395 protein-coding genes and 60 pseudogenes (1 of these 455 only partly in view) are annotated in these 455,581 nt (G+C 61.9%); 247 read left to right on the top strand and 208 right to left on the bottom strand.

Going from position 1 to position 455,581, the window contains the following annotated elements; all coding sequences use genetic code 11:
* Positions 1–67 precede the first annotated feature (67 nt).
* From ACVWW3_RS23425 to ACVWW3_RS23415, 3 genes are read right to left on the bottom strand one after another with little or no spacing between them, the layout of a single operon-like run.
* Positions 68–1,828 (bottom strand): hydantoinase B/oxoprolinase family protein, encoded by a 1,761-nt coding sequence (locus tag ACVWW3_RS23425; RefSeq protein ID WP_354106054.1) that lies wholly within the window; start codon positions 1,826–1,828, stop codon positions 68–70.
* Positions 1,828–2,658, bottom strand: coding sequence for a hydantoinase/oxoprolinase family protein (locus ACVWW3_RS23420; RefSeq protein ID WP_456672150.1), 831 nt, complete (start codon positions 2,656–2,658; stop codon positions 1,828–1,830). The genes ACVWW3_RS23425 and ACVWW3_RS23420 overlap by 1 nt, the downstream gene beginning before the upstream one ends.
* Positions 2,655–3,887, bottom strand: a complete 1,233-nt coding sequence (locus tag ACVWW3_RS23415; protein WP_456672149.1) for a hydantoinase/oxoprolinase family protein — start codon at positions 3,885–3,887, stop codon at positions 2,655–2,657. Before ACVWW3_RS23415 ends, ACVWW3_RS23420 begins: the two co-directional genes overlap by 4 nt.
* A 397-nt stretch (positions 3,888–4,284) precedes the next feature.
* On the opposite strand from ACVWW3_RS23415, the gene ACVWW3_RS23410 reads away from it, so the two are divergent.
* From ACVWW3_RS23410 to ACVWW3_RS23360, 11 genes and pseudogenes are all read left to right on the top strand, one after another.
* Entirely contained in the window at positions 4,285–5,421 is a 1,137-nt protein-coding gene (locus ACVWW3_RS23410) for a CaiB/BaiF CoA transferase family protein (protein ID WP_354106052.1), read from the top strand.
* Positions 5,418–6,224, top strand: a complete 807-nt coding sequence (locus ACVWW3_RS23405) for an enoyl-CoA hydratase/isomerase family protein (protein WP_354106051.1) — start codon at positions 5,418–5,420, stop codon at positions 6,222–6,224. Before ACVWW3_RS23410 ends, ACVWW3_RS23405 begins: the two co-directional genes overlap by 4 nt.
* 8 nt (positions 6,225–6,232) lie before the next feature.
* A complete protein-coding gene (locus tag ACVWW3_RS23400) occupies positions 6,233–7,201 on the top strand; it encodes a hydroxymethylglutaryl-CoA lyase (protein ID WP_456648498.1) in 969 nt (322 codons plus the stop codon).
* Positions 7,202–7,247: 46 nt separating this feature from the next.
* Positions 7,248–8,543 (top strand): ABC transporter substrate-binding protein, encoded by a 1,296-nt coding sequence (locus ACVWW3_RS23395; RefSeq protein ID WP_456672148.1) that lies wholly within the window; start codon positions 7,248–7,250, stop codon positions 8,541–8,543.
* Positions 8,494–9,297 (top strand): branched-chain amino acid ABC transporter permease, encoded by an 804-nt coding sequence (locus ACVWW3_RS23390; protein ID WP_456672147.1) that lies wholly within the window; start codon positions 8,494–8,496, stop codon positions 9,295–9,297. Before ACVWW3_RS23395 ends, ACVWW3_RS23390 begins: the two co-directional genes overlap by 50 nt.
* A complete protein-coding gene (locus tag ACVWW3_RS23385; protein WP_456648501.1) occupies positions 9,290–10,258 on the top strand; it encodes a branched-chain amino acid ABC transporter permease in 969 nt (322 codons plus the stop codon). The genes ACVWW3_RS23390 and ACVWW3_RS23385 overlap by 8 nt, the downstream gene beginning before the upstream one ends.
* A pseudogene (locus ACVWW3_RS23380) lies at positions 10,255–10,629 on the top strand (ATP-binding cassette domain-containing protein); the annotation flags it as partial. The gene ACVWW3_RS23385 and the pseudogene ACVWW3_RS23380, both read left to right, overlap by 4 nt.
* 70 nt (positions 10,630–10,699) lie before the next feature.
* Positions 10,700–11,023: an ABC transporter ATP-binding protein C-terminal domain-containing protein gene (locus tag ACVWW3_RS23375; protein WP_456672146.1), complete on the top strand. Its 324-nt coding sequence runs from the start codon at positions 10,700–10,702 to the stop codon at positions 11,021–11,023.
* A complete protein-coding gene (locus ACVWW3_RS23370) occupies positions 11,017–11,727 on the top strand; it encodes an ABC transporter ATP-binding protein (protein ID WP_456648503.1) in 711 nt (236 codons plus the stop codon). Before ACVWW3_RS23375 ends, ACVWW3_RS23370 begins: the two co-directional genes overlap by 7 nt.
* Positions 11,728–11,831: 104 nt before the next feature.
* Positions 11,832–12,665, top strand: coding sequence for an MBL fold metallo-hydrolase (locus tag ACVWW3_RS23365; protein WP_456648504.1), 834 nt, complete (start codon positions 11,832–11,834; stop codon positions 12,663–12,665).
* A 45-nt stretch (positions 12,666–12,710) separates the two neighbouring features.
* Positions 12,711–13,542: pseudogene (locus ACVWW3_RS23360) on the top strand (acyl-CoA dehydrogenase family protein); the annotation flags it as partial.
* Between the two features lie 1,104 nt (positions 13,543–14,646).
* On the opposite strand, the gene ACVWW3_RS23355 reads toward ACVWW3_RS23360, so the two are convergent.
* Positions 14,647–15,186: a hypothetical protein gene (locus tag ACVWW3_RS23355; RefSeq protein ID WP_456648505.1), complete on the bottom strand. Its 540-nt coding sequence runs from the start codon at positions 15,184–15,186 to the stop codon at positions 14,647–14,649.
* A 205-nt stretch (positions 15,187–15,391) separates the two neighbouring features.
* Here ACVWW3_RS23355 and ACVWW3_RS23350 point away from each other — a divergent pair, with 205 nt between their 5' ends.
* The 4 genes and pseudogenes from ACVWW3_RS23350 to ACVWW3_RS23335 all read left to right on the top strand — a co-directional run bounded on the left by ACVWW3_RS23350 (position 15,392) and on the right by ACVWW3_RS23335 (position 17,149).
* A complete protein-coding gene (locus tag ACVWW3_RS23350) occupies positions 15,392–15,739 on the top strand; it encodes an NAD-dependent epimerase/dehydratase family protein (protein WP_456672145.1) in 348 nt (115 codons plus the stop codon).
* A pseudogene (locus ACVWW3_RS23345) lies at positions 15,711–15,773 on the top strand (hypothetical protein); the annotation flags it as partial. The gene ACVWW3_RS23350 and the pseudogene ACVWW3_RS23345, both read left to right, overlap by 29 nt.
* A gap of 3 nt (positions 15,774–15,776) precedes the next feature.
* On the top strand, positions 15,777–16,667 hold the full coding sequence (locus ACVWW3_RS23340; RefSeq protein WP_456672420.1) for an SDR family oxidoreductase: 891 nt from the start codon (positions 15,777–15,779) through the stop codon (positions 16,665–16,667).
* Positions 16,667–17,149 carry a DUF2269 family protein gene (locus ACVWW3_RS23335; protein ID WP_456648507.1) on the top strand — a complete coding sequence of 161 codons (483 nt, stop codon included), beginning with the start codon at positions 16,667–16,669 and terminating at the stop codon, positions 17,147–17,149. Before ACVWW3_RS23340 ends, ACVWW3_RS23335 begins: the two co-directional genes overlap by 1 nt.
* A 343-nt stretch (positions 17,150–17,492) precedes the next feature.
* Here the strand turns inward: ACVWW3_RS23335 and ACVWW3_RS23330 are convergent.
* The 3 genes and pseudogenes from ACVWW3_RS23330 to ACVWW3_RS23320 all read right to left on the bottom strand — a co-directional run.
* Positions 17,493–17,771 (bottom strand): annotated as a pseudogene (locus tag ACVWW3_RS23330) (PilZ domain-containing protein); the annotation flags it as partial.
* A gap of 513 nt (positions 17,772–18,284) precedes the next feature.
* Positions 18,285–18,554 (bottom strand): hypothetical protein, encoded by a 270-nt coding sequence (locus ACVWW3_RS23325; protein ID WP_456648508.1) that lies wholly within the window; start codon positions 18,552–18,554, stop codon positions 18,285–18,287.
* 36 nt (positions 18,555–18,590) lie between these two features.
* Positions 18,591–18,863 (bottom strand): hypothetical protein, encoded by a 273-nt coding sequence (locus ACVWW3_RS23320; RefSeq protein ID WP_456648509.1) that lies wholly within the window; start codon positions 18,861–18,863, stop codon positions 18,591–18,593.
* A 185-nt stretch (positions 18,864–19,048) separates the two neighbouring features.
* Between ACVWW3_RS23320 and ACVWW3_RS23315 the strand changes: the two genes are divergently transcribed.
* The 3 genes from ACVWW3_RS23315 to ACVWW3_RS23305 all read left to right on the top strand — a co-directional run bounded on the left by ACVWW3_RS23315 (position 19,049) and on the right by ACVWW3_RS23305 (position 20,435).
* Positions 19,049–19,183, top strand: a complete 135-nt coding sequence (locus tag ACVWW3_RS23315; protein ID WP_456672144.1) for a hypothetical protein — start codon at positions 19,049–19,051, stop codon at positions 19,181–19,183.
* 12 nt (positions 19,184–19,195) lie between these two features.
* On the top strand, positions 19,196–19,327 hold the full coding sequence (locus ACVWW3_RS23310) for a hypothetical protein (protein WP_456648510.1): 132 nt from the start codon (positions 19,196–19,198) through the stop codon (positions 19,325–19,327).
* Positions 19,328–20,090: 763 nt separating this feature from the next.
* Positions 20,091–20,435 (top strand): hypothetical protein, encoded by a 345-nt coding sequence (locus ACVWW3_RS23305; RefSeq protein WP_456648511.1) that lies wholly within the window; start codon positions 20,091–20,093, stop codon positions 20,433–20,435.
* A gap of 9 nt (positions 20,436–20,444) precedes the next feature.
* On the opposite strand, the gene ACVWW3_RS23300 is transcribed toward ACVWW3_RS23305, so the two are convergent.
* Positions 20,445–22,331, bottom strand: coding sequence for an MASE1 domain-containing protein (locus ACVWW3_RS23300; RefSeq protein ID WP_456648512.1), 1,887 nt, complete (start codon positions 22,329–22,331; stop codon positions 20,445–20,447).
* Between the two features lie 611 nt (positions 22,332–22,942).
* On the opposite strand from ACVWW3_RS23300, the gene ACVWW3_RS23295 reads away from it, so the two are divergent.
* The 4 genes from ACVWW3_RS23295 to ACVWW3_RS23280 all read left to right on the top strand — a co-directional run bounded on the left by ACVWW3_RS23295 (position 22,943) and on the right by ACVWW3_RS23280 (position 26,753).
* Positions 22,943–23,683, top strand: a complete 741-nt coding sequence (locus ACVWW3_RS23295) for an IclR family transcriptional regulator (protein WP_456648513.1) — start codon at positions 22,943–22,945, stop codon at positions 23,681–23,683.
* A gap of 893 nt (positions 23,684–24,576) precedes the next feature.
* Entirely contained in the window at positions 24,577–25,068 is a 492-nt protein-coding gene (locus tag ACVWW3_RS23290; protein WP_456648514.1) for a GreA/GreB family elongation factor, read from the top strand.
* A gap of 9 nt (positions 25,069–25,077) precedes the next feature.
* Positions 25,078–25,491, top strand: coding sequence for a nucleoside diphosphate kinase regulator (gene rnk / locus ACVWW3_RS23285; RefSeq protein ID WP_456648515.1), 414 nt, complete (start codon positions 25,078–25,080; stop codon positions 25,489–25,491).
* Between the two features lie 326 nt (positions 25,492–25,817).
* On the top strand, positions 25,818–26,753 hold the full coding sequence (locus ACVWW3_RS23280) for a DUF5996 family protein (protein WP_456648516.1): 936 nt from the start codon (positions 25,818–25,820) through the stop codon (positions 26,751–26,753).
* Positions 26,754–27,139: 386 nt separating this feature from the next.
* On the opposite strand, the gene ACVWW3_RS23275 is transcribed toward ACVWW3_RS23280, so the two are convergent.
* The 4 genes from ACVWW3_RS23275 to ACVWW3_RS23260 all read right to left on the bottom strand — a co-directional run bounded on the left by ACVWW3_RS23275 (position 27,140) and on the right by ACVWW3_RS23260 (position 28,378).
* On the bottom strand, positions 27,140–27,328 hold the full coding sequence (locus tag ACVWW3_RS23275) for a GcrA family cell cycle regulator (RefSeq protein ID WP_456648517.1): 189 nt from the start codon (positions 27,326–27,328) through the stop codon (positions 27,140–27,142).
* 39 nt (positions 27,329–27,367) lie between these two features.
* On the bottom strand, positions 27,368–27,547 hold the full coding sequence (locus ACVWW3_RS23270; RefSeq protein ID WP_456648518.1) for a hypothetical protein: 180 nt from the start codon (positions 27,545–27,547) through the stop codon (positions 27,368–27,370).
* A 143-nt stretch (positions 27,548–27,690) separates the two neighbouring features.
* Positions 27,691–28,002, bottom strand: a complete 312-nt coding sequence (locus ACVWW3_RS23265; RefSeq protein WP_456648519.1) for a hypothetical protein — start codon at positions 28,000–28,002, stop codon at positions 27,691–27,693.
* A 160-nt stretch (positions 28,003–28,162) separates the two neighbouring features.
* Complete coding sequence (locus ACVWW3_RS23260) at positions 28,163–28,378, bottom strand: dodecin family protein (RefSeq protein ID WP_009859447.1); 216 nt, start codon at positions 28,376–28,378, stop codon at positions 28,163–28,165.
* Positions 28,379–28,745: 367 nt separating this feature from the next.
* Between ACVWW3_RS23260 and ACVWW3_RS23255 the strand changes: the two are divergent.
* Positions 28,746–29,803 (top strand): annotated as a pseudogene (locus ACVWW3_RS23255) (IS110 family RNA-guided transposase).
* 607 nt (positions 29,804–30,410) lie between these two features.
* On the opposite strand, the gene ACVWW3_RS23250 reads toward ACVWW3_RS23255, so the two are convergent.
* The 5 genes from ACVWW3_RS23250 to ACVWW3_RS23230 form a co-directional block, all read right to left on the bottom strand.
* Positions 30,411–30,815 (bottom strand): VOC family protein, encoded by a 405-nt coding sequence (locus ACVWW3_RS23250; RefSeq protein WP_456648520.1) that lies wholly within the window; start codon positions 30,813–30,815, stop codon positions 30,411–30,413.
* Between the two features lie 292 nt (positions 30,816–31,107).
* Positions 31,108–31,494: a cupin domain-containing protein gene (locus ACVWW3_RS23245; protein WP_456648521.1), complete on the bottom strand. Its 387-nt coding sequence runs from the start codon at positions 31,492–31,494 to the stop codon at positions 31,108–31,110.
* Positions 31,495–31,785: 291 nt separating this feature from the next.
* Positions 31,786–31,950 (bottom strand): hypothetical protein, encoded by a 165-nt coding sequence (locus tag ACVWW3_RS23240; protein ID WP_456648522.1) that lies wholly within the window; start codon positions 31,948–31,950, stop codon positions 31,786–31,788.
* A gap of 382 nt (positions 31,951–32,332) precedes the next feature.
* Positions 32,333–32,659, bottom strand: a complete 327-nt coding sequence (locus ACVWW3_RS23235) for a response regulator (protein WP_456648523.1) — start codon at positions 32,657–32,659, stop codon at positions 32,333–32,335.
* A 566-nt stretch (positions 32,660–33,225) separates the two neighbouring features.
* Positions 33,226–33,420: a hypothetical protein gene (locus tag ACVWW3_RS23230; RefSeq protein ID WP_456648524.1), complete on the bottom strand. Its 195-nt coding sequence runs from the start codon at positions 33,418–33,420 to the stop codon at positions 33,226–33,228.
* 706 nt (positions 33,421–34,126) lie between these two features.
* Between ACVWW3_RS23230 and ACVWW3_RS23225 the strand changes: the two genes are divergently transcribed.
* A complete protein-coding gene (locus ACVWW3_RS23225) occupies positions 34,127–34,834 on the top strand; it encodes a LabA-like NYN domain-containing protein (protein ID WP_456672143.1) in 708 nt (235 codons plus the stop codon).
* Positions 34,835–35,594: 760 nt separating this feature from the next.
* Complete coding sequence (locus tag ACVWW3_RS23220; RefSeq protein WP_456648527.1) at positions 35,595–35,783, top strand: helix-turn-helix domain-containing protein; 189 nt, start codon at positions 35,595–35,597, stop codon at positions 35,781–35,783.
* A gap of 447 nt (positions 35,784–36,230) precedes the next feature.
* On the opposite strand, the gene ACVWW3_RS23215 is transcribed toward ACVWW3_RS23220, so the two are convergent.
* Positions 36,231–36,437, bottom strand: coding sequence for a hypothetical protein (locus ACVWW3_RS23215; protein WP_456648528.1), 207 nt, complete (start codon positions 36,435–36,437; stop codon positions 36,231–36,233).
* Between the two features lie 1,131 nt (positions 36,438–37,568).
* Between ACVWW3_RS23215 and ACVWW3_RS23210 the strand changes: the two are divergent.
* From ACVWW3_RS23210 to ACVWW3_RS23200, 3 genes and pseudogenes are all read left to right on the top strand, one after another.
* Positions 37,569–37,867 (top strand): annotated as a pseudogene (locus tag ACVWW3_RS23210) (DNA polymerase/3'-5' exonuclease PolX); the annotation flags it as partial.
* 113 nt (positions 37,868–37,980) lie between these two features.
* A complete protein-coding gene (locus tag ACVWW3_RS23205; protein WP_456648529.1) occupies positions 37,981–38,205 on the top strand; it encodes a hypothetical protein in 225 nt (74 codons plus the stop codon).
* On the top strand, positions 38,205–38,438 hold the full coding sequence (locus tag ACVWW3_RS23200; protein ID WP_456648530.1) for a hypothetical protein: 234 nt from the start codon (positions 38,205–38,207) through the stop codon (positions 38,436–38,438). Before ACVWW3_RS23205 ends, ACVWW3_RS23200 begins: the two co-directional genes overlap by 1 nt.
* 20 nt (positions 38,439–38,458) lie before the next feature.
* Here ACVWW3_RS23200 and ACVWW3_RS23195 read toward each other — a convergent pair whose 3' ends face one another.
* Positions 38,459–38,680 carry a hypothetical protein gene (locus ACVWW3_RS23195; protein ID WP_456648531.1) on the bottom strand — a complete coding sequence of 74 codons (222 nt, stop codon included), beginning with the start codon at positions 38,678–38,680 and terminating at the stop codon, positions 38,459–38,461.
* Positions 38,681–39,336: 656 nt separating this feature from the next.
* Here ACVWW3_RS23195 and ACVWW3_RS23190 point away from each other — a divergent pair.
* Positions 39,337–39,702: a PRC-barrel domain-containing protein gene (locus ACVWW3_RS23190; protein ID WP_456648532.1), complete on the top strand. Its 366-nt coding sequence runs from the start codon at positions 39,337–39,339 to the stop codon at positions 39,700–39,702.
* A gap of 430 nt (positions 39,703–40,132) precedes the next feature.
* Here ACVWW3_RS23190 and ACVWW3_RS23185 read toward each other — a convergent pair.
* From ACVWW3_RS23185 to ACVWW3_RS23155, 7 genes and pseudogenes are all read right to left on the bottom strand, one after another.
* Positions 40,133–41,816 (bottom strand): annotated as a pseudogene (locus ACVWW3_RS23185) (PHP domain-containing protein).
* A 24-nt stretch (positions 41,817–41,840) separates the two neighbouring features.
* Positions 41,841–42,140, bottom strand: a complete 300-nt coding sequence (locus tag ACVWW3_RS23180; protein ID WP_456672142.1) for an inorganic diphosphatase — start codon at positions 42,138–42,140, stop codon at positions 41,841–41,843.
* On the bottom strand, positions 42,130–42,357 hold the full coding sequence (locus ACVWW3_RS23175; protein WP_456672141.1) for an inorganic diphosphatase: 228 nt from the start codon (positions 42,355–42,357) through the stop codon (positions 42,130–42,132). The genes ACVWW3_RS23180 and ACVWW3_RS23175 overlap by 11 nt, the downstream gene beginning before the upstream one ends.
* Positions 42,358–42,400: 43 nt before the next feature.
* Positions 42,401–42,592: a hypothetical protein gene (locus tag ACVWW3_RS23170; RefSeq protein ID WP_456648533.1), complete on the bottom strand. Its 192-nt coding sequence runs from the start codon at positions 42,590–42,592 to the stop codon at positions 42,401–42,403.
* Between the two features lie 584 nt (positions 42,593–43,176).
* On the bottom strand, positions 43,177–44,124 hold the full coding sequence (locus ACVWW3_RS23165; protein ID WP_456648534.1) for an MFS transporter: 948 nt from the start codon (positions 44,122–44,124) through the stop codon (positions 43,177–43,179).
* A 381-nt stretch (positions 44,125–44,505) separates the two neighbouring features.
* Positions 44,506–45,534: a glycosyltransferase family 4 protein gene (locus ACVWW3_RS23160; RefSeq protein ID WP_456649761.1), complete on the bottom strand. Its 1,029-nt coding sequence runs from the start codon at positions 45,532–45,534 to the stop codon at positions 44,506–44,508.
* A 119-nt stretch (positions 45,535–45,653) separates the two neighbouring features.
* Positions 45,654–47,276: pseudogene (locus ACVWW3_RS23155) on the bottom strand (alpha-amylase family protein).
* A 974-nt stretch (positions 47,277–48,250) separates the two neighbouring features.
* Here ACVWW3_RS23155 and ACVWW3_RS23150 point away from each other — a divergent pair.
* A complete protein-coding gene (locus ACVWW3_RS23150; RefSeq protein ID WP_456648536.1) occupies positions 48,251–48,475 on the top strand; it encodes a hypothetical protein in 225 nt (74 codons plus the stop codon).
* A 172-nt stretch (positions 48,476–48,647) separates the two neighbouring features.
* Here ACVWW3_RS23150 and ACVWW3_RS23145 read toward each other — a convergent pair whose 3' ends face one another.
* The 5 genes from ACVWW3_RS23145 to ACVWW3_RS23125 form a co-directional block, all read right to left on the bottom strand.
* Positions 48,648–48,815 carry a hypothetical protein gene (locus ACVWW3_RS23145; protein WP_247446546.1) on the bottom strand — a complete coding sequence of 56 codons (168 nt, stop codon included), beginning with the start codon at positions 48,813–48,815 and terminating at the stop codon, positions 48,648–48,650.
* Complete coding sequence (locus tag ACVWW3_RS23140; protein ID WP_456648537.1) at positions 48,815–49,120, bottom strand: hypothetical protein; 306 nt, start codon at positions 49,118–49,120, stop codon at positions 48,815–48,817. The genes ACVWW3_RS23145 and ACVWW3_RS23140 overlap by 1 nt, the downstream gene beginning before the upstream one ends.
* A 35-nt stretch (positions 49,121–49,155) precedes the next feature.
* Complete coding sequence (locus ACVWW3_RS23135) at positions 49,156–49,365, bottom strand: ATP dependent DNA ligase (protein WP_345946937.1); 210 nt, start codon at positions 49,363–49,365, stop codon at positions 49,156–49,158.
* Positions 49,366–49,447: 82 nt separating this feature from the next.
* Positions 49,448–49,684: a DNA ligase-like domain-containing protein gene (locus ACVWW3_RS23130; RefSeq protein ID WP_345946940.1), complete on the bottom strand. Its 237-nt coding sequence runs from the start codon at positions 49,682–49,684 to the stop codon at positions 49,448–49,450.
* A gap of 330 nt (positions 49,685–50,014) precedes the next feature.
* A complete protein-coding gene (locus ACVWW3_RS23125) occupies positions 50,015–50,143 on the bottom strand; it encodes a hypothetical protein (protein ID WP_456648538.1) in 129 nt (42 codons plus the stop codon).
* Between the two features lie 1,128 nt (positions 50,144–51,271).
* Between ACVWW3_RS23125 and ACVWW3_RS23120 the strand changes: the two are divergent.
* From ACVWW3_RS23120 to ACVWW3_RS23095, 6 genes and pseudogenes are all read left to right on the top strand, one after another.
* A pseudogene (locus ACVWW3_RS23120) lies at positions 51,272–52,955 on the top strand (PHP domain-containing protein).
* Complete coding sequence (locus tag ACVWW3_RS23115; RefSeq protein WP_456648540.1) at positions 52,955–53,617, top strand: MOSC domain-containing protein; 663 nt, start codon at positions 52,955–52,957, stop codon at positions 53,615–53,617. The pseudogene ACVWW3_RS23120 and the gene ACVWW3_RS23115 overlap by 1 nt, the downstream one beginning before the upstream one ends.
* Before the next feature lie 296 nt (positions 53,618–53,913).
* Positions 53,914–54,539 (top strand): annotated as a pseudogene (locus tag ACVWW3_RS23110) (response regulator transcription factor).
* Positions 54,540–54,801: 262 nt separating this feature from the next.
* Positions 54,802–55,194 carry a response regulator gene (locus tag ACVWW3_RS23105; protein ID WP_456672140.1) on the top strand — a complete coding sequence of 131 codons (393 nt, stop codon included), beginning with the start codon at positions 54,802–54,804 and terminating at the stop codon, positions 55,192–55,194.
* Positions 55,184–56,230 carry a helix-turn-helix domain-containing protein gene (locus ACVWW3_RS23100; protein ID WP_456672139.1) on the top strand — a complete coding sequence of 349 codons (1,047 nt, stop codon included), beginning with the start codon at positions 55,184–55,186 and terminating at the stop codon, positions 56,228–56,230. Before ACVWW3_RS23105 ends, ACVWW3_RS23100 begins: the two co-directional genes overlap by 11 nt.
* 184 nt (positions 56,231–56,414) lie before the next feature.
* Positions 56,415–56,861: a hypothetical protein gene (locus ACVWW3_RS23095; protein ID WP_456672138.1), complete on the top strand. Its 447-nt coding sequence runs from the start codon at positions 56,415–56,417 to the stop codon at positions 56,859–56,861.
* A gap of 823 nt (positions 56,862–57,684) precedes the next feature.
* Here ACVWW3_RS23095 and ACVWW3_RS23090 read toward each other — a convergent pair.
* Positions 57,685–58,002 (bottom strand): hypothetical protein, encoded by a 318-nt coding sequence (locus ACVWW3_RS23090; protein ID WP_456648543.1) that lies wholly within the window; start codon positions 58,000–58,002, stop codon positions 57,685–57,687.
* A 22-nt stretch (positions 58,003–58,024) separates the two neighbouring features.
* Positions 58,025–59,140, bottom strand: a complete 1,116-nt coding sequence (locus ACVWW3_RS23085; protein WP_456648544.1) for a DUF1236 domain-containing protein — start codon at positions 59,138–59,140, stop codon at positions 58,025–58,027.
* Between the two features lie 214 nt (positions 59,141–59,354).
* Between ACVWW3_RS23085 and ACVWW3_RS23080 the strand changes: the two genes are divergently transcribed.
* Positions 59,355–59,582: a hypothetical protein gene (locus tag ACVWW3_RS23080; protein WP_038949323.1), complete on the top strand. Its 228-nt coding sequence runs from the start codon at positions 59,355–59,357 to the stop codon at positions 59,580–59,582.
* A gap of 266 nt (positions 59,583–59,848) precedes the next feature.
* On the opposite strand, the pseudogene ACVWW3_RS23075 reads toward ACVWW3_RS23080, so the two are convergent.
* Positions 59,849–60,405 (bottom strand): annotated as a pseudogene (locus ACVWW3_RS23075) (glycosyltransferase); the annotation flags it as partial.
* A gap of 125 nt (positions 60,406–60,530) precedes the next feature.
* On the opposite strand from ACVWW3_RS23075, the gene ACVWW3_RS23070 reads away from it, so the two are divergent.
* Positions 60,531–60,785: a hypothetical protein gene (locus ACVWW3_RS23070; RefSeq protein ID WP_456648545.1), complete on the top strand. Its 255-nt coding sequence runs from the start codon at positions 60,531–60,533 to the stop codon at positions 60,783–60,785.
* A gap of 261 nt (positions 60,786–61,046) precedes the next feature.
* On the opposite strand, the gene ACVWW3_RS23065 is transcribed toward ACVWW3_RS23070, so the two are convergent.
* Positions 61,047–61,412 (bottom strand): hypothetical protein, encoded by a 366-nt coding sequence (locus tag ACVWW3_RS23065; protein WP_456648546.1) that lies wholly within the window; start codon positions 61,410–61,412, stop codon positions 61,047–61,049.
* An 80-nt stretch (positions 61,413–61,492) separates the two neighbouring features.
* Positions 61,493–61,837 carry a DUF1236 domain-containing protein gene (locus ACVWW3_RS23060; RefSeq protein ID WP_456648547.1) on the bottom strand — a complete coding sequence of 115 codons (345 nt, stop codon included), beginning with the start codon at positions 61,835–61,837 and terminating at the stop codon, positions 61,493–61,495.
* A gap of 222 nt (positions 61,838–62,059) precedes the next feature.
* On the opposite strand from ACVWW3_RS23060, the gene ACVWW3_RS23055 reads away from it, so the two are divergent.
* On the top strand, positions 62,060–63,469 hold the full coding sequence (locus ACVWW3_RS23055) for a TAXI family TRAP transporter solute-binding subunit (protein WP_456649762.1): 1,410 nt from the start codon (positions 62,060–62,062) through the stop codon (positions 63,467–63,469).
* Positions 63,470–63,595: 126 nt separating this feature from the next.
* Here ACVWW3_RS23055 and mdoH read toward each other — a convergent pair.
* The 10 genes and pseudogenes from mdoH to ACVWW3_RS23005 form a co-directional block, all read right to left on the bottom strand.
* Positions 63,596–65,723, bottom strand: a pseudogene (gene mdoH, locus ACVWW3_RS23050) (glucans biosynthesis glucosyltransferase MdoH).
* A complete protein-coding gene (locus ACVWW3_RS23045; protein ID WP_456672137.1) occupies positions 65,711–67,222 on the bottom strand; it encodes a glucan biosynthesis protein G in 1,512 nt (503 codons plus the stop codon). The pseudogene mdoH and the gene ACVWW3_RS23045 overlap by 13 nt, the downstream one beginning before the upstream one ends.
* A 277-nt stretch (positions 67,223–67,499) precedes the next feature.
* Positions 67,500–67,999, bottom strand: a pseudogene (locus tag ACVWW3_RS23040) (GlcG/HbpS family heme-binding protein).
* A gap of 3 nt (positions 68,000–68,002) precedes the next feature.
* Positions 68,003–68,704 carry a hypothetical protein gene (locus ACVWW3_RS23035; protein WP_456672136.1) on the bottom strand — a complete coding sequence of 234 codons (702 nt, stop codon included), beginning with the start codon at positions 68,702–68,704 and terminating at the stop codon, positions 68,003–68,005.
* Between the two features lie 38 nt (positions 68,705–68,742).
* Positions 68,743–69,063 (bottom strand): annotated as a pseudogene (locus ACVWW3_RS23030) (IS21 family transposase); the annotation flags it as partial.
* Between the two features lie 610 nt (positions 69,064–69,673).
* Entirely contained in the window at positions 69,674–70,486 is an 813-nt protein-coding gene (locus ACVWW3_RS23025; protein WP_456648550.1) for a hypothetical protein, read from the bottom strand.
* 562 nt (positions 70,487–71,048) lie between these two features.
* Complete coding sequence (locus ACVWW3_RS23020; RefSeq protein ID WP_346730993.1) at positions 71,049–71,228, bottom strand: hypothetical protein; 180 nt, start codon at positions 71,226–71,228, stop codon at positions 71,049–71,051.
* Positions 71,229–72,026: 798 nt separating this feature from the next.
* Entirely contained in the window at positions 72,027–72,272 is a 246-nt protein-coding gene (locus ACVWW3_RS23015; protein ID WP_456648551.1) for a hypothetical protein, read from the bottom strand.
* A 594-nt stretch (positions 72,273–72,866) separates the two neighbouring features.
* Complete coding sequence (locus ACVWW3_RS23010) at positions 72,867–73,085, bottom strand: hypothetical protein (protein ID WP_456648552.1); 219 nt, start codon at positions 73,083–73,085, stop codon at positions 72,867–72,869.
* A gap of 87 nt (positions 73,086–73,172) precedes the next feature.
* Positions 73,173–73,604 carry a hypothetical protein gene (locus ACVWW3_RS23005; RefSeq protein ID WP_247446483.1) on the bottom strand — a complete coding sequence of 144 codons (432 nt, stop codon included), beginning with the start codon at positions 73,602–73,604 and terminating at the stop codon, positions 73,173–73,175.
* A gap of 339 nt (positions 73,605–73,943) precedes the next feature.
* Between ACVWW3_RS23005 and ACVWW3_RS23000 the strand changes: the two genes are divergently transcribed.
* The 3 genes and pseudogenes from ACVWW3_RS23000 to ACVWW3_RS22990 form a co-directional block, all read left to right on the top strand.
* Positions 73,944–74,144 (top strand): hypothetical protein, encoded by a 201-nt coding sequence (locus tag ACVWW3_RS23000; protein ID WP_456648553.1) that lies wholly within the window; start codon positions 73,944–73,946, stop codon positions 74,142–74,144.
* Between the two features lie 26 nt (positions 74,145–74,170).
* Entirely contained in the window at positions 74,171–74,461 is a 291-nt protein-coding gene (locus ACVWW3_RS22995) for a hypothetical protein (RefSeq protein WP_456672419.1), read from the top strand.
* A 642-nt stretch (positions 74,462–75,103) separates the two neighbouring features.
* Positions 75,104–75,196 (top strand): annotated as a pseudogene (locus ACVWW3_RS22990) (NUDIX hydrolase); the annotation flags it as partial.
* Between the two features lie 546 nt (positions 75,197–75,742).
* Here the strand turns inward: ACVWW3_RS22990 and ACVWW3_RS22985 are convergent.
* Both ACVWW3_RS22985 and ACVWW3_RS22980 read right to left on the bottom strand, forming a co-directional pair.
* Entirely contained in the window at positions 75,743–75,970 is a 228-nt protein-coding gene (locus tag ACVWW3_RS22985; protein ID WP_247350976.1) for a hypothetical protein, read from the bottom strand.
* A 180-nt stretch (positions 75,971–76,150) separates the two neighbouring features.
* Positions 76,151–76,597 (bottom strand): response regulator, encoded by a 447-nt coding sequence (locus ACVWW3_RS22980; RefSeq protein ID WP_456648555.1) that lies wholly within the window; start codon positions 76,595–76,597, stop codon positions 76,151–76,153.
* A gap of 687 nt (positions 76,598–77,284) precedes the next feature.
* Between ACVWW3_RS22980 and ACVWW3_RS22975 the strand changes: the two genes are divergently transcribed.
* Entirely contained in the window at positions 77,285–77,419 is a 135-nt protein-coding gene (locus tag ACVWW3_RS22975; RefSeq protein ID WP_456648556.1) for a hypothetical protein, read from the top strand.
* A gap of 56 nt (positions 77,420–77,475) precedes the next feature.
* Here ACVWW3_RS22975 and ACVWW3_RS22970 read toward each other — a convergent pair whose 3' ends face one another.
* Positions 77,476–77,784, bottom strand: a complete 309-nt coding sequence (locus ACVWW3_RS22970; protein WP_456648557.1) for a hypothetical protein — start codon at positions 77,782–77,784, stop codon at positions 77,476–77,478.
* Between the two features lie 193 nt (positions 77,785–77,977).
* Here ACVWW3_RS22970 and ACVWW3_RS22965 point away from each other — a divergent pair, with 193 nt between their 5' ends.
* The 3 genes from ACVWW3_RS22965 to ACVWW3_RS22955 all read left to right on the top strand — a co-directional run bounded on the left by ACVWW3_RS22965 (position 77,978) and on the right by ACVWW3_RS22955 (position 78,998).
* On the top strand, positions 77,978–78,181 hold the full coding sequence (locus ACVWW3_RS22965) for a hypothetical protein (protein WP_456648558.1): 204 nt from the start codon (positions 77,978–77,980) through the stop codon (positions 78,179–78,181).
* Positions 78,182–78,196: 15 nt separating this feature from the next.
* Positions 78,197–78,367 (top strand): response regulator, encoded by a 171-nt coding sequence (locus tag ACVWW3_RS22960; protein ID WP_456648559.1) that lies wholly within the window; start codon positions 78,197–78,199, stop codon positions 78,365–78,367.
* A 394-nt stretch (positions 78,368–78,761) separates the two neighbouring features.
* A complete protein-coding gene (locus ACVWW3_RS22955; RefSeq protein ID WP_456648560.1) occupies positions 78,762–78,998 on the top strand; it encodes a hypothetical protein in 237 nt (78 codons plus the stop codon).
* A 433-nt stretch (positions 78,999–79,431) separates the two neighbouring features.
* Here ACVWW3_RS22955 and ACVWW3_RS22950 read toward each other — a convergent pair whose 3' ends face one another.
* On the bottom strand, positions 79,432–79,641 hold the full coding sequence (locus ACVWW3_RS22950) for a hypothetical protein (protein WP_247350986.1): 210 nt from the start codon (positions 79,639–79,641) through the stop codon (positions 79,432–79,434).
* Positions 79,642–79,819: 178 nt separating this feature from the next.
* Positions 79,820–81,205: an OpgC domain-containing protein gene (locus ACVWW3_RS22945; protein ID WP_456672135.1), complete on the bottom strand. Its 1,386-nt coding sequence runs from the start codon at positions 81,203–81,205 to the stop codon at positions 79,820–79,822.
* A gap of 531 nt (positions 81,206–81,736) precedes the next feature.
* Here ACVWW3_RS22945 and ACVWW3_RS22940 point away from each other — a divergent pair.
* Positions 81,737–82,399, top strand: a complete 663-nt coding sequence (locus ACVWW3_RS22940; protein ID WP_456648562.1) for a response regulator — start codon at positions 81,737–81,739, stop codon at positions 82,397–82,399.
* Here the strand turns inward: ACVWW3_RS22940 and ACVWW3_RS22935 are convergent.
* The 4 genes from ACVWW3_RS22935 to ACVWW3_RS22920 form a co-directional block, all read right to left on the bottom strand.
* Entirely contained in the window at positions 82,394–84,466 is a 2,073-nt protein-coding gene (locus tag ACVWW3_RS22935; protein ID WP_456672134.1) for an MASE1 domain-containing protein, read from the bottom strand. The two genes, ACVWW3_RS22940 and ACVWW3_RS22935, sit on opposite strands and share 6 nt — an antisense overlap.
* Before the next feature lie 834 nt (positions 84,467–85,300).
* Complete coding sequence (locus ACVWW3_RS22930) at positions 85,301–85,723, bottom strand: hypothetical protein (protein WP_456648565.1); 423 nt, start codon at positions 85,721–85,723, stop codon at positions 85,301–85,303.
* Positions 85,724–86,455: 732 nt separating this feature from the next.
* Positions 86,456–86,692: a hypothetical protein gene (locus ACVWW3_RS22925; protein WP_456648566.1), complete on the bottom strand. Its 237-nt coding sequence runs from the start codon at positions 86,690–86,692 to the stop codon at positions 86,456–86,458.
* Positions 86,693–87,626: 934 nt separating this feature from the next.
* The gene (locus tag ACVWW3_RS22920; RefSeq protein WP_456648567.1) at positions 87,627–87,884 is read right to left on the bottom strand and encodes an H-NS histone family protein; all 258 of its coding nucleotides are present in this window, start codon (positions 87,882–87,884) and stop codon (positions 87,627–87,629) included.
* A gap of 565 nt (positions 87,885–88,449) precedes the next feature.
* Here ACVWW3_RS22920 and ACVWW3_RS22915 point away from each other — a divergent pair.
* Positions 88,450–89,148, top strand: a complete 699-nt coding sequence (locus ACVWW3_RS22915) for a hypothetical protein (RefSeq protein ID WP_456648568.1) — start codon at positions 88,450–88,452, stop codon at positions 89,146–89,148.
* A gap of 2,227 nt (positions 89,149–91,375) precedes the next feature.
* Here the strand turns inward: ACVWW3_RS22915 and ACVWW3_RS22910 are convergent.
* Positions 91,376–91,792, bottom strand: coding sequence for a hypothetical protein (locus ACVWW3_RS22910; RefSeq protein WP_456648569.1), 417 nt, complete (start codon positions 91,790–91,792; stop codon positions 91,376–91,378).
* A 71-nt stretch (positions 91,793–91,863) separates the two neighbouring features.
* Complete coding sequence (locus ACVWW3_RS22905; protein ID WP_456648570.1) at positions 91,864–93,477, bottom strand: glycoside hydrolase family 17 protein; 1,614 nt, start codon at positions 93,475–93,477, stop codon at positions 91,864–91,866.
* Positions 93,478–94,467: 990 nt separating this feature from the next.
* Here ACVWW3_RS22905 and ACVWW3_RS22900 point away from each other — a divergent pair.
* The 5 genes and pseudogenes from ACVWW3_RS22900 (at position 94,468) to ACVWW3_RS22880 (ending at position 99,886) form a co-directional block, all read left to right on the top strand.
* A pseudogene (locus ACVWW3_RS22900) lies at positions 94,468–95,704 on the top strand (IS701 family transposase).
* 828 nt (positions 95,705–96,532) lie between these two features.
* Positions 96,533–97,228, top strand: a complete 696-nt coding sequence (locus ACVWW3_RS22895; RefSeq protein ID WP_456672133.1) for an adenylate/guanylate cyclase domain-containing protein — start codon at positions 96,533–96,535, stop codon at positions 97,226–97,228.
* Positions 97,229–97,286: 58 nt separating this feature from the next.
* Positions 97,287–98,348 (top strand): AAA family ATPase, encoded by a 1,062-nt coding sequence (locus ACVWW3_RS22890; protein ID WP_456672132.1) that lies wholly within the window; start codon positions 97,287–97,289, stop codon positions 98,346–98,348.
* Positions 98,263–98,733, top strand: a complete 471-nt coding sequence (locus ACVWW3_RS22885; protein WP_456672131.1) for a hypothetical protein — start codon at positions 98,263–98,265, stop codon at positions 98,731–98,733. Before ACVWW3_RS22890 ends, ACVWW3_RS22885 begins: the two co-directional genes overlap by 86 nt.
* 61 nt (positions 98,734–98,794) lie before the next feature.
* The gene (locus ACVWW3_RS22880; protein WP_456672130.1) at positions 98,795–99,886 is read left to right on the top strand and encodes a hypothetical protein; all 1,092 of its coding nucleotides are present in this window, start codon (positions 98,795–98,797) and stop codon (positions 99,884–99,886) included.
* Between the two features lie 49 nt (positions 99,887–99,935).
* Here ACVWW3_RS22880 and ACVWW3_RS22875 read toward each other — a convergent pair whose 3' ends face one another.
* Positions 99,936–101,348, bottom strand: coding sequence for a patatin-like phospholipase family protein (locus ACVWW3_RS22875; RefSeq protein WP_456672129.1), 1,413 nt, complete (start codon positions 101,346–101,348; stop codon positions 99,936–99,938).
* A gap of 1,214 nt (positions 101,349–102,562) precedes the next feature.
* On the opposite strand from ACVWW3_RS22875, the gene ACVWW3_RS22870 reads away from it, so the two are divergent.
* On the top strand, positions 102,563–102,769 hold the full coding sequence (locus ACVWW3_RS22870) for a hypothetical protein (protein WP_456648573.1): 207 nt from the start codon (positions 102,563–102,565) through the stop codon (positions 102,767–102,769).
* A 652-nt stretch (positions 102,770–103,421) separates the two neighbouring features.
* Here the strand turns inward: ACVWW3_RS22870 and ACVWW3_RS22865 are convergent.
* The 3 genes from ACVWW3_RS22865 to ACVWW3_RS22855 form a co-directional block, all read right to left on the bottom strand.
* A complete protein-coding gene (locus ACVWW3_RS22865; RefSeq protein ID WP_456648574.1) occupies positions 103,422–103,691 on the bottom strand; it encodes a helix-turn-helix domain-containing protein in 270 nt (89 codons plus the stop codon).
* Between the two features lie 606 nt (positions 103,692–104,297).
* Complete coding sequence (locus ACVWW3_RS22860; protein WP_247351006.1) at positions 104,298–104,534, bottom strand: PilZ domain-containing protein; 237 nt, start codon at positions 104,532–104,534, stop codon at positions 104,298–104,300.
* A gap of 641 nt (positions 104,535–105,175) precedes the next feature.
* On the bottom strand, positions 105,176–105,412 hold the full coding sequence (locus tag ACVWW3_RS22855; protein WP_456648575.1) for a hypothetical protein: 237 nt from the start codon (positions 105,410–105,412) through the stop codon (positions 105,176–105,178).
* Positions 105,413–105,428: 16 nt separating this feature from the next.
* On the opposite strand from ACVWW3_RS22855, the gene ACVWW3_RS22850 reads away from it, so the two are divergent.
* The gene (locus ACVWW3_RS22850) at positions 105,429–105,551 is read left to right on the top strand and encodes a hypothetical protein (RefSeq protein WP_456648576.1); all 123 of its coding nucleotides are present in this window, start codon (positions 105,429–105,431) and stop codon (positions 105,549–105,551) included.
* On the opposite strand, the gene ACVWW3_RS22845 is transcribed toward ACVWW3_RS22850, so the two are convergent.
* The 4 genes from ACVWW3_RS22845 to ACVWW3_RS22830 all read right to left on the bottom strand — a co-directional run bounded on the left by ACVWW3_RS22845 (position 105,548) and on the right by ACVWW3_RS22830 (position 107,492).
* On the bottom strand, positions 105,548–105,805 hold the full coding sequence (locus ACVWW3_RS22845; protein ID WP_456648577.1) for a hypothetical protein: 258 nt from the start codon (positions 105,803–105,805) through the stop codon (positions 105,548–105,550). The genes ACVWW3_RS22850 and ACVWW3_RS22845 overlap by 4 nt on opposite strands.
* Positions 105,806–106,067: 262 nt before the next feature.
* Positions 106,068–106,580, bottom strand: a complete 513-nt coding sequence (locus ACVWW3_RS22840; RefSeq protein WP_456648578.1) for a septal ring lytic transglycosylase RlpA family protein — start codon at positions 106,578–106,580, stop codon at positions 106,068–106,070.
* A 407-nt stretch (positions 106,581–106,987) separates the two neighbouring features.
* Positions 106,988–107,230 (bottom strand): hypothetical protein, encoded by a 243-nt coding sequence (locus ACVWW3_RS22835; RefSeq protein ID WP_456672128.1) that lies wholly within the window; start codon positions 107,228–107,230, stop codon positions 106,988–106,990.
* A gap of 31 nt (positions 107,231–107,261) precedes the next feature.
* Positions 107,262–107,492, bottom strand: coding sequence for a hypothetical protein (locus ACVWW3_RS22830; RefSeq protein WP_456648580.1), 231 nt, complete (start codon positions 107,490–107,492; stop codon positions 107,262–107,264).
* A gap of 308 nt (positions 107,493–107,800) precedes the next feature.
* On the opposite strand from ACVWW3_RS22830, the gene ACVWW3_RS22825 reads away from it, so the two are divergent.
* Positions 107,801–108,007, top strand: coding sequence for a cold-shock protein (locus ACVWW3_RS22825; RefSeq protein WP_456648581.1), 207 nt, complete (start codon positions 107,801–107,803; stop codon positions 108,005–108,007).
* A gap of 32 nt (positions 108,008–108,039) precedes the next feature.
* Here ACVWW3_RS22825 and ACVWW3_RS22820 read toward each other — a convergent pair whose 3' ends face one another.
* Positions 108,040–108,426: a hypothetical protein gene (locus ACVWW3_RS22820; protein WP_456648582.1), complete on the bottom strand. Its 387-nt coding sequence runs from the start codon at positions 108,424–108,426 to the stop codon at positions 108,040–108,042.
* Positions 108,427–109,046: 620 nt separating this feature from the next.
* Between ACVWW3_RS22820 and ACVWW3_RS22815 the strand changes: the two genes are divergently transcribed.
* Entirely contained in the window at positions 109,047–109,217 is a 171-nt protein-coding gene (locus ACVWW3_RS22815) for a hypothetical protein (RefSeq protein ID WP_456648583.1), read from the top strand.
* Positions 109,218–109,611: 394 nt separating this feature from the next.
* On the opposite strand, the pseudogene ACVWW3_RS22810 reads toward ACVWW3_RS22815, so the two are convergent.
* The 4 genes and pseudogenes from ACVWW3_RS22810 to ACVWW3_RS22795 all read right to left on the bottom strand — a co-directional run bounded on the left by ACVWW3_RS22810 (position 109,612) and on the right by ACVWW3_RS22795 (position 112,720).
* Positions 109,612–110,212: pseudogene (locus ACVWW3_RS22810) on the bottom strand (LabA-like NYN domain-containing protein).
* Positions 110,213–111,070: 858 nt separating this feature from the next.
* Positions 111,071–111,469, bottom strand: a complete 399-nt coding sequence (locus tag ACVWW3_RS22805; protein WP_456672127.1) for an ATP-dependent DNA ligase — start codon at positions 111,467–111,469, stop codon at positions 111,071–111,073.
* On the bottom strand, positions 111,418–111,747 hold the full coding sequence (locus tag ACVWW3_RS22800; protein ID WP_456648585.1) for a hypothetical protein: 330 nt from the start codon (positions 111,745–111,747) through the stop codon (positions 111,418–111,420). The genes ACVWW3_RS22805 and ACVWW3_RS22800 overlap by 52 nt, the downstream gene beginning before the upstream one ends.
* 826 nt (positions 111,748–112,573) lie before the next feature.
* Entirely contained in the window at positions 112,574–112,720 is a 147-nt protein-coding gene (locus ACVWW3_RS22795; protein ID WP_456648586.1) for a hypothetical protein, read from the bottom strand.
* Between the two features lie 689 nt (positions 112,721–113,409).
* On the opposite strand from ACVWW3_RS22795, the gene ACVWW3_RS22790 reads away from it, so the two are divergent.
* From ACVWW3_RS22790 to ACVWW3_RS22760, 7 genes and pseudogenes are all read left to right on the top strand, one after another.
* Positions 113,410–113,625, top strand: coding sequence for a hypothetical protein (locus ACVWW3_RS22790; protein WP_247447250.1), 216 nt, complete (start codon positions 113,410–113,412; stop codon positions 113,623–113,625).
* Between the two features lie 70 nt (positions 113,626–113,695).
* The gene (locus tag ACVWW3_RS22785; protein WP_456648587.1) at positions 113,696–115,261 is read left to right on the top strand and encodes a recombinase family protein; all 1,566 of its coding nucleotides are present in this window, start codon (positions 113,696–113,698) and stop codon (positions 115,259–115,261) included.
* Positions 115,262–116,200: 939 nt separating this feature from the next.
* Positions 116,201–117,136 carry a DUF5996 family protein gene (locus tag ACVWW3_RS22780; protein WP_456648588.1) on the top strand — a complete coding sequence of 312 codons (936 nt, stop codon included), beginning with the start codon at positions 116,201–116,203 and terminating at the stop codon, positions 117,134–117,136.
* A gap of 149 nt (positions 117,137–117,285) precedes the next feature.
* Positions 117,286–119,246, top strand: a pseudogene (locus tag ACVWW3_RS22775) (PAS domain S-box protein).
* A gap of 501 nt (positions 119,247–119,747) precedes the next feature.
* The gene (locus ACVWW3_RS22770) at positions 119,748–120,728 is read left to right on the top strand and encodes an ABC transporter substrate-binding protein (RefSeq protein WP_456648589.1); all 981 of its coding nucleotides are present in this window, start codon (positions 119,748–119,750) and stop codon (positions 120,726–120,728) included.
* Between the two features lie 294 nt (positions 120,729–121,022).
* On the top strand, positions 121,023–123,206 hold the full coding sequence (locus ACVWW3_RS22765) for a PAS domain-containing sensor histidine kinase (RefSeq protein ID WP_456648590.1): 2,184 nt from the start codon (positions 121,023–121,025) through the stop codon (positions 123,204–123,206).
* Entirely contained in the window at positions 123,199–123,564 is a 366-nt protein-coding gene (locus ACVWW3_RS22760) for a response regulator (RefSeq protein ID WP_247352249.1), read from the top strand. Before ACVWW3_RS22765 ends, ACVWW3_RS22760 begins: the two co-directional genes overlap by 8 nt.
* A 520-nt stretch (positions 123,565–124,084) precedes the next feature.
* Here ACVWW3_RS22760 and ACVWW3_RS22755 read toward each other — a convergent pair.
* The 5 genes and pseudogenes from ACVWW3_RS22755 to ACVWW3_RS22735 form a co-directional block, all read right to left on the bottom strand.
* The gene (locus ACVWW3_RS22755; protein WP_456648591.1) at positions 124,085–125,008 is read right to left on the bottom strand and encodes an arginase family protein; all 924 of its coding nucleotides are present in this window, start codon (positions 125,006–125,008) and stop codon (positions 124,085–124,087) included.
* 430 nt (positions 125,009–125,438) lie between these two features.
* Positions 125,439–126,639 (bottom strand): annotated as a pseudogene (locus ACVWW3_RS22750) (IS91 family transposase).
* Between the two features lie 153 nt (positions 126,640–126,792).
* Complete coding sequence (locus ACVWW3_RS22745; RefSeq protein WP_456648594.1) at positions 126,793–126,939, bottom strand: tyrosine-type recombinase/integrase; 147 nt, start codon at positions 126,937–126,939, stop codon at positions 126,793–126,795.
* Positions 126,940–127,044: 105 nt separating this feature from the next.
* Positions 127,045–128,037, bottom strand: a complete 993-nt coding sequence (locus ACVWW3_RS22740) for a nitrilase-related carbon-nitrogen hydrolase (RefSeq protein ID WP_247352258.1) — start codon at positions 128,035–128,037, stop codon at positions 127,045–127,047.
* Between the two features lie 46 nt (positions 128,038–128,083).
* Positions 128,084–128,737: an FMN-dependent NADH-azoreductase gene (locus tag ACVWW3_RS22735; RefSeq protein WP_456648595.1), complete on the bottom strand. Its 654-nt coding sequence runs from the start codon at positions 128,735–128,737 to the stop codon at positions 128,084–128,086.
* Between the two features lie 205 nt (positions 128,738–128,942).
* Here ACVWW3_RS22735 and pdxR point away from each other — a divergent pair, with 205 nt between their 5' ends.
* From pdxR to ACVWW3_RS22720, 3 genes are all read left to right on the top strand, one after another.
* The gene (pdxR, locus tag ACVWW3_RS22730; protein WP_456648596.1) at positions 128,943–130,364 is read left to right on the top strand and encodes a MocR-like pyridoxine biosynthesis transcription factor PdxR; all 1,422 of its coding nucleotides are present in this window, start codon (positions 128,943–128,945) and stop codon (positions 130,362–130,364) included.
* A gap of 126 nt (positions 130,365–130,490) precedes the next feature.
* Complete coding sequence (locus tag ACVWW3_RS22725; protein WP_247352246.1) at positions 130,491–130,946, top strand: carboxymuconolactone decarboxylase family protein; 456 nt, start codon at positions 130,491–130,493, stop codon at positions 130,944–130,946.
* 112 nt (positions 130,947–131,058) lie between these two features.
* Positions 131,059–131,379, top strand: a complete 321-nt coding sequence (locus ACVWW3_RS22720; protein WP_456648597.1) for a DMT family transporter — start codon at positions 131,059–131,061, stop codon at positions 131,377–131,379.
* Here ACVWW3_RS22720 and ACVWW3_RS22715 read toward each other — a convergent pair.
* The 3 genes and pseudogenes from ACVWW3_RS22715 to ACVWW3_RS22705 form a co-directional block, all read right to left on the bottom strand.
* Positions 131,356–132,051 carry a hypothetical protein gene (locus ACVWW3_RS22715; protein WP_456672126.1) on the bottom strand — a complete coding sequence of 232 codons (696 nt, stop codon included), beginning with the start codon at positions 132,049–132,051 and terminating at the stop codon, positions 131,356–131,358. The genes ACVWW3_RS22720 and ACVWW3_RS22715 overlap by 24 nt on opposite strands.
* Positions 132,052–132,131: 80 nt before the next feature.
* Positions 132,132–132,671: a hypothetical protein gene (locus ACVWW3_RS22710; protein WP_456672464.1), complete on the bottom strand. Its 540-nt coding sequence runs from the start codon at positions 132,669–132,671 to the stop codon at positions 132,132–132,134.
* 148 nt (positions 132,672–132,819) lie between these two features.
* Positions 132,820–132,957 (bottom strand): annotated as a pseudogene (locus ACVWW3_RS22705) (pilus assembly protein); the annotation flags it as partial.
* Between the two features lie 757 nt (positions 132,958–133,714).
* Here ACVWW3_RS22705 and ACVWW3_RS22700 point away from each other — a divergent pair.
* The gene (locus ACVWW3_RS22700) at positions 133,715–134,746 is read left to right on the top strand and encodes an alpha/beta fold hydrolase (RefSeq protein WP_456649763.1); all 1,032 of its coding nucleotides are present in this window, start codon (positions 133,715–133,717) and stop codon (positions 134,744–134,746) included.
* Here the strand turns inward: ACVWW3_RS22700 and ACVWW3_RS22695 are convergent.
* The 4 genes and pseudogenes from ACVWW3_RS22695 to ACVWW3_RS22680 form a co-directional block, all read right to left on the bottom strand.
* Positions 134,700–135,006: pseudogene (locus ACVWW3_RS22695) on the bottom strand (hypothetical protein). The gene ACVWW3_RS22700 and the pseudogene ACVWW3_RS22695 sit on opposite strands and share 47 nt — an antisense overlap.
* A 127-nt stretch (positions 135,007–135,133) precedes the next feature.
* Positions 135,134–135,846 (bottom strand): annotated as a pseudogene (locus ACVWW3_RS22690) (SOS response-associated peptidase).
* A complete protein-coding gene (locus ACVWW3_RS22685; RefSeq protein ID WP_354107570.1) occupies positions 135,847–136,296 on the bottom strand; it encodes a hypothetical protein in 450 nt (149 codons plus the stop codon). It abuts the pseudogene before it with no gap.
* Positions 136,297–136,315: 19 nt separating this feature from the next.
* Positions 136,316–136,723 carry a hypothetical protein gene (locus tag ACVWW3_RS22680; RefSeq protein WP_456648600.1) on the bottom strand — a complete coding sequence of 136 codons (408 nt, stop codon included), beginning with the start codon at positions 136,721–136,723 and terminating at the stop codon, positions 136,316–136,318.
* A 142-nt stretch (positions 136,724–136,865) separates the two neighbouring features.
* Here ACVWW3_RS22680 and ku (ACVWW3_RS22675) point away from each other — a divergent pair, with 142 nt between their 5' ends.
* Together ku (ACVWW3_RS22675) and ACVWW3_RS22670 are read left to right on the top strand one after the other, a co-directional pair.
* Entirely contained in the window at positions 136,866–137,792 is a 927-nt protein-coding gene (gene ku, locus ACVWW3_RS22675) for a non-homologous end joining protein Ku (RefSeq protein WP_456648601.1), read from the top strand.
* 700 nt (positions 137,793–138,492) lie between these two features.
* Positions 138,493–139,659: an MFS transporter gene (locus ACVWW3_RS22670; protein ID WP_456648602.1), complete on the top strand. Its 1,167-nt coding sequence runs from the start codon at positions 138,493–138,495 to the stop codon at positions 139,657–139,659.
* Positions 139,660–139,979: 320 nt separating this feature from the next.
* Here the strand turns inward: ACVWW3_RS22670 and ACVWW3_RS22665 are convergent, their stop codons facing one another.
* Both ACVWW3_RS22665 and ACVWW3_RS22660 read right to left on the bottom strand, forming a co-directional pair.
* Entirely contained in the window at positions 139,980–140,189 is a 210-nt protein-coding gene (locus ACVWW3_RS22665; protein WP_456648603.1) for a hypothetical protein, read from the bottom strand.
* Positions 140,186–140,410, bottom strand: a complete 225-nt coding sequence (locus ACVWW3_RS22660; protein WP_456648604.1) for a hypothetical protein — start codon at positions 140,408–140,410, stop codon at positions 140,186–140,188. The genes ACVWW3_RS22665 and ACVWW3_RS22660 overlap by 4 nt, the downstream gene beginning before the upstream one ends.
* 1,283 nt (positions 140,411–141,693) lie before the next feature.
* Here ACVWW3_RS22660 and ACVWW3_RS22655 point away from each other — a divergent pair.
* A complete protein-coding gene (locus ACVWW3_RS22655) occupies positions 141,694–142,071 on the top strand; it encodes a hypothetical protein (protein WP_247347545.1) in 378 nt (125 codons plus the stop codon).
* A gap of 158 nt (positions 142,072–142,229) precedes the next feature.
* Positions 142,230–142,853, top strand: coding sequence for a YjbE family putative metal transport protein (locus ACVWW3_RS22650; protein WP_456648605.1), 624 nt, complete (start codon positions 142,230–142,232; stop codon positions 142,851–142,853).
* Positions 142,854–143,675: 822 nt separating this feature from the next.
* Here ACVWW3_RS22650 and ACVWW3_RS22645 read toward each other — a convergent pair.
* Positions 143,676–144,332, bottom strand: coding sequence for a methyltransferase domain-containing protein (locus ACVWW3_RS22645; RefSeq protein WP_456672418.1), 657 nt, complete (start codon positions 144,330–144,332; stop codon positions 143,676–143,678).
* 680 nt (positions 144,333–145,012) lie between these two features.
* On the opposite strand from ACVWW3_RS22645, the gene ACVWW3_RS22640 reads away from it, so the two are divergent.
* On the top strand, positions 145,013–145,420 hold the full coding sequence (locus ACVWW3_RS22640) for a hypothetical protein (RefSeq protein ID WP_456648607.1): 408 nt from the start codon (positions 145,013–145,015) through the stop codon (positions 145,418–145,420).
* A gap of 263 nt (positions 145,421–145,683) precedes the next feature.
* On the top strand, positions 145,684–146,010 hold the full coding sequence (locus ACVWW3_RS22635; RefSeq protein WP_354107577.1) for a DUF3303 domain-containing protein: 327 nt from the start codon (positions 145,684–145,686) through the stop codon (positions 146,008–146,010).
* Between the two features lie 693 nt (positions 146,011–146,703).
* On the opposite strand, the gene ACVWW3_RS22630 is transcribed toward ACVWW3_RS22635, so the two are convergent.
* On the bottom strand, positions 146,704–146,901 hold the full coding sequence (locus ACVWW3_RS22630; RefSeq protein ID WP_247338778.1) for a hypothetical protein: 198 nt from the start codon (positions 146,899–146,901) through the stop codon (positions 146,704–146,706).
* On the opposite strand from ACVWW3_RS22630, the gene ACVWW3_RS22625 reads away from it, so the two are divergent.
* Entirely contained in the window at positions 146,894–147,142 is a 249-nt protein-coding gene (locus ACVWW3_RS22625; protein WP_456648608.1) for a hypothetical protein, read from the top strand. The two genes, ACVWW3_RS22630 and ACVWW3_RS22625, sit on opposite strands and share 8 nt — an antisense overlap.
* Positions 147,143–147,685: 543 nt before the next feature.
* The gene (locus tag ACVWW3_RS22620) at positions 147,686–148,063 is read left to right on the top strand and encodes a hypothetical protein (protein ID WP_354107579.1); all 378 of its coding nucleotides are present in this window, start codon (positions 147,686–147,688) and stop codon (positions 148,061–148,063) included.
* On the opposite strand, the gene ACVWW3_RS22615 is transcribed toward ACVWW3_RS22620, so the two are convergent.
* From ACVWW3_RS22615 to ACVWW3_RS22600, 4 genes and pseudogenes are all read right to left on the bottom strand, one after another.
* Positions 148,035–148,343: a hypothetical protein gene (locus tag ACVWW3_RS22615; RefSeq protein WP_456648609.1), complete on the bottom strand. Its 309-nt coding sequence runs from the start codon at positions 148,341–148,343 to the stop codon at positions 148,035–148,037. The two genes, ACVWW3_RS22620 and ACVWW3_RS22615, sit on opposite strands and share 29 nt — an antisense overlap.
* A 14-nt stretch (positions 148,344–148,357) precedes the next feature.
* On the bottom strand, positions 148,358–148,681 hold the full coding sequence (locus ACVWW3_RS22610) for a hypothetical protein (RefSeq protein ID WP_247338773.1): 324 nt from the start codon (positions 148,679–148,681) through the stop codon (positions 148,358–148,360).
* Between the two features lie 68 nt (positions 148,682–148,749).
* Positions 148,750–148,976, bottom strand: a pseudogene (locus ACVWW3_RS22605) (Hsp20 family protein); the annotation flags it as partial.
* Between the two features lie 259 nt (positions 148,977–149,235).
* On the bottom strand, positions 149,236–149,505 hold the full coding sequence (locus ACVWW3_RS22600) for a DUF2934 domain-containing protein (protein ID WP_247338771.1): 270 nt from the start codon (positions 149,503–149,505) through the stop codon (positions 149,236–149,238).
* A 541-nt stretch (positions 149,506–150,046) separates the two neighbouring features.
* Here ACVWW3_RS22600 and ACVWW3_RS22595 point away from each other — a divergent pair.
* On the top strand, positions 150,047–150,400 hold the full coding sequence (locus tag ACVWW3_RS22595) for a response regulator (protein ID WP_456648610.1): 354 nt from the start codon (positions 150,047–150,049) through the stop codon (positions 150,398–150,400).
* A 60-nt stretch (positions 150,401–150,460) separates the two neighbouring features.
* Here the strand turns inward: ACVWW3_RS22595 and ACVWW3_RS22590 are convergent, their stop codons facing one another.
* The 4 genes and pseudogenes from ACVWW3_RS22590 to ACVWW3_RS22575 all read right to left on the bottom strand — a co-directional run bounded on the left by ACVWW3_RS22590 (position 150,461) and on the right by ACVWW3_RS22575 (position 153,939).
* Positions 150,461–150,700 carry a response regulator gene (locus tag ACVWW3_RS22590; RefSeq protein WP_456672125.1) on the bottom strand — a complete coding sequence of 80 codons (240 nt, stop codon included), beginning with the start codon at positions 150,698–150,700 and terminating at the stop codon, positions 150,461–150,463.
* Positions 150,701–152,526: 1,826 nt separating this feature from the next.
* Positions 152,527–152,794, bottom strand: a pseudogene (locus ACVWW3_RS22585) (NYN domain-containing protein); the annotation flags it as partial.
* 728 nt (positions 152,795–153,522) lie between these two features.
* Positions 153,523–153,741, bottom strand: a complete 219-nt coding sequence (locus tag ACVWW3_RS22580; protein WP_456648611.1) for a hypothetical protein — start codon at positions 153,739–153,741, stop codon at positions 153,523–153,525.
* Positions 153,742–153,939 carry a ribbon-helix-helix protein, CopG family gene (locus ACVWW3_RS22575; protein ID WP_456648612.1) on the bottom strand — a complete coding sequence of 66 codons (198 nt, stop codon included), beginning with the start codon at positions 153,937–153,939 and terminating at the stop codon, positions 153,742–153,744.
* 1,186 nt (positions 153,940–155,125) lie between these two features.
* Here ACVWW3_RS22575 and ACVWW3_RS22570 point away from each other — a divergent pair.
* The 5 genes from ACVWW3_RS22570 (at position 155,126) to ACVWW3_RS22550 (ending at position 158,682) form a co-directional block, all read left to right on the top strand.
* Positions 155,126–155,377 carry a hypothetical protein gene (locus tag ACVWW3_RS22570; RefSeq protein ID WP_456648613.1) on the top strand — a complete coding sequence of 84 codons (252 nt, stop codon included), beginning with the start codon at positions 155,126–155,128 and terminating at the stop codon, positions 155,375–155,377.
* A gap of 1,700 nt (positions 155,378–157,077) precedes the next feature.
* Complete coding sequence (locus ACVWW3_RS22565; RefSeq protein WP_456648615.1) at positions 157,078–157,329, top strand: DUF2243 domain-containing protein; 252 nt, start codon at positions 157,078–157,080, stop codon at positions 157,327–157,329.
* Positions 157,217–157,687: a DUF2243 domain-containing protein gene (locus ACVWW3_RS22560; RefSeq protein WP_456648616.1), complete on the top strand. Its 471-nt coding sequence runs from the start codon at positions 157,217–157,219 to the stop codon at positions 157,685–157,687. Before ACVWW3_RS22565 ends, ACVWW3_RS22560 begins: the two co-directional genes overlap by 113 nt.
* On the top strand, positions 157,659–157,823 hold the full coding sequence (locus tag ACVWW3_RS22555; RefSeq protein WP_456648617.1) for a hypothetical protein: 165 nt from the start codon (positions 157,659–157,661) through the stop codon (positions 157,821–157,823). The genes ACVWW3_RS22560 and ACVWW3_RS22555 overlap by 29 nt, the downstream gene beginning before the upstream one ends.
* A 76-nt stretch (positions 157,824–157,899) precedes the next feature.
* A complete protein-coding gene (locus ACVWW3_RS22550) occupies positions 157,900–158,682 on the top strand; it encodes a succinate dehydrogenase iron-sulfur subunit (protein WP_456648618.1) in 783 nt (260 codons plus the stop codon).
* 383 nt (positions 158,683–159,065) lie between these two features.
* On the opposite strand, the gene ACVWW3_RS22545 is transcribed toward ACVWW3_RS22550, so the two are convergent.
* Positions 159,066–159,254, bottom strand: coding sequence for a hypothetical protein (locus ACVWW3_RS22545; protein WP_456672124.1), 189 nt, complete (start codon positions 159,252–159,254; stop codon positions 159,066–159,068).
* A gap of 32 nt (positions 159,255–159,286) precedes the next feature.
* Between ACVWW3_RS22545 and ACVWW3_RS22540 the strand changes: the two genes are divergently transcribed.
* The 3 genes from ACVWW3_RS22540 to ACVWW3_RS22530 all read left to right on the top strand — a co-directional run bounded on the left by ACVWW3_RS22540 (position 159,287) and on the right by ACVWW3_RS22530 (position 161,614).
* Positions 159,287–160,132, top strand: coding sequence for an SIR2 family NAD-dependent protein deacylase (locus tag ACVWW3_RS22540; protein WP_456672417.1), 846 nt, complete (start codon positions 159,287–159,289; stop codon positions 160,130–160,132).
* A gap of 828 nt (positions 160,133–160,960) precedes the next feature.
* Positions 160,961–161,284, top strand: a complete 324-nt coding sequence (locus ACVWW3_RS22535) for a nuclear transport factor 2 family protein (protein ID WP_456648619.1) — start codon at positions 160,961–160,963, stop codon at positions 161,282–161,284.
* A gap of 129 nt (positions 161,285–161,413) precedes the next feature.
* Positions 161,414–161,614, top strand: a complete 201-nt coding sequence (locus ACVWW3_RS22530) for a hypothetical protein (protein WP_456648620.1) — start codon at positions 161,414–161,416, stop codon at positions 161,612–161,614.
* A 73-nt stretch (positions 161,615–161,687) separates the two neighbouring features.
* Here ACVWW3_RS22530 and ACVWW3_RS22525 read toward each other — a convergent pair whose 3' ends face one another.
* The 4 genes from ACVWW3_RS22525 to ACVWW3_RS22510 form a co-directional block, all read right to left on the bottom strand.
* The gene (locus ACVWW3_RS22525; RefSeq protein WP_456648621.1) at positions 161,688–161,861 is read right to left on the bottom strand and encodes a hypothetical protein; all 174 of its coding nucleotides are present in this window, start codon (positions 161,859–161,861) and stop codon (positions 161,688–161,690) included.
* 391 nt (positions 161,862–162,252) lie between these two features.
* Positions 162,253–162,921: a hypothetical protein gene (locus ACVWW3_RS22520; RefSeq protein ID WP_456648622.1), complete on the bottom strand. Its 669-nt coding sequence runs from the start codon at positions 162,919–162,921 to the stop codon at positions 162,253–162,255.
* An 834-nt stretch (positions 162,922–163,755) separates the two neighbouring features.
* Positions 163,756–164,061, bottom strand: a complete 306-nt coding sequence (locus tag ACVWW3_RS22515) for a hypothetical protein (protein ID WP_456648623.1) — start codon at positions 164,059–164,061, stop codon at positions 163,756–163,758.
* A 10-nt stretch (positions 164,062–164,071) separates the two neighbouring features.
* Positions 164,072–164,248: a hypothetical protein gene (locus ACVWW3_RS22510; RefSeq protein WP_456648624.1), complete on the bottom strand. Its 177-nt coding sequence runs from the start codon at positions 164,246–164,248 to the stop codon at positions 164,072–164,074.
* 784 nt (positions 164,249–165,032) lie between these two features.
* On the opposite strand from ACVWW3_RS22510, the gene ACVWW3_RS22505 reads away from it, so the two are divergent.
* A complete protein-coding gene (locus tag ACVWW3_RS22505) occupies positions 165,033–165,518 on the top strand; it encodes a DUF4142 domain-containing protein (protein WP_456649765.1) in 486 nt (161 codons plus the stop codon).
* A gap of 43 nt (positions 165,519–165,561) precedes the next feature.
* Here the strand turns inward: ACVWW3_RS22505 and ACVWW3_RS22500 are convergent, their stop codons facing one another.
* The 3 genes from ACVWW3_RS22500 to ACVWW3_RS22490 all read right to left on the bottom strand — a co-directional run bounded on the left by ACVWW3_RS22500 (position 165,562) and on the right by ACVWW3_RS22490 (position 167,134).
* A complete protein-coding gene (locus ACVWW3_RS22500) occupies positions 165,562–165,771 on the bottom strand; it encodes a hypothetical protein (RefSeq protein WP_456648625.1) in 210 nt (69 codons plus the stop codon).
* A 240-nt stretch (positions 165,772–166,011) separates the two neighbouring features.
* The gene (locus ACVWW3_RS22495) at positions 166,012–166,152 is read right to left on the bottom strand and encodes a hypothetical protein (RefSeq protein ID WP_456672416.1); all 141 of its coding nucleotides are present in this window, start codon (positions 166,150–166,152) and stop codon (positions 166,012–166,014) included.
* 211 nt (positions 166,153–166,363) lie between these two features.
* Positions 166,364–167,134 (bottom strand): outer membrane protein, encoded by a 771-nt coding sequence (locus ACVWW3_RS22490; protein WP_247352239.1) that lies wholly within the window; start codon positions 167,132–167,134, stop codon positions 166,364–166,366.
* A gap of 341 nt (positions 167,135–167,475) precedes the next feature.
* On the opposite strand from ACVWW3_RS22490, the gene ACVWW3_RS22485 reads away from it, so the two are divergent.
* Together ACVWW3_RS22485 and ACVWW3_RS22480 are read left to right on the top strand one after the other, a co-directional pair.
* Positions 167,476–167,700, top strand: coding sequence for a DUF6894 family protein (locus ACVWW3_RS22485; protein WP_456648627.1), 225 nt, complete (start codon positions 167,476–167,478; stop codon positions 167,698–167,700).
* 344 nt (positions 167,701–168,044) lie between these two features.
* Entirely contained in the window at positions 168,045–168,290 is a 246-nt protein-coding gene (locus tag ACVWW3_RS22480) for a PilZ domain-containing protein (RefSeq protein WP_456648628.1), read from the top strand.
* Positions 168,291–168,507: 217 nt separating this feature from the next.
* Here ACVWW3_RS22480 and ACVWW3_RS22475 read toward each other — a convergent pair whose 3' ends face one another.
* Together ACVWW3_RS22475 and ACVWW3_RS22470 are read right to left on the bottom strand one after the other, a co-directional pair.
* Positions 168,508–168,747: a DUF6894 family protein gene (locus ACVWW3_RS22475; protein WP_456648629.1), complete on the bottom strand. Its 240-nt coding sequence runs from the start codon at positions 168,745–168,747 to the stop codon at positions 168,508–168,510.
* Between the two features lie 5 nt (positions 168,748–168,752).
* Positions 168,753–169,520, bottom strand: a complete 768-nt coding sequence (locus ACVWW3_RS22470) for a Crp/Fnr family transcriptional regulator (protein WP_456672123.1) — start codon at positions 169,518–169,520, stop codon at positions 168,753–168,755.
* Positions 169,521–169,883: 363 nt separating this feature from the next.
* On the opposite strand from ACVWW3_RS22470, the gene ACVWW3_RS22465 reads away from it, so the two are divergent.
* Positions 169,884–170,060, top strand: coding sequence for a hypothetical protein (locus ACVWW3_RS22465; protein ID WP_247352235.1), 177 nt, complete (start codon positions 169,884–169,886; stop codon positions 170,058–170,060).
* A gap of 439 nt (positions 170,061–170,499) precedes the next feature.
* On the opposite strand, the gene ACVWW3_RS22460 is transcribed toward ACVWW3_RS22465, so the two are convergent.
* The 3 genes from ACVWW3_RS22460 to ACVWW3_RS22450 all read right to left on the bottom strand — a co-directional run bounded on the left by ACVWW3_RS22460 (position 170,500) and on the right by ACVWW3_RS22450 (position 172,464).
* On the bottom strand, positions 170,500–170,664 hold the full coding sequence (locus ACVWW3_RS22460; RefSeq protein ID WP_247352234.1) for a DUF2934 domain-containing protein: 165 nt from the start codon (positions 170,662–170,664) through the stop codon (positions 170,500–170,502).
* Between the two features lie 75 nt (positions 170,665–170,739).
* Complete coding sequence (locus ACVWW3_RS22455; RefSeq protein WP_456649767.1) at positions 170,740–171,024, bottom strand: hypothetical protein; 285 nt, start codon at positions 171,022–171,024, stop codon at positions 170,740–170,742.
* 1,041 nt (positions 171,025–172,065) lie between these two features.
* On the bottom strand, positions 172,066–172,464 hold the full coding sequence (locus ACVWW3_RS22450) for a hypothetical protein (RefSeq protein ID WP_456648632.1): 399 nt from the start codon (positions 172,462–172,464) through the stop codon (positions 172,066–172,068).
* Between the two features lie 695 nt (positions 172,465–173,159).
* Between ACVWW3_RS22450 and ACVWW3_RS22445 the strand changes: the two genes are divergently transcribed.
* From ACVWW3_RS22445 to ACVWW3_RS22435, 3 genes are all read left to right on the top strand, one after another.
* Positions 173,160–175,595, top strand: coding sequence for a PAS domain-containing sensor histidine kinase (locus ACVWW3_RS22445; protein ID WP_456648633.1), 2,436 nt, complete (start codon positions 173,160–173,162; stop codon positions 175,593–175,595).
* On the top strand, positions 175,592–176,263 hold the full coding sequence (locus ACVWW3_RS22440) for a response regulator transcription factor (protein ID WP_247352231.1): 672 nt from the start codon (positions 175,592–175,594) through the stop codon (positions 176,261–176,263). Before ACVWW3_RS22445 ends, ACVWW3_RS22440 begins: the two co-directional genes overlap by 4 nt.
* Positions 176,264–176,348: 85 nt before the next feature.
* Positions 176,349–176,738, top strand: a complete 390-nt coding sequence (locus ACVWW3_RS22435) for a response regulator transcription factor (protein ID WP_456649768.1) — start codon at positions 176,349–176,351, stop codon at positions 176,736–176,738.
* A gap of 1,676 nt (positions 176,739–178,414) precedes the next feature.
* On the opposite strand, the gene ACVWW3_RS22430 is transcribed toward ACVWW3_RS22435, so the two are convergent.
* On the bottom strand, positions 178,415–178,918 hold the full coding sequence (locus ACVWW3_RS22430; protein WP_456648634.1) for an Hsp20/alpha crystallin family protein: 504 nt from the start codon (positions 178,916–178,918) through the stop codon (positions 178,415–178,417).
* Positions 178,919–179,236: 318 nt separating this feature from the next.
* Positions 179,237–179,563, bottom strand: coding sequence for a hypothetical protein (locus ACVWW3_RS22425; protein ID WP_456648635.1), 327 nt, complete (start codon positions 179,561–179,563; stop codon positions 179,237–179,239).
* A gap of 372 nt (positions 179,564–179,935) precedes the next feature.
* Here ACVWW3_RS22425 and ACVWW3_RS22420 point away from each other — a divergent pair.
* The 5 genes and pseudogenes from ACVWW3_RS22420 to ACVWW3_RS22400 all read left to right on the top strand — a co-directional run bounded on the left by ACVWW3_RS22420 (position 179,936) and on the right by ACVWW3_RS22400 (position 185,237).
* A pseudogene (locus ACVWW3_RS22420) lies at positions 179,936–181,928 on the top strand (protein-L-isoaspartate(D-aspartate) O-methyltransferase).
* A 4-nt stretch (positions 181,929–181,932) separates the two neighbouring features.
* Positions 181,933–182,820, top strand: a complete 888-nt coding sequence (locus tag ACVWW3_RS22415) for a hypothetical protein (protein ID WP_456648636.1) — start codon at positions 181,933–181,935, stop codon at positions 182,818–182,820.
* Between the two features lie 398 nt (positions 182,821–183,218).
* Positions 183,219–183,788: a NuoB/complex I 20 kDa subunit family protein gene (locus ACVWW3_RS22410; protein ID WP_456649770.1), complete on the top strand. Its 570-nt coding sequence runs from the start codon at positions 183,219–183,221 to the stop codon at positions 183,786–183,788.
* 173 nt (positions 183,789–183,961) lie between these two features.
* Positions 183,962–184,120 (top strand): hypothetical protein, encoded by a 159-nt coding sequence (locus ACVWW3_RS22405; protein WP_247444725.1) that lies wholly within the window; start codon positions 183,962–183,964, stop codon positions 184,118–184,120.
* A gap of 214 nt (positions 184,121–184,334) precedes the next feature.
* Entirely contained in the window at positions 184,335–185,237 is a 903-nt protein-coding gene (locus ACVWW3_RS22400) for a GNAT family N-acetyltransferase (protein WP_456648637.1), read from the top strand.
* A gap of 201 nt (positions 185,238–185,438) precedes the next feature.
* Here ACVWW3_RS22400 and ACVWW3_RS22395 read toward each other — a convergent pair whose 3' ends face one another.
* The gene (locus ACVWW3_RS22395) at positions 185,439–186,239 is read right to left on the bottom strand and encodes an LssY C-terminal domain-containing protein (RefSeq protein WP_354105653.1); all 801 of its coding nucleotides are present in this window, start codon (positions 186,237–186,239) and stop codon (positions 185,439–185,441) included.
* Between the two features lie 351 nt (positions 186,240–186,590).
* On the opposite strand from ACVWW3_RS22395, the gene ACVWW3_RS22390 reads away from it, so the two are divergent.
* Positions 186,591–186,998: a hypothetical protein gene (locus ACVWW3_RS22390; RefSeq protein ID WP_456648638.1), complete on the top strand. Its 408-nt coding sequence runs from the start codon at positions 186,591–186,593 to the stop codon at positions 186,996–186,998.
* Between the two features lie 575 nt (positions 186,999–187,573).
* Here the strand turns inward: ACVWW3_RS22390 and ACVWW3_RS22385 are convergent.
* The 7 genes from ACVWW3_RS22385 to ACVWW3_RS22355 form a co-directional block, all read right to left on the bottom strand.
* Positions 187,574–188,038 carry a cysteine rich repeat-containing protein gene (locus tag ACVWW3_RS22385; RefSeq protein ID WP_247352222.1) on the bottom strand — a complete coding sequence of 155 codons (465 nt, stop codon included), beginning with the start codon at positions 188,036–188,038 and terminating at the stop codon, positions 187,574–187,576.
* A gap of 95 nt (positions 188,039–188,133) precedes the next feature.
* A complete protein-coding gene (locus ACVWW3_RS22380; protein ID WP_456648639.1) occupies positions 188,134–188,619 on the bottom strand; it encodes a DUF992 domain-containing protein in 486 nt (161 codons plus the stop codon).
* Positions 188,620–188,678: 59 nt separating this feature from the next.
* Positions 188,679–189,401 (bottom strand): outer membrane protein, encoded by a 723-nt coding sequence (locus ACVWW3_RS22375; RefSeq protein ID WP_456648640.1) that lies wholly within the window; start codon positions 189,399–189,401, stop codon positions 188,679–188,681.
* 162 nt (positions 189,402–189,563) lie between these two features.
* Positions 189,564–190,253, bottom strand: a complete 690-nt coding sequence (locus ACVWW3_RS22370; RefSeq protein WP_456664605.1) for a hypothetical protein — start codon at positions 190,251–190,253, stop codon at positions 189,564–189,566.
* 224 nt (positions 190,254–190,477) lie between these two features.
* Positions 190,478–190,888 carry a hypothetical protein gene (locus tag ACVWW3_RS22365; RefSeq protein ID WP_456672122.1) on the bottom strand — a complete coding sequence of 137 codons (411 nt, stop codon included), beginning with the start codon at positions 190,886–190,888 and terminating at the stop codon, positions 190,478–190,480.
* 707 nt (positions 190,889–191,595) lie between these two features.
* Positions 191,596–191,769 (bottom strand): hypothetical protein, encoded by a 174-nt coding sequence (locus ACVWW3_RS22360; protein ID WP_247352216.1) that lies wholly within the window; start codon positions 191,767–191,769, stop codon positions 191,596–191,598.
* A gap of 496 nt (positions 191,770–192,265) precedes the next feature.
* Positions 192,266–192,625 (bottom strand): hypothetical protein, encoded by a 360-nt coding sequence (locus ACVWW3_RS22355; RefSeq protein ID WP_456672121.1) that lies wholly within the window; start codon positions 192,623–192,625, stop codon positions 192,266–192,268.
* 53 nt (positions 192,626–192,678) lie between these two features.
* Here ACVWW3_RS22355 and ACVWW3_RS22350 point away from each other — a divergent pair, with 53 nt between their 5' ends.
* Complete coding sequence (locus tag ACVWW3_RS22350; protein ID WP_456672120.1) at positions 192,679–192,999, top strand: helix-turn-helix domain-containing protein; 321 nt, start codon at positions 192,679–192,681, stop codon at positions 192,997–192,999.
* A 284-nt stretch (positions 193,000–193,283) separates the two neighbouring features.
* Positions 193,284–194,297, top strand: coding sequence for an HAD family hydrolase (locus ACVWW3_RS22345; RefSeq protein ID WP_247352214.1), 1,014 nt, complete (start codon positions 193,284–193,286; stop codon positions 194,295–194,297).
* Between the two features lie 291 nt (positions 194,298–194,588).
* Here ACVWW3_RS22345 and ACVWW3_RS22340 read toward each other — a convergent pair whose 3' ends face one another.
* Positions 194,589–195,590: a SphA family protein gene (locus ACVWW3_RS22340; RefSeq protein ID WP_247444805.1), complete on the bottom strand. Its 1,002-nt coding sequence runs from the start codon at positions 195,588–195,590 to the stop codon at positions 194,589–194,591.
* A 335-nt stretch (positions 195,591–195,925) separates the two neighbouring features.
* On the opposite strand from ACVWW3_RS22340, the gene ACVWW3_RS22335 reads away from it, so the two are divergent.
* The 10 genes and pseudogenes from ACVWW3_RS22335 to ACVWW3_RS22290 all read left to right on the top strand — a co-directional run bounded on the left by ACVWW3_RS22335 (position 195,926) and on the right by ACVWW3_RS22290 (position 210,329).
* Positions 195,926–196,189 (top strand): hypothetical protein, encoded by a 264-nt coding sequence (locus ACVWW3_RS22335; RefSeq protein ID WP_456672119.1) that lies wholly within the window; start codon positions 195,926–195,928, stop codon positions 196,187–196,189.
* A 74-nt stretch (positions 196,190–196,263) separates the two neighbouring features.
* Positions 196,264–196,881, top strand: coding sequence for a helix-turn-helix transcriptional regulator (locus ACVWW3_RS22330; RefSeq protein WP_456672118.1), 618 nt, complete (start codon positions 196,264–196,266; stop codon positions 196,879–196,881).
* 201 nt (positions 196,882–197,082) lie between these two features.
* Positions 197,083–198,777, top strand: a complete 1,695-nt coding sequence (locus ACVWW3_RS22325) for an arylsulfatase (RefSeq protein WP_456649771.1) — start codon at positions 197,083–197,085, stop codon at positions 198,775–198,777.
* Positions 198,778–198,926: 149 nt separating this feature from the next.
* The gene (locus tag ACVWW3_RS22320; protein WP_247444734.1) at positions 198,927–199,460 is read left to right on the top strand and encodes an HdeD family acid-resistance protein; all 534 of its coding nucleotides are present in this window, start codon (positions 198,927–198,929) and stop codon (positions 199,458–199,460) included.
* Positions 199,461–199,567: 107 nt separating this feature from the next.
* Complete coding sequence (locus ACVWW3_RS22315) at positions 199,568–200,542, top strand: formylglycine-generating enzyme family protein (protein ID WP_456648644.1); 975 nt, start codon at positions 199,568–199,570, stop codon at positions 200,540–200,542.
* 338 nt (positions 200,543–200,880) lie between these two features.
* The gene (locus ACVWW3_RS22310; RefSeq protein ID WP_456672117.1) at positions 200,881–202,596 is read left to right on the top strand and encodes an arylsulfatase; all 1,716 of its coding nucleotides are present in this window, start codon (positions 200,881–200,883) and stop codon (positions 202,594–202,596) included.
* Positions 202,597–202,726: 130 nt separating this feature from the next.
* Positions 202,727–202,940 (top strand): annotated as a pseudogene (locus ACVWW3_RS22305) (IS110 family transposase); the annotation flags it as partial.
* A gap of 1,115 nt (positions 202,941–204,055) precedes the next feature.
* Positions 204,056–205,631 (top strand): annotated as a pseudogene (locus ACVWW3_RS22300) (porin).
* Positions 205,632–207,236: 1,605 nt separating this feature from the next.
* Positions 207,237–208,436, top strand: coding sequence for an ABC transporter substrate-binding protein (locus tag ACVWW3_RS22295; protein WP_456648646.1), 1,200 nt, complete (start codon positions 207,237–207,239; stop codon positions 208,434–208,436).
* A gap of 90 nt (positions 208,437–208,526) precedes the next feature.
* Complete coding sequence (locus tag ACVWW3_RS22290; RefSeq protein WP_456648647.1) at positions 208,527–210,329, top strand: AMP-binding protein; 1,803 nt, start codon at positions 208,527–208,529, stop codon at positions 210,327–210,329.
* A 59-nt stretch (positions 210,330–210,388) separates the two neighbouring features.
* Here the strand turns inward: ACVWW3_RS22290 and ACVWW3_RS22285 are convergent, their stop codons facing one another.
* Positions 210,389–210,901, bottom strand: a complete 513-nt coding sequence (locus ACVWW3_RS22285; RefSeq protein WP_354105666.1) for a winged helix-turn-helix transcriptional regulator — start codon at positions 210,899–210,901, stop codon at positions 210,389–210,391.
* A 238-nt stretch (positions 210,902–211,139) separates the two neighbouring features.
* On the opposite strand from ACVWW3_RS22285, the pseudogene ACVWW3_RS22280 reads away from it, so the two are divergent.
* Positions 211,140–211,773: pseudogene (locus ACVWW3_RS22280) on the top strand (DsbA family protein).
* A gap of 75 nt (positions 211,774–211,848) precedes the next feature.
* The gene (locus ACVWW3_RS22275) at positions 211,849–213,048 is read left to right on the top strand and encodes a CaiB/BaiF CoA transferase family protein (RefSeq protein ID WP_456648649.1); all 1,200 of its coding nucleotides are present in this window, start codon (positions 211,849–211,851) and stop codon (positions 213,046–213,048) included.
* A 33-nt stretch (positions 213,049–213,081) separates the two neighbouring features.
* Here ACVWW3_RS22275 and ACVWW3_RS22270 read toward each other — a convergent pair whose 3' ends face one another.
* Positions 213,082–213,756, bottom strand: coding sequence for a glutathione S-transferase family protein (locus tag ACVWW3_RS22270; RefSeq protein WP_456648650.1), 675 nt, complete (start codon positions 213,754–213,756; stop codon positions 213,082–213,084).
* Positions 213,756–214,496: an SDR family NAD(P)-dependent oxidoreductase gene (locus ACVWW3_RS22265; RefSeq protein WP_456672116.1), complete on the bottom strand. Its 741-nt coding sequence runs from the start codon at positions 214,494–214,496 to the stop codon at positions 213,756–213,758. Before ACVWW3_RS22265 ends, ACVWW3_RS22270 begins: the two co-directional genes overlap by 1 nt.
* 228 nt (positions 214,497–214,724) lie before the next feature.
* Between ACVWW3_RS22265 and ACVWW3_RS22260 the strand changes: the two genes are divergently transcribed.
* From ACVWW3_RS22260 to ACVWW3_RS22230, 7 genes and pseudogenes are all read left to right on the top strand, one after another.
* On the top strand, positions 214,725–215,249 hold the full coding sequence (locus ACVWW3_RS22260; RefSeq protein ID WP_456648651.1) for an AMP-binding protein: 525 nt from the start codon (positions 214,725–214,727) through the stop codon (positions 215,247–215,249).
* A complete protein-coding gene (locus tag ACVWW3_RS22255; protein WP_456648652.1) occupies positions 215,243–216,328 on the top strand; it encodes a class I adenylate-forming enzyme family protein in 1,086 nt (361 codons plus the stop codon). The genes ACVWW3_RS22260 and ACVWW3_RS22255 overlap by 7 nt, the downstream gene beginning before the upstream one ends.
* 19 nt (positions 216,329–216,347) lie before the next feature.
* Positions 216,348–217,086, top strand: a pseudogene (locus tag ACVWW3_RS22250) (SDR family oxidoreductase).
* A 14-nt stretch (positions 217,087–217,100) separates the two neighbouring features.
* Entirely contained in the window at positions 217,101–218,282 is a 1,182-nt protein-coding gene (locus ACVWW3_RS22245; RefSeq protein ID WP_247444745.1) for an acyl-CoA dehydrogenase family protein, read from the top strand.
* Positions 218,283–218,303: 21 nt separating this feature from the next.
* The gene (locus ACVWW3_RS22240) at positions 218,304–219,434 is read left to right on the top strand and encodes an acyl-CoA dehydrogenase family protein (protein ID WP_456648654.1); all 1,131 of its coding nucleotides are present in this window, start codon (positions 218,304–218,306) and stop codon (positions 219,432–219,434) included.
* A gap of 51 nt (positions 219,435–219,485) precedes the next feature.
* Entirely contained in the window at positions 219,486–220,673 is a 1,188-nt protein-coding gene (locus ACVWW3_RS22235) for an acetyl-CoA C-acyltransferase (protein ID WP_456648655.1), read from the top strand.
* Between the two features lie 45 nt (positions 220,674–220,718).
* Positions 220,719–221,723: an NAD(P)H-dependent flavin oxidoreductase gene (locus ACVWW3_RS22230; RefSeq protein WP_456648656.1), complete on the top strand. Its 1,005-nt coding sequence runs from the start codon at positions 220,719–220,721 to the stop codon at positions 221,721–221,723.
* A 91-nt stretch (positions 221,724–221,814) separates the two neighbouring features.
* On the opposite strand, the gene ACVWW3_RS22225 is transcribed toward ACVWW3_RS22230, so the two are convergent.
* The 3 genes from ACVWW3_RS22225 to ACVWW3_RS22215 are packed head-to-tail and all read right to left on the bottom strand — an operon-like array spanning position 221,815 to position 224,608.
* Positions 221,815–222,726, bottom strand: a complete 912-nt coding sequence (locus tag ACVWW3_RS22225) for an SMP-30/gluconolactonase/LRE family protein (protein ID WP_456648657.1) — start codon at positions 222,724–222,726, stop codon at positions 221,815–221,817.
* Positions 222,723–223,892, bottom strand: coding sequence for a M24 family metallopeptidase (locus ACVWW3_RS22220; RefSeq protein ID WP_456648658.1), 1,170 nt, complete (start codon positions 223,890–223,892; stop codon positions 222,723–222,725). Before ACVWW3_RS22220 ends, ACVWW3_RS22225 begins: the two co-directional genes overlap by 4 nt.
* A 56-nt stretch (positions 223,893–223,948) precedes the next feature.
* On the bottom strand, positions 223,949–224,608 hold the full coding sequence (locus ACVWW3_RS22215; RefSeq protein ID WP_456648659.1) for a GntR family transcriptional regulator: 660 nt from the start codon (positions 224,606–224,608) through the stop codon (positions 223,949–223,951).
* A 227-nt stretch (positions 224,609–224,835) separates the two neighbouring features.
* Here ACVWW3_RS22215 and ACVWW3_RS22210 point away from each other — a divergent pair, with 227 nt between their 5' ends.
* The 8 genes and pseudogenes from ACVWW3_RS22210 (at position 224,836) to ACVWW3_RS22175 (ending at position 231,870) form a co-directional block, all read left to right on the top strand.
* The gene (locus ACVWW3_RS22210; RefSeq protein ID WP_354105679.1) at positions 224,836–225,852 is read left to right on the top strand and encodes a TRAP transporter substrate-binding protein; all 1,017 of its coding nucleotides are present in this window, start codon (positions 224,836–224,838) and stop codon (positions 225,850–225,852) included.
* A 75-nt stretch (positions 225,853–225,927) separates the two neighbouring features.
* Positions 225,928–226,437, top strand: a complete 510-nt coding sequence (locus ACVWW3_RS22205; RefSeq protein WP_247348456.1) for a TRAP transporter small permease — start codon at positions 225,928–225,930, stop codon at positions 226,435–226,437.
* Positions 226,438–226,492: 55 nt separating this feature from the next.
* Positions 226,493–227,778 (top strand): annotated as a pseudogene (locus tag ACVWW3_RS22200) (TRAP transporter large permease).
* A 35-nt stretch (positions 227,779–227,813) separates the two neighbouring features.
* Positions 227,814–228,308, top strand: coding sequence for a type II 3-dehydroquinate dehydratase (locus tag ACVWW3_RS22195; protein WP_247444753.1), 495 nt, complete (start codon positions 227,814–227,816; stop codon positions 228,306–228,308).
* Between the two features lie 14 nt (positions 228,309–228,322).
* Positions 228,323–228,979: a hypothetical protein gene (locus ACVWW3_RS22190; RefSeq protein WP_247444754.1), complete on the top strand. Its 657-nt coding sequence runs from the start codon at positions 228,323–228,325 to the stop codon at positions 228,977–228,979.
* A 29-nt stretch (positions 228,980–229,008) separates the two neighbouring features.
* Positions 229,009–229,797, top strand: coding sequence for a sugar phosphate isomerase/epimerase family protein (locus ACVWW3_RS22185; RefSeq protein ID WP_456648661.1), 789 nt, complete (start codon positions 229,009–229,011; stop codon positions 229,795–229,797).
* Between the two features lie 29 nt (positions 229,798–229,826).
* Complete coding sequence (locus tag ACVWW3_RS22180) at positions 229,827–231,548, top strand: FAD-dependent oxidoreductase (protein WP_456648662.1); 1,722 nt, start codon at positions 229,827–229,829, stop codon at positions 231,546–231,548.
* Between the two features lie 160 nt (positions 231,549–231,708).
* Entirely contained in the window at positions 231,709–231,870 is a 162-nt protein-coding gene (locus ACVWW3_RS22175; RefSeq protein WP_247348444.1) for a DUF2934 domain-containing protein, read from the top strand.
* A 37-nt stretch (positions 231,871–231,907) separates the two neighbouring features.
* On the opposite strand, the gene ACVWW3_RS22170 is transcribed toward ACVWW3_RS22175, so the two are convergent.
* Entirely contained in the window at positions 231,908–232,453 is a 546-nt protein-coding gene (locus tag ACVWW3_RS22170; protein WP_456672115.1) for a hypothetical protein, read from the bottom strand.
* An 84-nt stretch (positions 232,454–232,537) separates the two neighbouring features.
* Positions 232,538–233,269 carry a DUF3750 domain-containing protein gene (locus ACVWW3_RS22165; RefSeq protein WP_456648664.1) on the bottom strand — a complete coding sequence of 244 codons (732 nt, stop codon included), beginning with the start codon at positions 233,267–233,269 and terminating at the stop codon, positions 232,538–232,540.
* Between the two features lie 121 nt (positions 233,270–233,390).
* On the opposite strand from ACVWW3_RS22165, the gene ACVWW3_RS22160 reads away from it, so the two are divergent.
* Positions 233,391–233,651, top strand: coding sequence for a hypothetical protein (locus ACVWW3_RS22160; protein ID WP_456648665.1), 261 nt, complete (start codon positions 233,391–233,393; stop codon positions 233,649–233,651).
* A 368-nt stretch (positions 233,652–234,019) separates the two neighbouring features.
* The gene (locus ACVWW3_RS22155) at positions 234,020–237,136 is read left to right on the top strand and encodes a DEAD/DEAH box helicase (protein WP_456672114.1); all 3,117 of its coding nucleotides are present in this window, start codon (positions 234,020–234,022) and stop codon (positions 237,134–237,136) included.
* Positions 237,137–237,139: 3 nt separating this feature from the next.
* Here the strand turns inward: ACVWW3_RS22155 and ACVWW3_RS22150 are convergent, their stop codons facing one another.
* From ACVWW3_RS22150 to ACVWW3_RS22125, 6 genes and pseudogenes are all read right to left on the bottom strand, one after another.
* Positions 237,140–238,411, bottom strand: a complete 1,272-nt coding sequence (locus tag ACVWW3_RS22150) for a DUF892 family protein (RefSeq protein ID WP_456648666.1) — start codon at positions 238,409–238,411, stop codon at positions 237,140–237,142.
* A 147-nt stretch (positions 238,412–238,558) separates the two neighbouring features.
* Positions 238,559–238,852, bottom strand: a complete 294-nt coding sequence (locus ACVWW3_RS22145) for a hypothetical protein (protein WP_456648667.1) — start codon at positions 238,850–238,852, stop codon at positions 238,559–238,561.
* 103 nt (positions 238,853–238,955) lie between these two features.
* Positions 238,956–240,353 (bottom strand): annotated as a pseudogene (gene glgX / locus ACVWW3_RS22140) (glycogen debranching protein GlgX); the annotation flags it as partial.
* Between the two features lie 49 nt (positions 240,354–240,402).
* A protein-coding gene (locus ACVWW3_RS22135) for an IS3 family transposase (protein WP_456647380.1) occupies positions 240,403–241,535 on the bottom strand; the annotation gives its coding sequence in 2 pieces (ribosomal slippage) (positions 240,403–241,280 and positions 241,280–241,535; 1,134 coding nt in all).
* Positions 241,536–241,619: 84 nt separating this feature from the next.
* A pseudogene (locus ACVWW3_RS22130) lies at positions 241,620–242,474 on the bottom strand (glycogen debranching protein GlgX); the annotation flags it as partial.
* 20 nt (positions 242,475–242,494) lie between these two features.
* Positions 242,495–242,776, bottom strand: a complete 282-nt coding sequence (locus ACVWW3_RS22125) for a DUF3606 domain-containing protein (protein ID WP_247348501.1) — start codon at positions 242,774–242,776, stop codon at positions 242,495–242,497.
* A 312-nt stretch (positions 242,777–243,088) separates the two neighbouring features.
* Between ACVWW3_RS22125 and ACVWW3_RS22120 the strand changes: the two genes are divergently transcribed.
* Positions 243,089–243,946 (top strand): SDR family oxidoreductase, encoded by an 858-nt coding sequence (locus tag ACVWW3_RS22120; RefSeq protein ID WP_247444761.1) that lies wholly within the window; start codon positions 243,089–243,091, stop codon positions 243,944–243,946.
* A gap of 8 nt (positions 243,947–243,954) precedes the next feature.
* Here the strand turns inward: ACVWW3_RS22120 and ACVWW3_RS22115 are convergent.
* Positions 243,955–244,098: pseudogene (locus ACVWW3_RS22115) on the bottom strand (DUF892 family protein); the annotation flags it as partial.
* A gap of 54 nt (positions 244,099–244,152) precedes the next feature.
* On the opposite strand from ACVWW3_RS22115, the gene ACVWW3_RS22110 reads away from it, so the two are divergent.
* Complete coding sequence (locus tag ACVWW3_RS22110) at positions 244,153–244,347, top strand: hypothetical protein (RefSeq protein WP_247348427.1); 195 nt, start codon at positions 244,153–244,155, stop codon at positions 244,345–244,347.
* 132 nt (positions 244,348–244,479) lie between these two features.
* Positions 244,480–244,662, top strand: coding sequence for a hypothetical protein (locus ACVWW3_RS22105; protein ID WP_247348498.1), 183 nt, complete (start codon positions 244,480–244,482; stop codon positions 244,660–244,662).
* Positions 244,663–244,792: 130 nt separating this feature from the next.
* Here the strand turns inward: ACVWW3_RS22105 and ACVWW3_RS22100 are convergent, their stop codons facing one another.
* Positions 244,793–246,580, bottom strand: a complete 1,788-nt coding sequence (locus ACVWW3_RS22100) for a peptide ABC transporter substrate-binding protein (protein ID WP_456672113.1) — start codon at positions 246,578–246,580, stop codon at positions 244,793–244,795.
* A gap of 273 nt (positions 246,581–246,853) precedes the next feature.
* Here ACVWW3_RS22100 and ACVWW3_RS22095 point away from each other — a divergent pair, with 273 nt between their 5' ends.
* Positions 246,854–247,414 carry a hypothetical protein gene (locus ACVWW3_RS22095; RefSeq protein ID WP_456648668.1) on the top strand — a complete coding sequence of 187 codons (561 nt, stop codon included), beginning with the start codon at positions 246,854–246,856 and terminating at the stop codon, positions 247,412–247,414.
* Between the two features lie 210 nt (positions 247,415–247,624).
* Here the strand turns inward: ACVWW3_RS22095 and ACVWW3_RS22090 are convergent, their stop codons facing one another.
* Positions 247,625–248,203 (bottom strand): TetR family transcriptional regulator, encoded by a 579-nt coding sequence (locus ACVWW3_RS22090; RefSeq protein WP_456648669.1) that lies wholly within the window; start codon positions 248,201–248,203, stop codon positions 247,625–247,627.
* Positions 248,204–248,343: 140 nt separating this feature from the next.
* Between ACVWW3_RS22090 and ACVWW3_RS22085 the strand changes: the two genes are divergently transcribed.
* The 11 genes from ACVWW3_RS22085 to ACVWW3_RS22035 all read left to right on the top strand — a co-directional run bounded on the left by ACVWW3_RS22085 (position 248,344) and on the right by ACVWW3_RS22035 (position 261,636).
* Positions 248,344–249,825: an MATE family efflux transporter gene (locus tag ACVWW3_RS22085; protein ID WP_456672112.1), complete on the top strand. Its 1,482-nt coding sequence runs from the start codon at positions 248,344–248,346 to the stop codon at positions 249,823–249,825.
* 338 nt (positions 249,826–250,163) lie between these two features.
* The gene (locus ACVWW3_RS22080; RefSeq protein ID WP_456648670.1) at positions 250,164–250,958 is read left to right on the top strand and encodes a MetQ/NlpA family ABC transporter substrate-binding protein; all 795 of its coding nucleotides are present in this window, start codon (positions 250,164–250,166) and stop codon (positions 250,956–250,958) included.
* Positions 250,959–251,091: 133 nt separating this feature from the next.
* Positions 251,092–252,126 carry a putative FMN-dependent luciferase-like monooxygenase gene (locus ACVWW3_RS22075; RefSeq protein WP_456648671.1) on the top strand — a complete coding sequence of 345 codons (1,035 nt, stop codon included), beginning with the start codon at positions 251,092–251,094 and terminating at the stop codon, positions 252,124–252,126.
* Between the two features lie 37 nt (positions 252,127–252,163).
* The gene (locus ACVWW3_RS22070; RefSeq protein WP_456648672.1) at positions 252,164–252,790 is read left to right on the top strand and encodes a CMD domain protein; all 627 of its coding nucleotides are present in this window, start codon (positions 252,164–252,166) and stop codon (positions 252,788–252,790) included.
* 12 nt (positions 252,791–252,802) lie between these two features.
* Positions 252,803–253,387 carry an alkylhydroperoxidase domain protein gene (locus ACVWW3_RS22065; RefSeq protein ID WP_354105696.1) on the top strand — a complete coding sequence of 195 codons (585 nt, stop codon included), beginning with the start codon at positions 252,803–252,805 and terminating at the stop codon, positions 253,385–253,387.
* A gap of 59 nt (positions 253,388–253,446) precedes the next feature.
* Positions 253,447–254,604: an ABC transporter substrate-binding protein gene (locus ACVWW3_RS22060; protein ID WP_456648673.1), complete on the top strand. Its 1,158-nt coding sequence runs from the start codon at positions 253,447–253,449 to the stop codon at positions 254,602–254,604.
* A 13-nt stretch (positions 254,605–254,617) separates the two neighbouring features.
* Complete coding sequence (locus ACVWW3_RS22055; protein WP_456648674.1) at positions 254,618–256,441, top strand: ABC transporter permease; 1,824 nt, start codon at positions 254,618–254,620, stop codon at positions 256,439–256,441.
* Complete coding sequence (locus tag ACVWW3_RS22050; RefSeq protein WP_456648675.1) at positions 256,441–257,283, top strand: ABC transporter ATP-binding protein; 843 nt, start codon at positions 256,441–256,443, stop codon at positions 257,281–257,283. The genes ACVWW3_RS22055 and ACVWW3_RS22050 overlap by 1 nt, the downstream gene beginning before the upstream one ends.
* Positions 257,280–258,020 (top strand): ABC transporter ATP-binding protein, encoded by a 741-nt coding sequence (locus ACVWW3_RS22045; protein WP_456648676.1) that lies wholly within the window; start codon positions 257,280–257,282, stop codon positions 258,018–258,020. The genes ACVWW3_RS22050 and ACVWW3_RS22045 overlap by 4 nt, the downstream gene beginning before the upstream one ends.
* A gap of 276 nt (positions 258,021–258,296) precedes the next feature.
* On the top strand, positions 258,297–259,343 hold the full coding sequence (locus tag ACVWW3_RS22040; protein ID WP_456649772.1) for a HoxN/HupN/NixA family nickel/cobalt transporter: 1,047 nt from the start codon (positions 258,297–258,299) through the stop codon (positions 259,341–259,343).
* Positions 259,324–261,636: a TonB-dependent receptor gene (locus tag ACVWW3_RS22035; RefSeq protein WP_456648677.1), complete on the top strand. Its 2,313-nt coding sequence runs from the start codon at positions 259,324–259,326 to the stop codon at positions 261,634–261,636. Before ACVWW3_RS22040 ends, ACVWW3_RS22035 begins: the two co-directional genes overlap by 20 nt.
* A 157-nt stretch (positions 261,637–261,793) precedes the next feature.
* Here the strand turns inward: ACVWW3_RS22035 and ACVWW3_RS22030 are convergent, their stop codons facing one another.
* The 7 genes and pseudogenes from ACVWW3_RS22030 to ACVWW3_RS22000 form a co-directional block, all read right to left on the bottom strand.
* On the bottom strand, positions 261,794–263,296 hold the full coding sequence (locus tag ACVWW3_RS22030; protein WP_456648678.1) for a helicase HerA domain-containing protein: 1,503 nt from the start codon (positions 263,294–263,296) through the stop codon (positions 261,794–261,796).
* A gap of 103 nt (positions 263,297–263,399) precedes the next feature.
* Positions 263,400–264,219, bottom strand: a pseudogene (locus ACVWW3_RS22025) (YkgJ family cysteine cluster protein).
* Positions 264,220–264,430: 211 nt separating this feature from the next.
* The gene (locus ACVWW3_RS22020) at positions 264,431–265,495 is read right to left on the bottom strand and encodes a ketopantoate reductase family protein (RefSeq protein ID WP_456648680.1); all 1,065 of its coding nucleotides are present in this window, start codon (positions 265,493–265,495) and stop codon (positions 264,431–264,433) included.
* A gap of 932 nt (positions 265,496–266,427) precedes the next feature.
* Positions 266,428–267,063, bottom strand: a complete 636-nt coding sequence (locus tag ACVWW3_RS22015) for a MarR family winged helix-turn-helix transcriptional regulator (RefSeq protein WP_456648681.1) — start codon at positions 267,061–267,063, stop codon at positions 266,428–266,430.
* Between the two features lie 760 nt (positions 267,064–267,823).
* Positions 267,824–269,149: a flagellar protein export ATPase FliI gene (gene fliI / locus ACVWW3_RS22010; RefSeq protein ID WP_247444776.1), complete on the bottom strand. Its 1,326-nt coding sequence runs from the start codon at positions 269,147–269,149 to the stop codon at positions 267,824–267,826.
* A 36-nt stretch (positions 269,150–269,185) separates the two neighbouring features.
* The gene (gene flgF, locus ACVWW3_RS22005) at positions 269,186–269,914 is read right to left on the bottom strand and encodes a flagellar basal-body rod protein FlgF (protein WP_354050087.1); all 729 of its coding nucleotides are present in this window, start codon (positions 269,912–269,914) and stop codon (positions 269,186–269,188) included.
* 3 nt (positions 269,915–269,917) lie between these two features.
* Positions 269,918–270,706, bottom strand: a complete 789-nt coding sequence (locus ACVWW3_RS22000) for a DUF1217 domain-containing protein (RefSeq protein ID WP_247444778.1) — start codon at positions 270,704–270,706, stop codon at positions 269,918–269,920.
* Between the two features lie 142 nt (positions 270,707–270,848).
* Here ACVWW3_RS22000 and motA point away from each other — a divergent pair, with 142 nt between their 5' ends.
* The 37 genes and pseudogenes from motA to ACVWW3_RS21815 all read left to right on the top strand — a co-directional run bounded on the left by motA (position 270,849) and on the right by ACVWW3_RS21815 (position 301,583).
* Complete coding sequence (gene motA / locus ACVWW3_RS21995; protein WP_247344698.1) at positions 270,849–271,748, top strand: flagellar motor stator protein MotA; 900 nt, start codon at positions 270,849–270,851, stop codon at positions 271,746–271,748.
* Entirely contained in the window at positions 271,745–272,683 is a 939-nt protein-coding gene (locus ACVWW3_RS21990; RefSeq protein WP_249803923.1) for a flagellar motor switch protein FliM, read from the top strand. Before motA ends, ACVWW3_RS21990 begins: the two co-directional genes overlap by 4 nt.
* Positions 272,664–272,978, top strand: a complete 315-nt coding sequence (locus ACVWW3_RS21985; RefSeq protein ID WP_456648682.1) for a hypothetical protein — start codon at positions 272,664–272,666, stop codon at positions 272,976–272,978. The genes ACVWW3_RS21990 and ACVWW3_RS21985 overlap by 20 nt, the downstream gene beginning before the upstream one ends.
* Before the next feature lie 76 nt (positions 272,979–273,054).
* A complete protein-coding gene (gene fliN / locus ACVWW3_RS21980) occupies positions 273,055–273,435 on the top strand; it encodes a flagellar motor switch protein FliN (RefSeq protein ID WP_247344694.1) in 381 nt (126 codons plus the stop codon).
* Between the two features lie 2 nt (positions 273,436–273,437).
* Positions 273,438–274,478, top strand: a complete 1,041-nt coding sequence (locus ACVWW3_RS21975) for a flagellar motor switch protein FliG (RefSeq protein WP_247444780.1) — start codon at positions 273,438–273,440, stop codon at positions 274,476–274,478.
* A 13-nt stretch (positions 274,479–274,491) separates the two neighbouring features.
* Positions 274,492–275,577 (top strand): flagellar biosynthesis protein FlhB, encoded by a 1,086-nt coding sequence (gene flhB / locus ACVWW3_RS21970; RefSeq protein ID WP_456648683.1) that lies wholly within the window; start codon positions 274,492–274,494, stop codon positions 275,575–275,577.
* Between the two features lie 64 nt (positions 275,578–275,641).
* The gene (gene flgB / locus ACVWW3_RS21965; protein WP_247344684.1) at positions 275,642–276,043 is read left to right on the top strand and encodes a flagellar basal body rod protein FlgB; all 402 of its coding nucleotides are present in this window, start codon (positions 275,642–275,644) and stop codon (positions 276,041–276,043) included.
* A gap of 12 nt (positions 276,044–276,055) precedes the next feature.
* Positions 276,056–276,473, top strand: a pseudogene (gene flgC / locus ACVWW3_RS21960) (flagellar basal body rod protein FlgC).
* Positions 276,474–276,475: 2 nt separating this feature from the next.
* Entirely contained in the window at positions 276,476–276,805 is a 330-nt protein-coding gene (locus tag ACVWW3_RS21955; protein WP_247444783.1) for a flagellar hook-basal body complex protein FliE, read from the top strand.
* Positions 276,806–276,820: 15 nt separating this feature from the next.
* Positions 276,821–277,609 (top strand): flagellar basal-body rod protein FlgG, encoded by a 789-nt coding sequence (gene flgG / locus ACVWW3_RS21950; protein WP_247344678.1) that lies wholly within the window; start codon positions 276,821–276,823, stop codon positions 277,607–277,609.
* Between the two features lie 34 nt (positions 277,610–277,643).
* Positions 277,644–278,099 carry a flagellar basal body P-ring formation chaperone FlgA gene (gene flgA, locus ACVWW3_RS21945; RefSeq protein ID WP_456672111.1) on the top strand — a complete coding sequence of 152 codons (456 nt, stop codon included), beginning with the start codon at positions 277,644–277,646 and terminating at the stop codon, positions 278,097–278,099.
* Positions 278,096–279,227 (top strand): annotated as a pseudogene (gene flgI / locus ACVWW3_RS21940) (flagellar basal body P-ring protein FlgI). Before flgA ends, flgI begins: the two are co-directional and overlap by 4 nt.
* 67 nt (positions 279,228–279,294) lie before the next feature.
* Positions 279,295–280,056: a MotE family protein gene (locus tag ACVWW3_RS21935; protein ID WP_456648685.1), complete on the top strand. Its 762-nt coding sequence runs from the start codon at positions 279,295–279,297 to the stop codon at positions 280,054–280,056.
* Complete coding sequence (gene flgH, locus ACVWW3_RS21930) at positions 280,057–280,752, top strand: flagellar basal body L-ring protein FlgH (protein ID WP_456648686.1); 696 nt, start codon at positions 280,057–280,059, stop codon at positions 280,750–280,752.
* A 42-nt stretch (positions 280,753–280,794) separates the two neighbouring features.
* Positions 280,795–281,238: a flagellar basal body-associated FliL family protein gene (locus tag ACVWW3_RS21925; protein WP_456648687.1), complete on the top strand. Its 444-nt coding sequence runs from the start codon at positions 280,795–280,797 to the stop codon at positions 281,236–281,238.
* A complete protein-coding gene (gene fliP, locus ACVWW3_RS21920) occupies positions 281,235–281,975 on the top strand; it encodes a flagellar type III secretion system pore protein FliP (protein WP_247330503.1) in 741 nt (246 codons plus the stop codon). The genes ACVWW3_RS21925 and fliP overlap by 4 nt, the downstream gene beginning before the upstream one ends.
* Before the next feature lie 242 nt (positions 281,976–282,217).
* Positions 282,218–283,126: a flagellin N-terminal helical domain-containing protein gene (locus tag ACVWW3_RS21915; protein WP_354050101.1), complete on the top strand. Its 909-nt coding sequence runs from the start codon at positions 282,218–282,220 to the stop codon at positions 283,124–283,126.
* 273 nt (positions 283,127–283,399) lie between these two features.
* Entirely contained in the window at positions 283,400–284,311 is a 912-nt protein-coding gene (locus ACVWW3_RS21910; RefSeq protein WP_247344659.1) for a flagellin N-terminal helical domain-containing protein, read from the top strand.
* A gap of 305 nt (positions 284,312–284,616) precedes the next feature.
* On the top strand, positions 284,617–286,248 hold the full coding sequence (fliF, locus tag ACVWW3_RS21905; protein ID WP_354105714.1) for a flagellar basal-body MS-ring/collar protein FliF: 1,632 nt from the start codon (positions 284,617–284,619) through the stop codon (positions 286,246–286,248).
* The gene (locus ACVWW3_RS21900; protein ID WP_456648688.1) at positions 286,245–286,946 is read left to right on the top strand and encodes a hypothetical protein; all 702 of its coding nucleotides are present in this window, start codon (positions 286,245–286,247) and stop codon (positions 286,944–286,946) included. The genes fliF and ACVWW3_RS21900 overlap by 4 nt, the downstream gene beginning before the upstream one ends.
* 6 nt (positions 286,947–286,952) lie before the next feature.
* Complete coding sequence (locus ACVWW3_RS21895; RefSeq protein WP_456672110.1) at positions 286,953–288,278, top strand: MotB family protein; 1,326 nt, start codon at positions 286,953–286,955, stop codon at positions 288,276–288,278.
* Positions 288,275–289,472 (top strand): annotated as a pseudogene (locus ACVWW3_RS21890) (chemotaxis protein). The gene ACVWW3_RS21895 and the pseudogene ACVWW3_RS21890 overlap by 4 nt, the downstream one beginning before the upstream one ends.
* Positions 289,469–290,833, top strand: coding sequence for a flagellar hook-length control protein FliK (locus ACVWW3_RS21885; protein ID WP_456672109.1), 1,365 nt, complete (start codon positions 289,469–289,471; stop codon positions 290,831–290,833). The pseudogene ACVWW3_RS21890 and the gene ACVWW3_RS21885 overlap by 4 nt, the downstream one beginning before the upstream one ends.
* Positions 290,784–291,365, top strand: coding sequence for a transglycosylase SLT domain-containing protein (locus tag ACVWW3_RS21880; protein WP_456648690.1), 582 nt, complete (start codon positions 290,784–290,786; stop codon positions 291,363–291,365). The genes ACVWW3_RS21885 and ACVWW3_RS21880 overlap by 50 nt, the downstream gene beginning before the upstream one ends.
* A 96-nt stretch (positions 291,366–291,461) precedes the next feature.
* A complete protein-coding gene (locus tag ACVWW3_RS21875) occupies positions 291,462–292,688 on the top strand; it encodes a flagellar hook protein FlgE (protein ID WP_456648691.1) in 1,227 nt (408 codons plus the stop codon).
* A 34-nt stretch (positions 292,689–292,722) separates the two neighbouring features.
* Entirely contained in the window at positions 292,723–294,198 is a 1,476-nt protein-coding gene (flgK, locus tag ACVWW3_RS21870) for a flagellar hook-associated protein FlgK (RefSeq protein ID WP_354050113.1), read from the top strand.
* Positions 294,199–294,201: 3 nt separating this feature from the next.
* Positions 294,202–295,248, top strand: coding sequence for a flagellar hook-associated family protein (locus ACVWW3_RS21865; RefSeq protein ID WP_354105721.1), 1,047 nt, complete (start codon positions 294,202–294,204; stop codon positions 295,246–295,248).
* Positions 295,249–295,294: 46 nt separating this feature from the next.
* A complete protein-coding gene (gene flaF, locus ACVWW3_RS21860; RefSeq protein WP_247444795.1) occupies positions 295,295–295,639 on the top strand; it encodes a flagellar biosynthesis regulator FlaF in 345 nt (114 codons plus the stop codon).
* Complete coding sequence (gene flbT / locus ACVWW3_RS21855) at positions 295,639–296,049, top strand: flagellar biosynthesis repressor FlbT (protein WP_354105722.1); 411 nt, start codon at positions 295,639–295,641, stop codon at positions 296,047–296,049. The genes flaF and flbT overlap by 1 nt, the downstream gene beginning before the upstream one ends.
* Positions 296,050–296,063: 14 nt before the next feature.
* The gene (flgD, locus tag ACVWW3_RS21850; RefSeq protein WP_456648692.1) at positions 296,064–296,483 is read left to right on the top strand and encodes a flagellar hook assembly protein FlgD; all 420 of its coding nucleotides are present in this window, start codon (positions 296,064–296,066) and stop codon (positions 296,481–296,483) included.
* Positions 296,480–296,746 carry a flagellar biosynthesis protein FliQ gene (gene fliQ / locus ACVWW3_RS21845; RefSeq protein ID WP_106945789.1) on the top strand — a complete coding sequence of 89 codons (267 nt, stop codon included), beginning with the start codon at positions 296,480–296,482 and terminating at the stop codon, positions 296,744–296,746. The genes flgD and fliQ overlap by 4 nt, the downstream gene beginning before the upstream one ends.
* A gap of 96 nt (positions 296,747–296,842) precedes the next feature.
* Positions 296,843–298,922 (top strand): annotated as a pseudogene (flhA, locus tag ACVWW3_RS21840) (flagellar biosynthesis protein FlhA).
* On the top strand, positions 298,919–299,671 hold the full coding sequence (fliR, locus tag ACVWW3_RS21835) for a flagellar biosynthesis protein FliR (RefSeq protein WP_247444798.1): 753 nt from the start codon (positions 298,919–298,921) through the stop codon (positions 299,669–299,671). The pseudogene flhA and the gene fliR overlap by 4 nt, the downstream one beginning before the upstream one ends.
* Positions 299,672–299,677: 6 nt before the next feature.
* Positions 299,678–300,097 carry a hypothetical protein gene (locus ACVWW3_RS21830; RefSeq protein ID WP_456648693.1) on the top strand — a complete coding sequence of 140 codons (420 nt, stop codon included), beginning with the start codon at positions 299,678–299,680 and terminating at the stop codon, positions 300,095–300,097.
* Positions 300,094–300,573 carry a rod-binding protein gene (locus ACVWW3_RS21825; RefSeq protein ID WP_456649773.1) on the top strand — a complete coding sequence of 160 codons (480 nt, stop codon included), beginning with the start codon at positions 300,094–300,096 and terminating at the stop codon, positions 300,571–300,573. The genes ACVWW3_RS21830 and ACVWW3_RS21825 overlap by 4 nt, the downstream gene beginning before the upstream one ends.
* A gap of 42 nt (positions 300,574–300,615) precedes the next feature.
* Positions 300,616–301,128 carry a flagellar biosynthesis protein FlgN gene (locus ACVWW3_RS21820; RefSeq protein WP_456648694.1) on the top strand — a complete coding sequence of 171 codons (513 nt, stop codon included), beginning with the start codon at positions 300,616–300,618 and terminating at the stop codon, positions 301,126–301,128.
* On the top strand, positions 301,125–301,583 hold the full coding sequence (locus tag ACVWW3_RS21815) for a hypothetical protein (RefSeq protein ID WP_354050126.1): 459 nt from the start codon (positions 301,125–301,127) through the stop codon (positions 301,581–301,583). The genes ACVWW3_RS21820 and ACVWW3_RS21815 overlap by 4 nt, the downstream gene beginning before the upstream one ends.
* A gap of 127 nt (positions 301,584–301,710) precedes the next feature.
* Here ACVWW3_RS21815 and ACVWW3_RS21810 read toward each other — a convergent pair whose 3' ends face one another.
* Positions 301,711–302,481, bottom strand: coding sequence for a response regulator transcription factor (locus ACVWW3_RS21810; protein WP_456672108.1), 771 nt, complete (start codon positions 302,479–302,481; stop codon positions 301,711–301,713).
* Positions 302,482–303,297: 816 nt separating this feature from the next.
* On the opposite strand from ACVWW3_RS21810, the gene ACVWW3_RS21805 reads away from it, so the two are divergent.
* A complete protein-coding gene (locus tag ACVWW3_RS21805; protein WP_456648695.1) occupies positions 303,298–304,236 on the top strand; it encodes a hypothetical protein in 939 nt (312 codons plus the stop codon).
* A 14-nt stretch (positions 304,237–304,250) separates the two neighbouring features.
* Here ACVWW3_RS21805 and ACVWW3_RS21800 read toward each other — a convergent pair whose 3' ends face one another.
* Positions 304,251–304,826: a MarR family winged helix-turn-helix transcriptional regulator gene (locus ACVWW3_RS21800; RefSeq protein WP_247344605.1), complete on the bottom strand. Its 576-nt coding sequence runs from the start codon at positions 304,824–304,826 to the stop codon at positions 304,251–304,253.
* 428 nt (positions 304,827–305,254) lie between these two features.
* Here ACVWW3_RS21800 and ACVWW3_RS21795 point away from each other — a divergent pair.
* A pseudogene (locus ACVWW3_RS21795) lies at positions 305,255–306,545 on the top strand (MFS transporter).
* A 100-nt stretch (positions 306,546–306,645) separates the two neighbouring features.
* Positions 306,646–307,533, top strand: coding sequence for a dienelactone hydrolase family protein (locus ACVWW3_RS21790; RefSeq protein WP_456648697.1), 888 nt, complete (start codon positions 306,646–306,648; stop codon positions 307,531–307,533).
* 112 nt (positions 307,534–307,645) lie between these two features.
* On the opposite strand, the gene ACVWW3_RS21785 is transcribed toward ACVWW3_RS21790, so the two are convergent.
* The gene (locus ACVWW3_RS21785) at positions 307,646–308,908 is read right to left on the bottom strand and encodes a serine hydrolase domain-containing protein (protein WP_456648698.1); all 1,263 of its coding nucleotides are present in this window, start codon (positions 308,906–308,908) and stop codon (positions 307,646–307,648) included.
* A gap of 120 nt (positions 308,909–309,028) precedes the next feature.
* Positions 309,029–309,877, bottom strand: a complete 849-nt coding sequence (locus tag ACVWW3_RS21780) for an SDR family oxidoreductase (protein ID WP_456648699.1) — start codon at positions 309,875–309,877, stop codon at positions 309,029–309,031.
* 148 nt (positions 309,878–310,025) lie between these two features.
* Between ACVWW3_RS21780 and ACVWW3_RS21775 the strand changes: the two genes are divergently transcribed.
* Positions 310,026–310,742 carry an HAD family hydrolase gene (locus ACVWW3_RS21775; RefSeq protein ID WP_456648700.1) on the top strand — a complete coding sequence of 239 codons (717 nt, stop codon included), beginning with the start codon at positions 310,026–310,028 and terminating at the stop codon, positions 310,740–310,742.
* A gap of 68 nt (positions 310,743–310,810) precedes the next feature.
* On the opposite strand, the gene ACVWW3_RS21770 is transcribed toward ACVWW3_RS21775, so the two are convergent.
* Both ACVWW3_RS21770 and ACVWW3_RS21765 read right to left on the bottom strand, forming a co-directional pair.
* On the bottom strand, positions 310,811–311,218 hold the full coding sequence (locus ACVWW3_RS21770) for a nuclear transport factor 2 family protein (protein ID WP_247350762.1): 408 nt from the start codon (positions 311,216–311,218) through the stop codon (positions 310,811–310,813).
* A 96-nt stretch (positions 311,219–311,314) separates the two neighbouring features.
* Complete coding sequence (locus ACVWW3_RS21765; protein WP_456648701.1) at positions 311,315–312,799, bottom strand: mannitol dehydrogenase family protein; 1,485 nt, start codon at positions 312,797–312,799, stop codon at positions 311,315–311,317.
* A 127-nt stretch (positions 312,800–312,926) separates the two neighbouring features.
* Here ACVWW3_RS21765 and ACVWW3_RS21760 point away from each other — a divergent pair.
* From ACVWW3_RS21760 to ACVWW3_RS21705, 12 genes and pseudogenes are all read left to right on the top strand, one after another.
* Positions 312,927–313,738: pseudogene (locus ACVWW3_RS21760) on the top strand (FadR/GntR family transcriptional regulator).
* 55 nt (positions 313,739–313,793) lie between these two features.
* The gene (locus tag ACVWW3_RS21755) at positions 313,794–314,786 is read left to right on the top strand and encodes a sialic acid TRAP transporter substrate-binding protein SiaP (RefSeq protein ID WP_456648703.1); all 993 of its coding nucleotides are present in this window, start codon (positions 313,794–313,796) and stop codon (positions 314,784–314,786) included.
* Positions 314,787–314,859: 73 nt separating this feature from the next.
* Positions 314,860–315,438, top strand: coding sequence for a TRAP transporter small permease (locus tag ACVWW3_RS21750; RefSeq protein ID WP_456648704.1), 579 nt, complete (start codon positions 314,860–314,862; stop codon positions 315,436–315,438).
* Between the two features lie 4 nt (positions 315,439–315,442).
* A complete protein-coding gene (locus ACVWW3_RS21745; protein ID WP_247442893.1) occupies positions 315,443–316,849 on the top strand; it encodes a TRAP transporter large permease in 1,407 nt (468 codons plus the stop codon).
* Entirely contained in the window at positions 316,846–317,895 is a 1,050-nt protein-coding gene (locus ACVWW3_RS21740) for an L-idonate 5-dehydrogenase (RefSeq protein WP_456648705.1), read from the top strand. The genes ACVWW3_RS21745 and ACVWW3_RS21740 overlap by 4 nt, the downstream gene beginning before the upstream one ends.
* A gap of 14 nt (positions 317,896–317,909) precedes the next feature.
* Positions 317,910–319,100, top strand: coding sequence for a mannonate dehydratase (uxuA, locus tag ACVWW3_RS21735; RefSeq protein WP_456672107.1), 1,191 nt, complete (start codon positions 317,910–317,912; stop codon positions 319,098–319,100).
* A gap of 237 nt (positions 319,101–319,337) precedes the next feature.
* Positions 319,338–320,999, top strand: coding sequence for a thiamine pyrophosphate-binding protein (locus ACVWW3_RS21730; protein ID WP_456648706.1), 1,662 nt, complete (start codon positions 319,338–319,340; stop codon positions 320,997–320,999).
* A gap of 3 nt (positions 321,000–321,002) precedes the next feature.
* A complete protein-coding gene (locus ACVWW3_RS21725; protein WP_456648707.1) occupies positions 321,003–322,268 on the top strand; it encodes an NAD(P)/FAD-dependent oxidoreductase in 1,266 nt (421 codons plus the stop codon).
* Positions 322,269–322,277: 9 nt separating this feature from the next.
* Positions 322,278–323,021, top strand: coding sequence for an aspartate/glutamate racemase family protein (locus tag ACVWW3_RS21720; RefSeq protein WP_456672106.1), 744 nt, complete (start codon positions 322,278–322,280; stop codon positions 323,019–323,021).
* A 173-nt stretch (positions 323,022–323,194) separates the two neighbouring features.
* Positions 323,195–323,737: a phosphonopyruvate decarboxylase gene (locus ACVWW3_RS21715; protein WP_456648708.1), complete on the top strand. Its 543-nt coding sequence runs from the start codon at positions 323,195–323,197 to the stop codon at positions 323,735–323,737.
* Positions 323,737–324,327, top strand: a complete 591-nt coding sequence (locus ACVWW3_RS21710) for a thiamine pyrophosphate-dependent enzyme (RefSeq protein ID WP_456672105.1) — start codon at positions 323,737–323,739, stop codon at positions 324,325–324,327. The genes ACVWW3_RS21715 and ACVWW3_RS21710 overlap by 1 nt, the downstream gene beginning before the upstream one ends.
* Positions 324,328–324,381: 54 nt before the next feature.
* On the top strand, positions 324,382–325,152 hold the full coding sequence (locus ACVWW3_RS21705) for an SDR family NAD(P)-dependent oxidoreductase (protein ID WP_456648709.1): 771 nt from the start codon (positions 324,382–324,384) through the stop codon (positions 325,150–325,152).
* 1 nt (position 325,153) lies between these two features.
* Here ACVWW3_RS21705 and ACVWW3_RS21700 read toward each other — a convergent pair whose 3' ends face one another.
* From ACVWW3_RS21700 to ACVWW3_RS21690, 3 genes and pseudogenes are all read right to left on the bottom strand, one after another.
* On the bottom strand, positions 325,154–325,948 hold the full coding sequence (locus ACVWW3_RS21700; protein WP_247442875.1) for an IclR family transcriptional regulator: 795 nt from the start codon (positions 325,946–325,948) through the stop codon (positions 325,154–325,156).
* 19 nt (positions 325,949–325,967) lie between these two features.
* Positions 325,968–327,703: pseudogene (locus ACVWW3_RS21695) on the bottom strand (FAD-dependent oxidoreductase).
* Between the two features lie 7 nt (positions 327,704–327,710).
* Positions 327,711–328,925: an ABC transporter substrate-binding protein gene (locus tag ACVWW3_RS21690; RefSeq protein ID WP_456648711.1), complete on the bottom strand. Its 1,215-nt coding sequence runs from the start codon at positions 328,923–328,925 to the stop codon at positions 327,711–327,713.
* A 372-nt stretch (positions 328,926–329,297) separates the two neighbouring features.
* Here ACVWW3_RS21690 and ACVWW3_RS21685 point away from each other — a divergent pair, with 372 nt between their 5' ends.
* The gene (locus tag ACVWW3_RS21685; protein WP_456648712.1) at positions 329,298–330,599 is read left to right on the top strand and encodes an MFS transporter; all 1,302 of its coding nucleotides are present in this window, start codon (positions 329,298–329,300) and stop codon (positions 330,597–330,599) included.
* 6 nt (positions 330,600–330,605) lie between these two features.
* On the opposite strand, the gene ACVWW3_RS21680 is transcribed toward ACVWW3_RS21685, so the two are convergent.
* Positions 330,606–332,120, bottom strand: a complete 1,515-nt coding sequence (locus tag ACVWW3_RS21680; protein ID WP_456648713.1) for a hypothetical protein — start codon at positions 332,118–332,120, stop codon at positions 330,606–330,608.
* A 648-nt stretch (positions 332,121–332,768) separates the two neighbouring features.
* On the opposite strand from ACVWW3_RS21680, the gene ACVWW3_RS21675 reads away from it, so the two are divergent.
* The 4 genes and pseudogenes from ACVWW3_RS21675 (at position 332,769) to ACVWW3_RS21660 (ending at position 334,954) form a co-directional block, all read left to right on the top strand.
* Entirely contained in the window at positions 332,769–333,566 is a 798-nt protein-coding gene (locus ACVWW3_RS21675; protein ID WP_247442865.1) for a fumarylacetoacetate hydrolase family protein, read from the top strand.
* 28 nt (positions 333,567–333,594) lie between these two features.
* Positions 333,595–334,203 carry a transporter substrate-binding domain-containing protein gene (locus tag ACVWW3_RS21670; protein ID WP_456672104.1) on the top strand — a complete coding sequence of 203 codons (609 nt, stop codon included), beginning with the start codon at positions 333,595–333,597 and terminating at the stop codon, positions 334,201–334,203.
* The gene (locus ACVWW3_RS21665; protein WP_456672103.1) at positions 334,184–334,387 is read left to right on the top strand and encodes a hypothetical protein; all 204 of its coding nucleotides are present in this window, start codon (positions 334,184–334,186) and stop codon (positions 334,385–334,387) included. Before ACVWW3_RS21670 ends, ACVWW3_RS21665 begins: the two co-directional genes overlap by 20 nt.
* A 149-nt stretch (positions 334,388–334,536) precedes the next feature.
* A pseudogene (locus ACVWW3_RS21660) lies at positions 334,537–334,954 on the top strand (hypothetical protein).
* Positions 334,955–334,961: 7 nt separating this feature from the next.
* On the opposite strand, the gene ACVWW3_RS21655 reads toward ACVWW3_RS21660, so the two are convergent.
* The 4 genes and pseudogenes from ACVWW3_RS21655 to ACVWW3_RS21640 all read right to left on the bottom strand — a co-directional run bounded on the left by ACVWW3_RS21655 (position 334,962) and on the right by ACVWW3_RS21640 (position 338,273).
* On the bottom strand, positions 334,962–335,702 hold the full coding sequence (locus ACVWW3_RS21655; protein WP_354105749.1) for an IclR family transcriptional regulator: 741 nt from the start codon (positions 335,700–335,702) through the stop codon (positions 334,962–334,964).
* 20 nt (positions 335,703–335,722) lie between these two features.
* The gene (locus ACVWW3_RS21650) at positions 335,723–336,574 is read right to left on the bottom strand and encodes an HpcH/HpaI aldolase/citrate lyase family protein (protein WP_456648716.1); all 852 of its coding nucleotides are present in this window, start codon (positions 336,572–336,574) and stop codon (positions 335,723–335,725) included.
* Positions 336,574–337,041: pseudogene (locus ACVWW3_RS21645) on the bottom strand (MaoC family dehydratase); the annotation flags it as partial. The gene ACVWW3_RS21650 and the pseudogene ACVWW3_RS21645, both read right to left, overlap by 1 nt.
* A 29-nt stretch (positions 337,042–337,070) precedes the next feature.
* Positions 337,071–338,273, bottom strand: coding sequence for a CaiB/BaiF CoA transferase family protein (locus ACVWW3_RS21640; RefSeq protein ID WP_456648717.1), 1,203 nt, complete (start codon positions 338,271–338,273; stop codon positions 337,071–337,073).
* A gap of 224 nt (positions 338,274–338,497) precedes the next feature.
* On the opposite strand from ACVWW3_RS21640, the gene ACVWW3_RS21635 reads away from it, so the two are divergent.
* Genes ACVWW3_RS21635 through ACVWW3_RS21610 form a run of 6 tightly spaced genes read left to right on the top strand, consistent with a single transcriptional unit; the run spans position 338,498 to position 345,462 of the window.
* Complete coding sequence (locus tag ACVWW3_RS21635; protein ID WP_456648718.1) at positions 338,498–339,526, top strand: TRAP transporter substrate-binding protein; 1,029 nt, start codon at positions 338,498–338,500, stop codon at positions 339,524–339,526.
* A gap of 52 nt (positions 339,527–339,578) precedes the next feature.
* On the top strand, positions 339,579–340,133 hold the full coding sequence (locus ACVWW3_RS21630) for a TRAP transporter small permease (protein WP_247350810.1): 555 nt from the start codon (positions 339,579–339,581) through the stop codon (positions 340,131–340,133).
* A gap of 12 nt (positions 340,134–340,145) precedes the next feature.
* Entirely contained in the window at positions 340,146–341,435 is a 1,290-nt protein-coding gene (locus ACVWW3_RS21625) for a TRAP transporter large permease (protein WP_247350811.1), read from the top strand.
* A gap of 29 nt (positions 341,436–341,464) precedes the next feature.
* Entirely contained in the window at positions 341,465–342,631 is a 1,167-nt protein-coding gene (locus ACVWW3_RS21620) for an acyl-CoA dehydrogenase family protein (protein WP_456648719.1), read from the top strand.
* Between the two features lie 31 nt (positions 342,632–342,662).
* Complete coding sequence (locus ACVWW3_RS21615) at positions 342,663–344,216, top strand: AMP-binding protein (protein WP_456648720.1); 1,554 nt, start codon at positions 342,663–342,665, stop codon at positions 344,214–344,216.
* Between the two features lie 7 nt (positions 344,217–344,223).
* The gene (locus ACVWW3_RS21610) at positions 344,224–345,462 is read left to right on the top strand and encodes an acetyl-CoA hydrolase/transferase family protein (protein WP_247442848.1); all 1,239 of its coding nucleotides are present in this window, start codon (positions 344,224–344,226) and stop codon (positions 345,460–345,462) included.
* Positions 345,463–345,479: 17 nt separating this feature from the next.
* Here ACVWW3_RS21610 and ACVWW3_RS21605 read toward each other — a convergent pair whose 3' ends face one another.
* The 8 genes from ACVWW3_RS21605 to ACVWW3_RS21570 all read right to left on the bottom strand — a co-directional run bounded on the left by ACVWW3_RS21605 (position 345,480) and on the right by ACVWW3_RS21570 (position 350,682).
* Positions 345,480–347,066 carry an AMP-binding protein gene (locus tag ACVWW3_RS21605; protein WP_456648721.1) on the bottom strand — a complete coding sequence of 529 codons (1,587 nt, stop codon included), beginning with the start codon at positions 347,064–347,066 and terminating at the stop codon, positions 345,480–345,482.
* Positions 347,067–347,099: 33 nt separating this feature from the next.
* Positions 347,100–347,735 (bottom strand): uracil phosphoribosyltransferase, encoded by a 636-nt coding sequence (gene upp, locus ACVWW3_RS21600; RefSeq protein WP_247350823.1) that lies wholly within the window; start codon positions 347,733–347,735, stop codon positions 347,100–347,102.
* Positions 347,736–347,903: 168 nt separating this feature from the next.
* Positions 347,904–348,032, bottom strand: coding sequence for a hypothetical protein (locus ACVWW3_RS21595; protein ID WP_256467627.1), 129 nt, complete (start codon positions 348,030–348,032; stop codon positions 347,904–347,906).
* A gap of 90 nt (positions 348,033–348,122) precedes the next feature.
* Positions 348,123–348,524, bottom strand: coding sequence for a hypothetical protein (locus tag ACVWW3_RS21590; RefSeq protein WP_456648722.1), 402 nt, complete (start codon positions 348,522–348,524; stop codon positions 348,123–348,125).
* Between the two features lie 18 nt (positions 348,525–348,542).
* Positions 348,543–348,734 (bottom strand): hypothetical protein, encoded by a 192-nt coding sequence (locus ACVWW3_RS21585; RefSeq protein WP_247350829.1) that lies wholly within the window; start codon positions 348,732–348,734, stop codon positions 348,543–348,545.
* Positions 348,735–348,862: 128 nt separating this feature from the next.
* Positions 348,863–349,780 carry a 4-hydroxy-tetrahydrodipicolinate synthase gene (dapA, locus tag ACVWW3_RS21580; protein ID WP_456648723.1) on the bottom strand — a complete coding sequence of 306 codons (918 nt, stop codon included), beginning with the start codon at positions 349,778–349,780 and terminating at the stop codon, positions 348,863–348,865.
* 24 nt (positions 349,781–349,804) lie between these two features.
* Positions 349,805–350,059: a hypothetical protein gene (locus tag ACVWW3_RS21575; RefSeq protein ID WP_247350831.1), complete on the bottom strand. Its 255-nt coding sequence runs from the start codon at positions 350,057–350,059 to the stop codon at positions 349,805–349,807.
* A gap of 155 nt (positions 350,060–350,214) precedes the next feature.
* Entirely contained in the window at positions 350,215–350,682 is a 468-nt protein-coding gene (locus tag ACVWW3_RS21570) for a hypothetical protein (RefSeq protein WP_456648724.1), read from the bottom strand.
* A 623-nt stretch (positions 350,683–351,305) separates the two neighbouring features.
* On the opposite strand from ACVWW3_RS21570, the gene ACVWW3_RS21565 reads away from it, so the two are divergent.
* From ACVWW3_RS21565 to ACVWW3_RS21540, 6 genes are all read left to right on the top strand, one after another.
* Positions 351,306–351,395 (top strand): K(+)-transporting ATPase subunit F, encoded by a 90-nt coding sequence (locus ACVWW3_RS21565; RefSeq protein WP_008133410.1) that lies wholly within the window; start codon positions 351,306–351,308, stop codon positions 351,393–351,395.
* A 111-nt stretch (positions 351,396–351,506) separates the two neighbouring features.
* Positions 351,507–353,210, top strand: a complete 1,704-nt coding sequence (gene kdpA, locus ACVWW3_RS21560; RefSeq protein ID WP_456648725.1) for a potassium-transporting ATPase subunit KdpA — start codon at positions 351,507–351,509, stop codon at positions 353,208–353,210.
* A 17-nt stretch (positions 353,211–353,227) separates the two neighbouring features.
* Positions 353,228–355,342: a potassium-transporting ATPase subunit KdpB gene (gene kdpB / locus ACVWW3_RS21555; RefSeq protein ID WP_456648726.1), complete on the top strand. Its 2,115-nt coding sequence runs from the start codon at positions 353,228–353,230 to the stop codon at positions 355,340–355,342.
* A 108-nt stretch (positions 355,343–355,450) separates the two neighbouring features.
* The gene (locus tag ACVWW3_RS21550) at positions 355,451–356,056 is read left to right on the top strand and encodes a K(+)-transporting ATPase subunit C (protein WP_456648727.1); all 606 of its coding nucleotides are present in this window, start codon (positions 355,451–355,453) and stop codon (positions 356,054–356,056) included.
* 40 nt (positions 356,057–356,096) lie between these two features.
* Positions 356,097–358,820, top strand: coding sequence for a DUF4118 domain-containing protein (locus tag ACVWW3_RS21545; protein WP_456672102.1), 2,724 nt, complete (start codon positions 356,097–356,099; stop codon positions 358,818–358,820).
* Positions 358,817–359,506: a response regulator gene (locus ACVWW3_RS21540; RefSeq protein ID WP_247442830.1), complete on the top strand. Its 690-nt coding sequence runs from the start codon at positions 358,817–358,819 to the stop codon at positions 359,504–359,506. The genes ACVWW3_RS21545 and ACVWW3_RS21540 overlap by 4 nt, the downstream gene beginning before the upstream one ends.
* A gap of 137 nt (positions 359,507–359,643) precedes the next feature.
* Here ACVWW3_RS21540 and ku (ACVWW3_RS21535) read toward each other — a convergent pair whose 3' ends face one another.
* A complete protein-coding gene (gene ku / locus ACVWW3_RS21535) occupies positions 359,644–360,528 on the bottom strand; it encodes a non-homologous end joining protein Ku (RefSeq protein WP_354105765.1) in 885 nt (294 codons plus the stop codon).
* A 118-nt stretch (positions 360,529–360,646) separates the two neighbouring features.
* On the opposite strand from ku (ACVWW3_RS21535), the pseudogene ligD reads away from it, so the two are divergent.
* Positions 360,647–363,323, top strand: a pseudogene (gene ligD, locus ACVWW3_RS21530) (DNA ligase D).
* Positions 363,324–363,419: 96 nt separating this feature from the next.
* On the opposite strand, the gene ACVWW3_RS21525 reads toward ligD, so the two are convergent.
* Complete coding sequence (locus ACVWW3_RS21525; protein WP_007595743.1) at positions 363,420–363,584, bottom strand: DUF3309 family protein; 165 nt, start codon at positions 363,582–363,584, stop codon at positions 363,420–363,422.
* A gap of 183 nt (positions 363,585–363,767) precedes the next feature.
* On the opposite strand from ACVWW3_RS21525, the gene ACVWW3_RS21520 reads away from it, so the two are divergent.
* Entirely contained in the window at positions 363,768–364,085 is a 318-nt protein-coding gene (locus ACVWW3_RS21520) for a polyhydroxyalkanoic acid system family protein (protein WP_456649775.1), read from the top strand.
* Between the two features lie 3 nt (positions 364,086–364,088).
* On the opposite strand, the pseudogene treY reads toward ACVWW3_RS21520, so the two are convergent.
* The 6 genes and pseudogenes from treY to ACVWW3_RS21490 all read right to left on the bottom strand — a co-directional run bounded on the left by treY (position 364,089) and on the right by ACVWW3_RS21490 (position 378,100).
* Positions 364,089–366,880: pseudogene (treY, locus tag ACVWW3_RS21515) on the bottom strand (malto-oligosyltrehalose synthase).
* A gap of 1 nt (position 366,881) precedes the next feature.
* Positions 366,882–368,637: pseudogene (gene treZ, locus ACVWW3_RS21510) on the bottom strand (malto-oligosyltrehalose trehalohydrolase).
* A pseudogene (gene glgX / locus ACVWW3_RS21505) lies at positions 368,634–370,713 on the bottom strand (glycogen debranching protein GlgX). The pseudogenes treZ and glgX (ACVWW3_RS21505) overlap by 4 nt, the downstream one beginning before the upstream one ends.
* A gap of 3 nt (positions 370,714–370,716) precedes the next feature.
* Positions 370,717–372,855, bottom strand: coding sequence for a 1,4-alpha-glucan branching protein GlgB (gene glgB, locus ACVWW3_RS21500; RefSeq protein ID WP_456648731.1), 2,139 nt, complete (start codon positions 372,853–372,855; stop codon positions 370,717–370,719).
* Positions 372,848–376,142: pseudogene (gene treS / locus ACVWW3_RS21495) on the bottom strand (maltose alpha-D-glucosyltransferase). Before treS ends, glgB begins: the two are co-directional and overlap by 8 nt.
* A gap of 11 nt (positions 376,143–376,153) precedes the next feature.
* The gene (locus tag ACVWW3_RS21490) at positions 376,154–378,100 is read right to left on the bottom strand and encodes a maltotransferase domain-containing protein (protein WP_456649776.1); all 1,947 of its coding nucleotides are present in this window, start codon (positions 378,098–378,100) and stop codon (positions 376,154–376,156) included.
* Between the two features lie 205 nt (positions 378,101–378,305).
* Between ACVWW3_RS21490 and malQ the strand changes: the two are divergent.
* Both malQ and ACVWW3_RS21480 read left to right on the top strand, forming a co-directional pair.
* Positions 378,306–380,268, top strand: a pseudogene (gene malQ, locus ACVWW3_RS21485) (4-alpha-glucanotransferase).
* Positions 380,269–380,312: 44 nt separating this feature from the next.
* Positions 380,313–382,118, top strand: coding sequence for a glycoside hydrolase family 15 protein (locus tag ACVWW3_RS21480; protein WP_456648734.1), 1,806 nt, complete (start codon positions 380,313–380,315; stop codon positions 382,116–382,118).
* A 1-nt stretch (position 382,119) separates the two neighbouring features.
* Here the strand turns inward: ACVWW3_RS21480 and ACVWW3_RS21475 are convergent, their stop codons facing one another.
* The 6 genes from ACVWW3_RS21475 to ACVWW3_RS21450 are packed head-to-tail and all read right to left on the bottom strand — an operon-like array spanning position 382,120 to position 389,624.
* Positions 382,120–382,932, bottom strand: a complete 813-nt coding sequence (locus tag ACVWW3_RS21475; RefSeq protein WP_456648735.1) for an HAD family hydrolase — start codon at positions 382,930–382,932, stop codon at positions 382,120–382,122.
* Between the two features lie 25 nt (positions 382,933–382,957).
* Positions 382,958–383,488: a gluconokinase gene (locus ACVWW3_RS21470; RefSeq protein WP_247350861.1), complete on the bottom strand. Its 531-nt coding sequence runs from the start codon at positions 383,486–383,488 to the stop codon at positions 382,958–382,960.
* Complete coding sequence (pgl, locus tag ACVWW3_RS21465) at positions 383,475–384,224, bottom strand: 6-phosphogluconolactonase (protein ID WP_456649777.1); 750 nt, start codon at positions 384,222–384,224, stop codon at positions 383,475–383,477. The genes ACVWW3_RS21470 and pgl overlap by 14 nt, the downstream gene beginning before the upstream one ends.
* The gene (zwf, locus tag ACVWW3_RS21460; protein ID WP_354105773.1) at positions 384,224–385,735 is read right to left on the bottom strand and encodes a glucose-6-phosphate dehydrogenase; all 1,512 of its coding nucleotides are present in this window, start codon (positions 385,733–385,735) and stop codon (positions 384,224–384,226) included. Before zwf ends, pgl begins: the two co-directional genes overlap by 1 nt.
* 45 nt (positions 385,736–385,780) lie before the next feature.
* On the bottom strand, positions 385,781–386,761 hold the full coding sequence (gene gnd / locus ACVWW3_RS21455) for a phosphogluconate dehydrogenase (NAD(+)-dependent, decarboxylating) (protein WP_354105774.1): 981 nt from the start codon (positions 386,759–386,761) through the stop codon (positions 385,781–385,783).
* Between the two features lie 13 nt (positions 386,762–386,774).
* The gene (locus ACVWW3_RS21450; RefSeq protein ID WP_456648736.1) at positions 386,775–389,624 is read right to left on the bottom strand and encodes a bifunctional transaldolase/phosoglucose isomerase; all 2,850 of its coding nucleotides are present in this window, start codon (positions 389,622–389,624) and stop codon (positions 386,775–386,777) included.
* Positions 389,625–389,932: 308 nt separating this feature from the next.
* Here ACVWW3_RS21450 and ACVWW3_RS21445 point away from each other — a divergent pair, with 308 nt between their 5' ends.
* From ACVWW3_RS21445 to ACVWW3_RS21430, 4 genes are all read left to right on the top strand, one after another.
* A complete protein-coding gene (locus ACVWW3_RS21445; protein WP_456648737.1) occupies positions 389,933–390,592 on the top strand; it encodes an STM3941 family protein in 660 nt (219 codons plus the stop codon).
* A gap of 297 nt (positions 390,593–390,889) precedes the next feature.
* Entirely contained in the window at positions 390,890–392,833 is a 1,944-nt protein-coding gene (locus ACVWW3_RS21440) for a PrkA family serine protein kinase (RefSeq protein ID WP_247350872.1), read from the top strand.
* A gap of 19 nt (positions 392,834–392,852) precedes the next feature.
* Positions 392,853–394,130 (top strand): YeaH/YhbH family protein, encoded by a 1,278-nt coding sequence (locus tag ACVWW3_RS21435; protein ID WP_456649778.1) that lies wholly within the window; start codon positions 392,853–392,855, stop codon positions 394,128–394,130.
* Positions 394,127–395,662, top strand: a complete 1,536-nt coding sequence (locus tag ACVWW3_RS21430; RefSeq protein ID WP_456648738.1) for a SpoVR family protein — start codon at positions 394,127–394,129, stop codon at positions 395,660–395,662. The genes ACVWW3_RS21435 and ACVWW3_RS21430 overlap by 4 nt, the downstream gene beginning before the upstream one ends.
* 9 nt (positions 395,663–395,671) lie before the next feature.
* On the opposite strand, the gene ACVWW3_RS21425 is transcribed toward ACVWW3_RS21430, so the two are convergent.
* The 6 genes and pseudogenes from ACVWW3_RS21425 to ACVWW3_RS21400 all read right to left on the bottom strand — a co-directional run bounded on the left by ACVWW3_RS21425 (position 395,672) and on the right by ACVWW3_RS21400 (position 398,494).
* Positions 395,672–396,118, bottom strand: a complete 447-nt coding sequence (locus tag ACVWW3_RS21425) for a DUF1801 domain-containing protein (protein WP_456648739.1) — start codon at positions 396,116–396,118, stop codon at positions 395,672–395,674.
* Positions 396,115–396,340: pseudogene (locus ACVWW3_RS21420) on the bottom strand (hypothetical protein). Before ACVWW3_RS21420 ends, ACVWW3_RS21425 begins: the two are co-directional and overlap by 4 nt.
* A 42-nt stretch (positions 396,341–396,382) precedes the next feature.
* Entirely contained in the window at positions 396,383–396,814 is a 432-nt protein-coding gene (locus ACVWW3_RS21415; RefSeq protein WP_456648740.1) for an SRPBCC family protein, read from the bottom strand.
* Entirely contained in the window at positions 396,811–397,134 is a 324-nt protein-coding gene (locus tag ACVWW3_RS21410; protein ID WP_456648741.1) for an ArsR/SmtB family transcription factor, read from the bottom strand. The genes ACVWW3_RS21415 and ACVWW3_RS21410 overlap by 4 nt, the downstream gene beginning before the upstream one ends.
* Before the next feature lie 258 nt (positions 397,135–397,392).
* The gene (locus ACVWW3_RS21405; protein WP_247339280.1) at positions 397,393–397,842 is read right to left on the bottom strand and encodes a DsrE family protein; all 450 of its coding nucleotides are present in this window, start codon (positions 397,840–397,842) and stop codon (positions 397,393–397,395) included.
* A 31-nt stretch (positions 397,843–397,873) separates the two neighbouring features.
* Complete coding sequence (locus ACVWW3_RS21400) at positions 397,874–398,494, bottom strand: hypothetical protein (RefSeq protein ID WP_354051973.1); 621 nt, start codon at positions 398,492–398,494, stop codon at positions 397,874–397,876.
* A 304-nt stretch (positions 398,495–398,798) separates the two neighbouring features.
* Here ACVWW3_RS21400 and ACVWW3_RS21395 point away from each other — a divergent pair, with 304 nt between their 5' ends.
* Both ACVWW3_RS21395 and ACVWW3_RS21390 read left to right on the top strand, forming a co-directional pair.
* On the top strand, positions 398,799–400,322 hold the full coding sequence (locus tag ACVWW3_RS21395) for an SUMF1/EgtB/PvdO family nonheme iron enzyme (RefSeq protein ID WP_456648742.1): 1,524 nt from the start codon (positions 398,799–398,801) through the stop codon (positions 400,320–400,322).
* A gap of 17 nt (positions 400,323–400,339) precedes the next feature.
* Positions 400,340–400,786, top strand: coding sequence for a DUF4399 domain-containing protein (locus tag ACVWW3_RS21390; RefSeq protein ID WP_456648743.1), 447 nt, complete (start codon positions 400,340–400,342; stop codon positions 400,784–400,786).
* Here ACVWW3_RS21390 and ACVWW3_RS21385 read toward each other — a convergent pair whose 3' ends face one another.
* The 10 genes and pseudogenes from ACVWW3_RS21385 to pqqA form a co-directional block, all read right to left on the bottom strand.
* A complete protein-coding gene (locus ACVWW3_RS21385; protein ID WP_247339269.1) occupies positions 400,787–401,842 on the bottom strand; it encodes a 2-oxoacid:ferredoxin oxidoreductase subunit beta in 1,056 nt (351 codons plus the stop codon). It lies immediately after the preceding gene.
* Positions 401,839–403,687: pseudogene (locus tag ACVWW3_RS21380) on the bottom strand (2-oxoacid:acceptor oxidoreductase subunit alpha). Before ACVWW3_RS21380 ends, ACVWW3_RS21385 begins: the two are co-directional and overlap by 4 nt.
* A complete protein-coding gene (locus ACVWW3_RS21375) occupies positions 403,657–405,456 on the bottom strand; it encodes an FAD-dependent oxidoreductase (protein WP_456648745.1) in 1,800 nt (599 codons plus the stop codon). Before ACVWW3_RS21375 ends, ACVWW3_RS21380 begins: the two are co-directional and overlap by 31 nt.
* A gap of 235 nt (positions 405,457–405,691) precedes the next feature.
* Positions 405,692–406,369: a hypothetical protein gene (locus ACVWW3_RS21370; protein ID WP_456648746.1), complete on the bottom strand. Its 678-nt coding sequence runs from the start codon at positions 406,367–406,369 to the stop codon at positions 405,692–405,694.
* A 147-nt stretch (positions 406,370–406,516) separates the two neighbouring features.
* Positions 406,517–407,503 carry a prolyl aminopeptidase gene (gene pip / locus ACVWW3_RS21365; RefSeq protein ID WP_456648747.1) on the bottom strand — a complete coding sequence of 329 codons (987 nt, stop codon included), beginning with the start codon at positions 407,501–407,503 and terminating at the stop codon, positions 406,517–406,519.
* Positions 407,493–408,692, bottom strand: a complete 1,200-nt coding sequence (gene pqqE, locus ACVWW3_RS21360; protein WP_247339257.1) for a pyrroloquinoline quinone biosynthesis protein PqqE — start codon at positions 408,690–408,692, stop codon at positions 407,493–407,495. Before pqqE ends, pip begins: the two co-directional genes overlap by 11 nt.
* On the bottom strand, positions 408,689–409,000 hold the full coding sequence (gene pqqD, locus ACVWW3_RS21355; RefSeq protein WP_456648748.1) for a pyrroloquinoline quinone biosynthesis peptide chaperone PqqD: 312 nt from the start codon (positions 408,998–409,000) through the stop codon (positions 408,689–408,691). Before pqqD ends, pqqE begins: the two co-directional genes overlap by 4 nt.
* Positions 409,001–409,011: 11 nt before the next feature.
* Positions 409,012–409,779, bottom strand: coding sequence for a pyrroloquinoline-quinone synthase PqqC (gene pqqC / locus ACVWW3_RS21350; protein ID WP_456649779.1), 768 nt, complete (start codon positions 409,777–409,779; stop codon positions 409,012–409,014).
* 20 nt (positions 409,780–409,799) lie between these two features.
* Positions 409,800–410,729 carry a pyrroloquinoline quinone biosynthesis protein PqqB gene (pqqB, locus tag ACVWW3_RS21345; RefSeq protein ID WP_456648749.1) on the bottom strand — a complete coding sequence of 310 codons (930 nt, stop codon included), beginning with the start codon at positions 410,727–410,729 and terminating at the stop codon, positions 409,800–409,802.
* A gap of 117 nt (positions 410,730–410,846) precedes the next feature.
* Positions 410,847–410,927 (bottom strand): pyrroloquinoline quinone precursor peptide PqqA, encoded by an 81-nt coding sequence (pqqA, locus tag ACVWW3_RS21340; RefSeq protein WP_007595659.1) that lies wholly within the window; start codon positions 410,925–410,927, stop codon positions 410,847–410,849.
* 249 nt (positions 410,928–411,176) lie between these two features.
* Between pqqA and ACVWW3_RS21335 the strand changes: the two genes are divergently transcribed.
* From ACVWW3_RS21335 to ACVWW3_RS21310, 6 genes are all read left to right on the top strand, one after another.
* A complete protein-coding gene (locus ACVWW3_RS21335) occupies positions 411,177–411,434 on the top strand; it encodes a DUF6894 family protein (RefSeq protein WP_247339247.1) in 258 nt (85 codons plus the stop codon).
* A 108-nt stretch (positions 411,435–411,542) separates the two neighbouring features.
* On the top strand, positions 411,543–412,943 hold the full coding sequence (locus ACVWW3_RS21330) for an amidase family protein (RefSeq protein ID WP_247442760.1): 1,401 nt from the start codon (positions 411,543–411,545) through the stop codon (positions 412,941–412,943).
* A 2-nt stretch (positions 412,944–412,945) separates the two neighbouring features.
* Positions 412,946–413,422: a glutathione peroxidase gene (locus tag ACVWW3_RS21325; RefSeq protein WP_456648750.1), complete on the top strand. Its 477-nt coding sequence runs from the start codon at positions 412,946–412,948 to the stop codon at positions 413,420–413,422.
* Entirely contained in the window at positions 413,419–413,676 is a 258-nt protein-coding gene (locus ACVWW3_RS21320) for a DUF3297 family protein (RefSeq protein ID WP_247442757.1), read from the top strand. Before ACVWW3_RS21325 ends, ACVWW3_RS21320 begins: the two co-directional genes overlap by 4 nt.
* A 125-nt stretch (positions 413,677–413,801) precedes the next feature.
* The gene (tarD, locus tag ACVWW3_RS21315) at positions 413,802–414,971 is read left to right on the top strand and encodes a D(-)-tartrate dehydratase (protein WP_456648751.1); all 1,170 of its coding nucleotides are present in this window, start codon (positions 413,802–413,804) and stop codon (positions 414,969–414,971) included.
* Between the two features lie 150 nt (positions 414,972–415,121).
* The gene (locus tag ACVWW3_RS21310) at positions 415,122–415,388 is read left to right on the top strand and encodes a GIY-YIG nuclease family protein (RefSeq protein ID WP_456648752.1); all 267 of its coding nucleotides are present in this window, start codon (positions 415,122–415,124) and stop codon (positions 415,386–415,388) included.
* 347 nt (positions 415,389–415,735) lie between these two features.
* On the opposite strand, the gene ACVWW3_RS21305 is transcribed toward ACVWW3_RS21310, so the two are convergent.
* Complete coding sequence (locus tag ACVWW3_RS21305; RefSeq protein ID WP_456648753.1) at positions 415,736–417,088, bottom strand: malonyl-CoA decarboxylase; 1,353 nt, start codon at positions 417,086–417,088, stop codon at positions 415,736–415,738.
* A gap of 95 nt (positions 417,089–417,183) precedes the next feature.
* Positions 417,184–417,984: an AraC family transcriptional regulator gene (locus ACVWW3_RS21300; protein ID WP_456648754.1), complete on the bottom strand. Its 801-nt coding sequence runs from the start codon at positions 417,982–417,984 to the stop codon at positions 417,184–417,186.
* A 59-nt stretch (positions 417,985–418,043) separates the two neighbouring features.
* On the opposite strand from ACVWW3_RS21300, the gene ACVWW3_RS21295 reads away from it, so the two are divergent.
* Positions 418,044–419,216 (top strand): MFS transporter, encoded by a 1,173-nt coding sequence (locus ACVWW3_RS21295; RefSeq protein WP_456672101.1) that lies wholly within the window; start codon positions 418,044–418,046, stop codon positions 419,214–419,216.
* Positions 419,217–419,743: 527 nt separating this feature from the next.
* On the top strand, positions 419,744–422,008 hold the full coding sequence (locus ACVWW3_RS21290) for a cation:proton antiporter domain-containing protein (protein ID WP_456648755.1): 2,265 nt from the start codon (positions 419,744–419,746) through the stop codon (positions 422,006–422,008).
* On the opposite strand, the pseudogene ACVWW3_RS21285 reads toward ACVWW3_RS21290, so the two are convergent.
* Positions 422,005–425,165, bottom strand: a pseudogene (locus tag ACVWW3_RS21285) (efflux RND transporter permease subunit). The gene ACVWW3_RS21290 and the pseudogene ACVWW3_RS21285 sit on opposite strands and share 4 nt — an antisense overlap.
* 27 nt (positions 425,166–425,192) lie before the next feature.
* Positions 425,193–426,386 carry an efflux RND transporter periplasmic adaptor subunit gene (locus tag ACVWW3_RS21280; RefSeq protein WP_456648757.1) on the bottom strand — a complete coding sequence of 398 codons (1,194 nt, stop codon included), beginning with the start codon at positions 426,384–426,386 and terminating at the stop codon, positions 425,193–425,195.
* Between the two features lie 262 nt (positions 426,387–426,648).
* Here ACVWW3_RS21280 and ACVWW3_RS21275 point away from each other — a divergent pair, with 262 nt between their 5' ends.
* Positions 426,649–427,455 (top strand): ABC transporter substrate-binding protein, encoded by an 807-nt coding sequence (locus ACVWW3_RS21275; RefSeq protein ID WP_456648758.1) that lies wholly within the window; start codon positions 426,649–426,651, stop codon positions 427,453–427,455.
* Between the two features lie 241 nt (positions 427,456–427,696).
* On the opposite strand, the gene ACVWW3_RS21270 is transcribed toward ACVWW3_RS21275, so the two are convergent.
* From ACVWW3_RS21270 to ACVWW3_RS21255, 4 genes are all read right to left on the bottom strand, one after another.
* On the bottom strand, positions 427,697–428,770 hold the full coding sequence (locus tag ACVWW3_RS21270; protein ID WP_354049104.1) for a hypothetical protein: 1,074 nt from the start codon (positions 428,768–428,770) through the stop codon (positions 427,697–427,699).
* 40 nt (positions 428,771–428,810) lie between these two features.
* Entirely contained in the window at positions 428,811–429,260 is a 450-nt protein-coding gene (locus tag ACVWW3_RS21265; RefSeq protein WP_247347856.1) for a cupin domain-containing protein, read from the bottom strand.
* Positions 429,261–429,333: 73 nt separating this feature from the next.
* Positions 429,334–431,175: an ATP-binding protein gene (locus ACVWW3_RS21260; RefSeq protein ID WP_456648759.1), complete on the bottom strand. Its 1,842-nt coding sequence runs from the start codon at positions 431,173–431,175 to the stop codon at positions 429,334–429,336.
* Positions 431,176–431,302: 127 nt separating this feature from the next.
* Positions 431,303–431,935 carry a helix-turn-helix domain-containing protein gene (locus ACVWW3_RS21255; RefSeq protein WP_247347854.1) on the bottom strand — a complete coding sequence of 211 codons (633 nt, stop codon included), beginning with the start codon at positions 431,933–431,935 and terminating at the stop codon, positions 431,303–431,305.
* 207 nt (positions 431,936–432,142) lie between these two features.
* Here ACVWW3_RS21255 and ACVWW3_RS21250 point away from each other — a divergent pair.
* The 8 genes and pseudogenes from ACVWW3_RS21250 (at position 432,143) to ACVWW3_RS21215 (ending at position 444,576) form a co-directional block, all read left to right on the top strand.
* A pseudogene (locus tag ACVWW3_RS21250) lies at positions 432,143–433,838 on the top strand (peptide ABC transporter substrate-binding protein).
* A 27-nt stretch (positions 433,839–433,865) separates the two neighbouring features.
* Positions 433,866–434,817: pseudogene (locus ACVWW3_RS21245) on the top strand (ABC transporter permease).
* 3 nt (positions 434,818–434,820) lie between these two features.
* On the top strand, positions 434,821–435,696 hold the full coding sequence (locus tag ACVWW3_RS21240; protein ID WP_354107410.1) for an ABC transporter permease: 876 nt from the start codon (positions 434,821–434,823) through the stop codon (positions 435,694–435,696).
* Between the two features lie 52 nt (positions 435,697–435,748).
* Positions 435,749–437,078: pseudogene (locus ACVWW3_RS21235) on the top strand (NAD(P)/FAD-dependent oxidoreductase).
* A 13-nt stretch (positions 437,079–437,091) separates the two neighbouring features.
* Complete coding sequence (locus ACVWW3_RS21230; protein ID WP_456648760.1) at positions 437,092–438,018, top strand: 2-hydroxyacid dehydrogenase; 927 nt, start codon at positions 437,092–437,094, stop codon at positions 438,016–438,018.
* A gap of 9 nt (positions 438,019–438,027) precedes the next feature.
* Positions 438,028–439,897: pseudogene (locus ACVWW3_RS21225) on the top strand (ABC transporter ATP-binding protein).
* Between the two features lie 504 nt (positions 439,898–440,401).
* Positions 440,402–440,917: a hypothetical protein gene (locus ACVWW3_RS21220; protein WP_456648762.1), complete on the top strand. Its 516-nt coding sequence runs from the start codon at positions 440,402–440,404 to the stop codon at positions 440,915–440,917.
* 330 nt (positions 440,918–441,247) lie between these two features.
* Positions 441,248–444,576: pseudogene (locus tag ACVWW3_RS21215) on the top strand (adenylate/guanylate cyclase domain-containing protein).
* Between the two features lie 14 nt (positions 444,577–444,590).
* Here ACVWW3_RS21215 and ACVWW3_RS21210 read toward each other — a convergent pair.
* Positions 444,591–444,752, bottom strand: a pseudogene (locus ACVWW3_RS21210) (polyhydroxyalkanoate depolymerase); the annotation flags it as partial.
* Positions 444,753–445,088: 336 nt separating this feature from the next.
* On the opposite strand from ACVWW3_RS21210, the gene ACVWW3_RS21205 reads away from it, so the two are divergent.
* A complete protein-coding gene (locus ACVWW3_RS21205) occupies positions 445,089–446,015 on the top strand; it encodes a helix-turn-helix domain-containing protein (protein ID WP_456648764.1) in 927 nt (308 codons plus the stop codon).
* Here the strand turns inward: ACVWW3_RS21205 and ACVWW3_RS21200 are convergent, their stop codons facing one another.
* Positions 446,016–446,942, bottom strand: a complete 927-nt coding sequence (locus ACVWW3_RS21200; protein ID WP_456648765.1) for a catalase family peroxidase — start codon at positions 446,940–446,942, stop codon at positions 446,016–446,018. It lies immediately after the preceding gene.
* Positions 446,943–447,056: 114 nt separating this feature from the next.
* Complete coding sequence (locus tag ACVWW3_RS21195; RefSeq protein ID WP_456648766.1) at positions 447,057–448,280, bottom strand: polyhydroxyalkanoate depolymerase; 1,224 nt, start codon at positions 448,278–448,280, stop codon at positions 447,057–447,059.
* A 160-nt stretch (positions 448,281–448,440) separates the two neighbouring features.
* On the opposite strand from ACVWW3_RS21195, the gene ACVWW3_RS21190 reads away from it, so the two are divergent.
* Complete coding sequence (locus ACVWW3_RS21190) at positions 448,441–449,097, top strand: glutathione S-transferase family protein (protein WP_456648767.1); 657 nt, start codon at positions 448,441–448,443, stop codon at positions 449,095–449,097.
* Between the two features lie 289 nt (positions 449,098–449,386).
* Here ACVWW3_RS21190 and ACVWW3_RS21185 read toward each other — a convergent pair whose 3' ends face one another.
* Positions 449,387–449,611 carry a hypothetical protein gene (locus ACVWW3_RS21185; protein WP_247347841.1) on the bottom strand — a complete coding sequence of 75 codons (225 nt, stop codon included), beginning with the start codon at positions 449,609–449,611 and terminating at the stop codon, positions 449,387–449,389.
* A 185-nt stretch (positions 449,612–449,796) separates the two neighbouring features.
* Between ACVWW3_RS21185 and ACVWW3_RS21180 the strand changes: the two genes are divergently transcribed.
* The 4 genes and pseudogenes from ACVWW3_RS21180 (at position 449,797) to ACVWW3_RS21165 (ending at position 453,742) form a co-directional block, all read left to right on the top strand.
* Entirely contained in the window at positions 449,797–450,150 is a 354-nt protein-coding gene (locus ACVWW3_RS21180; protein ID WP_354049132.1) for a hypothetical protein, read from the top strand.
* Positions 450,151–450,353: 203 nt separating this feature from the next.
* Complete coding sequence (locus ACVWW3_RS21175; RefSeq protein WP_456648768.1) at positions 450,354–451,280, top strand: SMP-30/gluconolactonase/LRE family protein; 927 nt, start codon at positions 450,354–450,356, stop codon at positions 451,278–451,280.
* A 203-nt stretch (positions 451,281–451,483) separates the two neighbouring features.
* A pseudogene (locus ACVWW3_RS21170) lies at positions 451,484–452,078 on the top strand (GNAT family N-acetyltransferase).
* Positions 452,079–452,095: 17 nt separating this feature from the next.
* Positions 452,096–453,742 carry a GMC family oxidoreductase gene (locus ACVWW3_RS21165; protein ID WP_247442711.1) on the top strand — a complete coding sequence of 549 codons (1,647 nt, stop codon included), beginning with the start codon at positions 452,096–452,098 and terminating at the stop codon, positions 453,740–453,742.
* A gap of 51 nt (positions 453,743–453,793) precedes the next feature.
* On the opposite strand, the gene ACVWW3_RS21160 is transcribed toward ACVWW3_RS21165, so the two are convergent.
* Both ACVWW3_RS21160 and ACVWW3_RS21155 read right to left on the bottom strand, forming a co-directional pair.
* Positions 453,794–454,858, bottom strand: coding sequence for a hypothetical protein (locus tag ACVWW3_RS21160; RefSeq protein ID WP_456648770.1), 1,065 nt, complete (start codon positions 454,856–454,858; stop codon positions 453,794–453,796).
* A gap of 163 nt (positions 454,859–455,021) precedes the next feature.
* Positions 455,022–455,581, bottom strand: a pseudogene (locus ACVWW3_RS21155) (IS5 family transposase) (it continues 193 nt past the right edge of the window).

The raw sequence follows: 455,581 nt of genomic DNA, 5'->3' as shown, positions 1-455,581 counted from the left end.
TCACATCAATGCAACCGAGCGGTCGATAATCTGGCCGGTTCGTCCACGCCATGCACAGCTCGTCGTGCTAGCGCGACATCGAGTGTCGGCGCTGCGCTGTGGCGGTCTTGTTGACCGCGGCTGAGCCTGGGTCGATTACGACACCGTAAAGCTCAGCTGCAGCCTCGCGACTGACGTAGCCGTCGCGGACATCGTCGACCACCAGTTCGGGGTCGCGCTCGGTTGGCTTGCCATAGCCACCGCCGGCGGCGGGACGGATGTGGACGCGGTCGCCGCGCCGGACCACCTCGAATTCTCCCTTGCTGGGAACGGACTTGATGTTGCCGTCAGACCGCACCACCTGGGAGAAGAACTTGCCACCGGCAAGCCCACCGAACAGGCCGTCGGGAGCGACCAAACCACGCTCCGCGATAACGGTAAGCGCAGCCTCGTCATACAGCACGCGATAGACGCGTTCCGAGGTCAGGCCGCCGCGGTTGCGGCCAGCGCCGCCGCTGTCGGGCACGAGATGCCAGCTTTCGACGCGCAAAGGCACCAGATGTTCGATCAGTTCGATCGACTGGATACCGGCATTGCCGACCAGCACGCGAATGGCGTTGACGCCGTCGAGCGCGGGCCGGGCGCCATAACCGCCGGCGTGCGGATCGATGTGCTGGACATATCTCCGGTGGAGCGACTTTACACGCCGTTCATCCGGATCTTCGCCGCTGAAGATGCCGGAGCAGGCGGCGTCATTGCTCTGCGCGACCACGCGGTTCGGAATGGCTGGCGCCAGGGTCTTGAGCAGCATGTCGATGATGCGCGGCGAGGTTTCGGTCACCCCGCTCACCACGGAGGCGGGGTAGGTACAGTTCAGCAAGGTGCCCTCAGGGCAGATGATTTCGACCGGCCGATAGCAACCCTGATTGATCGGAATCGTGTGGTCGGTGATTGCCTTCAGCGTGAACCAGGTGCTGTTGCAGGTCACCGACAACGGACAATTGACGCCGCCGCGAACCTGCTTGGCGGTGCCGGTGTAGTCGAACACCATGCGATCGCCGGCGACGGTGATCTTGACCTTTACGGGGATCAGATCCTTCGGCCAGCCGCTGGCCTGGACCGGCTCGATGAAGTCGCTGCCTTCGTAGACGCCGTCGGGAATGCGCTCGATCTGGGCCCGCATCAACCGCTCGGAGTAATCGAGCGAAGCTGCCATGGCGCTGTCGATTGCCGCACGGCCGAACTTCTTCGCCATGGCGATGATGCGTTCGCCGCCGACAAAGGTGCCAGCATATTGTGCGTTAATGTCCAGCGTCCGGTTGTCGGTGTCGCGCGTGTTGTGCACGATCAGGCGGAAAAGGTCTTCGACCGGCTGGTCGTCGCGATAAAGGATGACCGGCGGAATGCGGATGCCTTCCGCATGTATGTCCCAGGTCACGGCGGTGAAGCTGCCAGGCGCGGTGCCGCCGATATCCACCCAATGGCCGCGCGTCATCGTATAGGCAATGATCTCGCCCTCGAAGAATACCGGCCGGGTCAGTTGAACGTCAGGCTGGTGGTTGCCCCCACCCAGATAGACGTCGTTGGAAATGATGACGTCGCCGGGACGCAGATTCTTCACGCCGATGGCCTCGACCGACGCTTTGGTGGAGATCACGGCCGAGCCCATCATGGTCGGGATGTCGTTGCCCTGCGCCACGAGCTGCATCTTGGCATCGAAGATGGCGGCGGATGCGTCGCCACCGGAATGAATGATCGGGCTGCCGGCGGTCTGCATCATCGCGACCTTCATCTCGCGGGCGATCGCGTAGAGGCCACTGCGGATGATCTCGTATGCCACCTTGTCCATTATCGGGCTCCCACGCTCACCAGAATGGTCGATTGGTCGCCGACCGTCAGCCGCTCGCCGGCACGCAGCGAGATCCGCGTCGATATCTCCTCGACAACCAGCGGGCCATCGAGTTCGTCGCCCTTGCGCAGATCCTCGCGCCGGTAGCGCGGCATCTCGACCCAGTGGCCGTGGTCGTAGATACGGGCGCGGCCGACTTGTTTGAGAGCCTCGCCGTTGCGCATCCTAGTCTGGCCGACCGTAAAATCGCCGATCTTGCCGACGATGCGCAGGCGCAGATTGACGATTCGAACTGGGCGGTTGGCGACGTCGAAGTTCCAGCGGCGGCGATGCTCCGCGATGAAATTATTGGCCAGTTCGTCAATGGTCTTGCGCGCGATCGCACCTTCCGGGAAGGCCACCTGAAGCGTTTCGCCCTGGCCGAGATATTGGCAGTCGGATCGGCGTTCGATCCTGATGTCCTGCTCGCGGACGTTGGCGATGCGCAGCCGCTGCCGCCCTTCCTTCTCGAGGCCCGCGAAGATCGCCTCTATGTTGGCCGGGTCGGAGTCGTCAGCCGTTGCGACCACAGAAGCCTGAAGATCCTGCACGGCGTCGGCTACAAGCATGCCGAAAGCGCTGAACAGACCAGGCATTGGCGGCAGCACGACGGTCGGTATCTCCAACTCGCGCGCGAGATCGACGGCGTGCACGGGGCCCGCGCCGCCATACGGAATGAAGATGAATTCACGCGGATCGTAGCCGCGCTCCACGGTGGCGAGCCGCATCGCTTGTGCCATCAGCGCATTTGCGACCTGGCGTACCGTCGTCGCGGCTTCCTCGATAGTCACCCCGAGCGGGGTGTGGCAAGGTGGGTCTCGATCGCCTCGCGCGCCGCCTTGACGTCGAGCGCGAAGTCGCCGCCAAGAAAGCTTTCGGGATCGACATAGCCGAGGATGAGGTTGCAGTCGGTCACGGTCGGCCGGGTGCCGCCACGACCGTAGCAGACCGGGCCGGGATCCGCACCGGCGCTCTCCGGGCCGATCCGCACGCCGCCGCCTTCGTCGATCCAAGCGATCGATCCGCCACCGGCGCCGATCGAGATAATATCGATGTTGGGCGCGCGCACCGTATAAGTATTGATCGTGGTGGAGTTGCGCAGTTCCGGCTGGCCGTCACGGATCAGCGAGACGTCGTAGCTGGTGCCGCCCATGTCGCCGGTGATCGCGTTGGGAATGCCGAGCCGCTCGCACAGGCGTGCGGCCGCGGTGACGCCGCCGGCAGGGCCGGACTCCAGCAGTGTGACGGGGAGGGCGCTAACAACGTCCGGCGCGGCGAGGCCGCCGTTTGACTGCATGAAGTAGATGTCCGACTTCAGGCCGATCGCGCGCGCGTTGTCGGTGAAGCGGCGGCCATATTGGCCGCAGCGCGGACCGAGCACGGCGTTCATGACCGTGGTGCAGGTCCGCTCATACTCCATAATCTCCGGATTGACCTCGATCGAACCGGAGACGAACGTATCGTTGACGCGGTCGCGGATGAGCTTCAGGGCTCCGCGCTCGTTCTCGCCGTTGGCCGGCGAATTGATCAGGCAGACCGCGATCGCCTCCACCCCGTCGGCCTTGAGCTCGGCGATCCGGTCCGCGACTTCGGCGGCATCGATCCCTTGCTCGATCGTGCCGTCATGTGCGACGCGCTCCGTAATCTCCAGGCGATGCCGACGAAGCACGAGTTGGCGCGGCGCTTCGAAAAAGAGATCGTAGAGGTCGGCGCGGTCATGCCGCCAGCCGCGACGCAGTTCGAGAATGTCGCGGAAGCCCTTCGTCGTGATCAGGCCGGTGAGGGCGCCCTTACCTTCGATCACCATATTGGTGGCGATCGTCGTGCCGTGCCCGATAAAGTCGATTGCGTCCGGCTCGGAGTTGCTGCGCGACAGGATGGCGCGAAGGCCGTTCAGTGCGCCCTGCGTCGGATCCTTCGGTGTGGTGGGCACTTTCGCCGACCAGACCTCACCGGACCCCGAGTCCACCAGCACGACGTCGGTGAACGTCCCGCCTACATCGATTCCGACGCGCCGCATGCGCCCTCCCACATTCAATTTCAGCAGCGCGCCCCGAAAGCGCACTCGTTACGCTTGTTGATGAAACGTTTCACGTGTAATTCGGGCGCGGCTTAGCTGTCAATGCCGGGACGGCGGGACAGTCCTGCGTTTCGGGCAGGGCAATCGCGGCGCAACTGCATCATCGGATGACAGGATCAAATCCGTCATTTTGCAGAGCAAAATGAAGTATCTGATAGCGAGTTCCTTTGGTGAAACGGGCCAAAGCCGTCGAATTTTGGGCGCGCCAAGCGACAGGAGAGGACGAGGCGAGAGGTTCGGCGATTTCCGAAGAAAGAGCCCAAAGATCATTTGATGAAACGTTATCTTGACGGGCCGAAAGCTGCTGATAGTGTTCCGCCCCGAATTGAGGCAAGGCATGAACCATTCAAGGCCATTGGACGGCGTCGTTATCGTTGAGCTCGGGCACAGCGTGGCTGGTCCCTATGCGGGATTGATTCTTGCCGATCTCGGCGCACGGGTGATCAAGGTCGAAAATCCCAAGCACGGCGACTACGCGAGGGATTGGGGCCCGCCGTTCTGGGGTGATACGTCGTCCTCGTTTGCTTCGCTCAATCGCGGCAAGGAAAGCATCACGGTCGATTTTGCCGATCCGGCGGAAGCTGCGGCGCTGCGCCGGTTGATTATCGAGCAGGCCGACGGCGTTATCCAGAATCTCAGGCCCGGAATCCTGGACGTATACGGCCTCTCCGCCGAGAGTTTCCGCGAAGAAAAGCGTTCGCTGATCTGGTGCGACATTGGGGCATTCGGGGCGGGCGGTCCGATGGCGAAGAAGCCCGGCTACGATCCTCTGGTGCAGGCCTCAAGCGGCATCATGAGCGTGACCGGTGAGGGCGACCGGCCACCGGTGCGTGTCGGCATTTCGCTGGTCGACATGGGTTCGGGCATGTGGGCCGCGATGGGTTTCCTGGCCAGCTTCATTTCACGGATGAAAGAAGGCAAGGGCGCGCGGGTCTCGACCTCGCTGTTCGAGACGGGTCTCGCCTGGATGACGATCCCGCTGGCGGGGTTCGAGGCGGCGGGCGATGTGCGCAAGCCCTATGGCTCGGGCGTGGCTGAGATCGTGCCGTACCAGTGCTTCCAGACCAAGACCGGCTGGCTGATGATCGCAGCCGGCAACGACAATTTGTTCCGTAAGTTCTGCGAGGTGCTGGATCTGCGCGAGCTCGTGAGTGATCCGGCTTTCGCAACCAATTCGGCGCGCGTGGTGAACCGGGAGCGCCTGATTCCGATGGTCGAGAAGGCGGTCGCGCAGTTCGACGCTGAGGATCTCGGGCGTAGGCTCGACGCGCTCGGGGTTCCCAATGCACCACTGCTCGGGGTCGAGGACGTCGCGAAACATCCGCAACTGAAGGCGCTCGACATCACCGCGCAGTGCGATGACGGTCTGTCGCTGGTCTCAATCCCGATTGCTCTCGACGGCAAGAGGCCTCGAACCACGCGCCGCGCGCCCAAGCTCGGCGAGCATAATGCCAACGTGAAGGGGCGCGCATGATCGACGTTCTCTCGGCCGCCTATCCGACCCTGGAGCTGGAGCGGATCGACGCCGCCATCCTCGTCGTCCGCATGAATCGCCCGGCTGCGGCAAACGCCATGAACACGCAGATGGGCCTCGACCTGATGGCGGTGTTCGAGGAGCTGCAGATTCGCCAGCACGGCTTGCGCTGCGTGGTGCTCACCGGCGCGGGCGAGCGCGCGTTCTGCGCTGGGGGAGATCTGGTCGAGCGGCGGACCATGAGCGACGAGCAATGGCAGTCCCAGCATGCGATCTTTGAACGGATGGTGCGTGCCGTGGTCAATTGCCCAATTCCGATCGTCGCCGCGGTCAATGGCGCCGCGATCGGCGGCGGTTGCGAGATCGCGGCCGCCTGCGACTTTATCTACGCATCGAACAATGCGCGGTTTGCTCTCACCGAGGTGACGCTCGGCATCATGCCGGGAGCGGGCGGCACGCAGAACCTGACGCGCGCGGTCGGCACCCGACGTGCGAGCGAGATCATCCTCACGGGCGCGCCGTTCTCGGCCGAGGAGGCGCAGCGCTATGGCCTCGTCAACGAGGTCGTCGAACTCGCCGACCTGATGGAAGCGACGCTCGCGGCGGTCCGCCGCATCGCCGGCAACGCGCCGATGTCGATCCGGCAGGCCAAGCAGTCGATCCGCCGCGGCGTCGACATGTCGATCTCCGACGGCCTCGCCTTCGAGATCGAGGCCTATAACCGCATGGTGCCAACCAGCGATCGTCGCGAGGGCGTCAATGCCTTCAACGAGAAGCGCAAGCCCGACTTCAAGGGCAAATAGGAGGCGGCATGGCGGAGCACGTCCAGATTCGCGAAGTCGGCCCGCGCGACGGGCTGCAGCTCGTCAAGACGATGCTGACGGCCGAGCAGAAGCTCGAATGGTGCCGCCGGGCGGGCGAGGCCGGTATCGAGGAGGTCGAGGTGACCTCCTTCGTGCCGCCGTCCGTGATGCCGCAATTTGCCGACGCCGGCGAGGTGGCGCGCGGCGCGGTGGGGCTGGGCGGCTTCACCGCCGCGGCGTTGGTGCCGAATCTGAAGGGCGCGCAGCGCGCGATCGAAGCGGGTCTGCGCAAGGTCAATTATGTGCTGTCGGCGAGCGAGGCGCACAACCAGGCCAATGTACGGCGCTCGACGCAGGAATCGCTCGAAAACTTCAAGGATATTATCGATTTTCGCAATGACCTGGCCAAGAACTCGTCCGTCCGCGTGCAGATCGCCGGCGGCATCGCCACGTCATTCGGCTGCACCATCTCGGGCAAGGTCGACGAATCCCGGGTGCTGGAGATCGCAGACAAATATCTAGAGATGGGGGCGGATGAGCTGATCATCGCCGACACCGTCGGCTATGCCAATCCGGCCCAGATCCGGCGACTGATGTCGGCGGTGCTCAAGGTCGCCGGCTCGGTGTCGGTTGCGTGCCATTTTCACGATACGTTCGGGCTCGGACTTGCGAACGCCACGGCTGCGCTTGAGGCCGGCGTGCGCGCCTTCGACAGTGCGATCGGCGGCCTCGGCGGCTGCCCTTTCGCGCCGGGGGCAAGCGGCAATATCAACACCGAGGATACGGTCTACCTGGTCGAGAGCTTGGGCTTTTCGACGGGCATCGATATCGCCGCGCTGCTCGAACTGCGGCGCGTGATCGAGGCCTGGCTGCCGGGCGAGCGGTTTACCGGCGGCGTGGCCCGTGCCGGCCTGCCCAAAACGTTCCAGCCGGTGCCGGCGCACGACCAGCGCCCGCCACGACGAGCCGCGACATAAAAGGTTTTTGCGCGATTTACTGATCAAAAAAAACAGGGAGGATGACATGTTGAAGTGGAAGATCGGAGTGACTGCGATGGCGCTCGTTGCGCTGTCGACCCTGCAGGCCGGCGCCGAGCCGGGCGTATCGAAGGATACGATCAAGATTGGCATGTTCGCGCCGATGACCGGTACGTCGGCGATCTTCGGGCGCTATACGATCGGTGCCCGCGCCTATTACAACATGATCAACGCGCAGGGCGGTGTGAACGGGCGCAAGATCGAGGTGGTTCTTGAGGATGACGCCTGCAATCCCGCAACTGCCGTTGCGGCCACCAAGCGTCTGGTGTCGCAGGAGGGCGTGTTCGCTATTCATGCCGGCGTGTGCACGGCCGCTGTCATGGCCGTGAAGAAGGAACTGCAGCGCGAGAACGTGCCGTTCATGAATCTCGGCGCGGCCGGCGCGTCGCTGGTCGACCCGATCGCGCCAAACCTGTTCTCGCCGCTGCCGAACACCTCGGTCGTCGCACAGACGCTCGTGAATTTCGCAATGTCGCGTCCCGACACCAAGCGCCTTGCGATCATCAGCCACCCCGACGATTGGGGTAAGTCGCAGTTCGATCCGGCGGTTCAGCTTCTCAAGGAGAAGTACAAGATCGAGTTCGTCGAGAACGTGACGATGGAACGCGGCGCAACCGACATCACGCCGCAAATCCTGAAGCTGCGCGCGGCCAAGCCGGACGTCGTGGTCTCCTTCCTCTATCCGACTGAGACTGCGATCTTCGTTCGGTCCGCCCACAAATACGGGCTCGATGCGCCGCTGCTCGGGTGCTTCGGTGCGCCTTATGAGGACACCGTGCGCCGTGTCGACGATCCCGAGGCCACCAAGAATCTCTACATCTTCCATGCGCTTGGCGGCGCGGCGGATGGTCCGGAAATGGCCAAATGGGTCGATATGATCAAGAAGTACGGGACGCCCGACGGTACCATTCGGCGACTACGACCTCGGTGGCATCGGCGGCGCCCAGGCCGTGGTGGAAGCGCTCAAGAAGGCAGGCCCCGAGCCGACACGCGAGAAATTCATCGAGGCGCTGAACTCAATCAAGAATTTCGATACGGGCGTTCTGTCGGCGCCGATCACCTTCTCGGCCGACGACCACGCCGGCGTCAAGTCCGGCTCGATGATGACTACGATCGACGGCAAGTTCGCTTCCGTCACGTCCTGGCCGAGCGCGAAGAAGTAGCCGATGCTTGGCCAGCTCGTTCTGAGCGGTATCTCCCAGGGCGCCATTTATGCGCTGGTTGCCCTGGGAATGACCGTTCTCTACCGCACCACCGCCGTGCTGAACTTCGGTTACGGTGATACCTTCATGCTGGGGGCGTTCGTCTTCTATGTGTTCCTGAAAATCGCCCAGGTCCCGTTCGCTATCGCCGCGCTGATGACCATCCTGGTCATGATCGGGGTTGGGCTCGCGATCGACCGGGTGTTGATCCGTCCCATCGCGGCGCGGCCGCATCTTTTGATCGCCATGATGACGATCGCGATCTCCTATCTGTTCCGCGGCGCGACCCGTATGATCTGGGGACGTGACGTCCAGCCGATGCCGGCGCTGTTCGATTTTCCGCCGATCTTCATCGGTGACATGGTGCTGACCAGCCAGAATATCGTCATCATGGTTGCGGCGGCGTTGCTCGTGATCGCGTTTTTCGCATTCTTCAACTACAGCTCGCTCGGCAAGCTGATGCAGGCCGCCTCGCATTCGCCGCGTGGCGCCGCGCTGATCGGGGTGAACGTTCCGCTGTTCAGCGCCTGCATGTGGGCGCTTTCGGTGGCGATCGCTGCGATCGCAGGCATCTTGGTCGCTCCGGTGACCCTGCTTTATCCCGACATGGGAGCCGCGACCCTGCTTAAGGCCTTTGCGGCGATGACGCTGGGTGGCTTCGGCAATCTCGGCGGCGCGGTGCTCGGCGGCGTCCTGCTGGGGATCAGCGAGCAGCTGTGCGGCGGCTATATCTCGACCTCGTTCATGGACATCTTTCCCTATCTGGTAATTCTCGCGATCCTGCTGGTGTATCCGGCCGGCATTCTGGGACGCGCGGAGATCACGCGTGTCTGACCTCATGAAAGGCCGCCTTGGCCTCGTCGTGGCCCTGGCAGTGCTGGCAGCGCTGTTCGCGGCACCCAGGCTGGTCAACGGCTATGTCGTCTATATCCTGGCGCTGATGTGCATCAATGCCCTGATGGCGAGCGGATTCAACTTCGTGATCGGCTTCCTCGGCCAGCTCGTATTTGCCAATACCGCGTTCTTCGGCATCGGCGCCTATGCCTGCGGCATTGTCATGGTTCATACCGGAGCGCCGTTCGTCGTCGCATTCATTGTCGCCTGCCTCGTAGGTGGTGTCGCCGGCCTGATTGTCGGTCTGCCGGCGCTCCGTTTAACGGGATTTCAGCTTGCCATCGTCACGCTTGCCTTCAATGAGCTGATGCGCTGGATCTATCTGCATAGTGGCTCGATCGGCGGTGGCGCGAGCGGTCTGGAATTGCCGGATGCGTATTTCTTTGGGGTCGAGCTGTTCTCGGATCGCGCGAAGTACATTTTCATCCTCGCGGCGACCGCGATCGCGATATGGATGGTGCGCAACATCGCCCGGTCGACGGTTGGACGAGCTATCGTCTCGGTCGGTGCCAGTGAGCTGGCCGCGGCGTCATTGACCATTCCGCCGGTGCGCTACAAGATCATGGCGTTCGGCTTGAGCGGATTTTTCACCGCGATGTCGGGCGCGCTGTTCGCTCTCCTCCTCGGCCGGATAGCGCCGGAAAGCTTCAGCCTGAACCAGTTGCTGCTGGGATTTGCGATGGTGATGGTGGGCGGCATGGGCACGGTGGCGGGCCCGGTGCTGGGCGCGATCCTGCTCACGGTCGCGCCGGAGTTCCTGCGCAACATCGCGGGGGCAGAGGAGATCATGTACAGCTTCCTCCTGATCGGTCTCTTGCTGTTCATGCCGAGTGGTCTGTTCGGTGGATTGTGCGCGCTTGTGCCGGGCCTGCGCGAGCGTCATCTGGGAGCCGCGCGATGACCCCGCGGCTCAAGCTCGAGAATGTTGGGGTGCAGTTCGCAGGCCTGCGTGCCGTGTCCGACGTCAGCTTCGAGGTCGCGCCGGGAGAAATTTGCGCCGTGATCGGCCCCAACGGGGCCGGCAAGTCGACGCTCTTCAACGCGATCGGCGGCTATGTGCGGTCAACCGGCCAGGTTTGGCTCGACGATGCCCAGCTGAGCGGGAAGCCGATCCACGAGATCGCCGCATTCGGCGTGCGGCGTACATTTCAGAATGGGGGACTGTTTCCAGATCTCACCGTGATCGAGAACGTCGCGGTCGGCCTGCATCAGAGCCACAATATCCCACTTCTGTCGGGAGCGTTTTCGTTACCTTCGGCGCGGCGGATGGAGGCCGATGCGGTCCGGCAGGCGCGTGAGTTGCTCGACCTCATGGGGTATTCTGAGCATCGAGCGGGTACTGGTGCGCGATCTGTCGTCGGGCCAGCGCCGCATCATCGAGATTGCGCGCGCCCTCGCTGTCCCCGCGAAGCTGCTGATGCTCGACGAGCCTGCTGTCGGTCTGACGACACTCGAGATCGAGCACCTCGACCAGATCCTCAAGCGGCTGGCGCTTGAAGGCATTTCGGTTCTGTTGGTCGAACATGTGCTCGATCTCGTGATGTCGGTCTCCGACAAGGTCGTGGTTCTGAGCTCGGGCGAGCGACTGGCGGTGGGGACACCGGCAGAGGTGCGGCAGGACCAAGCGGTACTTGAAGCCTATTTGGGATACAGCGAACTGTGTTGACTGTAGAGAACGTTTCGGCTGGTTATGGCAGCAACGAGGTCCTGCGCGGAGTCTCGCTGCGCGTTGATGACGGCGAGACCGTCGCCCTTCTCGGCGCCAATGGCAGCGGGAAGACGACCCTGATCAATGCGATCTCGGGCTTCCTCCCGGCGCGCGGACAGATCAAGCTGGACGAGGCGAACCTTGCCGGTCGCGCGCCGCATGCGACCTTCGCGCGCGGGGTCGTCCAGGTTTCGCAATCGCGCGATCTGTTCGGTCGATTGACGGTGCACGAGAACCTCCAGCTCGGCGGCATGCGCAAGCGCGAGGGCATCGACGCCGATGCGGCTAGAAAGCGCTATGCTTGGATCCTCGAGTTGTTTCCGCGTCTGGCTGAACGTCGAAATCAGCACGTTGCCACGCTCTCCGGCGGCGAGCAGCAGATGGTCGCAATCGGCCGTGCGCTGATGAGCTTTCCGCGCATCCTGTTGCTCGACGAGCCCTCGGGCGGACTTGCGCCGCAATTCGTCCAGGAGATTGGTCGAATCCTGCAGGCGTTGAAGCAGGAACGGTCGACGGTCCTGCTAGTGGAGCAGAACATCGGCTTGGCGGCGCTGACCTGCAACCGCTTCTATATTCTTCGCGCCGGTCGGATTGTGCACGAGGATGAGGGCAGCAAGCTCAAGGCCAACGCCGCCGATCTCGGACGCCGCTATTACCTCTGACACAGCTTGCGGCGCGCATTCGATATCAAAGAGGACGACCAATGAAGACGCAAAAACTCGGGGCCATCGAGATCAGCAAGATCGTTGAGCTTCCGGGGCTCGCGATGCCGGCCACCTCGCTGATGCCGAATGTCACGCCGGAGCTGCTGGCGGAGGGGCGCAGCTGGCTCGGCCCGCAATTCATCGATCGCGATGCTGAGGTCGTGTTCCTCAGCTTCCACAGCTATCTGGTGAAGACGCCGCGCCACAACATCCTGGTCGATACTTGCTGTGGAAACCACAAGTCTCGGGAGTCGATGCCAGCCTGGCACATGTTGAAAACGCCGTTTCTCGGCGATCTGGCCGCTCTGTCGATGCGCCCAGAGGATATCGATGTGGTGCTGTGCACGCATCTTCATGCCGACCATGTCGGCTGGAACACGAAGCTGCTCGATGGTCGTTGGGTGCCGACGTTTCCGAACGCCCGCTACATCATGGGCCAGCACGAATACGATCATTGGCATCGGCTGCATGCGGCGAATCCGCCGGTACCGATCACTCGCGGCTCGTTTGCCGACAGCGTGCTGCCGGTCGTGGAGAGTGGGCAGGCCGTAATGGTGCCGTCCGATTTCCGCATCGAGGCCGAGCTCGGCGAGGGGGTGTGGCTTGAGTCTTCGCCCGGGCACTCGCCGGGTCATGTTAGCGTTCACGTCATGGGCGGCGGCCATCATTGCCTGCTCACGGGTGATGCGATCCATCACCCGCTGCAGATGACCCATCCGGATCTGTCGATAGCCGCGGATTTCGATCGGGCACAGGCAGTCGACACCCGTCGCGACATCTTGCGGCGCTACGCGGAGACCCCGACGTTGGTGCTAACGGCTCATTTCCCCGACCCGACGGCCTGCCACATCGTCAAACATCGGGACGCATTCCGTATGGAGTTCGCAAATCTCTGACTAGGATGGTAAGGCATGAGTTCAGTCGATCACGAGAACAGGGCGATGTCCGGCGCAGAGATCACGGTCGCTCTGGGCGAGGACTATCCTGAACTGCGCCACGCGGTCAGACACATTTGTGGCAAGTTTCCGGGTGAGTATTGGCCGACTCTTGACAGCCGTAGCGGCTATCCCACGGAATTCGTCGCCGCCCTGATCGAGGCAATATTTCTCGGCGCGCTAATTCCCGAGTCTTATGGAGGTTCCGGCCTGCCGCTGCGGGCAGCGGCGGTGATCCTGGAAGAAATTAACGCTAGCGGATGCACAGCGAGCGCAGCACATGCGCAGATGTACATCATGGGAACGCTGCTGCGGCACGGCAGCGTCGAGCAGAAAGAGCGCTATCTGCCAGATATCGCATCTGGAAAGCTGCGGCTACAGGCCTTCGGTGTCACCGAACCGACCAGCGGCTCGGATACGACGCAACTCTGCACGCGAGCGGAGCGGAACGGCGATCATTACACCGTCAACGGTCAGAAGGTTTTTACCTCTCGAGCGCTCCATTCCGATCTTATGTTGTTACTGGCGCGCACGACGCCGCGTGATCAGGTCAAGAGCCGTACTGACGGAATATCGGTGTTTCCTCGTCGACTTGCGCCAGGCAAAGGGCAATGGGCTCAACATTCGACCTATCAAAGCGTTCATCAACCACAATACAACGGAAGTCTTCATCGAGAATCTGAAGGTACCTGCCGCCAACCTGATCGGCGAGGAAGGGAGGGGCTTTGGCTACATACTCGACGGCATGAATGCGGAAGGCATCTTGGTGGCCTCGGAATGCATCGGCGACGGGCGCTGGCTGCTTAAGAAGGGCGTCGCCTACGCCAACGAGCGTTCAGAGAATGTTGCGGCCTTCGCATCCCGAGCTGCAGAAAGGGAGGCCTAGATCAGGGTTGAACACCCGACGAACGCGATCGCCAGTAGAGCGCCTAAAAATAATGTCCGCATTTAACCCTCCTGATAGGACGTCGATGCCGTTCAGTCTTGAGACGACTTTGTTTCAGCGTTATTGCGTAGGAGGAAGAAACGGCTACATACACGCGGTCGTGATGCAGACCGCTCATGGCGTGGCGGCAAAACTGCTCGCGAAAGAAGGCCGCAGGGACCTACCCGGCCCTGCGGCCTGTCCGGGAAAATTGAGTGTTTACGTAATGATCACTTCCAGCCCGGTTGGCGGCGATGCTTCCAAAACTGGCGGTGACGTTGAGTCAGAAATCCTGTTCCGAGTCGGAACACATTGGAGTGTGGCGGCCACGGTACATTAGTGCACGTTTGCGGGAATTTAGATGGCCGCAATCTTAGCGTCGTTGGAAATGCGCGAGCGTTACAGCGAGGCCATTTTCAGAACCGATTATTTGGTACGACGTCGACATCAGCCAGTCGGGAATTCGAATTAGCGAGACTGACTAGGCTCGGCACACGTTTCGGCGGGGACCGTGTGCCGAGCCGACGACGGTCATAGTCCGAAGCGGGCAGCGGGCTCTCACAAGCGGACCGCTGCAGATGATGAGAACTCCCTACCAGACAAAGGCGCCTTTGCTGCAGGAAGCGAGCGCTCGGGCCGCGCGCCCGCCAGTACGCTACGCGGCAGGCAAGGCACATGGTCCGGGAAAACCGGCATCCCCGCATTAAGCGTAGGTGATCACGAAGCCCCTCACTGGGCAAAATGGGGGGTAAGTCCATCGCGCGGTTTCCCGCGGGGGGCTTCCAGACGCATTGTTCTTTTCCTGGACGGTTGCCAAGCCTCGACGGTCTGGCGCCTCGGCCTCAGCTTCCAAGCCTAGACTTGGAGCTGAGGCCGGTTTTGAGGTGCTGTGGAGATTACCCAAGGAACGTTAGTCGCGCAGTGCTGTTTGTCTCTCGGTATCTGCCATCCCCCGTGGATACCTCAAAAGGCTCCAGCCGTTCTCTGCCCCGGCTGGGGCCTTTCCTTTCGCGCATTCTAGCGCACGTCTAGACTGTCCTGCTGGGCCCGCGCGAGTGCCTTCGCCTGTTCCTCAGCGGAGGCGCTGTCCAGGATCTCCGGCCGCATATAGCGCACAACGGCTTGGGCTCCCTCGCGTAAGGCCCGAAGCAAAAAGAGAAAATAGTCTTCCGCCCTCTTGCCTCCTGACGCCGTTTTTTCCAGCCCACTTACCCGTTTTCTGACTGGAAACAGACCAGCTTGTAGGTGCATATTGGGCGGATGCAGGTGCCGTGCCCCAAATGCAAAGTGATCGTCGCCATTGGCGCCACCAAGTGGTTCTTTGACGGCGGCGAATGCAGGGAGCTTCGCGGTACTAATGCGGGCGATGCTAAGGAATATGAAAGTGCTCGGTCCTAATCGAGTTTCTAAGGCCGGGAAGAATGCCACCACGTAGCCGAGGGCCATAGCCTCCGGCGTGGGTTGCCCATGAGCGATGCGCCCACGAGCATCCTTTAGCTGCAGGCGGATGTCCCGTTCGATCGCTAAATCGGCAAGCTTCAGCAACAGCATGAGCATGACTACGTTCTGTTGTCCGTGGCTGATCGCATCGTCGAGCCGATAGGAATCGGCGGCCCGCTGCCAAAGACAAGGCTCTGCCTGCTGCCCAATTCATCTGTTCCGCCCTGAGGAACGATTGCATCAGCCCCGCTTTGGTCGTCCGCACCTTCAAGAATTTGATCGGCGTTTGCGATATTCGGCCGCCGACCGAAGGACCCGGTCAATGCGCATCCTTCTCGTCGGCGGTACGGGGCTTGTTGGATCGGCAATCCACGCCAGGCTGTCCGCCGAGGGGCATGAATGCGTATTGGTGTCGCGCAATCCGGACGCGGCGCCTGATACGCAACACGTCACCCTCGATGTTGCAAGGACCGCCGACGCTTCGAGATGGAAGGGCATTCTTGCCGGCGTCGATGCCGTCATCAATGCGGCGGGTGCCCTGCAGGGTCAGGACATGCAAGGGGTTCACGTCGCCGGCAGCGCAGCGCTTTATACGGCGTGCGAAAAGCGCGGGCGTCCGCCGGGTCATACTGTTCTCGGCGATCGGCATAGACCGGGATGCGCCCACTGATTTTTCTCGTACCAAGCGGGAAGGCGAAGCCGCCTTGATGGCCTCCGGCCTCGATTGGGTCGTACTGCGGCCTTCCGTGGTGGTGGGCCGGCCCGCCTATGGGGGCAGCGCACTATTGCGAGGTCTGGCATCACTACCGGTTCTACCGGTCATGCCCGACACGGCAGCTATTCAACCGGTATATCTCGACGATGTGGTAGAAACGGTTCTGTTCTTCCTGCAACCCGGCGCTCCTTCGCGCATTGCAGTTGATCTGGCCGGTCCACGGCGGATCGCGTTCAGCGACGCTGTCGCGCTGTTTCGCGCCTGGCTGCGCTGGAAGCCCGCTTACCGCCTGCACCTGCCTGGTTGGGCGGCTTCGGGCGCTTACCGGGCGGGGGACCTGGCCCAGATGCTGGGTTGGGGAACGCCCGTCAGTTCGACTGCAAAGGCGGAAATGCGGCGCGGCGCGACCGGCGATCCCGACCCCTGGCGTCAGCTTACCGGCTTGAGGCCGCGCGATCTTGAAGACGCGCTCGCACGCGAGCCCGCCTCGGTGCAGGAACGCTGGTTTGCCCGGCTATATGCGCTCAAGCCGCTGATATTCGGCGTCTTCGGCCTGTTCTGGATCGTCACAGGCATCATCTCGCTCGGCCCTGGCTGGGAAATTGGAATGTCCTTGCTACGGGAAGGCAGGGTGCCGGAAAAATTCGCTTCTCTCACCGTCATCGCGGGCGCGCTCGCCGACATCGGTATCGGCGTCGCGATTCTTTGGCGGCCTCTGAGCCGCTACGGGCTCTGGGCAGCACTGATCATCTCGCTAACCTACGTCGTGATCGGCACGGCGCTGGTGCCGCGGCTGTGGGCCGATCCGCTTGGGCCAATGCTGAAGATCTGGCCGGTTCTGATGCTCAATCTGGTTGCCATGGCGATCCGGGAGGATCGCTGATGTTCTATTTCCTTCTCAAGATGGTGCACATCATTGGTGCTGCCGTCCTGCTCGGTACTGGGGCTGGCATCGCCTTTTTCATGCTGGTGGCGCATCTGCGCGGTGACCCGCGCGAGATCGCGGGGGTAGCGCGGACGGTAGTACTGGCCGACTTCCTGTTTACGGCGAGTGCCGTGGTCCTGCAGCCGATCACCGGCACATGGCTCGCTTGGTCGAGCGGATATTCCCTTCGCGATGGGTGGATCGCGGCGTCCATCGCACTCTACTTGGTGACCGGCGCCTGCTGGCTACCGGTGGTGTGGATGCAGATGCAAATGCGCGATCTTGCCGTCCGTGCGGTAGAGACCAACGCCAAGCTGCCTGCCCGGTATTACCAACTCTTTCGATGGTGGTTCGCCTTTGGATTTCCGGCGTTCGCAGCCGTGCTGGTTATCTTCTGGCTGATGATCGCCCGCCCGCCTATTCCATACTGGGATTCGTAGACGGTCCTCATAAGAGGCTGACGTGCTCCACCAATCCCATCCTGGGCCTGGGGCTGCCCGGATCGAGGAGCGATGTTCGAGAACAGGCCAGTACGGGCGGCCGGTGCCGTCCGCATTCGGGCACGCTTGATCCAGACCAGGACACCGCCTGGCAAAGGCTGCGGAAGCAAAAACGCCGCCTGCTTAAATGGTCGCAGGCGGCGGCTTCCAGCCCCGGGAGGGAAATTGCAAAATCCCGATACCATGTGTCTGCACACGCTGTGCCAAGGTTCATTGTGCCGGGGCGGGACACCGGAGCCGGTTCGCTACGGCCCGGCAGGCACTGGCGCCCGGGCTCTCCTCCTTTTGGGTTTGTCTCGATGAACGTGACTCCCAACTGCTCGCCATTCACCCAAGCGAAAGCTCGCAGCGACGATAGGCCCAACCCTAGTGAGGAGAGCACCAGGAAGAATTCCTTGAGAGGAAGTCCTTGGACTGAACCCTCGACCAGCAGCTTCGCTCCGGTGTCCGAGACGTCCTTGAGCGTACAGGCACGTCGCCACGTCCCATCTATCGCCATCATGTCGGCAGTAATGGGCCTCTCGAATGACACTCGGTGCGTTGCTCTCTTGTCGGGGATCATTGGGCCCGCGCTCCATGTCTGAGAGCGAAGGCACGAGAGATGTCACTGCCTGTCCATCCGCAATCTTTCGCATCTACTTCAGATTGAACTCATGACGATCTGATTTTCAGTCGAGATCCCCATGAGCGTCAAAGCCATGATGGCGACGATCCTCCGGAGCCAACTGACGTTACACGGCGTGCATTCACTGAGGCCATCCGACTGGAGCGGCTGATCGAGCAAGCTCAGAGAGCTGGAGCTTAGTTTGGCTGCGCGAGAACTCGCTCAGAAGCAGGAGCCGTAGCGCCCCGCAAATCGTAACCGCCAGCAAAATTCTGCAGGCGGATGCGCGGCGCGTGAGCCCTCCGGCAAATATCTGCTGCGGGTCATTCGCGTCGATTTTGCCCGCGTCTTCTCGATGTCCGCTCTTGCCCCCACTGCCGACGTGCCGGACACGATGGCAATCTTCGCCTTCGGGCCAGTTCCGACCCCGATGACAGACCCGCACCGGGGCGCCCAACCAGCTACTGTGCTTTAAGTCAGTTCATCGAGAATTGCCTTGCCCTCAATGAAATCTCGCGTGTCCAAGCCTTCGGCGAAGCTGCCGAGCACCGGCGCCAGCGGGGTACGGGCCTCGTTAACCCTGCCTGCCTCGCGCCGTAGCCGGGCGAGCCCCGTCGCCGCGCGTAGCTCCCACATGCGCGCCGACTGCGCGGTCGCAAGCGCGAGCGCTCGCTCGAATTTCAGTTCAGCGCTGACCTTATCCCCCTTCGCTAGCGCGAGCTCGGCCGCAAGCCGATGCAACTCCGCCTCATACCAGCCCTCGTCCGTGGCCCGCGACTAGGCGTAGGGCCTCGTCGAGTTGTCCTCCGCCTCCGGCCACCGACCCGCCCGCAGACAGGTTTCGGCCAGGATCGCTCTCTTGTAAGGATGCTCGACCTTCTGCTCCGTTGCGGCGAGCTTTGCCAGCGCATCATGCATCAAGTCGATGCCGTCTCCCGGCGCGCCACGACTGGCCCGCGTCCAGCCATCGAAAAGACGGGCGACCGCGTGGAACACGACGATCCCTCTCTTCGCTGCAAGGTCGACCAGCGTAGCAATATTCGCCTCCACCGCCGCCCAATCCCGCACATGTGATGCAGATAGCAACCGTTGCTAAGTACCATCGCGTAGTAGAACTCTGAGCCGCCCCTAGAGGCGGCAACGGCTTCTCCCGCTAAGGCATGCCCCTGGTTCGGAAATCCTAGCGCGAACATGGTCCATGCCAGATATGTCAGCGGGAAGGTGGGATACTGGCCGTGCGAGTAACGATTGACGCGCCCGCGGTCTACGCCATCGACGCGCGAATCTTCCAGGTGCTGGCGAGCGCGAACAAGATCACCCAACAAGAATGCTGTGCTACCAATCAGGTACTCTGCCACGTTCAGCGCTGAATCATTATGGTCATGCTGCGCAATCTCCATGAACTCGCTCGCATAGCGTTCAGCATCGTGCAGCTTCGGCCGGTTGAAGGCACCGACAAACTGTCCATATATGACTTCCAGCAGCCGATCGGCGTCGCCAACCTCTTCGCATAGTGCGCGAGCCCGCTTATAGGTGAGCTCAGTCTGCAGTGAGCCCGAGCCACGGATGGCCCGGTACACCGCGCCAGCAGTTCGGGCTGCGCTTCTGCAATCTCTGGAAATTGCTGCTCAAGTACGTCGGCGGTCTGCGCATGCAGTTGCTTTCTGAAGGTCAAGAGTAAGGTTCCGTAGGTGGCGTCCTGCACCAGCGCGTGCTTGAAGACGTAGCTGGTTTGAGGGCGAGCCACGGCGGAACAGCAGTCCCGCCTGAACCAACGCATCCAAGGCCCCGGTCAGTGCGTCCAGGTTCGGTGGCAAGACAGCTGTCAAGAGGGCCTCGCTAAATTCGCGGCCCAACACCGCCGCCACTTGCGCGACTTCCTTCGTTCCGGCCGTCCGGTCCAGCCGCGCAACCGGTCACGTCCGGTCTACCACGACAACCTGACGATGTCAGAGCCGGTCTGGGCTTCGCGTTCGGGCCAAGAACAGACCTCGCGCGTCCGATTGGTGCCAGAAGGCCACCGACCGGCTTCGCGGTCCGAATCTGCATAGGCAGCCGCCCAAGCCCCGGCTAATGTCTCGGCCTGAAATCGGACGTCACCCAGGAGCAAGTGGAGTAATCGCGGTGCAATAAGGGCTTAACAGATTGGACGCTGCAGGGGCATCAATGAATTCACCTTCGCAACCGAATGCTAAGCCGCCACCATCCCTGACGGGATCAAGCGCTCACGAGCCAAATCCATCCGAATCGTCGGATCTGAAAGGCGCGCGTATCCTCTTGGTCGAGGATTCCTGGCACGTCGGCAGCGCCATCAAGCGTCTACTTCGCGCATTGGGAGCTGATGTGGCCGGCCCGGCTGCCACCATTCCGGATGGCGATCGCTTGGTTGCCGAGCGCACTCCCGACGTGGCCATCGTCGACATCAATCTGCGAGGCGGCGAGCGGGCCAACGACCTGATTGATCGGCTGCACAAAATGCGCATTCCGGTCGTCGTCATCACGGGTTACTCGGCCGTTTCTCTACCTTCCGGACAAGCAGAGGTCATTCTGCAGAAACCCGTCAGCGTTGAAACGTTTCTGGGAGTCTTGCGCCCGATCATTGCCCGGCAAAGGGATCGATAGGGAGCCATCTCACGCCACGTCGGCTGTATCCGTCTTGAGGGGAATCTCGATTGTGCAAGACACGCCATCCGATGAAAACGCGAGGTCGACCGTACCGCCGAGCTCGTGAGGGATGAGATCGCAAATAAGGCTGGTTCCGTAGCCGTATTGAGACGGAGCCGATGTTGGCGGACCACCCGCCTCGCGCCAAACGATTATCAGCACTGCCGCCGCTTCGCCGCTATTCCGGCATTCCCAGCTAACGGACACCCGGCCCTCCGGGACCGACAGTGCGCCGTATTTGGAGGCGTTCGTTACAAGCTCGTGCAGCACCATCGCCAGGGCTTCGCTTGCCGCGGCGGTGAGCGCGACTTCGGGCCCCCAGGCTGTCGTATTCGCCTTCGTCGAATAGGGAGCCAATTGATGGCGCACAATATCTGCGACGCATACGCCCTGCCAATTGACCTGGCTCAATAACGCGTGCGCAACTGCCATGCTTTGGATACGCTGATCGAGGGCTTGGACAAACTCGTCCATCGTGCTGCTGCCCTGTCGCGTATACATGGCAACCACGGCAACGCGGGCAAGCACGTTCTTGACGCGGTGGTCAAGCTCGGCGACCAGCAGGCGCTGGTGCTCATCAGCTCGCTTGCGTTCCGTAATGTCAAGGGTCAGGCCCTTGATGCGTATGCACTTCCCGGCTGGGTCGAACTCGGCCGTTGCTGTTTCCTCGAGCCACATTTCCTGGCCGTCCGGCCGCATCACGCGAAAATCGACCGCATACGAAGGCTTGTCGGGCCGGACACTTTTCACCTGCGCTTTGAAGCTTGCGCGGTCATCCGGATGGATCAGCTCAAGAAAGCGAGCTGTCGTTAGGGGTTCTTGCGGGTCGTACCCAAGAAGCTTCGCGGCGTTCTCGCTGTGATGCGATAAATCCGTGCAGGCATCCCATTCGAAGGCCATCACTGCTCCCGCCGCCAAGGCGTCTTCCAGTCGGGCCGCCACCTCACTGAGCGCCGCCTCTTGCTGACGCCGCTCTGCGAACAGCGCGGAAAGAACCAGGGTGCAGAGCGAGGTCGTCAGGATACCAGCTTGAGCACCCAGGATGCGGTCGTCGATCGGGAGATCGGGGTCACCGAAATATCCAATGCCAAAGATTGTTGTCCACACGATCGTCAGCGCAATGATGAATGCGGCTGCGGCGGCGAACGCCGGCTGGCAGCGGGCCGCCAGCCAGAGCAGCAGTGGAAACAACAGGGCGATGGGGACCACAGTCACAAGGGACACGCGCGGTAGAAAGATAGCAATGGTGCTCGTCATCGTGATCGCAGCGAGCGCTACGGCGCCTTCGACGGCCTCCTTCGGCGGCGGACGGCCGCTTGCGGCCGCAGCTCCGATCAGCAGCGGCGCGACCGTCACAATGCCGAGCGCGTCGGATGCGAACCAGTGCTGCCAGATCGTCAGACTCGGTGCAGCGGAGAAGTGGAACAACTTGAAACCCAGAGTCCCACCTATCCCGGAGATAGCACTGGAAAACGCCGCAGCTGCGAGCAATCCCAGGACCCGGCGCAGCCGGTCGAGGGCGAACCTCGAGCCAAATTGACGCTCGATAAAGCCAGCCGCAAGCAACGCTTCACCAGCATTGCACAAGGCGAATGCTGCGGCGCCCGCGAAAGTCCTGTCGCCCAATAAGTTGGCCACAATCGTTGCCGCGGCCGCTCCGATTGCCACCGGCCATTTATAACGAGGACCAAGGGCTATCAGGGCGCCGGCGGCAACGCCGGAGGCCGGCCAGAACACGGCTACGCCGTCGGGCTTTGTCAGCAGATAAAGACTAAGTCGCGCCCCCAGGAAATATGCGATCCCTACCGCCAGAGCGACGCCGATCGCCGTCAGCTCCACGCGCTTGCCGGTCAAGACAGCCTCCCTCGGGATCCCAGTCTTGCCCATCAAAGCACGGGGGACAATCGTCAGCTAGAGCGCGGGACGCAATACAAGCAATGTCCGTCTTGGGTCAAAGTGCGAAGAACTCAACCTGAGCAGATCTGGTCCGCGTGCGTCGGTGAGCGGACCTCTTGGAACGCCGCCGCTACTCGCCGATGGGCCACAAGGTGTTGCTGCCGCGGCCCACGCTGGTTTGGCGACCGTCACCCTCATGAGCGCGATGATTGATCTTTGGAAGAATGGTCGCGAGGAGGTCTGACTTGGCGACGGAAGCCCGCGGGCCGTGACGTGCCGAGTCGGCCGACATCATTGGATCGCGGCATACAAATTCATTCCCGGCTCCATGACGTCTCCCTGCAGGCGCGCGCCGCCCGTGGGGTGGGCATTTTTGTTTTGAGCCGCTGTGACGCCGCGGCCTTGCCGGCCGGGGAGAACACTAAGAGCCGGAGGCCGCGGAGTCTATTGCTTGCAGATATGTAGTTCTATTTCCATACGGCGCTAGATTGTCTCGAGTAGGGGCGCCATGTTTCTGGTCCATCAAGATACCTGTCGTCGGCTAATCGGAATTATTTCCACATGTGCAGATGACAAATTCCAGCATCAAATCGGCCAAGCGGATATTCGAAGTCCTCGAGTACTTCGAGGATGTGAAACGCCCGATCTCGCTGAAGGAAGTCGCGAAGAAGTGCGACTATCCCACGTCCAGCGCTGCGGCGTTGCTGAAGAGCATGGCGACGCTGGGATACCTGTTCTACGACAGCTACAATCGCACCTACATGCCGACGATGCGCATCGCCCAGATGGGCCGATGGCTGGACACCGGGCTATTCGGGGACAGCGCCATCCTTGCGCTAGTCGATTTCGTCCATGAGAAGCTCGACGAGCTCGTCAGCATCAGCACGCAATCCGATCTGCATGCTCAATACATTCACGCTCTGCAAACCAGCAAGCGCTTGCGCTTCGAAGTCAAGCCCGGCGATGTCCGGCCGCTTGCGATCAGCGGAATCGGGCGAACGCTGCTCAGCGGTCATACCGACGTCGAGATTGAACGACTTCTGCGCCGCATCAATGCCGCTTGCCCGCAGGAAGAGCACTTCGAACTGAGAGCGCTGATGAAGATCGTCAACGGCATCCGGCGCGACGGCTACATGTTTTCACAACACATCGTCGCCCAGGACGCACGGGTGATTGCAGTCCTGCTGCCAAAGCGCGATTTCGGACGCGACCTGGTTCTTGGCGTCGGCGGCCCTGTATCCCGTCTCGACGAGCGACAGGACGAAATTTTGGCCTGTATTCGCGAAGGCATCGCGCGGTTACTGACGTGACGTCAGGCGTTTGGCAGAACAAAGTGCGCCCCAAAACCGCAGATGAAACTTTGCCGACCTTCATGGCCCGGCGCTCAGGGGCACCAACGGAGCAGCCGCTTTCGTCGCCACCTGCACATGGCATCGTCCTCGCCCCCCTTGTCAGGCAAGGCAGATTGAGCCGATTGAGGCCCGCGAGCACGGCGATCCACGAGACGCCTGCGATAAGACTTGCCGACAAGAACAGGATCGGCTCCCACGCGAGCCCGAAAAGCACCAGACTCACAGCCGTGCCGATCTCCCAGACACGAGCGTGTCGGCTCCGATTTTTGCTTTCAGCCATGGCAGTACAAAAGCACCGCCCACCGCACCGACGCCGATTGCACCCAGCAAGGCATGATCAGGATTTCGTGCAGCACGGGCCTGCTCTGAAGTAGCGAAAAAGAAACGATTGAAGCAGCTGCAATGAACACAGTGCTGAGCGTTGTCCCGAGCTTCGGCGCGCTGTACTACGGCTCACATTCACGTCAAACAGCTGCCGGACTTATGGGTCGAAGCGAAGAGACCGATCGCCTGCGGCAATGCCAGACTGGCCATCCTGCTCGATGTAACATGCCGCGCATGCTCTTGCTCAGTTTGTAGCCGCGTGGCGCTCGACTCTTTCGCTCGAACGACCCTCCTTTCTTCCCGTTTGAACATTTCGTGTTGCACAGGTGTTGTGCGGTTTCGTCGCAATGTTTTCGGCGAGATGAACTCCTATAGTCATAGTGCCATGGCATATGTCGTTGACATTGATACGCGCACCGCGCGTTTTGGACTTCACGCCGGCCGCCTCCAAACGGGCGGTTAGCCGGACGGTGTTCGCGCCGTCCGGGCTCTTTTCCAGTTTCGTGACCTCCACCCAAGAGGTCGTCTTGAAGCAGAAGGAGTGCGCCGTGCTGCCTCTTCCAAAAATTGCACTAACCTCATCAGACTATCCGCGGCTCGAACAACTCGCCCGTCTTGCCATCCAAATCGGAGACCCGGACGGGATCTTTCTCATGGGTGAGATTAACCGAGCCGACATCGTGCCGGACGAGTGTGGTAACGTCCGTTCGCTCGTGACCATCGGATCATGGGTCACCCATTGCACGAATTGGGGCGTTCCGCGTCGCACCGTGCAATTGGTCTGGCCCGAGGAGTGCTGGTCGGAGCCCGCCTGCATTTCGGTGTTAACACCGCTGGGTGCGGCTTTGATCGGACTGCAGGTCGGCGATCAAATGCCGTATTTCGTCGCCGGATGCCCGAATGTTGTCAGGGTCCAAAACGTAACCCAGTCGGATTCGAATGTAGTCCGACTCTTCCGGGGAGGGGCGAGGCGGTCGGGCAAGCCGTTCGATGACGACCCCGGACCAACCGCAGCATAGGAGCGATCAATGCGCAATTTCGAAGCTGAAAGCCGGCGAGAACAGCCGGCGTTGCCGCCGATCAAGATCACTGAGGACGAATCACGGCGTCTCAGTTCCTTGGCCAACTCGAGCATGGATCTGTTTCCGCGAGTCGCCCATTTTCTGGCTCGAGAAATGGAACGTGCCACGGTGACGGACGAGACCAACTTGCGAGGCGTGATCAGGATGGGGTCGAAAGTGACCTATCGCGATGACGAGACAGGTGCGAGCCGGGAGATCGTGCTGGTCTATCCGCATGAGGCAAACATCGAGCTCAATCGGATCTCGGTCCTGACGCCTGTTGGAGCGGCCTTGATCGGCCTATCGCCGGGGCAGCGGATCGACTTCGAGACACCCCACAAGCGTACCAGGGGCCTGACCGTTCTCGCTGTTTCCCAATAGGGCGCATACGCCAGGTGCGCCTTGCGTATACAGTGAGCAAGATTTGCCCGCCAAAGATCGCCGTGTCTTGATTTAGTGACAAACCGGAATAGGCTCGCGAGCCAACTCTTAGTTCCAAGCCTGACCGAAGCCGACAATGGGACTTTGGCGAATGATCGCTTGGCGCCACAAGCGTCTTCGGTGCGACGTGGCGCTATATGGCGTCACAATGGGAGACCGGCCCTATTCGCGTTTCTTCGTCTGGCCTTGAGCAGCGAAGAGACCTCGCCTCATATCATTTCGGTGCTGTGTGACCGACCGGATGAAGCTTAGTTGGAGGAAGCACTGTGAACGCAAACTGGCCAGACATCCCGTTCGAGCAGTGGCGCGAGACATGTTCCGCGCTCCATATCTATTCGCAGATCGTGGGTAAGTACCGACTTGCACGAACGCCTTGGCTCAACCATTCCTGGCATGCGACCCTATACGTCAATACACGCGGCTTGACGACTTCGCTGGTACCGGACGGGGCCGGCACTGAGATCACCCTTGATCTCCGGAAACATGTCGTCATCGGAGAAGCAGCAGACGGGCGGAGAGCTGAGCTTCCGTTAGGACCAATGTCCGTGGCTGACTTCTATGTACATTTCCTCGAACTCGTTCGGGGAATTGGGGGCACGCCGGAGCTTCACGACCGACCCAACGAGGTGTCAGCGCCCATCCCCTTTCGTGATGATCGGCAAACCAGGCCCTACGATGCTGCAGCCGTGACAAGGTTCTTCGAGGCGCTGGTGCTCGCCAACAATGTGTTCACCCGATTTCGAACCGGCTTCATCGGAAAGGCTAGTCCGGTTCATCTCTTTTGGGGCAGCTTTGATCTAGCGGTCACGCGCTTCTCCGGACGCCGCGCGCCCCTACATCCGGGTGGCATTCCGGCTTTGCCGGACGAGGTGACCCAAGAGGCATACAGTCATGAAGTCTCGTCGGCGGGTTTTTGGCCGGGCGGCGGCAGCACGGATTTTGCGGCCTTTTATTCCTATGCCTATCCCGCTCCTGCAGATTTTGCGGAGGCTAAGGTGATGCCCGATGGGGCGTACTTCGACCCGAAGCTCGGGGAATTTCTTCTGCCTTACGATGTCGTCAGACAATCGGCTGACCCAGAAGTAGCGCTGACGGCCTTCCTGGAGAGCACGTATGTCGCTGCAGCCGACCTCGGTCATTGGGATCGTATGGCCCTCGATTGTCCCACCGGGGAGCTCCGCCGACCGCGACCATTGAGCTAAGCGGCCCGACGGCGCGCCGACGAGGTGCTTGAACAGCTTGGTCGCCATGTCGGCTTTCCGCCCCCAGCGGCAAGTGCCGCAAGGCTCCTAAAGTCTGTTTAAGGGGATATAGCGGACTAGATTTGCTCGCGTTGAGTTCTTCGCATTTTGACGCGAAGCAGGCGAACTTGGGAAGGTGCACGACCCCCCGAACCGCCGAGCCGAGCCGAATACTGAGCACAGCGCAACGGCGTTCGCGGTGACCTCTTAGCCGGTATTCTTGACCGCCTCAGCCAGTATCTCGTAAAGCTGCCGCTTGCTGAATCGGTTGGGCTGCTGCCTCTCCGCTGCGTTCCGCGACACCTTCTTTGCGACTGGACGGGCGCAAGCTGCCGACGACGTCGCCCTCAGCTTGGGGTCGGCCTTATCTTGGGCCTTGCCGTGGGCGGCTTGTGACCGCGCTTCAGGCCCTGACGGGTCAGCATGCCGCAGACCGCGTTACGACTGCACCCGAGCCGCCGCGCTATCTGCGCCGCGCTATGTCCTGCGGACCAGAGCCTGGTCAGGAGCCCTATGTCTTTCGCATCCCAGCCCATGGGGGATATTATAGCACCGACGGCCGATCACGCGTCAATCTAGTCTTCGTCCGGCTCGCGCACGACCGCCGGTTCGTCAGCGCCGTCTTCGTCATCTTCATCCTCCTCATCCTCCTCATCCTCTTCATCAGGATCTCTTGGCGGCTTCGCGCTGCCCATAAGCACGAGCGGTGTCCAGCAGATCGCTGTGTTGGAAGCTTCGAAGGTGTGTTGCTTCATGTCGTTGCTGCTCCTCGAAAAGCATCCTCGGTGAATTCCTGACCGGCGGCACGCGCAAATCCAGGACGCGACTGTCGCCAACGCGAGGGTGACATCAGGTCGATGACATGAGCAAGGGCAGCACCGCGACGCAACTGGCGACGCTACTTGACGCCCGAAAACCCATTAGACTCTATGTCAACCAAAAGCTCGCCGCTGGTGATTTCGGGAACCCCAAGATCGAGGTCATGCAGACTTGCCTGAACAAACGCCAGTATCTTGGCGTTTGCTACGTTGGCGCTTTCGCGGTCATCGAATATCATCACGGCGACGCCGACACCGTCACCCGCATCCAGCACATGGTAAGATCTAAATCCCTCCGATTGCCTCAGGATCTCACCGACGCCGCTCTTGGCGCGACGAGCGGCGTCCGCTACCGAACGAACATTCGTGTATTTGCGAATGACCATGTACATGGGTCCACCACGCGCCATACGCTCCCCCGCATCAGAGCATATCGGACCCAGTCGGAGCAGTGCAACTTCCGGGATAGGCCACAGCGCCCGGTTGGGCGGACCGCGCAACGCGTGTTTTCCAATGAGCCATCCTCGCCCGCAAGGGCGAGGTGCTTGAGGCTCAGGTGCCTTCGAACTTGAACGAGACGTTGAGCTTGGTGCGATAGGCCTCGACTTTTCCCTTGTCGTCCAGTTGCATATCGAGCTTGACCACCTCTGCAATGCGAAGATCCCGGAGGGATTTAGCAGCTTGCTCGACCGCATTGGCAGCCGCCTTCTCCCACGAGTCGGTGCTGGTGCCGACCAGCTCAATGACCTTGTAGACGCTATCGGGCATGTCGTCCTCCTATTCGGGGTAGGGGTCGGAAATCTAGCATCTGGATCGCGACGCTGAAACGTGTCGGCGATGTCGCGGAAAAGGTCCGATTGGCTGTCGCTTTTCCTGAAGACTCGGGCGGCCCCGTCGGGAGATGCGGTCGCATTTTCAACCCGAACGGACGCGCACATGGAATCTCCTTCCTGCCAGTAGGCTTCTGAATATAATTTTGCCAGCCGATGTCGTCATTGCGGCCAAAGGTTTTGACCCATGAAGCGATGGCACCGCGTCAGCGCGAGGCATGATGGCCGCTAATGGAATGGTCCGGCCGTGCTCCGGCCCTGCCAGCAGGACAAGCTGGCAAGGGGCGCCCAAGAAGGAGCACGCCATGTCTCAGAAACTCGACACTTCGCCCGCCGTCATCGGCATCGATATCGGCAAGAACTCGTTCCACATCATTGGCCAGAATCAGCGCGGCGGCATCGTGCTGCGGCAGAAGTGGTCGCGCGGCCAGGTGGAAACGCGGCTCGCCAACCGGCCGCCGTGTTTGATCGGCATGGAGGCCTGCGTCGGCGCGCATCACCTCAGTCGCAAGCTGCAAATGTTTGGCCACGACGCCCGCTTGATGCCGGCGAAATACGTGCGCCCCTATTCGAAGGGACAGAAGAATGACTTCCGAGATGCGGAAGCCATCGCCGAGGCGGTCCAACGCCCGACCATGAAGTTCGTCGCAACCAAGACCGCCGACCAGCTCGACCTGCAGGCGCTGCACCGCGTGCGCGAGCGATCAGTCGGTCAGCGCACCGGCGTCATCAATCAGATCCGTGCGTTCCTGCTGGAGCGGGGCATCGCGCTGCGGCAAGGCCTGCGCTCCCTCCGGTCCGAGTTGCCGGGTATCCTCGCGACGCGCACCGATGTGCTCTCGCCTCGCATGTTGCGCATCATCGAGGATCTGGCGGGCGACTGGCGCCGGCTGGATGAGCGGATCGAGGGGTTAACTAGCGAGATCGAAACGTTGGCCCGTCAAGATAAGGCCTGCGAGCGACTGATGACGGTACCCGGCATTGGCCCGCTCATCTCGAGCGCGATGGTGGCCGCGATCGGCACTGGAGACGTGTTCTCGAAAGGCCGCGACTTCGGCGCCTGGCTTGGACTGGTGCCGAAGCAGATCTCGACCGGCGACCGCACGATCCTCGGCAAGATATCAAGGCGCGGCAATCGGCGCGCGCTGTTTGTGCAGGCCGCGTGGGTTGTGCTGGTCAAGGTCAAGGGTTGGGAGCGCTATGGCCTCAAATCTTGGATCGAAGCCGCCAAGAAACGATTGCACCACAACGTGCTGGCGATTGCGCTCGCCAACAACTCGCCCGCATCGCCTGGGCGGTTCTCAACAAGGGGCGCGCCTTCGAGTGCGTCAAGACCGATGAGATGGCGTCCCGACCTGCTTGATCCTCGCGCCGTGCTCGGGGCTGTCAAGGCACAGCCTGGCAGCGGTAGAGCAAGACGTCAGGACAGCACGACGGCCGGCCTTGACGGCCCTTGCGCGCGGCGCGTCGGCGCGCGCAGGCCGGGACGAAGGAACGGCCGCCAGGCACGAACAAAGGAACAGTGCGACGTGAGGAGCGTTCGATGACGTAACAACATCCCTTACCCGCCGAGGTCTGCGAGAGGAATGAGACAACGATGGAGGATCGGTCTTCCCGGCGCATGCGAACACTGGTGACCCGAATGGCCCGTTCGAGGCCTGTCCGCTAATTAGCTCGAATGCGCGCTGATATCCATGATGGCCCGGAGCACAACACGCTCCAATCAGAGGCCGGATACATTGATGCAAGACCGCATCTGCCAGGTTGACGAAACCTCTTGCAACGCGCGGCCGGACCATACATCGGGTCACAAGCCGCCGAACTGGCGCCCGGCTGCAAACTTCCGGTCTGCCGTCATGAGCCGACATGGATCGACGCTGCGTCAGCGGAAGCGATGGCCCAACTCCGGACGTCACGGCGCACCTACCTGATTGCGTTCGGCGGCTGCACCACAGCGCCCCAGCGGCCGGTCAAGATCGAACCGGCTGCCCGATTCCAAGAAGGTTGCCTTCGCTATCGCGGAACCAAGCGCCTCGCTCACCGATACCCTTACTGGCGTAATTTCCGGCTATGTCGGCGATACCGTCGACGGTCTTCAGGCCAGGCAAATCATACGTCTCGAACTTGACTCCCCGCGCGCGAAGCTCACGCACCGTTGCCTCGATGTCCTCAACCTCCCAGCCCATCTGCGTGTGGGTGCCAGATTGCACTCCGGCTGAGGCGAATATTGCAAACTCGCCGCCCGCGCAGACGTAGCGGAGCCCGCCATCCCGCTGTTTGACCGGATCAAGCCCGAGTTTTTCCGAATAGAACGCCCGCGCCCGATTCAGGTCCCTGGCTGGAAGCCGGCTTGCCACTTTGGCGTTCGTCAGCATGCCCTCTCTCCTCCTAAGTCTTGGGCTCGTTCGGCTCCCGACTCATGTGCACGAGAGACAGAGAGCCCCGAATGTTTCGCTGCAGTAGAAGCGTCCACGAATTCGCTCAGAGCAATGACTGGATGGCTCAAAAGCGTCGGCGTGGCGCTCAGCAGTAAACGTCCGGTTCGCCGCTGCAAACCGAGATTTGGCTACACAGCCCCGAAGGAAGCGATGGCCGAAATGGCGACATTCGCGCCGTGGCAGGGGCGCCATCAAATCAAGAAACGATGAGCGCCCCTATGCAATTGTCCTACTTGGGGGGCGGCTTGTCGTAGAGCGGTTTGCCCTTATCGACGATGTGCACCGTCAGCAGCTTCACCGCCCTATCACCAACGACCTTGAAAGACCCGTGCGGAGTATCCCGAATATTTACGGCAGCAATGCCGGTTGGGAAGGGCACTTGTTTGCCATCCGGAAGTTCAATGGTACCACCTTCTAAAACGTAAAATGACTCTTCTCCATGATGGATATGGAGCGTTGAGGTGTCGCCGGGCTTGATCTCCGAGATGCTGGTGATGACCTCCATATTTGTACCGGTCAAATCTGCTCGCTTTAATTCCTTCCGAAATGGCGAGTCTTGGGCGTTTGCTGCGAATGTGAAAAGTGACGCAACTAGAATTCCGAGTAATAACTTCATCATTATCCTCCCCAGTTAACGAAATCTGCAAATCGAGCAGCCACCGGATTAGGCCCGAGGAGTGGCATGCAGCTCAAGGTTTATCGTTCTTGCAATGCAGTACGGACGACTAGTGGTTCTCCCGTCCGCTAAGGGTCACGAGCCGCCTATCACGCTCAAGGCGGGAGACTTCCGCTTTGCCTAGCATTCCCACTGGCCAACGCATCCCCACGGCGACGAGCCCGGCGAAGGCGCGGTAATCAGCCATGACGCGCAACGGCCCCCAGTCCTTGCGCTTGGTCGCTTGTGGAGCTACTCGCCTTCGGCAACGGAATCGTCGGGACTGAGTAAGCTCAGCGCGGTCTCGATCCTCGCGAGAATTCGCTCGATCTCGTCGCGCTCGTTCGGGCCAGGATTTTTCTCGAGCTGCGCCATCAGCTGTTGCTTCTGAGCGAGCAGCTTGGCGACGGTCGACATCGTGCCTCCCTCGGTTCGGTGTCCTGCAAAAGGGGGGCAGCACCGCCGAGGCTCGCGCCAGCAGCCTACTCTCAGAAGATTCCGAGAAGGGTGAACACCGCGACCTCACCTACGAAGGCGACCGTCATGACCGAAACCGTGAGAACCACGTCGCCTATCGGCATTTGGGCCATTGGCTGCTCCCTCTCGCTTGAATGCCCCTATGCTGAATTCATGAAGGCTTGAAAAGGTTTCGGTTCCCGCAGCCAGGTTCCGTGGTCTAACCTGTGCAAGGCAGGACGTTCGAACCTGGGACCGCTCATGCGGGTCCTCGATGTGTCATGCTGGTGCGTGACAGCGGCTGGCCTGGCCGTCGTGGTTGCCGTCATTACCCTGCTCTGATTCAAGCAACGCCGTCGTCATCAATCAGGCGTGAGCCGAGCCGATTCAGAAGCTGGGAGATGGCCGTGACCAACTGCGTCGGCGCGAACGGCTTTTCGATCAGGATGCTGTTGGGAACGCCTTGCGACTTCCACTCCTCGGCATGGCCGCCCGTCATGTAGACGACGGGAAACTCGAGATCGATTTCGCGGATTTTCCGGGCGAGGACCCAGCCATTCAGCCTAAAGCGGTGGTCGCGACAGCGGGAAAGTGCCTCCTCGCCCGACTGAGAGATGTCGGCCTCGAAGCCGCCGTCCGATAAAGCTTCCCGGGCAAATTCCTGGATCATGGACTCGCCTCGACAACCATGATGCGTATGGGATTGTCACTCGCGGCTCCGTTGCCGACAATCAACGCGAATAGGACTGCCCGCGGGCGCTGTCGGGGGTCTGATCACCGGCATTATCTTGAGATCGCTTGGCTCGATCCTTCAGATCGGCAGTCTTCTCGACCAGACCAGCCGCGACCCCCGGATCAGCGACCCTCTTCGCGAACTTGAGCAGGGTCGCAGCCTGCCGGTTAAATACTCGCGTCCCACCACGTCTCCACCAAGCAGAACAGCGCCGCCGGCCCAAAGTGAAAGTACAAGCCCAGCCATTCGTTCCGAGAAATGTCCAAAAGTGAACATTCGCGCCGAACGCTTCCCTGACCTGAATGTTGGCAACCACGTGGAGGATAGCTGGCATCAATGAGGAATCCGGTCCGGCCAAACAACCCGCACAGCCGCACGATCGCCGCCGAGATCGGCGAACGCCTGCGGCAGACACTCGAGGTGGAGAGGGAACTTCCGCCCTCACTGAAGTCACTGCTCGAACGACTGCGCGCGTCCGAAGACGCTTCGCGGAAGCGCCGGAACTAACGAGGACGCGCCTTCACGCGAACGCGCAGTCCCGGATTGAGCCGCTCGTACACGATCTCGCCCTCGAGCTGCTGGGCCATAAGCTGGACGATTCGTGCGCCCAGTCCGCCAGGATCCGTATCCTTCGACAGCCCCACCCCATTGTCGCAGACCGATAGATCCAGTCCGCCGCGCGTCGCGAGCGTGACCATGACATGCCCCGGCCTGTCGTGAGGGAATGCATACTTGAGGAGCACGCTCTGGCCGCCGAGGAGTCCGTCCTGTTGTTGAGAGGTGCAGCGAGGCGCAGCTGAGATCTGGTGCTGCGCGGTCGGGCGCTAGGCGGGAGTGGCTCGCGCAGGGCCGCGTTTGGCCGAGTGAATACCGGAGGAGCGGCGCCGCTCTAAGCGCAGTGAAGCCCGCCCGACGTCACCTCATCCGGTTGATGAAGCGCTTCGGCGCGAGCGGCTCCCCGCTGGATCTCGGTGGCATGCCGAGCGACTCGCCGAAGCCAGCAGCATCAGAAAGAGCGCCCGAGTGGCATGGTACCTAGCAGCCGCCCGGGTGGATTCCGAGCCCTGCATGATCGGGTGCCCATCGCTCGTGCAGAGACACCATCTGCATGCCCGGCGGCGCGGCCTGAGGTGGATTTCGAAAAGCTGCAATTCGTACGGCATTCCCGGTGTCCCACTTACTGCATTGTCTTTGCAGCAGGCTGCAGGTTCAAGTGTTCATGAAAAAGGGTTTGAAAGCTCGAATTCTTGGATATAGCCTCTCTCCGTCGGAGCTCACGTTCTTGCCGCAACGCAGAATGCGAGTGAGCGGCGGGCCAAGGCCGCCCCGTACCCAAACTCCATCTTTGACCAACCATTCGCATGCGGGAGTGGTGCTTCCGCTGGGATTATGCGGGCTGCCAACATGCCATCTTCGCCCAATAAGATTGCTCTGTTCATCGACGGCGCCAATCTTCACGCGACGTCCCGAAGCCTTGGCTTCGACATCGACTACAAGCGCCTTCTGAAGGAATTCCAGCGCCGAGGTATCCTGCTGCGCGCCTTCTACTACTCGGCCGTCATCGAGGATCAGGAATTCTCCTCGATCCGGCCGTTGCTCGATTGGCTTGACTACAACGGCTACACCGTCGTGACCAAACCGACGAAGGAATTCGTTGACTCGTCCGGACGGCGCAAGGTCAAAGGCAATATGGACGTCGAACTAGCGGTGCATGCCATGGAGCTGGCCGGCGAGGTCGACGAAATGGTTCTGTTTTCGGGCGATGGCGATTTCCGTTCGCTGGTGGAGGCGGTGCAGCGCCGAGGCGTGCGGGTGACCGTGGTCTCGACCATGGCGACCCAGCCGCCAATGGTTGCGGACGAGCTCCGGCGGCAGGCGGACGTCTTCACCGACCTGGTGGAGCTGCGACTCGAGATCGGCCGGGACCTGTCTGCGCGCCCACTACCTCGGGGGAGCGCGGCGATGTTCGTGGGCCGCCGCTGCGGCGCGCCACCACGGCGGCTCCGCGTCCAGAGCCGGACGAACTCATTCCGTAGCTCATCGAGCGCAACCGCTCGGGGCGCGAGTTCGGCTTGCCGGCATTCGGTCATGAGTTTGCGACGTCGATCATGAACTCCGCCGAAGGCCAGGCGCTCCCGTGGGAGAGATCGACCGCGCGACCGGGACCTCTGGTGCAGACCGCCCGGTTTCGTCCAGATTAGCCTTCCTCATGAAGAGAATCGTCTTAGCTCCAAGATTGTGCTATGTTTGGAATATCGCAGGATCCTTCATCGGCGCGCTGACGGCTGAGAGATCCGCGCGCTCCCGCCTAAATACAGGAGGGGCGCTTGGTCTCTTCATTCAATTCCAGCACCAACAATCCGATAATCCGCAAGCCTCAAACTGTTCTTTCTCTCCCGGATGAAGAACGAGCAGCGATACTGGTGCTCCCTCTCGACGAGAGAGAGGTTCGTGCGCGCACCGGGAAATCTTGCGCGGGGGAGACCGTCCGACCCGGTCTTTCGTCATTCTGGAAGGCGTGGCTTGTGCGTTTAAGTTGACCGGTGAGGCGAAGAGGCAGATCCTCGCATGCCCGACCTACAGAGCCTTCATCTGGAGACGCTGGACATCAGCATTGGCACCATTTCAGCTTCCCGGGTCGGCTTCATTCAGCACGCCGCCCTGCGTCATCTATGCGAGCGCAACACTCGGGTTGCGGCTGCGCTTTGGCGCGAAACGCTGGTTTACGCGTCGGTATTCCGAGAGTGGATGACCAACATCGGGCAACGCGATGCGCTAAGCCGGGCGGCCCATCTCATGGGCGAGGACGTGGTTCGCATGCGGACGATGGGTCTGGCAAAGGATCACTCCTGCCAAATACCAATGACGCAGGATGATTTGGGGATGCCATGGGATCTCGACCGTTCACGTCAACCGAGTGCTCCAGGAACTGCGTCGGCTAGGCCTAATCAAGCTCGGGAGCGGGAACTTGACGGTTCTAGATTGGGAGCGGCTCAAAGCAGTCGGAGACTTCGCTCCGGGCTACCTTCACTTGCGACGTGCCGAACAAGCGACTGCGTAGCGTTCACCCGTGCTCACAGCATAAGGCGAACGATCGGTTTGCATATTGGCTACTGGCCTGTTTCCGAGCGCGGTGGCGTAGCTTAATTTCAGCAGTAGCCTAGTTTGCTCTGTGCTATTTTCGCGTGCGTCCCGGAACAAGCTGGCCTGAACGTCCATCGACGAAAATGAACGATCCAATCAAGGGGATTGGTCATGGGGATCGAGAGAATGCACTCTCCGAAATACCGGCGGGACCGCGCGGAGGAATTGCGCGCCAAAACAAACAATTGCGCATATGCCGAACGCGGGATGCTCTTCGCACCGCTGCTAAGAGCTACGACGATCTCGCGCGGAGCGCCGAGGAAATTCGACGTACCGCTGAAGCTCGCGTAGTAGCTGAGGAATATGCCGAACGATCAACTCCAGCTACAGCGGAAGCTCCGCGGCCAGATGAATTAACGCTTCGTCAGCGTGCTTCCGCCAAGGGGCATTTGACAGGCGAGGCCCGCACAAGAAGTTGGCCGCTTTCCTCGATCCGCTCCCGCGTTTCAGCGATGGCGGACCTAAGCAGTTCCGCCTCCAGTCGTATCTTCTGCAAAGCTTCCTTGGCTTCGTCGCGGGCGCGGCGTTCATCGTTTTCCATGGCGAGCAGGATCATCTGGATCCCAGCCACGCGCAATATCCCATGATAAAGCCGGCCTTAGTTGGCAGCCCTCGACTTCTGCTCGTGTCCCAACTCCGACGTCCGGTGAAGTGCCGTACTGCGCCCGATATCAGAGCGGAGCGGACCTCATCCGCAACCTGAGTTCAGCGCGGCAAAAAGTATGCGCCCTAGTTCGGCGTTGGGCGCTCCTCTGCTTGCGGGCGGATGCCGAATCTCGCCTAGCCTGGAAGCAGTTCAATTCCGCAGGATTCGGCGCGTCGCCGAGGGCCCTCCGGCCTACCTGCTTCAGCCGGTCTACCGAGGTCTCGCCGTTGCTGGCGGCCTAAGGATCATGGAGGCAACGTGCGTGCGTGCCGAGGTCCCGTACCGAGATACGGCTTCGCACACCTCATCGAAGAAGGCGCGCAAGAGCGCGGTGGTCTGACCATCGAACATTGGAGGTTTCCCAGCCACGGCGCCATTCTGCCTGAACCCACTCAATCTGGGATTCACGCAAGTTACGAAGGACGAAAAATTCTGCGGAATGCCGGCGAGGAAGGAGCGTGGCCCCGCCTTTTTGGGGCTTTTGGGGGTTGGGGCGGAGCCACGCCGGCCGGGCATTTTCGCGGAGCCTAAACCACCAACGAGAACCGCGCCGGTGTCGTTCCTCACGCGGAAGCTGCCGGAATTCCTAATGCACAGGGAGCCTAGGACCTCCGGAAGAACGTCGCAATCGCCCTCACCTCCCAGTCCGATATTACGTCGGGCGCCGCAGCGGACTGTCCGCGCATTTGCGCGCCGACATCTCCGTCGATGCAAAGCTGGATGCAGTAGCCATCGTATTTGATTTCGTGAATCCACTGCGCTCGCGAAGGCGCCTTCACCTTTAGTGTCGGTGAGCGGCTTCCGGCTATGCGGGCTCTTTGCAAAGCCCGATCGATGCCGCAGGGCAGGATGAAGCATCTGCGGCTCGTGGCCGGTAGGATTTACAATCTCCTCAAGAAAGAGGCCGCTTATAGCCCGAACACGCGGCACCTTGAGGACTTCCGGGCGGCGCAGAAACTCGAGGCCTCTCTCGATCATCGAACCGTTGAAGGCCCGACCGTCCAAAGCTGCTTTGATCCACCAAGGCGGCAGAGCACGGGACGGGAGGCTCGTTAAGTGGCCTCCCTCGACGCCCGCACTGTAGCAAGTCTCCTGCGAGAATACGCACAGCGCACCGCCTTGCGTGGCGGCAACCCTACCGGGCAAAAGCCTACGCGCGCGCCGCCGACAGCGTGACGGCCCTGGCCGTTCCTCTCGATGAACTCATCGCTGAAGATCGACTTACCGAAATCCCCGGCGTCGGCGAGGCGATCGCTGACATCATCACCAAGCTTCACAAGAGTGGCACTCATCCGAGCCTAGAGAAACTCCGGAAGGAGATTCCCGAGGGTGTGCTCGAGATGCTCGCCGTGCCCGCAAGGGTCGCCGGACCCGGCCTGCGGCGCGCAATGGAATTCCGAAGGCGGCAGCATGCTTTGCGACGCGTTCGCCGGCTTGACTCTTCTTGAACAAACAGGAAACACAGACTATGCCCGCTGCATCCGAACGGTCCAGGCGTCTTGAGGCCGATCTCGAGTTCGTCGCCGACCAGGCCATCGAAGCCTGCGGAAGGGACGCCCGGGAGGCGGTGAAAGCGCTGCTCGTCACTGTCGACTTCCTCGAGGCCCAAGCCGACGAACTGCGGGCGGCGATATCAAAGGGATATTCGCGCGGGCGCCACGGCGCGCAGCGCGATCGTAAGGAGACCGACTGATGTCCGAGGTTTCCTACTACGTGGCATTTCCGTTCGTTCCTTCCGACGACGGCATCGCAGCCGGCGAAGCCGTCGAGTGCTTCAATCCGAATGCCACCGTGATGAAGGCGGAGGCTTTGTCGCGTAAGCCCGGTTACGTCGGCGCCGTCGCGTTCAGCCGGACGGGAGACCCGTCGAGCGGCGACTTCGGCGACGCGAAGGTGATCCGGAAGTTCGCGACGTGCCCGACCTGAGCGCGCTATGATGCCATTGGTCAGCTTTTCAAGTCATACTCGGTGCGCAGCCGGTCCGCGATCGTTTCGATCATCTCGGAGAGCCTCGCATCTTGCTGTCCGTCCGTCATGATCGCGACCTTCCAGGTGTCCTGATAGGGCACGACCGAAATGGCAATGTCGGTCGGCAACGCGCAGATGTCTTCCATCTCAAGCCTGATCGCCGCTTCGAGTTCTTCGCGCGTTTTTGCCGGCTTTTTCAAGCTGATCTTTCACCGCTCGGAACGGGGCCGCCGCCTTTGGCTATCCGCGCGAGCGCACGTTTTTCAACAGCGGGCCTTTGAGTCTTTGGCTATCCGCTACAGGCGCCGTACTCAAACGGCGGGCGGTGGTCCAACGAGTCAAAGATGTCATCGCGCTATCGTTCCGTTCGTTCGGTGCCTTCGCGAAAACGGGTCAGTCTGGCTGCCTCGACCGTCGAGCAAGTCTGCGCTGCCGGAACGATGTCAGGCGCAGCGCGTGAACCAGCTGGTGAGCAGCAATAGAGTAGTGAATGCCAGCCAGCCCTTCAAACTCCCCTCTGAAGACCTCATGGCAGACGTATGTCTCGGGTAACCGTGACAGGTCTGTACGCTATGGCCGCCGCGAAGCGTTGCGCGGGGGCGATCTGCTCCAACAGAAAATCCTTGCTCCTAGGCATGGCATCATCTTGTTCGGCTCGGCCAATCGACCAATGCGCGACGCGCTGCTTTGTTACACTCTGCTCATTCCGTTCTTCGGCGGGAGCGTGACAGAGCGGGTGTCCTGGTGGCAGAGCGGGTGCCCTGTGGCCCCACCATTGGACACGCTCCTCCACATCTTCAGAGAGGAACGAGCGAGACTGCCCCAGGTTGATCCCACTCATGAGAGGAGACCTCGCATGGCCTATGAAGAACGGGAAACAGGAAATCTGATCGGCAGCGACAAGGTCGAAGGGACGGCCATCTATGGTGCCGACAGTCAGCGCATCGGTTCGATCGAACGGGTGATGATCGATAAGATCAGCGGCAAAGTCGCCTACGCGGTGCTAGGCTTTGGCGGCTTCCTGGGGATCGGAGACGACCATTACCCCCTTCCGTGGCAATCGCTGAAATACGACACCAACCTCGGTGGTTACGTGACGGGGATCAGCGACAGTCAGCTGAGAGGGGCGCCAAAGTACAGCAACGAGAGTAGCTGGAATTGGTCAGACCCATCGGTCGCCCGCTCGGTAGACGATTACTACGCGGGCATTCCGGCTCCGTGAGCTGCAGGGCGGAGGCGATCGCCGGTCGCGCGGCGCCCGCTCGGCCCGGCGACGGAGGTCGACCTCGGCCAGGAAGGTGACGACCCATGGTGACTGTGGCGAACATCTCGCCCAAGCACATCTACCTCGCATGAGGTGCCTTGAATGCCTTCGATCGAGCGCAGCGTATCGTGACCGATCGAAGTGCGCCCATGAACCTTGCGGCGCCCAGCTCTGAATTTTCGGTTTCCATTCAGAATCCCGAATTGCCTGCTTGATAGCCTCGCGAGATAGCGGTGCCAGACGAACGCGCCGGCGTGGGCGTCGCCTTCGACGCCGTGGCCTTCCACCAGCACTAAGCGGTCCAAGATCGGTTTACTGAAGTGGTGCCCGCGATCGGCGGCGACCGCCACCACCGTTCCCCCGAGCGAGAGATCGTGCGCCTGCGGCATCAGGCAGCGCGGGCGAGCGAGCGCCGCTTCTGGCGGAGGTAGCGCGCGTGATCTCCGGAAGCGTCATCGCGTTCAGAACCCGGTCGGCGGGAACTCCGCCCTTGCGGGCCATCTCGACGCCCCAGTGCATCTGGTCGAGTTCGGGAATCGAATGTGCGTCCGGATTGATGCTCATCATGCAGCCGAAGTCGAGCGCCGCCCGGTGCCAGCGCCAATCGAGATCGAGCCGCCATGGGTGGGCATTGATCTCGACGACGACGTCATGCTTGGCGCACGCGCGAAGCACCTTCTCGACATCGATTTCGTAGCCTGGCCGCCGCTGGAGCTGCCGCCCGGTCATGTGGCCGATGATTTGGTGTGAGGATCGGAGATGGCACGAAGCAGCCGCTGCGTCTGCGCCTTGCGGTCGAGTTTGAAGCGGCCATGGATGCTCGCAACCACGAAGTCGAAGCGATCCAGCACGTCATCCGGATAGTCTAAGGACCCGTCGGCCAGTATGTCGGATTCGATGCCTTCTAGAATCCGGAAATCCTTGCCGAAGCGCTTAGTTCAGCCGGTCCGCTTCCCGGTGCTGGTCGGCGATCTCCTCGACCGATAGGCCGCCAGCGTAGTGCGCGGACTTCGAATGATCGGCGACGCCGAAATACTCGAAACCGCGCTGGCGCGTAGCCTTGGCCATGGTCTCCAAGGTCTCGGTGCCGTCGGAAGCATCCGTGTGGCAGTGAAGGATTCCGCGCAGGTCCTGGTCGTTGACGAGCTTCGGCAACTTGCCCTTCAGAGCCAGCTCCAGCTCACCGCGCCCCTCCCGGAGTTCGGGATCGATGAGAGGCAGGCCGAGTGCGCGATAGATCTCGGCCTCGTCGCCCGCGATCAGGGCGCGGCCCTTGTGCAAGCCGGCCATCTCCAACCGCATTCCTTTCTCGGCGACCAATGCCTGGAGCTGCTCAACGTGGGCGGCAGAGCCCGTGGCGAAGAGAAGGGTGGCACCGAAGCGCTTGCGGTCGGACAAGCGGATCTGCAATCCGTCCGATACGGACGTCTTCGATGTTTTAGCGACCTTGGGCGCTTCCGCAACGATCGTGAGGTCGCCGACGAGTTCGCAGCCGCGGCGGAAGTCGCCTGCGATCGTCACGCGCTTGAGCTCGGGCCGGCCTTCCGAAGCGAGTCCTTGGCGTGCGCGAGCAGGGCGGCGGCACGGTCCAGGTGAAGGCGACGCTCTCCGCTTTTCGCGATGGCCAGGTTCTGCAGGATCTTGGTCTGCAGCGCGGCGCCGAGTCCCTTGGCCTTCTTGATGCGGTCGTCCTTGGCGGCGGCCTCCAGCTCGGCGAGCGAGGTGACACCGAGATCCTGGTAGAGACGCAGCACCTTCTCCGGGCGGAGGCAGGGCACGGCGAGCATCTCGAGCACTGCCTCGGGAATCTCTTTCCGTAGTTTTTCGAGGCTCGGGTGAGTGCCCGTCTTGTGAAGCTTGGTGACGATGTCAGCTATGGCATCGCCGACGCCCGGGATTTCCGTAAGCCGGTTTTCGGCGATGAGCACATGCAGCGGAAGGGCGAGCGCTGCCAAGCTATCGGCGGCGCGCGAATAGGCTTTTGCCCGGTAGGGATTGCCTCCACGTAATGCGGTCCGCTGCGCGTATTCGCGAAGCAACGTGGCGACTGTTGGCGTATCGACCTTCGACATTTCTTCTTTTCCGTCGGTCGATACCTACCGAGAGAGCCGCTTGATCATCTTCACTGCGCGGGCCGGACCGCGCCAACCCAGGAATTCGAGCTTCTTGTCATCGAGCACGTTCGTGGCGCGGAAGAACTTCTCCAGCTCCTCGCACGCGCGAGCTGGAAGGTGACGGATGTCCTGCAGATCCGTTTCGAGAGGGGATCGATCAGGTACCGCAAACAGGCGGTCATTTCGCTCCTTCTTGCCTTTGGACTGCTGCTCGACCTCAAGGATACCCACAGGCCTGCATCGAAGAACCACGCCAGGATAGGTCTGCGCATCATGGATCACCAGGACGTCGAGAGGGTCGCCGTCTTCCGCCTCCGTCGATGGGAATGAAGCCCCAGTCGTACGGATAGGTAAGGCCGGCCATCAAAGGCTTCGCGAGCGTGAACACGCGCAGCTTCGGATCAAAGTCGAGTTTGCAGGTGCTACCGCGCGGGGTCTCGATAACGGCGTAGATAAACTGCTCGTCGGCCCAAGTCGGAATCTTCAGGAGGTTCGTCATAAGTCCGCTTCCGCTTCTGGTATTGCTGCCGACGCCGGGACCATCAGCCCGTTTTCTTCTCGCGGCGAACGCCCTTGAATTTTCTCGCCGGCGCCATCTTCTGGTCCATGAACTTCCCGGTCTTCTTGTTGCGCTTCGTCCAGGTGCTCTCGCCCATCGCCTTGGAGCGAAGCTGGGTGCGCTTGCGCACGGCGCCTTTGCGGGCGTTGTCGCCGGTGGGCTTGTTCGTCGCCATGTCGGATCCTCTTCAGGTAAATTGCTTGAGGATTAACGGCAGGCGACGAATGGGGTTCCGCCAGCGGCCGGCCGGTCCATTGCGGCGTGGAACGCAGCGAATTTGTAGTCTTGGCTAATGATCCCTTCGCGGACCGCTTCGACCTTCCGACAAGAGCCGTCCGAACACCACTGAGTTGCAAGCGGAGTGGCCGCCAAGCGCGCCGGAAGGAGAAGAGACATGCTGGGAGCAAGGATCCGGTAGCACCCGCAGCGCCCGGTGCTCGGCGGCGGCCGGCATACCGCTTCCCATTGTCTCCGAGGGACAGCCTGCATCGGTGACTGGGGCCAATTTGGGCATCGGCAAGGCCGTCGCCCTTGCGCTCGCCGCATCGACTCGGACGTCGCCATCAACTACGTCTTCGCCCCGACGGCGGCAGAGGAAGTGGCTCACGCTGTCGAAGCTGCCGATCGGCGGGCGATCACGGACCGGGCCGACGTCAGCAACGAAGAAGAAGTGCAATCAATGTTCGGGCGAGTCATCGCTCATTTCGGAACGCCGCTGCGGCTCGCTCCGGCCTCAGTACCCTTGCAGAAGTGCGCCTGCTATGCAGCCACAAAGCGAGTCGGTAAATTGGTGAAGCCGGACCAGGCAAACGGCACTGCGACGCCGCACAAAATTGCCATCGGAAAGAATGCTGCCGCTCCATACCTGGCATTGAGCATTCCTGATAACAGCGTCAGTGCGGCAGTTACCAGACCCGAACCGAAGGCATAGACAGCTGGGGCGGTTGCGGCTAGTCCGACTGGAATAAGACTCCCCATGATGCGCATGCAAACAAGGTGGAGCAGCGCGAAAGTCAATCCGTGTAGTGGCTGCGGAACCGAGAGGATCAGAACGGAGGTCGTCACGCCCGAAATAGACCAACGTATGATGCCAGCCGCGGCTGCTAGGGCAGCCGCACCACGCACGCCCATCCGCCTGAGTAATCCGGGACCGATTAGAAAAAATACGATGACTTCCGCGGCTACCGCCTCTGACCATAACAGACTTATGGCCGATGGCGCTAATCCAACCCTGCTCCACCGGATCACCGCAAATGCGTCCTGCATCGCGTGACTCCCATAGACCAAGGCTGAACCCAAGATCAGAATCCGAAATTGCGGCATGGCAAGAAGTCCAAGCACCCGGACGAAGATAGGGGATGCGCCGGCGCATGGCGCAGATCGAGTAGTGATCTTGGGCACCAATGCGGTTACGCCAGCCGCCACCACAAGCAGGAATGCATTCAGCCAGACGATCGGCGTGAGATCAGTGCGGCGGATCAGTTGTCCGACGGACAACGTACCCAATACGAAAGCCTTCGAGGCTGAACCGCGTATCCAGCCGTATTCAAAGGGTCTCGTCCCTATCTGAGGCTTTGCTGTATTGACTGCCAACGCATCCGCGATTGACGTCGTGGGAGCAAGCGCTGCAGCTTGAACCAAGGCCAGCGAAAGCAGTTGCGAGAAGCTATCGGACGACAACAATGCAGCGGCCGTGCCGGCCGCCACGGCGGCACAGTTGCTAGCACAAGACGCAATGATCCCAAGAAGTCGGCGAACGTTCCGATCGGTCCATTAACGCGTTGCAGCACTGGACACCTGTCCGACGCTCCGCTAGCCGGCCTCATTGAGCACCGGTGCCGCGTCCTCGCGGCATATAGCAACGGAGAAACCCCTCTTCGGTTTCAAGGGGGCGAGCGCGGTCCAATTTGGACCCACCCACTCTTTTCGTGCCGACCGCGGGCAAGAAGCCGGCGAGAGAGTCGGCGGCGAAGAAGTCAGCCGAAAACAGCAGCGGAGGCGGCGTAATCCGGGCTATGACTCGGCCAAGTAGGAGGACGCGATCCAAGCGCCGGTTGCAGCAGATCGGCGGACTTCGCGGGGAAGACGCTACTGTGCGCCCAACATCTGTTCGTAATGTCGAACGTAATCCTGTGCCATCCGTCGCGCAATGAAACGCTCTTCGAATTTTGCGCGGACACGCCGCCGATCTAGTCTTGCGAGCCTTGCCACTGCTTCAACGGCTTGGACTTCATTTTCGACGATGAAACCGGTCACGCCTTCATCAATGACCTCCGGCACTGACCCAGACCGATAGGCAATGACCGGCGTTCCGCAGGCCATGGCTTCGATCATCACCAATCCGAAGGGTTCGGGCCATCTGATCGGGAATAGCAACGCCGCTGCATCCGCGAGGAACGGCTGTTTCGTCTCATCATTCACTTCCCCGACGATCTGGACTTGCTTGCCGTCGATGTGAGGCTCGATGCGCTCTTTGAAATAGCCTGTCTCGGCCCGCGGGATTTTCGCGGCGATGCGCAGCGGGATTCCTGCTGCGCGCGCAATACGAATTGCGTCTTCGGGCCCCTTGTCGGCGCTCAGCCGCCCAAGAAAGGCCAAGTACGATCCGGAGATAAACGAAGCGCGGAACTGCCCGATGGGTAAGCCGTGATATACCGTCCCGCACCAGTTCGCGTTCGCCAGCGGAACGCGTTGATCATCGGAAATTGAGACAAGACACGCACCCGGAAATGCGTCGAGCAGTGCCGGCAACCCTGGCAGATCCAGCCGACCATGCATCGTCGTTACGAAGGGGACACCCAACCGGCTGAGCAATGGCAGATGTAGCCAGTCGATGTGGGCGTGAATCACCTCGAATTCATGAGCGCGACGGGATATTGCCTCCAACAGAACAGCCATAGCTGCATTTGGGTCTGTCCGCGGTCGCCCAAGGCGAAGCGCACGTGGCCAAACCGGATGAAGCGCAGCGTGTGTCTTCGAGTCTCCGCTCGCAAAGAGCGTGACCTCGTGCCCAAGCTCGACCAGTGCATCGGCGAGCCACGCGACGACTCTTTCCGTGCCGCCATAGAGTTTCGGCGGAACGCTCTCAGCCAAAGGGGCAATCTGGGCTATCCTCATTGAGATCTTCCAAAGAAGCTGAAGCCTCCGTCCCTTCTTCGTTGCGGCTGGGCGAACCGCGGCGAGACATAGGCGCGCCATTGAGGCGATGGGCCATTTTGTTCGTCGACTGCACAAACCTAATCAACCCGAAACCAGCGATAGCGCGTAGCCATCAAGTTCAACTGCAGCATCCGTGGTCGGCTTCGATGAATAAATTCGGTTGCCAAATACATCGGTCAGCTTCCGTCCCTTTGGAAGATCGTTGACGAGTGTACTGCATTCCACCTGCGATAGATTGTGCAGTATGAGCACCGCCCGGCCCTCCCAGACAAAATGCTGGATCAGGACGGAGGGGCAATCACTTTGGGGAAGGGTCCACTCGCCCCAGCCGATTTCTGCACAAGACTGGCGCATCTCGACCAGCCGACGCATCCAGTTGAATAGCGAATCCGGATCACGCTGCTGGGCGATGGCATTTACCTTGGCTGGACCGTATTCGCCGTCGCGGATCATGTGATGCAGCAACCGATGCTTGGGTAGCGAGGAGAATCCGCCGTTCTCCTCGTCGCTCCATTGCATGCACGTGCGCACGGGCCATCGCTCGGGAAGCGCGAGATCGTCACCCATCCCCAACTCGTCCCCGTAGTAGATGACCGGAGTGCCAGAGGAAGGCTAAAGAGCAGGCTGAATGCAAGCTCAATGCGGCGGCGATCATTTCCCAGCATGCCTGCGAGTCGGCGACGAATTCCGCGTCCGTAGAGTTGCATTTTGGGAGTGGACGCGAACGCAGCGTAGACTTCTTCGCGCTCTTCGGACGTCAAACGTCCGAGGTCCAACTCATCATGGTTGCGCAGGAACTGGGCCCATTGTGCGAATTGCGGCAATCCAGGCAGCGCGGTCAGACAGCGCTGCAACGGTTCCGCGCTTTCGCGCGCAAGTGCAAGAAATAGGTGCTGGTTCAACAGGAACGCGAACAAAAGATGGATGCGCGATCCATCGCCGAAATAGTGCTCAAGCTCTGCAGGAAGAACATTGGCCTCCGCCAACAAGACGGCGTCACCTTTGCGCCAGGATAGGAAATCGCGAAGCTCCCCAAAATATTCGTATCGGCGCGTCGTCGGACGATCCGGACGTATTTCCTCAACCACGAACGGGGCGGCATCGATGCGGAATCCGGACACGCCAAGTTCAAGCCAGAAGCCACAAATCTTGAAGATCTCTTCGCGGACCGCAGCGCAGCCAATGTTTAGATCAGGCTGATGCTGGTAAAATCGGTGATAATACCATGCCTGCGCACAGAGATCGTAGGTCCACACGCTCAACTGAAAGCCGGGAAAAACAACGCCATCCGTGCTGTTTTCTGGCTCGGTGTCAGACCAAACGTAGTATTCGCGAAACGGCGATGACGGATCGGCGCGGGCCTGCTGAAACCAGGGGTGTCGTTCTGAAGTATGGTTGATGGGGAGATCGACAATCAGCCTCAATCCCCGAAGCCTCGCCTGGTGACTGAATTCGACGAAGTCGCCCAGGGTGCCGAGTGCTGGAGCGACGTTGTAGTAGTCGGTCACATCATAGCCGTGGTCCAGCCCGGGGCTCGGATAGAAAGGGAGTAACCACAGACAGTTTACGCCAAGCTGCGCAATATGATCGAGCTGCCCGGCCAGGCCCTTGAAATCGCCGATGCCGTCTCCGTTGCCATCCTTGTAGGTGGCGACGTTGAGGCTATAAATCACGGCATTTTTGTACCAAAGATCGAGCATTCTCTAAGATCCGAACGGGTGACGACGCACTACTCATTGCTGGTGGCTGCCGCGTCCGATCCCGCTAAGATCCAGCCCATGCAGTAGGGCCAAGGCCCGACGGCTTCTTCAACGCCGGGAAGTCTTAGAAGTTGCTTTGCGACCGTGTCCCGCATCGCCCGCATTTGTGCCTTGGCCAAAGGGTGGCCTTGCGTTTCGGTGATTGGTCCAAGGCTCGATTCCAAATGCTGTGGACGGGAAATAATGGCAATTCGGCGGAATTCACTCGACAAACCGTCTTGGGCGTTCTTGGAGGAGCCCCGGTAGCTGAGGCCACGCCAGCAGGCGGCTCCCCGGATCGAACTATCGCCGCGCCCCGAGCCAACTAGAATTGACGGTGACGGTCTGGGGCTGCGACCCAGGCGGCGTATTCGTTGTCGGTTTCGCTCGCTTCGGCTCAAGGACGAAGTCCCTCCTGGGGCGAGGTCATACACCTCGATTAAGCGCAGCGGTTGCTCCAACACCGCACTGCGTAGATGTCCTCGAGTTTCATGGCGCCCTTGATCACAGTCGGCGACGACGCGGTCCAGCAGCGTGTGGTCGAATCCACGCCCGATTCTTGCGTCGTGGCGGATCGCCATCTCTATCGTGTCGACCAGGGACGACATGCTGGACGTGGGAAGTCCAGTAGCGGGGATGCTTGAGATCGCGACCCCACCGGCGTGGCGTGGAGCTGGATCCGGACCTCGGTATCGTGGACGGCGGCATATTCCGCCTCGACCAGCTCGGCGGCGGGGACGATGTCGGTGGCGCCTATCCGCAAGCCGATTTCGGTGACGTTCGCAATGGGTTTCCCGCAGCATCGCAAAGGCGGCATCGGTGAGTTGGATGGGTCGGTCTAGCCGTCATGGGAAGGGGCTAGAATTGACCCGGAGGTATGGCCTGGAGCCGCCGCGGGCGAAGGGACCGTCCAAATCTCGTCCACGGAGTTCGCGTTGATGCTGCGTTTGAACATCGCGTCCAATACGTCGAAGCTCAATGCCTTGAGCTGGCTGTTGAGATCGGCCGGAACGTCGACGGGAAATTTGCTGCGGAGCGTCTCGGCGATGACGGTGATCAGCCTGTCGGCCTCGGCGCGGACGCGGTCGAAGGTCTCCTTCAGTAGCGAGCTATCATCGAAGTTAACGCCGATCAGTGGCCGCTTGGGTGCTCATGCATGATGGGGGTCCATCCGTCGAGCAACAGGCCGTCCCAAGCCACGACGCCTTCATGCCAGATCGCCCCGTACTCGCGAAATATCGATGCCCATTTGTGGATTCCATTCAAAGATGTGGTCATTGACTTTGTCGTGGACCCGACAGGGCATATCGGGATTGAACGTATCCATCGGATTCATGCAGTATGTCCGGGGTCGACGTCCTTCGGCGTCTTCTTCTCCCGCTGAGGCGTCATCTTCGCCGGGCTTTCCTTTCCAGGCACGCCGCGGGGACCGAGCTCGTCGCGCTGGATGTCATCTTCGGAGCGCTCGGGCTCCACGCCATTCATCGGCTCGTCAGGCATCATTCCATCCTTGCCTTGTCCTTCAGGTCGCGGATTCGGATCTCGGCCTCCTCATTCGAGGTGACGATCTCCGATTCATCCGACACCCGCGCTATCGCGGAGAGCCTTTTGAGTTCGGCGAGTTGTTCTGCGCTGGGCTTTTCCATGTTTGAATCCTCGACCGCCTGCACGACGGCTTCGTCGTCGAGCACGTCCAGCAGTTGGTTGTTGGTTTGGTCGCAATCTCTGCGGCCGGGCTCGACATGACGGGCCAGTATGTCCTGAGCCTCTTGCTCCGCCTTCAGCACTCGCTTGTCCGGTTTCATCGCCGGTACTCCAGATACTCGGAAGGCAAACGCCCCTATGAACGGCGGGTTCCTTTGCTCAGGCCCTTGAACGAACTCGCCCGCAGAAGGTTTTCGGAGGTGATGTCGCGGTACTCGATGTCTGCGTAGAACTTGGGTTCGACCCAGGTGTCCTTGGGCTTCCTGATGGTTTTCGTCAGCTTCTGCTTTGGGCTCACTACGGTGTCGAGCGCCTTGCGATCTGCGCAGACGTGGTCCGGCTCCATCCCGTGCCGACCTTGCCCATGTAGACCAAGTCCTTCCCTTCCTTCTTACCCAAATAGAGGGCGGCCACGCCCGACGGGTCCTTCATGAAGCCGACCACGGGAATTTGCCCTTCTGAACGACCTTGATCTTTTGCCAGGCCTCAACCCACTCCGACCGGTATGGGGCGTCCACACGCTTGGAAACGATGCCCTCGTAGTTCAACTTGCCGGCGGCGGCGAAAAGCGCCTGACCGTCTCCTTCGTGGTGCTCGCTATAGAAGACAGGCTCATTGAGCTCGTGCTCCTCGATCAGCTCCTTGAGCAGCTTCTTCCGCTCGATCTGCGGCTCTCCGCGTAAGTCTTTACCGTCGAGCCACAGCAGATCGAACGCGAAGTAGAGGCGGAGCTGGATGCGGTAGCCATCGTATTTGATTTCGTGAATCCACTGCGCGCCCCGAAGGCGCCTTCATCTTCAGGGTCGCCAATTGGGGGCTGATGAAGCCCGGCATCTGAGGGGCTCCCGGCTCCGGGGCCGATGCCTTGGTACGCTTCGCCACTCACAAAAAAACCCACCGCCAGGTTGGCCGGCGGGCGGTCGACCTTCCATTACCGAGTTCTGGCCCGGCGTCAGTCCGGCGTCGTCTCGGATGCCTGAGTGCTGCTGACGGGGTCAGACGCCGGGAAGCTGTCCTTCAGTCCCTTTTTCCAACTGGTCATCCTTAGCCTTGTCACTCCTGATTTGCTGCTTGGGATTCTGCGCGTGCTTGTCCGGCGGGGCGGGATCAAACTCCTCGGTCATTCTATCCTTGTCCTATCCTGGCGGCAGAGCGGGGCAAAACGCTCCACTGCTGTGCGCTGTTCCTGGCGTCGCCGCGCCGGACCTCGAAGGTTCTGTGGCCCATCACCTCTGTCGTCGATGCTTTAGCAATTTTTGCATATCTTTTTCACGGTCTGGTCGACTTTGCTGTTCTCCTGATCGATCTTGGCGTCACTATCGTGTTGATCAGCGGTCGTCGGCCGACCGATGCCGCCCGCGGCGGCTCCCTGGGTATTAGCGGCAGGCGTTCCCGATGAAGCTGCGGTTCCGGCAGCATTGGTGCCGGGGCTTGCGGCATTCGTGCTGTTTCCTTCGACCGCTCCCTGATTGCGCCCGGATTGAGGGTTGGAAGTGCCGTTGGCGATACCGGTTATCGCATTGGTGGTGCCCGTGGTTGGATTGGTATTTGCATTCGGGGCAGTAGCCGACGGGCTTGCCGCCCCGCCCGAGGTCGCAGCGCCTGCGGCTCCTGCAGCGGACGGAGATGCTGCAGTCGAACCCCCTGCACCTGCAGAGGACGACGCACCGCCAGCGCTTCCACCGGCAGATCCGCCGGCACCACCGCCGTTGCCTCCACCGCCTCCGCCCCCACCTTGGGCAAATGCTGCGCAAGGGATGACGAGAGCTAAGACAAGTGCAATGCTGGAGCGTTTCATTGCGCGACTCCTTTAGCGAAGAAGCCACGCTGCTGCGTTTCGTTCCTAGGCATTGGGTCGAGCCGACGCATCCGTTCTCAAGGGAATGTGCGAGGATGTTGGGGGCGCTCTCCCAGCAGGGCCGAGGCCAGCAACCGAACTATAGGGGAGGCCAGGCGTTATCTACATCATGTCAGACGCTTTTGACTACTTCCGGGCCTACGCTATCCGAGCTCTTTGCACGGCCCGGTCGATGCCGCACGGCAGGATGAAACATCTGCAGCTGCTGGCCGGGCGGATCTATAATCTCCTCAAGAAGGAGGCGGCTTACGGCCCGAACACGCAGCACCTTGAGGACTTCCGCGCTGCGCAGAAGCTCGAGAGATCCCTCGATCGGCGGCCTGGAGATGGCCCACCCTCTCAAAGTCACTTTGCTCAGTCGAGCTGGCCGCGCGCCGGGCGGGAGGTTCGCTAAGTGGCTTCCCTCGACACCCGCACCGTAGCGAGCCTCCTGCGAGAATACGCAAAGCGAACAGCCTTGCGCGGCGGCAATCCCTACCGGGCAAAAGCCTATTCACGGGCCGCGGATAACCTGGCGGCTCTTGCGATCCCTCTCGATGTGCTCGTCGCCGAGGACCGGCTTACGGAAATCCCCGGCGTCGGAGAGGCGATCGGGGACATCATTACCAAGCTCCACAAGACCGGCACTCACCCGAGCCTCGAAAAACTGCGCAAAGGGATTCCCGAGGGTGTGCTCGAAATGCTCGCCGGGCCTGGCCTCCGCCCCGAGAAAGTGCTGCGTCTGTACCGGGATCTCGGCATCGCCTCGCTAACGGAGCTGGAGGCCGCCGCCAAGGACGACCGCATCAAGAAGGCCAAAGGCCCTCGGGGCCGCGTTGAAAACCAAGATCCTGCAGAACCTCGCCATCGCGAAGAGCGGAGAAGACCGCCTCCACCTGCACCGTGCGGCGGCTCTGCTCGCTCACGCGAAGGACTCGATCCGCAAGTCTCAACCCGAGCTGAAGCGCGTCACGATCGCAGGCGAGTTCCGCCGCGGCTGCGAACTCGTCGGCGACCTCGCGATCGTCGCGGAAGCACCCAAGATGGACAAAAGGTCGAAGGCGTCAGCTGCTGACGGATTGCAGATCCGGCTGTCCGATCGAAAGCACTTCGGCGCTACGCTTCTCTTCGCCACCGGCTCGGCCGCTCACATCGAGCAGCTCCAAGCGCTGGCCGCCGAAAAAGGAATGCGGTTGGAGGCGGACGGGTTGCACAAGGGCCGCACGCTGGTCGCCGGCGACGAGTCCGAGATCTACCGCGCCCTCGGCTTGCCCTTCATCGATCCCGAACTCCGGGAGGGGCGGAGCGAGGTCGAGCTGGCGCTGAAAGGCAAGTTGCCGAAGCTCGTCACCGACAAGGACCTGCGCGGAATCCTACACTCCCACACCGACGCGTCCGACGGCACCGAGACCCTGGAGACGATGGCCAAGGCCACCCGCCAGCGTGGCTTCGAATATTTCGGCGTCGCCGATCATTCCAAGTCCACCCACTACGCTGGCGGTCTCTCGGTGGAGGAGATCGCGCAGCAGCACCGGGAAGCCGACCGCCTGAACAAGCGCTTCGGCAAGGATTTCCGGATCCTCAAAGGTATCGAATCCGATATTCTGGCCGACGGATCGCTCGACTATCCGGACGAGGTGCTGGAGCGTTTCGATTTCGTGGTCGCGAGCATCCACGGGCGCTTCAGACTGGACCGCAAGGCGCAGACGCAGCGCTTGCTTCGGGCCATCTCGGATCCTCACACCACGATCATCGGCCACATGACCGGGCGGCAGCTGCAGCGGCGTCCGGGGTACGAAATCGACGTCGAGAAGGTACTGCGGGCATGCGCGAAGCATGAAGTCGCCGTCGAGATCAACGCCCACCCATGGCGGCTCGATCTCGACTGGCGCTGGCACCAGGCGGCCCTCGACTTCGACTGCATGCTGAGCATCAACCCGGACGCTCACTCGATTCCCGAACTCGACCACATGCACTGGGGCGTCCAGATGGCCCGCAAGGGGGGCGTCCCCGCCGACCGCGTCTTGAACGCGATGACACTTCCCGAGATCACGCGCTACTTCCGCCAGAAGCGGCGCTCGCTCGCCCGAGCGGCCTGATGCCGCAGGCGCCCGATCTCTCGCTCGAGGGAGCGGTGGCGGCGGCCGCCGCCGATCGCAGGCACCACTTCAGCAAACCGACCCATGAACGCATAGTCCTGGTGGAAGGCTACGGCGTCGAGGGAGACGCCCATGCCGGCGCGTTCGTCCGACACCGGTATCTCGCCCGTCGCCGGCCTCGCCTAGCCAATCTCCGACAGGTCCACCTGATCCCGTCCGAGCTCTTCGCCTCCCTTCTCGAAGCGGGCTTCAAGGTCGCAGCGGGCGACCTGGGCGAGAACTTCACCACAACCGGCCTGGATCTCGAGCGGATGCCGCTCGGGACCCTTATCGAGCTCGGGCCCTCGACGGTCATAGAGCTGACCGGCCTCCGGACGCCTTGCATCCTCATTGACCGCTTCCGGGCCGGGCTTAAACGACAGATGCTCTCGTCGGCGGAAAAGGGCCCTCCGTTCAAATCCGGGGTGCTGGGCGTGGTGCGGGTCGGCGGGACGGTCGCGGCTGGCGATACCCGCGGGTTCGGCTCCCGTCGTCCTCCTTCGGGGCCTTGCCGGCTTTGTAGGAGCCGTGCACAACGCTTGATGAACGTGTCCTCGATGACCGGCCGGCGGAGCACGCCGTGCGGCGAAGGCAGCTCGAGACCGACCGCGGAAGAACTCTAGTAAGCGAGAGCGAGAATCCTCGTCGGTGCATCGAGCCCCGAGGGTACGTTCTCTAGAATGAAAGGCCTTTCTACACCGCCTCCTGACGATCAAGTCCGACTTTCCAATCTGGGTACGCTAGGCGACGGCGGTCGCGGCCATTCTGGCCGCCGCCTACCTCATCCCGGCCGCCTGCTGCACCTCGTGCTCCAATGGTTGGATCGCCCGACGTCACGCGCGGACACAGAAGCTTTCCAGCGCTCGCGACGTTTGCACAACTGGAGGAAGTGAGGACGTGTAATGCGGGCCAGAACGACATGCGGATACTGATCGTCGACGACCATCCCGTTGTCGTAACGGGCTGCCGGGCCTTGTTCGCTTCGGACCCTTCCGTAGAGATCCTGGAAGCTTCCGATGCAAAGGACGGCCACCGTGCGTACTTGCAGAAGCATCCCGACGTCACCGTGGTTGACGTGACGCTTCCCGACCTTACCGGCTTCGAATTGTCCCGGCGAATCCGCAGGGATGATCCCGCCGCCAAAATAGTCATGTTCAGCGTGAGTGAAGATCCAGCGTTCGTGGTGCGCGCGCTGTGGAGATGGGCATTCAGGGATATGTCTCAAAGAGCGATGATCCCCGTCTCCTGGCCAAGGCCATCCGGAAGGTTGCCGCCGGGGAGCGCTTCGTCTCACCGCGTCTGGCTGAAGCGACGACCTTCGTGGGCGCGGTGATCAAGGCCAGTCCTTTGACGCAGATGAACCGACGCGAACTCGAGATCCTGAGGCTTTTGGGTCGCGGCGACCGCATCTCAGAAGTCGCGTCCGAACTCGGCATCTCCTACAAAACTGTTGCCAACACGACTTCCATGCTGAAGTCCAAACTCGGCGCTAAAAATCACTCCGACCTCGTCCGGATTGCAGTCGAGATCGATTTGTACCGGTGAAGAGTCGTCGACTGGGATCCTGTTTTTCGGCCGTTTTCGCGCAATAGCGACATCGGAGAGAGTTCTGCTCATCAAATGCCATCGAGCGGTACGACCTCTGGACGGCCAGGGTGAGCCATATGGAGCTATCCGCACGGACTGTTTGAACTCATCGTCAGAAGCATCCGCACGAACTCCATTATCACATTAGGAACGCAATCGGCCGAGCGGAGTTAAATCGCCGCTTCTCATTTTGTGTTGCAAGGCCGAGCGAAGGAAGCCCATGCGTCGCGTTCGACTTGTGATAGCAGATCGACATCCCATTGTTCTGCAGGGTTTTGTATCGCTGCTCGAAGCGCAGCCCGATTTCGAAGTGGTTGCGTGCTGTCTTGATGGAGCTAGTTGCCTTGCGGCTATTCGCAGCTTGACGCCCGATGTGGTGTTACTGGAGGACGGGTTCACAGATGTAACCGCCTCCGACATCCTCGCCGTCGTGGACGACGAAGGCCTTTCCTCCCGGCTGGTGTTCTTTACTGCTACTGTCGCTTGCGGCGATCTTGCCAGGGCACTGGCGACCGGTGCTTGCGGCGCGATTTCGATGAACGCCAAACCAGAAGCGCTGGTGCAGTCCCTGAGGCTGGAAAAACCCGGGTCCGACCTGGCTAGTGGTCGGTAACGAAGCTAATGGGATCGCCTCGTTCGGCAATAACGTTCTGGCGGTTCTGACCGTCAACGAGCAGACGATCATGGATCTCATCGCCGAAGGTTTGTCGGACAGTGAAATTGCTCGGGTGCTCGGTGTCTCTCTGGAGATCGTCAGGATTCACATCGACCACGCGCGACAGAAGCTCGGAATCAAAAGCCGGATGGAGCTCGCCGCGCTGGCACTGTCGCGCCGTTATGGCGCGATGAGTATCCTGGCAGCTGCGATCTTGGCAGCATTGGACGATTCGCCCGGTCACGCCGCAACCGAAGGCTGCACGGTCATGGCCGAAAACGGGTGCGCGGAGGTGGTCACCATCAAAATCAGTCGCAAGGAAGCAGTATCAGGCGGGACCCCGGCCAGAGGCGCGACCAAGGACCGCGCCGGCGCCGCAACTGGGACGTCATCGCCGACCGGCAAAATCGTCGATCCCTTGGCCGAGATTGCCGCGAGCCTATTTGCGCAGGAAACATTCAACGCGCCGAGGCCGGGTTCGAGCAGCTACAGCATCTTCATGGCTGCAGCTTTCGCCGCCTTGATCTACGAGCTCGATGGTGCCAACCACGCCGTGCACGCGTTCAATTTCGGCGATGAAATCGTCACTTCATCTACCGCAAGCGACGCCAGCGGACTGGCATCCGCACTTCCCAGGTTCGCAAATTTCGGCGGCACGGCCGTGTACGATGGGGCGTTCGCATTCGAGTTCGCTCAAGGCGATACAATCGCCACAGGCGGCAGCGAGCTTTATGTCGGCAATGCCCATGCGGAGGGTGGCGGCAGCGACCGAGAAATCACTATTCCCCGAGGTTCCGGGACCGTTGACGTTGTTGCGGCGGCCACGAACGAAGCCTCGCAGCGTGACCCAACGCAGACAGGCCGGGATAACGGGTCCAATCAGGATCGATCGCAATCGGACTTGCGCGCTTACGACAACAGCTCCGAGGCCGCTAAGCGCGAGGCCCCAGGGAGACGGTCTAAATCACGGTCAATCGCAGAAGACCCTACATGAGTCCGACAACAGCTCCGGAGCCGCCAAAGAGCACGCCAAGCATGAGGCCGCGGGAGACGGTTTAAATCACGGTCAATCGCAGAAGACCCTACACGAGTCCGACAACAGCTCCGGAGCCGCCAAGGGGCACGCCCAGCATGAGACCGCGGGAGAAGATTCGAATCGCGGACAGGCGCACGGCGATTTGCAGGCTTTCGAAGATGGCTCCGGGGCCGTCAAGCAACACGCACAGCATCCACAGGTAGGTGATTTAGATACTGCCAAGCCGCAGCGGGATATACCAACGGCGTCCGTAAATTCTGCCAACGACGCACATTCGGCGTTGAAGATTGCGACTGCAGGAAAGAGCGGGCCTTCTTCCGGCAGCGCAGATCAGGCCAAATCAGCGGTTGGCACCGAACTTGGCGATTCCTTTCATTTTAAAAATGGCACCGACAATACGTTTTCAGACATGTATGACCTACAGCAACTGAGCCACGGAAATGGAAAAACCTATGGAGATGGTCAGCATGCTGTTGCACGCGAGGGGCCGGAGCCGGTCCAGGATGCTGACGGGATTGATATTTCAGATGCGCACCACGATCACTCAGGGCACGCCAATCTCCATGCGGCTCACGATTTGATTGTGTAGCAATTACTGATCGAATGGCCGTGCTGCCTTCAGAACAGCAAGATCATCCGTGTCGGCCAAGTCGGCGTTCACCACAGCATTCGAGCATCCCCTCGAGGCGCTCGCGACGCCATCAAGGCGACCCACGATAAGACCAAGATATCCAGGGTCGTAGAGGAGCTGTTCGATGGCTGGACGGGACCTACAAGCCGATGGAGTAGCCGTCGCCTCGGGACCTCTCGGCGCTCTCCCGCGACATCACCCGGCTGTTATATTCCTGAACAAGCTCAGACAATGCCCACTGGATGCGGGCATTAAAGGTCAGACCAGATGGTGAGCGACGGCTTGAACGAGGGAGTGGTAGGCGACACCGCGAAGCTGGTGGCACATCGGCTGATAGCGCGGAGCTTCGTCGCGCCCCTTCGTTGGTGGAGAGGGCGAAGGCCGCTCATGCCCGCCAGGCCAAGCAGTTCGCAGCTGGCCCTTCGTACGCGAGTCGGAGGACCTCCTTGCGCTACCGCTCGGCGAGCTCGCATCGAAACTCATCAGCCGTGACCGCGAGATGGTGCGGCTGCGCAACAGTTCTCCGTTCTATCTGGGCGTTGACTTAGGCGACTACGAGGCCAGGCTCCGCCTCAGAAGGGCGGCGCGACGGGTCGCCAAGCGAGCATCTGGAGCTTCACCCAAGGACCGGCCGGCACAGAGAGCATCAAATGGAAAACCCCGCCGTCGCCGGCGGGGGGTTTTTTTGTGCCCTACGAAAGTAGAGGGCGTTTAATTAGGGCGTTTTATGCTCGTCGCCGCAACGCGGAAAGGGCCTCTCTGAGAGCGGCCTTTTCCTAGGTCACCAGCTACGGGTCCCGAAGCTGAACCCGATGCTCGGGCCGCCGTAGTAGCTATAGCCGCGGTCGTAGTAACTGGGCCCTCCGTAGTACCCGTAGCTGCGGCGCACGGCGTACTCGTCATCGTCGCCGCCGTAATAGCGCTGAACGTAGCGGGGGCCACGGGTCCGATAGCAACGTCCATATTCGGTGCAGACCAAGCGGACCTGGTCGATGGCGGAGGCTTCCGTCGAGCCGGCGGCGGTCGGATTGAGCGGGGCGGCGACCGCCGCCGATCCCAGCAGCGCCGCGGCCACGGCGCCAAGTGCGATTGTCTTCATGGTCGTTTCTCCTCGATGTGAACTAGTCGATCTCTTCGATGATGCGACGATCGCCCGGTTCGACGATGTAGGTGCGGCTTTCGCGGTTGATGTAGTGGTATTGACGCAGCGTCGGGGCTTCGCGATAGACCTCCTCGGGGAAGGCCTCGATCTCCACGCCCTCGGGCACGCGCTCCCCGGTCCGGATCTCGGTGCGGACAGTGCTGCCGTTGGTCACCCGCTTCTCGCGCTCGAGAGGGCGGGCCTTGGCGTGCTTGCGAACGACTTCTCGATCTTGGTCAGTGAACGTCGCCTTGCGCTGCTCCGTACGCGCCGGCGCGGCTGCCGTCGAGCGCCCGGAGTACGGCAGAACCGTCACGATTTTGTAGGTAGACGGCTCGACGATCACGATCTCGTCCTTCACCAGCACGAAGTTGTAACCGCGGTACTGCGGCACGATCTCGACCACCTCGGCCGGCAGTGGCTGCAGGCGGACGTCGCGCGGCACGACTGTGCCCACCGACAGCGAGAAGTTCACGTTGGTGAGCGGCTGCACGTTCAGGTGCGAAATCGACGTACTGATGCGGGTCCGCTGCTGGTCGTTGATGTTCACCGACGCGTTCACGTTGGTGTTCGACGAACGATCGGCCGTGTTCTGCTGGCTGCTGGGCTGCTGGGCCGTGTTGGTCGAACCGCTACCCGACGGCGACTGAGCCTGGTTGGTGCTCGATGCCGGCGGATTGGCGCTCTGCGTCTGGTTGTTCGTGTTCGAAGGTGAATTGGTCTGCGCCTGGTTCGAAGGCGCCGTGGACTGGTTGGCCGGCTGGTTGGTCTGGGCCTGGTTGGTCGAATTGTTCGAAGACGGCGCCTGCGCGGTGCCCGTGCCGGAATTGGACGGCTGGCCTGCAGCATTCTGCCCCGTCGACGGCGGAGACTGGGTCTGGGCTGAGTTCGTCGAAGGAGGCGAAGGATTGGTCTGCGCGGATCCCGACGACGAGCTAGATGAACGGGTCGACGTCGAGGACGATGGCGACGACGAATCCTGCTGTCGCTGGGTAGTAGTCGGACTGGAGCTCGACGAGCTCGGCGAAGATTGGGCGAGAGCCGAAGTCGCGATCGCGACTGCAGCGGTGGTAGCCAAGAATAAACGCTTGTTCATCTGAAACCTCTCAAATGCGGACGTCGATCAACACAAAACGCGGACCGAGGTTCCGCTTCGGGAAAATTTGGCAATCTCGACTGAATTTCTTCCGCGAGAGCTGAGATTCCCGGCGTAGCGAAATGGCACGCCGGCGTTCGCGACGGGAATAACCGGAACTTCGATCGCGCCTGCCCGTTTTGCAGTGACTACTTACGAAACTGAGGAGGAAATCATGAAGAAGCTGATCGTATGTGGCGCGCTCGCCGCTTTTGCCCTCGGCACCCAGGCCGCCAGCGCCGCCGAGTTCTACATCGTTCGCGACGCGACCACGAAGAAGTGCACGGTCGTGGACAGCAAGCCGACGACGACCACCACGACGGTCGTGGGCAACGGCGTCTACAAGACCAAGGTGGAAGCCGAGTCCGCGGTCAAGACCACCAAGGTCTGTACCGAGCAGTAACCGCTCGGTGGCTCGGTTCTGACAAACCATTGGAGGAGCAAATGCCTGTCTTGATTTTGTGGGCCGTTCCCGCTGTTTTGGTTGTCGGCGGCGTCGGCTATTTCCTTGTTCATTTGCACTGAGCGCGTAGACGCTCCGACGAACGGCTCGCCCGGCACTCCGGGCGGGCCGTTTTCTTTCGGCCCACCCGCTCCCGCCAAAACAAAGGGGCCCCGGATGGAGGCCCCGATCTCGAAAACGTCTCGCCCTATCAGTTGTAGTCCGAATACTTGAACTGCGGGAGCGCCTTCAGCTGCTCCTTGTTGCCGCTTATCACCGCATGGTCGGGGAAAAGCGAGGTACGATCCACTTTCGAACGACGGTCGAAACAGGTCCTCGGGCAGTCCGTGCGGAATCGTCGAGATCCAGTTCGCGTTCGGAAGCGGCCGGCGCTGATTGTCGGAGATGGAGACGAAAGGAGCCTCCGAAAAAGCGCCGACGACGTCCGCCAGGCCGGAAGGTCGAGCCGGCCGTGCATGGTCGTCAGAAACGGCACGCTGGTCCGGCTTAGGACCGGCAGCGGCAGCCAATCGACATGGGAGTGGATCACGTCGAAGCCGCCCGCTCGCTCGGCGATGGCCTCGATCAGCAGCGCGCAGGCGGCGTTCGGGTCGGCGCCCCTCCGCCCCAGGCGCAACGCGCGCGGCCAAATCGCATGGAGCTTCCCCTTTGTCTTCGAATCTCCGCTTGCGAACAGGGTGACGTCGTGTCCGAGTTCAACCAGCTCGTCGACCATCCAGGCGATCACCCGCTCCGTGCCACCATAGAGCTTTGGAGGAACGCTCTAGCTCGATGCTCTCGAGTGAAGCTGCCCGGCGGCGAGCATCCGTTGCCCGTTCGCCGCCGGGGCCAGCGGAAACCATTGCCTATTTTTCCCGTTGTCCGCGGGGCAATGTGAAAGGAATCACGATGAAGAAGATTGCAATGTCGGCGCTGATGGTCGGCGCACTTGGTCTGGCCTCGGCGGCCTCGACTTCTCCTGCGGAAGCTCACTGGCGAGGTGGCTGGGGACCCGGCATCGCGGGCGGGCTGATTGCGGGCGCCGTGATCGGCGGGCTTGCCTCCTCGGCGTACGGCTGGGGCCCCGGCTATGGCTACTATGGCGGTCCGGGCTACTATGGTCCTCACGTCTACGACTACGGGTACGACGAGCCTTATCGCTAGGGCGGCGGATACACGACCACCTACTACACGGCGCCGGTCTCCTACGGCTCGCTATCGTCGCGTCGTGCGCGCTGCCTACGCCTATTACGGCGGATCCTACCCGGTCGTTCGGCACCGCTGGCATGGTCATCATCATCCAACTGCACGATCGAGGCCGCGCTCCGGAAGGCGCAGCCTTTTTTCGTGGGGGCCGGCCGAGAACTTTCCGCTCACCACCATCCACCAGCAAATGGGTCGTGCCGATCGAAGGCAAGCCGTCGTTCAGGCGCTCTCGTCGACGGCTTCGCTGCGCTTGGGATGCGGACGTACCTGTGCATAGGCGCGTGTGGGCGGTTCCTTGACCTCGGCGGAAGGTGTTGCGGGCATGGTGGCCATGGCTTGGCGCACCTGCTCCTGCGGGTCTTTAGGGGTCGGCTCGGCCTGCGCGACCTGCGGCACGTTGGCTTGCAGACGCGTGTCGAATACGACCTTCTCCGGAAGGCTTCTCGCCGAGGCGATCCGGATGATGGTCCTGTCTGGATCTGAGCGGTCCGCCTGCTCGACGGGAGCCGGCAGGTACCGATGGGCCGTAAAGAGCAGCGCCAGCAGCAGCGCGCCGGCGAATACGAAGTATCGGAAGATCGGCATGGACGGCCGCTCGCAAGGGAAGGATTGAATTTCGACGGGCCGGATCGAGGCGGGCCGCTCGCGGCGACCCGCCTCAGGATTTAGTCGATCTCCTGGACGACCGTGCGTGACGATGGATCGACCAGCATCACGCGTTCGCCCGAGTAGATGTAGCGGTACTTGGTGAGCGAGGGGCCCCAGTCGGCGGGTACTGCCTCGAGTTCGACCTCGCGCGGCACGGGCTGGCCGACGATGATCTTCTCGCGGGTCTGCACAGGGCGCACCTTGTGCTCGGTGACGTAGGTGCGGATCTTCGTGCGGAATTCCGGCTCGATCTGCACGGCGGCGGCGTGACCCGTGCCGGTGGTGGTGACGACCGTCGACTGCGCCATTGCGCCCGTCGAGATCATCGCCACCATCGCCGTCGTCAGTAGAAGCTTGTTCATGTTGTTCTCCTCGCCGCCATATGCGGCATGCGAGAACCCGCGAATGGTGGCAAGGTTCCGGAACAAAGGCAGTGAGGTTGCCTATTTTTCCCGCCGCGTGCAGCCGCCTCTTCTCAACTCGCATTGCGCGCTGGAACATTCCCGTCAGGCAACCGGTTCGCTCAGGTCGCGGCGCGGCGCCTGTACAGTCCAAGCAGGCGTTTGTTTAGGTGGGGTCAGCTGATGCCACGGTCCGATCCAGTCAGGCGTGCTCCCGCTCGACGCCAACGAAGGCTGCTGATCCTGCTCGCGTTGGGATGTGTCGTCTTTGGCGCCGCAGCGGGCGCCCTCTTCTACGTCTTGCAGCCGGAGACCCTCCGGATCGCCGTCGGACCCTCAGGAAGCGACGACCATCAGGTGGTCGAAGCGATGGCCGATGCTTTCGGTGAGGAAAGCCGGACCGTCCGGCTCTCGCGGATTACGACCGGGGGAGCGGCCGAAGCCCTGGGCCTGTTGGGCGCCGGCAAAACCGACCTGGCAATCGGTCGCGGCGACCTCGCAATGCCGGCCGACGCGCAGACGTTGGCAGTCCTTCGGAAGAACTACGTCATGCTGTGGTCGACCTCCGGGCGAGCGGGCAAGGACTCCAAGAAAAAGGCCGCCGGGAAAATCGGAGAGATCGCCGATCTGGCAGGTCGGAAGGTCGGCATCATCGGAAGGACCGGCGCCAATCTCGCGCTCCTTCGGACCATTCTCGCCGGCTCCGGCGTGGATCCCGACAAGGTTACGACGGCCCAATTCGGCATCGACGAGATCGAAAAGCTTGCGCAAGACGCCACCCTCGACGCGTACCTCGCCGTCGGTCCGCTCGACAGCAAGATCACTGTCGACGCGATCTCCGCGACTTCGCGATCGCGTGGGGCTCCGAAATTTCTTCCGGTCGAAACATCCGAGGCCATTGCCCTGAAGCACGCCCGCTACGAAGCCGAGGAAATTCCGGGCGGCGTGTTCAACGCGAAACCGACCTGGCCGGAGGACAAGGTCGACACCATCAGCGTCAACCATCTCATCCTGGCCAGAAAAGAACTGTCTGAAGCCAAGGCGGCGGCCTTCTACCGGCAGCTCTTCGCCGTCCGAGATACGATCACGCAACGCGTCGCCGGCGCTGCGCACATCACCAAGCCCGAGACGGAGAAGGAAGCGGAGCCGTCCGTGCATCGGGGCGCCGCAGCTGTCATCAACGGGACCGAGCGGACCTTCCTGGACAAGTACAGCGACTACTTCTGGTTCGCCTTGCTGCTTCTTTCCGGGGTCGGTTCGGCCGCCGCCTGGCTGCGTCGCTATCTGAACCGGGACGAACGGGACGACAACACGAGCCAGCGCAACCGCCTTCTTGCCGTGGTATCCGAGATTCGCGACGCCGGATCCGAACAGGACCTGCTGACAGCGCAACGCGAAGTCGACGCGATCATCGGAGAAATCCTCAAGTGCTACGATGATGGAGCGATCGAACAAGAGGACCTGGCCGCATTCGGTCTCGTCCTTGAACTGTTCAATCATGCCGTCGCCGAAAGGCGAACGGCGCTGCAGAGCGGTCCCACAGATCAGGCCATCAAGCCGCTCTCGCAGGTCGTACCACGAAGGGAATATTGATGTTGCCGAATCGACTCGCGAGGGTCCGAACGACCCGGTGGTGGGAAGCGGAATTCGAGGCATAAGTAGGGGACTACTTTCTATCCTGGATCAAGCCCCGGCCGGGTCTCCGAGCGAGGGGCGTGTTCATCGCTTCTGCAAGACCGTCGACAGCACCGAATCTTCGTTCAAGATCGAAAAGACCTCCCGGGAGGACAGATGCGCGGCGGCGTCCTCGAAAGTATCGCTCGCATCGACCTTGGCACGTCCGACGGCCAGGTTCGAGTCGATCGTGTCGGGTCGCGCGGCGCGAGGAGGCGGCAGCTGCGCGACGTGGAAGGCTAGAAGCGCGGGGTCGTCGCGCAGCTCCACCAATGCGGACTTGATTCCTACATCGGCGGAGGCGCTCAATTCGTTCGCTCGGCGCAGCACCGCAGGCGGCTCTCCCTCCTCCGGCGTGGCAAACAGTTTGCCGAATGCGGGCCTAGCGGTCAGCGCGCCTATGGGAACGGCGAACAGCAACCCCACGACGACCGGCGACATCCAGAGAAGAAGGGGCAATGAAACGGCATACGCGCTTGCGGCCATCACAACGCCGCACGCGGTCGGGATGCCGTATTTGCGGTAGAGTTCGCTGCGCTCCACAGTCCCGTCGTCGCGTCTTTGCGTCTGCCACCCCGCATCGCGACCGGCGAGGATCTCGATGACCGCAATCGACTGGAAGATCATCATCACGTGGCGCCATTAAGGCCGAGACGACGATCTCCGCGAGAACTCCGGCCAAGGCTCGGAGTGCGCCGCCGAATTGGCGTCGCATTGACCGCCACGTCCAGAGCAGGACCAAGCTGAGCAGCTTCGGCAACAGCAGCAGACCCATGGTGGCGACGAAAACCCAGACGGCGAGCACGGGATCCTGAGCCGGCCAGGTCGGAAACAACGAGAAGCCTTTCGGGAAATACTCCGGACGCACGAAGCGGGCCTGCAGCGAGATCAACATCCCAAGAAGCAGAAACAGCAGCCATAGCGGCGCCGTCAGATAGGCCCCGATGCCGACCATGAAATGCAGGCGCGACAACCAATGGAGACCTCGCGCAGGGACTACCGCGAGATGCTGAAGATTGCCCTGACACCAGCGTCGGTCGCGCGCTGCGAAATCAAGCAGCGAGGGCGGCACCTCTTCGTAGCTTCCGCCGAGCGTCGGCAGCATGTAGATGCCCCATCCGGCCCGCCGCATCAGCGCGGCCTCGACGAAATCGTGGCTGAGGATGTGCCCGCCGAACGGCTTCCGCCCCCGAAGCTGCGGCAGCGCGGCCGCTTCGGCAAACGCCCTTACCCGGATGATCGCGTTGTGTCCCCAGTAATTGCCTTCGGAGCCGTGCCACCAGGCGACGCCGGCCGCGATCAGCGGACCGTACAGGCGGCCCGCGAATTGCTGAACGCGGCTGAACAGACTTCGCGCGTTGACGATCATGGGAAGTGTCTGCACGAGGCCGGCGGTCGGATTGGTCTCCATGGCGTGGACCAATCGGACGATGGTGTCCCCGCTCATGAGACTGTCGGCGTCGAGCACGATCATGAAGTCGTACACGCCGCCAAACCGCGTGACCCACTCGGAAATGTTGCCGGCTTTGCGCGCGGTGTTGTCGGCGCGGTGGCGGTAGTACAGCCGAGGCGTTCCGAGGGCCTGTCGCAAAGCGAGCAGGGCTTTTTCCTCGGCGACCCAGATGTCCGGATCGGTGCTGTCGCTCAGAACGAACCAGTCGAACAACTCTCCGTGCGACGTCGTTTCCAAGGATTCGATGATCGCCCGGAGCCGCGCCGTCAACCCGTGCGGGTCTTCGTTGTAGGTGGGAAGCAGCATGGCGGTGCGGCTTGCGACAGAGGGCAGTTCCGCGTCAGGCCCGAAGGCGTCCCGGTCCGGACGATGGGCCAGCAGTACAAAGAAGCCTGCTACCGCGGACGCGAACGAAAAGGCGACCCAAGCGAGCAGGACCAGGAAAAGGACAAGCACCATGGCTTCGAGGACGGTGACGCCGCCGACCTCCAGCACGCGATACATCTCAAACCCGCCGGCCGCGGTCAGCGCCGCCGTCGAGAGGAGGATGAGGCCGCGCCGCCAAGGCATGGTGGTGGCGACCGGCGCAGGAGCGCGCTCCGACACCCGGTTCTTCCCGAGCTCGCCAGGAGCCATCGGAAGCGGGGATTCACGCGGCAGCAGGCGTTGGGTCGCGATATCGCCGGCTATCGGCCGCGGTGCCGTGCTCAGGGTGCCCATCGGTAGACCCAGACTTCCGACAAGGGCTTGTCGCCTTCAGCCAGAAACGCGCGCAGCTCGATCGGCTCCCCCTTCACCTGGCACTGGAAGCTCAGCCGCCAACCACCGGTGTAGGGATTGGGCTGCGTGACGATGGTCTTCACCTCGGACTTCTCCGCCGTCACAACGCCCTTGACGCCCGCAGGATCGACGCCTTTCAAATTGTCGCCGAACAGATCGAGGACGAAAAGGCGCGCGTCCTCGCCCCTCGCACCTATCCCGCTTCGTGTGAACCTGGCGAGCGAATGCGGCTTCGGGCTATCTGGCCCCCAATGCAGCCGATAGGTGTAGTTGTGTTCGCCCTTGGCCTGCAGCGGGCTTTTAGGCCGCCAGAATGCTGCGATGTTGTCGTGGACCTCCTCCTTGGTCGGGATCTCGAACAGCATGACGCCGCCCTCGCCCCAATCCCCGATCGGCTCCATCCAGAGACTTGGGCGTCTTTCAAAGCTGGATTCGATGTCCTGGTAGGCGAAGAAGTTTCTCTCCCGCTGCATCAGGCCGAACCCGCGCGGATTGAGATCCTGAAAGGTGCTGATCTGCAGGTCACGGGGATTGCTGAGCGGCCTCCACAGGCTTTCGCCCTTCCCGTTGAAAACTGAGAGCCCATCGGAATCATGGACTGACGGGCGGAAATCGTCGATGTCGTTCCGGTCGTTGGGACCGTAGAAGAACATGCTGGTCATCGGCGCGAGTCCGGCCCGCTGCATTTCGACGCGCGGGTAGACCGACATCTCGACGTCGAAGACCGTCGTGTCTCCGGGCCGTACGGTGAATCGGTAGCTCGCTGCGCAGCTTTTGCTGTCGAGCACAGCGTGGATCACCAGCGAACTCGCACCGGGCGCAGGCCGCTCGAGCCAGAAGGCCTTGAAGAGCGGAAATTCCTCGCCCTTCGCTTCGCCCGTATCGATCGAAAGGCCCCGGGCGGAAAGCCCGTACGTCTGCCCCTTGGCCACGGCGCGGAAATAGCTCGCGCCGAGGAACACGCAGACTTCGTCGTAATAGTCGGCGCGGTTCATGGGCGCGTGTATCCGGAAGCCAGCAAAGCCGAGATCGGCGTCTTCGAAGGGCGGGACCTTCTCGCCGAAAGAAAAGTCCGCCTTGCGGTACTTGAGCTCGGTAGCCTTTCCCTCCGCGACCTCGAAGATGGTCACCCTGTTCTTGTAGAAGAAGCCGCGATGGAAGAACTGCGCTTCGAAAGGAAGATTCTTGCCGCGCCAGAGCGCACGCTCGGGCAGGAAGCGGATCGAACGGTACTGATCGTAGTCGAGGTCCTTCAAGCCGCTTGGCAGCTTCTCGTCCGGCGCCTCGTACGGTTTGCTGGCCAGCTTGCGGGCCAGATCCCTCACTGCGGACGGCCCGAAAGCGTCATCCGACGGGCCCGCAGCGGCGGAGCCGCTTCGCGAGGCGATCAGCAATGCCGGCAGCACGGCCGACCCTTGAACAAGCTGGCGTCGGTTCACGTGCTCTCCTACTCGCTATTGCTGCCGCGGCCAAGCAAACGACCGCCGCGCCCGCGAGTTCCAATATGTCCAGAGGCGTCGTCGCGCGCACGCAGGCGGATGCAGGACGGGTCACGTGGCTGGATTGAAGAAGGTGATGCTGTCCGTCGCGGGTTCGATCCCCGTGGCGGGCGCGCCCTTGACAGATTGCTGGTGCCTCGCTGCGGCGACGGGGTTTACCAGGAGAGGAGCATTGGTTGAGCTCCAATCTTCGTAATGCAGCCTATACCTGCTTAGGTCAGAACTCCAGCCTGTCGCGAATGGCGTCGATACCGGCTCTCGCGCATGCTTCGTCAGCCTCACCACCCGGAGCTCCGGACACACCTACCGCTGCGACCAGCGAACCGCCGGCTTCGACCATTAGTCCTCCCCCTACGATGACCACTCTTGGGAGGTCGCGAATGCCCGACTGCATCATACCCGGCTGACTGATCGCATTCAGCTCCGCCGTGCTGGTCTTGAATGAGGCAGCCGTCCAAGCCTTACCTGAGGCCGTTAGTGGAGCGTGAGGGCCTGCAAAGCGATCGCGCAGCATCACTTGCGGCACGCCGAAGCGATCGACAACGGTGACGGCGACCTGGTACCCGCTGGCGCGGCAGCTGCTCAAGGCGGCGCGCACAAGTCGAGCGCCAGCTCCGGAGTTAGCGACTTGTAGGTGACCAAGCCTTCTTCTGCCCGCAGTGGGCAAATGGACGCGATCACCAGGACCACCGCGACCGTCGGGCGAAGGAAGTTCATCGTTCATCTCCAGCTAAGGTGGACAAGACACCTATCTGACTCACCATATGTCAGATCATCAAACAGGGTCACGCTATCTGCCTTGGTCCACAGGCCGATCATGCCGGATTGGGTAATCGTGGCGTCCTCCACTTCGAACAACCGCCGTCCGTCGTACGTCACCATGAACCGCGTTCCTGCGAAGTCGCAGCGCAGCAAGTGCCACTGGCTGGACGCCACGCGCGCACTGACGCCATATCCGCCCTTGCGACCAACGATGTCCAGTGACGTTCGAACTCCCTTGATCGTCTTGTAGAGCACGACATTGTCCTCCAGAGCGTTTGCCCGGACGACATAGTAGTTGTCGGCATTCTTCGCGCGCCAGATGACCCCTGCAGCGCGATCTTCAGACCCGGTGACCGCCTTGAATTTTGCCTCGACGAAGCCGTCGCGGACGTCGGTATCCTGTTTTAAGGCCACTGGATAAGTTGCCCTCCCGGATTGCTTGAGGACGTTCGGCTTACTAGGCGCCGTGGAGTCTGGCTCCACGGTCCACTTCGCCTCTCCCCGACCCGTCATTGCAAGGATCCAACCTTCGGGCGACGTTCCCGCGGGAGCGTCATCAAAATTCAGCGTCTGAGCCATGGCGGACACTCCCATCAACGAGATCGACATGAACGCTAGGGCGAGCATCGGCATCGGCATCGGCTTCGCCCGGTAGGACATCGGTTCGCCTCCCTTGCGACCTTCGCCTCAGCTAACCGCCGCGCATAGCGACGAACCGCGTCGTAGCCGCCGGCATATCCGAGGCCGCGAAGCTCTTCGAACAAGCGGATCAGCGTCAGCCGTTCGCGCGTCGTCTTGCTCTCGCTCGCCACCAGCAACCGGTCAAGCTCGGCACTCCAGGGGCCCATCTTCGGAAGCGGCTGCGTCTCTCGCTCGTACCGGAACTCCGTCGCCTCCGAACGGATGACCTTGCGGACCACCTTGCGCGATACGCCAAGCTCCCGGCAGATCGCCTTGATGGGCTGACCATGAACAAAATAGGCGCGACGGATCTTCGCAATCGTCTCCACCACCAGCATCCCAACCTCGACTTCCATGACTTGATGGAAGCCATTGTGGACCCTTGTCCCGAGGGCCCGATTGGATGCCGATTACCCCGAATATGGGGTCCTTATTCCATGCCGAAACACACCGATGGTCCTTCAAGAATCTCCAGCCGGCTCACCGACCCCGTCGTTGAGCCGTCCAAATGGACGTCCTTTTTGCTGCCCAATCCCATCCCAAACCTCCGTCCAAGCCGGCGGCTTCTTTCGCACAGCTATACCGATCCCTAAGCAAGGGTTCCGGCTAAGCGGTTACAGCCGTTCGCCGCACCCGCCGGCTCAACACCTGAGCGGCTGCCATTCGGCCTGTTCGCCGAGATGCAGAAGAAGCGGAAAGAGGGACTCCAGGTTGGTTTACCGCGAAAGACAGTGAGTCCGAATTATCGGGCAAGATCAGGCGCGGATTAGCAACTCCGAGTTATCGAGCAAGGTCTGGTGATCTCCGCTCTACACACAATGCCAAACCTTATCACTGCGCTGATTGAACCTCTCGCCGAGGTCCCTATAGCTGCCTTCGAAAGAGCCAAGCCGATCGAAACCGGGAAAGGCGTTGATTGACGATTACGTCTCGCCCGGGTGCCTAGAATCATTCTGTGGCCTTCGAGTGCACTGACCATGGCCATGCCAATGACGGTTGTGGCTTTTTGGCTTGCGGCCGCGCCGGGCTCGGCGTCGGCTTTTGCGTCTGGGCGACATTGGCCGACTGCCGCCGACGCGGCAGTGGTATTTCGGGCATCACCTTTGGCTCTTCAGGCATCACAGTTGGCTCTGAGGCATTGGCGATGATGTGGGCGAGTTGTTCCTGGCTTGCGTTGAGCCGCTCCGTAAGCGTCTGACCGTCGCGCGCCATCTGCATCTGGGTCGCCTTGATCTGGTCGATGGTACTATCGCTGCGTGCCATTTCTTCCCGGCTCGCCTTGATTTGGCTCACGAGATTTTCATTGTCGCGGACCAATTGTTCTTGTCTCACCTCGAGCTGTTCGACCGTTTGCCTCAAGGCAGCGAAATCGTGTGCCATCGGTTGGAGCTGTCGCGCAAACTCGGAAGACAGGGCAACAGCAGTCGGCGCAACGTCTTTCGGCGCGGCGGCGTCCGGCGCGGCCTGTGTCAGGGCTGCCGGCTCTGAGGGGGCCATCTTCGCCGTATCAACGGAGGATGACCACCGCCAGGCAGCGACACCAATGGATGCTGCCAACAGAGAACCGACGAAAGCCACGTAGCGCCGACCCGCCGAGCGATGAATCGTTGCCGGCGCGGCGCGAGACGTCTTCCTCCTGGTCGGCGGGGCCAAAGGACCGACTTCCTCTTCGTGCGCCAAGTTGATCCGGTTAGAAAACTGCTCCTCCAAGCTTTTCGTGATCTGCTCTTCCGCGAGCTTGTCGTCCAGCGTGGAATCCATTTGGTGCTCCATAAAATGCAATGGCACCCACCTGAGAGCGATCCGCGCATCTGCGCTACGGCGAGCTAACATTCAACGGGATGCAGATGGTTTTTGAGCCTGCGAAGCTTTCCCAGAGATGAGCATGGAACTGCACGTCACGTCGTTTTTTTTGCCAGCTCACCCCAGAACTATACGAGACCTTTTAACGCAGACGAGGAGGCAAAACTATGTTGACGGCCGGACAACCAGGGAAGGAACCTTGACCCTTCGCAAGTGCTGTCCGCCATCCGGCGCGGGGTGACGTGTGATCGCGGAGCCTGGTCGGGGTTGCGCAGCCGGCTGAGCACCGGCGGCGCGCTGAGTGGCGCAAGGCCGAGGTGGAGGCCGAGCGCTTTCGCGCAGAATGTGAGCAGCTCGATGCCGCGCGGTCGCCACATCTTGCCCAAAATCAAGTGGCGTAATCGGCGACATCAATGATCAGAAGACACGGCGGTTGTACCCGAGCCTGATGATCTTGAACGGCCCCGGAGTGCTTCACGCACCGGGGCCGTTTTCGTTTTGGTTTGTGTATGGCCTGTGGCTACCGCTGATGACCGAGACCGACACCGAGCGCGAGCGCCTTCTGTCTCAGCGAACCTTCCGACCTCTTCATCAGTTTTGAAAGTTTGGCGACCGGGGTGCGAGCTTTGGAATGCGATTTGATCAGTTTCACCTCTTCATCCGTGTACTCTTTGCGCTTGATCTTGGACTTTTTTGCCACTTGATGCTCTCCGAGCCAATTAATGGGGGTGCGTAGTAGCACGCCGAATTGCTTCATCAAGAGCAGTCCGAGATTTGTTGATGCCTGACGATGATTATCGTGGTGGTGCTATCCATCGTATTGCGGATCAAACGCAGCTGGACGGTGTTGAGATCGACAAGATCATCTGGGACGTTGCTTCCACATTGCAATGATGGTGAACGCCTGTTCAATAAAGTTTCGCGGCTGTTCCCGGAACGGCGACATTTCCCCACTGGTTGGTAATCGTAACAAGCAAGGGAGATGCACAATGAGGAAGCATTGTTATGTTCTCGCCGCTGTGACGGCACTCAGCGTGGCAGCACCGACGCTCGCCGGTGCTCAGGAGTTCGGTTTCCGGATCGGTGGCGACCACGGATATTATCGCGACAGGGACTACGGATATGACCGTGGCTTTGATCGCGGATGGCACCACGGCTGGTACAATCATAATCGAGACCGCACGGTAGTTATTAGGCGTCAGCATCATTGGGACTACGACGATTAACGAAAATGGCCCCGACATTCGGGGCCATTTTTTTGCTTGCGCTATCAACCGCGAAGGGCCCCTTCGCTGCGAGCAGGTTCGCGCTACATCAAAGGAATGTGGACTGCTCCGCCTACGCAATATCGGATCAGTATCGCTGGCTCTGAGTTCTTCGCCTTGGGCCCATCAGCGAAGTGACGGCGCACCCCGTTGAGGTCCGCTTATTGAGGCACGGCGGACTTGCTCAGGTTGAGTTCTTCGCATTTTCACCCAGAGCTGAGTCAGCGGACTCGTCACGACGAGCTAAGCACACGGCCACACAGCATGCTAATCTCAGCCGAGATCGTCTTAAAGTCACAGCGTTTCTCAAACCGCCGCACGTCCTTGAAGCGGTGGGGAATAGCATCAGCACCGTAGCCGGATACAAAGATGAAGGGCTTCCCCAGACGAATCAATTCGTCAGGAATCGGGTAGGCTAAACATTCGCGCAGGTTTATATCGATCAGGGCAAGGTCAAAGGAATCCGTCTGGATTGACATTGCATCCTAAGTTCGGCGACCGGGCCGATCACCTTGCAGCCAACTAACCGAAGCGCCTTCGCCAAGTCATCTGCCAGGAAGTATTCATCCTCAATGATCAGAACGCGGCAGCCCTCGATTGAACGTGCTACGTGGCATGTCATCATCTCGCCTCTTGACGTCAATCCTCGTTCTGGAACAAACGTGAATCGGTGGTTCCCAGTTCCGCTAGACGGCCCTCGTGTCCTTTGTGGAGGAACCAAGCTGCGGTGTCTCTACACCTCAAAATGACAAATAGTCCGTGTGTTCAAATGCGCCTGCGGCGAGCACACTTGGATGGAGGACGAGACGTAGGACTCGCTCTTGGCGCGGCCTCTTTCGATTGAATGTCGCCTGCTGGCGTTGAGACTTGCCCGCCTGTCCTGAGAATGTCCCTTCACCGGCGTAGACCGGAAGTCGCCTGATCCGGTGAAGCCGACGCGACTAGACCGGAATTCGCCGACACTAATAAGCCGTACCGTCCAGCGCGACACGCCCGCAATCAGCGTGACGGCGGAGCGCTTGCCTCAACTCGCCAACGAGCAGCACACTCACATTCTGAAAGGCTCTTTGGGCTCACAGGTTGGGTTGCTGGATATCGGATGCATGCTTCTTTACGCAGCGATCTTGTATTGAGCTGCCCGTGCATTCTTTGTAGTGCTCAAGAAGCTCCCCATCGGCTAGGTGGTCCCAGTACTCCGCCTCGGCGAGCAGCTTCCAGCTTCTGTCAGGATGATATGCGGCGCTCTGTCGGCACAACGAGGCCATCGCGCGCAAGCGGCGTACAGGTTTCATTCCCTTCCTCCCGTCGTTCTTCTATTTTTCCCACCTTAATTTCTGTTTTTGCGTCAGCGTTATCATGATTATGATCTAGAAGTATTTTTAGGTTTTTCCGATCGCCGACCAATCGGTCGATGGCGCGCTTGCTGCGAGAAACTTTCGTTTGGGCTTCGGATCGCGCATTCGTTCACTCGCGGTGCGCTGCCGGTGGGCATTCGTTCCGCACTTGGAACATTGTAAGTCGCTGCGCCAATGAACCGACCGGCAGTTTGTGTCTGGTCTATCCGTATCACCAACCCCGGCCCGCCATTCGGCGGCGCTGCTGCCTCGATAAGGCAAAGGGCCAGTCTCAAGCAGGCGTAGCTCGCCAGCATGCGCGACCTCGAACTTGATGACCAACTCAATGATGGGCCAGAGGAGCGCTAGTCGCACGGATTGCTGGATCAGGTGCGGCTCGCCCTGCACCAGCAGGTCACCGCCAGGCGAGGGTGGCGCACGCACCCAGAAATCGTGTGCATCGTCTGTCGTCAGCATTATCGCACGTCCAAACTTCATCCCGTTGCTCGCGCGGCCCCTCGGTGCCCCAATTAAGGAATTTGTCACCGGTTGTTGTCACCATCTCACCATTGCAGATGAGTCGCGGCTTGCGGCCATGGAATTGCTGAAGTGGTTTGAACGCGGGCAAGACCAAGGATTGGTGGTCTCTTTCAAGAGGGAATGCCCGGAGTATGGACTTCCCGGCTGGTGTGGCGCCGAGCAGTACAGCTCAGCTAATTGATCCCAACTTACGGTCGGTATACCGCGCCGCCAAAGCTATGCTGCAGCTATTGCTAACGTCTGTGTTTTTGAACGTGGTTTTGAGCGAGGCGCCTAATGAAAGACATCTCATGGTCTGATCTCGATAACGATGAACGGCGCGCTATCGCAGTATTGGGAGCCGGGCTCTCCATCGAACTGTGCGACCCTCTTGCGCTTCTGACGTTGCGGCGGATCGGGCTGATCGTGGGGTCCCATTTGACGGCTGCTGCAGACGATTTGCGAAGAGATGCCGTTTCGAAGAGTGTCGCCAGCTAAGCCTTGCGGTGGGTGGTAGGAGTTGGATCGGGGAATGCCAAAACGCAATCGAGCTCATTGTGGACGGCTACGTCAGCTTAAATGACAAGAGGGCTCTTGACGATTTGCGCATGCAGCGCCGGAAGCTCGCCGTGGACTTGAAGGCGCTTACCGGTTTTCATTGCCGGACAACGATCCAGCAGATCGAGGAAGATATCGACGTGATCGAGGCGGGGCTGGCGCCGCAACGACGGGATAGCCGATCTGTTCGCGTTTCTATCTGCCGTCGATCTTCTTTGCCCCCACGCACTAGGATCATGAGCACACGGCGGTTGTAGTTCTTTGGCCTCATCCCATGGTGCGCCATCCAGCCATCGCGTTTCCTCGTCGGTCGTCAGAATGACCGGAGCATTAGCTTGGGCGGATCAGCCGGCCCCACCTCATTTGGCGTTGTCCTTGCGAAGCCTGAGACCAAATGCGGCCCGGCGCTTGCATCGAACCAACTTTTTGAAAGAGACAGACATTAAGCGTGAACTTCGAGCTAATATTTTCCGTAGTTTCCCTTTGCATCAATGGAGTACGCTGTTGTCCTAGAGCTGGGGGGCGCGGGGATGACGCACTACCGAGCATATCTTTTGGATCAGAAACGCCACGTTATAAGCGTGGCTAAATTGCAGTGTGCCGACGAGCAGGAAGCACGCGACCGTGCTCAGCAGCTAGTTGATGCCAACGACATCGAGCTATGGCAGCTTGATCAGCGCATTGCGGTGTTTGAGGCACCCACAAGCAGAACCACGCAGGCGGCGGCAGAGGAAAGCGTTCAGCGGGCGCAACCTCCTAGAACGAAACCTAAGTAAAGGCTGCGATCAAAGTAGGCGCACAACTCGGTTGAGCGCGAGGATGGCGGCTCGGCTGGTACTGATGCTGTCACCGGCGTCCGACCCTACGCAGTATTCTTCCGCACGGCAAGCACTTGAACACGCGAGATCGATACGGCGGCATGGCTCAAGCCGCGAGGCATCAGACTGACGTCAACGTCGCGCTACATTCGCGATAAGCTATTTCCCTCGTGAGCGTCATGCTTTCGGCAGGGGGCCAGCAAAGGCTTTGAGCTTATTGGCTCCTCCCGGCATTTTCACTCCTTCAGTCGCGCTCCGGTAGCCTAAGCGCGTGGCGGATGCCCACGCGTACTCGGCGGCGGTTGATCATCCAATCGGCGTAACAGATCAAGCTGAAGTCTAAGGGTAGGTGTTAACTCGTCGTCCCCGAGACATGCTTGCAGTCTCTCGCCAATCTCTCGGAGGATTGCGCGGCTGAACGCCCTGTCGATGTCAATACGGGTTCGCATGGCAGAACTCCCTGTTCTGGCCGAAAGCCTGCCCTGTCGTTCTGTCTCTTTCAGGAGTTGAGGCCGAGACCGCCGCCTTTGGCCAATCTGTCGCGAGCGGTTGTGGACAGCGGGTGATGAACAACCATTGGCTATCCGCGACATGCGCCGTACCTGACGGCGGGCGACGGTCTCGCAAACACAACGCCGTCGGCCGACAAAGGTTCACATAAGTTAACCTCGGAATGCGCTTTGTAGCTTGACACCACCGATCCGGCGACCGGCTCGCGGATCACCTTTTCGGCAGGCCCAACGCTTCGACGGCCCGAATGCAGATTTGAACTGGGTCTTTCAGGCTGGTCTGACCGATCTCAATGATCTTCTTGGCGATCATTTTGGAACGGGGATCGTTCCGCTCCTTTACGCCGATGGTCTTCAGGGCTTGCTCGGAAGCGTTCGCGAGCCGGATGACATCTTCCGGTCCAAGAGGTGAGTTCTGAAGTATCCGGTAAATGACCAAGCAAGTCCCCCGCTGAATAGCAGCATCGCAGGAGTTCTTTCGCTGAAACTAGCAAATTGGGCGTACGACCAGCACGCGCTCCATCGCAGGACGCCTGCGGCTCTTCACCGCCGAACAAGAGCGGGCACGAGATCAGCCGTAATAAAATCCGCGGCCCCCATGTAAGACCAGGCCGACGAGCTAATCGCCGTTCCGTCCGAACAATTGTCCGACCTCTTCGAGCACCTCAGACATATAGACGGGCTTCTCGCACCGTCGCGCACGTTGAAAGCGGACAGGTAATACCTCGGGGCTGTAACCCGTCACGAAAATAAAGGGGATACGACGGCGTATCAGTTCGTCCGCAATCGAAAATGATGGCTCTCCACGCAGATCAATATCGATGACTGCAACATCAAAGCCGCCGTTCGCAACCTGATCTTTTGCCTTAGAGATCTCGGCAAAGGGACCGACTACAATCGCTCCGCGAGCGGTTAATTCCTGCTCAAGATCACTCGCCAAGAAGTATTCATCCTCAAGAACGAGAACCCGGCATCCGGCCCATCCGGCCAGGTTATCTACCTCAGCAGTACACTTAAGCCGCGCCCGGCTCAGGCCGACGTTCTCAATCGTGGCGATGCCAGCCATCCTCGATCTCCCCGCTGCCTCACGCGACCTTGCGTCCATTTTCGCCCGAAACAGTCACACTCAATTTCAATGTCGGCTCGCGCCGTCGCGGATAGACTTGGCTCTAACCTCGGAACAGACGCGAAGCGGGGAATGAGCCGATGTCATCCATTGTTGTTTGCGAAGAGCCGCCTGCCAGCTCTCACTAGCATTCGAAAGAAATGTGAAGCAGGAAACGAAACAATTTTGCGCGCAACCGAACCTTACTTGCGCAGCGCCAAGCAAGTGCAGAGACGCGATCAGTTGTTCTGACCGGCTGGCCCGAACGCGCCTCCTTGCGGAAGATCAAAACGAGGGTCGATCACTGTGCCTAGGCTGGATATTGTAGCCGAACGACCTTCTGTCAGGCTGCTGAGGTTATGGGGCTTGGCGCGGCATGTCCGTCAGGGCCTCACCCCGTCAGCGGGGGGATCGGCTCCGCTCCTATCGCAGAGAACTTACGTTTCTCCCGGTCTAGCGGCGGCTCGCCGCTAGTTCGACGCCGCTCCCGCGAAATAGTTCGTTAGGATCTGTGTGCCTAACTGAGAGCGTGCCGATTACCGCTGATTGCGGCACATGGAATGGGAATGTCGGCCCCGGCTGTCTCCCCAACCTGCGGCTGGGGCCGTTTTGAACTTGCGCAGCATTGTTCACCCCCGGTCCACAACTATGATTAAGGGCATTGCTATCGCGCTATTTGCGCTGGGCATTTTATCTCAGTTCGATCAGGCGCTCTTCTATGGCCGCAATACTGACGCTGCGCTTAGGCTTGTGCGCGAGATCAGCCGCGCGTTTGGCGTGTAGGCCGGCATTCCATCGCGGAAGCGCTCGCCCGCTTGCTCTCGAATGTTGCGGCGTGGTCACCGCCGGACTGCGGTCTCCACAAACTCCTGCACAGAACTTGGCACGTCATCGTGCTCGACAAAACGCCGACGCAGCTCGTCGGCAATATCTACCGTCGCGTCGCGCGACCAGCCCTCGGCGGTATTGAACGCAACGATCCGCACCGGATGACTATACTGGTCTTCCAAAAGACGGCGGAGAAGCGATGCGCGGTCACTGTCTTTTTCGTTCGCCTCGCACCAGGCGCGCCCGAACCTGCCAAAATCGTTCAGCACAAGATAGGTGTCGTGATCGACATGCGGCACGATGGAGGGGGAGCGAGGCATACGCAGCAACTCCTGTTGGAGCGAAGAGGAACCTTTACCGCGTTCCGGCCTCCCTGTGTAGGAGCGCACTCGGAAATTTTGAGCTATATCAAGCGGATAATTCTGCCGACAGCCCAAGCTGCCGCTTTAGCGGTAATTTCCGGAACAAGTGTTCACTGTGTAACTTAAGCTAAAGTCTCAGGGGAAGTTCGGTGTGAAAGAGTTGCTGCCGGTCGTACCGGTCGTCGAAGACGAGCACGCTGTTCAGGGGTTCATCGAGGACGCACTCAACGAGGCCGGCTTTGGCGCCGTATCCTTGTCGTCAGGCGAAGAGGCGCTGACGATACTCAGCGGCGACAAAGACAAGTTTCGCGCTCTGCTGACAGATGTCAATCTGGCGGGTCGATTGAGCGGTTAGAAGGTCGCCAAGCGCGTGCGCGAGATCAAGCGCGACATGCCGGTGATCTACATGACTGGTGTCTCGGGCGACGAGTGGCCTTCTCACGGCGTGCCGGGCAGCATCCTTCTCACCAAACCGTTCGCACCAGTTCAGGTTGTCACCGCCGTCGCTCAGCTTCTGAACGTTGCCTCGACAGAACCATAGGTTCCAGTTGCAGCCATCCAGCCAGCTGGATTGGCGGCTTCTACCAACGGACCGTTGCGTGGGACAAAATGGCCACTCCAATCCATGGCGCTCGCATCCAGACGTCGCGCTCTTTTTCCGTCGTGAGGATCACTGGCATCGGCTTCGGATGGGTCGGTTCAACCATGGCGTTCGGCGTAGTCGTCAGGAACTATAGACAAGGTGCAGGCCTGAGACCGGCTTGAACTTGTGCCGTCGTCCGCCCGGAGCCGACAGGCTGTGCGATCTGTGTCTGTGTCCTAATTCCCACGGTTGCGACGAAAAGCGCATCCGTTTGTCGTCTTTCGAACAGACGGGCCAAATCCACTCCGCTCCAACTTCACTATTGGAAGCAACCATCAGTTGGGGAGGCGGAATGGAACGTTCCCTGTTACTTGAGATGACGCGCGACAAATATGTCGAGCGGTGCAAGCAGCGAGCTTTCGATCATCTCGACCGAGGTGATCTTAAGAACTCGGTCGCCTCGTTTGTCGAGAATATCAACGCGCGTCCCGATTGCGAGCCGCCAAACTACTTGGAAAGGCTTGGCGGTTCGCTTCTGACGGCGAACGATGCGCTCGGCTGGAGAACGCTCATTGAGATATTGAGGTAATGGTCCGATGGATCAAGCCAGCCAGGATCTGGCGGGGACCAATTTGACAGGGAACAAGCCCAGCACAACGACCGGACACTGATGGATGAGGGGGTGGGATGGCGCACTACCGAGCTTACCTTTTGGATCACGACTGCCACGTTATAAGCGTTGCCAATTTGCATTGTGCCGACGAGCAGGAAGCACGGGAACGTGTTCAGGAGCTAGTTGATGCCAACGACATCGAGCTGTGGCAGCTTGATCGGCGCATTGCGGTGTTTGAGGCCCCCAGAAGCAGAACCTCGCAGGCGGCGGCAGAGGAAAGCGTTCAGGGGCCGCAACCTCCTAGAATGAAACCTAGGTAAAAGGCTGCGACCAAAATAGGCGCACAACTCAGTTGAGCGCGAGAATGGCGGTTCGGCTGGTAGTGATGCTGTCACCGGGGCGTCCGACCTTACGCGACCTCGATCATTCGCTCCTTGCTGGCCCGCAGGCTGCGGAGGTAATAGCCTCGCGCGTGAACCGCTGATTTGATTTCGTCGCTGACCTTGAGAACTCGTTTCCTGCTCTTGCGCCACTTGTGTGCAGAGTAAAGCGCAGGTACGGCACAGCCTGTACTTAGAACGAGGAAGTCGCGCTTGTCATTGCGATAGACATCATACACCGTTCGCCCCCGCCTAATTGTTTTGAACTAAGAATGAAATATGTGTTTCGTCGTCTCAATCAATGAGATTAGTACCTCGAATGGCTGTGCGGGTTGTAAATGTGCAACGCCTCGAGACTTTTGCTTCACCTCGTTCCGGAATTGGAACGAACTGAAGCAGGTCCGGACCATCGCCAAGTCAGGTATGCTGCGCAGTTAGTTCAGCGAGGACGTGAGCGGCACGAGACAGCGGTTCTCTGGCGTTCGCCACCTCGCCGTGCGGCGATGACGCATTGTCTGCGACGCGAAACACCCGGTGGGTTTGCCTATCCGCGAACCGGCAATCGATGACGGGATTCTGGCCGCCGGCCCATCCGAACTCGCGCAATCCTCGGCGAAATGCCTCCAGGGGGCGCCAGTCAACGGTGCCCCAGGCGTCCGACTGGGCGCGCACGCCCACAGGCAGTGCAGCGGTCGGCTGCAGCCTGGGCGTGGTCTTGACCAAGTTCAGCATCGTCGCCGCCACGATCATCATGAGGATCCCACCAACGCTGAGCATGATCTGCATCGCGAGCCCTTCCGATACGTCGAGCAGCGCCAGCAGGCTAGCGAGCGTCAGCAGAACGCCGAGGCAAAAGATTGGCAACGAGTGCTTGCCACAGAGGATGGCGCCGCGCATCGCCGGAGTCGTCAATGCTTGCCGATTGGGCGGCACGAACCACACCGCAACAACCGCAAGAGCCAAGAAATGCAATAGACGCAACGGATCGAGATTGGATTTATCTAGCGGGTAAGCCAACTTGGTTAGGCCCTGCGGGATTAACGCTTCCAGCGGCTTGATTCTCCAGCTCAACGCGATAACAAGGCTCAAGACCAGATAGAGAGCGGCAGGCACAAGGGCCTTGCGAGACGTTAGCCAGGGGCGCACTCTTTCGCCCTCGATTACCATCCAGGCGCCAAGGACCGCCAGTAGCTGCCAGGCCAGTGGATTGAAAGCCCAGTGGCCGTTCGGCCACGCCGGCATGGACCAGCCGAACATATGCACCAGCGCATAAAGCGCCAGCGAGGCGCCAAGCGTCGCGTTCGGCATTCGGAGCAGCAACCACAGCAAAGGCGCGAAAAAAAGGTGGAGGAGCACGAAGATCGGCAATACGTCAGTATTGACCGGACGGTATTGCAGGATCGCTGCGTGCGCGAGCGCCGAGCCCGGCTGATCCAACAGAATGCGCGTATTGCTCACGTCAGCAAGACGGTCCCCGCCTGCGAGGTGAACCAAGATGGCGCAGGCGAGCGTGAGCAGCAGAAACGCGACATAGATGTCCCAACTTCGCCGCAGTGTCCGGCGGATCACGCTGGTCCACCCCTCGCAGCTCCATACCTTGCCATAGGCCAGCGCGCAGGTGACGCCCGAGACGAACATGAACACTTCCGCGGCATCGCTGAAGCCGTAGTTCCGTAGCGTCAGCCAACTCCCAATATTATTGGGGACATGGTCAAGAAAGATGCACCAGAGCGCGATGCCGCGGCAGGCATCAATGCGCAGGTCGCGGCCGTTGACTTTCAGCTTCCGGCAGAACGCCTGCAAATGGCTTTGGGGATGCGGTCCGATCCTGCATTGGCTTGCCTCGTCCAGGGTGCGCGCACGCTTCGAGAGGAACGATCGAGGAGCCGAATGTGACAAAAAGCACGGCCACGCTGCGGGAGTCTGACAGCGCCGCAGTCCAGAGTTGCTTCACACCGACCCGGCCACGACAGCAATTGCGACCATGATCGTATGGCCGCTCTGCGCACAACCTTCTGGTGGAGAGGCTGACCGTCGTCATCATCGTGCAAGCGCCGCAACCTGTAAATCGGCCGGAGGTCGGTACAGAGAGGTACCTAGGTCCTATGACCAAGGTACCGTCCGCCCTGCCGTCTTGGCCTCGGTCAGACACATGATGAGCAATTCATCGCTCGCATGGACCAGGGGCCAGCGAGCTCCCCGCTTCACGTAGTCCGCTCCCTTCTTACCTGACCGCGAACCCCTGGCCAGACCCGAGATGGAAGATGGACGATTTCGAAGGCGGGTGTATGATTTTTATTGATCTCCGGGCGGTCAGAAGACGGAGAGCTTTTTATGAAGGTGCTTGTTGTTGACGATCACACATTGATTCGGGCCGCGTTGCACGCTGTCCTGAAGCAACTAAAGCGAGAAGCCGTCATATTCGAAGCTTCGAGCGGCCGAGAGGCCATGCACATCGTCGAGGAGCATCCCGACATCAGCCTCATTTTGCTTGATATCAATTTGCCCGATCGTGACGGCTTCTCTGTCCTTTGCGAACTGCGCGATCGCTATGCAAGGACTGCTGTCGTCATTCTCTCGTCCTCCAATGATCAAGACACGGTCAGGCGCGCTTTCAAACTCGGCGCGCTGGGTTTCATTCCGAAAACCACGGAACGCGAGGTGATGCTCAACGCTATTGAGTTGGTGTTCTCCGGCGGAGTTTACATCCCGTTGGAGATACTGGAGAAGACAGCGGGCCCACGGCATGCAAACAAGCCAGTGGCGCCCGACTCGCTCAAGGGGCTCGGGTTGACCGATCGGCAGATTGAAGTACTTGCGCTCCTGATGAAGGGAAAGAGCAACAAGGTCATTGCCAGGATGCTCAATATGGCAGTGCCTACAGTGAAGAATCACATCACCGTTGTTCTCAAGGCGCTCGGCGTCGCGACGCGCACCGAGGCCGTCATAAAGGTCGGAAAAATGGGCTGGGAGTGGCCGCCGAAATCTGGATCATGAAACTGCCCCAGCGTCTCTCCCACCAGCGTGATCCCTAAACAGCTTGTGCATGACAGCGCGGAGCTGCATTGGGTCGACCGGCTTATGCAGCAAAACGTATCCTCTATCATTAGCGTCCCGCAGTGGTTCAGCTGCTGTATCGCCGCTGATGAGAATGGCAGGAATTGACGAGCCAAACGCAGCATTGATTTGTTCAATTGCCCTGATTCCGGTCTTCCCGCGTGCGAGATGATAGTCCGAGATTATGAGGTCGGGGCGTTGTTCGCGCTCAGCAAGTCGGACCAGTGCGGCTTCGTCGGATCCGGCCGCAAGAACCGAACATCCCCATTTGCTGAGCAATCCGCCCGTTCCCTCCTGCACGATTGGAGTATCGGCAATAACAAGAATTGTCTTGCCGTCGACTGCAAAAGCACCGGTGTGTGGTAAGTCGGCGGGCGCCGCGGCCTTGACGCATTCGTCCACCTTCGGAACCAGGATCGTGAATCGCGAACCGCGACCGACAGCCGAAGCGAGCTCGATTGGATGGTTGAGAAGCAAGCGAAGCCTGTCGACAATGGCAAGGCCGAGCCCCAGTCCGCCGGTCCGGTTCTGCTCCGGAGCAGGAACTTGAAAAAACTCGCCAAAGATATTTTGCTTTTGATCCTCGGGAATGCCGGGACCGGTATCGTATACTTCGATGCGCAGCATTTCACCGCGCCGACGGCATCCGACCAGGATCCCGCCCTGCAACGTATAGCGTACAGCGTTGGATACCAGATTCAGGAGTATGCGTTCGAGCAGCATGGCGTCGCTCCGTACCCAGGCGTCACTTGGCCAGACGCGTAAGCGCAAGCCTTTTTCACGCGTCGCCTGATCAAACGCCGTCTCGCTTTTTTGCAACAGGCGCCCGATCGGGAATTCGCTAATGTTGGGGATAAGCATCCCGGCATCGATTCTCGAAATGTCCAACAGCGAATTGAACATTTCATCCATTTCCTTGCGCGTTGCGTCGACCCGCTCGATCGTCCTTGCCCTCTCCACCGGTTCGAGCGGCGTGCGCAGTTGGGCAACAAACAGCCCTAATGCATGTAACGGTTGCCGCAAATCATGGCTTGCCATGGCAAAAAAGCGTGATTTTGCTGCACTGGCGAGCTCCAGCTCTTGCGTCCGCTCTGCGACCTTCCGCTCGAGTTCGACGCGCGCGCGCCGCAGCCGCTCCTCCGCCTTTTTGCGCACCTCGACATCGGCGCTCAGCAACAAGCTTGGAACGGTAATGCTGATCAAGAACATCAACACCAGCAGGAACGATGCGTTAAGGTCCGTAGTTGTGAACGGGCCGCCGCCCGTGAGCGTGCCCCAGATCGTGATGCCCGCAAGCACCAGGGCGACGGTCGCGGTATCGCGTGGACCGCGGCGCAGCGCCGCCCACAACATTGGCGAGATCGCGAGGAAACCCAGTGGATCTCGGCCGGGCGTTTGCTCGATCAAAGGGCTGAAAGCAATGAGTCCAACAATCGCTGCTGTCGTGAGGACGCCGACCGTCTCTAGAAGCGCACGGCGTTCGAAGTGATGATAGCGGCTTGATGCCCAAAGCACGATAACAGGAGCAATGACCAGTGCGCCTGTCACATCTCCCAGCCACCAGGTGATCCACGCATCGGCGAAACTCTTCTGTTCGATGTACCCGAAGATTGTCAGACTCGTCAGTCCAATGCTGGCACTGATCGGTGTCGCGATCACGACGCAAATCAGAACAAACTTTGCAACGGAATCGGGGCTTGAAAACGTGTTACACCCACCCGACCACCGATTAATGAGATAAGCGCCTACAACCGCTTCAAGAGCATTACCGGCCGCAATCGCGATTGCGGTAGCAACCGAGCCTGCCGTCGTCGCATTTGCGATCAACGCCGCCGCAAAAATTGCTGGCCAGGTCCAATATCCCCGCAACAGCACCGCCGCCAGCGCGACACCCGTCGGTGGCCAAATTGGCGTTGTACTGGGATGAATGGACGCGAGAGCAAGCCCGCCTTTAGCCAAGACGAGATAGATGGCTCCGATCGCGACCAAACTACCGATGTAGCTCACGCCTCTGCTAGAGTTTGTCTCGGAGGCTAATGATCGAGGATTGGACATCGTCGACGTCCTGGACCAGGCAATTGGTTCGTCTATCGAAACTTTGATCTCTGCATCTAAGAGCGCTAGATACGGCAGATGCGCTCAGACCGAATTGATCACAGCAGTCTGCTGGCGGACTAAGCGACGGCGCGTGCGATGGAGCTGGCCGCTTACTGTTCAATTCCCGCGGATCACCTCAGAACCAGTGAGACGAACCGGGCGCCGTTGCATCCCGAGGAATTCGCGCCGTCTCGTGTTCACCCCGAGCTTTGGGGGATGCATCGTACGACGAAGATAGGCGCTCCGAAAGGCCGGATTTGGACCCAGACTAGGTCGCCGTATGCGACAAAGGCCCATCTCTCGTTGGAGTCTCGGGACTGAACCACTTACACGTTAGCTTGCTGCGGCGTGACGAGGAAGCGGAAGCTTCGCCCCGGAAACAGAAGCATCTCCATGATCGATGAGGCGACGAGTCCGTTCGTCGGCCGTGGCGTTTGCGATGGCCGGTGCAATTCTCCTTTGATCGAACAACCGTAAGGGAGCCAGTGCTAGTGCCGTGATCGAGTGACCTCTTTCGACGACTTGCACGGCAGACATTTTGAAGCGCTGCGTCCTTTCGCGTTCGAATACATCGTCGGGCCGCTCGCATGTCATTCGATCAATCATTCCGGCACAAATGACGGAAGGGTTGGAAGCCGCCTCATGAACTGAGGTGACGTGGTCCTGTTCGAGCGCCTGCTGAACGCCGCACGCACTAAAGGAGTATCGCATCATCGCTCATGTCTGCGGGCTGCCTCGCTCAGACTACAAACCCAATTTTACCCGGCTGGGAACGCGTTTGGAAGAAACTGTTGTTCTTCGCTCGATCTGCGCTTTTGCGTCCAGCACTTTATCACCGGCGCCTGCGGCGCGCGCCCGGCTGACCTGGTCCGATGTGCTGGCGCCCTTCCCGCGCGTTCCGATCGGCAGACTATTTCCTTCGGCCCGCGCTGCTGGCGAAGAATTGTTTCGAGTGGACAAGGCGCCGCCGACTGGTTGGTCCTCATTGCTCGTGCCCGTCCCGATCGCGCCGATCGGCAGACCATTCTGAGCGTGACCAGCCCCGGCATTTCTTGCGGCCTGGGCGGCGGACCGCGACCGCGCCGGCGCGGCGGGCTGAACGTTCGGATTGTTCGGCTCGGCGTTGATGCCTGGATTTCCGCCGATGGCAGTATCTTTCGTTCCCATTCCTGGGGGCGCTGATTGACCAGCGTTGCCTGCACCCGTTCCCATTCCAGAAGATGCCGATGGACCAGCGCTGGCGCTACTCGCGCCCGTCCCGGTGCCTGCGCCTGCGGACCCGGCGTTTGCGCCGCCGGCTTGCGCCAGGATCAACAGAGATGAGCTTGCGACGATGGTGGCGATTATCAAAGGCTTGGCGTGGGGCATCTGACGATCTCCTTTGCCAAACTTCTATTAACCACGACGCCGCAACGCGGTTCCTGCCTTCTGCGGCACAAGAACACCGCCGCCCTTGCGCTTGTCGATTGGACCAGTTCGTCGAAACGCCCGGTCAAGCCTTCTGTCCTAAGCGGTCCAGCGTGATGCCAATGGCCGTCGAGTCCTCAATGGTCTCTTCTTCGTCTTGCGATCGATGCGCCCGACTTGCCGGACAAGTTTCAGTCCTGCACGACTTGCTATAATCGCTTGGTTCGCTCGCAAGGAGCCGGCGTTTGGGACAGGACCGTGAACGCCCGCCCGCCGCGGAGATGAGCGGCCGCCCGGACTGCAGTCCACGGTGGACCACCGCCGTCCCATCCAACTCGCTGTCCGCATCTCGGCTTATCCGACAACAGCACGGAGGTGGTGAATGCGCCAAGTCATTCAAGCCGACGGCGAGGACAAGCGACGAACAGCGACGTCTGGATCCATGCGCAATGCGATGCGGCGAAAGCCGTCGCCGGCTTAACCTCTTCCACGTCAGCCGCGCTTCCGCTGAGAGGTTGGCTTAAACTCCATGACCTCGTGCTGGTCGCACGGATTCGATGGCTCATTTCGCTTCACGATTTGCTCAAGCTCGAGCGCTTCGATGGCGAGTTCATCCGCCAAGCGCTTAAACAGCTCGCACTCTTCTGTGTCCGTCGCCTGCTGACTCATCAGCGCAAAGCCTCTGGCGTCAGCGCGGACCTTTTCCAAACGTCGTCGGAGGTCCTTCATGTGTGCCGGCTCAGCTTCTAAACTTATCCTCGGCCCGAACAATCAGTTTGCTCGTTCGGACCACGCGGGAGTCAACTACCGAAACAGGATATTGGTTCTTTGCGAACTGCCAAATTGGCCGCTTATTCTAGCCGCGACGGCTCCCGGGCTGAGGCATCCCTGTTCGGCACTCGCCGGATGATGCATAGAACTAGCATACCTGAAGGGGCATGAATGTTCGAAAGCGCACAGACGCGAGTGTTGCGCCGGACTAGGCTGCGAGCGATCCTAGACGCTCGCGAAGCGCTCGGGGCCCAACGGCCTCGGGGGATGCCAATGTGCTGGCTGCGGTGAAGCGGCTCCGTCCGCGAACGCAGTGTTGCTGGCTGCGTGCCGGGTATGAGGCAGGAGTAACCTCGGCAGATTTTAGATCAGACGACGGTCGTTCTCGTGCGTACTTTCCTTCTCATTGTGGGAAAATATGACTACCGGTGAACGTTCTGTTCGTTGTAGTTGTCCTGCCCTCGCGCAGAACGGCACCTGCTCGGCGAGCAGGAACTCCGTCTCCGGTGACGATCAACACGATGGCCCGTCGATCGGACGATCACGACCCACCACTTCTGCGGCGCGGGATGACGCCGGTTGCAATCAGAGTTCTTTCGTCGTCCTCCCCCTTCCAGTCCTTCGAGCGTGGAATGCGGTTAGGCGGCACTTCAGAGGGCACCACGACTAGACGCGGGCCATCGCGCGCTTGAGATTCTTGTGGATGTCTTCACCGCGCCGCGGGCTCTCTGAGCGATTCAGCGAGAACCATCAGCCAGATCGCCAGCGCGCTCGCTATGGCGATGCCTCCAAGCATGGTTATGAGCCGCGTTTGAACGATGATGTGAAAAGCTCAGAGCCTCAGGGGGTAACAACCGGCGTCAGCATTCCCATTTCAAACCGCAATCGGCGCTCAATTTGTCTGCCGCTTTTGGCCTGAAGTCCGCTCGATCAGGAAATCGTCCAAATCTCGGCCGCCTCGAAGCTGCGGCCGCAGCCATCGAGGTAGCCTGCCGCGACCCGACCATGTCTCCGCTGGGTTCTTCGGATTGCGATATTTGGGACGGACGGGCGGGTATGGACGGCGGCGCTTACGATTGAGCCGTGTGGCCTCATTGGCCAGTCCAATCCTGTGAAGCCTTTCCTCCAGATGTGCTTTTTGCACCAACATTTCTGAGTGAGTTTGGCGGCGACCTCTTGGTGAAATATCTAGAGCTCGTCAACGGAGAGCGAATTGAAATGCGCGGTGTTCATGGCTCCATCCGAATCTTGGGCAGAAGGCCCACGCAGACAAGTCGGGAATCCGGGAGCAGACAAGCCGTCAATTAAATAATGATCGTGCAATCCACATTTAAATTGGAGGGTAGCAGGGAGAATGGCGCGACAGTGGTAATATCGTGGCGGAGTATTTAATTGCTGCGAGGGGTATCCACGTATCGTGACATCCACAAACTCACCCCTCGGCCAGTTGCGATTTCGTGTCCGGGGACCAGCGCAACGATGGCGATCGACCGGGCGGCGGCGGCGCGGATCGCGGGCGGGAGCGAGGCCCGGCGCAACTCAGGTGGCTCGATGAATCGATCGCGCTGCCTCGTGTTGCAATCCCCGAGTACTGGACCGGCATATTAATCAGACAAGAGTACAATTAATTTGTCGCGCTGCCCGATTTAAGCCGCATGGGAGCCGTTGTCGCCGCTGAGGCTCGAGCGGGGGTGGGGCGAACCCGGGAGTTTTCAATGTCCGGTCATTTGCGATTGTACTTCGCCAGCCTAGTCCTTGTTGGAGGTTTTTGGGCGGCGCCTGCGTCTTCCAATTCTCTTGCCGACTTCTTCAATACTGCTACGTCCCAACCCACGGTAACCTCTCCGCCGCAAGCCGAATGCGTGCCGCGTCCCAGTACCTCGACCACCGGCGGACAGCATTGGGTCTACCGAACGGACGGTCACCGCAAATGCTGGTTCCTGGCCGAGAGCGTCGCGACGGTGAAGAAGCCCATGCGGGCTCGCATGGCCAAAGACCGCAGCGCCAGTTTGGACGAAAACGGGACCACGCAGACCAGGCGGAGCGCGGTCGTTGATGCGCGCGCGGAGTTGCTGCGCTCCGCACCGCCCGAGCAATCTCAGCCGCCCGTACCTGGAATGAAGGTAGCTGATGCCGCTTCCGATCTCTTCACGGGCCTCACCCTTGTCGATCTTCCCAGCAGCCAGCTCACGCCCGAACACTCCATGCCCAGCCGAGTCGACGTTGGGCAGCTTCTCGCCGCCGCGTCCGCCGACCCACCTCAAGTTATGCCGCTGGGCGCGCGCACTGCAGAGGCGCGCGACGAAGCCCGCAGCTGGACGGCCTGGTTTGGTGTGCTGCTGATGACGCTTGGCGGCCTCTCGCTCTTAAGCTCGAGCCGCACGCTTCGGTACGCGGTGAGATTACGCCACTGAGGTAGCGAGATACGAGGTACTGCCGCCGCGCGATCGATGGGATTCCACGGACCAGTATAGCGGAAGCCACACGTACAAAGGTTCCGTACGCCGCACTAAATTTGGCACCGCCTTAGACGGACATTCGACTACGATGATGGTCGCCCTTTGGGACGGCCTGCATCATGCGGTACAAAGTGTTCGTGGTGGACGGCAGCCGGCAAGTGATCTGCGCTGCAAAGCTCGACTGCATTGACGAGCAAGCGGCGAGACGCCGAGCCGAGCAAATGCATGACGAGCACGACGTTGAGCTTTGGGAAGGCGATCGACTTGTTGCCGTGTTCCGAAGTGCAACGTCGAATGAAAGTCGGAGCTAATGCGCGACCCCGAATAGACGGCCGGTCTCGTCGCCGAGTTAGTTCGAGCGTTGTGGGGCACCCCGGCCCGGCTGGTTGCCGACACGTCACAGCGACGTCGTCGCCGAGCCTCGCTACTGCGGGGATGAAGACGCCCAGTCCTCTTTCAAAATAGTCGCAGATGCGAGGAACGCGGGCAATCCGTCCATCGAATCGCGCGAGTGAGCCAACGCGGGTCAACCTTCGGACCGCCGGGTCTCTAAACGGCTCTTGCTCCGCCGCTCGCTTTGGTACGCCGTCTTCTGCCGATTGTTCTTGCTTCTACATGTCGGAGCTTACGTCGAAGCTTCTCCACCTGTCTAAGCTCCTCCAGAAGCGCCTGGTGCCGTTCGCTCAGAACAGCACTAGAGAAAATCTGACGCGTACTCGACATCACATGCCTCAGAAAATGACTTGAAGGAAGAAGTCGACGAAAAGCGAAAGACAAAGGACACTCAACCGAAGCTCAATGAGCTGAAGCCGCAGCCGCCAGATGCTCCCAGTACTCGGCCTCTGCAAGCAGTTTCCAGCTTCTCTCAGGTTGGAGTGCGGCAGTCTGTCGGCAAAGCAGCGCCATTGCACGAAGGCGGCGGGCAGCTTCCATTTCAACCTCCCAGGTTTTCCAAAATCATATTTTTCAATTTTGACATGGAGTCATCATGATTATATACTATAATCAAATTTATCATTTAATGGTCGTCAATTTGGTTCCCTTGGTAAGCTGACCGGGAACTGGTTTCGGTTTAAGCTTCACATCGATTTCGAATGCCTTGCGGAGAACCTATTGCGCGGTAAAGCGAACGAGAAACGTGCGCGGGGCAGCAACACGAGAAGCGAAGCTTCGTGCGCGAGCATCGCAATGTCAGAAATCCCAAGCCAGGACTCTCGCCGCCCTCCAGGGCACGTGCGCCGGCTACCGAGCCATAACCCAGCAGTTGGGTTGCGTCAGCGGTCTGGCTACGCACCTGGCTCTTAGAGCGCGCCACCATTGAGTCCCGCGGTGGTCTCAAGCTCTGGAACGTGCGCCCGGGCGACAAGGACGGCTACTGACCCGATGAGGATGACCAGGATCACATTCAAGCCAAGTTCGCCGCTTCACGGCGGCGGGCCCGGATCGCGTCGGATGCGCAAGTTAATAATCACAGGTTGGCGCAACGTATTGCGAGACTGTTGCTTTCATGCCTCGTCTTCGCAGATAGGGCTGAGTTTGGCTCCAGCTGGCTCCCTGCGACTGTCGATCCACGCGAAGCAAAGATCATCTTGCGGACCGAGTGCATCTGGGAGACAAGCCGTAAAATTCCGGTGTCGCCTCGCAAGGAGGGGCGCAAGAGCCTCTTTGTTTTTGATTTCGATGCATTAATCATTAAATGTGGCGAATAAATAAAAAAAGGACTGGCGCTTTAATCTAAAATAGATTTGATTTAATCAGGAGGGGATGATCGTGGCGCTTCTTGATCACGGTTGTCGCTTCTGAAGCCGCGAATATTGCAGAATCAATAATTGCCAACGTGGACGGTCAAGCACCGGCCACGATGGGCAGGGGGAGCTGCTAGTTCTTTTGCGTAACTTGGCAGGGATTGTCGCTGGCGGCGTGCCTGTCGCCGTCCGAGCGAGTGCTAGCAATTTGCGTGAATTGATTTTGCGGTGACGCTCTCTGCTCTGCATTGGCAGACGAGGGTTGCGAATGACGTGCACGCATTTTGTAGCAATCTTCGGCCGGGCTCGCGCAATTTCGAATTCTTCTTCGTCAACTTGCGATCGTTCGATCCAGCCAGGTTTGCGGTTTGCAAACATGGCGGCTGTCAGGCGCGCGACCGTGCACACGACATCCGCTCGCGCGGCTCGGAGCGACTCTAGCCCCAAACAGGCTTGAGCGGCACATGTTCTCTTTGCACGTTTTCGAGTGCGAAAGCGGTCGCGGCATTTCGCTTCCCTTCAGGGCGGCGTAAAGGCTGTGAATCAGCACGGGCTTTGGCGCTCTGCTTTGCCAGTTCGCCAATGACTTCCGTCGTTACCAGTTTGATCTGCGACAATGCGGCGGCAAATCTAACGCCATACCCGCCAAAAAGTCCGGTGATGAGAAGCCCATCCACATTCGTGTCCTCAAGCAGTGCCTTCGCGCAGGCGGCGAAGACGGAAGGATCCGCATCCGTGCCGCCGGCGACGTCAACCGGGTTTCCGAGCGAAGCTGCCGGCGGCAGCAGTTTCGCGAGCTTCTCAATGGTTTGAGCGGGCAGCGTCGCCAGCGCCAAAGCACTCGGTGTCATCATTCCACCAACGCTGCTCAGCCGTGCAGACCAGGTGATCGACTGACGTCTGGTATTGGCCCGAAGGGGGAGACTCAAGCGCGCGCCCGCCACAGCGTAACCGCAAGCAGTATATAGGCAGCACAAGTCCACAACGACTGCCAATTGTCTGGCCCTTCGCTAAGCGCCGCATAGATGGCTGCCACCAAGAATACGCCGGAAAATATCGCTTCCGCCATGGGGCGGATTCCTTTCTTGGGGCCATTGAGCTGTGTCATTGCCGCAAAAGGGAACGCCGCCATAGTGAGGGCCGCAAAAGGAAAATCCTTTTCGCGCGGGTCAAACATAAAGCCCAGCGCGGTCTCCGTGCCGATCACGATGGTTACGATCAAGATCAATCCGTGCATGATCGCCAGCACCGATGAGGTGCGGTAGTCCTTCGGACCCAGCAATTCCAGAAATGTGGGCGGTGCGCGCCCCGACATCAGGGCGTTGGCGCCGAACAGCGGCGAGGCAGTTGCCGCCACCAGAAGTGCGCCCCACAGAAGCCAGCTGCCCGCGTCGTAGCTTTCATAGACCATCTTTTGAGCGGCCACCCCAAACAGGACTCCGGCGGTGGTTGCCGATGTTCCGACCGCAAACCATGAGACGAGCCGGGGCTGCGAGAGCTTCCGGCGCGAGGTCAGCCATGCAGCGCCGAACACCAGGATCGCCAGCGCCATTCCGCTGCTCATTTGCAGTTTCCAGAGCGGATAATTGCTGACGGGGATGCCGGGCGGATATTTCAGCGTGCGCTGCGCGGAATCGAATAAGCCCCACGATCCGCCGACGGTGCCCTCGAACTCATGCTTCCACAATTCATCATACGCCTCGAACAGGTTGACGCGGAAATTCTCGCGCCGGGCAAGATCGAGAACCTCCGAGATCACCCGCGCCTGATTGGTGCGCGACGGTAGCGCCGAACCGCGCATCCGCCCTTCGCTCGGCCAACCAGTTTCTCCAATCAGGATTTCCTTGCCCGGAAACGCCGACGCCACCTGCTTTCGGACGGCGTCGACGTGAGCAGCGGCAGATTTCGCCGGGACCGGCACATTTTCCCAATATGGCAGGACATGAACGGTGACGAAATCGACGGCGTCATCGAGTTCCCGATAGCGCAACCAGTACTCCCAGACGTCCGAATAGGTGACGGGGACCGGCACTTGTGCCTTGACCGAGCGGATTAAGGCAGCAAGGTCGGAAGGCGTCATCTTCCGATGCAACAGAACCTCATTGCCGACCACGAGTGCGGTGATGGTTTCCGGATAATGCTGGGCGAGGCGTATGCCCGTGGATATCTGCGTCGCGTTCTTCTGTCGGTCCCTATCGAGCCAAATTCCCTGAATGACTTTCAGCCCCACCTTGGACGCAAGTTCGGGGATCTGATCAAGGCCAAGATCAGTCGCATAGGTACGGATACAGTCGGTTATTTTGGCAAGCTGGGCGAGATCTTCTGCGATCTGGTCCCGCGGCACTGGTGTCGGCGATTCTGACGTTTGGTTGTTGCGGAAGGGCGCGTAGGATATGCATTGCAGTTTGGCATTCGGATCGATCGGTGCGCGCGCCAAGTTGATCGGTATGGCCAGCCACCACCAGACCGCGGCGATCGCACCTAGGGATATGATGAGAAGGGCCAGAGGCGTACGACGCGAAATAGTCTGACCCTCCAACGTAGAGATCGTCGGTCAAAAGGTATGCTGTCGTGACCCGACAACAACAGAAATCATTGTCCGCCGGTACCTACTTGACTGTGAAAGCTGCTGCCAGATCGTCCGTGCCGCAAGAGGCGAGTCAACATCCACGAAGGCCTTAAGGCTACCGCAGGGCAGGGCAGGTAGAAATAATCTTCGCCATCTCCCGAGATAGCCTTCGGGGAACGGCAGCAGAGTGGCCTTTCTCTGACGGTCGCCGTGCCGGCTAACGAACGTCGCCTGTTGGCCCGTCTAGACGTGCCGGCCCGATCTGACCACGTCCGCTTATCCGCCGACTTTCCGCCAGCATAATAGCGCCGGCAGCCACCGGGACAATGACGAGGACCGTGGCACGCGCCTCCGCCGAGGCCAGGTGTCGTACCGGTCTGTTCCAAAGCTCAAGCATACGCTGGCCTCTATCGACGCACGCCCACCAACGATGAATGCACTCTGTCGAAAGGACGTGCGTTCGCGCACAAAGTACGATGCTACGTTTCGTCGCGTGCGTTTTGATCGCGCGGCAACATGACCAATGCCGGGCGCCGGAATATTGAGCGAAGTAGTTGCGGTCACAGCGCAGTAAGATCGCCCGCGGCTATGTCGAAGATGTTGACCGACTGTGAAGTAGTTTACATCCCTGTGTTCTTGGCCCTGGCTAATGTGGCGAAGGCTTCTTACTTTGAAGGAGGCATCCGATGCACACCGCAATCAAATGGAACTCCCGATATAACGCTCGCGAATGGGTCACGATGGCTGGGACGCTCGTCGTTCAACTCCGCGCACTGAATGCAAACCGACAGAAGGGTGAAAGCACGTCAAGGCCGCCACTCTGGAAACACTTCGACGACACCCATCATTGGGACTCAACCGCGGAGGAATGGGTCCCCGACCATGATCGGTGATCGTGCAGCCTTACCGGCCTAGCATTACAGTTGCGTTTTATGAAGGGTTCTGAATCCATGGGCAACCATGATTCGCAAATCGTGGACGCGTGCTGCGTCGATTGAAGAGACGCTTGCGTTATGGGCGGCGTCGCTTCGGGAGATCAAGAAGCGGATACGTCCGTTGTTCAAGCAAGATCGTGTTGCTGCGAATGCAGGCTTGTTTCTGGAAGGTCTGCTTGGCGATGAGCAACGCAAGACCGGTTGGATGCGCGCGGAGGCAGCCGGTGATCCCGGTCCATGGCGGCAACAGGCGATCCTGGGTCGCAGTGACTGGGATGCTGATGCTCTGCGCGATATCGTCCGCGATTATGTCATCGAGCATTTGGCGGATGACGATGCGGTGCTCGTGATCGACGAGACCGGCTTTCTCAAGCAGGGCAAGGCCTCGTGCGGAGTGGGGCGGCAATACACGGGCTCCGCGGGCAAGATCACGAACTGCCAGATCGGAGTCTTCGCTGCCTGCGTTTCGCGCCACGGTCATGCGTTCATCGATCGCGCGCTGTATCTTCCGAAGCAATGGACCGACGATCCAGATCGCCTGGAAGCCGCATACGTGCCTGCCGATACCGGCTTTGCGACCAAACCAAAGCTTGCGACGGCAATGATCGCACGCGCCATAGCCGCGTCAGTGCCATTCAAGTGGGTTGCTGCCGACACTGTCTACGGCGTCGGCGATATCGAACAGCAACTACGCCAGGCGGGCAAAGGCTATGTGCTCGGGGTTAGCAGCGCTCATGTGTTTTCAATCCTGGGGCAAGCGGCGACCAGTCTCAGGCACCGCCGCGGACATCGCCTTGATGCGGCGTTCGTCCGACTGGAAACGCCTGTCCGCAGGGGACGGAACCAAAGGACCGCGGCTGCATGATTGGTGCTATCTCGAATTGGCCGACCTCGATGTCGAAGAATTTAACAGCGCAAATCAAGGTCTTTGGACACGCGGTTTGTTGATCCGTCGTCATATCGCCGATGGCGATCTCGCCTTCTTCACCACCTGGTGCCCAGCAGGAACATCCATCGAAACGCTGGTGGCGGTCGAAGGCCATCGGTGGGCAATCGAGGACAGCTTTGAGACCGCGAAAAACGAATTCGGGCTCGATCACAACGAAAGCAGATCCTGGCATGGCTGGCATCGCCACGTTTCCCTGGTGATGCTCGCCTTCGCCATGATGGCGGTGATCCGACACCGCGCCAATCCGCCGCCGCCCAAAAAAACCGAACGCCGGACCACGGCAAAAACAAAAGCAGCGCCACGCCGTTATTGATCCGTTGGTCCATCCAGGAAATCCGCCGCATCGCCATCAGACTCGCCCGAAAGCGGATCCAGCCCGCACACATCATCGCATGGTCACACTGGCGCAGAGCACACCAAGCGGTCGCTCAGCGCGCCCTTCTCAAAAAAAGGCAACTGTAATGCTAGACCGCGAAGCTGAGCGAGCACAGGTATCGGACCGGCAATTCTCCCACTCGTAGGGAGGCTGAAGACGCGGCAGCCAAAGCTATCGATCACGGTTCTTGGCTCCGATCGTGGCATCGAGTGCCTTGCGTTCCGTGTAGTCTGAAATCGGCGCAGTGTTGCTCGCGTCCGTTCGAGGCGGCGGCGTGGTCAGGATCAGGCGTGGTTTGAGCGGAAGCGCCTCAAGGGCGGCCTTAAGCGTCGTGACCTACGGCATAAATTTGCGAGCGTTGTCGCAATGGCGAAGGACCTTGCGGCCCGGACCGTGCTGGCCGCGGCGTCAACTATTTTTGGAGGAGTTTGCCAGCTATGTGCAGGCTCGCTACAAAAACGCAGCAGCTGCGCGTCGAAGGCTTAGCTGCGCAGGGCAGCCGCGTCGATTGCGGCTTCTGCCATCCGGAACGGCCGAGAGCCGAATAGCGTGGAGTCCGTTAAGGGCGCTTATCGGACGTCAGCGGCGCGTTGCGCAAGGACCGCAATGACCCTTAACAGACATCGCGCTTGGCGGCGTTCACTTTTCGCCTGGGCCACTATGTTACATTGGGAAGAAGTCCGGTGATCGGCGCTTCGGTCGACAGATGTGCCTTCGCAAGCCTCTCTAATGTGCTATTCTCATCGTATAAGCCATAGGTATACCATGACCGGTATTGCAGAGTGGCTAGCATCGATCGGTTTGGGCGAGTACGCCGAGCGATTCCGCGAAAACGCCATCGACCTCTCGGTCGTTCGAGATCTCACGGAGCAGGATCTAAAAGATTTGGGCGTCCTGCTTGGGCATCGCCGCAAGATGCTGCGCGCGATCGTAGAACTTCAGGGAGAGGTCCCGCGAAAGCCTCAAGTGGGCGCTAAGCCGGCGTCGGCGGACCACGCCGGGCGGCGTCAGCTTACAGTCATGTTTTGCGATTTGGTCGGCTCGTCGGCACTTTCGGCCCGCCTTGATCTGGAGGACCTGCGGGCCGTAATGCGCACCTATCACGGCTGTATCGCAGAGGTTGTTGCCCGGAATGAGGGCGTTATCGCGCGGTACATGGGAGATGGCGTGCTCGCCTATTTCGGCTATCCCCAGGCGCACGAGGATGATGCCGAACAGGCGACACGCGCCGGGCTGGCGCTGGTCGATGCCGTAGCTAGCCTCCGGACAGACCCCGCCACCGAGCTGCAGGTTCGCGTTGGCATCGCTACCGGTATGGTGGTCGTGGGCGATTTGACCGGCGAAGGTTCAGCTCAAGAGCAGACGGTCATTGGCGAGACGCCGAACTTGGCTGCGCGCCTGCAGACCTTCGCCAATCCCGGGTACCGTGCTGATTTCCGAAAGTACGCACCGGCTCACTGATGGGCATTTCGAATTCCGCAATCTCGGCCCTGTCGCGCTTAAAGGATGGGCGGAGCCAATGCCAGCCTGGCAGGTCCTGGGAACAACCGAAGTGGAAAGCCGCTTCGAGGCTCAGCACAAAACCCGATTGGCGCCGCCAATTGGGCGTGACGAGGAAATCGAGATGCTCTTGCGTCGCTGGCAGCACGCCAGGCGTGGCGAAGGTTGCGCGGTGATGCTCATCGGAGAGCCCGGTATCGGCAAGTCGCACATTGCGCTGGCGCTTGAGGAGCGGCTCGAGGCCGAACCGCATATCACGGTGCGCCAGTTCTGCTCGGCGCACCACACCAACAGTGCGCTGTATCCTTTCACCCGCCAGCTTGAACGCGCTGCCCGGTTCGAGCGGGGCGACCCGCCCGCAGAGAAGTTCGCTAAGCTCGAGGCTCTGCTCGTGCGGGCTGATGCCGACCGCGTGTTGCTACCTCTGGCCAACCTTCTGTCGCTACCACCAAGTGAGCGCTACCGCATTCCAGAGCTGAGCCCGCAGAAGCGCAAGGAGATGACATTGGCGGCGTTTTTGACTCAGCTCAATCTCTTGGCGGAGCGACAGCCCGTGTTCGTCATTGTGGAGGATGTCCATTGGGCAGATCCGACGTCGCTGGAGCTGCTCACGATGACCTTGGAACAGCTACCGCGGCTTCGGGTGCTGCTGCTCATCACCGCGAGGCCAGAGTTCACGCCGCCCTGGCCAGGTCATGCGCATGTGACCACGATCTCGCTCACGCGGCTGAACCGACGCAACGGGGCGGCGCTAATCGAGCGCGTCACCTCCGGCAAGACGCTCCCGGAAGAGGTAATGGAGCAGATCCTCGCCCGCACCGATGGCGTGCCCCTATTCGTGGAGGAACTGACTAAGACTGTGCTCGAAACCGGGCTATTACATGAGCAGGGCGATCACTACGTCCTCAACCGTCCTCTGCCCCCCGATGGCGATTCCGACGAGTTTGCACGCATCACTGATGGCGAGGCTCGATCGATTGGCTCCGGTGAGGGAGGTGGCTCAGATCGGCGCTGTGGTGGGTCGCGAGTTCTCCTACGAACTGCTGAGCACCGTAGCCGGGTTGCCAAAAGAGAGACTTGAGGAGGCGCTTGCGCAGCTGGTTCGGTCGGAGTTGATATTCTGCCGGGGCGAGATACCCCAGGCGGTCTATACCTTCAAGCACGCGCTTGTGCGGGAGGCTGCCTATTCGGGACTGCTGAAGAGCCGACGCGCAGCGCTGCATGCCACGATCGCAGACGCCTTCGAGCAACGGTTCCCGGAAATTGTGGAGACGCAACCTGAAACTCTCGCGCACCATCTGAAGGAGGCCGGGCAGTTCCAAAGGGCGGAGGCATATTGGCTGCGCGCCGGCAAGAAGGCCGCCATGCGCTCGGCCAACCTTGAGGCCATCGCGCACTTGCAACGAGGTATCGAGGCCTCGCGACCATCTGCCCGACAGCGCGCGAAAGGACAGGTTGGAACTTGACTTCCAATTCGCTCTTGGGCCTTGCCTGATCGCTACTCAAGGACCAGCCTCGAACAAGGCGATGGCAACCTTTGCCCGCGCGCGTGAGCTGTGCGAGCGCCTTGGAGACCCTCCCGAGCAACTCCAGGTGATGTTCTGGTTGACCACCGCGAGCGTAATGCGCGGTGAGTTGCCGGTGGCTGAGGAAACGATCGCCGCCCTGCTCCAACTCGCCGAAACGCGCGACGATCGACCGACGTTGCTCAATGCGATGCGCGGGCAGGGGATGATCCGCCTTTTCATGGGACGTCTGATCGGTGCCCATGAAGCGATCGAACGGGCCTACGATGCCTTTGAGGCGAGCAGCGAGGAGGATAGGCTGGCGGCACGTGTGGCCGGCCAGGATGCCGGCGTGGCTGACCTGGCGTTGATGTCGTGGGCGCTCTGGCTGCTCGGCCACGCTGATACGGCACTCACGCGAGTGAACGTCGCCATTCAGCGTGCCGACGCCATCAGTCATCCGCATTCGCAGGCGTATGCTTGTTACTATGCATGCATTCTTCACGCCCTACGCGGCGAGTTCCTGACTGCGCAAGGTCATGCCGAACGCTGTATCGCCCTGTCAGAGGAGCATGGATTCCGGCAATGGCGCTTGGCGCGTGCTATTCGGGGCATATGCGTGGCGTCGCTCGAACCTTCACCCAGCGCACTCGGGGAGATCCGTGCCGCGTTGGACGAATATCGCAGCGCAGGTTATCAGCTGGCCATCACCGCGCTCTACGTGCTTTTGTGTCCGCCATTGTTGATTGGTCACGACTACGAGGCGGCGCTGGAATTGATCGAGCACGGCCTCGCTACAACGAGCCGAAATAGCGAACGAATTTTGGAGGCCGAATTGTATCGGCTGAAGGCACGGGTGCTGGTCGTCCGCGGCGGACCAGACGTCGAAGCCGAAGCGCAGGCACTGCTCGAGCAGGCAATAAATACGGCAAGAAGCCAACACGCCAAGACGCTTGAGCTTCGAGCCGCAATGGACCGTGCCGCGCTGTGGATCGATCAGGGCAGACGCGAGGAAGCGCTCAATTTCCTCGCGCCGATTTATGCCAGCTTCACCGAAGGCTTCGAGACGCACGATCTAAAGGAGGCAAAGGTGCTTCTCGATGGGCTGCGGTAATCCAACCGGGACAACGCATGCCCAGATCCAAATCCGCAACGCGATCTGCTTACTTTGGCTTGGCGCCACTAGCCGCCTTCTTTAGAGCCGCATAAGTACGATCTCGCAGCTCTAACCAATTCGGGTCGTCCTGTGGATTCTCGTTTATGAAAATGGGCTTGAGCAGCTTGTCGTCTTTACTATTCGCCTTAATCTCGTTTTCCGCTTTGTTAAACGCGTCGATTGCTTGTTTGGCGGCGGCGTATCCCAGCGTTATCGAATTTTCGAGATTGCTGTGATTCCATTTGAAATTGATGTGCCCCCCCGGCACGTGAATCTCGATGACTACGCCTCTCCAAGGTTTTTTCCCGTTCTTCCCGTCCGCGGCTGGTTTGTCGAGCATCCCGCACTCGACTGCTTTCTCGAGTATCCCGGCTTCGGCTGCTCTGTCGAGTGTGTGCGCCTCTTTGACGTGATATTTGAAAAGCTTGACGTCATCCTCGCCGACCGTTGCCGCAAACAGTTGGCAGAGATTTGCTAGCGCATCGTGAAGATTTTCCGGCCTGCGGATTTGCTTCGCATCGACGATCCGGCTCACCCAGATTTCGTCCAAATCGGGGTGCTCCTCGAGCAAGCTATCGAAGTTCACAGTATCGACTAACGCCCCTTCGCAATATGTAACTTGGTCGATCTCAACCGTCCCTTCGACGAAGGGAAGAGACGAACACGCACACAGGCTGCGTGAGTCGATAGCTCCCTTGTACTGCTTTTTCTCGTCCTCCTTCATCCGACGATTGGAAAACAGCGCCAGCTTCTGTTCGTCGAGATTCCAGGCGTTGTGATAGATGTGTGGCATTCGGTCCTTTTTCAGCTCGCCGAAGTTTATGCTCTTCATAAACTCGCTATCCGGATAGTTGATCCTGGACAGGCCGTTGACTTTGGACAAGTACATCAGAGAGGTGAGGTATCGGACGAATGGATTAGGTGCGAGCACCTCATTGAGTATCCAGTTGTTGATGTCTCCTTCGCGCCATTCCTTGAAGGGTTCTTCACCACGAGGCAGACGGTTGAACCAAGCGGACATGGTGCCCTGGATCTGTTCCATCATCTTGTACGGTTGCCATCGGAAATCACTGTAACTTTTGGGATCGGTGACGAAGTCCTGGAAGGCCTTGATGTTGGCGTTCCAATCCGCCCCGAATACGGTGTTTATGGGGAAACGCTTATAGCCTTCATCGTCCCGAAACACGCCGTCCCTGAAGAATTCATAGGTCAGTTCGGCTCTGCTTTTGTTTTCTTTTTTGATTTTCTCTTCATTGAATTGATTGTGGACGATGCCAACCCAAGCGCCGATGCAGGACAACGCCCACACATCAGACTTATCGTCGAACGTCTTGCCGACTTCTGCAAGCGCTTTCAGAACCCCGATGTGTAGTCCTGCTGCCGGTCCGCCGCCGCCGAGCGTGATCGCTCTCTTCACCATTGGTTCCTCCATCTAATTTACGTGTGGCTTATTCTCCGATCAAGTTTTGAATTCCGTGAAGAGGAAGAGATTAATCGTTTTCGGGATCATTGGAAAGCGCGGTTGACGTCGACATTCGACGCTTTCTCGGACCTGCGCATCGCACTAACGCACCTCCGCTGTAGGCGCGGGCTTGCGTATCGCGCGCGGTCACAACGAGTGCTGAACATCGTTGGAATGAAACCGCTGCTGGCAGCGGTGAGGGCGTGATACTGGCGCGGTGCGCCCCGTTGCGGTTCATGGGGAGCGTAAAAAAGAGCTCGAACTTGCCTCAGGATGAGTTCTGGCCGAGCGGCCGTGAAACCTGCCCAAATTGATCGGACTGCGGCAGCCCGAGTTCGACCCGCCGATCCCCGCGTCATGCAATAGTGTTTTTATACGACCAAGATGCGATAGGTGCCATTCCGAGATTGGCCATACACGGTGTTGCACAACGGCCCGGTGAATGGCCGAGCAGGGGCCTTTGGGACCACAGCGCTGGCCCGGAACGACATTGTGTATACAGAGCTGCCCGTTTCTGTTTTGCCGAGCCTGATGAGCAGGCAAATGGCTTCAGCCACTCGACCCCAATATTATGCGTTTGCTGTCTCTGCGCTGAGTGATGAGGTAATTAACACAGAGGCCGCTGGCTTGCGCCTCTCTGACAGCGCCGTTTGCTTGTCCGGTCTCATCACCACTATCATTGAAGCTCTTGGTGATGCAGTGTGACAAACCCGATATTCGCCCGTGTCGTCAGCTCTGGGTTCGGAGCTCGGCTAAACCAGTTGGTAGGCGATGAACCCTCTGTTGATGGGGCCGCAGCCGACTAGCGCCAGGAAAACAGTCAGGGCTTCTGTCGGTTTTGAAGTTCAATTCTCTAGATTTGATTTGTAAGGCAAAGATCAGAAAATTATATCAGCAGTTTATTTGATTCGTTATATTGATATTTATTGGATGTGCGGAGCGCGCCGCGTATTCGGATTTACAAAAAGCTGAACGACAGAATTGGAAACTCAGTGCCAGCGCAGCCCCGACAGCCGAGCGCGACTCAAACAGCGGATAGCTCAGCCTGTAAGAAGGAACAACGTTAGGCTCGTCTAGATGCGAGCGTCGAACGGGTGGCCAACCTGTACTCGTTTGAATGCCGGCCGCCGCGCTAGTTGAACGCCTCACTGCCAAACCAAACGGAGGGTAAGATGAAGAGTGCGCTCGCGATCATTGCTGTTGCTTCTTTCATTGTTTCGTTTTCGTTGGAAGTAAAAGCGCAAACCATGCCGCCCGCTAGCGGTGCGGCAAAATCTAAGGCGCCGGTGGCGCAACCAGCGAAGGGCGCGGCCGCGCAGAAAAGGATGATGACCACCTGCACCCCCCGTCAAAAAATGTCCGGAGCAGCCTGCTCGTAACAAGCCGAAGGCCGCCGACTTAGGCGGCCCGCTAGAGCGGAAACGAGCGGTCGGGCCACCGATCGTCGTGCTTGTCCACTACTCCCCTTGGTTCGCGGATTGGGAAGCCACGGCTGCCTTTCGACAAACGGTCGGGCCGCGTATTCGCCAGCGCAGGCGGGCCGACTAGCATGGTCTCGCCACTACAACCACGTTCGAACCTAGCGTTGCTCGCGATGACGAATTGCTGCTCGCGGTGCTTCAGCGCGACTGGAGATCTAGGGGTATCGGTCGGTACAGTTGTGGCCGTTGCGCGTGAACAGCCGCACGGCTTTGAAACACGCGCCCGCGAGCCGCAGCACATCGCGGCCCGCACTCGCTCAAGCTCGTCAACAATGAAGCCGGGAAATTGCAATAAGTGGAGAGCTGACGAACGCGGAGCAAGATACCGGCTGTCCCTTTTGAAAGCAGTCGTGGTCTGCCAGTCGGATTGCGACAAAAAAGGGCAGCAGCTGCGGATTGTTCGGACCGGCAGCTTACGCGGCGCTAACCTATGCGCTCGGCGTCCGTCAGAATACCTCGATCGCCACGATTCATAAGCGGCCCGAGCTGCAGAGTTGTTTTTATCCGCTAGCCGGCATCCGGCGCTAAGTTAGTATTTGCTCGGACGATACTATAACCCGAAGCCAGCTTTGGTGATCTTTGATCCTCCACTTGGGTTTAGCTCATGCAGATATTCAGGGCTGAACTCGGCTACAGCTTGCAGTTCCTGTGCGCGGAGCAGAGTAACGGTGTGGTTTTCCCATTCGCTGAGGCCCAAAGCCCTGAGTTCCTGGATCGTCCTGTTCGCGTGAACTACTGAAAGCCCACATGCATCGGCAACATCTTGCTGGGTGAGCGGGATCCGGTAGCTACCGTTGTCCGCCAGCCCGACGAATTCCATGCGAGTGGTAAGCTCGCAAAGAAGATGCGCGAGTCGACCTAAGGATTGGCGCGCTCCGAGATCTCAACCCATTCGCGATAGATGGCAGCCTGTATCAGCGTTTCGCGCCAAAACGCGTGTGTAAGTCCGAGAGAGTCGGTCATCATCTCTCTGAGAGATGAATGGGGCACAGCGGCTATCGTCGAATTGCCTACGCTGCAAAGATCACAATCCGTGATCGGCAAATGCAGGGTAGGCAAGTCGGGCATGTCCCCAGCCAGGTGGAATGACGAGATCTGATTTCGATCATTCACCACTCTTTGCCGAGCTAGAATGCCGTCGATCACCACGATGCAGCTGCTGGGCTTGCCCCGTCAGGGCAGCAGGCGTTGCCGCAATATCATTTGGCAAGCGATCCTCGTAGCGGCTCAGCATGCGGATTTAGTCGATCTGCTAGGTCTCTCAAGCGCGCCCGTGGTCCCTCCTGACGCGCCACAATGACCCAGTAAACTACTGTTTCTCGAGATGCGCATTCCGGATTTCAATCTTGACGCGAGGCTACCTCTCACAAAAGTCAGCGCTTTGCCCCAAGATCTTCCACCTGCATCCGCATGAGTTGGTGGCGCATCAATAGAATGCGACGGCGATACGTTTTTCTTTACGCCAGACGACTGAACAGCGACGTGGGCCACCGTCCGGAATGACAGTCAGCGCGAATTCGTCCGGAATCTTTTCATCTCCTGCAACATCAAGGGCGGCACCGTATTCAGAGATGCTGCGAATCAAGCAATTTGCCTTCGAACGGCCGAAGCTGATTGAGCCGGACTTTGGGATGCGTGTCGAATGAGAACTGTTCTGCTCCATAATTTTTCTCCGAGTAAAGGGTTCGCCCCGCAGAGCGGAAATCGATTGTCGTCGGGAGCCTACTACGATCAAAAAAGAGTTCGCTAGAATCTCGGGACTCGATTCAATCTTAGCGCCCTGAATTAAACTACAACAAAGACTGTTACACCAAAGATGCAAATAAATCGAATTAAATCGACAGCGGAAGGTCTATGACGAATGCAAAATGGCTGCACCAGTGCAAGCGGCCCTTAAGATCGCTCATACAGCCGTCGGTTATTTATCTCGATCCCGCGGGCACTTGTCAGTCTCTGCGGCCGCCGACGGGGACCGGATGGGGTCGATGCGGGTTGCTGAGACCGCGCTACTTTGCGCGCTTGCGCGAGATCGTGAAAAGCGTCGACCCAAGCAACATCGCGATGACCAAAGAATATCGCATGCTCCTATCTCCGCCGGTTAACTCGGACGATACATCAAAACGCTGGACGGCACGCTATATTGGCGCACCCTAGACTGCTCCGGACCGCAGAGTGCCCATACCCGCACAGTTTCTCGCGCAGGTGGCCGGAGTCCGTTGTGCATCACAAGCCGCCGATCACGGCCAAGATGGGAGACTTCCGCTTTGCGTTGGTAGGCCAACGTTATGAGTACACGTCGTAGCTTCACGGCTTCCGGCGCCGCTTCCCTGCGGGGTTCCTCAACAGCGGGCGCATGACTTCGATGCTGGTGATGCTGTTTTCAAATCCGGGCGGCAGCGGCATCAATTCGGGCGCGGCATCGTTGCAGGCCGGGCAGGGGTCGCCTGCGCCGTAGAGCCGCAGGCCTTTGGCCCGTCCCAGGGGGCGGTCGGGATGGTTCTCGCAGACCCAGTGGGTGCCGTCACAGCGGGCGCACGCCACGTCGGGTCATCCGTCAATGCGACGCGGGCTCTTCCTCGATCTTCTGCCCGTGCAGATGGTCGAGCACATCGCCGAGGTCGCGCATGTCCAGCATCTTGCCGCAGATGGTGCAGCGGATGAAGTGGTCGCTCTCGCTTAGAGGCGCAGGGCCTTGCGGCTTTGCCCTCCCGGAACATCACCCGGCGCCGGAAAATCAAGACCTACAAAGCCGTCAAGGAAGGCACCGCGCGCTCGGTGATCATCGACAGTACCGGCCACATCGCAGAGGTGGCGAGATAGCGTGCCGGTTGGCGTCGCAATCTCCATGTCGACGACGCGAAACGAGCCGTGATTTTCGTAAACGTAGCGAAGGTGCCAGACCGGGCCGAGTTCTGGCGAAATGGCAAAAGTCATGCAACGCGCTTGTGATGTTGTGAACGGCATCGCGTTGCCCGACCGGTGCGGAGAACATCGCGTCTATCAGCGCGGCCAGGCTCATGCCGCCGACCACCATGCCTCGTGCAGCTTCGTCGCCGTGAGTTAGCTGGAGGGCGGTCACGATGACCGCAATAGCGTCAGGGTTTCTTAGAGGCACGGCAGGTTCAGACCCAAAGGCGGACCGCTGATGTAAGGACGCGGGGCGGATTGCTTATTTTCGCAACTCGATGGACGACTGCTACAACACCTCAGCACGAACCTGAGCCACGCCACGATCCGTAATCCCCAAGGTGCGCGCGGCGGCGAGCGAGAGGTCGAGGACGCGGCCACGAACCCATGGTCCGCGGTCGGTGATCCGAACCACCACCGAATTATTCGTCTCAAGATCAAGGACTCGGACTCTCGTGCCGAACGGCAGACGGCGGTGCGCCGCGGTTAGTTGATTCCGATCAAACGATGAACCGCTCGCTGTCTTGCCTTTGGAATACGAATAGTAGGAGGCTTTTCCGGAAAAGACTCGGTTGAAAGATTGAATGCTCGAACGATCATTCAAGGGCTCTTGTCTGTTCGGAGGTTGCGCTTGCGGCTCATCCTTCTTTATCTGATCGAGTCCTTCAGGAGCGGGCTCCGCGTGAGCCTTTGGAATGATGGACCATCTGTCATTGAATGTTTGCCCGACAGCAGGGGTCGGGTGAAGCCCCGTCCAAGCGGAGATTGTTGCAATCACAATCATTCCAGAAAACAGACGCATGATCGACCTTACTAAAGATCACAAAACACAAGAACAATGCAAACTCCTGGGGCGCGTTCCGGCATGTGCGGGAATCCTGTGCCGAAAGGTGATACCGTACCGATAGTTGGGGATGTGTTGCACGGCGCAGCGTGGACGCAGTGCAGCAAGCAGACAGCCCGCTGCAACGCATCACGTTAATCGGCGAGCAGTTCTAGAACTCTCTGGCGAAGTGAGCGTCGACACCGCGTGCGTGCAGGCGGTTCAATCAGTAGCGTGAATGTCTTCGCCCCATTGTAGAGACTGGGAGGACATTGAACGGACCGCAACAATTCATGGGGCGAGAGGCCGCGAGCCCGCGTAAGACGCTCCGTACGCTATTCAGCCTCGCTCGCAGTGGATCGCAAACGGACGTAACGACCGGCTCGTCACGTTGGTCCGTCATCGCGGCGCGTGGGGACGTTGAAATCCCGCGCGGCAAGCTCCAGCTCGAGCTCAGTGATCCGCTCAAAGATGCGAGCAGCAATCGCCTCCGATTCTTCCGCGGTTAAGGATCGTATGCCCCGCAAAGCAAGCTCGTCTCTGAGAACCTTCGCCACAATCAATTGGATGGCCATTTGATCAACAAGTCCAAAAACCATGATCAAACCGCAACCGAAGAGCGAGCGCAAGTGGTTGAGCGATTTCCCCGCGGTGCTCCGGCTAGCCGTCTCGCAACGGAATGCCGAAGCTGTCGCAGGTATCTAGGCTGTTTGATTGATCGCAGTGCGCTTCGCTTGAGCACGAGCTGACCCGCATCTCCAATTTCGATTGCTCCTCACTTAGGCGCCTTTCGACAAACTGGCGCTCGAACTCCGTCAGATTGGTCTGCAATAAAAGGCGATAGCGTTGAATACTGTTGCAATGTGCACGCGCCAAGGGGTCGTCAATCATCGTGTCTTCCTGTGACAGATATCGCAATCCATTCATCGCTTGCTTAATGGGCGCGTGAGCCGAGCAGCATTGCACCACATCGCAGGAGCGGAGTCTCCCGCGCGGTCGTCCATCGTAGTGAGCGTTTCTTTCCCGATCTGTGAACTAGTTCACAATCAGCGGCGGGTCGTCTCCCGCAATGGCTCGCCCCTTATCAGACTACTGATCGCTTCGAAAACACTCTCCGACGTCGCGCGCTGCGGATTTTTGCTTGTCAGCCCCAAAGCAGTCGACCTAGGCTATGTTCATTATTCAACCGGGAGGCGGACGTGGCGACAGGCATTGTGAAGTGGTTTAACGCAACCAAGGGATTCGGTTTCATCCAGCCCGATGACGGCGGCCAGGATGTTTTCGTGCATATCAGCGCAGTGGAGCGCGCCGGCTTATCGGGCTTGGCTGAGGGGCAGAAGGGCTCCTATGAGGTCCAACTTGACCGCAAGCGCGGCAAGAGCAGCGCGGAAAATCTGCGCGTCTGACGGCTGCCGCGACCATGACGCTGCGGTATTGATCACTGCACCTTTTGTCCGAGGTCTCTCAGGAGCGCGTGGAGAAAGTCACTTGCATGGTCGTATCGCGCGTTGCCATCAGTGATTTGACGGGCGCGCGGCTCCATTAAGCGGCCAACGGTTTCGGAGCCGAGCAGCTCAACTCTGTCCGACCACTGCAGCAGTAAATTATCGGGAATGTCTTCCGCAGATCCGAATAGCTTCAGAAGGCAATGTTCGCCCCCGGGTTTGTGGTCGTGATGAACCTTCGCAGCATAGAAAGCGAACAACCCGCGAAAGGCATCACGGGAAACGGCAGGTTTTGCCATTGCAATATCCCCCGGAGAAATTGAGTTCTCAATAGGTGCAAATCTGAAGCCCTCGTGCGGAAAAGCCAGCAAAAAACTCATTTCGCACTGCACCTCACGCAAAGAGGCCGCCCGAAAGGCGGCCTCAGTAGTTCATTACGTTGGTCCAAAATCGTGCTGATAATCGGCTGTCGCCAGGCGACGCGTGAAAAGCAGATTAGCGAGAAAGGTCCCAGCCCCGGTGCCGGGAGGATGGCGGGTGGCTTACCTCTGCCCAGCAGGATCTGACAAATTCGGAAAAAAGTCGCGACTCTTACCCTATGTTCTATTCAGTTTCTCGACTGGAACCCTGGTCGAATGCTCGTGATCTATCTGGCGAAATCCGGCTCCGCGATTCACATAGTGGAATGTGAAGCTGCAAAGGTACGCTAACGTGAGGTGGCGTCGCGGCTCAACGCTGACGCTTCTGCTCTACTCCAGCCAGACTGCCGGAGCTTGAAGCCGCGGCGCCAAAAACCTAGGCCCCCGCCCGGGTGCTGGTCGGGCTCGGCTGAGCCGCGCCACGTACTGAGTTCAATTCTGCACGCAACATGCTCTTAACCTCCGCGCAGCTCTACGCTGTACCCACTGCGGAAGGCGGCATAGTTTTGACAGGTCACCATCAAAGAGAGACTGAGCATGTGCGAGTTTGGGGGCGGATTCAGGCAAACCTGGACGTCGTCTTGGAGCAGGTCTGTGCTGAACTGCCCAATGGCGGGGATCACGCAAGCCGCCGCTATATCGCCGAGCAACTGATTGAAGCTGCGCGGGCCGGAAAGATCAGTCTGGGTGAACTAACCTCGGCTGGTCGCCGCGCTCTTGTCTACTTGAAGAATGCGCCGAAGTCGGCCTAGCACTCCCTACCGGCAGCGCCGTGCAGGCGCAGCGCCAGCTCTCAGGCGGGAAGCAGCTGGTACTCGGCGGCGATGAGGTCCTGCAAGGCGGCTAGGAGCCGCTGTCGGCTCGCTGGGCGCGTGCATCGGCGACATCGGAGGTGGCGCCGGTTTTCGCCTGGATCGAAGCACACGATCCGGCTCGGATAGACAGATTGGCCGGAGAGGATGTGCTGCAGGACGGTTTCGAGGTCAGGACCAACTTTTCGCACGACTTGTGCTGGGATTTGCGACGGGGATTTGCTCATTCCCCCGGGCTGGGAAGCCGTATCCTAGCAGGCGGCGGTTCCTTTCTTCTCAAAGGGCCGTGATTAACCTGCTCAAATTCATCGAAGCGGGCGCCCGCCTTAACAGTCTAGTCGTGAGGGTCGTTTCCCTTCGGCTCCTGCAAGAATTTTGGCATGTGTCCACGCGCTTCACGATCGCGCGGGGCGGCGCGGCCGAGCTTGGCCTGCAGCTCGACCAGATCGGTGAAGACGTCGGCCTGGCGGCGCAGCTCGTCGGCGATCATCGGCGGCTGGCTGGCGATCGTGGAAATCACGGTGACCCGCACGCCGCGGCGCTGAACGGCCTCGACCAGGGAGCGGAAGTCGCCGTCACCCGAGAACAGCACCATCTGGTCGATGTGTTCGGCGAGCTCCATGGCGTCCACGGCGAGCTCGATGTCCATGTTACCCTTGACCTTGCGGCGGCCGGACGCGTCGATGAACTCCTTGGTCGCCTTCGTGACGACGGTGTAGCCGTTGTAGTCGAGCCAGTCGATCAGGGGGCGGATCGAGGAGTATTCCTGATCCTCAATGATCGCGGTGTAGTAGAACGCCCGAAGCAGCGTCCCGCGGCTCTGAAACTCCTTCAGCAGGCGCTTGTAATCGATGTCGAAGCCGAGAGTTTTCGCCGTCGCGTAGAGATTGGTTCCATCGATGAAGCGCGATCTTGTCCGTAGAGGAAGGTGACATTCAGTTCACGCTTTCGGTGAAGCAACGCGGATCAAGCTGAAAGCATCGCGGGCGCGCGAAGCAGAGGGCCTTCGCATTCTATATAGATCGCTACCGAAGATCGTCGAGGAGACGGATGCTTTAAGCTTCAGCTATTTTCAAATCGTATCACGCCTTGGAAGTCTGACATCAGCCGAAAGTCGGCCTGTCAGATTTGTAACGTGTCCTATCTTTTTGCAGGTGCTTGTTTCAGAGTGCTCGCGCCGTGACCGTTGGCGATTTTGCTCTGTTTGATCTTTGGATCCACCGGCGGGTCCGCGGCTGTCGGTGGTCTGTCTCAGCTCCAGGCGGAGACGTTCTCCTGGTCGGAACCGACGAAGCCGACCCCGCAGCTCAATAGATGGCTTCTCGAGCCGTGTTCCAGTTGCTGCTGACGGCTCCTTACCGCAATGGAATGAAATCTAAAGATACGTCGGCACGTGGCGCCGACCATGCGAGGAGGCGCTTTCGGCGGCGGATCGCCTAGGCACACAAGGAGGTCGGGGCCGTTATAGGCGTGCAGACGACGACCCACGTCAAGGTTTTGGGAACTCGCTAACGATCATCATTCAAATTAATGTTTAGCTTCAACGGAAAATCAGAAATCGAGCGCGACTCACATTAGTGTAGTGCCTGGTCGCGGCCGCCCCGCGACCAAGCGGTCGAACGCCACGGCCTTTCCAAAAACCCCGGGGCAATGGTTGCTCGGCCGCTGCAGCTAACATCGTCCCTAAAAGGGTAAGCAACACGACCTTAGGGCGTTGCGGCTGAATGCCGGCAACCTTACTCAAATGCCACGCCTTGGCGGTGGAAATCGAGCCCCTCACAGATCCAGGGGAGTCACAGCTCCCGCTCCATTGCGGGATGGCTGCGGTTCTTGATCTTCACCCAATGTTTCTGCCGCTCGCCGCGGTGCGGCCGATCACGGTATTTCGAGACCAGCCCTTCCAGTCCCATGCGGCAGGCCGCCCGGAAACGCTTCGGCCCGATCTCGCCGCGCTCGAATAGCGCGACGGTGATCCCGTCCGGCCGGTGAGCCAATAGCCGCTGCAGGTTGGTCTTGCGCAGGTGCAGCGGGAGCTGCCGGCTATGGTCACCGCCCATTGCCAGCACGTCGCTCGCATAAAGCTGGGCTTCATGGTCGTGCTTGCTCGAGCGCAGCGCGTTGAATTCAGAAGTCCATCCTTTTATGCCGGAAATCGGTTTGCCACACTGAAGATGCGCATGGGCGCGACGCACTTCTTGTGGGTGACGCTGCCGAAAGTTGCGACCGAGATGGCGCTGTGCGTGCTCTGATACAATCTGACACGGGTGCTGAACATCGTCGGGATGAAACCGCTGCTGGCGGCGGTGAGGGCGTGATACGGGCGCTGGCGCGCGCCATTGCGGTTCATGGGGCGCCTAAAAAAGAGCCCCCGACATTGCGTCATGATGAGTTCTGGTCGAGTGGCTCGCAAAATTTGCCCAAATTCACCGGACCGCGGTAGCCCGAGTTCGCCCGCGCCGGTCTGCGTCATGCAACAGCGTTTTTACACGACCAAGGCCCGTTGCAGACCTATGTCGCTACATTGAACCTGAGCCACGCCACGATCCGTAATCCCAAGCTGCGCGCCGCGGCGAGCGAGAGGTCGAGGACGCGGCCACGGACCGATGGCTCGTCACGTCGTCGCCGCTCGAGGGGATGTTGAAATCCCGCGCGGCAAGCTCCAGCTCGAGTTCAGTGATCCGCTCAAAGATGCGAGCAGCAATCGCTCCCGACTCTTCCGCGTGAAAAGATAGGCTTTTAGCGGCATTTTGGGAGTCGGGAACAACCGGCAATCCGAGTACGTTTTCTTCCAGCTCCGGGCAGTGTCTCGGAGCAGCGTAGCGTAGACTCCCGGCTTCAAAGGATTCATCCTCCTGAGGGGCCGGCTTTTTGGCCGCCGCCGCGGCACGCGGCCCGGTTCGCGCTGGCGCTTTATCTCTCTTAGCGAGGCGCAACCAGAGCTGCCATACTGAATGCGACTACGCAGGCAGCAGCCAAGGACCAGAGCGCTATAGCGATCTCTTTGGGCATGGTCGTGGCCTCCTGACGAAAGCCGCCTAACCCTTACTGCCGAACGAGCTTAAGAGCGCATACCGATCAGCATTGTGTAGGCAAGCCGACGCCAAATCAGGTTCATCAGGACTATCATGTGGCATCCCTGTATTTGATGCGGCCAGCTTCGACCTGGTATGTTTCAAGAAGATTTCGCCAGGAGTGCGAAATGGCTTCGTGCCGAGGGTGGAGGGCAGCCCCGCCGGTTCACGCTGGCGGGCGCGTTCTCGGTTGCCGTAACGTTCTTCTGGCAGGCATGATGGGTGCTAGCCGGCTTTAACCCCTTGTTGCTCGACTTGAATCTGGCGGCGGCCCAGTCTGGTGTTCACCGTGCGGAACACGCTGCGAGTGCCATGTTGTGGGACGCGGTTGTAAAAGAACGAATAGTGGACGACACGAACCTGGTTGGCCAATCATGTCTCCCGATAGCCGGCAAGTTCCGCTCTTGCGAGTGCCCGGGCCTACTCAAGCGCTTCTGCCCCGGTCAACAGGTTCGGCGCGAGCCGACGTCCCGCGATATCGACCCAGTAGAGGTACACGCTCGGTCGACCATCGCGAAGCAGACTTCGTGGCCGCCGGTTTGGGGCACAGCTTCGTGCTTACGTGTGCGGATGTCGCCATCGAAACGCCGCAGCTCCAAGAGTCAATCGCCTGGGTGTTGGAACGCCGGCGAGCTACCGCGCGTCGTGGGTGTGGAAAACGCAATAGGGGCGAGGCCCGATTCCATGTCCGCACCCTATTCAAGTGGAACGTGACCCGTCGCGAGCTTGCGGCTTTGCTGCAAGACGCCATCCGGCAACGTCTGGGGTCTGGAGACAGCCTTCGCAGGTCAGATAACCTGTAAGCATAGTGCGACCGCGCGAGACGTTGGCCAGCGAAGCGTCTCTCCGGCAATTTGGGCAGATTAACGCGAGTCTTCGCACTGGCCAGCGCTGCAAAACGACCCCCAGCATTGCGTCCCTCCAGTCAGAGGAGCGCTATCAGAAGTTGCGATGTGCGTCAAAAAGGACGTCGGCACTGCTGCGGAAATAGCGAAATATTGCTTGTGCCGTCGGGCAAAACAGTGGTTCATAGGGTGCTGGTCCAACGCGAGAGCCAGCCAATGTCGAATGAAGTCGAGACGACCGAGCTATCGAAGATTGCTAATCTCAACGGAGACTTCAGAAGAAATTACGGAACCTTGCTTGGCGCCATCCTGTACTTGCGCTCGATCAGTGCAGCGCGGCGAACATCTCAATGGGGCGGCTTGATCGTCGCTTTGATCACGGCCGCTTTGACGTGGCTGGCGAGGCAAGAATGGCCGTGGCCCGGTTCATGAAGACGTGAATTCTTTGCGCCGCTCAACTGACTTAGGTTACGGAGGCCGCCGCGCTTTGAGGCTCGGTCCGATGGTCAATGCGCTCGTCCCGCTTAAGAGCAGCTTACCGAAAGCACGGTGGGCGTGCCGCGCAGCGCAGTACGTCAGAATGTCGACCGACTACCAGCAGTATTCGATCGCGAACCAGACCGCGGTGATCGCCGCCTATGCGCTGAGGCTCGAGTGGCAGATCGTTCGAACCTATCGGGATGAGAGCAAAAGCGGCCTTCACATCAAGAACAGGAAGGGCCTGCTCGATCTGATCGACGACGTTCAGTGCGGTCGCGCAGATTTTAGTAACATCCTCGTCTACGACGTCAGCCGGTGGGGGCGATTTCAGGACGTTGATGAAAGCGCGTACTACGAGTTCATCTGCAAACGGGCGGGTATCAAGGTCGTCTATTGCGCCGAATTATTCGGTAACGATAGCGGTCTCATGTCAAGTATTGGGAAGAACCTGAAGCGGGCCATGGCTGCTGAATGGAGCAGGGAGCGATCAGAAAAGGTCTATGCTGGAGCTTGTCATCTCTCTCGATTGGGATTCAGGCAGGGCGGCCGACCCTGTCTCGGGTTGCGCAGAGAGTTGATTGACGTGAATGGACGCTCGCGAGGCGTGCTGCAAAGTGGTGAGCGGAAATACCTCCAGACAGATCGAGTCGTTCTGCGACCAGGCCCCGCGGAAGAGGTCGAACAGGTGCGCTCGATCTTCCGGCAGTTTGTTCTTGAACGGAGGAGCGAGACGAAGATCGCGCGGAGCCTGAATTCCGCTGGGATCCATTGCCCGACGGGTAGGCCTTGGACGGCTTGGATCATCCACAATCTGCTGGTGAACGAGAATTACATCGGCAACATCGTCTACGATCGCCATCCGTACCGTCTTCGGCAACGGCGCACGAGGACTCCTGCTGATCGATGGATCAGAAAGGTCGGCGCATTCGAGCCGGTGATTGCTGCGGATTTGTTCGCGAAGGCGCAGTCTATCATTGCAGCTCGCAAGAGCCAGAAAGGTCTTTCCAACGAAGAGATGCTGAAGCGCCTGAGAATTGTCCTGCAAAAAAGGGGGAAGCTCACTCGCGCCATTATTGATGCGGCTCCCGGCGTGCCGCGTCCATCTGTTTACCAATTGCGCTTTGGGACAGTGAGAAACGCCTATCGGCTGATTGGTTACGTCCCGGAGCGAGACTACGACTATATCGATTCACGCGACGCCTGGCTTGCCATGATCGATGAACACGCATCGAGACTTGGAGCGGCTCTTATGAAATCCGGGGAAGATGTCAGGTTTGATCGAGTCCACAAAATGCTCGAGGTGCGAGAATTGCTAATATCGCTCCGCGTGGCCCGGTGCTGTCAGGACGGCAAAGAGGGGCATTCGCCTTTCTGGACGATCGAGTGTGGCCGAAATATCCCGCCAGGTCTGCTCCTCGCGATTCGGCTTGACGCGTGCAACCAAAGCGTTTGCGATTTTTTTTTGATGTCCTCTTCGAACTTCGTGCGAAGGCTGAGGTTTACGGAAAATGTCCATAAGCGTTACGGCTTGCGCCGGGTTGGAACGTTCAACGGCGTCATTCGAGCAATCAAACGACGGCTAGCGTGACTTCTTGAGCGATGAGTTGCAATCTTGACTGCGTGAACAGCCGAGTTTGAGCGTGGGCAAGCCTTCGCGCATGGAGGCCCAACGCGTAGTCGAGGAGTACCTGTGCGATCTGCGGGAGATCATCAGGAAGCTCCGTGGGGGCTCAACTGAGCGAGCCGCTCTTGACGGACGCCCCGCCACGGGAGTCTGATCGGCCGGATGAGGCCCACATCAGCACGATATCGACGAGCTCGCGCGCGTGGAGCGCATCTGCCTCGATAATCCCCAATTATCAAGAGTCAGAGGATCACCGCTCCGCCGAACCTCATTACAATGGCTCGTATTTTTGTGCGCGTCGACCAAAGCTACGGTTGGAAACCGCGGTCGTTACGCTTCTTTCGCGCGCAAACATCTACGACTTGTCTGAAAGGGCAGGGAGGCTTCATCTAGCATCAAGCTCATCCTTGATCGCGCTCCGTCGAGGAACGCCATGCTCGATCCGACTATGGTCGTCGCCGCCAGCGGCAGCCACTTGCGGCTGTACGACACAGCCTGGTCAGAGCAGGTTGTCGCCTGCTCCCGCGTCGCACGGCGGCCGTGTGAATCCAACCGTTGGATGCTCGAGAAAGACGGTTCTCCCCGGCAAGGGTGCGTCTTGCGTATACGATTAGCAAGATTCGCCCGCCAAAGGTCGCCGTGTCTTGATTTAGTGACAAACCGGAATAGGCTCGCGAGCCAGCTCTTAGTTCCAAGCCTGACCAAAGCCGACAATGGGAATTTGGCGCATGATCGCTTGGCGCCACAAGCGTCTTCGGTGCGACGTGGCGCAATATGGCGTCACAATGGGAGACCGGCCCTATTCGCGTTTCTTCGTCTGGCCTTGAGCAGCGAAGAGACCTCGCCTCATATCGTTTCGGTGCTGTGTGACCGACCGGATGAAGCTTAGTTGGAGGAAGCACTGTGAACGCAAACTGGCCAGACATCCCGTTCGAGCAGTGGCGCGAGACATGTTCCGCGCTCCATATCTATTCGCAGATCGTGGGTAAGTACCGACTTGCACGAACGCCTTGGCTCAACCATTCCTGGCATGCGACCCTATACGTCAATACACGCGGCTTGACGACTTCGCTGGTACCGGACGGGGCCGGCACTGAGATCACCCTTGATCTCCGGAAACATGTCGTCATCGGAGAAGCAGCAGACGGGCGGAGAGCTGAGCTTCCGTTAGGACCAATGTCCGTGGCTGACTTCTATGTACATTTCCTCGAACTCGTTCGGGGAATTGGGGGCACGCCGGAGCTTCACGACCGACCCAACGAGGTGTCAGCGCCCATCCCCTTTCGCGATGATCGGCAAACCAGGCCCTACGATGCTGCAGCCGTGACAAGGTTCTTCGAGGCGCTGGTGCTCGCCAACAATGTGTTCACCCGATTTCGAACCGGCTTCATCGGAAAGGCTAGTCCGGTTCATCTCTTTTGGGGCAGCTTTGATCTAGCGGTCACGCGCTTCTCCGGACGCCGCGCGCCCCTACATCCGGGTGGCATTCCGGCTTTGCCGGACGAGGTGACCCGCGAGGCTTACAGTCATGAAGTCTCGTCGGCAGGTTTTTGGCCGGGCGGCGGCGGCACGGATTTTGCGGCCTTTTATTCCTATGCCTATCCCGCTCCTGCAGATTTTGCGGAGGCTAAGGTGATGCCCGATGGGGCGTACTTCGACCCGAAGCTCGGGGAATTTCTTCTGCCTTACGATGTCGTCAGACAATCGGCTGACCCAGAAGTAGCGCTGACGGCCTTCCTGGAGAGCACCTATCGCGCTGCAGCCGACCTCGGTCATTGGGATCGTATGGCCCTCGATTGTCTCACCGGCTTACCCCGCCGACCGCGACCATTAAGCTAAGCGGCCCAACGGCGCGCCGACGAGGTGCTTGAACAGCTTGGTCGCCATGTCGGCCTTCTGAACCGCCCGGGTCTCTGCCACAGGCTGCGAGTTCGCGGAACTATACATTATCAGCACGGTTGACTGGTGTCCCCAATCGGAGCCCGCCTTTGCAAAGCCCTCAGTCAAAACTTGACGGGATCGGAGATACTGCGCGACTTCAACTGCTTATCGACGGAATCGTGGACTATGCCATCTACATGATCGATGTCGACGGCACGGTGCGCAGCTGGAACTCTGGTGCGCTTCGGTTGAAGGGTTACACACCCGACGAAATCATCGGAAAATCGTTTGCTTCCTTCTATACGCCGGAAGATCGCGCCAAAGGGCTGCCGCAGCGGGCCTTGAGCGTCGCCGCGCAAACAGGCCGTTTCAGCGCCGAGGGCTGGAGAGTTCGCAAGGATGGCGGTCGTTTCTGGGCATCGGTGATCGTCGATGCGATCCGAAATGAAGGCGGTGAACTGATCGGGCAAGGTCACACGAGACATCACCGAGCGGCAACAAGCCCACCAAGAGCTTCTCAATAGTGAGCGGCGCTACCGCCAGCTGATCGAGGCCGTGGTCGATTACGCGATCTTTCAGCTCGATCCGTTCGGCAACGTGACAACCTGGAATCCCGGAGCGGAGCGTATTAAGGGATACGCGCCGCCGGAGATTGTCGGTCGGCATTTCAGCGCTTTTTATACTCCCGAGGACATCGAGCTTGGTGTGCCAACACGTGCGCTTTCTGAGGCGGCAGAGCACGGACGCTTTGAAGCGGAAGGGTGGCGTCTGAGAAAAGATGGCTCCCGCTTTTGGGCGTCAGTCATCATCGATCGTATCACGGACGAATCCGGAAACATCGTCGGGTTTGCAAAAGTCACGCGCGACGTTACGGACCGGAAGCGAGCCGAGGACGAGCTCAAGCACGTTCAGGAGCAACTCGCCGCATCTCAAAAGCTGGAAGCGGTTGGGCAACTCAGCGGCGGGATCGCGCACGACTTTAACAATCTGCTCATGATCGTCATTGGCAATCTGGAAACAGCTGAACAGCACGCCAAGTTGCCCGGAGCCAATCTGAATCGGGCGCTCGAATGCGAAACGAGGCGCGCAGAGAGCCGCGGCGTTGACCAGTCGCCTGCTTGCCTTTTCGCGCCGACAGGCGCTCGATCCCAAGCCGATCAACGTGAACAACTACATCAATGGTCCGCAGGAATTCCTCCAGCGTACGCTCGGAGAGCGCATCGAAGTCCAGACCGTCGGAAGTGCGGGTCTATGGCATAACGAGGCCGACGCCAATCATCTGGAGTCAGCCATCGTCAACCTGGCGATCAATGCTCGCGACGCCATGCCTGGCGGCGGAAAGCTGACCTTGGAAGCTGCCAACATCGCCGCCGACGAGGATTACTGCCGTCTCAATCCTGAAGTCGCGCCCGGTCAGTACGTCGCCATTTGCGTGACCGACACCGGAGGCGGCATGTCGCCGGACGTTCTCAGTCACGCCTTTGAACCCTTCTTTACCACAAAAGAGCCGGGCCAAGGCACCGGCCTTGGTCTGAGCCAAGTCTATGGATTCGTCAAACAGTCAGGAGGGCGCGCAAAGATCTACAGCGAAGTGGGCCAGGGCACCAGCGTCAAGTTGTACTTCCCACGCTTCGCGGGGAACACGCAATTGCTGGAGAGCACAGCGGAGGACCTTTCTCCTGAGGGTGACAAGTTCGAAACCGTTCTCGTTGTTGAGGACGATGCAGACCTTCGCAGCTATATTTTCGACGTTCTGCGAAATCACTATCGCGTCCTCTCCGCCCGCAGCGCTCAAGCGGCTTTGACCATTTTGCTGCAAGAAGATTCGAAGGTCGACCTTCTGCTGACGGATGTTGTCATGCCAGGCATCAATGGGCGCGAGTTAGGCAAGCGTGCGCAGCAAATGAGACCTGAGTTGAAGATCTTGTACATGACCGGCTATTCGCGCAACGCCGTCGTTCACCAGGGAAGGCTCGACGAGGGCGTCAATTTGCTGGAAAAGCCGATATCTCAGGCAAAACTTGCGTTACGCGTGCGAGAAATTCTCGACCGGAACAGTGGAATTTAGCCTGTGGCAACCTGACGGAGTCCAGCATTTTGCTGGGTCATCGCAGACGAACCTTCACTGAGAGAAATCGAGGTGCCGACATCAGCAGCGGCTGGTGATGACCGCAATGACTCGTTGAGGTCGCAGGTCTGATCAATAGTTGACGCGCTCATCAAAATTGGGCCAGCAGCCGCTGGGATGACTAGAGTTCGGTCCCGGCAGGCGAGTTAATGTTGCTGGACATTCTCTCGGGCCGAACGGCGGCTCCGCTCCGGTGCAGCGCAACCGAATAGATTCGTTGCATGAGTCCGGAAGCGGCCCATCGCGTTTGTTGGCACACCCCAGCGACATGTCCGGAGCGAGAGGTAGAGCGGAAGTCGTCCCACTCGGGGTCCGACCGCCGCTTGTGACCCGGAGCAGAAGTGAGGGCGTTAGCAGTCGAGGTCAGAAAGTGACCTGCACCGATGGTCAACAGGTGGTATAGTCGTTTGGTCGTCGTCCTCAGACAGCTAAGAGGATGGAATGAAGCGGCGAGAGTTCATTGCAGGAACTGCAGCGCTGTTCATTTCGCCACGCCCTTCGCACGGGCAGGGTAAACGTCGTCGTCTCGGCTTCCTCGCCATCGGCGATGGAAGCGGGAAGGCCCTCAATCAAGCCGAGCTTGCGTTCCTTGATGCGCTGCGAAGCCTAGGTTGGATAGAGGGAAAAAACCTGGCCATTGAATATCGGTTTTCTCAACCCGCAGATCGATTAACCGATTCCGTCGCCGAGCTGATGGCGCTCGGCCCCGACATCCTGATTGCCCCGGGACCGCAAGCAGCCATAGCGCTCAAATCTGCGACCGCCACTATTCCCGTTGTGTTCGTGGGTGTCGCTGATCCCGTGCACCTCGGCCTCGTACAAAGCCTGTCGCGGCCAGGTGGCAACATTACGGGCGTGACGACCAATGTTCCCGATGACTTCTTTGCAAAACGCCTCGAAATTCTTCGAGAACTTGTTCCCGGCGCATCCAAAATCGCTGTTTTGGTCAACCCCGACAATCCGCTGCAAAGCCTGTACTTCGCGGAAGAGATCCCCCGCATAGCCCGGAACCTCGGCGTGGCTCTGCCTCTCGTTCCGGCGACCACGCCAGAAGAACTCGACCTTGCCTTTGCCTCGGCCGTCGCCCAACGCGCCGATGCGATCATTGATTTTGGCGATGCCCTCACTTATGCCCAGGCACAGCGGATCATCGCGCTCGCGGCTAAGTATCACCTGCCAGCAAATTATTTATTTCGACATTATGCCAATGGAGGATTATCGGTATACGGGGCAGATACAGCCGATCTATTCCGCCGCGCTGGCGACTATGTTGACAAGATCCTCAAGGGCGCCAAGCCTATGGACCTCACGGTAGAGAGGCCAACAAAGTTCGTCCTCATCATCAACATGAAGACGGCCAAGGCGCTCGGTCTCACCGTTCCGCCATCGTTGCTGGTACGTGCCGACGAGGTGATTGAATAGAAGGCCCGCCGCGCTGCATGAGTCTGGTGTTGGCCCGTTCCGGACCAGCTGCGCCGGTTCCACCGCAGTTCGGGGTAGGCCGGAAGTGACTGGTAGAGGTCTGCACCGACGCGATTGACCCGTAGCCGAAATCGGAGGGGCACGCGACGATGAGGAGGGTACCGGGGGAACCAATTGGCGCGTGCTAAGTTATCAGCGGTTCGGCGGGCTGCAGGGGCGTCCGCCCATGTTCATTTCAATAGGCGAGGCTCGCATCGGGCCGTCGCTCCTCTCGCCCCGAGAGCCGAGCGCCTCATGTCAAACGTCGAAGAATTCCCGCTGTCCGCCCGCCAAAGGCCCACGGAGTTCGAGGCGCTGGCCGCGGCCGGCCGCGCCGCGCTCGATGCCATTCCCGGCGCGGTCTATCTTTGTGACGCCGATGGACTGCTTGTCGCCTACAACGCCGAGGCCGTGGAATTGTGGGGCCGAACACCTGACATCGTCAGGAAGGAGCGCTTTTGCGGTTCACACCGGCTCCACCTGCTCGATGGAAGTCCGCTTGCCCATGCCGACTGTCCCATGGCCACCGCGGTTCGTATGGGAACGCCGACGCGCAATGCCGAAGTCATAATGGCGCGGCCGGATGGCTCTCGCTTCGCGGCCCTGCTCAACATCCGGGCGTTGCGCGATCAAGCTGGCCGCATCCAAGGCGCCATAAATTGCTTCCAGGACATCACCGGACGCAAGCAGGTCGAGGAGGAAGTCCGCCGGAAGACGCAGGACCTGGAGGACTTTTTCGATAATGGGGCGGTGGGCCTTCATATCGTCAGCGGAGAAGGGATTATCCTTCGTGCCAACAAAGCTGAGTTGGATCTGCTTGGGTACAGGCGCGAGGAGTACATTGGTCGCCACGTCGCCGAGTTTCATGTCGACGCGCCGGTGATCGGCGATATCCTTCACCGTCTTTCATGTGGCGAGCCGCTCGATCGCTACCCTGCGCGGCTGCGGGCGCGTGATGGCTCTGTCAAGCACACGCTGATTACGTCGAACAGCCGTTTTGTGGACGGCAAGTTCGTCAACACGCGCTGCTTCACCATTGACGTCACCGAACTGCATGCTGCCGAAGAGGCGCGCCGAGCTGGTGAAGCCCGGCTCGCGGCAACTTATGAGGCCGCCAGCGTCGGCATCTCCGAAACCGACGAGAACGGCCGCTTCTTGCGGGTGAATGATTCCCTCTGCCGCATCTCTGCGCGCTCGCGCGACGAGCTGTTGCGGATGACCTTCTTCGACTACACCCATCCCGACGACCAGACCGAGGACGCTGAGTTCTACGCGCGGCAGGTCCGTGGCGACATCGACAACTACACGATTCGCAAGCGCGCACTGCGGCCTGACGGGTCCGTGCGCCATCTCGACATTTTCAGCTCGTCGGTGCGGGATTCGGCAGGCCGATTCCTTTATGGCGTGCGCGTCGCCCAGGATGTCACCACCACCAAACAACTGGAGGACCGCCTGCGCGACGGCGAGCAACGCATGCGCGATCTCCTCGAGGCGCTGCCAGCAGCCATTTACACGACGGATGCTGAGGGTCGCATCAATTTCTACAATCGGGCGGCGGTCGAGATGGCGGGCAGAACGCCGCAGCCGGGCGACGAATGGTGTGTGACCTGGAAACTCTATTGGCCCGACGGCACGCCACTGCCGCACAATGAGTGCCCGATGGCCGTCGCGCTGCGCGAAAACCGTGAGGTCCGCGGTGCCGAAGCGGTGGCCGAACGCCCGGACGGCAGACGCGTACCCTTTATTCCTTATCCGACGCCCCTGCGAGACGCCGCGGGAAATCTGGTCGGCGCCATCAACATGCTGGTCGATATCAGCGAGCGCAAGCGCGCCGAGAACGCCCAAAAGGTCTTAATTGACGAGCTCAACCATCGTGTGAAGAACACTCTGGCCACCGTGCAGTCGCTCGCGAGCCAGACCGCGCGCCACGCCGCCGACCTGCAGGAATTCCTGCCAACGTTCACTGGGCGGCTGCTTGCGCTTGCCCGCGCGCATGACCTGCTCACCAGGCGAAACTGGCAGGAGGCACCTTTAGAAAGGCTGGTCTACGATATCGTTGCTCCGGTGTCGGGCGGACGCGTGACGACGCAGGGGCCCCACGTCGATCTGGACGCCCGAACGGCGCTGAGCATCACCATGGTGCTCAACGAACTTCTGACCAACGCTGCAAAATACGGCGCACTCTCGGTGCCAGACGGGGCTGTGTCCCTCACTTGGCGGCTTGGCCCGAACGAACTGTCGCACAACACGGTGGAGTGCGAGTGGCGCGAACGTGGCGGGCCACTGGTTTCGCCACCCAAGCGGCGCGGCTTCGGCACGCGACTGATGGAGCGTTGCGTCGAGCATGACCTCGCCGGCGAGTTCGATCTGGTGTTCGAGCCGGAGGGCACCCGCTGCCGCATGGTGTTTCCCATTGTGCCTGCATCGTCCAATGGTTGAGCTGTCCGGCGCCAGGGTTCTCCTGGTCGAAGATGAGGGATTGGTGGCCCTCATGATCGAAGACATGCTCGAGGAATTGGGGTTGAAAGTGGTCGCCTCGGCCGCCCACGTAACGAAGGCGTGCGAACTTGCCACCAGGGCAACGTTCGATCTAGCTTTGCTTGACGTCAACCTGGCCGGGAAGTTCGTTTTCCCGGTAGCGCGCATCTTGCGCGACCGAAAGATTCCTTTCCTGTTCAGCACCGGCTACGGCGGACCGCCGCTGGAGGAGGAATTCAGGAATGCCCCCGCAATCGGCAAGCCGTTTTCCATCGACCAATTGAAGGAGCAATTGCGGCTGATTCTGGCGCTCCCATAGAGGCGCAGCTTGCGCGCTTCGCGGGTGTTTACGCCAGAGACGTCTCTTCTCATCAAGGCAGTGTTGCTAGGAAGCCACTTCCCCTCAACATCGCTCGAGCGCAGGAACGGAGGCGAGCCCTTCGAATTCTATCGGGTGATCGACGCATTCGGGGGAGCAACATTTGAACGAGAATAAAAGGCTGGCTTCGAACTCGCCCGAGTCTTCGCAGTCGCTTGTTCTTTCCGCCGCGGCGCTTCTGGAAAAGACGGAGGATCCGAGCCCAGAGCCTCTGAACGACAACCACATTACAGTGGATTTGATGGAGCCATTTCCTGCGGGATGGTGGGCTTCGTCTTAAAGTGGGCTGCGAAGGACTCGGCGTGCTCGGAACTGTTGTCCGCCGATGGCCACATACTTTTTTGATCAGCACATTAGCTGCGAGATCGACGTTCACCCCGAAGGGACTGATCTGCTCGACCTCAGCACCGCAAAACGGATGGCCCTCTCGCGGGGTCAGAGGAAGCGTCAAGAGCAGCAGTTATACGGCTCGTTGCCGAATACAACCTAGCCCATTGCAGATAATCCGCGAGATAGCAATCGCTCCAAGATTTTGCACGTCGCGTTCGGGGACGAACTCGACGACGTCGAGCCCAACTATTCTGCACTTTGACGCGACACCCTGCATAAGATCGACAACGTCAAAATAGGATAGACCGCCTGGCTGTGGTATGAGCACGCCTGGGATGACTGATGGATCGAGACCGTCGCAATCAATGGTAATCAAGCACTCGCTATCGTCCTCTATCTCTGCAAGAACGCTTGCGATCCCATGAAGCCGAATATCTCTTGCTGTGACGATCTTGGTGCCCCACGCCTTTGCACAGTCAAATTCGGCACGACCAGAGCCGCCAATGCCGCGCAAACCAACCTGCACGATGCGTCTTACCCAGGGCAATTCGCTGGCTCGCCGCATTGTGCTTGAGAATGTATAGTCCGATCCGTTTCGCTGATCACGCCAATCAAGATGGGCATCAATCTGCAGGATCGTTAGCCCTTTGCTTTTGCGAAATGCTTCGAAGAAAGGTATCGGAACTGAATCATCCCCGCCTAGCAGGATCGGAACTGCGCCAGCCGAAAGGACAGCTTGCGTGGTCGTTCTGATGGCATCACGATTGCTCTCAGGTGTCATGGGATCCGTCACCAAGTTTCCACCATCCAAGACCTTCAATTTGGCTGGAGTGAGCAGCTCCGCTTCTTGATCAAAATCCCAACGGGTGAGATCGCTCTCATAATGACGCAGAGCGCGACGAATGAAGTCCGGCGCTTTGGCGGCATGGCTCGTCTGACCTACAACGTACGGCGTGGCATCGGAAGCGCCAAACAAGATCACGTCGGCCGCGGGCAGGGCGCTGGTCAAGTCACAAGCCTCAACGCCCAGAAAAGTCGGCCTGTCGGGATGCATTGCAAGTATCCGAGATTGTCTATGCGTCCCTTTCAACCTGAGTCGCTTGATCGGGTTCCGATGGCAGCGGCGGTGTCCTAGGACGTCCGCAAATGTGAAGGGTTTTGGATGCCGGCCCCATGACGGTGGGGCGGCGTGCACGGGGCCGGCGTCCGAAAGCCTCCAGGGGAGGGAAACCGCGCATGGTGGGCGGGAATGGCGCGGCAGGCTCTATGGGGATTTGAGCGCCGCAGGCGAGTTGGCCGATTGAGTTCGAACCGATGCAGCGAACTGCGGGGCGGTGGCGCGGCGGCGACTGAGTGGTTGGCGGCGTCTAACTCGCAGCATTGTCGGCGGATTGGACGATAGCAGAACATTTGGATGCACTCCGCGGTGGCCGTTCGATGAGCGGCGGGCAAGATGATCGTTTTGCAGAACCGCCGTTGTGTGGTCATGAGGTGTCGATCCTGATGGCGCGGGTTGGAGCGGCTGGCGAATGGCGCGGTGTCTCGCCGCGCACGAAGAGCTCGATGAGGATCATACGGCCGCCGCAGCATGGACACCGCGGCTTGTCGGCGTCGGCGATGGTCTCGGTGGGCGCATCCTCACGTTTTTTGATGGCGAGCAGCTCGCGGGCGCGTGCGATGTTGCCGGCGCAAGCGCCCCGCGCCAGCAGGCCGTAATGGCGGATGCGGTTGAAGCCCTTTGGCAGCACGTGGATGAGGAAGCGGCGGATGAACTCGCCGGTGGCCAGGATCATGATCTTCTGTCGTCCGCGGCCCTCGACGCGGTAATCCTTCCATCTGAAGGTGACACCGTGCTGGTCGAGGGCGATCAGGCGGCTGTTGGCGATGGCGACGCGGTGTGTATAGCGCGACAGATAGGCCAACACGGCCTCGGGACCGCCGAACGGACGCTTGGCATAGACCACCCATTCGGCGTTGCGCAGCGGTGCGAGGTGAGCCGCGAAGGCTTGCGCATCGGCAAGTGGCGTTTGATTGCCGAATAAGTACAGGCGGCCGGCCTTGTGGGTCGCGATGAGCTTCTCCAGGAGCAGCCTGCGGAACAGGCGCGAGAGCACGCGCACCGGCAGGAAGAAGCCGGAGCGGCACGCCACCCAGCGCTCGCCATCGAGCGAGATGCCGCCGCCCGGTACGATCATGTGGACGTGCGGGTGATGGGTCATGGCCGAGCCCCCAGCTGTGCAGCACGGAGGTGATGCCGATGCGGGCGCCCAGATGCTTTGGATCGGCGGCGATCGTGGTCAGCGTTTCGGCCGAGGCCTTGAACAGCAGGTCGTAGATGACGGCCTTGTTTTGGTAGGCGATGTCGGCGATGCCCGCCGGCAGCGTGAACACGACATGGAAGTACAGCACGGGCAGCAGATCGGCCTCGCGCTCGGCGAGCCATTGCTTCGCCGCGGCGCCCTGGCACTTCGGGCAATGCCGATTGCGACAAGCGTTGTAGGCGATCTGGGTGTGGACACAATCCTCGTATCGCTCGACATGTCCCCCGAGCGATGCCCTGCGGCAGCTCTCGATGGCTGACGTGACCTTGAGCTGGCCGAGGCTCACATGGCCGGCGTTGGCTTGACGCCATGCCGGTCCACGGTCGCGGAAAATATCCGCGACCTCCAGCGCTGGGCGCGGCACGCGAGCCGCACGTCAGGCGGGTGGCTCGGCCTCCTTGAGCTTGGCCCATGATGTGATCGCGCAGGCTCATGATCTCGCGGATCGTCTTGGTGGCGAGGCGGGTGTAGAGCGCCGTGGTATCGAGCTTGGCGTGGCCGAGCAGCACCTGGATCACTATGATATCGATGTTCTGTTCCAGAAGATGGTGGCAAAGTTGTGCCGGAGTGTGTGCGGAGATACCCGCTTGTCGATCCCGGCCATGTGGGCAGCCGCATGGCAGGCGCGATTGAACTGGCGCGTGGTAAGAGGACTGACTGGCATCGGCGCAGGTGGTAGTGGCCGTATCGTTGCGGGCTTTGATATCAGCACAACGGGTTTGCGGCCCGGAAGTCCAAAGAACGCATCCTCTCGGAATGGCCAGCAGCACTATGCCGCCTTGACGCTATCTTCATCAACCGGCCCCGCGATGATCGGCAGAGGATGCGTACCGCGTTCATGGAAGTGGGACGCCGCTGTGCGATCGATAGCCAGGCTGAGAAGTTCCGGTCGACTGTAGTGGCCGCGCGAGTCCATCATCTGCTTGCGGCGATCGATCATCGAGAAATCGAGATCGGCAATCACGTGGCCTTCGCCGGATCGCAAGGGTTCACCGATCAATTCACCTTCGGGTGAAATAATTGCAGTGAAGCAGCCGCCGGAAATCGGGCCAATGCTGCATCCGGTGTCCTTCATGATCTGCGCTTGCTGTTCGCCATCAAGCCACGCTGTTGCGTTGACGACGAAACAGCCCGCTTCAAGGGCGTGTTGGCGGATATTCACTTGTGTCTGCTCGGCGAAGCGATCACCGGCGAACGAACCCGGGTACATGGCTGAATGGATTTGCTCGCCGTCAGCCATAAGGGCATAGCGCGCCAGCGGATTGTAGTGCTCCCAGCATGCCAGCTGGCCGACACGGCCGACGGCGCTATCCACTGCGCGCAGCCCGGAACCATCGCCCTGGCCCCAAATCATGCGCTCATGGAAAGTGGGACTGATCTTGCGCCGGCGCTGGATCAAGGTGCCGTCTGCGTCGAACAACAATTGCGTGTTGTAGAGCGTGCCGCCGTCGCGTTCGTTGACGCCTATCGACACCACCATCGTGGCCTGCCTCGCAGCCTCGCCGATGGCTTCTGTGGTGGCTGAGGGTACCGCTATGGCTTGATCGAGCAGCCTGAGGTGCTCCTTGCCTGTCCTGATCTCGAAGGGCGTCTGCACAAACGAGAAATAGGGATAGTATGGTACCACTGTTTCCGGAAACGTCGCGAACTGGACCCCCAGCCTGGCGAGCTCGGCGATCTTTCGGATTACTCTTTGCACTGTTCCTTCCCGGCTGTAGAGCACGGGGCTGATCTGTACGGCAGCGGCTTTGACGACCGTCATGTTGTTTCTCCGAGAACTGTGATTGAAATCGACGGCCGTCGGCCGCTCACACAGCTTGCCGAAACGCCACCGCTGAAGTGCATGCGAAACGGAGAAAGAACTCCTGTATCGCTTGATCGGTCGTGGCCCGGGCTATGGCCAATGCATCAGCACCAAGGGCGGACCCCTCGACGGAGAAGAACGTCAGATCATGCAGCCCGATACTGCCGAGGATAGCTTTAAGATATGGCGTGAGAAAATCGGGCTGATGCGTGCGCTCGCCGGAAAATCGCCCGCCCGAGGACACTGCGACAAAGACCGGCCGGTCGTGCAGCGCCCCCACTTTTCCTTGGGCAGTCACGTCGAAAGTTCGACGGACCCGAACGACGTGATCAATCCACGCCTTGAGAGCGGCTGGCACGGTGAAGTTATGCATTGGAGTTGCGATGACCACGCAGTCGGCGCTCTCCAACTCTTGGATCAACTCTTCGGACCGCGACATCGAGCCCTCGGCAAATAGTTCCGCGCACGATCGCTCGGTCCCACCGAGAGCAGTTGCGTAACGCTCATCGAGATCGGCGATGGCGTCGCTGATGGCTCGAATGATGACGGTTGCCGCGGGCTCGCTATCCAGCAAATTGCCGATGATTTTCTGAGATAGCCTGTAACTCTCCGATGCCCGCCCCCGGGGGCTGCAAATCAAATGCAGTATCTTCTCCATTGACTATCCGATCGCTGCTGTTTGAACTCGGATCATGAACGATAAGCAATGGAGGCCTGCATCCAAGGACCATGAAGGAGCTTTGCGACTGGTCCATGATATGCCCCCGCGCTGGGCTAGACTGCTGGAGTCCTGCGAGAACTGGAGACCCATCCGAACCGTTGTGGCATAGTGGTTTCCTTCATGGAAAAGATCGGATCGGGCCATGTCTGCCGCCACGCCTGGAAGGATCTCTCCGCTGGATCCGACGGCGACCGAGCCATTCTACCGCCAGATTTACGAACGGTTCCGGGACGCGATCGCCAATGGAATGTTGAAGCCCGGCGACCGCATTCCTTCGGCGAGGGCACTGACCGGGGAATTGGGACTCGCCAGAGGTACCATCGAAACCGCTTATTCCTTGCTGGCCGCGGAGGGGTTAATCGAGGCACGCGGCCAGGCAGGCACCATTGTAAGCCCGGACCTCAAGCCGCGTACGCTCATGGCAAGCCCAGCGCCGCCTTTGGACTTCGCTCCGGACGCTCTCAGTTTTCGTCCCGATACGATCTTACCCTTTCAGATGGGCTTGCCTGCCCTGGATGCGTTTCCAAGAAAGATTTGGGCGCGCCTTACCGCGCGCCGTGCGCGCGCCATGCAGCCTTCCGATATGATCCATCCTCCTGTCCAAGGCTTACCTTTGCTGCGCGCGGAAGTCGCCAGATACCTTCAGGTCTCGCGCGGCATCAACTGCACTGCATCGCAGGTGTTCATCACCTCGGGGTATCGCCAAACCGTCGAGCTGATCGGCAACGCCCTGCTCAAGGCGGGCGATCGCGTCTGGCTCGAAGACCCCGGATACCCGCCCACGCGAGAGATATGCAAGTATATGCATGTTGAAAGCGTCTTGGTCCCTGTCGATGGGCAGGGCATGGTTGTTTCCGACGCGGTCAAGCTGGCGCCCCTGGCGCGCGCAGCGGTAGTCACGCCTGCGCATCAGAGCCCGCTCGGCATGTCCTTGTCGTTACCCCGACGTCTTGCGCTACTGGATTGGGCCGCGCGAAACAAGGCGTGGATCATCGAAGACGATTACGATGGCGAATACCGCTATGTCAGCCGCCCGCTCCCTGCGTTGAAGAACCTCGACCGCGATGGGCGGGTGCTCTATGCGGGCACGTTCAGCAAGGTGCTCTTTCCGGGTATGCGGCTTGCCTATCTCGTAGTGCCGGAAGAGCAAGTCGAGCTGTTTGAGCAGGTCACTGAAAGCCTTTCGGCTGGCTGCCCCGGGCTCACGCAATCCATCGTCACTGCATTCATTAGCGAAGGACATTTTGCCCGCCATATCCAGCGAATGCGGAAACTCTATGCCGAGCGCCGGGAAGCGACCGCGGCTGGCCTGGAAAGCGTGCTCGGAAAATATGTGCGCATAGACTTGCAGCCCGGGGGCATGCACCTGATCTTGCGTCTGCGAGGCAATCGTTCAGACCGCCGGCTGGTTGCAAGCATGCGGAAGCAGAAGCTTTACGCCGAGGCGCTCACGGACTGGACGGCGCGCAACGATGGTGCCTCAGCCCTACTTTTGAGTTTCACGAATATTGATTCTCAGCGTACAGCCGAAAATCTCGGAGGGCGCATTTTGAAAATGATGTGACAGCCGCTTGAGAGGGACCTCTGGACCAGGAAAATGATGGTCTAGCAACGGAGGCCGATCATGGACCTTCTTGGATAGGCCAAGATGCGAGACGATCGAATCTCTCAACCAGATGAGGATTCAATCATGAACAAGCGCATCGATTACGCCAAGGCGTCGCCGGAAGGCTTCAAGGCTTTTGGAGGTGTCTACGTCCATCTTCAGAAGAGCGGCCTTCCAAAGCAACTGGTCGATCTCGTGTATCTACGGGTTTCTCAGATCAACGGCTGTGCCTACTGCATCGACATGCACTCCCGCGATCTGCTCAAGTCTGGCGTCGCCGTCGACAAGCTCGTGCTGGTTCCTGTGTGGCGCGACGCGGGTGAGATCTTCAGTGCGCGCGAACGCTGTGCGCTGGCCTGGACGGAGACCGTGACGCTAGTGGCGGAAACCGGGGTTCCGGAGGTCGACTATGAGGCCGCGACGAGTGCATTCAGCGACAAGGAATTGGCTGACCTCACCTATGCCATCGGCTTGATGAACGCATTCAATCGATTTGGAATCTCATTCCGCTCGATTCCCCGCGCCGTCAGCGAGTCCTGAGGGACCCCCAGTGAGCAAACATGTAGCGCATGGACATCCGTCCATGCGCATCCGGCCCCCCTACAAACGCCGCCCAGCCGTAGTGCCTGGCGATCGCGGATGGATCGCCTCCATGGAATGGATAATGTTAACCGCCGCCGGCTTCCTCGAGATCGGATTCGCCTTTGGCATGAAGTGGTCCGCAGGTTTCACGCGGCTGCTACCCGCGCTGTTTGCGGCCGCCACCGGCTTATCAAGTGTCGTTCTTCTCTCATTGGCACTCCGCACACTTCCAGTCGGCACGGGGTACGCCGTCTGGACCGGCATCGGTGCCGCAGGTACTGCCGTTCTAGGTATCGCAGTGTTCGGCGACTCTGCGTCGCCGGCGCGGTTGTTTTGCATTGCTTTGATTGTGGCAGGGGTGATTGGGTTAAAGCTTGTCTCCGCAAACTGAGACGCGTGAAGCGTTCTGGTGGTGACAATCTTCGTGAGGCAGCAAGCCCTTTGTCCGCCTCGGGTCAATCGCGTCGGTTTGCCCGTGAGGCGATGACTTCCGTTCCGGTCTAGCCGGACAAGCGGACGTGGTCAGATCGGACAGGCATGTCTCGAACTGAACGAGCGACATCGCCTTGGCGCTCACGCGTCGGCCCGCAAGAGCGACCTTATTTCGCTTGCGGGCTAGTTCGAGACGCAGCTTCGAGATCGAGGTGCCGATCTGAGCGAACGCGGCGTCAATCTCGCTCGGCGTGGTCAACATGAATTTGGGCAGCACGGGCGACACGCCGGTGCCGTCATCAAGCTGAACGGCGTAGATCGTGGTGTTCTTGGCCTTGACCGCGGCGCACAGCGTCTCCATCCGCGTATCGATCTTTCCGCGCTCGGTCGAGGACGTGCTCATGGAGCCGTCGCCGTTCCAGCGGTTGACTGTGTTCTGTCCGTCGGTGAACAGGATGATCACGTGCTGGTACTGGTTGTTGACGTCCTCGGCCGGGGCGTTCAGCGGCGACTGGCGCAGCAGCGACAGCCAGCCCCAGTGCAGCCCGATGGTCTGATTGGTGCCGCCGTTCGCCACCATCGCCTCGATGGTGCTCTTGACGGTGCTGAAGGTGCTTGTCAGCGCCAGCATCTTGGCCGGGCAGTACGGTCCTGATCCGCGACGAACTGGGTGGTCAGCGATGAGGGGGCCGCGTCGGAGACGTCGTAGCTCTAGTCGCGGTCGGTGACGCAGCCGTTCCAGTTCGAAGTCGAAGGAGAACCGACGGAGTGGCTCCAGGTGTACCCGTGCCCCTTGCACATCGCCCTCGTGTACCAGGAGCTTCTTCCGGAACTGCAGTAGGAGTTGCCGGAGGCATCCTCCGATCTTGGATCCCAGAAGTCCCAGCGCAGCCAGTTGGCGCTGGCCTTATCGGTACCGACGTTTACGGCGCTCGCGAAGGGCACGACGGAGAACATGACGTCGCCGGGGGTCTTGGCGAGCGCCCCGAGCTTGTCGACGAGGTTCTTGGACGCGGTCTTCAGGTTCGAGAGCTTGGTGCCGCTCATCGAACCGGTATTGTCCAGCACCAGCGCGATGCGCAGCAGGTTGCTGCCCCAGGTCGAAGTCGAGGAGACGCCGAATCCTAGAGTCGGGAAGCCGGCGATCTGCATGAACTGGGACTTGATCGCGCCCGAGGCAGTCATCGCCACCGTCAATCCCTTCCCGCCGCTGTTGGCGGTGTAGGTCGCCGCCGCCTGGACGCTCTGCACGTCGGTCTCGGTTGTACAGTGCGGCGAAGTAGGCCGGCCCCGCCGTGGGAATCTGGTCGGTCGTGATCTTGCCGTCCGACAGGTTCTTGGCGACCATCAGCGAGGCCGAATCGAGCGCGCCCTGCATCGCGGTGCGAGCCCGGCCTGCCCGGCTATAGTCGATCGCGGCGCCGACGAATGACGGGATCGGCAGCAGGGCGATGGCGAAGATCACGGCGATGTTGCCGCGCTCGTCGCCGGCGAAGCGGCCTGATAAGGTGGCGGCGGAACGCGGAATCGAGGTCATGGGAATTCCTTTGCAAGAATTCCTTGAGCCAGAGCCCCACAATTTGCCCTTAAGCAATCCTCGAAAATGCCAGCGAAACGCCCTTCTTCATCGTGCCGCGGCGGAGAGTCCGGAATTCCTAGACACTTTAGGTTCCCGATGCTGCTTTGGCGTGCGCGAACTGGACATTTGCTGTCACTGTGGCACAGGACTGAAGCGACCATGCCGCCCCGGGATTGCGGAGGCCATTTGGTTTAAGTTATGCCGCCATCGCGGGTTGTTCCAGCAGGGCGGAGTAGCGTTGCGCGGCTTCGGCCGTCCGCGGCGGCTATGGCGGATGGCGAATCCGAGTCTCGACGAGGTCTGCGCCATCATCGTACTCTTCGTGTACGGATTGGTGGCTGGTCGAAGCGTCGGACCATCTAAGCTGGGCCGTAACCTGCTCAAGGTATTTATTGTCGAAAGGCTTGAGGAGGTCGCCGGCGAAAACGGCTTCAGCAGGAAAGTCGCGTCGCTTATGCACCAAAGCGCCGCCGGACATCAGACAATGCTCAACCCTGGGTACCGGCCTCTCGCATATCGAGCAACCTCGCACCCGACCCCCAAGCTCGTGATCGTGATTGCGCAATCAGATCGAGATGATCGTGAATCCTTCTTCGATGCTACGACGTATTATGGCCAGCGGCGCAGGAACGTAGAAAGCCGAAGGGTGTTGCCGATCACCCATTCCATTCCGCGCTGGCGACGTCATCGTGCGGATCGTCCCGAGGCACCGCACATGGCTCTAGAGCGCACAAGTTCTCCATCGTTTTTGTCTGATTTCCAGACCGCGCTCCGGCGACGGCCCGCGGTCGCGATGGTCGCGGGCGCAGCGGCTCTTCTGGCGGCGACGGCGCTCGTAAACCGGTATTTCGCGCGCAAGGCGGAACGCGAGAATCCGCCGCAGGGCAGATTTATCGATATCGACGGCGTTCGGCTCCACTACATGGAACGCGGTAGCGGCCGTCCGCTTGTCCTTTTTCACGGCAATGGGAGCATGATCCAGGATTTTCAATCGAGCGGCCTGATCGACCTCGCTGCCAAGGATTACAGGGTAGTCGCGTTCGACCGCCCGGGCTTTGGCCACAGCTCGCGACCCCGCAGTATCGTTTGGGGACCGGACGAACAGGCGGACTTATTCCAAAAGGCTCTCGAGCGACTCGGCATCCGGGGAGCGATTGTGCTCGGGCATTCTTGGGCAGCCTCGGTGGCGATTGCCTTGGCCATAAGGCACCCCTCGTTCGTCGAAGCGCTGGTGTTGGCGTCCGGATACTACTTTCCGAATCCCAGGGTCGATCTGGCCACGCCGTCCGTGCCTGCGGTACCGGGGCTTGGGGACATCGTCAGTAACACAATCTCGCCGCTCGTCGCGCGACTGATGTGGCCCGGACTCATGCGCAAGATATTCGGACCGCAAAGCGTCCCGGAGAAGTTCGCCGGCTTTCCAGTCGAGATGGCTGTTCGGCCGTCTCAACTCCGCGCCAGCGCTGAAGAAGCCGCAATGATGGTCCCCATCGCCCTTGCAGCTTCAAAAACCTACAGCGAACTCACAGTGCCGACCGTCATAATCGCGGGTGAGGACGACCGCTTGATCGAATTCGAGCAATCCGCGCGATTGCGTGACAAGGTCGAGCAGAGCAGGTTGCGACGTATCGCCGGAGCAGGGCATATGATCCAGCAGTCCGCAACCTCGGATTTGATGGCGGCTATCGAAGAGGCGGCATCTATGTCCGCCAAAGGCGAGAGAGATCCGGCACATGTCGACCGCTAAGCGGCTGGCATTCCGGGCAGGTATCGCTGATCGAGTCCAGGACGTCCCGGATCTCGGCAACCGCTTGTTCCCGGAGAAAGACCGGACGGAGGACGCTGCCGAGCGAGATCGATGGCGCGTCCGCGGGTGTGAGGGTCCGCTTTGTCCTTGGCCCAGCCATGCTCCTCGCATTCGTGGATCGCGCCGGCGTCCTGCAACACGTTGATCGCCCAGCCTCGCAGCGTCTGTACCGCCGGCCGTCGTTCCTTCGTCATAAGCATCCAGATCACTCCTGCGAGGACGAATCCTTCTGCCCACCTGCTTGTTCCGAGCGGTTAGCACGGAGCAGGGATTCGCAATCGAGAGCGCCAGGGCTTGTCCACCTGTTCCCGCCGCGCGTGCAGAACGCTACCTTCCCGCCGCGGGGGCTTCCTTCGAGCCGCGGGCGACGATTCTGAGCGCCCCGTCCGGAAGCGGGCGCTGCAGCTTCAGGGCCTCGTCCGCGGGGGCGGTCATCCAGGTCTCGACTTCGTCGCGCGTTGTCAGGATCACGGGCATCGCCTTCGGGTGCACGGCGCCGACCTCGACGTTCGGCTCGGTCGTCAGGAACGCGTAAAGGTCGTTGGTGGTCTCGCCCTCCTTGACCTTCCGGACCGACGTCCAGTTGGTCCAGATGCCGGCGAAGCAGGCGAGCGGACGGGTCTCGTCGAGCGCGAACCAGACGTCGCCGCCTTCGGCTTTGTTGAACTCGCTGAACGAGTTGAACGGCACCGCGCAGCGGTGCTCCGGACCCAGCCACCGCGTCCAATGTTTGCCTCACGTTGCGGATGTTGGTCGTGCCGGAATCCGGCTCCATCCGCAGCAATTCCTTGAAATCGACGGTCTTACCCTTCGCTTGCAGCTTCTCGGCACGCTTCTTGGTGGCATCCATCAGCGCCTTCGACGACGACGGCATGCCCCAGCGCGAACTCGCGGCCGTCGGCGCCGGTCCGGACGATCGGCGCCGTGTAGTCCGGAAACACCCCGGGCATCGGCGCGAGGTTGCCGACGTAGCGGTTGACGACCCGGAATAGCGCGCTGATCGCGGCTTGATTGGTGGTGATCGAATAGAGATTACACATTCAGGTCCCCGGATCCGGATGGCGACCGCGCTGTGCCAACTGCAGCAGTGTCGCCGATGGGCGGCGGTTGGCCTTGGCGCACTTGCTGCAGCGGAGCCGGCCGGCCAGGTCGTGGACGAAGGTCGTCGGAGGGTGGGAAAGTTCGGCGAGCTCGACGTTCCGCCGCGTCTTGCAGCGCGAGCACTCGATCTTCAGCCAGCTATAGCCGCCGTTCACGGCCTGGTCGACAGTCGGCGAGGGGGCGATCGGCTCGCCGTCGGCCCACAGGCGCTCGTTCCAGCTTTCGCACAGCAGCTTGTCCGCGGTCCGGATCAGTGCCTCGCCCCTGGCTCTGGCATCGGCGGCCTGCGTCGCAAGGATCATGGTCATGGCCCGGGCGCGGCCGAGCTCCTTGTTGAGGGCCTTGCGGTCGCCTCCGGAGAGGGGCGTCGGGTGATACTTCGGCGCCATCGCCCGGGCTCCGGACCCGTCAGGTATCGAACGACGGCCAGCAGCCGTCTTCCTCATGGCGCCCAGTCCGCTGAGTGCAGATGTTGTCCAAGAGGCGCTGCCCGACGTCCCTCCAGACCGCGTCCGGACCGTACAGGCGGGCGGCATCGGCCTTCTGGATCTCGACGGTCCGGCCGCAGCGCCGGCAGCCCACTCTCAGTAAATGCTGGGGAATTTGGTCCAGCCGCAGCATCCGTCCGGACGCGCTCGCGCTCAGACGGCGAGCGTCGACGCCCCCGTCGTCCAAGAGCGCCTGCCAGTATTCCGGCGGCAGATCGTCCCCCGGCCCCGGTCCGCCGCGGGGAGGGGCCTTCCTGCTGATGGCAGCGGCCATTTTTTCCATCTGCTTAGGTGTGGGCATGCGCCAGCTCGCGGGGCGGTCGTTCATGCTTGGCATTAGAACATATCAAGAACAAGAGAGTCGAGTCCGGCTCTCGAAAAATCACACAGACGGTCGACCGGTGAGGTCGGAACCATGGTCGGCCGATCGCCTTGAATCCACCCGCCGCCCTGTTCGGAGTACCGCGTTGATGGCCCCTCGCGCCAACTGGAAAGGCTTCCTGCGCCTGTCGCTCGTCACCTGCCCGGTGGCGCTCTATCCAGCCACGTCCGAGAGCGAGAAGATCTCCTTCAACCAGCTGAACCGCCAGACTGGCCACCGTATCAAGTACCTCAAGGTCGACGCCGACACCGGCGACGAGGTGCCCAACGAGGACATCGTTAAGGGTTACCAGCTTGAGAAGGACCAGTTCATCGAGGTCTCCAAGGAAGAGCTCGAAGAGATCGCGCTGGAATCCACGCGGACAATCGAGATCGACGAGTTCGTCGACAAGTCCGACATCGATCCTCGCTACCTGATCCGCCCCTATTACATCCGCCCCGACGGCAAGGTCGGGCACGACGCGTTCGCGGTCATCCGCGAGACCATCCGTGAGATGGATAAGGTCGCGATAGGGCGCGTGGTGCTGACCAACCGCGAGCACATCATTGCGCTTGAGCCGATGGACAAGGGCCTCGTCGGCACTCTGCTGCGCTATCCATACGAGCTGCGCAGCGAGCAGGAGTATTTCGACGAGATCCAGGACGTGAAGGTCACCAAGGATATGCTCGATCTCGCCAGGCACATCGTGAATCAGAAGGCGGGGCGCTTCGATCCGGAGAAGTTCGAGGACCACTACGAGACCGCGCTGATCGAGCTCATCAACCAGAAGCGCGCCGGCAAACCGATCACCCCGAAGGAGCGTCCGCGCGGCGAGAACGTCGTCGATTTGATGGACGCCTTGCGCAAGAGCGTCGGCGGCACAGCTGCGGAGAGCAAGGCAGCGAAAAAGCCGGCAAAGAAAGCGAAGAAGGCGACGGCTGGCCAGAAGGAGTTGCTGATGCCGATCGCCGGGAAGAAGCTAGCGAAGGAAGCGGCGAAGAAGCCGGCGGCCGGTCGCCAGCGGAAGTCGGCGTGATCCGTTGACTCCTGACGGCCGATATTTCGTCGTCCGCGGACGCCTTTGGCACATGGCAAACTCGGCCCTGGGAGAGCAGGAGAGATCTGACCTGGTGCGGCGGCTTAAGAGCGCGAGGCGGGCGGTGGCGATGCCAAGGCGCGCAAGAATATTGAAGCGGAAGAAACGGCTCATTGGGCGGTCGAAAAGGCGAAGCGAGCCATCGGCGAGCGCGGCGCGATCTGGTGGAAGCACGGCGCGCCCGACCTCGCCGCCACATGATCAAGAACTGGCCGTATACCGGATGGTGCGCCAAGCTTCCGCGCTCGCGCCAGTGAGCACTCACACCTCAGGTCCAGCTGATTTTCGCGTTGCTGCTCCGAGCAGATCACGGACGAGCACAGCTTTGAGCGTTAGCTGGTGCGGATCGGTAGCATCCTCGCATCGTTGGCGCGTGTGGGGCGAAGGTTGACAGCCGGTGGCCGCGAGATAGGCGTGTCCGCTAGACTCTTCGAAACCGGACACGGCCAGCTCGCCCTAGCTAGTCGGCTACGGGCCACAAGCAGACCTGTAGCGGCAGCGGGCCGTCCGCAATTTTCTTGCCGACCCTAGTTGCCGGCCGATGTTCGCGCCGTTGATTATCCCGATGAACCCACAGGGGTACAACTGCGTCTTGATTTAATCCGAGAACCGCGCATGCTGTTCTTGCACGAGGGGCGCCATGTTGAATAACCGCTGGGGCATTCTCACCGTTCTCTTCCTTGTGCGTGCCACCATGGCCGTACAGTTTTCGAGCCTTGGTGCAGTCGCGCCGTTGCTGTCACGCGAACTTGTATTCAGCATTGCTGACGTCGGCATCCTGATCGGCCTTTACCATGCCCCCGGAATTGCACTGGCACTGCCCGGTGGCGCCTTCGGTCAGCGGTTCGGCGACAAGGCAACCGTACTCGGCGCGCTTGCCCTCATGCTCGCCGGTGGCGTGCTGATGGCATTGGCGCCGTCGTGGCCGTTGCAGATCACAGGCCGACTTGTGGCCGGCGCCGGTGCCGCGATGATGAGCGTCGTGCTCACGAAGATGTTGACAGATTGGTTCGCCGGAAAGGAAACCGCAACCGCAATGGCGATCTTTATCAATTCTTGGCCGGTTGGCATCGCGCTGTCGCTGCTGCTTCTGCCGCTGCTCGGCACACGCCTTGGCGTCAGCGCTGTGCACCTCGGCGTAGCCGCCTTCATCAGCAGCTGCATGCTGCTGCTCGGGATCTGCTACCGCGCGCCACCGGATACTGTGCAGTCCCAACCGGCAAGTCAGCACCTCGGCCGTGGTGTCGTCGTGGCGCTCGTCACGGCGGGACTGATCTGGGGCTTATTCAACATTGGATTCGCAGTGATCTTTAGCTTCGGACCATCGATGCTAGTCGAGCACGGGTGGTCGATTGCGGCCGCAGGTTCGGCCATCAGCATAGTCTTATGGATCTCGGCCGTGACCGTTCCCCTCGGAGGCTTCCTTGCTGACCGATTCCGGCGTCCGCAGCAAATTATCGTAGTCAGCTGTGTCGCCTTCGGTTCACTGTTATTGATATTGCCGCGCAGCGGCGCAGTGATAGCGATAGTCATGGCGCTTGGCGCTATTTCCGGGCTGCCGGCAGGTCCAATCATGAGTCTGCCGGCGAAGGTGCTGCAGCCGGGAACACGTGCGATCGGCATGGGTTTATTCTTTACCGTCTTCTATGTCTGCATGATGCTCGGACCCGCCGCCGCCGGCGCGATCGGCAAATGGGCCGGTAGCGCAGCGTCTGCTCTTGATTTCGGCGCCGCGATGATCCTCGCCTGCCCGCTGCTTCTTTGGCTTGGCAATCGCATTCCGGCGTTCACAACCAAGCCTGCGTGACGCCAGAACATTGCGGGACGGACCGCGCGTCAAACATTGCGCAGGCGGACTATTGCACCACCTCATCGGTTATGTTGCGTAATTTCCGCTTGGGTGAAAAAACGGAAACTCAGCGTACGCAAATCTCGTCCGCTGCGCCCACTAAGCTGACCATAGTGAGGGCGTCGCCACTTCGCTGATGGGCCACTTCCGGACTTATGCACCGCAAACAAGGACTTACTCGATCGGCAGGCCTTGGGTGATTATCGAGCGGTCCCAGCCAGTAATCGCACCCTTTGGAATTAAGCGGTTTAACACATCCGGGAAGGTGGCTTTCAACCCTAAGCTCCCCTGCCATCCTGTGTGCCGATCACGCAACGCCAGGCCGCTAGGCGTTCTGCCGGATGCCGCTTCATCCACTCGGCGAGCTGCGGCGCGCCCATCAGGCAGGACTGCATCGAGACGTCTGCGAAGTCCGAGGTGGTGACGGTCTGCCCGTGGCAATTTGCCGGAGAGGAGAGATTGCAGAGCACGGCGATGATCTTGATCATGACTGCAGAGTCCTGTCGCTGCGATCGGCTTTTGCCCGGATGATCTTGATGGCCTTGGCGACCGTGCGCGGATGCAGGCCTAGCGCGTAGATCACTTTCTTCTTCTTGCAGCCGAGATTGCAATCGAGGTATCCGCGCACTCGCTCGACGTTGAATGCCTCTAGCTCCTTGGAACCGGGGCGCAGGTTCAGCGCTTCAATGGTACAGAATTCGAGGAACATGTTTGAAGCTCCCACTCGGTCATCCATGCCATTCGCGTTCAGCGCTAGCAGCCGATGGGGCGAATGCTTTGGCCGCGTCAACATGCGAAGCTTTCTCAGCTCGCCGCTCGTAGTCGTCGGCAAGGGCCTTAAGCTGACCCGCAATCGCTGAGTCGGTCATGGTTTGGGCGGCGCGGAGCAAAGTCCGTGCTGTCTCTAGATATGCCTCGGCTCGCTGTGAGATCTGGACCATCACAAAGCCCTCGCGCGCTTTGGCAGCTGGTTGAAGGTGATCTGGAGCCAGCCCACCCAATTGCGGTCACTGCCCCTGCGAGCTCTAAAGCGATCGACGCACTTCTTGGAACAAAGAGGCGTTCGCCACGAGTGGTGCCGGACGAGACCAAACTTGCCTTCACAAACAGCGCATCGCGCAGCACTGCCAGATTTAATGCTTTCGGAGCAGTTGAGCATTGTAGTCTCCTCTTGGCTTTATCGCAGCTGTTTGTCGATCATCCTTGTCGCAACTTGATGACCCTGTGCGCCTTTCCAACGCATGCAGCCTAAGACGATCACGATCAGCAGCTCAATTGAACGTAGGTAATCGTCCGGCATCTAGAGGGTGACGGAACGATACGAAGGTTTAGGGCGCTCCCCTTGAAGCTGACCACTTCCGCAATGGGTCAAAATGCGAAGAACTCAACCCGAGCAAATCTTGTCTGCCATGCCTCGGTAAGCGGACCTCAGTGAGGTGCGCCGCCACTTCCATGGTGGGCCACAAGCCGACATCCCGGTGCCGCGGCTGACAGATCGCTCGCGTTCGCCGTTTATGTCCGCTACCTGGCGCAGCTGACCGACGACGGGCGGAAGTCCTCTGCGATCCAGTGGCGTGTCGCCGTGATCCGGAGCGCACGCGATATACGGGCGTCCAAGCGGCCTCCGTATCGGTTCCGCATAAGTCACCTTGCCGCGCGGTCAAAAAGCGCGCGACGATGGGTAGCATTGTTTTTCTGATCGTAAAGGTTCGTCTTTTTAGAGAGTGGATTTTATCGATCGTGGGTGCGCTCTCGCGAGAGGCAAGCATATGATTGAGCTTTGGGACAAATGGTCCGGGACCCTGGCGTCCGTCGAGACGCTTGCAGCCGTCGTTATTATTGCCGTGGTGGCGGCCGGCGCTATTACGCTGATCGAGACTCGGCGGCATAGGACAAAACATTGATCGGGGAGACGTCGGAAAACGGTGCATCTAGGCCAGAGTAGTTCAGTAATTTGCGGCGCTGGAAGACACTCCTATGCAGGAGGACAAAATGATCGCTTCTCATGCAAGTTGGACAAACAGGAATGCTCCTTGGCGGGACACATTCTGCATATTCGCGCTGTTGAGCATCCTGGTCGCAGCTCCCGCATTCCTGATGATGTACTTCCTGGATGTCCAACTCGTCTTGCCTGCGCTCAGCATTCTGCTTTTCTTGGACGCGATCGTCACAGCGCTCTTTGCTCGGGCAACTTCAGAAAATGAAACGTTAGAAAATGTAACGCTTTGGGATATTGCCGGTGCATTCACCATGATGGGCTGCGCTGCGGCGATTCTTGGCGAACCGGATCAAGTGGCACTGTTTTTCGAGCAACCGGTCGAACAACATCCGGGCACGCCGGCTGTGGGAGACAGTCACCAAGCCCCCTGACAGCCGGCGACGTCGAACTAGAGTTGAGTTAGAGCGGCCCCGTTTTGTCTGCGGCACGGGACTGCGACACGCATCGGTGAACCGATTAGACACATACCAACCACCAAAAATCCGCGCTGAGAGCGGGCCATTTCTCCCGGCACGGGGGAGTGCGACGCGTGTTGGATTTCTCAGATGTCTTGAACGTATTGTTGCAGGTCGTTCTGATCGACCTTGTGCTCGCTGGCGATAACGCCGTCGTCGTCGGACTTGCCGCAGCGGGACTTCCTCAGGCGCAACGAGTCAAGGCGATTTTGATCGGAATCGTTGCGGCGACGATACTGCGCATGCTGTTTGCCGGGTTAGCGACGCAAATCCTCCAAATCGTCGGCCTCCTGCTCGCTGGCGGGATCCTGCTGTTGTGGGTGTGTTGGAATATGTGGCGAGAGTTGCGCGCATCCTCCACAAATCCTATGGGTGCGAAGGAGACTGCTGGAGCAATTGCAGGAAACAAGCCCCGCAAGACACTCGTCCAAGCGAGTTGGCAGATTATTGCGGCCGACATTTCCATGTCGGTTGACAATGTCCTGGCCGTCGCAGGGGCGGCACGAGAGCATCCAGTGGTCATGATTTTCGGGTTGGGGCTTTCCATTGCGATGATGGGCGTGGCCGCTTCTCTTATTGCGCGCCTTCTGCAAAATCATCGATGGATTGCTTACGTCGGCCTGGCCGTCATTCTCTACGTTGCAGTCGAGATGATCTTTCGCGGAACATTGGATATCATGAAGGTAGCGTCGATATGACATGACATACGGCTGCTTGGTGGCCTGCGTCTGTTCCGGTCCCCTCATAGGAAGCACTTCCGCTTTGGGTCAAAGGCGGCGGTCGGCCCCCGAGTGGGACGAATTCCGTTCTACTCGTGCTCCGGACATGTCGCTGCGGTGTGCCAACCAACGCGATAAGCCAAAACCACCGTTCGAATGTGAAAGCAAGGAGCAGCGCGCGCACCACATACAACAGGGCTTGGTTGGAGAAAATGCAATGCGTTTTGTCTTGGAATTATGCCTTGTGTTCGCGTCGTGTGCTTCTGCGAACGCCGCGCCAAGGTGGCATCACAACTCGCGACAAGCCATCGCGCGTCCTGGCCAGGTGGTCACCCCGAGCTGTATCACTCCAGGCGGCGTGCGCATCTATCGCGACGATTCCGTTCCGGGAGGTCTCCGGACCGATCACGACGATCCTCCTGCCTACGATGATCCATCCAAGTTTGGCGGCGGCTGATGACTGAATCAGCGCGCGTGTGCTTTTGGTCACAGTCTGACTTTCATAGCGGCTAGAGCTGGGGTCGGCTTATCTCCTAAAGGCAGACATAGCGGCCCTGTAAGCGAAGGTCGGCGACGGGCCAACAACGGAAGCCGCAATTCTCGTTCGCGTCGCGGCAACCGAGGCAAAACTCGAACTGTTCTACACTCTCGCGCATAGCAGGTGGGCGGCTATGGGGAAGGCCAGTTCATCATTGCTCGTGAATTTACCCAGGGCGTTCCTGACGTCGGTGATTAGAGCTGCGCGCGCCGCAGCGTCTGCCTGTGATACCGGACCAGCCAATGGCGAGCCCGCAACGTAACTCAACACAAATCGCTCGACCGTCGGAAAGCGCACGGTCCCACTCCGCTGTTGAATTGCAACGTCCTGATGGCACGAACGAGAGCTTCCAATTCGTCGGCATTGGACAACCCAAATGGCGCACGCATGATAGCTATCGCGGCTCGACCAACGTGTCGCTGCAATGCGTCAGCCAGAACAGCAAATCCGGGACTTTCGTGAATGCCGTTCCACACCATCAGCGCGAGTCTTCCTTCGGGACCAAGAACCCTACGCATTTCGCGTAAGGCCGCGGGCCGGTCGGCGAAGAATTGCAGGCCCAACTGGCAATATACGACGTTAAATGAACCATCTCGGAATGGCAGCTTATCCGCACTCGCCTCTTGCCACTGGAGTTGTCCGCCGGACCGCGAATCCGGCGATGCGACTGATCTAGCGACGCTCAACATTCCAGGATTGAGATCAATCCCAACCACGGTACCACTTGGACCGACGCGCGTTGCGGCGATGCGCGCCACAACACCAGTGCCGCACGCGACATCGAGAATACGCTCGCTAGGCCGAGGTTGAGCTAGCTCAACAAGTATCGGAGCCCACACCCCAAACACAGCCGGCACCAGCTCTCGCTCGTATACCTCGGGCGCACTGCCCACGACCTGCCACTGTGCTTGCTGGCTCATTTTCATGCCTCCTACCTGCAAGAAATGTGACCGCAACCAGACTCTACAAAGTACGTTGGCCGTGAGGGCAGTATAACTCGATGCTATGAAGTCAGCTATGGGTCAAGGCGGCGGTCCGCACCGGAGACGATGACTGGGGGAGATGTAGGGCATCGGCGCAGGGGCAAACTTCGGGTCGCGTGCCGAGATCGCTATAAACGAGCGTCAAGCTTGCCACGTAATCGCACCACTGGATGGGGTTAGAACGCCATGACTTATCGTGCGCGTACTTCTCCAAAAGCAGCCGATTACATTCCTCTCCCGGAGCCTTCCGCGAAATATGCCCTGCGACCAGCACACACACACACCGTAGAACCAGTCAGCCACACTGACTTGCGTATTCAGTTGGACGCAGTGTGAAGTTGCCGACAGCGAGTACGATCTTCGGGCCATGAGCAAGCTGAGGCATTTTGCCTCTTGGGGCGAAACACCCATTTCTAGGGGTGCATCCAGTCTTGTAGAATGTGGTTGCCCCTGAAGCGGGATGTGCCGAAGTCACCGTTCGGGACGAACGAGCAGTTACTAGCGCTATCGGCAGGTACGCTACCCTAAGAGACCGCCCCCTTTTCGGTTTCACACCACGATTTCACATTCCCCACGCGCGCAACTTTTGCGGCGGCTTGTTGCAGAGGAGAAAACCGATGAGCAAGATCGATCGAAGGTCTGCATTGGCATTCGGGTTGGCAGCGGCTACGGCGGCCACGATAAAGCCCGCCGCCGCTCAAACCACGGGCTACAAGGACACAGCTCCATGGCCGGGTGTGGTGGTGCGCCAGTATGATGGCGACACACCATCGCTGATCCCGGGTTTTAAGACCGTCTCAATGCGTGACGTCATCATGCAGCCGGGATCGAAGACCATGGGGCCTCCTATGATGAATGCCATGGTCTGCCATATCACCGAAGGAGAGCTTCGGCTTGAGCAGGACGAAAAGAGCTTTACCGGCAAGAAGAATTTTGTCTGGACCTGCAACAAGGACACAAAGGAGCAGGCGTTCAATGATGGGAACGTGGTCGCGATTATGCGGATCACCGACCTGAAGGCTTAAGGCTCGTTCTTCGCAAGTAACCGATTGTAGGAGCGAATGTCGGCGACGGCCCGCCGATCGCGTCGGTGTGCCCTCTGACGCGACGTCCGATTTGTGTCGAATTTCTAGATATGCCCGCTGCGGCAACCGACGCGATGGGTCATGACCGGGCAATTTCACGACCAATGAGGTCGCTCTCGCCGCTGCTAACACTTGCGCGACCGCTCGTACTTAAGATTAGATGGGGCGCGTGGCTCACTGTCCAGTTTTGAAGGAGGTGTTTCATGAAATACATGCTCGAATATACAGTCCGCACTGCTGGCCTTTCCTTTGACCAAAACTTCGCAGGGTCGCAATCGCTTCTTGCGGCGTTCAGCAAGTGGACGCCGGATGAAGAGAAGGGGCTGACGATACACGCGTTCGTAGCGAACCTCGCGGGACGAGGGGGCTATGTTTTGGTCGAAGCCAACGACCCAAAAGCCGTCACCGCCTTCGTGGCAAAGTACAACTTCTGGAATGACATTGATGTCGTTCCGGTCGTCGATATCAGCGAGTCGGTGCCGATAAACGCAAGTTCACTTGAATGGGCGAGACAAGCGTCTAGGGGCTAGTTGGCGGACGATATGAAATCAGCGCCCCGACAATTGGTCGGGGGTCTCAATTCAAGGCAACGGAGAGAGCGAGGCCGATGTCGCGATCCGATACGATCGGCGGCACTGCCTGCCTTGTTGAAGTTATCGGGAGCTCAAATCGAGACATTCTGCCGCGGCATGCGGAAAATGCGTTCGAGCGAATTCGCTTCCCACCTAAGCCGGGGCCTTGTGGTTGTTACCGGGCATTGGTGCGCATGCTCGTTGAGCGGTTCGGCGAGTCGGTCGGCGAGCCCCTCTGTTTCGGCAGGTGCGACCGGCTCGCTTTGATCTCGACCTCCACGGGGAAGTCGTCTGCTGCAAGTGAGGTATCCTGCCCGTGCGGCACCTCGACGCGTTTGGTCCTGCTCCAGCTTAGGAACGAAGGTTACAGCGGTCGGTTGCAAGCAAACTTAAATAGGAGGAAAGCACCATGAAGATTGGCAAGATGGCGCTCGTAGCTGCACTTGTGTTCGGATCGATCGCTGCCGCCTCCGCGCAGGGTGGCGCTGGGGGCGGGGCCGGAGGAGCGGGCGGAGCGGGGGCTGGCGGAGCGGGGGCTGGCGCGGGCGCGGGATCGGGCGGAGCCGGCGGCGCGGGTGCGGGATCAGGGGACGGCGGAGGCGCAGGTGCGGGATCTGGGGGCGGCGGCAATTCTCCAGCCGCGACCAGCGGTCAAGGGGCATCGAGCAGCCCGAGTTCGGCTAACCCGGGGGCGACCATGAATGACCCGAAGATGAAAGGGAAATAGAAGCGAAAGAAATAGCCCGCTGACATGATCGAGCGGGCCGTTTTCATAAAGCAGTCGCGTAGCGATTGAGGCTGCGTTAGGCCGGCCGGGAGGAGACCGGTGGCAAGAACGTTGATGTCCAAGGCCGATCTCGAACTGATCGCTCTTCAGGAGATCCGGCACGTTCCCGGCGGGGAGCTCGTTATCTCCGTCGAGATTGAACACGACGACGCGGAACCCGATGGCCTGAATTGGCGACTGCTCGTGATTGCTAAAGACGGCGCGAACCTCGATCGCCTCCAAAACGCCGCTACTACCACGAGCCATCGGCTGAAGCGTCGATACCAACTTGTCATCCAGGGCGGCAGCTCGGCGGATGGCTGAGGCTAGAGGCCGGCCCCCACCACCAACAGAACGGCACCGATTGCCATAAGGAGAATGCCCGGCCAGTTCGCTCCGATCCCCAGGAATCCCACGCCGCGCCGCGTCGGCTCCAGTGTATCGCCAGCGGGCCGGCTAAGCGATCCCCGCCAAATAGTAGCGCGTGCCATGTACAAGATTCCGCCGAGAACAAGCAGAGCGCCAAGTCCTATCAGGAGCATTCTCGCCTCCTCAATTCATAGTTGCCATGTCAAGCTCCCGGAGGTGTGAGCCGCACCTCACTCGGCTTGGCCGGCATACGGCCCTTGCCTTCACGCCGCGGCCCGGATAGGTCCTGCGGCCGGCTCGGACTCCCGCGCGGGCAGGGATCCTCCGCCGCCGCAAGCGTCGCACCAGACTTCGATCGCGCCCTTGGTCACGCCTCGCCCACCCTGAGAGGATCGACGCCGGGGGCGTGACGCGCACCGGCAGCGGCCGCTCCGCGGCCTTCAAGGGACTGGCCACCCCGGGGGCGTATGGACGACCAGCGCCAACAGGCATCGCCTGGTGAAGGAGATCAGCCCGGTCAGCCAATGCGCGAATGCGTTGCGTCTGTTCTTTGCAGAAGTCCTCATCCATCGCGCCACTCACACCGAACACTCAGTTTCGCGGCTTCAGCTCACCGGCAAGCCAGCCGACCGCGTCGGTTTGTATCGGATCCACCGCGAAGCTGACCACTTCGGTACGCTCGCAAGTCGAGCACTCGAAGGTGCGCTCATCGAATCCGCGGGGCCGGGAGAGATGCGCGCCAACGCCATCCGGTGCTTGCACACAGGGCACATCGGACGCTCGTTGGTCGAGACAGCCATCCCTGAAATCTCCACGGCCGATGATACGCCGTCCGCAGCCGGAGTCTTCAATATTCGCGCACGAAAAACCTTTTGAGGAGCGCCAAAGGGAACGAGCCCGAGCCCGGTCGACCCAGGTTGAAGGTCGTGCTCATGGCATCACGTCTGCAACAGGCAACGGTCGACCAAGCCTTGGCTCCCTGAAGGCGTTCGGGAAGGTCGAAGCGGAAAGGCTTTGCAGAGCGGCCTCCTCTTCGGAAAGTCGCCGTTCGATGAACTGGCGTTCCAGAGGCAAAAGCCTGACGCAGGAGCCGGCGGTAGCGGCTGATGTTGTTATGATGGGCACGAAGGCGTGCCAGGTTTTCGTCCATCGTCATCAGGGCCTCCAAAACTACGCCGCGGCGGCCGCACGTTCGGTCGAACGGAGACGGTAGGGCTTTCCGCCGGGCGGCGTCCGTGGGCCACCGTCCAAGGCGCGCAACGCGTCCAAGATTTCGTCGATCGATACCGGCTTCTTGAGGCCGGCAGGTGCGCGCATCGACGGGCAAGAGGCGATCGCGGACGCGTCGGACGCCCATGATGCCAGGATTGCGCGCTTCTCGGTCAGCGTCAGGGCCGGATGATCCAGAACGTCTCTCGGTGCTTCAAACACCGTACCGGGATGAAGAAGAGCGTTGAAGTCGAAAACATTGTCGCCAGCGGTCGTCGGCCGCATGGTTCTGTCCTTTTCTTGACGAATGGATGGAGCCGCGCGACGAATCGTGCGGTTCCGAGGCGCGAGCGCTAGGCGGCAGCCTTAGCTTCCAGCTTCGGCACGTTGCCGGCCGAGGCATCGCCGATCGAAATCCGGCGGGCTTCATGGCTTCCGGAATCTCGCGGACGAGTTCGATGGTCAGCAAGCCATTGTCGAACGCGGCGCTTTTCACCTGGACATATCCGGCGAGGCTGAATTGGCGCTTGAAGCTGCGGTGCGAGATATCGCGATAGAGGAAATCACGCTCGGTCTTGTCCCTCACCGGAATGGACCTCCGCCAAATCGAGGTAAGGCCGAAGCGCCTTGTAATCACGGGCGCCGACCATATGAAGGAGACTGTTTTGCGGACGGCCGCCGTTGCCGTTTTCTTGATTTTCGGAGGGCGTGTGCTCGCTTCTGCTAAGAGAGGCGGCAACGGTCTACGTTCCCCCGTCGGAACTGACGGTCTGAAAGTGCACACAACTGGCCACTGCTCCGCTTTTTTGCGAGCGGACCGCGCGGAGCGTCGTCGTGCCCTAATCTTGGCTCCCACGGTCGGGTCGGCTGAACTCCCGCTCAGCATCGAGCCAGAAATCCAGGTCGCGCCCCGAAGGGCGCCCGGCCCTTTCCCACAGCTGATAGGCACGTGCCGTGATCTGGGCCCGCCGGGAAGAAGAGGGCAATAGGTTGCGCCTCAGCTGATCAGCAAACTGCCGCAGCCTGCTCGCGGTGTTCTCGTCCTTGGTGTATGCGGCTGTCCGAGTAGCCAGTGCGATCTGATGCTCGAGTTTTTTCCTTTCGTCCATCGGATCGCTCCATTTCCTCCTTACCTAAGACGACTCCGGCTGAGCTCAATTGTTCGAGCCCTGGCTGTATAATGCGAGGGGTGCCAATTCTTCACGCCGTTGAGTTCACTTTTGCACAAAGCAGCTCCTTAACCTCGTCGTCACGCTGCGCTGTACCCACTGTAGAAAGGAGCTTAGCCTCGTTACGTTTCCTCGAAGGAGAGAAGGGCGTGGGCGAGTTTCCAGATCGAGTTCAAGCGAACATGGACGTGGTGTTGGAGCAAGTTTGTGCGGAATTGACGAACGGCGGCGATCACGAAAGCCGCAGATATGTTGCCGAGCAACTGATCGGAGCCGCGCGGCAAGGGAAGACCACTCTCGGTGAGCTGACGTCTGCTGGCCGCGGTGCGGTAGTCTATATCCGAAATAGGCCCAAGTCGGCTTAGCCTCGCCTGATCAACTCCTCCAGCGAGCTTCGGGCCTCAGAACCGGCTGCAGCTCAGCCCTTATGAGAGGTCGGGAAAAGACTCCCATTCACAAACCTGCCGGCGTACTGAGAAGCATGGCATCAGTACTGATAGTTGAAGACGAAACGCTTCTCCGCATGATGATTGCGGATATGCTGACTGAGCTTGGTCACGAGCTTGCTGGGGAGGCCGGTGACCTAGGCTCTGGGCTGACCATGGCCATGAGCGCTGAATGCGACGCCGCTATTCTCGATCTGCAACTTGGCCGGGATAGCTCGGCAGCCATCGCAGAAGCTTTGCAGGTCCGCGGCATTCCCTTCGTCTTCGCGAGCGGCTATGGCGCCGATGGCGTACCGGAGCAATTCAAAGGTCGGCCAGTTCTACAGAAGCCTTTCCTCTTAGACGCTCTCGATCGCTGCATGCGGACGCTGCTAGGCCCAAGGCTCTAACGCCGACTAGCTCCAGAGTATCAGCAGGCACCGGTGGTCTGCTGCATCACGCGATACAAGTCATCTTCGGAGAATGGCTTCCGGATCATCGGGAAACCGTCTCGCCGTCGCTCGTCCTGACAATTGCAGAACCTTCAGCGCTGGGCGGAGACGGGTCGCCCGCTCGGCCAACTCGTGGCCGTCCATGCTCGGCATATTGATGTCGGTGATCAGGACCGAGATGCGATCATGATGCTGCAACAGGAAGGCTTCAGCCCCGCGGTTGGCGCGGATAACTTTGCAGCCGATTTCCTCTAACATGCTCGCGATTACATCGAGGACCGCCGGATCATCGTCGACTAGGAGAACTGCGTGGGTCATTAGGAACAAACGTCCGAAACGGATTGCGAGTTCCGGCTCCGGGAACTTGCCGCAAAGAGCGCCCGGGAATATGGGCTCCCGCCTCCGAGTCCACCCGAAGCAAACTGATTTGTCGTGCGCAGCGGCTCTGGCCTACCCGGGTGAAGCAGTGCAGGCTGACCTATGAAATAGCCGTTCATCGAATCATTGGCATGCTCATCTGGATGCTCATGCCGACCTCACCAGGCGTCCATATGAGACTCCCGCCGCCGCGGTGCGATGACTGCGGCATGCCGCAGTAAAGCGGCGGTTTCTCGTTTGCACGGCCGGCGGAGTGCCCGCGTCTGCCAGTGCGCAAATTGTGCAAAGGTCATTTGGGACGACTAGGAACGGTCCCGCTCCATTGATCGAAAATCAAATAGGCCGGCCGTACACCCTCCCCGGGTGTGACCGCACATACGAAGGCCGCAGCGGGAGGTTAAATCGCTGCGGCCCGCGCATGGTCAAAAACCCGGGTCAAATCGAAACGTGAAATATGCAGCCAGCCCCGGCGACAAAATTCTGCTCCAACTTTGCCCCGTTTGCAAACACAATTTCGGTGGAACCGAAACACATGTGATGGGCGTTCAGTTCCGAGAATGGGAACAATTTTGCGCGCGCGAATCGGAGCGTCGCGCGTGCGAAATCACAAACCTAAGCAGTGGATCGAGGACGAGGTACAGACGCTGATCAAAGTGATCAACGCGGGCTCGACCGCGATCGAAATCGCCACCGAGCTTGGACGGTATATTGCTTCGGTGGCCGGAGACATCGGCCTTTTGCTGCGGAGCGAGAGGGGCGCAGTAGGCAGCCCCGGTCGGCGCCACTTCTGCCGAGGTTCACGTTGGCGGGTCTGTGTCTCTTCTAGTGGGGCGCAACCAGCGCTGCCATACTGAATGCGACTACGCAGGCAGCTGCCAAGGACCAGAGCGCTATAGCGATCTCTTTGGGCATGGTGGTGGCCTCCTGACGAAAGCCGCCTTCACCATTACTGCCGCACGAGCTTACAGCGCATACCGATCAGCATTGTGTAGGCAAGCCGGCGCCAAATCAGGTTCATCAGGACTAACATCTGGCATCCCCATATTTGATGCGGCCAAGCTTCGACCTCGTATGTTTCAAGAAGATTTCGCCGGGAGTGCGAAATGGCTTCGTGCCGAGGGTGGAGGGCAGCCCCGCCAGCCGTTCGTTGGCGGAGAGACCGGCCCCGGCTCCAGGGGGGTCTTTTGGGGTAGGCCGGGGCCGCTCCGCGGCGTCGGCGGCACGACCGGAAAACCTTAACCTGCGACGAAGTTCCGCGTTCCACTGCGAGGCGAAGCGCTGCATAGTTTCCCCATTGCTTGCTAAGTTTTTCCATGAGGTTTTCGCCATGTCGAACAGTGTCGAAGATCTACAGATGCTGCGCTTGATTAGGGCATTTCAAAAGCTAACCGATCAACGCACACGGCGCACGGTGCTCTTGTACGTCGAAGATCAGGTTCAGAAGCAGCAAGCCGAGGGACCGGTCGAGTGCTCCACCAAGTCCTCGCCTGGGACTGGCAGCAGCACAACCGTAGATTCGTAGTCGTCGGCCTGCAGACATGCAAAGCTAAGGCATATTTCGCGTCTCGGAGGAGAAACCCGATGCGCCTTGCATTGCCTTATCTAGGAATTGGTCTCTGTGCGTCGCTGGCGGCATGGATGTCGGTGATGCTGTTCTATTGAAGTCCGTCCGCCCAAATTGATCGATGCGGGCGATCCTTAACTGTCTAGCCAGGAGGGTCGTTCCCTTTCGGCTCTTGCAAGAATTGGCATGTGTCCACGCGCTTCGCGACCACGCAGGGCGGGGCGTTCGGACGGGTCGCGGCCGAGCTTGGCCTGCAGCTCGACGAGGTCGGTGAAGACGTCGGCCCGGCGGCGCAGCTCGTCGGCGATCATCGGCGGCTGGCTGGCGATCGTGGAAATCACGGTGACCCGCACGCCGCGGCGCTGAACGGCCTCGACAAGGGAGCGGAAGTCGCCGTCACCGGACGCGGAGCTTATCTGTCCGAGCCATGACTTGCGCAACATTGGCACCCCGGAAGGCGGAACTAAACCTGCCAGCGAAACAAAAGCCGACCCAGCATAGACCCTACACAGACAGGACGGCCCACGAGGACGCCGATCAGCCATTATCATGAAATTGCAAAGGAGGGAGCTCAGCTTCGAGGAGGGCCGCCGCCAGATGATCCCTAGCAATCGCCAAAGGCGCTCACGAGACCAATCGAAATGGGAACGACCGCAACGCACGTCCAAAAGGCTGGCGAGCTGGAAGTGATGCCGGCAACAAGGATCCCGACGCCGACAACGACGATGAATATCGAAATCGCATAGGCAAGCGCTTTGTCCATCGCTCTGAGCGCGGCTTTGTGCGAACCGACTCTCCTGGAGGTCGAACTGTTCCTATTGAGCGGCCGGCTTCAAACCAAAGGACTGGCGGGGGATTTGACCGCTGATTTCGAGGCCCCTCTCGTCCGATATCCGCCAAGCTGCCACTCCGAAGCAGACGGTTAGCAATACGGTCGTCACCAACAGCAGCACGGATAAAAAGTGGCTCATGCCTCAACTCCGCGACGCGAGATACAGCGTCGAGCGAGCACGCATTGGCGATTCGGAAAATGCAGGCCAGCTGACATAGACGCAGTTTTCCCAAGGTTGTAAAACGGTGGATGAGCACCTCCTACCTTGGACCGGCCGCGACTCAGGTGCGCGCTTTCGCAGCGCAACTAGGGCAACTTCATGCGCAACGCGGCGTCGCCCGACGGCGTAATCCGGTGGGTGCCGCTTTCGCTTCCACGCTCGATCCAGCGTTTCGCTATCATGATCAAGATCGTGCGATGACCGGTTAGCGCGAGATCTTTCAATCTCATTTCTCGACCTGTTTGTAGCTTTTGAAGGGCGTTGCGCTCCACGTGCGAAGGCAGATGGCTGGCGCGCGGCGGCACCTATTTCCCTTTCCCCTTGAGCCCGATTTCGACCAGCCGGCGGATGGCTTCGGAGCGGCTTAGCTCGCGTGCCTCTCCCCAGGCATCAACCCCCTGAGTTAGATCGGCAGGAAGTCGGACAGCGCTGACCGGATCGACCCCGCCAGCCTTCTTCGGTCGACCGCGAGACCTTTTATTTACCGTAATCGCCTTCTTCATTTTTTCAGTTTACTAAAAATACGAGCCAAGGGGAAGCGCGACTTCCGCCCCGGCCCTAACCTCAATCACAGAAGGGTATTCAAGATGATCGAAGCTGACAGCGTGTATAGCACGCCGCCCTTAAACTCGTCTTCAAACAAGATTATTGACCTGTACACTAAACCCAACGTCTGCAAGATCGTGCAGACATTGCTGCGGAGATAATCTCAACCGCACCGCAAAACTGGCTAGACACAGCTCGACCGAGCCTCCGATCTCATGCGCGCCGCGGTGAGGTACACGTCGATCAATGGCGCGATCAAGGGGGCGTGGCGCGCGGAGCACACCGGCAATTCGACTATTGCTGAGATCGTTATTGACCGCATGCCGCAACGGCGAGATGCAGCGCTGCGCAGGCTTACGCGGCTCATGAGCAAGACAACTAAGGTCGGACGGTTGAGCTTTGGTCGCGTGCCAGTATGGCCGACGTCGTCATGGATCAGGCAGGCGACCAGGCATCCGGAGGCAACCTCGAGCCATTCGAGATCCCGCATTCGAGATCCCGTTCGTGCCGACGGCTGTCAACTAACCGCCCGCAGTTGTCGTTCCTCTTTCGGCCGTTAACTCGTAATTTTCCCAAGCCGACGGCTCGCGACTTTACGAGGGCTTCAAAAGACCGCCCCTTTGCTCATCTCGTCTTTCGATAGCGGACGAGCTCCGCTCTTGCGAGTGCCCGGGCCTGCTCCAGCGCTTCTGTCCCGGTCAACAGGTTCGGCGCGAGCCGCCGTCCCGCGACATCGTCTCAGTAGAAATAGACGCTCGGCCGACCATCTGCGAAGCAGACTTCGTAGCTGCCGAACTGGGGGACGGCTTTGTGCTTGCTGATGCGGACGGAGCGGCTGTCGTCGGTCCGGATGAATGACCTCGCGATGGTTCTCAGCAATATCAAGCAATGCCGCGCGAGATGGCTCTCGGCTGATCGCCCGAGCCACTTCACGCTGACGGGCCATTCGCACCAAAGAAACGATCCCAGGCCGGGGGGAAGGACCCAGGGCTGGGGCCGCTCGGGCTACGAACTAAACAGCCTCATGCGTCTAAACGCACGCAGACCAAAGTCGGGGCGCACGGTACCAGTTCCTATCAGCGGGACAGAACCTGATCGTGGTTCGACCTCGGTGGGTCTAAGCTGAATTCGCAGTGACCTGTTTTGATTTCGCCGGGCTTCGCATATGCTTGCCGCAAGAAAAAAACGGGGGCTAATGGTACGAGTCCAACCAAGCAGAAGCGCATCGGCGAAAGAGCTGCGAAAGCCTCGTCAGACCAGAACATCCGCGCCCTCGAAGATCAGCTAGAAATACTAGATGCACAAATCGCCGAGATAGAAGTGCGACAGGTCGTTACGCCCTACATGGACGACCAGCGCGCGCTCACACCGAAGTTCCGCCGCAAGCTGAATTAGCGTGAATTCTCGCGTCCGCCTGCGCGCCCCAGTTTCGCCGGGGTATGAACGAAAATACCCCAGCCGTGTCGGGGCGGCTGGGGTTCAAACAAGGGCGACCACCTGTTCTTCAGCAGATGTACGGGACAAGCCGCGCGAGCGATTCACGTTCCTCACGAATTTCGGAATCTGCCTACGCCCTCAAAATTGGCGAGTCCTAAGTTCACTTTTGCACTGTCCTAACTCGGTACTCGACCTACTCGCGCGAATGGAACAGGAAGACGAAAGGGCCTGTCTCATGCTTACCAAGAAGGAATTCGAGGCTGTATCTGGGCGAGCAGAAAATGCACCGGATCGATGGAAGCCAAATGACGCGAGAGATGCTGCGTCGTTCTCGGGAGCAGATCGCGGTTTCAATGGCACTGCTCCAGCACAAGGTTCCGAATATCTGGCACCCTGATCCTCCGCAAGGCTAGAAACCGTGTCGGCTGTTGCGCTTTGCGCGGAATGGCGGATCGAGAAACCTGGCAGCGCCCTCTTTGTGAGGCCTGCAATAAGTCCATGACGTTCATCAACGTAGTCGGTTCACCGGAGGGGCGTTGCCATCTTTCGGTGCTCGCGCTGCAACAAGCTGTTCTGGGAGAAGCCCAGGCGCGACCAAAAGTAGGGCGCCTTAGTTGGCGGCATCTGCCTGTGGCACCTGCCGCCGTGCCCGGAGAGCTTTCCGCCTCGGAAAGGGTAGCCCGATGTGGCGGGCCTTGTCCTTTACGGATTGCATTGAACGTCTCAGCGCTGCGGCTGCTCTCGCGGCCGATGCACCCTTGCTCACCAGCTGCTGTAACTGTTCGAGTTGTTCTGGCGTCCAAGATACAGATGTCACGCGTGGCATTAGCACCGCCTGTTCGATAAGGTCTAGGCAGCCAGCCGGGCTGAAATCAGCCCCCGCCGCACCAGTAGCCGAACTGACGGCTTTCGACCTCGTTCCTATTGCTGGATAGCCGGCCACCCGTCGAAGGCGGAACGGGGCATCCCGGTTTCGCCCTAGGGCATGTACCTGGAAGCTGACAGCCTGATGTCGGGTTTGACCGCCAACAGCGGCCGAAGAGCGGGCCGTTCTGCGAGCTCGCAGCAGAGCCTAACCGACGTTCACGTTCGTTCGCTCCTCTTAGGCCGCGTGGGAGGTTGTCTTCCGCTGGTCAAGCGAAGTTAGGCAAACGGACCGCATGCAGAGCACACGACAAGTATCAAGCCGATAACCCAAAGTATCTGGCAAAGGATGTTGAGCGGGATCAGGACGCCGACTTTTCCGGCGCCCAATCGAGATCCTCGTCGCTGTGAGGATCGGGTCCGTCGAACATGGTTTGATCTTCAAATCGTCATCGAGTACCGGCTCACCCTAGCGCTCTTCGACAAGCCCGGCGTCGTCGGCCTTCTTCAGCGTTTCCTCTTTGGTTGAAAACGTCCGGCTCAGCTTCTCCTCGTCCTTGAACCGCGCGTACGCCATGGCACTTCCCTCCCGGCTCGCATGATGGGGCATCGGCGGCCACCGCGAGATCCGGCGGACGCCGCTTCTGGACCTCTCAGTTCCGCTTGCGCTGAATCTCCAATTTGGAGTTCATAAGACTGCGCCGCGTCGAACGTTCCTATGCGCGTCGTGAGAAGCGCGACAACACTCAACTGCTCCGACTTCAGCGATGACTATCCGCAGTGCCGACTAACGCATGTTATTGGCGCGCAACCTGCGCCGTGGTCATAGGAACGGTCGTATCAAAGGCGACTTGCTTTCAAAACAAGGTGCCGAGCGGCGCACGAGTGCATCCATGCAAGACAATAGTTCATCGAGTTTCCCGATCTCTGCGGGTGTCTTTCTCGGACTTGGTCTGGGCGGGTTTTTCGACGGCATCGTGTTTCATCAGCTGCCTGCAATGGCATCATATGGTAAGCGGCTGGTACCCGCTCAATTCGATCGATAATTTGAAGCTCAAAACGACTTGGGACGACATCTTCCACAGCGCGGCCTATCTTCTCGTGCTCCTCGGGTTGCATGTGCTGTGGCAACGGGCACGAACGCCCGACCTTCACTGGTCGCGCCGGCAGTGCATCGGCGCGGTCTTGCTCGGATGGGGCATCTTCAATTTGATTGAAGGTGTGTTGGACCGTGAGATTCTCAGGCTGCATCAGGTGAATGAAACCTTGCCGGATGGACAGCGCATCTTCTGGGATATCGGATTTCTGTTATGGGGCGCGGCAATGTTGCTCATGGGCGCCGCCATGGCACGTTCCAATGCGCAAGGGAGGGTGCATGCGAAAAGTAGCCTACAGGCTCGCTAGAGAGATGCCGCCGGCTCTGATTTACCTGATCTTCATGTTGCTGCTGGTGCTCGCGACAGCACCGGCTTTTCGCATCCTGCTATTCGGTGTGTCCCTCGACGATCTCCTGCAGCTGCGGTGTTTCAGTCTCGGCTGACGCGCCATCCGCCTGCGCAGGTGATTGAACGTTACGCTTCATCGTCGAACCGCCACATGTCTGGCCGGAGGGTATCATGGTCGAGTTCAGGCTTCCCAAGAACTCCCGGATTGAAAAGGGGATTGTCTGGCCCAGGCCAGACAGCGAAGCCATACAGGAATTCCAGGTTTATCGCTGGAATCCCGACGACGGGCGCAATCCGCGGCTCGATACCTACTTCGTCGATACGACCGATTGCGGGCCGATGGTTCTGGACGGCCTGATCTGGATCAAGAACAATATCGACTCCACTTTGACGTTCAGGCGGTCCTGCCGCGAAGGCGTGTGCGGCTCCTGCTCGATGAATATCGCCGGCCAGAACACGCTGGCCTGTACCAAGTCCATGAGCGAGGACATTCCGGAAGGTGAGCCGTTACGTGTGTTGCCCCTTCCGCACCAGCCGGTCAAGGACCTCGTTCCGGACCTGACAAACTTCTACGCACAGCTCGCGCTGATCGAGCCGTGGTTGCAAACCGTCTCACCCACGCCACCGAAGGAATGGCGACAGAGCCACGAGGATCGGGCAAAGCTCGATGGACTGTACGAGTGCATCCTCTGCGCTTGCTGCTCGACGTCCTGTCCAAGCTACTGGTGGAATTCCGAGCGTTTCCTTGGCCCAGCGGCCCTGATCCAGGCCGCGCGCTGGATCAACGACAGCCGCGACGAGGCGACGGGCGAGCGCCTGGACAAGCTCGAAGACCCATTCAGGATCTATCGCTGTCACACCATCCTCAACTGCGCGAAGGCGTGTCCCAAGGGCTTGAATCCGGGCGAGGCGATTTCCGGATTGCGTCTCAAGATGGTCGAGCGGAAGTTCTAGTTTTCCGGCACTGCGGATGTTCGCGTGCCGAATTGCATCAGGCTGGCATACAATGGAGAGGAACGATCGCGATGGCGTCCGCTTAATAGACTTCAGCCGAAGGATTTTGGATGAGTAAGAGACAATTTGCAGCTTTGCCGTTTCGTTTTGACGATTCCGAATTGCGCGTGATGCTCATCACCACCAGACGCAAGCGCCGGTGGTCGGTGCCCAAGGGATCGCTGATCCGCAACACGGCGCCGCATCGCACGGCTGCGTTGGAGGCCTATGAGGAAGCAGGTGTGATCGGCGCAGTCGCAAAGCGCGTTGGGCAGCTTCAAGCATCGCAAGCGCAAGCGCAAGCAAACCATGGATGTCGCCGTCTTTCCCATGAAGGTGCACGGTTAGGAGAACTGGTGGCCCGAGAAAGGCGAGCGCGACGCGATCTGGGTCTCGGCAGAGAAGGCGGCGCGTCTGGTACACAAGGCGCAGCTCCGGCGCTTGATTGTGCGTTTCGCGGCGCAGACCGACAGAAGCGCTTCTTTCCCGCTGGCCAAATGACCAATAGACGCGTGCAGGAACTCGCCGCGCATCCAGTCATTTCCTTGGGATGGACGACCAGAGCATGGAACTCGCACAGGAGCAGCGGTCGGCGTACGACGTTCTGGCTGCGGCGATACGGCGACGTCGGGCGATTCTGTTCGTCGGCGCGGGGGTTTCGATGGCCGTTGGCCTGCCATCGTGGCAATGCCTCATCGATCATTTGCTTGACGATCTCGGCCTCGAACGCGGGGCCATCGAGGGAATGCACGGCGGCTATCAGGTGCTGGCGGAGTATTACCGACTGAAGCGCGGTGGCATCGGCCCGCTGCGCAGCTGGATGGACCGCAATTGGCGGGTCGATCCCGAGAAGTTCGGAGCCTCGAAGCTTCACAAGCTGATCGTCGAGCTCGATTTTCCCAGCATCTACACGACGAACTACGATCGCAATCTCGAGACCGCGTTCGATGTCCTCGACAAACGCTACGCAAAGATCAGCAATGCAAAGGAGATCGCGAGCGCTCCCGCAGGCATTACTCACATCATCAAGTTCCATGGTGACTTCGACGATGACGCTTCGCTCGTTCTGACGGAGACCGACTTTCTCAACAGGCTCGCGTTCAATTCCCCGCTTGATGTCCGCTTTCGCGCTGACGCGCTTGGAAGCACGCTCCTCTTTATCGGATACAGCATGTCGGATCCGAACATCCGGCTTCTGTTACATCGGATTTGGCAGACATGGGAGGATTCGGGGCACCGCCACGACCGCCCGGCATCCTTCGCCTTCGTGGCGCAGCGCAATCCGGTGCAGGAGGCTGTCCTGGCGAACTGGGGTATTACCACCGTTGGCTCGCCGGACGACGCGCGCGCCGATGATGGTCTGATCGGATTCCTTGCGAACATTCGGCAGCGTCTTGACCCCCGGGAGTAGATGGCTCGGCAGGCACTATCGCGATCTTGCTATTTCTGCGTACTCTACGGATAGCGATCCCGCCCCCGGGGGGGCGTGCTGCGGCGACTGGCGTATCCAGATGGCGCCGGCGAAGACGAGGAATTACGTTCGGCCAGCATCCGGTCTCAGGTTCATCCTTAGGGCCTTTTCGGCTAAACGGGCGTTTCTAAGAAGAACTTTGCGCTCGCTACCGGCTGGCAAGCGACTAGCCTGATCTTTGAGGTTTGTGGGCAGTTCGGCTAATCGTCCCTCAAGCGAGCTGGTGGCTGTTGCCGCTGGTCCCTCAGCTGACAGGCTCGTCGATGGCAAGCCACGCGAGCGTAAGATGCCAGCTCTCGACCAAAGCGGCCATGTCACAAGTTTAGATGCGGCCCGATTCGGCTTTGGCATCAATATGGTGCCGCGACAGCGAGCGCATGTCACGTCCGATCCTTCGTGCTCCTGCCCGTGCCGATGCTCAGCACATCGCCGAGGTCGCGCATGTCCAGCATCGCTAGTAATTAACCGCAGCGGGATGCCATGTTGCGAAGCTCGGACATGACGGCCCCTTCGCTACGACTGAGTGCCGCGATCTCGTCCGGCCGGCTACCGGCCCCCGCATTGCATTTAGCATTTCGTGCTCATCTCGATTCCATTCAATAAAGGATAGCGAGACTGCGAAGGTCGGGTCTGCATAACAGGCCGACGGCAAGTATCGGCTATGGCGTTGTGCATATGGACGAACCGTGCGCGGGCATCAAAACTCAAGAATCGATGGCGAAGAGATTTAGCTGGTTCGCCAGAAACGATTCAGCTGGAGGTGCTTGTATGTCTTTTGACCCGATGGCCGCTGCCATTGACTGGCTCGATGCCTACCGCGCGGGCGATATCAAAGCGAACGTGGGAATGTACGCTGAAGATGCCCTCATTTACTGCGGCTGCGGCGCGAGGAAAACCATCACCGGCTCAGAAGCCCGATGCTCGTATTGGGCTGATCGCTTCAACGAACATCCGGCATCCCGGCTCGACAATATCCAGCCCTTGGACGAGGGAGCGCTCATTTCATACGTCGTGCGCGAAGGCTCGGTCAGCGCGGTTCTGAGGTTCAATCCGGCCGGCCAAATCTCCTCGCACACCTGCGGACAAAACTAGGCCGCTCCTAATGCCGCGGGCTTGAAGCGCAGACCTATCAAATGATGTCGATCTATCAAATGATAATGTCTCGCGGTCAGTTCTTAATGTACTTTTGGTACCGCATCGCAGGGCCAAAGGGAGCGATCCATGCAGAAACGACGACGGTTCAAACAAACCGAAACACTTGAAGAACGACTAGCGAAGGAGGCTGACAGGCTGAAGCATCAGGCACTGACCATGTCGCCCGGCCTGCAGCGAGATCATCTCATTCGGAAAGCGCGGCAAGCCGAAACCGCCTCGCATATGAGTGATTGGCTGCGGTCTCCGGGTCTGCAGGCGCCAAAATGAAGCTAAGCGAAGACGTACGCCGCGAAGACTAGGGCGACGCCGAGATGATAATGCCGACGAAGAAAACGGACCATCACTTCTCTTTGCGAACACCCTTAAACTTCTTCGCGGACTTCTTGACGGCCATGAACTCGCCGCTGGTCTTGTTGCGCTTGGTCGAGGTCTTGGTGAGCTTGTTCTTGAGCTGGGTCCGCTTCTTCACCGCGCCCTTGCGTGCATTGTCGCCGGGCGGTTTGTTAACTGCCATCGTATGCTCCGTTTGAGCAACAACCTTCGGATTTGTGGAACGTTCCGGACTCGGAACCAATTTACAATCTACTGGTTATCTCTGCAACACAGGAGGACACCATGGGCTTTGGAAGAGGCGCACTGCTTTGGATGCTGGGCATCCCGCTGCCGATTATTCTTATCCTCGCACTGTTCTGGCATCACTAAGGGCGGATGTACCCCTGATGCTAAGAGAGGCCTTCGGTTCGCCGGGGGCCTTTTGCTTGGAACGGTCGAGCTTCTTGAGATGTTCGGCTCTTATGAATCCGATGGACACCTTCAACCCCGATGAGCCGTGCCGGCTGCATGATGGGGTGAACAACGAGTTCTTCGATTGGAATCCGGAGTGGGCTGCACATTTCCGAGAATATTCATCCAAGGACGAGGAGGGCGTCATTGCCTGGGATGGCGCGCTGTTGGATGGATGGGTGCCAGTGTAGCGATGCGCTTATTTCTTCCGCTTGAATCCCATTTCCAGAGCCTAGGAATGGCTCCCGGCCTTCCCAAAATGCCAAACTCAGTGCGAATACCGTAATGCCGGGAAAGCCAGCGCCGCCCAGCACAGCGCCGATGATGCCAGATATAAGCATCTTCGAACCACGTACAGTGGCGAGTTGGTCAGCTAGCCGCGCAAACACTTTTAGAAATTTCTCGGTTGTCTCCCTAGTAGCCGCAACTATGGTCTCTTCGGGAATCTGCTCCAAGTCTTTGGCAATAACCTCCAGCCCGATAGCTATTTCTGCGACAGAATCGATGCGAAGCAGCCGGATGGCATCTGCTGCCTCGAAAAGCCGCCCGACTAATTGTGCGCGAATTTGTCTAGGCGAGAATTTGGGTCTAGGGAGGTGGGGCCCGGAAGCTTGGCTCTTCTCAAGCGCCCGTTGAATAGCGTTGACGAGATCATTGGCGGCTTGCGCGTCTTCCGAGAACGCACCTTCGTAGCGGTATCGGACGCAGTCAAAATGGGCTGTATCTATCGGGATAACGTATTTTGGTCGGCTATAAGTATCATCGATCTTCCGGTGCTGTACCGAGGCCAAGCTGCAGATATCCGCTGGGGGAGAGTTCGGTCAGATCAGCAACGACCAACTCTACTTCCTGAATACTTTCAAGAAATTCGCCGCAATCGTCCCTGGCTGCTTTTCGTACTGAAACAGGTGGACAATGAATTCTGGGAAGTTAGCTGTGACGACCAGCTGAATGAAGCTTTCGTACAGCTCTTCAGCTATAGACGTCGACGGGCTACCATTAGACCACCCGTTAGATACAAATCGACAGTCAGCCATCAATCACCTAATCAAAGCCCCCTATGCGGGGCTTGGTTCCAGCGCCGAGAGTGGGGGAGGAGGCGCCGCACTCTGAAGGCTAGCACACGTTAAGCGGGTGGCTCCAGCGGCTTGCATACCTTGCAAGGCTCGATGTTCTGCTTCGTCGCTGCTAGCCTGAACGCGTCCATGCGAGACAGCGGCCCGTGCCACTTGCCATTCTTAACGCTATCTTCCGTCTGCGTGCCCTTGCCGTCATTACGGTGACAGCAAGCCGCGAAGTGGATGGCTCGCGCTATCTCGTTCAATTCTCATAAACCCAAAACTGATCCATCGGCCGCTCCCTGGCTCCCCTGTCCATTTGACGGCGTCAAGCTCCGTAAATCATTAAGGGGCAGGTGGGCTCGATCTCGTCGCGCTCCAAACAGTTCAGGATGTCGTCAACCCGGCATGTGTCACGAGAAGGTTTTGGACACCTCGAACAACAAGGAAAGCAATGTGAAGTGAAACTGAAACAGCTCTGGTCATTCCTGACCGGCAAAATGAAGGAATGCGTGTCTGCTGTAAGGGGGTAGGGAGGGTGTCCGCAGCTTCAGAACCAATCGTTTGTTAGCGACCGCTCGCCCCCAGTTTCACGCGCGTCTGCAAATCAAATGTTGGGGGTACCGCGTGGCCTCTCGTCTGCCGCCGGCCAATCGCTATGCCGAGTCGGTTGCCTATCGAGCCGACCACTGCGGCAAAGATGATCACGACCACCAGTGGCGCGATACCGCTTGCTCCGCCTTTCGCCGCAATCCCAACTCTCCCGATCGAGAATCCCACGATCGCCCCGCTCAATCCACCGACGGTCGACCAAAACACTTCCGGCTGCGCCCTTCCGAATTTCAACAACTTCGCAATCTTGATCCCAGCCATTCCAACGCTACTATCGAGTGCTCAGCGAAACGCCCAGCAACGACGCCGTGACCATTGTTGCGCCCGGCGTTCGCTTCAGAGTCTTTGCAATTTTTGTGACACCAGCTTGCTGCTTTGCGAGTGACTTCAGCGTCTTCACGTCGTCTTTCGTCCACTCGCGGCGGACAGTCTTTTTCTTTTTGGCCAACTTGGGCGCTCCTTCAATCGTTAGGCGCGCCGTTTAACACATTGCGCGGTGTGCGCAACCCGACATCCCTGTTCGTTTTGGAAGCACAAATGATCGAACGCAACACATCCCGCATATCCCCGCGACCGCCGATGACTCCGCTGAGGCTGGGCGCCTGTCCATTATTACCGCTCTGTCCGCATGTAAGGGCTGCGCTCCGAGACCAATCGAAGGTCGGGGTCGGCGGCCAAGGTCAGGGAAGCATCGATCCGGAGCGGGTTCTCTGGAGGGCGCTCAGCCACCACAGCCCAGGCAACGACGCCGACTGCGAAAAGGGCTGCCGCTAAAATCCAAGGATACCGCATCATTGCGTCCTCCCTAGTCTGGTATCAACGTCCCGATCAGGTTGAGCAGCGCCTGGTGCTCCGGACCATTTGCGCTCCCCCGCAGGAATCTGCCGATCTCAATGTACGAGGTCCGTCCTCCTGAGCCGGCATTCGGCTGATGCTTCACGACTGGGGTGCTCGAAGCCGGGTGTCGCGCCAAAGACCAGACGTCGCCGTTGCTGCTTTCATACAGGACCCGATCGGACATAGGGGCTAATAGTGCCCGCACTATTCGGTTCCTGTTGCGGATCGTGCGGACTTCGGCCTGTAAGCTGGCAGCGCCCGAAGCCGGAGACAATCCTGCGGATGTACCTGCGCCAGCACCGCTACAGGAACGCGCCCCATGTGCTCAATTGGAACCTCTTCCACGATTGGCGTGTTCATCGACAAACAACCCACAGGAGTTTGCCTTGAACAGAATGCTTTTGTCGCTCGGGACAGCAACCTTGATGGCGCTCTCAATTGCCAACGCAGCTGCGAAAGATAAGCAAAGCGAAACGTTCCTCAAGAAGGCAATCGAGGGCAATTTCGCTGAAGTGAGCATGGGAGAGCTGGCGCAGCAGAACGGTCAAAGTGATGCCGTCAAGTCATATGGCAGAATGCTTTCCACAGACCACACCGCCGCCAATCAGAAAGCTTTAGATGCTGCCCAAGGACTGGGAATGAACTCACCAAGCGGACCGAATGCCAAGCAAACAGCCGACCATGACAAGATGTCAAAACTGTCCGGCGCAGGCTTCGATAAAATGTTCGCGGCTCACATGGTTGCAGACCACCAAAAGGATATCGCCGAGTACAAGAAGGCATCAAAAAGTAAGGATGCTGCCGGAGAATATGCTTCCGGCCAAATAGATACGTTGCAAAAGCATCTGGATGCCGCAAGATCGTTGAAAGGCGGTCGTTAATCCGACGCCGGAACTGGGTCGGCAGGAGCGCGGCAAGCCAACTTCACGATAGCGGACGCTCATAGAGCAGCGCGAAGACTACTTGCTCCGGCTGGCGAGCGTTTTGGATGATATCGGGGCGGACCAGCAGTTGACAATTCGGGGCCCGTACATCGAACAGGCGTTCGGCGGGAATGGTGCCTTCGCACTTGCAGAGGCCGAAGTCTTCGCCCGCGCTCATGGCTGCACGTTCGTTCACGATCGGATTGAGCAACGAGGCGTGTTCACCCGGTCGTATCCCACCGGTGGACGGGCAACCTGGCCTTGGGTTCGGTCTTCTGATGGAAGTTTGGCACTCGCCGCCCGCTCGACGGCCGGTTGATCAGTTCGGGTGCCGCGGGTGGTACTTTGAAGGACCAAACCTTTACACGTGCTATTTCGGAAGCCCTTTGTCCACGCGCGAGGGCCGAGATCACAACATGGGGTCTCTTTAACGACAACGACGCTGATGGCATCAAAAGGTAGGCGATTGCTTGCGACGTCGCCGGGGGACTACCCTGATCTCCAATCCCATGGCCGTGAGCACACCAACTACAGTCGAAAAGTTTGGAAGCCGTTCGTTCCCGAAGGCTCGATAAATGCTCGTTCGTTGCAGACCGGCTTCTCTTGCGACTTCTGAATGTTGAAGTTGTCTAGCGCCTTCCCCATGGCCCTGCAGATCGTGCGAGCTTCGGCCGACTCGAATGCCTCGTTCAGCTCGTTGGCTAACTGCGAGGGTGCGACGGGACTTAATCTTTTCGTCATCTCGGTCTCCATAACAAAAGGGCCGGCTTTAAGCCGGCCCTTCGTTATTAATCGAGGTGCGCTCAGTAGTGCGCGATGCTCGGACCGCCCCAGCGATAGTTCACGCGGACGAGGCCCATGTCAACGTCTTGGCGAATGCGGTCGCTCCCGGCGAAACCTCCTATGGGCGTAGTGAAGTCGATCGTGCGATCACCCAGGAAGATGTGATTGTACTCGACACCAACCGACCAATTCGGTGCAAAACCATATTCGAGGCCCGCGCCGACGGTGCCACCCCAACGGGTTTCACGAGCCGACGAGAAGAGCGCACCGGTCGGAATATCGAACACATCATACTTGTCGCCGACGACCGCGGCGCCGCCCTTGACGTAGAACAGAACATTATTCCAGGCGTAGCCGACCTGACCGGTGATCAGACCGAACGAGTCGATCCGCGAACGGTTGCGAGTCCCAAACCCCGGGATCGCGCTGACGTTGTCGCCCGAGAAGTCAGCCCAGTTGCCCTGACCTTCGATGCCGAACACCCACTGGCCCGACTGCATGCGGTAGCCGATCTGGCCGCCGACCGTGCCGCCGACTGCATTATGGCAACCTTCGGCTGCTAGAGCACCCGGGACGCCGGTCACAACGCCAGTCGCATCCACAAAATCCCAGCACTTGTGGCTCGAACCACCGCCACCGTTGATGCCGATGTAGAAGCCGCTCCAGTCGTAGATGGCAGCGACCATCGGCGGAGCTTTGGTGTAGGGACGTGCAGCGAGGTCCGCCGCACTGGCGGGAGCCGACAGGCCCAAAACTAGTGTTCCGGCTGCGGCAACTAAAAGCTTCTTCATGCGAGTGTCTCCCCAGAAACGAGTTCAATGAATCGGTGTATTCGCCCACCTGCAAGAAGATAGTAATTTGGTCAGGTGCACGTGGCTGTAGCTGAGTTGCAACACTCGCTGGTCAAAGCGAGGCCGGATTCTCGATACACATGAACTAGTTACAGGAACTGAATGTGCGGCAGCGTGCACATGGGACCCTTGCGAAACACACTGACCGAGCGTTTGGGCACACGGGTGTTGTGTGACCTAAGGTGGAAGCGACGCTAGCGCAGCTGTCCCTGTCGTTCCCGACAGGTGCGCGCCGTCCTGACACGTGGGCATGATCGCGGCTAAAGGACGGAGGCATTGCTGTGCGGCGCTACTATTTTCCGATCATCCACAATGGTCAAATACAGGCGGACGATGCAGGAGAGATGTTTGGCTCTGCTGAACTAGCAGTCGATTACGGTGCCCGTGTCGCTCGGGACATCGCCAGCGATCCCGATTACGACCATGGTGCGGGCACGGTCGTAGTCGTGGTTGACGACTCCGGTGTTGGAGGGTGTTGGTGCACGTGTAAGGCCAGCCGAAGGTAGGGCAGTCCAAGGTGCTCGCGTAACGATCTGTAAGTAGTAGGCATGCAAATAGCGCCTTTCTGCGACGTGATCAGTCGGACCAAAGAGATTGCGGTGACCTCAGATAATGATGACGAATTGGCTGTTTTGACGCGAGAGATCGCTGACAAGGCGACCTATGTTCAGAACCAGACAATCCTGGTCGAGGTCCTTGAGCGAGACAGACACGACGTATCCGACCATGAGAGAGAGCTAGCCAAAGAGCGGTCGCATTTGGCGACACGGATCGCGAAGCAGTTTAGGTTGCTTGAAATTGCATCGGCCAGTGAAGGACACGAGACAGCCGCGTCAGCTCAAGGATAATTATGCCGGATCGCCGGAAGATCGATCGTTCGGACGTCGACTTAGTTGCATACATTTTTGGAGATGGCGGCAGCCGACGTTGCCGCGCGTTCAACATCTCGAAGGACGGGGCCGGGATCGAGTTACCGACGAAGCTGCACATGCGTCCCACATTCAAGATGATGTTGGAAAGAGACCGTATCATCAGAGATTGTCGTCTCGTTTGGTCCAGTGATACTCGCATCGGGGTCGTTTTTAAAGCCGATTGAGTCGGCTCTGCTAGGTTGTTGGTCCCAGCCCAGGGTCGCTCGGCTCTCCAAATCTCGTGTGCGCAGTTGGTTAGGCGCGACCCGAGGCTGCCTGTTTTCCGTCACCGGTCCAAATCACCAGCCCATCGATTTTTCTTCGGCTTGCTCCTACGGCCTAGCGACCTGATGGAGCGCGCGCCGATTCGATCGTGCCGTTAGCGGCGGTAGTGACGCCTGCCTACCCATCGCCGGCTGAAGTATGCTCAATAATGGCAGAGACACTCAAAACACCGCCGGTGTCGTCCCTAACCCAAATAGCTATCCGTCCAGGCCGGCCGGCAAAGGAGAAGTCGCGCACGGCCTCGCCAAGGGCGATCAGCGCCATTCTTCGGGCGGCGTCAACGCTGGCGAATTCCTCACCCGCGCTGTCTACGGTAACGAGGTCCGCTTCATGGTAGTCGAAATGATATCGAACCATGCCGACTAAATCACTCCGGGTGGGGACGTTCCAAAAACATTGCTGAGTTTTGATCTTTCGCTTGGGCTCAGCTCATGAAGATATTCAGGGCTGAACTCGGCTACAGCTTGCAGATGCTGTGGGCGGAGCAGAGTAACGGTTTGGTTTTCCCATTCAATGAGGCCCAAACCCCTGAGTTCCTGGATCGTCCTGTTCACGTGAACTATCGAAAGTCCACATGCATCGGCAACATCTTGCTGCGTGAGCGGAATCCGGAAGCTGCCGTTGTCCGCCAGCCCAACGAATTCCATGCGAGTGGTAAGCTCGCAAAGAAGATGCGCGAGTCGACCTAAGGCTTGGCGGGCTCCGAGATTCTCAACCCATTCGCGATAGATGGAAGCCTGTATCAGCGTTTCGCGCCAAAAAGCGTGTGTAAGTCCGAGAGAGTCGGTCATCATCTCTCTGAGAGATGAATGAAGCACAGCGGCTATCGTCGAATTGCCTATGCTGCAAAGATCACAATCCGCGATCGGCAAATGCAGGGTAGGCAAGTCGGGCATGTCCCCAGCCATGTAGAACGAGGAGATCTGATTTCGATCATTCACCACTCTTTGCCGAGCTAGAAAGCCGTCGATCACAACGATGCAGCTGCTGGGCTTGTCTCCTTCGCGAACCGCGTATTCGCCATCAGCCAGGGATTTCACCCTGTATGGAATGCGCGTGAGTCTAACCTTATCTCGTTCAGATAAACCGCCGACCGCCTGTAGGCGCGCTATTAGCTTCTGATGCGGCATTCATGCTCCCGTGCGATGCAGGCGGGAGCCCAGTTGGTCTCTCAGCCACCGACGCCTACGGACAAAGCCTTGGCCAGTGATGGCATAGTAACGCATGAGGGTGGGCGGAGTGCAACCGACGATTTAGGAAAATTCCAAGTCAAGCCTTGGACTTGTCCGATTCAGCCTGCTTTTTTCGAATCCGGCAATGGCCTACCTCAGAGACGCGAAGCCGGTCCCAATCCCTCCGTCGCGACGAACAGTTTCTTTCTTCTCGGGCAGCCTGGCGCGCCCTCAAACGTATGAGCGACCTTTGCCAGACGCGCGCGGTACGCAAATCCGCGCGACTTCAGATTTAACCTCACGTCTCAATTTAGGATACAAATGTCCAACGACCTCGTAGTCCAACTCGGCGCAAAACTGGACCAATTCGCCAGCGATATGAATCAAGCTGGCGATATGGCGGATGCAGCAATTGATCGCATTGAACGATCATTCGCCAATTTGAATCCGACTGCGGGCGGCTTTGCGTCGCTCGGCGATGCCGCCGCCATCGCGTGAGGAGTTTCGAGACGCAAGCTTTGACTTGATTGCCGACGTGGAGAAGGTCGATCTTGAATCCTATCTGCTGCACTGCATGGAGATTCAGCGCCGCAAGCGCTTCGATGGACGCCATGTTGTCGGCGGCCTTGCGTATTGACAACGATCACGGCAAGCGACATCACACAAGCCGTTCGGCAACGAACGCCCGGAGCGCCTCTCATGCCCACGCCGGAGACAAGACCGACAACCATTGAGGGTTGGACCGTTCTTGATGTTAGAGGCGGGATGGCGGTTCTTGGAGGGCCCGACGGGGTTCGGATGGCAACACGGGCCGACACCGTTCCCGGCATCGGACGAATCGACTCCATCGTGCGTTGGGCAACCGCTGGATCGTTGCAACAGCCAGTGGATTGATCTCGACGCCATAGAAGGCGCGCGGACCTCTCTTCCTTGTTTTCTACAGCGTATCCGGCGTTTTGAGTTCGTGGTGGATCAGCTCTTCCTTCAGCTGTCGCTCCGCTTCCAAATAGAACTCTTGATCCCGCCCCTTAGGCATTCCCGCTTGCTCCCACAGCTGATATGCGCGGCGCTCGACGTCCTTCTGGGTCAAAGGACCTGCCATCGTGCGTTACTCCCAATGAGACCAAGCGCGGCTTAGGCTGACCGCCCTGTTCGCGTAGTTCTTGTACGGTTCTCCCTAATCCACATCCGGCTCATCATGCCGTTGCAGCTGCAGGACATCACCGCTCCGCACCTGATCGATCAGCGCAAGTTCAGTCGCATTCAAGGTAGCTGAGGCCCCATGCCGCCGTGATGTCAAGGAAAATTGGAGGTCCTGAACGGCCGACTTAATTTCGTCGCTGACCTTGAGAACTCTTTTTCTGCTGTTGCGCCAGTTATGTGCAGAGTAAAGCACGGGTACGGCAGAGCCTGTGCTTAGAACGAGCATGTCACGCTTGTCATTGCGATAGACATCAAACACTTTTCGACCCCGCTGATCATCTTGAACAAAGCAACAAACATGTTTTGTCGTCTCAATGGACGAGCTTAGGATCTCGAACGGCTGTGCGGGTTGTAAATCTGCAGCACCCGCGACTTTTGCTTCACCGCGTTCCGGATCTGGAACGAACTGATGCAAACTCGGACCATCGCCCAATTGGGCGCGCTAGGCAGTTCTTTGAGCGATGCCGTGAACGGCACGAGACGGGACGACCGGCTTGTAATCCTCCTGTGCGGAGCGAAGATGTCCTGGTGTCGCAACAGCAATGATCAGCCGGACGTGGTTCTGGGAAGGTATACTCTCGGGCAAATTTAGGAGACCCGCACTTCAGAGATAAGTTGCGCGTCCGCACACGCCGGCAGCGGCCGCAGCCTCCGCGCCCTAGCTTCGCAACGCCGGGGCTGGACGCGGCGCGAAGCTGGATGCAGTGACTGCGGCCGACCACTCTGCGCGGCCCTCATCGGCTAGCCGTCACCTCCTTCCGTGGTCAGAAGGTTCGTGCGCGCGCAGAAACGCGTCCGTCAGCGAGCGCGAGAGCGCGCTCATCTGCATCAGCCAGCTCCAGCTCGAAGTGGCCGCCAACACCGTGATCGTCTCGAGCGAACTGTGGTAAGGCCAGAGCATTCCCATGGACCGACTGTTGATAGCGACGGTAGCAATCCGCATCGCAATAACGCCGTCGCGTAGACAAATGCCGGACGTAACTCGCGCCCAATGGCTGGGCGCACGCGCTGCAGGTGGCGCCGTAGCTGGGTCCATGATTGATGAGCATGAATCTCAAGGCCGTGTCCTCTCCTGCCGACAGGCGCATCGCCGATCGTCTCGAGCACGTGTCCGCTCAAGACGCCGCTCGCGTACGCCCCTCGATCAACGGCGCAGCTTCGCCATGAAGCGCGTAGCACTCGTAGTCGCAGTAAGGCAGTTGCGTCCTGGCGTCGCGCAGATAACCAGTGCTGATCTGCTCGCAGCACCATAGACAGAACGTCTTGCGGAAAGGGGTTCTGTCGTTCACCAATATGAATCTCACGTGGCACCTCCCAGCGCGAAGCAGTAGACCGTGTCGACCAGAGAGGCGGGCGGCGGCGGCGCGCAAAAATGGTTGCGGCCGTCGGGATTGTCTCTGTTTTGCTCGACCTTCTGGGACGGGATCAGGATGTATTTCCCGTCTTCCCGGCGTCGCGCGTAGACCCTGCCGTCGATGTATCGTACCTCGGTCGGATAGCAATCCGCATTGTTGCAGCAGCTGAGCACCGGATTGTCGGGCATACGCCAGCTGGAATAGAACTTCTCGTGCAGGAGCTGATCCTGGGGCGGATGATGACGATGTGCACTATCCGGTCCAATCTCGTCGGCCTCCACTCCCGTTATCAACGGAAGCGGCAGCGCGATCATCAAGAGGAGCTTGCAAGCACGGTTCAGCACGCAGCCTCCTGTTCAGAATTGGCGGATGGAGCGGATCGAAGGACAAATCCTCATGCCGCCTGAAATCGGAACAACCATCGGCGGTCGCGTTCGCGACGCGCCCTGAAGCGGTCGAGACATTTTCTGGAGCACAGTGGCGTTCGCCAGGAATAATATCGGATCAGGCCAAACTTGCCGCTACAGACAGCGCAACCTTTTACAGCAGGACCGCGCTCGGAGTGTTCAGGCGTATCGCACATCATACTCTCCCGGCTTCATGGCCGTGGATTCGCTCGTACGCTGACGCAGAGCCATCCACGCTCCGTTCGTGAAATGCAGCCTATTAATCGTGATCAGCCATTCATGCGGCAAGTCGGGCAACGGACGAAGAGCTGTAAGCAGCACATCGAGCTAATTGCCGGCTTGTGCCTTGCACATCGCGTCCCCTCGATTGGTTATGAGACTAATCCGCCCGCAACGGACCGCTCAACTGTACGGAGGTAAATGTGCGCTATGACTTGGGATGCGCGAGCTATACGTAAGTTTGTCCCGTAGTTTCGGACCCCGCCGCACCTTCGCAACGAGACGGCGCAAGGCCGGCAGGCTGCACGGCCACCGCGAATTTCGGCGCGGAGTTCTAACTTGGTCGGAGGGAATTGCTCCCCTTGCTGCAAAGTGCTCTACTTGCGCGGCCCCAGCGAGCCGGGACGCCTGCGATGATGCCTGGCCAAATCGCGAAATTCGGGAATTCGGCCGCACAATTGCTGCTCGGCGGCCTCGCGGCACTTCGATCTTTCGGCAACGGCGAGAAGGACAGGCCCGCTGTCGGAGATGACTCGCGGCAAGACATCCTCGATCTACGCGACGCCGTGAAGCAGTGGCGCGAGGTGTTCGAGCACAATCCGGTCATGTACTTCATGGTCGATCGGGCCGGAACGGTGCTCAACGTCAATACATTCGGCGCCGCACAGCTGGGCTACACCGCGGCCGAGCTGATTGGCCAGTCCGTGCTCAACGTCTTCTTCGAGGAGGACCACGACTTTGTTCGCCGATGTGTAGCATTGTCCCTGGAAACCCTGCACCAGTCGCATACTTGGGAGATTCGCAAGTTCCGGAAGGACGGATCGGTCCTTTGGGTCCGTGAAAACGCCAAGGCGATGCTGCGCGGCGACGGTACGCCGATCGTGCTGGTCGCCTGCGAAAACATTACCCAGCGCAAGGAGGCGGAGGATGCGCTACGCCAGAGCGAGGCCTACCTCGCCCAGGCCCAGGAACTGAGCCGCACCGGCAGCTTCGGCCTGAACATCGCAACAGGCGCGATCGTCTGGTCAAGGGAAACCTTTCGCATCTTCCAATGCGACCTGGCGGTGAAGCCGACCTTGGATTTTGTTGTCCAGCGCATCCATCCGGAAGATCGCGCTGCGGTCAGCAAGACCCTCGATCGAGCCGCCCGCCGAGCAGCGGATTTCGACCATGAATATCGCCTGCTGATGCCTGACGGATCAGTCAAATATCTCCATTCCGTAGCACGCGCGGTCAGAGATGGATCCGGGCTCATCGAATTTGTCGGGGCTGTCACCGATGTCACGGTTGCAAAAGAGGCGGAACAGAGGCTGCGCCGCAGCGAGGCCTATTTGGCCGAGGCACAGCGGCTCAGCCATACAAGCAGCTGGGCCTGGGATGTGCGTCGTCAGGAGTTTGCCTACCGATCGGCTGAACTCTACCGCCTGTTCGGATTTGACCAAGGCCCGATCGAAGTACCGGCGCGGGCTTTCCAGCAACGCATCCTCCCTGAGGATTTCCAACGGATCGTCGAGGTGGAACGTCGGGCCGTCCGGCGAAAGGAACCCTTTGAAGTTGACTTTTGCATTGCGCGCCCGGACGGCTCGATACGACGAGTCCATACCGAGGGACATCCCATCGTCAACAGCGACGGCGAAGTGATGGAGATCATCGGTACCCACGTGGATGTCACCGAGCAGATCGCTGCAAAAGAAGCGCTGCAAAGGGCATTTGATGAACTCAAGACATCCGAGCAGCGGTTCCGGGACTATGCTGAAACGGCATCTGACTGGTTTTGGGAGACCGGGTCGGATCATCGTATCACGCAGATATCGGAACACGCCGATACGGCCAGTGCTACGCCGACGGGCTTGATTGGCCTGAGCCGTTGGGACATTCCGCCCGACGTTGAGCTTGAGCCGGGAAAGTGGGAGCAGCATCGCGCGACGCTCGACGCCCACCTCCCGTTCCGCGATCTGGTTTACCGCGGCAGGGATCGCAATGGATCTCCAATTTACGTGCGCACCAGCGGCAAGCCCTTACATGATGCGGACGGCCATTTTCTCGGATATCGGGGCGTCAGCAGCGATGTGACGGCGGCTATCCGCGCCGAGCAGGCTGAAGAAGCGCTACGCAAAGCGCAAGCCGAGCTCGCCCATGTCACACGCATCACGACGCTCGGCGAACTCACCGCCTCGATAGCCCACGAAATCAACCAGCCTCTTGCCGCCGTGATCTCCAATGCGGACGCCTGTATCAGCTGGCTCGGTCGCGACCCGGCCAATCTGGATGCTGCGCGACGTTCCGTGGAATGGATTGTCGAGGACGCCAATCGGGCTAGCGAGGTGATCCGCCGGATTCGGGCGCTCGCGAAGAAGACCGAAATCGAGATGGTTGCGCTCGACATCAATCAGGTTGTCAGGGAGGTGATAGCCTTCGTTCGGCGCGAGCTCGCTGCAAATGCCGTGTCGGTGCGAATGGAGTTGTCGTCCGGCCTGCCCAAGATTTGCGGCGATCGGATCCAGCTCCAGCAGGTGCTGATCAACCTTGTCGTGAACGGGATCGAAGCCATGCAAGCCAATGTTGACCGTCCGCGCGAGTTGGCGATCCGCTCCAGTCAGGCTGGCGAGGACGGCGACCGCCACCTGCTCCTCACCGTGAGAGATCGCGGTGTCGGCCTTGGCTGCGACGTGACAGACCACATCTTCACGCCGTTCTTCACCACAAAGTCGAGCGGCCTCGGCATGGGACTATCTATCTGCCGATCGATCATCGAGGCTCACGCCGGCCGGCTTTCGGCCCTTCCCAATGAGGGGAGCGGCGCAACGTTCCAGATTGCCCTGCCCTTCCCACACAAGGACACGTCGTGACGGACCACGCCAAGCCGATGCAGGCACAGGCGAGTGCCGACGATCCGATCGTCCTGATCGTCGATGACGATCCGTCGATGCGGCGTGCGCTCACTAATCTTTTTCAATCGGTCGGCCTCAGGGTCGAGGCCTTCGGCTCAGCGGCGGAGGTCATGGAAGCCAAGCCGCCGGTGGTCCCCAGTTGCCTTGTGCTCGACATCCGGCTGCCGGGCTCGAGCGGCTTCGACCTCCAGACGGACCTCGCGAAGGCCAACATTCGCACGCCCATTATCTTCATCACCGGCCATGGCGATATTCCCATGACTGTCAGGGCCATGAAGAGCGGCGCCATCGATTTTCTGACCAAGCCGGTGCGCGACCAGGACATGCTGGATGCGGTTCAGGCTGCCATCGATCGAGATCGCAGGCGGCGCAATGCCGAGAAGTCGGTCGCAGGAGTGCGGTCCCGTTTCGAGGGTCTGACCGCGCGCCAGCGCGACATCCTCGCCCTGGTTGCGTCCGGCCTGATGAACAAGCAAGTCGCCGCCGAGCTTGGATTGGCAGAGATTACCGTCAAGATCTATCGCGGACAGATCATGCGGAAAATGGGCGCCAAGTCATTGGCCGATCTCGTCAGAATGACCGAGGCGCTCGGAATCCCACGCCCAGGGGGAAACGTGCAAACCTAAGTATGCTTTTCAAGCTTGCTACGAGGGCCCAGTTTCCGGTGGGCGCTGCACCATGATCGGCAGCCCCCGATCAGGAGCGATCATCTTGTCAGCCCCCTCGGTCATTTCCGTCATTGACGACGATCCATCAGTCCGCCTTGCAACGAATAATCTCCTGACGTCGCGGGGATACGCTGTCTCCATCTTTGGCTCCGCTCGCGAATTTCTCCGGTCGGCAGAACTGAAGACGACGTCCTGCGTCATCGCGGATGTGCAGATGTCGGCCATGAGTGGTGTCGATCTCTTGGTGCATATTCGCGGCCTGGGCCACCACACGCCTTTCATTTTCGTGACGGCCTTTCCAGACGACGCCGCGGTGCGCGAGCGCGCGCTGAAGGCCGGCGCCATCTGCTTTCTCGCGAAGCCGTTTTCGACGCCGGCTCTGATTCGCTGTCTGGAGACCGCTCTGTCCGGGTCCGGTGTAGCCACGAAATAGTGGGCCGCCAGCACTCTTGCGAGAGTGGTTGAGAAGCTCCAAATTATCGAGGCATGAACATAGCAAAAACCGCTCTCAGAGCTGGTCCCGTTTGTCTGAACAGAATCTCCGCTTGGATCAGTGGAGCTTCTGCCGGGGTTAACGGACGTAGCTGTTGTGGCGATTGACGTTCGCTCTCGGGCGCATAGCGGCGTTGGATTCAGCGCGGTACGTTCTCGATCATTCGGAACGGTCGTTGTTGCATTGTTCGGTGGGCTCGAAAGAGGAGTAAGGCCCAAAGCTCTCCAGCAGATCGCGCCATGGTACGCCTGACCTCGCGCGCCTTTACCGCAGAGACTGATGATCGTGATCCGACTAGTTTTTGGACATTGCCAATGCGCACACCTCTGGATTCCTCAATGGCACGCGCTCGATCGCTGGTCCCAAGGAGCTCATTCAATTGGGCGAAACGCTCTAAGTTCGTTCACGATGGGGCGCCTGGACCGCACATCTCTAAAGAAGTCGAGGCGCGCAGAAAGTTCGCCTTCACCAAGACGGGGCCACCCGCCGTTCGTCCGTTTGGCCTGTACCGTCTTCCTGCAGACAGAATCCGTATTGGGTAGCGACGTTGTGCCGCCCGGCGGTGCGACGTGACGAGTGGGCAGGAGTGGCTCGGCTGTAGTTTGATGGATTGATGTCCAGTCCGCCCCTGGGCACCTCGAGCAGAGGAGCTTCCTGAAATCCAGCTCCGCCGTCCTTTGGCAACGAATGGTGGGTGCGGCGGATCCGCTATGGTCTCTGCCGCTTCCTCAGGCGGGCTCCGACAGTTAGTCGATGCACTCGACCACCGATTGACCACCGAAACCCCGTGAACAAACGGCGATAAAGGTGGTCAATCCCGCCCAAAGCTCACTGTTTTCGTTGATCTTTTCGATCGCTACTTACGTTCGGGACGTAGGGAGGTGCCTCGCTCAGATCGGGACTTGAAGCGTGTTGGTATCGGTGTTTGCGTCTCCGGGAATTGAACCTGCGCAGGCCAGGTGGATCGCGAGGTTATTGCCCTCGGTGTACGAGACGGCTCTTTCCGACAAAGAGAAAACCTATTGCGGGTTCAATGCAGGTGGGACGAAACGTTTGTCGGAATGACGATTGATCTTGCTGCGAAATCACACGCCTCTTAATCAGCGGCTCCGTCCGAATCGTAAATTTTATGTCAACGCACGGGCGTGCGAGGACCGCGTAAGAACGGCGGCTCCTGGCGGGCTATGAAGGCGCGACGTCGGGAGTTAAGCTGCCCTCCTGTAAGAGAATAGCGCCTCCACAATAGTGGGTTTAGCCATGTAGCGGTCTCCCGCTACCAACGGCCTTGCTGTCGTTTTCCCTGAATCTACAGCAATCGAGACGTAACCCAGGGAAAGATAACCTCGCGCGTCCCAGGCTTGGAGCACCGCGCATGGTTGACGACGGGGCACGAGCATCGAGGGCTGGAGCCGGCAAGCCAGGGCGCCGAACATCGTGTGCGACGGCGCGCCCTACGATCCACATCTTGACCGCTTCTTCTCCGACCTGCCCGGCTTCTTTCAGCGATAAAGTCAGGCGCGATACTAATGGCTCGTCACCCGCGGCCGGCGCAAATTCCCATCGTCGCGCCGAGCCCCCAACCAACTCGGCGAGACTCTCGCAGGCGAACGAGTACCTCAGCCGTTGCGATTTATAGCGATGCGGCGAACGTTGCGCTTCGCTTCCGCGGATTTTGGCGCCGTAATTGTCAGTACGCCATTCTTGAACGCGGCTGAGACTTCATCCTCATTGACGTCCTGTAGCGGAATGCGCCGCTCGAAGCGGCCGTAGTACCGTTCACTGAAACGCCGATCCTTATTTACCGACTCCGATTTCTTCTCACCGGAGATCGAGAGAACGCCATTTGCAATTTGCAGACTGACGTCCTTCTCCTCGAGACCAGGCAGTTCAGCAGTGATACGCAGCTCTTTGTCCGTTTCGTCAATGTCGATCTGAGGCCAACCCGGCCCATCCGCTGACCAGGAGGTTAGTCCGAACGGCGGTAGATCGAACCCGCGAAACGCATCGTCGAACATATTGATTTCGCGCTGCAACGTATAGAATGGATGCACGTCCGTACTGCGCGGGAGACCAACCTCGCGACTCCTATTATTCCACGGAACGAGATCCTTGATGGACATGATGATCCTCCCTTAACCAGGCTACTTCCTCCGCATACCAACGCGAAAGTTGATCTGCTGATCCAAAAAGTAGCCTCGCGATCTAGCGCTTCAAGCCTCTGCCGCATTTTTGGCTTGGCTCGGAACGCGCATGTCCTTGGCCAAGCCAGATGATAGCAATCCGATCGCGCCGTACCGCTGAAACGTCGGCAACGAATCGTCAGCGTCCTGTGTCGGGAGAATGTGCGCTCGTGCATCTGCAGCAGCGAGCAAAGAAAACCGCCTAGTGAAATGGCCCCGCCTCGGCGGGGCCATGCTGTATGCAGCCGCGGATCCGGTTCACCAATCGGAGGCGATCACATCCGTCGCATAGTCATATCCCGCGTAGCTGTATCCCGGGTGGTAGCCTGCATAGCCGTACGGCACTATCGGCGCGCGATACGAATATGCTGGAAGCCGCGTGTACCCAGGGCGGCCCACCACGACGGTGCGCTCGCGCACGATCGGCGCCGGTGCGACGTAAGCGCTGCCGGGGGCTACGACGACAGGATAGGGCTGGATATAAGGATCCACATAGATGGCCTGCGCGGACGCACTGGTGGCGCCGAGGCCAAACAAGCCGACTATCGCCAAGCCGGCAATTGAGAGTTTGCTCACTCTTGCCATTCTGCAACTCCTTTGCTGCTTGTTGCGACGTTCAAAACGAACCCTCTAGCCGGCGTGGTAGTTGCGGTTCCCACCAGTTTTTTGGATAAGTCGTTTTCCGCGTCGCACCGGGATCCGCCAATAGATCGAGGCTCTGGAACGAAGTTTTGAAGGACGCGTTCCGTCATGACGGAGTTTGACCGACGCTAAAGATCGAGGCTGCGATGAGCGCAACTGGCCTTGATGTCGTCCACAGACACTGCAGACGACCAATATTTGGCTCGACGAAATTGTCGCTGCACTCAGCCGCGACGGCAAGGAGGCCGGCGATGCTCTGCGCGGAATTTCGTCGGGGTGGAGAGCACACCCATGCCGGATGACGAGGTAAAGCCAATGCTTGATCTCGCGCGCGCCCGGGACCAGATGGTTGATATTCAGATTGCCAGACGCGGGGTGCGGGATACCCACGTCTTGGAGGCGCTGCGGCGTGTGCCACGCGAGGTTTTCGTCGAACCCGGTTTCGAAGAATTCGCCTACGAAGATTGCCCACTGCCGATCTGCGAAGGTCAGACCGTCTCGCAACCTTACATCGTCGCGCTGATGATCGAGGCGGCCGAGGTAAAGCCCGGCGACAGCGTTCTCGAAGTAGGCGCTGGCTCCGGCTACGCGGCAGCTGTCCTGAGTCAGATTGCCAACCGGGTCTACGCCATTGAGCGCCACCCTTCGCTAGGCAAATCCGCCCAGCAACGGTTGAAGAAGCTCGGTTATGACAATGTCGAACTGCGCGTCGGCGATGGCACGCGCGGTTGGCCAGAGGCCGCGCCGTTCGATGCAATCGTGGTCGCGGCTGGCGGACCCGAGGTGCCTTCGGCGCTGAAAGAGCAGCTCGCAATCGGTGGCCGTCTGGTGATTCCGGTAGGCGAGGAAGAGCGCTATCAGACTCTGATAAAGCTCACCCGGAAGAGCGGGTCTGAATTCGAAGAAGAGAATCTTGGCGCCGTCGCGTTCGTGCCATTGATCGGCGAACAGGGCTGGGCGGAGGATGGTCGAAGCGCTGCCACGAGCGGCGCGCAGGGCCAATCACGTGGACAAACTTTGTCTGAAATGATCGCCGGCCTGGCCGAACCGCTGCCCCAAGCTCGACGACCGCGCTTTCGGACAATTTTTCGATCGCTTCGCCGATCGCCGCGTCGTTTTGCTGGGGGAGGCGAGCCACGGAACATCCGAGTTCTATCGCGCGCGGGCGGCCATCACCATGCGTCTGGTCGAGGAGCATGGTTTCACGATCGTTGCCGTCGAAGCGGATTGGCCCGATGCGGCCGCCGCCGACCGCTATGTACGCCATCGGCGAGCACGTCTTGGAGAGGAGCCGCCATTTCAGCGCTTTCCGACCTGGATGTGGCGCAACACCGATGTGGATGCGTTCCTCGGTTGGATGAGGGAGCACAATGGCAATCTCAAGCCGGAGCAGCGCGCCGGCTTTTTTGGTCTCGACCTCTACAACATGAGCGGTTCCATCGCCGCCATTCTCGAATATCTCGACAAAGTCGATCCTGAAGCTGCGGCCGCGGCCCGTGAGCGCTATGCTTGCCTCACGCCCTGGCAGAAAGAACCCTCCACTTACGGCCGAGCGGTGCTCACAGCAGGCTACCGCAAGTGCGAAAAGGCGGTGGTCGATCAATGTCGGGAGCTGCTGCAACGGCGGATCGAATACATTGCTGAGAACGGTGAAGACTTTCTGGATGCCGCGCAGAACGCACGTCTGATCGCTTCCGCCGAGCGCTACTATCGGATCATGTACTATGGTGGCGCTGAATCCTGGAACTTGCGCGACACGCACATGTTCGAGACGCTTGGACATCTGCTTGACGCGCACGGGCCACAATCCAAGGCCGTGGTCTGGGCACATAACTCTCACATCGGCGATGCCCGTCACACCGAAATGGGCGCCGTCCGCGATGAACTGAACATTGGCCAGCTCTGCCGAGAGCGATTTGGCGGGGAGGCTGCGCTGATCGGCTTCGGCACGCACACGGGCACCGTGGCAGCGGCTTCTGACTGGGGCGGCGATATGGAAATCAAGCGCGTGCGACCGTCGCATCGCGACAGCTACGAGCGCGCCTGCCACGATGCCAATGTTCCACGCTGCCTACTCGATCTTGGCCGCGATCAGGCAGTCCGGCGCCGTCTTCTGGAGCCGCGGCTGGAGCGGTTCATCGGCGTCATCTACAGGCCGGATACCGAACTAATGAGCCACTACGCCAATGCCTCGCTACCGCAGCAATTCGACGCCTTCGTCTGGTTCGATGAGACCTCGGCGGTTACGCCGCTAGGACCGGAGCACGCCAAGGCCGGCGTGCCCGACACTTATCCATTCGGCTTGTAGCCCGATGCTGCGGGACATCGGCTATGTGCTGGAAAAGCTCGATTGGATGCGGGCCGAGCGGATCTGGCCGAACGGCCTGCGTTATCTCTGGACTGATGCCTTTGGGGTAGTGCTGTATGTCTCGCTTTACCGCGAACTGGGCGAGCGCCGCTGGCTGGACGAAGCCGAACGGCTGGTGAGCGATGTGGAGCGCGTACTCGGCCGTTCGCGTGGGCTGCGCATCGGCGAGGCCGCCGACCGCGACGGACAGTACTTTCACTACCTCGCGATGTGGCTTTTTGCGCTGGCACGGCTGGGCGATGTGAAGCCTGAATACCGCGAACGCGGCATTGCGTTGGCGCGCGACATCCATCGGGCATTCGTCATCCCCGACCGCGGTGTGGTCTGGAAAATGAAAGAAGATTTGAGCGGTCCCTATCCCGGCTATGGTCTGGGCGCCATGGATGCATATGGCGGCTATATCAGTTACCGGCTGCTCGACAGCGATGTACTCAGGTCCGAGATCGCGGAAATGAGCGTCATGATCGAGCAGACCTATCGCGGGCTCGAAATCGACCAGGACCTGGCGCTCGGTATGATGCTGTGGCTCGCTCACTTCTTTCCTGAAGAGTCATGGGCCATCGCGCAAGCGCAACGCGCACTGCGGTCGCTCGATACGATGTGGATTGATCCTCCGGGCTATTTCAGTCGGGCGCCGTCGCTGCGCGACACAAAGTTCGCATTCACCAATTTCGGCGTTTCCTTGGGTCTGCAAGCGACGCATGTCTGGCCCGAGCGCGTCGAGCGCCTAAACACATTTTTTGAAAGCTGGCGATCAGGCGATGAATATGATCGCGAGGCAATCACTTGGGTTATGGCATGCACGTCCCATTATCCAGGGGCGTTCATCTAAGCACCCGCGCAGTCTCGCGCGGCAAGAGGAACAGGTTGCCGGCGCGCGACATTTGAGCCGGCCGGCCTGGAACATTTCGCCTTGCTTTGATTTGGCCCCCACAGAGCGCGAGAGCGGCGTGCATTTGTCGAAAACCAATCGGATGCATGGAAACCGAGCCGATCCAGCGATGACAGAAAGGAACGAACGCCAGACGGCGCCCTATCCGGCCGAGAAGGCCAGGGGCGGCGAGATCATACTCCGCACTCCCCTGCGCCGCGCGATCTTTATCGCAGGCTTGGCGGGAGCTGCAGTGTTGGCCCTGCTTCTCGGCTTCGAGCGATTTGCTCATTGAACCAGGCGGTGCGTCGCCAGTGCTGGGCCAGCAGGAGATTTGCATGGGCAAGAGTCAACTCATAATGCAGAGCGGGCATTCAGCCACGACGACCGCGCCGGTCGGGACCGTCCATCGCTATGCCGGCACGCAAGGCGCGGACGATCATTTCTTTCGTGAAGTGAACCACGAACTGTCGGACCGGGGGTTTCTGGTCACGTCCGCAGACAATCTGATTACCTGGGCACGTAGCGGCTCGCTGATGTGGATGACCTTCGGTCTCGCCTGCTGCGCGATCGAAATGATGCAGATGGCGATGCCACGCTACGACGCCGAACGCTTCGGCTTTGCCCCGCGTGCCTCGCCGCGCCAGTCCGACGTGATGATTGTTGCCGGCACATTGTGCAACAAAATGGCGCCAGCATTGCGCAAGGTGTACGATCAGATGCCGGAGCCGCGCTATGTGATCTCGATGGGATCGTGCGCCAATGGCGGCGGCTATTACCACTACTCGTATTCGGTGGTGCGCGGTTGCGATCGGATCGTCCCGGTCGACATCTATGTCCCGGGCTGTCCACCTACCGCCGAGGCGCTGCTGTACGGAGTTATGCTCCTGCAAAAGAAGATACTGCGAACCGGTACGATCGAGCGCTGACAAGCTTGCCGACACCGCGCAACCATCTTTTCGCAGCGGTGGTCGGGGAACGGATCGAAAGGCGTTTTCGCAGCATCGAGAAGCCGTTTCGTTAATCCCACGAAGTCATCCTGAAACGAACGCCTGCTGTTGTGGTGGGCGTCGGGTCTTGGCCGTCTTCAACGGAGAGTGACATGAACGCTGCGATTGCATGGCTGCTGCCCCGCGCGTCCGCGAAATCCATCGCCGACATCGATACCGCGCTTTCGGTGGCGCTGTTTAGTGGCCTGGGCCTGCTGCTGTCCCTCTCTGTTCTGATCGTCGACAAATACACCCCGGGCGAATGGTTCTGAGCTGAGCGCTCCGACTCCAGGGGCCGGATGCCTCTGTGCCTTCTGCCGGCGAGGTCGCTTGAGGCGGCGTCCGCCCACTGGCCTCCGGCGGTCCGGTCTTGCGTGGCGGAAAGCCCTCGGGTGAGGCTTTCTGCGTCCCTAACGCTGTGGAGACTGACCCGGCGGCATAGGTATTCAGACCTTTCGGGAGTTCGCGTGATCGTGGAGTCGTTCGATGACAATGGTTTGCCGACCCGCCCGCGCGGAGGACCTGGAGCTCGCCGATGCGCTTGTCGTCGCCAGCATCAACGATCTCACGGCCCGCCATGGATTTGGGTCCATGGCCGCAGCGAGTCCGCCGAATTTTCAGTTGTTCTCCCTGAGGGACGATCCCGACGGTCTCTGGGTCGCGGAAGACGAGGGCCGGATCCTCGGCTTTGCTTGGAGCTGGGTCTGCGGCGATATCTGGTTTCTGGCGCAGCTTTTCGTATCGCCTGACCGCCAGGGTGGGAGTATCGGCAACGAGCTGATCGAACGGACGCTGGATCACGCCAAGAAGTCCGGCGCTTCCAACAGGGTTCTGATCACTTTTGCCTTCAATGCCGTGTCGCAGGGGCTCTACATCCGTCACGGACTGTTTCCACGGTTTCCGATCTACAGCGTCAGCGCGCCCCGAGAGCGTTTGATCGATCGCCTGAATGGGCCGCAGTTCAAATGCGCTCCGCTCGACCAAGACGCCTCGACCCTAGCTCGCCTCGTGCAGGCGGACGAGCGGGTGCTTGGAGTATCTCGCCAGAAGCACCATCGCTATCTTATCAACGACAGCCGGATGCGAGGCTTCAGCCTGTACGACGGAGATGATTGGGCCGGCTACGTTTACGTCGATGCCGGCGGCCATATCGGACCGGTCGCGGTCCTGCAGTCCGGCGCCGCAGCCACCGCCTTCAGGACGGCGCTGCGCCTGGCCGTCGAGAGTGGCGCACCGCAAGTATCGGCATTTCTTCCGGGTGCGAGCGAAGCTGCCCTGACGACGGCGTTCGAGCACGGCATGCGGATCAAGTTTCCGATGTTGCTGATGTCCTCACGCGATTTCGGCAGTTGGGCCCAGTACCTGCCTCGGAACCCAGGATTTATGTGAAACGACGAAGCTTTCTTCACCATCCAGGCTTGGTCAGCGGGTGCCAGGAGCCAGAGCTCGAGACGTTGGTCCTGCCGAGATTCCGCAAGCAATTCGCGACGGAGCGGTGAGCTTTGTGTTCGCGCATGACGGTCTTGAGGCTCTTCTTTATCTGCAAGGCCCGAGAGCATCGACATCGAGCACAGGACGGGGCGTCCGCTTTTATTTGGCGACGCTGGCACTCACAGCATGCCAGACCCTGTCCTTTAGGGCTATCAAAGCCGGCGCTGGCAAGGCTCCTGGTGGTTGCGTGCTCTTGTGACCGTCGACGACAAGGCGCGCCACGTCGATTTCCCCGTCGGTGTAATAAGGATCTCCCTCGCCATTCCGCGCAAATAGTGTCGGTCCAACTCCGGAAACCTTAAAAAACGCCTCAACCATGTCGGCGGCTCGCAAGTCGTGCATCAGAAGGTCTCGCTCAGCGTCAATATCCGGCCCGATGTGATGGGTGATTTGACCGGTGTCGCGGCTCACTCCAACTCCCCGATCAAAGGTGATCGCGCCAAGCCAGACCGGTCGCCCGCTGGTCCCTTTCTCGAGAACTTTCCACAGTCGAACGTGATGACGACGGTCCGCGCTGCTTCCCACCGGTTTCTCGAAAGCGAGCTGCTCTCGTTTTCCATCGTAGAACAGTGGGCTGACCGGCGCGTCGCGGTATGGCCGGTCGAGAATGACGCTACCCACGATCTCAATGCTTGTGCGCAGAGTGATAGGGTCTGCGGGAAACCATTCCGCGGCATGCATCGCGCGGGCAATATCTTGGGCGTCGCCGACCAACCCGACATTCAGTGCATCGCCGGGAATGCCGTCTGCTGTGCGAGTTACCTCGGGTAAATCGGCCAGCCCGGGTTCGTGTTCATGGTGCTTCCAGAAGGAAGGAGCCAAGACGTACGCCACCAGCAGATAGCCGAGTGCACCGACACCAAAAACGGCAAGCCACCATTGCCCTCTCCCGAACGACATCCCCCAGCGCCTCCGTAGCTTGTCCAACGTCCGAACTCCGACAACGCTCTGATGCCACCTGGCGACCATGCCGCCCCAGCTTGGCCTACGCAAACAGCCTCGATCTTAGGAACTGCGCACCGTGACGACTATGCGAAATCGGCCGTCCCGCTTCGCCTTCCATACTCTCGATGGCCCGAATTCAAGGTCTCTACGGCTAGCGCGCGGAAACCGCCGCGATAATTGCCCGGTCGACCGAACTCTCTCTTCCTGCCGAAATTGCGTAGCCGGAAACCAGCGATCTCCCGTAGTCTCTCCTGAATGGTGATCCGCCGCCGGATTTGGGGGACACTTAGCAACGTGGAGAATCATATGAAGCGCAGAGCATGCCTCCTCGTTGCGACGCTTGCTGTTGCTTGGTCTGCCCTCGCCATTCCGGCGAACGCGCTCGAAATCACCGGCTCGTGGGCCACTTCTCCCTCGTCTTGCGGCCAAGTTTTCATGAAGAAGGACGGTGCGATTTCCTTTCGGCAGGATTCGGACCAGTACGGCGGTGGGTTCATCCTGGAGGGAGACAAGATTCGCGGTCAAATGCAGACCTGTACCGTCAGCAGGCGGAAAGAAGATGGCAATGTTCTTCATATCATCGCCAGATGTGCGAATGACATCATGGCATCGAATGTTCAATTCAGCGCGAAAGTCGTCGACGACAACACTATCGTAAGAATTTTCCCGGGAATGCCGGACTTAACTTTGAGCTATTCACGTTGCCCGATGTGATGCTGTTGCCAGTCTCCTCGCTCGGAATTCATCCTCAAGGCTTGTGGCGGAACTGAGGGGCGGGAATTTCCCCTAACGATCTCAGTCGCAGCCCATCAATTTGCCCGGCCGGGAATTCTACCCGCTCAGACTCGATGACCGGAAACGTGGGATTGCCGGACGAGCGGTGTCCGCGACGGCCATCTTGCCAATCAATTCATGCTGTTGTTGCAATCGTGACATAAGCGCCGGGCTTGGACGGACTAAGTACTTTAACTCCAATCCCGAAGATTCATCACCTGCGATAACTTTGCACGCCGCGTCAAAATCGTCCGGTGCTGCAAGCGTGCAAGTCTCGCCGCGAAGGCAGTTATCAAGCCCTGGCGAACTTCAAAAAAACGGCTTCCGGGCGAATTGAATTGATGTGTTGGCGTCAGCGAAGGATCTTGTATTCAGGAGAACAAGAGTGGCTCCCGTCCCTTGTTCATGGCCGCTTCTCCGCGAGGCAGTGTCGCCTTTCAAGCCCGATCGACCATGCCGCGTAATACACGGGAGGAGAGACAGCCATCCCTGACAGATGCTACGCGCTTGCAGTGCTATTGAGCGGCCATGGACTCGATCTTCTGAATGGCTTCGACGCAACCTGCAGACGCTGTCGATTTATTCGACAGCAGACAAGCAGCCATTCGACCTTGGCCGGGCAATATTTTTCCGCACGGTCCGCTTATCTCGGCCTTGCATGCAATCACAGTGTCTTTCAGGACGTCTGCCGTCGTTTGTACACTTGTCGTGGCTTCCCCGAGTTCAAACGCGCATTTGGGGCTAATCTTGTCTTCATGGGCTTGCATGCAATAAATCATGCGCCCTTCACCAGGCGTCACCGTTTTGCAGTATTTCTTGATATCGCTTGCGCAGGCGCTCTCAAGCTTTGCCACCCTGGCGGTCAGCTTTTCCAAAAGCGCCTTTCCGACGTCTGCCTGCGCGGAAGCAGTGCCAATCGACGAAATGGCGAGCCACGGGAAAGCCCCAAGGATGATAATTGATCTGACTGTCATTCTCATCGATACGTCCTCTGATGACTGGCTTCCGAACCGCGCGGTCGTTGAACTGGCTGCAGGCTCGTGATGAACGCTGAGGGATGCTCTTTGGCTGTAATTCATTGCGCCAAGGAAAGCGTGAGGCTTGAAACTCCAAGCGACAAATTGATCCCGACCGAGCCCTCGAGGGAGAGCGGCTGCAAGGCGATCGAACGTCCCGTTCCACCGAACAGCAGATTGGCGCCGACGCCGACGCCAACGCCGACGGCGCCACTCGCACCCACATAGGTGCCGGATAGCGATCCGCGTCGTGGACCTGCCGTTGGTGCAAAGACGCCCCATGCCATCGCCCCGCCTGCCGTGATCCCGATATCGATACCAATAGTGCCCATCACGCCAAGATATGCTTCTGGCGGATAGGGGCCGTTGGGTGCGAAGCGGCATGCCATCCGCTGGCGGGATCCAAAGAGCAAGCCGATGGAAGGCGCCATTTTGCACGTCAGGGTACCGACGCTAACTCCGGGAGGCGGCTGTTGGGCAACCGCAGGTGATACGAACAGCGTGGCGAGCCCCACGAACAACAGCGTGCCTAGATGTTTGAGCATGACGAAATCCCGCGTTGCTGCAATTACTCGATGTGGGCTTAGCCAGGGTCGAAAACGATTCAGAACTTATAGCCCAGGCGAGCCGTGACCTGGTTGTTGCTCAGCTCTTGCTTGAACCCGATGATGCCAAGATTAAGAACCGGTATTGGATACACCAAGGATCTGGATTGATACTGTGAGTAGCGATATTCGAGCCCTGTGAACCAGTTGTTTGTGACGGCGTAGGCCAGCCCGGCCCCGACCGTCCAGCCCACGCGCGTGCCGTCGCCACCGACTGAAATACCGGTAAAGGGAATCGAGGTTTCGATGGATGCGAACGCCGCTCCACCCGTCACATAGAGCAGGGCGCGATCGGCAGCGTAGCCGAGCCGCCCGCGTATCGAGCCGCCCCATTTGCTATGCGCCGTAAGGAAATCGCCGGTTATTGCGGTGTAGCGTATAGCGCCGACCGTCCATCCCTGAAAATCACCTTCGACGCCCAACACCAACTGACCCACCTGGTAATTATAGCCAGTGAGCATTCCATATGTCAGGCCATCCCTACGCGATCCGGATGTGAGCAGGAACGGAGCCCCGAGCGGTAGCGCGCCGGTCGTGTATTGGGGGTTTGTTTGTATCCACCCCAGCTCGCCACCAACGTAGAGGCCGGTCCATGAAAACGCAGGCGCATAGGCGACCGGCGCGAGGGACTCCACTCGGCCCGGGAGGTCGGCAGCAGATGCCGATGCGCTAACAGCGCCGGTCGTGGTGGCGAGGAGAGCGATACGTGCCAAACGCCACATGAGCTGGTCCTTATGAGTCGAAGCCGCCAAGTTTGCCGCCAAGTTTTCGGACGGAATTTTGGAGGAGCATTCGGGGGGCCACTCGGATGCCGCGTCAAGCGCATCCGGCAAAGGGCGCCGAGCGTCGAAGGCAACGAATTGTCTGTTGCGGAGCTGCGGTCTTCAGTAGCAAGGCGGGTAGGGATAGTAGCCGCATGCCGGAGGTGGCGGATAGGGACGATAGTAGGGCGCGGCATAAGCGGCCGCTCCATATGCGGCGGCCCCTACGGCGCCCGCATACATTGCGCCGCGGAATGCGGAACGGCGAGCAACTCCGGCAAACGATAGCGGCGTCAGCGGCCGCCCGATAATATCGATGAAGACCGCTGCCGCTCCATCGGCGCCGGCGAGATCACCTTCCAGGGTCTGCACGGTGAAAGTCAGCTTGTCACCCTCGAGCTTCGGGTTCTTCAGCACCACCACCGCATCCTTCACTGAGCCGTCCTTCGCTAAAACGGACACTGTCGCATTGGGTGGGTTCTTGGCGAAGCTGTCCTCTCCTGAGCCCCATTCTGCGATCACGTCGGCAGTGGCCTGGTGACCGGCAGCTCGTATTGGGCGATCTGCGAAGATGATCGAGCTCGGCGTGACGCCAGTCAGAACGAGGTTATCTCCCTGCAGTGTCGCTCCGCGGGAGTTCATCACGAACAAAGACGGGACGATTTCCGGTTTGACAGCCGCGGCAGGGGTGCCAATCGTTTTTATCGAGGATGATGTCGGAGCAGCCTGCCCAAACGCGCCGGCGATGCCTGCGAACGCGATTGAAACGCCCAAAAATCCCGCAAGCGCGGCAGCCTTCGTCTTGCTCGTCATATCGCCCCCTCTTTCGTCGACGTTATTGCTTCCAGAATTTGCGGAAGGCGTCGCGCTCTCCGGGCAACCATGGAAGAGCATTATAGGTTTGACTATGCAATTCCGGCGATCGAGATCTATTTTCTCTGCCGACCAATCCTGATGCCGAAACCGGGATGAAGGCCGTTTCGCAAAGACCGCGTGCTCCACCTCAGCGATCTAAAAAGTTGCGGTCAAGAGCAATATCATTTGAAACCGGCCGAGAGCCTCTCTTGCTTGAGCATGACGTCAATGGCCTCAATGATGCGTATTTGAGGATTTGCTTTGCAGTAGACGATCACCTCATGCTCGAGCTCTTTCGATCTCGCTATATTGAGGTAATGCTTCTTGGCGAGGCCGTTGTACCAGCCGCTATACCAAGTCGTGAGCCGATCGGCGTCTCCCCCTGCCAGGTGCCCGCGAGCGCGGCGCAGGTCAATGTTTGGACGTCGATATATCCGTTGGCATCGGCGTAGGCGGTGAGGTCTGTTTGGGCCCGAGAATGCGAGCTCGTAGCTAAAAGGATCGTTGTCGCGAAAAGAACTATTTTGCGCATCTGGAACTCTCTGAGAAATGATGAAGCGATCGGGTTCTGCGCTCGAGATCACAACAAACAAGGGCCGTTTGCTATGCACTTTCGGCCGATGGGCCTCGGCCCTAGCGGCCAATCAAAGAAGACTGGACCAGAACTTGGCATCACCCCTTGGCGTACCGGCGTCAGCCAGATGAGATCTGCTACCCTCAGAACTGTCCGGGTTGAGCAGGCGGACTGGGCCAGTCTGCACGAGCGTTATTTGGGTTACGGCGATCAAACAAATCCTGTCGAGCGACGGTGCTCGTTCTCAGGCGCGGAGCGGGCCGAGTATCGCGAACTGACACGGTGCGGTCGTGCGCCTCTTTGGCGATAGCAACTGACGGCAGCGCATGTACAAGGACGAGAATGATGGGGAGCAAGCGAGCAGTGATCATGAGCATTCCTCTAACCGTGGAAAGCCTGTCGGGAGATGAAACGATCGGCTCTCGCGGCCCGGGCGATGCAAGATTGACGTTTGCACAAGTGTTCTCCAGGTGGGTTCGTGGGAGTCGCTGGCTGGTCAGCATAAAATTCAGCGCTCAGGCCGGCTATGCAATTCCGGAAAAACTCAGGTCATCGAACCAGCTCGAGTGCCTATGACCAAGCCCATCGCCGCTGTTGCTTCGGGAGAAGAGTCCACAGACGAACGACCAGGTCGCCATTCGCATTCCCTGACGCGCAACAGCAGGAGAAGTCCTGCGCTGCGGCAACCGTTCTAATGGTGCGATGCGGTAGGTGCATGGGAAACTATCAATTCACTTGACGACGTACTATTCTTTTGAGACCGGCGAGAACCCGGTAGGCTTCCGCCAGCTGTAACAGTTTCTCTCGTGCAATTGATCCCGGTGGCAGGAATGCAGCATCGTCGCGCATCGCCGCCTCGATTTCCTCGCACTCGGCCGCGGTCAATCGCTCTTCGCGCATCTGGCCTCTTCGCCGGTCGCATTTGATATGATCTCAAATCAATTCAGACCGGGCGGTTCCGGAAAACTTTTTGTGCCCGCTTTGAGAAGTTGTCATCTTCGCTTCGGGCGGCCTATGCGATTTCAGCATATCGATGGAAAATGATTTTTGCCGATACTGCATAGATTTTCCTGACATGCTGAATTAGAACAAAGAGTGTTGCTCGCTGAGCGTGTACCGGCGTATTTGGTGGAGCTCAAAGTGAATCGGACTAAAGTCCTGAATTTCGCTGACCCGGCTCAGTACGCAGCGAGCATCCGTTCGGCCGATATAGAGATATTCCCGACGGCGAAGGGCGAATTCAGCGCCCAGCTAACGCAAGTGACATTGGATCGGCTGTGGATGCAGCGACTCGAGGAAACTTTGCCGCCGTATACACAGAGGCAGGGTCACGGCAACTCGCAAGGTATTTACTTTCCTCACTGAAGATCAGCCAGAGGTGTACAATCGAGGCCGGTTATTCTCCCTGGGTGATCTGTGCGCGCACGATCATGACATGCAGCATGTGGTGACGACTGGAAAATATCGGCTCGGCGGAGTGTCGCTTGCAGTGAAGGAGCTTGCTGAAGCGTGCAGTTCGATGATGGGTTTCGAGTTCGATCCACAGCAGCGCACGCGTTTCCTGAGGCCTGCCCCGGACCTGATGAAACGATTTCTGGACCTGCATGCGATCGCCGGAGCCTTTGCCAAAACCGCCCCCGAGCTTCTGGAGGTTCCGGAGGTAATCCGCGCAATCGAGCACCAATTGGTCTACGCTCTGCTGCGATGTGTGGCTGACTGCAACGTCTCGGCATCGAAAGATGGCGGGCTGCGACACGGGACTATCGTCGCGCGCTTCGAAGACTTTATAGATGCGAACCCAAATACTCCTTGTTGTACCTGGATGAAATATGCTCCGCGATCGGGGTCGCGGAACGAACGCTGCGAGTTGTCTGCGAGGAGCATCTGGGTATGGGCCCGATTCGCTACCTCACTTTGCGGAGGATGCATCTTGTTCACCGCGCCTTGGGACAAGCAGCACCCGACTGTGCAACGGTCACCCAGATCGCCACCACGCATGGCTTCTGGGAGCTGGGCCGCTTTTCAGTTGCCTATCGCAACTTGTTTGGCGAACCGCCGCTCGCCACCCTACGGCGTCGTGAGGACTTCCGATCGAGAAATATAGATCGTCCTTCACAGCTCGTATCGTGAGTTTCAGATAAAGCCCGGCTCGCCGACGAACGTCACGTTTCATCGCGTGACCGACACAAGTTCTTGGCGACAGGTTCCGGCCCGATCCGAGGTGACGCTAACCCGCCTCGTTGCGCGACGTTCGCCACTGTTCGTGCATTGTCGAGAGGCCGCTCCGTCGCTGGTCGCTCAGGCGTGCTTATGCAGAAGGTCTGCCGAAATTGCATAGACGGTGAACATCCGGCTCATTCAAACTCCACCAAGTCGGGAGTCCCGATAATTTGTCGGCACTTGGAGTGTGAGCTATGAGGCGCAAATTTTTGAGCGCGATTGCCGGCGCCACATTGGGTCTGTTGCTGAACCTGATCTGCCTGGTGCCCACGTTTGCCCAAAGCGATCCCCTCCCATCATGGAACGACACGCCGACGAAACAGGCTATCGTGGATTTTGTGCGTCGAGTCACTACACTAGGCGGCTCGGAATTCGTGCCGGCCGCCGCACGTGTTGCGACCTTCGACAACGATGGCACGCTTTGGGTTGAGCAGCCGATGTATGTTCAACTGGCATTCGCGCTCGATCGGGTAAGGGCTCTGGCGCCCTTGCATCCGGAATGGCAGTATACAGAGCCTTTCCAGTCGGTACTTGCAGGGGATATGCAAGCTCTGACCGGCTTCAGCGAGCGCAGCCTGCTGGATCTAATCCTGCTGACCCACGCCGGCATGACGACTGACGAATTCTCCAAGATTGTGGTGGACTGGCTCGCCACGGCGCGCGATCCGCGATTCCGGCGGCCTTACACTGAACTGGTCTATCAGCCGATGCTTGAGTTGATTTCCTATCTTCGGGCGAACGGCTTCAAGACCTATATAGTGTCCGGCGGCGGCGTCGAGTTTATGCGTCCATGGACGGACAAAGTGTACGGGGTTCCTCCGGAACAAGTGGTAGGGTCATCTATCAAGACCAAATTTGAAATGCGCGATGGCATTCCTACGCTATTCCGTTTGCCGGAGGTGAACTTCATCGACGACAAGGCGGGCAAGCCCGTTGGAATCTACGAGTTTGTTGGCCGTCGTCCCATTGCTGCATTCGGAAACTCAGACGGCGATCTGCAAATGCTTCAATGGACCACCATCGGCGGCGATGGCTTGCGTCTTGGGGCTATAGTTCATCACACTGACGCAGCGCGCGAGTACGCCTATGATCGACAGTCACATTTTGGACGGCTCGACGTGGCGTTGGACGCGGCTGCTGCAAACCGGTGGACTGTGATCGACATGAAGAAAGATTGGAAAGTGATCTTTTCCTTCGATGCGCGCTGAGTTCCCGCGGTTGCCTTCAGCCGACTGTGCATCAAAGCCTCGGTTCAATTCGATCCGTTGGGAAGAAGTTGTTCTCGATCGAAACCTGCGGAGTTGACGCACGTCGGCAGCGAAGCCACCTTGCGAGGCTTGCGCAAGATACAAACGAGCGAGGCAATCACGTGTTGAGCCTTAAAGCGATCAACGGGCTGGCAAACGTTTCGTCAAAGCTCAACAGCAGAACTCACCTAACTGCCTGATCGCGAGTTGAGGGACGCGTGCAGAAGCGAAGCCGTCACGAAGTCCCGATCACTACTTCGTCACGAGATGCCGAGTCGGCTTCGCGTCCGTTGCCGCCGTTGGGGAAATTGCAAACGTCAGCCACGTATTCCAACCAGACGGCCGGTTCGCCGCATCAAATTCTCCGTATGCCTTTATGTTCAGATATCCCTGCATGTCGCCGACGGGGAAAATGTATCCGAACTGGGGCCCCATACCAAGAACGCGAGATCTGAAGCCGCCAAGCAGTGGATGTCCGCCGGTATCATCTGAGACTTGCTGATAAGCGTAGCCGACCAGGCCCACGAAAGCCTGTTTCGAAAGAAATTGCGCTGTGCTCCAGTCGAAATGGAAATCGATTCCGCTTTGAACCTGCGTGTCGGGATTCTTGAAATTGTAAGTGAATCCCGCAACGCCTGAAAGCGTCACACCCGTAGCCGGGTTCAAGTACGTGTAGCCGCCGCCAGCATCGATGGCGCCGTGACCGATCCCGATGTTCGCGATGCGACTTGGATCGTAAGCGCCGACCGGAATATCGCCGGTTATGTACGTCATATAATTGTTAACGCCCGAGTTCCATTTCAGCGTGATCATCGGGTAGAGATCGCCGACGGACGTAATCGAGTCACCGATGCTCCCCATTCGCGTTGCCGCAAATCCTCCGACGCTGGTTGTCAGCGTTCCATCAATGGTCGCAGCCGACCGGCCGAATATGCCCGTTACTCCCATTGCCAATTGGCCACCAAGGACGGGTGTGCCGAAGGTGTAGGTCGGGTTTAATAGCAAAAGATCGGCTTGCGCATGCAGGCTCGCGTTGAGGCTGACATTGACGTTCGGCGCGAGCCTCCCGATCTGAATCTCTCTTGCCGCAGCGACTGAACCGGAAGCTGCAACACTCGTGTGATAATAGACGGTCCCCATCGACCAGCCCGGCGCGCTCTGCGGGACCGCCGGCAGACTGCTGATCTGGCCGGGTAGCCAGAACGAAATGCCGCTTTCGTCGCCGCGAGACACTTGGGTGGTGAGGATCAGCATCGCACAGATCGTACCCGCGCCGAGCCCGAAGTCCCTGATCGAACCATCACGCCGCATCTGCCCGCTCCCCGGTACCTTGTTCTCCTATGCTATCTGCGGTTCGGTCGTAAGCTATGCAAAATCGGCAAAAAACAGCAAACTGTTGGCGGCTGATGTCTCGGCGCAACACTTGGAGCATAGCGCCAGTCGCCCAGAGGGGGCGCCAGGAAACTAATAGTCGCGACCGAGCACATTCCGCTTCCGAAGCTGCATAGGCAGATCGTTGCCGATCTACCATGCTTGCTGGGGCCCGCCCGGGCCAGCGGCGGCGGCCGTCTTCGAACGAGACGATTCGGATGATCCAGAACGGAATGGCGACTTTCGCTAGTCCAGACGCCTACGGTGCGGCGATTGGAGCGGCGAAGATCGAGCTCTTTATTACATCGAATGGAGCGTTCAAGGGGCAACTGAGCCATTTGGATCTTGGCTGCCTGAACGTGTTGAGAGGGAGAGAGAACCTTCCGCGCATCGCTTTCCTCGCCTTGCCGCCGGCCCATGTGCACATCTCGTTTTCGACGAGTCGGACGCGGAGCCTGATCTATTGCGGCTTGGGCGCTTGAATTCTGGCGATCTGATTTTCCATTCCCTTGGGCAGAAAGCGCACCAGCGAACCGTCGGAGAAGGGGACTGGTACATGATGTCTCTGCCGCCAGATCAGCTGATCGCATGCAGCAAAACTCTGATTGGTGAAACAATTAGAGCGCCATCACAGGGCTACGTCTTGGTTCCTGGAGACGGCGCCACTGCTGTGTTGTTGGGCCTGGTTTCCCAAGCGTGTCAGCTCGCTGAAAGGGCTGGAGAATTCATTTCAAAAGCCCGTGCGGCCTCGCTCGAGCGCGAGTTGCTCCATGCACTCGTCAAATGCCTGTCGACCAGGCATGCCGATGGGCTCTCGAATTCCAGGCTGCGCCACGCCGATATCATGCTTCGCTTCGAAGAGTGTTTGGCGCGACGAAGCGAGCCTCATTTGAACCTGTCCGAGCTCTGCAGCACAATCGGAGTGCCGGAGCGCACCTTGCGAGTTTGCTGCGCAGAATTTCTGGGCGTTAGTCCAAGCCGGTATTACCTGTTGCGGCGGTTGAACAGGGCGCGATCCGCATTGAGTTGCGCCGATCCGGAATCGGCGAGTGTTTCAGAGATTGCGCGAAATCATCACTTCACCGAACTAGGCCGCTTTGCGGTGGCCTACCGTGACGCTTTCGGTGAAACACCTTCGTCAACTTTGCGCCGCGTTTCCAACAAAGCGGAATAATTTACAAGCGCTCTGCCGGATTCGCATAGCCCCTTCTGAGAGAGCTTGGAAGACTAGCCACGTCAGCAAGCGGAAAGCTCTGCGAGTGCGGCCAATTGATTTCGCTTTCTGCGGCCGCCCTCCAGACTTCGAAAAGTCTGCCGTTCACACATCGTGAGAGTAGGAGCCGGAGCTATGACGATCACTAAAAGCTTAAAACGGATGCTGGTCTCAGGGGCGGCCTTGGCGGCCGTCAGTTTGCCTGCGATGACCCTGCCAGCCTTCGCACAGGCGCCAGCCGGAAAGCCCAACATCCTTTTCATCATGGGCGACGACATCGGCATCATGCAGCCGAGCATCTATCATCGCGGCTTGATGGTGGGAGAGACTCCGAACATAGACCGCATCGGAAATGACGGTGCGCTTTTCATGACCTACTATGCTGAGCAGAGCTGCACCGCCGGCCGCAACGCGTTCTTCACCGGCATGCATCCCCTTCGCACCGGCATGATTCCCCCGCAGCTACCCGGCAGCCCGTCCTGGCTGCGGCCTGGCACCCCCGCCGTTGCCAAGTTCTTGCTCGACCTCGGCTACAACACCGGCGAATTCGGCAAGAATCACCTTGGTGACAATCCCGAGGCGCTACCAACTGCGCATGGTTTCCAGGAGTTCTGGGGTTACCTGTATCACCTCGACGCGATGCAGGGGGTGAGTTTCCCGGACATCAACAAGAGCCCGACCGTGCAAGGCATTGCGCCTCCGTGCAAAGCAACCCCGGTCCCGGGTCTCACCGAAGTCCCAGGTGCCGTGGATCCTCGAACAACGACGTGCTTGACGCCGCCGCGGCCAGTGCTTGCGTGCAGATCATCAGACGGCTCGCAAGCAAACCAGACCTGCAAGGACGAAGGTCCCTTGACGCTCGATCGATCCCGAAGCGTGGACGAAGAAATCTCGGCCAAGGTCATCGACTATCTTGATCGGAACGATCCCAAGAAGACCAACAAGCCGTTCTTCGTCTGGTACAACCCGGCGCGCATGCACATCACGACCGTGCTGCCACCGAAATACGAGGCGATGATCGGCGAGCCCGGTGGCAAGGACTGGGGCCTCAACGAGGCCGGCATGAAGCAGATGGACGACAATATCGGCTATGTTCTCAAGAAACTCGAAGACATGGGCCAGCTCGACAATACCATCATTGTCTTCACCACCGACAACGGCGCCGAGAACATCACTTTTCCCGACGGCGGCACCACCCTTTTCAAGGGCGGCAAGCTGACCACCTGGGAAGGTGGCATGCGCGCCCCGCTGGTCGTTCGCTGGCCGGGCCACATCAAGCCGGGCACGGTCAAGAGCGAGATGATGTCCTCACTTGATTGGCTGCCGACGCTGGTCGACATCGCCGGCGGCCCGAAGGGCGACGCTTTGAAGAAGCAGATCGAGGCCGGAAGCTACCCCGGCATCGTCAAGACGACGCTGGACGGCGTCGATCAGCGCGCCTATCTCGAAGGCACGGACAAGTCCGCGCGCGAAGTCTTCTTCTACTACACCGGCGCGCAGCCATCGGCGGTACGCTACAAGAACTGGAAGATGTACTACACGATGGTGCCGGACACCGGGACCGGCGGGTTGTTCGGAGCGCAGAGCTTCCATTGGACGCAGGTCGCCAACATCAAGCGTGACCCATTCGAACAGACGGTCGGCTCCGATGCCAAATCGTTGCTGGGCTATGCCGGTTCGATCGGCTCTCCGAGCACGGCCTATCTCTACGACTGGAATATCCTGCCGCTCGGCCAGCTGCTCTGGGAAAAGGAGCTCTTTTCGTACAAGGACTTCCCCCCGATGCAGGCACCGGAGACCTATAACCTCGACGGTATCCTCGCAGAGATGAAGAAGTCCGGTCACCAGAGCGAGTAACGACGCCTGCCGATATCCAACATCAGTGGCCGGCCCAAAGCCGGTCACTTTGGATACTGTGAGCTGGCGTCGAGCCGCGCTCGACATCGCCGAGCTGCTCAAGCCGCAGCGATTGCCGCCAGCCATTTAGCAGAGGGAGCCCGATCGTCATGACCAATATCGCTATCCTTCCGCAACAGCCGAGCATCTGGTGGGTTTTCCTGCTGCAGGGTTTTGCCGGTATCATCCTTGGCCTTATGCTTGTCACTCAGCCCGGAGCCACAATCCTGGCGCTCACAACTTTCCTGGGATTCTACTGGCTTATCACCGGCCTCCTTGCGCTGGTTCAGGTCTTCGTCGATCGCTCGACTCCGTGGATATGGTCCCTGCTTAGCGGGCTTGTCGGCGTTCTGGCTGGACTGTTCGTTCTAAGGCACCCTTTGGTTGCTTCCCTGACCGTGCCTACTGTGCTTGTCCTCATTCTCGGCGTGCAAGGACTTGTCATGGGCGCCCTGCAGATCATTGCCGGCCTCAAGGGTGGCGGCATCGGGCCGCTTATCCTGGGAGCGATCAACGGCCTGGTTGGGCTTCTGCTATTAGGGTCTCCGATCGCAGCCGCATTGGCCGTGCCGGTTGTCTTTGGTGCGCTGCTCCTCATTCAGGGGGCGGGATTGGTAATCCTGGCCTTTCGAGTTCGTAGTTAAGGCTTGCTCTTCGCTTCGAGGATTTCGGGATTCTGCCGAATTCGCATAGTGCGCGCGGCACAGGCTGGGCACTCTGCTACTGAAGTGATCGGCAAGACGGAAGTCACATGAATTTCGCTCCCCAGTCTGATCCCAGGCGCGTTGAAGATTCACCGCATATAGAGATGGTGCACGTACCGGGCGGTACGTTTCGGATGGGCTCAAACAAGCACTATCCGGAGGAAGCGCCCGCCCACCGCGTTACCGTGGACGGTTTTTGGATGGACCGGACGCCTGTAACCAATCGCCAGTTCCGCGAGTTTATCAACGCGACCGGCTACGTCACCTTCGCAGAGGTCACTCCCGACGCGAAGGATTATCCAAACGCATTGCCGCGGATGCTCAAAGCAGGCTCCCTTGTGTTCACCCCGCCCAAAGAGGCGGTGGACCTGCGTTACTGGGGGGAGTGGTGGACATTCGCCTTCGGCGCCAACTGGCGACGGCCCTACGGACGTCACAGCAATATCCGTGGGCTGGAAGATCACCCCGTCGTTCACGTCGCTTTGCGCGACGTGGAAGCCTACGCAAAATGGGCCGGGAAGGAACTACCGACCGAAGCCGAATGGGAATTCGCCGCACGCGGGGGCTTGAGCGACGCGGAGTTCGCGTGGGGAGACGAACTGAGTCCTGCTGGCAAACACATGGCAAACACCTGGCAAGGGAATTTTCCGCATGAGAACCTCGCAGCCGACGGCTTCGAACGTACCTCGCCGGTGACCGCGTTTCCGCCGAACGGCTACGGCCTCTATGACATGATCGGCAACGTCTGGGAGTGGACGGCCGACTGGTATTCGGCGAAGCACGATGCCGATGCGCCGAAGGCTTGTTGCGTTCCGCAGAATCCGCGCGGAGGCGCCGAGGGCGGGAGCTACGACCCGCGCACCCCGAACATCAGCATTCCCCGGAGAGTGCTCAAGGGAGGCTCACATCTGTGTGCGCCGAACTACTGCCGACGCTATCGCCCGGCAGCCCGTCATGCCGAGCCGATCGATACGTCCGCGAGCCATGTTGGATTCCGGTGCATCTCCAGGAGAAAATCCTGATGAGGAAGACCAACGCCTAGCTTGCCATCTAGCCATCTCAGCGACCTCGTTCCGCAACGGAGCGATCCTGCACAGCCCCTGAGCCATCCGCATGATCGGGTTGGGCTCGCAATTGGAGCGGTTGCCGTTTCCGCATAGTCGATCCCTAGAAACTCCGCCAGGATGGGTCGTGGGTCATTTTCGTTAGTGCGTCGGCTCACAAGCTGTACTTGCGACGGCCGACATTGAGCCTTCAGTACTTGCGCATACTGTTGTCGCTCTTGCCCCGCCGAGTCATGCCGCCTCGAGCCGACGCTCTCGTCATTCGGCTTCACGTGCTCACCAGGAAGGGAATCGTCATGAGCGACAAAAAGGCGTCAGAGAAGTCAGAGCTCGCTACCGGGCCAGGCAGCGCAGGATTGAAACGCCGCGAATTGCTATTGAGCGGCAGCTCTCTCGTCGCGGCCTCGGCACTCGCAGCCGTCGGGTTGACGAGCCCTGCCCAGGCGCAGCAGGCGACGACAGCACCCGCAGCTGCGTCTGCCGGACAAAAGCCCAACATTGTTGTCATTATGGGCGACGACATCGGCATCTGGAATCTTGGCGCTTACCACCGCGGCATGATGGCCGGCCGGACACCGAACCTGGACAAGATCGCCGCCGAAGGCATGCTGTTCACCGACTATTACGCCGAGGCGAGTTGTACGGCCGGTCGTGCCAACTTCATCACTGGCGAGCTGCCGATCCGCACCGGTATGACGACCGTTGGCCAAGCCGGCGCTCCCACAGGCCTGCCGGCGCAGGCCGTAACGATCGCTCAGGCGCTAAAAGGAATGGGCTACGCGACCGGCCAATTCGGCAAGAACCATCTCGGCGATAAGAACGAGTTCTTGCCAACCGTGCACGGCTTCGACGAATTCTTTGGCTACCTCTATCATCTGGATGCGATGGAAGATCCGGCCCATCCCGCCTATCCGCAGGATCTGCTGAACACCGTCGGTCCTCGGAACATGATTCATTCATATGCGACCAGCGTTGACGACGCCACGGTAGATCCGCGCTGGGGCAAGGTAGGCAAGCAGAGGATCGAGGACGCCGGAACGCTCTATCCGAAGCGAATGGAAACCGTGGACGACGAAATTCGCGACCTCTCGCTGGCGTTCATCGATAAGGCGAAGGCCGAGAACAAGCCGTTTTTCCTGTGGCTCAACCCGACCCGCATGCACATCGTCACCCATCTGTCGCCGAAATATCAGGCGTTGCGCAACTCCAAGAACGGCTGGACGATCCATGAAGCCGGTATGGCGCAACTCGACGATGACGTCGGCATTGTCATGAAGAAGCTCAAGGACATGGGTGTCGACGACAACACCATCGTCATCTTCACGACCGACAATGGCACCGAAGTGTTCACCTGGCCCGATGGCGGACAGACGCCATTCGCGCAGAGCAAGGGCACGGTGATGGAAGGCGGCTTCCGCGTCCCAGCAATGATCCGCTGGCCCGGCAAAGTGCCGGTGGGCAAGGTCGAGAATGGCATCATCTCCGGCCTCGACTGGTTCCCGACGCTTCTTGCTGCCGCGGGCAATCCCAACATCGTCGAAGAATTGAAGAAGGGAAAGCAGATCGGCGAAACCACGTTCAAGTGCCATCTCGATGGTTATAATCAGATGGATATGATCACCGGTCAGGGGCCGTCGAAAAGGCACGAGATCTGGTACTTCGGCGAAAGCGAGCTCGGCGCGGTGCGCATCGATGACTACAAGTTTCGGTTCATCGACCAGCCTGGGGGCTGGCTGGGTGACAAAAGCAAGCCGGATGTACCCTACATAACCAACCTGCGCCTCGATCCGTTCGAGCGCACGGGCTGGCCGAACAACGGGACCAAGGAAGGTGCGCAGCAATACTTCGACTGGTTCAAATATGAATTCTGGCGCTTCGTATTTGTTCAACAACAGGTTGAAAAGCTGGCGATGACTGCGATCGAGTTTCCGCCGATGCAAAAGGGCGCGAGTTTCAATCTTGAGGCCGTGAAGGCGAAGATCGCCGCGGCCCAAGCTGCAGTCGCTAGGTAGAATGAGCTTTGGTTGACTAACTTCGGACGGGTGCCTTGATAGCGAGGCACCCGTCATTCCATGTGGTCGTACGCCTTCAGCTCAAGCGCCGTTTCGTGCCGTCCTTCTTTGAGAAGATGCCGCGCGCCGAGTGGGGAACGAGGCTTGTGCGTCCTCGCATTATTGGTCGCGCCGGCTGCAGGCCTTGAGGCATACGGTCCAACTGATGCCTCCGTCCTATGTGAAGCCCCACGTCAAGCGGCAGAAGAACGACAGCACCGACGCGGAGGCGCTTTGCGAGGCGGTCACAAGGCCTAACATGCGGTTCGTGGAGAGCAAGACGATCGAACAACAGAGCAGTCTGATGCTTCATCGCGTGCGGCATCTCATCATTCGCCAGCAGACTGCCGTCATCAACTCGCTCGCGACTAGCGCCGTTGCCGGTGCTGAACCGATGCCAGGGATCGCATCCAGTCGCTTGCTTGTCGCGTTTGATCGATGCCAAGCAATAATGCGCCTATCGAACTCCAGGATCTGCGAACTCCAGGATCTGAGCCTTCAGTGTCCGCAACTGACTGCCGAGATCCGCAAGACACGCGCGGGCAACCCCGGGACCCGGCAGTCAGCTGGATCGGCGACGCCAACAGCTGTTCGACACCCCTGCGCGTTGCCGGACAAGCTTGGCAGTATCAGCAAGCAAGGCGATCGCAATTTGGGCAGCCGGATCACGGCGGGCGCACTCGCCGTGATCCGCTATGAATGCGTGCTTTTGATCGGGACCTGATCCGCGGAGGGCATTATGGCGAGCGGTCATGAGTACCGCTCGAGAAGGCCGAACACATGGCTGCTTCGCCCAACGCTGCAAGTGAAGGTTCTCCTTGCCACCCGGAGCGACCTTCTTCGTTCCGTAGCGATGGGGCCTTCCCGTGCATCTCCAGGAGAAGTCCTGATTAGAAGAGTGACGCTCTAGCTCAGATCAGCCGCCCGAGCAGTGACTCCGCGTCGCTCGGGCAAAGCCTCGGGTCTCCGCCAAGAAACTCCCTCGTTCGAAAGACGCAAGGCCTTGGGGTTGGGCTGATTCCCCGAGATGATCAGGAGCAGAGAGAGAATTGAGGCTGTGGGGAACTCCTACCAGCGCGAGATCACGCCCCGAGCACTTCTATCAAGCGGCTGGCATTTCGTAAGTATTATCAAGGTATTGGTGAAAAGTAGCCGTTCAGCAAAAAGTGATATTTGTGCAACATCCGTCCAAAAACGCGCCATTCAGGCCTCAACAAAGGCAGTCTGTCATTGATTGATCGGAGGTCTTCGCTTCTTATCGTGAGTGCGACGGAGGGGGGCATCCCAAGGTCGTCCCGTTTAGGTCTTTCGCTGAAGCAGACCATCGTTACAGGGACGCGTTGAATTTCGACGTGTTTTTGCGGGTAGCTCAAACGGCTTTGTACGAGCAATTGTACGGGGCTTCAACTTGGAGGTTAACATGAAGTTCAAGGGCCTTTTGCTCGGTTCCGCGGCAGCGTTGCTCGCCGTTGGGGGAGCACAAGCGGCTGATCTTCCCGTAAAGGCCAAAGCGGTCGAGTACGTGAGGATCTGTTCGCTCTATGGTGCCGGTTTCTACTATATCCCGGGCACTGACACCTGCATCAAGCTGGGTGGTTATCTGCGCGCCGAAGTCGCCATCAACGCGACCGATTTCAACGGTAACTTCAGCAGCACCCAAGGTGCTCAGAACCGTCTGACGAACTACTACGTCACTCGCGCCCGTGAAGACTTCAACGTCGACACGCGCACCGCGACCGAATACGGCGTGGTTCGTACCTTTGCGGATGTGGTGTTCTCGTGGACCACGGATGCGTACTCGGGCAGCGGCACCACTCCTGGCGCGACCGTTTACTCGCAGCTCGGCGGCACGGGCGTTAGCGCGCCCAACAATGCCAACGCAGGCGCGATCGCTGGCGGTACGCTCGGCGTGTACTACGCCTTCATCCAGTTCGCCGGCTTCACCATGGGTAAGGCCGTCGCGCAGTTCGACGCTCCCTGGACCAACTATCCGGGCAACAACTTCGACGGTCTGACGGGTGGCGGCGGCACGGTCACTGGTGTGAACCAGTTCACCTACACCGCTGACTTCGGTCAGGGCATCACGGCCGCGATTTCGGCGGTAGACCCGACTGCCTACTATCAGAGCAACCTGTACAACACCAGCGCCGGCGTTTCCGTCGCGGGTTTCGGCGCGGGCGGCTACGGCATCAACGCCTTCGGTGGCACCCGGTCTCCTGACATCCAGGGTATGGTCCGCGTTGACCAGGCCTGGGGTCTCTTCCAGTTGTCCGCAGCGGCGCATAACAACCACGTCGGGTACTACACTGGCTTGCCCGCGGCGGCTGCGATTGCGGGAACCGAAGCGGCCGGTCACCCGGGCGACAAGTGGGGATATGCTGTGCAGGCGGCGTTGTCCATCAAGAACATCCCGACTGGTGCCGGCGACACGCTCAACGTGCAGGCGGTCTACACGGACGGTGCGACCCGCTACAACTTCCAGAGCTTGGCCTCGCAGAACTATGCAATGTTCGGCGGTACCGGCCTGGCGGGTGCCTATCAGAGCATTTGGCCTTGCCGGCGCTGCTGACGGTGTGTTTGCCAACGGAACCAGCATCTCCACGGTTACGAGCTGGGGCTTCCGTGGCGCCTTCACCCACAACTGGGATGCGTTCTGGAACACCGCGATCTACGGTTCGTACTCTCAGCTGAAGTACGGCAACGGCGGTTCGGCTCTCGTCTGCGGTGCTCTCCTCGGTTTGGGCGCAGCCACTGCGGGCATCACCACCTGCAACCCGGACTTCAACCTCGGCACGGTCGGTCTCATCACCCGCTGGACCCCGGTGAAGAACCTGACCTTCTCGGCGGACGTGGCCTACACCATGCTCGACCAGAAGTACGCTGGTACGATCACCACGCCTGCCGCTGCGCCACTCGTGGCAAAGCCGGGTGCCACCTACGAGCTGAAGGATCAGAGCACCGTCAGCGTGCTGCTCCGCGCTCAGCGCAACTGGTAAGTTTGGTCTAACGACCTGACCTCCAAGGCCCCCGGCGGGAAACTGCCGGGGGTTCTTTGCATTTTTGATGCCTCCGGCAGCGGGTGAGAATCGGGACAGCCTAAACTGGCTCTCCATCCAGCAAAGGTGAGACGAACGTCTCTCAACCAGTTTCTCGGCTAAGCTTCTCGGTATGGCCTGATAATCGTTCAATGCAAACGAAATGCGACTGAACATGGATGCGCTTGTGCGGTGGCACTCGGACGCTCCAAAATTCTGAGCGTTGCCAACCGTCACCCGTCGGGCAAAACACCCGTCACTCCGTCAATCCCTCCCGACAAAAATATTCCGCTTTACCGAAATTCGGTTTTGGCATATGTGTCGCCCATCCCGGCTCACCCTTGAGGGGCGACCATGTGTCGTGATGGTCGTAGAGCCGGGCTTGCGGTGGACGCGACAGCGTCGGGCGCGAAAGTGCGGGCAGGGCGGATTGCTCTCCGTGAGCCCGAGGTTTCGCGCTGGATGAGCGGCGCTGTCAGGTTCGTCTCGTCATCAGGTCGGCGGCAACGTGCACAACGTCGTCGAAACCGGTGGCGACAAGCGAGCCGTGCGTACGGCAAAACCGTGTGGTCCTGGCCGTCGTTGCTACGGTCAAGCCTTTGCGGAGGCGGCATTCGCGTCAACCGGCGCGGTGTCCGCGACTTTCGTGAAGGCGAGGGAGGCCAACAGGAACTCGGCTCCCGGGAGAGCACGGCATAAGCCGTAAAGCCACTGCGCAGGGAAGGCCGAGTGATTTGGCTACACCTGTATGCTGCTGTGCGGTTTCCTTGCGCTACACTTTCGCGCAGCGGACCGTGGGTGCCAGCCGGCACCGGGCCTTCCCTGCGCCCTCCTGGACAAGAGGGTGGAGCGACGAAGCAAAGCTCGGGCGGAATGCGCCGCGAGGACGCGAAGGCGTGTGCAAGACGGCCATCTTAAGCGCAATTTCCCGCACGATCTTCTCGGTTACCAGCGCCGGCGTGGCAAAGCACGCGCTGCTGTTGGCCGTAGCGTGCGCTTTCGTGTTCTGCTTTCGCGCTTACCCATGGCCTGGATTTGAGCGCCGGATTCTTTTGATCGTCGCATTGGAGAGAACCACGAACGTCATACCGCGCTGCGTGCTGACGTTGGCGTTGGCAAGATAGCGCTTCTGATGCTCCCGAGCGGGCAACCGGAGGCGCGATTGATACTTAAATAGAACTGAGAATTTTCGTATCTTGCCTCGGCCTGGGCGGCTGAGCCCGCGCGTTGATCGGTCTCGAACACTTCAAAATCGACTGGCCAGGCCCTTCCAGAGTAGCGCTGGAAGCACGCCAATTTGCTTGGCTCGATTCCGCAGATGAGCGCGCCCCGGAGTTCGCGAGCGGCCGCGTTGGATTATAGCAGTTGACTAGTTCTAAAAAAGAACTGTATCTTCAAAGAAGAGACGACCGGTCGTAACGGTCGCGATATGCGGTTGCAGCCCTGGATGGGTCCGGTTCAGCGAAGTCGAATTCGGCTTGGAGGACGCAGGGCGCGAGCAGGCAGCCGCACAGTAACAGCGCTATGTCCCCGAAAAGGGCGCGGCGCGTTTGGGAGGACGAGAAAATGACGCCGACATGGAAGCTCGTGGCTGCGCTGACATTACTCTTGTGCGGCCCGGCACTCGCGGCCGACGAACCGGGAGTCTCTGCGACCGAGATCAAGATCGGCGGGGTGTTTCCGTTCAGCGGCCCGGCGTCGTCGATCGGTCTCGTGGGCAAGGGACTGATCGCCTACATTCAATCCTTGAACGACCGCGGCGGCGTCAACGGACGCAAGATCAACTACATCGCCTATGACGACGCGTACAGCCCGCCCAAAGCGGTGGAGCACGTCCGCAAGCTCGTTGAGAGCGATGAAGTGGCGTTCATGTTCGGCCAGCTCGGTACTCCCGGCGTTTCGGCGACGGCGAAATATTTGAAGGCGAAAGGCGTGCCCAGCATTGCAATCGTCAGCGGATCATCAAAATTCACCGACGTCGCCGCTTACCCGCTGACCACGACGGGCCTTGTCAGCTACGATACCGAAGGAAAAATCTACGCCAAATATCTGACCAAGACGCTGCCGAACGCCAAATATGCGATCCTCTATCAAAACGACGACCTCGGCAAAGATTACGTCAATGCCTTCAAGACGTTTCTCGGCAAGGACTACGATCGAAAAGTCGTCAGCGCCTCCTACGAGGTCACCGAACCGACCGTCGATTCACAGATCACCAATCTGAAGAGCTCCGGCGCCGACGCGTTGATGATCGCGGGAACACCGAAGTTCGCCGCGCAGGCAATCCGGCAAGCCTCTTTGATCGGCTGGAAGGCGACCGTCATCATCGACTTTCCGTCCGGTTCGGTTGGAGGCACGCTCACCCCGGCCGGCCTCGACAAATCAGTCGGCGTGATCGTCGGGACGATCAACAAGGATATCCTGGATCAGGCGTGGAAGGACGATCCTGCCATGCAGGCCTATCGGAGCTTTCTCGACAAATATCTGTCGGGTGTCGATATCACCAACGGCAGCTATCTGACCGGCTATCAGCAAGGCATCCTGCTCGAGCAGATCCTGAAGCAGTGCGGAAATGATCTGTCCCGCCAGAACGTTCTTGCGCAGGCCAAGAACCTCAAGGATTTCGTCGTCCCGACCGCGCTGCCGGGGATCAAGGTCAATACCAGCGGCGCCCAGAACATGATCTGGACGCAGATGCGGTTGCAGCGATGGTCCGGCACTAGCTGGGAAGCCTTCGGGGAAGTGCTGGACGCGAGCTCCGAATAAGCGCGCAACCGGCAAGGTGGCATATCCGGCACGGCTTGCGTGCCGGCCGCCCGCGCGATTGTCTTTCCAGCAATTACGGAGACCATCTCGATGTCGACGAAGGCACTGAATTTTGCGCCGCGAGAGGTTCGCATCGAGCGTCGCCCCGACGGCGCGCTGATCTTGCGTTCGCCCCTCGAATGGGCGCCGTGCGACTGGCGCGTCACCGATTTTCTGCCGAGTTGGGCAGCTGCCGTTCCGGACCGGGTTTTCCTTGCGCAACGCAATGCCGGGGGTGGATGGGACGAGATCACCTATGGCGAGGCATGGTCGCAGGTCCAGGCAGCCGGCCAAAGCCTGATCGATATGGGCGCGAAGCCCGCCGACAAGCTGGCAGTCCTGTCAGGAAACTCGATCGAGAACGCGGTGATCTCGTTTGCGGCCATGTCGATCGGGGTCATCCTGGCGCCAATATCGCCAAACTACACTCTGATGCCCGGCGGCCTGGCTCGTCTCAAGGATATCGCGGAAACGCTGCGCCCGAATTTTGTTTTTGTTCAGAGCGGACGCGATTTTTCCGCTGGCCGCGCCATTCCCGAGTTGGCGGAAGCGGCCTGGATCAGCGTCGATGGTGCGCCGGATACGGTGCCTTTCCGCACCCTTGCGGCGCGAACCGGGAGCGACGGGTTTGAGCGGGCATCACGCGCCGTGTCTTGCGATGCCGTCGCCAAAATTCTCTTCACGTCCGGTTCGACCGGCTTCCCGAAAGGCGTGCTCAACACCCACCGCATGATGGCAAGCTCCCTGCAAATGGGGAGCCTGCTGGTGTCACCTCCGGAAGCACCGGTTCAGGTGGAATGGCTACCCTGGCACCACACGATGGGCAGCAACGTCATCCTCCACAGCATCCTCAAGAACGGCGGGACGCTCTACATCGACGATGGCCGGCCGCTGCCGCAGCTCTTCCACAAGACGGTTGCAAATCTCAAGGATGTTTCGCCGACTGCCATGTTCAACGTGCCTGCCGGCTATAATCTCCTGTGCGACGCGATCGAGAACGACCTTTATCTTGGTGCCAGCGTGTTCAAAAGGATGGATCGGCTAAGCTATGCCGGCGCCGCCATTTCACAGGCCACGCTGGAAAAGCTCTATCGATTGACGTTTGCGGCCACCGGCCGGCGAATTCCGGTCATGTCCGGCTACGGCGCCACCGAAACGGCCCCGACAATCGCCACCACCCATTGGGCGACCGATCAGCCGGGAGAGATAGGTCTTCCAGCGCCAGGCCTGCAACTGAAACTGATCCCTGTGTCCGATACTTACGAGGTCAGGATCAAGGGACCCAACGTCACTCCCGGTTATCTCGGAAGGCCGGATTTGACGGAGCAGGCCTTCGACGAGGAAGGATTCTACCGCATCGGCGACACGGTCTCGTTTCTGGATCCCGAGAAGCCGGAGCGCGGCCTGCGGTTCACCGGCAGAATCTCCGAAAATTTCAAACTCGCGAACGGCACGTGGGTCCCGATCGGGAATATGCGCGCGGCACTCCTGGCGGCAACGCGTGGCGTATTGCTGGACATCGTCGTCGCGGGAGAAAATCGTGAATCGTGCGCGCTGCTCTGCTGGTTGAATCCCACCGAGGCGGCGAGGATTTCGAAAACCCCGGCCCCGGATCTGACCAGCGACCGTCTCGTGCTCCAGTTTTTGAAGGATCGTCTTCAGGAGTACAACGAGACCGTTGGAAGCAGTGAAGCAATTTGTTCTTTCTCGCTGCTGAAGGACGCGCCGTCATTGGCGGCAGGAGAAATCACTGACAAGGCCTATGTCAATCAACGTGCGGTGCTGAAACACCGCTCTGAACAGGTGGAACGTCTATACTGCAACGAGGCACGTCAAGACGTGATCCGGGTCTGAGGGCCGGTTGCGCCGTTCGCTACCGTTGCGGCCTTCGATGCGCTCTCGAGCGATCGACCTCAGGCGGCGCTCCGGCGGGTCTTTGCCTTCGGTTTCTCTGGCGCCGCTATTGCCGGGGTGCGGCGAGCACCGGGGCCGGGGTGGGTATGAACCTCCTTGGCCGAAAGCGGTTCGCCGCATTCGGAGCAAACCATGACCGGATCGAAGTCCTTGCCACATTTGCGGTGTTGATGCAGCAAAGGCCGCCCGCGCGCGTCGACCATATGAGTGTCGCCCCAGTGCACGATCGCCATCATGATCGGATAGAGATCGAGTCCCTTCTGGGTGAGGATGTATTCATGCCGCTTGGGCGAGTCCTGATAGGGGATACGACGCAACACGCCCTGCCGGACCAGCTTCTTCAGCCGTTCGGCGAGCAGATGGCGTGTGATTCCGAGCGAAGATTGAAATCCCTCGAAGCGGCGTGTGCGCAGGAAGCACTCACGCAGAATCATGAGGGTCCAGCGATCGCCGATCACGCCGATGGTCCGGGCCATCGAGCACGGCTCTTCCTCCAGCTCACCCCATTTCATTCAAGATCTCCAGTCTGCCACGGCTTCCGCTCGAATCGTCCAGGGGAGCTTTTGGTCCCGCTACCATTCTAGATCGGTACCTAACTCGAAACAATCCCTTGCCAAGCAGGATAAACCAGCAGGGATTACGCCAGAATTGACAGTTCGTTTTTAGAACTGTATCAACAGTCAGGAACCTGGGTTCGGCTGGCCGACCGTCGAACCCCACCATCCAACGCGTTTTCCGGGAGAGGCCGACATGCCCCTGAAGGTTGAATTTCAATTCGATTTCGGCAGCCCCAATGCTTATCTGGCGGAAGTCGCCATCCCGGGGATTGAGCAGCGCACCGGGGTGAAATTCGAGTATGTTCCGGTTTTGCTTGGCGGCATCTACAAGGCGACGGGGAACATGTCGCCGTTCGACTCGCTCCGTGGCATCAAGAACAAGCCGGAATACCAGGCGCTGGAGACCCAGCGATTTATCCGTCGCCACGACATCACGAAGTTCCGCCAGAATTCGTTCTTCCCGGTCAACACGCTGATGCTGATGCGCGGTGCTGTCGCTGCGCAATTCGAGGGTGTGTTCCAGCCCTATTTCCGCGCCGCCTACCATCACATGTGGGAAGAGCCCAAGAAGATGGACGACCTCGAAATCTTCCGGCGTGCTTTTACCTCCTCGGGCATCGATATCGACCGGCTGCTCGCACGTGCGCAGCAGGACGACGTCAAGAAGAGGCTGATCGATCTGACCAACGACGCCGTGAGCCGGGGGGCATTCGGTTCGCCGACATTCTTCGTCGGAAAGGGAGATGTTCTTCGGCAAGGACCAGATCCGCGACGTCGAGGAGTCGATCGTCGAACAGACCAGGCAACCCCTTCCCAAGACCGCCTAGCGGCGCCGGCTGTCCGGTTGAGGCGAAAGCCAAGCACCCGGACCAAAAATCAAAAGTAAGCTCAGGGAGAAAGCCATGCCTGGCCCGCTTAGCGGTGTTCGTGTCCTCGATCTGACTGGCGTCGTGTCGGGTCCCTTTGCGACCATGTTCCTGGCGGATCAGGGCGCCGACGTGCTGAAGATCGAGCCGATCGGTGGCGATATCACCCGCCGCAGCCGTGCCACCATCGACAAGGATGGAGAATTTTCGGCGCTGTTCATCTCCTCGAACCGTGGCAAGCGTTCGCTGTCGATCGACGTCAAGAGCCTCGCCGGTCGCGAGGTGCTCGGCAGGCTGATCGCGCAGGCGGATGTGCTGGTGCAGAACTTCCGGCCCGGCACCATGGAGCGCCTCGGTCTCGGCGCGGAGGAATTGCGTCAGCGCCATCCGCGCCTGATCTACGTTTCGATCAGCGGAGTCGGCGATACCGGTCCGTATGTGAAGAAGCGCGTCTATGATCCGATCATCCAGGGCCTGTCGGGGTTCGCCGATATCCAGTCGCAGCCGGTCACGAACCGGCCGCAGATGATCCGCACCATCGTATGCGACAAGACCACTGCCGTGTTCACCGCGCAGGCGGTGGCGGCCGCGCTCTATGCGCGCGAGAAGACCGGGCAGGGCGACCACATTCAGGTTGCGATGCTGGATGTGATGATCTCGTACCTGTGGCCGGAAGGCATGATGCAGTACACCGTGGTGGGCGCCGAGGCAGCGGCTGCCGATCCGAATGACCGGCCGGATCTGGTGTTCAAGACCAGCGACGGTTACATCACCGCCGGCACCATTTCCGATTCCGAGTGGCAGGGATTTTGCCGTGCCTCCGGCGATCCCGAGCTTGCCAAAGATCCCCGGTTTGCGACGCCGTCGGCGCGTTCGGTCAACGCCACCGCGCGGATCAACAAGATGGCGGAGTATATCGCCCAGCACACGACCGCCGAATGGCTGGAGCGGCTGGATGCCGCGGACGTCCCGTGCGCGCCAATATTGCGGCGAGGCGAAATCATTCACAACGAGCAGGTGGTCGCGCGCGGCATCATCGCGGAATTCGATCAGCCGAAGGTCGGCCGGGTGAGGCAGCCGAAGCCGGCGGCTCGCTTCGAAATCAATGAAGCCGCGATCGGCGGACCTGCGCCGCGGGTCGGCGAGCACTCGCGCGAGGTGTTGCGCGAGCTTGGCTACGACGACGGCGCCATCGACAGGATGGTCGCCGAACGCAGCTTGCGCGTGGCCGTCTGATCCGAAGCCCTTCTCGCGACCGCCGAGAGGTTCTCAGATCTTCGCCGTCGCCGGCGCAATCGGTCCCGTCGGAACATTGGCCTCGACGGCGCGCCGATAGGCTCCTCGGCCTTTGATGCGTTCAAGGTAGGGTTGCGCGTTGTCGCAAATGTCGACGCCGTAAGCGACGGCCCAGTCCAGACACGTCGCGAGGAGGATGTCGGCGCTGGTGAATTGCTGACCCATCAAGAACGTCCGGCCGTCTGCCAGCGCGACCTCCACGTGTCGCAATTGTTGCCGGAAGTATTCCCCGGCTTGTGCGACGACCTCGGGCGCAACTCCATAAATGTGTCCCAGCGCATCCGCGCGGTGGCGGCGCATGACGTAAAGGCTCGTGGAATCGAGTTCGGCCACGATAAAGAAGCACCATTCGAGCCACGCGGCGTAATCGCGGGCGGCGTCTGGAATCAACGAGCATTCCGGCGTGGAATACATTCGCGACAGATAGGCAACGATCGCAGCACTTTCCCCGATACAGAAGTCGCCGTCCTGCAGCAGCGGGATCTTCTGGCGCGGATTGAGCTTGGTATATTCAGCGGTCTTGGTCTCGCCTGTCCGTGGCCCGATCGGCTTGACGCTGTAGGACAAGCCAAGTTCGTGCATGGCCCAGTGCGCACGGATCGTGCGGCTCGTACCGGCGCCCCACAGGGTGAGATCCGTTGTGCTCATCACCACTTCTCCACTGACGGGCGAAGGTCGAGTTCATGGGTCCAGCCGTCGCGGCTTTGCTGATGGGCGAACCAATACGCTTCGGCAATAGAGGACGTCTTCGTCAGGCTGTCCGGGGGAATATCGCTTGCCTCGATTCCTTTCGCCGCTTTCATGCGCTGGTGAATGGCCTCGCTGTCCACGCCGGCGTCGATAATAAGGTGGACGACGTGGATATTCTTCGGTCCAAGCTCGCGAGCCATGGCCTGGGCTACCGCGCGGAGGCCGAATTTCGCAGAGGAGAACGCCGCAAAACCCCGGCCGCCCCGGATGCTGGCGGTTGCCCCGGTGAAGAAGATGGTACCGCGTCCGCGCGGAAGCATGACGCGCGCTGCCTCGCGTCCGACCAGGAATCCGGCATAGCAGGCCAGTTCCCACGCCTTGAAGAAAAGCTTTTCCGTGGTGTCCGTCAGCGGCTTGTTGACGTTCGATCCGGCATTGAAAAGGCAGACCTCGATCGGTCCGATATTCTTTTCGACCTCGGCAAAGAGCTTCTGGACCTCGGCTTCCTGACGAGCATCGACGCTGAACGCGTGAATGCGGTGGCCCGCAGCGGCGAGTTCATCTACCAGTGCTTCGGATTTCGCCGCGTCACGCCGGCAGACACAAACCGTATAGCCGCCATTGGCGAACCGCCGGGCGACGGCCGCGCCGATGGCGTCGCCTGCGCCAACGAGTATTGCTACGCCGCGATTTTCCATCCGTTTCTCCCGCTTCTATAAGTTCTTATTTGGCACTAGAGATACTTGTTGTCGGCTGCGTTGTAAAACAGAATTCTATAAACTCTTGGAAAACGGCAGGTTGCCTGTCACGTTGAGACGAGAGGAGCCAAGTCAGAATTAGCGATTGACGAGTTCTAAAAAAGAACGTTAACTCCACGCCATTGCGCCGCGGCAAAAAGGCGGCGCACGTTTTTCGGGAGTGTGGCGGTGGCGGGTCTTTCAGAGGCGATCGATCTCGATGAGATTGCTGTAGGGTTGCCGCGCCGTATCCATGAGGTAACGGCGGACCATGCCGCCGATGCCCCGGATCGAATCGCTCTGGTCGAAGGCGGCGTCGGCTGGAGCTATCGTGACCTGGACGGGCGGGTCAGCGAGACAGCCGCTGTCCTCTCCTCACTCGGGGTGCGAGCAGGCGATCGGATGATCATCGTCAGCGAAAATTGCATTTCGCTGGCGGCCTTGCTCCTTGCGGCGAGCCGGATCGACGCCTGGGCAATCGTCGCCAACCCGCGATTGTCAGCGCGGGAGCTCGACCAGATTCGCGACCACAGCGGCGCCCGCCGGATGTTCTTTGCATCGGATGTTTCGAAAGAGGCCGCAGCCCACGCATCGCGCCTAGGCGCGGAGAACAGGCAGTTGGGCCCGCTGCCGAACATCGGCGTCGGGCAACTTAACGAAAATGCAACGGTCGAGCCGGTGGAAGCGGACCCGCGAAGCAAGTTGCGGTGCTGATCTACACGTCGGGCACCACGGGAACGCCGAAGGGCGTGATGCTCTCTCATGACAATTTGCTGATCAGCGCCAGGACCACGGCGCATTTCCGCAAGATGGATCGAGACGACAAGATCTACCTGGTGTTGCCAATCTCGCATATTGTCGGCATCTCGCTCCTGATCATGACCTTGATGGTCGGCGGCACGGTGCGGATGGTCAGCAAATTTGATCCCGCGGCGACGGCAAAGGCGCTGGCGGAGGAGGGGATAACCATCCTCAACGGCGTACCCGCCACCTATCAGCGCCTGCTGGAGTACAAGAGTGTGTCGGGCCTGAAGCGGCTCGACCCTGGCTCGTTACGCTTAATTGCCGTGGCCGGCGCGCCGCTCGATCTCAATCTGAAATCGCGTGTGGAGCAGGAGTTCGGCCTGCCGCTTCTCAACGGCTACGGGATCACTGAATGTTCGCCGGGGATATCGGGCGTCGGCTTCGACGCACCGCGTGCCGATCAGGCGGTCGGCACACTGCTGCTGGGAGTAGAGGGGCGCATACGGGCTCTCGACGGCAGACCGGCGTCGAAGGGAGAAGTCGGAGAGCTCCACGTCCGCGGGCGCAACGTGATGCGAGGCTATTACCGCGCCCCGGAGCTGACAGCCAAAGTGATCGACAGCGAAGGCTGGTTCAATACCGGCGATCTAGTCCGTTTCGACGGCGATTGCCTCTATATTGTCGGTCGCACCAAGGAAATGATCATCCGCTCGGGCTTCAACGTCTACCCCGCCGAGGTCGAAGCGGTCCTCAGTTCGCACAAGGACGTCGTGCAATGCGCGGTGGTCGGCCGTGCCGCCGACGGCAATGAAGATGTCGTGGCCTTTGTGCAATTGCTGCCGGGGACGCAGGTGACGCCGGCGGATCTCATGAGCTTCGTCCGGATCCAGCTCACCTCCTACAAGCGGCCGTCCGAAATCATCGTTCTCGATGCCTTGCCGGCGACGTCTACGGGCAAGATACTCAAGCACAAGCTCGCGGAGTCCTTGCGCGCGGAGGGCGGAGCCCCTCCGGCGCCGATCGTCCCGCTTCGCACACAACAGATCTAACCTGACCGGGAGAAGACCCTTGCAAAAGAGAAACGCGACCGTGGCCGTGATCGGCGCCGGTGATTATATCGGCAGCGAGATTGCAAAGAAGTTCGCCTCCGAGGGCTTTACGGTGTTTGCGGGACGCCGCGACGGCGCCAAGCTCGAACCGCTGGTCAAGGAGATCGAGAAGGCCGGCGGCGAAATTCACGCGCGCGCGCTCGATGCGCGCAAGGAAGACGAGATCATCTCCTTCCTCGGCGATGCCGACAAGCACGCGCCGCTCGAGGTTTGCATCTTCAACGTCGGCGCCAACGTCAACTTTCCGATTCTGGACACGACCGAGCGGGTGTTCCGCAAGGTGTGGGAAATGGCTTTGCTATTCCGGCTTCCTCGCCGGCCGTGAGGCCGCGCGCCTGATGCTGCCGCGCGGCCGGGGCAATATCTTCTTCACCGGTGCGACGGCGAGTTTACGCGGCGGAAGCGGCTATGCGGCCTTCGCCAGCGCCAAGTTCGGCCTGCGGGCGGTCGCGCAAGCCGCGGCGCGCGAGTTGGGCCCGAAGAACATTCACGTTGCACATCTGATCATCGATTCCGGGGTCGACACGGAATGGGTACGGCAGCGGCGGATCGAGGCGCTTGGTCCGAACGCGCTGGATGATCCCGACCTCCTGATGCCGCCATCGTCGGTCGCCGAATCCTACTGGCTGCTCTATCAGCAGCCCAGGAGCGCCTGGACCTTCGAACTGGAGATTCGTCCCTTCGGCGAGAAATGGTAGCGGGAGCTTTCACGATGGAGCTCAATCTTTCCCGTGAAGACGCTGCGTTTCGTGACGAGCTGCGCGCTTTCATTGCGGAAAACTATCCTCAGGAAATGCGCGTTCCAAACCCCGAGACCGATTTGACCAAGGAGCAGTCGCTGCTCTGGCACCGGATGCTCTACAAGAAGGGTTGGATCGCTCCGCTGTGGCCAAAGGAATATGGCGGCCCGGGCTGGTCGGTCACGCAGCGCTTCATATTCGAGCAGGAGACGTCACGGGCCGGGACGCTGCCGCCGCTCGCGTTCAGCGTCACCATGGTCGGCCCGGTCATCTACACCTTCGGCAACGACGCGCAGAAGAGGAAGTATCTGCCGCGAATCCTCTCCGGCGAGGATTGGTGGTGCCAGGGCTATTCGGAGCCCGGCTCAGGGTCCGACCTGGCATCAGTCCGCACCAAGGCGGTGCGCGACGGCGACCACTATGTCGTCAACGGCCACAAGACCTGGACGACGCTGGCCCAACATGCCGACTGGATCTTCTGCCTGGTGCGGACCGATCCGTCGGCAAAACCCCAGGCCGGCATTTCCTTCCTGTTGATCGACATGAAATCGCCCGGGGTTACCGTGCGGCCGATCATCACCATCGAGGGATCGCACGAAGTCAATGATGTCTTCCTGGAGGACGTGCGCGTCCCCGCGGAGAATCTAATCGGCGAAGAGAACAGGGGTTGGACCTACGCGAAATTTCTGCTCGGGAACGAGCGCACGAGCATGGCCGGGATCGGCCGGTCGACCCGTTATCTCGCGCGTCTCAAGCAGATCGTGCGAACCGAGGTCGGTGAGGGCGATCCGGCGTTCGGAGAGTTCATCAGGGAGATCGCGCGCGTCGAGCTCGATGTGCTCGCACTGGAGGCGACGGAGCTGCGCATCGTTGCCCAGATGTCGCGCGGCATCGATCCGGGTCCGGCTGCATCGTTGTTCAAGATCAGAGGCACGGAGATATTCCAGCGCATTACGGACCTGACCCATCAGGCGATCGGCAATTACGGGCTGGCCATCCGCGAGCACCCGGTAACCGCCAACCGGTTCATGCCGGGACCGGACTATGGACACACGGCAACCGAGAAATATTTGAACTCCCGAAAGCTGAGCATTTACGGGGGATCGAATGAAATCCAGCGCAACATCATCGCGAAAGCGGTGCTCGGTCTCTGACGACATCGCACGAGGTATCTCATGGACATCCAGTTGACGGAAGAGCAGGAGTTGCTCCGTTCGAGCATCCAACGCTTTCTGCGCGAGCAGTACGACTTCGATGAACGCCGCAAGATCGTCTCGACCGATGAGGGCTGGAGCCGCAGGCACTGGAAGGCTTTCGCCGAGCTTGGACTCTGCGCGGCGCCGTTCCAGGAGAGCTCCGGCGGCCTGGGCGGCGGCTCGCTGGCAACCATGATCGTGATGCAGGAGTTCGGCCGCAACCTCGTCGTCGAACCGTATTTCGAGACGGTGGTTCTCGCAGGCGGCCTGATCGAGGACGTCGCCTCGCCGGAACAGCGTGAGGCATTGCTGCCGAAGATCATGGAGGGTGAGGCGATATGGGCGGTGGCCTGGGCGGAAGGGCGATCGCGCTATGATTTCAACAACGTCACCACGACAGCCCGGCGCCAGGGTGAAAGCTTTGTCCTGAGTGGGACCAAGGCCGCGGTGGTCGGTGCACCGTGGGCCGACAAGCTGATCGTATCGGCGCGGACGTCCGGTGGTCCTCACGATCGGGATGGCGTGAGCCTGTTTGTCGTCGATAGCCATTCGACCAATCTCCATTTGCAGAGCTTCAAGACCATCGATGGACGGCGCGCTGCCGAACTGACGCTGATGAACGTCGAGGTGCCCGCCGGCCAGCTGCTCGGCCGCGAAGGCGAAGGCGTTGCGGCCCTTGAGGCCTGCCGCGAGCGCGCCATTGCGGCGCTCTGCGCCGAGGCGGTCGGAGCGATGTCCGTGCTGAATTCCGCGACGCTCGAATACAGCAAAACCCGCAAGCAGTTCGGGGTAGCGCTAGGGACCTTTCAGGTGTTGCAGCACCGCATGGTCGACATGTTCATCGCGCTCGAAGAGGCCATCTCGCTCACCCAGCATCTGAACCTCAGCCTCGCCGCTCAGGAGCCGAATGGATCGAAACTGGCGTCTGGCACCAAATCCAAGGTCGGCTACGCAGCGCGCTTCGTCGCAGAGCAGGCGGTGCAACTGCATGGCGGCATGGGCATGAGCGACGAACTGAACGTCGGCCATTACTTCAAGCGAATAAGCTCCATCAACATTCAGTTCGGAGACCCCTCCTATCATCTGATGCGGTACGCGCAGCAGAGCTGAATCTCCATTCAACGCAGCAACTCGCCTGCCGTACCCCAACCCGAGGTAAAAATGACCGAAGCCGTGATCGTCTCGACCGCGCGTACTCCCATTGGCAAGGCTTACAAGGGCGCGCTCAATCACACCGAAGGCGCGACGCTGCTCGGGCATGCCATCTCCTCGGCACTGTCGCGCGCGAAGGTCGAGGGTGCGGAGGTCGAGGATGTCGTGATGGGCTGCGCCATGCAACAGGGCACCACGGGGACCAACATCGCGCGCAAGGCGCTGCTGCGTGCCGGACTTCCGGTGAGCGTGGCCGGAACGACGATCGATCGCCAGTGTGCGTCGGGGCTTCAGGCCATTGCGCTGGCTGCGCGTTCGATCATTTTTGACGGCGTTGAGGTCGCCATCGGCGGCGGCGGCGAATCCATCAGCCTGGTCCAGAACAACCAATACAACAGCTTTCATGCTGTCGATCCGGAACTGCTCGCGATGAAGGGAGACGCCTACATCGCGATGCTGGACACCGCCGAGGTCGTGGCGAAACGCTACCATATCTCGCGTGAACGCCAGGATGAGTACAGCCTGGAGAGTCAGCGCCGGACGGCAGCTGCGCAGCAGGCCGGCCGGTTCACAGACGAACTCGCACCGATCAAGACGACCATGGCGGTCACGGACAAGGCGAGTGGCGCTGTGTCCTATCAGCAGGTGACGCTGTCGGCTGACGAGGGGCCGCGTCCCGATACGACGGCCGAAGCTCTCGCGGGTGTCAAGCCGGCCAAGGGGCCGGGCTTCACGGTCACCGGCGGCAATGCCAGTCAGCTTTCCGACGGTGCCAGTGCCGCTGTCATGATGAGCGACAAGCTGGCGGCGCAGAAGGGGCTGAAGCCGCTCGGTATCTTCCGCGGCTTTGTCTCGGCGGGCTGTGAACCGGACGAGATGGGCGTTGGTCCGGTCTATGCCGTGCCCCGCCTGCTCAAGCGGCACGGACTTAAGGTCGACGATATCGATCTCTGGGAACTGAACGAGGCATTCGCGGTGCAGGTGATCCATTGCCGCGACAAGCTCGGGATCGACCCTCACAAGCTCAACGTCAACGGCGGCTCGATCGCGGTCGGCCATCCCTACGGCATGACCGGGGCGCGGCTGACCGGCCACGCCCTGATCGAGGGCCGCCGGCGCAAGGCCAAATACGCTGTCGTCACCATGTGCGTGGGGGGCGGCATGGGCGCAGCAGGGCTGCTCGAAATCATTCATTAGACAACTCGCCGGAAGCGGACGTCCATCAACATACTGGAGGCATTTGTGAAGACAGCAATCACCGAAATGTTCGGCATCGAACATCCGATCATTCAGGGTGGAATGCACTATGTGGGGTTCGCCGAACTCGCGGCCGCGGTGTCGAATGCCGGCGGGCTCGGGGTCATCACCGGCTTGACGCAACGGACGCCGGAACTTTTGGCCAAGGAGATCGCGCGCTGCCGCGACATGACGGACAAGCCGTTCGGCGTGAACCTGACCTTTCTGCCGACCTTCACCGCGCCACCTTATCCGGAATACATCGCCGCCATCAGGGAGGGCGGCGTCAAGATCGTCGAAACCGCTGGGCGCAGCCCCGAACAGTACATGCCGGCCATGAAGGCGGGCGGCATCAAGGTGATCCACAAATGTACGTCTGTGCGGCACTCGCTCAAGGCCGAGCAGATCGGTTGCGATGCGGTCAGCGTCGACGGTTTCGAATGTGGCGGCCATCCCGGCGAAGACGACATGCCCAATATGATCCTGTTGCCGCGTGCGGCCGAAGAGCTCAAAATACCCTTCGTTGCCTCGGGCGGCATGGCCGACGCGCGCAGCCTGGTTGCGGCACTCGCAATGGGCGCCGCCGGCGTGAACATGGGCACGCGCTTTATCGCTACCAAGGAAGCGCCGGTGCATGAGAACGTCAAGAATGCGTTGGTCAAGGCATCAGAGCTGGACACCCGGCTGGTCATGCGTGCGCTCCGGAATACGGAGCGAGTCTTGAACAACAAGGGTGTCGAGCAGTTGCTCGAGATCGAGCGCGCGAAGGGCAAGAGCCTCAAGATCGACGATATCCACGACCAGGTGGGCGGCGTTTATCCCAAGGTGATGATCGACGGCGATATGGACGCGGGCGCCTGGAGCTGCGGCATGGTCGTTGGACTCATTCGCGACATTCCGACCGTGAAGGAGCTGATCGGTCGCATCATGGCGGACGCCGAGCGACTGATCAGGGACCGACTCACAGGATTCCTCGATGCCGACAGCAAGGCAGCCCTGAAGGTCGCGTGAAGGCACGCCGGGAGCGGCGCGAATGGCCGAAGAGAATAGCGGTTGTTAGGAAGCAAGGAATACTTGCCATCAATGGCCCGTTGGCAAGAGTTCAGAATGAATTGGCGAAGCGGTGCTCTGGAAGTCCCTGTGCGATGCCATGAATGGCAAGAACATGACCCGCTTGGGGTTCAAGGCTTAATTGCTCGCGATCCAGAAACTTCCTCGCCGTCGTAACGAACAATGTCTTCAGATCAGGTCCGCCGAAGCACAAGCAGGTCGGATTGGTCGCCGGCACCGGAATAACGGTGTCGATCCGGCCGTCCGGTCGGTAGCGTATCACCCGGCCGCCGGAGAAGAATGCGGTCCACAGCCCGCCGGCAACGTCGATGCACGCGCCGTCAGGCCTCTCCCCGGAGGCGCTGTAGTCCGCGAACAGTCGTCTGTTGCGGATCGCGCCGTCATCGAGATCGAAGTCGAACTGCCAGGTGCGGTATCGCCTCGTATCCGTGAAATAGAGCGTGCGATTGTCGGGTGAGAACGCAATGCCATTCGTCACGATGACATCGCCGAACATGTGCGCTGTCCGGCCGTCCGCATCCACACGATACAGCGACCCGTTCGGCCGATGCAGCTGGTTGTCCATGGTGCCGATCCATAGCCGGCCCCGCGCGTCGACGCGCCCGTCGTTGAGGCGGTTGTCGGGACCGCTTTCGACCTCACAGAGCTGACTTGAGAGCTGACTTGGAGGACCGTCGCCGGACGACCGGCGATAAAGGCGCAGATCCTGCGCGAGCAGGTGGGAGCCATCTGCCGTCAGAGCTTGACTGCCGAGGAAGTTGCACGCGTACGGAAAGACCTGATGAGCGCCGGTTGCCGGATCGAAGGATTGATGCAACTGCCGGTCGATGTCGACCCACCATAGCTTGCGGGAACGGTCGCACCACAACGGCGTCTCGCCGAGAATGTCGGCCGCGGCCACTGCGGTCTCGACCCGGTGCGCAGGGATCAGGTCGGCGGTCATACCGATATCCGGTTCCAGCCACGAGCGCTGTCTCCGAAAGCCTCGTATCCGTCCGCGGTGACAGCGATCGTATCCTCCAGCTTGATGAAGCCGCGCGCGTGGGGCAGCGTGGTTTCAATCGAGATGACCATGCCGGCTTCAAGCGGTTCGTTGGCGTCGTCGGCGGGATAAGGGATGGGGCCGCTCGACGTCAGACGCGGCGCTTCGTGGCTGACGATCCCCATTCCATGGGCGACGAAATGCATTTGCTTGCTGTAAGCGGACCGCGCGAGCGCTTCGTTGGCCGCGGTGTAAATGCTGCTGCCGGCGAGGCCGGCGCGGATCGGCATTCGGGCTGCCTGCTGGATCAGGTCGATCTCGCCGAGTAGATCGAGAAGCTCGCCGTCGGGAGCCCCGTGTACGGCCATCCGGCAGAGGTCGCCGATGTAGCCGTGGTAGTTGCCGCCCGAATCCAGTGAGACGACGTCGCCTGGTTCGAGACGCTGTTCGGATGGAGCCCGGTTGAGGCTCGTTCCCAATGTCACCAGCGCGTATTCGAAAATCATGTCCCGGGACAGCTCGGCCTGCCGCAAATGATCGATGATCTCGCGCTTGCTCTGCCCGGGGCGGGTCTGGTTGACCGCAGTCATCATGGAGGCGACGACACGCTCGGAGGCTTCGCGGAGGACGTCCAGCTCGGGCGCCGTCTTGACGGCGCGCAGCTTCTCAAGCGGGCGCATCGCCTCGACGAACTGGCAATGGCCGAACTCCCTGCGCAGCACGTCCGCCGCATCGGCCGGCAGAAATGAGCCCTCGATTCCGACACGGAGCGCAGATGGCGCGACGGACTTCAGCTGCTTGACGGCGAGTGCCATCGCCTCGACCGTGGTCGACGATCCGAACACGATCGCCGGCATCCAATAGCCGTCGCTCGTCCGGTTCTGGACGCTGTCGCGCTCGTTCCGGTTCGCGATATAGACCGACTTCTCCAGCGCGCCCTTCACATAGACGAAAATAGGCAGGTACCGGCTGATGCCGATCGCCTCCATATAGTCGAACTGGAAGTGATGGTAGCCACCAAGAAGGTATTGGATATTGTGCTTGGAGGTGACGATCAGCACGTCGATGCCGGCATCGTCGAGCAGGCGGTCGAGTCTGGCCGTGGAGAAGGGAACGCCGCAACGCATGTGTTTCTCACTGCTCGACAATTATGCCTGACGCTCCGGCGCCAGGCCGCGGACGATCAGCCGTCGTTCCAGGAGGCGAGGGCGTGCGCGACGCAGCCGTTGATGTGCTCGGTGAGCACGGCCCTGGCGCTTTTGATGTCGCGCTTGAGGGCGCATTCCAACAGCGCCTTGTGCTGATTGATCGTCTCGGCGCCGCGGTAGCGCAGCGCATAGCGGAAATATTTGTCGAACACGACCGCGTGGGTCTGCATCAGCTCGCGCGAACCGCAACTCGAAATGAGCGCCTGGTGGAATTCGCCGTCGTAGCGTTTGCGCAGCTCAGGATCGTCGCCTTCGCTGAGGACGGTGCGTTCGGTTGCCGCCAGCTTGTGATGCGCTGACACCACCCGGCCTTCCCACTCCACGTCGCCGGCCCGGAACGACTCGGCCATCGCATGATGTTCCAGCAGGATACGGAGACCGGCGAGCTCACGCAGGTTCTGGATGGATATCGGCGCCACCTCGAAGCCGCGCTGACCTTCCGCGACCACGAAGCCCTCGGACGTGAGCCGGTTGAGGATCTCGCGCAGCGTGGAGATGCTGACGCCGTAATCTTCCTTCATGGCGTCGAGCTTGAGCCGCCCGGAGGGCGTCAGCACGCCGAAAATGATGTCGGATCGAATCCGCTGATAACCGCTGTCGCCCGCCGACAAGGGCCTCCCCTCAAGTGACGTCATGCTCTCCGATCCCGCAAACGCGCGCGCAACGCCCTGAGATGGGGCGGCCGAACTATCAATGTTACCAGCAATATAGCAGACACCTAGCGTCGTATGTAATCAAAAATATCAGATGAAATATAGTTTATCATTTGACTAGGAAAAATAGTTATGTTTTTTGATTGACCTGAGGGTGCAGAAAATAAATGGCCTAACGCCGCCGTCGTGCCCCGAACAGGGAGGTAAGAATGAGTTTGTTGGTACGGGCGCTGTCTGCGACGGCGATCTGCGTGGCGCTGACGGTCGGCGCATCAGCTCAGGACATCCAGGAGCGGACGATCAGGTGGGGCCACCTGAACAACACCGATCACCCCGTCAGCTTTGGTGTGCAGAAGTTCGCCGAGATCCTGCTGGCAAAGAGCGGGGGCAAGATGAAGGTCCGCGAGTTCGCGGCTTCACAGCTCGGCAACGAGTTGCAGCAGCAATCCGCGCTGCGCGGCGGCACCCAGGAGATGCTGTCGGCCTCGACGACATCACTCGCCACCGTCATTCCGGAATTCGGTCTTATCGATTTCCCGTTCCTGTTCAACACGACCGAGCAGGCCGATGCTCTCGCGACCGGCAAATTCGGCAAGGCGATGATCGATACGCTGCCGTCGAAGGGGCTGATCGGCCTCGGATATTGGGGCCTGGGCTTCCGCAACGTCACGAATAGCACCCGCCCGATCACCAAGCTTGAGGACTTCAGCGGCCTCAAGCTTCGTGTGATTCCGAACCCGGTCTATCTCGAAAGCTTCAGTGCCTTTAAGGCCAATCCGGTCCCGATGGCCTTCGGTGAGCTGTATTCGGCGCTGGAGACCCGCACCGTCGACGGCCAGGAGAATCCCTACACGGTCATTCTCTCGAACAAATTCTACGAAGTGCAGAAATACGTTTCCGCCACAAATCACACCTTCACCCTGAACATCATTCTGGTGAGCAAGGTCTTCTGGGACAAGCTGTCGCCGACCGAGCAGGGCCTGATGCGCGAAGCCTATGAAGAAAGCCGCGGCTACCAGAAGGAGCAGACGCGCCTTCAGACCGAAAAGGCTCTGGCGGAGCTGCAGGCCAAAGGTATGCAGTACAACGCGATCGCGCCCGAAGAAACGGAGCGCATGCGGAAGGCAGCGCAACCGGTCGCGGACAAGATTTCAGCCAATCTTCGTCCCGAGACGGTGAAGCTCTTCAACGAAGAGGTCGAGCGCATCCGCAAGGACGTGAAGTAGTCGACTTCTTTCATCACGCAGACGGCGGAGCCGGCCAGTGGCCGGCTCACGCCCCCATTTGCCCGGACGTCACGCATGGCGCGAGTTCTCGACCTCTATTGCACGTTCCTGAAAGCCGTCATTGCCGCGTGTCTCGCGGTCATGGTGGTCCTGGTCTTCGGCAATGTCGTCCTGCGTTACGGCTTCAACTCCGGAATCGCGATTTCCGAAGAGTTGTCGCGCTGGCTGCTGGTCTGGTTGACCTTTCTCGGCGCAATCGTCGCGCTTCGCGAGCACGCCCATCTCGGCGTCGACACCCTCGTCCGGATGCTGCCGGCCTCCGGCAAGCGCATCTGCTTCGTCATCAACTATTGCCTGATGCTGTTTGCCGACTGGCTGCTGCTTTCGGGAAGCTGGCGCCAGACCATCATCAACATCGACGACCGTGCGCCGGCCACCGGTTTTTCCATCGGGATATTCTATGCCGTCGGCGTGGTCTTTGGCGTGTCAGCCGCAATTATCCTTCTCTACGACCTGTACCGGGTGATCAGCGGGCAGGCGAGCGAGGAAGACATGGTGGCTGTCAGGGAATCGGAGGAGCAATGATGTCCTCCACCGCCATCACGCCTGTTCATTTTCTTCGCGTCACCTGGATCACGCCATGACGATCGCCGTCTTTACGTTCTCGCTGCTCGGCGCCATGGCGCTGGGCATGCCGATCGCCTTTGCGCTCCTCATCTGCGGCGTCGCCCTGATGAGCACGATCGACATGTTCGACGCGCAGATCGTGGCGCAGAACGTCATCAACGGCGCGGACAGCTTTCCGCTGATGGCCATTCCCTTCTTCATGCCGGCTCGCCGGCGAGATCATGAACAAGGGAGGGCTGGCCAAGCGCATCGTCAATGTCGCCCTTGTTGCGGTCGGGCATTTCCGGGGCGGTTTAGGCTACGTAACGATCATGGCGGCCTGTATCCTGTCGTCTTTGTCGGGGTCTGCAGCGGCCGATGCTGCCGCGCTCGCGGCGCTGCTTGTGCCGATGATGGTGGCAGCGGGACACAAGAAGTCCTATGCGGCTGGTCTCGTGGCTGCCGGTGGCGTCATCGGCCCCGTCATTCCGCCCAGCATCGGTTTCGTGATCTTCGGCGTCGCCGCCAACGTATCGATCTCCAAGCTGTTTCTCGCCGGCATCGTTCCCGGCCTCCTGCTTGGATTGGGCCTCTGCCTCGCCTGGTACTGGGTGGTGCGCAAGGAGAACCTGTCGCCGCCGCCGAGGGCCTCGCTGCGCGAAATCCTGCACGCCGTCACCGACGGGTTCTGGGCGCTCATGCTGCCCGGGATCATCATCGTGGGCTTGCGCTTCGGCATCTTCACGCCGACCGAGGCCGGCGTCGTCGTCGCCGTCTATTCGCTGTTCATTGCGACCTGCATCTATCGCGAGCTGAAATGGTCGGAGGTCTACGCGGTCCTGGTGTCGTCTGCCGTGACGACGAGCGTCGTCATGTTCCTCGTCGCCGCGGCGCTGGTGTCGTCCTGGCTCATCACGGTGTCCGAAATCTCCGCTCAGGTTGTCGATCTCCTGAAGCCCTTCATGGGGAACAACACGCTCCTGATGCTGGCGATCATGGTGATCGTGGTGGTCGTGGGAACGGCGCTCGACATGACGCCGACGATCCTCATCCTCACGCCGATCCTGATGCCGGTCATCAAGGCGGCGCATATCGACCCCGTCTATTTCGGCGTGCTCTTCATCATCAACAATTCCATAGGCCTGATCACGCCACCGGTCGGCATCGTGCTCAACGTCGTCTGTGGCGTCTCCAAGATCAGCATGGAGGATATCATCAAGGGCGTCCTGGCCTTTCATGATCGCGCAACTGATCGTCCTGTTCGCAATGGTGCTATTCCCGGAACTGGTGACGGTCCCGGCAAAATGGTTTGGCGGCTAGTCGCTTAGCTTTCGCAAAGGACAAGAGGGACAAAAATGGCCGCTAAAATCATGATCCTTAACGGACCCAATCTCAATTTCCTCGGCATCCGCGAGCCGCACATTTATGGCGCGACGACGCTTAGGGAGATCGAGGCGAGCTGCCAGGCGCTGGCCGATCAGCTCGGAGTTTCGATGTCGTTCCATCAATCGAACATGGAGGGCGAGCTCGTCAGCCTGATCCAGTCCGCCCATGGCGACGCGGACGCAATCATCATGAATCCCGCCGCCTATTCATTCACCTCGATCGCGCTGATCGATGCGCTGAAGATTTTCGAGGGCGTGAAGATCGAGGTGCACATCTCGAACATTCACGCGCGGGACGAGCTGCACCGCCACTCGATCACCTCGAGTGCCTGCACAGCGGTCATTTGCGGCCTGGGTCCTTACGGCTATCTTGCCGCGATCCTGGCTGCTGTCCAACGGCTTGGGCAATTGCCTCAGACCATCGCGCCGGCTCTGCACGGGCTTGCGGCCGGCGGCAAAGCGTAGGCAAGGAGGGCGGGATGCGCGGAAGGGGATTTCTTGCCATCTGGAGCGACGTCGAGGCTCACGATCTGATCGATTATCGGCACTGGCTGACGCGTGAGCACACGACCGAGCGCGTGACGACGAAGGGCTTCCTGGCATCCCGTGTATTCTGCGCGGCAAGGGACGACATCAACCGCTTCTTCATTCTGTATGAGCTGGAAACACCGGAGGTGCTCGACGGCGAGGCCTATCTGGCGCGTCTCAACGCACCGACGCCGTGGTCACAGCGCATCATGCCGAAGCTCGGCAATTTCATGCGAGGCGGGGGTGTCATGGTCGCGCGGGAAGGGCGCGGCGAGGGCGCGTCGATCGCGGCGCTCCGGATCGAGACGTTGCCGAAAGATCCCCAAAGTCTGGCTCAGGCGCTGGTTGGGTGTGACGGGGTTGCCGCCGTGCAGATCGGCGCGACCGACAAGGCGCGGACATCGGTGCCGACTGCCGAAAAGGGCATGCGGAAGAACGAGGGCTTTTTCGCGGGGCTTTTGCTGATCGAGGCACTCGACGTCGCGTCTTTGCAGGCTGCAATGCGGAAAGCGGCGGACATTGCCCCCGACGTCGTGACCGGGGCGAGCGAGCCGGAAGTTTATCAAAGTATGTTTGCGCTCGACGCCCGTATCGCGGATTTCGGCTGATGGCAGCGTTCTCGCTCGCCGCGCTGACCGTGCTCGAGCTTGCGCCGCCCGAGATGATCGAATTGGCGGCGCATTGCGGCTACGAAAAAGTCGGGCTCAGGCTATTGCCCGCCACGCCTGGCGGTGTTGCCTATCGCCTGATGGACGATGCGCCGCTCCTGCGGGAGACGCTTCGGCGGTTGGAGTTGACGGGGGTGACTGTCGCCGATCTCGAGGTCGTTGCGTTCGGACCGGAAACGGACGTCGCGTCGTTCATGCCCTTCTTCGAGGTGGGCGCGCGCCTCGCCGCCAAACACATCCTCGTCGCAGCCTACGATCCGGATCTGGCGCGGTTTTCGGATCGCTACCAGAAATTTTGTGAAGCGGCAGCGAACTATGGCCTGACTTCCGATCTCGAATTCATGCCCTGGACGAGCGTTCCGGACCTGAAGACCGCCATGCGCATCGTCGGCGGCATCGATCGTCCCGGTGCCGGCATTCTGGTCGATGCGCTGCATTTCGATCGGTCGCAGAGCTCGCTTGCGGACCTCCGCGCCATCCCGGCGCAACGCCTTCACTACTGGCAACTATGCGACGGCCCGGCCGAACGCCCGGCGACCACGGAGCAGCTCATCCATGCGGCTCGCGAGGAGCGGATGTTTCCGGGCGAGGGCGGAATAGACCTGATGGGACTGGCAAGCGCGATGCCGAATGACCTGACCATCAGCATCGAGGTTCCGACCGTTCAACTGGCAAAGAGCGTCGATGCCGCGTCGCGCGCGCGCCGGGCGTTGGTGGCGGGCAGAGCCGTCATGGAGCGGGCGCGCAGCCAGCGTTGAGAATTTCGGGACGGGAAGGGGTGTGCGGGATGTCGCAAGCCGATCGCTCCTGGGACGTCGAGACCGATCTCCTGGTCGTCGGAGCGGGTGCCGCCGGCATGACGACATCGCTGGTGGCGGCCCTTGAAGGGCTCGACGTGATCCTATGCGAGAAGTCGGATACGGTTGGCGGCACGACCGCGACTTCCGCCGGCACAGTCTGGATTCCGGGCAATCGGCAGGGACGGCTTGCAGGAACGCCAGACTCGATCGAGGCGGCACGAGTCTATCTCGAAGCATTGCTCGGCGTGCACGCCGCGGACGCGCGCGTGGATGCATTTCTCCAGGCGGGTCCCGTCATGCTCGACTATCTCGAGCAGAAGACGAGCGTAGTGTTTGCGGCGCCGCCGGTACACCCCGACTACAAGAATCTTCCCGGTGCAGCGATCGGCGGTCGTGCGCTCGGCGCCGTTGCGTTCGACGGCCGCAAGCTTGGCAAAGACTTCGATCGCGTCAGACCTCCGCGGCGAGAGTTCATGGTCCTCGGCGGCATGATGGTGGGAAAGGCGGACATCCCGGCGCTGTTGGCGCCGCTCCGGAACTGGACGAACTTCAGGCATGTCGTTGGTCTTGTCGGCCGGCACTTGCTCGATCGGCTTCGCTACAGGCGCGGAACGCGTCTGATCATGGGTAACGCTCTCGTCGCGAGGCTGTTTGACAGCCTCCGTCGTTCCGGCGTCCATCTGCGATACGAGACTGAGCTCAGCGAACTCATCCGCGATGGCGACGCAGTCGTTGGGGCGGTCTTGTCATCACCGGCCGGCGCATTGGCGATACGTGCCCGCAAAGGCGTGGTGTTGGCAACGGGGGGCATCGGCTGGAGCCGCGAACTTCGCGAAAGGTTTTTTCCGGAGGGCGCGCGTCGATTTTCACTCACGCCTTCGTCCAATACCGGGGACGGCATGCTCGCGGCCGAACGCGTCGACGCAGTCATCGAGCGCGATCTCGACAGCCCCGCTCTGTGGATGCCAAGCTCGGTCATGACGCAAGCGGACGGCCACGTTTCGGTGTTCCCGCACATCATGCTCGATCGTGCCAAGCCGGGACTGCTTGCCGTGAACAAGTCCGGCCGCCGTTTCGTGAATGAAGCCGACTCTTATCACGACTTCGTGGAAGCGATGTTGCGTTCGAACGCGTCTTCCTCGTTGGCGCCGCCGGCTTTTCTGATTTGCGATCGCGCCTTTATCGGGGCCTACGGCATTGGTCTCGTTCATCCCGGGACGAAGGATTTGGACAAGTTTCTGAGGGCCAGATATTTGGTGGCGGGCGAGACGATCGAAGCATTGGCCGAAGAAATCGGCATCGATAGCGGCGCGCTTGCTCAAACCGTTGCGCGATACAATCGCCATGCCGACAGCGGGGTGGACCAGGATTTCGGCCGCGGTTCAAGCGAGTTGAACCGGTTCAATGGTGATCCCTCAGCCAAGCCAAATCCGTGCCTGCGGCGGATCGGTCCAGGGCCATTCTATGCCGTCGCGGTATGGCCGACGGATCTCGCCAGCAGTGCCGGCTTGTGCACGGATTCAACCGCCCGGGTTTTGTCTGGCGATGGGGCGGTCATACCCGGACTCTACGCCGTCGGTACGGATGCATCCTCGATCTTTCGAGGCACTTATCCGGGTCCGGGCACGATGATCGGACCTGCGATGGTATTCGGATGGTGCGCGGCGATGCATGCCGCGGGCGTTTTCGGCCGGGAAGAAGAAAGGTAACTGAAAGCTGCTCGTTCGCTACGACAGCTAGGAACTCTTGCGCACCATCGAGGCTTGAATCCGCGGGCCAGCATTGCCGCCAATTGCTGGTCTGCACGGCCCCGCCTCCAAGCCCCCCATACCCCCCAGGGTGGGGCCGTGCTTCATCGCAGGAGATGCAATGCCTGAGCCGACCGAGCAAGACATCAGAGACCGCGCGCACCGACTGTGGGAGCGAGCAGGCAAGCCGGAGGGCCGCGAGCAAGAATTTTGGCACGCAGCCGAGCAAGAGCTACGCAACGAAGACAAGTCGAACACCATGCGGACGCCGGATACGCTGTGACCGCCATGGGTGCCGTTCTGCTACGGAACAGAGCCTTCTAGAACGACTTGGTTCTAGAAAGATTTGGAGTTCTGAGCAGCACGGGCCGCGAAGCGGGCCCGTTCGCACGACGGTGTTTGCGGTGGACGAGCAGAAAAAGATAGAGCACCAGATCGAACTCGCAACGCGAGCGGCGGCGCTTGTCAAAGACGAAACCACTATCCAGCGTTTCAGGAACTTCGCTGAGGAGCTGAAGCGGAAGCTGCTTCGCATGATGCGGCGCGGTCAGGTGCCAACGCGCGCGTACGAGCTCTGGGAGCAGGCGGGTCGCCCGGGCCGATCGCGAAGTGGAATTTTGGCTCGAAGCGGAACAGCAGATCGAACAAGAGCGCGAACAGAGGAAGCTCTCGGGTCCCCCGGAGAAATGATAGCTGCTGGCGCTGCTGGTGCCCACATCGGCAGCGAGCAAGTCGCTGACTTTGTCCGCATTCCCCTGGACAGAGAAAAAGCCGCCGAGTTCTTCACCCTGGCGGCTTCGGAAGTCCGTAGCTGTTGATTGCCTCCTCAGCCTTGTGCGTACCGCCGTTACCTTGTTTGCGGCCATGCAAGATCATTATAGGCGAAGGCAATCGATTTCACTGTGACTTGAAGCACACATTGCAGAGCTGCCTCTTGCTCCGTCATTCCCTTACGCGCCGGCGGCGATCCCCAGGCGCCCGATGCCGGGAAGCTTCACCGCCGGGCGGCGGACGTCGAGGCCGAGCACCGCGCCGAGGAAATTGATCTCGACCCCTTCGACCCAACCGATGGTCATGCCGAGATAGCCCGACAGCGAGGCGTAGAGGCCGGTGCCGGACGCCGTGACGCCGGCCCAGCGTCCGCTGTAGGGAAAGTCCTTGCCGATCGCGGTCGGCGGCAGCACGGCGCGCAGCTCGGGAACGGCGTCCAGCGCCGCCTGTACGAAGGTGTTGGAATTCGGGCCCGGCCAGGCGCTGTAGTCGCCATAGGTGCGGAACTTGTAATTCTCGATGACGTCGCGAATCTTCGGAATCAGCGCTTCGGCCCGCGTGCCGTCGACCGCGACCACCGTTTCCGGCAGGGCGCCGAACCAGCGGCCGTCGGGCGCAAAGCCGTTGCTGCGAATCGGGTCGCCCCAGGCCGTGTAGTCGTACCGGCTGTAGGTGGCGGCACCTTTCTCCTTGACGACGATCCAGGTGTGGACGGCGAAAATGCTACGCCAGCGCGCGGTGCGCGCGGCGAACACGCGGATCAGCGCGTCCGGATCGGCGGATGCGGACGGCAGAAGGCCGGCGCTGGAGCGATCCGCCGTCTGCCAATTGCCGCGGCCGTCTCCGCGTAAATAATAGCGGCCGGCCGACACGCCGATCGGCACGAACATCAGCAGCAGGAAGAGAATCAAGACTTTCCTCAAGGGCAAACGGCGGTCAGGCGGGACGATGCCACCAATATAGTTCGCAATGCACGCCGCGCCAGCGCCCTCCGGCTCTTGCATTCGGGAACTGCGGCCATATGTTGCGCAGATGAGGAAGCTGTCACTCGTCGAAGACCAGGCCATCCAGGCGCGGATCGCGTTCGTCGCGGGCGTCGAAACGTTCGATCGCCTCTTCGCCGGCATCCGGTTCGACGAAATGGACGGCAATCTGCTGTTCGCCGTTGCGCGCAACGAAGACTGTGCGGCCGAGATCGAGGACGAGTTCTCGCATCACCTTGCCGTGGTCGCGACGCAGATCCTGGCGCAGAGCGTCGACGTGGTCGTGGTGCTGCCGAAGGTCCTGCAATAGCTTTCTGCCCGCAGGCCGCTTGCCTTCGCCCTGTCTCTCCGCTTTTCAACGCAATTGCAAAATTGTAATGACGTCATTGGGCGCTCAGGCCCGAGATGCGGACGGAGCTCGACGGAGGGCTCGTCGACGCTCGCCTCCATTTGCGAAACAACATTGGATACAAATTGGCGCCCACCAGGAAAGCCCGGGCCACGACCGGCGCGATAAAGACAAAAAGCCGGAGCTCAAAGAGCCAGAGCTCAAAAAGCAAAGGCTCGAAGAGCCAAGGCTTAAAAAGTAGCGGCTTAAAGAATATCGGCTCAAAAAGTAGCGGCTCAAAAAGCAAGAGCGCCTCGCGTTCCGCGGTCGCCTCCTCATCGCCGCTCGGTATGCTGGCGCTGCATCTGCTCGAGCAATGGGAAAAATCCGGCCGCGACGGCCTCGTGTTCCTCTGCGACGACGAGAGCAGGGCGGAGCGGCTGGGCGGCGTGATCCACGCGCTCGATCCTTTGGTCGAAGTGCTGGTGTTTCCGCGCCTGAACACGCTGCCCTTCGACGGCCTCGAGCCGTCCCGCGAGATCGCGGGCCGGCGCAGCGCGGTGCTGCGGCGCCTCGCCAAGGCCAAGAAGCCGGTCTTCCTGGTGTCCACCGCGGAAGCCATCATGGAACGGCTGCCGCTGCCGGCGAGCTGGTCGCGGTCGAGCCTCACGCTGAAGGTGGGCGCGCCCTATTCGGGGCCCGAGCTGGAGAGCCGGCTGGAAGCGCTCGGCTACGATCTCGACGAAGAGGCGGAGTATCCCGGCGGCGTCCTGTTCCACGGCAAGACGTTCGAAGTATTTCCCGCCGGCGCACTTGCGCCCTTCAGGATCGAGCATTCCGGCGAGACGATCCGCAAGATCGTCGCCGTCGATCCGGTCGAGCACGAGGTCGTCTACGAGACCAAGGAATTGACCATCGACCCCATGTCCGAACGGATCGCGCTGGGAGCTACGCGCGGACAGCGGGCGACGCTGCCGGATTATTGCGGTCGCGCGCGATGGATCGTGGATGCCGGGGTGTCGGCCCATGCCGATAGCTGGCTCGGCACGATCGAGGAGGCCGCCGGCCGCAGAGATGCGGAGCGCGAATATCTGGGGCAGGCGGACTGGAAGCGGCTGAAGAAGAGCTTCAGCGTGCTGCCGCGCAAGGCCGCCTTCATCTCGACGCCGGAGTTCTCGAAGCTCGCCGCGCCGCGCAAGGCACTTCGCGCTTTCGTCGCCGACATGCAGCGCGGTGGATCGCGGCTGCTGTTCGTCGCGGCGGTCGAGGATGACCTTCGCGCGATAGAGCGCATGAGCGGCATCAAGGCGGAGCGCCTTGCCGATTGGAGCGAGGTGTCGAAGGGACGGAGCCGCGAAGCCGCGCTGCTGGCCGATTTCGACGCGGGGTTCATTGGCACGGGCCGCAAGCCGCTTGTCGTCGTGACCGCGTCCGACGTGCTCGGCAGCCGGGCTCATCATCCGCAGCCGATGGCGCGCTCGTGGAATCCGGCGTTCGATCATCCTGACGTGCCCGAGAAGGGCGCCGCCATCGTCCATCTGCAACGCGGGCTCGCCGTGCTCGACGGCTTGCAGACCCTCGACATGGGACGGGGATCGCGGCGCGAGATGATCAGGCTCGCCTTTGCGGGCGACAATGCCGTGCTGGTGCCGCCGTCCGATCTTGCCGTGATCTGGCCGTATGCCGGGGAGCCCGGCAAGCTCACGCTGGACAAGGCGGACGGCAGCAGCTGGTGGGCGCGGCGCACCGAGGCGGAAGCGGAAATCCAGGTCGCCGCCAAGGCGCTCGCCAAACACATCAGTCAGCGCCGCCGCCGCCGTGCACCCAAATTGGTGCCGCCGGGGGCGAACTACGAAAAATTCGTCGCGCGTTTCCCCTATTTCACGACGGTCGACCAGGCCAAGGCGATTCAAGACGTCCTCGACGATCTGGCGGCGGGCCATCCCATGGACAGGGTGATCTGCGGCGACGTCGGATTCGGCAAGACCGAGGTGGCGCTACGCGCGGCGGCCGCGGTGGCGCTGTCGGGCAAGCAGGTGGCGATCGCGGCGCCGACGACCGTGCTGGCACGGCAGCATGTCGAAACCTTCCGCAAACGGTTCGGCCCGCTCGGGATCGAGGTGGGAAGCCTGTCGCGGGCCAGTTCAGGCCCGGAGACGCGGGAGACGAAGGAAGGGCTGCGGCGTGGCAGGCTGAAAGTCGTGGTCGGCACGCAGGCTCTCGCGGCAAAGGACGTGAAGTTCGCCGATCTTGGCCTCGTCATCATCGACGAAGAGCAGCATTTCGGCGCGGCGGAGAAGACGAAGCTTTCAGGACTGGCAAAGGGTGCTCATTCGCTCTGGATGAGCGCCACGCCGATCCCGCGCACGCTCGCTGCGGGTCTTGCCGGCTTCAGGGATCTCAGCGTGATCGCCTCGCCGCCGGTTCATCGCCTTCCCATCGTGACCAGGATCGCGCCGCTTTCGGAAGCCGCCATTGCCGCGGCGCTGCTGCGCGAGCGCAGGCGGAACGGGCAGAGCTTCCTGATCTGTCCGCGCATCCAGGATCTGGAGCCGATGCTGGCGCGAGTGCAATCGGTGGCGCCGGAGCTGCGCATCGTCTGTCTGCACGGCAGATTGCCCGTCGAGGAGATCGACGACCGGATGATGAGTTTTGTCGACGGCGAAGCGGATGTGCTGCTGGCGACCAATATCGTGGAAAGTGGCCTCGACATACCGCGCGCCAACACCATCGTGGTGTGCTGGCCCGAAAAGTTCGGCCTGGCACAGCTGCATCAGCTCAGGGGGCGGGTGGGACGCGGCGGCACGCGCGCGTTTGCCCATCTGCTGACGGAATCGACTTCGCAACAGTCCGAGAAGCGTCTGGCGGTGCTGGAGGAATTCAGCAAGCCGGGTGCCGGCTTTGCGATCAGCGAGCGCGACCTCGACCTTAGGGGCGCCGGCGATCTGTTCTCGGAACAGCAGTCCGGGCACGTCCAGGTGTTCGGACCCGTGCTCTACAGTCACCTTCTGAAGCTGGCCTCCGAGCGCGGCAGCGACACCGGCGCCGATCTGTGGGTCCCCGATCTCAATATGCCGCTGGCCGACATGCTGCCTGAAGGCTACGTGCAATCGGAAGCGGTCCGGCTCGAGATTTATGGGCGCGCAGCCCGGTGCCGCAGCGACGACGATCTGGAAGATCTGGAGGAGGAGATCTCGCGCCGTTTCGGCAGACTGCCGCCGGAGGCTCGCGACTTCTTCGCATCCGCCAGACTCCGGGTCGATTGCAAGCGGCGCGGCATCGTCAGGCTCGATGTCGGGCCCGAGGCCGTCGCCGCGACGTTCCTGCCGGGGAGGCTGCCGAAATCCAGGGCGAAGTCGAAAGCGGGATCGCTCCAGCGCGACGGCGACCGCGTCGTCTATTCCGGTCGCCGCGACCAGGACCCGTTCAGCCGCGTCGAGGAATTCCTCGAACTCCTCGACGCCTAGGGATTATTCGGTCTGCTCGACCGTCGCCGGCATTTTCGCCACCGACATCAGCGAGCGGGCAACCTGGTTGAGGAGCTGGTCGGCGTTCTCCTCCTCGGCGAGCGATTTCGACAGCAGGCTGACGATGGCACTGTGCCGAAGTTGCTGGGCGAGGTTGCGCGCCGTGCTATAGCCCGCGATCTCGTAATGCTCGACGCGTTGTGCCGCGCCGATCAGGGCGAGGTCGGCCGCCGCGTCCTCCTTGTCCTCGCCTTCGGCCATGATCTCCTGACCCTCCTCGACGAGGCCCATCATCCCCTTGCAGGGCTTGGCGCGGGCGGATTTGCCGAGCATTTCGAAGCATTCGTTGATGCGCTCGACCTGCGCTTCGGTCTCCGCGAGGTGGTGCTCGAACAGCTCGCGCAACTGGTCGAAGCGGGCAGCCGCCGCCATCTTGGGAAGCGCCTTGGTCAACTGCTTCTCGGCATGCAGGATATCGCGCAGCTCGTTGATAAGCAGATCACCGAGACCAGCTTCGTCTGCCGGCGGCGAGCTCTCCGTTACGATGGCGGTGGCCGGACCCGGTTCGCCCGCCTGGATCGCCGGCGAGTCCGTGAAGACCCAGTCGCCGCCCTCGTTCCACGGTCCGCGCGTGTCGATCTCGCCATGGTCGCCTGCGCCGGTGGAATCGTTGAAGAACTGGTCGACGAGGCCGGGCGTCGGGGCGAGGCGGCCGATGCTGAACGTCGGCTTGCCCATGCTTTCGAGCGCCAGCGCGAACGCCTTCATGTGCGTGATCTCGCGGGTCATCAGGAATTGCAGCGCGTCCTTGCTGCCGGCGTCATCGCAGAAATTGATCAGCCGCTCGTAGACGATCTTGGCCCGCGCCTCCGCGGCGATGTTGCTGCGCAGATCGACGTCGAGCTCGCCGGTGATCTTCAGATAGTCGGCGGTCCAGGCATTTCCCTGGGAGTTGAAGAGATTGACCCCACCGCCGCCCGCGATCGCGATCAGGGGGTCGGCTTCGGCCGCCTGGCGGTCGAACTTCGACGGCTTGAGATGCATCCGCGCCAGCGTGCCGACCACCTCCAGATGGCTGAGCTCCTCGGTGCCGATGTCCATCAGCAGGTCCTTGCGATCGGGATCTTCGCAGTTCAACCCCTGTATCGAGTACTGCATGGCGGCCGCGAGTTCGCCATTGGCGCCGCCGAACTGCTCAAGCAGCATGTTGCCAAAGCGGGAATCCGGCTCGTCCACCCGAACGGTGAACATCAGCTTCTTGACGTGGTGATACATGGGGGGACTTTCGGGTTCGAAGGACAGGAGAAGAAGATGCTTTCCGAACGGGCGGCTTCAAGGTTCGTTCCTATCGAGACGATCTGCGCCGGTGGTGTCAGGCGCAGATCGTTCGATGTCGTTGGCGGCAGGATTGCGCGCGCTTTGTCAGCGCTGATCCGGACGCTTGGCGGGCGGCCCGCTCTTGTTGCCCGGTGCGCCCTGAATATTCGACGGGTCCTGCGATTGCACGGCGGGGTTGCCGGTGGAGTTCGTCGAACTCGATCCGACGGTTTCACCGGGCTTGGCGGCCGGACCGTTCTTGTTGCCGGGCTGTCCGGCAATGCCGGCCCCTGAATTCTTCGCGCTCGGCGCGGACGATACGTCAGGCTTGCTGGACTGCGCCCAGGCTGCTGCGGGCAGCGCAAGGGCAGCGAGGATAACGGCACCTGTGAACTTCATCTCGGTGTTCTCCGACTGATGCCCCGTCTACTCGAACGCCTCCGACCTGCGTGCGTTCCTGTTGGCGTCAGCTCGAAGCGTCGGCTCGCCCCATCATGGCGAACTATCCGGGCAGCGGCGCCTCCACGATGTCCAGCAGCGCTCCGACGCCTTGTCGCAGGCGGCGCGTCGCGACGGTCTCGGTAGCGAGACCGAACACCACGAGGGATCGCCCGGTCATTGCATAAGCGCGCCCGAACTCGAACGCGGGCATCTGCCCCTCGGGTTGATTGGTGTCGATCAACCCGAGCCAGTTGCGGCCCTCGGCGACGGCGGGCAAGGTGAAATTCACGACGTCGTAATGGGCGTTGTAGATCAGCATCATGGTCGCATCCGAGCCGCGGCGCTTGATCCCGGTCTCCTGGGCGCGGCCGTCGAGCAGCAGAGCGAAGCATTTGGCGTTGCCGTCCTCCCACTGCTCCGTCGTCATTTCCTCTCCGGACGGCGCGAGCCACGTCACGTCCTTGACGTCCAGCTCCTCGTTGTGGGAACCGACCAGGAAGCGGCTGCGGTAGAGAATGGGAAATGCCTTGCGCGTGGCGATCAGCTTGCGCGTGAATTCGCGCAGGCTGCGGCCGTTCGCGGTGATGCCCATCCAGCCGAGCCAGGCGGTCTCGTTGTCCTGGGCATAGGCATTGTTGTTGCCGTTCTGAGTATGTCCGAATTCGTCGCCGGCCAGCAGCATCGGTGTGCCGTGAGACAACAGCATGGTCGCCAGCAGATTGCGCTTCTGGCGCTCGCGCAGCGCCGTGATTTCCGGATCGTCCGTCGGCCCCTCGGCGCCGCAGTTCCAGGAATGATTGTTGCCGTGGCCGTCGCGATTGTCCTCGCCATTCGCCTCGTTGTGCTTGTCGTTGTACGAGACGAGATCGTTGAGATTGAAGCCGTCATGGGCCGTGACGAAGTTGACGCTGGCCCACGGCCGGCGCCCGCGCTTGTTGAAGAGATCGCCGGATCCCGACACGCGCTTGGCGAAGTCCGCGATCGATCCTTCTTCGCCCTTCCAGAAGGCGCGCACGGTGTCCCTGAACTTGTCGTTCCACTCCGCCCATCCCGGCGGAAACTGACCGACCTGATAGCCGCCCGGACCGATGTCCCAGGGTTCGGCGATCAGCTTGACGCTGGAGAGCACGGGGTCCTGGCGGCAGGCATCGAGGAAGCCGCCGCCTTCGTCGAAACCGTAGGGCTCTCGTGCCAGGATGGTGGCGAGGTCGAAGCGGAAGCCGTCGACCCGCATCTCGGTCGCCCAGTAGCGCAGGGAATCCGCGACCAGTTGAAGCACGCGCGGGTGTGACAGGTTCACCGTGTTCCCGGTGCCGGTATCGTTGATGTAGTAGCGCGGCGTGTCCGGCAGCAGGCGGTAATAGCTGGCGTTGTCGATGCCCTTGAAAGACAGGGTCGGGCCGAGCTCGTTCCCTTCCGCGGTGTGATTGTAGACGACGTCGAGGATAGAGCTGGTCCCGGTTGTCTGAACAAAATCTCCGCGTCGATAAGTGGAGCGTCTGCCGGGGTTAGGCCGCCATGCGGATTGGCGGCTGGTTGAAGTAGGCTTGATCCGGTGTGCTGCCGTCAAGGCTCGAGTGTGGACGTCGGCCGTTGTAGAAGTCGAGATAGCGGCCAATCGAAGCTCGCGCCTCGCCGACCGTTTCGTAAGCTCGCAGATAGACCTCTTCATATTTGACGCTGCGCCACAGCCGTTCGACGAACACATTGTCCCGCCAAGCCCCTTTGCCGTCCATGCTGATGGCGATGGCTTGGTTGGTGAGCAGGCCCGTGAAGGCCGCGCCAGTGAACTGCGAGCCCTGATCCGTGTTGAAGATTTCGGGCTTGCCGTGACGCGCCAAAGCATCCTCCAGGGTCTCGACGCAGAAGGCCGCCTCCATCGTGATCGACAACCGCCACGAGAGAACCCGGCGGGTTGCCCAATCCAGCACGACAGCGAGATACACGAAGCCGCGCGCCATCGGGATATACGTGATGTCCATCGCCCAGACCTGGTTCGGCCGTGTGATCTCCATGCCGCGCAGCAGATACGGATAGATCTTGTGACCGGGCTCTGACTTGGTCGTGCGCGGACGGCGATAGAGCGCCTCTATCCCCATCCGCCGCATCAGCGTCTTCACATGCCGGCGGCCGACCTTGCACCCCTCGGCAGCCAGCAGGCCGCGCAACATACGCGAACCGGCGAAGGGATACTCCAGATGCAACCGATCGAGCCGTTGCATAATCGCGAGGTCGGCGGAGGGCACCGGACGCGGCAGGTAATAGACGCTGCCACGGCTGATGTTCAGAGCTTCCGCTTGCCTAGTGATCGACAGATCGTGCTCACGGTCGATCATCGCTTTGCGCTCAGCAACCCCGCCTTGGTGAGCGCTCCTTCTAAAAAATCGTTCTCCAGCGTCAGCTCTCCGATCTTGGCGTGCAACGACTTCACGTCGATGGCCGGCCCGGCAGATGCCGCGGGACCTGCCCCGAAAACGTCAGAGGCACCGCCCTCCAGTTGGGCCTTCCACGCCGTGATCTGATTGGGGTGGACATCAAAGTGCTCGGCCAACTGCGCCAGCGTTCGATCGCCCTTGATGGCGGCCAGCGCTACTTTCGCCTTGAAGGCCGGGGAATGGGTTCGGCGGGATCGTCTGCTCATCGTCGCTCCTGTCTGCGGCAACTATCGCCGCATTCAGGCAGAAACTCCACTTATCGCGATGTTCAGATTTCTGAGACCAGCTGTGATGACCTCGATCCCATGGGCGTGGAACTGGTTGACCATGGCCTTGAATTCGTTCGCGAGCGGCGTCTTGAGGTAACGCGGCTCCGGCGCGAAGAAGGCGAGGGAGTTGTAGCCCCAGTAATTGCGCAATCCCTTCTCGACCAGATAGCTGTCATCGACGAAGGCATGGATCGGCAACAGCTCCGCACTGGTGATGCCGAGCGATCGCAGATAGGCCGGAACCTCCGCATGCGCGAGGCCGGAGAACGTCCCCCGGTCCGCGTCGGGCACCAGCGGATGCAGCTGGGTAAAACCCTTGACGTGCATCTCGTAGACGATCGTCCGCTCCCACGGCACTTCCGGCTTGCGCGCGGCGCCCCAGGTGAAGGCCGGGTCGATGACGCGGCATTTCTGCATCAAGGGCGCGCTGTCGCGTTCGTCGTAGGAGAGATCCTTGTCGGCATGGTCGAGCTGGTAGCCGAACAGCTCCGGTCCCCAGCGCAACCGGCCGACGAGTTGCTTGGCGTAGGGATCGAGCACGAGCTTGTTGGGATTGAAGCGGTGTCCCGCGTCGGGGTCGTAGGGGCCATGGACGCGGTAGCCGTAGACGGTACCGGGACGGGCTGCGGGCAAATAGCCGTGCCAGACTTCGTCGGTATATTCGGGGAGCTCTATCCGCTCCAATTCAGTCTCACCGTTATCGTCGAACAGGCAGAGTTCGACTTTGGTGGCATGGGCCGAAAACAGCGCGAAATTGACGCCAAGTCCGTCCCAGGTGGCGCCGAGCGGAAACGGCTTGCCCTCGGTGATCCGGGAGCGGCGCAGGCTCGAGGCCGCCCGCGTCAGAGCGTCGTCCGAATGTATTTGTTGATCCATCGTTGCCCCCGAATAGCCGTTCAAGAAACTGGTTCAGTCGCCGTTATTTCGGCTGTCGCCTGCTCGCCGACGGCCGCCGCAGCGATCACGGTGCCAGGAGGAACATCGTCCGGCTTGGGCAGTGTGGTTGCCCTTTGCTGCGCCGCCTCCTTGCTGATCGCCGCAATCGAGTTGCCGATCCGGTCGACGATGCTGGTCAGCTCCGAATCCGACAGCCCAAGGCGCTTTCTGACGAGCCGCACTTGAGTACGGTCGGCCAGGTCGAGTTTGTTGCGGATCGGCTGTGGCTTCGAGCGGCGCATGGCGAAAACTCCTGTGTAGAGTTGCAACCGTCCCTCAGGCGATTCCGTTCCTTGCTTGTCTTGCGGTTGCCCGCCTGGATCGAAGATTTATAGATGGCTGCGTACGACCTGGCCGACTGTGTCCAACTGAAGGCCTGCGCCATGGCAGCGCGGCGCATGTGATCGAGGCGGTCCTTCTCGATCACGAGATCGACCCCCTTCTGGTGCACCAGGGGCGACATCATCGTACGGCTTGGCCAAGTGGCGTGATGGGACGGCGAGGAACGCTTCCGACGGCTTTCCGTTAGCGCAGCAAATTCCTGGAGCCGCTCCATGACCGAATATCCAAAGCCGCCGTTTCCTCCGCAGCAGCAATCGATGCCCGGCTCGACGCGCGCGATGAATCCTCGACCGGATCACGGCGAGGAAAGTTACAAGGGCGCGGCGCGCCTGGCCGGAAAAAAGGCGATCATCACCGGCGGCGACAGCGGCATCGGCCGCGCGGTCGCGATCGCCTATGCCCGGGAAGGCGCGGACATCGTCATCGCCTATTTGAACGAGGACGAGGATGCCGCCGAGGTCAAGGCGCTGGTGGAGCGCGAGGGACGCAAGATCGTCCTGATCCCCGGCGACATCCGCAATCCCGATCATTGCCGCGCGATCGTTCGGCGCACCGTCGAGGAGCTCGGCGGGATAGACATCCTTGTCAACAACGCGGCCCATCAGGCCACGTTCAAGGACCTCGCTGACATCAGCGACGAGGAATGGCAGCGGACGTTCGAGACCAACATCCACGCCATGTTCTATCTCACCAAGGCTGCGATCCCCCACATGCGCCCGGGAGCGGCGATCATCAACACCGCGTCGGTGAATTCCGACATGCCGAATCCGACCCTGCTGGCTTATGCCACAACCAAGGGTGCCATTCAGAACTTTACCGGTGGGCTCGCCCAGATGCTGGCGACGAAGGGCATTCGGGCCAACGCGGTCGCCCCGGGTCCGATCTGGACGCCGCTCATTCCGTCGACCATGCCGGAAGACACCGTCAAGAATTTCGGCAAGCAGGTGCCGATGCAGCGGGCCGGGCAGCCGGCCGAGCTCGCGACCGCCTATGTCATGCTTGCCGATCCGCTCTCGAGCTACACATCAGGAGCGACCCTGGCGGTCACGGGTGGGAAACCGTTCATCTGACTGAAGACTCATCTGCGCGCCATGAGAACGGTGTTGGCAGCTTTCGCTTCGTTCAAATTGGTCGTGAGGAAGCGCACGATGTGGTCGTGCCCAAGTTCCTCCGCCCAGGCGATCAGCATGCCGTAGCGACGCTCGTAATGCTCCACGAACTGGAACGCCGCACGGCTGCGGCTGTTCCATTTCCGTGCGCAGATCAGGAGAACCGAATGAGTGATGCAGCAGATCATCTCGCGAACCTGCTCGGACGGGCGGCGATGGACGTGTGGGGCGACATGCCTCGCGACATCCAGGAAGCGCTGTTCGAGACCGCCATGAAGGGACGGGCTGCTGAGCGGGAAGAGCTCGCGCGACTACTGCATGAGCGGCATCCCCGTACGCTTCATCCGGCGCGGCCGGGCTGACGCGGCGGCGGGAACGATCGCGCGAGAAGCCGATTGGTAAATGGGCGATGCGCTGCGAACGGCTTTGGAAGAAACCCGCGGACCGTGTCGTTCAACTTGAGTCGAATCTGTGGATCGATTGACGTGACTGAGATGATCATCGGAAAATGGTACGACCCGATCTCGCAGCGATGGATCGTGCCTCGCGAGGCCCGTCCGGTGGCGGCCTATTCGCAGTCCGGCGCGGAAAAGGGGCTGGACAGCCGCAAATCAGGCGAGGCGGAACGGATCTGGGACCTGTTGGTCGATTGCTGCGCAAATGGTTCAAGTGGTTGATGCCACGCCGATCGCCACCTTCGCCCCAATGCGAGGGCCTGGCCGGATCTGTTCACATGTGAACAGAAGTGCCGGCAGGGATTGAGCTGGTGGGCCCGAGCCGGAGATTGAGCGTTCAGCCTGCCCGGCGTCAGTTGCGGTACCAACTCGCCAGATTCCACGTCGTGACGTCCCACCCTGACATGTCGACCATGAGGTTGTTGACACCTGCGTTAACGATGTTGCGGGAGAGAAGCGGCAGAAACACGTTGGCCTCGCAAAAAGTTTCGTCGACCTTGATCAGCAGTGCGGCGCGCTTGACCGGATCAAGCTCGTTCTGGGCCGCCTTGTAGGCCTTGTCAGCCTGGGGATCGGACCAGCGCGAGACGTTGCGGCCCAGCCATTTGTTGTCCTTGTTGGAGATCTCCCAGGAGACGCACTGGTTCAGGAACCGCTCCGGGTCGGGCTGCGGCTGCGTGGTGTTGTACATCTCCATGTCGGCATAGAACTTCGAGTAGGTGTCGGGATTGCCGACGTCCGACGAGAAGAACACCGAAGGGGTGACCGACTTGAGCTCGATCTCGATGCCGGCCTTCTGGCAGGCCTGCTTGATGATGGCCTGCGTCTTCTGGCGCGGCGCATTGGTCGAGGTCTGGAAGACGAATTTCAGCTTCTTGCCGTCTTTCTCGCGGATGCCGTCCGCGCCCTTGGCCCAGCCGGCTTCATCGAGGACCTTGTTGGCCTTGTCGACGTCGAACTCGTATTTCAGCTTGGCTGACTTGAACTGTTTGGGTGCGTTGACGAAGCTCGCGGTGGCGACGCCGCCGCGGCCGTAAATGAACTTCTGGATCGACTCGCGGTCGATCAGCAGGTTGATCGCCCGGCGAACGGCGGGATCGGACAGCGTCGGGTGCTTCGTCTTGGTGCTGGAACGCTCGCCGTCAACTTCGGTCCACGGGTCCGTCGTGTTGAGGATGATGAACTCGACGTTGCCGGAGGGCGTGACGTCGAGCTTGCCCTTCCCGCTTGCCTCCATGCGCTTGAGGACCTCCTCCTCGACCTGCATGTTCCAGGCGTAGTCGTATTCGCCGGTCTGGAGCACGGCGCGCGCCGCGGAGACCGCATCGCCGCCGCCCTTGATTTCGAGCGTGTCGAAATGCGGCTGGTTCTTGACGTGATAGTCGGGATTGCGTTCGGCCCTGATCAGGTCGCCGGGCTTGAACTCGACGAATTTGTAGGGACCGGTGCCGACCGGCTTCAGGTTGCCGGGCGCCTCGCGCGACTTGGCGCCGGCATAGTCGCCGAAATGGTGCTTGGGCAGGATCGGACCGACCGAGCCGACGAAGGGGTCGGCCCAGAACGGCGTCGGGCTCTTGAAGATCACTTTGACGGTGTGGTCGTCGATCTTCTCGACCTTGATGTCCTTGTAGGATCCCGTGGTGTACGCCGCGGTCGCGAGGTCCGCGGCGTATTGCCAGGTAAAGACGACGTCGTCGGCGGTGAACGGCTTGCCGTCATGCCATCTCACGCCCTGCTTCAGCTTCCAGATCACGCTCATGCCGTCCGCCGCGAGGCTGCCGTTCTGCTTGCTCGGGACCTCGGCGGCGAGGCAGGGGAACAGGTTGCCGTCCTTGTCCCAGCCGGCAAGCGGCTCGAAGAACACGCGCGAGGCGATCTGGTCCTTGGTGCCCAGCGCGAAATGCGGATTGAGCAGCGTCGGAGCCTGCCAGAGCAGGATCTTGAGCGGGCCGCCGCCGCCAGGCTTGGTCGGCTTGTAGGGCAGCGTGGCGTCCGCCATCGCCACGTCGTTCCAGAGCAGGATCTGGCTGGCAACCGGCGCTGCGATCCCGATCGCGGCCATCGTCTGCATGAACGAGCGTCGCGACAGCGTGCCCTGCTTCACTTCCGCGATGGACTTGCGGACTTCGTTCTCGTTCATCGGTTGAGCTCCACCTGCACATTGCCACCGGCCAAAGCCCATCATGTTTCATCAGGGCCGGGGCGGCAATGCCGGCAAGAGAGCAAAGTCCTGCGGCGAAATGACGAGGGTGGAGATGGGCAGTTTCTGCCGGGACAGATTTGCCGGCGTGACGAACCTGCCATCAGGATCAGCGATAAGCCCTTGATGGCAATAACGCTCTCATCTGGCATGCTCGTTGCACGCAGAACGTGCGTTTGCAATGGAGTGGAGTTTGGTATGAGCGTCAGCAGTATGAGCAGCATCGGTGGTGGAAGCGCGGCGGGTTCGTCTTCGTCCACCGGGCAGGCGAAATCGGCCGATTCACAAGATGGAGTCTCGATGTTCGCGTCCCTGCTGAACGATGGCACACCCTACGACGAGGTCAAGGTGAGCTTGCCGAACGGCATGTCGATCGGCATAGTCCACTTCGGCGGCGGTGGCTTCGACAGCAGCGCGCTCAAATCCATCGAGGATTTCGTGCAGAGGCTCGCGAGCCAGCAGATTTCAGGAACCTCGACATCCGGCGCTGATCAAGCGCAGAATGCCGATCCGGCGCAGAATAACGACACGCCCGACACTGCGGGGCTCGACAAGGTCCATGTCGATCTTCCGAATGGAATCTCGTTCGAGGTGCTGCATTCCTCCGGTGGTCATGCAACGGACAGTGCCGCCGTCATGAAAGAGCTCACCGAGGCGGCCGAGGAACTCGCCGAATCCCTGTCGCACTACTCACCGGCGTCGGCCGCCGCGTCCGCCTATGCCGCGCAGGCAGTGTCATCCGGCCGCAACGGCCAGGTGGACGCGAGGAGCTGAGTGCGAATAGCGGTAACTGGACCGCCGCCTGAGAGACCCAGGCGGCGATCCGGTGCGAGCTCAGGTGAACTTGGGGAAGTTCTAAGGCCGCGCCGGAACGCTAACCCGGTCGCCGCGGGCACATCAAGTATCGCGATGTTGCTCCAGCCGGAGATTGATTGCAGCCGCCAGGAAATTGCCACACATGCTCCCTCCGAGAGCCGACATGCATCAGCGCCCGTTCGCGAGGGCCAGCGCGGCATCCACTGCATTCTCCAGAATCTCCTCCGACAATTGCCTGTCGCTCACCGCGCGCGACAATTGCAGCGCGCCGACCATGGTGGCGTAGACCGAAATCGCGCGTCGCCGACGCTCCGCAGCCGAGCCATCCGGCATCTGCGCTGCCATCAGCGCGATGAGATCGGCCGTTTTTCCGGTAAAGGCGTCGCGCGTCGCCTTCGGATGCCGCGCGATCTCGGAAACCAACGCTGCGGTCGGGCAGCCAGTCGCCGCGCGGTCGCGATGCCTGGGGGAGAGATAGTCGCGGATCGTGGTCTCAAGCGCGACGCCGTTGGTGAGATTGTCCTTGTGCCTCTGCTCGCGCCGCTCCAGCGCCTCACACAGCACCGCGCGTACCAGATCCTCCTTGGAGGCGAAATGCGTGTAGAAGGCGCCGTTGGTCAGGCCGGCCTCCGCCATGATGCCGGCGAGGCCGACCGCGGCGATGCCGCTCTCCCGAAACTGCGACGAGGCGACGTCGATGATGTGCCGCCGTGTGGTGTCCCTGTGTCCCTTGTCGTAGCGCGCCAATCCCGCCTCCTCGCGACCTGGCCATCGCCCGGCCACAAAATCGTGAGGCCGGGCCTATTGCATTACGATCATAATAATACATTATGGCTGTAATGCAATAGGCGGCCGTCCGGCGGTCCGTGACGTACAGGATCAAACCCATGTCAGTCGAGGATGCCGCCGCGCCGGCCTTGTCAGCCACGCAAGCCGTGGCCCGCACCGCGGCTCCGCTCCGCCGGGCGCTCGCGCCCGTCCCAAGCGCCGCGGCAACAGAGAGCGCCGCGGTAACAGAAGGCGCCGCCGAGCAGAAGCGTGCCGCGCTGCTGATGGCGCCGATCCTGCCGACGCTGCTCAAACTCGCCCTGCCGACCGTCACGGTCCTGGTGGCGCAAACCGCGGTCAACATCGCGGAAGCCTATTATGTCGGCTTCCTCGGCACCGATGCGCTCGCCGGCGCCGCGCTGGTGTTTCCGATCTTCATGCTGATGACCATGACGTCGAATGGCGGCTTCGGTAGCGGCGTTGCCTCCTCGGTTGCGCGCGCGGTCGGTGCCGGCCGACGCGACGATGCCGAGGCCGCGTTGTTTCACGCCGTGGTGCTCGCGATCATTGCCGGCGGCGTGTTCTCGCTCGGCGTCATCGTCGGCGGACCGCATCTGTATCGCGCCCTCGGCGGCGCGGGCGATGCGCTCGCAGCTGCCACCACCTATTCCAACTACCTCTTTGCCGGCGCCATCCCGGTGTGGATCGTCAATCTCCAGGCCGCGGCGTTGCGCGGTGCCGGCAACGTCAAGGTGCCCGCGCTGGTGACGCTGGTCGGCGCGATCGTGACCATTCCGGTCTCGCCGGCTCTGATCTTCGGGTTCGGGCCGATCCCGCGGCTCGGCATCGGCGGCGCCGGCATCGCATTCGGCCTCTATTATGGCGCGGCGATGCTGTTCCTGCTCCGCTACATGTCGTCGGGCAAGTCCGGTCTGCGACTGCACATCGTGCCCTTGCGCGCAAAAATCTTCGGCGACATGCTGAAGGTCGGCATCCCCACCGCCTTCAACGCGGTGCTGACCAATCTCACCGTCATCCTCGTCACCGGCGCGGTCGGCCTGTTCGGCACCTCGGCGCTTGCCGGCTACGGCATCGCCTCGCGACTCGACTACATCATGATCCCGCTGCTGTTCGGCATCAGCACGGCGACGCTGACCATGGTCGGCGTCAACATGGGCGCGGGGCAAACGGCGCGGGCGCGGAAAATCGGCTGGGTCAGCGGCATCGCCGGCATGATCATGACCGGCGCGATCGGCCTGTTGGTGGCGATCTTCCCGACCTCGTGGCTGAACCTGTTCAGCCACGATCCCGAGGTCGTGAGCGAAGGCGCGACTTACCTGCGCATCGTCGCACCTGCTTATGCAGCGCTCGGCTTCGGCTTCGTCACGTCCTTTGCCGTGCAAGGCACGGGCCGCGCCATGGGGCCGCTCGCAGGCGCGCTCATGCGGATCCTGATTGCGGCCGGCGGCGGCTGGATCGCGGTGGCGAGCTTTGGGGCGGGAATGGCGGGACTGGCCACGATGGTCACGGTGTCGCTTGCCGCCTATGCCGCGATCTGCGCCCTGATCATGCTGTCGCCGGCGACGTGGCGCTTGGAGTAAACCGGCATCACTGCAGGCCGGTAACGCCAACCGCCAGCGCCGCGAGCAGCAGCAAATTGCTCAGCAATTTGAGCGGCGTGTTCGGGCGCGCCAGCCAACGCGAGACTTTTCGGAGAGCGACAGCGCCGGGTCGGCGAACAGCGGTTCAAAGCTGTGCCTGAAGAAATGCGGAAATTCGCTTTGCCGTGATACGCCTCACGCTTGCGCAGGTGCATTCGTTCCCCACACGGCGTCGAACGGAGAAGCGTCGTCCGCGTCAGCCGGCCAATATGGATTTTCATTTCATTGATTTCGCCCCGCGGAGAAGCGAATACGGTTCCAATCATTGCCGCCGAGTTATGGAGACTAAGATGTCGTTTCGCGTCCCCCTGATCCTCGCAACCGCGATCGCCGCCTGGTCGGCGGCCGCCTCGGCCGAGACCATCAAGATCGGCGTGACACCGGGGCCGCACGCCCAGATATTTGAGGCCGTGAAGCCGATCGCCGCCAAGCAGGGTCTCGACATCCAGCTCATCGAATTCTCCGACTACGTCGTGCCGAACGCAGCGCTCGATGCCGGCGAGATCCAGGCCAATTCGTTTCAGAACCAGCCTTATCTCGACAACCAGAAGGCCGACCGCGGCTACAAGATCGAGTCCGTCGGGCTAACCGTGAATTTCCCGATCGGCGTCTATTCGAAGAAGCACAAGGCCTTCGCCGACATCCCCGAGGGCGGCAAGGTCTCAATCCCGAACGATCCGACCAATGGCGGCCGTGTGCTGCTGCTGCTGCGCGACAAGGGCGCCATCAAGCTGAAGGACGGCACCGGCTTCAAGCCGACGGTGCTTGATATCACCGAGAATCCCAAGAAGCTGAAGTTCATCGAGGTCGACGCGGCACAGGCGCCGCGCGCGCTCGACGACGTCGACGCCGCCGCGATCAACACCAATTATGCAACCCAGGCTGGCCTCGATCCGGTCAAGGATCCGATCCTGCGCGAGGACCCGAAGGGTCCCTACGTCAACCTGATCGCCATTCGCACGGCCGACAAGGACAAGCCCTGGGTCAAGATCCTCGTGGACAGCTACCACTCGGCAGAGGTCAAGGAGTTCGTCCTGACCAAGTTCAAGGGCGCGGTATTGCCGAGCTGGTAGGCAGTCTGCCCAGCCAGAGCCCAGCAAAGTCCAGCCAGGAACGATCCCGGCGGGCAGCCTTGCGCAATGCCCGCTTGTCTGGAGCTGCGCCAACCGACATCATCGGGGCCCATCCTCGCCCGACAGGGGTCGCATGAAACGCTTAGCAAACCTGAAACGCCTGGGATTCTTCACGCGGCTTCTCGACGAGGCCCCGCCCGCTGAGCGCTATCGCTTTGCGGCCGAGCAGATCGTGCGCGCCGAGAAGGCGGGCCTCGATTCCGCGTGGATCGCGCAGCATCATTTCCACGAGCGCGAGGGCGGCCTGCCGTCGCCCTTCACTTTCCTCGGTTACGTCGCCGCGCAGACCTCGCGCATCCGCCTCGGCACCGGCATCGTCACTTTGCCGCTGGAGAACGCGGTGCGGGTGGCGGAGGACGCCGCGGTGCTCGATCTGCTCTGCAACGGCCGCTTCGAGCTTGGCGTCGGCACCGGCGGCAACCCCTCGGCCTTTGCCGCGTTCGGCCTCGACAGCGCCCAGCGCAACGAGATCTTTGCCCGCAATCTTCAGGTCGTTCGCACCGCGCTGGTCGGCAAGCCGCTTGACGGCGGCGATACGCTCTATCCGCAGCGGCCGCACTTGGACGGCCGGATCTGGCAGGCGACGTTCTCGGTGGCGGGCGGCGCGCGTGCCGGCAAGGCGGGCGATGGCCTGTTGCTGTCGCGCACGCAGCCGAGGCCCAAGGAAGCGCCGAAGGCAACGCTGGCCGAGATTCAGAACCCGGTCATCGATGCCTATCTCGAAGCGCTGCCGCCGGGACGCGAGCCCCGCATCATGGCCTCGCGCAGCGTGTTCGTCGCCGACGACCGGACTGAAGCGATGCGCCTTGCCGATATCGGGCTGCGGCGCGCCCTGCCGCAATTCCTCAAGGGCGGCCACGCCAAGCCGGGCGAGACGCTGGAGGAGATGATCACCGCGTTCGACACACATGTCGGCGCGGCCGACGACGTTATCGCCTCACTGCGCACCGACGCCACGCTGGAGCGGGTGACCGACCTGGTGTTCCAGGCGCATTCGGTCGATGCGCCGCACCCCCATATCCTGCGTTCGATCGAGCTGGTCGCGGAGAAAGTCGCGCCGGCTCTGGGCTGGACGCGGACGGCGCCCGATGTCGCGCTGGCAGGTTAGTCGGAATGAGCAGAGTAGCGTTGTACGAGGCTAAATGATGGGTACGAAAGATATCATCGACACGCTCGCCGGGATCGAACCGGGTTCGTCCCTCGACGCCATTCGTGTGCGTCGCATGCAGGCACGCGACAACGCGCAGAAGAGCTATCTCTCGCTGTTCGAGCCGATCGACGCCGGCGATTTTTCGCTGGTGGAGCGCGCGGCGGTCGCACTCTTCGTGATCGGTCTTCACCGCGAGCCCGATGTGGCCGGCTTCTATCGGACGAAGCTCGCGGCGACCGCCGACGGAGCCCGCCTGGTGGAAGCGGTCGATGTCGAAATCGCGCGGGGCGAGACCTCCGGCCCGTACGGCGCTTTTCCCGCCGGCCCGCTGTCGGTCGAGAACAAGGCCGGCCTGATCTACCGCGTCAGCGCGGAGCGCAAGCCCGATCTCGGCACCCGGCTCGTTGCGGCGTTTGAGCATGCGCATCTGCTGGTGTTCCGCCCGCGCGATGCCGCGTCAGCCGACATGAAGGCGCTGCTCGCCGCCGGCTGGTCGAGCACCGGCATCGTCACGTTCTCTCAGCTCGTCGCGTTCCTGTCGTTTCAGGTGCGCGTCGTCACCGGACTGCGCGTGCTCGGTGCCTCGCTCGGGCACACAGCGAACGCCGCGGCCGGCGCGTAAGGAGGCTGCATCATGAGCGCTGCAAACAATGTCAATCCGGCCGTCGTCTTCACCCAGGATGAACTGGGCTGGGTGTCGTGGATCGATCCGCTGCCCGAAGCCGAGCTGACCGAGCGGCACTTCGCCGGCCTGGTCGATCGCTCCCGTTCCAAGTCTGAGTATTTCCGCCTGCTGGTGCGCGATCCCGAGGTGCTGGAAGCCCGCACCAAGACCGACAAGGACATCTTCTACAACGTCGCCGACGGCCTGCCGCGCGCTGAGCGCGAGCTCGCGGCGGCTGCGACTTCCCGCTACAACGGCTGCATCTACTGCGCCTCCGTGCATGCGCGTTTCGCCAGCACCTATTCCAAACGCCGCGACGATTTGCAGCGCCTGCTCGACGAAGGCGTTGGCGCCGATCTCGGCGAGCGATGGAATGCGGTCGTCAAGGCCTCGGTGGCGCTGGCTGCGACGCCGATTGCGTTCGGCCCTGACAATGTCGAGGAGCTGCGCCGTGCGGGTCTCGACGATGCGGAGATCGTCGACGTCATCAACGGCGCGTCGTTCTTCAACTGGGCGAACCGGCTGATGCTGTCGCTCGGCGAGCCCTCGAAGTAGCCAATCTCACCGGCATAGAAATTGCTGCTTGTTTCAACATTAAGTGGATGGAGCCGTGCATGAGCAACATCGATCGTCGTACCCTGGTCAGGGGCTCGCTTGCCGCCATGATGGCGGGAGCAGCCTTCTCGCGCGCCGCCTTCGCGCAATCGTCCGAGCCGATCCTGCTCGGCGTCAGCGGTCCGCTGACCGGGCCGAACGCGCAATATGGCACGCAGTGGAGGCAGGGCTTTGATCTCGCGCTCGACGAGATCCAGTCAGCGGGCAACATCAACGGCCGCAAGCTCGCCTACAGTTTCGAAGACAGCCAGAGCGACCCGCGCCAGTCGGTGGCGATCGCCCAGAAATTCGTCTCCGATCCCAGGATCGTCATGGAGCTCGGCGACTTCTCCAGTCCCGCCTCGATGGCGGCCTCGCCGATCTATCAGCGCGGCGGGCTGGTGCAGTTCGGCTTCACCAACTCGCATCCCGATTTCACCAAGGGCGGTGACTTCATGTGGAGCACCTCGGTCAGCCAGGCCGACGAGCAGCCGCTGCTGGCGGCCTATGCCGTGAAACGTCTCGGTCTGAAGAAGCTCGCGGTGCTGCACCTCAACACCGATTGGGGCCGCACCAGCCGCGACTATTTCGTCAAGGCCGCGAAGGAGCACGGCGCCGAAATCGCCATCACCGAAGGCTACATCGCGGAGGAGCGCGACTTCCGCTCCACGCTGGTGCGCGTCCGTGACGCCAATCCCGATGGACTGATCCTGATCTCCTACTATTCCGACGGTGCGCTGATCGCGCGCCAGGCGCGCCAGGTCGGGCTGAAGCAGGTGATCTGCGCCGCGAGCTCGGTCTACTCGCCGAAATTCCTGGAGCTCGGCGGCGAGGCGGTCGAGGACGTCCATGTCGGGACGCGCTATTTTCCGGAAGACCCGCGGCCCGAGGTGCAGAAATTCATTACGGGCTTCAAGAAGAAGTACAACGGGCTGGAGCCCGACGCGTTCAACGCCTACGCCTATGACGCGATGAACATGGCGGCCGCCGTCGTCAAGATCGGCGGCGCCGACCGGCGCGCCATCCGCGATGCCTTTGCGAAAGTGAAGGACGTCTCGAGCGTGATCTTCGGGAAGGCGACGTTCGACGTCGAGAGCCGCCGCGTCAAGGGCGCTATGAATGCCGAGCTCGTCGTGCGCAAGGGCCAGTTCGCGCTCTGGGACGGCAAGCCGACCTGAGGGGATCTCCTGCGTGTCTTCCTGGCTCGACTACACGATCAACGGGCTGATCGTCGGTAACGTCTACGCCCTCGTTGCGGTCGGGCTCGCGCTGATCTTCGGCGTCAGCCGGCTGATCAACTTTGCCCAGGGCTCGATCTACCTCGTCGGCGCCTATATCGGCTGGGTCGCGGTGGTGCAGCTGCATACGCCGCTGCCGCTCACCATCATCCTGGTCGCGGTGGCGGCGGCGCTGGTCGGGTTGATCATCGAACGGTTCGGCCTGCGCCCGCTGCAGAACTCGGTGCGCATCGCGCCGCTGCTGGCGACGATCGGCATCAGCTTCGTGCTCGACCAGCTCGTGATGCTGACCTTCTCGCCCAATCCGCGCGCGCTGCCGAGCCAGCTGCCGGATGTCCGATTCCAGGTCGGCGGCGGCACGATCGGCCCGCTTGATCTGCTCATCGCCGGTGTCGGCATCACCAGCGCGCTGCTGCTGTTCGTGTTCCTGCGCTATAGCAAGCTTGGCTGGGCGGTGCGTGCCACCGCCCAGGATCGCGACGCCGCGATGCAGATGGGCGTCGACGTCAACCGCGTCAATCAGGCCGTGTTCGGTATTGCGGCTGCGCTCGGCGGCGTCTCCGGCTTGCTGGTTGGCATGTACTACAACCAGATCGACACCGCGATGAGCCTGCAGGCGACGCTCAAGGGGGTTGTTGCCGAAGTCGTCGGCGGCGCCGGCAATGTGCCCGGTGCGGTGATCGGCAGCCTGTTGCTCGGACTGGTCGAGAGCTACGGCGTCGCCGTGTTCGGCACCAGCTATCGCAATTTGTTCGCATTCCTGCTGCTCGTCGTGGTGCTCGTGCTGCGCCCGAACGGCCTGTTCGCCAGCGCACGGCAGGCGCCGCCCGAGCCGCTCACCGGCACGTTCATTGCGCCGAGCCGCCCTGTTCGCATTCCACGCTGGGTTCTGCTGGTCGCCACCGGCATCTTCGCGGTCCTGCCGTTTTTTCCGGTGTCTTTCTACGTGCTCCAAACCCTGATCAACGCCTGGTTGCTCGGCATGCTCGCGCTCAGCCTCACCCTGGTGGCGGGCACGATCGGCCAGGTCTCGCTCGGACATGCGGCGCTGCTCGCGATCGGCGCCTACACCTCCGCGCTACTGTCGCTGACCTTCTCCGTTCCCGTCGGCCTCGCCATCATCGGCGGCGGCCTGATGAGCGCCGCGCTCGGCACGGCGCTGATCTCGCCGTCGTTCCGGCTGCGTGGGCATTACGTGTCGATCGCCACGCTGGCGATCGGCGAGATCGTGTCGCTGGTGATCCTGAACTGGGAAAGCGTCACGCGCGGTCCGATCGGCATCTCCGGCATCCCGCCGCTGTCGCTGTTCGGCTATGAGTTGGTCAGCCCAGTTTCGATCTATTGGTTCAGCTTTATCGTGATGGTCGTACTGGCGCTCCTGCAGGGACGCCTGCTCGGCTCGCATCTCGGCCGCAGTTTTCGCGCCATTCGCGACGACGACATCGCCGCGCGCGCCTATGGCCTCAGCCTGAACCGCTACAAGTCGCTCGCCTTCATCTTCGGCGGCTTCGCCGCCGGCGTCAGCGGCGGCATCGCCGCGCATCTCTATTCCTACATCAACCACGAGACCTTCAACACGCAGCAATCCATTCTGGCGCTGACCGTCGTCATCCTCGGTGGCCTCGGCAATGTCGTCGGCGCCATCGTCGGTGCGGTCGCGCTGGTCGGGCTGCCCGAACTGTTCCGGATCGCGGCGGAGTATCGCATCCTGATCTACGGCATCGTGCTGCTGCTGCTCGTGCGGTTCAGGCCGCAGGGCCTGTTGGGGACGATGTGATGGCGGAGCAGCACACGACCATGCTGTCCCTGCGCGGGCTGACGCGGCGCTTCGGCGGCCTGACCGCCGTCGACGCCATCGATCTCGACCTCGCCAAGGGCGAGCTGATCAGCATCATCGGCCCGAACGGTGCCGGCAAGACGACCCTGTTCAATCTCGTGACCGGGCTCGATCGGCCGGACGCCGGGACAGTTCACTTCGAAGGTCAGGACATCACGGGTCTCTCGCCGGAGCGGCTGGCCGCCGAAGGCATCGCGCGCACGTTCCAGCTCGGCCGCGTCTTCGGCAATCTCAGCGTCATGGACAACGTGTTGATCGGCGCCCACACGCGGCTGCGTGCGGTCAAGCCCGCCGTGCCGCTGATCGGCCCGCTGCTGGAGTTGGGATTGGCATTGCTGCGGCCGGCCAGCGTCAAGGCCGAGGAAGAGCGGCTGCGCGAGGAGGTGAAAGCCATCCTCGCGCGCTTCGGCGAGCGCCTGCTGCCGCGGATCGACCAGCCGGCCTACAGCCTCTCCTACGCCAACCGCCGCCGCGTCGAGATCGCCCGCGCGCTCGCGCTGAAGCCGCGCCTGCTGCTGCTGGACGAGCCGACCGCCGGCATGAACCCGACCGAGACCGCGGAGATGCAGGGCCTCGTTGCCGAACTCAAAGGCGAGGGCCTGACCATCCTCCTGATCGAGCACAAGCTGGAAATGGTGATGCGCCTCTCCGACCGCGTCATCGTCATGGACGAAGGCAAGAAGATCGCGGAAGGGCCGGGCGAGCAGGTGCGCAAAGATCCCAAGGTGATCGAGGCCTATCTCGGCCACGGCCTGACGACGGAGCAGGAGAGCGCGGCATGACGAATTCGCCTCCCGATGCGCTGCTCGCGCTGACCAACGTCAATAGCTTCTACGGCCAGGCCCAAGTGCATTTCGACCTGTCGATCAGTGTTCCGCGCGGCCACATCGTCTGCCTGCTCGGCGGCAACGCCAGCGGCAAATCCACGACGATGAAGATCATCCTCGGCCTGGTGAAGCCGCGTTCCGGTGACGTGACTTTCGACGGCGCCTCGCTGCTGGGGTTGACCACGCCGCAGATCGTCCGTCGCGGCATCGCCTCGGTGCCGGAGGCGCGGCGGCTGTTCGCGGACATGAGCGTGCGCGAAAACATCCTGATGGGCGCCTTCGTGCGCAACGATCGCACCGAAGTGGCGCAGGATCTCGACAAGATGCTCACGCTGTTCCCGAAGCTCGGGCAGCGGCTGTCGCAGCGCGCCGGCTCGCTCTCCGGCGGCGAGCAGCAGATGGTCGCGATGGCGCGCGCGCTGATGAGCCGTCCCAGGATGATCGTGATGGACGAGCCCACCATGGGCCTGTCGCCGCTTTACGTGGATCGCGTGCTGGAGCTGATCCGTGCCATCAACCAGGAAGGCGTCTCGGTCTTCATGGTCGAGCAGAATGCCAGCCTCGCGCTCGAGATCGCGCACGAGGCCTATGTGCTCCAGACCGGCAAGATCGTGCTGTCCGGCTCGGCCCGTGCGCTGAAGGACGACCCCCGCATCCGCGACGCCTATCTCGGCGGCTCCGAGGCTGCCTAGCGCCATCTCGGCCTGCATGGTTCGAGACGCCCGCCGTTGGCGGGCTCCTCACCATGAGGATTTGGCATCTCGCAGCGAAACAAGACCTCATCCCGAGGAGCCCGCGCAGCGGGCGTCTCGAAGGAAGGCCACAAGCATTCCTGCAAAGCGGCTCCCCTGAATTGCACTGGTCAGTATGACCATCTTATGAAAAGATCATACCGCCCATGCGATGGGCGTGCAGCGGACGGATTGATTGTCGTGACGAGATGGTCTTTGCGGGCGGTCGAGCCCGGAATGGTGCTGCTGTTCGGCGGGTTGATCGCCGCCAATGTCGCGGCGTGGGTCTGGGCTTTCGCGGCGTTCGGCGACCGGCCGACGGTGATGGCGACCGCGCTGCTGGCATGGGTGTTCGGCCTGCGCCACGCCGTCGATGCCGACCACATCGCCGCCATCGACAATGTCGTGCGCAAGCTGATGCAGGCCGGCGGCGCGCCGCGCAGCGCCGGTCTCTATTTCGCGCTCGGCCATTCCACCATCGTGGTGGTCGCGACCATGCTGCTCGCGCTCGGCGTCGTGAGCCTCGGTGTCGGGAGCCTTGGCGGCGACGGCCTGCTCAGGGAGATCGGCGGCTTCATCGGCACGTCGGTCTCCGCGTTGTTTTTGCTGCTGATCGCGGCCATCAATCTCGTCATCTTCGTAGGCCTGTGGCGGACGTTTCGCGAAGCGCGGGAGCAGGGCATTCACGACGCCGAGGGCCTCGATGCCCTGCTTGCCAAACGCGGGCTTCTGGCGCGGCTGCTCGGCCCGATGTTTCGCCTGGTGACAAAGCCCTGGCACATGTACCCGCTCGGCTTTTTGTTCGGGCTCGGCTTCGACACCGCAACCGAAATCGGCCTGCTCAGCATCTCCGCCAGCGAAGCCGCGCGCGGCGCGTCGCTCGTCGATGTTCTCGTCTTCCCGGCGCTGTTCGCATCGGGCATGGCGCTGGTCGACACCGCCGACTCCGCGCTGATGGTGAGCGCCTATCGCTGGGCCTTCGTCGATCCCCTGCGAAAGCTCTGGTATAACCTCACGATCACCGGCGCCTCCGTGGCGGTGGCGCTGTTGATCGGTGGCATCGAGGCGCTCGGGCTGATCGCGGATCGCCTTGGTCTCTCTGGCGGCGTGTGGGCGCTGGTCGACGGCCTCAACGACTCGCTCGCAAATGTCGGCTTCGCCGTGATCGCGCTGTTCGCGATCGCATGGCTCGTCTCGGTCGTGCTCTATCGCCGCATGTTTGCGCTCGGCTACGCGGCCGCGCCAAAAGTGCTCGAATGCGCCGATGCCACCGAGGCGGTTTGAGCCCGGCCGATGCTGCGGCGCGCTGACGGCATTTTCGGCGTTGGTGCTGCTGGCAGATGGCGGCGACGCTTTCGCGCAGAACGCAGGCACCTCGCGCGAGTTGCCGCCGGTCCAGGTCTCCGGCGACGAGACGAGACCTCACAAGAAACCGGCCGTAGCGCGACGAGCCGGCAAACCGGTCCGCTCGAACGGCCGCATCGTTGTCGATCCGACAGCAACCCAAGCACCGAACGCGCGCAGCGTCGCCTCAGGCGTCAAGGGCCCGCCCGGCATGGCAAGCGAGATCACCGTCTCCGGCGAGGAGATCAACGCACGCCCTTTCGCACGGCCGGGCGAAGCGCTCGAAGCCGTGCCGGGGCTGATCGTGACCCAGCATTCCGGCGAGGGTAAAGCCAACCAGTATTTTCTGCGCGGTTATAATCTCGACCACGGCACCGATCTCGCCATCACGGTGGACGGCGTCCCCGTCAACATGCGTACGCACGCGCATGGCCAGGGCTATGCGGACCTGAACTGGCTGATCCCGGAAACTATTGCCGCGATCGACGTGCGCAAGGGGCCGTACTTCGCCGACGAGGGCGATTTCGCCTCGGTCGGCAGCGTTCACATCGGCCTGATCGACCGCACCAAGGGTCTTGCGCAGGTGACCGCCGGCAGCTTCGGCTATCGCCGCCTGCTCGGCATGGACTCAGCGAAGGTCGGGGACGGTTCGCTGCTCGTCGCGGGCGAACTCGGCACCTATAACGGCCCGTGGGACAATCCGGACAATGTCCGCAAGCTCAACGGCCTCGTGCGGTACAGCCAGGGCACCGCGACCGACGGCGTGTCCGTCACCGGCATGGCCTATGCGAACAAATGGAATTCGACCGACCAGGTGCCGCAGCGCGTGATCGCGACCGGCCTGCTCGACCGGTTCGGCTCGGAGGATCCAAGCGACGGCGGCAACACCAATCGCTTCGCGCTCTCGGCCCGCATCGCGCAGAGTGACGATGTGGGGTCGTGGAACGCCAACGCCTATGTCGTGAAGAGCCAACTCGATCTCTTCAACAACTTCACCTACTTTCTGAGCAATCCCGTGCTGGGCGACCAGTTCCACCAGCACGACGACCGCCTGATGGCCGGCGCCAACATCTCACGCACGCTGGACGGCTCGTTCGCGGGGCTGCCGATGCAGACCACCATCGGCCTGCAATCCCGCTATGATGCGATCGATCTGGCGCTGACCAACAATTTTCGGCGCGGCTTCGTCTCCAACGTCCGCAGTGACAATGTCGGCGAGGGCAGTGTCGGTCTCTTCGCCGAAAACACCGTGCGCTGGACAGACTGGCTCCGGACCACAATTGGCTTGCGCGGCGATTACTACGCCACCGACGTCACATCGCTGTTCAACGTAAACAATTCCGGCCGCGCCGATGCCGCGCTCGGCAGCCCGAAATTCAGGGTGGCGCTTGGTCCGTTCAACCAGACCGAATTCTTCCTCGGCGCCGGCTACGGCATGCATTCCAACGACGCTCGCGGCGCGACCACGACCGAAGACCCGAGTGATCCTGCCACAAGGCTCACGCCGTCGCCGCTGCTGGTCCGCACGCGTGGCGCGGAAATTGGTGTTCGCAGCAAAATCGTTCCCGGCCTCGACACGTCGCTCAGCATCTTCATCCTCGACCAGGATTCCGAGATTCTGTTTTCCGGCGATGCCGGCGATACCTCGGCGACTCGCGCCAGCCGCCGCTACGGCTTTGAGTGGACCAATCATTATCGTCCTCGATCGTGGATCGACATCGACGCCGACGTCGCGATGACGCATGCGCGCTTTCGCGGCACTGACAGCGAGCAGGCGGAGGTCTACGCCTCCCTCGCCGGCTATCCCGAGGCGCAGTTCGGCAACGCGCCCGGCAATTACATTCCGAATGCGCCGGCGATGGTGGCCTCGGCCGGCATCACGCTCGGCGAGAAGACGGGCTGGTTCGGGTCCTTGCGCTGGCGCTATCTGGCGTCGAGCCCGCTGACGGAAGACAATGCGTTTCGCTCGGTCGCGACCAGCATCTTCAACGGACGCCTCGGCTATCGCATCGACAACGGCTGGCGCCTTCAGCTCGATGTGCTCAATCTCTTCAACACGCAGGCGAACCAGATCACTTATGCCTATGGTTCGCTGCTCAAGACCGACACGCTGTACAATCTCTGCACGTCAGGCACCGCGCCGGCGGCAGTCTGCCAGAACGGTGTGATGGATTATGTGCTGCACCCCCTCGAGCCGCTGACGTTCCGCCTGACTGTGGCGGGAGCGTTCTAGTGCCGCGGGTCAGTAACCTCTCCCGCTTGCGGGAGAGGTCGCGCCGAAGGCGCGGGTGAGGGCTCTCTCCACGGCGGGAGCGCTCATTGTGGAGATACCCTCTCCCCAACCCTCTCCCGCAAGCGGGAGAGGGAGCGCACCATTGTCGTGGCTGCAATCAAGCCGAAGCCGCGTTCTGCGCCGGCAGATCGTCGGCATTGGGATCGCCCGGCGCGGTGGCCCAGGCCAGCTCCACCAGCGTCACGAACCTGCGGCCGGCCCCGTCGAGCTGGCAGACGATCAGGCCCTGCTCCTCCATGTAGCCGAGCAGGCGCTGCGCCCGGCGCAGTGAATGCGAGCCATAGGCGCGGGCAATGGCGGCGTCGCCCGGGCACGGCCAGCCTTCTTTCGCCGCGCGCGCGATCATCATGAACACGCCCTGCATGTCGTCGGGCAGGATCGAAGCGCGCAGCGTGACGTCTTGCCAGGCATCGTCGCCAGCGAGATCGGTGCCGAGCCCGGCGCGCGCATGCGTCAGCATGCGGCGGAATTCGTGGAGGTCAGGCACGGCCGCGCCGAGCCCCTCGATGCGGCAGCGGACGACGAACTCCTGATAGAGCACGCCGACCGCGCGGAAACCGGCATCAGGCGCGGCGAGCACGGCGCGCAAGGTGCGGTCGACGCGCTGGCGCCGCTCGGCGAGCTCCTCGGCACTGACCGGCACCTCGATCATTTCGGGGCGAATCTCCGGTGCCGCAGCCTTCGCGGCGCGGAGCTGTTCGAGCAGATCAGGCGCGGGCCGGCGCTGCGGCCGGCTGGCATCGGGCGGCGGCGCGGCCAGGATCACGGCGCGCATATTTTCGAGTGTGGTTTCAGGCATCGGCATCAGCCGCGGGGTGGAATTGCGCGGCTGGGTTTCGGTCGCGCCGATATTCAAACGCAGTGGCCGGCGCGACAGGGCCGGGCCGAGTGCCATGAACTGTCCGCGCTCGAGATCGCGGAAGGATTCGGCCTGCCGCCGCTCCATGCCGAGCAGATCGGCGGCGCGCGCCATGTCGATGTCGAGGAAGGTGCGGCCCATCAGGAAGTTGGACGCTTCCGCCGCGACGTTCTTGGCGAGCTTTGCCAGCCGCTGGGTTGCGATGATGCCGGCCAGCCCACGCTTACGGCCGCGGCACATCAGATTGGTCATCGCACCGAGCGACAATTTTCGCGCTTCGTCCGAGACTTCGCCCGCCACCGCAGGCGCAAACAGCTGCGCCTCGTCGACGACCACCAGCATCGGATACCAATGGTCTCGGTCCACGTCGAACAGCCCGCCGAGGAAGGCGGCGGCGCGCCGCATCTGGTTCTCGGCATCCAGCCCTTCGAGATTGAGCACGGTGGAGACGCGATGCAGCCGCGCGCGCTCGCCGGCAACCTGAAGGCCGCGCTCGGTGTGATCCTCGGCCTCGATCACGAGATGGCCGAAATGCTCGGCCAGCGAGACGAAATCGCCTTCGGGATCGATGATGGCTTGCTGCACCCAGGGCGCACTTTGCTCCAGCAGCCTCCGCAGCAGATGTGATTTGCCGGAACCCGAATTGCCCTGCACCAGGAGACGGGTCGCCAGCAGTTCCTCGAGGTCCATGGCCGCCGCGGCGCCTGCCGTGGTCTGCCCCATCTCGATCGCAACCGTCATGCCCGACTCAAGTCCCCATCATTCGCGGACAGGGGCTTATCAACCCGGTCGCGGCGCGTCGAGCGCCACGGCGAGAATCATGCGTTGTTGCCCACGGCGGAGTTCAGACGTGATTCGATTGGCGTAGAAGTGCGGGCCGATACGGGGCTTGCGGATCGTCGTCTTCATTCTCGGGGATGGCGCATGAGCCGAATTCCTGCCTGATCCGCTCAATCTCGGCGATGCGCTCGTGTAGCCGCTGCAAGTGCTCCGGCGATGTCGCCCGCCAGAATCGGAACGTGTCCGGCGTCAGCGGCACGAACGCGGTGCCAAACAGGGTCGGTTCGGGAACGATGGTGCGTCCGAGCAGCATGAACCGGTTCTCGCCGGAGACGACGAGGGTCGCATAGCCGCGGTTTCCGATCCGCTTGATCCCGTTCAGCGACCATTCGCTGAGCTTGCTGAAATAAGGCTCCTCCCGCCAGCGATCGGGGCAATGATCGTCGACCGTGACATTGACCGCATCCTGGCTGAAATGGACGATGAGCCCGGCCTTCTCGGGAATCCAGTCGTCGTCGAGATGGCCTTGCAGCCAGGCGCAGACGAATGAGCGGCACATCTGCGGACGGCGGTCGTAGATGGTGCATCCCGTGCCGTTCTGCCAATGCTTGCACAATTGGTTTACCGGCTTGTCGACAGCGGCCACTTCGAGGATGTCGCAGCAGGCGTTGCACGTTCCGCATTGTCGAGACGGCGACGGTGGTGCTCGCCGGTTGGCCGGCCGAAAACCCTGGCCGTCGCGGATGAGGAACTTTTGCTTCTCCAGCGTGCTCAGCGCGCGCTCGACCTTGAGGCGAGACAATCCAGTCGCGTCAACGATACCCTTCATCGTCGTCGCGCCCGGCCTCCACTGCGCGAACGACTTGCAACTCCGTCTGATCCATCGTGTTCTGCTTGTTGGTCGGCTTCTATCCGGCTATCGCGTGGGCCCAGAACCTGCTGGGAATTGGCCCCAGCGTGACGGCTAGCAGTCGCATGGATGCGGGATTTGCGCAAACGGAGGTCGCGCAGGAAGGTTCGTTTTAAGCCAACCCGCCCGGGAAGGCTGGTTCCGGGCACTTGCGGCGCTGGCCCACCTGGCCACGCCGAATGTCGTCACTGCGCGCCCGATCCGCCCTGCACGATCTTCTCGTTCAGCTTGAGGTCCACGGTCTCGACGGTGCGGTCGATCTCTGCATTGGGCACGCCGAGCTGATGCGAGATCAGCTTCACCAGGAGGTCGACGCGCTCGATGAACGGCGCGCCGCTCGCCACCGCGCGCGCAGCCGATGACGGCTTGAGCAGGCTTTCGGCGGCTTTGGCGTATTTTGCGAACGGCACCTGGTCCTGCGGATCGGCGCCGAGACGGCGGGCGATTCCGTCGACGTGATCGTAGATCGTCTGCGAGCGCGCGAGATCGCCGTGTACGGCGTCGCGGATCGACTGCGGCTCGTGCGGCGTGATGCAGCGGTAGTTGCCGGTCAGCAGCATCGACCATTTCGCCAGCGGCACGAACAGCGAAGAGAACACCTTCAGCTTCACCGGCACGTCGTGGCCGTCGAGGGTCACCGCGTCGATGTCGGCTTCGAGCTCGCGCAGCACCTTGTTGTGCTTGTCGTCGGCGAAGGCCGATGCCTTGAAGTTCGTGGGCAGGCCGACGTGAAGCACGTTCGCAGCCTCTTCCGGCGGACGGAAGGCCTGCGGGTCGGGCGAGCACAGCGTCACCAGCCCCGGCTCGAAGCGCTCCCACACCTGCGCATTGGTGTAGGCCTCCTCGAGATCCATGTCTGCGAGCGAGGGGATCCGCTTCAGATAGGGCAGCGGCGGCATGTTCATGATCGACAGGCACGGCAGCTTCGCCGCGGCGATCCTGACCATGAGAACGCGCACCGTGTGGTTGGTGTATTGCGGCTCCTGCATCGCAAGGCCGACCATGTCGTAACGGGACAAGTCCACATTGGCCGGCGTCACGGCGTCGAGCTTGCCGGGCAGGTCGCGCGAGAAGATGGCGCGGTGAACCGCCTCGTCACGCAACTTGATGCGGACCTCGGTGCCCTCGCGGTTGATCAGCTCCGCGGTCTTGGCGCGACAGACCAGGGTCACGTTGTGCCCCGCCATCAGCAGCTTCGTGCCCAGCAAGGAGCCGTAGGAAGCCCCGAGAATCAGGATGTTACGCGCCATGCCTCGTCCCTTTGACAATGTGTGTGATTTTTGAGCCCCGGCCGTCATCCGCGGGCGAATTGCCGGCATGTAAGGCAAAGTGCCCGGGCATGGCAATTGGTATAATGCATACAAGGGTGGGTACAGGGGTCTTGCTGTGTCGCGCCTTTGTCAATTCGCCCGAATGAAAATATTTCGCTTTACCGAAATTCGGAAATGCCGTATGTGTCGCCCATCCCGGCTCGACCAAGAGGGGCGATCTTGTGTCGTCACGTTTCGCGAGCCGGGCTTGCGGTGGACGCGGCAGCGTCGGGCGCGAAAGTGCGGGCAGGGCGGATTGCTCTCCGTGAGCCCGAGGCTTCGTGTCGACGAGCGGCGCTGTCAGGTTCGTCTCGTCATCAGGTCGGCGGCAACGTGCACAACGTCGTCGAAACCGGTGGCGACAAGCGAGCCGTGCGTACGGCAAAACCGTGTGGTCCTGGCCGTCGTTGCTACGGTCAAGCTCTTGCGGATGCGGCATTCGCGTCAACCGGCGCTGTGTCCGCGACTTTCGTGAAGGCGAGGGAGGCCAAAACGAACTCGGCTCCCGGGAGAGCACGGCATAAGCCGTAAAACCACTGCGCAGGGAAGGCCGAGTGATTGGCTACACCTGTATGCTGCTGTGCGGTTTCCTTGCGCTACATCTTCGCGCAGCGGACCGCAGGTGCCAGCCGGCACCCGGCCTTCCCTGCGCCCTCCTGGACAAGAGGGGCGAATGACAAGCAAAGCTCGGGCGAAACGCGCCGCGAGGGTGCGAAACTGTGTCTGCGAATCAAATGCGAGCTGGAAGAACGATGCTGCAGCCTCTTGCTCCGTCATTGCGAGCGCAGCGAAGCAACCCAGTCCGCCGCCGCCGAGGGATTCTGGATTGTTTCGCTCCGCTCGCAATGACGATGGAGAGGCGGGCGCGCGCGTCAGCCCTGGCTTGCGACGCGCGCGCGGTCGAGATGGGTCTCGATCTTCGGACGGTCGCGGGTGCGCTCGAAGCTGGTGCAGAGCAGTTCGGTCTCCTCGATCGAGACCGGGGCGCGATACAGCCGGCACATGAACTCGGCCGTTGCGCGCCCCTTGCCGGTGGCCGGGCCGCGTTCGGCGAGAAACATGGAGTCCCGGCAGACGCTGGCATCGAGCCGCTGATGTGCCGCGTCGAGGTGATTGAGGATCTCCCGCAGCGAGTCGCGCAGCCTGACGCACTCGTCGGTTCCGAGCGCAATGACCGCGTTCATCACGTGATTGATCGGATCGTGCTGGTTCAGGCACTTTTCGCCCTGCGCAGTGACGTGCAGCACGACAGAACGCTTGTCCTCGTGCGACGGCTTTCGCACCAGGAAGGACTTGCCCTCCAGCGTCTTCACGATCTGCGATGCAGTCGCCCTGGTAGCGCCGATGAAGCCTGCGAGCGCAGACGGCGTGCGCGAAAACTTGTTGGCGCGGCCGAGAAAGCGCAGCGCCATCCATTCCCGATCGCGCAATCCATGTTGATTGCCTTCGAAATACCAAGCCCTCGCCGCCTGAACCAGCAGCTCGACAGCTTCTCTTGCCAATGGCATGAATTCCTACCTTGCCCCGGGAAACACGTATGCGGCGCCCCGGAGCCGCCTTCCGTCGTCGCGCACGAGCCGTTTGCGAGAAGCCGTACCGCCCGCAATATCCGACATATGCACCGTGCTCTTCTCTCGCGCGAAGGCACGGACTGTCCGGCGCCCGACCTGGACTGACGGGCACTGCAAGCTATGGCGCGGGATGCGATGTTGCTGATCGTATGCCAATCGTGGCGTCGTCGCACGAGAGCCCGAGTAGCCGTCGCCAGCAGACGATGGATCGGAGTAGTTCAACCGAAGCCCCTAAAGTTCAAGTCACAAGCAGATGTTTCTTGTCTTCCAACGAAACGATGAATGAGCTTATCAACAAAATCAAGTAGAGACGCTCTCGGAGACCGGATGTCGTCGCAGGCGAATGTAACGTTCAAGACAATCTCGCTCTTCGGGACACATGATGGTGAACAGCAATACGCCGTCCCACGAGCAACATGCACTCAACCATGCGACGGCTTGATTGCACGGCACGTGGCTGGCTGTCGTTGGTGCAAGTTGATCGAAGCTTGTGCACGACGACGATGTGCACCGGAATGTCATCCACAACTTGTGCGTTCGGTCGGAGAGAATCGCCAAGGGAACTCACAGGAATTACACGTGGCGGTTGTCCATGCCGGGATCGCGGACTCGCTGGGTCCAGTCGCTTCCAGCGCGATCGCCTGTCGAAAACAACGAGGATGCGACCGGCGGGCGCGTCGTCTCAGCCTGCGACCGGCTAGTCGCCCTTGAGCATGTCCCGGAGTTCGCGGAACGGATCGGCGCTTGGTGGAGCCGAGGCGTCCTGCCGCATCGCGCCGTAGATTCTCGGAACCATGTCGACCGCCTGGTCGAGCCCCGAATCACGTCCCGGCTGGTATCCGCCCATCAGGCGAAGGTCGCGCGTGTCCTCGTACTTGGCCATCATGGCGCGCAGCTTGCTCACCAATTCGCGCTCTTCGGGATCCCAGACGTTATGGGCGAGGCGGGAGACCGAACCCAGAACGTCCACGGCCGGATAGCGCGCCTGATCGGCAATGTGCCTGGAGAGCACGATGTGCCCATCGAGTGTGCTGCGGATGGTGTCGGCGATCGGCTCGTTGTGATCGTCGCCGTCGACAAGCACGGAGAAAATCCCGGTGATCGTCCCGGATCCCTCCTCGCCGGGTCCGGCGCGCTCCAGCAGACGCGGCAGATCGGTGAAGACGGTGGGTGCGTAGCCGCGCGCGACCGCGGGCTCACCGGCGGCGAGCGCGACCTCGCGGGCAGCGTGGGCGAAGCGGGTGATCGAATCGACCATGAGCAGGACCGATTCGCCCCGGTCGCGGAAATATTCGGCGACCGCCATGGCCGTCTTCGGCGCCAGCCGCCGCATCATCGGGCTTTCGTCTCCCGTCGACACGATTGTGACGGCGCGGTGACGATCTGCGCCCAGCACGTCCTCGATGAACTCGCGCACCTCGCGGCCGCGCTCGCCGACCAGGGCTAGCACGACGGTGTCAAACCCCTGACTGCGGGCGAGCATCGCAAGCAGCGTCGATTTGCCGACGCCTGAACCGGCAAAGATGCCGACGCGCTGGCCGGCGCAAATCGGGGCGAACAGGTCGATGACGCGTACGCCGGTGCGCAGCGGCTTGTGGACGCGCGCGCGCTTCATGGCCGAAGGCGCGTCCGCCTCCGCCGAGACCGCACGCGATCCCGGAGTGAGAGGGCCCAGTCCGTCCAGCGGCGCCCCGAGCGCGTTGATGACGCGGCCCTTCCAACTCGGATCGGGCGCGAAGGACAGTGGCGGCATCCGGTAGGCGACCGAACCGAGGCCGCCGGCGAACTGCCGGTCGAACGGCTTGGCGATGATGCCCTCGCTGTCGATCCGTACCACCTCGCCGATCTGGGGCTTGCCGCCGGTGTTGACGCCGATCAGTTCGCCAAGCCTGACGAAGCGCGATAGGCCGGAGACGCGGAAATGCGTCGGCGCGATCTCGGAGATCGCGCCGCTGACGCTTGCCAGGGGAGTGCTCTGCTGAAGCTCCAGCAGCGCCCACTCAAGTTGCCGAAGAGCGTTCAAGGAAACCGTCCAACCTCATTGCGCGCGAGGCGCAGTCTATTTGCCGGGTTCGCCCAGCGTCCGGATTGCGTTCTGGAGCGAGCTCTCGGTGCCCTCGATCATCGAATTGGTGCCTTCGAAGGCGCGCGAGGCCGCGATCAGCTTGGTCAATTCCATCATCGGATTGGCGCCGGAGCCCTCGACATAGCCCTGCTTGAAGCCGTCGCGGGAGAAATCGGCGATGGCGGTCGCAGGCCGGTCGGGCGTGACGCCCGAATTGCCGTAGCGGTCGAGATTGGCGTCAGCGGGAATGTTGAACAGGCCGATGGTGCCGATCTCGTTGTTGTCCTGGGTGATCGCGCCACTGCGCGCGATCGAGACCGGTCCGCCGTTCGGATCGAGCGTGATCTGCGCGCCGCCGGAATCGATGACGGGGAAGCCGGACACGGTCTGAAGGTCGCCATTGGCGGCGATCTGGAGGCGGCCGTCGCGGGTGTAAACCGTGCCGTTCGGACCGGCGAACGCGATCCAGCCCTGTCCGACCACGGCGACGTCGAGCGGGTTGCCGCTCTCGGTGATGCTGCCCTGCTCGCGGGAGATAATGTTGTCGCCGGGCGAGGAGAAGGCGACCGGGTTCGCGCCCGCCTTGGACAGCACGGTCTCGAACTTCACCACGTCGGTGCGGAACGCCGCCGTGTTGACGTTGGCGACGTTGTTGGCGATCGTCTGGAGACGCTTTTCGAGGGCGACCTGCGCAGACAATCCCACATAGAGAGCCGATTGCATGATTTACCTGTTGAACTTGATGTTCTGAAGTGTCGTGAGCATGTTGGTATCCATGCTGATCGACGTTGCGGCGCCGGCGATCAGGACCAGCGCGGGGTTGGTCGAGGTGTCGTTCTGGGCCTGGGTCGCATCCCACATTGCCGCGAAGCGCTGCACGAACTTGGTGACCTTGGCCGGGTTCTGGAAGTCGGCGAGGTTGATCTTGCTCGTGATCAGCTTGGCCTGGGCATCGATATCAGCCGAGCTGATCGTCGCCGGCAGGCCGAGCGCCGTCTGGACCACCTGCGTCATCGCCTTGTCCGCGAGGATCTGGTAGGAATTGGTGATGGTGGAGGCCTTGCGCGTGAAATAGAGCGCCAGCCGCAGGCCCTCGTTCTGGTCGCCGGCCTTCTCCTCCATCGTCTGCGTGACGAATTGGGTCGCGACACCGGCCGTAGCCGCGGCGGTCTGGGTCGCCTTGTCGCCGAGGGCGGCGAAATTGAAGGCGGCGGCGAATTGCCGGTAGCGGGTGTCGGTCAGCTTGTTGGCGAAGGCTTTGTTGTCGGCGATACCCTCGGTCAGCACCTTGCGCATGAACGCCTTGGCGTAGGTCATGTCGCTGAGACCAAAGGCCTTCATCGCGTAGGAATAGAGGCGATAGTCCTTCAGGAAGTCGTCGATGGTCTTCACATTGCCGATGTGGCTGAGGAAATAGTCGGTGTCGCGGCTGACATCCGGCTGCGTCGCGACCTGCGTCAGCGACTTGCCCATGTCCTTGGTCAGTCTGGTGTAGTCCGCGATGGTGGATAGCATGACACGCGTCCCTCTGGCCGCTCTTGCGACGTCGTCCCAAGCTGCCGTGAATTGCTTGCGCGAGGCTGACGACGGGGAAGCCAGCTTCGCGCAAGGCTCGCCGACTAGATATTCCCGATAGGATCGGTGATGGAGCGGCGTGTTGGGCAGTTTCGTGGGGATCGTCATCACGGTAGCGGCACTGCTGGGTGGATTTGCCGCCATGGGCGGGCATCTGGGCGTGCTCATGCAGCCGTGGGAGTTCGTGATCATCATGGGCACCGCGGTCGGCACCTTCATCATGGCCAATCCCTGGAAGACGGTCGTGGATACCGGGCTTGCCTGCATGCAGGCAGTGACGGGGGCGGTGCCCGGTCAGCGCTACTATCTCGACCTGCTCGGCGCGCTCCACGCGCTGATGCGCGAGCTGCGGGGCAAGGGGCGCAACGAGGTCGAGGCACATATCGACGATCCCGCGTCCTCCGAGATATTCAAGGCGTTCCCGAGCGTGCTGGGGGATCCCTCGGTGCTCCAGTTCATCTGCGACTACGTCCGCCTCATCATCATGGGTAACGCGCGAACGCACGAGATCGAAGCGTTGATGGACGAGGAGATCCACACCATCGTCAAGAGCAAGCTGACGCCCTACCACGCGCTGGTGGTAGTCTCGGAGGCGTTGCCTGCACTCGGCATTGTCGCCGCGGTGCTCGGCGTCATCAAGGCCATGGGCGCGCTCGACCAGTCGCCGAAGCTGCTGGGCGGCTTCATTGGCGCCGCCCTCGTCGGCACCTTCGCCGGTATCTTCCTGTCCTACGGCATCATTTCGCCATTCGCGATGAAGGTGAAGATGACGCGCGAGAAGCGTTGCCGGCCCTACATCATCGTCAAGCAGACGTTGCTGGCGTTCATGAACGGCGCCATGCCGCAGATCGCCGTCGAGCACGGCCGCAAGATGATCGCGAGCCCCGAGCGGCCCTCGATCGACGTCGTCGAGAACGAGACGATCGCCGGCCCCAAGGCTGTCGTGACCGAGGTTGAACCGAAGGCTGCGCGCGCATCATGATGGAAGACCTCGACGTCGATCAGCGCAAGCAGCTGCCGAACTATCTGCTGGACGCCGCCGGCATATCGATCGAGCGTATGCCGATGCTCAATGTGATCTTCGATCGCATGGCGGCATCGTGCACGGACAGCCTGCAGCCGATGGCCGGAACGCCGTGTTATTTCTCGGTCAACGGCATCACCAACGACCGCGTCGGCGACATCGTCAAGGACTACGAGGCCAACGCGGTTGCGGCCGTGCTCTATGCCGAGCAATGGGACTCCCGCATCATCATCATGCTCGACCGCGACTTCGTGTTCACCATGGTCGAGGCGATGTTCGGCTCCGACGGCGCCGAACCGCCGCTCGACGTCGAGCGCAGCTTCTCGAATATCGAGATCCGCCTGGTCCAGGCGCTGTTCGAGCGCTTCGCCAAGGCGCTGCAATCGGCTTTCGCCGGCACCTCCAACGTCACCTTTCGCGTGGAGCGGGTCGAGACCGCCATGGCGTCGCTGGCGATCGGGCGGAGCGGCAACATGTCGATCTGCGCGAACATCATGCTGCAGGCACTCTATCGCGGCGGTCAGATGTTCCTCATCATTCCGCACTCCGCGCTCAACCCGCTCAGGCAGAAGCTCGCGACCGTTGTCGTCAGCGACGGCCGCGCGGCCGATCCGCGCTGGCGCGAGCAGATGGAGAGCGAGGTACACCGCACCGAGGTGACGCTGAGCGCGGTGCTCGACGAGAAGATGATATCCCTCGAGGATGTCGTGAAATTCAAGGTTGGACAGGTGCTCGAGCTCGAAGCCACGCCGCGCACGCTGGCCCGGCTCGAGAGCAACAACCAGGTGCTGTTCTGGTGCCAGATCGGCCAGCTTGATGGCTACTACGCCATGCAAGTGGCAGATCCCGTCGATCAGAAACGGGAGTTCGTCGATGATATCCTATCTCGTTGATGCCGTGCTGCTGATAGCGCTGGCCTTCACCAGCATGCGAGTGACCCGGATGCATAGCGAGCTGGCGCGGTTGCGCAGCTACCAGGGCGAGTTCTCGACCATCGTCCACGAGACTGCGGGTGCCTTCGACACGGTCATCACCGCGGCGCATGATTCCACCGCGAATCTCGGTCGGCTCGCCAACGTGCTGAGCACGAAGATCGATCAGGCCCATGAGGCGATCGCGGCGCTCGATGCGAGAAGCGGACTCGCATCCGCTACGACCGCGGGCGGCGCCGACGTGAACAAGCATTGAAGCCGAAGCCGGCCGAACAAATACGATCGGGACGTTGCGGCGCTCCGGGAGCGGAAATACCAAGAGGCGAAACCAAATGGCGCAATCCTTCGACTATGAGTCCGCAGCGGCGTCCGACGACGGGCATACCGAGACATCTCCGCTGGAGCGGCTGGCGGAGATCGCCGCGCGCACCGCGGAGGAGAGTGGCAAGTTCGCCAATGTCGATGCCATCCTGCGTATTCCCGTGACCATGCAGGTGGTGCTGGGATCGGCGACCATTCCGGTGGCAAACCTGATGAAGCTCGGCCGCGGCGCGGTGGTTCCGCTCGACCACCGGGTCGGCGAACCCGTCGACGTCGTCGTCAATGGCCGCATCGTCGCCCGTGGCGAGGTGGTCGTGGTTGAAGAGGACAATTCCCGCTTCGGCGTCTCGCTCACCGAGATTGTCGGGCCGTTGGGGCAGGGTGATACCTGACCATGGCGGCACAGGTCGGCATCGCTCCCACCAAACAGCGAGGCGTTGCCACGCTGGGCGGAACGGAGAAGGTCGCGGCACTTCTGCTCGCCATGGGCCGGCAGGCGGCCGCGAGCGTGCTCGCGCAGTTCGAGCCGCAGGATATCCGCACCGTGACCAAGGCCGCGGCCGAGCTGCGGCCGATCACCGCGCAGGAACTAGAGGCGATCGTCGAGGAGTTCGCCCAGCAATTCTCGATGGGTGCCAACATTCTCGGCACCCTCGGTGGCCTGGAAGCCGTGCTCGGCGACGTGCTTCCGGCCGACCAGGTCTCGGCCATCATGTCCGATCTGCTCGGCAATTCGAGCCGGTCGGTGTGGGACCGCGTCTCGTCGGTGTCGGAAAACTCGCTGGCGAGCTACCTCTCAAAGGAGCATCCGCAGACCGCGGCGCTCATCCTGTCCAAGGTGAAGCCGTCCTGCGCCGCCAAGGTCATGAGCCAGCTGCCGTCGAGCCTGCGCAACGAGCTGATGCGGCGCGTGCTCAGCCTCAAGCCGATCGTCGACGACGCCATGAGGGTGCTCGAAAAGACGCTGCATGAGGATTTGACGCTGAACTTCGCCCGCAACCTCGGCGCGGACACCTACGCCCGCGTCGCCGACATCATCAACAAGATGGAGCGCGGACACATCGAAGACATGCTGAAGAGCCTGTCGGAGAAGCGGCCGAAGTCGGCCGAAGTGCTGAAGGAGCTGCTGTTCACCTTCGACGACGTGACCAACCTGACGCCGAAGGCGCGCACCATGATCTTCGACCAGGTGCCGACCGATCGCATTGTCATCGCGCTGAAGGGCACCGACAAGCACTTCCGCGAGATGATCCTGTCCTCGGTCGCCTCGCGCGTCCGCCGCGTCGTCGAACACGAACTCGCCATCGGCGAGCCGTCGAACCAGCGCGACGTGCTGGAGGCGCGGCGTGTGATCACCGACCTCGCGCTCGACCTCGCGGAAAAGGGCGAAATCGAGCTCAACCCCGAGCAGGAGGATGAGCTGGTCTTTCGCTGACCGCTGAACGGGCATGGCAGAAACAACCGATCAGGAGAGCAAGACAGAAGAGCCGACCGAGAAAAAAGTCCGCGATGCGCTCGAACAGGGCAAAATCCCGGTCTCTCGGGAGGCTTCCATCTTCGCGTCGATGGCGGCGCTGATGGTGATTCAGATGTTTCTGATCGGCCAGGGCGTGCAGCAGTTGACGCCGATGCTGACGAGCTTTCTCGACGATCCCGACGGCTTCCCTCTCAGCACCGGGGCCGACGCCCTCAATCTCCTCACCGTAGTGGGCCTTCAGGCATTCCGATTCCTGGTGCCGCTGGTCGCCACTCTGTCGGTGTTTGGCCTGGCAGCGTCGTTGCTGCAAAATGCGCCGAGCCTGGTGCTCCAGCGGATCGCGCCGGACCTGTCGCGAATCTCGCCGCTTAGCGGCTGGAGCCGGCTGTTCGGAGCGCAGGGCCTCGTCGAGTTCGCCAAGTCGCTGTTCAAGCTTGTCTCGGTGACAGTCGTCGTTGTCGTCGTGCTGCGCTCGTCGGAAGCGAAGGCGTTCGAGGCGATGTATACCGATCCGGTCGCGCTGCCGGAGATGATTCTCAACATCGCCATGCGGATCGTCTCGGCGATCTGCATCGCGACCATCGTCCTGGTCGCGATCGATCTCGCCTGGGCGCGCTTCCACTGGCGGCGTGAGCTGCGCATGACGCGGCAGGAGATCAAGGACGAGCACAAGCAGGCCGAAGGCGATCCGCTGATCAAGGCGCGCCTGCGCTCGCTGGCACGCGACCGCTCGCGCCAGCGCATGATCGCCTCCACATCGCGCGCGACGCTGGTGATCGCGAACCCGACGCACTTCGCGATCGCATTGCGCTACAAGCGCGAGGAAAACCCGGCGCCGATCGTCGTGGCCAAGGGCATGGACGTGATCGCGCTAAAGATCCGCGAAATCGCCGAGCAGAATCGTATTCCGGTGATCGAGAACAAGGCGCTGGCGCGGGCGCTCTACGAGGCGGTTCAGGTCGACCAGGTGATTCCGGCGGAGTTCTTCCGACCGGTCGCCGAGATCATCTACTTCCTGCAATCCAAGCAGGCGCCGCAGACTGAGAAGGTCCAGTAGAATTCCGAGGACGACGTCTAGCGCATCAGCCTGACGAAAGCTTGCGACCCTAAGCTCAACCCGAATGAACCAGAATGGTGATGTCGTGGGACCGCTTTATCTCTTCGAACTCGCATCGTCGCAGGCGCGTTACCTCGAACTCCGCCAGTCGACGATCGCCACCAATGTCGCCAACGCCAACACGCCGGGCTTCAAGGCACGCGACGTCGAGCCCTTCAACAAGGTGCTTGACAGCACGCCGGTGAGGCTCGCGACGACGTCGCCGTCGCACCTGCAGCTCTCCGCGGCCGAGAGCGACACGCGGGCGACCGCGAAGAAGGACAGCTGGGACGTGGTTCACTCCGGCAACTCCGTCAGTCTCGAGCAGGAAATGATCAAGGGAAGCGACGTCAGTCGCGACTACTCGATGAACTCGGCGGTGGTGCGGTCGTTTCACCGCATGCTGCTGTCGAGCGCGAAGACCTGAGGTGAACTGACAATGCTGGACTCACTGCAATCTTCGTTGACGGTCGCGAGCTCCGGGCTCGAAGCGCAGTCGACGCGCATGCGCATCGTGTCGGAGAACCTCGCCAACGCGACGTCGACGGGGCGCGCCGCCCGGCGCCGATCCCTATCAGCGCAAGACCATCACCTTCGATGCCGCGATGGACCGCGCTTCCGGCGCGCAGCTGGCGAAAGTCAAGGAAATCGGGGTCGACACCACGCCGTACCGCGTGGAGTACGACCCGGGGCATCCCGCTGCCGACAAGGCCGGCTACGTCAAGCTGCCGAACGTCAACATGATGATCGAGATGGCGGACATGAGGGAAGTCAATCGATCCTATGAAGCCAATCTCCAGGTTGTGAAACAGGTGAGATCGATGCTGGGCATGACCATCGACCTGCTGAGGAGCTGACAATGCTTGAGGCAATTTCGTCCACCGCGATTTCGGCCGCGCAAGCGGCGAGCCGCGCGACCGAGGCGCAGGCCATCTCGCCGGCGGCGACGCCCGCGATCCAGTCCGGCGGCGATGTCGGATTCGAATCGGTAATGAAGCAGGTGACGACGGACGCGATCGGGACGCTGAAGGCGGGCGAAGCGGCCTCGATCTCGGCGATGCAGGGCAAGGAATCGACGCGGCGCGTCGTGGAGGCGCTGATGTCGGCCGAGCAGGCCTTGCAGACGGCGGTCGCGGTTCGCGACAAGGTCGTGCAGGCCTACCAAGAAGTCGTTCGGATGTCGATCTGATCAAGGAGTGACGCAGTGAAATCGCTTGCCATCGCGGCTACGGGCATGAACGCCCAGCAGACCAACATCGAAGTCATCGCCAACAATATCGCCAACATCAACTCGACGTCGTACAAGCGGGCGCGTGCGGAATTCACCGATCTGTTCTACCAGATGGACCGCATGCAGGGCGTTGCGAACACCAACGGCTCGTCGCCGATCCCGGAGGGCGCCAATCTCGGTCTCGGTGTCAAGTCGGCGGCGATCCGCAAGCTGCACATCCAGGGCGCGCTCACGCAGACCGGTAATCCCTACGACATGGCGATCAACGGGCGCGGCTGGTTTCAGGTGCTCGGCCCGAACAACGAGGTGCAATATACCCGCGCGGGCTCGTTCAACACCAATGCCAACAGTCAGCTCGTCACGACCGACGGCTATCTGCTGGATCCCGCAATCACGGTGCCGCAGGGAACGGTCCAGGTCACGGTCAACCAGACCGGGCAGGTGTTCGCCAAGCTGGATACGGAAGTGAACCCGCGGCAGATCGGCCAGCTCAACCTCGCCAATTTCGCCAATGAAGCCGGCCTCGAACCGCTGGGCAGCAATCTCTATCGCGAGACCACGGCGTCGGGCACGCCGGTCGTCGGGCTGCCGGGCGATTCCGGCTACGGCAAGATCAACCAGCAATATCTCGAAGCTTCGAACGTCGACCCGGTCAAGGAAATCACCGAGTTGATCTCCGCCCAGCGCGCCTACGAAATGAATGCCAAGGTCATCCAGGCCTCGGATGAAATGGCCCAGACAGTCTCGAAGGGCATGCGCTAGTTCCGGTGTATCCATGTTGAACAGGATGGGATTGATGGTGCGCGGGTTGGCCGCCATGCTTCTGGTTCTCGCCTCCGCGCGGATCGCGGCGGCCGAGGAGAAGCGGCTGCCGGTGCCGGCCGTCTCGATCCGCGCCGGCGAGCTGATCCGGGACGACATGATCACCGAGCGCGCCTTTGCGCCGAACGTGCTCGGCGTCGCCATGTTCATCGAAGGCCGCCAGATCCTGGTCGGCCGGATGGCGCGGCGCACGTTGCTGCCCGGTCAGCCGATCCCGACCAATTCGGTGGAGGATCCCTGGACGGTCGCCCGCGGCGCCATGGTCAAGGTCGTGGTCGAAGACAGCGGCCTGTCGATCGTGACCTACGGCGCAGCGATGCAGTCGGGTGCGCCCGGCGCGCTCATCCCGATACGAAACACCGATACCGGTGTGATCATCAGGGGCGTGGTCCAGCCCGACGGCACCGTCAAGGTCGTGGACGGGTCATGACCAGATTCCTGCTTGCGCTCGTGCTACTGGTTTCCGCCGCTAGCGCCCAGGCCGCCGTTCGCATCAAGGACATCGCGCGACATCAAGGGATTGCGCGAAAACCAGATCGTCGGCTACGGCCTCGTCATCGGCCTGAACGGCACCGGCGACACGCTCCGCAATGCCCCGTTCACCGAACAGTCCTTGCAATCGATGCTCGAGAACATGGGCATCAATGTCAGGAACGAGACCACGAGCACCAACAATCCCCCGCGTCCGACGACGCTGCGCACGCGCAACGTCGCGGCCGTGATGGTGACCGCGGACCTGCAGCCTTCGATCAGTGCGGGCGAGCGCATGGACGTGAGCGTGTCGTCGCTCGGCGATGCGACCTCGCTGCTCGGCGGCACGCTGGTGATGACGTCGCTGCGCGCAGCGGACGGTGCGGTCTATGCAGTGGCGCAAGGCGCGGTCACAGTCGCGGGTTACAGCGTCGGAGGCCAGGCCCAGAATGTCAGCCAGGGCACGCCGACCGCGGGCCGCATCCCGAACGGCGCGCTGGTCGAGCGCGAGGTGCAGGGTAGTCTCCATGAAATGGAGTACCTGGTGCTGGAGCTGAAGAACCCCGACTTCGTCACCGCAACACGCATCCTCGACGCCATCAACCGCTACGCGGGCGGACGCTACCGCGCGCAGATCGCCTTCGAGCGCGACTACCGCACGATCGTGCTGTCGAAGCCGCGCCATATCGGCCCGGTCCGATTCCTTGCCGAAATCGGCGAGCTGACCGTCGAACCTGACACGCCGGCGCGGGTGGTGATCAACGAGCGCACCGGTACGGTGGTGATCGGACGCGACGTACGGATATCGACCGTTGCCGTGACGCACGGCAATCTGACGGTCCGCGTCACCGAGCTTCCCGTGGTGTCGCAGCCGGCGCCGTTCTCGAAAGGGCAGACGGTGGTCGTGCCCCAGACCGTGGTCGAGGCCAACGAGGCCGGATCGCAGGTGGCGATCCTGAGCGGCGTCGATCTCCAGCGCCTGGTGCGCGGGCTGAACCAGATCGGCCTGAAGCCGTCCGGCATCATCGCGATCCTCCAGGCGATCAAGACGGCCGGCGCCCTTCAGGCCGATGTCATCGTGCAATGATGCGTAAGCGTCGTGCAAGCTTGGTCGCTCAATGCTCAGGTCTTGACCGAGAATCGCACGCGGCCTGATGTTGAAGCTGGACCACAAAGCCAAACTCCTCCTCCTGGTCGCGGCCTCCGCGCTCGCGAGCGCTTCGCCCGTGCTGGCGCTGGATGAGGCCAAGCCGTCGAAGCCGCTCAACCTGCTGTCCTTCGCGCGCGCCCGCGCGCCTGGACCGCAGAGGCCGATCACGTCGATCCCAAGCGACAATGCGTCGATCCGGGCAACTGCGTGGGCAGCCGAAGACTCGGGACCCGCGACCACGGGTGCCGTGCCAGCTTCCGAGAAGCCCGCGCCTGTACCCACAGCCGCGCCGGTGCGCTCCGCCAAGCCTGGCAGCGTCACTGTGCCGCCGAAGCCGGCGCCGCCCCAGGCCGCTGCAACCGCGGACAATGAAGTGGCCCTGTTCTGCAGCAATGTCGCCGACCCCGCCGTCGATGCAAGGCTGGCCTGGCAACTCAAGGAGCTGGAGAAGGCCGAGAGCCTGCTCCGCGAGCGGATCGCCGAGGTCGAGGCCAAGCGCGCCGAATATGAGAAGTGGATGGCGCTGCGCGACGACTTCCTGAAGAAGGCCGAAGCGAGCGTCGTCGAGATCTACTCGCGCATGAAGCCGGACGCCGCGGCGACGCAGATCGCCGGGATGGCGGACGAGACGGCTGCGGCCGTGCTCGCAAAGCTCACCCCGAGGAGCTCGAGCGCAATCTTCAACGAGATGGAGACGGGGCGCGCGGCGCACCTCGCCGATCTGCTCGGCGGAATGCGTCGCGTGGATGACGGAAAGACCAAATAGATGAAGAATCTAATCGTCATCCTGTCTCTGTTGTTGCTTGCCGGATGCGTCACTGATCCGGCCGAGGTCCTGACTGGCCCGCGATTGTCGCCGGTCGGGAGCGGCCTGAGGACGCAGGCAGATCCGATTCCCGTGACGCCCCGCATGCGCTCGCCCGTCAGCTATCGCTCGACCTGGGACGACGGCACCGATCTCTACCGCGATGCCCGCGCCCGGCGCACCGGCGACCTCGTGACAGTGATCATCTCGATGCAGGACAAGGCCAAGCTCGACAACAAGACCGACCGCTCGCGCGATTCGCAGATCAAGTTCGGGCTCGACTGGCTGATGGACATCGCGGGATGGCAGGACAAAGGCTCGACGAGCGCCAACCTCAGCACCAACACCCAGATCAAGGGCAACGGCCAGATCGACCGCACCGAGGATATCAAGCTGTCGATCGCAGCCGTCGTCACCGACGTGTTGCCGAACGGCAATATGATGATTAGCGGCTCGCAGGAATTCAAGGTCAACACAGAAATGCGCGTGCTCAACGTCGGCGGCATCGTGCGTCCACGCGATATCTCGCGAGCCAACACAATCTCATACGAGAAGATCGCCGAGGCGCGCGTGGCCTATGGCGGTCGCGGAAATCTGTCTGACGTGCAGCAGCCTGGATGGGGACATCGGATCTATGACGCCGTGGCACCATTCTGAGAGCAGCGGCCGTCGGGCCGCGTCGCGAGGGCAGGGGACGTCATGCGCCTGATTGCGGCCATCGTGGTGTTGACCCTGATCGCGATCGGCGCGGGCGCCGTTGCCGGCCTGCACCTGTTTGCGGCCGCCGAGCGCGTCGCCGACGCGAAGAAAACCGCAACGCCGACACCTCTTGCCTCGAGCTACGCCGGCAGCGCGCGGCTCAGGAAACTGTCTCCGATCGTGACCAATCTCGGCGCGCCGGCCAACAACTGGGCCCGCATCGAAGCCTCCATGGTGACCGAGAGCATGAACGACGAGGATGCCGGCATCCTGGCGGCCCACATCAGCGAGGACATCGTCACCTATCTGCGGTCGGCGACGGTTGCGCAGTTCGAGGGATCCCGCGGGCTCCAGCATCTGCGCGACGACCTGACCGAGCGCGCCAATATCCGCTCCTCGGGCAAGATCCGCGAATTGATCATTGAGACGTTGGTGATTCAGTGAAACTGAGAGTCCTGCTGCTTGCGTTGGTCCTGGTCGTGCTGCCCGAGGTGGCACTGGCCCAGATTCCGGACCTCAACTCCCTGCTGCCGCCGGGCAACGGCTCCACCAGCGGCCGGATCATCCAGCTGATGGCGGTGATCACAGTGCTGTCGGTGGCGCCGGGACTGCTCATCATGGTGACGAGCTTCACGCGATTTGCAGTGGCACTGTCGTTCCTGCGCGCCGGTCTCGGCCTCCAGACCACGCCGGCCAATCTGGTGCTGATCAGCCTCGCGTTGTTCATGACCTTCTACGTGATGGCGCCGACCTTCGACCGCGCCTGGGAAACCGGCGTCCAGCCGCTGATGAAAAACGAGATCTCGGAGGAGGAGGCGTATCTGAAGATCACCGATCCGTTCCGCGAGTTCATGCTGGCCCATGTCCGCGACAAGGATCTGCAGACCTTCGAAGCGCTTGCCGCGGAAAGCTTCCGCAAGAAGTTCGACGACAAACGCGTCGACATGCGCGTCATCATTCCGGCCTTCATGATTTCCGAGCTCCGGCGTTCGTTCGAGATCGGATTCCTCATCATCCTGCCTTTCCTCGTGATCGACATGATCGTGGCGACGCTGACCATGTCGATGGGCATGATGATGATGCCGCCGACGATCCTCGCGCTGCCGTTCAAGATGCTGTTCTTCGTGCTGATCGACGGCTGGAACCTGCTCGCCTCCGGACTGGTGCGGTCGTTCTCGTAAGAGGAGCGATCGCGGCCGATCGGTTGGTTATGGTTAGCAAAAACTAACATTAACCATATGATATTGCTATGTAATTCAAGCCGATCTTAATCTGCGGGCAAGATTCGGCATGTTAGCAATGCGTCACGGCGGGTTGGACCCACCCACATCAGTCCAAAGGCATGATGCCGCCCCTCCGTACCGGTGAAAGCCCGGTATGTCCCCTCGTGAAAATGTAACGCGTACATAAAGGGACATTCGCAATGTCAAGCCTGCTTACGAACTCGACCGCCATGACCGCACTCCAGACCCTGCGGTCTGTGAGCTCGCAGCTCTCCACCACGCAGACCCGCATCTCCACCGGCCAGCGCGTGTCGACTGCTTCCGACAACGCTGCCTACTGGTCGATCGCGACGTCGATGCGCGCCGACAACGCCGCGCTCTCGGCGGTCTCGGATTCGCTCGGTCTGTCGGCCGCGACTGTCGACACCGAATATACCGCTCTGACCACCGTCATCGGCGACAAGGACTCCGGCCTGACCAAGCTTCAGTCCCTGCTGGTCGAAGCCAAGACAGCCGGTATCGACCGCAGCAAGATCCAGGCGGACGTCACCCAGATCCAGCAGCAGATGAAGGCGACAGCCAGTGCGGCGACCTTCAACGGCATCAACTGGCTGAGCACGACCGCCACCACGCCGACGACCTTCAGCCTCGTGTCGTCGTACTCGCGTGTCGGCGGTACGCCCACCATCGGTTCCATCACCGTGACGACCGCCAACTACTCGCTCTACACCGCGACGCAGACCGGCATTCTGGACACGGCGGGCAGTACCGCTCCGTCGATCAACACGATGACCATCTCCGCGCTCACCGACTCGGCGGCTGACCAGACCCTGCTCGACGGCTACATCGCGCAGGTCACCGCCGGCATCAACTCGGTGGCCTCGGCCGCCGCCAATCTCGGTGCCGTCAAGAACCGCCTCTCGACCAACTCGGACTTCGTGAAGTCGCTGATGGACTCCGTGGATCGCGGTATCGGTCAGCTCGTCGATGCCGACATGAACCAGGAGTCCACCCGCCTGTCGGCCCTCCAGGTCCAGCAGCAGCTCGGTGTGCAGGCGCTCTCGATCGCCAACAACAGCAGCCAGAGCATCCTGTCGCTGTTCCGCTGAGCCTCGAACCATCTTGGGAGGGCCGCGCTTCTCGCAAAGCGCGGCCCTTTCGTTTTGGCGTGACGCCGCGCGCGGGCCGCAATTTTCGACTGCCCTGTTGCCGAACGGGCACAGAGCCATAAGCCTCGCACAAGCTTGGCTCGCTACCTTCGCCGTTACGACAGGTTGGGCCTGGACGCTTTTGCGCAGCCCAAAGGCATGACGCCGCCCTGTCGTACCGGTGCAAGCCCGGTATGTCCCCAAACCTAATCCAATCTTCAAAGGGACATCAAAATGGGTTCTAGTCTCCTCACCAACTCCTCCGCAATGACCGCGCTGCAGACGCTTCGGAACGTCAGCTCGCAACTTGCTACCACGCAGAACCGGATCTCGACCGGCCAGCGCGTCTCGACCGCGTCGGACAACGCCGCCTACTGGTCGATCGCGACGTCGATGCGCTCCGACAATGCCGCGCTTTCCGCCGTCTCCGACTCGCTCGGTCTGTCGGCTGCGACTGTCGACACCGAATATACCGCTCTGACCTCGGTTATCGGCGACAAGGACTCCGGCCTGACCAAGCTTCAGGCGTTGCTGGTCGAAGCCAAGACCGCCGGTATCGACCGCACCAAGATCCAGGCTGACATCACCCAGATCCAGCAGGATATGAAGCTCAAGGCCAGCTCGGCGACCTTCAACGGCATCAACTGGCTGAGCACGACCGCCGCCACGCCGACGACCTTCAACCTGGTGTCGTCGTACTCGCGCGTCGGCGGTACGCCCACCATCGGTTCCATCACCGTGACGACCGCCAACTACTCGCTCTACACCGCGACGCAGACCGGCATTCTGGACACGGCGGGCAGTACCGCTCCGTCGATCAACACGATGACCATCTCCGCGCTCACCGACTCGGCGGCCGACCAGACCCTGCTCGACGGCTACATCTCGCAGGTCACCGCCGGCATCAACTCGGTGGCCTCGGCTGCCGCCAATCTCGGCGCCGTCAAGAACCGCCTCGCGACCAACACTGAGTTCGTCAAGACCCTGATGGACTCCGTGGACCGCGGTATCGGCCAGCTCGTCGACGCCGACATGAACGCGGAATCGACTCGCCTCCAGGCGCTGCAGACCCAGCAGCAGCTCGGCGTTCAGGCGCTCTCGATCGCCAACCAGAACAGCCAGAGCATCCTGTCGCTGTTCCGCTAAGCCGCGGCTTCGAAAACGACCGTGCTCCCCAGGGAGCACGGTCTCCGCCAAGAACGGCGGATCCGACGGCACGAGAGGTGCCCACATCGGTCTCCTGACGCCACATTCCAGGGCAGCACGCCCTGGCCGATCGCGCCGCGATGCGACCGGCTGTCCGCCTGTTGCCGACGCGCGCGGTTGCGTCACTCAATCTCTTGTAAAATTGCAACGCCTCGCCTGCGAACCGACACATTCGTTTTCTCGCGCAACCTTCAGACAAGGTTGGCAGCGGAGTGTCCTCTACGTTCGCATTGGTATGAGGTCATATGCTGTTCAGTCGTGTGCAGATACAGCAACTGCTCAACAATCTGCTGGAGCTTGGGCCGCGACGCCTGATGGCCTTGGGACTGATCGGCTTTGCCGTTCTCGTCACCGTCGTCGGCGGCGCCTATTATCTCAGCCGGCCTGAGTTCGAGACACTCTACACGGGTCTTTCCCGCGAAGACGTGACGCGCATGGGTGCCGCGCTGCGCGAGCAAAACATCGCCTTCGACGTCAATACAGCCGGCGACGCGGTTTCGGTGCGCCCGAGCCAGACCATGCAGGCGCGGATGCTGCTCGCCGAGAAGGGGCTGCCGACCAGCGCCAATTCCGGCTACGAGCTGTTCGACAAGATCGGCTCGCTCGGCCTGACCTCATTCATGCAGGAGGTCACCAAGCTGCGGGCGCTGGAAGGCGAGATCGCGCGCACGGTGCAGTTGATGAAGGGCGTGAAGGCGGCACGGGTCCATATCGTCCTGCCGGTGCGCGGCTCGTTCCGCGCGACGCAGCAGCCGCCTTCTGCATCGGTCGTGTTGCGCACCGACGGCACGATCGAGGCGCGCACGGCGCAGTCGATCCGTCATCTCGTCGCTGCCGCCATTCCGGGCATGAGCCGCGACAAGGTCACGGTGCTGGACGCCGACGGTTCGATGCTGCTCGCCGAGGAGGACGAAGCGACTGCAGCGCCGACCAAGATGGCGAGCCTTCAGAAGACTGTCGGCGGGATGGTGCAGGAGAACATCCGCAAGGCGCTGACGCCGTATCTCGGGATCGATAATTTCGAGGTGAGCGTCTCCCCTCAGCTTTCCACGGACAAGCGGCAGATCAACGAGACTGTTTACGATCCTGAGAACCGCGCCGAGCGCTCAGTCCGAAACGTGCGCGAGAAGGAGTCGTCGCAGAACGCGGACCGTTCGCAGCCGACGACGGTGCAGCAAAATCTTCCCGACCAGCAGGTGAACGCCGGCGGTGGCAAGAACTCCAACGAGGACAAGAGCCGCCGCGAGGACGTCACCAATTTCGAGGTCTCGTCCAAGACCACGACGACGGTGAGCGACGGCTATTCGGTGAAGAAACTCTTCATCGCCGTCCTGATCAATCGCGGGCGGCTCGTCGCCGACCTCGGCGACAAGAGCAACCAGGCCATCGTCGACAGCAAGCTTGCCGAGATCAGCCAGCTCGCAGCCACGGCCGGTGGGCTGGACAAGGCGCGGGGCGACCAGATCCAGGTGACGGCCGTCGATTTCATCGAAGGCTCGCGCGAACTGGCGCCGGTGCCGCCGATCAGCTTCGTCGAGATGATCAACAAGCAGCTCGGCAGCGTCATCAACGCGGTCACGATCCTGGCCGTAGCCTCGATGCTGGTGTGGTTCGGACTTCGGCCGGCGGTCAACGGCATCCTGACCCATCGCGCGGCGCAGGAGCAGACCGAGGCGGCGGAAGCTGCCCAGCTCGAGGCAGCCGCCGGCGCTCTTGCATTGGCGGATAGCGAGGAGACCGAGCTCAATTTGGTCGAAGATCTCGAAGGCAAGATGCAGCGAACGCCGCAGAAGCGGCTCGAGCAGATCGTCCGTCTCGATCAGATGCAGGCGGCGGCGATCCTTAAAGACTGGATGCGGCGCGAGGAGGCGGCATGAACGCGGCAATCGGAAAACTCCTGACGCAGTTCGACGCGAACGGGCGAGCCAAATCGCCGCCGCTTCCGCCGCCGCCCAAGATCCAGGATGTGCTGACAAGGCCGAGGGAGGTCCGGCGCGAGCCTCAGCCGCAGCCCGAGGCCCATTCGCAGCCGCAGCCGCTGCTTCAGTCGCCGCCTCCGGCGCCGAAGACGGAGGCTCCGGCGGTCAATCTCCTGGACGATGCCTATCGGCGCGGCCACGCGGCCGGCGTAGCGGAGAGCGACGCCAGGATCGCCGAGGAACGCGTGCGCAGCGCGATCCGGCTCGGCGAGGAGCGGGCCAAGTGGTCCGACCAGCAGGCGGTCACGATCGTCAGCGGCTTCGAGGCGGCTTGCCGCGAGATCGAGACCAACATCGCGAGCTCTGTTGCGCGGATATTGCTGCCGTTTCTCGCCGATGCGGTCCGCGACAAGGCGATCGGGTCGCTGGTCGAGCAGATTGCGGCACTGACCGGCAATTCGCCGGTGCCGGTGTTCAAGGTCACCGGCCCGAGCGAACTGCTCGACCTGGTGAAGACCCAACTCCAGACGGCCCGGCGAACGGGCATCGAGTACGAGGCCGCCGATGCTTTCGAGGTCCGCGTCGTAGCCGACCAGACCGTGATCGAGACGCAGATCACGGCCTGGAGCGAACGCCTGAAAGAGGCGCGCCGGTAGCCCGTCATGAATGAGGTCAAATCAGAGCTCGTCATCATCCGCCGGCGGAGCGCCTTCGACGACGAGAAGCCGCACGGCGGCGTCTGGAAGATCGCCTATGCGGACTTCATGACCGCGATGATGGCGTTCTTCCTGGTCATGTGGCTGATCAATGCGCTCAACCAGGATCAGAAGCAGGTGGTCGCGAGCTATTTCAATCCGATCATGCTCGCCGAGAACGCGCCTGCCCCGAAAGGCCTCAAGGACCTCTCCAAGAAAGAGCCGTCGTCGCTCGAAGGCCAGGACGGGAGGCGTCAGCCGGCAGGACCGAGCGAGGAACGTCGCGGTGACTCTCCGACGGCCGAGAAGCCGCCCTTCTACGAGGAGAAGGTCCTGTTCCGCGATCCCTATACGACGCTTGCCGAGATCGCCAGCAGCGCAAACCAGGCCTCGGGCCAGCGGCGCGCCGGCGCTCTGACATCCGCCGAAGAGGACGGACTCAAGGGAGGCGACGCCTACCGCGATCCCTTCGATCCCGGTTATTGGAAGCTCGCGCCACAGGCATCCAAGGATGCCGATCGCATCATGGAGAGCGAGTCCAAGCCGAATGCGTCCGCGCGCGACACAGCGTCCGGCACGGGCCCGGGCGAGCCGCAGGCGCGCCGTGCCAAGCAGGACGATGCGGGCGGAAGCGTGGCTCCGAACGCCGATGCATCGTCCGCAAGCCTGTCGCCCCTGCTGCCGCCGGGGCCGGCGCCCTCGCAGTCTTCACGCGAAGGGAGCGCCCAGCCGGGCGCCCAGGCCGGCATTCAAGCCAACGCCGCTGCGCAGTCGCGTCCCAACGATACGACGAAGGAATCCGAGCCGCGCGACGCGGCTCAGACGCAGCAACCGACGGTCAAGCAGCTTCAGTCGGCGATCGCGGAGGCGCTGTCGGATGTCAAGGCCGGCGCGGGACCGGTGGCTGAGGTGCGTCAGGTCGAGGAAGGCCTGCTGATCAGCCTGACCGACGACGCGAACTTCGGCATGTTCGCGCGCGGCTCGGCTGAACCGCGGCCCGAGCTCATCCGTGTAATCGACAAGATCGGTCCGCTGCTGACGAAGCGTCCCGGCATGATCATCGTCCGCGGCCACACCGACAATCGGCCGTACCGTTCGGAGACCTACGACAATTGGCGGCTGTCGACGGCCCGTGCGCAGATGGCCTACTACATGCTGGTCCGCTCCGGCGTCGATGCGCAGCGCATCGAGCACGTCGAGGGTTATGCCGATCGACGGCCGAAACTCCAAAACGATCCGGCGGCCGCGCAAAATCGCCGGATCGAGATCCTGGTCCGGGAGAAGCGTCCTTGAACAGGTCTCTGCTCCGCGCCGCGTTGCTGATGCTGCTGCCGTTCACGGCGGCAGGCGCATTTGCCGAGCCGGCACCGACCCTGGCTGCATCGACATCGGGCGAGCCATATGAACTCGTTCGCGCATTGCAGGCCGTGCAGGACGGCATCGCAAACGGCGATACCGCGGCGCATGGCAACCACATCGCGTTGATCCGGCAGATCGGCGAGAAATTTCTCGCCGCCGATCCGGGCGTGTGGAGCAACCCGCAGAACGGCCAGGCCGTCGTCATCTACCTGCTCAGCGGCGGCGGGCCGCAAATTGTCCGCAAGCTGCCGCGCGACAAGCTGAACGTCGACGGACGGCTGTTCGATGGCGCACTCGCCTATGTCGAGGGCCGTCAGGACGAAGCGCGCGAGCTGCTCAAGGACGTCAAGCCGCGGACGATCCCGTCGGGCCTGGGCGGACAGGTCGCGCTGGTCCAGGGCGCGTTGTTCGCACGCGCCGAAGCATCGCTCGCGATCGAGCGTCTGGATGACGCGCGCCTGCTCTTGCCGGGCACATTGGTGGAGGAGGCCGCGCTGCGGCGCGAGATCCTGCTGGTCGGGCAAGCCGAGGATTTCGACAAGTTCGAGTTCTTGACGCTGGCCTATATCCGCCACTACGGCAACTCGGTCTATGCTGGCGACTTCTGGCAGCGCTTTTCCACCGGCCTGACGCAATCGAGCCTCGCGCTCGACGAGCGCCGGTTTGCGCGGATCACCACTTTGCTGGAGCAGATCGACCGCGCGAGCCGGCTCAAGCTCTATCTCGTGATCGCACGCGCCGCGATGGTGCGCGGAGGGCTCGCCGTAACCCGGCTTGCCGGCGAGCGCGCGCTGACGCTCAGCGCCGATGCCTCGGCGGATCGCGAACGGGCGGCATTTGTTCCGCGGCGTGTCGCGGGCGCTCACCGACGAATATGACGGTGGTCTTGCCGAGTTGAAGGCGCTCGACCGGTCGAAGCTGCCCGAGCGCGACATTCCCTTGCTCAATGCAACGGTGCAGCTCGCACTCGACGTTCGCAAGCCATTCGCCGGCGGATCCGCCGCCGCAGCCGACAAGCCTCCGGTCACGCCGGCGCGCATCGATCTCGCATCGTCGACCGCAACGCTTATGCGCGCACAGAAGCAGCTCGGCGAACTCGAGCTTCTCACCAGGGATCGCCGTCCATGACGAAGCTCAGTGGAACCTCCGGACAGGTCTTTTCGGGCCTCGCCGAAAGCCTCAGCATGCGGGGCACATCTCGCGCCGGCAAGAGCGCCGGGGCGAAAGCGCAGGCGGACACGTCGTTCAACGATCTGCTGCACACCGTCTCAAATCTCGCGAAGCGGGCGCTCAACGACGAGGGCAGCGACACGGCCGTGAAAGCCGGAACGCTGCGGACGCGCCTGGCGCACCAGAGTGAGAAGGACAAGGCGAAGGACGACACGGTGCACGAAGGCCCCGCGGCGGCCGAGGACCCCGGATTCACCGCGAGGCCCACCGAGAAATCTTCCGACAAGAAGACCGACAAATCGTCCGGGAAACATGTCCCTGTCGACCATACCGGGCAGGCCGACGTCCAGAACCAATCGAGCATTGCGGTGATCGTCGGACAGGAGATCGCCGCCGGACCGGTCGTGCAGCCACAGATGCAAGCACCGGCGGGCGACAAGAACGATGCGTCCGGGCGCGACGGGCGGTCTGCCACGACGAAGCGCGAAGTTCAGGCCATGGGCATGTCGAAGACGATGACAGCCGATCCCGGCCCATCTGCTGTGGCTCCGATCGCCGCGCACTCGCAGGCCGCGGCTCCCCACGCGACGGCCGCCGCCCAGGCGACATCGACGCAAGACGGCGAGCCATCGCCGAAGGCAACGGCACCTGACTTCGAGGCCGTTGCGGCCAATGTCGAGCGTGCTGCCAAGGCCTCGGCGCGGGACGCATTGCCCGAGACGACCAAGGTCACCGTAGTCCAGCAGGAGACCCATCTGCCCCCGGCGCAGTTCAACGCTCCGCAACAGGTTGCCAATGCCGTCGTCGCCGAGCTGAAGGAATCTCCGGCGCCGACGGCGTCCGCAGCTCCAGATCTTGCAGCGTCCCAAGCCAATGCGCCGGACCAGCCGCTCAAGATCCTGACCATCAACCTCGAACCGCCTACTCTCGGGAACGTCACCGTGCGCCTTCGTCTCGTTGGGAACGAGGTGTCCGTCCACCTCGCCGCCGAGCGCAAGGATACGAGCCAGATGCTTGACCAGCAGCGCGACTCGATCCGCGAGCTCATGCAGTCGGCGGGCTACGTGGCCGACGTTGCGCCCGTCCAGCACGGCTCGTTGGATGGATTCCAGAGCGGCTCCGGTCAGTCGCAGCCGCAGCTCTCGGGCCAGCAACAGCCATCGTCGCAGTCGCAAGGCACGTTCGACGGCGCGAGAAATTCGTCGGGACAGTCGGACGGCGGTGCGAAACAGGCCCGACAGGAGCGCCAGTTCAACCAGGAGACGCGTCATGACCAGGACGTGGCGCCGCAGATTCGTCGCGGCCCTGTTTATCTGTAACGCCGGCGCCGCGGCCGCGGCGACCGACAATTCGCGCCCCTGCGAGCGCGAGATGGCGCGTGCGTCTCAGCAGCACGGAATTCCGCTCGGCATTCTCTATGCCGTCGGCCTCACCGAGACCGGGCGGCGCGGCGCGCTTTATCCTTACGCGCTCGGCGCCGAAGGACAGGCCGTGTTCGCCAAGGACATGAACGACGCAATCGCGAATTTCGAATCCATGCGCAGCAAGGGGATCAAGCTGATCGACCTCGGTTGCATGCAGATCAACCATCACTTTCACGGCGACAAGTTCACCTCGGTGCGGGCGATGTTCGATCCTGCCAGGAACGTCGATTACGCCGCGCGCTTCCTGAAGGAGCTGAAGCAACGCGAGGGCAGCTGGACCATGGCGGTCGCCCGCTACAATGCAGGCCCCAACAACCAGCCGGCGCAGAAGCGCTACGTCTGTCACATCGTCGCTCATCTCGTCTCGAGCGGCTTCGGCGCGTGGACCGACAAGGCGCGCTCGTTCTGTCAGCCCAAAACGACCTGAAGGGACGACGTCAAAGTTGTGCATCGTTCCGCACCATCAGCCCCGCGCAAGCAACAACCACCATTGTAACTGCAACCTACCGAAGGAGCCCAATTCATGAGCCTGTATGGTGTTATGCGCACCGGTGTTTCCGGGATGAACGCGCAGTCCAACAAGCTGTCGACGGTGTCGGACAACATCGCCAACGTCAACACCACCGGCTACAAGCGGGCTTCGACCGAATTCTCCTCGCTGATCCTGAAGAGCGGCTCGGGCAATTACGATTCCGGCGCGGTCGAGACCACGGTCCGCTACGCCATCAGCGATGCCGGCAATTACCAGTTCACGACCTCGGCGACGGACCTCGCGGTGCAGGGCAACGGCTTCTTCGTCGTGCGGGATCCGAACGGCAACAATTTTCTGACGCGCGCCGGCGCGTTCGTGCCCGACAGCACGGGCAATCTCGTCAACTCCGCCGGCTTCCAGCTGATGGGCTACAACATCGCGAACGGTGCGACGCCCACCGTCGCCGCCAATGGCTTCGGCGGCCTCCAGGTCATCAACGTCAACCAGATGGCGCTCCAGGCGTCGCCTTCGACCAAGGCAACTGTCGATGCCAATCTCGATCCGAGCGCTGCGATCATCGCGGGTCCGCCCGGTCCCGGCGCTTACACGTCGAAGACCTCGGTCGTCACTTACGACAACATCGGCAACGCGGTGACGGTCGACGTCTATGCTGCGAAGACCGCCGCGAACACCTGGCAGATCCAGCTCTACGATTCTTCCACCGGCACCGCGCTCGCGGGTGGTCTCAATACCTTCACCTTCGATGTCACCGCGACCGGCAAAGGCAAGCTCACCGCCGCAAGCCCGACCTCGCTCACCGTGACCATCCCGGGCGGCTCGTCCTTCAACATGGATCTGTCGGCCATGACCCAGGTCGCTTCCAGCTTCGACTTCAAGGCGACGGTCGACGGCAACTCCCCGTCCGCGGTGGAGAAGGTGAACATCGACGACAAGGGCGTGGTCACCGCGGTGCTCAAGAACGGCACCGAGCTGCCGAGCTTCCAGATCGCGCTCGCGAACGTTCCGAGCCCGGACCATCTGACGCCCGAAGTCGGCAACGTCTATTCACCGAACCTGGATTCCGGAAACGTGCAGGTCGGCCTCGCCGGTCAGGGCGGGCTCGGCACCATCCAGTCGGGCGCTCTGGAAGACTCGAACGTCGATCTGGCGGACGAGTTGACTGCGATGATCGAGGCGCAGCGCGGCTTCACTGCGAACTCGAAATCGTTCCAGACCGGCGCCGACTTGCTGGATGTCGTCGTCAACCTGAAGCGCTGAGTCTCTCAGCGCTCGATCCCGGCAAGAGCAGATCATGAACCTTACCGCCGCTCTCGAATCCGCCCGCTCCTCGCTGATGACGTCGGGCATCCAGTCGTCGGTCATCTCGCGTAACATCGCCGGGGCCACCGCCACCGGCTATTCGCGCAAGCTCACCGTACTGGACAATCACCCCGGTGCTGGCGTCTACGTCGCGGCGATCCAGCGCGCCGCCAGCAGCGGCTTGTACACCAACGTCCTGACCGCGACTTCGTCGTCTACCAAGCAGAGCGCGATCTATGACGGTCTCCAGAAGATCGCGGCCTCGACGGTCGACGATCCGGAGCTCGACCAGTCGCCGACGGCGCAGCTCAATGCGCTGAAGAAGGCGCTCCAGCAATATGCCAACGCCCCGGACAACACCACGCTGGCGCAGGCGGCGGTCGCGTCCGCCAAGGACATGGCGACGGCGCTAAACCAGGCGACCCAAACCGTGCAGTCGGTCCGTGAGGGCGCGGATGCCGACATGAATACGTCGGTTCAGAACATCAATCAGTTGCTCTCCCAGTTCCAGAGCGTGAACACCGCGATCGTGAAGGGTACGATCTCCGGCGACGACGTCACCGACTACCTCGACCAGCGCGACAGCATCGTCTCGAAACTGTCGCAAGAACTCGGCGTCACGATGTCGATCCGTCCCAACGGCGACGCGGCGCTCTATGCCGATAGCGGTGTCGTTCTGTTCGACAAGACGGCGCGCGCGGTGAGTTTTTCCCCGACCAACGCCTACACTGCTGGCACGACGGGCAATGCCGTCTACATCGACGGCGTACCCGTGACCGGCGCGAATTCCGTCATGCCGCTCAAGTCCGGCAAGCTCGCCGGCCTCGCCGAGTTGCGTGACAACGCCACGGTCACGTATCAGAGCCAGCTTGACGAAGTCGCACGCGGCCTGGTCGACGCCTTCAAGGAAGTCGACCAGTCCGGCGCCGCGCTGCCGGACGTCCCCGGCCTGTTCACCTATCCGGGTGCGCCGGCGATGCCGGCGAGCGCCACCGTCTCGGTCGGCTTGGCCGGCTTGATCAGTGTGGCCGCTTCGGTCGACCCTGTTCAGGGCGGCAACCCCAATCTGCTGCGCGACGGCGCGATCAGCGGCAACGCCGCATATCAATACAACACCGCCGGCAACGCCGGCTACTCGACCCGGCTGCAGCAGCTCATCGGCAACATGGATGCGTCGCAGCCGTTCGATGCAACCACGCAAGGCAAGCCGAACGGCAGCTTGATCGACTTCGCGTCGTCCTCGGCGAGCTGGATCGAAAGCCAGCGCACGGCCGCGAACGACAACGTCACCTACCAGAACACGCTGCTCGACCGTAGCACCGCGGCGCTGTCCAACGTCAACGGCGTCAACATGGACGACGAGATGTCGCTGATGCTCCAGGTCGAGCGGACCTATTCGGCCTCGTCGAAGATCATTTCCACCGTCGACGAGATGTTGCAGAGCCTGCTGGCTGCTGTGGGGAATTAAGTCATGATGAGCGCGAACTACATCTCGACTTTGATGCTGTCTTCGTCGCTGAGGTCCTCGGTTACCAACAATCAGGCCGCGCTCGCCAAGGCTTCGAAGGAAGCCACCACCGGCCGCTTTGCCGACGTTGGCCTCGAGCTTGGTGCCACGACGGGAAGCGACGTCACCCTGCGAGCGGACCTGAGCTTCGCCGATCAGCTCGTCGATACCAACGGGCTGGTCTTGGGACGCCTGGACATAACGCAGAGCCGGATCAGCCAGCTTGGTTCGACCGCAACGGACTTCCTCAAGGACCTGATCGCGGCCCGCAGTACCGACGGCGGCGGGCGGATCATCCTGCCGCCCGCGTCCTCCAACCTCCAGGATCTGATTGGCGCGCTGAACGTCTCCTATAACGGTTCGTCTCTTTTCTCGGGCATCAACACGCAGAACACGCCGATTACGGCCTACACCGCGGGCTCGGCCAGCAAGAACCAGGTCGATGCGGATTTCCTCGCGACTTTCGGCTTTGCCCAGTCTTCGGCCAGCGTGAGCAGCATCACCCCGGCCCAGATGCAGACCTTCCTCGACACCACCTTCGATGCCGAGTTCGCGAGCCCGGCCTGGGACACCAACTGGTCGTCGGCTACCGACCAGGTCATGCAAAGCCGTATCTCCACGACCGAGATCGCCGATACCTCCGTCAGCGCCAATCAGCCAGGCTTCCGCAAGCTCGCCGAGGCCTACACCATGATGGCGGATCTCGGGAACGTGAACCTGGACCAAGCGACGTTCCAGGTCGTCGTGGACAAGGCTATCGGCCTTGTCGGAAACGCCATCAGTGACCTTGCTACCCTCGGCGGCAACATCGGCACGGTCCAGCAGCGGATCACCGGCGCGACCGATAGGCTGAAGCTGCAGCAGGACATCCTCAACAACCAGATCGTCAAGATGGAGGCGGTCGACCCGACCGAGGCCTCGGTCCGGGTCAATACGCTGCAAACCCAGATCAAGACAGCGCTGGCGCTGACATCGCAGCTCCAGCAGATCAGCCTCATCAACTACCTCTGAGCCAAGTACTTTTGAGAAGCCTCCTTTGTAAGGCAGAGTTGTCCTGATGACGTTTGAAGCCTATGAAGCGGTCGTCGACGAGAGCGGATATGAAGCGCGGGGCCGCGAGCGGCAGGCGCTCAGCCTCGGCATCGACCGGCTCGAGCGGATCCAGAAAGACCGCTTCAGCATCGAGGATCTGGTCGAGAGCCTGCTCTATGTGCGGCGGCTGTGGACGATCTTCATCGAGGATCTCGCGCATCCGGAAAACGGACTTCCGGACAAGCTGCGCGCCGACATCATCTCCATCGGCCTGTGGGTCGTCAAGGAAGCCGACCGCCTTCGCGAAGAGAGGTCGAACGACGTGATGCAGCTCATCGAAATCAACCGCTTGATCCGAGACGCTCTTTGATGAAGATATCCTTGCGGGCGGGCGAACGGGTCTACATCAACGGCGCGGTGCTGCGTGTGGACCGCAAGGTCTCCGTCGAGCTTGTCAACGACGTGATGTTCCTGCTCGAAGGGCAGATCATGCAGGCCTCCGAGGCCACCACGGCGCTGCGGCAGCTCTATTTCATCGTCCAGCTGATGCTGATGAATCCGACCGACGTCCGGGATGCTTCGGCGCTTTACGGGCAGCATCACGCAGCCCTGATCGCGGTGTGCGAGAGCCACGAGATGCTGCTCGGACTTGGCGCGGTCGACGAACTGGTCGGAGCAACCCGTTACTTCGAGGCGCTCAAGCGGATCCGGGCGCTGTTTCCGGTGGAGCAGGCCATCCTGGCCGGCGCCACGATCGATTCCCCATTCGAGGCTGCCTGACAGCGGAGAGTCACATGAACGTCACCAGCGCGACCGATAGCACCAGCAAGTCCAGTTCGACCAGCTCAACCACGTCGACGTCGAGCACCGGCGTCGACTACAACACGTTCCTTCAGCTCCTCATCGCAGAGATGAAGAACCAGGATCCGACCAATCCGATGGATACCTCGCAATATATGAGCCAGTTTGCGCAGCTCTCGTCGGTCGAGCAGGCGATGCAGACCAATACCAAGCTCGACTCTCTGCTGTCTTCGCAATCGCTGTCGCAGGCAGACGGGCTGATCGGAAAGACCGTAAGCTTCACGGACTCGACCGGAGCGACTTTCAGCGGCAAGGTCGCTTCGATTTCCATCAACACCGACGGCTCCGTCGCGACGCTTCAGGACGGCACGAAAGTCGCGGTCGGCCCGGGTCTCACGATCAGCCAGTCATGAACGAACGGGACGCTCTCGACATCGTCCAGGCGGCGATCTGGACCATCATCGTCGCCTCCGGGCCTGCCGTTGGCGCCGCGATGCTGGTCGGCACCCTCATTGCGCTGATCCAGGCTCTGACCCAGATCCAGGAGGTGACGCTGACCTTCGTTCCGAAGATCATCGTCATTCTCTTGGTCGTTGCCGTTTCCGGCTCCTTCATCGGAGCTCATCTCTCCACCTTCACCGAGATGGTCTATTCGCATATCGAGCGCGGCTTCTGATCCGGGCTGGCTCGGGCACCGCTGGCCACCTCCTGCCACCACCCCCGCGTAAGCTTTGCACGGCAGATTAAGGGCCGGATTCTCTGCCGGTGACCTATGTCCGATACGTTAGCTGCCAGCCTGCCGACCCCGCGACGATTGGGCGCCGACGCCTTTTTCGCAGGCGGCATCGTGGCCATGCTCACGATCCTGTTCCTGCCTATCCCGCCGATCCTGATCGATCTGGGCCTCGCCTTCTCGATCGCACTGTCGGCGCTGATCCTGATGGTCGCGCTGTGGATCCAGCGGCCGCTCGATTTTTCGGCTTTCCCGACCGTGCTGCTGATCGCCACGATCCTGCGGCTGGCGCTGAACGTCGCGACGACTCGTCTGATCCTGTCGCGCGGCGGGGAGGGGGAAAACGCCGCGGGCCACGTCGTTGCCGGCTTCTCGAAGTTCGTCATGGGCGGCGACTTCGTCATCGGCCTGATCATCTTCGCGATTCTGGTCACGGTAAACTTCGTCGTGATCACCAAGGGCGCGACGCGTATCGCCGAAGTCGGCGCCCGCTTCACCCTGGACGCCATCCCCGGCAAGCAGATGGCGATCGACGCGGACCTATCCGCAGGGCTGATCGACGACAAGGAAGCCCAGCGCCGGCGCCGCGAGCTGGAAGAGGAGAGCGCGTTCTTCGGCGCCATGGACGGTGCCTCGAAATTCGTCCGCGGCGACGCCATCGCCGGCCTGATCATCACCGCGATCAACATTTTCGGCGGCATCATCATCGGCGTGACCCATCACGGACTCACGCTGTCGCGTGCCGCCGACGTCTACACCAAGCTCTCCGTGGGCGACGGTCTGGTAACGCAGATGCCGGCCCTGATCGTGTCGCTATCGGCGGGCCTGCTGGTCTCCAAGGGCGGCACCAGGGGGTCGGCGGAGCAGGCAGTGTTGCGCCAGCTCGGCGGCTATCCGCGCGCGGTGTCGGCCGCCGCGCTGATGATGTTCGTGCTTGCCTTGATGCCGGGGTTGCCGATGGCGCCCTTCTTGCTGCTCGGCGGCGCCATGGCCTTCGTCGGATACTCGCTGCCGAGGCGGCAGGCGGCCCTGAAGCAGAAGGACGATGCGCGCAAAGCCGACGAACGCGCCCAGGTCGAGGCCAAGGAATCGGTCAAGGAATCGCTCAAGACCGCGGAGATCGAGCTGGCGCTCGGCGGCCACCTGTCGGTCCATCTGCTGGGCTCGCGTACCGAGCTCGCACACCGTGTGGCTAAGATCCGCAAGAAGTTCGCCAAGCAGTACGGCTTCGTCGTTCCCGAGATCAAGCTCACCGACAATCTGTCGATCGATCCCAAGGGATATCAGATCCGGATCCACGACACCCGCGTCTCCCAGGGCGAGCTCAGGCTCGGCGAGGTGCTGGTGCTCGTCGAAGGACGGCAAGCCCGACGTGCCCGGCGAAGAGGTGATCGAGCCGGCCTTCGGCATGAAAGCGCTGTGGGTGACGGACGCTTTCACCGACGAGGTCAAGCGTCAGGGCTGCAAGCCGGTCGACAATCTGTCGGTGCTGCTCACGCATCTGAGCGAAGTGATCAGGGCCAACCTCGCCCAGCTCCTGTCCTACAAGGACATGCGCGGCCTGCTCGACCGGCTCGATCCCGAATACAAGCGCCTGGTCGAGGATCTTTGCCCGTCGCAGATATCGTACTCGGGACTGCTGGCAATCCTGAAGATCCTGCTGGCCGAGCGCGTGTCGATACGCAACCTCCATCTGATCCTGGAGGCCATCGCCGAGATCGCGCCCCATGTGCGGCGCTCCGAGCAGGTGGCGGAGCATGTGCGTACGCGCCTGGCGCAGCAGATTTGCGGCGACCTGTCCGACAACGGCGTGCTCAACGTGGTCCGTCTCGGCAACCGTTGGGACCTGGCGTTCCACCAGAGCCTGAAGCGCGACGCCAAGGGCGACGTCGTCGAATTCGACGCCGACCCGCGCCTGATCGAGCAGTTTGCGACCGAAGCCAGCGCCGCGATCCGCAAGTTCACCGAGAACGGCACCAGCGTCGTGCTGGCGGTGACCCCCGAAGCCCGTCCCTACGTCCGGATGATCCTGGAACGGGTATTTCCGACTCTGCCGATTCTGTCGCATGTCGAAGTCGCGCGCAGCACCGAGATCAGAGCACTCGGAGCCATATCGTGATCAGCGGCCTTGCCGACAGCGTGCTGGTGACGTTCATCGTGTTCTGCCGCATCGGTGCCTGCCTGATGCTGGTGCCGGGCTATTCCAGCGTCAACGTCCCGGCCCAGGTCCGCTTGTTCGTCGCGCTCGTCACGACGTTTGCGCTGACGCCGATCCTGGTCGCTGTCCTGAAACCTCTCACGGACAACGCGGCACCGCTGACGCTCGCGCTGCTGATCTGCTCCGAGCTCGTGGTCGGCAGCGTCATCGGGCTCGGCGGCCGCGTGTTCTTCCTCGCACTCCAGACCATGGCCACTGTGATGGCGAGTGCCATCGGGCTGAGCAACATCCCGGGGACGCCGATCGGCGACACTGATCCGGCGCCGGCTCTGGTGCCGCTGATCATGACGGCCGTCACCACGCTGTTCTTCATAACCGACCAGCACTGGCAGGTCCTGCGCGGGTTGATGAACTCCTACGACGTCTGGCATCCCGGCGATAAGTTCGGCGGCGGCATGGCGCTGGAGCTGCTCGTCGGCCGGCTGTCGGAAGCATTCGTCCTGACGCTGCGGATCACCAGCCCTTTCATCGTCTATTCGGTCATCGTCAACCTGGCGGTCGGCCTGGTCAACAAGCTGACGCCGGCGATTCCGGTCTATTTCATCTCGGTGCCGTTCGTGCTGTTCGGCGGCTTCCTGCTGCTCTACCTCACCAGCGACGAGCTCTTGACGCAATTCATGCTCGGCGTCTCGTCATGGCTGGCGGAGTGATCGGTCATGACCTCGCGCGCGGACAAGCTCGGCCGGTTGGTCTCGCTCGTGAAGCTCCAGCTCCGGCTGTCCGAGTGGCAGCTCGCGCATCTGCGGCAGCAGGAGCGCAGCTTGCAGGACGAGCAGGAATGGCTGGTCGGAGCCCTGAACGATGGCAAGCCGCCGGCGGGATCATCGAGCGAATCGATCGCGCGGCGCCTGACCAGGACCAGCGTCGGCACGCGCGCGATTCAGGCGCAGGCCTCGCAGCAGCTCGACCAGGTTCGCGCGGAGAGCCGCCGTGTGAAGCAGTTCGAGCAGGTCGCCAAGGCGGCGCTCGCGGACAAGCTTCGCGACGCCGAGAAGAAATCGCTCGAAGAGATGACGGGAACAAGTCTCACCGTGCGCGAGTGGACGCCACGGCCAGCCAACCGGAACAAGACATGATCGTGACAGCGACACCCGACCTCGTCCTCGACGTCCTCGATGCCGCCGACCCGGTAGCGCAGCGCGCGGCGACCGCCAAGCTCGATGCGCTGAAATCATCGGACGCGGATTTCACCGTCACGATGGACGCGGAGGCCGGCAAGGCGAAGGCGGCCGCCGCAGAACAATCCGCGTCGAAGGTTTCGGAAGGGCCGTCGGGTGCGGTGAACGGGGCGCCGGTGCAGGTGATCAAGGCGCCGGCATCCGGCGAGGTGTACCGGAAGTTCGAGGCTTTCATCCTCCAGACCTTCGTCGAGACGATGTTGCCGAAGGAGTCGGAGGAGGTCTTTGGCAAGGGTACGGCCGGCGGCGTCTGGAAGTCGATGCTGGCGGAGCAACTTGGTGTTCAGCTGGCAAAGGGCAAGGGCATTGGCATTGCCAAGCAGCTCGCCGCCGCGCATCCGGCCGGGCCGGACGTTACGGGCAAGGCCGGATGACGATCCGGGAATGGGTGACAGAAGTTGAAGGGTGAATTTCCTATGCAGGCACATGAAGGCGCGGCGGCCCTGGTGATGGAGCAGCCGGTCGTGGACACCGAGGCGATGACGACGGCAGCCGCGCCCGGTGAAGCGCTGTTGCCCGTGCTGCTCTCGAATGTCGGTGGCGAGGTGGCGAACGAAGGCGCGGATACAGCGAGGTCCGATGAGGTGCGGGGCCTGCTGGCTGCGATCCGCCGGCTCGAAAGCATCGTCGAGGAAGAGACGGTCGCGCTCGGTACGGGCAAGAAGATCGATTTCGACGAGTTCAGCGCCCGGAAGAGTCGGAGCATGCTGGAATTCGTCCGCCTGATGCGGGCGCGAATGCATCTCGGCGGCGAGGTCGAGATCACCGAGGAGATCCAGCGGTTGCGCGAGAAACTTGAGCGAAACCGTTCTCTCCTCGAAATGCACTACGACGCGGTACGCGAGGTCGCGACCATCATCGTCAAGGCCATCAGGGACGCCGAGTCGGACGGCACCTATACCGGTCGAGCAGCACAGGACGGAAGATGATCAGACTGGTGCTGGCCGGGCTCTGGGTATGCATCCTCACCGCGGGCACGAGCTATGCCGTCGCGTATTGGAAGGAAAACGGCACCCTGTTGCCGGCGAAGGACGAATATCTCGACGGGCTGCAGTATCAGAAGACGCGGGCGCTGAGCGTGCCCATGGTCGAGGGTGGCAACGTGCAGGGCTACATCGTCGCGCGCTTCGTCTACACCGTGGAGGCGCGGACCATGCACCAGCTCAACGTTCCGCCCGAGCCGTTCGTCGTGGACGAAGCCTTCCGCAGGATCTATGCCGACGACCGCCTCGATTTCAGGAAACTCGCCCGTTACGACCTCTCCATCCTCACGACGGCCATCAAGCAGCGCGTCAATGAGCGGATGCAGGCCGAAGTCGTCCAGGATGTCCTGGTCGAGGACTTCAACTACGTGTCGAAGGAAGAATTCCAGCAGAAGCCCTAGGTGTCGCGGCGCCTCGCGTCGCGAAGCTAGGCATCTGTTCCCGCGTTTCCGCCGCTGAAAGTACAACGGCCTCTGCGAAATTGGTTCGCAGAGGCCGTTGTCGGTTTCGCGGCAGCGCCCTGCCGTATCAGTTTCCGGCCGGATACGCCGCCGGGGCGGCATGCGCCCTGTTCAGGAGGATGCCGAGCTCGTCGAGTTCCTGCATCGGCACGTCGATGGTCTCCCCTGCCGGGATGTCGAGACGGTATCCGACGTAGCGCCTGGCCACGATCGCATCGAAGCCGAGGCGGTCGCGAAGTTTCTTGCGCAGCTTGCTGACGTGGCTCTCGATCACGCTCTCGTCGAAGGTCGCCTCGAAGATGCCGTAGACCGCGTTGAAGATCTGCGTCTTGGTGACCCACTTGCCGTGGTTGCTGACCATATATTCGAGGATGCGCAGTTCGCGTCGGGGCAGGGTGAGGGCGTGGCCCGCGATCTCGGGGTCACGTCCGTTGAAAAAGACCTGGATCCTGGTCTCGCAGGGCCTCGGCAGTTCCCCGACCCGGCGGCGCGCGATCGCGGCCGTTCGAGCGAGGATTTCGCGGAGATGAATCGGCACGTGCACGACGTCATCGACGCCCGATTCGAACAGCTCCAGCGTGTTCTTGAGCATCTTCTGGCCGCTCATGGCGATGATGGGAGCCGAGGAGCGCTTGCGCATCGCCCGCGGCAGGCTTCCGCGAGCGTCGCAATCCCCGAGGAGGAAGGCGTCCACCGCAGCCAAATCCGATTCACTCGCAGATTGCAGCCAGTCCCAGAATTCTCCGGAGGAGAAGCCGATCGACGATACACCTTCGCGAACGAGCCCTCCGACATAGCTGTTCGTGACGCTCTCGCGATCATCAACGATAATATACATCAGTCTTTCGCCCCTGTTTCGCACTTGCTGCGGCCGGTTCGTTGTTGTGATGCCCGGCTCGGCAGCGGTGCTGTTTGACGACATTCCTTCCCGCGAACCGTTATTATGGTTTCATATTCGCGGGCAGCCCTACGCATTCAGTGCCTGCGTCTCGCAGGCCTGCTACTTCGACTCGATACTGAACGCCTACTGCGTGAGGCCCGGCGGGTGTCTTACGGATCACCTCGCGGAGCGGATTGAGAAAGCGACCTAGAACAGTTGCGCCAAGTGCTTATCGCGTCCGAACGCTACTGTACTGTATCGTTCTCCTCGCTAACTGGCGAGAATCACTTGAGCAGGACCGTAACAATTGCCGATTCCCGATCAAGCGTGCGCAACAAAGCGGTTGCTACGCGTGCTTGATACTGTTGCTTTGTTTCGAGTTGTTTCTTTGTATGTACAATCGCATCAGTTGATTTGGAATTAAAACTAGTTTTGCACTTTGGCAGTTCTAAAGTTCCGCATCCCCGTATGAATACAGCCTTTTCGGGCGATGCCGCGGTACATGCAAATCGGGAGGTTTTCAACCCGGGATTGACTCTCGTCGCCCTGTTTCCGCATGCGACAATTCGACTCATGTATGGCAAGGCGACTCCAGCTTGGCGAAATCTTGACGGAGGTGTGTCTTTCGAGTCGCACTCTCGCCACGTGTATGACGCGTTTGACTCAGTTGCGTCGCTTCGCGCGCGATGAAAAGATTTCGATGCGCAGGTTTCAGGCAAGCTTCGGCACATAATGTCACCGTTCGATAGGTCGAACCGAACGGAGCATTCTCACATGTTGTCCGATGGACAAGCTCGCCCCAACGCGACCGCCAATGTTTCCGCAGCGGCGAAGCCGGCTGCGGAGGCGCGCGATGCCGGGGACAATGCGACGGGAGCCGCCAAGCCTGCTGCGACCACCAGGCGTGTGTCGGCAGCGGCGAGTGATGAAACTCTGGCGAAAGAGGCGCTCGAGGGTCTGAAGCGCATTCGCGCCAAGGCGCGGCTCGACAAGATGGCGATACACAAGCCTGCGCCGATCGTGATCAAGCCGGCCGTGATCGTAGCCAAGCCGCCGCCGCCGCGTCCGACATGGGTCGCGCCGCTCGCGACATTGGCAGTCGCTGCGATGGTGGTGGTCTGCGCCTGCACTGGCGTGATCGTCTATCTCACCACGCAGCCCGCCCAGAGCAATGTCGCCGCCAATACGGAGATCAGGAATCTGCGCGAGACGGTGGCGCAATTGCGCAAGCAGATGTCGGGCGTGTCCGACAATCTTGACGGCCTGCGCACGGCGGTCGATCAATCGAGCAAGGCGACCAATGACCGTTTCGGCCGTTTTGGCGAGAACCTGGATCGCATCGAGCGGGTGAGCTCGTCCTCGACGGTGAAGCTCGACAAGCTCGCCCAGGCGCAGGCCCAGGCTCCGACGCCCGTTGCCTCACAAACACAGCCAATGCCGATGATGGCTTCAGTCGCGGCGCCCGAGGTCACGGGATCGGTGTCTCCGTCTGAGCGCATGTCGGCGCCGCGCAAGACCATCAAGGGCTGGTCGGTCCGCCAGGCCTATGAAGGGATTGCGATCCTGCAAGGCCCGAACGGCGTCGTCGAGGCCGTGCTGGGACAGCAGGTGCCGGGCCTTGGCCGTATCGAGGAGATCAAAAACGAGAACGGACGTCTGGTGGTGGAGTCCAGCGGGGGCGTCATCTATTCGTCACGCAAGGCAACGCCCTGATCGAGGGCCGCCTTCTATTGGCGGTGGTGCTCGAAGCTGGTGCATAGCAGGTCGACCTCCGCCTCCGCGATCGGCGCGCGAAACAGGCGGCAGCTGAACTCGGCCGCCGTCTTGCTGTCCGTGGTGCGATCTTCGCGCAGGAAGATGCAGCGCTTGCAGACGTCGGTATGGTGCCGCTGTTCGGCCGCATCGGCCTGATCGAGCACATGCCGGAGCGTGTCGCGAAAGCGAGTCTTGGCATCGTCGTCGAGAATGGCAATCGGCTCGAGCAGAACGCTGATGGGGTCGCGCACGAGAAATTTCTTGCCCTGCTGCGTCACGCTCAGCAACACAGAGCGCTTGTCCGTGGCGGAGCGCTTGCGCTCGATGTAGCCCAGCCGCTCGAGCTCGCCGATGACGAAAGAGGCGGTGCCGCGCGTGGTGCCAACGTAACTCGCGAGCGCCGAGGGCGTCCGGGAAAACCGGTTGGCGCGGGAGAGGAAACGCAGCGCCATCCATTCGCGGTCGCGCAGGCCATGCTTGGCGCCTTCGAACCACAGGATACGGGCCATCTGTCCCAATAATTCGATCGCTTCGCGAGCCAAATGCATTTCAATTCCAGGTCGGATAAATCTTTATTCAATTGAGCTTCTGGCAGCGCAATCCGGGTGGCTGATAATGAAGCTCCCGAGAGAGACGGAACTTCCGGCGGTGGAACTAGAGCGTCACGAAGAAAGTTCGAGTAAATCGCCCGACTCAACTGTTCTGAAAATTTCAGTCAAATAAACTGCGATTCGCCTGCAAAATCCCGATAGCGTACGACGGGGAGCAACATGATGTGCCCTTGCGACCACAGCAGAGCCCATTTGTTGCGGCGACGCGGTTCGAATTGCGCGAGCAGGCAGTTGCGCTGCAACTCGCGGCAGCGAAAGTGGAAGCGAGAGAACCACCGTTTTCGGTTAACGGATGTTGCGTCGCAATGCAGGCAGGCGGTTAAATCCCAAATACGATCGAGCCCGCGAACGCCAGAGTGTCGTCTGTGATCGAGCAAGCGAAGCCGTTCAACGTCAAGCGCGCAGCATTGGCCGCCACCGTCGGCAACATGCTCGAATTCTACGACTTCATCACCTACAGCTTCTTCGCCATCCAGATCGGCCATACCTTCTTCCCGACGGGAAGCGAGTACGGCAGCCTGATGTTGTCGCTGGCGACCTTCGGCGCCGGCTTCGTGACGCGGCCGATCGGCGGAATCGTGCTCGGGATCTATTCCGACCGCATCGGCCGGCGCCCCGCCATGCTGCTGAGCTTCGCGCTCATGGGGCTATCGATCCTGACCATCGCGCTCACGCCGTCCTATCAAGCGATCGGCCTTGCCGCGCCCATCATCGTGATCGCGGCGCGTATGACGCAAGGCTTTGCCCTCGGCGGCGAGGTTGGGCCGACCACCGCCTATCTGATCGAGATTGCCCCGCCCGAGCATCGGGCGCTGGTGGTGGCATGGCAGCCGGCGAGCCAGGAGATCGCCGCGACCGCGGGCGCGCTCGTCGGCGTCATCCTGAGCCGGACGATGGCGCCGGAAATGCTCGACGCCTATGGCTGGCGGGTGGCGTTTCTGATCGGGGCGGTCTGCATACCGTTCGGGTTCTGGATGCGCCGGACGCTGCCCGAGACGATCCCGCAGGCCAAAGCCGGTGCCCGCACCATCGAACACGTCAGTCATTTTTCGCAGGCGAGGCGCCACCTTGGCATCATCGGACTTGCGCTGATGATCCTGGCAAGCGGCACCATCTCGACCTACGTCACCCAGTACATGACGACCTATGCGCAGAACACGTTGCATGTGTCGTCCACACTGGCTTTCGCCGTGTCGCTGGTCAGCAACGGCATTCAGTTTGTCGGCGCACTGGTCGGGGGCTGGCTGGCAGATCGTCTTGGTCGCAAGCCGGTGATGATCTGGCCAGCAGCTCGCAACGCTGCTGCTGACCTACCCGACCTTCCTGTGGATCGTCCATGCGCCGGGCGCGTTGTCGCTCCTGGCCGGTTTCGGTGTCCTGTCGGTCATCGGGTCGCTGCCATTCACTGCGTTCTACGCGACCTTCGTCGAGGCGCTGCCCCAGAACATTCGCGGCGGCGTGTTCGCGACCGTCTATGCGGTCGCGATCGCCAGCTTCGGCGGCACGGCGCAGCTCGTGGTCACCTGGCTCCTCCACCTCACCGGCAATCCGCTGGCGCCGGCCTGGTACCTGCTGCTTGCGGCAATCGTTGGACTTGTTGCGATGAGTCTGATGCCCGAGACTGCCCCGGGGAAGCAGCGTCAGGGCAAGGCCTGAAAGCGGCGTGCTCGCAGGCTGGTGATTTGCGTTTCGTCGGCAATTATCGGCGAATGCGTCGCTTGGGGATCAGGGCCAGGTATCAGGAAGGGATGAGCCGATGAGCATTGAAACCACCATGACATCCGACGTCGTCGGGCTGACCAAGGCCGCCCCGGTCTCGCGGCGCGGATTCATGAGCGCCACCGCGGCGGTTGCCGCCGGCTACACGCTTGCGGCCGGGCCCGTACGCGCCGAGGCGATCACGACAGACACCAGCGGTCTCCAGGCCGGCGACGCCAAGATCAAGGTCGGCTCCGCAGAGATGCCTGCCTATTTCGCCCGCCCGGCCGGCAACACAAAGGCGCCGGTGATCATCGTGGCGATGGAGATCTTCGGCTTGCACGAATACATCAAGGACGTGACGCGGCGCCTCGCCAAGCTCGGCGCGTTCGCAGTCGCGCCTGACTATTACTTCCGCAAGGGTACCGATCTGACCAAGATCGCCGAGATCAAGGACCTGCTGCCGATCGTCAATGCCAAGCCGGACGCGGAGCTGCTGTCCGATCTCGATGCGACGGTGGCGTGGGCGGGATCGCAAGGCGGCGACACCGCGAAGCTCGGCATCATCGGCTTTTGCCGCGGTGGACGCACCGTCTGGGAATATGCCGCCCACAACGGCACGCTCAAGGCTGGTGTCGCCTTCTACGGTCCGCCGGTCGATGCTCCCAATCCGCTGTGGCCGAAAAGCCCGATGCAGCTGGCGCCCGAGATGAAGGCGCCGGTGCTCGGCCTCTATGGCGGCGCCGATACCGGCATTCCCGTCACCCAGGTCGAGCAGATGAAGGCTGCGCTCGAGCAGAACAAGAAGACGGCCGAATTCAAGATCTATCCGGAAGCGCCGCACGGCTTCCATGCCGACTACCGCGGCAGCTACCGCAAGGACGCCGCGGAAGATGCCTGGAAGCAGGCGCAGGCCTGGTTCAAGAAATACGGCGTTCTGAGCTGACTTCGCAGCATGATCCGGAAAAGCGTGTAGCGGTTTTCCGACAAGATCATGCTCAAACGATCCATGAGGGCGATCCAATCGGCCGCCCTCTTTCCAATGCGGCGTGCCGATCTCATTTCACCATCGCGCCATAGACGATGTCCTGGACCTGCTCGCGATAAAATTTCCGCAGCTCGCCCGGCGCCGCCGTTCCGACAACCACGACGAGACGTTCCTTGGGATCGCAGAAGAACTGTGTCCCGTACGCGCCATTCCACGTGAACTCGCCGGGATTGCCGGGGACCGACGACAATCCCTCGCTGGTGCGGACAGCGACCGCGAGGCCAAAGCCGAAGCCGGCGCGATGCGGCTCGATGTTCGCCACGTTGTTCTTGATCTCGGGGCCGAGATGATTGGTCGTCATGTGATGCACGGTCTTGGGACCGAGGACGCGCTGGCCGTCGAGTTCGCCGCCGTTGAGCAGCATCTGCCCGAAGCGGATGTAGTCGCCGACGGTTGCGAACGAGCAGGCGCCGCCGCAGTCGGATTGTGTCGGCGTGTCCAAAAGCTTGATGGCTTGCGGCTTGCCGGTCAGCGGATCGTTGGCGAACGGGCGGGCGAGGCGAGGGCGCTGTGCGTCGGTCGGATGGAAGGTCGCGTCCTTCATGCCGAGCGGTCGCCAGACATTGGCGGCGAGATAGTCGCCGAGCCTCTGCTCGCTCACCTTCTCGACCACAGCACCAAGTACGTCGATCGAAAAACCATATTCGAACTCGGTCGAGGGTTGATGCGCCAACGGCAGCTTTGTGATGCGATCGATGAACGCCTGGGTGTCGCCTTCGATCGCCGGCGCGGTGCCTTCAGGATATTGTCGCGCAAGCGTGCTTGAGCTGTCCGGGCGGCCGCCATACATCAGGCCGGACGTGTGCCGGTAGAGATCGTGAATGAAAATCGGCGATGCCTGCGGTTCGAGCTTCAATGAACCGTCGGCCTGCTGAACGCCGACCTTCATGTCGGCAAAGCCAGGATAATAGTCGGACAGCTTGGCCTGGAGCGGCAGCTTGCCCTGCTCCATCAATGTCATGCCCGCGACTGCCGCCATCGGCTTGGTCATCGATGCCAGTGCGAAGATCGCGTCAACAGGCATCGGCGTGCCCTTGTCCGGATCCAGCATGCCATAGGCCTTGTAGTGCACAAGCTTGCCGTCACGGGCGATCGCGACGACCGCGCCGGGGACGCGCTTGGCGGCGATCTCACGCGCGAAGAAATTGTCGAGCCGCGCAAGGCCTTGTTTCGAGAAGCCGGCGTCGTCGGGACTGGCTTCGGGCAGCGGCGCGGCGCGCGCTGCACCAAGCGTGATGACGGCAGCCGCCGCGACCATGGCGATCGTCTTCATTGTATCCTCCCAAGCGCGGGCTCGTTATGCAGTGGCCCGCTGAGTGGTTAGATCACGACCGCACCGGCGCGAAGTCAAGCGCGGGCAGGGCATGTCTGGGACGCCGGGAATGCCGGAACCCTATCGTCCCTCTCCCGCGCGCCATAACGCATCCAGAGCGTGGCGGTAGGTCGGATAAGCAAGTGTGACGCCGAGCTCGCGCTTCAATTTCGCGTTGGAGACACGGGCGCTGCTGGCATAGAAGCTGCGCGCTATCGGCGACATCCCGGCGGTCTCGAAGGCCTCTTCGGGGGGCGGCGCAACGTTCATCAGCTTCGCCGCATGGGCGATCACGTCCTGCGGCGGCGCCGGCTCGTCGTCGCAGACGTTCCAGGTGCCGCCGCTCGGGTGATGAACCGCGGCCGTGATCGTGCTTGCGATGTCGTCGACATGGATGCGGTTGAACAATTGTCCCGGCTTGATGATCCGCCGGGCCGTTCCAGCGCGCAGCGTCACCAGCGCGTTACGGCCGGGGCCGTAGATGCCCGCCAGCCGCAGGATTGCAGCGTTGCCGCGCGTTATGTCCGTCCAGGCCCGCTCGGCAGCGACCCGCATACGGGTGCGGTCGAGGATGGCCTGCGGCGGGGTGCTCTCGTCGACCCATCCGCCGCCGTGATCGCCATACACGCCGATGGTCGAGAGATAGACGACCTTGCGCCGGCCCGCCGCCAGCACGTCGCCGAACGCGGCGATGGCGGGATCGCCGGCGCTGCCGGGCGGGATCGATACGAGAAGGACGTCGGCGTCGCCGATACGTTCGACCGTCTCGCGCGCGGGGCTGCCGCCGGAAAAGGCATGCATCTCGATGCCGGCAGGGTCATCTCGCTTCGCGGGATCGCGCACGGTGGCGGCGATATGTGAGAAGGTGCCGCCAAACCTGCGGACGAAACGCCCAGCGCTGTAGCCAAGGCCAAGGATGAAGAGCCGCATGTGTCCGCCGTGCTGGTTCCGTTCGCGCCGTTGCGCGTGTCTCCGCTCATAAGGGATTTTTGGGTCCGGCAAAAGATATTGCAATTTTACTCGCACGCTGCCTCGGGCGATGCTCACTTGTCACAGCGGCAGGAGGGACGGATCGATCATGCAGGCAGAAGCGCCCGCCATAGTGCCATGTGACGCCGCTGAGCTGATCCGGCGCGCCGCAGCGCTGATCTTCGATATCGACGGCACCTTGGCCGAAACCGAGGAACTGCATCGGCAGGCCTTCAATTATGCCTTCGTTCGCCACGGTCTCGACTGGCAGTGGGACCGGGCCGTCTACAAGGACCTGCTGCGGGTCACCGGTGGCAAGGAGCGCATTCGCGTCTTCCATGGACGGCTGAAGATTGCTGCGCCATTGTCGGACGCGAACATCGCGGAACTCCACCGCATCAAGACCGCGCATTACGCCGAACTGGTCGAGACCGGCTGCTGCCCCTTACGGCCCGGCGTGACCGGTCTCCTCATTGCTGCCAAGGCGCGCGGCCAGCGGCTCGCGATCGCGACCACGACGTCCCACGGCAACATCGATGCGCTGCTGTCGCGGGCGCTGGGGACGCGCTGGTCCGCGGATTTTGAGGCGATCGTGGCCGGGGACGATGTGGAGCACAAGAAACCTGCGCCGGACGTCTATTTCGAGATTCTGGCGCGGCTGAAGCTCAACGCGTCCGACTGCGTCGCGATCGAGGATTCCGCCAACGGCCTGATCGCGGCCTCGCGGGCGAAGATTCCCGTGCTCATCACCCGCAGCATGTTCTTCCGGGACGACGATTTCAGCGCGGCGCGGGTCGTGCTGGATGATTTGTCGGAGCTCGGATGAGGCCGCAGAGCAAAAAAACTGAAAAACAACCCCATGCACAGTAGAAAGTGCCTGCGGGCCGGCCGCGTTCAGTGGACGCGGTGGCTCGTTCTATCATCCTCAGCCTGCTCGACAATCTGCGCGATGGGGCTCGACTGATGATGCACCAGCCGCCATCCGTCGCCGACGCGCCGAAAATGGTTGGCAGCAGCCAAAGCGGTGCCGTCAACGATCTCGATGCAGAGCACGCGCGCGCTGTCTCCGTCGACGATGGCCTGCGGTTCGGCGCAGACGATCTGCGGCCGCTGCGGATTTTGCAGGATATCGCGCCAGCTTCCGATCACCGTGGCGCGCCCGATAATCGCCGGCCAGCCGGGATGGATGCAGGAAATGGCGTCGTCATCCGCCCACATCTGTTCCATACCGTCGAAGTCGCCGGTTGAAAAGGCGGCGTAAAAGGCCGCGTTGGCGGCGATGATCTTGCTGTCCTTTGCCATGCCTCTCGGGTGGGGCAACGACAGGCAAAAATCAAGCGCGACTTCCGTCGGCTTTCTGTTCGATCTGGACCGCAGTGCAGCATGCCTGCTTTGTGGTCACGCGGAGACCAGCGTCTCCACCGCCCGCCGCGCGCCATCCTCAAAGAGACGGCCGAGCGCCGCGGTCACGGCCTCGCGCAGGCGCGGCTCGGCACCTAGCGGCCCGAACACTTTTCCGACGCCGAGCAGTGCGGGCGCCAATCGCTCGGCGACGGGACCTGCCTCGCGCGCCAAGCCAGCGAACTCGGCGGCGAGCGGATCGCGCACGTCGATGGCGCGGCCCTGCTCGTCGAGACCGGTGACGTAGCGCATCCAGCCGGCCACCGCGAGCGCATGCGTCGCGACCGGTAAATTCTTAAGCAGGCGATCCTGCATCGCGCCAAGCAGCCGCTGCGGCAGCTTTTGCGAGCCATCCATCGCGATCTGCCAGGTACGATGATGCAGCGCCGGATTTGCGAAGCGCTTGAGCAGCGAGGCGCGATAGGCGGCCAGATCGGCACCGGCAGGCATTGTCAGCGTCACCGCGGCCTCCTCCATCACCTGCGCGGCAAGACGCGCGAAATGCGGATCCAGCATGGTGTCGGCGATGGTCTCGTAGCCGGCGAGATAGCCGAGATAGGCGAGCGCGGAATGGCTGGCGTTGAGCAGCCGCAGCTTCATCAGCTCGAACGGCTTGACATCAGTGACGAGCTCGACGCCCGCGGCGGCAAGGTCAGGCCGGCCCGCCGTGAAGCGATCTTCGACCACCCATTGCGTGAACGGCTCGGTCATGACGGGCCAGGCGTCGCGCAAGCCGAGCGCGGATGAAACCGTATCGCGGTCGCTATCCGTCGTCTCCGGCACGATGCGGTCGACCATGGTCGAGGGGAAGGCCGCTGTATCCGTAATCCACTTGCCGAGGTCCTTCGAGCGCAGCGCTGCGAACTGCGTCACGATCCGCTGCACGGTGTGGCCATTGGCGGCGAGGTTGTCGCAGCTCAGCACGGTGAAGGGCGGGGCACCCAGCGCTTGCCGCCGCGCCAGTGCCGCAACGATGAAGCCGGGCGCCGAGCGCGGCGCGTCGAAACTGTTGAGATCGTGCACGACATCAGGATGCCGCTCGTCGAGATCGCCGGTCTGCGGCGTGTGGCAATAGCCCTTTTCGGTGACGGTGAGGGAGACGATACGAATGGCGGGATCGGCCATCCGCTCGATCAGCCGCGCCGGGCTCTCGCGCGCGACCACGCTGTCGAGCAGCGCGCCGATCACCCGGTGCTGGGTGCCTTCGGCCGCACGGACCGCAACCGTATAGAGATGGTCCTGCGGGGCGAGGGCGTCGCGCGTGTCAGGGCTGCGCAGGCTCGCGCCGATGATGCCCCACGACGCGGCGCCGGCGGCAAGGCAATCGTCGATGAATACGGCCTGATGGGCGCGATGAAAGGCGCCGAGGCCGAGATGCACGATGCCGGGCGTGACCCGCGAACGGTCATAGGCCGGGCGGCGGATCCCAGGTGGCAGCCGGTCGAGATTGGCGCGGCCAAGGCGCGTTGAACTCAGGCGCACGGACGTCTCCCCTTGCTTTGCCGCTGCTTGACATGACGTCCGTCCTCGGTCAATTGGTAAGACCAATTTTCCAAAATTGGCGGGCCGCCGGGATCAACCCGGTGCGGCCCTTTCAGGGAGGGCCAGCGTGCCGCTGGAAGCTGTGGAGGCCAGACGGCTTTATCGCCAGGTCGCCGATCAATTGCGAAGCCTGATCGACAGCGGTGAATACGCGGTCGGCAGCCGCTTGCCGACCGAGCGCGAGCTCGCCGAGCAGCTCAAGATCTCGCGGCCGACTGTGCGCGAAGCTCTGATCGCGCTCGAGGTCGAAGGCCGCCTCCGCATCCGTGTCGGCTCCGGCATCTATGTGATCGAGCCCGCCGCCGTTGCGGCACACCCGCGCCTGCTTCCGTCATCGAGGGCCCGTTTGAGCTGCTGCGCGCCCGCGAATTCCTAGAGAGCGCGATCGCCGAAGAAGCCGCGCGCGTGGCGACGAAGGGCGACATTGCCCGCATCGATGCGTCCCTTGTCGCGATGGAGAATGTAGAACACCCCGGCGAAGCCTCGATGGTCCACGACCGCGCCTTCCACGTCGCGATCGCCGGAAGCCTCGGCAATGCCGTCTTGGTGCGCGTGGTCGGCGAGCTGTTCGACCAACGCCTCAATCCCTATTTCGCGCAGCTTGCGCATTATTTCGAGAGCCCCGGCACCTGGCGCACTGCGCTCGACGAGCATCACGCGGTGCGCGATGCGATCGCAGCGCATGATCCCGGGACCGCACGCGATGCGATGCGCGATCATCTTGCGCGATCCCAGGAGCGCTTTGCGCAGAATTTTGGCGCGGAGAACGCGGCAGGACCATCGTCCGGGCGCGCGGCGCAATCGACGGCAAAGCCGTCAAAACCGCAACATGCGCCGAAGAAAAAACGGGCTGCGAGCAGCAGCGCGCGGCGGCGATGAGATTGGGCGGTCCGCATCCAGGTCGGGGCGGGCGGACAAGAAGCAGACTTAGAAGATGGAGGAAAAATCAGTGTTGAAAAAGATCACAACGGTGCTGGCGGTCTCGGCCGCGGCCATGTTTGCTACGACCAATGCCGGCATGGCGCAGACCAAGCTCAAATGGGCTCATGTCTATGAGACTTCGGAGCCTTTCCATACCGCCTCGGTCTGGGCTGCGCAGGAGATCGGAAAGCGCACCAACGGGCGTTATGCGATCGACGTCTATCCGGCGTCGCAGCTCGGCAAGGAAGCCGACATCAACCAGGGCCTCTCGCTCGGCTCGGTCGACATCATCATTTCCGGATCGAGCTTCGCGGCCAAGAGCTTTCCGCCGATCGGCGTGACCTACTATCCCTACACGTTCCGCGACGCCGACCATCTGCTCGCCTATACCAAGAGCGACATCTTCAAGGAACTCGCCAAGGGCTATGAGGACAAGAGCGGCCACCACATCATCGCGGTGACCTATTACGGCGTGCGCCAGACTTCGTCGAACAAGCCGATCAAGACCTGTGCCGACCTCAAGGGCCTGAAGATGCGCGTGCCCGACGTTCCGGCCTATCTGGCGATGCCGCGCGCCTGTGGTGCCAACACTGCGCCGATCGCGTTCGCCGAAGTCTATCTCGCGCTCCAGAACGGCACCGTCGAAGCCCAGGAGAACCCGCTGACCACGATCGAGGCCAAGAAGTTCTACGAGGTGCAGAAGCACATCGTGCTGACCGGCCACATCGTCGACCACCTCAACACGGTGGTTGCGGGAGCGCTCTGGAAGAAGCTTAGCGACGAGGACAAGAAGATCTTCACGGACGTGGCGCAGGAAGCCGCCGCCAAGGCGACCGAGGAGATCAAGCAGAACGAAGCCAAACTGGTCGCCTTCTTCAAGGAGAAGGGCCTGACCGTGACCGAGGTCGACAAGAAAGAGTTCCGCGACACCGTGCTGAAGAACGTCGCGTTCGAGACCTTCGGCTATCGCAAGGCCGACTGGGAGCGGATCCAGGACGTGAAATAACAATAGGTCGTCATTCCGGGCGCGCGCTTCGCGAGGCCCGGAATGACGCTCGGTACTTTTGAGGAGTAACCCCATGTCCACAGTCGAAACGCACCGGCAGATCACCGGGGACGAGATCGCCCACACCTTCGAGGAGGAGGCGGCACCCAAGGTCGATCTCGGCGTCTACGCTTTCGAGGACTGGGTCGCGCTGGCGATCTTCTGGGTGATGGCGCTCGCGGTCTTCCTCCAGTTCTTCACCCGCTACGTGCTCAACGACAGCTACGCCTGGACCGAGGAGATTGCGACCTGCTGCCTGATCGGCGTGGTCTTCATCGGCTCCTCGATGTGCGTGCGGCTGTCGCGGCACATCCAGGTCGATCTCGTCTACCGCTATTTGCCGCACCTCGTGGCGCGCGCGCTGTCGACGGTGATCGACCTGATTCGGATCGCTTTCTTCGGCTACGCCATCAAGCTGGTCTGGGTCTACATCCAGATCATCGGCGACGAGTCCATGACCACGATCAATTTTCCCAAGGACTACGTCTACTACGCGGTGCTGCTCGGCTTCGTGCTGATGTTCGTGCGGTCGTTGCAGGTCGCAGTGCAGCATTTGCGACAGGGCTATTCGATCCTCGAACGTCCCGGCGCCTACGACGGTTTTGAAGGGTAGTTCGATGTTGCTGTTGCTTGGAGGCTTTCTCATCCTGATGCTGCTCGGCGTTCCCGTGGCGATCGCCATGGCCGCGTCGTCGCTGCTCTACATCCTGGTCAGCGGCGTGACGCCCGACGTCACGCTGGCGCAGCGCATGATCGCCGGCGTCGAGAGCTTTCCGCTGCTGGCCGTGCCGTTCTTCATCCTAGCCGGCAATCTCATGAACATCGCCGGCGTCACCGGGCGCATCTACAAGTTCGCCGTTGCGCTGGTCGGCTGGATGCGCGGCGGTCTCGGCCACGTCAACATCATCGGCTCGGTGATCTTCTCCGGCATGTCCGGCACCGCGATCGCGGATGCCGCCGGCCTCGGCACCATCGAGATCAAGGCGATGAAGGACCACGGCTATTCCACGGAATTCTCCGTCGGCGTCACCGCGGCCTCGGCGACGCTCGGGCCCATCATCCCGCCGTCGCTGCCGTTCGTGATCTACGGCATGATGGCGAATGTCTCGATCGGCGCGCTGTTTCTGGGAGGCGTCATTCCAGGCGTCGTCCTGACGTTGCTGATGATGGCCACCGTCACCTACTTCGCGCACAAGAACAAATGGGGCAGCGATACGCCGTTCTCCTGGCCGCAATTGGGATCGGCGGGGCTCGAGATCGTCGTCGTACTGAGCTTTCCGATGGCCGTCTGGCTTCTGACAGTCGCCGGTCTCTCCACCAATTGGGCGGTTGGGCTTGGCCTGGTCGTGCTGCTCGCGATCGACTGGTACTTCGACTTCTCGGCGGTGATGGCGCTGATGGCGCCGGTGATCCTGATCGGTGGCATGACGCTCGGCTGGTTCACGCCGACGGAAGCCGCGGTCGCCGCCGTGATCTGGTCGCTATTCCTCGGCCTGGTGCGCTACCGCACCATGACGATGAAGACGGTCGCGAAAGCGACCTTCGACACCATCGAGACCACGGCGTCGGTGCTGTTCATCGTCACGGCAGCCTCGATCTTCGCCTGGTTGCTCACGGTGTCGCAGGCAGCCCAGATGCTGTCGGACTGGATGCTCAGCATTACCCACAACAAATGGGTGTTCCTGGCGCTCGCCAACGTCCTGATCCTGTTCGTCGGTTGCTTCATCGACACCACGGCAGCGATCACCATTTTGGTGCCGATCCTGCTGCCGATCGTGCTCAAGCTCGGCATCGACCCGATCCATTTCGGTCTGATCATGACGTTGAACCTGATGATCGGCCTGCTACATCCGCCGCTCGGCATGGTCCTCTTCGTGCTCGCCCGAGTGGCAAAGCTCTCGGTCGAGCGCACGACGATTGCGATCCTGCCATGGCTGGTGCCGCTGATGGTTGCGCTGATCGCAATCACCTACATTCCTGAATTGACCCTCTGGCTGCCGAAATACATGGGACTTTCCAAATGACATCCACTTCTCTCGCCGCAACCCTGTTCGGACCCGAAGATCTGCGCATGATCGAGCATCCGCTCGACAAGCTCGCTGATGGCATGGTGCGCATCCGCTTCGGCGCCGGCGGCATCTGTGGCTCGGACATGCATTATTTCCGTCATGCCCGGACCGGCGATTTCGTGGTGAAGTCGCCGCTGGTGCTCGGCCACGAGATCTCCGGCGAGGTCGTGGAGATCGCGGGCGCCGCGGGGAACCTGAACGCCGGCGACCGCGTCGCCGTCAACCCGTCGCGCTGGTGCGGCCATTGCGTCGCTTGCCGCGAAGGTCGGCAAAACCTCTGCGAAAATATCTACTTCATGGGTTCGGCCTCGAAGACGCCGCACATGCAGGGCGGTTTTGCCAATTACTTCGATGCGATCCCGGCGCAATGCGTGAAGATCCCCGATCACGTGTCCTATCAGGCCGCGGCGCTGGCCGAGCCGCTCGCGGTCTGCCTGCACGCGGTCGCGCGTGCCGGCAACATCGAAGGCAAGCGCGGCATCATCTTCGGTGCCGGCCCGATCGGGCTTCTGACCATGCTCGCCGCGCGCCGCGCCGGCATGACCGACATCACGGTTGCCGACATCGCGCCGGCGCCGCTCGCCTTTGCAAGCCGCCTCGGCGCCTCTCACGTCGAAAACGTCGCGGGCGGTGAGGAAGGCCTGAAGGCACAAGCCGCGTCGCGTCTCTACGATGTCGCCTTCGAGGTCTCGGGCACGGCTGCTGGCCTCGCCAGCGCGATCGGCATCGTCAGGCGCGGAGGCATTGTCGTGCAGATCGGCAACCTTCCGGGCGGCCAGATTCCAGTGCCGGCCAATGCGGTGATGGCGAAGGAGATCGACCTTCGCGGCTCCTTCCGTTTCGGGCTCGAGTTCATGACTGCGGTGGAACTGATTTCTGCCGGCAGCGTCGACGTGCTGTCACTGGTCACCGCCGAGCGGCCGCTGTCCACCGCGCCGGAGGCGCTGCGGCTGGCGCTCGACCGCTCGCAGAGCGTCAAGGTCGTGCTGACCGCGAATTGATCGGAGAAAAGGGCATGATGCTAGAGGGATGGCGCTGGTACGGGCCTGATGATCCCGTCTCGCTGGATGACGTCAGGCAGGCCGGCGCGACCGATATCGTCTCGGCGCTGCATCAGGTGCCGATCGGCGAAGCCTGGACGCGCAAGGCGGTCGAGGAGCGCAAGAACTTCATCGAGCGCGGCCAGCCCGGCCGCTCGCAACTGACCTGGTCGGTGGTGGAATCGATTCCAATCCCGGACGACGTCAAGCGTCTTGGCGCCAAGGCGACGCGCTCGATCGAGACGTGGATCGCGAGCCTGGAGGCGGTAGCCGCCGCCGGTATCAAGATCATCTGCTACAATTTCATGCCGGTGGTCGACTGGTGCCGCACCGATCTCGAATGGGAGCTGCCGAACGGCGCCCAGGCCATGCGCTTTGACCAGGACCGCTTTTCGGCGTTCGAGCTGCACATCCTCAAGCGTCCCGCGGCGTTTCAGGAATACTCACCCGAGCAGCAGGCCCGCGCGAAAAAGCTGTTCGACCAGATGAGCCAGGCCGACATCGACTATCTCGTCATGGTGATCGCCAGCGCGTTGCCGGGGTCGACCACCGAGCCGATGACGATCCCGCAATTCCGCGATCGACTCGAAACATATCGCGACATCACGCCGAAAATCCTGCGGCAACATCTTGCCGAATTTTTGGGCCGCGTCACGCCCGTCGCCGAGCAGCTCGGGGTCTCGCTGACACTGCATCCCGACGATCCGCCGCGCCCGCTGTTCGGCCTGCCGCGCATTGCCTCGTCCGCCGATGACTATCAGGCGCTGTTCGATGCCGTTCCGTCCAAGGCCAACGGCATCTGCCTGTGCACGGGTTCGCTCGGCGTGCGCGCCGAGAACAACCTCCCCGCAATGGCCGAGCGCTTCGGCCCGCGCGTCGCATTTGCACATCTGCGCGCGACCAAGCGCGAGGCCGATGGCCTGTCGTTCTACGAGTCCGATCACCTCGACGGCGATGTCGACATGATCGCGGTGCTGAAGGCGCTCCTGAAGGAGAACGCGCGGCGTTCGCCCGACAAGAGAATCGTGTTCCGGCCTGACCACGGCCACCGCATGCTCGACGATCTCGCGGCCACCAAGCGCACCAATCCCGGGTACACCGCGATCGGCCGCCTCCGCGGCCTCGCCGAGCTCCGCGGCGCGATCCGCGCGATCGAGCATCAATAGCAGGCAGCTGCGCCGAGCTTCGGATCGAGCCGGCCGATCATTGGCGCGGCGCTCGATCATGGCCGCCGCGTCCTCGCGAATGGGCGGATGTGCAAAGACCAGGGGCGGGCATGACGCCTGCGCAGGGTGCGAAAAGCCATTCGATCTTGCGCGCCCTGCCGGCCTGTCCTACGCCAGCTCTGAACAAGATTTTCGCGAAGCCATGAAGCGCATCGCCAAAGCCTCGAGGGAGCCGTCATGACCATTCGCAACACCCGCACCGGGGGCCAGATCCTGATCGATCAGCTGGTCGCGCAAGGCGTCGAGCGCGTCACCTGCGTGCCGGGCGAGAGCTACCTCGCGGCGCTCGATGCGCTGCATGACAGCCCGATCGACGTCATGATCTGCCGCGCCGAGGGCGGCGCCGCGATGATGGCGGAGGCCTACGGCAAGCTCACGGGCCGCCCCGGAATCTGCTTCGTCACCCGCGGCCCCGGCGCCACCAACGCCAGCCACGGCGTCCACATCGCGATGCAGGATTCGACGCCGATGATCCTGTTCGTCGGCCAGGTCGACACCGGCATGCGCGAGCGCGAGGCGTTTCAGGAGCTCGACTACAAGGCTGTGTTCGGCACCATGGCGAAATGGGCGGTCGAGATCGATCGTCCCGACCGCATTCCGGAGCTGGTCGCGCGGGCCTTCCGCGTCGCCATGCAGGGCCGTCCCGGTCCCGTCGTGATCTCGCTGCCGGAGAACATGCTGACCGAGACCGCGGCCGTTGCGGACGCGATGCGTATCGAGCCGGCGGTGAGCTGGCCCGCGCCTTCTGATATCGAGCGCGTTGGCGCCATGCTTGCCAGCGCCAAGGCGCCGCTCGTCATTCTCGGCGGTTCGCGCTGGACAGACGAGGCGACCAGGAGGATCGCGCGGTTTGCCGAGCGGTTCGACCTGCCGGTCGCGACCTCGTTCCGCCGAGCGTCGCTCATCGACGCCGATCACTCGCACTATGCCGGCGATCTCGGCATCGGCCCGAGCCCGGGCCTGAAGGCGCGCATCGACGGCGCCGATGTCATTCTGCTCATCGGCGGCCGCATGTCGGAAATGCCGTCTTCGTCCTACACGCTGTTTGATATTCCGACCCCGCAGCAGAAGCTGATCCACGTGCATCCGGGTTCGGAAGAGCTTGGCCGCGTCTATCAGCCGGCGCTCGCGATTCAGGCGACGCCCGCCGCATTCGCCGAAGCGGTCGAGGCGCTGAAGCCGGCTGGAGCCGTTGCCTGGAAGGGCGAGGCCGCCAAGGCGCATGCCGATTATCTGGCCTGGACCGACAAAGCGCGCGAGCTGCCCGGCACGTTCCAGTACGGCCAGGTCATGACCTGGCTGCGCGACCGGCTGCCGAAGGACGCGATCGTCTGCAACGGCGCTGGAAACTATGCTGGCTGGATCCACCGCCATCACCGCTTCCACAGCTTTGCGGCCCAGCTTGCGCCGACCTCAGGCTCGATGGGCTATGGGGTGCCGGCGGCGGTGCTCGCCAAGCGGCAATATCCGGATCGCACCGTCATCGCCTTCGCGGGCGACGGCTGCTTCCTGATGAACGGGCAGGAGTTCGCGACCGCCGTGCAATACGACGCGCCGCTCGTCGTCATCGTCGTCGACAATTCGCAATACGGCACCATCCGCATGCACCAGGAGCGCGACTATCCCGGCCGCATAGTCGGCACCCAGCTGAAGAACCCGGATTTTGCGATGTACGCAAAAGCGTTCGGCGGCCATGGCGAGCGCGTCGAGCGTACCGAAGAGTTCGCGCCGGCCTTCGAGCGTGCGCTCGCCTCGGGCAAGCCGTCGATCCTCCACTGCATCATCGATTCGCGCGCGATGTCGGTCGGCAAGGACTTTGCCCCTGCGGTGAAGGCTTAAGCCATGTCCAAGGGCCGCCACGTCGCCATCATCGGTGCCGGCGCGGTCGGCGTGATCAGCGCAATCGAAGCGCTGCGCGAGGGACATCGCGTCACGCTGATCGACGCAGGCGAGCCCGGTGGCGAACAGGCGGCGAGCTACGGCAATGCCGGCTGGCTCTCCTCGCATTCGGTGATCCCGCCGGCCGAGCCCGGCGTCTGGAAGAAGGTGCCGTTCTATCTGATGGACCCGCTCGGGCCGCTCGCGATCCGCTGGTCTTACTTGCTGAAGGCGTTGCCCTGGCTGATCAGATATCTGCTCTCGGGCTGGACCGAGGCTCGCGTCGAGAAGACGGCCTTTGCGCTGCGCGACCTCCTGAAGGACGCGCCGCTGTTGCACAGGAAGCTCGCGGAGGAGGCGGGCGTTCCTGAGCTGGTGGAACGCAACGGCGTGATGCATGTGTTTCCGTCACGCGGGAACTTCGACAACGATCTCGGCTGGCGCCTGCGCGGAAAGGTCGGCGTCGAATGGATGGAGCTTAACGCCGACGAGATTCGTCAGCGCGAGCCGGATCTGCATCCGCGCTACACCTTCGGCGTGGTGGTGGAAGAGGCCGGGCGCTGCCGCGATCCCGGTGCCTATGTCGCAGCCCTCGCGCAACATGCGCTGGCAAGTGGCGCGCAGCTTGTGCGGGCCAAGGCGACGGGGCTCAAGCTTTCCGGCAACAAGCTCGTTGCAGTGATCACCGAGACCGGCGAGATTCCCTGCGATGCCGCGGTGATTGCCGCCGGCGCGCATTCGAAGCGGCTCACCGCATCCATTGGTGATCCGCTGCCGCTGGAGACCGAGCGCGGCTATCACGTCATGATCGAGAATCCGGAATCGGGCCCGCGCAGCTCGATGATGGCATCGGATGCGAAGATGGTAGTGAACTGGACCGACAAGGGTTTGCGCGCCGCCGGCACGGTCGAGATCGCAGGCCTCGAGGCCGAACCGAACTGGAAGCGCGCCGAGATCCTGCGCGACAACCTCCTCGGCATGTTCCCGAAACTGCCGACGGACATTCCGTCTTCCCGTATCAAGACCTGGTTTGGCCATCGGCCGAGCATGCCGGACGGACGTCCCTGCATCGGCTACGCGCGCGCCTCGCGCGACGTCGTCTATGCCTTCGGCCACGGCCATATCGGCCTGGTCGGTTCGGCCCGCACCGGCCGTCTCGTCGCCCAGCTTCTGAGCGGCAAGCCACCGGAGATTCCGCTCGCACCGTTCGCGCCCGATCGTTTCCTCTGAGATCGCACCATGACCACTCCAGCCAACTCGTCCTCCCGTATCGCCCGTGGCGGCAAGGCCATCTACGGCGCGCCGCTCGGCATCTTGATGCTGGAGGCGCGCTTTCCTCGCATTCCCGGCGACATGGGCAACGGCACCACCTGGCCTTTCCCCGTGCTCTATCGCGTCGTGAGCGGCGCTTCGCCGGAGAAGGTGGTGCTGAACGGCGCCGCCGGTTTGCTGCCTGATTTCATCGATGCGGCGCAGGATCTGGTGCGGCTCGGGGCCGAAGCCATCACCACCAATTGCGGCTTCCTCTCGCTGTTCCAGAAGGAGATCGCAGCCGCGGCCGGCGTTCCCGTCGCGACCTCGTCACTGATGCAGGTGCCGTGGGTGCAGGCGACCTTGCCGCCGGGCAAGCGCGTCGGTCTCGTCACGGTGTCCGGCTCGACCTTGACGCCGGCCCATCTCGAAGGCGCCGGCGTGCCGCTCGACACGCCGCTGGTAGGCACCGAGCACGGCAAGGAATTCTTCCGCGTCCTGATCAAGGCCGAGAAGGACGATATGGACATCGCTCAGGCCGAGCTTGACGTGGTCGAGGCCGGCAAGGAGCTGGTCGCCAGGAATCCTGATGTCGGCGCCATCGTGCTCGAATGCACCAACATGCCGCCCTACGCGGCCGCGCTTCAGGCCGAGGTCGGACTGCCCGTCTATGATATCTATTCCATGATTACGTGGTTTCATGCCGGACTGCGGCCGCGCCGGTTTGGCTAGAGGTCGAGAAGCTGCCTATCGACCGCATCACCTCCGCGATCAAGGAAGCTAAGCGCAGATCATCCCGCCTTTGCTGCAGCTATACAATCCCTCGATATCTGGTTGTGCCAGACGGTCTGAGCCTCCCTATCAGAACATCGCTAGCATGCTTCCGAAATTCAAGGAGACACGCGGTGCACAGCCCTCAGACCAATCTCGAAACGCGCGCCGGCGATGACTGGCCGTCCGAGCTCTACCGCATCCTGAAAGCCGCCGACGTGCGGCAGATGTCCTATGTGCCCGATGCCGGCCACAGCCAGCTCATCCGCCTGTTCTCAGCCGACCGCGACGTCACCACCAACGTGCTGACGACGGAGGAAGAGGGCATCGCCATTGCCGCGGGCGCCTGGCTCGGCGGGCAGCGCAGCGTGCTGCTGATGCAGTCGAGCGGGGTCGGCAATTGCATCAACATGCTGTCGCTGTCGGCGATCGGGCGATTTCCACTGCTGATGCTGGTGACGATGCGCGGCGAATGGGCCGAGTTCAATCCCTGGCAGGTGCCGATGAGCCGGGCGACGCAGCCCGCGCTGGAGGCGATCGGCCTGAAGGTGATGCGTGCGGAGACGCCGGAGGATCTGGTCGAGACGGTCGAATCGGCCGCAGCGCTCGCCTACCAATCCGATCAGCAGGTCGCAGTCCTGATCGGGCAACGTCTGATCGGCAAGAAGAAGTGGTGATGCCAATGCAAGCTCAACTCGACCGCCGTGCCGCCGTGGCCGCACTCCTGAAGAATCGCAAGGACACGCTGGTCATCTCCGGCCTGGGCTCGCCGACCTACGACCTTCATTCGGTCGGCGACCACGACGGCAATTTTTATCTCTGGGGCGCCATGGGCGGCGCCGCGCTGATCGGGCTTGGCCTCGCTCAGGCCCAGCCGGCAATGCGCGTGCTGGCCCTCACTGGCGATGGCGAGCAGCTCATGGGCCTCGGCGGTCTCGCCACCATCGGCGTTGCGCGCCCGCGCAATCTCGACATCGTCGTGATCGACAACCAGCATTTTGGCGAGACCGGAATGCAGGCAAGCCACACCGGGCGCGGGGTCGATCTCACCGCCATCGCCACGGCCTGCGGCTTTGTTGCGACCGGGACGGTGCGGACGCTCGAGGAAGTGGAGCGCCTCACGCGGCAGATCGCCGAGCCGGCTGATGGTCCGCGGCTTTTTGTCATCAAGGTTCTGGCCGAAAATCCGCCACGATCGCTGCCCTCGCGCGATGCCGTCTTTATCAAGAACCGGTTCCGTGCTCATCTGGGTTTCGCGGCTGCGTAAGCCGGGTCTCACCCGGCAACAGCTTGCCTCAAGCAGCTATTCTGGAGTGGGACCATGAAACTAACCGGCAAGGTCGCCGCCATCACCGGCGCGGCGCGCGGCATCGGCAAGGCTTGCGCGAAACGATTCCTGGACGACGGCGTCAAAGTCGTCATCTCGGATGTCGATGCCGATGGCCTTGCCGCGACGGCTGCCGAACTGGGGCGGCCGGACGCCTTGCGCACCATCGTCGGCAATGTTGCCAGGCGCGCTGACATCGACCAGCTCGTGGCCACCGCCGTGAAGGAGTTCGGCCGGCTGGACGTCATGGTCAACAACGCCGGCGTTGCCCGCAACCAGGACATTCTGGAGATCTCCGAACAGGATTTCGACGACGTCATCGCCATCAACTTGAAGGGTGCGTTCTTCGGGGTGCAGGCGGCGGCCAAGCAGATGATCGCGCAAGGCGGCGGGGTGATCATCAACATGTCTTCGGTCAACGCGCTGCTGGCGATCCCGACGCTCGCGACCTACGCCATCTCCAAGGGCGGCATGAAGCAGCTGACGAGTGTCGCCGCCGTCGCGCTTGCCCCGCACAACATCCGCGTCGTCGCGGTCGGACCGGGTACGATTCTGACCGACATGGTGGCGTCCGCCATCTACACATCCGAAGATGCCCGCAAGACCGTGCTGTCGCGCACGCCGGCGGGCCGCGGCGGCGAGCCGGGCGAGGTGGCTTCCGTCGTGGCGTTCCTGGCAAGCGACGATGCGTCCTACATCACTGGGCAGACCATCTACCCAGACGGCGGCCGGCTGATCCTGAACTATACGGTGCCGGTGAAGTAGATCACTCCGCCGCAACCGTCATCCCGTGGCCCAGCCGTTTCGAAATGCTGCCGGCACAGTCGCGCAAGGCATGGGCGGTCGGGCTGTCCCAGCGCGCATCAAAAGTGCCTTCCGGTCCCATTGCAGTGATGACCAGGGCGACGTGGCCGGAATGGTCGAATACGGGCGCGGAGAATGCGTTGACGCCGGGCAGGGGATCGCCGAGCGCGCGGGCGAGGCCGTGCTTGCGGACCTCTGTGAGCATCTCAGTGACCTTCGCGCCTTTCACCGCGCGCTTCGGATTATATCCGACGCCGTGGCGATCGAGGCCGCTTTCGAGTGCGGCGTTGATGGTCTTCTCCGGCAGGAAGGCCGCAAAGGCCCGCCCTGTAGCGGTCTCCAGCAGCGCCATCACCGAGCCGGCCCGCATCACGATGTGCACGGGCTGGCCAGGCTCTTCGAGCTGCACCACGGTCGGGCCGTGCGTGCCCCAGACCGCCAGCGAGACCGCGTGCCCAATGTGACTTGCGAGCGCCGCGATCTTCGGCCGCGCGATGCGTACGCCGGACAGGCGGCGCAGGCTGATCAGGCCGAGCTCCAGCGCCAGTGCGCCGATCTCGTAGCGGCCAGTGGTCTCGTCCTGCTCGATCAGCCCGATGCGGGAGAAGCTGGCCAGATAAGGATGCGCCTTGGCCGGCGTCATGCCGGCCTCGCGCGCGAGATCGCGCAGCATCATCGGCTCACCGCATCTCGCCAGCGCGCGGAGCAATTCTCCGCCGACCTCGATCGACTGGATGCCGCGGCTTTCTCTCTTCATGCGTCTCCTGGCGTGTGGCTTACGCCGCGTCGCGCTTGGCGGCGCTATCGGCGAGATGACGGCCGGCAATGTAGCCGAAGGTCAGCGCCGGCCCAAGCGTAATGCCGGCACCGGGATAATTGCCGCCCATGATGCTCGCCATGTCGTTGCCGGCGGCATAGAGCCCGGGAATCACCCGTCCCTCCGCATCGAGCGCTCGCGCGTTCTCGTCAGTGACGATGCCGGCATAGGTGCCGAGATCGCCGACCACCATCTTGATCGCGTAGAACGGGCCGTTCTCGATCGGCGCGACGCAGGGGTTCGGGCCGTGCAGCGCATCGCCCTGGTAGCGGTTATAGGCCTTTGATCCCTTGCCGAAGGCCGCGTCATGACCCAGTGGTGCGGTCGCATTGAACTGCTTGACGGTCTCGGTGAACGCGGTGGCATCAATACCCGCTTTTGCCGCAAGCGCCTCCAGCGTCTCGCCGCGCAAGAGATAGCCGGTGTTGAGGTGATGACCTGTTGGCATCGGGAACGGCGGCACGCAGCCGAGGCCGTATTTGCGCAGGGTCGGGTGATCGCAGACGAGGTACGCCGCGATCTCCTCGCCGGGCTTCGCCGCCTTGACCATGGCCTGGACGAAGTCGTGATAGGAATTGCCCTCGTTGGCAAAGCGCTTGCCGTCGCGCATCACCGCGATTACGCCGGGTTTTGCGCGGTCGATGAAATGCGGCATCACGCCGTTTGAACCGTCCTTGCGCTTGGTGACCGAGACCGGGACCCAGGCTGCCGCGTTCGGCAGGCGGTCCTCGACACGCCCGCCGGCGCTTTCTGCAAGGCGCAGGCCGTCGCCGGTGTTGCCGGTCGGTCCCGGCGAAAAATGCTCGTTGCCGGTCGGCGCGTGTGGGAACATCTTCTTGCGCCGTTCCACATCGTGCGGAAAGCCGCCGCAGGCGAGCACGACGCCTTGTCTTGCACGAATGCGGACGTCGCGTCCCTCGCGGGCGACAATGGCGCCGGTGACAGTGCCGTTCTCGACCGTCAGCTCACGCACCGGCGAGGACAGCCACATCGGAATCTTCAGGTCTTGCGCGGATTTTGCCAGGCGCCCGGCGAGCGCATTGCCGTTGGTCAGGGTCATGCCGCGGCCGTAGCGCAGCACGTCCATCAAATGGCGCGACAGGCGCTTTGCGACATAGACGGCCGAGGTCAGCGACTTCGTCGCGCGCATGAAATGGACGATGTCTCCTTGCCGGATCCGAGCATCATGCCGAATACGGTCAGCTCCGGCAGGGGCATGCCGAGGGTCTTGATCTGGTCGCCGAGCTCTCGGCCGTCGAACGGGCGCGCCACCATCGAACGGCCACCCTGGGTGCCTCCGGGCGCCTCGGCGTGGTAGTCCGGGAATACCAGCGGCATGTCGAAGCGGAGCGCGGTCTTGCTGGTGAAGAAACCGACCGCCTCGGGCCCGGCGCTCAGGAATGCATCGACGCGCGCGGCGTCATAATTGTTGCCGGCTTCGTGCCGCAGATAGGTGCGGGCCTGCTCCGGCGTCTCCTCGATGCCGTAAGCCTTCGCCAGCGACGTGCCGGGAATCCACAACCAACCGCCGGAGCGGGCGGTAGTGCCGCCGAAGCGTGGCTCCTTCTCGACGATCAGGACGTCGAGGCCGCGATAGCGCGCGGTGATCGCGGCCGACATCCCGGATGCGCCAGATCCGGCCACGAGCACATCGCACTCGTAAGTCTCAATTGCGTTGCGCTCGTTGCCGGTCATGCGGGCCTCACTTCTTGAGCAGCGGACATTTGGACTCGGAGACCGGGCGGAAGGCGTCCTCGCCCTTTACCGTCTTGACGATCTCCAGGTAATCCCAAGGCTCCTTGGACTGCTCGGGTGTTTTCACCTTGGCGAGATACATGTCGCGAATGACGCGGCCGTCCTCGCGCAAGCGTCCGCCATGAACGAATGTATCCTCGATTGGCAGCTCGCGCATCTTGGCCATCGCCTTTGCGGGGTCATCGGTGCCGGCGGCCTTGATGGCCTTGAGATAATGCAGCACCGAGCCGTAGACGCCGGTCTGGATCATGGTCGGCATCACCTTGGTGCGCTCGTAGAATTTCCGCGACCATGCGCGGGTCGCCTCGTCCATGTTCCAATACGACGCCGTGGTCATGTAGGTGCCCTGCGCGGATTTGAGGCCGATCGCATGCACGTCGGTGTCGAACATCAAGAGGCCGACCAGCTTCTGGCCGCCCTGGACCAGGCCGAACTCGCCGGACTGCTTGATGGCGTTGTCGGTGTCCTGGCCGGCATTGGCGAAGGCCACCACATCGGCCTTCGAGCTTTGCGCCTGCAGCGCGAAGGAGGAGAAGTCCGCCGTGTTGGTCGGGTGCTTCACGCCGCCCAAAACCTTGCCGCCCATCTCGTTGATGAAGCGCGTGGCGTCCTTCTCGAGCTGTTGGCCAAAGGCGTAGTCCGCGGTGATGAAGTACCAGGATTTTCCGCCTTCCTTGATCACCGCGGAGGCCGTCACCTTGGACAGCGCATAGGTGTCATAGGTGAAGTGCACGGTGTTCGGGCTGCACAGCTCGTCAGTCAGCGAGCTCGCGCCGGGGCCGGAGAGCAGCGCGATCTTGTTGCGCTCGCGCACCATGTTGTGCACGGCGATCGCGATGCCGGAATTGGGGATGTCGACGACGGCATCGACCTTGCCGTTGTCGAACCAGCCGCGCACGATCTGCACGCCGACGTCGGTCTTCATCTGATGGTCGGCGCTGATGATCTCGATCGGCTTGCCGAGCACGGTGGGCCCGAATTCCTCCACCGCCATCTTCGCGGCTTCGACCGAGCCAGGCCCGCTGTTGTCGCGGCCCCAGCTCGATAGATCCGTGAGCACGCCGATCCGCACCGCGTCGTCGGAGACTTGCGCGCTCGCGACGGTGGTCATGGCAGCCGAAGACATGGCCGCGAGCATGGCGCAGGCCAAAAACCCTCTCATCGTCATTCCCTCTCTTTTATGGGCCGCTTGGCGCGGCTGGTTGTTCTGGAGTTAATTAGATAATGACGAATCAATTTGTCAATGACGAATAGCGGTCCTGGGGTGGGTTCCGCTGTCCCGCGGACGGCGCCGCCAAAGTGAGCGCGCAACTGCTCCCACACCCGTCATTGCGAGCGGAGCGAAGCAATCCAGAATCCTTCCGCGGGGGCACTCTGCATTGCTTCGTCGCAAGGGCTCCTCGCAATGACGGGTGTTGAAGCAGCGACGCGCAAAATTTCGCACCGTAATCCCCGGGCAAGCCAACACGCCCGCAGGTTGCAACCGCCATTATGATTGGCCATGATGCCGCCCGGGAATTTTGGGGCGCATGGCATGACGGCAGCATCGGGGGTCTCCGCGGCGGCGGAGAAATCGACGACGGCGCATGTGGTGTGGGCGAGCGCGCTCGGCACCGCGATCGAGTGGTACGACTTCCTGATCTACGGCACGGCCGCCGCCCTCGTGTTCAACAAGTTGTTCTTCCCGAGCTTCGATCCCTTCGTCGGCACGCTGGCGGCGTTCTCAACCTATGCAGTCGGCTTCGTGGCGCGGCCGATCGGCGGCGCGATCATCGGGCATTATGGCGACCGGCTCGGCCGCAAGAAGATGCTGGTCGCGACCATGATCGCGATGGGGCTCGGCACGTTCCTGATCGGCTGCCTGCCGACCTACAGCCAGATCGGCGTCTGGGCGCCAATCTTCCTTGTCATCTTGCGCTTCATCCAGGGCATCGGGCTCGGTGGCGAGTGGAGCGGCGCGGTGGTCATGGTGGCCGAGCACGCCGGCAATCGCCGCGGTTTCTATGGCAGTCTGGTGCAGATCGGCTTTCCCGTCGGCGTCGCCGCCTCCACCGGCATTTTTGGTCTGATGACGAAACTGCCCGAAGCCGATTTCCTCAGTTGGGGCTGGCGCGTGCCGTTCCTGATCAGCATCCTGCTCGTCGGGATCGGCTTCATCGTGCGGCTGAAACTCGCGGAGACGCCGCACTTCAAGGAGGTGGTCGAGCGCAACGAGGTGCTGGCACAGCCGGTGATGGAAGTCCTGCGCCGCGACTGGCGCAGTTTCCTGCTCGCGATCGGCATCACCGTCTCTGAAGTCGGGCTCGCTTATCTCCTCACCGTCTTCACCGTGGTCTATGCCAAGACGCAGCTCGGCCTACCGCGGCAGGTGATCCTGGATGCGGTGGTCTATGCCGCGCTCGTCGAGCTCGCGACGCTGCCGCTCGCCGGCTGGCTGTCCGACATCTTCGGCCGCAAGGCACTGTATCTCGCCGGCGGCGTATTCACGGTGGCGCTGGCGTTTCCGTTGTTCTGGTTCCTCGACACCAGGGAGCCGGCGCTGATCACGCTCGCGCTCGTCGTCACGATGACCCTGACGCATGCGCTGCTGTTCGGGCCGAAGGCCGCCTTCATGCCGGAGCTGTTCCGCACCCAGGTGCGCTACAGTGGTGCGTCGCTGGGCGCCAACGTCGCGGCCGCGCTCAGTGGCGGCTTCTCGCCGCTGATTGCGACGGCACTGCTCGCATGGGCCGGCTCGTACTGGGCGGTGTCGGTCTACATCATCGGGCTCTCGATCATCACGATCATCGCAACGCTGATGGCGCCGGAGACCGCGCGGGGCCCGCTGAGATCCTGAGGGCGGCTAACGGCAGGCGGGATTCGCGACTGCTGGAAATACCAGGAAGGTGATGGTCGCTGGCGCAAGCCGGATCGTGCCCGCCGATGCTGCGCGCGGCTCAAGCCGGGGTAGCTCGTCATCGGCATTCAGCGCGAGCGACTTGCCGTTCAGCTGCACGGTCGCGTCTTGCAGCCGCTTCGCATGCAACGTGTAACGCTCTGCGGGATGTGACAGCGTCAGGGTGGATGATGCATGCCGCGACGCGTTGATCGCGAGCACGGACACCGCACCCCGCATGGCCGGATGGCAATGCGCATAGAGATGGAGATCTGGCGCGGCGACCGAGCTCGTGTCGAGCACAACCGTTCCCATCAGCCGGTGCCAGAGCAGCGCAGCCCAGTAGTTCGGCCGCGGACGGAACGTCCCTTCGTCGAGCAGGCCGTAGTCGCTGGCGGCCAGCGTGTTGTGCATCACGACCTGGACACCAGCTCTTGCCAGCCGCCCGAGCTGGTCGAGATAGCGGAACGCGTCGAGAAAAGTCTTGTCCCAGCGATTGCCTCCGCAGGCGGCATCCGCGGTCTCCGTCAGCCAGATCGGTTTGCCCGGCTCGAACATGTCGCGCAGCGCGCTGTAGATCGCGAGACTCGCGTCGGTCCGCGCCAGCCATTGCTCCGAAAGCGCCTGCGCCGGATCGTCACGGCCGTCGCAGCGCGGCGAGAGCGTGTTGTAGTGATGATAGGAGAAGCGATCGAGACCGGGGCCGCATGCGGCGAGCAGGTCGCGCGTGGCGATGCCGGACCCGGATGGCGACGGCGCATCGCCGATTGAACCCGGACCGACGATCAGCGTCTCGGGCGCCGCCCGTTGCATCCATTCGCGAAAAATCCTGAAGTCGCGGCCATAAGCCTTCGCATCATATCCAGGCGGCGCGCCGTTCGTCGCGGCGAGGTTTGGTTCGTTCATGAATTCCACCGCCGCGATGTGGCCGCCCAGCGAACGCGTCGTGTCGATCAGGCGCTCCGCCTGATCGGTCTTCCACGCGCCATCCGCATCGCGGCTGCCCGGACTGATCGCAAAGGAGGTGACGATCTGCGCGTCAACCGCGCGGGCGAAGTCGATAACGCCACGCCATTGCGCGCGGCTGAGCACGGTGTTGAAGCCGGCAGGCGGTGCGGCCGGCGCGTCGTCGCCGTCCGCGAAATAGGTTGCATTCGCCCAGGTGCCGCTCACGCGCAGATAGGCCGGCGCCAAGGCCGCGGCGAGCTTGCGGAGACGCCGGTTGGCAAGATCGATTGGCGGTCTGTCGCTGTAGCCATCACGCTGCATCTGATGTTGCGCATAAGGTCTCCAAAAGCGACCGCCGGTCACCTCGACCATCTCGACATTGTAGGATTGAAAGCGCGGGTCGATCGTGTCGATCACCGTCATGCGCGACGGTGCGATCACAGGCTCGCTTGCACTTGCCGCGCGACTTATCGCAGCGACGAGCAATGCGGCGCCGATCACGCGCGCGATGCGCAGGCGGCTGTGTCGCTCCATTGCCGGCCTTGTATACACGTCCTGACGCCTTCTTATGCGCGCTGCCGAAAGCCGATGCAGCTGGGCGAACCATTAACCGCTTTTATGCGGCGAATTTTTACTTCCAATTTTACTTCTCAACATCCCGCCCATGGCCTCGCCGCAATTGATCAGATCCGCAGCCGGTCAATGGCGATCTGTGCGCAGCGTTCATTGTAGCCAACGAGGGTTGCCATGCTTGACGGGGACGAAGTGACATCCGCTGCCAATCCGGCGGGGACGAACGACAAATCGACGAAAAAGCTGAGCCGGCGCACGCTGGGGGGCGGCCGCAGTTGCGGGCGCAGCCGCAGGAGCGGACGCGATCCGCGGCTTCCCGACCGATGCGCCAGCGCAGGTTTGCACGCTCCAGCGTATCAATGGCGTAATCGCGATAGAGGGGCTCCTAGTGGGCGGCGGATTGCTCGCCGGTCATCCAGACCAACTGCTCGCGCCGCACCACCTGGCCGCCGGTGTGGACGGCTGGGTGAGGCCCCGCCGCCGCACGCGACCTGTTCTCATCAATTAGAGGACGTGGCCAGTCCAGTGTTGCTGGCATACTGAATATTGATTATCAGGTGGGCCGGCGCGCATGATGCGCCCAACGAACATAAAAAGGGAGCACAAAACATGAAAGAGATCTCAGCAACGCGACGAGAGCTGCTCGCAATTGCCGCGGTGGCAAGTGCTGCTTCAATCGCGGAAGTTGCGCCGGCTGCGGCGCAGGCCGGGCAAAGGCCGATCTTTCCGGTGCCGATGGTCACCATCCCGATCGTCGGCGAGACCAGCGTGTTCCAGGTCCGCCGCATCTACTGCATCGGGCGTAACTATGCGGCGCACGCGATCGAGCGGGGTTCGGATCCGAGCCGCGAGCCGCCGTTCTTCTTCCAGAAGCCGACCGACGCGATCCAGAACGTCGCGATCGGCGAGGTCGCGGATCATCCCTATCCGTCGCTGACCAAGAACTATCATCACGAGGTCGAGCTGGTCGCTGCGCTGAAATCCGGCGGCAGCAACATTCCGGCCGAGAAGGCGCTCGATCATGTCTATGGCTACGCGCTCGGCCTCGACATGACCCGGCGCGATCTTCAGAACGGCATGGCCGCGGAGAAGAAGCCCTGGGAGATCGGCAAGAGCTTTGACCACGCTGCGGTGATCGGCCCGATCCATCCGGCCAGCAAGACCGGCCATTTCGAGAAGGGCGCCATTTCACTGGCGATCAACGGGACGGTGAAGCAGAGCTCGGATCTCAGCAAGATGATCTGGAGTGTCGCCGAGCAGATCGCAAAGCTCTCGGAAGCGTTCGAGCTCAAGGCCGGCGACATCATCTATTCCGGCACGCCGGAGAATGTCGGCCCCGTGGTGAAGGGCGACGTGCTGCTGTGCAAGCTCGATGGCTTGCCGGACATGTCGATCAAGATCGCCTGACTGATCCAGCCCGGGTCGGGAGTGCAATATGTTGCGTTATGCCGTAGTCGTCATGTTGGGGTTGGCCTTCGCTGTCACCGGCGCTGTAACGGGGAATGCTGAAGGCGCGAGCGACATCGCGCCGACGGGAGCGTTGCGCGTGGCGGTGGCCGTCGGCCCCGCCGCGTCGGCGTTCTGGACGACGCGTGATCCCGCAGACGGAAAGCCGCGCGGCGTCACCGTAGAACTCGCCAAGGCTGCCGCCGACAAGTTGCACGTTCCTCTGCATCTGGTCGAATACCAGAGCTCCGACGAGATCGCCGCCGCCAGCAGCAAGGACGTCTGGGATCTCTCCTTCATGCCGGCCGACGTCAAGCGCGAGCAGTTCGTGGATCAGGGCCCAGCTTACGTCGCCTATATGAGCGGCTATCTCATTCGCGCCGGTTCGGACATCCGCGCCGTTGCGGATGTTGATCGTGCGGGAGTGCGGGTCGGTTGCATCGAGGGGACCTCGACGTCGCGGACGGTCGAGAAGTCGCTGAAGCAGGCGAAGCTGACGAAGTTCGTGAAGCCGGAACAGGCGGCCGAATTAATCGGCAAGGGGGAGCTGGATGCCCTCGCGATGGGTATTGGGGGCGTTGGAAGACCTCTCGCGTAAGCTGCCGGGAACGAAGTTGCTGGACGAGGTGATCCAGTCGAGCGGCGTGGTCGTGGTCGTGCCCAAGGGCAAGGCGGTGGCGAAGGCCTGGGCCGCGCATTTCCTGGATGAGGCCAAGCCGGATGGCACGGTGCGCCGCGCGCTCGACAGCAACGGATTTACCAGCGACAAGGTCGCGCCGTAGTTGCCGATCTGCCTCCGCTGGGACCACAATCTGAAGCAGAGGCCTTTGAATTGCCGGAGTTCCATCGGCGATTGCCCTGTGTTGGGCAACGAACAAACCTCGTGCAGCCATATTTAAGTATGAGTCACTCCCGTGAGGGAGACGCTCCGATGAACAAAGCTCTGATCACTGCCGTCGTGATGCTGGCTAGCGTGCCTGCAAGCGCCGCCGCGCAGGAGCGCGCTGGTGCTGCGGCGTTGGGAGCCGTGTCAGGCGCCGTCGTGCTGGGTCCGATCGGTGCCGTCGCGGGGCGCGGTGGTCGGTTATACCGCCGGACCTGCAATCGCCCGGTCCTGGGGCGTGAGAGGTTCACGCTCGGCGAGACATCGGCAACTGCCGCGTCGCGAGGCGTACCGCGCGGCGGCGACCGGGGGTCCGCCGCGCACACGCGAGTCGATGGATGCCAATGGCCAGATGAGAGCTGCCAGCAATCCGCCGGTCCAAGCCGCGCCTGCGGTGCAGCCTGTTCAAGCTGCTCCTGTGGTGCCCGCGCAGACCACGACGCCGCCGGTTCAAGGATTCGACTGAGGTCAGCTTACGCCGCCGCCTTCGGCCGCAATCGATCGACAGTCCGCGCGATCAACGCGGCCACCTCCGCCACCTTCGGACCGATGCGAAATTCCGGGCCGGCGACGACGACCGAGAGTCTGCGATCGCTGATCGGCAGCGGGATCGCGGCGCCCGCGAGGTCGCGGCTATAGTCGGCGAAGCTCTGGCAGTAACCGCGCGCGATCGAATTGCGCAGCTCGGTCTCGACCGCGTCTATGCTGATCGGCGTTGACGGACCGTACTGCTTGAATTCGATCTTGCGATAGACGGAGTCGCGCTCCTCCGGCGAATATTGCAGAAGCAGGGCGCGGCCGCTGGCGGTGGCGTGAATCGGCACGCGGTGGCCGATGGTCGCGAAATAGCGGATCGCGGCCTGGGACTCGACGACGTCAATGAACACGGCCATCACGCCGGCCGGCGCCACGATGGAGGCGGTCTCGCCGGTCTCGGCCGAGAGGTCGGCGATCAGCGTGTGTGTCCACGGCGGCAGCGGCTCGACCTCGGAGATCATCCGCGCCATCGCCAGCCAACGCGGCGTCGGGTAGAAGCCGGCCCGCGGCCGCGGTTCGTAGAGATAGCCTTTCTCCGACAGCGTCGCGAGCAGGTTGAAAGTCGACGAGCGCGGCCAGCCGAAATGGTCGGCGATCTCGGCAAGCGTCGCCGGTTTCCTCGTTTGCGCGAAGAACTCCATGATCTCCAGGACGTTTGCGGCTTGGCGAACGATCATGGTGAGGCTTGCATCCTGATCTAGGGCTGGCCGAGGATTTTCTTCGCGGCGCGAAGATGCGGCTTGTCGATCATCTGGCCGTCGAGACGCAGAGTACCGGAGTTCGGATTGTTCGCGAATGCCGCGATCACCTTCTCTGCCCAATTACGCTCGGACTCGGTCGGCTCGAACGCCGCGTTGACGACGTCGACATGCTTTGGATGGATCAGCGCCTTCGCCGAAAAACCGTCGCGCCGCGCGGCGCGCGTTTCCTGCTCGAGTCCTGCCAGATTGTCGATGTCGGTATAGACGGTGTCGATCGGCGCGACTTCGGCCGCCGCCGCCGCCATCAGACAGAGATCGCGTGCCAGACGATAAGGGCTGTGGAACACGCCACCTGACGCCTTTTCAGTAGCGCCGAGCGAAGCGGAGAGATCTTCCGCGCCCCATATCAAGCCGGCAAGGCGCGCGGAGCAGCCCTTGTAGCTGCCCAGCCCGAAGATCGAGCCGGCGGTTTCGGTCGCGACGCAGACGATGCGCGTCGTGCCGACCGCGATGCCGGCCGCAGCCTCCAAGGCTTCAAGCCAGGTTGCGACCTGGCGCACGTCGTCGCCGCCTTGCGATTTCGGCAGCACGATGCCGTCGGGCTTGCCTGGCATCACCGCGGCGAGGTCAGCGAGCGTCATGCCGGTGTCGAGCGCGTTGACACGGACATAGAGCTGATGGGGGCCGCGAGAGCCCTTCAGCATCGCCAGCGTCAACCCGCGCGCTTCCGGCTTCTTGTCGGTGACGACAGAGTCCTCGAGATCGATGATCAACGCGTCGGCGTTGCCTTCGCTGGCCTTCTCGAATTTTCGCGGGGAGTCGCCCGGCACGAACAGCATCGAACGCATCAGACCGGCCTCTTGTGCATCATCGCCATGCGGCGGCATTTGCCGACGATCTCGTCGTTCTGGTTGAGCGCGTGGTGCTCGAACTCGACGATGCCCGCCTTGGGGCGCGATTTGGATTCCCTCAACGAAAGCACCTTTGTCGTCGCCCGCAAAGTGTCGCCATGGAAGACCGGCTTTGGAAAAGTGACGTCGGTCATGCCGAGATTGGCGACGGTGGTGCCCATGGTCGTATCATAGACCGTCATGCCGATCATGATGCCGAGGGTGTAAAGGCTGTTGAAAATGCGCTGGCCGAACTCGGTCTGGGCCGAAAAATGCGCGTCGATGTGCAGCGGCTGCGGGTTGAGCGTCAGCAGGCTGAACATGGTGTTGTCCATCTCCGTGACGGTCCGGCTCAGGGGATGCCTGAACTCCTGGCCCACGGAAAAATCTTCGAAATAAAGTCCGGCCATCGTGGTTTCCTCCCTGTGTCTCGATTTTTGCCGGCGCCCGCTGCTTACGGCGGCGCCGCCAGGTGAACTGCTTCTTGCTCTGCAAGCTGCTCGATCTCGTCCACCGAGAAGCCGGCCTCGGCCAGGATGTCGCGGCCGTGCTGGCCGAGTGTCGGCGCGGGGCCGGCGGGCTCGGGCTGGGTCACGCTCCAGGTCGAGGGCACGCGCATCTGCCGGATGCGGCCTTCCACGGGGTGATCTACAGTCTGGAAGAAGTCGATCGCATTGAGATGCGGATCGTCCAGAATCGTCTCCAGCGTGTGCATCGGCATCACCGGAATGTCGGCGCGCTCCAGCAGCTCGCGCCATTCCGCGGTGGTGCGCGTGACGAAGATGTGGCCGATCTCCTCGTAGATCTCGTCAATATGCTTCGTGCGCGCAGCGTGGTTGGCAAAACGCGGCTGATCGAGGAAATGCGGTTGCCCGATCGCCTCGAAGAAGCTGCGCCAGTGCTTGTCGTTGTAGATGAGGACGCAGAGATAGCCGTCGCTGGTCTTGTAGGGTTTGCGATAGCGCGAGAGCAGGCGGGCATAGCCGCCGTGGTCGAGCGGCGGATCGTAGGTCAATCCGCCCAGATGATCGACCAGCACGAACTCCGTCATGGATTCGAACATCGGCACGTCGATGCGTTGGCCGATGCCGGTGCGCTGCTGGTGCATCAGTCCGCCCATGATGGCATTGACCATCATCAGTCCGACGATGCGGTCGGCGATGGTGACAGGAACGTAGCGCGGCGTGCCGTCGCCGGCGGCGGCGAGCAGTGTCGGAATGGTGGCCGCGCCCTGAATGAGATCGTCATAGGCGGGCTTGGCGGCATAGGGGCCGGACTGGCCGTAGCCGAACGCGCCGACATAGACGAGGGACGGATTGACCTCGCGAAGCGTCTCGTAGTCGAGGCCGAGCCGCGTCATCGCCTGCGGGCGCACATTATAGACCAGCGCGTTGGCACGCTTCGCCAGCCGCAGCAGCGTGTCGCGCCCTTCCTTCTTCTTGAGGTCGAGGACGATGCTGCGCTTGCCGCGGTTGGCGTTGAGAAACATCCCGCCCATGCCGGGTGTGCGGCCGGGACCGATCTGGCGAACGATGTCGCCCTCGGGGCTCTCGACCTTGATGATTTCAGCGCCCATGTCCGCCAGCACCTGGGTGCCATAAGGGCCCATCAGCACGGAAGTCAGGTCGAGAATGGTGAAGCCGGCGAGCGGTCCCATAGGGCCTCGTTCATTGCGTTCATATACGTGGAGTTAGAATTCATAAATATCCCGTGTCAATTCGAGGACCTCTCAATTCGGCGCATAGCCCCATGCACTATTCATATACTTGACATACAAATTCACCTATATGTATTTTTATCTCAAGCAAGAACTGGAGCGGGGCCAAGTGGTGGCAGCGAGATGCTGCCGCCGCCGGCATGGGACGCGTCAAGGAGAACGAGATGAAGAAGATTTTGCCCTGGGCTGCCGCAGCGCTCGCGCTCTCGCTGCCGGTCTCGACGCGACAGGCGCAGGCGCTGGAGCTGAAGGTCGCCGACTCCTTCCCCGCGGGGCACTATCTCGTCCGCCTGATGCTCAAGCCGTGGATGGACGACGTCACCAAGCGCACCAATGGCGCGGTGACCTTCACCTATTATCCGAACCAGCAGATCGGCAAGGCCGCGGACATGCTGCGGCTCACCCAGTCGGGCGTGGTCGACATCGGCTACATCGGGCCGTCTTATGTCTCCGACAAGATGCCGCTATCGGAAGTTGCGCAATTGCCAGGCGCGTTCGAAACCGCCTGCCAGGGTACGCTCGCCTACTGGAAGACCGCGCGCGAAGGCGTGTTGGCCAAGCAGGAATATGCGCCCAACAAGATCAAGCTGCTGTTCGAGGTGGTGCTGCCGCCCTACCAGGTGTGGACCGCCAAGCAAAAGGTCGACACGACCAAGGACATGGGCGGCCTGAAGCTGCGTACCACCGGCGGCGCGCAAGACCTGACCTTGCGCGCGCTCGGCGCGGTGCCGGTGCGCATGGCTGCACCCGATGCCTATGAATCGCTGTCGCGCGGCACAATGGACGGCCTGCTGTTCCCGATGGAGAGCGTCGTTGCCTATGGGCTCGACAAGCTGGTCAAGCACGCAACGGAAGGCGTCAGCTTCGGCAGCTTCATCGTCGCCTATTCGATCAACCAGTCGGTTTGGGACAAGCTTCCGGACGACGTGAAGAAGGCGATGAACGACGCGTCGGAGGCGATCGAGCCTGTGGCCTGCGCCCAGGTCGACAAGGAAACGGAGACGACCAAGAAGCACCTTCAGGACCAGGGCGTCACTTTCGAGCCGCTGCCGGAGGCGACGCGCACCGAGATGAAGGACAAGCTGAAGGGCGTCGGCCAGGAATGGGCGGCTGGGCTCGACAGCCGTGGCAAGCAGGCGTCCGCCGCGCTGAAGGAGTTCGAAGGCCTGCTCGCCGCCGGCGGCGCCAAATAAGGCGCGAAGTAAGGCGCGAAGTCATCCGACAGGGAAGAAGGAGACGCGAGAGGTGATCAAGCGGGCGGGATATGTGCTCGGCGTGCTGGAGCGCGCGCTGACAGTGATCGCGGTGGTGTTTCTGTTCGTGATCATGCTGCTTGTCGTAACCGACGTGTTCATGCGCTACGCGCTGAACCGTCCGTTCTCCTTCACCTACGATCTGATCGGGCTTTATCTGCTCGCCGGCGTGTTCTTCTTCACGGTCTCGGACGCTCTGCGCGAGCACGCCCATGTCGGCGTCGATATCCTGCTGTCGCGCTTCTCGCCGGCGGGACGGCGGCTCTCGGAGATCATCACCGCGCTTGTGGGCCTGTTCGTCTTCGTCCTGATCTGCAAGGTCGGCCTCGAGCGTGCGGTGGAAAATTACGAGCAGCATGACGTGCTGGCTGGCGCGATTGCCTGGCCGACCTGGATCTCGGCGGCGCTGGTGCCGCTCGGCTGCGGCGTGCTGGTGCTGCGATTGCTGCTCCAGCTCGTCGGCAATCTGCTGAGCCTCGTCAGCGGCCGTGACCTCTATCCGCTGCCGCCGGTGACCGGCGTTGGCGAAGCACGATCCTTTGAGTAACGGCAGGCAATCATGACACCCTTCATCGTTCTCGCCCTGCTGTTCGGCCTGCTCGCACTCGGCACGCCCGTCGGCTTCGCGATGGCCTTTTCCGGTTCGGTCGGCCTCGTGATGGTCGGCGGCTGGAGCACACTGTTCGGCATTTTGCAAACCGCGCCGCTCTCGACCGTCTCCTCCTACGAGCTGATCACCATCCCGATGTTCCTGCTGATGGCGGACCTCGTGCTGCTGTCGGGTGTCGCGGACGATTTATTCAAAACGGCCTCGGCCTGGGTCGGCCGCATCCCCGGCGGGCTCGGCATGGCCACCGCGCTGGCCGGCGCCGGTTTTGGCGCGATCTGCGGCACATCGACGGCCTCGGCCGCAACCCTGTCCTCGACCAGCCTGCCGGCGATGATCCGCCAGGGCTATGAGCCGAAGATGGCCGCAGGCGTGGTCGCGATATCAGGCACGCTGTCGATGCTGCTGCCGACTAGCGTCGCACTCGTCATCTTCGGTCTCCTTGCCGAGGTAAATATCGGCAAGCTGCTCGTCAGCGGCATCATCCCCGCGATCCTCGTCACCATCACCATCATGGCCACGATCTACTTCCTGGTCTGGCAGGATCCATCGCGCGCGCCGCCCGCCAAGTCGGTGCCGTGGCGCGAAAAATTCGCGCTGCTGTGGCAGGTCTCGCCAATGGTGGTGCTGTTCTCGATTGTCACAGGCACGATCTATCTCGGCGTCGCCACGCCGACGGAGGCCTCCGCGTTCGGTGCGTTCGGCGCCTTCCTGCTCGCGATCGTCAAGGGCAAGATCACGCCGTCGTCGCTTTACGCGACGCTGCTGCGTGCCTGCCATGGCACCTGCATGATCATCATGATCCTGGTCGGTGCGTCGATCTTCGGCTACTTCTTCACGCTCACCCACGTGACCCAGGATCTTGTCGCCTGGGTCGGCTCGCTGCCGGCCTCGCGCTGGGTCATCATCACGCTGATCCTGTGCGGCTACATCGTGCTCGGATCCTTCATGGACCAGATCGCGATCCTGGTGCTGACCGTGCCGATCGTGCTGCCGCTGATCAAGACGCTCGGCTTCGATCCGATCTGGTTCGGCGTCATCAAGATCGTCACCGCCGAGGTCGGCATGATCACGCCCCCGGTCGGGCTCAACTGTTTCATCGTCGCCCGCTATGCCAAGCGGCCGGTCGCGGAGGTGTTCCACGGTACCTTCCCGCATTTCATTGCGCACCTGATTGTCATTGCGATCCTGGTGGCGTTTCCGTCTATCATCCTCTGGCTGCCCTCGCAGATGGGGCGCTAGAACTAACGAGCCTCCACAAGGAGACCAACATGGATTTCGCGCTCACCGATCAGCAAGAGGCCATTCGCGACGCCATCGCAAAGATCTGCGAAGGCTTTCCCGATGCGTACTGGCTGAAGAAAGACCATGACGGCGGCTTTCCGCACGACTTCCACAAGGCGCTGGCCGACGCCGGCTGGCTCGGCATCTGCGTGCCGGAAGCCTATGGCGGCTCCGGGCTCGGCATCACCGAAGCCGCGATCATGATGCGCGCGATCGCGGAATCCGGCGCAGGGATGTCCGGCGCATCCGCGGTGCACATCAACGTCTTCGGCCTCAATCCCGTCGTCGTGTTCGGCACCGAGGAGCAGCGCAAGCGCATGCTGCCGCCGATGGTCGAAGGCCGCGAGAAGGCGTGCTTCGCCGTCACCGAGCCCAACACCGGCCTCAACACCACGCAGCTCAAGACCCGCGCCGTCGCCAAGAACGACCGCTACATCGTCAATGGCCAGAAGGTGTGGATCTCGACCGCGCAGGTCGCGCACAAGATCCTGCTGCTGGCGCGCACCACGCCGCTGGAGGAAGTGCGCTCGCCGACGCATGGGCTGAGCCTGTTCTATACGGACTTCGACCGCAACAAGATCAAGGTCCACGAGATTGAGAAGATGGGCCGCAAGATCGTCGATTCCAACGAGCTGTTTTTCGAGGACTTCGAGATTCCGATGGAAGACCGCATCGGCGAAGAAGGCAAAGGCTTCCAGTACATCCTCGAAGGCATGAACCCCGAGCGCATCCTGATCGCGGCGGAAGCGGTCGGCCTCGGCAAGGTCGCGCTGTCGCGCGCCACCGAATACGCCAAGACCCGCGTTGTGTTCAACCGGCCTATCGGCAAGAACCAGGGCATCCAGCATCCGCTGGCCATAAACTGGGTCGAGCTCGAAGCGGCGTGGCTGATGGTGATGTCGGCGGCGTGGCAATACGACAAGGGCATGCCCTGCGGCGGTGCCGCCAATGCCGCGAAATACATTGCGGGTGAGGCCGGATACCATGCCTGCGAGCAGGCGGTGATGACCCATGGCGGCTTCGGCTATGCCAAGGAATTCCACGTCGAGCGGTACTTGCGCGAAGTTCTGATCCCGCGCATCGCGCCGGTCAGCCCGCAGCTCGCGCTCAGTTTTATCGCGGAAAAGGTGCTTGGACTGGCCAAGTCATACTAGGCTTTCCCGCGGACTTTCGGCAGGGCCGCCAATGAACCTCGCTCACCATCTCCTGCGTGCCGCCAAAGCCGATGCGTCCGCGCCGGCGTTGCTCAAAGGGTTGACGCCGGTTGCCGATTACGGCCGGCTCGCCGCGACGGTGGCGTCGCTGGCTGCATCGCTGCAGCAGCGCTTTGGCCTGGCGAAGGGCGATCGCGTTGCGCTGCTGATGAAGAACGTGCCCGATTACGTCGCCTGTCTCTATGCCTGCTGGCATGCCGGGCTGGTTGCCGTTCCCATCAACGCAAAGCTGCATCCGCGCGAGGTCGCGTTCATTCTCGACAACTCGGGTGCGGCGGTCGTCTTCGTGACCGAGGACATGGCGAGCGTTGCCTTCGAGGCGTCGGCGCTTGTTACGGCCAAGCCGCGCATCGTCGAGATCGGCTCGGCCGAGCATCGTGGTCTCGAAAAGACTGACGGCATTGCCATCGCCGATGTCGTGAGCACAGATCCCGCCTGGATCTTCTACACCAGCGGCACCACCGGGCGTCCGAAGGGCGCGGTGTTGAGCCACCGCAATCTGCTTGCGATGGCGCTGAACTATCTCGCCGAGATCAATCCGGTCGTGCCGGGCGAAGCGCTGCTGCACGCCGCACCGATGTCGCACGGTTCAGGCCTCTACATGGTGCCGCACGTGCTCGGCCTGGGCGCACAGATCATTCCGGAGAGTGGCCGCTTCGAGCCGGACGAGATCCTTGAGCTGACGGCAAAGCGCGACCGCATCTCCTTCTTTGCCGCGCCGACCATGGTGCGGCGCCTGACCGTCGCGGCTGAAGCAGCTGGCGCGACCGCGCCGGGGCTGAAGACGATCATTTATGGCGGCGGCCCGATGTATGTCGCCGATTGCAAGGCTGCGCTCAACGTGTTCGGGCCAAAGCTTGCGCAGATCTACGGTCAGGGCGAAACGCCGATGACCATCACGTACCTGCCAAAGTCAATGCATGTCGATGCCGGGCATCCGCGTCATGCCGAGCGGCTGGCGTCGGTTGGCGTCGCGCAGGGCGTCGTACAGGTGCGCACCGTGAATGAGGCGGGCCGCGACGTCGCACCGGGCGAGGTCGGCGAGATCATCGTGCGCGGCGATACCGTCATGTCGGGCTACTGGCAAAATCCCGAGGCGACTGCGAACACACTGCGCGACGGCTGGCTCTATACCGGCGACATGGGGGCCTTCGACACCGACGGCTTCCTCACGCTGAAGGACCGCTCCAAGGACGTCATCATCTCCGGCGGCACCAACATCTATCCGCGCGAGGTCGAGGAGGTCCTGTTGCGGCATGAGGCCGTCGCCGAAGTCTCTGTGATCGGCCGTCCCCATCCGGAATGGGGCGAGGAGGTGGTGGCCGTCGTCGTTCCCGTCGCGGGCAGGGCGGTCACGCGGGACGAGCTCGACCAGATGTGCAATGCCTGGATCGCGCGCTTCAAGCGGCCGAAGCACTATTATCTCACCGGCGAGCTACCGAAGAACAGCTACGGCAAGATCGTGAAGACGGAATTGCGCACGCTGCTCGGCGAGTCCTCCGCGCGCCTCAAACCGATGGATTGAGGTGGCGATGCTCGAGCCCGCGTCGCCGATCGACTTTTCCGGCCTGGTCCGTGAGGGTGATCTCGTCGTGTGCGGGCAGGCGACTGCGGAGCCGGTCACGCTGACAGAAGTGCTGATGGCACAGGCGGAACATCTTCCACCGTTTCGCATGATGGTCGGACCGGTGTTCTCGGAGACGTTTCCCGCAGGCCCCGCGCCCAACGTGTCGTTCCTGAGCTATGGCGTGATCGGCAATGCCCGGCGGCTCGCTAAGGCCGGACGGCTCGATCTGATTCCGAGCAACTACAGCGCGTTCTGCGCCGACTTCGCCGCGCGCCGCCACAAGGCCGATGTCGTTCTGGTGCAGCTTGCGGAGTCCAAGGGGCGGCTCAGCGCCAGTCTCTCCAACGACTATGTCATCGATGCCGCGCGCGGTGCGCGCCTGGTCATCGCCGAGATCAACCCGGATGCGCCTTTTACGTTCGGAGCGGAGTGGCCTGAGGACGTGACGATCCATGTGCGCGTCCCGGCCCGCTGTGCGCCAGTCGAGCTGGCGTCGCCGCCGCTGGACGATGTTTCGCGGCGCATTGCGGCGCATGCGGCGGGGCTGATCGACGATGGCAGCACGCTGCAGTTCGGCGTCGGTCGAATTCCGGACGCAATTCTCTCCTCGCTCTCGCATGTACGCAATCTCGGAATCCATTCCGGCCTGATCAACGACGCCGTCGTCGATCTGATCGAACGCGGTGCGGTGACGAATGCGGAGAAGGGTATCGATGCCGGGATCACGGTTACCAACCAGGTGATCGGGACGCAGCGGCTCTATCGCTTCGTGCACGAGAACAACGCTGTTTCGGTGCGGCCGACGTCATACACACACGGCCAGGACGTGCTGGCCCGCATCAACCGGCTGGTCGCGATCAACTCGGCGCTCCAGGTCGGGCTCGATGGCAGCGTCAATTCCGAGACGCTGAATGGCGTTGCGATCGGTGCGATCGGCGGGCAGCTCGATTTCGTGCGCGGCGCCAATGCCTCACCTCGGGGAAGGGCGATCATCGCGCTGCCGGCGACGGCTTCGGATGGCACGAGCCGGATCGTCGCCCATGTCGAGACAGTGACGACCCCCCGCGCCGATGTCGATGCCATCATCACCGAATGGGGCGTTGCCGAGCTGCGCGGCTGCGGCCTTGCCGAGCGTGCGCGCCGCATGATCGCGATCGCGGCGCCCGGGCACCGCGACGCGCTATCGGCGCAGCTTCGTCGATGAAGCGAAGCCCGTAGACGCTATTCGGCAGCGATCCGATCCATCGCCATGGCCCGAAGCCGGGCGCGCTGGATCTTGATGCCGTTCGCGCTGTCGGTGACGGGGAAGGCCTCCACGATATAGATCCGCGCCGGGACCTTGTAGCCGGCGAGCCGCTCGCGCAGGCGCGTGATCAACGCTTCCTGCCGCGGCGGCTCGTGGTGGGGTTCTTGGGCTGGGATCACGAAGGCAACGCAGCGCGCCTGTCCCTTCAGATCGACCGCGACGACCTGGGCGTCGGCAACGCCGGGGCACGATTTGAGCTCGTCCTCGATCTCGCCGGGCGCGACAAGGAAGCCGCCGAGCCGCATGGCGTCGCCCGCGCGGGTTTCGTAGACGAAGGAGCCGTCGGCGCGCAGCCGGCCGATATCGCCGGTGCGGAAGAAGCCGTCCGCGGTGATGGCGTCGCGTGTCGCCTCGGGATTGTTGTAGTAACCGAGGAAGCGCGACGGCGCGCTGATCTCGATCTCGCCGGAGACACCTTGAGCCGCGAGCTCGCCGGTCTCGGTGTCGCGCACGCGCACCCTCGTGTCGGGTGATATCGGCCAGCCGCCGCCCTCGATGCGATCAGCAAAGCCATCACTGGCGCGGGCGATCGAGAACAGCGCCTGCACCTCGCTCGAGCCGTAGAGGCCGAACAGCGGCATGCCGCGGACCTCGGCGTCCGCGGCGAGCTCGCGCCAGCCGGGCTGGAACGCGGCGAAGCCGCAGACCTCGAGATGCGGAAACGGCCGTGGCGCATCGGCGATGGCGAGGATGCGGCGGAACATCTCGTCCGAGCCGAATGCGTGCGTGATCCCGCACTCGCCGAGAATCCTCAGCGCCGGCGCCGCCTCGAAGGCGTCGAGCACATGGACGGTCGCGCCCGCTGCGACGAAGCCGAGCAGGCTTGTCATGCCAAAGGTGCCGCAGAGCGGCAGCATGGCCAGCAACGAATGGCGCTGCGGCGAGAGCTTTAGCGCCGTGGCAATGGAGACGGCGTGGCTCGCCAGCGTCCGCTGCGAATGCGCGACGAGTTTTGGTCCTTTGGTCGTGCCTGACGTCGTGTAGAGCAGAACCGGCAGATCGAAATCATCCTGAGCCGGCGGGGCAGACGGATAGGATCTGGCGAAGGCATCGAAGCGCACGCACGGCCAGTGTGCGGGAATCGCATCCGCGCCGACCACCGCGATCTCTCGTAGCGCAGGCACTTCGTCCCTGGCGACGTCGGCGAGGATGGCGGCAAAGTCGATCGCGCGGAATTCGGCTTCGACTACCATCAGCCTGGCGCCGGACAGCTTCAGGAGATGGGCGACCTCGGCGCTGCGGTAGCGCGTATTGACGGCGGCGATGATGGCACCGAGGCGGGCGACGGCGAACAGCAGCGCGATCCATTCGATCCGGTTGACCAGCCACACCGCGACGACGTCGCCCTTGCCGATGCCTTGCGCGGCGAGCCAGCCGGCAGTCCGCTCGATCTTTTCTGAAAATTCCGCGCGCGAGACTGGCGTGCCGTCGAATACGAAGGCCGGATCGGCGGCGGCCTCGGTCCGGATCAGGGATTGCAGCGAAAAATCATTGGCGTTCATGGCAACCGGACTAACCCGATCGCGCAAAGCTGTCTACTTGGTGCCGAACATCCGGTCGCCGGCGTCGCCCAGGCCCGGCACAATGTAGCCGTGGTCGTTGAGCCGCTCGTCGATTGCGGCGGTCCAGACCGGCACGTCGGGATGCTCGCTCCGGAACTGCGCGATGCCTTCGGGCGCAGCCAGAAGACAGACGAAGCGGATATCGCGGGCGCCGCGCGCCTTGAGCAGGGAGGCGCCGGCGCAGGCCGAGTTGCCGGTCGCCAGCATCGGATCCATCAGGATCACGGTGCGGTCCGACAGATCCTGCGGCGCCTTGAAGTAATATTCCACGGCCTGCAACGTCTCGGGGTCGCGGTAGAGCCCGATATGGGCGATGCGCGCCGAGGGCATCAGCGCCAGCATGCCGTCGAGGAAGCCGACGCCCGCGCGCAGGATCGGAGCCAGCGTGAGCTTCTTGCCGGCGATCTTGGGCGCCTGCATCGGCGCGATCGGCGTCTCGATCGCGACCAGCTCCAGCGGCAGGTCGCGCGTCACCTCGTAGCCGAGCAGCATCCCAATCTCGTTCAGGATCTCGCGAAAGCTCTTGGTCGAGCGGTCCTTCTCCCGCATCAGGGAGAGCTTGTGCTGGACCAGGGGATGGGCGACGACATTGACGTTGCTGATGCTCATGAAATCGCTCTACACGGTTCCGTGAAATTGCGCCAGATCGGACGAGCGTTTTTGGCGGGATACGCAGCCTCAAGCAAGGATCGCCACCGCCGTTCGCGCCCGGTTGCTTGCCTCGTAGGCAACCATAGTCAATTCCCGCTCGATTGCCGTACGCGTGGCGACGAGAGGCTAGATCCCAAGCCCCCGCGCCACGAGCGTGATCACGATCGTCAGGATCGCGCCCCAGACCAGGCTCAGCGTCATGGTCAGGATCGTCGTGGCGACCACCTGCTCGAGATTTCCCTTGAGGAGCTGCATGCTAGCCGTCCGAAGTCGGGGCTGCGGTGAGACGCATGCCGAGGAGCAGCAGTCCTATCAGGGCGATCAGCATGATGATCTTGAGCTCGGTCATGTCTGTCGCCTTGCGGCGACGAGCGCCGCGAGCCGCTTGGCCCCCTCCAGCAATCGTGCGGCCAGCACGATCAGCGGATTGCCGCGGTTCTCGATGTCGAGCTCAAAAATCCCGGTGGGAAACACCAGCGCGCACCTTGCCGGCTTGCTCTGCCGGTTGGCGAAATCGACCGCCGAACTCTTTAACAGGAACAGGCCGCCGATGCGCCCGTTCGCTTCCCGGACAACCCAGAGGCCGGCCGCGTTGCGCCCGATGAAGAACGCGGGAATGGAGGCGCTGACGACATCGGGATCGAGCGGCTTGAGCAACACTGGCGTCTGCCGGGCCTCGGGCGCGCGACGGGCAGCTTGAAGCGCGATTGCCGCCATCGCGGCCTCCTCACACATCTGCAAGGTCATGATGGTCTGCCATTCTGGTCAGGCGTGCAGGTGCCAGACATGGATCGCTGTCTTCAACGCGATGAGCGCGGTGAGCACGCTGCCCATCGAGAGCACGCCCAGCGCGCGTAGTGCCAGGCGCTTGAGCTGGGCCTTGCGCGCCATCGAGATCCGTACCGGGCGTTCGACCTTCCCAAAGTGCCGGTCAAAGCCATGTGTCAGCATCGACATGTTGGAAGTCCTTATGCGTGGTGCGGCGATACGGCCGCTCCGATCCTGGCTCGTATGATGGATGTCGAAGCATAGGAATGCGAGACGACTGTCCGTGCAGCGATATAGGAACGTCATAAGTGCTGTGCCTACGCTCCGACGCTATCGTTCAGCTCCTCACCGGCGATCGCGGCGATTGCTCGGGCGACCTCCGCTCGCGCAACGTCGTTCAGCGGCACGATCGGCAGCCTAGTATCCGGCCGCATCAGATCGAGGATGCTCAAGGCGCATTTCAGCGCCGCCGGGCTCTCGCGAGAGAGACAGGCGACAAGCGGGATGAGGCGCTTGTGCAGGTAGCGCGCCGATTGCAGGCGGCCCTGCCTCGCCTGTGAGAAGATCGTCCGGCAGAGATCCGGGGCGACATTGGCAATCTCCGAGATCGCGCCATCGCCGCCGCTCGCGATGAAGCTGAAGGCGGTGGTATCGTCGCCGGACAGCAGGCGAAAGCTGGCCGGCAGGAGCCGACCCAAGCGCATCGGGCGACTGATATCGCCGCTGCCGTCGCGTAAGCCGGCGAATTGCCGGGATTCCGCGAGACGCACGATGGTCTCGTCCGCCAGCGGACGCAGCGTGCGCGAGGGAACATCGTGCAGGATCATCGGCAAACCGGTCGAACCGGCAATGGCGCGAAAATGCGCGAGCATCCCCTCCTGCATCGGCTTGTTATAGGCGGGCACGACCGACATGATGGCATCGGCACCCGCAGCCTCCGCGCGCCGCGCGAGTTCGATGGCGTGGCCGGTCGCATTCGACATCGCGCCGGCGATAATTCGCGCGCGACCGCGGACGACGTCGACAGCAGTGCGAATGACGAGCTCCTGCTCGGCGGGCGAGAGCGTTGGCGCCTCGCCGACCGTCTCGCAGATCACTAGAGCGGCGACGCCAACCGCAACCTGGCGCTCGCAGAGCGCGGCGAACGCCTCGATATCGATGGCGTCAGCCGCGTCGAACGGGGTCGGTACGTCCGGAATGAAGCCGGTGAACCAAGCTGAGGGAGGGATGAACATGGCTTTTCGCTCGAAGGCGACGGCTCAGGCAACGTGCCGCGAGATACTGCTGTTGCCGCTCTTGCCCATGTCGAGTTCGATCTCGCGTGGCAGCTCGACGATGGTCTCGGGATGCTGTCCGTTTTCGAATAGCGCATATTTGATGGCCTGCGCGCGGCTGACGAACAGGCCGCCATAGAGGCCGTTCTGCTCCTGCGCGATCCAATGGCCGCGACTGTTCCTGCCAATGAAGACGATGGTGGAAGGCGCGCTGCACGAGGGAGGTTCGATGAGTTTCACTTCGATATTCCTTCTGATCGCTACAGGTGGCGGCAGCATTGACCGCGCCTGCAGACTCAATATCTTTCCTTGCGAATGTGATTTCGAGGGAGGCCACGCGACGATCTGATAGGAAGGTCAGAAAGGCGTGAGCCCGCCGAACCCGTCAGGCCGCTCTAGCCGAAATTGTCACAGACGACAGGTTCGTAAAGCGGATCCAGCGGCGCACGAACAGAAGGAACGCTGGGCCGTGACATCTCCGCGGCCAATGCCCGGGCCTCGATGAAGGCCGACAGCAGGGCCAACGAAAGATCCGCGTGGCGCGCTTCGACCGCGGCGTCCAGCCAGTCCGGCAGCTCGCGCTCGCGCGAGAGCGCGCAGTGCCACTCGCCCTCGTCATAGGCGATGCGGCGGGCCTGCCACGTCGGCAACTCGATCTCCAACAGTGCCAGTGCGGCATCGGCCCAGGCTTCCGCGTCGACCAGTCGCATGACGCGCGCGGTGCAGCCGTTTTGTCCAAGCGAGGGGAAGTGCCGGCAGGCGTGGTCGATGATCTCGAGCATCAACGGTCGCGTCATTGCGTGCGCATCGCGCAGGCGTTCGCTGAACGAAGATGGATCGTAATGTCGGAGTGCGGCGGTCATGTTCAGGCCTCCTGGAATTGGTGTCGGTCAGTCGGCCGGCATGCCCAAGATGGCTGGAAGCACGTTTGAAAACGAGATGAGGAGCGGGCGAGAGATATAAGCATTTCATAAGTGTGCGTATGCCTCCGGGTAAGAGGCAAAAGACAGCGCTCATTCTCGACTGTCATCTCCACCGAAGGTGAAGGCTTATAGAAACCGGCATTTTGAAAAAACCTTCCCCACAGTCTGCCTTAAGGATCGGTAGCGATGGTGACGGTGGATCGCGTCGCTGCGCCACCTGCCCGGAAAGACCGCCTGGAATGCGTTGTCAGTGTCGCATGGCCGCTGGCGAAGACGTGCCGGCCTTTATGAGATTCCTATAACTTCGCCATAGGCTTCATCTCGAAAATCTATGTACGCGGTGGCACTTCAGCACGGTGAAAGTCCCGGCCGGGCGCAGACACGCGTTGCATTCGCGCGGAGCAAGCAGCCTGCCGGCATCCAGAGATTGGTTACGCCGGATATCGTCTAGCAATAAGGAGTATCGCCATGATGGACATTCTGATGCTGGGGCTGGGCTTCGCCTTCTTCGCCCTCGCGATCGGCTACACCTACGCCTGCGAACGGCTGTGAGGGAGCGGACCATGATTTTCGATTATGCGCTCGCCGGCACCGTCTCGTTTGGCCTCCTGATCTACCTCACTTACGCGCTGCTTCGGCCTGAACGGTTCTGACCGTGCCGCTTCTCCTCGAATTACTGCTGGCGGACGCCGTGCTCGTCGCCTGCCTGCTCTCGGTGCTCCTGCCGCTGATGCGCCGGGCACCAAGCCTGAAGGGTTGATTCCATGACTGTGATCGGTTGGCTCCAGATCATTCTTTTCTGCGGCATCATCGTCGCGCTGACCAAGCCGCTCGGCTGGTACATGACGCGCGTGTTCAACGGCGAGCGGACGTTCCTGTCGCCGGTGCTGCGTCCGATCGAGGCCGGCATCTACTGGTTCTCCGGCGTCGACGAGAAGCGCGAGCAGCATTGGCTGACTTACACGGTCGCCATATTGCTGTTCCACGTCGGCGGATTCCTCATCATCTACGGCGTGATGCGGCTTCAGGCCGTGCTGCCGTTCAATCCGGCTGGTCAGGGGGCGGTGGCCGAGGATCTGTCCTTCAACACCGCAATCTCGTTCATCACCAACACCAACTGGCAGAACTACGGCGGCGAAAGCACGCTGTCCTATCTCGTGCAGATGCTCGGCCTGACGCACCAGAACTTCCTGTCGGCGGCAACCGGCATCGCGCTGGCGGTGGCTTTGATCCGCGGCTTCTCGCGCGCCTCGGCGCGCACTGTCGGCAATTTCTGGGTCGACGTTACCCGCACGGCACTCTACGTGCTGCTGCCGATCTGCATCGTCTACACGCTGTTCCTCGTCTCGCAGGGCATGCCGCAGACGCTCGGTGACTATGTCGAGGCGACCACGCTCGAAGGTGCCAAGCAGACCATCGCGGTGGGCCCGGTCGCCTCCCAGGTCGCGATCAAGATGCTGGGCACCAATGGCGGTGGCTTCTTCAATGCCAATGCCGCGCATCCCTTCGAGAATCCGACCGCGCTGTCGAACTTCGTGCAAATGCTCTCGATCTTCGCGCTTGGCGCCGCGCTCACCAACGTGTTCGGCCGCATGGTCGGCAACCAGCGCCAGGGCTGGGCCATTCTTGCCGTGATGGGCGTGCTGTTCGTCGGCGGCGTTGCCGTCACCTATTGGGCGGAAGCCAGCGGCACCTCGGCCCTTCATGCGCTCGGTCTCACCGGCGGCAACATGGAAGGCAAGGAGGTTCGCTTCGGCATCGTCGCGTCCTCGCTGTTCGCCGTGATCACGACGGCCGCATCCTGCGGAGCCGTCAATGCCATGCATGACAGCTTCACCGCGCTCGGCGGCATGATTCCGCTGATCAACATGCAGCTCGGCGAGATCATCGTCGGCGGCGTCGGCGCTGGCCTTTACGGCATGCTGCTGTTTGTCGTGCTCGCGATCTTCGTGGCGGGCCTGATGGTCGGCCGCACGCCGGAATATGTCGGCAAGAAGATCGAGGCGCGTGAGGTCAAGATGGCGATGCTCGCGATCCTGGTGCTGCCGCTGATGTATCTCGGCTGGACCGCGGTCGGCGTGGTCTATCCGGCGGCGGTCGCCTCGATGGCGAATGCCGGACCGCACGGCTTCACCGAAGTGCTCTACGCCTTCACCTCGGCGACCGGCAACAACGGCTCGGCCTTCGCGGGCCTCACCGGCAACACGTTATTCTACAACCTTACGCTGGCAAGCGCGATGTTCGTCGGCCGCTTCTTCATGATCGTCCCTGCGATGGCGATTGCGGGCTCGCTGGCCGCCAAGAAATCGATCGCGCCGTCGGCGGGCACATTCCCGACCACGGACGGACTGTTTGTCGGGCTTGTCGTCGGCGTGATCCTGATCATTGGCGGCCTGACCTTCTTCCCGGCGCTCGCGCTCGGCCCGATCGTCGAGCATCTGGCGATGAACGCCGGTAACCTGTTCTGATTGTTGGAGCGACCTCCATGGATACGATGAAACTGCATAAGCGCGCGTCAATGTCGGCGATGCTCGACCCGAACATCGTGGTGCCCGCGATTAGCGCCTCTTTCACCAAGCTCGATCCGCGGCTGATGGTGAAGAACCCGGTGATGTTCGTGGTCGAGGTCGTGGCCGCGCTCACCACGGCGATCTTTCTGCGCGATGTCCTTACGGGAGGTGCGGGCCTGGGCTTTACCTTCCAGATCATCCTTTGGCTCTGGTTCACGGTGCTGTTCGCCAATTTCGCCGAAGCGGTTGCCGAAGGCCGCGGCAAGGCACAGGCCGAATCGCTGCGCAAGACACGCACCGAGAGCCAGGCCAAGCTCCTGAGTGGTGCCGGCCGAGCCTTCAATCTCGTGCCGGGCACGAGCCTCAAGGTCGATGACATCGTGCTGGTCGAGGCCGGCGATACCATTCCCTCCGATGGCGAGGTGATCGAGGGCGTCGCCTCCGTCAACGAGGCCGCGATCACCGGCGAATCCGCGCCTGTCATCCGCGAATCCGGCGGCGACCGGTCGGCGGTGACCGGCGGCACGCAGGTGCTGTCCGACTGGATCCGCGTGCAGATCACGGCAGCGCAGGGGTCGACCTTCATCGACCGCATGATCAAGCTGGTCGAGGGCGCCGAGCGGCAGAAGACGCCAAACGAGATCGCGCTCAACATCCTGCTGGCCGGCCTCACCATCATCTTCGTGTTCGCCACCGTCACCATTCCGAGCTATGCGGCCTATGCCGGCGGCTCGATCTCGGTGATTGTGCTGGTCGCGCTGTTCGTGACCCTGATCCCGACCACGATCGGTGCGCTGTTGTCGGCAATCGGCATCGCCGGGATGGATCGCCTGGTCCGCTTCAACGTGCTGGCGATGTCCGGCCGCGCGGTCGAGGCGGCCGGCGATGTCGACACGCTGTTGCTGGACAAGACCGGCACCATCACGCTCGGCAACCGCCAAGCGACCTCCTTCCGCCCGGTGCGCGGCGTGACCGAGCAGGAGCTCGCGGACGCGGCCCAGCTCGCATCGCTCGCCGACGAGACCCCGGAAGGCCGTTCGATCGTCGTGCTGGCCAAGGAGAAACACGGCATCCGCGGCCGCGACATGGCCGAACTGGGCGCCACCTTCATCCCGTTCACGGCGCAGACCCGCATGAGCGGCGTGGATGCCGGCGGCTCATCGGTGCGCAAGGGCGCGGTCGATGCCATGCTCAACTATGTCGGTGGCGGCGCGCCGCTGGCGGTTGCTTCAGGCAACACGGTCCGCGCCATCCAGCCTGCGGTGCTTTCGGATATTGGCCGGGAGGTGCAGACGATTGCGGACGAGATCTCCAAGGCCGGTGGTACGCCGCTGGCGGTTGCCAGGGACGGCAAGCTGCTCGGCGTCATCCAGCTCAAGGACATCGTCAAGGGTGGCATCCGCGAGCGCTTTGCCGAGCTGCGCCGCATGGGCATTCGCACCGTCATGATCACCGGCGACAATCCGATGACGGCCGCGGCAATCGCGGCGGAAGCCGGCGTCGATGATTTCCTGGCGCAGGCAACCCCCGAGGACAAGCTCAAGCTGATCCGCGACGAGCAGGCCAAGGGCAAGCTGGTGGCCATGTGCGGCGATGGCACCAACGACGCGCCGGCCCTCGCGCAGGCCGACGTCGGTGTCGCCATGAACACCGGCACCCAGGCCGCGCGAGAGGCCGGCAACATGGTCGACCTCGATTCCAACCCGACCAAGCTGATCGAGGTGGTCGAGATCGGCAAGCAGTTGCTGATGACACGAGGCGCGCTGACGACATTCTCGATCGCCAACGACGTCGCCAAGTATTTCGCGATCATCCCGGCGATGTTTTTGGCGTTCTACCCGCAGCTCAACGTGCTCAACGTCATGAACCTGTCGAGCCCGCAGAGCGCCATCCTGTCGGCAATCATCTTCAACGCGTTGATCATTGTTGCGCTGATCCCGTTGGCGTTGAAGGGCGTTGCCTACCGTGCGGTCGGTGCCGGCGCGCTGCTACGGCGCAACCTGTTGATCTACGGGCTCGGCGGCATCGTCATTCCCTTCATCGGCATCAAGGCGATCGACCTCGTCGTCACCGCCTTGCATTTGGCATAACCCCGTCATTGCGAGGAGCGAAGCGACGAAGCAATCCAGACTGCCTCTGCGGAAAGACTCTGGATTGCTTCGCTTCGCTCGCAATGACGGAAGAAATAGGAGAAACACATGCTCAGAGAAATACGCCCCGCCATCGTCCTCCTGCTGGTGCTCACCGTCATCACGGGTCTGGCCTATCCGCTCGCAATGACGGCTATTGCCGGCGCGCTCTTCCCCGCACGGGCGCAGGGCAGCCTGATCGAGAAGGACGGCAAGGTCGTTGGCTCCGCCCTGATCGGGCAGGAGTTCAAGGACGACAAGTACTTCCACGGCCGTCCCTCGGCGACGTTGGCGCCAGACCCGAATGATTCGACCAAGACGGTGCCGGCACCCTACAACGCGGCCAATTCGGGCGGATCCAATCTCGGTCCGACCAGCAAGGCGTTGGCGGACCGGCTGAAGGAAGACGTGGACAAGCTCAGGGGCGAGAATTCCAACGCCGCGGTGCCGGTGGACCTGGTGACCACTTCGGCCAGCGGTCTCGACCCGGACATCTCGCCGGAGGCGGCACAATTCCAGGTACCGCGCGTCGCCAAGGCCCGAAATATGCCGGAGGACACGTTGAAGCAGCTGGTGGCCTCCGCCACCCAAGGTCGTTTGCTCGGCCTGCTTGGCGAACCCCGCGTTAACGTATTGGCGTTGAACCTCGCGCTCGATCGCGTGGCCGCGAAGTAGCGGTCTAGGCTCGTGGCATCAGGGTGATTATACTGGCACCATGGTCCGAGAGCGCCGCGATCCCGAACAACGTCCGTCGCCCGAGGCGCTGCTGGAAGCAGCGCGCAGGGAGGAGAGTGCGAGCGGCAAGCTGAAGATCTTCGTCGGCGCCGCTCCCGGCGTCGGAAAGACCTATGAGATGCTGCAAAGCGCACATGCCAGGCGCAAGGCTGGCATCGATGTCGTGGTCGGCTTCGTCGAGACCCATGGCCGCGCCGAGACCGAGGCGCTGGTGCGTGGACTGGAGGTGATCCCGCGCAAGAAGCTCGACTATCGCGGCCAGATGGTCGAGGAGATGGACCTCGATGCCGTGATCGCGCGCCGGCCGAAAATCGCGCTGGTCGACGAGCTCGCCCACACCAACGGTCCCCTTTGCCGCCATCCCAAGCGCTATCTCGACGTCGAGGAGCTGCTGTCACACGGCATCGACGTCTATACCGCCGTCAACATCCAGCACATCGAGAGCCTGAACGACGTCGTCGCCCAGATCACCCATGTGCGGGTGCGCGAGACAGTGCCGGATTCCATATTCGACCGCGCCGACGCGATCGAGCTGATCGACCTCACGCCCGACGATTTGATCCAGCGCCTGAAGGAAGGCAAGGTCTATGTTCCCAAGCAGGCGGAGCGGGCGCTGGAGCATTATTTCTCGCCGGGCAACCTCACCGCGCTGCGCGAGCTCGCTTTGCGGCGCACGGCCGAACGGGTCGACGAGCAACTTCTCAGTCACATGCAGGCGAATGCGATCTCGGGCCCCTGGGCCGCCAGCGAGCGCATCCTCGTCTGCGTCGGCGAAGATCCGCGCGCGACTGGCCTCGTGCGTTACACCAAACGGCTCGCCGACCGGCTGCACGCGCCGTTCACCGCGGTTTCGATCGAGACGCGGCGGTCCCTGCAATTGTCGGATGAGCAGCGCGATCGGCTGGCCGACACGCTCCGGCTCGCGGAATCGCTCGGTGGCGAGGCGCTGACGATTCCAGGCGTCGGCCGCCGCCTCGCGGACGACGTCGTCAACTTCGCGCAGGGCAACAATGTCACCCAGATCGTGATCGGCAAGTCGACGCGCTCGCGCTGGTTCGAGATGACGCGCGGCTCCGTCGTGCATGATCTGGTGCGCCGGTCCGGCAATATCAGCGTTCACGTTATTCCCGGCGACGAGCTCACGAGCGAGCCGGCGCCGAAGACGGCGGTGCAGACGGCAGCGCGATCAGACCCGTTCGATGCCTGGCCCTATCTGAAGGCGCTCGGGATCACCGCGCTTGGTCTTGCTGCCGCCGTCGCCATCAAGCCGTATGTCGGCATCGAAAACGTTGACCTGATGTTCCTCAGCGCCGTGGTGACCGTTGCCGTGCGCCACGGATTGTGGCCGTCCTTGCTTGCGAGTGTCGCGGCGTCGCTTTCCTACAATTTCTTCTTTCTGCCGCCGGTCTATACCTTCACGATCACCGATCCGACCAATGTCGCGGCGTTCTTCTTCTTCATGTTGATTGCGTTCGTGGTGTCGAATGTCGCCGGGCGGGTCCGCACCCAGGCTGACACCGCGATCGGCCGCATCAGGACCACCGAGCAGCTCTACGCTTTCAGCCGCAAGCTCGCCGGCACCGGCACGCTCGACGACGTGCTGTGGACGACCGCCTACCAAATCGCGCTGATGCTGAAAGTCCGCGTGGTGCTGCTGCTGCCGGAGGAAGGCCTGCTCACGGTGAAATCAGGCTATCCGCCCGAGGACGATCTCGATCAGGCTGACCTTGCCGCCGCCAACTGGGCCTGCAGCAACGACCGCCCCGCAGGCCGCGGCTCGGACACGTTGCCGGGCGCAAAACGGCTGTTCCTGCCGATGCGCACCGGGCGCGGTCCGATCGGCGTCATCGGCATCGACAACGACCGCACCGGCCCGTTGCTGACCCCGGACCAGCGCCGCCTGCTCGATGCGCTGGTCGACCAGGGTGCGCTGGCGATCGAGCGCGTGCTGCTGGTTGAGGACGTCGATCGCGTCAAGCGCACCGTCGAATCCGAGCGATTGCGTTCTGCATTGTTGACCTCGATCTCGCATGATTTGAAGACGCCGCTCGCATCCGTGCTAGGTGCGGCCTCGACCATGCGCGATCTCGCCAGCGCGCTCTCCGACACCGAGAAGCGCGACCTGCTTGCCACGGTGATCGACGAATCCGAACGGCTCAACCGCTTCATCGCCAACCTGCTCGACATGACCAAGCTTGAATCCGGCGCCATCGTGCCCAACACCGCGTTGCACGATCTCGGCGAGATCGTCGGCAGCGCGCTACGGCGTGCAGCCAAGATACTCACCGCCCACAAGGTCGAACTGGTGTTGGCCGCAGACCTTCCTATGCTCCAGCTCGATGCGGTGCTGTTCGAGCAGGTGCTGTTCAACCTGCTCGACAACGCCGCCAAATATTCACCGCCCGACACGACGGTCTCGATCCGCAGCCGACGCGACAGCGATCACGTGGTGCTCCAGATTGCCGACGAGGGCGACGGCATTCCGCCCGAGGAGCTCGAGAGCGTCTTCGACAAGTTCTATCGCGCACAGAAGGGGGATCGTGTCCGTCCCGGCACCGGGCTCGGGCTCGCCATCTCCCGCGGCTTCGTCGAAGCGATGCGGGGCACGATCTCGGCCGCGAATCGCAACGACCGGAACGGCGCGGTTCTGACCATCCGTCTGCCCATTCCGGCCCAGACCCAGGCATTGGACACCGCCGCATGAGTGCTGCCCCGATCAAGGTGCTGGTCATCGACGACGAGCCGCCGATCCGCAAGTTGCTGCGGATGGGACTCTCGACGCAAGGCTATGAAATCCTGGAGGCGTCGAACGGCAAGATGGCGTTGGAAAAGCTTGTCGAAGAACCCGCGCTGATCATTCTTGATCTTGGCCTGCCCGACATCCAGGGCCATGAGCTGCTGCGCACCATCCGGGCCCGCAATGAAGCTGTGCCGATCGTGGTGCTGTCGAGCCGCGGCGACGAGGCCGGCAAGGTACAGGCGCTCGATCTCGGCGCCGACGATTACTTGACCAAACCGTTCGGTATGGACGAACTCCTGGCACGTCTGCGCGCCGCGCTGCGGCACCAGCTTCAGGTCCAGGGCGAGCGCCCGGTATTCCGCACTGCTGACCTCTCCGTCGATCTGGTGCGCCGCATCGTCAAGGTCGGCGAGCGGGACGTCAAACTGTCGCCGAAAGAATACGATCTCCTGCGCGTGCTGGTGCAGCATGCCGGCAAGGTGCTGACCCATCGCTTCCTGCTTAGGGAGCTCTGGGACGAACTGACGGATGCGCAATACCTGCGCGTCTATGTCCGCCAGCTCCGCCAGAAGATCGAGGCCGATCCGGAACGGCCGCAATATGTGCTGACGGAGACCGGGATCGGGTATCGGCTAAGGGCGGGGGATTAGCTGCTTGCGGCAGCCACGACGGAGATTGTGGCGCGAGCCTCCATCAGCATCGTCATTGCGAGCGCAGCGAAGCAATCCAGACTGTCTCTCGGGAAAGGTTCTGGATTGCTTCGCTACGCTCGCAATGACGGAGTAAATCAACCCGCCTTGCGACGCCCCGCCGCGGCCCTTTGCGTCTTCTTCGCGCTACGTTGCCGTCCCCTCGTGCGGCGGGCATGAGACTTTCCCGACGTCTTCTTCCCGCCGCGTCCCTTCAAGCTCTGCTTCAGCGCATCCATCAGGTTGACGACGTTGCTCGGCTTCTCCTCAGGCTCCGGCAGTTCGATTGTCTTGCCGCTGGCCTTGCGCCTCACCAGTGCCTTTAGCGCGTTCTCGTATTCGTCCTTGAACTTGCTGGGGTCGAAATGGGCCGTCTTGGTCTGGAGGATATGGCCGGCGAGCTCCACCATGTCCTTGGTGATCTTCGGGCTCTTGATGTCGTCGAAGAACTGGCCCTCGTCGCGCAGCTCGTACGGGAAGCGCAGGGTGGTGCCGAGCAGGCCCTTGCCAAGCGGCTCGATCGCGATGATATGCTCGCGATTGGTGAGCACGATCTTGGCGAGCGCCACGCGGTCCTGGTCCTTCATGGCATCGCGGATCACGGCAAAGGCGTCGATCGCAGCCTTTCCGTCGGGCGCGACATAATAGGGATGGTTGAGATAGCGCTGGTCGATCTCGTCGCTCGGCACGAAGCTTTCAATGTCAATGGTGTGGTTGCTCTCGATCTGGACCGCTTCGAGCTCCTCCGGCTCGATCTCGACATATTTGCCCTTGCGTAGCTCGTAGCCGCGTCCTTTCTGATCGCTCTCGACGACGTCGCCGGTCTCGGCGTCGATCATCTGCTGCTTCAATCGGTTGCCGGTCTCGCGGTTGATCATGTGAAACCGCGTCTTCTCGGCCGCGGTGGTCGCCGGATAAAGCACAACGGGGCAACTGACCAGCGAGAGCTTCAACGTTCCCTTCCAATAGGCGCGCGGGGCCATTCCGTTCTCCAGCGTCTTCGAGTCATTTTGGAACCCCAACCGTCCCGTGGGGTTTTGGTTCCGGGTGGGTTGTGGGCCGTGATAGGCTTTCACGCCAAAAGAGAATCCGGGATCAGTCGTGCTGCAAAAGCTCTCTAAGTATCGACAGAAACGTGATTTCGAGAAGACACCGGAGCCGTCGGGCAAAACGGCAGCGGTGCCCTCGAAGCAGCGACGCTTCGTGATCCAGAAGCACGATGCGACGCGACTGCACTACGATCTACGGCTCGAGTTCGACGGCGTCTTCAAGTCCTGGGCGGTGACGAAAGGGCCTTCGCTCGACCCGCACGACAAGAGGCTGGCCGTCGAGGTCGAGGACCACCCGCTCGACTATGGTGACTTCGAGGGCACGATCCCGGAGGGCCAGTATGGCGGCGGCACGGTCATGCTGTGGGACCGCGGTACCTGGGAATCCGAGGATCCCGAACGCGGGTTCAAGAAGGGCGACCTCAAGTTCACGTTGCATGGCGAGAAGCTGCACGGCAGCTGGGTGCTGGTGCGCATGCGCAACGACCGCACCGGCGGGAAGCGCACCAATTGGCTCCTGATCAAGCACCGCGACGAACATGTCCGTGAGGGCGCAGACAACGACATTCTCGAGGAGGACAAGTCGGTCGCCTCCGGCCGCGCGATGGATCAGATCGCCGGAGGCAAGGGACGCGCGCCAAGACCGTTCATGCTGGCGAAGGGCGCCAATGCCAAGGCCGACGCGGTCTGGCAGTCCAATCGGGCCGAAGAAGCGAAAGGGCGCACGGTCAAGCCGGCGCCGCGCGCGGCGTTGAAGACCGGCAAGACGGCAAAGAAGAAAGCCACGACCGCGACCGCGAAGAAGGCGGCGGAGATACCGGATTTCGTGGCGCCGCAGCTCTGCACGTCGGTCGAGCGCCCGCCGGGTGGCGATGGCTGGTGTCACGAGATCAAGTTCGACGGCTACCGCGTGCAGCTTCGGGTCGAGGGCGGCGAGGCGACGTTGAAGACGCGCAAGGGCCTCGACTGGACCGGAAAATTCGCAAGTATTGCTAAGGAAGCAAGCGCGCTGCCGGACGTGATGATCGACGGCGAGATCGTCGCGCTCGACCATAATGGTGCGCCGAACTTCTCCTCGCTCCAGGCAGCACTATCGGACGGCAAGACCGAAGATCTCATCTTCTTCGCCTTCGATCTCCTGTTCACCAAGGGACTCGATTATCGCCGCCTGCCGCTCGGTGAACGGAAAGACCTCCTCAAGGAACTGCTGGAAGCACGCAAGAAGAAATCAAGCCAGATTCGTTATGTCGAGCATTTCGAAAGCGGCGGCGATGCGGTGCTGCAATCGGCCTGCAAGCTCGAGCTCGAAGGCGTGGTGTCGAAGAAGCTCGATGCGCCTTACCGTTCGGGGCGGACAGAAAGCTGGACCAAGGCAAAATGCCGCGCCGGCCATGAGGTCGTGATCGGCGGCTGGAAGACCACCAACGGCAAATTCCGCTCGCTGATGGCCGGCGTGCACCGAGGTGATCATCTCGCCTTCGTCGGCATGGTCGGCACCGGCTTCGGCGCCGACAAGGTCAAGCGCATCATGCCGTCGTTGAAGGCCATGGAGGCCAAGCAAAGCCCCTTCGGCGGCTAAGAATGCGCCGAAAAAGACGGGCGAGGTGCACTGGCTGAAGCCGGAGCTCGTGGCCGAAATCGAGTTCGCCGGCTTCACCGCCGACGGCAATATCCGCCAGGCCGCCTTCAAGGGTCTGCGGCAGGACAAGCCGGCGGAGGAGGTCGAGGCCGAAACGCCCGCCGCCGATACCGAGCTTGCCGAGCCTTCCATCAGGTCACGGGGCAGAACCAGGCCTGCCGCCCCGCCGAAGGCAAGCGGCGGTGCCGAGGTGATGGGCGTCGTGCTCTCCAAGCCGGACAAGGAGTTGTGGCCGGACGGCGCCGACGGCGAGGGCGTGACGAAACTCGATCTCGCGCGCTATTTCGAGGCGATCGGTTCCTGGATGATCGAGCATATCAAGGGCCGTCCCTGCTCGATCGTGCGTGCGCCTGATGGCATTGGCGGTGAGAAGTTCTTCCAGCGCCACGCCATGCAGGGCACCTCGAACCTGATCGAACTGGCCAAGGTCTCAGGCGATCGCAAGCCTTATCTGCAGATCGATCGTGTCGAGGGGCTCGCGGCCGTGGCGCAGATCGGTGGCGTCGAGCTGCATCCCTGGAATTGTGCGCCAGGTTCTTATGACACGCCGGGCCGGCTGGTATTCGATCTCGATCCGGCGCCGGATGTTGATTTTCCCGAGGTCGTCGATGCGGCCAAGGAGATGCGGCAGCGCCTCACCGATGTCGGCATGGAGAGTTTTTGCAAAACCACCGGCGGCAAGGGCCTGCATGTGGTCGTGCCGCTGCTCCACGGCGCACGGGACAAGGTGAGCTGGAAGGAGGCAAAGGCGTTCGCGCAAGGGGTCTGCCAATGGATGGCGGGTGACGAGCCCGAGCGCTATCTGCTCAACATGTCGAAGAAGCTGCGCGACGGGAAGATTTTTCTGGACTATCTGCGCAACGATCGGATGTCGACGGCGGTGGCGCCGCTCTCCCCCCGCGCACGAGATGGTGCAACCGTGTCGATGCCCGTCACGTGGGCGCAGGTAAAGAGCGATCTCGATCCGAGGCGCTACACGGTGCGGACGGTACCCGGATTGCTGACGCGATCAAAGGCGTGGGATGGCTACGATGATGCAGCCGCGTCGATCAAGGCGGCGATCAAGAAGCTCGCGGGGAAAGTGAAGTAGGGTGGGGTAGCCGAAGGCGTAGCCCACCCTACTTCGTTCAGCATTCACGGAAGCAATGGGGGTTACGCCTTCGGCTAACCCACCCTGCAAGAGCGGCTAAATCCGTCCCAGCAATAGCAAGATCAGCAAAATGACGATGACAAGTCCGAGGCCGCCGCCGCCATAATAGCCGGTGCCGTAAAACGGACCGCCGCCGATGCCGCTGAAGCCGCCGAGCAGGGCGATAACCAAAATGATCAGAATGATCGTACCGATAGACATGCGAATCTCCTCCAGCCCTTTGTCAAAAAGGGTCGTTGCACCTGTCCCGTTGTGCGGGGGCAACTTGCCGCAGGTTTTAAAGTTCCGGATGTGAAACACGGCAAGATTGGCGAACTCGCATGGAACCTTTGTCCTTCCAGCCGGCATGACTCGGTGAGCCATCAATCACTACCGGGCAGGGCCATGTCAGCACCGCTTGTCGTCTCCATTCCGCACCGTCTCGGCCGCGAGGAGGCGGTGCGCCGGCTCAAGACCGGGCTCGGCCGCGCCGCGGCCAGCATTCCGGTGATGCAGGTCGAGGAGGAGCGCTGGAGCGATGACAGCATGAATTTTCGCATCCGCGCGCTGGGGCAGATCGCGAGCGGCCAGGTCGATGTCGCCGACGACCACGTCAAGGTGCAGGTGGTGCTGCCTTGGCTGTTGCAGCGCTTTGCCGAGATGGCGCAGGCCACGATCCGCAAGCGCGGCCAGCTGCTGCTGGGCAAAGACGAAAAAAGCTAGCGTTCACGCGCGGGCGCGCGGTCGCATCGGCCTCGCCGCACCCGCGGCGCGCGCCGAGATGACAGAAGCGGGAAAATTGCCAAGCGCCTGCGCGAGCAGCAGATCGTTGCCCGCAAGACCCGGCACGTGGTAGCCCGTGACGTCGATGGCAGCGTCGAACCCATCGAGCATCGGCCATTCGCGTCCTGCTTGCGTGAAGGGTGCGAACTGGCGCCCGACCACGACGATCGCCGCGGCGCGGCCGTGGCGGCGGGCAAAGGCCACGACATGGTCCGCGTGCGCGCCCCGAACCTGAAGCGGCTGGTAATCGCCTCGCGCGAAGACGTCAGGGAGTTCGTTGCGCAGCTTGAGGAGGTGCCGCGTCCAGGCCAGCTTGAGCTGGCCATCCGGCCAGCTCTTGATCAGATGATTCCAGTCGGGATTGTCCAGCATGCCAAGCGCCGCGTGCCGCGCGGAAAAATCCACCGGACGTCGGTTGTCGGGATCGACCAGCGACAGGTCCCAAAATTCGGTACCTTGGTAGAAGTCCGGGACGCCGGGCAAGGTCGCCTTGAGCGTGAGCTGGCTCAGCGCGTTCAGCGCGCCGCCAGCAGCGCGACGCGGCGCGCCAGGGTTTGCAGCGCCTCCAGGAATTCTCCGGACAGCGCCGGATCGAGGATCTTCGCGATGAAGCTCTTGACGCCGTTCTCATACGCCTCATGCGGGTTGAGCCAGCTCGTCTCCTCCTTGCCCTCGCGCGCAGCCTTGAGCGCATAGGCCTGGATACGCTCGACGAAACCGGCGTCGGCCGGCTTCTGGAGCGACCAGGCGCCGAGCAGGGTCTGGTAGAGCATGTATTCGAATGTCGCCGACGGGGCACGCAGATTGCCGTCGAGCGCAATGTGCGGTGCGTTCAGGACCTTCCAGCGGGCCACCGCGCTGGTCCATTCGCCGGGAATTTCACTCAGGGCCGCGATCCGCGCGCGGGCGTCCTCGCCGCGTTTCGTGTCATGGGTGGCGGTCGCCGTCATTCCTTGCGGCCATTCCCTGGCGCGGGCCTGCATGATCTCGTGGAAAGCGGGAACGGTGAGGCCGCTGCTCGCGGGATCAACCGCCGACCTCGTTCATCGCGAGCAGCCGGTGGAATTGATAGAACGCGGTGTCCTCCAGCGACTTTGCCATCATCGGCCCGGTGAACTGCTGCACCTTCAGCGCAAAGCGGCGCACCCGCGGGGCGCTGTGCGGGGGACGGCCAGGCTTGAGCAGGTCCATGGTGAGCGCGTCGCGCAGGAAGTCGAAGATGCCGTCGTCCGCAGCGAACCATTCCCGGCGAGCGTGCTCAATGGTGTCGTCGATCAGCTTACGATCGTTCGCCGTCGGCGCACTTGTCGTCAGGTAGGTGCGGTACACCGGGAAATGCAGCACATAGAGCTCGAGTGCCTGCCGCAGGCTGTCGGCGGAAAAGTCGCGCGTCGAGTAGTGCCCATTGGCGATGCGCGCAAGCAGGCGCGTCAGAACTGTGAATTCGCTGGTCAGCAGCGTCTCAAGCACGCGCCTTTTGGCGTCCTTGACGTAAGGCGCGAGCCGTGGCGGCCGATTGCTGATCTGTCGCCAGGTTTCGTCCAGGGCCTCAAGCCCCTTGGCGTCGACCAGAACGTGAGTGATGGCGTTCATCCACTCATAGCCGGTGGTGCCCTGGATGCCGGCGAGATGCGGCAGACGCTCGTGCTCGCACAGGATCTTCTCGATCACCGTATAGAACGGCTTCGTCGTGCCCTGCGCGTCGCGCACCAGCCGGCGCAGCCGCTGGCAATATTGCGCAGGATCGCGCAGGCCGTCGATATGATCGAGGCGGATGCCCTGCAGTCTGCCCTCGGCAATGAGTTGCTTCACCAGCCGGTGCGTGGCGGCGAACGTGCCGGGGTCCTCGACGCGCAGGCCGGCGAGCCCGTTGACGTCGAAGAAGCGGCGATAGTTGATATCGCTGGAGGCAAGCCGCCAGTGCCCGAGCTTGTAGTGCTGACGTTCCAGCAGGTGATGCAGCGCCAGCGTCTGCGCGGGGCGGTCCTTGGCGGCACGATAGGCGCCGAGACCGCGCGCGACGATGTCGGCGCTGCCTGCGATCTCCTTGAGCTCCGCCTTGAAGCCGGGCGCTTCCTTGCGGTTGGGGCGGCGCAGTCCCGTGTAGCGTGCCGCCAGCGACAGCAGGCGCTTGCCGGCTTCGCTCTCGGCCGCGTCCGCCTCCTTCACGATCATGCGCAGCATTTCACCATAGCGCTCCGGCGCGATCGGCAGGCGGTGCTCGAAATACCAGGCCGAGAAGCTGCCTTCGTCGGAATCGTAGCGCAGGTCGATCTCGCCGCGCTCAAGTGCTTCACCATAGGAGGCGCCGAGGATCGGCAGCAGCACGCCGTCGCGGGCGCGGTAGGGCAGCAGATCCCAGTCGATGTCGAAGGAAACTGCGTGCGGCGAAGTCTGGCCCCATTCCAGCACGTCCAGCCACCAGGGATTGTCGGCAAAGTGGACGCCGACATGGTTCGGCACGAAATCGATGATGAGGCCAAGGTCGTTCTGCGTCAGCGCCTCGCTCAGTCGCGCGAAGCCGGCCTCTCGCCGCCGAGCTCCGGATTAAGCTGGCTGTGATCGACGGTGTCATAGCCGTGCGTCGAGCCCTTGCGGGCCTTCATCACCGGCGAGGTGTAGAGATGCGTGATCCCCAGCGCCTTTAGATAGGGTACCACCGCGGTGGCCTTGTCGAAGTCGAAATCCGCGGTGAGCTGAAGCCGGTAGGTTGCGAGAGGAATGGCTGGAGGCATCTCAACCTCCGAGACGCCAGACCACCGACCAAGGCGGAAGCTTGTCGCCGGCCGCGCCGCCCCAGATCGGGGTGCCCTCACTGCCGTCGGAGTATGCGATGTCTTTGTCGGACAGATTGGCGACCAGACGCAACGTCGCGCCATCTCCCATGCGCCAATGTGCGGTGAGCAGGCCGCTATCGGCTACGGCGGCATCACCGAAGCGCGCATCTTTCAGTCGTGGCGCGATCTCTTTGTGGCGAAGCGTGAGCAGCTCCCGCACCAGCGCGAGACGTGTGTTCTGTTCCGGCGTGTGGCCGGTCCAGTCAAGCACGGCCGCTTGCAGCGTTGCCGGATCGAGCGGGTCGGGCACCTCGTCGCCGTATTTTTCGTAAGCCCAGGCGTACTCCTGCTTGCGCCCCGCGCGTACGGCATCGGCAAGGCTGCCCTGGAAATCGCAGAAGAACGGGAAGGGCGCGGTGCAGCCCCACTCCTCGCCCTGAAACAGCATCGGCACCATCGGCGCGAGCAAGGTCACGGCGAGTGCGGCTTCGATCTGCCTGGGCGATGCCAGGCTCTCGAGTCGCTCGCCCAGCGGCCTGTTGCCGATCTGGTCATGGTTTTGCAGGAAGTTGACGAAGGTCGCCGGCGGCAGCTCGCCGCTTTTTTCGCCGCGCGGCTTCTTGCCCCAGAATTCCGAGATTTCGCCCTGATAGACGAAGCCGGATGCAAGCGCGCGTGCGAGATCGAGGCGCGGCGTTTGATAGTCCGCGTAATAGCCGGCGAGCTCACCGGTCAGCATCACGTGCCAGACGTGGTGGTAGTCGTCGTTCCACTGTCCGCGATATTTGCCGTTCGGGGGCTCCTGCGCGGCGTCGAGCAGGCTCGCGCGGTTGTCGCCGTTCTCCAGCACGACATGGATGTGCCGTCCCGTTGCCTTGGCAAGCTCGCCTGCGGCGATGCTGAGGTCTTGCAGCATCGATTGCTCGCCGGGGGGGGCCATGATGTGATTGGCGGCATCGAGCCTCAGGCCGTCGAAGCGGTAGTCGGTGAGCCATGACAGTGCGTTCTCGACGGCGAAAGCGCGAACCTGCGGCACGCGATAATCGATCGCACTGCCCCATGGCGTGTGCGCATCGGTGAAGAAGGCCGGCGCATAGCGGCCGAGGTAATTCCCCTCGGGACCGAAATGATTGTAGACGACGTCGAGTAATACCATCAGCCCGCGCAGATGTGCTTCGTCGATCAGCGTCTTCAAATCATCGGGGCGGCCATAGGCGCTGTCGGGTGCGTACCACAGCACGCCGTCATAACCCCCAGCCGCGGCGGCCGGCGAAATCGGCCAGCGGCATCAGCTCGACCGCGGTGATCCCGGTTGCGACGAGATGATCGAGCTTGTCGATCATGGCACGATAGGTGCCTTCAGCAGTGAAGGTGCCGACATGCGTCTCGATCAGCACAGTCTCCTCCCAGGGGCGGCCGCGCCAATCGCGCGCGCGCCAGGCGAAGGCATCGTGATCGATCACTTCGCTCGGGCCGAACACGTCTTCGGGCTGGAATGCAGACGCCGGATCGGGCACGTCGATCTCGTCGTCGATCCTGAATTTGTAGGTGCTGCCAACGGCCAGGCCGACAATGTCGGCGACATACCAGCCATCCTGCCGGCGCTGCATCGCGTGTCGTCCGTCGAGCAGGAGATCGACACGGCGCGCGGCGGGCGCCCACAGCCGGAACGACACGCTGTCCTTGGTCAGCCTCGCCCCGAAGGATGGCCTCATAGCGCCCCCGCGAAAGCGAGCACGGAGCGCGGCGGCCGCCTTGCTGGCGCTCCCGGGCTGGAAGTCGATCGTGTTCAGCTTGGCCTCGGTCGTGTTCAGGATCTGCTGCCAGCTCTTGTATTCGGTCATTTTTGGCAATTTGAATGCGATCTCTTCGGGGGCGGCGTTCAGTACGATAAAGATCGCGGCGCTGCGCGGTTCCATCGGCCCCATCACATAGGAAAGAAACCGCCCTTCCGGGAATTTCCAGTCGCTTTCCGTCATTTCGTCGCCGGCCGGCGTCAGCCACAGCGCGCCGTAGGAGATGCCGTCTTTAGGGCGGCCGTCGAGCCAGCGATGGCTACGAAGCTGCGAGAACCGGCGGCGGATATCGGCGAGTTCGGCGACGAAATCGACCATGCCGTCGCCGTCCTTGCCGAGATTGTCCCAGCCGACCCAGCCGACCTCGTTGTCCTGGCAATAGGCGTTGTTGTTGCCCGATTGCGAATTGCCGACCTCGTCGCCGGCGAGGATCAGCGGAATGCCCTGCGCCAGCATCAGGCAGGCCAGCACGTTCTTGCGAAGCTGCCGGCGCAAGCTGAGGATTTGGGGATCGTCGGTCGGGCCCTCGACACCGCAATTGTTGCTATGGTTGTCGTTGGAGCCGTCGCGGTTGTCCTCGCCATTGGCCTCGTTGTGCTTCTCATTGTAGCTGAAGAGATCGGCAAGCGTGAAACCGTCATGGACGGTGATGTGGTTGATGCTGGCGCGCGGCCGCCGTCCGTCGTGGTTGAACAAGTCGGAGGACGCCGTCATGCGGCTGGAGATGTCGCCGATCAGGCTGCCTTCGCCGCTCCAGTAGCGGCGCATGGCGCTGCGGTAACGGTCGTTCCACTCCGACCATTGCGAGGGAAATGCACCGACCTGGTAGCCGCCGAGGCCGAGATCCCAGGGTTCGGCGACGAGCTTGACGCTCGCCAGCACCGGATCCTGCCGGATCGCGGTGAGGAACGAGCTGCCGCGATCATAACCGTTCGGCCCGCGCGCCAGCGTGGTGGCGAGGTCGAAACGGAAGCCGTCGACGTGGCAGACCTCGACCCAGTAGCGCAGCGAATCCATCACCATCTGCAGCACGCGCGGGTGGGTGAGGTTGACCGACGAGCCGCAGCCGGTGAAATCGTCGTAATAGCGCGGGTTTTCGCGGTTCAGCCAGTAATAGGAGGCGTTGTCGATGCCGCGATAGCACAGCGTCGGGCCGAGGTGATTGCCCTCGGCAGTGTGGTTGTAGACGACGTCGAGCATCACCTCGATGCCGGCATCGTGCAGGCGTGCAATCGTGGTGCGAAATGAGTCGAGCGCGTTGTCCTGGGCATAGCGTGCCTCGGGCGCGAAAAAGGACAGCGTGTTGTAGCCCCAGTAATTGGCTAGCTTCTTCTCCACCAGGATGCGGTCGTCGATGAACGCGTGGATCGGCAGGAGCTCGACCGTGGTGACGCCGAGCTTCTTCAGATGCTCGATCATCGCCGGCGACGACAGCCCGCCATAGGTGCCGCGCAAATTCGGCGGAACGTCGTTGCGCTTCTGCGTCAGGCCCTTGATGTGAGCCTCGTAGATGATGGTATCTTCCCAGGGGATGTTGGGCCGGATCTCGCGGCGGCCCCAGTTGAAGGTCTCGTCGACCACGACGCCCTTCGGCATGCCGCGCGCGTTGTCGCGCCGGTCGAAGGAGAGATCTTCACGCGGGCTTCCGGTGCGATAGGCGAAATGCGCGTCACTCCAGACCAGCCGCCCGGAAAGCCGCTTGGCATAGGGGTCGAGCAGCAGCTTGTTGGCGTTGAAGCGATGCCCCTGCTCGGGCTCGTAGGGGCCATGCACGCGATAACCGTAGAGCTGGCCGGGCGAAACGTCGTTGAGATAGCCGTGCCAGACGTCCTCGGTGCGCTCCGGCAGTTCGATGCGCTCGAGTTCGCGGCGGCCTTGCGTGTCGAACAGGCACAGCTCGACCTTCTGCGCGTTGGCGGAGAACAGCGCGAAATTGGTGCCGCGTCCGTCCCAGCTTGCGCCGAGGCGTGCGGGCGATCCAGCAGTCAGGCGCATCGTTCAGCTTTCCGGAACGAGGAAGATCCCGGCGAGCGGCGGAATGGTGAGGCGGAGCTCGCCATCGACAGCATGGACTTCGCCGATGTTGCCGACATTACTGCCGCCGTAGTGGGCGGAGTCCGAGTTGAACACTTCCTTCCACTTGCCGCCGAAGGGCGCGCGAACGCGGTAGTTGCGATAGACGTTGGGTGAGAAGTTGACGATCACCATGCACCGGGCGTGCTCGTCAAATCCCTTGCGCAGCCAGGCGAACACGTTGCGGTTGGCGTCGTCGGTGACAAGCCATTCGAAACCGGCCGGCTCGCAGTCCATCTGGTGCAGAGCGGGCACCGCGCGATAGAGCCGGTTGAGGTCGCGGATCAGCGCCTGGATGCCGGAATGAGTCTTGTGCTCGAGCAAGTGCCAGTCGAGCGATTGGTCGTGATTCCATTCGCGGCTTTGCGCGATCTCGGCACCCATGAACAGCAGCTTCTTGCCGGGATGGCCGAACATGAAGCTGTAATAGGCGCGCAGATTCGCAAAGCGCTGCCATTCGTCACCGGGCATGCGGCCCAGAATCGAGCGTTTGCCGTGCACGACCTCGTCATGCGACAGCGGCAGGACGAAGTTTTCCGAGAAGGCATAGTGCAGGCCGAACAGGATGTCGCCGTGATGATGCTTGCGGTGGATCGGATCCTTGCTGATGTAGTTCAGCGTGTCGTGCATCCAACCCATGTTCCACTTGTAGCCGAAGCCGAGCCCCCCGAATTCGACCGGACGCGAGACCTGCGGCCAGGCGGTGGACTCTTCGGCGGCCGTGGTCGCCTGCGGGAAACGCGCGAACAGCTCGGTGTTGAAGCGGCGCAGGAACGCGATCGCCTCGATGTTCTCCCGGCCGCCATGCTGATTCGGAATCCACGCGCCGGGCGGGCGGCTGTAGTCGAGGTAGAGCATGGATGCGACCGCATCGACGCGCAAGCCATCGATAGCATAACGCTCGAGCCAGAACAGCGCGTTCGACACCAGGAAGTTCGTCACTTCGGTGCGGCCGTAATTGTAGATCAGCGTGCCCCAATCGAGGTGACGGCCCTGGAGCGGATTGGCGTGCTCGTACAGCGCTGTGCCGTCAAAACTGCCGAGCCCGTGCGGATCGTCCGGGAAGTGGCCAGGCACCCAGTCGAGCAGCACGCCGACGCCTTCGCGGTGGCAGGCATCGACCAGTGCGGCAAAATCCTCCGGCGTGCCGAAACGGCTGGTCGGCGCATACAGGCCGGTCGGCTGGTAGCCCCATGAGCCGTCGAAAGGATGCTCGCTGACGGGGAGAAATTCGAGATGAGTGAAGCCCATGTCACGGGCGTAGGCCGGCAGCTGCTCGGCCAGCTCCCGATAGGTCAGCCATTCATCTCCGTTCTTGCGCCGCCACGAGCCGAGATGGACCTCGTAGATCGACATCGGCGCCGACAATGCGTTGATGCCGTCGGGTGCCGGTCGCGGCCGCGGCAGATGCGCCTCGTCGAACACGATGGAAGCGGTCTTCGGCCGCACCTCGCTTGCAAACGCCATCGGATCGGATTTCAGCGGGAGTAGATGGCCATGGGGTCCGATAATTTCGAACTTGTAGTGGTCGCCGGCCTTGGCGTGCGGGATGAATAACTCCCAATAACCTGCGCCGCGCACCCGCATCGGATGGCGCCGCCCGTCCCAGAAATTGAAATCGCCGACCACGGAGACGCGCCGTGCATTGGGCGCCAGCACTACGAAGCCGATGCCATCGATATCTTCGAGCCGCATCGGATGCGCGCCGAGCTTGTCGTAAAGGCGCTGGTGGGTGCCTTCGCCGAGCAGATAGAGATCGAAATCGGTCAGGATCGGCGGAAAGCGGTAGGCGTCCTCGAATTCGACGACGCGGTCGCCGAATTTGACGCGGAGCTGGTAGTGCTTCGAGCCATTCGGCAGGCTGCCGATGAACAGGCCGGCATCGTGGACGCGGTCGAGCCGGGCCACCTCGCCATGCTCGCTGACCGCCTCGACATTGGAGGCTTCGGGGAGAAACGCGCGCACAACACTCTTGCCGCCCTCGGGATGCAGTCCGAGATAGTGGAAGGGGTCGGAGTGGCGGCCCTCGATGATCGCATAGGCCTCGGCAGGGAGTTTAGGCATGGGCTTCGCTCTCGGTGCTGGACAGAATGCGAAGCAGTCCGGACAGCGGCGCATGGAGCCCCTCAGGCCGGTGGGACAGCTCGTACTCTACTTCGTCGAACGCTTGATCAAGCAGGAAAAAACTTAACAGGCCTGCCGCGGATTGCCGATCCACTGGCCACAGCCGCCGATCCGTCGTGGCCTCGCGGTAGGCGTTGAGGAACGTCGCAGTGGCGCGCTCGCGCCATTCGCCGAGCGCGGCCGTAAGCCGGCCCTGCTCGTCGGAGGCGCCCGTGAGCGCGCGGTTGAGCGCCGCGTTAACCGAAAGATCAATCGAGCGGATCAGGCCGGCGACGTCGCGCGCGGCAGGCAGCTTGCGCCGCTTGTCGGCCAGCGGCAAACGCGGATCTCCGTCGAAGTCGATGATGAAGATATCGTCCTTTACGATCAGCGTTTGCCCGAGGCGGAAGTCGCCATGATGACGGATGTTCAACCCGCCGATCTCGGAAGGCAATAGCGCATTCAGCCGGCCGGACAGGGACGCACGCATCGCCACGAGCTGATCGATCAGCGGCCGGTCCGCCTCTCGCAGGCCGCCGCGAGTGTCGGCCAGCCGCTCGAGAACGCGCTCGGCCCGTCTCGTCAGGTCGGATGTCCAGCGCTCGACGTGTGCGGAGCCGATCGACTCCGGCGCGAGATCGTCGGGCTTTGCGGCCGCCAGAGCCACATGCAGCTCGGCGAGCCGCCGGCCGATCTGCGCTATGAAGTGCAGATATGGCGCTTGCTCCTGGGTCTCGCGGAGCATCTCGCCCGGTGGCAGCACCCTTTGCTCGTCGATATAGCGGTCGAGATAGCCCGCGGTGACGGCCCAGCCATCGCCCTGGTTCTCGACATAGGCGTGCAGCACGCCGACCGCGCTGCGACTATCGCCTTCGACCAGCTCGACGCTGCCGAGCAGTGCCGCCGTATTGGCAAAGCGGGCGATTTCGGTGAGGTAGGCGCCGATCTCGATCTCGGGATTGATGCCGCTTTCAAGCCGGCGATAGATCTTGGCGACATACTGGTTGTCGACCAGTGCGGTGCTGTTCGACTGCTCGACCGTGCGGATGCGTTCTGGCTCCTTGATGGTGTAGTCGGCAAACCTGCTGGTCGCCTTGAACTCCAGCCGCAGATTGTTCTCTTCCACCACCAGGTTCTGCGACAGATTGCGCAGGAACAGACCGATGAAGATCTGCTCTGTCGCAACGTCGAGCAGCGTGCCTTCGCGGGCACCCTGGCGCACGGCGGCGAGCGCCTTCGGGTTGAAGCGTTCGCGATCGAAGCGCACCCACTCAATCTGCATCGGTACGACATAGCGCGTGGTCACATCGTGGCGGGTCGCTTCGAAGAACGCGATCCAGGGCCTGTTGTCGCCGATGTCGCAGAACGGCACCGCCGAGGTCAGCGTGGGCTTGATGTGCTTGGGATTGTTTTCTGGATACCACCGCGTCCGTGACAGGAAGTCCGGCAGCACATCGCGCTCGAACATTCCGCGTTCGCGTGCCAGAGAGACCCAGGTCGAATTGACAGGCACCACCAGCGTTTCGAATTCCGGCACCGCGCGCGGCGTCACCGGCTCGGACTTGTCGCGCTCGGTGAGCTGGAACCAGTAGAAGCCATAGGGCCCCAGCGTGACCATGTAGGGCAGTTCGCCGATCGCCGGAAAACGCGTGCGGCCGAGCATCTCCTGCGGGATGCGGTCCTTCCACGGCGACAGATCGAGCTCGGTTGCCTGCGCGGCACGCGACAGGTTCGCGACGCAGAGGATCACCTCGTCGCGGTACTGCCGGACATAGGCCAGCACAGCGCGGTTGGTCGGGCGGATGAAGGTCATGGTCCCGCGGCCGAAGGCGAGCGTGGACTTGCGCACCGAGATCAGCCGTTTGGTGGCGTTGAGCTGCGACGAAAGGCTGCGCGACTGCGCTTCCACGTTCACGGACTCGTAGCCATAGACGGGGTCCATGATCGGCGGCGCGTAAAGGCGGGCCGGATCAGCGCGTGAGAAGCCGCCATTGCGGTCCGGGCTCCACTGCATCGGCGTGCGCACGCCGTTGCGGTCGCCGAGATAGATGTTGTCGCCCATCCCGATCTCGTCGCCGTAATAGATGATCGGCGTACCAGGGAAGGACAGCAGCAGCGAGTTCATCAGCTCGATCTTGCGCCGGTCGTTGTCCATCAGCGGCGCAAGGCGCCGGCGGATGCCGACATTGATGCGGGCGCGCGGATCATTGGCGTAGGTCGACCACAGATAATCGCGTTCGACGTCGGTGACCATTTCCAGCGTCAGCTCGTCATGGTTTTCGCAGGAACAGCGCCCACTGGCAGCTTGAAGGAATGTCCGGCGTCTGTCGCAGTATGTCTGTGATCGGAAAGCGGTCTTCTTGCGCGATCGCCATGTAGATGCGCGGCATCAGCGGGAAGTGGTAGGCCATGTGGCATTCGTCGCCACGTCCGAAATATTCCTGCACGTCCTCCGGCCATTGATTGGCCTCGGCCAGCAGCAGCTTGCCCTTGGAATAGGCGTCCAATTCCTTGCGCAGGCGCTTGATGACCGAATGCGTCTCGGGAAGGTTCTCGTTCGAGGTGCCCTCGCGCTCGCAGAGATAGGGGATGGCATCGAGCCGGAAGCCGTCGACGCCGGCATCGAGCCAGCGCTTCATCACCTGGATGAGCGCGCTGACGACGCGCGGATTGTCGAAATTGAGATCCGGCTGGTGCGAGAAGAAGCGGTGCCAGTAGAACGCGCCGGCCTCGGGATCCCAGGTCCAGTTGGATTTCTCGGTATCGGTGAAAATGATCCGCGTACCCTGGTATTTCTGATCGGTGTCGCTCCAGACATACCAATTGCGGGCGCTCGAGCCTGCCGGGCTGCGGCGCGCACGCTTGAACCAATTGTGCTGGTCCGAGGTGTGGTTGACGACGAGTTCGGTGATGACGCGCAAGCCGCGCTTCTGCGCCTCCTGGATGAAGCGCTTGAAATCTTTCATCGTCCCGAAATCGGGATTGATCGAGCCGTAGTCGCCAATGTCGTAGCCGTCGTCGCGGCCGGGCGAGGGATAGAACGGCAGCAGCCAGAGCGCGGTGACGCCGAGCTCCTGGAGATAGGGCAGCTTCTCGGTCAGCCCGGCGAAGTCGCCGATGCCGTCATTGTTGCTGTCGGCAAACGCCTTGACGTGAAGCTGGTAGATAACGGCGTCCTTGTACCAGAGTTCATCCACGATCCCGGCAGCCTCGGCTTTCTTGGTGTCGACGGAAGACAATACGTTCATGGCGTGCGCCTTTACGCCAGGCAGCGGAACAGCAGCGCCGGATCGCGGTCGGGATCGATACGCAATTTGATCCCGCCCCATTCGATGCGGGACTGTTCGCCGGTGAGGAGATTTTCGAGTCCGGTGACATGGCGGCGCGCGCGGCCGACGTCGATGGCGAGGTCGCCGAGCGGCAACCAGAACTCGCGTGCATTGCGCGAGAGCGCGATCGCGGCAATGACGGTATTGGCGGGATCGGCGGCCTCCTTGGCAAAAGCAATCGTGTCGCCGTCCTCAATGCCGAGGAGGCGCAGGTTCGCCGTCTGCTGAAGGGCTACGTTTTCGTTGCGGATACGATTTAGCTCCGTGATGTACGGCTTAATGTTGCCGGGCTTGTCCCAGTCGCGCTGTCTGATCTGGTATTTCTCGGAGTCGAGATATTCCTCGCGGCCGGGGATCGCGTCGTGCTCCAGCAATTCGAACCCGCTGTAGACGCCGTAACTGCCGGACAATGTCGCGGCCAGCGCGACGCGCGATTTGAACGCCCAGGTCTCGCCGCCCTGGAGATGATATGGCAGCAGGTCGGGCGTGCTCACGAACAGGTTCGGCCGATAGAAGTCACGTTCGGGATAGCGCGTCAGCTCGCCGAGATATTGCTCCAGCTCCCACTTCGCCGTGCGCCACGGGAAATAGCTGAAGGACTGCGCAAAGCCGAGCTTGGCGAGGCCCTTCATCAGCTTCGGTCGCGCGAACGTCTTGGAGAACAGGATCACCTCGGGGTGCCGGCGGCGGATATCGCGGATCAGCCACTCCCAGAAAGCAAGCGGCGCGGTGTCGTGATTGTCGATGGCAAAGATGGTGACACCGTGGTCGATCCAGAACAGCATGGCGTCACGAAACGCGTTCCACAGTCCGGCCCGATCGACGGACGTGAAATCGGGGATGACGATATCGGAATAGGGCCCCTCAGCCGTCCGCACCGAGCGGTCCGGCCGCCATTTGAACCATTCCGGATGTTGCGTCAGCCAGGGATGGTCCGGCGAGCATTGTACGGCGAAGTCGAGCGCGAGCTCGAGGCCGTATTCCAGGCAGGTCGCGACCAGCGCGCGGAAATCCTCGATCGTGCCGAGCTCCGGATGCAGCGCATCGTGCCCCCCCTCGATGGTGCCGATCGCATAAGGTGAGCCGGGATCGCCTTCGGTTGCTACCGGCGCGTTGTTGCGGCCCTTGCGGCGGGTGCGGCCAATGGGGTGGATCGGAGTGAAATAGAGCACGTCGAAGCCCATCGCCGCGATGTCGGGCACCCGCGCGATGCAGTCGCGGAGCGTGCCGTGCCGGCCTGGAATTTGGCTCTGGCTGCGCGGCATCATCTGATACCAGGCGCCAAAGCGCGCCTTGTCGCGGTCGATGATGAGCGGGAAGGGCGCCGAGCGGGTGAGGTCGGGCCGCGATTGGCTCTCGGCCATGGCTTCGCCGAGTTCAGTTGCCAGCAGCGGGGCAACGTCGCCGGTCTGAAGATAGTCCTCGCATTGCCTGACGATGACAGCCGCGGCGTCCTGCCGCGCGCCATGCGCCTTGGTCAGAAGGCCGGCGCCCTCGATCGCATCGAGGCTGACATCGGCACCAGAGCGCTGCTTGCGCGCAACCCCGTGCGACCACGTCGCGAACTCGTCGGTCCAGGCTTCGATCGCATAGACATATTTGCCAGGCTCAACCGGTGTGAACGCGCCGGACCAGCGGTCATTGCCGTGAGGGATCATCGGCTCGCTCCGCCATTCGCGGTCCTGCTCTTGCCGCCAGATCAGCGCTGCGCCGATCACGGCGTCGCCGTCGCGGTAGATGTCGACCCAGACCTCGACCGGTTCGCGCGCGATCCGCTTCACGGGGAAGCGGCCGCCATCGATCAAGGGATAGACGTCTTCGATGAGGAAAGCGCTGCCGGCTGCGGCACTCTCGACAGTTTGAATTGTCTTGTTCACGGTGATGCCATTGACAAGAAAGCAGGAGCCCGTTTCCCTTGTCGGGAACCTACGCTTGATACCTATATAGAAAGACCGGTTGGGTGTCATTAGTTCCCTCGGGAACGGCTAGCGCGGTTTGTGAGTTAAGCCTGACTAACGTCTTCCACTGCCTCGTTAAAATCAATACCCCCGGCCAAAATCTGGCCTGCCAACTGCGTGCCGAATGGATCTTTTAGCTCAAGCCCAGATCAAGGGCGTTCAGTCCGAATTCGTCGATGCCCTCGGAAAGCTGCGGATCACCGATCCCGTGGCCCTCAAATCCATCCTCGACGCCCTGCCGGAGAAGCGGGTCTATCGCTTCGTTAGCGGACCCGTGGTGGTGCGCGCCTTGGGCCATCCGCGCACCGAATTGGTGACGATCGGTGCACCGCCGCTCAAATGGACGATGACCGGCAATGGCAATTTGATCGCGCAAGGTGAGGCGCGCGAGCCCGTGATTGCATGGCCCGCCGGTCTGCCGCTCGGCTATCACCGTCTGACGCTGACCGATGCCGAAGGCGTGAGCGAAGAGGTGCCGATGATCGTGGCGCCCGAGCGGGCCTTTGGCGGCGATTTCGACCGCGGCTGGCTGCTTGCTGTGCAGCTCTACAGCGTCCGCTCCGACCGAAATTGGGGCATCGGTGATTTCACTGATCTTGCCGATCTCGTCCGGCTCGCCAAGCAGTTGGGGGCCGACGGCGTCGGGCTTAATCCTCTGCATGTGTTGTTCGACGACCATCCGGCCGATTGCAGCCCCTATTCGCCGAACAGCCGGCTGTTTCTCAATCCGCTCTATATCGATGTCGAGGCAATCCCGGAATTTTCCGGCGATCTCGTCCCCGACGCGGCCGCAACCGCCGCGCGGCTCCGTGAAGGCGATCGTGTGCCCTATGCGGACATGGCGGCCTTGAAGTGGTTGGCCTTGCGCGCCGCCTTCGACAGCTTCGTGAAAAGCGCCAGCGGTGTCCGCCGCAACCAGTTCGACGCCTTCCGCGCGGCGCGCGCGCCGCTGTTGTCCCGCTTTGCCTGCTTCGAGGTGCTACGCCATCGCTTCACGGCGCCGTGGTGGGAATGGCCGGTGGAATGGCAGCAGCCGGACGAGGCGAAATGCGCCCGACTGCGCAACGGGCCCGACAAGCACGACGTCGAGTTCGTTGAATTCGTGCAATGGACCGCCGATAGCCAGTTGCATGCCGCCAAGGAACTGGCCGGCCAACTTGGCATGCGCGTGGGCCTCTATCTCGACGTCGCCGTCGGCGTGCAGTCCAACGGCTTCGATGCCTGGAACGAGCAGATGGCGATCTCGCGCCATCTCGCGGTCGGTGCGCCGCCTGACGTGCTCAACACCGTCGGCCAGGACTGGGGCCTTGCCGGCTTCAATGCCGGTGGCCTGGAGGCTCAGTCCTTCGTGCCGTTCGCCGACATGCTGGCCGCTTCGATGCGGCATGCCGGGGCCATCCGCCTCGATCACGTGCTGGGGCTGAAGCGGCTTTATCTGGTGCCGCGCGGTTTCAAGCCGGATAATGGCGCCTATGTGCAGATGCCGTTCGAGGCCGCTGCTTGGCGCCGTGGTGCGTGAAAGCGCGGCGAACAAATGCATCGTGATCGGCGAGGACCTCGGCACCGTGCCGGAAGGATTCCGCGAGACCATGCAGGATTTCGGCATCTGGTCCTATCTCGTCATGATGTTCGAGCGCGACGATGCCGGCCATTTCCGCAACACCGATCACTACCGGCCCAACGCGCTGGTCACGCTGAACACGCATGATCTGTGCACCTATGCCGGCTGGCGCTCCTTCAGCGATCTCAGGATGAAGCTCTCGCTCGGGCTCGAACCCGGCGAGGACGAGAAGGCGCGCTGGGATGCGCTCGGCAAGCTCGACGACATCCTGCGCCAGAACGGCATCAACGCCAACGACCTTTATTCGGTGCTCGCCTTCCTGTCGCGCACGCCGTCGCGGCTGCTCGCAGTGTCGCTGGAGGACCTGCTCGGCGTGATCGATCAGCCCAACATTCCCGGCACGATCGACGAGCATCCGAACTGGCGCCAGCGCCTGCCGGTTGCGCTCGACAAGATCGCCTCGAAGGTCGATCTCGCAGCTTTGAAGGCCGCGACACGGGAACGCTCGTTGCCCGGCGGGCGTTGATTGCTGAGGATTTCCGAAACGCCGTTTTCGAGGCTCGCACGACATTGTCTCAGAGGATCGAGGACTATGCGCTGATCGGCGACTGCGAGACCGCGGCGCTGGTCGGGCGCAACGGTTCGATCGACTGGCTGTGCTGGCCGGCCTTCGATTCCGACGCCTGCTTCGCTGCGATCCTCGGCACGCACAAGAACGGCCGCTGGTTGATCGCACCGGACGAGGACGTCACCGCGACGTCGCGCCGCTATCTCGGCGACACCCTCATCCTCGAGACGCGCTTCGAGACGAAGAGCGGCACCGTTGCGCTGATCGACTTCATGCCGCTGCGCGGCAAGGCCTCCGACATCGTGCGGCTGGTCCGCGGCGTCAGCGGCACGGTGAAGATGCGGATGGAGCTCGTGATCCGCTTCGGCTTCGGTGTCGACATTCCCTGGGTGCGGCGGATTGACCATTCGCTGCTTGCGGTCGCCGGCCAGGACATGACGGTGCTCCGTACGCCGGCAAAGACCCGCGGCGAGGATATGACAACCGTGTCCGACTTCGAGGTAAAAGCCGGCGAGACCGTGCCGTTCGTGCTGACCTACGGTCCCTCGCATCTCGAACCGCCCGCGCCGATCGATCCGGAGGTCGCGCTACAGGAGACCGAAAAATTCTGGCAGGACTGGTGCAGCAAATGCATCCGCGACGGCGACTATCACGATCTCATTATGCGCTCGCTGATCACGCTGAAGGCGCTGACCTTTGGCCCGACCGGCGGCATCGTCGCCGCGCCCACCACCTCGTTGCCGGAGAAGCTCGGCGGCAGCAGGAACTGGGATTACCGTTTCTGCTGGCTGCGCGATGCCACCTTCACGCTGCTGGCGCTGATGAATTCCGGCTATACCGAGGAAGCGTTGGCCTGGCACAATTGGCTGTTGCGCGCGGCGGCAGGCTCGCCGGCGAACATGCAGATCATGTACGGCATCTGGGGCCAGCGGCGGCTGCTGGAATGGGAGGCGGGCTGGCTGGACGGCTATGAGGGCGGACGGCCGGTGCGGGTCGGCAATGCCGCCCATGCGCAGCTTCAGCTCGACGTCTATGGCGAGCTGATCGACGCCTTTCATCAGTCACGCATGGCCAAGCTCAAGCTCGACGACGAAACGACCTGGGCGCTGGAATGCAACGTGCTCAATCATCTCGCCGAGGTCTGGGACGAGCCCGACCACGGCATCTGGGAGCGGCGCGGCGAGCCCAGGCACTACGTCTTCTCGAAGGTGATGACCTGGGTCGCCTTCGATCGCGGCATCAAGAGTGCCGAGACTTTTGGCTTCAAGGCGCCGCTTCTGCATTGGCGCGCGTTGCGCGATGCCATCCATCGCGACGTCTGCAACAAGGGATTTGACGCGGAGGAAAACGCCTTCGTCGAATCCTACGGTTCGAAACTGCTTGATGCCAGCGTGCTGCTGTTGCCGGCCGTCGGCTTCCTGCCGCCATCGGACCCGCGCATCCGTGGCACCATGGCGGCTGTCGAGAACCACATGATGCGCGACGGTTTCGTGCTGCGGCACGACCCGCGCGAAGTGCCTGCGGGACAGCCGCCGCTCGAAGGCGCGTTCCTCGCCTGTAGCCTGTGGCTCGCCGACGCCCATGTGCTGGCGGGCGATCTCGACAAGGCGCAGATCTTGTTCGACCGCGTGGTCGGTATCGCGAACGACGTCGGGCTATTGGCCGAGGAATATGATTCAGGCGCCCGGCGCCAGACCGGCAACTTCCCGCAGGCACTGACCCATATCGCGCTGATCAACACCGCGCACAATCTGTCCGCGGCGAGGCAAGGGAGCGAGAAGCCGGCGGTGCAGCGGTCGAAGCAGTGACTTAAGCGACCCCGTTCCGCTTCAGGATCATCTCCATCGCCTCCGCAAAACCGTCCTGCTCGTTGGTCGCGGTGACGTGGCTGGCATGGTCCTTGACGCTGTCGGTCGCGTTGCCCATGGCGATCGAGACGCCGCTGACGCGAAACATCGCGAGGTCGTTCTGCATGTCGCCGATGGTGGCGACGGCGTCCGTTGAAATGCCGAGGCGCTTGGCCATGGCTTGCACGAATGTACCTTTGTCGAAGCCGGGCGGAGTGATGTCGAGATAATATGTTTGCGAACGCACTGCGGTCGCCTCGCTGCCGAGCGCCTTCTGCATCGCCTTCTCGCAAGCTTCTAGGCCGGCTGCATCGGCGCTGGCTCCGACGATCTTGCAGGCGCTCGCAAGGTAGGGCGAGAAGTCCGTCACGATGGTCGGGTCAGAGCGGATGGTGTGCTGCTCATGCGCGACGTATTTACCGCTGGGGTTGTCGATCAGCCATTTGTCGGTGGTGAACAGCCAGATGTCGGCGCCGAAGTCGCGGAGGATTTTTAAGCTTCGCTCGGCCGCGCCGGCCGGGATGAGATGCTGCTCGACCGGGTTCATCTCGGGATCGACGATCGATGAGCCGTTGAACGGGCCGACCGGCAGCCAGAGCGCCAGCGGGTCGATCAGGAAGCGCATGCCGATCGCGGGGCGGCTCGACGTTATCGTGAAACCGATGCCGGCCTGGTGCAGCCGCTGCACCGCGGACCTCGCGCGCTCCGTCAGCGTCTTGTCCTTGGTCAGCAGCGTACCGTCGACGTCGGAGACCACGAGTGAGATTTTCGTCATGGCAGGACCTTGGGGGTTTTTGGCCTCAGCGCTTCGCGACGCCCAGTTTCAGCTGCCGTACAACCCCGTCCACGATCGCTTCGACGGATTCGTCGATCGAGACGGTGATGACGTGCTCGCCCGCCTCCGGCGGTTCCAGCGTGCTGAACTGGCTCGTCAGCAGCCCGGGCGGCATGAAGTGCCCCTTGCGTTGCGCGAGACGAGCGGCGATCAGCTCCTTCGTGCCCCTGAGGAAGACGAAGCGCACGTCGTCGCGTCCACGCAGGAGCACGTCACGATAGGTGTGCTTCAGCGCCGAGCAGGCGATGATGATTTGCTCGCCTTTGTCGCAGACCCGCGCAATCTCGTCGGCGATGGCGTTGAGCCAGGGCCAGCGGTCCTCGTCGGTGAGAGGATGGCCAGCACGCATCTTCTCGACATTGCTGGCGGGGTGAAAGCTGTCGCCGTCCTCGAAGCGCCAGCCGAGGCGCTCGCCGAGCGCTTTTGCAACCGTGCTCTTGCCCGAGCCCGACACGCCCATCACGATCAATGCACAAGGTGCTTCAACGCCCGCCACGAATTCCCTCCGGTAGCGCGGCCTGGTCGACCAGCCAGACGGTCTCACCATTCGAGCGCGCGCGTACAGCCGGCAGAGTCTCGCCATTGAGGAGGCGCGTCAAGATCGGCTGCTTGTCGTGCCCCGCAATCTCGAACAGCATTTCGCGGCAGGATGCCAGCGCGGGCAGGGTGAGGGATACCCGCGGCACGAAAGGCGCGACATTGGCCTTGGGGACCCCGACGACCCAGCGCATGGTCTCCTCGATCGCGGGGTAGCCCGGAAAGAGCGAAGCCGTATGGCCGTCCGGGCCCGCACCCATCAAAACCATGTCGAACAGCGGCCGTGCCGGATCGAGGCTTTCCGCGCCGTAGAAAGACTGCAGCTCGCGCGCATAAGCCGCGGCGCTCTGATCAGGGTTGTCAGCCGCCGTCGGGATCGGGTGAATATGGCCGGGGGGCGCATTCCGATCGAGAAAGGTCGCGCGCGCGATCGCCATGTTGTTGAGGGGATCGCTTTCGGGCACGAAGCGCTCGTCACCGATGAACCAGTGCACGCGCTCCCATGGGATCTTGCCGCGCCAGGCATCGCTGCCAAGCAGCTGATAGAGCTTCGTTGGGCTGGAGCCGCCGGTGAGGCAGATCGCGATCCGCCCGAGATTGGCCTCGATCCGCGCCATCACCCGCTCGGCGGCGGCCTGCGCCAGCGCCTCGGCGTCTGCCTCGACGATCAGCTTCGGCTGTCCGGCCGCTGCCATCACGAAAACTTCCGCCAGCTTCGGCCGTCGCGACGGAGCAACTCATCAGCGCAGGCGGGGCCGTCGCTGCCGGCTTGATAGGTCTCGATGCCGTTCGTGCCCGCGTTCTTCCAGGCGTCCAGGAACGGCTGCACCGCTTGCCACCCGGCCTCGATTCCGTCGGCGCGCTGGAACAGGATGTTGTCGCCGATCATGCAGTCGTAGATCAACGTCTCGTAGCCGGTACTGGGATCGGCCCGGAAATAGTCGCCATAGCGAAACTTCATCTCGACGCCGTCGATGGTGATGCTAGGGCCCGGGATCTTGGCGTTGAACTGGAGCTCGATGGTTTCGGTCGGCGCGATGCCGATGGTGAGGAAGTTTTGCGAGAGCCGGTCGACCGCCGTGCCTGAGAACATGGACAGCGGCGCCTGCTTGAACTTGATCGCGACCTCGGTGCGCTTGTGGCCCAGCGCCTTGCCGGTGCGCAAGTAGAACGGCACGCCGGCCCAGCGCCAATTGTCGATCATCAGCTTCAGCGCGACAAAAGTCTCGGTGGTGCTGCCGCGCTTGACGTCCTCGGTCTTGCGATAGTCCGGGATCTCATCGTCGCCGATGCGCCCCGAGAGATATTGCGCGCGCACCGAGCTCTTCAGCGCTTCCTCCTCGCTCGGCTGCTGGATCGAGGTCAAAACCTCGGCCTTTTCCGAGCGCACGGAATGCGCGTCGAAACGGGCCGGCGGCTCCATCGCCACCAGCGACATCAGCTGAAACAGGTGGTTCGGCACCATGTCGCGGAGCGCACCGGTGGCGTCATAGAAGCCGCCGCGATGGCCGACGCCGAGCTTCTCCTCCACCGTGATCTGGATGTGGTCGATATGGTTGCGATTCCAGATCGGCTCGAACATGCCGTTGGCAAAGCGCAGTACCAGGATGTTCTGCACCGTCTCCTTGCCGAGATAGTGATCGATCCGGTAGATCTGGTGCTCCTGCATGATCTTCAGCAGCTCGGCGTTCAGCGCGCGCGCGGAGGCGAGGTCGGTGCCGAACGGCTTTTCGATCACCAGTCGCCGCCAGGTGCCGTTCTCCTTCATCATGCCGGTGCGGCCGAGCTCGCGCGCGGTCGGCGCGAACGCGGCCGGCGGGGTCGCCAGGTAGAACAAGCGGTTGCCGCCGGTGTCTTGCGCGCATTCGAGCGCATCGAGATGTTCGCGCAAGCGATCGAAGGATGGCGGGTCTTTTGGATCCGCTTCGACGAAGCTGACGCGTTCCAGGAGTTTCTTGGCGACGACGTCGTCCACGGAGCGGGTCGCAAACTCACGCAGGCCTTTCATCAGGCTGTCGCGGAGCTCGTCGTCCGACATGGCGTTGCGGCCGACGCCGACGACGCAGAACTTCTCCGGCAACATGTGTTCGGCAGCAAGATTGTAAAGTGACGGCATCACGAGGCGGTGAGTGAGATCACCGGTGACACCAAAAATGACAAAGGCGCAATTTTCCGGCTTGCGCTTTGGCTGCTGGTCTTTTGTCACGAATTACTGGCCTTCGCTTTGTGGACTTCTTCTGACTCGGACTTCTTATTTGGACTTCGGCTCCTTGTGGCCGCCAAAGCCCGCGCGCATCGCGGAGAGAATCTTCTCGGCGAAAGTGTGTTGCTGCCGCGAACGGAAACGTGTGTAGAGCGCCGCCGTCAAAACTTCGGCCGGCACGGCCTCGTCGATCGCCGCGTTCACGGTCCAGCGTCCTTCGCCGGAATCCTCGACGAAGCCGGAATATTCCGTCAACGCCGGGCTGCCGGCGAGTGCCGTCGAGGTGAGGTCGAGCAGCCAGGACGGAATCACGGAGCCGCGTCGCCACACTTCGGCGATATCGGCGAGATCGAAATCGTAACGATGATCCGCCGGCAAGGCCTCGATGTTGGCGTTCTTGAGGATGTCAAAACCTTCGGCATAGGCCTGCATCAAGCCGTATTCGATGCCGTTGTGGATCATCTTGACGAAATGCCCGGCGCCGACAGGGCCAGCATGGATGTAGCCCTGCTCGATGCGGGAATCGCGCCCCTCGCGTCCCTCCGTGCGCGGAATGTCGCCGGCGCCGGGCGCGAGCGCGGCGAAGATCGGATCGAGCCGGTCGACCACCTGTTTCTCGCCGCCGATCATCATGCAATAGCCGCGGTCGAGGCCCCAGACGCCGCCGGAGGTGCCGACGTCGACATAGTGGATGCCGCGCGTCTTCAGCGCCTTGCCGCGGCGGACGTCGTCCTGCCAGAAGGTGTTGCCGCCGTCGATGATGACGTCGCCTTCCTGCATCACGCCCGCGATCGTGCCGATCGTGGTCTCGGTGATGTGGCCGGCCGGCAGCATCACCCAGGCCGTACGCGGCCGCTCGAGTTTCGAGATGAACTCCTCCAGCGTCGCGGAGCCAACCGCGCCGTCTGCGGCGAGGCCAGCGACGGCCTTGGCGTCCTTGTCGTAGACCACGGTCGAGTGGCCGTGGCGCATCAGCCGGCGAACGATGTTGCCGCCCATTCGGCCGAGACCGATCATGCCGAGTTGCATCTGAGAGATTCCCTTAATTCAGTGCGTCGCTAAGCGCCGCGTTGAGCGCAGCGAGACCTTTCTTGAGCCCGCCCTTTAGGTGGACCCGCAGCGCGCGCCGGCCGCGCTCGGTGAGCACGTCGAAGTCGCCGCGCGCCTGTGCTGCCTTGATGATTCCGAAGCTTGCCTTCTGGCCCGGCACGGGCAAGTCCTTGGCGTCGTCGGCAGTGATCTGGAGGAATACGCCGCTATCGGGCCCGCCCTTGTAGGCTTGCCCGGTCGAGTGCAGGAAGCGCGGTCCAAACTCGGCGCAGGTTGCGACGTGCCGCTTCTCGCGCACTTCGAGCCGCATGGCCTGGAGTGCGTCGATCGTCGCCTTGTCGCGCGCGATGTAGCCGAGCAGGGCGACATAATCGCCATGGTTGGAGCGCGACAGATGCGCCTTCAGCCATGAGGTCAGGTCGCCATTGGCGCCGGCAGCGCGCAACGCCGTGGCGTTGGTCTCGTCGGTGTAGAGATCGGCTTCATCCGTGCTGACCACCGGCTGCTCCGCCGGCAGCGCCCCGGTTTTCTCGAACGACGCGGTGAGCTCGCGGGTCTTGATCTTGGCCGCTTCCACGTCCGGCTGGTCGAACGGATTGATGCCGAGGATGCTACCCGCCACCGCCGTTGCCATCTCGAAGCGAAAGAACTCCTGGCCAAGATGGTCGATCGACTTCATTGTGATGCGCACCACGGGATGGCCGGCCGCTTCGACCGCGGCAAGCTTCGAGTCGTGGGCGGCGTCCGCCTCGCCCTCGATACGGATGTCGATGAAGAGCCGGTCATTGCCATAGACCGCGGGTTCGCCCAGCGGCTCGCCGTCGATCGGGATCAGGCCCTTGCCGTCCTTGCCCGTCGATTCCGCGATGAGCTGTTCGGCCCAGGCGCCAAAATCGGCGATCTTCTTCGACGACAGGATCGTCACCTTGTCGCGGCCTTCGAGCGCCGCGAGGCCCATGGCAAGGCCGAGCTGCACGCCCGGGTTTTCGCTTGGCGGCACGTCCGGTCCGCAGGAGCGGACCATCGCAAGCGCGTGCTTGACGAAGGTCTTGATATCGACGCCCGCGGTTGCCGCCGGCACCAGGCCGAACGGCGAGAGCACCGAATAACGTCCGCCGATGGAGGGCTCGCCGTGGAAGATGCGGGCATAGTTCAGCTTCTTCGCCGACTTCTCCAGCGACGAGCCGGGATCGGTCACCGCGATGAAGCGGAAGCCGGTCTTGGCCTTCGGGCCGAGGGCCTGCGCGACGCGCTCATGGAAATAATCCTTCATCGCGTTAGGCTCGGTGGTGCCGCCGGATTTGCTGGAGACGATGAACACGGTGTTGGCGATGTCGATCCTGGCCTCCATCGCCCGCACCTGCGCCGGATCGGTGGAATCCAGCACGTGCAGCTTCGGGAAGCCGGACTTCCGCGCGAACGTCTCGGCCAGCACCTCGGGGCCAAGGCTCGAACCGCCCATGCCGAGCACGACAGCGTCCGAGAACTTCTGGCCCTTCACGCGGTTTGCGTAGTCCTCATAATTGGCGACGTCGGCTTTGGCGGCGCTGTCGAGCCAGCCGAGCCACTTGTCCTCGTCGCTTCCGGTCCAGACCGATTTGTCGCGCTGCCACAGCCTGCGGATCTTGGCAGAGGCCCGCCATTCCTCGGTGCTCTTGGCCACGGCCTTGCCGAGACCGTCGCCGAGCGAGAGAAGCTGGCGGTCGATCGCGGGCCCGAGCACGGTGGCGCGCTTGTGGGCGACCGCGCCATAGAGCTTGTCGGCGGCATCGGCAAACTGCTTGACGCCGTCCTTGACGAGCTCTTCGGTGACGGCATCGAGCGAGACGCCGGAGCGCTCCAGCTCTTCCAGCACGCGGCGGGCGTCGTCGACATTCTCTTCAAGGCTGTCGCGCGGCGTGCCGTGGTCGCGGAACGCATCCAGCGTCGCCGGCGGCACGGTGTTGATGGTGTTGGGGCCGATCAGCTCCTCGACATAGAGGATATCGCTGTAGTCCTTGTTCTTGGTGCCGGTCGAGGCCCAGAGCATGCGCTGCGGCTTGGCGCCCTTGGCGGCGAGCTTGTCCCAACGGGGACCCGAGAACAGGCGCTTGTAATCCTGGTAGGCGACCTTGGCATTGGCGATCGCGACCTTGCCCTTCAGCGCGGCGAGCCGTTCTTTTTCGCTGGGGTCGTTGGCGCGGGCGATCTTTTCGTCGAGCTGCTTGTCGACCACCGAATCGATGCGGCTGACGAAGAAGCTCGCCACGCTCGCCACGTGCGAGGGGTCGCCGCCACCTGCGACGTATTTCTCCAGGCCGGCGAGATAGGCCTCGGCGACTTGCAGATAGACGTCCCTGGAGAACAGCAGCGTGATGTTGATGCTGATGCCGTCGCCGATGAGCGTTTCGATCGCGGGCAGGCCCTCCGGCGTCGCCGGCACCTTCACCATCAGGTTCTTGCGGTTGACGTCCTTCCAGAGCCGCCGCGCCTCGGCGACCGTGCCGGCGGTGTTCATCGCCAGATAGGGCGAGACCTCCAGGCTGACATAGCCGTCGCCGCCTTTCAGTCGGTCGTAGACTGGGCGCAGCACGTCGGCGGCGTTCTGGATGTCCTCGACCGCGACAGCCTCGAACAGGTCGGCGACCGATCGATCGCCGCGCTTCAACGCCTTGCCGATCTGCGCGTCGTACTCGTCCGAGCTGCCGATCGCCTTCTCGAAGATCGATGGATTGGAGGTGACGCCCTTGACGCCGTCGGTGTCGATCAGCCGCTTCAGGTCGCCCTTTGCGATGAAGCCACGGGCCAGGAAGTCCAGCCAGACGGCTTGTCCGTGCTTTTCCAGTTCTTTGACGGGATTCATGCTGCTTATTTATCTCCAAGCCTGCGGGCGAGGGGTTTCCGCGCCGGTTTCCTGACGCGCTATCCTCTAGCTTACATGCTTCCTTGAGGGAACCATTCAAGGGTATGGACGTCATACCCTCCAGTGTAACTCCGTCGCCATCATGGCGATCCTGGTGAAGGAGCCGAGTTACGTAAAAAGTCGTTGGCCGCGAGGAATCGGCCGGGGGCTGGTTGCGTAGCGTCAGCTGCCTAACCTCGTCGCCAGTGGCTGCGCGGAGTACGATCGGCGGATTCCGGTCCGCCTGATGCATTGTGGCTCGGTCGCGAATGGCCATGCTGGGGGAAAGCATGCACGCAGATCATGCAGATCATGATGGCCCGGCGCTCGCCGTCGCTGACAGCCTGCAATCGGTCACGCGGGCCGAATGCGTCGATGCCTCCAACGATCTCGAAATCAACCTATGCAAAACCCAACTGCGGCTGCTGGTCGCGGCGGGTTTCGCCGTGACGCTGCTCAGCGCAGGTCTGGCCCTCGCTTGGTGGGGCGGCATGAGCGACTACGATACCGCGATGGGCTATGCGGGCGTCGCGCTGTTCGGTCCGATCACCTGCTGGCTGATCTGGGTGCTCCCCGCCGAACGGGGGCCGGTGGTGATCGTCACCCCCTACGGCATCCGCGATCTCCGCATCGGCAATGAATTTCTGCTGTGGGACTCGATAGCGGAGATTTCGGCTGAAGAACGCCGCGGGCGCAAGATGATCGTGCTGACGCCGACGCCGGCCTTGCAGCGGCAGCTCTGCACCATCCGCGGCTTGGCCCGTTGTGCTCAGAACGGTCGGATTGTCATCCGGTTGGAGGGTTTGGCGACCGATTTTGATACACTGCTGCGCGCTTGCCGCGACTGTCACGCCGCCAGCAGTCCGGCCACTGCATTGCAGCAGGAAGATGAACGCGGCACCCAAAGCTTCGCCGTACAAGCGTCATAAGATCGCCGCTCGCGGATCGCTATGGTGCCGGGCAGGATAGGCTCATCCCCGGTAACGCCCGGATGTTGCGACCGAGTGACATTTTCTGGAAATAGGCCAATATAGATAGAGATTCGCACAAATTACGGGCAGGTGCCTGTTCGTAACCCAACGAGTGCCTACGTTGTGCGTTGCGTCGAGTCGACACCAGGGTGTCCAATGATCGTCATGTGCTCACGCTGATTCGATCCGGCCTGAGGAACGGTCCGGTAACTGCTTTCGTTTCAGCTTGTAGCGGAACTCACGCGGAGAGGGATCATGTACAACGATTCTCTATTCAACGCTTTCGCTAAGTCGTTCGAGGCGAGAAGCCAGCACGACATGTCGATGGCGGAATATCTGGAATCGTGTCGAAGCGATCCCATGAAATACGCGAACGCGGCCGAACGATTACTCGCGGCGATCGGCGAGCCCCAGACGATTGACACGGCCAAGGACCCACGCCTTGGCCGTATTTTTTTGAACCGCACGATCCGCACCTATCCGGCCTTCGCCGGTTTTTATGGCATGGAAGAAACCATCGAGCGCATCGTCGGTTTCTTCCGTCACGCAGCGCAGGGCCTCGAAGAGCGCAAGCAGATCCTCTATCTGCTCGGTCCGGTCGGCGGCGGCAAATCCTCGCTTGCCGAGCGGCTGAAGTCGCTAATGGAAGTGCATCCGATCTACGTGCTCAAGGCCGGCGACGAGTTGAGCCCGGTGTTCGAAAGCCCGCTCAGCCTGTTCGATCCGGATCAGCTCGGCCCAATGCTGGAAGAGAAATACGGCATTCCGCGCCGCCGTCTCACCGGCCTGATGAGCCCGTGGTGCTACAAGCGGCTCGAAGCCTTCGGCGGTGACATTTCCCAGTTTCGGGTCGCCAAGATCCAGCCGTCGCGGCTGCGCCAGATCGCGGTCGCCAAGACCGAGCCCGGTGACGAGAACAACCAGGACATCTCCTCGCTGGTCGGCAAGGTCGATATCCGCAAGCTCGAGACTTACGCGCAGAACGATCCCGATGCCTACAGCTATTCGGGCGGCCTCAACCGCGCCAACCAGGGCATCCTCGAATTCGTCGAAATGTTCAAGGCGCCGATCAAGATGCTGCACCCGCTGCTGACGGCAACGCAGGAAGGCAACTATATCGGCACGGAGAATATCGGCGCGATTCCGTTCACCGGCGTCATCCTCGCCCACTCCAACGAAGCCGAGTGGTCGAGCTTCAAGGCCAACAAGAACAACGAGGCCTTCATCGACCGCATCTGCGTGATCAAGGTGCCTTATTGCCTGCGGATCACCGAAGAGCAGAAGATCTACGAGAAGCTGATCCAGGGCTCCGAGCTCGCGGCCGCGCCGTGCGCTCCTTCGACGCTGGAGACGATGGCCCGGTTCTCGGTGATGTCGCGTCTGCGCAAGCACGAAAATTCCACGGTGTTCGCCAAGATGCGGGTTTACGACGGCGAGAGCCTGAAGGAATCCGATCCGAAGGCGCGCAGCGTCCAGGAATATCGCGATGCCGCCGGCGTCGACGAGGGCATGGACGGTGTCTCCACGCGCTTCGCTTTCAAGATCCTGGCTGCCACCTTCAACCATGATCCGCAGGAAGTCGCCGCCGACGCCGTGCATCTGATGTACGCGCTGGAGCAGTCGATCAAGCGCGAGCAGCTGCCCGAGGAAGTCGAGAAGCGCTATCTCGAATTCATCAAGGCGGATTTGGCGCCGCGCTATGCCGAGTTCATCGGCAACGAGATCCAGAAGGCCTATCTCGAATCCTACTCGGACTATGGCCAGAACCTGTTCGACCGTTACGTCGACTACGCCGATGCCTGGATCGAGGACCAGGATTTCAAGGATGCCGACACCGGCCAGCTGCTTGATCGCGAACTGTTGAACCAGGAATTGACCAAAATCGAGAAGCCGGCGGGCATCGCCAATCCGAAGGATTTCCGCAACGAGGTGGTCAAATTCTCGTTACGGTCGCGCGCCCAGAACGGTGGCAAGAATCCGACCTGGATCTCCTATGAGAAGATTCGCGATGTGATCGAAAAGCGGATATTCTCTCAGGTCGAGGACCTGCTTCCGGTCATCTCTTTCGGATCGAAGAAGGACGGCGAGACGGAAAAGAAGCACGGCGAGTTCGTCGCACGCATGGTGGAGCGCGGCTACACCGAGCGTCAGGTTCGCCGGCTCGTCGAATGGTACATGCGCGTGAAGCAGGCCGGTTGAGGCGGATGGAAAAGTGCCCATTCACATTATTGACAGGCGCCTGAATCCAGGCGGCAAGAGTCTTGAGAACCGGCAGCGGTTCTTGCGTCGGGCCAAATCCCTGGTGCAGGGCGCCGTCAAGAAGACCTCGCAGGAACGCGACATCAAGGATGTCCTGGAGGGTGGTGAGGTCACGATACCGCTCGACGGCATGCACGAGCCGCGCTTCCGCCGCGAAGGCGGAATACGCGACATGGTGCTGCCCGGGAACAAGAAGTTCATCGAGGGTGACTATCTCCAGCGGTCCGGCCAAGGCAGCGCCAAGGATTCCGGTCCCGGCGAGGGCGACGGCGAAGACGCCTTCCGCTTCGTCCTGAGCCGCGACGAGTTCGTCGATCTCTTCCTCGACGACCTCGAACTGCCGGATCTCGCCAAGCGCAAGGTCGCGCAGACCGAGAGCGAGGGCATCCAGCGCGCCGGCTACACCACGTCGGGCTCGCCCGCCAACATCTCGGTGAGCCGGACTGTGCGGCGCGCACTGGCGCGCCGTATCGCGCTCAAGCGTCCCCGCAAGGAGGAGATCGAAGAGCTGGAAGCCGCGATCGCGGCATGCACCGACGACGATGAGCGTTTGGTGTTGCTCGCCCAGCTCGAAAAGCTGAAGGCGAAAACGAAGCGCATTCCCTTCATCGATCCGCTCGACATCCGTTATCGCCGCTTCGAGACGGTGCCCAAGCCGGTGGCGCAAGCCGTGATGTTCTGCCTGATGGACGTCTCGGGCTCGATGTCCGAGCACATGAAGGATCTCGCCAAGCGGTTCTACATGCTGCTCTACGTGTTCCTGAAGCGCCGCTACAAGCATGTCGAGATCGTCTTCATTCGCCACACCGACCGCGCCGAGGAAGTGGACGAGCAGACCTTCTTCTACGGTCCGGCCTCCGGCGGCACGCTGGTTTCCAGCGCGCTCCAGGCGATGCACGAGATCGTGCGCGAGCGCTTCAATCCGTCGGACTGGAATATCTACGCCGCACAAGCCTCCGACGGCGACAATTCCTATTCCGACGGTGAGCTCACGGGCATGCTGTTGACCGACAAGATCCTGCCGATCTGCCAGTTCTTCGCCTATCTCGAGGTCGGGGAATCAGGCGGCAGCGCCTTCGATCTCTCCGACTCCTCGCTCTGGACCCTCTACGAGCGCCTGCGCAACAGCGGCGAACCGCTCTCGATGCGCAAGGTCAGCGAGCGCAGCGAGATTTTTCCGGTGTTCCACGATTTGTTCCAGCGCCGCGAAACTGCCCAGGAGAAGACCGCTCCATGACGGAACGCTTGTTCGAAGGCGCCGATTGGGATTTTCACATCTTGCAGCGCATCACCGATGCCTGCGAAGAGGTGGCGACCAAGGATCTCGGGCTCGACGTCTATCCGAACCAGATCGAGGTGATCACCGCCGAGCAGATGCTGGATGCCTACTCGTCGGTCGGCATGCCCCTGTTCTACAAGCATTGGTCGTTCGGCAAGCAGTTCGCGTATCACGAGGCGTCTTATCGCAAGGGACTGATGGGGCTCGCCTATGAAATCGTGATCAACTCCTCGCCCTGCATCTCCTATCTGATGGAGGAGAACACGGCGACGATGCAGACGCTGGTGATTGCCCACGCCGCCTTCGGCCACAACCACTTCTTCAAGAACAATTATCTGTTCAAGCAGTGGACCGACGCCGACGGTATTCTGGACTACCTCGACTTCGCCAAGAAGTATGTGATGAGCTGCGAGGAGCGCTACGGTCGCGTCGAGGTCGAGCGCACTTTGGATGCCGCGCATGCGCTGATGTCGCACGGCATCGACCGCTATCCCGGCAAGAAGAAGCTGGATTTGCGCGAGGAAGAGAAGCGTGCCGGCCGTCGCCGCCAGCACGAAGAGGAGGTCTTCAACGATCTCTGGCGCACGGTGCCCAAGGGGGCGTCGAAGACCCGGTCAGCCATCTCCCTCGAACGGCGCCGCAAGCTGCTCGGCCTGCCGCAGGAAAACCTGCTGTATTTCCTGGAGAAAAGCGCGCCGCGCCTGGCGCCATGGCAGCGCGAGCTGTTGCGCATCGTCCGCCACATCGCGCAATATTTCTATCCGCAGAGCCAGACCAAGGTGATGAACGAGGGGACGGCGACCTACGTCCACTATCGCATCATGACCAAGCTGCATCAGCAGGGCCGCATCAGCGACGGCAATTTCCTCGAATTCCTGCAGTCACACACCAACGTCGTGTTCCAGCCTGAATTCGACGACCAGCGCTTCTCCGGCTTTAACCCCTACGCGCTCGGCTTCGCAATGATGCAGGACATCGAGCGCATCGTCACAAATCCCGCGGACGAGGATCGTGAGTGGTTCCCCGACATCGCCGGCAAGAACGACGTGATGGGCGTGCTGCGCGACGTCTGGGCGAACTACCGCGATGAAAGCTTCATCGCCCAATTCCTGAGCCCGAAGCTGATGCGGCACCTCCGCATGTTCCATCTGCACGATGACCCCGAGGAGCGAGCGGGCATCCGGGTCGATGCCATTCACGACGATCGCGGCTTCCGCCGCGTGCGGCGCGAATTGGCGCGGCAGCATGATGTCGGCTACATCGACGCCAATATCGAAGTGGTCGACGTCGATCTCTCCGGCGATCGCCGGCTGATCCTGCATCACCACGTCATCAAGGGCTCGCAGCTCAACGAGACCGATGCCAAGCGGGTGCTCCAGCACCTCGCCGATCTCTGGACCTACGACGTCGCGCTGATCGAGGTCGACGGCAACGACAAGGTCATGCGCGAATATGTCGTGAGCCCGCGCCCGATTCCGGTGGCGGCCTGACGCCGCCGTCTACGGAGAACGCTTCTTGGCCGGCTTCTTCTTGGCCTTGCTCGTGTTCAGGGCCGCCGCCGCGCGGATCAGCGCCTTCAACGCCTTCTCGTTGATTTTCGCGCCTTCGTGGAAATCGATCGCGCGCCGCACATTGCCCTCGAGGCTGGAATTGAACAGCCCGGCCGGGTCGTCCAACGCAGCGCCCTTGGCAAACGTCATCTTCACGACGGCCTTGTAGGTCTCCCCCGTGCAGATGATGCCGTCGTGCTCCCACACGGGCACGCCACGCCATTTCCACTCCTCGACGATGTCAGGATCGGCCTCCTTGATCAGGCCGCGGATTCGCTTGAACATCTCGCCGCGCCAGTCGCCGAGCTCCTTGATCCTGCCGTCGATCAGCTTGGAAGGCGAAGGCCCATTTGCTTCCTTCGCGCTGCCTGTCGCCGCGGTCACGGCCTTTTTCATGATCGCGCCTCCCGTCGGGCGTCATCGCGCTTGCCGAGATAGGGCAGCGCGAACTAGGTAGAGTCCGGTGATAAGCATCGGAATCAGCGGGACGAGCGCCAGGAAGCCGATCCAGGCGGCCTCGACCTGCTGGATCATGGCGACGATGTTCGCGATGACGGCGAGCGTGAAAGCGATCGACAGCCAGCGATGGATTTGCCGAATCCACATGTTCGAGCTCATTGGGATCTCCTTTGGAAATGATCTGAAGAGACGCCGGCGGGGCTAGTCAGCCCGCGCCAGCACCTCGTCCAGCTTGGCGAAAAACTGCTTCCAGCCGGCATGCGCGCCGCCAAAAGCCTGCTTCTGCGTCGGGCTGAAGCCGGCTTGCTCGACCCGCAGTTGCGTGCCGGCGCCCGCCGGTGTCAGCGTGAAGGTCACGACGCTCTTGAGATCGAACGCCGCGTCGTCATGCGTGAAATTCCAGGTGTAGGCGAGCGTGCGCTGTGGCTCGATGGTGAGAACCTCGCAGTCGAGCACGCCACCCCACTCGCCGCGAAGATTGAAGCGATGGCCCACGGTCGGCTTGAAGTCGTTCTTCATCAGCCATTCCTCGATCAGGTGCGGCTGCGTCAGCGCGCGCCAGATCCGCTCCGCCGGAAAGGCAAACTCGCGCTCAATGACGACAGAACGCATCTCGGTAGCGGCTTCGGTCATTGGTCCATCCTCTTCAGGAGATCGTCGAGCGCGTCGAGCCGGTTTTGCCAGAACCCGGCCATCTGGCCGGTCCAGTCGATCAGCGGATTGAGCGCGGCAGGTTGCGCGCTGTAATGCGTTTGCCGTCCTTGATGCCGGTCGCGCACCAGCCCGGCCTGCTTCAGCGCGCCGAGATGTTTTGAGACCGCCGGCTGGGAAACGCCTGATACCGCCGTCAGTGCCCCGACTGTCTGTTCCCCTTCGCGGCACAGCCGCTCGAAGATCGCCCGCCGGGTCGGATCGGCAAGCGTCCTGAACAGAAGGTCGTGAGCGACGGACATGAGATTCATAACCTGTAAGTTATGGATTAATTCATAACCATGGGGTTATGATATGTCAAGCGCGATGAGGGGGCGGTCGGATTTCAGTACTTGCCGCGGGCACCGGTGCACCTCCCCCGCTTGCGCCCGCTTGCGGGAGAGGTCGGCGCGTAGCGCCGGGTGAGGGTTTTCTCCTCTTGGGGATTCTCCGATTGTGGAGACACCCTTACCCCGACTCGCAAGCAGGGGAGGGAGCTCACCTTTTTCGCGGTAACCTGCTTACGGCCGCAGATAGAGATAACCCTGCGACTGAAGCTCGGCCAGGCGGACCACGCCGCCTTTTTCCGCGCTGACGAAGCCCGGCAAGAGATCCGTAAGCGTGACGTTCTGCGCCTTCATCGTGTTGCCGCACGCGGCGAGCTCGACGCCGTCCTTGGAGAAATCGCTGACGCGCTTGCTGATGTCAGGGTTGGCCTGTGCCCCGTGAAACGCCTTCAGCGCCGGTCCATGGATCACCAGCGCGATCGTGACCTGATCAGGACCGCCGACGCCGTCGATGTGGTTCTGGATGTTGCCGAGCACGAAATTGACCTTCTCCGCGTCGCTGAGGTGATAGACCACCTTCAGCTTGCTGCCCGTGCTCGCTTCGGTGGCGGCTTGTGCACGCGAGGCGCCGAGCGCCGCGCCCACGGCCGAGACGGCGCTCCACAGGATGTTCCGGCGGTTCATGACGATCTCCCTCGATTGCGCCTGAGATATATCATTTGTGGCGGAGCGCGGCGACTTCCTTGCGATCGGTCACGAGCGAGGCGCACTCTCTGGCGTCAGTGCGGTCGAGGCGGAAGATCCCGTCGTCGGCGCCGGCGACCAGCGATTGCTCGGCGTCGTCATCCGGCTTGTTGTTCTGCCAGACCCTGACCCGCACCAGCCGCACGACGGTCGATTTATCGTCCTTCGACAGCGCAACCCCGATGCTGCCGCCCTCGCAGTCGACGCCGCAGCCGAGGCGGACATCGTTCCCGTCCTTCACAAACACAACATGGCTACAGGAGCCGCCGGAATTGAAATCGCCGCTACGATGGCGATATTTGAAGCCGAGCCGGAAGGAATTGTGCAGCTGCTTGTCCTCGCTGTCGAATTCCGCGGAGACCAGCAGCTTCATCAAGGCGACTTTCTGCTTGGGATGCCGCGCCAGGTGTTCGGCATCGTAGCGGCGGACGAAGCAGGCATAAGCCTTGTTGCCGGGCGTGCCTGCGTACATCCGCGCGTTGAAGGTCTCGGCCTCGGTCTTGCCCGCCTCGCGGATGTCTTCGGCCTCCTCGGCCCGGGCGGCGCCGATGAACGTGGCAAAAATGACGGCAGCAAAAAGGGAAAACTTCATGATGGCCTCGAACGCCGCAGCTGAGCTGTAAGCTGTAGACGCGGCCCGGGTGCGACGCGTTCAACGTCGCGTGTCCCTGACATGATCATCGCTGGGGCGGAGCGAGCTGATAGTTCCATGCAGGGCGTTAGTCGTCGCGGGGATCGTGAAGGTTCAATCGAGGTGACGCTGTCGCCTTTCGGAACTCGATGCCTGCGATTCCTTCGACGTTGCCCCGCTTCATCGATGTGATAGCCTTCACAGACAGACGCGTTTGGAAGTCGTAAGCTGGGACTGCCTTTGTAGTTGGTGGAGTCCCCCCGCGATGGGCGAAATTCGCAACTTCAGATCCGGGAATGACGAGCCGCCTTCACACGGCCCCATGCCTCGTCGTCTCGCCGCGATCATCGTCGGTGATATCGCTTCCTACAGTCGCCTGATGCAGGCCGACGAGGAAGGCACGCACGTCCGCGTCAAACGGATCGAACGGGATCTCATCCAGCCCAGCATCGTCGAGCACCACGGATCACTGGTGAAGACGACGGGCGACGGCTTCATCGCGATTTTCGACAGTCCCGTCGAGGCTGTCCGATGCAGCATCGTCATTCAGCAGAACCTCATCGGCCGCAACGCATCGCTCGCGAAAGATACCCGGATCGAATACCGGATTGGCGTCAATCTGGGTGATGTCATTGTGGAGCCGGACGATGTCTACGGCGATGGCGTCAACATCGCGACACGCATCGAAGGCATTGCGGAGCCTGGTCAGGTCTACATCTCGGGCGCGATCTACGAGCAGATCAAGCACAAGGTGGTGTGCGGCTATGAGTCGCTCGGAGACCGCAAGGTCAAGAACATCACGGATCCCGTGCGCATCTATCGCGTGCTGCCGGACGCAAATGCGGTCGGCACGACGCGAGGCCGGCGCGAGAATACCCTCATCTTTCTCTTGAGCATCACGCTGCTGGTCATTGCCGCCGGCGTGCTCTGGTACCTGCTGACGCAACCGACCAGGACGAACGAGCAGGCGGCTACGCCGGCCGTCTCTCCCAGCGTGTCCCCGATCCCGCAGCCTCCGCCGCGCGAAGCGGCGAGCCCGACACCGCAACCGTCGCCCTCGTTGGCGTCATCACCTTCGCCGTCCGCCCCGGCGCCCGATCAATCGGCAACGCCGGTGCGAGAACCCGAATTGATCGCCATTCGCGGCGGCAGCTTCGCGATGGGAAGCAATGATGATCCGACCGAACGACCTGTCCATCAGGTCACGATCAAACCCTTCTCGATCGGAAAATATCCGGTGACCGTGCAGGAATGGAACGAATGCGCGGCCACGAAGGCATGCGGCTTCACCGCCATCGGCAAGGATGATGCGCCGGTCACCAATGTGAGCTGGTCAGACGCACAACAATATGCGGCCTATCTCGTGCGGTCGACGAAGAAGCCCTATCGGCTTCCGACCGAAGCCGAATGGGAATATGCCGCGCGCGGCGGAACGCAGACAAAATATTGGTGGGGCGACAAGCTTCAGCAAGGCATGGCCGGTTGCAAGGATTGTGGTGACCTCGCGGCCGAGCAGCCCGCGAAGGTCGGTAGCTTCAAGCCGAATCCGTTCGGACTGCACGACATGGGCGGCGGCGTCGATCAATGGGTCGAGGACTGCTGGCACAAAACCTATCAGGGGGCACCCGGTGACGGCTCGGCATGGAGCAGCGGGGACTGCAGCGCTCATGTCCTGCGCTCTGGCTCCTGGAAGAACGATTCGAGATATGTGCGGCCGTCCAACCGCGATGGCTACGACACCAATGTCCGTTATCCGACGCACGGATTCCGCGTCGCGCTCAGTCCTTAAGTGCTGGAGTAGGTTTGATGCAAATCCTTCGCTGCGTCGCGCTCTCGGCGGCGCTTGCATTGCTTCCGGGTGTCGCTTGTCCGCAAGGCAAGACCGCCCCCAAGGACGCAAAACTCTATTTCATCACCCCGCATGAGGGACAGAAGGTGCGCGGCGGATTTCTGGTTCGGTTCGGCTTGCGGAACATGGGCGTGACGCATGCCGGCGACGACTACCAGAACGCCGGCCATCATCATTTGCTGATAGACGTCAACGACCCCGTCGATCCCAAGGAGCCGATCTTGCAGGACAAGTCGCATCTGCATTTCGGGGCAGGGCAGACCGAAACTCTTCTCGACCTCCCGCCCGGAACGCACACGCTTCAACTCGTGCTCGGCGATGCCAAGCACTATCCGTTCGAGCCGCCCGTCGTGTCGGACAAGATCACGGTGCGCGTCAGGCCGTTGCCTCAGCGCGGCAAATGATCACCGCAGGCTGGCGTTGAACTTGTCCAGCATCGCCGAGCCCGGGCACAGCGTGTCCGCTTCCAGCGTGTTGAGCGGCGTCTCCACCGTGTTGAGATGCTCGTGCAGATCTTCCGCGTCGGGATCGACGTAGAGCAGGCCGGTGACGATCTGGCCCTTGGCGGCGTGCTTCTGGAGGAAGGTCTGGGCACCGAGCCGGTCATGCGGATCGTAGTCGGCGTCGATCTTGCGCAATGCGATCTTGCTGCCATCATGCTGTTCGACCATTTGCACCGTGCCTGGTGCGTAATCCACCGCGATGGGGTCGCGGCCGACCAGCACATCGAGCCGGTTCACCGCGTCATTGTGCTCGCGGACATAGTCGAAGCTCTTGGTCGAGCCGGCGTGGTTGTTGAAGGCGATGCAGGGGCTGATGACGTCGATGAACGACGCGCCCTTGTGGCCGATCGCCGCCGCGATCAGCGGCACGAGCTGGGACTTGTCGCCGGAGAACGAGCGCGCGACGAAGGTCGCGCCCAGTTGTAGCGCGATCGCGACGAGGTCGATGGCGTTGTCGGTGTTGGTGGCGCCCTTCTTGGATTTCGAGCCGCGGTCGGCGGTCGCGGAGAATTGGCCCTTGGTCAGGCCATAGACGCCGTTGTTCTCGACGATATAGGTCATGTTGACGCCACGCCGGATCGAATGCGCGAACTGGCCGAAGCCGATCGACGCAGAGTCGCCGTCGCCGGAGACGCCGAGATAGATCAAATCGCGGTTGGCGAGGTTGGCGCCGGTCAAGACCGACGGCATGCGGCCATGCACGGTGTTGAAGCCGTGTGAATTGCCGAGGAAGTAGTCCGGCGTCTTCGAGGAGCAGCCGATACCCGAGATTTTTGCCACCCGGTGCGGCTCGATCGAAAGCTCGTAGCAGGCCTCGATGATCGACGCCGTGATCGAGTCATGGCCGCAGCCGGCGCACAGGGTCGAGATCTTGCCTTCGTAGTCGCGATGGGTGTAGCCGAGCTCGTTCTTCTTGAGGCCCGGATGATGGAATTTCGGCTTTGCAATGTAGGTCATGACACGGCCTTGCGGAGCGGGGTCACCTTGAGGTGATCCTGGTGGTCGCCAATGGCTTTTGCGATGAAGCGGGCGGTGATCGGCGAACCGTCGTAATGCACGATCGGCACGAGCCGCACCGGGTCGATGCCGTTCTCGTTGACGATGAGCTGGCGCAGCTGGCTGTCGCGGTTCTGCTCGACCACGTAGACGAAATCGTGTTCGGCGAGGAAGCTCGCCACGCTCGAGTGGAACGGGAAGGCGCGGATGCGCAGGCGGTCGAGCTGATGCCCGCGCGTTTCCAGCAATCCGATCGCCTCGTCCATCGCCGGCGTGGTCGAGCCGAAATATGATCACGCCGTATTTAGTCGGCCGTTCCGCATTGGCCTGAAGCGGCCGCGGCACCAGATCCTGCGCGGTCTCGAACTTGCGCATGAGACGCTGCATGTTGTCGGCGTAGACCGAGCCTTCCTCGGAGTACCGCGCATAGCGATCACGCGAAGTGCCGCGGGTAAAATAGGAGCCCTTGGTCGGATGCGTGCCGGGATAGGTGCGGTAGGGGATGCCGTCGCCGTCGACGTCGAGATAGCGGCCGAAGTCACGGCCTTCGTCCAGCATCTCCGCGGTCATGACCTTGCCGCGGTCATATTGCTTGGCGTCGTCCCACTTCAGGGGACGGCAGAGCCGGTGGTTCATGCCGATATCGAGGTCGAGCATCAGGAAGATGGTGGTCTGGAGCCGCTCGGCGAGATCGAAAGCGGCGGCTGCAAATTCGAACGCTTCAGCCGGATCTTCCGGGAACAGCAGCACATGCTTGGTGTCGCCATGCGAAGCATAGGCGCAGGCGATGATGTCGCATTGCTGGGTGCGGGTCGGCATGCCGGTCGAGGGACCGGCGCGCTGGATGTTCATGATCACAGCCGGGATTTCGGCGAAGTATGAAAGGCCGATGAACTCCGTCATCAGCGAGATGCCGGGGCCGGAGGTCGCGGTGAATGCGCGCGCGCCGTTCCAGGAGGCGCCGATCACGATACCGATCGAAGCCAGCTCGTCCTCGCCCTGCACGATCGCGTATTTCGCCTTGCCCGTATCAGGATCGTGCCGGTACTTCTTGCAGTGAGCGGTAAAAGCCTCCGCCACGGACGAGGACGGCGTGATCGGATACCAGGCGCACACGGTGGCGCCGCCATAGACGGCGCCGAGCGCGGCGGCGCTGTTGCCCTCGATGAAGATGCGGTCGCCGACCTTATCGGACTTCTTCACCCGCAGCCCGGTCGGGCATTTGAGGTTCTGCAGCGCCCAGTCGCGGCCGAGATGCAGCGCGTGGACGTTGGAGGAGAGCAGCTTCTCCTTGCCCTTGTACTGCTCGCCGATTAGCTGCTCGATCAGTTTCGGATCCATGTCGAGCAGCGCCGAGAGCGCGCCGAGATAGATGATGTTCTTGAACAGCTGGCGTTGGCGTGGATCGGTGTAAGTCGAATTGGTGATTGCGGTCAGCGGGACGCCGATCACGGTGACGTCGTCGCGGAATTTGGTCGACGGCATCGGCTTGGTGGAATCGTAGAACAGATAGCCTCCGGGCTCGATGCCCGCGACGTCCTTGTCCCAGGTCTGCGGGTTCATCGCGACCATCATGTCGACGCCGCCGCGGGCGCCGAGATGGCCGTGTTCGGTCACCCGCACCTCGTACCAGGTCGGCAGGCCCTGGATGTTGGAGGGAAAGATGTTGCGGGGGCTCACCGGGACGCCGTGACGCAGGATCGCGCGCGCGAACATCTCGTTCGCGCTGGCCGAGCCCGATCCATTGACGTTGGCGAAGCGGACGACGAAGTCGTTTACGCTGCTGATCGGCTTTTTGTCGGACATGCTGAACCTGCGTAAGTCATCTCGATGAAATATTTTTGCATGTCCCAGGCGCCGGTGGGACAACGCTCGGCGCACAGCCCGCAATGCAGGCAGACATCCTCGTCCTTGACCATCACGCGCCCGGTCTTCAGGTCGCTGGAGACGTAGAGGTCCTGGTCCGGACGGGGCGAGGGCGCTTTCAGGCGCTGGCGCAGATCGGCCTCTTCGCCATTCTCTGTGAAGGTGATGCAATCCATCGGGCAGATATCGACGCAGGCGTCGCATTCGATGCAGAGCGAGGTCGAGAACACCGTCTCCACGTCGCAGTTCAGGCAGCGCTCGGCTTCGCCAAGCGCCAGCTTGACATCGTAGCCGAGCTCGACCTCGGTGCGAATGTCCTTCAGCGCGATCACCTTGTCGCGATGCGGCACCTTGAAACGCTTGTCGTTGGAAATGTCGTTGTCATAGCTCCATTCGTGGATGCCCATCTTTTGCGATGAGACATGCACCTCCGGCAATGGCCGTTCGGTGATGTCCTCGCCCGAGAGCATCCTGTGGATCGACAGCGCGGCATCATGGCCCTGCGCCACGGCCCAGATGATGTTCTTCGGTCCGAACGAGGCGTCGCCGCCGAAGAACACTTTTGGATTGGTCGATACGAACGTCTTCGGATCGACCTTGGGCATGTGCCATTTATCGAACTCGATGCCGCAATCCTGCTCGATCCAGGGGAAGGCATTCTCCTGACCGACCGCGACCAGCACGTCGTCGCATTCGATGGTCTGGTCCGGCTCGCCGGAGGGCACGAGGTTACGGCGGCCCTTGGCGTCGTATTCGGCCTTCACTTTCTGGAAGGTGATGCCGGTGAGCTTGCCGTCGTCGTGGACGAAGGCGACGGGGACGAGGAAGTTGAGGATCGGGATGTCCTCGTGGAGCGCGTCTTCCTTCTCCCAGGGCGAGGCCTTCATCTCCTCGAAGCCGGAGCGCACGACGACCTTCACCTCTTCGCCGCCGAGGCGGCGCGCGGTCCGGCAGCAATCCATCGCGGTGTTGCCGCCGCCGAGCACGATGACGCGCTTGCCGATCTTGTCGGTGTGGCCGAACGAGACCGAGGACAGCCAGTCGATGCCGATATGGACGTTGGCGGCTGCTTCCTTGCGTCCGGGGATGTCGAGCTCGCGTCCGCGCGGTGCGCCGGAGCCGACGAAGATCGCGTCATATTTCTCCGCGAGCAGCGACTTCATGCTCTCGATGCGATGGCCGCCTTTGAAGTCGACGCCGAGATTGAGGATGTAGCCGGTCTCCTCGTCGATCACCGAATTGGGCAGGCGGAATTTCGGGATCTGCGAGCGCATCATCCCGCCGGCTTGGGGATCACCGTCGAACACTGTGCAGTGATAGCCGAGCGGCGCGAGATCGCGCGCGACGGTCAGCGAGGCGGGGCCACCGCCGACGAATGCAACACGCTTGCCGTTTTTCGCCGAAGGCCGCGGCAGGCGCTGCGTGATATCGTCCTTGAAGTCGGCGGCGACGCGCTTGAGGCGGCAGATCGCGACCGGCGTCTCCTCGACGCGTCCGCGCCGGCACGCCGGCTCGCACGGACGGTCGCAGGTGCGTCCCAGAATTCCGGGAAACACGTTCGATTTCCAATTGATCATGTAGGCGTCGCTGTAGCGGCCTTGGGCGATCAGTCGGATGTATTCGGGGACGGGGGTGTGTGCAGGACAGGCCCATTGGCAATCGACGACTTTGTGAAAGTAGTCGGGGGCCGCGATATCGGTCGGTTTCATTCCTACCCTGTCCGCGCAGGCTCAAAGACCCCCGCGGCCTTTTCTTGAGCTTGGCGAACGCTAACGCGCGTCGATCTGGTTTCTGAATGACGTCATTGGGTTAGCTTATTAGAACTCTTCCGAAGTACAACGGCAAATTTTCGCGCTTCCCCTCTTTCATGGGAGCTAAGCGCTCACAGCATTAACGGCCGCGCCGGTATGCGGCGGTGCAGCATGTTGCGATGCGTCCGATTGCTTAATTGTGAGCGATGTCGCTCTTCGCGAGATCCCACATGAGGCTGTAGGTGCCGACCGACACAGGAAGCGGGAATGGCGCCGCGGCAGGGCCGGTGAAGCGCTCGGCGATCACGGCCGAGACCGCGCTGACATGCGTGCCGTCGACCAGCACGAACCAGTCGCGCGCGCCTTCGTTGCGCACCGCCGGAATGTCCGCGGTCGCGCCTGACAATTCGGGTTCGCTCTCGAGCAGATGCATGGAGATGATGCCCTCGCGCTGTTGCGGCGCCAGCTTTTCTTGCAGCGCGTCACGCCATGCCCCGGCATTCTCAGGCGTCGGCCGCAGCCGCACCACGCCGAGCGCAGCCCCGCGCCCGGCACCGTCGCTGATGGTGATACGCGCGACAACGCGGAGCATGTCCTTGAAATGCGCCATGTTCCGCCGCGACCATTCGGTCTGATTGGCGAGCCGCGCCCGGTAGGCGGGGCTGTCGAGCACGTCGAGCGTTTCGGTCGAATACAGGGAGAGATATTTGAGATTGGCGGCGTGAGCGACATAGCGCCGCGCCTCGAGGAATCCCTCGATCGCGACGCGCTCTTCCAGATGCTCGCGATCGTACCAGCGGTTGAAATCGGCTTCGTGTGCCGCGTCGATGTTCATCGACGTCAGCAGCATGCCTGTTCCGGCGAGTGGCATTTTCTTGTTGTCCTTCCCATCCACACCCTCATGGTGAGGAGCCACGAAGTGGCGTCTCGAACCATGAAGGCCCGGCTTTCGCATCTCGGGGCCTGCATCCTTCGAGACGCGCTCCTTCGAAGCGCTCCTCAGGATGAGGAGATAGATCTATCGCGCGGCCTTGGAGGCGAGATCCGCGATCGACTTCATGACCGCGTCCCGCACGCCGGCATCATAGAGTGAATGTCCCGCTTCCTCCACGATGCGAATCTCGGAACCCGGCCACACTTTCGCGAGCGCTTGAGATGTCTCAGGAGGACACAGCAGATCGTAGCGTCCCTGGACGATGATGCCCGGAATACCATCGAGCTGACCGGCGTTCCGCAACAACTGGTTCTCGGACATGAAGCTGTCCTGGACGAAATAATGCGCCTCCATGAATGGCGTCGCAGGCAATGTGCGCCACACGTTCAGCGAGGCCAGGTCGATCCGCGTCTTTGCCGCCTTGTGCTCGGACAACGCGCGCTCGGTATCATGCCACGCGCGCGATGCTGGGCCGTGCACGGCCGGATCGGCATCGAGGATGCGGCGCCAATAGGCGTCCACCGGCCGCTCGCGCTCCCCGACCGGCAGCACGCTCAGGAAATCCGCGTAGAGCGCGGGATAGAACTGGGACAGGCGCGAGGTGAAGGCCGTCTCCACTTCCGCTCGCGTACCCAAAAACGTCGCGCGCAGCGCGATGCCGGAGACGCGCTCGGGATGCGCCTGCGCATACGCCAGCGCCAGCGTCGCGCCCCAGGAGCCGCCGACCACCATCCAGCGGTCGCAGCCGAAATTTTCGCGGATTTTTTCCATGTCCGCGATCAGGTGCGCCGTGGTGTTGTGCTCGCGCGATCCCTTCGGCCGGCTGCGGCCGCAGCCGCGTTGGTCGAACAGCACGGCATGAAAACGGTCGGGATCGAACAGCCGGCGATGGTCGGGCTGGCAGCCGCTGCCGGGGCCGCCATGCAGATAGACCGCAGGGATTCCGTCAGTGCGGCCGGTGCTCTCGATATAGAGCTCGTGGCCGTCGCCGACGTCGAGCATTTCGGAGGTCAGCGGCGCAAAGGGATCGGTACGTTTGGCGGATGCGGCCGCGTCGGCGTCAGGCACCATTCTCGGATTCCAGAGTGCCGCCGGCGAAATTGCGATAGAGGAAGCGGTTGGTTTCGCCCTCGGCTTCGCGCTCGGCCTGCTTGAAGATGGTCTCATGCAGCGGCGACAGCGCGCAGGCCGGATCGGTGTTGGCGGCGTCGCCGGTCAGCGCAAAAGCCTGGCAGCGGCAGCCGCCGAAATCGATCTCCCGGAATTCGCACGACTTGCACGGCTCCTTCATCCAGCCGGTGCCGCGATAGCGGTTGAAGGCGTCCGAGTTCTGCCAGATCCAGGCGATCGAATGGTTGGAGCGCACCGATTCGAAGTCGAGCCCGGTGATGCTCTCGGCGGCGTGGCAGGGCAGCACCTTGCCGGCCGGGGAGATGTTGAAGAATTGCCGGCCCCAGCCGCCCATGCACTTCTTCGGCCGCAGCGCGTAATAGTCGGGCACGACGTAGTCGATCGTCAGCCGGCCCTTGAGCCGCTCGCGCGCTTCCTCGACGGTGTGGGTGCACTCGTCGAGCTGCGCCACCGTCGGCATCAGCGCGGCGCGGTTCTTCAGGGCCCAGCCGTAATATTGCACGTTGGCGACCTCGAGCCGGTCGGCGTCGAGATCGATCGACATCTGGATGATATCAGGAAGCTGATGCAGGTTCTGCCGGTGCATCACCGCATTTACGGTGAGCGGCAGGTCGAGCTCGCGCGTCCATTTTGCCACTTCGAGCTTCTTGTGGTGCCCGCCTCTGTAGCCGCCGACGCGATCGGCGAGGGCTTCTTCAACGCCCTGGAAGCTGATCTGCACATGGCAGAGCCCGGCATCGGCCAGCTCGCTTAGCCGCTCGCGTGTCAGCAGCACGGCGGAGGTGATGAGGTTGGTGTAGAGGCCGACGTCGCTGGCATGCTTGACCAGCTCGACCAGATCCTTGCGCGCGGTCGGCTCGCCGCCGGAGAAATGCACCTGGAGCACGCCGATCTCGGCGAGCTCGCTCAGAACTTTCTTCCATTCCTCGGTGGTCAGCTCCTTGCCCGAGCGGTCGAGCTCGACCGGGTTGGAGCAATAGGGGCATTGCAGCGGGCAGCGATGGGTGATCTCGAGCAGCACCGCGAGCGGAATGCCGAACGTCTCGGCCGTCGAGCGTTGCTTTTCGAGCACCGCGAGGCTGTCGCTGGCGTCAGCCGGGATGGTGGGATTACCGAGCACATCGCTCATGACGTCTTCTCCCGGGCCTCCGTGAGAAAGCCCTTGTCGGCGAGATCCTGCAGCATGGCGATCACATCGGTGAGGATCGCATCTCGCGGCGCGGCGTATTTCGCGGCCAGCTGGTCGGAGATGTCGCCGACATTGCGCTCGCCGTCGCAGAGCTGCAAGACCTCGACGGCGATCTCGTCGGGTGCCAGCACCCGTTCCGGCGCCAGGATCACCCAGACTTTTCGCGTTTCGTCATACTTCAGCTTGGTGTGCCGCGGCAGAACCGGCCGGCTCGTCTCGCTGACGCTGATGTTACGCGGCCCGGCCATCGGTTGTTCCCTCAGCTCGCCTTTTGGTGTTCTTGGGGCACGAACGCGCCCGGCGGAATGTGGCCCTCGACATAGGCGTGTTGGAGCGCGTCGAGCTGCACCCATAGCACATTGGTCTTGAAGATCAGCGCATTGCAGACCGACGCGCGCTCTTCCGGCGTCCTCGCATGCGCCTTGACATAGTCGAGCGCGAAGCCGGCGTCCCGCGGCGCCTGCGCCAGTCGGCGCTTGAAGTAGCTCATGATGTCAGGATTGACGAAGTCGTAGTGCTCCAGCATGCCGGAGATGCGCTCCTCGTGCAGGTTCGGCGCAAACAATTCGGTGAGCGAGGAGGCGATCGCCTCCAGCGGGCTCTTTTCGCGGCAGTAGTGAACATAGGCTTCGACCGCAAAGCGCGTCGCCGGCAGGATGCCTTCGGTCGACTCCACATAGGCCGTGTCGAGCCCGAGACCGTCGGTCAGCTTGAGCCAGCGCTCGATGCCGCCCTCAGAACCGATATCGCCGTCATGGTCCTCGATGCGGTGGCGCCATTCCAGCCGGGTGGCGCGGTCGCGGAAGCGCGAGATCACCACCGCGTCCTTGATCGGGATCGTGCTCTGGTAATAGTACCGGTTGAGCGCCCAGGCCTGCACTTGGCCCTTGTTCAGCTTGCCGCCGTGCAGCAGCTTATGGAACGGATGCAGGCTGTGATAGCGCGTCGCCCCGATATGGCGCAACGTCGCCTCCAGCTCCTCGGCGGAGTTGAGCTTGATGTCCTTGCCGATCGAGAGCGAGGTCATTCCAGTCAGTGACGCGGCATTCACAGCACGATCTCCGTTCCGTCAGCGGGTATCTGCCAGCCCGCCGCTTCAGCGGCCTTGCGCTCGGGTGATGCGGGCAGCAGCGCCGGATTCGAGTTATTGATATGCAGAAATATCTTCCTGTCGAGTGTGAGATCGGCGAGCCGCTCAATGGCGCCGTCGTCGCCGGACATCGCGACATGGCCCATGCTCTTGCCGGTCTTATGGCTAAGCCCGGCCCTGATCATCTCGTCGTCCTGCCACACCGTGCCGTCGAAGAACACCAAAGCGGCGCCGTCGATCTCGGCCTTGAGCGCGTCGGTGACCTCGGCGCAGGCGGCGATGAAGTAGAAGCACTTGCCGGTCGCTTTGTCGGTGATCTTCAATCCCAGCGTATCGCCGTCGCCGGTCTCGCCGCCCGGATGCGCCTTGCCTTCCAGATACCAGGCCGATTTGCCCGAGACCGCGAAGGGCAGCAGCTCGAGTCCTGAGCGCGCCCCGTCCGGCAGCCGCGGCTCGAACGGCTCATCGATGTCGATCGGCTGGCGCCGCACGTTCTTCTCGTTCAGCACGTTGAAGATGCTGTTGGCGTTCAGGATCGCCAGCACCTTCTCATGCGCATAGATCGTGAAAGGCGAGCCCTCGCGCATCGACAGCAGGCCTGCCACCGCGTCCACTTCGCTGTTGGTCAGGATCACGCCTGCGATCGGGGTGTGGCGCAGCGCGCCTGCCTTCGGATGCAGCTGCGGCGTGGCATTCAATTGCTGGCGGAGGTCGGGGGAGGCGTTGATCAGGAACCAGTGCTCGCCGTCGCCGCTGAAGGCGACCGAGGCCTGGGTTCTCTGGAGCTCCTGGCCGTTTTCACGGGCCGCCCGGCAGCCCTCGCAGCCGCAATTCCACTGCGGCACTCCGCCGCCGGCTGCGGCGCCCAGGACGACGACGCGAAGCATGATCCGTCTCCTGGAAGGAACGCTGCGAGGTGGATCTCAGGCCAACACAGTTTCCGTCGTTCGGAAACCTGCCGTGACCGAGAGACCCACCTGCGCTGAACGCAGATCGCCAGCCGCTTACTTGCGGGTGGCGCTCACATACATGTTGATTTCCATGCCACAGGGCACTTCGACGATCTTCGGTGCTTTCCAGGCCATTTCGGCTCTCCATTTCGCGAATTCGGACGTATCCGCCCAGCCCTTAAGTTAGTGCGGGCGGAAAAGTTCGCTAGTGAAATCTTCCCGATAAAGCCATGTTGCGGCGCGAAATATCGGGGTTGGAACACCGCTTTTGATGAGGCAGTCTTGCGCCAAGGGGCATTCGGCCGCGAGCGCTGTCCTGATAAAGCAGTTGTGAGTGCAGTGCAGCTTTCAATCCGGTACAGGCGACCCAATTGGATCTCGGTGATGCCCAAATATTTCTTCAACACCCGCATCGGCAACGAACTGATCGTGGATCCCGAAGGGGAGGTCCTGCGCAATCCCGATCGCGCCTGGGAGGTCGCCCGCCAAATGATCCTTGAGGTCCTGAAATCGGAAGGCACCCAGCCGGCCCTGATGGAAGCTGTCATCGAGGTCACTGACGTCGAAGGCGAGATCGTGCTCGAATTCCCCTTCACCGAGGCGCTCCTCGACATGCCCGACCAGTCCGCCACGCGGCATTGAGCCCCCAGCTCTCTCCCCGTCACAGCAATGACGGAGGTATCCCTGCGAAATCTGCATGACTTTGCCGCGTTCCCGGGGCTAAAAGGGCCCGGTTATACGGAGCAAGCCATGCAAGATCTCTGGCGCCTGTCCGCCGCCGACCTCGTCACCCTCGTCAAAGCCAAAAAGGTTTCCGCCAGGGAAGCCGCCAAGGCCGGCCTCGCCCGGCTCGATGCCGTCAACCCCATCCTCAATGCCGTGATCGATCATCGGCCGGAGGACGTGCTCAGGCAGGCTGATGCCGTCGATGCCGCCATTGCCAGGGGGGAAGACCCCGGCGTGCTGGCCGGCGTGCCCGTCACCATCAAGGCCAATGTCGACCAGGAGGGCTTTGCCACCACCAACGGCCTGAAACTCCAGCGCGACCTGATCGCGCGCGAGGACAACCCGGTGGTCGCCAATTTCCGCAAAGCGGGCGCCATTCTCCTTGGGCGGACCAATTGCCCGGCCTTCTCCTATCGCTGGTTCACCACCAATCTGGTCCATGGCGACACCAAGAACCCGCGCGACGCCTCGCTGACGCCGGGCGGCTCGTCCGGCGGCGCCGGTTCGGCGGTCGCGGCCGGCATCGGCCATATCGCCCACGGCACCGACATTGCCGGCTCGATCCGCTATCCCGCCTATGCCTGCGGCGTGCACGGCCTGCGCCCGACCCTGGGCCGCATTCCCGCCTTCAACCCGGCGCTGCCCGAGCGTCCGATCGGGCCGCAGATCATGGCTGTGTCGGGACCACTGGCGCGCACCGTCAACGATCTCAGAATTTCGCTCGCCGCGATGTCGGCCCGCGACATCCGCGACCCCTGGTTTGTGCCAGCGCCGCTGGAAGGTCCCGCGCGGCCGAAGCGCGCCGCGCTCTGCCTCAACCCTGACGGGCTTGCGACGGCTCCCGAGGTGAAGGCGGCCGTCATCGATTCAGGCAAGCGGCTGGAACGCGCCGGCTGGACCGTCGAAATGATCGAGAACACCCCGCCGATGCGCGAAGCGGTGGAGTGGCAGACAAAACTCTGGCTCGGCGACGGCTACGAGGCGCAGCTCGAGATGGCCGAGCGTGAGGGCGACCCCGGCGCGCTGGCGTGCCTCCGCGGCAACCGCGCCAAGGTCACGCCGATGGACCAGGCGAACTACGCCAAGGCGTTGACCCGCCGCGCCGCGCTGACCCGCGAGTGGATGCTGTTCTTCGAGACATATGCCGTGCTGCTGACCCCGGTGTCGGGCGAGCTGCCGTTCCCGGATCATCTCGACCGCAAGGACGACGAGTCCTTCAATCGCGTCTGGGAAGCGCAACTGCCGCAGATCGCGATTCCCTTCATGGGATTGCCGGGCCTCGCGGTCTCCACCGGTCTCGTCGGCAAGGCGCCGGTCGGCGTGCACATCGTGTCCGGCCGTTATCGCGAGGATCTTTGTCTGCTTGCAGGCGAGGCGATCGAGGCGGGCGGCGTGCCGCCGTCGCCGATCGACCCCGTGGGTTAGCGATGTCTGCGATCTACGACTTCAAGGCCAATTCGCTTGCGGGCGATGAAGTCGCCCTGAAACGTTTCGAAGGGCAGGTGCTCCTGATCGTCAACACTGCGAGCAAATGCGGCTTCACGCCGCAATATCGCGGGCTGGAGGATATTCATCGCGAGCTCTCGCCGCGCGGTTTTTCGGTGCTCGGCTTTCCCTGCAACCAGTTCGGCGCGCAGGAGCCGGGGCCGGCGAGTGAGATCCAGGCGTTCTGCTCGACCCATTACGACGTCACCTTCCCGCTGTTCGAGAAGATCGACGTCAACGGCGCCCATGCGCATCCCTTGTATGAGTACCTGAAACGCCAGCAATCCGGACTGTTGGGCGCCTCCATCAAATGGAATTTCACAAAATTCCTGGTCGATCGCGCCGGCAAGGTGGTTTCGCGCTATGCGCCGACCGCGCGGCCCGAAGGATTGCGGCAGCAAATCGAGATCCTGTTATGAGCGAGACAATCATGAGCGACGAATTTCCGGACCGCCTCTCGGTCAATCCGAACAGCCCCCATTACAACGCGGACATCCTGGCGCGCGACGTCGGTATCCGCTTCAAGGGCGTCGAGAAGACCAATGTCGAGGAATACTGCATCAGCGAAGGCTGGGTCCGCGTCACCGCAGGGAACGCCAAGGACCGCCACGGCAACCCGCTGACCATCAAGGTGCACGGCCCGGTCGAGCCGTATTTCAGGGATAAGAAATAGAACTCGCGGTGCTCTCTCCACTCGTCATTGCGAGCGAAGCGAAGCAATCCAGAATCTTTCCGCAGTGACAACCTGGATTGCTTCGTCGCTTCGCTCCTCGCAATGACGAAAGTAAAAGGTCCCCCATGTCCGTCAGCATCGTCGACGTTCGCGAGATCACGAAACCAATCTCTTCGCCGATCCGCAACGCCTATATCGATTTCACCAAGATGACGACGAGCCTGGTTGCCGTCGTCACCGACGTGGTGCGCGACGGCAAGCGCGTCGTCGGCTACGGCTTCAATTCCAACGGCCGCTACGGGCAGGGCGGCCTGATCCGCGAGCGCTTTGCCTCGCGCATCCTCGAGGCCGATCCGAAATCGCTGCTGAATGCGGCCGGCGACAATCTCGACCCCGACAAGGTCTGGGGCGCAATGATGACCAACGAGAAGCCGGGCGGTCATGGCGAGCGTTCGGTCGCGGTCGGCACCATCGACATGGCGGTGTGGGATGCGGTGGCGAAGATCGCAGGCCAACCGTTGTTCCGCCTGCTGGCCGAGCGTCATGGCGTCAAAGCCAATCCGCGCGTGTTCGTCTACGCCGCCGGCGGCTACTACTATCCCGGCAAGGACCTCTCGATGCTGCGCGGCGAGATGCGCGGCTATCTCGATCGCGGCTACAACGTCGTGAAGATGAAGATCGGCGGCGCGGGAATCGAGGACGATCGCACGCGTATCGAGGCGGTATTGAAGGAAATCGGCAAGGACGCGCAGCTTGCGGTGGACGCCAACGGCCGCTTCGATCTAGAGACCGGGATCGCCTACGCCAAGATGCTGCGCGATTATCCGCTGTTCTGGTACGAGGAGGTCGGCGATCCCCTCGACTACGCACTGCAGGCTGCGCTCGCCGAATTCTATCCGGGGCCGATGGCAACGGGCGAAAACCTGTTCAGCCACCAGGACGCCCGCAATCTGATCCGCTACGGCGGCATGCGGCCCGATCGCGACTGGCTGCAATTCGACTGCGCGCTGTCCTACGGCCTGTGCGAATACCAGCGCACGCTGGAAGTCCTGAAGACCCACGGCTGGTCGCCAAGCCGCTGCATCCCCCACGGCGGCCACCAGATGTCGCTCAACATCGCAGCCGGCTTAGGCCTCGGCGGCAACGAGAGCTATCCCGACCTGTTCCAGCCCTATGGCGGCTTCCCCGACGGCGTCCGCGTCGAGAACGGCCACATCACCATGCCCGACCTGCCGGGCATCGGCTTCGAAGGCAAGTCGGACCTCTACAAGGAAATGAAGGCGCTGGCGGAGTAGCCTGGCGCCGGGGCCGCACACTCCGTCATTGCGAGATGTAGCCTCTTCTCCGTCATTGCGAGCGTAGCGAAGCAATCCAGAATCTTTCGCGGGTGGCAGCCTGGGTTGCTTCGTCGCAAGAGCTCCTTGCAATCACGGTCCTGCGTGTACATGTTCGCCAATCGCCGCAATGGAACGATATACATCGGCGTCACATCCAATCCGCCGCGCCGCGCGTTCGAACATCGCGAGGGCTCGGTGAAGGGGTTCTCCTCGAGATACGGCTGCAAGCTCCTCGTCTGGTACGAGTTGCACGGAACAATGATCGACGCGATTGCACGCGAGAAGCAAATCAAGGGCGGCAGCCGGGCAAAGAAGCTCGCGCTGATCGAGAGCGTCAATCCAGAGTGGATGGACTTGTACGACACGTTGATCTGACCGCCGAGTGAGCAGCGGTTGTCAGTCGCATGCCGTCGCCCCACACTCCGTCATTGCGAGCGCAGCGAAGCAATCCAGAGTCTTTCCGCGGGAAGACTCTGGATTGCTTCGTCGCAAGGGCTTCTCGCAATGACGGTGGAGGGAGCTGGCTCGTTCGGGGGCGCCTAGGCTCGCAGCGGGCGAAGGGCTCGAGTTGGGCAAGGTGTCGCCACATTCTCCGTCATTGCGAGCGTAGCGAAGCAATCCAGAATCTTTCGCGGGTGGCAGCCTGGGTTGCTTCGTCGCAAGAGCTCCTCGCGATGATGGCGCTGCGCTGGCCATGACGATATGGCGCGAGCCGTCGCTGCCTACGACAGCCGCATATCCAGCAGCCTTCGTCCTTCGCCCCTCAGCAGTTTCTTCACCGCGCTCGAGGCCACGACCACGCCGTCATTGGCGTAGGCTTCGTGGTTCTTCTCGATGTCGTCGAGGCGGTAGAGGTAGTTGACCATCACGCCGGCCGACTCCCGCACGCCCTTCGGCGAGAGATCGCCGAGCCAGTTGATGCGCTCGAGGCGGGCGCCGTTGCCGAGATGGAAGCGCGCGACGGAGTCGATCAGCTTGCCCTTAGGCGTGCGCGCCTTGAGGAAGTAATACGCCGCGAGCGGTTCGATCACGCCACGCAGCAGCGTTGTCGTCTCGGGGTTCTCGAACCATTTGGATTCGTCGAGACGCTTCAGCACTTCGCGGTCCTCGTCCGACAGCGGCAAATCCTTGTCCTGCTTCACCCATGGCATGAAGCCCGGCACCGGCGACAGCGTCACGAAATTGTCGAGCTTCGGCGTTTCCCGGCGCAGCTCCTCCACCACCTGCTTGATCAGGAAGCTGCCGAAGGAGATGCCGCCGAGACCGCGCTGGGTGTTGGAAATCGAGTAGAACACGGCGGTGCGCGCGCGCTCGATCGGGACGGATGTGCGATCGACCGCGAGCAGCGGCGCGATCGCGCCGGGGATGGTCTCGGTCAGCGCGACCTCGACGAAGATCAGCGGCTCGTCGACCATTGCGGGATGGAAGAAGGCGTAGCAGCGGCGGTCGACCGGATCGATGCGGCGGCGCAGATCGTCCCAGTCGCTGATCTCGTGCACGGCCTCGTAACGAATGATCTTTTCGAGGATGTTGGCCGGGGTCGACCAGTCGATCCTGCGCAGCACGAGAAACCCCCTGTTGAACCACGAAGAGAGAAGATGCGAGACGTCGCGATCGAGCGCGGCGAGATCGGTATGTCCGTTCATCATACCGAGCAGATCGGCGCGCATGTTGACGAGATCGCCGGTGCCGCCGGGCGCGCGGTTGAGGCGGCGGATCAGCTCCTGCCGGCGCGGCTCGGAGGCGAAGTGAAGGGCGCTGGCATCCTCGTCGGCCGGCTTGGCACGCCATGTCTCGATCGCCTTGGACAGGCGTTCCCGATCCGGGCCGAAATCACGCACCAGTGCTTCGAAGAAGGTGCGGCGTCCCGTCTCATCCAACTCCTGGTAGGTGTCGAGCACCTCACGCGCCATGGCAGTGCCCGAAGCTTCGCCCCGGCCCGACAGCAGCGCACCGCAGAGCTCGATCAGCCCGTCGGCATCCTGCGTGGTGTCAGCAGAATCCCCGCGACGAAGCAGCGTGCGGCCACGCTCGGAGATGGTGGTGAGCAGGTCGGAGAAGAAGGCGTTTGCCATCTGAGCTTTCGTGTCAGGTTTGTGCGGTGCGGGAAGCTTACACGGGATTTAGGTGGAAGCCGATCACAATCAAGCGCAGGAATGAGGCATGCTTGTCATGCCTTTCCCGCAAATTCCGTCGGCGTCCGCCCCGTCACCTGGCGGAACGCCGCCGAAAACGCCGGCACGCTGGCATAGCCGAGCTGGGTCGCGAGCTGCTTCACCGACACGCTGGCATCGGTCGACAACCGTTGGATCGCTGCCGCAATTCTTGCGCGCTGGCACCAGCTCTTGAAGCTCAGTTGCGTCTCTGTCGAGAACAGCCGCGACAGCGTGCGCGCGGAGGTTCCGACCTCGCGCGCCAGCGTGTCGATGTCGTGCAGGCCGGTGGGGTCGTCGAGCACGATCATGGCCGCGCGCCGGCAGCGCGGCTCGTGCGGAAGCGGCACGAAAGTCGCGGAATCTTCGGCCTGGACCAATTCCAGCATCACCAGGCGAACCAGCAGATCGGTCCGCTCCTCGGTATTGCGGGCATCGAACAGCGCGAGGATCGCCTGATTGAGCAGCGGCGACACCCGCACCACGAATTCCTTGGTCAGTCCCTCATGGCGCTGCTCGCGCTTCAGCCAGGACAGGTCGAAATACAGCGTGCGCATCTCGATGTCGGCGAGCAGGTCGATGGCGTGCTCGAGCCCGGCGGGGACCCAGACCGCCCGGTCCGGCGGCACCAGCCAGCGCCCCCCCGGCGTCGTCACCTGCATGGTGCCCCTGGCGGCATAGATCAGCTGCGCCTCGCGGTGCATATGCGGATCGATCCGCATGCCCTTGGGATAGTCGCGCGCAACCAGGTGCACCCCGGCGGTCGAGCGGTGGTTGCCCCGGACCTCCCGGAGGATTGGCGTTTCGACGACAGTCATTGGCAGCATCCCGTAATGCGCCTGACATATAACTCATTTCGGAGCAGGAGAGGATTCCCATGAACAGCCCCAGCCGGGTGATCAGTTTCGTCAACGCCGGCCATTTCATCGACCATTATGCGATGCTGATCTTCGCCGCCGCCGTGATTATCATGGGACCGGCGCTCGGCATGGCGTATTCGGAACTCCTGCCCTACGCGACGCCGGGCTTCGTCGCCTTCGGTGCGGGCTCGCTGCTCACCGGCTGGCTCGGCGACCGCTGGAGCCGCCGCCACATGATGCTGATCTTCTTCGTCGGCATCGGTCTTTCCATGATCTCGGTCGGCTTCGTGCAGACCCCGGCGCAACTCGGCGCGGCGCTGTTCACCATCGGCATTTTCGCCTCGATCTATCATCCCGTCGGTACCGCGATGATCGTGTCTTACGCGGACAAGCTCGGCCGCGAAATGGGATTGAACGGCGTCTGGGGCAATCTCGGCGTTGCCTCGTCGGCGCTGGTCACCGGCGTGATCGGCCAATATCTCGGCTGGCGTTTGGCCTTCATCGTCCCGGGCGTCGCGACGATCATGATCGGCATCGCGTTTGCGATGATGGTCGTGCACGAGGACCGCAAGGGCTCGAAGCAGGCCGCGGCGCAGGCGCGCGTGGCCAAGCAGGACATGTGGCGCGTGATCCTGTCGCTGCTGATCGTGGTGATCGCGATTTCCACCACGTTCAATGCCGTTACCGTCGCGCTGCCAAAACTGTTTGCGGAGCGGCTTGCCGATCTCACCAAAAGCCCGGCGTTGCTTGGCGTCATCGCCGCCTGCGTCTACGTGTTCGGCGCGATGACGCAGTACACGATCGGCCGGCTGCTCGACCGCTATTCGCTGAAGACGGTGGCGCTGCCGCTGTCCTTCATGCTGGCGCCGTTCCTGTATCTGGCCGCGAGCCTGTCCAATTTGCCGCTGATCCTGGTCTCGATCGGCATCGTCATGGGCGCGTTCGGGCAGGTCACGGTCAACGACGCCATGGTCGGCAAGTACACCAGCGAGGAATGGCGCTCGCGCGCCTATGCCGTGCGGTATTTCATCGGCTTCACTGCAGCCGGCGCCTCCGTCGGCCTGGTCGCGTGGCTCTACGAGCAGGGCGGCTTCGTCACCATGCTGCACGCCTTCGCCGCGCTCTGCCTGCTCGCGATCGCAGCGGCGATCATCCTGCCGCGCGAAATCAGGACGCCGCAGGCGGTGTGAGGGGGAACGCTCTCGTGTCCCGGACAAGCTGCAACGCGCGAGCGTTGCGGCGCAGAGCCGGGACCCAGAGGCTGCGAATTCCCATGTGGCATGGGCCCCGGCTCTGCGGCGCACCGCCGGAGTGGCGCTGCGCCGCGTCCGGGGCACGAGTGCGGCGTAAGGCCGGGACTCTCTCGTCATTGCGAGGAGCCCTTGCGACGAAGCAATCCAGAATCCTCCCGCGGAGGGACCCTGGATTGCTTCGCTTCGCCGCTTCGCTCGCAATGAAGGGGATGAGGAGGCAGCCCGCGCATGCCACCCGATGATGCCATTGTGCCGGTGTTTTGCCCGACAGAGCAAGTGGTTTCGGCAAAGACGAAATTTCTTCAGCCTTTTCAACCCCATCTCTACTGTGCATGGGGTTGTTTTCGCGTTTTTTGTTGTTGCCCCCGAACTCGCCGCAAGCGACGGGAACCCGCTCCGCCTCCCGCGGGTTCTATCCCCCGTCCGGCACCTTGCCGGGGCAAATGAAGGGGGAAGACACCTGCATGCATTGGAGCCTGCTCCGACCGGTCGGCCTTGTCCCCGCGGCTCTTGTCCTCACCACCATTGCGGCCGCTGCCGAGGGCGGCAAATCGGCCGGTCCGTCCGAATTCCTGCTGGTTGCGCAGATCGTGCTCTTGATCGCGGTCGGCCGCGGTCTCGGCGAGACCATGCAGCGCATCGGCCAGCCCTCGGTGATCGGCGAATTGCTCGCCGGCATCCTGCTCGGCCCGTCGCTGTTCGGCTGGATCTGGCCTGACGCGCAGCACGCGATCTTCCCCAAAACGCCCGAGCAGAAAGCGATGATCGACGGCATCGCCCAGTTCGGGATCCTCCTGCTGCTACTGCTGACCGGCATGGAGACCGACCTCAAGCTGGTCAGGAAGGTCGGCAAGGCCGCGATCGCGATCTCGATCGCCGGCATCCTCGTGCCCTTCGCCTGCGGTTTTGCGCTCGGCGAGTTCCTGCCCGATGCATTGCTGCCGAACCCGCAAGCCCGCCTGGTTGCGTCGCTGTTCATGGGCACGGCGCTGTCGATCTCCTCGGTGAAGATCGTCGCCGTGGTCGTGCGCGAAATGAATTTCATGCGCCGCAATGTCGGCCAGATCATCGTCGCGACCGCCGTCATCGACGACACCATCGGCTGGGTCATCATCGCCGTCATCTTCAGCCTCGCCTCGCACGGCACGCTGGATATCGCCTCGGTGGCGAAAGCCGTGCTGGGCACGCTGGCCTTCCTCGCCATCAGCTTCACCATCGGCCGCAAGCTTGTGTCTCAGCTCATCCGCTGGGCCAACGACAATCTCGTCAGCACCGCGCCCGTCGTCACGGTGATCCTGCTGCTGATGAGCGTGATGGCGCTGATCACGCACCTGATCGGCGTCCACACGGTGCTCGGCGCCTTCGTCGCCGGCATTCTGGTCGGAGAGTCCCCGATCCTGACGAGGCAGATCGACGAGCGCCTGCGCGGATTGATCTCGAGCTTCTTCATGCCGGTATTCTTCGGCCTGGCCGGCTTGAGCGCCGACCTCACGGTGCTGCGCGATCCCAATCTCCTGATGCTGACCGGGCTGCTGGTCGTGATCGCCAGTGTCGGCAAGTTCGGCGGCGCCTTCGTCGGCGGCACCTTGGGCGGGCTGAACACAAGGGAGTCGCTGGCGCTCGCGAGCGGGATGAACGCGCGCGGCTCGACCGAGGTGATCATCGCCACCATCGGTCTTTCGATCGGCGTGCTCAGCCAGAACCTGTTCACGATGATCGTCACGATGGCGATCGTGACCACGATGGCGATGCCGCCGATGCTGCGCGCGGCGCTGGCAAAGCTGCCGATGAACAAGGAGGAGCAAGAGCGCCTGGAGCGGGAAGAGTTCGAGAAGCGCGGCTTCGTTGCCAATCTCGAACGTCCGTTGCTGGCAGTGGACGAAAGCGTCAATGCCACCTTCGCCGCCCACATTGCCGGCCTGATCGCCGGGATGCGTGGCCTGCCGATCACCGTGCTGCACATCGGCAAGCGCGCCAAGAAGCGGGAGAAGGGGAGCGGCGAGGAAGAAAGCCCCGAAGTGGTGGTGAAGAAGGCCGCCGAGACCGTGTCGGCGCATGGCGATGCCGGCAACGTCGACGTCACCACGCGTGTCCGCAAGTCGGGGCTCGGCGAGGCAATCGGAGATGAGGCGAAGAAGGGCTTCGATCTTCTGGTCATCGGCGTCGACAAGGTCACTGCCGCCAAGGATCGCTTCGATCGCGAAGTTGAGGACATCGCAGCGAAGTTCGAAGGACCGCTCGCAATCCTGGCGGCGAAGGGAAAGCACCTGAAGCAGCCGATGCCCGACGCGCTCAATATCCTCGTTCCGGTCTCCGGCAGCGGCGTCTCCAAGCGCGGTGCCGAGGTCGCGGTGGCGTTGACGCAGGCGGCGGGATCAGGCTCGCTCCGCGTGATCTATGTCGCGACGACGCGCGACAAGGGCGCGCAGCGCGGCGCCTCTCGTGGTCTGAGCCAGGAGGCCGGCATCCTGAAGGACGCCAGCGATCTCGCTGCCCGTTATGAGGTCGACATCACCACGACCTTGCGCGTGAACCGGGCGCCGGAGGCGGCGATCCTGCGCGAGATCGAGACCACCGATGTCGATCTCGTGGTGATGGGCGTCGACCGCATCCAGGGCGACCATCTCTCCTTCGGCGGCGTCGCCGACGCCGTGCTCAGGCAGGCGAAGGTCTCGGTGCTGCTGGTGTCAAGCGGCGAGGCGCGGCAGACCTCCACCGAGAAAGCCTAGGACCTCACCTCGGTCGCCGCCGCAGCCTTCGGCGCCTTCTTCGACGCGCGCCAGTTCTCGAAGCGTTGCACCACCACGAAGAAGGCCGGCACGAACAGCACCGCAAGGCATGTCGAGGCCAGCATGCCCGAGAACACCGTGATGCCGATCGACTTGCGCGCGCTGGCGCCGGCGCCGGTCGCGATCACCAGCGGCACGACGCCGAGGATGAAGGCGAACGACGTCATCAGGATCGGTCGAAAGCGGGCGCGCGCAGCCTCGATGGCGGATTCCAGCACCGGCTTGCCATCGCGGCCGTGCAGCTCCAGCCCGACCTCGACGATCAGGATGGCGTTCTTGGCCGACAGCGCGATCAGGAGGATCAGACCGATCTGGCAGTAGAGATTGTTGTCGATCTTCAGGCCATTGAGGATCAGCATGGGCCCGATCAGCGACAGCGGCACCGCGAGGATCACCGAGATCGGCGCGTACCAGCTCTCGTATTGGCCGGCGAGGACGAGATAGACCAGCAGCATGGCGAGCCCGAACACCCAGTAGATCTGGTTGGAGACAGCCTTCTCCTGATAGGACATCGCGGTCCATTCGTAACCGGTGCCCGGCGGCAGCGTCTTGTCCGCGATCTCCTCCATCAGCTTCAGCGACTGGCCCGAGGAGTAGCCCTGCGGCCCGGCAGGCCGATGACGGTCGAGGAGGGATAGAGATTGTAGAGACTGATCAGCGAGGGGCCGGTGGCCGGCGTGATCGTGGCGACGGTGCCGATCGGGATCATGTCGCCGTTCGAGTTGCGCACCTGCAAGTTGGCGATGTCGCGCTCGGTGAGGCGGAACGCAGGATCGGCCTGCGTATAGACCTGGAACACGCGGCCGAACTTGTTGAACTGGTTGACATAGGACGAGCCGAGATAGGTCGACAGCGCCGCGAACACCCGGTCCGTCGTGACGTGCAGCGTCTGGGTCTTGATGCGGTCGATCTCGACGTTGAATTGCGGCACCGAGGAGCGGAACGACGACTGGACGCGCTGCAGCGCGCTCTGGCTCTGGCCGTTACTGACCATCGCGCTCGTGATGGCCTGGAGCTTGCCGAAATCGCTGTTGCCGTCGCGCAGCTCGACTTGCATCGAGAAGCCGGCCGCGTTGCCGATGCCCTGGATCGGCGGCGGCGGCAGCACCAGCGTGCGCGCCTCCATGATGACCGCGAGCTTGTCGTTCAGTCCGTAGACCAGCGAGCGCAGATCCTCGCCCGGTCCTTTGCGCGCGTCCCAGTCCTTCAGGATGATGTAGGCGACGCCGGCATTGGCAAGGCTGGCGCTGTTGTCGAGCGCGGAGATGCCGGCGATGGTGATGACCTGCTGTACTCCAGGCGTGTCCTTGATCAGCTCGCTCGCTCTGTCGAGCGCCTTCTGGGTCCGCTCCAGCGCAGCGCCGTCGGGCAGTTGCACGGCGGCGATCAGATAGCCCTGGTCCTCGATCGGCAGGAAGCCGGTCGGCACCCGGGACAGGCCGTAGCCGCCGATTCCGATCAGCACCAGCGCGAATGCGACCGAGACCGTGGCGTGCCCGCACAGGAAGCTGATCAGCCTTGTGTAGCCCCGCTCGACGCGGTCATAGACATTGTTGAAGCCGCGATAGAAGAAGTTGCGCTTCTCCGGCGGCACCGTCGGCCGCAGCCAGAGCGCACACTGCGTCGGCTTCAGCGTCGCCGCGTTGATGGCGGACAAAAGCGCCGTTGCCGCGATCACCAGTGCGAATTGCGAATAGATGCGGCCCGTGAGGCCCGCGAGGAACGAGGCCGGCAAGAACACCGAGATCAGCACCAGGGTGATGCCGACGATCGGCGCGAACAGCTGGTCCATCGCCTTGATCGCGGCGTCGTGGCCGTTCATGCCCTGCTCGATGTTGTGCGCCGCGCCTTCCACCACGACGATGGCGTCGTCGACGACGATACCGATCGCAAGCACGATCGCGAACAAGGTCGACATGTTGATGGTGAAGCCGAGCGCCGCCATCGCGGCGAACGCGCCGATGATGGTGACAGGCACCGTGGTCGCCGGCACCAGCATCGCGCGCCAGTCCTGCAGGAACACCAGGATCACGACCAGCACCAGGAGGCCGGCCTCGATCAGCGTCATGTAGACCTCGTGCACCGAGGCCTGCACGAATTTGGTGGTGTCGAACGGCGTGTCGTACTTCATGCCCTGCGGGAAAGCCTTGGCGAGCTCCGCCATCTTCTTTTCGACCGCCTGCTCGACCTGGAGCGCGTTGGCGCCGGGCGACTGGAATACGCCGATGCCGGTGGCCGGCTGCTTGTTCAGCGAGAAGATCTGGCTGTAGGTCTGCGCGCCCAATTCGACCGAGCCGACGTCGCGCACCCGGGTGACGTCGCCGCTGGTGCCTGATTTGACGATGATGTTCTCGAACTCGGTGGTGTCGTCGAGCCTGCCGTTGACGTTGAGCGTGTACTGGAACGCCTGTCCCGGTGGCGTCGGCGGCGCGCCGACCTGGCCGGCCGAGACCTGCTGGCTCTGCTGCTGGATCGCCTGGATGACGTCCTGCGGCACCAGGCCACGGACTTGCAGCTTGTTCGGATCGAGCCACACCCGCATCGAATACTGGCCGGCGCCGAACACGGTGACGTTGCCGACACCGGGCAGGCGCGAGAGCTCGTCGCGGAGATTGATGGTGGCGTAGTTGCTCAGATAGAGGCTGTCGAAGGTCTTGTCCGGCGAGGTCAGCGTCACGAACAGCAGGATCGACGTCGATCGCTTCTGCACGGTGACGCCCTGGTTCTGCACCGACTGGGGCAGTTGCGACAGCGCGCTGGAGACCCGGTTCTGCACCAGCACCTGCGCGAAGTTGAGGTCGGTGCCGATCTTGAAGGTCACTGTCAGCGTATAGGTGCCGTCGGAGCCGCTGTAGGACTGCATGTAGAGCATGTCCTCGACGCCGTTGACCTGCTGCTCGATCGGCAGCGCCACGGTGTCGATCACGGTCTTGGCGCTGGCGCCTGGATAGCGGGTGGTGACCTGCACCGTCGGCGGCACCACATCGGGATATTGCGCGATCGCGAGATTGAACAGCGCGACGCCGCCGATCAGGATCATCAGCAGCGCGATGACGTTCGAGAGGACCGGCCGCTCGATGAAGAATTTTGAGATCATGGCTGGCGGCCCCTCACTTGGCGGATCTTACTTGGCGGACGCCTGCGGCTGCTCGATCTTCGTCATTTGCGGGTCGATCTTCTGGCCCGGGATCACGCGCAATAGCCCCGCGATCACCACGCGGTCATCAGGCTTCAAGCCGCTTTCGATCACGCGCAGGCCGTTGTCGACGGGACCGATCTGCACCTTGCGTTGCTCGACGATGTTGTCGCCGCTGACGACGAGGAGATAGCGGCCGCCCTGGTCGCTGCCGAGCGCGGTATCGGGAACGAGCAGGGCGTCCTTCTCCTGGGTGAAGGGCACGCGAACGCGGACGAAATAGCCGGGCAGCAGCACCCGCTTGTCGTTGGGCACGAGACCGCGCACCGCGAGCGTGCCGGTCGACTGGGTGAGGGTCGGGGCGACATAGTCGAGATGCCCCTCATGCGGATACCCCGCCTCGGTCTGCAGGCCCACTTGAATCGGAAATTGCTTGAGGTCGGCGGCAGTCAGGCCGCGTCGGGCGGCCTCGGCACGGATGCGCAGCACGTCCTGCTCGTTGACGGTGAAGTTCACATAGATCGGGTCCATCGCCACGATGGAGGCGAGTTGGGTCGGGGAGGAAACCCCGACGAGCTCGCCGATCGAGACCATATGGGCGCTGACGACGCCGTCGAACGGTGCGCTCACCTTGGTGTAGCCGTAGTTGACTTCGGCGAGGCGGGTGTTGGCCTGGGCCTGCTGGAGGTTGGCCTGCGCGTTGTCGCGGTTCGAGGTCGAGTTGTCCAACGTCGCTTGCGAGACCGCTTGCCGCTGCACGAGGTCGCTCTGCCGCTTGTAGTCGGCTTCCGCCTGCCGGAGCGACGCCTGCGCGCCGGCCTCGGCCGCCTGCGCCTGATCGAGCTTGAGCTTGTAGGTCTCGGGCTCGATCGTGAACAACTGGGTGCCCTGTTTGACGAAGGTGCCGTCCTGGTAGTCGATCGATTGCAGGAATCCTTGCACGCGCGCGACGAGATCGACATTCTTGATCGGCGCGGTGTTGCCGGTGGCCTCGACATAGCGCGTGACCGCGCGCTGCACGGGCGCAGCGACGTCCACCTTGGGGGGCGGCGGCGCGACGAACGTATTCTTGTCCTCGCAGCCGGTGAGCGCGGCCATGGCCATCGCCGCGGCCAGGGCCCGCCCGGCATGTCTCCACGCTCCGTTGCGCCGTACGGGAGATGCGGGATTCGCGCAGGTCATTCGGTGGCCCCCGGTTACTGTCTGTCGGGACGAGAGGCTACCAACAAATGCCCGGCCGTGGAACACCATAGCCATGGCAGTCATCAGGTGGCAGTCATGGGCCTTGGTACTGCAAACCGCGCTATGGCCTTTGGCAGTTTTGCCATGACAAACTGCTTTTCATCGCCCGAACGATCGACCAGAATTATGTCAATGGCCGAACGGTGGCACGCGAGGCGGTCGGGAACAACAAGAGAAGAAGAAAAGGCCAGGAGATCATGACATGCCCACGTCTCTTCAGTCGGCCCTCGCCGGCCTCGTTCTCGCAGCGGCAGTTGCCATGCCCGCGCTAGCCGATGGTCTGAAGGACGACATCGCACCGAGCGGCAAGCTCCGCGTCGCAATCGCGATCAGCCCGGCGGGCGGCGCGTTCTGGTCCACCAAGACCGAAGCCGGCTATGCAGGCGTGCCGGTCGATCTCGGCAAGGAGATGGCCGCCCAGCTCGGCGTGCCCGTCGAATATGTCGTGCACCAGAATTCCGGCCAGATCACCGATGCGGCGTCGAAAAGCACTCTTGAAAAAGGTGCTTGGGACGTCACCTGGCTCCCGAAGGACCCGGAGCGTGAGACCAGGATGATGTTCGGTCCGATCTACGAGGTCGCCGACGCCACCTACATCGTCAAGGCAGGGTCAAGCGTCACCGATTTTGCTACGCTCGACCAGGTGGGCATCAAGGTTGCGGCCGTCAACGCCACGACCACCATGCGCGGCGCGGTCGCGCATCTGAAGAACGCGAAAGTCACCGGCTACCAGACCTATGACGAGATCTTCGGCCTCCTCAGCAGCGGCGAGATCGACGCCTTCGCGTTGTCGCGCGACCAGCTCAACAAGATGGCGCAGAAGATCCCGGGCACGAAGGTGCTGGACGAGACCTTCAAGAAGACGGTCACCGCGGTCGCCGTGCCGCTCGGCCACAGCCAGGCACTGGCTTTCGTCACCAAGTTCATGACGGAAGCGACGACGAACGGCACGCTTCGCAAGGCCTATGACAATAACGGCCTGAAGGACTCGCCGATCCGCACCGAGTAGGGCGTGCGGAGCAGGCCAGCGCGATCGGACATGAACAGTTAGGAGGACCGCCGAACGTGCTCGGCCTGCATGGCTCGAGACCACCGCTTCGGCGGGCTCGTCATCCTGAGGGTCGAGTATCGCGCGGTAAAACGCGACCTCATCCTGAGGGCCCGCCGTAGGCGGGCGTCTCGAAGGATGGATCGCAGGCGAGCTATCCGCCACGCTCGTTTTATATGTAATCGCCCTGTAAGCCGGAGAATTAACGCGGCTTGATCTCCGCGTATTTTGCCATCGCCTTCTCGAATTTCCGCTTGAACAGCCACATCGCGCCAAGGATTTCCCGGAAGCTTGCCGAGGTTCGCGCCCGGTCGGCCTGTCCAAAAGCAAAAATGCTGTTGTTGCGCAGGTGCTTCATGATCGTCGGACTGGACACCCTGTAGTTCAGGAGATCGCCGGACTTGAGCGCCGACCGGGTCGGCGTGGGAACGATCTGGATCAGCTCGAACAGCTTCATCTGATCAATCGGGTCGGGCAGCGTCTTCACGATTCCCGGGATATCCCGGAAAACATCCGCATGTGCGTTCATTAGGCCGTCGCGCACGTTGGTCCAGTGATTGAATCGATGATCGGTATCGCGGGCGCGCGCCTCTTCCTTGTCGTCGCGCGCGCTCAGCTCGGGATCGCTTGCGGCGATCTCTGCCTTGATGGCTTGCCATTTCCTGCGGCCGTTGCGGTCCTCGGACGGGCCGGTCTGGAAGCTGCCCATATAGGTGTTGGAGCGCCCGTTGCGGACGTTCTGCTTGCCGTTGGTCTCGGCAAAGAACAGCCCGAGGCTGATCCGGCCCGCTACTTCGGCGTGAATCGGCGCCAGCCCCTTGGCCCGCGCGATCGCGGCGGCGAGATCGACCACGTCCTTGAACGGCGTGGCCGAGTTCTGCGCGCCGGCCGGCGGCGCTTCCATGATGTCGAACAGCTTTGAATATTCGTCGATCAGCGGTTCGATATCGGCGTCGAAATAGGCCGGCGGTATTTCGAACTTGTTGGGCCGACCGATCCGCGACGGCAAGGCGTCGGTGAGATCCTTGTAAGCACTGATGACGGCGACCCGCGCAAGATAGATGGCTTGGCCGGGCAGGTTCGGCAGCGGTTCCTTTGCGTCGATCTGGCGGCGGCGCTCGGCCAGAATCGCCTTGAAATCGCCGAGCGCACGCTCGTAGGTCGCAGCCGCCTCCGATTGTCTTGCCGTAAGCGTTTGCGCCTGGCTCGGGACGAACGTCGTAAGGGCCAGCCCAAGCGCCGCGATGATTGCGAGGAGTTGACGTCGTGCAGGCATGGCCGCTTCCCCAACGATTCGTCTGTCGGGGGATCGTAGCCTAGTCATTGGCTTCGGGCGGCAGGAAGTCGACCTCGTGCAGCGCCGAGATGCGCACGACCTCGGCCGGGTCGGTCAGGTCATGGAGCTGGTTGAACAGCGCCTCCAGCTTCTGCATCGGCGAGACCCAGAACAACGCGCGGGCCGGTTTGTCGGATTTGTTGAAATAGCCGTGCGGGATGCCGCGCGGCAGGCGCACGAGGTCGCCGGCATGGGCCTTCACCCATTTGCCGTCGAGCTTGAGGTCGAGCGTGCCTTCCTGCACCAGGATGAATTCGTCCTGGGTCGGGTGGATGTGCACCGGCACGAATTGGCCCGGCTCGCTGTTGGTCTCGAACGCGAAGGTGGACTCGGTGACGGCCTTCGGGAAATAGACCTGGCCCAGAATGTTCCAGGTCTTGCCGCCATAGCCCGTGCCGTTCGCGGTGATGCCTTTTTCGAGTGACGTCATGGCTCGTCTCCAATGGATATGTCTGGGATGAGTTTTGCGCAGCTATCGCGCGCTGTCCATCCATTCCGCTGCACTAGCGCCCGTCGCGTTCAGCCGCCTGCTTGCGCAGAAACCCTTCGACATCGGCCTGGACCGAATAGGGTGTCGGGATCGGATCGCCAGCCGTGTCGACGGCGGTGTCGAGGGAACGGCGCAGCATGCGTGCGAGCTCGGCCTTGCGGTAGGGCTTTGTCAGAAGCGGCGCGCCCATGGTGGCGCGTCCCTGCGCATGCAGCGAGTCGTAGGCATAACCCGACGTGAACAGCACCCGCAGCGAGGGGCGCGCTGCCACCATCTCGTCGGCGAGCTCTCGTCCATTCAAGCTGCCGGCCATCACGATGTCGGTGAAGAGCAGATCGAATGGCGTGCCTTCGGCTGCGATGGCGAGCGCCTCGGCCGCATTGGCGGCGGGGATGACCTTGTAGCCGAGGCTTTCGAGCTGGACCGTGACATATTGGCGGACGTCGCGGTCGTCCTCGACGCAAAGGATGGTCTCAGTCCCGCCCACGACCTTGCGCTCGTCATAGCCGGCCGGGCGAAGCGTGCTCGCCTCCGCCTTCGGCAGGTAGATCGTGAAAATCGTGCCGCGTCCTTGTTCGGACGAGACCTTGATGCCGCCGCCGGATTGCTTGACGAAACCGAACACCATGCTGAGCCCGAGCCCCGTGCCCTTGCCGACATCCTTGGTCGAGAAGAAGGGATCGAAGATCCGCTCCAGAATGGCCTGCGGAATGCCGGTGCCGGTGTCGGCGATCTCGATCTCGACATAGTCGCCGGCATAGCCGGCCCCGACCGCCACGGCCTCGCGGACGCCGAACACGACGTTGCGCGTCGTCAGCGTCAGTCGGCCGCCATCCAGCATTGCGTCGCGGGCGTTGATCGCGAGATTGAGCAGCGCCGAGCTCAATTGGCCGCGATCGACCACGGCGAGCCAGATCTTGCCGTCAAGTCGGGTTATGATCTCGATCTTTCTGTCGAAGGTTGCCAGCAGCAGCCTTGCGAGCTCTTCAAGCAATTCGTTGACGTCGATCTCGGCCGGCTTGAGCGCCTGCTTGCGGGCAAAAGACAACAGGCTCGACGTCAGCGCGGCACCGCGGTCGGCGGCGTCGCTGATCAGCTTGGTGATGGTCGCGAGCGGCGGATTGTCCTTCACGGCGTCGGCGAGGATCTCGATCGTGCCCGTGATCACGGTGAGCATGTTGTTGAACTCGTGCGCGATGCCGCCGGTGAGCTGGCCGACCGCCTCCATCTTCTGGGCCTGGATCAGCTGCTCCTCGGCGGCACGCTTCTGGGTGACGTCCTTGACGAAATTGTTGATGAGGGTGCGTCCCCCGAGCTGGAGCGCCGTGCTGGACGCCTCGATCAGGATCTCGTCGCCGTTCCGGTGCAGCAGGGTCGCTTCGAACCGGATGCCGATCGGCGCATCCGACAGTTCCGGCAGGAGCCGCATCATGCGTTGCCTGAAGCCGTCGCGCAGCGGCTCGGCGACGAGGAGGTTGACGACGTCCGTGCCGAGCGCCTCCTTGCGCGTCCAACCGGTCAAGGCCTCGGCCTGAATGCTCCACTCCAGGACGATACCGTTCGCATCGGTTTGAACGAAGGCATCGAGCGCGGTCTTGATGACGGCCTGGGTAATTTGCGCGCTGGCCTGCGCCTGCTCGGCCAGTCGTGCGGCAATGCGCTTGTCCTGCAACGTCGCGATCATGCGCGTGCAGAGCCGCGCGTTCAGCGCCGCAACGAGACCGCTTGCGAGCAGGGCGATGAGCTGGACCGTGCCGAACCCGGTTCCGGTCACGGCATAGGAGGCGAGGAGGGCCGCCGCAGTCACGACGACCTGCGCGACCATCGCGAGTGTCAGAAGTCCCCTGAGTTTCATGGTCTCACACCAACGCGTCGGTCGCGGACCCTCGCGTCCACCCTGTCAATGACCGGCTCCACGTGAGCTACAAATTCCGTGCGGCGGCGTCGAGGGGCAATTTGCGGTGGTGCCGGGCGGCGGCGCTTCAGCCTGCCGGCGAATCGGTCTGGCGCAGCGTCGTCACCCAGATCACGCGCGCCGTCTGCTGGGTCGGGTTGTCGAACATGTGCGGCACGATGCTCGGAAAGCGAAAGCTGTCGCCGGCTTCGAGCAGATGGGCCTGGTTGTCGAGCCACAGCCGCAGGCTGCCCGAGAGGATATAGCCCGCCTTCTCGCCGGTATGCTGCAGGAAGTCGGTGCCGGACGAGGCGCCGGGATTGAGCGTGAGCTCATAGAGTTCGAGCTGGCCTTTGTCTGCCGGCGTCAGCGCTTCCTTGACGACGCCGCTAGCGGTGAGCCGCAGCAGGCGCCGGCTGTTCTTGCGCACGATGTAGCGTTGCACGTCGGCGGGATCGGTGGTTTCGAAGAAATAGGAGATCGGGACGTCGAGCGCGATGCTGAGCAGGCGCAGCGTGCGTATCGACGGCATGGCGCGTGCGCGCTCGAGCTGGCTGATCATGCCGTTGGAGAGGCCGGTCTTGTTGGCAACGTCCTGGATCGACAGCCCGGCGCGCTGACGCAGCAGCCGCACGGTCTCGCCGAGGCGCTGGTCGATCGCATCGTCGGCCTCGAGCGCCGGGGCGTCCTTCGGACCGTTCGTGTCCCCGCGACCATCCATGTCGCTCTCCCATGCATTGCCTCGCCGCCCAAAATGGTCCGGCGCTGTGAAAAGGTCGCGCATCCTAGCAATGTGATTGACAGCTGTATTTAGTCGTGATGAACTTTTGATAGAAAAATTTAGAAGCACTAAAGCCCACTCCTGTCCCTTTGCCGGGGTCTTGGGGGCGCGGGGAACGGTGCCGCGTGCGAAAAACGGAGAGTGGTCATGGCGGACGACACCGGGAAGTTCGGCGTTGGAGCACTGCATCTCGGCATTCCGAATCGCCGTCAGCTCTTTCAGCTCGGCGCGGGCGCCGCGGCGGGATGGACGCTTTCAGGCCATGCATTTGCGCAGACCGAACGCCCGACCAATCCGCCGGACAAGCCGCGCGGACAGGTGATCGCGGCGCTGTCGCAGGAGCCAACGGTCTTTCATCCCCTGATGCCGGGCATCGAGGTCGATCAGGGCATCTGGTGGCAGGTGTTCTCGCCGCTCTGGTTCATCGATCCCGACGGCAAGTTCGTTCCCGACCTCGCCCGCGAAGTCCCGACCATCGAGAATGGCGGCCTGTCGGCCGACGGCCTGACCTGGAAGATCAAGCTGCGCAGCGACGTGAAGTGGCATGACGGCACGCCGTTCACGGCCGAGGACGTAAAATTCTCGATCGAGCTGATCAACAATCCCGACTTCCGCGCCCGCAGCCGCGTCGGCCATAACCTCGTGAAGGACATCAAGGTCGTCGCGCCCGACGAGATCCACTGGCGGATGGACACGGCCTATTCGCCTTATATGTCGATCCTGGGGGCGCTGACCTTCATCGTGCCCAAGCACATCCTGGAGAAGCTGACGGATCCGAACGCCTCGCCGTTCCACAATGCGCCCGTCGGCACCGGGCCGTTCCGCTGGGGCGAGCGCGTGCCGGGCGACCACATCCTCTTGAATGCCCATGCCGGCTACCACGGCAAGGGACCCTACGTTGAGCGCGTGGTGTTCAAGTACATTCCGGACCTTACCGTCCTCTACACCCAGTTCCGCACCGGCCAGGTCGATTACACCGGCCTGCAAGGCATTTTGCCGAACTTCGTGCAGGAGGCGAAGACGCTGAAGGGACGCAAGATCTTCGTCTCCTCGACGTCCTCGGTCGAGCACATCGCGCCCAATCTGGATTTCGGTCCCTTCACCGACCGCACTGTACGCGAGGCGCTATATCTCGCGATCAACAAGCAGGCGATCATCGATGCGCTGAATTACGCCCGGCCTGCCGACGCAGACCGAGAGTTTCGTGCCGCAGCAGGCCTGGTCGTTCCAGCAGGGGCTGCCGCAGCACAAATATGATCCCGCCAAAGCCAACGCGCTGCTCGATGCTGCGGGTTGGGTTCGCGGCTCCGGCGGCGTGCGCGAGAAGGGCGGCGTCAAGCTCGAATTCACCAATTCGACGACGTCAGGCAATGCCGTGCGCGAGCAGACCCAGCAGCTCCTGATCCAGGACTGGCGTGCGATCGGCGCCGCGATGCGCGTCAACAACATGCCGGCTGCGGTGATCTGGGGCGACTTCTGGCAGCAGTCGAAGTTCAACTCGGTGATCGTGGGGGTGAACTTCATGCTGGGCAGCGACCCCGATGTGACGCCGCGCTTCGGCTCCGGCGCCATTCCCGCCAAAGGCGGCCGCGGCTACAACACCTATCAGTACCAGAGTCCGGAAGCGGATCGGCTTCTCGCCGAAGGCGCCAGGCAGTTCGATCTGGCGCAACGCAAGACGACCTATGGCGAGCTGCAAAAGCTCATCCGCAACGATCTCGCCATCCTGCCGCTGTTCCAGGGTTTCATCGCGGAAGGCGTGAAGGAAGGGCTCCAGGGTTTCCGCCCCAACATCAACATGTCGATCAACTGCTGGAACATCCGCGAGTGGTATTGGGCCTGATGCATCCGATCCGCGGGATCGCCTGAGATGGCCCGTTACGTCGCCAATCGCCTGGCGCAGGCGATCATGCTGCTGGTGATTGTCTCAGCGATCGGCTTCGCCATCCTGCATCTGGCGCCCGGCGGCCCGCTCTCGCAATTTGCGGCCTCTGCGCAGATGACGCAGGAGGATCTCGATCGCGTCACCAGCCAGCTCGGGCTCGATCGTCCGCTTCCGATCCAGTATCTCGACTGGTTCGGTCGTATGCTGAAAGGCGACTGGGGTCGCTCCTACCGCGACGGCGAGGCCGTGCTGTCGGTGATCTCCTCGCATCTCGGTGCCACCATGGAGCTGATGGCGACGGCGACGATCATCGCGGTCTTGCTTGGCTGCTGGATCGGCGTGCTTGGCGCGCTCCGCCGCTACTCGCTGTTTGATACGCTCGCAACCGTCGGCGCCATGATTGCGCTGTCGATCCCGACCTTCTGGTTCGGCCTCGTCACCATCTACGTGTTCTCGGTGAAGCTCGGCTGGCTGCCGTCCGGCAATCGCGAGACCGTCGGCGACGGCTCCTTCCTCGACCTGCTGCATCATCTGATTGCGCCGGCGCTGGTACTGGCGCTGGTCGAGACCGCGATGTGGGGCCGCTTCATGCGCTCCTCGATGTTAGAGGTGATCAACCAGGACTACATCCGCACCGCGCGTGCGAAAGGCATGCCGGAATGGCGTATCCTCACCGTTCACGCCCTGCGCAACGCGCTGCTGCCGATGATCACGGTGGCCGGCCTCCAGTTTCCGACGCTGCTCGGTGGCGCGCTGGTCGCCGAGACCGTATTCACCTGGCCGGGCATGGGTACGGCTGTTCCTCGATTCCATCGGCTATCGCGACTATCCCGTGGTAATGGGCATCCTGATGTTCTCGGCGACGATGGTGCTGATCGGCTCGCTGCTCGCCGACATCTTTTATGCCGTCGTCGATCCGCGCATCCGGGTGGGCTAGACGATGGCGACTGCAGCCCTCTCCACCGTCCAGCTCGCACCCGGCCAGGCCGCGTGGCGGCGATTCCGCCGGCATCGCCTCGCGCTCGCGGGCGCGGTGATCATTCTGGTTCTCATCCTCGGCTCGGCATTCGGCCCGTATCTGCTACCGTTCGACGACACCTATATCGACATCATGAAGCGGTTCGCGCCGCCGTTTTCGGGCGCGCACATCCTCGGCACGGACGAGCTCGGCCGTGACGTGCTGGCGCGGCTGATGATGGGCGGGCGCGTGTCGCTCTCGATCGGCATCGTCGCGATGGTGATTGCGATGGCGGTCGGCATCGTGGTCGGCGCCTTTGCCGGCTTCTATGGCGGCGTGGTCGGCGCGGTACTGATGCGGCTCGTCGACGCGGTATTATGCTTTCCGACGATCTTCTTGCTGCTTGCGCTCGCGGCGCTCACCGAGCCGGGCCTTATCACCACCACCGTGCTGATTGCGGCGACCGCCTGGATGGCCGTTGCCCGCGTCGTGGAGGCCCAGGTGCGTTCGCTGCGCGAGCGTGAGTTTGCGGTCGCGGCTCTCGCCTTCGGCTCGTCGAACATGCGCATCATGTTCCGCGAGCTTGTGCCGAATGCGATGGCGCCGATCATGGTGGCGGCGACGTTGAACGTCGCCAAGGCGATCTTGCTCGAATCCTATGTCAGCTATCTCGGTTACGGCATCCAGCCGCCGGCCGCGAGCTGGGGCAACATGCTCAACAACGCGCAGATCTATCTCACCAGCGCGCCCTGGCTCGCGATCGCGCCGGGCCTCGCGATCACGCTTGCCGTGACGAGCTTCAACTTCCTCGGCGACGGCCTGCGCGACGCGCTCGATCCGCGAATGAACATCCCATGACGAGCAAGATCTCGATCGAATTGAAGTCCAGGCTGATGTTAAGGAGTGTCTTATGTCCCCGCCGCTCACCCGTATAAACAGCGACGAGCGTCTTCCGGCGCAGGCGGACGTCGTCGTCATCGGCGGCGGCGTCATCGGCGTCTCCGCGGCCTATCATCTAGCGAAGAAGGGCCTCTCAGTCGCCCTGGTCGAGAAGGGACATGTCGGCGGTGAGCAGTCGAGCCGCAATTGGGGCTGGTGCCGCCAGCAGGGTCGCGCGCGTGAAGAAATTCCTCTTGCCCGCGAGGCGCTGCGCCTGTGGGAAGACATGCAGAACGATGCCGGCGTCGACGCCGGCTTCCGCCGCACCGGCGTGCTGTTCCTGACCAAGAGCAAGGATGAGCTCGCCAGCTGGGAGCGATGGGCCGCAACGGCGCGCGAGATGCAGGTGCACTCGACGGTACTGACGCCGGCCGAGGTCGCCGAGCGCCTGCCCGGTAATTCCGAGAAATGGGTCGGCGGCCTGCACACGCCGAGCGACGGGCGCGCCGAGCCGTCGATGGCTGTGCCCGCGCTCGCGACCGCCGCGCGAAAACACGGCGTCACCCTCCATCAGGGCTGCGCCGCGCGCGGACTGGAAACGCAGGGTGGACGGGTCAGCGCCGTCGTCACCGAGAAAGGCACCGTTCGCACGCAATCGGTACTGCTGTCTGGAGGGGCGTGGTCATCGCTGTTCTGCCGGCGCCACGGCATCGAGCTGCCGATCGGCCTCGTCAACGCCACCGCATGCCGGACTACGCCGGGACCGGAGATCACCTCCGGTGCGCTCGGCACCGATCTCTACTGCATCCGCCGCCGCCTTGACGGCGGTTTCACCTTGGCGCTGCGCAACCGCGGCACGGTTGAACTGTCGCCCGACCTGTTCCGCTATGCGCTGACCTTCTGGCCGACCTACCTGCACCGCAAGAACGGGTTGAAACTGTCGCTCGGCAAGTCGTTTCTTCGATCAACTCATGCGCGGCACGGACTGGAGCCTGGACAAGCCGTCGCCGTTCGAGACCGAGCGTGTCCGTGATCCCGCGCCCGACATGTCGCTGGTCAATGCGGCGCTGGCTTCGCTGATCAAGTCGAATCCGGAATTGAAGGACATCGAGATCGCGGAAGCCTGGGGCGGCACGATCGACTGTACGCCGGATACCATCCCGGTGATTTCGCCGGTCGACGCCTTGCCGGGCTTCTTCCTTGCCACCGGTTTCTCCGGCCATGGCTTCGGCATCGGCCCCGCGGCGGGCAAGCTGGCCGCCGACATCGTGACGGGCGCGACGCCGCTGGTCGATCCTGCGGCGTACAGCCACAAGCGCCTGATCGACGGCCGGCGGCTCGCGCCGGTCAGCCCGTTTTGAGAGTTTTGGCCGCATGACGGTTCTCTACAAGGCCAACATGGTTCGCGGCGAGGAGTGGGCGCGCTTCTTCGCCCAGCGCGCGCCTGATGTGCCGTTCCGGCTCTGGCCCGACATCGGCGATCCCGCTGACGTCCGCTATCTCGTGGCGTGGGTGCCGCCGGATGACATCGCGACGACTTTCCCTAATGTCGAGCTCGTCTTCTCGGTCGGTGCGGGCGTGGACCAGTTCGACGCGTCAAAACTTCCGCCGCACATTCCGTTGGTGCGCATGCTGGAGCCCGGCATCGCCGAAACCATGGTCGAATATGTCACCATGGCTGTGCTCGCCCTGCATCGTGATCTCCTGGACTTCATCGCCCAGCAGAAGGAGCAGGTCTGGCGCGAGATCCGGATCACACCGGCCAGGCGTCGTCGTGTCGGCGTAATGGGCCTCGGCCGGCTTGGCCAGGCCGCGCTCGAGCGCCTCAAGACGTTCGACTTTCCGCTTCTCGGCTGGAACCGCTCACCGCGCGAGATCGAGGGCGTGACCTGCTATGCGGGCGCGGATGCGCTGCCCGATTTCCTTGCGCAGGCCGACATTCTCGTCTGCCTGCTGCCTTTGACCGACGAGACCCGCGGCATTCTGAACGCAGATATGTTCGCGCGCCTGCCGCGCGGCGCGTCGCTCGTCAATGTCGGACGTGGCCCGCATCTGGTCGAAGCCGATTTTCTCGCAGCGCTCGACAGCGGTGCGTTGTCAGGCGCCGTCCTCGATGTCGCCGAGCCGGAGCCGCTGCCTGCGGGTCATCCGTTCTGGAGCCACCCACGCATTCTGCTGACGCCGCACAATGCCAGCATGACGTCGCCGGATACGGCCGTCGATTTCATGCTCGACGTGATCGAACGCCACCGCCGCGGCGAGGATTTGCCGGGGCGTGTCGACCGTAGTCGTGGCTATTAGGACATCGGCATGAGCATGGGCGCAAGCATACCCGACCACGTCGCTGCCGCCGCGCAGGCGCCGGTGCTGTCGGTCTCAGGCCTCACCACGTCCTTCCTGCGCGAACGGCAATGGAGTCCCGTCGTCCGCAATGTGTCGTTCGATGTCTCCCCCAAAGGAGACCGTGGCTATCGTCGGTGAGTCCGGTTCCGGCAAGAGCGTCACCGCACTCTCGATCATGCGGCTCATTCCGAAGGAGAACGGCCGCGTCGAAGGCAGCGTCCGGCTTGCCGGTCGCGATCTGCTGACGCTGCCCGAGAGCAGCATGAAGGACGTGCGTGGCAACGAAATCGCCATGATCTTCCAGGAGCCGATGACGAGCCTCAATCCGGTGCTCACCATTGGTTTCCAAATTGCGGAAGCGCTGATCCAGCATCGCGGCCTGTCGCGCGCGGCGGCGGAGGCCGAGACCATCCGCTTGCTCGACCATGTTCGCATCCCCGCGGCAAAATCGCGCTTCCACGAGCATCCGCATCGCTTCTCCGGCGGCATGCGCCAGCGCGTGATGATCGCGATGGCGCTGGCCTGCAAGCCGAAACTCCTGATCGCCGACGAGCCGACCACTGCGCTCGACGTCACCATTCAGGCGCAGATCCTGGAGCTGTTGAAGGAGCTCCAGAACGAGGAGGGGATGTCGATCCTCTTCATCACCCACGACATGGGCGTGGTCGCCGAGATCGCGGACCGCACCGTGGTGATGTATGGCGGCCAGGCGGTGGAGACCGACGATACCTCGCGCATCTTCGCAGCCCCCTCGCATCCCTATACAAGGGCACTGCTCGCCGCTGTGCCGCGCCTCGGCTCGATGGATGGACGCGTGCGGCCGATGCGGTTTCCGATCGTCGACAAGGTGACGGGGACCTCGGACGATCCGGCGGAGACACCCGATACGGTCTCGACCGCCGAGCGCCCGCTGCTCGAAGTCGCCAACCTGACCACGCGCTTTCCGATCCGTTCGGGCCTGTTCGGCAAAGTCTCGGGCCGCGTCCATGCGGTCGAGAACGTTTCCTTCACCTTGCGCGCCGGCGAGACGCTGGCACTGGTCGGCGAATCCGGCTGCGGGAAGTCGACGACGGGCCGTTCCATCCTCAAGCTGACGGAGCCGGACAGCGGCACCGTTCTGATCGACGGGCAGGATGTGCTGGCCATGAATGCCCGAACCTTGCGCGACTTCCGCAAGCAGATGCAGATCGTGTTTCAGGATCCGTTCGCGAGCCTCAATCCGCGCATGTCGGTGGGAACGGCGATCGCGGCTCCCTTGCTCGCCAACGGGCTCGCCACGGCGTCGCAGGCGCGCGACAAGGTCGCCGATTTGCTCGTGCGCGTCGGCCTCACCGCCGACATGGCCGCACGTTTTCCGCACGAATTCTCCGGCGGCCAGCGCCAGCGCATCTGCATCGCACGCGCGCTTGCGCTCGGACCGAAGCTGATCGTCGCGGACGAGGCGGTCTCCGCGCTCGACGTTTCGGTCAAGGCGCAGGTCGTCAATCTGATGCTCGATCTTCAGGCCAGCATGGGGCTTGCTTATCTCTTCATTTCCCACGACATCGCGGTGGTCGAGCGCATGAGCCATCGCGTCGCGGTGATGTATCTCGGCGAGATCGTCGAGACCGGCCCGCGCGCGGCATTGTTCGGCAATCCGCAGCACCCCTATACGAAGAAGCTGATGGCGGCCGTGCCGGTGCCCGATCCAGCGCGCCGCGGCACCCGGCGCGAGGCCTCGAACGACGAGATCAGAAGCCCCGTGCGCGCGCCCGACTACCAGCCGCCGGTTCGGCAATATCGCGAAGTGTCGCCGGGTCACGTCGTCCAGGTCTGGGGCGAGGAGTGGTCCGCCTGAGGCGCGCAGGCGCGCTGCGTTTCCGGTGACGCGGCCTAACCTCATGAGTTGACGTGCACGAAACAGCAAGGGCGGATAGATTTGACGTCGGCGAAATGCGGGGACAGCTTGCGAGTTGACCGCGCCGTTCAGCTCCTGCTTGCGCGCTCCCGGGTATCGCGACGATGCAGAGGCGTCCTCCGGAAATTGTGACCGGATGGAGCGACAGGAAACCACGGTATGTGAACCGTCTCACATTCCATCACTCTCTTTTTGAGCTATCACTCCCACAAGAAATTGCCGCACCCGGAGCTAATTGACAGACACGGGTGAGATGCAATGCCTGCGAAGCGGCGAGCTCGCAGCTTTGGATTGGCTCTCGTCTTGCTCATGAGCAAGCCAGCCCCATCACTCAGCACAGATCTTTCAGAAATTGGAATCCACGGAATCGCAAAGCACGTCCACGAGGCAGCCTCTATTCGAGGTCGGCCGGTGGGCCGCTACTTACCTGAGAGGGAGACTCCAATGAAGATTAGCAATGCAGTTTCCAACGCATTATCCGTAGCGAAGCAAACCGGCAATCTTCGGATCGCTCGTTCCAGTCTGATCAAATCGGCCCATCTTATTGAAAGAATTGGGCTCGCAGCCGTTGGGGCCTCTTGCGGCCTCTATGTGGGTGCGACCCTGTTGCGTCAGAAAGACGGACTGTTTGAAAGCGGCTGGATCGTGCTGCTAACGATGCTGTACGGAGCTCTTAGCTATTATGTCGGAATTGATTTGTCCCGCAGTGCCGCTCGGAGGTCGATTTCGAGCATCTCGGAAGAATGGAACGGTTTCGAGGCGGCTGAGGTCATGAGTGCGGCCGGAACGTTCGGCGCCGCGATTGCTGCAACTCTGTCCGTCAGCATCCTTGTCCTTGATCAAACCTTGCCCAATGGCCTGATAGGCTTTGTTGCCGGCTGTTGGGTGGTTGGTTCTTCGCTTCAAGTTGCGGCGGGGACGATGGCTCGCAACTACGAAGCGTCCATGGGCAAGGAATGAACAAAACTGTGCTCACGGAAAAATGTCTGCTTGGCGTCGTGACGTGGGCACAGGCCGCAGTGTTGGTTTCGGCTTCAGGTCCGAAAGTGAGTAGCTGACGGCTGACAACTCATCGCAACCTCTGTCGTCCAACGCTGCGTGGTGACGATTTTTAGTAGCGCAGCCGTTCGCATCGAGCAATGTCCCTGCCTGGAAGCGGTGCCGGTACTGAGCAACCTAAATGATCGCGCGACAAACAAGACGTGCCATCATGGTGGTGTTGGGATATTGTCCCCGCGCGCCGTGGTCCAAAAATTCTGCTAACCGCCAACCACACGATCGGTGGAGCCAATGCAGATTGCGGAGTGGCTCGAGAAGCTGGGGCTTGGGCAATACGCAGAGCGTCTTGTCCAAAATGGGATTGACATCGACGTCCTTCCCGAACTGATGGACGAGGACTTCGATAAGCTCGGAGTCCTGCTCGGCCATCGCCGCAAAATGCTGCGTGCTATTGCCGACCTCGATCCAGCCGCGTTGATCGCATCGCCGGCTCCTCCTCCTGATGCCGAGCGGCGCCATCTCACCGTCATGTTTTGCGATCTGGTCGGCTCGACTGCGCTCTCGGCGCGTCTCGATCCCGAGGATATGTGGGAGGTGATCCGGGCCTACCGCGCGGCCTGCGCGAGAGTCATTGCCGCTTATGACGGCAGGATAGCCAGGTTCGTTGGCGACGGAATACTCGTCTATTTCGGCTATCCTCGCGCCCACGAGGATGACGCGGAGCGCGCAGTGCGAGCGGGGATCGACACTATAGCCGCGATTCGGCAGCTCAAAACAGGCGCCGACGAACGGGTTGAAATGCGGATCGCAATTGCGACCGGGCTTGTGGTGGTCGGCGACCTCATCAGTGGAGATGCGTCAGAGGAGCACGCAACCGTCGGCGATACACCAAACCTCGCTGCTCGGCTCCAGAGCCTGGCGGAGCCGGGGGCGGTCGTCGTTGCTTCGTCGACGCGCCGGCTGCTTGGTGATCTCTTCGCTTTTCGCAATCTCGGCCGCCGTGAAGTCAAGGGAATAGCCGAACCCATCGCAGTCTGGGCGGTGGAAGGAGCGACCGCATCCGAGAGTCGCTTCGAGGCGGTCCGCGCGGCGCGCTCGATCGGCTTTGTTGGCCGCAAGGACGAGATCGAATTCATTCTCTCGCGCCAGCGCCGGGCATGGCAGGGGCAGGGCCAGATGGTATTGATTTCTGGCGAAGCGGGCATCGGCAAGTCGCGCATTGTCGCAACGCTGTCCGAAAGCCCCTCGTTGGGCGCGCACCGCCGGGTGCGATATCAGTGTTCGCCTTACCACACCAACAGTGCGCTTCATCCCTTTGTCGCGCAGCTCGAGCGCGCCGCCGGCATCCGCTCGCACGATACGTGCGGGCAAAAGCTCGACAAGCTCGAAGCAATGCTGGCGCTTGGAACACAGCAGGTCGCCCGAGCGACACCGCTCATTGCGGCTCTCCTTTCGATTCCAACCGGAGACCATTGTTCGCCGCTCGGTTTGAGCCCGGCGCAGCAGCGGCGACAGACATTTGCCGCCCTTCTCGATCAGCTCGAGGGGTTGGCGCGAGAGCAACCCCTGCTGATTATCTGCGAGGATATGCATTGGGCCGATGCCACGACACTTGAACTGTTCGATCTCGCGGTCGATCGGATCAGGGGACTGCCGATACTCGTGCTCATGACATCCCGGCCGGAGTTCGAGCCCTCATGGTCGGGCCTTGCCAACGTCAGTCTGTTGCGGCTCGACCGGCTCGACCGGCAGGACTCGCGCGCGCTGGTCGAACAGGTGGCCGTGGGTCGCCAGCTGCCACGCGAGATGATGAAGCAGATCATCGACAAGACGGATGGCATCCCGCTATTCGTAGAAGAATTGACCAAGATGGTGCTCGAGTCCGGGCTGCTCGTCGAAGATGCCGGGCGCTATCGCCTCAATAGTCCGCTCCCGCCGCTCGCTATTCCCGCGACGCTGCAAGATTCGCTGATGGCGCGGCTCGACCGGCTCGCTCCAGTCAAGGAGGTGGCGCAGATAGGCGCCGCCATCGGCCGCGACTTCTCATACGCGCTGCTGAAATATGTGGCGGGACGCGATGATCTGACGCTGAGTGCTGCGCTAGGGCAACTCGAAGAGGCCGAACTGCTGGTGCGTCGCGGGGTTCCGCCCGAAGCAAACTATAGTTTCAAGCACGCTCTCGTTCAGGAAACGGCCTACGAGAGCCTGCTCAAGAGCCCAAACGGCATGTGCTGCACACCCGCATCGGCGACGTCCTGCGCGAAAAGTTTCCAGTCGTCGCTGAGACCGAGCCGGAAGTTCTGGCACACCACTTCACCGAGGCGGGGTTGAGCGAGGTCGCCCACGAGTGGTGGCGCAAGGCGGGACAGCAGGCGCTGAAACGTTCGGCCTATTCCGAGGCGATCGCACATCTCGGCAAGGCGATTGCCACCGCCGGTGAGTTGCCTGATGAGCCTCGCGGGATGATGAGCAGGCTCCATCTTCAAATCGCCTATGGTCGCGCACTACGGGGCAGCCTCGGGCACAGCGCTCCCGAAACGGTAGCCGCATGGACGCGCGCTCGGCAGTTCGTAGCTGACATCAATGATCCAGTTGAACTTGCGCCGGTCCATTCGGGACTCTTCAATGCCTGCCTGACACACGGCGAACTCGCTCCGATGCGGGAGCTGGCGGATGCCATCAGGAGCGCCGCTGACCGACGACCGGACTCCCCGGTGGCCGCCGTCGTAGCCCACTGGACGGGTGGGGTTACTTGCTGGTTCGGGGGTGACTACTTGAACGCGAGAGTGCATCTTGAGCAGGCGCTGGATATCTATGGTGCCGAGCCGGATCCCGCGACGTTCAGGGCTTCGGCGCTGGATCTTCCGTTCGTGATTATGAGATTTCTTGCCCTGGTGCTCTGGCCGCTTGGCGGGATCGCTCGCGCGCGCCGGCTCGCCGCCGAAGCGGTGAGTGCTTCAGGAGAAAAACGGGCTCTCTCTCAGGCCAATGCGCTTGTTCATCGCGCTGTGTTTGACGGACTATGCGGGGGCATGTTGCAGCAAACAGAGACGATCCTGGCGCTCGGTCTCGCTCGCGACCACACGATGCCGCTGTATGTGGCCGCCGGCACCTACCTGAATGGCCTGGCCAAGTGGCGCGCCGGCGACCGAACGACCGGATTGACGGAAATGCGCCGCGGCTGGACCTTGCTGCACGAGAATGACTGCTATCTCTGTGAACCGTTTTGGGGGATGCATGTCGCCATGGCGGCCGCAGAGTCGGGTCAACTCGAAAACGGGCTGGAAATCTTGAGCGAATTGATCGCATGGGCGAGCCAATCCGGTCAGCATTGGCTTGATGCCGAGCTGCATCGCGTCTACGGCGAACTGTTGTCGCGCCATGACCCTGACGAATGCAGTGCCGAAAATGCCCTCAAGCGAGCGCTGGAAATCGCACGACACCAACAGGCGAAGACTTTCGAGTTGCGCAGCGCCCTTGGTCTCGCACGCCTGCTCAAGAGAAGGGGCCGAGCGGGCGCGGTATCCGAGGTGCTCGCTCCCGTCCTTGCTGAATTCGATGCGGAGCGAAATCTTCCCGAAGTCGAAGAAGCGAAAGAGCTGCTCAAGCAAGAGCGTTAGCCACGTGCGGCGCTTCACGAATTGACGTGCACGAAATCCCGCAGCAGCGGATAGATCTCGTTGTTCCAGCGCTTGCCCGAGAACACTCCGTAATGTCCGACACCGGCCTGCATGTGGTGGACGCGGCGGTAGGCGCGCACGCCGGTGCAAAGGTCTTGTGCCGCGAGCGTCTGGCCGCCGCCGGGCCACGTCGTCCAGCGTTGGGGCGAGGAATGGTCCGCCTGACGCGCGCAGGCTGCGAGCGCGCCTTCGGCCCCGAATCGTTTCGAGAATGCACGATGAAATCACGCAATGATTTGCCGAGCAGGTCAACGGTGTTGTCCTTCGCGATGCCGGGCCTGTGACATCACGCTGAAATCACAATGAAATCATCGCAGCGCGATCCCTGCGACAGCCTGCCGCGACAGCTTCGTGTTATGCGCTGCGGCTGGACCGTTGGCTGGCGATCTCCGATAATGGACGGATGTCTGGAAGGCCAACGAAGGCGTGCCTTTACGGATGGGTTGATTGAAATGACACAAGCAGGCGTTTACGGACGGAGCCTCGGGCAGGGCCTTCGCTCGCAGCAAGCACCGGTCCTGATCACGCGTTCGCTGCACAGCGCCGAGCTCGCGGTGACCGAAGTCCGCAACGACGATCCGACGCCGGATATTTCCGGCTCCCTGGCTGCGGTAGATGCCTATCTCGTCAGCCTGAAATTGCGAGACTATCCGGATTGCGAATGCTGGGAGGAGGGCCGCTGTGTCACCAAGGCGGATGTTCGCGCGGGTGCGACATATCTTTACGACCTCAAGCGCGACCCGCGCTATGTGATCGACAAGCCGTTTCACTCGCTCTTCTTCTATTTGCCGCGCTCGGCGCTCAACGGCGTTGCCAGGCAGTCGGGCGGGCCGCGCGTTGGCGAGCTCAGCTACGAGCCAGGTGTCGGTCATGACGACGAGGTCATTCGACATGTCGGCGCCTCGTTGCAGCACGGACTGCGTCGACCCGACGAGACCAACCAGCTTTTCGTAGATCACATGATGCTCGCGCTCACCGCTCACGTCGCTCAGACCTATGGTGGGCTGAAGCCAGCCGCAGAACCGAGCCGCGGCGGTCTCGCGCCATGGCAGGTGAAGCGCGCGTGTGAGCGGCTCGACTCCGATCTCTCAGGCAAGATCGCGTTGCAGCAGATCGCGACCGAGCTCGACCTTTCCGTCAGCCATTTCTCACGCGCATTCCGCATCTCCACCGGCCTGCCGCCGCATCAATGGCTGCTCCAACAGCGCGTGAAGGCAGCCAAGCAACTGATGACGGTCCGCGACCTGCCGTTGTCCGAGATTGCCATCTCGGCCGGATTTGCCAATCAGAGCCATTTCACGCGGGTGTTCTCATCCATGGTCGGCGTCAGTCCGGGCGCGTGGCGCCGAGAAACGGATGGCGGACGAGAAAAGATCTAATCAGCGCCGCTTGGCCAGCGAATTGTTGTAGGCCGCGCGGCGCGCCGCGAAAATCTCGTCCGGCGGATGGCCGATGCCGTCGGCGAGATTGGCCGGATCGAAGATGGACCGGTCGCAGGCATCGTTGGCTTCCAGACCGGTGATGACGATCGTCCCCAGCCGCACCTCCTCCCGGTTGTCCTCGTCCGGCCATCGCAGGGTGACGTCCATGACGGGATCGCCGGGACGGTCGAGCAGGGCCATCACGTTGAGGCGAACATCGCCGGCTGCGATCCTCTGCGCGAGATCCTTGTGCAGGAAGTCGGCGGACTTCGCCCCGGCTTCGTCCTCACTCAGCGTGATATCGCCGCCGACAGGCGCGAGCTTGAACTTGATGAAGCGGGTCTCACCTTTCGCGCTGGTCGCGGGAAAGGCGTGCACGCCCCAATAAATCGTGCCGGCAAAGCTGCCGGGCAGCCGGCGCGCGGCGATGTAACTGGCCTGATTCAGCGTCTCAGGATTGGCCGCGGAGTAGGCCTTGACCTTCGCCATGTCGGGCTTGCCGTCCGCGCCCGGAATGCGCGCCTTGAGGAAGGCGAGCATCTGGTCCAGCGTCCGCGCAAAATGCACAGGCGCGCTTTCCACCAAAATGTCCGAGCGATGGGCGTCGTCGCCAAGCCTGAAGCTGAAGCCGCGCAGCACGAAATTGCTGGTGTCGGCTACGTCAGGATTGCCGCCGCCGACGGAGAAGCGGGCCAGCACGCGCGAAGGCCTTGTGAAGCTCAGCGATCGCGTGACCTCTGCCGCGCGGTCGGACGGGGTATAGGTGCCGCGCACGCATCGACCCTTGGCGAAGCTCGCGCGCACCTTCGGCGGATTGCCTGCGACCGTCTTCAGTGCGTCGACGATCGCGGCCGGCGTGGCGGCTGGGGTTGGCAATTCGGACATGGCAAGGCCTCCGGCTGAAGCGGCATGTCCGTGTTTTAGGGCTGGTGCAGCGCCGGCGTCTTTCCCAATGCCGCGCTGCTTTGTCCGATCCTGCTGAAGGAATTTGGTGCGCCTTCAGGAATTCACGTGCACGAAATCCCGCAGCAGCGGATAGATCTCGTTGTTCCAGCGCTTGCCCGAGAACACGCCGTAATGGCCGACGCCGGCCTGCATGTGGTGAACGCGGCGATAGGCGCGCACGCCGGTGCAGAGGTCTTGCGCCGCGAGTGTCTGGCCGATCGAGCAGATATCGTCCTTCTCGCCCTCGACCGTCATCAGCCCCATGCGGCTGACGGCCTTGGTGTTCACCGGACGTCCCCGATGCATCAGCTTGCCCTGCGGCAGCAGATGTTCCTGGAATACGTCGCGCACGGTCTCGATGTAGAACTCGGCGGGCAGGTCCATCACTGCGAAATATTCGTCGTAGAAGCTCTTGATGCTGGCCGCCTTGTCCTTCTCGCCCTTGGCGATGTGGTTGGCCAGGTCCATGTGCTGCTTGATGTGGCGCTCGAGATTCATCGAGACGAAGGCGGTGAGCTGCACGAAGCCGGGATAGACTTTCCGAAGCGCGCCGCGGCACTGCATCGGCACGTAGTTGATCAGGTTCTGCTCGAACCATTCGATCGGCTTGCTCTTGGCGAACTCGTTGACCCTGGTCGGCTGGATGCGTGTGTCGATCGGCCCCGCCATCAGTGTCAGCGTCGCCGGCCGCGAGGGATGGTTGCCCTCGCACATGATCGCGGCGGCCGCGAGCGCCGAGACCGAGGGCTGGCAGATCGCCACCATATGCGGGCGCGGGCCGAGCTGGCCGAGGAAATCGACGAGGTGATCGGTGTAGTCGTCGAGCCCGAAGCGACCCTCGCTGCGTGAAATGTCGCGTGGATTGTGCCAATCGGTGATGTAGACGTCGTGGTCCTGCAGCAGCGTCTTCACGGTGCCGCGCAGCAGCGTCGCGAAATGGCCGGACATCGGCGCCACCAGCAGCATGCGCGGCTGCTCGGGCGCGCCATCCTTCTTGAAGTGGAGCAGCGAGCCGAACGGCGTCGCGTAAGCGACCTCCTCGGTGATGCCGACCTCGCGGTTGCCCACCATGACGCTGTCGATGCCGTAAGCGGGGCGGTGATAGGTGAGGGTGGAGCGCGAGATCAGCTCCAGCGCGGCCGACAGTCGGCCGACGACCTGATCCGACAAGCCCTGCGGCACCAGATTGAGGAATTGGAGTGCGGAGGAAGCGCCCGACCGCCACGGCGCCGTCAGGTCCATATGGTTCTGAAAGGCCTGATAATACATCGACATCATACTGAAACGCCCACCTGTCCCGTGCTGCTATGCAATATCGAAGCCAAACCGGAGATGGGCCGACCTCCAGATTGGCACGTCGCTTGCTGCTTTATTTGCGGGAAGCGAGCATTCCCCGCAGGCTGGGCGGGTGCAGGTCAAAGGCGTGAGGGAAGGCCATATGGCGAAGGCGAAACTGACCATCAGCAGCAAGAACTACTCGTCCTGGTCGCTGCGTGGCTGGCTGCTGACGAAATTTTCCGGGCTCGATTTCGAGGAGATCGCCACCGCGCCCGACGACGCGTCGGCACGCGCGGAGATCCTGCTGCTGTCGTCATCGATCCTGGTGCCGTGCCTGCGGCACGACGGCGCCGTGGTCTGGGACACGCTGGCGATCGCCGAATATCTCAACGAGGCGATGCCGGATGCCGGCCTGCTGCCGGCTGACAGCGTCCAGCGCGCACATTGCCGCTCGATCTGCGGCGAAATCCACTCCGGCTTCACCACGCTGCGCGCCTCGCTGCCGGTTAATCTGAAGGGACATTTCCCTGGCTTCAAGATCTGGTCGCGGGCGCAGGCCGACATCGATCGCGTCTGGGCGATCTGGCGCGACTGCCTGGAGAGATCGGGCGGCCCCTTCCTGTTCGGCGAGAAGCGCACCATGGCGGATGCGATGTACGCCCCGGTGGTGACGCGCTTCGTCACCTATGACGTCAAGCTCGAACCGCTTCTGAACGCCTATGCCGATACCATCATGGCCATGCCCGAGATGAGGGAATGGATCGCAGCGGCAAGGGACGAGCCGGCCGAGATCGAGGAGCTCGAGGTCGAATATTAGGCAGGCCTGATGCCGCCCTGCCTGTTTTGGGGGCGCGGCCTGAACCGCCGCACCCGGCATTCATGGCATTGAAGTCATTGAAGCCGTTAACTTTTGGCGTCCGTGGCCGGCTCGGGCCTGCTCACGCGCTGCACAGATATTGTATACGCGTGCGAACTGGTTGCGACATCTAGCCGTGAACAGGCGCGTACAGCGCCCCACGGCTGATTCGGACGTGATTCGTTCGGGCCGCGTTCCGAAGGTTAAGCCGGGACGCGGCCCCGTTGCATTTTGAGACAGAATTCGATGCTCAGGCCACGCCCGAGTGCTTCAAGCGCGGCACGCGCCAGCCGATGACGGTTGCTTCGACAGCGACGCCGGCGGTGTGGTTCTGCCAGCGTCCCTCCACATAGCGGCAAGCGAACGGCAGTTGATACGTCCCGCTATGGTCCTCGCACAGCACTTCGACTGCAAGGCCAGGCGGCGGTTCTCCGGAGCCGTCGAATTCTGCAAGTCGTCTGTCGCGCGTTGCCATTCCAAAAATCTCCCCTAAACAAAGCCGCGGAAGAAGTGCCCATTTCCCCCCGCGTGCAGATCATCGCTCCCCGTCCGAGGGAACAGCTCCAAGCTCAACGCGAGAATGCGGTGCGAGTGTGGTAGCCTTATGCGGCGGCGCGCAAAAAGCGCACATTGCCGTGATTGATTTGACGAGGAACCAGCATGCATCTTCGAAGTGCCGGCGTCTGTTTCGCGATGTTACTGCTCGCCGCGCTGGCGAATGCGCCGGTTCGCGCGCAGGACGTGCCCGGCATCGAGATTTGCACCGTCGAGAAGACCATGGAGCGCCGCACCAGCTGCCTCCAGAGCAACGTCGACTTTCTCCAGAAGACGATCACCAGGCTAAACCTCGATCACCAGCAGAAGCTGGACGCCGCCGCTCGCCAGATCGATGCGTTGAAGACGACGGTTGCCGGCTTGCAGAAGACGTTCGGCGATCTCCAGGCCGCGCAGGCGAAGATCGCGGAGGATGTGAAGAAGAAGCAGGACGCGCCGTCGCCGAAGGATGCGAAGTGAATGCCGTGTCCCGGACGCGGCGCAGCGTGTAGCGCTGCGACGCAGAGCCGGGGCCATGAAGCAGTAGCGCGCAACGCTGGCATACCATCCCGCTTGCTTGGCAAGCCGCGGTGACTTTGTCATAACCGCAGGCAAATCTTGCGTGTGGGGCCCGTGCCGGACATCCCGTGCAAGTCATAACAAGCAATCGGGAGGGTCCCCACATGTCCAACGTCCGCGTTCTCGCCACCGACCTCGAATTTCCCGAAGGGCCGGTCGTGATGCCGGACGGCTCGGTGGTGCTGGTGGAGATCCGCGGTCAGCGCCTGACCCGCGTTTATCCCGACGGCCGCAAGGATATCGTCGCGAAGATTCCGGGCGGCCCGAACGGCGCGGCGCTCGGCCCCGACGGCAAGATCTACATCTGCAACAATGGCGGCTTCTCCTGGATCCCGACCCGCAACATGATCATGCCCGGCCCGCAGCCGGACGATTATCTCGGCGGCTCGATTCAGCGCGTCGATCTCCAATCGGGCAAGATCGAGACCGTCGTCACCAAGTGCGGCGAGCACGATCTGCGCGGTCCGAACGATCTGGTGTTCGACAAGCACGGCGGCCTCTGGTTCTCCGATCTCGGCAAGCGCCGCGCGCGCGAGATGGACGTCGGCGGCATGTATTATCTCAAGCCCGGCATGAAGGAGATCGTCGAGGTCGTTCATGGCGTATTGCCGGCCAACGGCATCGGCCTGTCGCCGGACGAGAACACCGTCTACATCGCGGAGACGCCGACGGGCCGGCTCTGGGCCTACGAGCTCTCCGCGCCCGGCACGCTGAAGCCGCGCGACGTGATCTATCGCGGCGAGCGGGGCAAACCGATCTGCGGCCTCGGCGGCTACCAGATGTTCGACTCGCTGGCGGTCGAAGCGAACGGCAATGTCTGCGTCGCCACCCTCGTCTCCGGCTGCATCTCGGTGATCGCGCCCGATGGCACCCTGGTCGAGCAGGTGCCGACCGGCGACCGCGTCACCACCAACATCGCCTTCGGCGGCCCCGAGCTGAAGACCGCGTACATCACGCTCTCGGGCAAGGGCGAGCTGATCACCATGGACTGGCCGCGCGGCGGTTTGCCGTTGAATTTCTTGAACAAGTGAGCCAAGCCGTCATTGCGAGCGAAGCGAAGCAATCCAGTAGACCCTCACCCTGAGGAGCGCGCCCTTCGCGCGCGTCTCGAAGGGCGAGGTCACCAGCGGGGCCTTCATCCTTCGAGACGCGCGAAGACGCGCTCCTCAGGACGAGGAGCAGGCACTCTGGATTGCTTCGCTTCGCTCGCAACGACAACAGAGAGAGACCTGCAATGCCCTGGCCTGATCCCATCACCCTGCGCGGACAGCATGCCCGACTCGAGCCGCTGTCGCATCAGCACCGCGAGGGGCTGATCGAGGCCGTGAAGGATGGCGAGCTCTCCACCATCTGGTACACCGCGATTCCGACGCCGGACAACATGGGCAAGGAAATCGACCGCCGGCTCGGTCTTCAGGCCGCGGGGCTCGATGCTCCCCTTCACCGTGTTCGATGGCAGCGGCAAGATCGTGGGCATGACGACCTACATGAACATCGATGCCGCCAACCGCCGCGTCGAGATCGGCTCGACCTGGTATGGCAAGAGCGCGCAGCGCGGCCCGCTCAACACGCAGTGCAAGCTGCTGCTGCTCACCCACGCCTTCGAAACCCTGGACTGCATCGCGGTGGAATTCCGCACGCATTTCTTCAATCACCAGAGCCGCGGCGCCATCGAACGTCTGGGCGCCAAGCAGGACGGCATCCTGCGCAGCCACCAGGTCGCGCCCAACGGCACGCTGCGCGACACCGTCGTCTACAGCATCACAGCGGCCGAATGGCCGACCGTGCGGACGCATTTGAATTATCAACTCAACGACAAGCCGCGCTGAGCGGCGGCCGAGGCACCATGGATAGATTTGACTACGTGATCATCGGCGCGGGCTCGGCGGGTTGCGTGCTCACCAGCCGGCTGAGCGAAGATCCGAACGTGAGCGTCTGCGTGCTGGAGGCCGGACCCAGCGACTGGCATCCCTACATCCATCTGCCGGCGGGCTTCATCAAGACCTTCCACATGAAGAGCATCAACTGGGCCTACCAGCAGGAGGTCGGGCCCTGGACCGGCGGGCGCAGCATCTATGCGCCGCGCGGCAAGACGCTCGGCGGTTCGTCTTCGATCAACGGCCACATCTACAACCGCGGCCAGCGCATGGATTTCGACACCTGGGCGCAGATGGGCAATCGCGGCTGGGGCTATGCCGATGTGCTGCCTTACTTCCGACGGCTGGAGAAGCGGGTCGGCGAGGGCGAGGACATTTACCGCGGCCGCGACGGCAATCTCACCGTCACCACGATGAACTGGCGCGATCCGCTCTGCGAAGCCTTCATGGAAGGCGCGGTCTCGCTCGGCATCCCCCGCAACCCCGATTACAACGGCAAGACCCAGGAAGGCGTCTCCTATTGTCAGCGCACCATCGACAAGGGCTTGCGCGTCTCCGGCTCGACCGCGTTTCTCAAGCCCGCGATGAAGCGGCCGAACGTGCATGTCCACACCCACGCGCACGCGACCGAGATCATCTTCGAGGGCAAGCGCGCCGTCGGCGTGCGCTACATGAAGGGCGGCTCAGGCGGCACGCCGGTGGAGGTGCGCGCCAACAAAGAAGTGATCCTCTCCGGCGGCACCTATAATTCGCCGCAGCTCTTGCAGCTCTCCGGCATCGGCTCGCCCGACCTGTTGCAGACCCACGGCATCCAGGTGCGTCACGCGCTGCCGGTCGGCGAGGGCCTGCAGGATCATTATGCGCCGCGCACTGTGGCGCGTGTCAAAGACATCAGGACCATCAACGAGCTTCGCCGCGGCTTCTCGCTGTGGATCGAGGCGCTGAAATGGGCGACCGCGCGCAAAGGCCTGCTCTCGCTGTCGCCGACCATGGTCTATTGCTTCTGGCATTCCGGCGAGAGCGCCGACTCGTCCGACCTTCAGCTCACCTTCACGCCGGCGAGCTACAAGGAAGGCGTGCAGGGTCAGCTCGAGGACGAGCCCGGCATGACGGTGGCCTCCTGGCAGCAGCGCCCCGAGAGCCGCGGCTATGTCCGCATCCGCTCCAGCGATCCCTTTGCGCCGCCGATCATCCAGACCAACTATCTCGACGCCGAGCTCGATCGCCGCGTCATCGTCGGCGGCATGAAGCTCGCGCGCAACCTACTGAAGTCCGCGCCGCTGTCGCCTTATTACGCCTACGAGGATTTCCCCGGTCCTGACATCAACACCGACGACGAGTTCCTGGCCGCCGCCACCGAACGCGGCACTACCACCTTCCATCCCGGCTGCACCTGCCGCATGGGCCCGGCCGATTCGACCTGGGCCGTGGTCGACGACCAGCTCCGCGTCCACGGGCTGGAGGGCCTGCGCGTGATCGACGCCTCCGTCATGCCGCGCATGATCTCGGCAAACCTCAACGCCTCCACGATGATGATCGCCGATCGCGCCTCGGACCTGATCCGCGGCAAGCAGCCGATGGAAGCCGCGCGCGTGCCGGATGCGGCGGTGGCGTGAGGGTGCGTCTTCGTAGGATCGGTCGCTTAGCTCTATCGATCCTACGGCTTCTTATTTGTTCAGGATCTTTCCAATCTTCTCGATCTTCGGCAAATTGTCCAAAATCCAGCTTAATTCGGCTGCGTTCTTGATAACCGGCATGAAGTTCGAGATTACACTGAGCGCAATCATTATGATTGCGCCGGCTCCAAGACGAACAAGCGCTGGACGCGCTTTGCTAGCCGAGTCTTGGGTCAGGCGTTTGGCCTGTTCATAAGCATAAGCGATAGCGGCAATGCACACGTTTTCCACGCCTCTAACGCCAGCGTAAATTGCCTGCTTTCTGTCCTCAGGCGAGGCCGACAAAATATCTCGGACCATCTGGAAGGACTGCGGAATTCTTTTGTCCACGTTTTCGGGATTTTCGAATAGGGTTTTTTCCACTTGTGCAAGCGCGTCGTCGATCTTTGCGTCGATCGATTCCCGCGACGGATACGACTGCGCGTTCTGAAGAAATTCGACCCAGTCTTTATATTGAGCCGCAAAGTAAGCTGAATGCGTTAGCGTCGATGATATTTGGACGCTCAGAACGTCTGAAAGCTCGCTTTCAATCTTGCCCGTGATGTTTGAAATCAGTTTGACGTGGAGGCCGAATGAAATTGCTCCGGAATCATCCTTGAAATCAATTAGTGTCTGCAGGCGCGAAAATGCCTCAACATATTTCCTATCGACATTCGAGCCTCGGAGGGTTGATTCCAGCTCCGACAGTTCTTTGCGAAGGTATGCACGGGTTTGGGCAATCGCCTCCTTTTGCAAGAAGGGATGAAGCGCATGGCCAGAATCCAGAACTATCCGTTCGTTTTCAACCTTCGTGTATATGGGAGAGGACTTCTGCTCAGGGAGACTAAGTGGTTCAAGCTCTATGTCTTGAACCGTAGAAGCTGCCTCTAACAGCTTCTGAAGAGTCAGGGTGTCCTTGTAAAGCTCCGTCAATGCTCGCCCATATTCGCGCCTGAGTACGGTTAAGATGCCCCTCTTATGATTTGGGAAGAGCGATCGAATGTATGCAACGAATTCGGTAAGTGCATTCGCGAGCTCCCGACGGTCAACTTCAGAAGCCGGGTTGTTACTCGCCATGTCAATCGCCGAGACAAGATACATCTTTGTTGCTTGCTTAAATCGTTCATCTCGAAAGAGAGGCTTTGCACCGACTCGCTGGTCCTGCGACACCATCATCCCCAAGATTGGGTATACAGCTCCTACCAACGATTTAATTTGTCGTTCTAGGGTCTGTTGGGATTCATCTGGAGTTTATCGCGGCCGCGGCCAGATAGATCATTGAAGTGAAGCTCTGGTCGGTCTTGTCGGCGCGCATTGCGATGCGCTTGAATTCCTTGAGCTTGCCGAAGAAGTTCTCGATGAGATGCCGCCATTTGTACATCTCCTTGTCGATGGCGAGAGGCTGTGCACGGCGCGGATGCTGGGAGATGACGACTTTGGCGCCACGCGCTTCGAGCTCGGCGATGATGGCGTTGCTATCGAAGGCCTTATCAGCGATCAGCGCGTTGAAGGCCAATCCCTCGATGAGCGGCGGCACGCCCACCGTATCGAAACGCTGTCCCGGCAGGAGCACGAAGCGCACGAGATTGCCGAGCGCATCGGTGAGCGCCAGAATTTTGGTGGTCATGCCGCCTTTCGAGCGGCCGATCGCCTGGCTTTGCGTCCCCCTTTTGCGCCCTGACCGTGGCGGTGGACCTTGACGATGGTGGCGTCGACCATGGCGTATTCCATGTCGGGATCGTCGGAGATGGCCTCGAACAGCCGCTTCCAGACATCCGCCTTCACCCAGTCGCGAAAGCG

This window comes from Bradyrhizobium sp. LM2.9 (assembly GCF_054056555.1).
Note: the sequence above shows the minus strand (reverse complement) of the source record. Positions and strands in the feature narration are given on the sequence as shown.

Coding starts and splice junctions, on each gene's coding strand:
- ACVWW3_RS23425 (WP_354106054.1), bottom strand. CDS start 1,828: ATGGACAAGGTGGCATACGAGATCATCCGCAGTGGCCTCTACGCGATC.
- ACVWW3_RS23415 (WP_456672149.1), bottom strand. CDS start 3,887: ATGCGGCGCGTCGGAATCGATGTAGGCGGGACGTTCACCGACGTCGTG.
- ACVWW3_RS23410 (WP_354106052.1), top strand. CDS start 4,285: ATGAACCATTCAAGGCCATTGGACGGCGTCGTTATCGTTGAGCTCGGG.
- ACVWW3_RS23405 (WP_354106051.1), top strand. CDS start 5,418: ATGATCGACGTTCTCTCGGCCGCCTATCCGACCCTGGAGCTGGAGCGG.
- ACVWW3_RS23400 (WP_456648498.1), top strand. CDS start 6,233: ATGGCGGAGCACGTCCAGATTCGCGAAGTCGGCCCGCGCGACGGGCTG.
- ACVWW3_RS23395 (WP_456672148.1), top strand. CDS start 7,248: ATGTTGAAGTGGAAGATCGGAGTGACTGCGATGGCGCTCGTTGCGCTG.
- ACVWW3_RS23390 (WP_456672147.1), top strand. CDS start 8,494: ATGACCGTTCTCTACCGCACCACCGCCGTGCTGAACTTCGGTTACGGT.
- ACVWW3_RS23365 (WP_456648504.1), top strand. CDS start 11,832: ATGCCGGCCACCTCGCTGATGCCGAATGTCACGCCGGAGCTGCTGGCG.
- ACVWW3_RS23355 (WP_456648505.1), bottom strand. CDS start 15,186: ATGCTCATGCTGTTGCTGAAGCTTGCCGATTTAGCGATCGAACGGGAC.
- ACVWW3_RS23350 (WP_456672145.1), top strand. CDS start 15,392: ATGCGCATCCTTCTCGTCGGCGGTACGGGGCTTGTTGGATCGGCAATC.
- ACVWW3_RS23340 (WP_456672420.1), top strand. CDS start 15,777: ATGGCCTCCGGCCTCGATTGGGTCGTACTGCGGCCTTCCGTGGTGGTG.
- ACVWW3_RS23335 (WP_456648507.1), top strand. CDS start 16,667: ATGTTCTATTTCCTTCTCAAGATGGTGCACATCATTGGTGCTGCCGTC.
- ACVWW3_RS23310 (WP_456648510.1), top strand. CDS start 19,196: ATGCTGCGCAATCTCCATGAACTCGCTCGCATAGCGTTCAGCATCGTG.
- ACVWW3_RS23295 (WP_456648513.1), top strand. CDS start 22,943: ATGACAAATTCCAGCATCAAATCGGCCAAGCGGATATTCGAAGTCCTC.
- rnk (WP_456648515.1), top strand. CDS start 25,078: ATGCGCAATTTCGAAGCTGAAAGCCGGCGAGAACAGCCGGCGTTGCCG.
- ACVWW3_RS23275 (WP_456648517.1), bottom strand. CDS start 27,328: ATGGGCTGGGATGCGAAAGACATAGGGCTCCTGACCAGGCTCTGGTCC.
- ACVWW3_RS23270 (WP_456648518.1), bottom strand. CDS start 27,547: ATGAAGCAACACACCTTCGAAGCTTCCAACACAGCGATCTGCTGGACA.
- ACVWW3_RS23265 (WP_456648519.1), bottom strand. CDS start 28,002: ATGTACATGGTCATTCGCAAATACACGAATGTTCGTTCGGTAGCGGAC.
- ACVWW3_RS23260 (WP_009859447.1), bottom strand. CDS start 28,378: ATGCCCGATAGCGTCTACAAGGTCATTGAGCTGGTCGGCACCAGCACC.
- ACVWW3_RS23250 (WP_456648520.1), bottom strand. CDS start 30,815: ATGCTGACGAACGCCAAAGTGGCAAGCCGGCTTCCAGCCAGGGACCTG.
- ACVWW3_RS23245 (WP_456648521.1), bottom strand. CDS start 31,494: ATGAAGTTATTACTCGGAATTCTAGTTGCGTCACTTTTCACATTCGCA.
- ACVWW3_RS23240 (WP_456648522.1), bottom strand. CDS start 31,950: ATGTCGACCGTCGCCAAGCTGCTCGCTCAGAAGCAACAGCTGATGGCG.
- ACVWW3_RS23235 (WP_456648523.1), bottom strand. CDS start 32,659: ATGATCCAGGAATTTGCCCGGGAAGCTTTATCGGACGGCGGCTTCGAG.
- ACVWW3_RS23230 (WP_456648524.1), bottom strand. CDS start 33,420: ATGGTCACGCTCGCGACGCGCGGCGGACTGGATCTATCGGTCTGCGAC.
- ACVWW3_RS23225 (WP_456672143.1), top strand. CDS start 34,127: ATGCCATCTTCGCCCAATAAGATTGCTCTGTTCATCGACGGCGCCAAT.
- ACVWW3_RS23220 (WP_456648527.1), top strand. CDS start 35,595: ATGATTTGGGGATGCCATGGGATCTCGACCGTTCACGTCAACCGAGTG.
- ACVWW3_RS23205 (WP_456648529.1), top strand. CDS start 37,981: ATGCCCGCTGCATCCGAACGGTCCAGGCGTCTTGAGGCCGATCTCGAG.
- ACVWW3_RS23200 (WP_456648530.1), top strand. CDS start 38,205: ATGTCCGAGGTTTCCTACTACGTGGCATTTCCGTTCGTTCCTTCCGAC.
- ACVWW3_RS23190 (WP_456648532.1), top strand. CDS start 39,337: ATGGCCTATGAAGAACGGGAAACAGGAAATCTGATCGGCAGCGACAAG.
- ACVWW3_RS23175 (WP_456672141.1), bottom strand. CDS start 42,357: ATGACGAACCTCCTGAAGATTCCGACTTGGGCCGACGAGCAGTTTATC.
- ACVWW3_RS23170 (WP_456648533.1), bottom strand. CDS start 42,592: ATGGCGACGAACAAGCCCACCGGCGACAACGCCCGCAAAGGCGCCGTG.
- ACVWW3_RS23160 (WP_456649761.1), bottom strand. CDS start 45,534: ATGAGGATAGCCCAGATTGCCCCTTTGGCTGAGAGCGTTCCGCCGAAA.
- ACVWW3_RS23145 (WP_247446546.1), bottom strand. CDS start 48,815: ATGCCTGACGAGCCGATGAATGGCGTGGAGCCCGAGCGCTCCGAAGAT.
- ACVWW3_RS23140 (WP_456648537.1), bottom strand. CDS start 49,120: ATGAAACCGGACAAGCGAGTGCTGAAGGCGGAGCAAGAGGCTCAGGAC.
- ACVWW3_RS23135 (WP_345946937.1), bottom strand. CDS start 49,365: ATGGAGCCGGACCACGTCTGCGCAGATCGCAAGGCGCTCGACACCGTA.
- ACVWW3_RS23125 (WP_456648538.1), bottom strand. CDS start 50,143: ATGACCGAGGAGTTTGATCCCGCCCCGCCGGACAAGCACGCGCAGAAT.
- ACVWW3_RS23115 (WP_456648540.1), top strand. CDS start 52,955: ATGCCGCAGGCGCCCGATCTCTCGCTCGAGGGAGCGGTGGCGGCGGCC.
- ACVWW3_RS23105 (WP_456672140.1), top strand. CDS start 54,802: ATGCGTCGCGTTCGACTTGTGATAGCAGATCGACATCCCATTGTTCTG.
- ACVWW3_RS23090 (WP_456648543.1), bottom strand. CDS start 58,002: ATGAAGACAATCGCACTTGGCGCCGTGGCCGCGGCGCTGCTGGGATCG.
- ACVWW3_RS23085 (WP_456648544.1), bottom strand. CDS start 59,140: ATGAACAAGCGTTTATTCTTGGCTACCACCGCTGCAGTCGCGATCGCG.
- ACVWW3_RS23080 (WP_038949323.1), top strand. CDS start 59,355: ATGAAGAAGCTGATCGTATGTGGCGCGCTCGCCGCTTTTGCCCTCGGC.
- ACVWW3_RS23070 (WP_456648545.1), top strand. CDS start 60,531: ATGAAGAAGATTGCAATGTCGGCGCTGATGGTCGGCGCACTTGGTCTG.
- ACVWW3_RS23065 (WP_456648546.1), bottom strand. CDS start 61,412: ATGCCGATCTTCCGATACTTCGTATTCGCCGGCGCGCTGCTGCTGGCG.
- ACVWW3_RS23060 (WP_456648547.1), bottom strand. CDS start 61,837: ATGAACAAGCTTCTACTGACGACGGCGATGGTGGCGATGATCTCGACG.
- ACVWW3_RS23055 (WP_456649762.1), top strand. CDS start 62,060: ATGCCACGGTCCGATCCAGTCAGGCGTGCTCCCGCTCGACGCCAACGA.
- ACVWW3_RS23035 (WP_456672136.1), bottom strand. CDS start 68,704: ATGTCCTACCGGGCGAAGCCGATGCCGATGCCGATGCTCGCCCTAGCG.
- ACVWW3_RS23025 (WP_456648550.1), bottom strand. CDS start 70,486: ATGGATTCCACGCTGGACGACAAGCTCGCGGAAGAGCAGATCACGAAA.
- ACVWW3_RS23015 (WP_456648551.1), bottom strand. CDS start 72,272: ATGTCAATCCAGACGGATTCCTTTGACCTTGCCCTGATCGATATAAAC.
- ACVWW3_RS23010 (WP_456648552.1), bottom strand. CDS start 73,085: ATGAAACCTGTACGCCGCTTGCGCGCGATGGCCTCGTTGTGCCGACAG.
- ACVWW3_RS23005 (WP_247446483.1), bottom strand. CDS start 73,604: ATGCTGACGACAGACGATGCACACGATTTCTGGGTGCGTGCGCCACCC.
- ACVWW3_RS23000 (WP_456648553.1), top strand. CDS start 73,944: ATGAAAGACATCTCATGGTCTGATCTCGATAACGATGAACGGCGCGCT.
- ACVWW3_RS22980 (WP_456648555.1), bottom strand. CDS start 76,597: ATGGCTGGCATCGCCACGATTGAGAACGTCGGCCTGAGCCGGGCGCGG.
- ACVWW3_RS22975 (WP_456648556.1), top strand. CDS start 77,285: ATGATTAAGGGCATTGCTATCGCGCTATTTGCGCTGGGCATTTTATCT.
- ACVWW3_RS22970 (WP_456648557.1), bottom strand. CDS start 77,784: ATGCCTCGCTCCCCCTCCATCGTGCCGCATGTCGATCACGACACCTAT.
- ACVWW3_RS22955 (WP_456648560.1), top strand. CDS start 78,762: ATGGAACGTTCCCTGTTACTTGAGATGACGCGCGACAAATATGTCGAG.
- ACVWW3_RS22940 (WP_456648562.1), top strand. CDS start 81,737: ATGAAGGTGCTTGTTGTTGACGATCACACATTGATTCGGGCCGCGTTG.
- ACVWW3_RS22930 (WP_456648565.1), bottom strand. CDS start 85,723: ATGGGAACGAAAGATACTGCCATCGGCGGAAATCCAGGCATCAACGCC.
- ACVWW3_RS22925 (WP_456648566.1), bottom strand. CDS start 86,692: ATGAAGGACCTCCGACGACGTTTGGAAAAGGTCCGCGCTGACGCCAGA.
- ACVWW3_RS22920 (WP_456648567.1), bottom strand. CDS start 87,884: ATGTTGGTGCAAAAAGCACATCTGGAGGAAAGGCTTCACAGGATTGGA.
- ACVWW3_RS22915 (WP_456648568.1), top strand. CDS start 88,450: ATGTCCGGTCATTTGCGATTGTACTTCGCCAGCCTAGTCCTTGTTGGA.
- ACVWW3_RS22910 (WP_456648569.1), bottom strand. CDS start 91,792: ATGATGACACCGAGTGCTTTGGCGCTGGCGACGCTGCCCGCTCAAACC.
- ACVWW3_RS22895 (WP_456672133.1), top strand. CDS start 96,533: ATGACCGGTATTGCAGAGTGGCTAGCATCGATCGGTTTGGGCGAGTAC.
- ACVWW3_RS22890 (WP_456672132.1), top strand. CDS start 97,287: ATGCCAGCCTGGCAGGTCCTGGGAACAACCGAAGTGGAAAGCCGCTTC.
- ACVWW3_RS22880 (WP_456672130.1), top strand. CDS start 98,795: ATGGCAACCTTTGCCCGCGCGCGTGAGCTGTGCGAGCGCCTTGGAGAC.
- ACVWW3_RS22875 (WP_456672129.1), bottom strand. CDS start 101,348: ATGGTGAAGAGAGCGATCACGCTCGGCGGCGGCGGACCGGCAGCAGGA.
- ACVWW3_RS22870 (WP_456648573.1), top strand. CDS start 102,563: ATGAAGAGTGCGCTCGCGATCATTGCTGTTGCTTCTTTCATTGTTTCG.
- ACVWW3_RS22865 (WP_456648574.1), bottom strand. CDS start 103,691: ATGGAATTCGTCGGGCTGGCGGACAACGGTAGCTACCGGATCCCGCTC.
- ACVWW3_RS22860 (WP_247351006.1), bottom strand. CDS start 104,534: ATGGAGCAGAACAGTTCTCATTCGACACGCATCCCAAAGTCCGGCTCA.
- ACVWW3_RS22850 (WP_456648576.1), top strand. CDS start 105,429: ATGCGACGCGGGCTCTTCCTCGATCTTCTGCCCGTGCAGATGGTCGAG.
- ACVWW3_RS22845 (WP_456648577.1), bottom strand. CDS start 105,805: ATGACTTTTGCCATTTCGCCAGAACTCGGCCCGGTCTGGCACCTTCGC.
- ACVWW3_RS22840 (WP_456648578.1), bottom strand. CDS start 106,580: ATGCGTCTGTTTTCTGGAATGATTGTGATTGCAACAATCTCCGCTTGG.
- ACVWW3_RS22830 (WP_456648580.1), bottom strand. CDS start 107,492: ATGATTGACGACCCCTTGGCGCGTGCACATTGCAACAGTATTCAACGC.
- ACVWW3_RS22820 (WP_456648582.1), bottom strand. CDS start 108,426: ATGAGTTTTTTGCTGGCTTTTCCGCACGAGGGCTTCAGATTTGCACCT.
- ACVWW3_RS22800 (WP_456648585.1), bottom strand. CDS start 111,747: ATGACGCAGACCGGCGCGGGCGAACTCGGGCTACCGCGGTCCGGTGAA.
- ACVWW3_RS22790 (WP_247447250.1), top strand. CDS start 113,410: ATGTCGAATGAAGTCGAGACGACCGAGCTATCGAAGATTGCTAATCTC.
- ACVWW3_RS22785 (WP_456648587.1), top strand. CDS start 113,696: ATGGTCAATGCGCTCGTCCCGCTTAAGAGCAGCTTACCGAAAGCACGG.
- ACVWW3_RS22770 (WP_456648589.1), top strand. CDS start 119,748: ATGAAGCGGCGAGAGTTCATTGCAGGAACTGCAGCGCTGTTCATTTCG.
- ACVWW3_RS22765 (WP_456648590.1), top strand. CDS start 121,023: ATGTCAAACGTCGAAGAATTCCCGCTGTCCGCCCGCCAAAGGCCCACG.
- ACVWW3_RS22760 (WP_247352249.1), top strand. CDS start 123,199: ATGGTTGAGCTGTCCGGCGCCAGGGTTCTCCTGGTCGAAGATGAGGGA.
- ACVWW3_RS22755 (WP_456648591.1), bottom strand. CDS start 125,008: ATGCATCCCGACAGGCCGACTTTTCTGGGCGTTGAGGCTTGTGACTTG.
- ACVWW3_RS22745 (WP_456648594.1), bottom strand. CDS start 126,939: ATGCCAGTCAGTCCTCTTACCACGCGCCAGTTCAATCGCGCCTGCCAT.
- ACVWW3_RS22740 (WP_247352258.1), bottom strand. CDS start 128,037: ATGACGGTCGTCAAAGCCGCTGCCGTACAGATCAGCCCCGTGCTCTAC.
- ACVWW3_RS22735 (WP_456648595.1), bottom strand. CDS start 128,737: ATGGAGAAGATACTGCATTTGATTTGCAGCCCCCGGGGGCGGGCATCG.
- pdxR (WP_456648596.1), top strand. CDS start 128,943: ATGTCTGCCGCCACGCCTGGAAGGATCTCTCCGCTGGATCCGACGGCG.
- ACVWW3_RS22725 (WP_247352246.1), top strand. CDS start 130,491: ATGAACAAGCGCATCGATTACGCCAAGGCGTCGCCGGAAGGCTTCAAG.
- ACVWW3_RS22720 (WP_456648597.1), top strand. CDS start 131,059: ATGGAATGGATAATGTTAACCGCCGCCGGCTTCCTCGAGATCGGATTC.
- ACVWW3_RS22715 (WP_456672126.1), bottom strand. CDS start 132,051: ATGCTGGCGCTGACAAGCACCTTCAGCACCGTCAAGAGCACCATCGAG.
- ACVWW3_RS22700 (WP_456649763.1), top strand. CDS start 133,715: ATGGCTCTAGAGCGCACAAGTTCTCCATCGTTTTTGTCTGATTTCCAG.
- ACVWW3_RS22685 (WP_354107570.1), bottom strand. CDS start 136,296: ATGGCGCCGAAGTATCACCCGACGCCCCTCTCCGGAGGCGACCGCAAG.
- ACVWW3_RS22680 (WP_456648600.1), bottom strand. CDS start 136,723: ATGAACGACCGCCCCGCGAGCTGGCGCATGCCCACACCTAAGCAGATG.
- ku (WP_456648601.1), top strand. CDS start 136,866: ATGGCCCCTCGCGCCAACTGGAAAGGCTTCCTGCGCCTGTCGCTCGTC.
- ACVWW3_RS22670 (WP_456648602.1), top strand. CDS start 138,493: ATGTTGAATAACCGCTGGGGCATTCTCACCGTTCTCTTCCTTGTGCGT.
- ACVWW3_RS22665 (WP_456648603.1), bottom strand. CDS start 140,189: ATGATCAAGATCATCGCCGTGCTCTGCAATCTCTCCTCTCCGGCAAAT.
- ACVWW3_RS22660 (WP_456648604.1), bottom strand. CDS start 140,410: ATGTTCCTCGAATTCTGTACCATTGAAGCGCTGAACCTGCGCCCCGGT.
- ACVWW3_RS22655 (WP_247347545.1), top strand. CDS start 141,694: ATGATCGCTTCTCATGCAAGTTGGACAAACAGGAATGCTCCTTGGCGG.
- ACVWW3_RS22645 (WP_456672418.1), bottom strand. CDS start 144,332: ATGAGCCAGCAAGCACAGTGGCAGGTCGTGGGCAGTGCGCCCGAGGTA.
- ACVWW3_RS22640 (WP_456648607.1), top strand. CDS start 145,013: ATGAGCAAGATCGATCGAAGGTCTGCATTGGCATTCGGGTTGGCAGCG.
- ACVWW3_RS22635 (WP_354107577.1), top strand. CDS start 145,684: ATGAAATACATGCTCGAATATACAGTCCGCACTGCTGGCCTTTCCTTT.
- ACVWW3_RS22625 (WP_456648608.1), top strand. CDS start 146,894: ATGTCCAAGGCCGATCTCGAACTGATCGCTCTTCAGGAGATCCGGCAC.
- ACVWW3_RS22615 (WP_456648609.1), bottom strand. CDS start 148,343: ATGACGATGGACGAAAACCTGGCACGCCTTCGTGCCCATCATAACAAC.
- ACVWW3_RS22610 (WP_247338773.1), bottom strand. CDS start 148,681: ATGCGGCCGACGACCGCTGGCGACAATGTTTTCGACTTCAACGCTCTT.
- ACVWW3_RS22600 (WP_247338771.1), bottom strand. CDS start 149,505: ATGGACGAAAGGAAAAAACTCGAGCATCAGATCGCACTGGCTACTCGG.
- ACVWW3_RS22595 (WP_456648610.1), top strand. CDS start 150,047: ATGGCATCAGTACTGATAGTTGAAGACGAAACGCTTCTCCGCATGATG.
- ACVWW3_RS22590 (WP_456672125.1), bottom strand. CDS start 150,700: ATGTTAGAGGAAATCGGCTGCAAAGTTATCCGCGCCAACCGCGGGGCT.
- ACVWW3_RS22575 (WP_456648612.1), bottom strand. CDS start 153,939: ATGAAGAAGGCGATTACGGTAAATAAAAGGTCTCGCGGTCGACCGAAG.
- ACVWW3_RS22565 (WP_456648615.1), top strand. CDS start 157,078: ATGTTATTGGCGCGCAACCTGCGCCGTGGTCATAGGAACGGTCGTATC.
- ACVWW3_RS22555 (WP_456648617.1), top strand. CDS start 157,659: ATGCGAAAAGTAGCCTACAGGCTCGCTAGAGAGATGCCGCCGGCTCTG.
- ACVWW3_RS22550 (WP_456648618.1), top strand. CDS start 157,900: ATGGTCGAGTTCAGGCTTCCCAAGAACTCCCGGATTGAAAAGGGGATT.
- ACVWW3_RS22545 (WP_456672124.1), bottom strand. CDS start 159,254: ATGCGCGGCGAGTTCCTGCACGCGTCTATTGGTCATTTGGCCAGCGGG.
- ACVWW3_RS22540 (WP_456672417.1), top strand. CDS start 159,287: ATGGAACTCGCACAGGAGCAGCGGTCGGCGTACGACGTTCTGGCTGCG.
- ACVWW3_RS22535 (WP_456648619.1), top strand. CDS start 160,961: ATGTCTTTTGACCCGATGGCCGCTGCCATTGACTGGCTCGATGCCTAC.
- ACVWW3_RS22530 (WP_456648620.1), top strand. CDS start 161,414: ATGCAGAAACGACGACGGTTCAAACAAACCGAAACACTTGAAGAACGA.
- ACVWW3_RS22525 (WP_456648621.1), bottom strand. CDS start 161,861: ATGGCAGTTAACAAACCGCCCGGCGACAATGCACGCAAGGGCGCGGTG.
- ACVWW3_RS22515 (WP_456648623.1), bottom strand. CDS start 164,061: ATGGCTGGGATCAAGATTGCGAAGTTGTTGAAATTCGGAAGGGCGCAG.
- ACVWW3_RS22505 (WP_456649765.1), top strand. CDS start 165,033: ATGCTTTTGTCGCTCGGGACAGCAACCTTGATGGCGCTCTCAATTGCC.
- ACVWW3_RS22490 (WP_247352239.1), bottom strand. CDS start 167,134: ATGAAGAAGCTTTTAGTTGCCGCAGCCGGAACACTAGTTTTGGGCCTG.
- ACVWW3_RS22480 (WP_456648628.1), top strand. CDS start 168,045: ATGCCGGATCGCCGGAAGATCGATCGTTCGGACGTCGACTTAGTTGCA.
- ACVWW3_RS22475 (WP_456648629.1), bottom strand. CDS start 168,747: ATGGTTCGATATCATTTCGACTACCATGAAGCGGACCTCGTTACCGTA.
- ACVWW3_RS22470 (WP_456672123.1), bottom strand. CDS start 169,520: ATGCCGCATCAGAAGCTAATAGCGCGCCTACAGGCGGTCGGCGGTTTA.
- ACVWW3_RS22465 (WP_247352235.1), top strand. CDS start 169,884: ATGTCCAACGACCTCGTAGTCCAACTCGGCGCAAAACTGGACCAATTC.
- ACVWW3_RS22460 (WP_247352234.1), bottom strand. CDS start 170,664: ATGGCAGGTCCTTTGACCCAGAAGGACGTCGAGCGCCGCGCATATCAG.
- ACVWW3_RS22445 (WP_456648633.1), top strand. CDS start 173,160: ATGATGCCTGGCCAAATCGCGAAATTCGGGAATTCGGCCGCACAATTG.
- ACVWW3_RS22430 (WP_456648634.1), bottom strand. CDS start 178,918: ATGTCCATCAAGGATCTCGTTCCGTGGAATAATAGGAGTCGCGAGGTT.
- ACVWW3_RS22425 (WP_456648635.1), bottom strand. CDS start 179,563: ATGGCAAGAGTGAGCAAACTCTCAATTGCCGGCTTGGCGATAGTCGGC.
- ACVWW3_RS22415 (WP_456648636.1), top strand. CDS start 181,933: ATGCTGCGGGACATCGGCTATGTGCTGGAAAAGCTCGATTGGATGCGG.
- ACVWW3_RS22410 (WP_456649770.1), top strand. CDS start 183,219: ATGCAGAGCGGGCATTCAGCCACGACGACCGCGCCGGTCGGGACCGTC.
- ACVWW3_RS22405 (WP_247444725.1), top strand. CDS start 183,962: ATGAACGCTGCGATTGCATGGCTGCTGCCCCGCGCGTCCGCGAAATCC.
- ACVWW3_RS22400 (WP_456648637.1), top strand. CDS start 184,335: ATGACAATGGTTTGCCGACCCGCCCGCGCGGAGGACCTGGAGCTCGCC.
- ACVWW3_RS22395 (WP_354105653.1), bottom strand. CDS start 186,239: ATGTCGTTCGGGAGAGGGCAATGGTGGCTTGCCGTTTTTGGTGTCGGT.
- ACVWW3_RS22390 (WP_456648638.1), top strand. CDS start 186,591: ATGAAGCGCAGAGCATGCCTCCTCGTTGCGACGCTTGCTGTTGCTTGG.
- ACVWW3_RS22385 (WP_247352222.1), bottom strand. CDS start 188,038: ATGAGAATGACAGTCAGATCAATTATCATCCTTGGGGCTTTCCCGTGG.
- ACVWW3_RS22380 (WP_456648639.1), bottom strand. CDS start 188,619: ATGCTCAAACATCTAGGCACGCTGTTGTTCGTGGGGCTCGCCACGCTG.
- ACVWW3_RS22375 (WP_456648640.1), bottom strand. CDS start 189,401: ATGTGGCGTTTGGCACGTATCGCTCTCCTCGCCACCACGACCGGCGCT.
- ACVWW3_RS22370 (WP_456664605.1), bottom strand. CDS start 190,253: ATGACGAGCAAGACGAAGGCTGCCGCGCTTGCGGGATTTTTGGGCGTT.
- ACVWW3_RS22360 (WP_247352216.1), bottom strand. CDS start 191,769: ATGCGCGAAGAGCGATTGACCGCGGCCGAGTGCGAGGAAATCGAGGCG.
- ACVWW3_RS22345 (WP_247352214.1), top strand. CDS start 193,284: ATGAGGCGCAAATTTTTGAGCGCGATTGCCGGCGCCACATTGGGTCTG.
- ACVWW3_RS22340 (WP_247444805.1), bottom strand. CDS start 195,590: ATGCTGATCCTCACCACCCAAGTGTCTCGCGGCGACGAAAGCGGCATT.
- ACVWW3_RS22335 (WP_456672119.1), top strand. CDS start 195,926: ATGATCCAGAACGGAATGGCGACTTTCGCTAGTCCAGACGCCTACGGT.
- ACVWW3_RS22330 (WP_456672118.1), top strand. CDS start 196,264: ATGATGTCTCTGCCGCCAGATCAGCTGATCGCATGCAGCAAAACTCTG.
- ACVWW3_RS22325 (WP_456649771.1), top strand. CDS start 197,083: ATGCTGGTCTCAGGGGCGGCCTTGGCGGCCGTCAGTTTGCCTGCGATG.
- ACVWW3_RS22320 (WP_247444734.1), top strand. CDS start 198,927: ATGACCAATATCGCTATCCTTCCGCAACAGCCGAGCATCTGGTGGGTT.
- ACVWW3_RS22315 (WP_456648644.1), top strand. CDS start 199,568: ATGAATTTCGCTCCCCAGTCTGATCCCAGGCGCGTTGAAGATTCACCG.
- ACVWW3_RS22310 (WP_456672117.1), top strand. CDS start 200,881: ATGAGCGACAAAAAGGCGTCAGAGAAGTCAGAGCTCGCTACCGGGCCA.
- ACVWW3_RS22295 (WP_456648646.1), top strand. CDS start 207,237: ATGACGCCGACATGGAAGCTCGTGGCTGCGCTGACATTACTCTTGTGC.
- ACVWW3_RS22290 (WP_456648647.1), top strand. CDS start 208,527: ATGTCGACGAAGGCACTGAATTTTGCGCCGCGAGAGGTTCGCATCGAG.
- ACVWW3_RS22285 (WP_354105666.1), bottom strand. CDS start 210,901: ATGAAATGGGGTGAGCTGGAGGAAGAGCCGTGCTCGATGGCCCGGACC.
- ACVWW3_RS22275 (WP_456648649.1), top strand. CDS start 211,849: ATGCCTGGCCCGCTTAGCGGTGTTCGTGTCCTCGATCTGACTGGCGTC.
- ACVWW3_RS22270 (WP_456648650.1), bottom strand. CDS start 213,756: ATGAGCACAACGGATCTCACCCTGTGGGGCGCCGGTACGAGCCGCACG.
- ACVWW3_RS22265 (WP_456672116.1), bottom strand. CDS start 214,496: ATGGAAAATCGCGGCGTAGCAATACTCGTTGGCGCAGGCGACGCCATC.
- ACVWW3_RS22245 (WP_247444745.1), top strand. CDS start 217,101: ATGGAGCTCAATCTTTCCCGTGAAGACGCTGCGTTTCGTGACGAGCTG.
- ACVWW3_RS22240 (WP_456648654.1), top strand. CDS start 218,304: ATGGACATCCAGTTGACGGAAGAGCAGGAGTTGCTCCGTTCGAGCATC.
- ACVWW3_RS22235 (WP_456648655.1), top strand. CDS start 219,486: ATGACCGAAGCCGTGATCGTCTCGACCGCGCGTACTCCCATTGGCAAG.
- ACVWW3_RS22225 (WP_456648657.1), bottom strand. CDS start 222,726: ATGACCGCCGACCTGATCCCTGCGCACCGGGTCGAGACCGCAGTGGCC.
- ACVWW3_RS22220 (WP_456648658.1), bottom strand. CDS start 223,892: ATGCGTTGCGGCGTTCCCTTCTCCACGGCCAGACTCGACCGCCTGCTC.
- ACVWW3_RS22215 (WP_456648659.1), bottom strand. CDS start 224,608: ATGACGTCACTTGAGGGGAGGCCCTTGTCGGCGGGCGACAGCGGTTAT.
- ACVWW3_RS22210 (WP_354105679.1), top strand. CDS start 224,836: ATGAGTTTGTTGGTACGGGCGCTGTCTGCGACGGCGATCTGCGTGGCG.
- ACVWW3_RS22205 (WP_247348456.1), top strand. CDS start 225,928: ATGGCGCGAGTTCTCGACCTCTATTGCACGTTCCTGAAAGCCGTCATT.
- ACVWW3_RS22195 (WP_247444753.1), top strand. CDS start 227,814: ATGGCCGCTAAAATCATGATCCTTAACGGACCCAATCTCAATTTCCTC.
- ACVWW3_RS22190 (WP_247444754.1), top strand. CDS start 228,323: ATGCGCGGAAGGGGATTTCTTGCCATCTGGAGCGACGTCGAGGCTCAC.
- ACVWW3_RS22180 (WP_456648662.1), top strand. CDS start 229,827: ATGTCGCAAGCCGATCGCTCCTGGGACGTCGAGACCGATCTCCTGGTC.
- ACVWW3_RS22175 (WP_247348444.1), top strand. CDS start 231,709: ATGCCTGAGCCGACCGAGCAAGACATCAGAGACCGCGCGCACCGACTG.
- ACVWW3_RS22170 (WP_456672115.1), bottom strand. CDS start 232,453: ATGGCCGCAAACAAGGTAACGGCGGTACGCACAAGGCTGAGGAGGCAA.
- ACVWW3_RS22160 (WP_456648665.1), top strand. CDS start 233,391: ATGAGGAAGCTGTCACTCGTCGAAGACCAGGCCATCCAGGCGCGGATC.
- ACVWW3_RS22155 (WP_456672114.1), top strand. CDS start 234,020: ATGCTGGCGCTGCATCTGCTCGAGCAATGGGAAAAATCCGGCCGCGAC.
- ACVWW3_RS22150 (WP_456648666.1), bottom strand. CDS start 238,411: ATGTATCACCACGTCAAGAAGCTGATGTTCACCGTTCGGGTGGACGAG.
- ACVWW3_RS22145 (WP_456648667.1), bottom strand. CDS start 238,852: ATGAAGTTCACAGGTGCCGTTATCCTCGCTGCCCTTGCGCTGCCCGCA.
- ACVWW3_RS22125 (WP_247348501.1), bottom strand. CDS start 242,776: ATGCGCCGCTCGAAGCCACAGCCGATCCGCAACAAACTCGACCTGGCC.
- ACVWW3_RS22120 (WP_247444761.1), top strand. CDS start 243,089: ATGACCGAATATCCAAAGCCGCCGTTTCCTCCGCAGCAGCAATCGATG.
- ACVWW3_RS22110 (WP_247348427.1), top strand. CDS start 244,153: ATGAGTGATGCAGCAGATCATCTCGCGAACCTGCTCGGACGGGCGGCG.
- ACVWW3_RS22105 (WP_247348498.1), top strand. CDS start 244,480: ATGATCATCGGAAAATGGTACGACCCGATCTCGCAGCGATGGATCGTG.
- ACVWW3_RS22100 (WP_456672113.1), bottom strand. CDS start 246,580: ATGAACGAGAACGAAGTCCGCAAGTCCATCGCGGAAGTGAAGCAGGGC.
- ACVWW3_RS22095 (WP_456648668.1), top strand. CDS start 246,854: ATGAGCAGCATCGGTGGTGGAAGCGCGGCGGGTTCGTCTTCGTCCACC.
- ACVWW3_RS22085 (WP_456672112.1), top strand. CDS start 248,344: ATGTCAGTCGAGGATGCCGCCGCGCCGGCCTTGTCAGCCACGCAAGCC.
- ACVWW3_RS22080 (WP_456648670.1), top strand. CDS start 250,164: ATGGAGACTAAGATGTCGTTTCGCGTCCCCCTGATCCTCGCAACCGCG.
- ACVWW3_RS22075 (WP_456648671.1), top strand. CDS start 251,092: ATGAAACGCTTAGCAAACCTGAAACGCCTGGGATTCTTCACGCGGCTT.
- ACVWW3_RS22070 (WP_456648672.1), top strand. CDS start 252,164: ATGGGTACGAAAGATATCATCGACACGCTCGCCGGGATCGAACCGGGT.
- ACVWW3_RS22065 (WP_354105696.1), top strand. CDS start 252,803: ATGAGCGCTGCAAACAATGTCAATCCGGCCGTCGTCTTCACCCAGGAT.
- ACVWW3_RS22060 (WP_456648673.1), top strand. CDS start 253,447: ATGAGCAACATCGATCGTCGTACCCTGGTCAGGGGCTCGCTTGCCGCC.
- ACVWW3_RS22050 (WP_456648675.1), top strand. CDS start 256,441: ATGGCGGAGCAGCACACGACCATGCTGTCCCTGCGCGGGCTGACGCGG.
- ACVWW3_RS22045 (WP_456648676.1), top strand. CDS start 257,280: ATGACGAATTCGCCTCCCGATGCGCTGCTCGCGCTGACCAACGTCAAT.
- ACVWW3_RS22040 (WP_456649772.1), top strand. CDS start 258,297: ATGGTGCTGCTGTTCGGCGGGTTGATCGCCGCCAATGTCGCGGCGTGG.
- ACVWW3_RS22035 (WP_456648677.1), top strand. CDS start 259,324: ATGCCACCGAGGCGGTTTGAGCCCGGCCGATGCTGCGGCGCGCTGACG.
- ACVWW3_RS22030 (WP_456648678.1), bottom strand. CDS start 263,296: ATGACGGTTGCGATCGAGATGGGGCAGACCACGGCAGGCGCCGCGGCG.
- ACVWW3_RS22020 (WP_456648680.1), bottom strand. CDS start 265,495: ATGGCGCGTAACATCCTGATTCTCGGGGCTTCCTACGGCTCCTTGCTG.
- ACVWW3_RS22015 (WP_456648681.1), bottom strand. CDS start 267,063: ATGCCATTGGCAAGAGAAGCTGTCGAGCTGCTGGTTCAGGCGGCGAGG.
- flgF (WP_354050087.1), bottom strand. CDS start 269,914: ATGCAATCGGCTCTCTATGTGGGATTGTCTGCGCAGGTCGCCCTCGAA.
- ACVWW3_RS22000 (WP_247444778.1), bottom strand. CDS start 270,706: ATGCTATCCACCATCGCGGACTACACCAGACTGACCAAGGACATGGGC.
- ACVWW3_RS21990 (WP_249803923.1), top strand. CDS start 271,745: ATGATGGAAGACCTCGACGTCGATCAGCGCAAGCAGCTGCCGAACTAT.
- ACVWW3_RS21985 (WP_456648682.1), top strand. CDS start 272,664: ATGATATCCTATCTCGTTGATGCCGTGCTGCTGATAGCGCTGGCCTTC.
- fliN (WP_247344694.1), top strand. CDS start 273,055: ATGGCGCAATCCTTCGACTATGAGTCCGCAGCGGCGTCCGACGACGGG.
- ACVWW3_RS21975 (WP_247444780.1), top strand. CDS start 273,438: ATGGCGGCACAGGTCGGCATCGCTCCCACCAAACAGCGAGGCGTTGCC.
- flhB (WP_456648683.1), top strand. CDS start 274,492: ATGGCAGAAACAACCGATCAGGAGAGCAAGACAGAAGAGCCGACCGAG.
- flgB (WP_247344684.1), top strand. CDS start 275,642: ATGAACCAGAATGGTGATGTCGTGGGACCGCTTTATCTCTTCGAACTC.
- ACVWW3_RS21955 (WP_247444783.1), top strand. CDS start 276,476: ATGCTTGAGGCAATTTCGTCCACCGCGATTTCGGCCGCGCAAGCGGCG.
- flgA (WP_456672111.1), top strand. CDS start 277,644: ATGGTGCGCGGGTTGGCCGCCATGCTTCTGGTTCTCGCCTCCGCGCGG.
- ACVWW3_RS21935 (WP_456648685.1), top strand. CDS start 279,295: ATGTTGAAGCTGGACCACAAAGCCAAACTCCTCCTCCTGGTCGCGGCC.
- flgH (WP_456648686.1), top strand. CDS start 280,057: ATGAAGAATCTAATCGTCATCCTGTCTCTGTTGTTGCTTGCCGGATGC.
- ACVWW3_RS21925 (WP_456648687.1), top strand. CDS start 280,795: ATGCGCCTGATTGCGGCCATCGTGGTGTTGACCCTGATCGCGATCGGC.
- ACVWW3_RS21915 (WP_354050101.1), top strand. CDS start 282,218: ATGTCAAGCCTGCTTACGAACTCGACCGCCATGACCGCACTCCAGACC.
- ACVWW3_RS21910 (WP_247344659.1), top strand. CDS start 283,400: ATGGGTTCTAGTCTCCTCACCAACTCCTCCGCAATGACCGCGCTGCAG.
- fliF (WP_354105714.1), top strand. CDS start 284,617: ATGCTGTTCAGTCGTGTGCAGATACAGCAACTGCTCAACAATCTGCTG.
- ACVWW3_RS21900 (WP_456648688.1), top strand. CDS start 286,245: ATGAACGCGGCAATCGGAAAACTCCTGACGCAGTTCGACGCGAACGGG.
- ACVWW3_RS21895 (WP_456672110.1), top strand. CDS start 286,953: ATGAATGAGGTCAAATCAGAGCTCGTCATCATCCGCCGGCGGAGCGCC.
- ACVWW3_RS21885 (WP_456672109.1), top strand. CDS start 289,469: ATGACGAAGCTCAGTGGAACCTCCGGACAGGTCTTTTCGGGCCTCGCC.
- ACVWW3_RS21880 (WP_456648690.1), top strand. CDS start 290,784: ATGACCAGGACGTGGCGCCGCAGATTCGTCGCGGCCCTGTTTATCTGT.
- ACVWW3_RS21875 (WP_456648691.1), top strand. CDS start 291,462: ATGAGCCTGTATGGTGTTATGCGCACCGGTGTTTCCGGGATGAACGCG.
- flgK (WP_354050113.1), top strand. CDS start 292,723: ATGAACCTTACCGCCGCTCTCGAATCCGCCCGCTCCTCGCTGATGACG.
- ACVWW3_RS21865 (WP_354105721.1), top strand. CDS start 294,202: ATGATGAGCGCGAACTACATCTCGACTTTGATGCTGTCTTCGTCGCTG.
- flaF (WP_247444795.1), top strand. CDS start 295,295: ATGACGTTTGAAGCCTATGAAGCGGTCGTCGACGAGAGCGGATATGAA.
- flbT (WP_354105722.1), top strand. CDS start 295,639: ATGAAGATATCCTTGCGGGCGGGCGAACGGGTCTACATCAACGGCGCG.
- flgD (WP_456648692.1), top strand. CDS start 296,064: ATGAACGTCACCAGCGCGACCGATAGCACCAGCAAGTCCAGTTCGACC.
- fliQ (WP_106945789.1), top strand. CDS start 296,480: ATGAACGAACGGGACGCTCTCGACATCGTCCAGGCGGCGATCTGGACC.
- ACVWW3_RS21830 (WP_456648693.1), top strand. CDS start 299,678: ATGACCTCGCGCGCGGACAAGCTCGGCCGGTTGGTCTCGCTCGTGAAG.
- ACVWW3_RS21825 (WP_456649773.1), top strand. CDS start 300,094: ATGATCGTGACAGCGACACCCGACCTCGTCCTCGACGTCCTCGATGCC.
- ACVWW3_RS21820 (WP_456648694.1), top strand. CDS start 300,616: ATGCAGGCACATGAAGGCGCGGCGGCCCTGGTGATGGAGCAGCCGGTC.
- ACVWW3_RS21815 (WP_354050126.1), top strand. CDS start 301,125: ATGATCAGACTGGTGCTGGCCGGGCTCTGGGTATGCATCCTCACCGCG.
- ACVWW3_RS21810 (WP_456672108.1), bottom strand. CDS start 302,481: ATGTATATTATCGTTGATGATCGCGAGAGCGTCACGAACAGCTATGTC.
- ACVWW3_RS21805 (WP_456648695.1), top strand. CDS start 303,298: ATGTTGTCCGATGGACAAGCTCGCCCCAACGCGACCGCCAATGTTTCC.
- ACVWW3_RS21800 (WP_247344605.1), bottom strand. CDS start 304,826: ATGCATTTGGCTCGCGAAGCGATCGAATTATTGGGACAGATGGCCCGT.
- ACVWW3_RS21790 (WP_456648697.1), top strand. CDS start 306,646: ATGAGCATTGAAACCACCATGACATCCGACGTCGTCGGGCTGACCAAG.
- ACVWW3_RS21785 (WP_456648698.1), bottom strand. CDS start 308,908: ATGAAGACGATCGCCATGGTCGCGGCGGCTGCCGTCATCACGCTTGGT.
- ACVWW3_RS21780 (WP_456648699.1), bottom strand. CDS start 309,877: ATGCGGCTCTTCATCCTTGGCCTTGGCTACAGCGCTGGGCGTTTCGTC.
- ACVWW3_RS21775 (WP_456648700.1), top strand. CDS start 310,026: ATGCAGGCAGAAGCGCCCGCCATAGTGCCATGTGACGCCGCTGAGCTG.
- ACVWW3_RS21770 (WP_247350762.1), bottom strand. CDS start 311,218: ATGGCAAAGGACAGCAAGATCATCGCCGCCAACGCGGCCTTTTACGCC.
- ACVWW3_RS21755 (WP_456648703.1), top strand. CDS start 313,794: ATGGAGGAAAAATCAGTGTTGAAAAAGATCACAACGGTGCTGGCGGTC.
- ACVWW3_RS21750 (WP_456648704.1), top strand. CDS start 314,860: ATGTCCACAGTCGAAACGCACCGGCAGATCACCGGGGACGAGATCGCC.
- ACVWW3_RS21745 (WP_247442893.1), top strand. CDS start 315,443: ATGTTGCTGTTGCTTGGAGGCTTTCTCATCCTGATGCTGCTCGGCGTT.
- ACVWW3_RS21740 (WP_456648705.1), top strand. CDS start 316,846: ATGACATCCACTTCTCTCGCCGCAACCCTGTTCGGACCCGAAGATCTG.
- uxuA (WP_456672107.1), top strand. CDS start 317,910: ATGATGCTAGAGGGATGGCGCTGGTACGGGCCTGATGATCCCGTCTCG.
- ACVWW3_RS21730 (WP_456648706.1), top strand. CDS start 319,338: ATGACCATTCGCAACACCCGCACCGGGGGCCAGATCCTGATCGATCAG.
- ACVWW3_RS21725 (WP_456648707.1), top strand. CDS start 321,003: ATGTCCAAGGGCCGCCACGTCGCCATCATCGGTGCCGGCGCGGTCGGC.
- ACVWW3_RS21720 (WP_456672106.1), top strand. CDS start 322,278: ATGACCACTCCAGCCAACTCGTCCTCCCGTATCGCCCGTGGCGGCAAG.
- ACVWW3_RS21710 (WP_456672105.1), top strand. CDS start 323,737: ATGCCAATGCAAGCTCAACTCGACCGCCGTGCCGCCGTGGCCGCACTC.
- ACVWW3_RS21705 (WP_456648709.1), top strand. CDS start 324,382: ATGAAACTAACCGGCAAGGTCGCCGCCATCACCGGCGCGGCGCGCGGC.
- ACVWW3_RS21700 (WP_247442875.1), bottom strand. CDS start 325,948: ATGAAGAGAGAAAGCCGCGGCATCCAGTCGATCGAGGTCGGCGGAGAA.
- ACVWW3_RS21690 (WP_456648711.1), bottom strand. CDS start 328,925: ATGAGAGGGTTTTTGGCCTGCGCCATGCTCGCGGCCATGTCTTCGGCT.
- ACVWW3_RS21685 (WP_456648712.1), top strand. CDS start 329,298: ATGACGGCAGCATCGGGGGTCTCCGCGGCGGCGGAGAAATCGACGACG.
- ACVWW3_RS21680 (WP_456648713.1), bottom strand. CDS start 332,120: ATGGAGCGACACAGCCGCCTGCGCATCGCGCGCGTGATCGGCGCCGCA.
- ACVWW3_RS21675 (WP_247442865.1), top strand. CDS start 332,769: ATGAAAGAGATCTCAGCAACGCGACGAGAGCTGCTCGCAATTGCCGCG.
- ACVWW3_RS21670 (WP_456672104.1), top strand. CDS start 333,595: ATGTTGCGTTATGCCGTAGTCGTCATGTTGGGGTTGGCCTTCGCTGTC.
- ACVWW3_RS21655 (WP_354105749.1), bottom strand. CDS start 335,702: ATGATCGTTCGCCAAGCCGCAAACGTCCTGGAGATCATGGAGTTCTTC.
- ACVWW3_RS21650 (WP_456648716.1), bottom strand. CDS start 336,574: ATGCGTTCGATGCTGTTCGTGCCGGGCGACTCCCCGCGAAAATTCGAG.
- ACVWW3_RS21640 (WP_456648717.1), bottom strand. CDS start 338,273: ATGGGACCGCTCGCCGGCTTCACCATTCTCGACCTGACTTCCGTGCTG.
- ACVWW3_RS21635 (WP_456648718.1), top strand. CDS start 338,498: ATGAAGAAGATTTTGCCCTGGGCTGCCGCAGCGCTCGCGCTCTCGCTG.
- ACVWW3_RS21625 (WP_247350811.1), top strand. CDS start 340,146: ATGACACCCTTCATCGTTCTCGCCCTGCTGTTCGGCCTGCTCGCACTC.
- ACVWW3_RS21620 (WP_456648719.1), top strand. CDS start 341,465: ATGGATTTCGCGCTCACCGATCAGCAAGAGGCCATTCGCGACGCCATC.
- ACVWW3_RS21615 (WP_456648720.1), top strand. CDS start 342,663: ATGAACCTCGCTCACCATCTCCTGCGTGCCGCCAAAGCCGATGCGTCC.
- ACVWW3_RS21610 (WP_247442848.1), top strand. CDS start 344,224: ATGCTCGAGCCCGCGTCGCCGATCGACTTTTCCGGCCTGGTCCGTGAG.
- ACVWW3_RS21605 (WP_456648721.1), bottom strand. CDS start 347,066: ATGAACGCCAATGATTTTTCGCTGCAATCCCTGATCCGGACCGAGGCC.
- upp (WP_247350823.1), bottom strand. CDS start 347,735: ATGAGCATCAGCAACGTCAATGTCGTCGCCCATCCCCTGGTCCAGCAC.
- ACVWW3_RS21595 (WP_256467627.1), bottom strand. CDS start 348,032: ATGCAGCTCCTCAAGGGAAATCTCGAGCAGGTGGTCGCCACGACGATC.
- ACVWW3_RS21590 (WP_456648722.1), bottom strand. CDS start 348,524: ATGACCTTGCAGATGTGTGAGGAGGCCGCGATGGCGGCAATCGCGCTT.
- ACVWW3_RS21585 (WP_247350829.1), bottom strand. CDS start 348,734: ATGTCGATGCTGACACATGGCTTTGACCGGCACTTTGGGAAGGTCGAA.
- dapA (WP_456648723.1), bottom strand. CDS start 349,780: ATGTTCATCCCTCCCTCAGCTTGGTTCACCGGCTTCATTCCGGACGTA.
- ACVWW3_RS21570 (WP_456648724.1), bottom strand. CDS start 350,682: ATGACCGCCGCACTCCGACATTACGATCCATCTTCGTTCAGCGAACGC.
- ACVWW3_RS21565 (WP_008133410.1), top strand. CDS start 351,306: ATGATTTTCGATTATGCGCTCGCCGGCACCGTCTCGTTTGGCCTCCTG.
- kdpA (WP_456648725.1), top strand. CDS start 351,507: ATGACTGTGATCGGTTGGCTCCAGATCATTCTTTTCTGCGGCATCATC.
- kdpB (WP_456648726.1), top strand. CDS start 353,228: ATGGATACGATGAAACTGCATAAGCGCGCGTCAATGTCGGCGATGCTC.
- ACVWW3_RS21550 (WP_456648727.1), top strand. CDS start 355,451: ATGCTCAGAGAAATACGCCCCGCCATCGTCCTCCTGCTGGTGCTCACC.
- ACVWW3_RS21545 (WP_456672102.1), top strand. CDS start 356,097: ATGGTCCGAGAGCGCCGCGATCCCGAACAACGTCCGTCGCCCGAGGCG.
- ACVWW3_RS21540 (WP_247442830.1), top strand. CDS start 358,817: ATGAGTGCTGCCCCGATCAAGGTGCTGGTCATCGACGACGAGCCGCCG.
- ku (WP_354105765.1), bottom strand. CDS start 360,528: ATGGCCCCGCGCGCCTATTGGAAGGGAACGTTGAAGCTCTCGCTGGTC.
- ACVWW3_RS21525 (WP_007595743.1), bottom strand. CDS start 363,584: ATGTCTATCGGTACGATCATTCTGATCATTTTGGTTATCGCCCTGCTC.
- ACVWW3_RS21520 (WP_456649775.1), top strand. CDS start 363,768: ATGTCAGCACCGCTTGTCGTCTCCATTCCGCACCGTCTCGGCCGCGAG.
- glgB (WP_456648731.1), bottom strand. CDS start 372,855: ATGCCTAAACTCCCTGCCGAGGCCTATGCGATCATCGAGGGCCGCCAC.
- ACVWW3_RS21475 (WP_456648735.1), bottom strand. CDS start 382,932: ATGACGAAAATCTCACTCGTGGTCTCCGACGTCGACGGTACGCTGCTG.
- pgl (WP_456649777.1), bottom strand. CDS start 384,224: ATGGCAGCGGCCGGACAGCCGAAGCTGATCGTCGAGGCAGACGCCGAG.
- gnd (WP_354105774.1), bottom strand. CDS start 386,761: ATGCAACTCGGCATGATCGGTCTCGGCCGAATGGGCGGCAACATCGTT.
- ACVWW3_RS21450 (WP_456648736.1), bottom strand. CDS start 389,624: ATGAATCCCGTCAAAGAACTGGAAAAGCACGGACAAGCCGTCTGGCTG.
- ACVWW3_RS21445 (WP_456648737.1), top strand. CDS start 389,933: ATGGCCATGCTGGGGGAAAGCATGCACGCAGATCATGCAGATCATGAT.
- ACVWW3_RS21440 (WP_247350872.1), top strand. CDS start 390,890: ATGTACAACGATTCTCTATTCAACGCTTTCGCTAAGTCGTTCGAGGCG.
- ACVWW3_RS21430 (WP_456648738.1), top strand. CDS start 394,127: ATGACGGAACGCTTGTTCGAAGGCGCCGATTGGGATTTTCACATCTTG.
- ACVWW3_RS21425 (WP_456648739.1), bottom strand. CDS start 396,118: ATGAAAAAGGCCGTGACCGCGGCGACAGGCAGCGCGAAGGAAGCAAAT.
- ACVWW3_RS21415 (WP_456648740.1), bottom strand. CDS start 396,814: ATGACCGAAGCCGCTACCGAGATGCGTTCTGTCGTCATTGAGCGCGAG.
- ACVWW3_RS21410 (WP_456648741.1), bottom strand. CDS start 397,134: ATGTCCGTCGCTCACGACCTTCTGTTCAGGACGCTTGCCGATCCGACC.
- ACVWW3_RS21405 (WP_247339280.1), bottom strand. CDS start 397,842: ATGAACCGCCGGAACATCCTGTGGAGCGCCGTCTCGGCCGTGGGCGCG.
- ACVWW3_RS21400 (WP_354051973.1), bottom strand. CDS start 398,494: ATGAAGTTTTCCCTTTTTGCTGCCGTCATTTTTGCCACGTTCATCGGC.
- ACVWW3_RS21395 (WP_456648742.1), top strand. CDS start 398,799: ATGGGCGAAATTCGCAACTTCAGATCCGGGAATGACGAGCCGCCTTCA.
- ACVWW3_RS21390 (WP_456648743.1), top strand. CDS start 400,340: ATGCAAATCCTTCGCTGCGTCGCGCTCTCGGCGGCGCTTGCATTGCTT.
- ACVWW3_RS21385 (WP_247339269.1), bottom strand. CDS start 401,842: ATGACCTACATTGCAAAGCCGAAATTCCATCATCCGGGCCTCAAGAAG.
- ACVWW3_RS21375 (WP_456648745.1), bottom strand. CDS start 405,456: ATGAAACCGACCGATATCGCGGCCCCCGACTACTTTCACAAAGTCGTC.
- ACVWW3_RS21370 (WP_456648746.1), bottom strand. CDS start 406,369: ATGCCACTCGCCGGAACAGGCATGCTGCTGACGTCGATGAACATCGAC.
- pip (WP_456648747.1), bottom strand. CDS start 407,503: ATGGTGCCTGACGCCGACGCGGCCGCATCCGCCAAACGTACCGATCCC.
- pqqE (WP_247339257.1), bottom strand. CDS start 408,692: ATGAGCGATGTGCTCGGTAATCCCACCATCCCGGCTGACGCCAGCGAC.
- pqqD (WP_456648748.1), bottom strand. CDS start 409,000: ATGGCCGGGCCGCGTAACATCAGCGTCAGCGAGACGAGCCGGCCGGTT.
- pqqC (WP_456649779.1), bottom strand. CDS start 409,779: ATGACCTCGCTCTCGATCGGCAAGGACATCAAGCTCAACTCCGCCGAG.
- pqqB (WP_456648749.1), bottom strand. CDS start 410,729: ATGCTTCGCGTCGTCGTCCTGGGCGCCGCAGCCGGCGGCGGAGTGCCG.
- pqqA (WP_007595659.1), bottom strand. CDS start 410,927: ATGGCCTGGAAAGCACCGAAGATCGTCGAAGTGCCCTGTGGCATGGAA.
- ACVWW3_RS21335 (WP_247339247.1), top strand. CDS start 411,177: ATGCCCAAATATTTCTTCAACACCCGCATCGGCAACGAACTGATCGTG.
- ACVWW3_RS21330 (WP_247442760.1), top strand. CDS start 411,543: ATGCAAGATCTCTGGCGCCTGTCCGCCGCCGACCTCGTCACCCTCGTC.
- ACVWW3_RS21325 (WP_456648750.1), top strand. CDS start 412,946: ATGTCTGCGATCTACGACTTCAAGGCCAATTCGCTTGCGGGCGATGAA.
- ACVWW3_RS21320 (WP_247442757.1), top strand. CDS start 413,419: ATGAGCGAGACAATCATGAGCGACGAATTTCCGGACCGCCTCTCGGTC.
- tarD (WP_456648751.1), top strand. CDS start 413,802: ATGTCCGTCAGCATCGTCGACGTTCGCGAGATCACGAAACCAATCTCT.
- ACVWW3_RS21310 (WP_456648752.1), top strand. CDS start 415,122: ATGTTCGCCAATCGCCGCAATGGAACGATATACATCGGCGTCACATCC.
- ACVWW3_RS21305 (WP_456648753.1), bottom strand. CDS start 417,088: ATGGCAAACGCCTTCTTCTCCGACCTGCTCACCACCATCTCCGAGCGT.
- ACVWW3_RS21300 (WP_456648754.1), bottom strand. CDS start 417,984: ATGACTGTCGTCGAAACGCCAATCCTCCGGGAGGTCCGGGGCAACCAC.
- ACVWW3_RS21295 (WP_456672101.1), top strand. CDS start 418,044: ATGAACAGCCCCAGCCGGGTGATCAGTTTCGTCAACGCCGGCCATTTC.
- ACVWW3_RS21290 (WP_456648755.1), top strand. CDS start 419,744: ATGCATTGGAGCCTGCTCCGACCGGTCGGCCTTGTCCCCGCGGCTCTT.
- ACVWW3_RS21280 (WP_456648757.1), bottom strand. CDS start 426,386: ATGACCTGCGCGAATCCCGCATCTCCCGTACGGCGCAACGGAGCGTGG.
- ACVWW3_RS21275 (WP_456648758.1), top strand. CDS start 426,649: ATGCCCACGTCTCTTCAGTCGGCCCTCGCCGGCCTCGTTCTCGCAGCG.
- ACVWW3_RS21270 (WP_354049104.1), bottom strand. CDS start 428,770: ATGCCTGCACGACGTCAACTCCTCGCAATCATCGCGGCGCTTGGGCTG.
- ACVWW3_RS21265 (WP_247347856.1), bottom strand. CDS start 429,260: ATGACGTCACTCGAAAAAGGCATCACCGCGAACGGCACGGGCTATGGC.
- ACVWW3_RS21260 (WP_456648759.1), bottom strand. CDS start 431,175: ATGAAACTCAGGGGACTTCTGACACTCGCGATGGTCGCGCAGGTCGTC.
- ACVWW3_RS21255 (WP_247347854.1), bottom strand. CDS start 431,935: ATGGATGGTCGCGGGGACACGAACGGTCCGAAGGACGCCCCGGCGCTC.
- ACVWW3_RS21240 (WP_354107410.1), top strand. CDS start 434,821: ATGGCGACTGCAGCCCTCTCCACCGTCCAGCTCGCACCCGGCCAGGCC.
- ACVWW3_RS21230 (WP_456648760.1), top strand. CDS start 437,092: ATGACGGTTCTCTACAAGGCCAACATGGTTCGCGGCGAGGAGTGGGCG.
- ACVWW3_RS21220 (WP_456648762.1), top strand. CDS start 440,402: ATGAAGATTAGCAATGCAGTTTCCAACGCATTATCCGTAGCGAAGCAA.
- ACVWW3_RS21205 (WP_456648764.1), top strand. CDS start 445,089: ATGACACAAGCAGGCGTTTACGGACGGAGCCTCGGGCAGGGCCTTCGC.
- ACVWW3_RS21200 (WP_456648765.1), bottom strand. CDS start 446,942: ATGTCCGAATTGCCAACCCCAGCCGCCACGCCGGCCGCGATCGTCGAC.
- ACVWW3_RS21195 (WP_456648766.1), bottom strand. CDS start 448,280: ATGATGTCGATGTATTATCAGGCCTTTCAGAACCATATGGACCTGACG.
- ACVWW3_RS21190 (WP_456648767.1), top strand. CDS start 448,441: ATGGCGAAGGCGAAACTGACCATCAGCAGCAAGAACTACTCGTCCTGG.
- ACVWW3_RS21185 (WP_247347841.1), bottom strand. CDS start 449,611: ATGGCAACGCGCGACAGACGACTTGCAGAATTCGACGGCTCCGGAGAA.
- ACVWW3_RS21180 (WP_354049132.1), top strand. CDS start 449,797: ATGCATCTTCGAAGTGCCGGCGTCTGTTTCGCGATGTTACTGCTCGCC.
- ACVWW3_RS21175 (WP_456648768.1), top strand. CDS start 450,354: ATGTCCAACGTCCGCGTTCTCGCCACCGACCTCGAATTTCCCGAAGGG.
- ACVWW3_RS21165 (WP_247442711.1), top strand. CDS start 452,096: ATGGATAGATTTGACTACGTGATCATCGGCGCGGGCTCGGCGGGTTGC.
- ACVWW3_RS21160 (WP_456648770.1), bottom strand. CDS start 454,858: ATGGCGAGTAACAACCCGGCTTCTGAAGTTGACCGTCGGGAGCTCGCG.